This window comes from Blautia intestinalis (genome assembly GCF_014297355.1).
GTDB classification, from domain to species: domain Bacteria; phylum Bacillota; class Clostridia; order Lachnospirales; family Lachnospiraceae; genus Blautia_A; species Blautia_A intestinalis.
Genome location: NZ_JACOQE010000001.1, coordinates 346,028 through 807,400 on the forward strand (window position 1 = coordinate 346,028; position 461,373 = coordinate 807,400).

At 43.0% G+C, this 461,373-nt stretch carries 446 protein-coding genes, 4 tRNA genes, 8 pseudogenes, 1 riboswitch and 1 other annotated feature (1 of these 460 running past the window's edge); of the genes and pseudogenes, 403 read left to right on the top strand and 55 right to left on the bottom strand.

The annotated features are described in order from the left end of the window. Positions 1 to 168: 168 nt before the first annotated feature. The 4 genes from H8Z79_RS01555 (at position 169) to H8Z79_RS01570 (ending at position 4,150) form a co-directional block, all read left to right on the top strand. Positions 169 to 1,545 (top strand): C40 family peptidase, encoded by a 1,377-nt coding sequence (locus H8Z79_RS01555; RefSeq protein WP_118039411.1) that lies wholly within the window; start codon positions 169 to 171, stop codon positions 1,543 to 1,545. A gap of 263 nt (positions 1,546 to 1,808) precedes the next feature. Then, entirely contained in the window at positions 1,809 to 2,606 is a 798-nt protein-coding gene (locus H8Z79_RS01560; RefSeq protein WP_408609890.1) for a transporter substrate-binding domain-containing protein, read from the top strand. 15 nt (positions 2,607 to 2,621) lie between these two features. Beyond that, positions 2,622 to 3,413 (top strand): amino acid ABC transporter permease, encoded by a 792-nt coding sequence (locus H8Z79_RS01565; protein WP_182001862.1) that lies wholly within the window; start codon positions 2,622 to 2,624, stop codon positions 3,411 to 3,413. Then, positions 3,410 to 4,150 carry an amino acid ABC transporter ATP-binding protein gene (locus tag H8Z79_RS01570; protein WP_118039414.1) on the top strand — a complete coding sequence of 247 codons (741 nt, stop codon included), beginning with the start codon at positions 3,410 to 3,412 and terminating at the stop codon, positions 4,148 to 4,150. Before H8Z79_RS01565 ends, H8Z79_RS01570 begins: the two co-directional genes overlap by 4 nt. A 37-nt stretch (positions 4,151 to 4,187) precedes the next feature. On the opposite strand, the gene H8Z79_RS01575 is transcribed toward H8Z79_RS01570, so the two are convergent. After that, the gene (locus H8Z79_RS01575) at positions 4,188 to 5,225 is read right to left on the bottom strand and encodes a LacI family DNA-binding transcriptional regulator (RefSeq protein WP_015542024.1); all 1,038 of its coding nucleotides are present in this window, start codon (positions 5,223 to 5,225) and stop codon (positions 4,188 to 4,190) included. 293 nt (positions 5,226 to 5,518) lie between these two features. On the opposite strand from H8Z79_RS01575, the gene H8Z79_RS01580 reads away from it, so the two are divergent. From H8Z79_RS01580 to H8Z79_RS01605, 6 genes are read left to right on the top strand one after another with little or no spacing between them, the layout of a single operon-like run. Further along, positions 5,519 to 6,841, top strand: coding sequence for an ABC transporter substrate-binding protein (locus H8Z79_RS01580; RefSeq protein ID WP_015542025.1), 1,323 nt, complete (start codon positions 5,519 to 5,521; stop codon positions 6,839 to 6,841). Further along, a complete protein-coding gene (locus H8Z79_RS01585; RefSeq protein WP_015542026.1) occupies positions 6,841 to 7,740 on the top strand; it encodes a carbohydrate ABC transporter permease in 900 nt (299 codons plus the stop codon). The genes H8Z79_RS01580 and H8Z79_RS01585 overlap by 1 nt, the downstream gene beginning before the upstream one ends. After that, positions 7,712 to 8,563, top strand: a complete 852-nt coding sequence (locus H8Z79_RS01590) for a carbohydrate ABC transporter permease (RefSeq protein WP_117942594.1) — start codon at positions 7,712 to 7,714, stop codon at positions 8,561 to 8,563. Before H8Z79_RS01585 ends, H8Z79_RS01590 begins: the two co-directional genes overlap by 29 nt. 6 nt (positions 8,564 to 8,569) lie before the next feature. Further along, complete coding sequence (locus tag H8Z79_RS01595) at positions 8,570 to 9,664, top strand: ABC transporter ATP-binding protein (RefSeq protein WP_015542028.1); 1,095 nt, start codon at positions 8,570 to 8,572, stop codon at positions 9,662 to 9,664. Positions 9,665 to 9,678: 14 nt separating this feature from the next. Beyond that, the gene (locus H8Z79_RS01600) at positions 9,679 to 9,915 is read left to right on the top strand and encodes an HPr family phosphocarrier protein (protein WP_118039415.1); all 237 of its coding nucleotides are present in this window, start codon (positions 9,679 to 9,681) and stop codon (positions 9,913 to 9,915) included. 14 nt (positions 9,916 to 9,929) lie between these two features. Continuing rightward, entirely contained in the window at positions 9,930 to 11,231 is a 1,302-nt protein-coding gene (locus H8Z79_RS01605) for a glycoside hydrolase family 32 protein (RefSeq protein WP_118039416.1), read from the top strand. A 61-nt stretch (positions 11,232 to 11,292) separates the two neighbouring features. On the opposite strand, the gene H8Z79_RS01610 is transcribed toward H8Z79_RS01605, so the two are convergent. Continuing rightward, positions 11,293 to 13,191, bottom strand: a complete 1,899-nt coding sequence (locus H8Z79_RS01610; RefSeq protein WP_015542031.1) for a GGDEF domain-containing protein — start codon at positions 13,189 to 13,191, stop codon at positions 11,293 to 11,295. A 119-nt stretch (positions 13,192 to 13,310) separates the two neighbouring features. Beyond that, complete coding sequence (gene nudC, locus H8Z79_RS01615; protein ID WP_118039417.1) at positions 13,311 to 14,174, bottom strand: NAD(+) diphosphatase; 864 nt, start codon at positions 14,172 to 14,174, stop codon at positions 13,311 to 13,313. A gap of 323 nt (positions 14,175 to 14,497) precedes the next feature. Continuing rightward, a riboswitch (cobalamin riboswitch) is annotated at positions 14,498 to 14,690 on the top strand. Positions 14,691 to 15,198: 508 nt separating this feature from the next. Between nudC and H8Z79_RS01620 the strand changes: the two genes are divergently transcribed. Then, positions 15,199 to 15,495, top strand: coding sequence for a cysteine-rich small domain-containing protein (locus H8Z79_RS01620; protein ID WP_118039418.1), 297 nt, complete (start codon positions 15,199 to 15,201; stop codon positions 15,493 to 15,495). A 761-nt stretch (positions 15,496 to 16,256) separates the two neighbouring features. On the opposite strand, the gene H8Z79_RS01625 is transcribed toward H8Z79_RS01620, so the two are convergent. Beyond that, the gene (locus tag H8Z79_RS01625; protein ID WP_118039419.1) at positions 16,257 to 16,970 is read right to left on the bottom strand and encodes a phosphatase; all 714 of its coding nucleotides are present in this window, start codon (positions 16,968 to 16,970) and stop codon (positions 16,257 to 16,259) included. Between the two features lie 318 nt (positions 16,971 to 17,288). Between H8Z79_RS01625 and H8Z79_RS01630 the strand changes: the two genes are divergently transcribed. The 16 genes from H8Z79_RS01630 to H8Z79_RS01705 all read left to right on the top strand — a co-directional run bounded on the left by H8Z79_RS01630 (position 17,289) and on the right by H8Z79_RS01705 (position 31,682). Beyond that, positions 17,289 to 19,808, top strand: coding sequence for a glycyl radical protein (locus H8Z79_RS01630; RefSeq protein WP_015542035.1), 2,520 nt, complete (start codon positions 17,289 to 17,291; stop codon positions 19,806 to 19,808). A gap of 12 nt (positions 19,809 to 19,820) precedes the next feature. Next, complete coding sequence (locus tag H8Z79_RS01635; protein WP_015542036.1) at positions 19,821 to 20,612, top strand: glycyl-radical enzyme activating protein; 792 nt, start codon at positions 19,821 to 19,823, stop codon at positions 20,610 to 20,612. 190 nt (positions 20,613 to 20,802) lie between these two features. Next, positions 20,803 to 21,672, top strand: coding sequence for a class II aldolase/adducin family protein (locus H8Z79_RS01640; protein ID WP_015542037.1), 870 nt, complete (start codon positions 20,803 to 20,805; stop codon positions 21,670 to 21,672). Positions 21,673 to 21,713: 41 nt separating this feature from the next. Continuing rightward, positions 21,714 to 23,102, top strand: coding sequence for an aldehyde dehydrogenase family protein (locus H8Z79_RS01645; RefSeq protein WP_015542038.1), 1,389 nt, complete (start codon positions 21,714 to 21,716; stop codon positions 23,100 to 23,102). A gap of 18 nt (positions 23,103 to 23,120) precedes the next feature. Next, entirely contained in the window at positions 23,121 to 24,350 is a 1,230-nt protein-coding gene (locus H8Z79_RS01650) for a zinc-dependent alcohol dehydrogenase (protein WP_015542039.1), read from the top strand. A gap of 25 nt (positions 24,351 to 24,375) precedes the next feature. Then, positions 24,376 to 24,690 (top strand): BMC domain-containing protein, encoded by a 315-nt coding sequence (locus H8Z79_RS01655; protein ID WP_005427726.1) that lies wholly within the window; start codon positions 24,376 to 24,378, stop codon positions 24,688 to 24,690. 62 nt (positions 24,691 to 24,752) lie between these two features. After that, complete coding sequence (locus H8Z79_RS01660) at positions 24,753 to 25,031, top strand: BMC domain-containing protein (protein WP_015542040.1); 279 nt, start codon at positions 24,753 to 24,755, stop codon at positions 25,029 to 25,031. A 27-nt stretch (positions 25,032 to 25,058) separates the two neighbouring features. Continuing rightward, positions 25,059 to 25,376, top strand: a complete 318-nt coding sequence (locus tag H8Z79_RS01665) for a BMC domain-containing protein (RefSeq protein ID WP_015542041.1) — start codon at positions 25,059 to 25,061, stop codon at positions 25,374 to 25,376. Positions 25,377 to 25,411: 35 nt separating this feature from the next. Beyond that, complete coding sequence (locus tag H8Z79_RS01670; protein ID WP_005427721.1) at positions 25,412 to 25,690, top strand: BMC domain-containing protein; 279 nt, start codon at positions 25,412 to 25,414, stop codon at positions 25,688 to 25,690. A gap of 82 nt (positions 25,691 to 25,772) precedes the next feature. Continuing rightward, positions 25,773 to 26,384, top strand: a complete 612-nt coding sequence (locus H8Z79_RS01675; RefSeq protein ID WP_408609891.1) for a phosphate propanoyltransferase — start codon at positions 25,773 to 25,775, stop codon at positions 26,382 to 26,384. 72 nt (positions 26,385 to 26,456) lie between these two features. Continuing rightward, positions 26,457 to 26,723: a EutN/CcmL family microcompartment protein gene (locus H8Z79_RS01680; protein ID WP_015542042.1), complete on the top strand. Its 267-nt coding sequence runs from the start codon at positions 26,457 to 26,459 to the stop codon at positions 26,721 to 26,723. 4 nt (positions 26,724 to 26,727) lie between these two features. Continuing rightward, on the top strand, positions 26,728 to 28,056 hold the full coding sequence (locus H8Z79_RS01685) for a 4Fe-4S dicluster domain-containing protein (RefSeq protein ID WP_015542043.1): 1,329 nt from the start codon (positions 26,728 to 26,730) through the stop codon (positions 28,054 to 28,056). A gap of 16 nt (positions 28,057 to 28,072) precedes the next feature. After that, positions 28,073 to 28,621: a BMC domain-containing protein gene (locus H8Z79_RS01690; RefSeq protein WP_015542044.1), complete on the top strand. Its 549-nt coding sequence runs from the start codon at positions 28,073 to 28,075 to the stop codon at positions 28,619 to 28,621. 34 nt (positions 28,622 to 28,655) lie between these two features. Continuing rightward, complete coding sequence (locus tag H8Z79_RS01695) at positions 28,656 to 29,429, top strand: DeoR/GlpR family DNA-binding transcription regulator (protein ID WP_015542045.1); 774 nt, start codon at positions 28,656 to 28,658, stop codon at positions 29,427 to 29,429. A 16-nt stretch (positions 29,430 to 29,445) separates the two neighbouring features. Further along, a complete protein-coding gene (locus H8Z79_RS01700; RefSeq protein WP_015542046.1) occupies positions 29,446 to 30,597 on the top strand; it encodes a 1-propanol dehydrogenase PduQ in 1,152 nt (383 codons plus the stop codon). A gap of 26 nt (positions 30,598 to 30,623) precedes the next feature. Next, on the top strand, positions 30,624 to 31,682 hold the full coding sequence (locus H8Z79_RS01705; RefSeq protein ID WP_015542047.1) for a cob(I)yrinic acid a,c-diamide adenosyltransferase: 1,059 nt from the start codon (positions 30,624 to 30,626) through the stop codon (positions 31,680 to 31,682). A gap of 66 nt (positions 31,683 to 31,748) precedes the next feature. Here H8Z79_RS01705 and H8Z79_RS01710 read toward each other — a convergent pair whose 3' ends face one another. Beyond that, positions 31,749 to 32,597 (bottom strand): helix-turn-helix transcriptional regulator, encoded by an 849-nt coding sequence (locus H8Z79_RS01710; RefSeq protein ID WP_118039422.1) that lies wholly within the window; start codon positions 32,595 to 32,597, stop codon positions 31,749 to 31,751. A gap of 202 nt (positions 32,598 to 32,799) precedes the next feature. Between H8Z79_RS01710 and H8Z79_RS01715 the strand changes: the two genes are divergently transcribed. From H8Z79_RS01715 to H8Z79_RS01800, 18 genes are all read left to right on the top strand, one after another. Next, the gene (locus H8Z79_RS01715; RefSeq protein WP_015542048.1) at positions 32,800 to 34,596 is read left to right on the top strand and encodes an L-fucose isomerase; all 1,797 of its coding nucleotides are present in this window, start codon (positions 32,800 to 32,802) and stop codon (positions 34,594 to 34,596) included. A gap of 162 nt (positions 34,597 to 34,758) precedes the next feature. Next, positions 34,759 to 34,989, top strand: a complete 231-nt coding sequence (locus H8Z79_RS01720) for a hypothetical protein (RefSeq protein WP_015542049.1) — start codon at positions 34,759 to 34,761, stop codon at positions 34,987 to 34,989. Between the two features lie 327 nt (positions 34,990 to 35,316). Beyond that, entirely contained in the window at positions 35,317 to 36,444 is a 1,128-nt protein-coding gene (locus H8Z79_RS01725; protein ID WP_118039423.1) for a hypothetical protein, read from the top strand. Positions 36,445 to 37,152: 708 nt separating this feature from the next. Then, positions 37,153 to 38,829: a GspE/PulE family protein gene (locus tag H8Z79_RS01730; RefSeq protein WP_015542051.1), complete on the top strand. Its 1,677-nt coding sequence runs from the start codon at positions 37,153 to 37,155 to the stop codon at positions 38,827 to 38,829. Between the two features lie 97 nt (positions 38,830 to 38,926). Next, positions 38,927 to 39,988 carry a type IV pilus twitching motility protein PilT gene (locus tag H8Z79_RS01735; RefSeq protein WP_015542052.1) on the top strand — a complete coding sequence of 354 codons (1,062 nt, stop codon included), beginning with the start codon at positions 38,927 to 38,929 and terminating at the stop codon, positions 39,986 to 39,988. A 17-nt stretch (positions 39,989 to 40,005) separates the two neighbouring features. Further along, the gene (locus H8Z79_RS01740) at positions 40,006 to 41,220 is read left to right on the top strand and encodes a type II secretion system F family protein (RefSeq protein ID WP_015542053.1); all 1,215 of its coding nucleotides are present in this window, start codon (positions 40,006 to 40,008) and stop codon (positions 41,218 to 41,220) included. 784 nt (positions 41,221 to 42,004) lie between these two features. Next, positions 42,005 to 42,493, top strand: a complete 489-nt coding sequence (locus H8Z79_RS01745) for a type II secretion system protein (RefSeq protein ID WP_015542054.1) — start codon at positions 42,005 to 42,007, stop codon at positions 42,491 to 42,493. Between the two features lie 75 nt (positions 42,494 to 42,568). Further along, positions 42,569 to 43,333 (top strand): prepilin peptidase, encoded by a 765-nt coding sequence (locus tag H8Z79_RS01750; RefSeq protein ID WP_118040125.1) that lies wholly within the window; start codon positions 42,569 to 42,571, stop codon positions 43,331 to 43,333. A gap of 141 nt (positions 43,334 to 43,474) precedes the next feature. After that, complete coding sequence (locus tag H8Z79_RS01755) at positions 43,475 to 45,094, top strand: type IV pilus biogenesis protein PilM (protein ID WP_118040123.1); 1,620 nt, start codon at positions 43,475 to 43,477, stop codon at positions 45,092 to 45,094. 15 nt (positions 45,095 to 45,109) lie between these two features. Beyond that, complete coding sequence (locus H8Z79_RS01760) at positions 45,110 to 46,027, top strand: hypothetical protein (RefSeq protein WP_118040121.1); 918 nt, start codon at positions 45,110 to 45,112, stop codon at positions 46,025 to 46,027. An 82-nt stretch (positions 46,028 to 46,109) separates the two neighbouring features. Further along, the gene (locus H8Z79_RS01765) at positions 46,110 to 47,699 is read left to right on the top strand and encodes a type IV pilus modification PilV family protein (RefSeq protein ID WP_187002660.1); all 1,590 of its coding nucleotides are present in this window, start codon (positions 46,110 to 46,112) and stop codon (positions 47,697 to 47,699) included. Positions 47,700 to 47,717: 18 nt separating this feature from the next. Then, positions 47,718 to 50,105 carry a type IV pilus modification PilV family protein gene (locus H8Z79_RS01770; protein WP_118040117.1) on the top strand — a complete coding sequence of 796 codons (2,388 nt, stop codon included), beginning with the start codon at positions 47,718 to 47,720 and terminating at the stop codon, positions 50,103 to 50,105. A 30-nt stretch (positions 50,106 to 50,135) separates the two neighbouring features. Then, positions 50,136 to 50,729 (top strand): pilus assembly FimT family protein, encoded by a 594-nt coding sequence (locus H8Z79_RS01775; protein WP_118040115.1) that lies wholly within the window; start codon positions 50,136 to 50,138, stop codon positions 50,727 to 50,729. A 67-nt stretch (positions 50,730 to 50,796) separates the two neighbouring features. Continuing rightward, positions 50,797 to 51,648 carry a PilW family protein gene (locus H8Z79_RS01780; protein WP_118040113.1) on the top strand — a complete coding sequence of 284 codons (852 nt, stop codon included), beginning with the start codon at positions 50,797 to 50,799 and terminating at the stop codon, positions 51,646 to 51,648. After that, positions 51,641 to 51,886, top strand: coding sequence for a hypothetical protein (locus H8Z79_RS01785; RefSeq protein WP_118040111.1), 246 nt, complete (start codon positions 51,641 to 51,643; stop codon positions 51,884 to 51,886). The genes H8Z79_RS01780 and H8Z79_RS01785 overlap by 8 nt, the downstream gene beginning before the upstream one ends. 53 nt (positions 51,887 to 51,939) lie before the next feature. Beyond that, positions 51,940 to 58,347, top strand: coding sequence for a DUF5057 domain-containing protein (locus H8Z79_RS01790; protein WP_118040109.1), 6,408 nt, complete (start codon positions 51,940 to 51,942; stop codon positions 58,345 to 58,347). Between the two features lie 273 nt (positions 58,348 to 58,620). Then, positions 58,621 to 58,857 carry a type II toxin-antitoxin system HicA family toxin gene (locus tag H8Z79_RS01795; RefSeq protein WP_015542065.1) on the top strand — a complete coding sequence of 79 codons (237 nt, stop codon included), beginning with the start codon at positions 58,621 to 58,623 and terminating at the stop codon, positions 58,855 to 58,857. A 3-nt stretch (positions 58,858 to 58,860) separates the two neighbouring features. Then, a complete protein-coding gene (locus H8Z79_RS01800; RefSeq protein ID WP_015542066.1) occupies positions 58,861 to 59,223 on the top strand; it encodes a type II toxin-antitoxin system HicB family antitoxin in 363 nt (120 codons plus the stop codon). A 57-nt stretch (positions 59,224 to 59,280) separates the two neighbouring features. Here H8Z79_RS01800 and H8Z79_RS01805 read toward each other — a convergent pair whose 3' ends face one another. After that, positions 59,281 to 59,724 (bottom strand): RbsD/FucU family protein, encoded by a 444-nt coding sequence (locus tag H8Z79_RS01805; RefSeq protein ID WP_015542067.1) that lies wholly within the window; start codon positions 59,722 to 59,724, stop codon positions 59,281 to 59,283. A gap of 263 nt (positions 59,725 to 59,987) precedes the next feature. Between H8Z79_RS01805 and H8Z79_RS01810 the strand changes: the two genes are divergently transcribed. From H8Z79_RS01810 to H8Z79_RS01880, 15 genes are all read left to right on the top strand, one after another. Then, on the top strand, positions 59,988 to 60,839 hold the full coding sequence (locus H8Z79_RS01810) for a class II fructose-bisphosphate aldolase (protein ID WP_072521921.1): 852 nt from the start codon (positions 59,988 to 59,990) through the stop codon (positions 60,837 to 60,839). Between the two features lie 22 nt (positions 60,840 to 60,861). Continuing rightward, complete coding sequence (locus tag H8Z79_RS01815) at positions 60,862 to 61,872, top strand: LacI family DNA-binding transcriptional regulator (protein ID WP_015542069.1); 1,011 nt, start codon at positions 60,862 to 60,864, stop codon at positions 61,870 to 61,872. A 56-nt stretch (positions 61,873 to 61,928) separates the two neighbouring features. Then, complete coding sequence (gene xylB / locus H8Z79_RS01820) at positions 61,929 to 63,437, top strand: xylulokinase (protein WP_118040137.1); 1,509 nt, start codon at positions 61,929 to 61,931, stop codon at positions 63,435 to 63,437. Between the two features lie 196 nt (positions 63,438 to 63,633). Then, positions 63,634 to 64,686 carry a galactitol-1-phosphate 5-dehydrogenase gene (locus H8Z79_RS01825; RefSeq protein ID WP_118040107.1) on the top strand — a complete coding sequence of 351 codons (1,053 nt, stop codon included), beginning with the start codon at positions 63,634 to 63,636 and terminating at the stop codon, positions 64,684 to 64,686. 2 nt (positions 64,687 to 64,688) lie between these two features. Then, positions 64,689 to 65,618: a 1-phosphofructokinase gene (gene pfkB / locus H8Z79_RS01830; RefSeq protein WP_118040105.1), complete on the top strand. Its 930-nt coding sequence runs from the start codon at positions 64,689 to 64,691 to the stop codon at positions 65,616 to 65,618. Positions 65,619 to 65,659: 41 nt separating this feature from the next. After that, positions 65,660 to 66,661, top strand: coding sequence for an aldo/keto reductase (locus tag H8Z79_RS01835; protein WP_118040103.1), 1,002 nt, complete (start codon positions 65,660 to 65,662; stop codon positions 66,659 to 66,661). A 1,075-nt stretch (positions 66,662 to 67,736) separates the two neighbouring features. After that, the gene (locus H8Z79_RS01840; protein WP_118040101.1) at positions 67,737 to 69,356 is read left to right on the top strand and encodes a response regulator; all 1,620 of its coding nucleotides are present in this window, start codon (positions 67,737 to 67,739) and stop codon (positions 69,354 to 69,356) included. After that, positions 69,353 to 71,140 carry a cache domain-containing sensor histidine kinase gene (locus tag H8Z79_RS01845; protein WP_118040099.1) on the top strand — a complete coding sequence of 596 codons (1,788 nt, stop codon included), beginning with the start codon at positions 69,353 to 69,355 and terminating at the stop codon, positions 71,138 to 71,140. Before H8Z79_RS01840 ends, H8Z79_RS01845 begins: the two co-directional genes overlap by 4 nt. Then, positions 71,137 to 72,129, top strand: a complete 993-nt coding sequence (locus tag H8Z79_RS01850; protein WP_118040097.1) for a substrate-binding domain-containing protein — start codon at positions 71,137 to 71,139, stop codon at positions 72,127 to 72,129. The genes H8Z79_RS01845 and H8Z79_RS01850 overlap by 4 nt, the downstream gene beginning before the upstream one ends. Positions 72,130 to 72,289: 160 nt before the next feature. After that, complete coding sequence (locus H8Z79_RS01855) at positions 72,290 to 73,267, top strand: ABC transporter permease (protein WP_118040095.1); 978 nt, start codon at positions 72,290 to 72,292, stop codon at positions 73,265 to 73,267. Between the two features lie 20 nt (positions 73,268 to 73,287). Beyond that, positions 73,288 to 74,802 (top strand): sugar ABC transporter ATP-binding protein, encoded by a 1,515-nt coding sequence (locus tag H8Z79_RS01860; RefSeq protein WP_015542077.1) that lies wholly within the window; start codon positions 73,288 to 73,290, stop codon positions 74,800 to 74,802. 13 nt (positions 74,803 to 74,815) lie between these two features. After that, a complete protein-coding gene (locus H8Z79_RS01865) occupies positions 74,816 to 75,796 on the top strand; it encodes an ABC transporter permease (RefSeq protein ID WP_015542078.1) in 981 nt (326 codons plus the stop codon). A 136-nt stretch (positions 75,797 to 75,932) separates the two neighbouring features. Next, positions 75,933 to 77,048 (top strand): substrate-binding domain-containing protein, encoded by a 1,116-nt coding sequence (locus H8Z79_RS01870; protein WP_118040093.1) that lies wholly within the window; start codon positions 75,933 to 75,935, stop codon positions 77,046 to 77,048. A 293-nt stretch (positions 77,049 to 77,341) separates the two neighbouring features. After that, entirely contained in the window at positions 77,342 to 78,742 is a 1,401-nt protein-coding gene (rhaB, locus tag H8Z79_RS01875) for a rhamnulokinase (protein WP_118040091.1), read from the top strand. 42 nt (positions 78,743 to 78,784) lie between these two features. Beyond that, positions 78,785 to 80,203, top strand: coding sequence for an arabinose isomerase (locus tag H8Z79_RS01880; RefSeq protein ID WP_118040089.1), 1,419 nt, complete (start codon positions 78,785 to 78,787; stop codon positions 80,201 to 80,203). Positions 80,204 to 80,258: 55 nt separating this feature from the next. Here H8Z79_RS01880 and H8Z79_RS01885 read toward each other — a convergent pair whose 3' ends face one another. From H8Z79_RS01885 to H8Z79_RS01900, 4 genes are read right to left on the bottom strand one after another with little or no spacing between them, the layout of a single operon-like run. Beyond that, positions 80,259 to 82,079: a sensor histidine kinase gene (locus tag H8Z79_RS01885; RefSeq protein WP_118040087.1), complete on the bottom strand. Its 1,821-nt coding sequence runs from the start codon at positions 82,077 to 82,079 to the stop codon at positions 80,259 to 80,261. Continuing rightward, positions 82,076 to 83,632 (bottom strand): response regulator transcription factor, encoded by a 1,557-nt coding sequence (locus tag H8Z79_RS01890; protein ID WP_118040085.1) that lies wholly within the window; start codon positions 83,630 to 83,632, stop codon positions 82,076 to 82,078. Before H8Z79_RS01890 ends, H8Z79_RS01885 begins: the two co-directional genes overlap by 4 nt. Positions 83,633 to 83,660: 28 nt before the next feature. After that, a complete protein-coding gene (locus tag H8Z79_RS01895; protein ID WP_118040083.1) occupies positions 83,661 to 84,812 on the bottom strand; it encodes a CDP-glycerol glycerophosphotransferase family protein in 1,152 nt (383 codons plus the stop codon). Between the two features lies 1 nt (position 84,813). Beyond that, a complete protein-coding gene (locus tag H8Z79_RS01900) occupies positions 84,814 to 87,237 on the bottom strand; it encodes a CDP-glycerol glycerophosphotransferase family protein (RefSeq protein ID WP_118040081.1) in 2,424 nt (807 codons plus the stop codon). A 250-nt stretch (positions 87,238 to 87,487) separates the two neighbouring features. On the opposite strand from H8Z79_RS01900, the gene H8Z79_RS01905 reads away from it, so the two are divergent. The 5 genes from H8Z79_RS01905 to H8Z79_RS01925 all read left to right on the top strand — a co-directional run bounded on the left by H8Z79_RS01905 (position 87,488) and on the right by H8Z79_RS01925 (position 93,273). Further along, a complete protein-coding gene (locus tag H8Z79_RS01905) occupies positions 87,488 to 88,993 on the top strand; it encodes a sugar ABC transporter ATP-binding protein (protein WP_117942626.1) in 1,506 nt (501 codons plus the stop codon). Beyond that, positions 88,993 to 89,988, top strand: coding sequence for an ABC transporter permease (locus H8Z79_RS01910; RefSeq protein WP_118040078.1), 996 nt, complete (start codon positions 88,993 to 88,995; stop codon positions 89,986 to 89,988). Before H8Z79_RS01905 ends, H8Z79_RS01910 begins: the two co-directional genes overlap by 1 nt. A 2-nt stretch (positions 89,989 to 89,990) precedes the next feature. Beyond that, complete coding sequence (locus H8Z79_RS01915) at positions 89,991 to 90,998, top strand: ABC transporter permease (protein WP_118040076.1); 1,008 nt, start codon at positions 89,991 to 89,993, stop codon at positions 90,996 to 90,998. Positions 90,999 to 91,093: 95 nt separating this feature from the next. Beyond that, positions 91,094 to 92,122, top strand: coding sequence for a substrate-binding domain-containing protein (locus H8Z79_RS01920; protein WP_118040074.1), 1,029 nt, complete (start codon positions 91,094 to 91,096; stop codon positions 92,120 to 92,122). A gap of 167 nt (positions 92,123 to 92,289) precedes the next feature. After that, entirely contained in the window at positions 92,290 to 93,273 is a 984-nt protein-coding gene (locus H8Z79_RS01925; protein ID WP_118040072.1) for an AraC family transcriptional regulator, read from the top strand. A gap of 251 nt (positions 93,274 to 93,524) precedes the next feature. Here H8Z79_RS01925 and H8Z79_RS01930 read toward each other — a convergent pair whose 3' ends face one another. Genes H8Z79_RS01930 through H8Z79_RS01940 form a run of 3 tightly spaced genes read right to left on the bottom strand, consistent with a single transcriptional unit; the run spans position 93,525 to position 95,276 of the window. Next, positions 93,525 to 93,740, bottom strand: a complete 216-nt coding sequence (locus tag H8Z79_RS01930; protein ID WP_015542090.1) for a hypothetical protein — start codon at positions 93,738 to 93,740, stop codon at positions 93,525 to 93,527. A gap of 13 nt (positions 93,741 to 93,753) precedes the next feature. After that, positions 93,754 to 94,728, bottom strand: a complete 975-nt coding sequence (gene bsh, locus H8Z79_RS01935) for a choloylglycine hydrolase (RefSeq protein ID WP_118040070.1) — start codon at positions 94,726 to 94,728, stop codon at positions 93,754 to 93,756. Positions 94,729 to 94,742: 14 nt separating this feature from the next. Then, entirely contained in the window at positions 94,743 to 95,276 is a 534-nt protein-coding gene (locus tag H8Z79_RS01940; RefSeq protein ID WP_118040068.1) for a DUF3877 family protein, read from the bottom strand. Between the two features lie 636 nt (positions 95,277 to 95,912). On the opposite strand from H8Z79_RS01940, the gene H8Z79_RS01945 reads away from it, so the two are divergent. The 12 genes from H8Z79_RS01945 (at position 95,913) to H8Z79_RS02000 (ending at position 107,938) form a co-directional block, all read left to right on the top strand. Then, positions 95,913 to 97,427 carry a citrate/2-methylcitrate synthase gene (locus tag H8Z79_RS01945; protein ID WP_118040066.1) on the top strand — a complete coding sequence of 505 codons (1,515 nt, stop codon included), beginning with the start codon at positions 95,913 to 95,915 and terminating at the stop codon, positions 97,425 to 97,427. Next, complete coding sequence (trpS, locus tag H8Z79_RS01950) at positions 97,428 to 98,498, top strand: tryptophan--tRNA ligase (protein ID WP_015542106.1); 1,071 nt, start codon at positions 97,428 to 97,430, stop codon at positions 98,496 to 98,498. Between the two features lie 237 nt (positions 98,499 to 98,735). Then, the gene (locus H8Z79_RS01955; RefSeq protein ID WP_015542107.1) at positions 98,736 to 99,101 is read left to right on the top strand and encodes a BMC domain-containing protein; all 366 of its coding nucleotides are present in this window, start codon (positions 98,736 to 98,738) and stop codon (positions 99,099 to 99,101) included. Between the two features lie 10 nt (positions 99,102 to 99,111). Further along, the gene (locus H8Z79_RS01960) at positions 99,112 to 99,543 is read left to right on the top strand and encodes a BMC domain-containing protein (protein ID WP_117942644.1); all 432 of its coding nucleotides are present in this window, start codon (positions 99,112 to 99,114) and stop codon (positions 99,541 to 99,543) included. A gap of 19 nt (positions 99,544 to 99,562) precedes the next feature. Then, positions 99,563 to 100,093: a EutP/PduV family microcompartment system protein gene (locus H8Z79_RS01965; protein ID WP_118040135.1), complete on the top strand. Its 531-nt coding sequence runs from the start codon at positions 99,563 to 99,565 to the stop codon at positions 100,091 to 100,093. 134 nt (positions 100,094 to 100,227) lie between these two features. Then, complete coding sequence (locus tag H8Z79_RS01970) at positions 100,228 to 100,776, top strand: hypothetical protein (protein ID WP_147348525.1); 549 nt, start codon at positions 100,228 to 100,230, stop codon at positions 100,774 to 100,776. A 321-nt stretch (positions 100,777 to 101,097) separates the two neighbouring features. Beyond that, positions 101,098 to 102,147: a Gfo/Idh/MocA family protein gene (locus tag H8Z79_RS01975; RefSeq protein ID WP_015542111.1), complete on the top strand. Its 1,050-nt coding sequence runs from the start codon at positions 101,098 to 101,100 to the stop codon at positions 102,145 to 102,147. Then, the gene (locus H8Z79_RS01980; protein WP_118040062.1) at positions 102,144 to 103,058 is read left to right on the top strand and encodes a sugar phosphate isomerase/epimerase family protein; all 915 of its coding nucleotides are present in this window, start codon (positions 102,144 to 102,146) and stop codon (positions 103,056 to 103,058) included. The genes H8Z79_RS01975 and H8Z79_RS01980 overlap by 4 nt, the downstream gene beginning before the upstream one ends. A gap of 86 nt (positions 103,059 to 103,144) precedes the next feature. Further along, positions 103,145 to 104,203, top strand: coding sequence for a substrate-binding domain-containing protein (locus tag H8Z79_RS01985; protein WP_015542112.1), 1,059 nt, complete (start codon positions 103,145 to 103,147; stop codon positions 104,201 to 104,203). Positions 104,204 to 104,350: 147 nt separating this feature from the next. Beyond that, positions 104,351 to 105,850 (top strand): sugar ABC transporter ATP-binding protein, encoded by a 1,500-nt coding sequence (locus tag H8Z79_RS01990; protein WP_187002661.1) that lies wholly within the window; start codon positions 104,351 to 104,353, stop codon positions 105,848 to 105,850. 1 nt (position 105,851) lies between these two features. Then, positions 105,852 to 106,877: an ABC transporter permease gene (locus tag H8Z79_RS01995; RefSeq protein WP_015542114.1), complete on the top strand. Its 1,026-nt coding sequence runs from the start codon at positions 105,852 to 105,854 to the stop codon at positions 106,875 to 106,877. A 71-nt stretch (positions 106,878 to 106,948) separates the two neighbouring features. Further along, complete coding sequence (locus H8Z79_RS02000) at positions 106,949 to 107,938, top strand: LacI family DNA-binding transcriptional regulator (RefSeq protein WP_015542115.1); 990 nt, start codon at positions 106,949 to 106,951, stop codon at positions 107,936 to 107,938. A 145-nt stretch (positions 107,939 to 108,083) separates the two neighbouring features. On the opposite strand, the gene H8Z79_RS02005 is transcribed toward H8Z79_RS02000, so the two are convergent. Both H8Z79_RS02005 and H8Z79_RS02010 read right to left on the bottom strand, forming a co-directional pair. Beyond that, entirely contained in the window at positions 108,084 to 110,060 is a 1,977-nt protein-coding gene (locus H8Z79_RS02005) for an oleate hydratase (protein WP_118040058.1), read from the bottom strand. A 117-nt stretch (positions 110,061 to 110,177) separates the two neighbouring features. Continuing rightward, positions 110,178 to 110,741: a TetR/AcrR family transcriptional regulator gene (locus H8Z79_RS02010; RefSeq protein WP_118040056.1), complete on the bottom strand. Its 564-nt coding sequence runs from the start codon at positions 110,739 to 110,741 to the stop codon at positions 110,178 to 110,180. Positions 110,742 to 111,076: 335 nt separating this feature from the next. On the opposite strand from H8Z79_RS02010, the gene rplM reads away from it, so the two are divergent. From rplM to H8Z79_RS02045, 7 genes are all read left to right on the top strand, one after another. Next, on the top strand, positions 111,077 to 111,505 hold the full coding sequence (gene rplM / locus H8Z79_RS02015) for a 50S ribosomal protein L13 (RefSeq protein WP_015542118.1): 429 nt from the start codon (positions 111,077 to 111,079) through the stop codon (positions 111,503 to 111,505). A 16-nt stretch (positions 111,506 to 111,521) separates the two neighbouring features. After that, positions 111,522 to 111,914, top strand: a complete 393-nt coding sequence (gene rpsI, locus H8Z79_RS02020; protein WP_072521862.1) for a 30S ribosomal protein S9 — start codon at positions 111,522 to 111,524, stop codon at positions 111,912 to 111,914. A 722-nt stretch (positions 111,915 to 112,636) separates the two neighbouring features. Beyond that, positions 112,637 to 113,695 (top strand): FUSC family protein, encoded by a 1,059-nt coding sequence (locus H8Z79_RS02025; RefSeq protein WP_118040054.1) that lies wholly within the window; start codon positions 112,637 to 112,639, stop codon positions 113,693 to 113,695. Positions 113,696 to 114,022: 327 nt separating this feature from the next. Next, positions 114,023 to 114,874 (top strand): dTDP-4-dehydrorhamnose reductase, encoded by an 852-nt coding sequence (rfbD, locus tag H8Z79_RS02030; protein ID WP_015542121.1) that lies wholly within the window; start codon positions 114,023 to 114,025, stop codon positions 114,872 to 114,874. 1 nt (position 114,875) lies between these two features. Then, a complete protein-coding gene (locus H8Z79_RS02035) occupies positions 114,876 to 116,174 on the top strand; it encodes a dicarboxylate/amino acid:cation symporter (protein ID WP_015542122.1) in 1,299 nt (432 codons plus the stop codon). Between the two features lie 219 nt (positions 116,175 to 116,393). Beyond that, on the top strand, positions 116,394 to 117,950 hold the full coding sequence (locus tag H8Z79_RS02040) for an ABC-F family ATP-binding cassette domain-containing protein (protein WP_015542123.1): 1,557 nt from the start codon (positions 116,394 to 116,396) through the stop codon (positions 117,948 to 117,950). A gap of 17 nt (positions 117,951 to 117,967) precedes the next feature. After that, on the top strand, positions 117,968 to 118,429 hold the full coding sequence (locus tag H8Z79_RS02045; protein WP_015542124.1) for a hypothetical protein: 462 nt from the start codon (positions 117,968 to 117,970) through the stop codon (positions 118,427 to 118,429). A gap of 14 nt (positions 118,430 to 118,443) precedes the next feature. Here the strand turns inward: H8Z79_RS02045 and H8Z79_RS02050 are convergent, their stop codons facing one another. Further along, on the bottom strand, positions 118,444 to 118,899 hold the full coding sequence (locus H8Z79_RS02050; protein ID WP_118040052.1) for a CYTH domain-containing protein: 456 nt from the start codon (positions 118,897 to 118,899) through the stop codon (positions 118,444 to 118,446). A gap of 140 nt (positions 118,900 to 119,039) precedes the next feature. Between H8Z79_RS02050 and H8Z79_RS02055 the strand changes: the two genes are divergently transcribed. The 12 genes from H8Z79_RS02055 to H8Z79_RS02110 all read left to right on the top strand — a co-directional run bounded on the left by H8Z79_RS02055 (position 119,040) and on the right by H8Z79_RS02110 (position 131,508). Then, entirely contained in the window at positions 119,040 to 119,597 is a 558-nt protein-coding gene (locus tag H8Z79_RS02055; protein WP_015542126.1) for a DJ-1 family glyoxalase III, read from the top strand. 225 nt (positions 119,598 to 119,822) lie between these two features. Beyond that, complete coding sequence (gene tig / locus H8Z79_RS02060; protein ID WP_118040050.1) at positions 119,823 to 121,109, top strand: trigger factor; 1,287 nt, start codon at positions 119,823 to 119,825, stop codon at positions 121,107 to 121,109. Positions 121,110 to 121,160: 51 nt separating this feature from the next. Further along, positions 121,161 to 121,742, top strand: coding sequence for an ATP-dependent Clp endopeptidase proteolytic subunit ClpP (clpP, locus tag H8Z79_RS02065; RefSeq protein ID WP_015542128.1), 582 nt, complete (start codon positions 121,161 to 121,163; stop codon positions 121,740 to 121,742). A gap of 74 nt (positions 121,743 to 121,816) precedes the next feature. Further along, on the top strand, positions 121,817 to 123,130 hold the full coding sequence (clpX, locus tag H8Z79_RS02070; protein WP_118040048.1) for an ATP-dependent Clp protease ATP-binding subunit ClpX: 1,314 nt from the start codon (positions 121,817 to 121,819) through the stop codon (positions 123,128 to 123,130). Between the two features lie 18 nt (positions 123,131 to 123,148). Continuing rightward, positions 123,149 to 125,464, top strand: coding sequence for an endopeptidase La (gene lon, locus H8Z79_RS02075; RefSeq protein ID WP_118040046.1), 2,316 nt, complete (start codon positions 123,149 to 123,151; stop codon positions 125,462 to 125,464). A 46-nt stretch (positions 125,465 to 125,510) separates the two neighbouring features. Then, on the top strand, positions 125,511 to 126,116 hold the full coding sequence (yihA, locus tag H8Z79_RS02080) for a ribosome biogenesis GTP-binding protein YihA/YsxC (protein WP_118040044.1): 606 nt from the start codon (positions 125,511 to 125,513) through the stop codon (positions 126,114 to 126,116). A gap of 13 nt (positions 126,117 to 126,129) precedes the next feature. Next, positions 126,130 to 126,975 (top strand): energy-coupling factor transporter ATPase, encoded by an 846-nt coding sequence (locus tag H8Z79_RS02085; RefSeq protein WP_015542132.1) that lies wholly within the window; start codon positions 126,130 to 126,132, stop codon positions 126,973 to 126,975. After that, on the top strand, positions 126,966 to 127,853 hold the full coding sequence (locus H8Z79_RS02090) for an energy-coupling factor transporter ATPase (protein WP_118040042.1): 888 nt from the start codon (positions 126,966 to 126,968) through the stop codon (positions 127,851 to 127,853). Before H8Z79_RS02085 ends, H8Z79_RS02090 begins: the two co-directional genes overlap by 10 nt. Beyond that, positions 127,846 to 128,649, top strand: coding sequence for an energy-coupling factor transporter transmembrane component T family protein (locus H8Z79_RS02095; RefSeq protein ID WP_015542134.1), 804 nt, complete (start codon positions 127,846 to 127,848; stop codon positions 128,647 to 128,649). The genes H8Z79_RS02090 and H8Z79_RS02095 overlap by 8 nt, the downstream gene beginning before the upstream one ends. A 59-nt stretch (positions 128,650 to 128,708) precedes the next feature. Beyond that, entirely contained in the window at positions 128,709 to 129,449 is a 741-nt protein-coding gene (gene truA, locus H8Z79_RS02100) for a tRNA pseudouridine(38-40) synthase TruA (RefSeq protein WP_015542135.1), read from the top strand. 162 nt (positions 129,450 to 129,611) lie between these two features. Then, positions 129,612 to 131,255 carry a hydroxylamine reductase gene (hcp, locus tag H8Z79_RS02105; RefSeq protein ID WP_015542136.1) on the top strand — a complete coding sequence of 548 codons (1,644 nt, stop codon included), beginning with the start codon at positions 129,612 to 129,614 and terminating at the stop codon, positions 131,253 to 131,255. A gap of 13 nt (positions 131,256 to 131,268) precedes the next feature. Beyond that, positions 131,269 to 131,508: a hypothetical protein gene (locus tag H8Z79_RS02110; RefSeq protein ID WP_147348526.1), complete on the top strand. Its 240-nt coding sequence runs from the start codon at positions 131,269 to 131,271 to the stop codon at positions 131,506 to 131,508. On the opposite strand, the gene H8Z79_RS02115 is transcribed toward H8Z79_RS02110, so the two are convergent. Further along, complete coding sequence (locus tag H8Z79_RS02115) at positions 131,460 to 132,227, bottom strand: NYN domain-containing protein (RefSeq protein WP_015542137.1); 768 nt, start codon at positions 132,225 to 132,227, stop codon at positions 131,460 to 131,462. The two genes, H8Z79_RS02110 and H8Z79_RS02115, sit on opposite strands and share 49 nt — an antisense overlap. 146 nt (positions 132,228 to 132,373) lie before the next feature. Here H8Z79_RS02115 and H8Z79_RS02120 point away from each other — a divergent pair, with 146 nt between their 5' ends. Further along, positions 132,374 to 133,543, top strand: coding sequence for a cation diffusion facilitator family transporter (locus tag H8Z79_RS02120; RefSeq protein ID WP_118040038.1), 1,170 nt, complete (start codon positions 132,374 to 132,376; stop codon positions 133,541 to 133,543). Positions 133,544 to 133,768: 225 nt separating this feature from the next. Next, on the top strand, positions 133,769 to 135,235 hold the full coding sequence (locus H8Z79_RS02125; protein WP_015542139.1) for a uracil-xanthine permease family protein: 1,467 nt from the start codon (positions 133,769 to 133,771) through the stop codon (positions 135,233 to 135,235). A 422-nt stretch (positions 135,236 to 135,657) separates the two neighbouring features. On the opposite strand, the pseudogene H8Z79_RS17385 reads toward H8Z79_RS02125, so the two are convergent. Further along, positions 135,658 to 136,237, bottom strand: a pseudogene (locus tag H8Z79_RS17385) (hypothetical protein); the annotation flags it as partial. A gap of 335 nt (positions 136,238 to 136,572) precedes the next feature. On the opposite strand from H8Z79_RS17385, the gene H8Z79_RS02135 reads away from it, so the two are divergent. The 9 genes from H8Z79_RS02135 (at position 136,573) to H8Z79_RS02170 (ending at position 142,097) form a co-directional block, all read left to right on the top strand. After that, positions 136,573 to 137,172, top strand: a complete 600-nt coding sequence (locus tag H8Z79_RS02135; protein ID WP_015542142.1) for a 50S ribosomal protein L25 — start codon at positions 136,573 to 136,575, stop codon at positions 137,170 to 137,172. A gap of 232 nt (positions 137,173 to 137,404) precedes the next feature. Continuing rightward, a complete protein-coding gene (locus tag H8Z79_RS02140) occupies positions 137,405 to 137,755 on the top strand; it encodes a nucleotidyltransferase domain-containing protein (protein WP_187002662.1) in 351 nt (116 codons plus the stop codon). Then, positions 137,740 to 137,865 (top strand): hypothetical protein, encoded by a 126-nt coding sequence (locus tag H8Z79_RS17085; RefSeq protein ID WP_015542144.1) that lies wholly within the window; start codon positions 137,740 to 137,742, stop codon positions 137,863 to 137,865. Before H8Z79_RS02140 ends, H8Z79_RS17085 begins: the two co-directional genes overlap by 16 nt. Before the next feature lie 185 nt (positions 137,866 to 138,050). After that, positions 138,051 to 138,557: an RNA polymerase sigma factor gene (locus tag H8Z79_RS02145; protein ID WP_118040036.1), complete on the top strand. Its 507-nt coding sequence runs from the start codon at positions 138,051 to 138,053 to the stop codon at positions 138,555 to 138,557. Between the two features lie 58 nt (positions 138,558 to 138,615). Next, positions 138,616 to 139,947: an anti-sigma factor C-terminal domain-containing protein gene (locus H8Z79_RS02150; RefSeq protein ID WP_015542147.1), complete on the top strand. Its 1,332-nt coding sequence runs from the start codon at positions 138,616 to 138,618 to the stop codon at positions 139,945 to 139,947. A gap of 125 nt (positions 139,948 to 140,072) precedes the next feature. Beyond that, on the top strand, positions 140,073 to 140,354 hold the full coding sequence (locus tag H8Z79_RS02155) for a hypothetical protein (protein ID WP_118040034.1): 282 nt from the start codon (positions 140,073 to 140,075) through the stop codon (positions 140,352 to 140,354). Positions 140,355 to 140,357: 3 nt separating this feature from the next. Continuing rightward, on the top strand, positions 140,358 to 140,897 hold the full coding sequence (locus H8Z79_RS02160) for an LOG family protein (RefSeq protein WP_118040032.1): 540 nt from the start codon (positions 140,358 to 140,360) through the stop codon (positions 140,895 to 140,897). Positions 140,898 to 140,964: 67 nt separating this feature from the next. Then, complete coding sequence (locus H8Z79_RS02165) at positions 140,965 to 141,438, top strand: PTS sugar transporter subunit IIA (RefSeq protein WP_118040030.1); 474 nt, start codon at positions 140,965 to 140,967, stop codon at positions 141,436 to 141,438. Between the two features lie 35 nt (positions 141,439 to 141,473). After that, on the top strand, positions 141,474 to 142,097 hold the full coding sequence (locus H8Z79_RS02170; protein ID WP_015542151.1) for a C39 family peptidase: 624 nt from the start codon (positions 141,474 to 141,476) through the stop codon (positions 142,095 to 142,097). Positions 142,098 to 142,232: 135 nt separating this feature from the next. On the opposite strand, the pseudogene H8Z79_RS17555 reads toward H8Z79_RS02170, so the two are convergent. From H8Z79_RS17555 to H8Z79_RS02185, 3 genes and pseudogenes are all read right to left on the bottom strand, one after another. Continuing rightward, positions 142,233 to 142,349 (bottom strand): annotated as a pseudogene (locus H8Z79_RS17555) (ECF transporter S component); the annotation flags it as partial. Positions 142,350 to 142,440: 91 nt separating this feature from the next. Further along, positions 142,441 to 143,571: a pyridoxal-phosphate-dependent aminotransferase family protein gene (locus H8Z79_RS02180; protein WP_118040131.1), complete on the bottom strand. Its 1,131-nt coding sequence runs from the start codon at positions 143,569 to 143,571 to the stop codon at positions 142,441 to 142,443. Positions 143,572 to 143,732: 161 nt separating this feature from the next. Beyond that, positions 143,733 to 144,299, bottom strand: coding sequence for an ECF transporter S component (locus H8Z79_RS02185; RefSeq protein ID WP_118040028.1), 567 nt, complete (start codon positions 144,297 to 144,299; stop codon positions 143,733 to 143,735). A 578-nt stretch (positions 144,300 to 144,877) separates the two neighbouring features. On the opposite strand from H8Z79_RS02185, the gene H8Z79_RS02190 reads away from it, so the two are divergent. The 3 genes from H8Z79_RS02190 to H8Z79_RS02200 are packed head-to-tail and all read left to right on the top strand — an operon-like array spanning position 144,878 to position 148,122. After that, positions 144,878 to 145,795: an alpha/beta hydrolase gene (locus H8Z79_RS02190; RefSeq protein ID WP_243008077.1), complete on the top strand. Its 918-nt coding sequence runs from the start codon at positions 144,878 to 144,880 to the stop codon at positions 145,793 to 145,795. Between the two features lie 18 nt (positions 145,796 to 145,813). Further along, positions 145,814 to 146,866, top strand: coding sequence for a 16S rRNA (cytosine(1402)-N(4))-methyltransferase RsmH (gene rsmH / locus H8Z79_RS02195; protein WP_015542155.1), 1,053 nt, complete (start codon positions 145,814 to 145,816; stop codon positions 146,864 to 146,866). 23 nt (positions 146,867 to 146,889) lie between these two features. Beyond that, on the top strand, positions 146,890 to 148,122 hold the full coding sequence (locus H8Z79_RS02200; protein ID WP_015542156.1) for an MYG1 family protein: 1,233 nt from the start codon (positions 146,890 to 146,892) through the stop codon (positions 148,120 to 148,122). 115 nt (positions 148,123 to 148,237) lie between these two features. Here H8Z79_RS02200 and H8Z79_RS02205 read toward each other — a convergent pair whose 3' ends face one another. Together H8Z79_RS02205 and bioB are read right to left on the bottom strand one after the other, a co-directional pair. Continuing rightward, positions 148,238 to 148,783: a biotin transporter BioY gene (locus H8Z79_RS02205; RefSeq protein ID WP_015542157.1), complete on the bottom strand. Its 546-nt coding sequence runs from the start codon at positions 148,781 to 148,783 to the stop codon at positions 148,238 to 148,240. Positions 148,784 to 148,813: 30 nt separating this feature from the next. Further along, on the bottom strand, positions 148,814 to 149,800 hold the full coding sequence (gene bioB / locus H8Z79_RS02210; protein ID WP_015542158.1) for a biotin synthase BioB: 987 nt from the start codon (positions 149,798 to 149,800) through the stop codon (positions 148,814 to 148,816). A 193-nt stretch (positions 149,801 to 149,993) separates the two neighbouring features. Here bioB and H8Z79_RS17390 point away from each other — a divergent pair. The 5 genes and pseudogenes from H8Z79_RS17390 to H8Z79_RS02230 all read left to right on the top strand — a co-directional run. Further along, positions 149,994 to 150,202: pseudogene (locus H8Z79_RS17390) on the top strand (hypothetical protein); the annotation flags it as partial. 69 nt (positions 150,203 to 150,271) lie between these two features. After that, complete coding sequence (locus tag H8Z79_RS02215; protein WP_015542160.1) at positions 150,272 to 151,645, top strand: MATE family efflux transporter; 1,374 nt, start codon at positions 150,272 to 150,274, stop codon at positions 151,643 to 151,645. Positions 151,646 to 152,037: 392 nt separating this feature from the next. Continuing rightward, complete coding sequence (locus H8Z79_RS02220; protein WP_015542162.1) at positions 152,038 to 152,259, top strand: hypothetical protein; 222 nt, start codon at positions 152,038 to 152,040, stop codon at positions 152,257 to 152,259. Between the two features lie 144 nt (positions 152,260 to 152,403). After that, positions 152,404 to 153,771: an MATE family efflux transporter gene (locus H8Z79_RS02225; RefSeq protein WP_118040026.1), complete on the top strand. Its 1,368-nt coding sequence runs from the start codon at positions 152,404 to 152,406 to the stop codon at positions 153,769 to 153,771. Positions 153,772 to 153,784: 13 nt separating this feature from the next. Next, positions 153,785 to 154,372 carry a cytidylate kinase-like family protein gene (locus H8Z79_RS02230; protein WP_118040024.1) on the top strand — a complete coding sequence of 196 codons (588 nt, stop codon included), beginning with the start codon at positions 153,785 to 153,787 and terminating at the stop codon, positions 154,370 to 154,372. A gap of 139 nt (positions 154,373 to 154,511) precedes the next feature. On the opposite strand, the gene H8Z79_RS02235 is transcribed toward H8Z79_RS02230, so the two are convergent. Further along, positions 154,512 to 155,837 (bottom strand): MATE family efflux transporter, encoded by a 1,326-nt coding sequence (locus H8Z79_RS02235; RefSeq protein WP_118040022.1) that lies wholly within the window; start codon positions 155,835 to 155,837, stop codon positions 154,512 to 154,514. A gap of 113 nt (positions 155,838 to 155,950) precedes the next feature. Here H8Z79_RS02235 and H8Z79_RS02240 point away from each other — a divergent pair, with 113 nt between their 5' ends. After that, positions 155,951 to 156,703 (top strand): helix-turn-helix domain-containing protein, encoded by a 753-nt coding sequence (locus tag H8Z79_RS02240; RefSeq protein ID WP_118040020.1) that lies wholly within the window; start codon positions 155,951 to 155,953, stop codon positions 156,701 to 156,703. Between the two features lie 99 nt (positions 156,704 to 156,802). Here the strand turns inward: H8Z79_RS02240 and H8Z79_RS02245 are convergent. After that, positions 156,803 to 156,967: pseudogene (locus H8Z79_RS02245) on the bottom strand (helix-turn-helix domain-containing protein); the annotation flags it as partial. Positions 156,968 to 157,294: 327 nt separating this feature from the next. Between H8Z79_RS02245 and H8Z79_RS02250 the strand changes: the two are divergent. The 5 genes and pseudogenes from H8Z79_RS02250 to H8Z79_RS02265 all read left to right on the top strand — a co-directional run. Next, positions 157,295 to 157,420: pseudogene (locus tag H8Z79_RS02250) on the top strand (TnpV protein); the annotation flags it as partial. Between the two features lie 174 nt (positions 157,421 to 157,594). Then, a complete protein-coding gene (locus tag H8Z79_RS16800) occupies positions 157,595 to 157,840 on the top strand; it encodes a DUF1016 N-terminal domain-containing protein (protein WP_015542168.1) in 246 nt (81 codons plus the stop codon). Further along, positions 157,746 to 158,186: a PDDEXK nuclease domain-containing protein gene (locus H8Z79_RS02255; RefSeq protein WP_225876898.1), complete on the top strand. Its 441-nt coding sequence runs from the start codon at positions 157,746 to 157,748 to the stop codon at positions 158,184 to 158,186. The genes H8Z79_RS16800 and H8Z79_RS02255 overlap by 95 nt, the downstream gene beginning before the upstream one ends. 98 nt (positions 158,187 to 158,284) lie before the next feature. After that, positions 158,285 to 158,599 carry a helix-turn-helix domain-containing protein gene (locus H8Z79_RS02260; protein ID WP_015542170.1) on the top strand — a complete coding sequence of 105 codons (315 nt, stop codon included), beginning with the start codon at positions 158,285 to 158,287 and terminating at the stop codon, positions 158,597 to 158,599. Between the two features lie 258 nt (positions 158,600 to 158,857). Then, a complete protein-coding gene (locus H8Z79_RS02265; RefSeq protein ID WP_147348999.1) occupies positions 158,858 to 159,208 on the top strand; it encodes a hypothetical protein in 351 nt (116 codons plus the stop codon). Positions 159,209 to 159,290: 82 nt separating this feature from the next. Here the strand turns inward: H8Z79_RS02265 and H8Z79_RS17090 are convergent, their stop codons facing one another. Beyond that, the gene (locus H8Z79_RS17090) at positions 159,291 to 159,419 is read right to left on the bottom strand and encodes a hypothetical protein (RefSeq protein ID WP_263970803.1); all 129 of its coding nucleotides are present in this window, start codon (positions 159,417 to 159,419) and stop codon (positions 159,291 to 159,293) included. A 15-nt stretch (positions 159,420 to 159,434) separates the two neighbouring features. Beyond that, entirely contained in the window at positions 159,435 to 159,884 is a 450-nt protein-coding gene (locus H8Z79_RS02270; RefSeq protein WP_118048667.1) for an Rrf2 family transcriptional regulator, read from the bottom strand. A gap of 228 nt (positions 159,885 to 160,112) precedes the next feature. On the opposite strand from H8Z79_RS02270, the gene H8Z79_RS02275 reads away from it, so the two are divergent. Further along, entirely contained in the window at positions 160,113 to 160,445 is a 333-nt protein-coding gene (locus tag H8Z79_RS02275; RefSeq protein ID WP_015542172.1) for a nitrous oxide-stimulated promoter family protein, read from the top strand. Positions 160,446 to 160,485: 40 nt separating this feature from the next. Next, on the top strand, positions 160,486 to 161,112 hold the full coding sequence (locus tag H8Z79_RS02280) for a DUF3786 domain-containing protein (RefSeq protein ID WP_118040014.1): 627 nt from the start codon (positions 160,486 to 160,488) through the stop codon (positions 161,110 to 161,112). On the opposite strand, the gene H8Z79_RS02285 is transcribed toward H8Z79_RS02280, so the two are convergent. Then, positions 161,034 to 161,681, bottom strand: a complete 648-nt coding sequence (locus H8Z79_RS02285) for a TetR/AcrR family transcriptional regulator (RefSeq protein WP_015542174.1) — start codon at positions 161,679 to 161,681, stop codon at positions 161,034 to 161,036. The two genes, H8Z79_RS02280 and H8Z79_RS02285, sit on opposite strands and share 79 nt — an antisense overlap. A gap of 168 nt (positions 161,682 to 161,849) precedes the next feature. On the opposite strand from H8Z79_RS02285, the gene H8Z79_RS02290 reads away from it, so the two are divergent. The 25 genes from H8Z79_RS02290 (at position 161,850) to H8Z79_RS02410 (ending at position 194,913) form a co-directional block, all read left to right on the top strand. Continuing rightward, positions 161,850 to 162,620, top strand: coding sequence for an ATP-binding protein (locus H8Z79_RS02290; protein WP_072521818.1), 771 nt, complete (start codon positions 161,850 to 161,852; stop codon positions 162,618 to 162,620). An 85-nt stretch (positions 162,621 to 162,705) separates the two neighbouring features. Beyond that, positions 162,706 to 163,638 carry an AAA family ATPase gene (locus tag H8Z79_RS02295; RefSeq protein ID WP_072521817.1) on the top strand — a complete coding sequence of 311 codons (933 nt, stop codon included), beginning with the start codon at positions 162,706 to 162,708 and terminating at the stop codon, positions 163,636 to 163,638. A 6-nt stretch (positions 163,639 to 163,644) separates the two neighbouring features. Continuing rightward, the gene (locus tag H8Z79_RS02300; RefSeq protein WP_118040012.1) at positions 163,645 to 165,462 is read left to right on the top strand and encodes a cobaltochelatase CobT-related protein; all 1,818 of its coding nucleotides are present in this window, start codon (positions 163,645 to 163,647) and stop codon (positions 165,460 to 165,462) included. Between the two features lie 16 nt (positions 165,463 to 165,478). Next, the gene (locus H8Z79_RS02305; RefSeq protein ID WP_072521815.1) at positions 165,479 to 165,673 is read left to right on the top strand and encodes a hypothetical protein; all 195 of its coding nucleotides are present in this window, start codon (positions 165,479 to 165,481) and stop codon (positions 165,671 to 165,673) included. A gap of 67 nt (positions 165,674 to 165,740) precedes the next feature. Next, positions 165,741 to 166,490, top strand: coding sequence for an ATP-binding protein (locus tag H8Z79_RS02310; RefSeq protein ID WP_015542179.1), 750 nt, complete (start codon positions 165,741 to 165,743; stop codon positions 166,488 to 166,490). Between the two features lie 200 nt (positions 166,491 to 166,690). Then, positions 166,691 to 167,395, top strand: coding sequence for a LytR/AlgR family response regulator transcription factor (locus H8Z79_RS02315; RefSeq protein ID WP_117942676.1), 705 nt, complete (start codon positions 166,691 to 166,693; stop codon positions 167,393 to 167,395). Positions 167,396 to 167,423: 28 nt separating this feature from the next. Next, complete coding sequence (locus H8Z79_RS02320) at positions 167,424 to 168,731, top strand: ATP-binding protein (RefSeq protein ID WP_015542181.1); 1,308 nt, start codon at positions 167,424 to 167,426, stop codon at positions 168,729 to 168,731. Between the two features lie 141 nt (positions 168,732 to 168,872). Beyond that, positions 168,873 to 171,734, top strand: a complete 2,862-nt coding sequence (locus H8Z79_RS02325; protein WP_118040011.1) for a glycoside hydrolase family 3 C-terminal domain-containing protein — start codon at positions 168,873 to 168,875, stop codon at positions 171,732 to 171,734. A gap of 26 nt (positions 171,735 to 171,760) precedes the next feature. Continuing rightward, positions 171,761 to 174,199: a glycoside hydrolase family 3 C-terminal domain-containing protein gene (locus H8Z79_RS02330; RefSeq protein ID WP_182279241.1), complete on the top strand. Its 2,439-nt coding sequence runs from the start codon at positions 171,761 to 171,763 to the stop codon at positions 174,197 to 174,199. Beyond that, positions 174,196 to 174,786, top strand: coding sequence for a hypothetical protein (locus H8Z79_RS02335; protein ID WP_015542184.1), 591 nt, complete (start codon positions 174,196 to 174,198; stop codon positions 174,784 to 174,786). The genes H8Z79_RS02330 and H8Z79_RS02335 overlap by 4 nt, the downstream gene beginning before the upstream one ends. Positions 174,787 to 174,800: 14 nt before the next feature. After that, entirely contained in the window at positions 174,801 to 175,016 is a 216-nt protein-coding gene (locus H8Z79_RS02340; protein WP_187002663.1) for a hypothetical protein, read from the top strand. A gap of 8 nt (positions 175,017 to 175,024) precedes the next feature. Next, a complete protein-coding gene (locus tag H8Z79_RS02345) occupies positions 175,025 to 175,936 on the top strand; it encodes a radical SAM mobile pair protein B (protein WP_118040007.1) in 912 nt (303 codons plus the stop codon). Between the two features lie 71 nt (positions 175,937 to 176,007). Continuing rightward, on the top strand, positions 176,008 to 176,916 hold the full coding sequence (locus H8Z79_RS02350; protein ID WP_015542187.1) for an SIR2 family NAD-dependent protein deacylase: 909 nt from the start codon (positions 176,008 to 176,010) through the stop codon (positions 176,914 to 176,916). A 38-nt stretch (positions 176,917 to 176,954) separates the two neighbouring features. Further along, a complete protein-coding gene (locus H8Z79_RS02355; protein ID WP_015542188.1) occupies positions 176,955 to 177,182 on the top strand; it encodes a hypothetical protein in 228 nt (75 codons plus the stop codon). 239 nt (positions 177,183 to 177,421) lie between these two features. Further along, complete coding sequence (locus H8Z79_RS02360; RefSeq protein ID WP_015542190.1) at positions 177,422 to 178,273, top strand: SIR2 family NAD-dependent protein deacylase; 852 nt, start codon at positions 177,422 to 177,424, stop codon at positions 178,271 to 178,273. Between the two features lie 569 nt (positions 178,274 to 178,842). Then, entirely contained in the window at positions 178,843 to 181,425 is a 2,583-nt protein-coding gene (clpB, locus tag H8Z79_RS02365; protein ID WP_118039858.1) for an ATP-dependent chaperone ClpB, read from the top strand. A gap of 52 nt (positions 181,426 to 181,477) precedes the next feature. Continuing rightward, complete coding sequence (locus H8Z79_RS02370) at positions 181,478 to 181,651, top strand: DUF4250 domain-containing protein (RefSeq protein ID WP_118039857.1); 174 nt, start codon at positions 181,478 to 181,480, stop codon at positions 181,649 to 181,651. 782 nt (positions 181,652 to 182,433) lie between these two features. Then, the gene (locus H8Z79_RS02375; RefSeq protein WP_243023227.1) at positions 182,434 to 182,925 is read left to right on the top strand and encodes a MarR family winged helix-turn-helix transcriptional regulator; all 492 of its coding nucleotides are present in this window, start codon (positions 182,434 to 182,436) and stop codon (positions 182,923 to 182,925) included. A gap of 10 nt (positions 182,926 to 182,935) precedes the next feature. Next, complete coding sequence (locus H8Z79_RS02380) at positions 182,936 to 185,098, top strand: ABC transporter ATP-binding protein (protein ID WP_118039856.1); 2,163 nt, start codon at positions 182,936 to 182,938, stop codon at positions 185,096 to 185,098. Next, positions 185,095 to 186,945: an ABC transporter ATP-binding protein gene (locus H8Z79_RS02385; RefSeq protein WP_118039855.1), complete on the top strand. Its 1,851-nt coding sequence runs from the start codon at positions 185,095 to 185,097 to the stop codon at positions 186,943 to 186,945. The genes H8Z79_RS02380 and H8Z79_RS02385 overlap by 4 nt, the downstream gene beginning before the upstream one ends. Positions 186,946 to 187,712: 767 nt before the next feature. After that, positions 187,713 to 189,776, top strand: coding sequence for a HelD family protein (locus tag H8Z79_RS02390; RefSeq protein ID WP_118039853.1), 2,064 nt, complete (start codon positions 187,713 to 187,715; stop codon positions 189,774 to 189,776). A gap of 108 nt (positions 189,777 to 189,884) precedes the next feature. Beyond that, complete coding sequence (locus H8Z79_RS02395; protein WP_015542216.1) at positions 189,885 to 190,985, top strand: PsbP-related protein; 1,101 nt, start codon at positions 189,885 to 189,887, stop codon at positions 190,983 to 190,985. Positions 190,986 to 191,058: 73 nt separating this feature from the next. Beyond that, complete coding sequence (locus H8Z79_RS02400; RefSeq protein ID WP_015542217.1) at positions 191,059 to 191,817, top strand: class I SAM-dependent DNA methyltransferase; 759 nt, start codon at positions 191,059 to 191,061, stop codon at positions 191,815 to 191,817. 18 nt (positions 191,818 to 191,835) lie between these two features. Further along, positions 191,836 to 192,714, top strand: coding sequence for an Hsp33 family molecular chaperone HslO (gene hslO / locus H8Z79_RS02405; protein ID WP_118039852.1), 879 nt, complete (start codon positions 191,836 to 191,838; stop codon positions 192,712 to 192,714). A gap of 12 nt (positions 192,715 to 192,726) precedes the next feature. Further along, positions 192,727 to 194,913: an NAD(+) synthase gene (locus H8Z79_RS02410; protein WP_118039851.1), complete on the top strand. Its 2,187-nt coding sequence runs from the start codon at positions 192,727 to 192,729 to the stop codon at positions 194,911 to 194,913. Here the strand turns inward: H8Z79_RS02410 and H8Z79_RS02415 are convergent. Further along, complete coding sequence (locus H8Z79_RS02415) at positions 194,910 to 195,350, bottom strand: hypothetical protein (RefSeq protein WP_118039850.1); 441 nt, start codon at positions 195,348 to 195,350, stop codon at positions 194,910 to 194,912. The two genes, H8Z79_RS02410 and H8Z79_RS02415, sit on opposite strands and share 4 nt — an antisense overlap. Positions 195,351 to 195,485: 135 nt before the next feature. Between H8Z79_RS02415 and addB the strand changes: the two genes are divergently transcribed. Both addB and addA read left to right on the top strand, forming a co-directional pair. Continuing rightward, positions 195,486 to 198,824 carry a helicase-exonuclease AddAB subunit AddB gene (gene addB / locus H8Z79_RS02420; protein WP_118039849.1) on the top strand — a complete coding sequence of 1,113 codons (3,339 nt, stop codon included), beginning with the start codon at positions 195,486 to 195,488 and terminating at the stop codon, positions 198,822 to 198,824. Beyond that, a complete protein-coding gene (gene addA, locus H8Z79_RS02425; RefSeq protein WP_118039848.1) occupies positions 198,815 to 202,540 on the top strand; it encodes a helicase-exonuclease AddAB subunit AddA in 3,726 nt (1,241 codons plus the stop codon). The genes addB and addA overlap by 10 nt, the downstream gene beginning before the upstream one ends. Positions 202,541 to 202,559: 19 nt before the next feature. Here the strand turns inward: addA and H8Z79_RS02430 are convergent, their stop codons facing one another. Beyond that, positions 202,560 to 203,969, bottom strand: a complete 1,410-nt coding sequence (locus tag H8Z79_RS02430) for an RsmF rRNA methyltransferase first C-terminal domain-containing protein (RefSeq protein WP_118039847.1) — start codon at positions 203,967 to 203,969, stop codon at positions 202,560 to 202,562. 192 nt (positions 203,970 to 204,161) lie between these two features. Here H8Z79_RS02430 and H8Z79_RS02435 point away from each other — a divergent pair, with 192 nt between their 5' ends. The 62 genes and pseudogenes from H8Z79_RS02435 to H8Z79_RS02740 form a co-directional block, all read left to right on the top strand. Beyond that, on the top strand, positions 204,162 to 204,485 hold the full coding sequence (locus H8Z79_RS02435; RefSeq protein ID WP_015542223.1) for a PadR family transcriptional regulator: 324 nt from the start codon (positions 204,162 to 204,164) through the stop codon (positions 204,483 to 204,485). Next, on the top strand, positions 204,482 to 205,177 hold the full coding sequence (locus tag H8Z79_RS02440; RefSeq protein ID WP_015542224.1) for a DUF1700 domain-containing protein: 696 nt from the start codon (positions 204,482 to 204,484) through the stop codon (positions 205,175 to 205,177). The genes H8Z79_RS02435 and H8Z79_RS02440 overlap by 4 nt, the downstream gene beginning before the upstream one ends. Further along, on the top strand, positions 205,174 to 206,040 hold the full coding sequence (locus H8Z79_RS02445; RefSeq protein ID WP_118039846.1) for a DUF4097 family beta strand repeat-containing protein: 867 nt from the start codon (positions 205,174 to 205,176) through the stop codon (positions 206,038 to 206,040). Before H8Z79_RS02440 ends, H8Z79_RS02445 begins: the two co-directional genes overlap by 4 nt. A 47-nt stretch (positions 206,041 to 206,087) precedes the next feature. Continuing rightward, positions 206,088 to 206,273, top strand: a complete 186-nt coding sequence (locus H8Z79_RS02450) for a PspC domain-containing protein (protein ID WP_015542226.1) — start codon at positions 206,088 to 206,090, stop codon at positions 206,271 to 206,273. 67 nt (positions 206,274 to 206,340) lie between these two features. Beyond that, positions 206,341 to 206,535 carry a small, acid-soluble spore protein, alpha/beta type gene (locus H8Z79_RS02455; RefSeq protein ID WP_015542227.1) on the top strand — a complete coding sequence of 65 codons (195 nt, stop codon included), beginning with the start codon at positions 206,341 to 206,343 and terminating at the stop codon, positions 206,533 to 206,535. A 129-nt stretch (positions 206,536 to 206,664) separates the two neighbouring features. Continuing rightward, positions 206,665 to 207,381, top strand: coding sequence for an ABC transporter ATP-binding protein (locus tag H8Z79_RS02460; protein ID WP_182279237.1), 717 nt, complete (start codon positions 206,665 to 206,667; stop codon positions 207,379 to 207,381). Further along, positions 207,375 to 211,244, top strand: a complete 3,870-nt coding sequence (locus H8Z79_RS02465; protein WP_118039845.1) for an ABC transporter permease — start codon at positions 207,375 to 207,377, stop codon at positions 211,242 to 211,244. Before H8Z79_RS02460 ends, H8Z79_RS02465 begins: the two co-directional genes overlap by 7 nt. Before the next feature lie 118 nt (positions 211,245 to 211,362). Next, positions 211,363 to 214,017: a valine--tRNA ligase gene (locus H8Z79_RS02470; protein WP_187002664.1), complete on the top strand. Its 2,655-nt coding sequence runs from the start codon at positions 211,363 to 211,365 to the stop codon at positions 214,015 to 214,017. A 15-nt stretch (positions 214,018 to 214,032) separates the two neighbouring features. Next, entirely contained in the window at positions 214,033 to 216,060 is a 2,028-nt protein-coding gene (locus H8Z79_RS02475) for an LTA synthase family protein (protein ID WP_015542231.1), read from the top strand. 123 nt (positions 216,061 to 216,183) lie between these two features. Beyond that, entirely contained in the window at positions 216,184 to 217,485 is a 1,302-nt protein-coding gene (locus tag H8Z79_RS02480) for a bifunctional folylpolyglutamate synthase/dihydrofolate synthase (protein WP_118039843.1), read from the top strand. An 11-nt stretch (positions 217,486 to 217,496) separates the two neighbouring features. Then, positions 217,497 to 217,649: a hypothetical protein gene (locus H8Z79_RS02485; protein WP_015542233.1), complete on the top strand. Its 153-nt coding sequence runs from the start codon at positions 217,497 to 217,499 to the stop codon at positions 217,647 to 217,649. A 16-nt stretch (positions 217,650 to 217,665) separates the two neighbouring features. Continuing rightward, complete coding sequence (locus tag H8Z79_RS02490) at positions 217,666 to 218,952, top strand: tetratricopeptide repeat protein (RefSeq protein ID WP_015542234.1); 1,287 nt, start codon at positions 217,666 to 217,668, stop codon at positions 218,950 to 218,952. Between the two features lie 309 nt (positions 218,953 to 219,261). Beyond that, positions 219,262 to 219,588: an anti-sigma factor antagonist gene (locus H8Z79_RS02495; RefSeq protein ID WP_118039842.1), complete on the top strand. Its 327-nt coding sequence runs from the start codon at positions 219,262 to 219,264 to the stop codon at positions 219,586 to 219,588. Continuing rightward, the gene (gene spoIIAB / locus H8Z79_RS02500; protein ID WP_118039841.1) at positions 219,585 to 220,019 is read left to right on the top strand and encodes an anti-sigma F factor; all 435 of its coding nucleotides are present in this window, start codon (positions 219,585 to 219,587) and stop codon (positions 220,017 to 220,019) included. Before H8Z79_RS02495 ends, spoIIAB begins: the two co-directional genes overlap by 4 nt. Next, positions 220,020 to 220,253, top strand: a pseudogene (locus tag H8Z79_RS02505) (sigma-70 family RNA polymerase sigma factor); the annotation flags it as partial. Positions 220,254 to 220,459: 206 nt separating this feature from the next. After that, positions 220,460 to 221,206: a hypothetical protein gene (locus H8Z79_RS02510; protein WP_008688040.1), complete on the top strand. Its 747-nt coding sequence runs from the start codon at positions 220,460 to 220,462 to the stop codon at positions 221,204 to 221,206. 2 nt (positions 221,207 to 221,208) lie between these two features. After that, positions 221,209 to 222,003 (top strand): ParA family protein, encoded by a 795-nt coding sequence (locus H8Z79_RS02515; protein WP_117577930.1) that lies wholly within the window; start codon positions 221,209 to 221,211, stop codon positions 222,001 to 222,003. Then, positions 221,984 to 222,913 carry a ParB/RepB/Spo0J family partition protein gene (locus tag H8Z79_RS02520; RefSeq protein WP_117577932.1) on the top strand — a complete coding sequence of 310 codons (930 nt, stop codon included), beginning with the start codon at positions 221,984 to 221,986 and terminating at the stop codon, positions 222,911 to 222,913. The genes H8Z79_RS02515 and H8Z79_RS02520 overlap by 20 nt, the downstream gene beginning before the upstream one ends. A 112-nt stretch (positions 222,914 to 223,025) precedes the next feature. After that, entirely contained in the window at positions 223,026 to 223,337 is a 312-nt protein-coding gene (locus H8Z79_RS02525; RefSeq protein WP_008688043.1) for a DUF6050 family protein, read from the top strand. A 131-nt stretch (positions 223,338 to 223,468) separates the two neighbouring features. Then, positions 223,469 to 223,867: a hypothetical protein gene (locus tag H8Z79_RS02530; protein WP_008688044.1), complete on the top strand. Its 399-nt coding sequence runs from the start codon at positions 223,469 to 223,471 to the stop codon at positions 223,865 to 223,867. 13 nt (positions 223,868 to 223,880) lie between these two features. After that, entirely contained in the window at positions 223,881 to 224,279 is a 399-nt protein-coding gene (locus tag H8Z79_RS02535) for a single-stranded DNA-binding protein (RefSeq protein ID WP_005344165.1), read from the top strand. Positions 224,280 to 224,292: 13 nt separating this feature from the next. Continuing rightward, positions 224,293 to 224,685, top strand: coding sequence for a hypothetical protein (locus tag H8Z79_RS02540; protein WP_008688048.1), 393 nt, complete (start codon positions 224,293 to 224,295; stop codon positions 224,683 to 224,685). Beyond that, a complete protein-coding gene (locus H8Z79_RS02545) occupies positions 224,678 to 225,556 on the top strand; it encodes a replication initiator protein A (protein ID WP_024728267.1) in 879 nt (292 codons plus the stop codon). The genes H8Z79_RS02540 and H8Z79_RS02545 overlap by 8 nt, the downstream gene beginning before the upstream one ends. A gap of 9 nt (positions 225,557 to 225,565) precedes the next feature. Further along, positions 225,566 to 226,384, top strand: a complete 819-nt coding sequence (locus H8Z79_RS02550; RefSeq protein ID WP_055156955.1) for a replication initiator protein A — start codon at positions 225,566 to 225,568, stop codon at positions 226,382 to 226,384. Further along, positions 226,384 to 227,178: an ATP-binding protein gene (locus tag H8Z79_RS02555; RefSeq protein ID WP_186582108.1), complete on the top strand. Its 795-nt coding sequence runs from the start codon at positions 226,384 to 226,386 to the stop codon at positions 227,176 to 227,178. Before H8Z79_RS02550 ends, H8Z79_RS02555 begins: the two co-directional genes overlap by 1 nt. 82 nt (positions 227,179 to 227,260) lie before the next feature. Then, positions 227,261 to 227,752: a PcfB family protein gene (locus H8Z79_RS02560; protein WP_024720793.1), complete on the top strand. Its 492-nt coding sequence runs from the start codon at positions 227,261 to 227,263 to the stop codon at positions 227,750 to 227,752. Continuing rightward, on the top strand, positions 227,749 to 229,635 hold the full coding sequence (locus tag H8Z79_RS02565; RefSeq protein WP_186582107.1) for a VirD4-like conjugal transfer protein, CD1115 family: 1,887 nt from the start codon (positions 227,749 to 227,751) through the stop codon (positions 229,633 to 229,635). Before H8Z79_RS02560 ends, H8Z79_RS02565 begins: the two co-directional genes overlap by 4 nt. 123 nt (positions 229,636 to 229,758) lie before the next feature. Then, entirely contained in the window at positions 229,759 to 229,974 is a 216-nt protein-coding gene (locus H8Z79_RS02570; protein WP_017144663.1) for a Maff2 family mobile element protein, read from the top strand. 12 nt (positions 229,975 to 229,986) lie between these two features. Further along, positions 229,987 to 230,856: a VirB6/TrbL-like conjugal transfer protein, CD1112 family gene (locus H8Z79_RS02575; protein WP_118383792.1), complete on the top strand. Its 870-nt coding sequence runs from the start codon at positions 229,987 to 229,989 to the stop codon at positions 230,854 to 230,856. Between the two features lie 23 nt (positions 230,857 to 230,879). Further along, positions 230,880 to 231,344, top strand: a complete 465-nt coding sequence (locus H8Z79_RS02580; protein WP_024720790.1) for a PrgI family protein — start codon at positions 230,880 to 230,882, stop codon at positions 231,342 to 231,344. After that, positions 231,226 to 233,682 carry a VirB4-like conjugal transfer ATPase, CD1110 family gene (locus tag H8Z79_RS02585; RefSeq protein WP_186582106.1) on the top strand — a complete coding sequence of 819 codons (2,457 nt, stop codon included), beginning with the start codon at positions 231,226 to 231,228 and terminating at the stop codon, positions 233,680 to 233,682. Before H8Z79_RS02580 ends, H8Z79_RS02585 begins: the two co-directional genes overlap by 119 nt. 16 nt (positions 233,683 to 233,698) lie before the next feature. Further along, positions 233,699 to 233,809 (top strand): hypothetical protein, encoded by a 111-nt coding sequence (locus H8Z79_RS02590; RefSeq protein WP_008688066.1) that lies wholly within the window; start codon positions 233,699 to 233,701, stop codon positions 233,807 to 233,809. Between the two features lie 18 nt (positions 233,810 to 233,827). Beyond that, a complete protein-coding gene (locus H8Z79_RS17395) occupies positions 233,828 to 236,629 on the top strand; it encodes a CD1108 family mobile element protein (protein ID WP_186582129.1) in 2,802 nt (933 codons plus the stop codon). Between the two features lie 42 nt (positions 236,630 to 236,671). Beyond that, positions 236,672 to 236,974: a DUF4315 family protein gene (locus H8Z79_RS02600; RefSeq protein ID WP_005344193.1), complete on the top strand. Its 303-nt coding sequence runs from the start codon at positions 236,672 to 236,674 to the stop codon at positions 236,972 to 236,974. After that, on the top strand, positions 236,928 to 238,352 hold the full coding sequence (locus tag H8Z79_RS02605) for a CD1107 family mobile element protein (protein WP_330600198.1): 1,425 nt from the start codon (positions 236,928 to 236,930) through the stop codon (positions 238,350 to 238,352). The genes H8Z79_RS02600 and H8Z79_RS02605 overlap by 47 nt, the downstream gene beginning before the upstream one ends. Positions 238,353 to 238,358: 6 nt before the next feature. After that, positions 238,359 to 240,425 carry a DNA topoisomerase 3 gene (locus H8Z79_RS02610; RefSeq protein ID WP_186582105.1) on the top strand — a complete coding sequence of 689 codons (2,067 nt, stop codon included), beginning with the start codon at positions 238,359 to 238,361 and terminating at the stop codon, positions 240,423 to 240,425. Positions 240,426 to 240,500: 75 nt separating this feature from the next. Next, positions 240,501 to 246,791, top strand: coding sequence for a SpaA isopeptide-forming pilin-related protein (locus tag H8Z79_RS02615; RefSeq protein ID WP_186582104.1), 6,291 nt, complete (start codon positions 240,501 to 240,503; stop codon positions 246,789 to 246,791). Positions 246,792 to 246,879: 88 nt separating this feature from the next. Then, complete coding sequence (locus tag H8Z79_RS02620; RefSeq protein WP_008688072.1) at positions 246,880 to 247,020, top strand: hypothetical protein; 141 nt, start codon at positions 246,880 to 246,882, stop codon at positions 247,018 to 247,020. A gap of 6 nt (positions 247,021 to 247,026) precedes the next feature. Beyond that, positions 247,027 to 248,115 carry a DUF5688 family protein gene (locus H8Z79_RS02625; protein WP_144167203.1) on the top strand — a complete coding sequence of 363 codons (1,089 nt, stop codon included), beginning with the start codon at positions 247,027 to 247,029 and terminating at the stop codon, positions 248,113 to 248,115. A gap of 68 nt (positions 248,116 to 248,183) precedes the next feature. Beyond that, on the top strand, positions 248,184 to 255,866 hold the full coding sequence (locus tag H8Z79_RS17660) for a DEAD/DEAH box helicase family protein (protein ID WP_186582103.1): 7,683 nt from the start codon (positions 248,184 to 248,186) through the stop codon (positions 255,864 to 255,866). Positions 255,867 to 255,947: 81 nt separating this feature from the next. After that, positions 255,948 to 258,707 (top strand): YodL domain-containing protein, encoded by a 2,760-nt coding sequence (locus H8Z79_RS02635; RefSeq protein WP_186582102.1) that lies wholly within the window; start codon positions 255,948 to 255,950, stop codon positions 258,705 to 258,707. Between the two features lie 27 nt (positions 258,708 to 258,734). Further along, on the top strand, positions 258,735 to 258,941 hold the full coding sequence (locus H8Z79_RS02640) for a PIN domain-containing protein (RefSeq protein WP_024728263.1): 207 nt from the start codon (positions 258,735 to 258,737) through the stop codon (positions 258,939 to 258,941). A 284-nt stretch (positions 258,942 to 259,225) separates the two neighbouring features. Next, positions 259,226 to 259,465, top strand: a complete 240-nt coding sequence (locus tag H8Z79_RS02645) for a helix-turn-helix domain-containing protein (RefSeq protein WP_187002666.1) — start codon at positions 259,226 to 259,228, stop codon at positions 259,463 to 259,465. An 87-nt stretch (positions 259,466 to 259,552) separates the two neighbouring features. Continuing rightward, positions 259,553 to 260,290: a LytR/AlgR family response regulator transcription factor gene (locus H8Z79_RS02650; RefSeq protein WP_055059676.1), complete on the top strand. Its 738-nt coding sequence runs from the start codon at positions 259,553 to 259,555 to the stop codon at positions 260,288 to 260,290. Beyond that, entirely contained in the window at positions 260,287 to 261,582 is a 1,296-nt protein-coding gene (locus H8Z79_RS02655) for a sensor histidine kinase (protein WP_186582101.1), read from the top strand. The genes H8Z79_RS02650 and H8Z79_RS02655 overlap by 4 nt, the downstream gene beginning before the upstream one ends. Positions 261,583 to 261,684: 102 nt before the next feature. Further along, positions 261,685 to 261,843, top strand: a complete 159-nt coding sequence (locus H8Z79_RS02660) for a cyclic lactone autoinducer peptide (RefSeq protein ID WP_015528432.1) — start codon at positions 261,685 to 261,687, stop codon at positions 261,841 to 261,843. After that, complete coding sequence (locus H8Z79_RS02665) at positions 261,843 to 262,424, top strand: accessory gene regulator B family protein (protein WP_186582100.1); 582 nt, start codon at positions 261,843 to 261,845, stop codon at positions 262,422 to 262,424. Before H8Z79_RS02660 ends, H8Z79_RS02665 begins: the two co-directional genes overlap by 1 nt. A gap of 103 nt (positions 262,425 to 262,527) precedes the next feature. Beyond that, a complete protein-coding gene (locus tag H8Z79_RS02670) occupies positions 262,528 to 263,274 on the top strand; it encodes a thioesterase II family protein (protein WP_186582099.1) in 747 nt (248 codons plus the stop codon). Continuing rightward, entirely contained in the window at positions 263,264 to 263,962 is a 699-nt protein-coding gene (locus tag H8Z79_RS02675; protein ID WP_186582098.1) for a 4'-phosphopantetheinyl transferase family protein, read from the top strand. The genes H8Z79_RS02670 and H8Z79_RS02675 overlap by 11 nt, the downstream gene beginning before the upstream one ends. Further along, positions 263,952 to 265,541, top strand: a complete 1,590-nt coding sequence (locus H8Z79_RS02680) for a (2,3-dihydroxybenzoyl)adenylate synthase (RefSeq protein WP_186582097.1) — start codon at positions 263,952 to 263,954, stop codon at positions 265,539 to 265,541. Before H8Z79_RS02675 ends, H8Z79_RS02680 begins: the two co-directional genes overlap by 11 nt. 14 nt (positions 265,542 to 265,555) lie before the next feature. Next, a complete protein-coding gene (locus H8Z79_RS02685; protein WP_187002667.1) occupies positions 265,556 to 268,582 on the top strand; it encodes a non-ribosomal peptide synthetase in 3,027 nt (1,008 codons plus the stop codon). Then, positions 268,567 to 270,651 (top strand): bifunctional Gfo/Idh/MocA family oxidoreductase/class I SAM-dependent methyltransferase, encoded by a 2,085-nt coding sequence (locus H8Z79_RS02690; protein WP_187002668.1) that lies wholly within the window; start codon positions 268,567 to 268,569, stop codon positions 270,649 to 270,651. Before H8Z79_RS02685 ends, H8Z79_RS02690 begins: the two co-directional genes overlap by 16 nt. A 1-nt stretch (position 270,652) precedes the next feature. Continuing rightward, positions 270,653 to 271,378: an aspartate/glutamate racemase family protein gene (locus H8Z79_RS02695; protein ID WP_187002669.1), complete on the top strand. Its 726-nt coding sequence runs from the start codon at positions 270,653 to 270,655 to the stop codon at positions 271,376 to 271,378. A 953-nt stretch (positions 271,379 to 272,331) separates the two neighbouring features. Next, the gene (locus tag H8Z79_RS02700; protein ID WP_187002670.1) at positions 272,332 to 272,502 is read left to right on the top strand and encodes a hypothetical protein; all 171 of its coding nucleotides are present in this window, start codon (positions 272,332 to 272,334) and stop codon (positions 272,500 to 272,502) included. Between the two features lie 58 nt (positions 272,503 to 272,560). Next, entirely contained in the window at positions 272,561 to 272,800 is a 240-nt protein-coding gene (locus H8Z79_RS02705; RefSeq protein ID WP_186582091.1) for an ErpK protein, read from the top strand. 195 nt (positions 272,801 to 272,995) lie between these two features. After that, the gene (locus tag H8Z79_RS02710; RefSeq protein ID WP_186582090.1) at positions 272,996 to 273,958 is read left to right on the top strand and encodes a helix-turn-helix domain-containing protein; all 963 of its coding nucleotides are present in this window, start codon (positions 272,996 to 272,998) and stop codon (positions 273,956 to 273,958) included. Positions 273,959 to 274,071: 113 nt separating this feature from the next. Next, positions 274,072 to 274,668 (top strand): MptD family putative ECF transporter S component, encoded by a 597-nt coding sequence (locus H8Z79_RS02715; protein WP_161286433.1) that lies wholly within the window; start codon positions 274,072 to 274,074, stop codon positions 274,666 to 274,668. A gap of 3 nt (positions 274,669 to 274,671) precedes the next feature. Next, entirely contained in the window at positions 274,672 to 275,355 is a 684-nt protein-coding gene (locus tag H8Z79_RS02720; protein ID WP_186582089.1) for an energy-coupling factor transporter transmembrane component T family protein, read from the top strand. Beyond that, positions 275,343 to 276,764 (top strand): ABC transporter ATP-binding protein, encoded by a 1,422-nt coding sequence (locus H8Z79_RS02725; protein ID WP_161286429.1) that lies wholly within the window; start codon positions 275,343 to 275,345, stop codon positions 276,762 to 276,764. The genes H8Z79_RS02720 and H8Z79_RS02725 overlap by 13 nt, the downstream gene beginning before the upstream one ends. Then, positions 276,757 to 278,523 (top strand): ABC transporter ATP-binding protein, encoded by a 1,767-nt coding sequence (locus tag H8Z79_RS02730; protein WP_161286428.1) that lies wholly within the window; start codon positions 276,757 to 276,759, stop codon positions 278,521 to 278,523. Before H8Z79_RS02725 ends, H8Z79_RS02730 begins: the two co-directional genes overlap by 8 nt. After that, a complete protein-coding gene (locus tag H8Z79_RS02735; protein WP_186582088.1) occupies positions 278,508 to 280,241 on the top strand; it encodes an ABC transporter ATP-binding protein in 1,734 nt (577 codons plus the stop codon). The genes H8Z79_RS02730 and H8Z79_RS02735 overlap by 16 nt, the downstream gene beginning before the upstream one ends. Positions 280,242 to 280,252: 11 nt before the next feature. Next, a pseudogene (locus H8Z79_RS02740) lies at positions 280,253 to 280,405 on the top strand (metal-dependent transcriptional regulator); the annotation flags it as partial. A gap of 209 nt (positions 280,406 to 280,614) precedes the next feature. On the opposite strand, the gene H8Z79_RS02745 reads toward H8Z79_RS02740, so the two are convergent. Both H8Z79_RS02745 and H8Z79_RS02750 read right to left on the bottom strand, forming a co-directional pair. Further along, entirely contained in the window at positions 280,615 to 281,994 is a 1,380-nt protein-coding gene (locus tag H8Z79_RS02745; protein WP_186582087.1) for a relaxase/mobilization nuclease domain-containing protein, read from the bottom strand. Next, on the bottom strand, positions 281,961 to 282,284 hold the full coding sequence (locus H8Z79_RS02750) for a MobC family plasmid mobilization relaxosome protein (RefSeq protein WP_161286424.1): 324 nt from the start codon (positions 282,282 to 282,284) through the stop codon (positions 281,961 to 281,963). The genes H8Z79_RS02745 and H8Z79_RS02750 overlap by 34 nt, the downstream gene beginning before the upstream one ends. A gap of 251 nt (positions 282,285 to 282,535) precedes the next feature. On the opposite strand from H8Z79_RS02750, the gene H8Z79_RS02755 reads away from it, so the two are divergent. Together H8Z79_RS02755 and H8Z79_RS02760 are read left to right on the top strand one after the other, a co-directional pair. Further along, positions 282,536 to 282,910, top strand: a complete 375-nt coding sequence (locus tag H8Z79_RS02755; RefSeq protein WP_024720756.1) for an MmcQ/YjbR family DNA-binding protein — start codon at positions 282,536 to 282,538, stop codon at positions 282,908 to 282,910. Next, positions 282,907 to 283,341: a flavodoxin family protein gene (locus H8Z79_RS02760; protein ID WP_024720755.1), complete on the top strand. Its 435-nt coding sequence runs from the start codon at positions 282,907 to 282,909 to the stop codon at positions 283,339 to 283,341. Before H8Z79_RS02755 ends, H8Z79_RS02760 begins: the two co-directional genes overlap by 4 nt. 57 nt (positions 283,342 to 283,398) lie before the next feature. On the opposite strand, the gene H8Z79_RS02765 is transcribed toward H8Z79_RS02760, so the two are convergent. Further along, positions 283,399 to 283,599, bottom strand: coding sequence for a helix-turn-helix transcriptional regulator (locus H8Z79_RS02765; RefSeq protein ID WP_005344265.1), 201 nt, complete (start codon positions 283,597 to 283,599; stop codon positions 283,399 to 283,401). A 56-nt stretch (positions 283,600 to 283,655) separates the two neighbouring features. Then, positions 283,656 to 284,387 carry a helix-turn-helix domain-containing protein gene (locus H8Z79_RS02770; RefSeq protein WP_024720754.1) on the bottom strand — a complete coding sequence of 244 codons (732 nt, stop codon included), beginning with the start codon at positions 284,385 to 284,387 and terminating at the stop codon, positions 283,656 to 283,658. A gap of 194 nt (positions 284,388 to 284,581) precedes the next feature. On the opposite strand from H8Z79_RS02770, the gene dinB reads away from it, so the two are divergent. The 5 genes from dinB to H8Z79_RS02795 all read left to right on the top strand — a co-directional run bounded on the left by dinB (position 284,582) and on the right by H8Z79_RS02795 (position 287,512). Then, positions 284,582 to 285,829 (top strand): DNA polymerase IV, encoded by a 1,248-nt coding sequence (dinB, locus tag H8Z79_RS02775; RefSeq protein WP_024728258.1) that lies wholly within the window; start codon positions 284,582 to 284,584, stop codon positions 285,827 to 285,829. Between the two features lie 14 nt (positions 285,830 to 285,843). Beyond that, positions 285,844 to 286,056 (top strand): LexA family protein, encoded by a 213-nt coding sequence (locus tag H8Z79_RS02780; protein ID WP_024720752.1) that lies wholly within the window; start codon positions 285,844 to 285,846, stop codon positions 286,054 to 286,056. 12 nt (positions 286,057 to 286,068) lie between these two features. Then, positions 286,069 to 286,308, top strand: coding sequence for a hypothetical protein (locus H8Z79_RS02785; protein ID WP_024720751.1), 240 nt, complete (start codon positions 286,069 to 286,071; stop codon positions 286,306 to 286,308). A gap of 250 nt (positions 286,309 to 286,558) precedes the next feature. After that, positions 286,559 to 287,131 carry a hypothetical protein gene (locus H8Z79_RS02790; RefSeq protein WP_008688147.1) on the top strand — a complete coding sequence of 191 codons (573 nt, stop codon included), beginning with the start codon at positions 286,559 to 286,561 and terminating at the stop codon, positions 287,129 to 287,131. Between the two features lie 9 nt (positions 287,132 to 287,140). Next, complete coding sequence (locus H8Z79_RS02795; protein WP_008688148.1) at positions 287,141 to 287,512, top strand: hypothetical protein; 372 nt, start codon at positions 287,141 to 287,143, stop codon at positions 287,510 to 287,512. 76 nt (positions 287,513 to 287,588) lie between these two features. On the opposite strand, the gene H8Z79_RS02800 is transcribed toward H8Z79_RS02795, so the two are convergent. Continuing rightward, positions 287,589 to 287,795: a DUF6219 family protein gene (locus H8Z79_RS02800; protein ID WP_024720750.1), complete on the bottom strand. Its 207-nt coding sequence runs from the start codon at positions 287,793 to 287,795 to the stop codon at positions 287,589 to 287,591. Between the two features lie 179 nt (positions 287,796 to 287,974). Between H8Z79_RS02800 and H8Z79_RS02805 the strand changes: the two genes are divergently transcribed. The 8 genes from H8Z79_RS02805 (at position 287,975) to H8Z79_RS02840 (ending at position 293,262) form a co-directional block, all read left to right on the top strand. Next, complete coding sequence (locus H8Z79_RS02805) at positions 287,975 to 288,292, top strand: helix-turn-helix domain-containing protein (RefSeq protein ID WP_008688152.1); 318 nt, start codon at positions 287,975 to 287,977, stop codon at positions 288,290 to 288,292. 150 nt (positions 288,293 to 288,442) lie between these two features. After that, positions 288,443 to 288,655 (top strand): sporulation initiation factor Spo0A C-terminal domain-containing protein, encoded by a 213-nt coding sequence (locus H8Z79_RS02810; protein ID WP_024720749.1) that lies wholly within the window; start codon positions 288,443 to 288,445, stop codon positions 288,653 to 288,655. Between the two features lie 4 nt (positions 288,656 to 288,659). Continuing rightward, on the top strand, positions 288,660 to 289,091 hold the full coding sequence (locus tag H8Z79_RS02815) for a hypothetical protein (RefSeq protein WP_024720748.1): 432 nt from the start codon (positions 288,660 to 288,662) through the stop codon (positions 289,089 to 289,091). Positions 289,092 to 289,417: 326 nt separating this feature from the next. Then, entirely contained in the window at positions 289,418 to 289,891 is a 474-nt protein-coding gene (locus H8Z79_RS02820; protein WP_172677496.1) for a sigma factor-like helix-turn-helix DNA-binding protein, read from the top strand. A gap of 580 nt (positions 289,892 to 290,471) precedes the next feature. Next, entirely contained in the window at positions 290,472 to 290,837 is a 366-nt protein-coding gene (locus tag H8Z79_RS02825) for a type II toxin-antitoxin system PemK/MazF family toxin (RefSeq protein WP_055057333.1), read from the top strand. Positions 290,838 to 290,973: 136 nt separating this feature from the next. Next, entirely contained in the window at positions 290,974 to 291,153 is a 180-nt protein-coding gene (locus H8Z79_RS02830) for a hypothetical protein (RefSeq protein WP_008688169.1), read from the top strand. Positions 291,154 to 291,230: 77 nt separating this feature from the next. Beyond that, the gene (locus H8Z79_RS02835; RefSeq protein WP_055057334.1) at positions 291,231 to 292,643 is read left to right on the top strand and encodes a recombinase family protein; all 1,413 of its coding nucleotides are present in this window, start codon (positions 291,231 to 291,233) and stop codon (positions 292,641 to 292,643) included. Between the two features lie 133 nt (positions 292,644 to 292,776). Next, positions 292,777 to 293,262: a sigma-70 family RNA polymerase sigma factor gene (locus tag H8Z79_RS02840; RefSeq protein WP_225876899.1), complete on the top strand. Its 486-nt coding sequence runs from the start codon at positions 292,777 to 292,779 to the stop codon at positions 293,260 to 293,262. Here the strand turns inward: H8Z79_RS02840 and sstT are convergent. From sstT to H8Z79_RS02870, 6 genes are all read right to left on the bottom strand, one after another. Beyond that, complete coding sequence (gene sstT, locus H8Z79_RS02845; RefSeq protein WP_118039839.1) at positions 293,255 to 294,484, bottom strand: serine/threonine transporter SstT; 1,230 nt, start codon at positions 294,482 to 294,484, stop codon at positions 293,255 to 293,257. The two genes, H8Z79_RS02840 and sstT, sit on opposite strands and share 8 nt — an antisense overlap. 111 nt (positions 294,485 to 294,595) lie before the next feature. After that, a complete protein-coding gene (locus H8Z79_RS02850; protein ID WP_015542239.1) occupies positions 294,596 to 295,213 on the bottom strand; it encodes a stage V sporulation protein AA in 618 nt (205 codons plus the stop codon). Positions 295,214 to 295,223: 10 nt separating this feature from the next. Continuing rightward, on the bottom strand, positions 295,224 to 295,580 hold the full coding sequence (locus H8Z79_RS02855; RefSeq protein WP_015542240.1) for a SpoVA/SpoVAEb family sporulation membrane protein: 357 nt from the start codon (positions 295,578 to 295,580) through the stop codon (positions 295,224 to 295,226). After that, positions 295,580 to 296,671 carry a stage V sporulation protein AD gene (locus H8Z79_RS02860; protein ID WP_118039838.1) on the bottom strand — a complete coding sequence of 364 codons (1,092 nt, stop codon included), beginning with the start codon at positions 296,669 to 296,671 and terminating at the stop codon, positions 295,580 to 295,582. The genes H8Z79_RS02855 and H8Z79_RS02860 overlap by 1 nt, the downstream gene beginning before the upstream one ends. Continuing rightward, entirely contained in the window at positions 296,671 to 297,153 is a 483-nt protein-coding gene (locus tag H8Z79_RS02865) for a SpoVA/SpoVAEb family sporulation membrane protein (RefSeq protein ID WP_015542242.1), read from the bottom strand. Before H8Z79_RS02865 ends, H8Z79_RS02860 begins: the two co-directional genes overlap by 1 nt. A gap of 104 nt (positions 297,154 to 297,257) precedes the next feature. After that, complete coding sequence (locus H8Z79_RS02870) at positions 297,258 to 297,674, bottom strand: stage V sporulation protein AB (RefSeq protein ID WP_015542243.1); 417 nt, start codon at positions 297,672 to 297,674, stop codon at positions 297,258 to 297,260. 191 nt (positions 297,675 to 297,865) lie between these two features. Here H8Z79_RS02870 and H8Z79_RS02875 point away from each other — a divergent pair, with 191 nt between their 5' ends. From H8Z79_RS02875 to H8Z79_RS03105, 47 genes are all read left to right on the top strand, one after another. After that, complete coding sequence (locus H8Z79_RS02875; RefSeq protein WP_015542244.1) at positions 297,866 to 298,612, top strand: tRNA threonylcarbamoyladenosine dehydratase; 747 nt, start codon at positions 297,866 to 297,868, stop codon at positions 298,610 to 298,612. Continuing rightward, complete coding sequence (gene murB / locus H8Z79_RS02880) at positions 298,609 to 299,529, top strand: UDP-N-acetylmuramate dehydrogenase (RefSeq protein WP_118039837.1); 921 nt, start codon at positions 298,609 to 298,611, stop codon at positions 299,527 to 299,529. The genes H8Z79_RS02875 and murB overlap by 4 nt, the downstream gene beginning before the upstream one ends. Before the next feature lie 3 nt (positions 299,530 to 299,532). Further along, positions 299,533 to 300,411, top strand: a complete 879-nt coding sequence (gene rapZ / locus H8Z79_RS02885; protein WP_015542245.1) for an RNase adapter RapZ — start codon at positions 299,533 to 299,535, stop codon at positions 300,409 to 300,411. Positions 300,412 to 300,435: 24 nt separating this feature from the next. Then, positions 300,436 to 301,383: a DNA-binding protein WhiA gene (gene whiA / locus H8Z79_RS02890; protein ID WP_118039836.1), complete on the top strand. Its 948-nt coding sequence runs from the start codon at positions 300,436 to 300,438 to the stop codon at positions 301,381 to 301,383. Further along, complete coding sequence (locus H8Z79_RS02895; protein WP_015542246.1) at positions 301,380 to 301,634, top strand: HPr family phosphocarrier protein; 255 nt, start codon at positions 301,380 to 301,382, stop codon at positions 301,632 to 301,634. Before whiA ends, H8Z79_RS02895 begins: the two co-directional genes overlap by 4 nt. A 91-nt stretch (positions 301,635 to 301,725) precedes the next feature. Continuing rightward, positions 301,726 to 302,799 (top strand): hypothetical protein, encoded by a 1,074-nt coding sequence (locus tag H8Z79_RS02900; RefSeq protein ID WP_118039835.1) that lies wholly within the window; start codon positions 301,726 to 301,728, stop codon positions 302,797 to 302,799. Between the two features lie 356 nt (positions 302,800 to 303,155). Continuing rightward, positions 303,156 to 303,473, top strand: a complete 318-nt coding sequence (rpsJ, locus tag H8Z79_RS02905; protein ID WP_118039834.1) for a 30S ribosomal protein S10 — start codon at positions 303,156 to 303,158, stop codon at positions 303,471 to 303,473. A gap of 91 nt (positions 303,474 to 303,564) precedes the next feature. Next, complete coding sequence (rplC, locus tag H8Z79_RS02910) at positions 303,565 to 304,197, top strand: 50S ribosomal protein L3 (RefSeq protein WP_015542249.1); 633 nt, start codon at positions 303,565 to 303,567, stop codon at positions 304,195 to 304,197. A 21-nt stretch (positions 304,198 to 304,218) separates the two neighbouring features. Next, positions 304,219 to 304,839 carry a 50S ribosomal protein L4 gene (gene rplD, locus H8Z79_RS02915; RefSeq protein ID WP_015542250.1) on the top strand — a complete coding sequence of 207 codons (621 nt, stop codon included), beginning with the start codon at positions 304,219 to 304,221 and terminating at the stop codon, positions 304,837 to 304,839. Next, positions 304,839 to 305,138 (top strand): 50S ribosomal protein L23, encoded by a 300-nt coding sequence (gene rplW, locus H8Z79_RS02920; RefSeq protein WP_015542251.1) that lies wholly within the window; start codon positions 304,839 to 304,841, stop codon positions 305,136 to 305,138. Before rplD ends, rplW begins: the two co-directional genes overlap by 1 nt. Positions 305,139 to 305,203: 65 nt before the next feature. Then, positions 305,204 to 306,049: a 50S ribosomal protein L2 gene (gene rplB / locus H8Z79_RS02925; RefSeq protein WP_118039833.1), complete on the top strand. Its 846-nt coding sequence runs from the start codon at positions 305,204 to 305,206 to the stop codon at positions 306,047 to 306,049. Between the two features lie 15 nt (positions 306,050 to 306,064). Further along, positions 306,065 to 306,346, top strand: coding sequence for a 30S ribosomal protein S19 (gene rpsS, locus H8Z79_RS02930; protein ID WP_015542253.1), 282 nt, complete (start codon positions 306,065 to 306,067; stop codon positions 306,344 to 306,346). Positions 306,347 to 306,441: 95 nt separating this feature from the next. Further along, complete coding sequence (gene rplV, locus H8Z79_RS02935) at positions 306,442 to 306,831, top strand: 50S ribosomal protein L22 (protein WP_005424978.1); 390 nt, start codon at positions 306,442 to 306,444, stop codon at positions 306,829 to 306,831. A gap of 11 nt (positions 306,832 to 306,842) precedes the next feature. After that, positions 306,843 to 307,499, top strand: a complete 657-nt coding sequence (gene rpsC, locus H8Z79_RS02940) for a 30S ribosomal protein S3 (RefSeq protein WP_005424980.1) — start codon at positions 306,843 to 306,845, stop codon at positions 307,497 to 307,499. Continuing rightward, the gene (gene rplP / locus H8Z79_RS02945; RefSeq protein WP_015542254.1) at positions 307,499 to 307,936 is read left to right on the top strand and encodes a 50S ribosomal protein L16; all 438 of its coding nucleotides are present in this window, start codon (positions 307,499 to 307,501) and stop codon (positions 307,934 to 307,936) included. Before rpsC ends, rplP begins: the two co-directional genes overlap by 1 nt. Beyond that, on the top strand, positions 307,926 to 308,135 hold the full coding sequence (rpmC, locus tag H8Z79_RS02950; protein ID WP_118039832.1) for a 50S ribosomal protein L29: 210 nt from the start codon (positions 307,926 to 307,928) through the stop codon (positions 308,133 to 308,135). The genes rplP and rpmC overlap by 11 nt, the downstream gene beginning before the upstream one ends. 21 nt (positions 308,136 to 308,156) lie before the next feature. After that, positions 308,157 to 308,411 carry a 30S ribosomal protein S17 gene (rpsQ, locus tag H8Z79_RS02955; RefSeq protein WP_008707264.1) on the top strand — a complete coding sequence of 85 codons (255 nt, stop codon included), beginning with the start codon at positions 308,157 to 308,159 and terminating at the stop codon, positions 308,409 to 308,411. A gap of 13 nt (positions 308,412 to 308,424) precedes the next feature. Further along, positions 308,425 to 308,793: a 50S ribosomal protein L14 gene (gene rplN, locus H8Z79_RS02960; protein WP_005424985.1), complete on the top strand. Its 369-nt coding sequence runs from the start codon at positions 308,425 to 308,427 to the stop codon at positions 308,791 to 308,793. Positions 308,794 to 308,804: 11 nt separating this feature from the next. Beyond that, positions 308,805 to 309,116 carry a 50S ribosomal protein L24 gene (rplX, locus tag H8Z79_RS02965; RefSeq protein WP_015542255.1) on the top strand — a complete coding sequence of 104 codons (312 nt, stop codon included), beginning with the start codon at positions 308,805 to 308,807 and terminating at the stop codon, positions 309,114 to 309,116. Positions 309,117 to 309,137: 21 nt separating this feature from the next. Further along, entirely contained in the window at positions 309,138 to 309,677 is a 540-nt protein-coding gene (rplE, locus tag H8Z79_RS02970; RefSeq protein WP_118039831.1) for a 50S ribosomal protein L5, read from the top strand. Positions 309,678 to 309,691: 14 nt separating this feature from the next. Then, complete coding sequence (locus H8Z79_RS02975) at positions 309,692 to 309,877, top strand: type Z 30S ribosomal protein S14 (RefSeq protein WP_005424988.1); 186 nt, start codon at positions 309,692 to 309,694, stop codon at positions 309,875 to 309,877. 179 nt (positions 309,878 to 310,056) lie between these two features. After that, a complete protein-coding gene (gene rpsH, locus H8Z79_RS02980; RefSeq protein ID WP_015542256.1) occupies positions 310,057 to 310,458 on the top strand; it encodes a 30S ribosomal protein S8 in 402 nt (133 codons plus the stop codon). Positions 310,459 to 310,662: 204 nt separating this feature from the next. Then, on the top strand, positions 310,663 to 311,202 hold the full coding sequence (gene rplF / locus H8Z79_RS02985; RefSeq protein WP_015542257.1) for a 50S ribosomal protein L6: 540 nt from the start codon (positions 310,663 to 310,665) through the stop codon (positions 311,200 to 311,202). A 17-nt stretch (positions 311,203 to 311,219) separates the two neighbouring features. After that, positions 311,220 to 311,588 carry a 50S ribosomal protein L18 gene (rplR, locus tag H8Z79_RS02990; protein WP_015542258.1) on the top strand — a complete coding sequence of 123 codons (369 nt, stop codon included), beginning with the start codon at positions 311,220 to 311,222 and terminating at the stop codon, positions 311,586 to 311,588. A 17-nt stretch (positions 311,589 to 311,605) separates the two neighbouring features. Then, the gene (rpsE, locus tag H8Z79_RS02995) at positions 311,606 to 312,115 is read left to right on the top strand and encodes a 30S ribosomal protein S5 (protein ID WP_015542259.1); all 510 of its coding nucleotides are present in this window, start codon (positions 311,606 to 311,608) and stop codon (positions 312,113 to 312,115) included. Between the two features lie 13 nt (positions 312,116 to 312,128). Further along, on the top strand, positions 312,129 to 312,311 hold the full coding sequence (rpmD, locus tag H8Z79_RS03000) for a 50S ribosomal protein L30 (protein WP_015542260.1): 183 nt from the start codon (positions 312,129 to 312,131) through the stop codon (positions 312,309 to 312,311). A 39-nt stretch (positions 312,312 to 312,350) separates the two neighbouring features. Next, complete coding sequence (rplO, locus tag H8Z79_RS03005; protein WP_015542261.1) at positions 312,351 to 312,791, top strand: 50S ribosomal protein L15; 441 nt, start codon at positions 312,351 to 312,353, stop codon at positions 312,789 to 312,791. After that, positions 312,791 to 314,107 carry a preprotein translocase subunit SecY gene (gene secY / locus H8Z79_RS03010; protein WP_118039830.1) on the top strand — a complete coding sequence of 439 codons (1,317 nt, stop codon included), beginning with the start codon at positions 312,791 to 312,793 and terminating at the stop codon, positions 314,105 to 314,107. The genes rplO and secY overlap by 1 nt, the downstream gene beginning before the upstream one ends. A 73-nt stretch (positions 314,108 to 314,180) precedes the next feature. Continuing rightward, positions 314,181 to 314,825, top strand: a complete 645-nt coding sequence (locus tag H8Z79_RS03015; RefSeq protein WP_015542263.1) for an adenylate kinase — start codon at positions 314,181 to 314,183, stop codon at positions 314,823 to 314,825. Positions 314,826 to 314,827: 2 nt separating this feature from the next. Continuing rightward, positions 314,828 to 315,583 carry a type I methionyl aminopeptidase gene (gene map, locus H8Z79_RS03020; protein ID WP_005428549.1) on the top strand — a complete coding sequence of 252 codons (756 nt, stop codon included), beginning with the start codon at positions 314,828 to 314,830 and terminating at the stop codon, positions 315,581 to 315,583. 22 nt (positions 315,584 to 315,605) lie between these two features. Further along, positions 315,606 to 315,824: a translation initiation factor IF-1 gene (gene infA / locus H8Z79_RS03025; protein WP_005428560.1), complete on the top strand. Its 219-nt coding sequence runs from the start codon at positions 315,606 to 315,608 to the stop codon at positions 315,822 to 315,824. Positions 315,825 to 316,038: 214 nt separating this feature from the next. After that, positions 316,039 to 316,518, top strand: coding sequence for an NUDIX hydrolase (locus tag H8Z79_RS03030; protein ID WP_182279236.1), 480 nt, complete (start codon positions 316,039 to 316,041; stop codon positions 316,516 to 316,518). Positions 316,519 to 316,651: 133 nt separating this feature from the next. Beyond that, entirely contained in the window at positions 316,652 to 316,765 is a 114-nt protein-coding gene (rpmJ, locus tag H8Z79_RS03035) for a 50S ribosomal protein L36 (protein WP_003497809.1), read from the top strand. Between the two features lie 300 nt (positions 316,766 to 317,065). Continuing rightward, positions 317,066 to 317,434: a 30S ribosomal protein S13 gene (rpsM, locus tag H8Z79_RS03040; RefSeq protein WP_015542265.1), complete on the top strand. Its 369-nt coding sequence runs from the start codon at positions 317,066 to 317,068 to the stop codon at positions 317,432 to 317,434. A 170-nt stretch (positions 317,435 to 317,604) separates the two neighbouring features. After that, a complete protein-coding gene (gene rpsK / locus H8Z79_RS03045; RefSeq protein WP_015542266.1) occupies positions 317,605 to 318,000 on the top strand; it encodes a 30S ribosomal protein S11 in 396 nt (131 codons plus the stop codon). 18 nt (positions 318,001 to 318,018) lie between these two features. Continuing rightward, positions 318,019 to 318,612 carry a 30S ribosomal protein S4 gene (gene rpsD / locus H8Z79_RS03050; RefSeq protein ID WP_015542267.1) on the top strand — a complete coding sequence of 198 codons (594 nt, stop codon included), beginning with the start codon at positions 318,019 to 318,021 and terminating at the stop codon, positions 318,610 to 318,612. Positions 318,613 to 318,671: 59 nt separating this feature from the next. Beyond that, positions 318,672 to 319,631 carry a DNA-directed RNA polymerase subunit alpha gene (locus H8Z79_RS03055; RefSeq protein WP_072521736.1) on the top strand — a complete coding sequence of 320 codons (960 nt, stop codon included), beginning with the start codon at positions 318,672 to 318,674 and terminating at the stop codon, positions 319,629 to 319,631. Positions 319,632 to 319,727: 96 nt separating this feature from the next. After that, on the top strand, positions 319,728 to 320,264 hold the full coding sequence (locus tag H8Z79_RS03060) for a bL17 family ribosomal protein (RefSeq protein WP_118039866.1): 537 nt from the start codon (positions 319,728 to 319,730) through the stop codon (positions 320,262 to 320,264). Between the two features lie 170 nt (positions 320,265 to 320,434). Next, on the top strand, positions 320,435 to 321,121 hold the full coding sequence (locus H8Z79_RS03065) for a response regulator transcription factor (protein WP_015542269.1): 687 nt from the start codon (positions 320,435 to 320,437) through the stop codon (positions 321,119 to 321,121). After that, positions 321,111 to 322,391: a sensor histidine kinase gene (locus H8Z79_RS03070; RefSeq protein ID WP_118039828.1), complete on the top strand. Its 1,281-nt coding sequence runs from the start codon at positions 321,111 to 321,113 to the stop codon at positions 322,389 to 322,391. Before H8Z79_RS03065 ends, H8Z79_RS03070 begins: the two co-directional genes overlap by 11 nt. A 16-nt stretch (positions 322,392 to 322,407) precedes the next feature. After that, positions 322,408 to 323,073 (top strand): DUF4352 domain-containing protein, encoded by a 666-nt coding sequence (locus H8Z79_RS03075; protein WP_182279235.1) that lies wholly within the window; start codon positions 322,408 to 322,410, stop codon positions 323,071 to 323,073. Positions 323,074 to 323,245: 172 nt separating this feature from the next. Beyond that, positions 323,246 to 325,243, top strand: a complete 1,998-nt coding sequence (locus H8Z79_RS03080; protein ID WP_118039826.1) for an aryl-sulfate sulfotransferase — start codon at positions 323,246 to 323,248, stop codon at positions 325,241 to 325,243. A 13-nt stretch (positions 325,244 to 325,256) separates the two neighbouring features. Next, positions 325,257 to 327,320 (top strand): aryl-sulfate sulfotransferase, encoded by a 2,064-nt coding sequence (locus H8Z79_RS03085; RefSeq protein WP_187002671.1) that lies wholly within the window; start codon positions 325,257 to 325,259, stop codon positions 327,318 to 327,320. 164 nt (positions 327,321 to 327,484) lie between these two features. After that, positions 327,485 to 328,819, top strand: coding sequence for a MurT ligase domain-containing protein (locus tag H8Z79_RS03090; RefSeq protein WP_118039824.1), 1,335 nt, complete (start codon positions 327,485 to 327,487; stop codon positions 328,817 to 328,819). Beyond that, positions 328,819 to 329,544 carry a type 1 glutamine amidotransferase gene (locus H8Z79_RS03095; protein ID WP_015542275.1) on the top strand — a complete coding sequence of 242 codons (726 nt, stop codon included), beginning with the start codon at positions 328,819 to 328,821 and terminating at the stop codon, positions 329,542 to 329,544. The genes H8Z79_RS03090 and H8Z79_RS03095 overlap by 1 nt, the downstream gene beginning before the upstream one ends. Positions 329,545 to 329,554: 10 nt before the next feature. Continuing rightward, positions 329,555 to 330,160 (top strand): WCX domain-containing protein, encoded by a 606-nt coding sequence (locus H8Z79_RS03100; protein ID WP_118039823.1) that lies wholly within the window; start codon positions 329,555 to 329,557, stop codon positions 330,158 to 330,160. A gap of 20 nt (positions 330,161 to 330,180) precedes the next feature. Further along, positions 330,181 to 331,680, top strand: a complete 1,500-nt coding sequence (locus H8Z79_RS03105; RefSeq protein ID WP_187002672.1) for a substrate-binding domain-containing protein — start codon at positions 330,181 to 330,183, stop codon at positions 331,678 to 331,680. A 72-nt stretch (positions 331,681 to 331,752) separates the two neighbouring features. On the opposite strand, the gene H8Z79_RS03110 is transcribed toward H8Z79_RS03105, so the two are convergent. Then, positions 331,753 to 332,325, bottom strand: coding sequence for a xanthine phosphoribosyltransferase (locus tag H8Z79_RS03110; RefSeq protein ID WP_015542278.1), 573 nt, complete (start codon positions 332,323 to 332,325; stop codon positions 331,753 to 331,755). Positions 332,326 to 332,506: 181 nt separating this feature from the next. On the opposite strand from H8Z79_RS03110, the gene yedF reads away from it, so the two are divergent. The 5 genes from yedF to H8Z79_RS03135 all read left to right on the top strand — a co-directional run bounded on the left by yedF (position 332,507) and on the right by H8Z79_RS03135 (position 334,880). Further along, positions 332,507 to 333,127, top strand: coding sequence for a sulfurtransferase-like selenium metabolism protein YedF (yedF, locus tag H8Z79_RS03115; protein ID WP_118039821.1), 621 nt, complete (start codon positions 332,507 to 332,509; stop codon positions 333,125 to 333,127). Then, positions 333,124 to 333,360 carry a DUF3343 domain-containing protein gene (locus tag H8Z79_RS03120; protein WP_015542280.1) on the top strand — a complete coding sequence of 79 codons (237 nt, stop codon included), beginning with the start codon at positions 333,124 to 333,126 and terminating at the stop codon, positions 333,358 to 333,360. Before yedF ends, H8Z79_RS03120 begins: the two co-directional genes overlap by 4 nt. Beyond that, positions 333,353 to 333,610: a hypothetical protein gene (locus H8Z79_RS03125; protein ID WP_015542281.1), complete on the top strand. Its 258-nt coding sequence runs from the start codon at positions 333,353 to 333,355 to the stop codon at positions 333,608 to 333,610. Before H8Z79_RS03120 ends, H8Z79_RS03125 begins: the two co-directional genes overlap by 8 nt. 70 nt (positions 333,611 to 333,680) lie before the next feature. Further along, positions 333,681 to 334,028, top strand: a complete 348-nt coding sequence (locus tag H8Z79_RS03130; RefSeq protein WP_015542282.1) for a metal-sensing transcriptional repressor — start codon at positions 333,681 to 333,683, stop codon at positions 334,026 to 334,028. A 15-nt stretch (positions 334,029 to 334,043) separates the two neighbouring features. Further along, the gene (locus H8Z79_RS03135; RefSeq protein WP_118039820.1) at positions 334,044 to 334,880 is read left to right on the top strand and encodes an Mrp/NBP35 family ATP-binding protein; all 837 of its coding nucleotides are present in this window, start codon (positions 334,044 to 334,046) and stop codon (positions 334,878 to 334,880) included. A gap of 54 nt (positions 334,881 to 334,934) precedes the next feature. Here H8Z79_RS03135 and H8Z79_RS03140 read toward each other — a convergent pair whose 3' ends face one another. Continuing rightward, positions 334,935 to 335,804: a LysR family transcriptional regulator gene (locus tag H8Z79_RS03140; protein WP_015542284.1), complete on the bottom strand. Its 870-nt coding sequence runs from the start codon at positions 335,802 to 335,804 to the stop codon at positions 334,935 to 334,937. Positions 335,805 to 335,969: 165 nt separating this feature from the next. On the opposite strand from H8Z79_RS03140, the gene H8Z79_RS03145 reads away from it, so the two are divergent. The 43 genes from H8Z79_RS03145 to H8Z79_RS03355 all read left to right on the top strand — a co-directional run bounded on the left by H8Z79_RS03145 (position 335,970) and on the right by H8Z79_RS03355 (position 383,556). Then, positions 335,970 to 339,728 (top strand): phosphoribosylformylglycinamidine synthase, encoded by a 3,759-nt coding sequence (locus H8Z79_RS03145; protein ID WP_118039819.1) that lies wholly within the window; start codon positions 335,970 to 335,972, stop codon positions 339,726 to 339,728. 414 nt (positions 339,729 to 340,142) lie between these two features. Continuing rightward, positions 340,143 to 342,104, top strand: a complete 1,962-nt coding sequence (gene thrS / locus H8Z79_RS03150) for a threonine--tRNA ligase (protein WP_118039818.1) — start codon at positions 340,143 to 340,145, stop codon at positions 342,102 to 342,104. A 128-nt stretch (positions 342,105 to 342,232) separates the two neighbouring features. Then, positions 342,233 to 343,084 (top strand): sigma-E processing peptidase SpoIIGA, encoded by an 852-nt coding sequence (locus tag H8Z79_RS03155; RefSeq protein WP_118039817.1) that lies wholly within the window; start codon positions 342,233 to 342,235, stop codon positions 343,082 to 343,084. 33 nt (positions 343,085 to 343,117) lie between these two features. Beyond that, positions 343,118 to 343,828 (top strand): RNA polymerase sporulation sigma factor SigE, encoded by a 711-nt coding sequence (gene sigE / locus H8Z79_RS03160; protein WP_408609892.1) that lies wholly within the window; start codon positions 343,118 to 343,120, stop codon positions 343,826 to 343,828. 61 nt (positions 343,829 to 343,889) lie between these two features. Next, positions 343,890 to 344,591, top strand: a complete 702-nt coding sequence (locus H8Z79_RS03165; protein ID WP_118039816.1) for an N-acetylmuramoyl-L-alanine amidase — start codon at positions 343,890 to 343,892, stop codon at positions 344,589 to 344,591. A gap of 132 nt (positions 344,592 to 344,723) precedes the next feature. Beyond that, positions 344,724 to 346,703, top strand: a complete 1,980-nt coding sequence (locus H8Z79_RS03170) for a hypothetical protein (RefSeq protein WP_225876900.1) — start codon at positions 344,724 to 344,726, stop codon at positions 346,701 to 346,703. Further along, positions 346,693 to 348,948, top strand: a complete 2,256-nt coding sequence (locus H8Z79_RS03175) for a DUF2298 domain-containing protein (protein ID WP_118039814.1) — start codon at positions 346,693 to 346,695, stop codon at positions 348,946 to 348,948. The genes H8Z79_RS03170 and H8Z79_RS03175 overlap by 11 nt, the downstream gene beginning before the upstream one ends. Positions 348,949 to 349,015: 67 nt before the next feature. Further along, a complete protein-coding gene (locus tag H8Z79_RS03180; RefSeq protein WP_118039813.1) occupies positions 349,016 to 350,080 on the top strand; it encodes an L-threonylcarbamoyladenylate synthase in 1,065 nt (354 codons plus the stop codon). Continuing rightward, positions 350,077 to 350,538 (top strand): ribose 5-phosphate isomerase B, encoded by a 462-nt coding sequence (gene rpiB, locus H8Z79_RS03185; RefSeq protein WP_015542293.1) that lies wholly within the window; start codon positions 350,077 to 350,079, stop codon positions 350,536 to 350,538. Before H8Z79_RS03180 ends, rpiB begins: the two co-directional genes overlap by 4 nt. A 73-nt stretch (positions 350,539 to 350,611) precedes the next feature. Beyond that, a complete protein-coding gene (locus tag H8Z79_RS03190) occupies positions 350,612 to 351,106 on the top strand; it encodes a deoxycytidylate deaminase (RefSeq protein ID WP_015542294.1) in 495 nt (164 codons plus the stop codon). Positions 351,107 to 351,223: 117 nt separating this feature from the next. Beyond that, positions 351,224 to 351,433: a binding site (T-box leader), on the top strand. 70 nt (positions 351,434 to 351,503) lie between these two features. Then, a complete protein-coding gene (proS, locus tag H8Z79_RS03195) occupies positions 351,504 to 352,937 on the top strand; it encodes a proline--tRNA ligase (protein ID WP_015542295.1) in 1,434 nt (477 codons plus the stop codon). A gap of 1 nt (position 352,938) precedes the next feature. Then, entirely contained in the window at positions 352,939 to 354,264 is a 1,326-nt protein-coding gene (locus H8Z79_RS03200) for a CCA tRNA nucleotidyltransferase (RefSeq protein WP_118039812.1), read from the top strand. A 177-nt stretch (positions 354,265 to 354,441) separates the two neighbouring features. Continuing rightward, complete coding sequence (locus H8Z79_RS03205; protein ID WP_118039811.1) at positions 354,442 to 355,425, top strand: protein kinase family protein; 984 nt, start codon at positions 354,442 to 354,444, stop codon at positions 355,423 to 355,425. 103 nt (positions 355,426 to 355,528) lie between these two features. After that, positions 355,529 to 357,262, top strand: coding sequence for a phospho-sugar mutase (locus H8Z79_RS03210; protein WP_118039810.1), 1,734 nt, complete (start codon positions 355,529 to 355,531; stop codon positions 357,260 to 357,262). Between the two features lie 15 nt (positions 357,263 to 357,277). After that, positions 357,278 to 357,694 carry a MazG nucleotide pyrophosphohydrolase domain-containing protein gene (locus H8Z79_RS03215; RefSeq protein WP_118039809.1) on the top strand — a complete coding sequence of 139 codons (417 nt, stop codon included), beginning with the start codon at positions 357,278 to 357,280 and terminating at the stop codon, positions 357,692 to 357,694. A 112-nt stretch (positions 357,695 to 357,806) separates the two neighbouring features. Continuing rightward, on the top strand, positions 357,807 to 358,082 hold the full coding sequence (locus H8Z79_RS03220; protein WP_015542299.1) for an HU family DNA-binding protein: 276 nt from the start codon (positions 357,807 to 357,809) through the stop codon (positions 358,080 to 358,082). A 72-nt stretch (positions 358,083 to 358,154) separates the two neighbouring features. After that, positions 358,155 to 358,394, top strand: a complete 240-nt coding sequence (locus tag H8Z79_RS03225) for an RNA-binding S4 domain-containing protein (protein WP_015542300.1) — start codon at positions 358,155 to 358,157, stop codon at positions 358,392 to 358,394. Between the two features lie 75 nt (positions 358,395 to 358,469). Beyond that, positions 358,470 to 358,760 carry a sporulation protein YabP gene (gene yabP, locus H8Z79_RS03230; protein WP_118039808.1) on the top strand — a complete coding sequence of 97 codons (291 nt, stop codon included), beginning with the start codon at positions 358,470 to 358,472 and terminating at the stop codon, positions 358,758 to 358,760. 13 nt (positions 358,761 to 358,773) lie between these two features. Beyond that, positions 358,774 to 359,166: a spore cortex biosynthesis protein YabQ gene (yabQ, locus tag H8Z79_RS17575; protein WP_182279608.1), complete on the top strand. Its 393-nt coding sequence runs from the start codon at positions 358,774 to 358,776 to the stop codon at positions 359,164 to 359,166. After that, positions 359,120 to 359,434, top strand: coding sequence for an FtsB family cell division protein (locus H8Z79_RS03240; protein ID WP_225876901.1), 315 nt, complete (start codon positions 359,120 to 359,122; stop codon positions 359,432 to 359,434). The genes yabQ and H8Z79_RS03240 overlap by 47 nt, the downstream gene beginning before the upstream one ends. Positions 359,435 to 359,555: 121 nt before the next feature. Then, positions 359,556 to 361,049, top strand: a complete 1,494-nt coding sequence (locus tag H8Z79_RS03245) for a SpoIIE family protein phosphatase (RefSeq protein ID WP_118039806.1) — start codon at positions 359,556 to 359,558, stop codon at positions 361,047 to 361,049. A 20-nt stretch (positions 361,050 to 361,069) separates the two neighbouring features. Next, positions 361,070 to 362,473, top strand: coding sequence for a tRNA lysidine(34) synthetase TilS (gene tilS, locus H8Z79_RS03250; RefSeq protein ID WP_118039805.1), 1,404 nt, complete (start codon positions 361,070 to 361,072; stop codon positions 362,471 to 362,473). Beyond that, positions 362,470 to 362,997, top strand: a complete 528-nt coding sequence (gene hpt, locus H8Z79_RS03255; protein WP_118039804.1) for a hypoxanthine phosphoribosyltransferase — start codon at positions 362,470 to 362,472, stop codon at positions 362,995 to 362,997. Before tilS ends, hpt begins: the two co-directional genes overlap by 4 nt. A 93-nt stretch (positions 362,998 to 363,090) precedes the next feature. Next, positions 363,091 to 364,872: an ATP-dependent zinc metalloprotease FtsH gene (ftsH, locus tag H8Z79_RS03260; RefSeq protein ID WP_187002729.1), complete on the top strand. Its 1,782-nt coding sequence runs from the start codon at positions 363,091 to 363,093 to the stop codon at positions 364,870 to 364,872. A 306-nt stretch (positions 364,873 to 365,178) separates the two neighbouring features. Beyond that, positions 365,179 to 366,057 (top strand): amino acid ABC transporter substrate-binding protein, encoded by an 879-nt coding sequence (locus tag H8Z79_RS03265; RefSeq protein WP_118039802.1) that lies wholly within the window; start codon positions 365,179 to 365,181, stop codon positions 366,055 to 366,057. An 81-nt stretch (positions 366,058 to 366,138) separates the two neighbouring features. After that, the gene (locus H8Z79_RS03270; RefSeq protein ID WP_118039801.1) at positions 366,139 to 366,786 is read left to right on the top strand and encodes an amino acid ABC transporter permease; all 648 of its coding nucleotides are present in this window, start codon (positions 366,139 to 366,141) and stop codon (positions 366,784 to 366,786) included. A gap of 32 nt (positions 366,787 to 366,818) precedes the next feature. Beyond that, on the top strand, positions 366,819 to 367,568 hold the full coding sequence (locus tag H8Z79_RS03275) for an amino acid ABC transporter ATP-binding protein (RefSeq protein WP_118039864.1): 750 nt from the start codon (positions 366,819 to 366,821) through the stop codon (positions 367,566 to 367,568). Between the two features lie 116 nt (positions 367,569 to 367,684). Continuing rightward, complete coding sequence (purB, locus tag H8Z79_RS03280; RefSeq protein WP_015542322.1) at positions 367,685 to 369,118, top strand: adenylosuccinate lyase; 1,434 nt, start codon at positions 367,685 to 367,687, stop codon at positions 369,116 to 369,118. Between the two features lie 22 nt (positions 369,119 to 369,140). After that, a complete protein-coding gene (locus tag H8Z79_RS03285) occupies positions 369,141 to 370,421 on the top strand; it encodes an adenylosuccinate synthase (RefSeq protein ID WP_187002673.1) in 1,281 nt (426 codons plus the stop codon). A gap of 60 nt (positions 370,422 to 370,481) precedes the next feature. Beyond that, positions 370,482 to 371,300, top strand: a complete 819-nt coding sequence (locus tag H8Z79_RS03290; protein ID WP_118039800.1) for an HAD family hydrolase — start codon at positions 370,482 to 370,484, stop codon at positions 371,298 to 371,300. Positions 371,301 to 371,605: 305 nt separating this feature from the next. Next, positions 371,606 to 372,115, top strand: a complete 510-nt coding sequence (locus H8Z79_RS03295) for an SEC-C metal-binding domain-containing protein (protein WP_072521703.1) — start codon at positions 371,606 to 371,608, stop codon at positions 372,113 to 372,115. Continuing rightward, the gene (locus tag H8Z79_RS03300; protein ID WP_118039799.1) at positions 372,115 to 372,597 is read left to right on the top strand and encodes a YdcF family protein; all 483 of its coding nucleotides are present in this window, start codon (positions 372,115 to 372,117) and stop codon (positions 372,595 to 372,597) included. The genes H8Z79_RS03295 and H8Z79_RS03300 overlap by 1 nt, the downstream gene beginning before the upstream one ends. 105 nt (positions 372,598 to 372,702) lie before the next feature. Beyond that, positions 372,703 to 372,775 (top strand) — tRNA-Val (locus tag H8Z79_RS03305). A gap of 8 nt (positions 372,776 to 372,783) precedes the next feature. Then, positions 372,784 to 372,857 (top strand) — tRNA-Met (locus tag H8Z79_RS03310). Positions 372,858 to 372,882: 25 nt separating this feature from the next. Beyond that, positions 372,883 to 372,956: transfer RNA gene (locus H8Z79_RS03315), tRNA-Met, on the top strand. Positions 372,957 to 373,145: 189 nt separating this feature from the next. Continuing rightward, the gene (locus tag H8Z79_RS03320) at positions 373,146 to 374,045 is read left to right on the top strand and encodes a diacylglycerol/lipid kinase family protein (protein ID WP_118039798.1); all 900 of its coding nucleotides are present in this window, start codon (positions 373,146 to 373,148) and stop codon (positions 374,043 to 374,045) included. A gap of 42 nt (positions 374,046 to 374,087) precedes the next feature. After that, complete coding sequence (locus tag H8Z79_RS03325) at positions 374,088 to 376,202, top strand: glutamine synthetase III family protein (RefSeq protein WP_015542328.1); 2,115 nt, start codon at positions 374,088 to 374,090, stop codon at positions 376,200 to 376,202. Positions 376,203 to 376,237: 35 nt separating this feature from the next. Continuing rightward, the gene (locus tag H8Z79_RS03330; RefSeq protein WP_118039797.1) at positions 376,238 to 377,155 is read left to right on the top strand and encodes an AAA family ATPase; all 918 of its coding nucleotides are present in this window, start codon (positions 376,238 to 376,240) and stop codon (positions 377,153 to 377,155) included. Continuing rightward, a complete protein-coding gene (locus H8Z79_RS03335; protein WP_015542329.1) occupies positions 377,148 to 378,941 on the top strand; it encodes a cobaltochelatase CobT-related protein in 1,794 nt (597 codons plus the stop codon). The genes H8Z79_RS03330 and H8Z79_RS03335 overlap by 8 nt, the downstream gene beginning before the upstream one ends. Positions 378,942 to 379,087: 146 nt before the next feature. Further along, positions 379,088 to 380,986 (top strand): OPT family oligopeptide transporter, encoded by a 1,899-nt coding sequence (locus H8Z79_RS03340; RefSeq protein ID WP_187002674.1) that lies wholly within the window; start codon positions 379,088 to 379,090, stop codon positions 380,984 to 380,986. Further along, positions 380,965 to 381,366 (top strand): PqqD family protein, encoded by a 402-nt coding sequence (locus H8Z79_RS03345; protein ID WP_015542331.1) that lies wholly within the window; start codon positions 380,965 to 380,967, stop codon positions 381,364 to 381,366. Before H8Z79_RS03340 ends, H8Z79_RS03345 begins: the two co-directional genes overlap by 22 nt. 96 nt (positions 381,367 to 381,462) lie before the next feature. Continuing rightward, complete coding sequence (locus tag H8Z79_RS03350; protein WP_118039796.1) at positions 381,463 to 382,326, top strand: YitT family protein; 864 nt, start codon at positions 381,463 to 381,465, stop codon at positions 382,324 to 382,326. Between the two features lie 141 nt (positions 382,327 to 382,467). After that, entirely contained in the window at positions 382,468 to 383,556 is a 1,089-nt protein-coding gene (locus H8Z79_RS03355; RefSeq protein WP_015542332.1) for a PucR family transcriptional regulator, read from the top strand. Between the two features lie 93 nt (positions 383,557 to 383,649). Here H8Z79_RS03355 and H8Z79_RS03360 read toward each other — a convergent pair whose 3' ends face one another. The 6 genes from H8Z79_RS03360 to H8Z79_RS03385 all read right to left on the bottom strand — a co-directional run bounded on the left by H8Z79_RS03360 (position 383,650) and on the right by H8Z79_RS03385 (position 387,430). Continuing rightward, complete coding sequence (locus tag H8Z79_RS03360; protein WP_187002675.1) at positions 383,650 to 384,855, bottom strand: tyrosine-type recombinase/integrase; 1,206 nt, start codon at positions 384,853 to 384,855, stop codon at positions 383,650 to 383,652. Between the two features lie 490 nt (positions 384,856 to 385,345). Next, complete coding sequence (locus H8Z79_RS03365) at positions 385,346 to 385,630, bottom strand: hypothetical protein (protein ID WP_187002676.1); 285 nt, start codon at positions 385,628 to 385,630, stop codon at positions 385,346 to 385,348. Positions 385,631 to 385,659: 29 nt separating this feature from the next. After that, positions 385,660 to 386,124, bottom strand: a complete 465-nt coding sequence (locus H8Z79_RS03370; RefSeq protein ID WP_187002677.1) for a hypothetical protein — start codon at positions 386,122 to 386,124, stop codon at positions 385,660 to 385,662. 13 nt (positions 386,125 to 386,137) lie between these two features. Beyond that, positions 386,138 to 386,365, bottom strand: a complete 228-nt coding sequence (locus H8Z79_RS03375) for a type II toxin-antitoxin system MqsA family antitoxin (RefSeq protein ID WP_187002678.1) — start codon at positions 386,363 to 386,365, stop codon at positions 386,138 to 386,140. A gap of 193 nt (positions 386,366 to 386,558) precedes the next feature. After that, positions 386,559 to 386,942 (bottom strand): PBECR3 domain-containing polyvalent protein, encoded by a 384-nt coding sequence (locus H8Z79_RS03380; RefSeq protein WP_187002679.1) that lies wholly within the window; start codon positions 386,940 to 386,942, stop codon positions 386,559 to 386,561. Then, positions 386,933 to 387,430, bottom strand: a complete 498-nt coding sequence (locus H8Z79_RS03385) for a transcriptional regulator (RefSeq protein WP_187002680.1) — start codon at positions 387,428 to 387,430, stop codon at positions 386,933 to 386,935. Before H8Z79_RS03385 ends, H8Z79_RS03380 begins: the two co-directional genes overlap by 10 nt. A gap of 162 nt (positions 387,431 to 387,592) precedes the next feature. Between H8Z79_RS03385 and H8Z79_RS03390 the strand changes: the two genes are divergently transcribed. Together H8Z79_RS03390 and H8Z79_RS03395 are read left to right on the top strand one after the other, a co-directional pair. Next, positions 387,593 to 387,841: a DUF739 family protein gene (locus H8Z79_RS03390; protein WP_187002681.1), complete on the top strand. Its 249-nt coding sequence runs from the start codon at positions 387,593 to 387,595 to the stop codon at positions 387,839 to 387,841. A 15-nt stretch (positions 387,842 to 387,856) separates the two neighbouring features. Continuing rightward, a complete protein-coding gene (locus tag H8Z79_RS03395) occupies positions 387,857 to 388,018 on the top strand; it encodes a hypothetical protein (RefSeq protein ID WP_187002682.1) in 162 nt (53 codons plus the stop codon). Here H8Z79_RS03395 and H8Z79_RS03400 read toward each other — a convergent pair. Both H8Z79_RS03400 and H8Z79_RS03405 read right to left on the bottom strand, forming a co-directional pair. Then, positions 388,011 to 388,190: a hypothetical protein gene (locus tag H8Z79_RS03400; protein ID WP_187002683.1), complete on the bottom strand. Its 180-nt coding sequence runs from the start codon at positions 388,188 to 388,190 to the stop codon at positions 388,011 to 388,013. The genes H8Z79_RS03395 and H8Z79_RS03400 overlap by 8 nt on opposite strands. Before the next feature lie 223 nt (positions 388,191 to 388,413). After that, the gene (locus tag H8Z79_RS03405; protein ID WP_117627707.1) at positions 388,414 to 388,944 is read right to left on the bottom strand and encodes a hypothetical protein; all 531 of its coding nucleotides are present in this window, start codon (positions 388,942 to 388,944) and stop codon (positions 388,414 to 388,416) included. A 308-nt stretch (positions 388,945 to 389,252) separates the two neighbouring features. On the opposite strand from H8Z79_RS03405, the gene H8Z79_RS03410 reads away from it, so the two are divergent. The 57 genes and pseudogenes from H8Z79_RS03410 (at position 389,253) to H8Z79_RS03685 (ending at position 429,142) form a co-directional block, all read left to right on the top strand. Beyond that, positions 389,253 to 389,465: a helix-turn-helix domain-containing protein gene (locus tag H8Z79_RS03410; protein WP_072523358.1), complete on the top strand. Its 213-nt coding sequence runs from the start codon at positions 389,253 to 389,255 to the stop codon at positions 389,463 to 389,465. Next, the gene (locus tag H8Z79_RS03415; protein WP_187002684.1) at positions 389,462 to 389,617 is read left to right on the top strand and encodes a hypothetical protein; all 156 of its coding nucleotides are present in this window, start codon (positions 389,462 to 389,464) and stop codon (positions 389,615 to 389,617) included. The genes H8Z79_RS03410 and H8Z79_RS03415 overlap by 4 nt, the downstream gene beginning before the upstream one ends. After that, positions 389,601 to 389,798, top strand: coding sequence for a hypothetical protein (locus H8Z79_RS03420; RefSeq protein WP_187002685.1), 198 nt, complete (start codon positions 389,601 to 389,603; stop codon positions 389,796 to 389,798). The genes H8Z79_RS03415 and H8Z79_RS03420 overlap by 17 nt, the downstream gene beginning before the upstream one ends. A gap of 174 nt (positions 389,799 to 389,972) precedes the next feature. Next, positions 389,973 to 390,755, top strand: coding sequence for a rolling circle replication-associated protein (locus H8Z79_RS03425; RefSeq protein ID WP_187002686.1), 783 nt, complete (start codon positions 389,973 to 389,975; stop codon positions 390,753 to 390,755). 3 nt (positions 390,756 to 390,758) lie between these two features. Continuing rightward, entirely contained in the window at positions 390,759 to 391,274 is a 516-nt protein-coding gene (locus H8Z79_RS03430; protein WP_187002687.1) for a hypothetical protein, read from the top strand. A gap of 153 nt (positions 391,275 to 391,427) precedes the next feature. Further along, entirely contained in the window at positions 391,428 to 392,210 is a 783-nt protein-coding gene (locus H8Z79_RS03435; protein ID WP_187002688.1) for a ParA family protein, read from the top strand. Then, positions 392,197 to 393,924, top strand: coding sequence for a ParB/RepB/Spo0J family partition protein (locus H8Z79_RS03440; RefSeq protein WP_187002689.1), 1,728 nt, complete (start codon positions 392,197 to 392,199; stop codon positions 393,922 to 393,924). Before H8Z79_RS03435 ends, H8Z79_RS03440 begins: the two co-directional genes overlap by 14 nt. 232 nt (positions 393,925 to 394,156) lie before the next feature. Beyond that, positions 394,157 to 394,534 (top strand): hypothetical protein, encoded by a 378-nt coding sequence (locus tag H8Z79_RS03445; RefSeq protein ID WP_187002690.1) that lies wholly within the window; start codon positions 394,157 to 394,159, stop codon positions 394,532 to 394,534. 136 nt (positions 394,535 to 394,670) lie between these two features. Continuing rightward, positions 394,671 to 394,958 carry a hypothetical protein gene (locus H8Z79_RS03450; RefSeq protein WP_207726309.1) on the top strand — a complete coding sequence of 96 codons (288 nt, stop codon included), beginning with the start codon at positions 394,671 to 394,673 and terminating at the stop codon, positions 394,956 to 394,958. Positions 394,959 to 394,972: 14 nt separating this feature from the next. After that, positions 394,973 to 395,140, top strand: coding sequence for a hypothetical protein (locus H8Z79_RS03455; RefSeq protein WP_187002691.1), 168 nt, complete (start codon positions 394,973 to 394,975; stop codon positions 395,138 to 395,140). 159 nt (positions 395,141 to 395,299) lie between these two features. Then, a complete protein-coding gene (locus tag H8Z79_RS03460; protein ID WP_187002692.1) occupies positions 395,300 to 395,788 on the top strand; it encodes a helix-turn-helix domain-containing protein in 489 nt (162 codons plus the stop codon). Continuing rightward, positions 395,769 to 395,966, top strand: a complete 198-nt coding sequence (locus H8Z79_RS03465) for a hypothetical protein (protein ID WP_072521677.1) — start codon at positions 395,769 to 395,771, stop codon at positions 395,964 to 395,966. The genes H8Z79_RS03460 and H8Z79_RS03465 overlap by 20 nt, the downstream gene beginning before the upstream one ends. Next, on the top strand, positions 395,944 to 396,285 hold the full coding sequence (locus tag H8Z79_RS03470; RefSeq protein ID WP_187002693.1) for a hypothetical protein: 342 nt from the start codon (positions 395,944 to 395,946) through the stop codon (positions 396,283 to 396,285). The genes H8Z79_RS03465 and H8Z79_RS03470 overlap by 23 nt, the downstream gene beginning before the upstream one ends. Next, positions 396,278 to 396,592, top strand: coding sequence for a hypothetical protein (locus tag H8Z79_RS03475; RefSeq protein ID WP_187002694.1), 315 nt, complete (start codon positions 396,278 to 396,280; stop codon positions 396,590 to 396,592). The genes H8Z79_RS03470 and H8Z79_RS03475 overlap by 8 nt, the downstream gene beginning before the upstream one ends. Positions 396,593 to 396,604: 12 nt before the next feature. After that, positions 396,605 to 397,156: a hypothetical protein gene (locus H8Z79_RS03480; protein WP_187002695.1), complete on the top strand. Its 552-nt coding sequence runs from the start codon at positions 396,605 to 396,607 to the stop codon at positions 397,154 to 397,156. Positions 397,157 to 397,270: 114 nt separating this feature from the next. Next, positions 397,271 to 397,414, top strand: coding sequence for a hypothetical protein (locus tag H8Z79_RS03485; protein WP_159431356.1), 144 nt, complete (start codon positions 397,271 to 397,273; stop codon positions 397,412 to 397,414). Then, positions 397,401 to 397,676 carry a hypothetical protein gene (locus H8Z79_RS03490; protein ID WP_072521673.1) on the top strand — a complete coding sequence of 92 codons (276 nt, stop codon included), beginning with the start codon at positions 397,401 to 397,403 and terminating at the stop codon, positions 397,674 to 397,676. The genes H8Z79_RS03485 and H8Z79_RS03490 overlap by 14 nt, the downstream gene beginning before the upstream one ends. 103 nt (positions 397,677 to 397,779) lie before the next feature. After that, entirely contained in the window at positions 397,780 to 397,971 is a 192-nt protein-coding gene (locus tag H8Z79_RS03495; RefSeq protein ID WP_187002696.1) for a hypothetical protein, read from the top strand. A 4-nt stretch (positions 397,972 to 397,975) separates the two neighbouring features. Continuing rightward, entirely contained in the window at positions 397,976 to 398,398 is a 423-nt protein-coding gene (locus tag H8Z79_RS03500; protein WP_187002697.1) for an RNA polymerase subunit sigma-70, read from the top strand. A 171-nt stretch (positions 398,399 to 398,569) separates the two neighbouring features. After that, positions 398,570 to 398,642 (top strand) — tRNA-Val (locus H8Z79_RS03505). A 207-nt stretch (positions 398,643 to 398,849) separates the two neighbouring features. Continuing rightward, the gene (locus tag H8Z79_RS03510; RefSeq protein WP_187002698.1) at positions 398,850 to 399,029 is read left to right on the top strand and encodes a type II toxin-antitoxin system HicA family toxin; all 180 of its coding nucleotides are present in this window, start codon (positions 398,850 to 398,852) and stop codon (positions 399,027 to 399,029) included. A gap of 61 nt (positions 399,030 to 399,090) precedes the next feature. Further along, the gene (locus tag H8Z79_RS03515) at positions 399,091 to 399,492 is read left to right on the top strand and encodes a type II toxin-antitoxin system HicB family antitoxin (protein ID WP_072521669.1); all 402 of its coding nucleotides are present in this window, start codon (positions 399,091 to 399,093) and stop codon (positions 399,490 to 399,492) included. 224 nt (positions 399,493 to 399,716) lie between these two features. Continuing rightward, positions 399,717 to 400,583 (top strand): terminase small subunit, encoded by an 867-nt coding sequence (locus H8Z79_RS03520; protein WP_225876902.1) that lies wholly within the window; start codon positions 399,717 to 399,719, stop codon positions 400,581 to 400,583. After that, on the top strand, positions 400,567 to 401,946 hold the full coding sequence (locus H8Z79_RS03525) for a PBSX family phage terminase large subunit (protein ID WP_187002699.1): 1,380 nt from the start codon (positions 400,567 to 400,569) through the stop codon (positions 401,944 to 401,946). Before H8Z79_RS03520 ends, H8Z79_RS03525 begins: the two co-directional genes overlap by 17 nt. Before the next feature lie 5 nt (positions 401,947 to 401,951). Continuing rightward, positions 401,952 to 403,319 (top strand): phage portal protein, encoded by a 1,368-nt coding sequence (locus tag H8Z79_RS03530; RefSeq protein ID WP_187002700.1) that lies wholly within the window; start codon positions 401,952 to 401,954, stop codon positions 403,317 to 403,319. Then, entirely contained in the window at positions 403,316 to 404,986 is a 1,671-nt protein-coding gene (locus H8Z79_RS03535; protein ID WP_187002701.1) for a phage minor capsid protein, read from the top strand. The genes H8Z79_RS03530 and H8Z79_RS03535 overlap by 4 nt, the downstream gene beginning before the upstream one ends. 4 nt (positions 404,987 to 404,990) lie before the next feature. Beyond that, positions 404,991 to 405,155 (top strand): hypothetical protein, encoded by a 165-nt coding sequence (locus H8Z79_RS03540; protein ID WP_187002702.1) that lies wholly within the window; start codon positions 404,991 to 404,993, stop codon positions 405,153 to 405,155. A 73-nt stretch (positions 405,156 to 405,228) separates the two neighbouring features. Continuing rightward, on the top strand, positions 405,229 to 405,726 hold the full coding sequence (locus H8Z79_RS03545) for a DUF2829 domain-containing protein (protein WP_187002703.1): 498 nt from the start codon (positions 405,229 to 405,231) through the stop codon (positions 405,724 to 405,726). A gap of 4 nt (positions 405,727 to 405,730) precedes the next feature. Continuing rightward, a pseudogene (locus H8Z79_RS03550) lies at positions 405,731 to 405,994 on the top strand (DUF6275 family protein). Between the two features lie 30 nt (positions 405,995 to 406,024). Then, positions 406,025 to 406,153, top strand: coding sequence for a hypothetical protein (locus H8Z79_RS17100; protein WP_263970804.1), 129 nt, complete (start codon positions 406,025 to 406,027; stop codon positions 406,151 to 406,153). 320 nt (positions 406,154 to 406,473) lie between these two features. After that, positions 406,474 to 407,010: a phage scaffolding protein gene (locus tag H8Z79_RS03555; protein WP_072521662.1), complete on the top strand. Its 537-nt coding sequence runs from the start codon at positions 406,474 to 406,476 to the stop codon at positions 407,008 to 407,010. A gap of 3 nt (positions 407,011 to 407,013) precedes the next feature. Then, the gene (locus tag H8Z79_RS03560) at positions 407,014 to 408,210 is read left to right on the top strand and encodes a phage major capsid protein (RefSeq protein WP_187002704.1); all 1,197 of its coding nucleotides are present in this window, start codon (positions 407,014 to 407,016) and stop codon (positions 408,208 to 408,210) included. A 15-nt stretch (positions 408,211 to 408,225) separates the two neighbouring features. Next, positions 408,226 to 408,615 (top strand): head-tail connector protein, encoded by a 390-nt coding sequence (locus H8Z79_RS03565; RefSeq protein ID WP_187002705.1) that lies wholly within the window; start codon positions 408,226 to 408,228, stop codon positions 408,613 to 408,615. 2 nt (positions 408,616 to 408,617) lie between these two features. After that, entirely contained in the window at positions 408,618 to 409,034 is a 417-nt protein-coding gene (locus tag H8Z79_RS03570; protein WP_187002706.1) for a DUF6751 family protein, read from the top strand. A 4-nt stretch (positions 409,035 to 409,038) separates the two neighbouring features. Then, positions 409,039 to 409,470, top strand: coding sequence for a minor capsid protein (locus H8Z79_RS03575; RefSeq protein WP_187002707.1), 432 nt, complete (start codon positions 409,039 to 409,041; stop codon positions 409,468 to 409,470). A gap of 3 nt (positions 409,471 to 409,473) precedes the next feature. Then, positions 409,474 to 409,911 (top strand): hypothetical protein, encoded by a 438-nt coding sequence (locus tag H8Z79_RS03580; protein WP_187002708.1) that lies wholly within the window; start codon positions 409,474 to 409,476, stop codon positions 409,909 to 409,911. A gap of 2 nt (positions 409,912 to 409,913) precedes the next feature. Next, positions 409,914 to 410,420, top strand: coding sequence for a hypothetical protein (locus H8Z79_RS03585; protein WP_187002709.1), 507 nt, complete (start codon positions 409,914 to 409,916; stop codon positions 410,418 to 410,420). 57 nt (positions 410,421 to 410,477) lie between these two features. Beyond that, complete coding sequence (locus H8Z79_RS03590) at positions 410,478 to 410,939, top strand: hypothetical protein (RefSeq protein WP_187002710.1); 462 nt, start codon at positions 410,478 to 410,480, stop codon at positions 410,937 to 410,939. Beyond that, positions 410,929 to 411,513 (top strand): Gp15 family bacteriophage protein, encoded by a 585-nt coding sequence (locus H8Z79_RS03595; protein WP_187002711.1) that lies wholly within the window; start codon positions 410,929 to 410,931, stop codon positions 411,511 to 411,513. The genes H8Z79_RS03590 and H8Z79_RS03595 overlap by 11 nt, the downstream gene beginning before the upstream one ends. 4 nt (positions 411,514 to 411,517) lie before the next feature. Further along, positions 411,518 to 415,576: a hypothetical protein gene (locus tag H8Z79_RS03600; protein WP_187002712.1), complete on the top strand. Its 4,059-nt coding sequence runs from the start codon at positions 411,518 to 411,520 to the stop codon at positions 415,574 to 415,576. 10 nt (positions 415,577 to 415,586) lie between these two features. After that, entirely contained in the window at positions 415,587 to 415,967 is a 381-nt protein-coding gene (locus H8Z79_RS03605) for a DUF6711 family protein (RefSeq protein WP_187002713.1), read from the top strand. Continuing rightward, a complete protein-coding gene (locus H8Z79_RS03610; protein ID WP_187002714.1) occupies positions 415,964 to 418,321 on the top strand; it encodes a hypothetical protein in 2,358 nt (785 codons plus the stop codon). Before H8Z79_RS03605 ends, H8Z79_RS03610 begins: the two co-directional genes overlap by 4 nt. Beyond that, on the top strand, positions 418,308 to 418,502 hold the full coding sequence (locus tag H8Z79_RS03615) for a hypothetical protein (protein ID WP_187002715.1): 195 nt from the start codon (positions 418,308 to 418,310) through the stop codon (positions 418,500 to 418,502). Before H8Z79_RS03610 ends, H8Z79_RS03615 begins: the two co-directional genes overlap by 14 nt. 3 nt (positions 418,503 to 418,505) lie before the next feature. Continuing rightward, the gene (locus tag H8Z79_RS03620; RefSeq protein ID WP_187002716.1) at positions 418,506 to 418,997 is read left to right on the top strand and encodes a hypothetical protein; all 492 of its coding nucleotides are present in this window, start codon (positions 418,506 to 418,508) and stop codon (positions 418,995 to 418,997) included. Between the two features lie 79 nt (positions 418,998 to 419,076). Continuing rightward, positions 419,077 to 419,988, top strand: coding sequence for an Ig-like domain-containing protein (locus H8Z79_RS03625; RefSeq protein ID WP_187002717.1), 912 nt, complete (start codon positions 419,077 to 419,079; stop codon positions 419,986 to 419,988). A gap of 1 nt (position 419,989) precedes the next feature. Further along, on the top strand, positions 419,990 to 420,334 hold the full coding sequence (locus H8Z79_RS03630; protein ID WP_187002718.1) for a PF13754 domain-containing protein: 345 nt from the start codon (positions 419,990 to 419,992) through the stop codon (positions 420,332 to 420,334). Further along, positions 420,300 to 420,602, top strand: coding sequence for a hypothetical protein (locus H8Z79_RS03635; protein ID WP_187002719.1), 303 nt, complete (start codon positions 420,300 to 420,302; stop codon positions 420,600 to 420,602). Before H8Z79_RS03630 ends, H8Z79_RS03635 begins: the two co-directional genes overlap by 35 nt. 4 nt (positions 420,603 to 420,606) lie before the next feature. Continuing rightward, positions 420,607 to 420,855 carry a hypothetical protein gene (locus tag H8Z79_RS03640; protein ID WP_187002720.1) on the top strand — a complete coding sequence of 83 codons (249 nt, stop codon included), beginning with the start codon at positions 420,607 to 420,609 and terminating at the stop codon, positions 420,853 to 420,855. A gap of 3 nt (positions 420,856 to 420,858) precedes the next feature. Then, complete coding sequence (locus tag H8Z79_RS03645; protein WP_187002721.1) at positions 420,859 to 421,293, top strand: hypothetical protein; 435 nt, start codon at positions 420,859 to 420,861, stop codon at positions 421,291 to 421,293. 60 nt (positions 421,294 to 421,353) lie between these two features. Further along, positions 421,354 to 421,641, top strand: coding sequence for a hypothetical protein (locus tag H8Z79_RS03650; RefSeq protein WP_187002722.1), 288 nt, complete (start codon positions 421,354 to 421,356; stop codon positions 421,639 to 421,641). A gap of 3 nt (positions 421,642 to 421,644) precedes the next feature. After that, positions 421,645 to 421,977, top strand: coding sequence for a ribonuclease (locus tag H8Z79_RS03655; protein ID WP_187002723.1), 333 nt, complete (start codon positions 421,645 to 421,647; stop codon positions 421,975 to 421,977). Positions 421,978 to 422,005: 28 nt separating this feature from the next. Continuing rightward, entirely contained in the window at positions 422,006 to 423,442 is a 1,437-nt protein-coding gene (locus H8Z79_RS03660; RefSeq protein WP_225876903.1) for a GH25 family lysozyme, read from the top strand. A 422-nt stretch (positions 423,443 to 423,864) separates the two neighbouring features. Further along, entirely contained in the window at positions 423,865 to 424,548 is a 684-nt protein-coding gene (gene ftsE, locus H8Z79_RS03665; RefSeq protein WP_072523355.1) for a cell division ATP-binding protein FtsE, read from the top strand. After that, positions 424,538 to 425,443, top strand: coding sequence for a permease-like cell division protein FtsX (ftsX, locus tag H8Z79_RS03670; protein ID WP_015542334.1), 906 nt, complete (start codon positions 424,538 to 424,540; stop codon positions 425,441 to 425,443). Before ftsE ends, ftsX begins: the two co-directional genes overlap by 11 nt. 91 nt (positions 425,444 to 425,534) lie before the next feature. Next, a complete protein-coding gene (locus tag H8Z79_RS03675; protein WP_118039795.1) occupies positions 425,535 to 426,704 on the top strand; it encodes a S41 family peptidase in 1,170 nt (389 codons plus the stop codon). A gap of 104 nt (positions 426,705 to 426,808) precedes the next feature. Next, the gene (locus tag H8Z79_RS03680; protein ID WP_118039794.1) at positions 426,809 to 428,113 is read left to right on the top strand and encodes a fibronectin type III domain-containing protein; all 1,305 of its coding nucleotides are present in this window, start codon (positions 426,809 to 426,811) and stop codon (positions 428,111 to 428,113) included. 60 nt (positions 428,114 to 428,173) lie between these two features. Beyond that, on the top strand, positions 428,174 to 429,142 hold the full coding sequence (locus H8Z79_RS03685) for a hypothetical protein (protein WP_015542337.1): 969 nt from the start codon (positions 428,174 to 428,176) through the stop codon (positions 429,140 to 429,142). A gap of 18 nt (positions 429,143 to 429,160) precedes the next feature. Here H8Z79_RS03685 and H8Z79_RS03690 read toward each other — a convergent pair whose 3' ends face one another. Beyond that, on the bottom strand, positions 429,161 to 431,311 hold the full coding sequence (locus tag H8Z79_RS03690; protein WP_015542338.1) for a SulP family inorganic anion transporter: 2,151 nt from the start codon (positions 431,309 to 431,311) through the stop codon (positions 429,161 to 429,163). 177 nt (positions 431,312 to 431,488) lie between these two features. Between H8Z79_RS03690 and H8Z79_RS03695 the strand changes: the two genes are divergently transcribed. The 13 genes from H8Z79_RS03695 (at position 431,489) to thiI (ending at position 449,084) form a co-directional block, all read left to right on the top strand. Then, positions 431,489 to 432,583 carry an acyltransferase family protein gene (locus tag H8Z79_RS03695; protein ID WP_118039793.1) on the top strand — a complete coding sequence of 365 codons (1,095 nt, stop codon included), beginning with the start codon at positions 431,489 to 431,491 and terminating at the stop codon, positions 432,581 to 432,583. Between the two features lie 171 nt (positions 432,584 to 432,754). After that, entirely contained in the window at positions 432,755 to 434,563 is a 1,809-nt protein-coding gene (locus H8Z79_RS03700; protein WP_015542340.1) for a Na/Pi cotransporter family protein, read from the top strand. 257 nt (positions 434,564 to 434,820) lie between these two features. Then, positions 434,821 to 436,332 carry a CoA-transferase gene (locus tag H8Z79_RS03705; protein ID WP_118039792.1) on the top strand — a complete coding sequence of 504 codons (1,512 nt, stop codon included), beginning with the start codon at positions 434,821 to 434,823 and terminating at the stop codon, positions 436,330 to 436,332. A gap of 47 nt (positions 436,333 to 436,379) precedes the next feature. Then, positions 436,380 to 438,368 (top strand): excinuclease ABC subunit UvrB, encoded by a 1,989-nt coding sequence (uvrB, locus tag H8Z79_RS03710; RefSeq protein ID WP_015542342.1) that lies wholly within the window; start codon positions 436,380 to 436,382, stop codon positions 438,366 to 438,368. Positions 438,369 to 438,489: 121 nt separating this feature from the next. Further along, the gene (locus tag H8Z79_RS03715; protein WP_015542343.1) at positions 438,490 to 439,647 is read left to right on the top strand and encodes a pyridoxal phosphate-dependent aminotransferase; all 1,158 of its coding nucleotides are present in this window, start codon (positions 438,490 to 438,492) and stop codon (positions 439,645 to 439,647) included. A 264-nt stretch (positions 439,648 to 439,911) separates the two neighbouring features. Further along, positions 439,912 to 440,964, top strand: coding sequence for a heat-inducible transcriptional repressor HrcA (gene hrcA, locus H8Z79_RS03720; protein ID WP_015542344.1), 1,053 nt, complete (start codon positions 439,912 to 439,914; stop codon positions 440,962 to 440,964). Between the two features lie 30 nt (positions 440,965 to 440,994). Then, a complete protein-coding gene (gene grpE, locus H8Z79_RS03725) occupies positions 440,995 to 441,627 on the top strand; it encodes a nucleotide exchange factor GrpE (protein ID WP_118039791.1) in 633 nt (210 codons plus the stop codon). A 36-nt stretch (positions 441,628 to 441,663) separates the two neighbouring features. Then, positions 441,664 to 443,541, top strand: a complete 1,878-nt coding sequence (gene dnaK / locus H8Z79_RS03730) for a molecular chaperone DnaK (RefSeq protein ID WP_015542345.1) — start codon at positions 441,664 to 441,666, stop codon at positions 443,539 to 443,541. 85 nt (positions 443,542 to 443,626) lie between these two features. Further along, a complete protein-coding gene (gene dnaJ, locus H8Z79_RS03735) occupies positions 443,627 to 444,808 on the top strand; it encodes a molecular chaperone DnaJ (RefSeq protein WP_015542346.1) in 1,182 nt (393 codons plus the stop codon). Between the two features lie 169 nt (positions 444,809 to 444,977). Continuing rightward, a complete protein-coding gene (prmA, locus tag H8Z79_RS03740; protein ID WP_015542347.1) occupies positions 444,978 to 445,931 on the top strand; it encodes a 50S ribosomal protein L11 methyltransferase in 954 nt (317 codons plus the stop codon). Between the two features lie 4 nt (positions 445,932 to 445,935). After that, complete coding sequence (locus H8Z79_RS03745; protein WP_015542348.1) at positions 445,936 to 446,679, top strand: 16S rRNA (uracil(1498)-N(3))-methyltransferase; 744 nt, start codon at positions 445,936 to 445,938, stop codon at positions 446,677 to 446,679. A gap of 16 nt (positions 446,680 to 446,695) precedes the next feature. Further along, positions 446,696 to 447,850, top strand: a complete 1,155-nt coding sequence (locus H8Z79_RS03750) for a cysteine desulfurase family protein (protein ID WP_015542349.1) — start codon at positions 446,696 to 446,698, stop codon at positions 447,848 to 447,850. A 52-nt stretch (positions 447,851 to 447,902) separates the two neighbouring features. Next, complete coding sequence (thiI, locus tag H8Z79_RS03755; RefSeq protein ID WP_015542350.1) at positions 447,903 to 449,084, top strand: tRNA uracil 4-sulfurtransferase ThiI; 1,182 nt, start codon at positions 447,903 to 447,905, stop codon at positions 449,082 to 449,084. A 113-nt stretch (positions 449,085 to 449,197) separates the two neighbouring features. Here the strand turns inward: thiI and H8Z79_RS03760 are convergent, their stop codons facing one another. Further along, positions 449,198 to 449,434, bottom strand: coding sequence for an HPr family phosphocarrier protein (locus H8Z79_RS03760; RefSeq protein WP_015542351.1), 237 nt, complete (start codon positions 449,432 to 449,434; stop codon positions 449,198 to 449,200). A 222-nt stretch (positions 449,435 to 449,656) separates the two neighbouring features. Here H8Z79_RS03760 and mtaB point away from each other — a divergent pair, with 222 nt between their 5' ends. The 8 genes from mtaB (at position 449,657) to H8Z79_RS03800 (ending at position 456,318) form a co-directional block, all read left to right on the top strand. Then, positions 449,657 to 450,973, top strand: coding sequence for a tRNA (N(6)-L-threonylcarbamoyladenosine(37)-C(2))-methylthiotransferase MtaB (gene mtaB, locus H8Z79_RS03765; protein ID WP_118039790.1), 1,317 nt, complete (start codon positions 449,657 to 449,659; stop codon positions 450,971 to 450,973). A gap of 115 nt (positions 450,974 to 451,088) precedes the next feature. Next, a complete protein-coding gene (locus tag H8Z79_RS03770; RefSeq protein WP_015542353.1) occupies positions 451,089 to 451,361 on the top strand; it encodes an IreB family regulatory phosphoprotein in 273 nt (90 codons plus the stop codon). Between the two features lie 4 nt (positions 451,362 to 451,365). Beyond that, complete coding sequence (gene ruvX / locus H8Z79_RS03775) at positions 451,366 to 451,788, top strand: Holliday junction resolvase RuvX (RefSeq protein WP_015542354.1); 423 nt, start codon at positions 451,366 to 451,368, stop codon at positions 451,786 to 451,788. Positions 451,789 to 451,801: 13 nt separating this feature from the next. Continuing rightward, positions 451,802 to 452,059, top strand: a complete 258-nt coding sequence (locus tag H8Z79_RS03780) for a DUF1292 domain-containing protein (protein ID WP_015542355.1) — start codon at positions 451,802 to 451,804, stop codon at positions 452,057 to 452,059. Positions 452,060 to 452,146: 87 nt separating this feature from the next. Further along, entirely contained in the window at positions 452,147 to 454,006 is a 1,860-nt protein-coding gene (locus H8Z79_RS03785; RefSeq protein WP_225876915.1) for a ribonuclease J, read from the top strand. Between the two features lie 34 nt (positions 454,007 to 454,040). After that, on the top strand, positions 454,041 to 454,442 hold the full coding sequence (locus H8Z79_RS03790) for an MltG/YceG/YrrL family protein (RefSeq protein WP_015542356.1): 402 nt from the start codon (positions 454,041 to 454,043) through the stop codon (positions 454,440 to 454,442). Beyond that, positions 454,439 to 455,086, top strand: a complete 648-nt coding sequence (locus tag H8Z79_RS03795; protein WP_118039789.1) for an O-methyltransferase — start codon at positions 454,439 to 454,441, stop codon at positions 455,084 to 455,086. Before H8Z79_RS03790 ends, H8Z79_RS03795 begins: the two co-directional genes overlap by 4 nt. Then, positions 455,083 to 456,318, top strand: a complete 1,236-nt coding sequence (locus H8Z79_RS03800) for a peptidase U32 family protein (RefSeq protein WP_015542357.1) — start codon at positions 455,083 to 455,085, stop codon at positions 456,316 to 456,318. Before H8Z79_RS03795 ends, H8Z79_RS03800 begins: the two co-directional genes overlap by 4 nt. 83 nt (positions 456,319 to 456,401) lie before the next feature. Here H8Z79_RS03800 and H8Z79_RS03805 read toward each other — a convergent pair whose 3' ends face one another. Both H8Z79_RS03805 and sigK read right to left on the bottom strand, forming a co-directional pair. After that, a complete protein-coding gene (locus tag H8Z79_RS03805) occupies positions 456,402 to 458,561 on the bottom strand; it encodes a DUF5722 domain-containing protein (protein WP_118039788.1) in 2,160 nt (719 codons plus the stop codon). A gap of 106 nt (positions 458,562 to 458,667) precedes the next feature. After that, positions 458,668 to 459,288: an RNA polymerase sporulation sigma factor SigK gene (gene sigK, locus H8Z79_RS03810; protein WP_118039787.1), complete on the bottom strand. Its 621-nt coding sequence runs from the start codon at positions 459,286 to 459,288 to the stop codon at positions 458,668 to 458,670. Positions 459,289 to 459,477: 189 nt separating this feature from the next. On the opposite strand from sigK, the gene H8Z79_RS16815 reads away from it, so the two are divergent. Beyond that, positions 459,478 to 461,373, top strand: partial view of a DUF5717 family protein gene (locus H8Z79_RS16815; protein WP_225876904.1) — the 5' portion only. Its footprint extends 1,650 nt past the window's final position; only the first 1,896 of its 3,546 coding nucleotides appear in the window; its start codon is at positions 459,478 to 459,480; its stop codon lies beyond the right edge, outside the window.

Consider the following 461,373-nt stretch of genomic DNA (forward strand, 5'->3'; position numbering starts at 1 on the left):
AACTCCTTTATTTCTTGCGGAGTTTTTAATAAATGTTACAAAATATTAAATTTTTTAATGTTTTCCTCTTGCAATCGTAAAAACTATATGTTAATATGTATAAGAACTTGAAAGAGATATTTCGTAAATGTTACAGAATATAGCAATTAAGATTATGAGGTGAGAAACATGAAGAAACGAATTGTTTGCCTGACGTTGGCGTTAATGATGACAGCAGCACAGGTAGTCAGCGTAAGCGCGTCACGAGAAGATGAACTGAGAGAGGAACAGGCAGCAACAAGCGCACAGCTTGATGCAACATATGCCCAGATCGATCAGCTTTATTCTGCCAAGCAGCAGTTACAGGATGAAATCAATACACTGGATGCAAATCTTGTAAACGTCATGGTTTCCATTCAGACATTAGAGGGAGATATCAGTAATAAACAGGCTGATATCGAACAGACACAGGCAGATCTTCAGAAAGCACAGAATGCCAAAGACAAACAGTACGCAGCAATGAAACAGCGTATCCAGTATCTGTACGAAAAAGGTGGAAGCGAAGCATGGTTCCAGATGATGATGAGTGCAGATAATCTTTCTGATCTTCTGACAAAAGCAGAATATACACAGAAGATGTATGATTACGACAGAAAGAGCCTTGAGACATATGCCAATACGATTGAACAGGTTACAAATCTCGGAAATCAGTACCAGCAGGAGAAATCCGAACTGGAAGGCATGAAACAGGAATATGAAGCTGAATCTGCAAATCTTCAGACTCAGATCGATACAAAGAAAGCCAACTCCGCAGACTGTGATAATGAAATCGCTTATGCACAGGAAATGGCAAATGAGTATGCAAACCTGATTCAGGAACAGCAGGCAGAGATTGAACAGCTTGAGGCAGAACGTATTGCAGCTGAAGAGGAAGCAAGACGTCAGGCAGAAGCAGAAGCCGCTGCCGCCGCAGCAGCAGAAGAAGCTGCACAGCAGGAAGATCAGACGGTATATGATGAAGAGGGCAATGAAGTAGATGCAGATGAAGCTGCAGAAAACGGTGACACCGTATATGATAAAGAGGGCAATGAAGTAGATCCGAGCGAAGTGACAAGCAGTGATGATGGTGTGGAGTATGATGAATACGGTAACGTAATCGACAGCGACAACACAGTTGATCCTGACAGTGTAAGCTCTTCATCCGGCAGTTCATCCAGTTCAGGCTCAGGCTCTTCAATCGTAGATTATGCAACACAGTTTGTTGGTAATCCGTATGTATGGGGCGGTACAAGCCTTACAGGAGGTGCTGACTGTTCAGGATTTACACAGAGCGTTTATGCACAGTTTGGTTACAGCCTTCCGAGAACATCTTATGAGCAGCAGAACTGGGGAACAGAAGTTTCCTATGCAGATGCTCAGCCGGGCGACCTGATCTGCTATGGTGGACATGTTGCAATCTACATGGGTAACGGACAGATCGTACATGCATCTAACTCCAGAGATGGTATCAAGATCAGCAATGATGCTACTTACAGAACAATCCTTTCTGTAAGAAGACCTTCATAAATAAAGAGCAAAGGCAGTTCCTTCGGGAACTGCTTTTTTTCTTGACTTTCGATAAATTAAGTATTAAAATGAGACAAAGCGCAACGGAGCACTTAATAGTTCCGTGCGCTCTTTTTTTGTTTCAGATAAATTCTGGAACGATTCACTTATGGTGATATGTTCCGAAAGGACATATGGATGAAAAATATACATTTCAGGAGGAAACGAAAATGAGAAAGAGCAAAATGTGGAGAATGATGACAGTTGCTGCAGTGGCAGCATCCATGACATGTGGAGTATTTGGAGTACAGAGCGTTAGCGCAGATGACAAGAAAACTCTGAAAGTTGCAATGGAATGCGGATATGCACCATATAACTGGACACAGCCGGACGATTCCAACGGTGCTGTCCAGATTTCCGGAAGTTCCGATTATGCATATGGATATGACGTTATGATGGCAAAGAAGATTGCCGATGAACTCGGATATGATCTTGAGATCGTAAAACTTGACTGGGATTCTCTTGTACCGGCTGTACAGTCCGGACAGGTTGACTGTGTAATTGCAGGACAGTCTATCACAAAAGAGCGCCAGCAGATGGTTGATTTTACAGATCCATACTATTATGCATCTATCATCACTCTTGTTAAAAATGACGGTGATTACAAAGATGCAGCAAGCGTGGAAGACCTCAAAGGAGCAACAGTAACATCTCAGCAGAATACGATCTGGTATGATTCCTGCCTGCCGCAGATTCCGGATGGCAACATCCTTCCTGCACAGGAAAGTGCACCGGCTATGCTGGTAGCGCTTGAAGCCGGCAAATGTGATGCGGTTGTAACAGATATGCCTACAGGAAAAGCAGCATGCGTAGCTTATCCAGATTTCAAACTTCTTGATTTCACAGGAACAGACGGAGAATTTGAAGTATCTGATGAAGATATCAACATTGGTATTTCCCTGAAAAAAGGAAACGATGAACTTAAAGATGCGATCAACGGTGTCTTAAGTGAGATGACAGAGGATGATTTCAATAAAATGATGGATGAGGCTATTTCTGTACAGCCACTTTCCGAATCATAAAGGAGGAGCAAAATGCTGCCTGAGAGTTTTGGGGGAAGAATCATCTATCTTCTTCAGCAATATGGTCCTTCTTTTGCGAAGGGAGCCGGAGTCAGCATGTGGCTGGCGCTGGTGGGAACGCTTTTTGGATGCATCATTGGTTTTCTCGTTGGTATCGTGCAGACGATCCCGGTTGATAAGAATGATTCAACAGCCAAAAAGATCCTGATTAAAATTGTGAAATTTATTTTTGCCTGCTATGTGGAGTTTTTCCGTGGAACTCCGATGATGGCACAGGCGATGTTTATTTACTTCGGTAGTGCGGCTGTGTTTAATATCAATATGTCCATGTGGTTTGCGGCAATCTTTATCGTGTCGATCAACACAGGTGCATATATGGCAGAGACTGTCCGTGGAGGAATCCTTTCAATCGATCCGGGACAGACAGAAGGTGCAAAAGCAATCGGTATGACACATGTACAGACCATGATCAATGTCATTCTTCCGCAGGCACTTCGAAATATTATGCCACAGATCGGCAACAACCTGATCATCAACATCAAAGATACATGCGTACTTTCCATTATCGGTACAGTTGAACTGTTCTATACGACCAAAGGTGTGGCGGGTGCACTCTATACATACTTTGAATCCTTCACGATTGCGATGATCATTTACTTCATCATGACCTTTACCTGTTCCCGTATCCTGCGTGTGCTGGAACACAAGATGGACGGACCGGATAACTACGATCTGGCCACAGCGGATACACTGACACATACCAGCGGTATGTATTCTTACAGAGAAAGGAAGGATGACAGAGAATGAGTGAGACAATCCTTGAAGTACAGCATCTGGGAAAATCCTTCGGAAACAACGAAATCTTAAAAGATATTGATTTCTCTGTAAAACCAAAGGACGTTACCTGCATCATCGGACCGTCAGGTTCCGGAAAATCCACTTTGCTTCGCTGCATGAATCTTCTGGAGACACCATCCTGCGGTGAGATCCGTTATCACGGAACAAATATCATGGACAAGCATGTAAACGTTCCTGAATACCGTTCAAAGGTCGGCATGGTGTTTCAGAACTTTAACCTCTTTAACAATATGACTGTTCTTAAGAACTGCACGGTCGGACAGGAAAAAGTCCTGAAAAAGAGCAAAGAAGAAGCGTACAGAAATGCGATGATGTATCTGGAAAAAGTTGGTATGGCACCGTATATTAATGCGAAACCGAAACAGCTTTCCGGCGGACAGAAGCAGAGAGTTGCGATCGCGAGAGCACTTGCGATGGAACCGGAGATCCTGCTCTTTGATGAGCCCACTTCCGCATTGGATCCGCAGATGGTCGGAGAGGTGCTGGAAGTTATGCGGACACTTGCAAAAGACGGTCTGACGATGATCATTGTTACACATGAGATGGCATTTGCCAGAGATGTGGCGAAGCACGTGATCTTCATGGGTGATGGAGTCATCGTAGAAGAAGGCACGTCTCAGCAGATCTTTGAAAATCCGCAGAAAGAACTGACAAAAGAATTTTTAAGCCGTTTCAGAAACGCATAAAGTTAAGATGTTTAGATAAAACAACCCTTCCTGTTGTTCAGCGTTCAACAGGAAGGGTTGTTTTTCGGTTAATAAGAATTGGCGGAATGATTTTATGCGTTGGTTCGACAGACAGAGTTGGTTTTCTTTTATGGCGTTCTTCAATCTGTTCATTCAGAAGTTCCATGGCAGATAAAGCAATTTTATCAATCTGCTGCCCAACAGTACTGATCGGGATGATTGCTTCTCTTGAAACGGGAGAGTCATCGAAACCAATAATCTTGTAATCATCAGGCAGACAGCCATACTTCTGAATCAGATGATTAAGCATAATATTGGCAAAGGTATCATTTGGAAGGAAGATACCTTTTGTTTTTCTTTTGTACTTCGTATCAATTGTTTCAAGAAGGTCTTTAAGGATCCGGGATGTTTCATCATAAGTATGTCCGGTATCCGTAAGAATCATTTCATGAGGAATGTTGTATTCCTTGCAGATATCAGAAAATCCTCGAATACGTTCATAGGATGGTGTCTGCTTGGGAATATCTGCATTGATATGGATCAGGATATCGGCACCTGTCTTGGCAAGAAGACTGGTTGCCTGTACACCACCCATATAGTTGTCTGTGTTGACACTGCTCACATACTGATCTTCACGCTCGATCGTTACGATTGGAATATTATAAGAAGCAAGTTCTATGGAAGGAATTGTGTGACTCAGAATGATCATGCCTTCAATTTTGTATGCAAGAAGTTCCTGTATATATTTTCGTTCGGTTGATTCGTGGTCATCTCCGGTGAATACGAGAAACTTATATCCGAAAGAGTCGTAGGTCTTCAGTATCTGATTCAAGATTTCTGAATAGTAGTGCATATAAAGGTTCGGAATAATGATTCCTATAAACTCTGTTTTTCCGTTCGCGAGTATTCTCGCGACTTTGTTTTCCTTATAGTTTAATTTTTCAAGAGCAGTCGCAATGATCTGCTGGTTTTCCAGGGTAAGAGAGTCCGGATTATTAAAATATCTGGAAATGGTTGTTTTGGAAAAACCGGTATATTTTGCGATGTCACTGAAAGTTATATTTTTTTTACCCATATCAGGTTCCTTTCGATAAAATAAAATTTTACCATGTTATAGTGAGAAGTCAATTACTTTTATGATAACAGTATAGCAGAAATTTCAAAACAGAACAATGAAAACAATCAACAGAAACGGTTAAGTAACCGGTTTTGTAAAAACTTTACAAAGTGGAGATATGAAATTTGTATAAAGCAATGAAATCGCATATGATGGTTGACTTGATAGCATTGCTGTGATATTATCAAACCATAAAGTAACCGGTAACTTTACCGGTAACGTAGAATGAGCACAGGGAAAAGGAGGAGCACATGAAGAAAGCGAAACTGATTTTTCTTGCCGGTCTGGCTATGGCAGTCAGTCTTACAGGATGTCAGAAAAAAGAAGTAAAGCCCGGCGATGTGGCAGGATATGATGAGGGCGAACAGTATCTTTCCATCTGGGTCCACAGTATTGAGGATACTCTGGAAGGACAGGTTTACAGGGAATCTGTAGACAGCTTTAATGAGAAATATAATGGTAAATATTTCGCAGATATTGAATTTATTCCGAGAAATGACAGTGGAGGCGGTTATTCAGATAAGGTAAATTCATCGGTGCTCTCAGGAGGTCTTCCGGATGTTCTCACACTGGACGGACCGAATGTTGCTGCATATGCAGAGAACGGTATCATCCAGCCTCTGGCAGACCTGACAGAGGAGGAGAGGGGCGAGTATCTGGAATCCATTTTGGAGCAGGGAACTTATGATGACAAGCTCTATGCACTTGGAGTTATGGAATCCAGTGTAGGTCTTTATTACAATAAAGATATTCTTGAGGAGGCCGGGATTGAAGTGCCGGATGCCGACCATCCATGGACAAGAACGGAATTTATGGATATTCTGGCAAAACTGAAGCCAATAATGGATGAGAAGAAGGGATATCCGATTGATATGACTTTCCCGGTAGGTGAAGCCAGTATTTACTATTATGCCCCATTCATCTGGGCAAATGGCGGCAATCTGGTAAGTGATGATGGAATGACTGTAGACGGATATTTTAATTCAGAGAAAAACGTTGAGGTTATGAATTATTTCCATCAGATTGTAGAGAACAAATATATGTCAGAAGCTCCAATCGAGAATCTGTTTGAAAGTGGAAGAGCAGCCTTCAAATTTGACGGTGCGTGGGAAGTCAACACAATCTACGAGAACTATCCGGATGTGAATCTTGGCGTTGCACCTTATGTAGTTGGTGATGACTGGGATGGTGAAAGATATACACCGACAGGCTCCTGGGCATTTGCAGCATCTTCAGAAACAGACAATATTGAAGGTGCAACAGAGCTGGTCAAATGGATGAGTGGTGTGGAAAGTGGTGTAAGAATCTGGAATGAAGCAAAATCACTCCCATCAACATATAAGGCATTTGATCAGATCGATATATTCCAGACAGACGAAAATTACAAAGCACTGTACGAGCAGCTGAGTAAATACGGACACCCAAGACCAAAAACTCCTGTATATCCACAGGTAAGTACATCCTTCCAGCAGGCACTTGAAAGTGTCGGACTTGGCGGCAAGGATGCACAGACAGAACTGGATAAATCTGTAGAAAGGATTAACGCGAAACTGGAACGTTATACGAGAGAATAATGAAGAAAAAAGAATCAATCTTAGGAATGGCTTTCTTTGGCCCGGCACTGGTACTTCTTACGCTGTTTTTATTTCTGCCGATGGTGCTGACACTGGTGTTCAGTTTTACCGATTACTTTGCACTGAATCCGGATATGACACATTTTGTAGGCCTGGAAAACTACATAAACATTTTTAAAGACGAATTATTTGTAAAATCATTTTTTAACACGGTAAAATTTGTAATTATCATCGTTCCCTGCCAGTGTATCGGAGCACTTGTTCTGGCACTTGCGATCAACAAAGTTACGCATTGCAAGAAATATTTTAAAGTAGCATTTTTTATCCCTGTTGTCATGTCTCTGGCAGTTGTATCTACACTCTGGATGGACATCTACAGTCCGGAGGGAATCTTAAATACACTGCTTGCTCATTTTGGAATCAGCGCTCAGCCGTTTATTCACAGTGCGAAGCAGGCGCTTCCGTCCATCGCGATCATGAGTGTATGGCAGGGTGTAGGATATCAGATGATCATTTTCCTCGGAGGTCTTCAGAATATTAATCCGGCACTTTATGAAGCAGCAGAGATGGATCATGCAAGTGGATGGCAGAAATTTAAAGACATCACACTTCCGGAACTGAAACCACTTTGTGTGTTTGTATTTATCACGGTTACAATCGGTGCGTTCCGTATGCTGGTACAGCCGATGGTCATGACAGGTGGAGGACCGGATCACTCAACATACACACTTGTATATGACATTTATGAAACCGGCACAATGAACTGGGAGATGGGACTTGCATCAACAATGGCAATTGTATTTACAATATTTGTTGTTATCCTGACGATCATACAGAATGTACTGACCAAAGGAAAGGAGGAGAAAAAACATGTTAACAAAAAAGCAAAAAACATTTAACTGGATTCTGGCAGTTGTTTTGCTGCTACTCTCTGTATTCTTCCTGTTTCCGGTTATCTGGATGCTTGCAAACTCCTTTAAACCAGATGCAGCGATCACAGCAGATATGAATTCCATAGCAGCATTTATTCCTCCTGCTTTAAATGGAAATTATTTTGAAAACTATATTACGATTCTGACAGATACCAATTTCCTTCGTTACATGATTAATACTCTGGGATATGCGGCACTGCTGATTGTACTTGGGGTTATTGTCAACGGACTTGCAGGCTATGCACTTGCAAAGATTAACTTTCCATTCCGCGACCAGTGGCTGTTGATCATCATGATGCTTCTGATCGTACCGACAGAAACTGTTATCACGATACACTTTCTGATCATTGCAAAAGCAGGACTACTGAATACCGTGCTTGGATATGTACTTCCAATGATCGTGAATCCGTTTAATATCTTTCTGTTCCGACAGGTTTTCGTAAGTCTGCCGGATGATGTTTATGAGGCGGCACAGCTTGACTTCTGTAGTCCGGTAAAATATTTCTTTACCATGGTATTGCCAATGTCAAAGACAGTCGTTGCAACTGTCAGTGTGTTTACATTCCTTGGAGTATGGAATGACTATCTCTGGCCGTCACTTGTATTTACATCCAGTGATCTTCTGACCGCGCAGATTGGTCTGAACTCCATAACATCCAATGACAATACAACAATGGGACAGACACTTGCAGTAATCACACTGATCACAATCCCTGTTATTATTATTTATGCACTGTTCTCCAAACAGATTGTAGAAGGTGTAACATCAACTGGTTCCAAGGAGGGTTAATGAATTATGAGTTTTATAGAATTTAAACATATCGGAAAAAAATATGCAGGAGCAGAACACAAATCAGTAGATGATTTTAATCTTAATATAGAAGAAAAAGAATTTATCGCATTTGTAGGACCGTCTGGATGTGGAAAATCCACAACACTTCGTATGATTGCCGGATTCGAAGAGATTACAGAAGGAGATCTGTATATTGACGGCAAAAGAGTGAACGAGACAGCACCGAGAGACCGTGGTATTGCGATGGTATTCCAGAACTATGCCCTGTATCCGCATATGACCGTAGAAAAAAATATCGGATACGGGCTGAAGAACATGAAGATGCCAGCAGACCAGATCAAGAAAAAAGTAGACTGGGCAATTGATATCCTGGGACTGCAGGAATTCCGTTACAGAAAACCGAAGAATCTTTCCGGTGGTCAGAGACAGAGGGTTGCACTGGGACGTGCAATAGTAAAAAATCAGAAGGTATTTCTGATGGATGAGCCACTGTCAAATCTGGATGCAAAACTTCGTGTCAGCATGAGAACGGAGATCAGCAAGCTGCATCGTGAAATGGGTGCAACGACGATCTATGTTACACATGACCAGGTTGAAGCCATGACTATGGCTGATCGTATCGTTATCATGAAAGAGGGCGTGATCCAGCAGGTTGGAAAACCAATGGAATTATATGATCATCCGGTAAATAAATTTGTTGCGGGATTTATAGGATCCCCGCAGATGAACTTCTTTGATGTTACCTTAAAAGGAAACGAAGTAACATTTGAAGACGGAAATAAACTGATGCTGCCGGAAGCTATTCTTAAGAAACTGAATGGTAAAGAAGGCGAGATGACACTTGGTATCCGTGGAGAAGATCTCAAAATGGATGGACAGAACCTGGAACTTTATAAAGAAAATAAAATGAAAGCTGTGATCACAGATACAGAAGTCATGGGAAATGAGAATAACCTGTACTTCCAGTTCGGAGGCTGCCAGGCAGTTGCACGAGTTTCTAAATATGAGATCAGCCAGGTTGGAGATGAAATTGAATTTGTATTTATGCCATCCAAGATTCATTTCTTTGATAAAGAAACTGAGATGAATTATTTATAGGAGTGACGTTGATAATGAAAGAAGTAAAGATTTGTTTAGGGACAATAGAAAGAGTAAAAGATTTTGTCAATGCTGTGACGCGTCTGGACTGTGATGTAGACATTGTGTCCGGAAGATATGTGATTGATGCAAAATCAATCATGGGAATTTTCAGCGTGGATCTGTCCAAAGCGGTTGATCTGAGAATTCATGCAGAAGGCACTGAAGCAGAAAAAGCAATGGAAGTAATCAGTCCATTCATAGAAAAATAGAAAGTGAGTAGAATATGCAGAAAATATATGTAAAACCGAAAGACTACTGGATGAATGACCCGAATGGCTTTATATATTACAAAGGTATGTATCATCTTTTTTACCAGTGTTTCCCGTATGCGCCGCGCTGGGGACGGATGCACTGGGGACATGTTGTCAGCAAAGATCTGGTGAACTGGGAAGAACAGGGGATTGCACTGTTTCCAAGCAAAACAGATGACCGGAGTGGATGTTTTTCCGGAAGCGCCATTGAAGAAGACGGCAAACTGCAGCTGTATTATACCGGTGTGAATTATCTTACAGAAAATCCAGAGGATGTCAATTTGTGTGTGGATGAACATTTTGTTTCCGCACAGCTTAAGATAACTTCAGAAGATGGCTTTCATTTTGATAATATTAAAGACAAAAAGACGGTGATTCCAGTCATTCATGATGAGGGGATCGGAGATGCACGCCACACAAGAGACCCGAAAGTCTGGAAAGACGGTGAGAGATGGTACATGGTACTTGGAAGCACCATTGAAGACAAACAGGGAAAACTTTTGTTCTTTACAAGTACAGATGGAGAAGAATGGAAATTTGCGAATTCTGTAACCAGAGAAAACTTCGGCTGGATGTGGGAATGTCCGGATTATTTTGAAGTAGATAACAGGCAGGTAGTAATCTTTTCACCGATGCAGTTATTTAAAGACGGAAAAGCAGAGGATGCACAGACCGTCTGTATGCAGGTGAAATTTGATAAAGAAACCTGTGCGATGGAACTGCCGGAAGAATATCAGTTTCTGGATTATGGAACAGACCTTTATGCACCACAGAGCACCCTCGATGAGGAGGGAAGAAGAATCCTGACTGCGTGGCTTCGTATGCCGGAGCCGGTGGATGGGAAATGGCAGGGAATGATGTGTATTCCACGTGTTGTAGAAGTAAAAGAAAATCATATCTATTTTCGCGTTCATCCGAATGTTCAGGCGGCATATACAAAAGAAATCTCTGCACCATCTGAGGCGGACGAAAGTGGATATCGTCTGAGATTTTCCCTGGAGGATGGGGATAAAGTAGATGTCGGAGGATATGTGATTTCCAGAAAAGGGGATAAAATCTGTACGGACAGAAGCTGCCTTTTTGGAAAATATCCGAATCACAGAGTGAAATTTGAGACACCGGAGATGAAAGGATTTGAAATCGAAGTGTATGTGAATCCGAACCAGATCAGTGTTTTTGTGAACGATGGTGAAGCGGTGATTACCAATGCCGTGTATGATCTTGAAGAAAAGATTGAAGCAGATGTGGCGATAACAATAGAAACAATAGAGTGAAGTTTTTAAATACAAGACCGCTTTGTTTTTAACTCAACAGCAAAAAAGCCGGATGTGAATCTTACCGTCCGGCTTTACGATTTTTTTTGTCGATGTACATTTTTTCATCGGCAAGATTGATGTAGTCGTTGAGTGAGAAGACAGAATCATCTGCAACCACAAATCCGATGCTTGCCTCGATTGGGAATGCCATACGGCTGTTTCTGGAAAGCGTGGCGAGTGAATCCAGAAGATTTTGCTTAAGCTTTTGCAGCTGTGTCTGATCGTAATCCGGTATCACACATACAAATTCATCTCCGCCATAGCGCATGGAGACAGAATTGTCAGGGCAGTGCTGCCGGATGACAGATGCGATGCTGCTGATTGCAAGATTCCCCATATCATGTCCGAAATTATCATTGATATATTTCAGATGGTCGGCATCAATAAAGATGATCCCGACAGGTTTTTTACTATTCATATACTGATTAAACACAGGCAGCGCCAGCTTTTCATATGCCATACGATTATAAAGCCCGGTAAGGGAATCGTGGATGTAAAGCTGAGAAAGCTGCTTGTTTTTCTTTCGGAGAATCAGCTTTCCGTAGAGCGCCTCTATGGCAGTTACAAAAGTGCGCAGTGTCTCAAAAAGAAACTGATGCTCTGTCAGATAATCACAGTTTTCGAGAATCAGATAGCCTATTTCACGTTCACGGAAATGCACAGCGGCAAAAAGGTAAATATGTGCAGTTTCTGAATTGTCCGCATCGGGAAGAAGCTCTCCTTTTGACAAATCTATCTGAACAGATTTGCCGGCAGATGTATGGGGATAAACGACAGCCATGCGGTCGGGGTAGCCGATACTTTTATAGATGTCATCCGGAACTTCGGGGAGACTGTCCACATTTTCGAGCATAAAGATATCCGGATTCATGAGCAGATACAGGCTTCCGCATTCATGTCTGGTGAGCCATGTATGCAGATGGTCTGCCAGTTCAGTGAAACTGTTGCAGTCAAGAAGAAAACGATCCAGTTCCATCATCCAGTTGAGCATATTTCCCTGACGGACTTCTGCCATGATCTGACTGGAAACATATTTTCCGGGATCAGCAGGAAAGAGGGAGGTGCACCCACTGCTTTCGCGGTATATACAACGGGTAGGCGAAAACACCTGCGAAGATTTAGCGGTGCCATTCCAGACATCAGCAAGAAGCCCCAGTGCATTATACATAATATGCGCTTTGGAAAATTCAACAGTCGTGATAGGCGGATAAAAGTTTATGGCCCTTGTGGCATTGTCGAATCCGGTTACAAGAAAGTTGTCCGGAACAGAAAATCCTGCTTCCTGTGCTGCAAGACAGACGCCGGCAGCAATGTTATCGTTGGCACACACAAAAGCATCAGGAAGAAGCTCTTTGTCCTGAAATGCAGCAAAAGCTCTGAGGCCTGTCTCGACTTCATAATTATGTTCATATATGCGGTTCGGATCGAAAGGGATGCCATGTTTGCTGAGCGTATCCCTGTAGGCAAGAAAACGCTGCTGATTTTCATAATTTCCGATGATTCCGCCGACATAATTGAGCTTTGTGCAGCCATGTTCAGCGATCAGATGTTCCACCAGAGAGCAGGTTGCATGGTAGTCGTCAATTCCGGAGAAGTAAAGATCCGGTATTTTATCCAGAAGAGAAATGACAGGGACCGAGGCTCTTCGGGCACGGATTATGATTTCTTCCTTAAGTTCGTGATCGGAAATAAGAGCAAGATCCAGAAGAATTCCATCGAAGTCTGACAAGCGGGGAAGTCGAAAAATGTTATATTCTCCGATATTATAGCTTTGATCCTGACTGAAATTTCCAAAACAGTGAAAAATATATAAATCTATATCAGAATGATGGTCAGAGATATAGCGTCGATATCCATGAAGCCATTCATGGGTAAGATATCGGGCCTGGCCATTTGTGATAAATGCGATTTTTTTCATGCTAATACTCCCACAGAATGATAATTGTATTTATTATACCAAAATTTGACGAAAAAAACCAGATTTTTGTGCAATTATATACAAAAAAGGGCGGTCTGTGAAAGCCGCCGGATTTTGTTTTATTTTGGCTCTTTGCCGGCGGCGAAGACCATCATCATTTCGTTGGTAAGGCTGCTGTCGTTATCCTGACCAATAATTTTGTCGCGTTCGAACCACTCTGCAATGGAAAGCTCTTCGTGATCTACGGTCAGTGTGTCATCACCGTCTACATCACAGAAAAATCCAAAGAGCAGAGTGCCGGAGAAGGACCATGGCTGACTTTTGTAGTAACGGAGATTTCTGACTTTCAGACCGACTTCTTCCATAACTTCCCTGTGAACGGTTTGTTCGATTGTTTCGCCGATTTCTGCGAAGCCGGCGATCAGAGCGTATTGTTTGAAGCTTCTGCCTTCATATTTGGAACAGATGATCCTGTCACCGTTGGTGATGCCGACGATCACAGCCGGCATCAGAACCGGATATTCCTGACGTCCGCAGGAAGGGCAGTACATCATACGTTCTTTCGTATCGTGCTTCATTGGTTTTCCGCAGCAGCCGCAGAAGCGCCGGTTTTTGTACCAGAAAAAGAGCTGGTAACCGGTGATGGCAGCGAATGCCAGATACTTTGGCTCTGCGCCACGGAGAATACGTACATCGTAAAATGCATAACCAGGCAGCAGGGCAGGGTCGAGATTTGGAATCAGATAAAAACGTTCCTCATCGATTGAAAAAAGATAGATATAATTGGTATAAAGATCCGGGATTTTTTCTTCAAGTTCTTTAAAATGCGGAAGATGGAACGGGTTATCCGCATTTTCGCAGTCTCCACTCGCCTGAGAGAGAAGCACGCTTCTTCCATCGTAGACAAGAAGGGTGCTGTCGGCATCCGGCGGAACCGGTTTGTATTCATTGTGATATGTATGTGGTGCGATATCCTGTATCATAAAAACCTCCTGAAAACAAAGTATGCTTTTATTTTTTTGCTTTGTAGGATGAATTATCATCCGATAACGTTCAGACCATATTTAAGTATAGGGGAGACAGGGATAAAAAGCAAGTCAGTGGTTACTGTTTACAGGTAGTATTCCGCGAGGTGTTTTGCCATGAATAATGGCAAAATCCCACCACCGTAGGTGATTTGGAATGGATTTTGACCAAGTTGCTGTGAAGTGAGTAAATAGTATTGAGTGTTTGATAAAAAAATGACAAATTTGCTGAAAATGGTTGACATCAGAAAAAGGGAGTGTTACTATAATGTCAGTATAATTCCATATTGAACATATGAAGTGCAGATTGTTGTCCGCGTAGCAATCTGGAGAGGGAATCAGGTGCAAGTCCTGAGCGATCCGGTCACTGTAACAGAGGAGCGACTTTTCATTATCCCATTGTACATAGTATGAGAAGGGGAAAGGAAGCGATGATGCTGAAGTCAGGAAACCTGCTTTGTATGGCGAGGTTAAACTTCCGTGTAAAGTGTAACAACCAACTTAGGGTATCCGCAACCCAGAGTGTTGTCTGCTGTTTGGAAGCAGGCATTTTTTTATGGAATTCGCCTGTTCGTATGAATTATACCTATGTGTTTGTGGTTTTGCCACCACAGACCAGAACCCTTTAGGGGTATGATTAAATGGCAGGCGGTACTACTCCGGATGCATTCGTTCCCTCCGCATATTATGAACGGATTCATTGTCTACCCCGGAGCAGTATCGCAAATCCTCATAACAAAACTCGAAGATGACCAGTTCGGCAGAGCCGTGACTGGATTTTTTTACTTTATAGGAAATTACTCCGTAATGTTCCAATAAAGCAAAAACGCTCCGCGAGGATGTGACCAGATGCAAGAGGAATATGTCTGCTAAAGCAGACTGCATCTGGCACGCAAAGCGTAGCAAGTCCCTCAAAGATTGAGGGATGCAGGGAGTTTGAAGCGGACTTGTCCGCTTTGTTCTATGTAAAGGGAGAATCAAAATGGAGAAACCGTACTGGGAAGGAAAACATTATGCTTTTTTCAGTAACAGAGAATGTGAATATTTTCCGTGCCATGCAGGGGCAGATCCGGAGAACTTTAACTGTCTGTTCTGTTACTGTCCGCTGTATGCACTGGGAGATAAATGCGGTGGGAATTTCAGAATGACCGAGAAGGGAATTAAAGACTGCACGAACTGCCAGCTACCGCACAAAGCACAGAATTACGGCTACGTAACAGGAAAATACAGCGAGCTGGCGGAGCTGATGAAGAAAATGAGAGAAGCAGAAAAAAGATAGAAGAATAAGTACGGACGCGGGGCTGGGAATTTGCGCTCGATAAAATCCATACTGTCTGCTTGCAAATGAATATCCGCTTTGTTTACTGAACACGCTGCGTTTCCGAATTTCATACATGCGCTTATTAGCGATTGCTCCGCATAACTCGCTGTCGCTCAGACAGATGCTCCGCAACCGCAGCTAGCATGTACGAAATTTGCGGAAGCCTTGCTGAGTTCTGTAAACGGAGCGGATATTTTTTTAAGACAGCCGTATCTTTTTATCGCGCAGATATTCCCAGTCCGCGTGTCCTGTAATTTCACATCAGATAGCTTTTTCCTATGTTCTCTTAATTTCACAACCAGCTCCTTTCCCCATGACCGGGAAGGCCTCGCCGGCCAGCAGCCGAAGGCTGCGGTCCACCCACGGGGCGTGGTGGCATCACAAAGATGATACGGAATCACAGAGTGGAGAAATAATCGGATATCTATCTGGCAAAAAAAGAGAACACCATTCAAAATTAATATTGGCTATACACAGAAAAAAGAAACAACATCCTGATGAATTGACATAGTAAATTTCCGTAGATTCTGACTGCGCTAATGATGACTGCGTTGCACTGTCTGAGCACCGGATGGTGCGAGTTTGCAAAAGCAGTCATCCATAAATGCGCGGGAAGAATCCGGAAATGCAACGTGTCAATGAAACAGGATGTTGTTCTCTTTTTTGTTGTATAACATAAATTGCTTTGAATGGTGTTCTCTTTAGATGGGGAGATTTATTCACCTCTCGCTCAGTATCATCTTCAGCCGGGGTATATCATTATTTAATATCAATCTTTCGGGGAACATCATTTCATGTACAAACTCCGCCCCATACGTAAAATCCCCGACATGCTCCGCACCATGACTGTCGCTCGACAGCACGATCGGAAGCTCCAATTTCTTACAGCATCTCAAAATTTCCTTATTATTAGCGCGCGTATCCCCGCGATATCCGTCAGGCATCAGCGAAGCTTCGTTGATCTCAAAAATCACCCCATATTCCTTTGCACCGAAAGCCAGCGTTTCATAATCTGCCGGAAAAGCAGGATTATCACAATGTCCAAGCACCTTTACACAGGGATGTCTCATTGCATTCAGATAAGCGCTCGTATTTTCTTCAGCAGTACCGTTCTTATAATTCTGCGCATGCATACTTGCGATTGCATAATCCAGTTCGCTGAGCAGTTCATCATTCAGATCCAGATGCCCCTCCGTATCCAGAATATTTAATTCTGCTCCAAATAATAACTCGATTCCAAATCGCTTTTTTGGCGCGTAAGTAAGGCTCCTAAAATAAGAAGAAGTTCCTGCGGCAAGCGTTCCCGGACCGTGATCCGTGATGCCGAGCAGTTTCAGCCCTTTTTTAGAAGCGGCTTTTGCCATGTCTGAGATGGTACAGGACGTTCCGTGCCCGCTTGCAATCGAATGCGTATGTATATCAGAAAGATACATGAAAAAATCCCCCTTTCAAGGAATAAATTTTTTATATAATTCGAACTGTCAATACAATATAAAATCTTCTAAAACCAGTATGGCAGTCTGTTCTTGAAAAGTCAACCCGAAAATCAGAGTTCAAATAAAAACCAACACGAAACCAACAAAAACCACAACAAAAACCGCATAAAAAACAAATAAATAATGTTGGATTTTGTTGACATATAAAAGGTTGTAAGGTATAATGATTCTATATGAATCGTGGCGTCCCAGCGCCTTCTGATACATATGAGATATGGCGTTTTTTAGACACCATGAGAAAGGAGAAGTGTGGAGATGTTTAATACCACAGACATTCCAAAATCATCCAGAATCCCGAAGCTGATCGAAGCACTTTATGCAAAGATGCCGGTGATCGAATCTGCCAGAGCAAAACTCATTACGGAATCCTATAAGGCTACCGAAGGGCAGCCGGTGATTACCAGACGCGCGGAAGCTTTTGCTCACATTCTCCGGAATATTCCGATTATCATTCGTGATAATGAGCTGATCGTAGGAAGCAGCACGATCGCACCGAGAGGATGCCAGACATTCCCGGAATTTTCTTACCAGTGGCTGGAGGATGAACTGGATACTGTTGCAACAAGAACAGCGGATCCGTTCTACATTGCTGAAGAGACCAAAGCAGAGCTGAGAGAAGTACATAAATACTGGAAGGGCAAAACCTCCAGCGAACTTGCTACATCCTATATGGCTCCTGAGGCAATCAAAGCAATTGAACACAACATTTTTACACCGGGAAACTATTTCTACAACGGTGTGGGGCATGTAACTGTTAAATATGAAGAAGTTCTTGCGATCGGTTATAAAGGCATCATTGATAAAGCCCGTGCAGAACTGGAGAAATGTCAGGTTGGCGATGGCAATTATGCAAAGAAGAGTCATTTCCTTAATGCTGTGATCGTTTCCTGCCAGGCAGTTATCGAGTATGCAGAGCGTTATGCTGAACTGGCATCTCAGATGGCGGCAGAATGCACAGACCCGGTACGCAAACAGGAACTTTTACAGATCTCAGAGAACTGCAGCCGTGTTCCGGCAAACGGAGCGACCAGCTTCTACGAGGCATGTCAGTCTTTCTGGTTCGTACAGCAGCTTCTGCAGGTTGAATCCAGCGGACATTCTATTTCACCGGGACGTTTTGACCAGTATATGTATCCTTATTATAAAGCAGACATTGATAAGGGTGTTATTACCAGAGAAGCAGCGCAGGAACTCCTTGACTGTATCTGGGTCAAACTCAACGACCTTAACAAAGTACGTGATGCAGCATCCGCAGAGGGATTTGCAGGTTACAGCCTTTTCCAGAACCTGATCGTAGGTGGACAGGACAAATACGGAAACGACGTGACAAACGATCTTTCTGTTATGTGTATCCTTGCATCCATGCATGTACATCTGCCGATGCCGTCTCTTTCCATCCGAGTATGGAACGGTTCTCCGCATGAACTGCTGATCAAGGCAGCTGAGCTTACCAGAACCGGCATCGGACTTCCGGCATATTACAATGATGAAGTTATTATTCCGGCATTACAGAACAGAGGACTTACCCTGGAAGATGCGAGAGAATACAATATCATCGGATGTGTAGAACCGCAGAAAGCAGGCAAGACAGACGGATGGCACGATGCAGCGTTCTTCAACATGTGCCGCCCGCTTGAACTCGTATTCTCCAATGGTATGGACAAGGGCGAACTGGTTGGTATCCAGACCGGTGATGTTACCAAAATGACAACATTCGAAGAATTCTTTGATGCATACAAGAAACAAATGGAATACTGCATTTCCCTGATGGTCAATGCCGACAATGCGATCGACGTGGCGCATTCGGAGAGGGTACCGCTTCCATATGAATCCTGTATGGTAGATGATTGTCTCAGCAGAGGCCTTTCCGTACAGGAAGGTGGAGCTGTTTATAACTTTACCGGCCCACAGGGATTTGGTATTGCGAATATGGCTGACTCTTTATATGCGATCCGTAAGCTTGTATACGAAGATAAGAAAGTATCCATGGAAGAGTACAAACAGGCTCTGGCATGGAACTATGACAAAGGCCTGGATCAGCAGTCCGTTTCTGATATGTCGGAAATGATCCTTAAGGGAATGCAGGACGCAGGCATGGCAGTAAATACTGACACTGCAAAGGCGGTTCTTCAGACTGTTATGAGACTGAAACCTACCGAAGAGCAGCTTCGCAGATTTACAGAGATCCATCATATGATCGATGAAGTTCCGAAGTTTGGTAATGCAATCGATGATGTGGATTATTTTGCAAGAGATGTTGCTTATACATACAGCCGCCCGCTGCAGAAATACATGAATCCACGTGGCGGTCATTATCAGGCCGGACTCTATCCGGTATCTGCAAACGTACCGCTTGGCGGACAGACAGGAGCTACACCGGATGGACGTTATGCACATACACCGGTAGCAGATGGCGTTTCTCCAACTGCAGGAAAGGATGTCAAGGGACCAACCGCGGCAGCAACTTCTGTTTCCCGACTGGATCACTTCATTGTATCCAACGGAACACTGTTTAACCAGAAGTTCCATCCGTCCGCACTTGCAGGCAGAGAGGGCCTGGAAAAATTTGTTGCACTGATCCGTACCTTCTTCGATCAGAAGGGTATGCATATGCAGTTCAACGTAGTTGACAGAGAAACATTGCTTGATGCTCAGAAGCATCCGGAGAATTACGCGCATTTGGTTGTACGTGTTGCCGGATACAGCGCATTGTTTACAACTCTGTCACGTTCTCTTCAGGACGATATCATCAGACGTACAGAACAGGGCTTCTAAAAGGAAAAAATTATGGATTATTTACAGACAAAAGGTCGTATTTTCGATATCCAGCGTTATTCTGTTCATGATGGTCCGGGAATCCGTACGATCGTTTTCCTGAAAGGATGTGTGCTTCGATGCCGCTGGTGCTGTAATCCGGAATCACAGGAATACAAGATCCAGACGATGAAAGTACTCGGTGAGGACAAAGTAATCGGCAGGGATGTGACTGTAGAGGAAATGATTAAGGTTGTTGAAGAGGACCGGCCATATTACCGGCGCTCCGGAGGCGGACTTACTCTTTCCGGAGGCGAGAGCCTCTGCCAGCCTGAATTTGCGAGGGATCTTCTCCGTGCAGCCAAGGAGCATGGGATCAATACCGCGCTCGAGAGTATGGCGTGTGCTCCGTTTGAGACGATCGAGACGATTTTACCGTATCTTGATCTTTATCTGATGGACATCAAACATACCAATCCGGCAAAACACAAGGAGTTCACCGGCAGACCGAATGATCTGATGATGGAAAATGCCCGCAAAGTTGCACTTTCAGGTAAATGCAAACTGATCATCCGCGTTCCGGTTATTCCGACGTTTAATGATACGATCGAGGAAATCCAGGGAATTGCACGTTTTGCCGATACCCTTCCGGGGGTGGAGCAGCTTCACCTGCTTCCGTATCACCGCCTCGGACAGGATAAGTATATCGGTCTTGGCAGACCATATTTAATGGAAGGAATCCTGCCGCCGACGAAGGAACATATGGAAACACTGCGAAAAGCCGCAGAATCCGTGAGTTCTTTGCGCGTTCAGATCGGTGGATGATCGAAAAACAACAAAAACAACATTTTTTTCACAACAAAAACAACAAGAAACAACGATAAATTCTTGACAATCTCGTCTATAAGGAGTAAAATCTCCTTAGAAATAAAATAAAACACCTGCGGCTGTCTTTTGCTGTATATATAGCAGAAGGACAGCAGCAAAACCAAATTGCTTTAGGAGGAAAATAAGCATGGTAAACGAATTTGAAATCAAAAAACAGATCTGTGACATCGGAAGACGTATCTACAACCGTAACATGGTTGCAGCAAACGACGGAAACATCTCCGTAAAACTGAATGACAACGAATTCCTCTGCACACCAACAGGTGTATCCAAAGGATTTATGACACCAGAGTTCATCTGTAAAGTAGATGCTCAGGGTAACGTAATCCAGGCTAACCCGGGATTCAAACCATCTTCTGAGATCAAAATGCATATGAGAGTATATCAGAAGAGACCAGACGTAGGATCTGTAGTACATGCTCATCCAATCTATGCTACATCCTTCGCTATCGCTGGTATCCCGCTTACACAGCCGATCATGCCGGAAGCAGTTATCGCTCTTGGATGCGTTCCGATCGCTGAGTACGGTACACCTTCCACAATGGAAATTCCGGACAACCTTGAAAAATATCTTCCATATTTCGATGCAGTTCTTCTTGAGAACCACGGAGCTCTTACATGGAGCACAGACCTGAATGCTGCATACATGAAGATGGAATCCGTAGAATTCTACGCACAGCTTCTGTATCAGAGCAAACTGCTCGGCGGTCCGAAGGAATTCGATAAAGAAAACATCAAGAAACTGTATGAAATCCGTCGTAAATTCGGTATGCCAGGAAAACATCCGGCAAGTCTCTGCCAGAACAAAGACGGTGTTAACTGTCATAACTGCGGTGGTGCCTGCCACAATGAAGATTACAAACAGTTCCCGGGATATCAGTATGATTTCGTTGGTGGCGACTGTTCAAAAGAAGCAGCTCCGGCAGCTGGAAACGCTGATGCAGAACTGGTTGCTAACATCACAAAACAGGTTATGGCACAGCTTGGCCTGAAATAATCTGAAACCAGATAAGGCAGACATTAAAGGAGGACAATCTCATGCCAATCAGTGAGAGCATGGTACAGGATATTGTACAGGAAGTAATGGCAAAAATGCAGATTGCAGATGCTCCGACAGGAAAACATGGCGTTTTCAAAGAAATGAATGATGCGATCGAAGCTGCTAAAAAAGCAGAACTGATCGTTAAGAAAATGTCCATGGATCAGAGAGAAAAAATCATCACCTGCATCCGTAAAAAAATCAAAGAAAATGCAGAAGTTATGGCTCGTATGGGCGTTGATGAGACAGGAATGGGTAACGTAGGAGACAAGATCCTGAAACATCATCTGGTAGCAGACAAGACACCTGGTACTGAAGATATCACAACAACTGCATGGTCAGGAGACAGAGGTCTGACTCTGATCGAGATGGGACCGTTTGGCGTAATCGGTGCGATCACACCATGTACCAACCCGAGTGAAACAGTACTCTGTAATACAATTGGTATGCTGGCAGGCGGAAATACAGTAGTATTTAACCCGCATCCGGCAGCAATCAAAACCTCTATTTTCGCAATCAACCTGGTAAACGAAGCTTCTCTTGAAGCAGGCGGCCCGGACAACATTGCCGTAACAGTAGAGAAACCAACTCTTGAAACAAGCAATATCATGATGAAACATAAAGATATTCCGCTGATCGCTGCAACAGGCGGCCCTGGTGTTGTAACAGCAGTTCTTTCCTCCGGTAAGAGAGGAATCGGAGCAGGAGCTGGCAACCCACCGGCAGTTGTTGATGAGACAGCAGATATCCGTAAAGCAGCTCAGGACATCGTAAACGGATGTACATTCGATAACAACCTTCCATGTATCGCAGAGAAGGAAGTTGTAGCTGTATCTTCTGTAGTAGATGAACTGATGCACTACATGCTGACAGAAAACGACTGTTACCTCGCTTCCAAAGAAGAGCAGGACAAACTGACAGAAGTTGTTCTGGCAGGCGGCAAACTGAACCGTAAATGTGTTGGACGTGACGCTAAGACACTTCTTTCCATGATCGGAGTAAACGCACCGGCAAATACCCGCTGCATCATCTTCGAAGGACCGAAGGAACATCCGCTGATCACAACAGAACTTATGATGCCGATCCTTGGTGTTGTAAGAGCAAGAGATTTCGATGATGCTGTAGAACAGGCTGTATGGCTTGAACATGGCAACCGTCATTCAGCACACATCCATTCCAAAAACATTGATAACATTACCAAATATGCGAAAGCAATCGACACAGCAATCCTTGTTAAGAACGGCCCGTCCTATTCTGCACTTGGATTCGGCGGAGAAGGATATTGTACATTCACAATTGCAAGCCGTACAGGTGAAGGACTTACAAGTGCAAGCACCTTCACAAAGAGAAGACGCTGCGTAATGTCTGACAGCCTTTGCATTCGCTAATCAGGAGGAAAGTTTAAAATGGATATGAACAATGTAAATATTGAAGAAATTGTAAAACAGGTTCTCTCCGGAATGACCGGAACAGCACCTGCAGCAGCTCAGACAGCTGCACCGGCAGCCCCGGCTCAGGGTGGAATCCCGAAAACAGCAAGAGTTGCAATGATGACAGAAAAGAAACACTTCGAACTGCAGGAGTATCCGCTTCCGGAAGTCGGTGACGACGATATCCTTGTTAAAGTAGAAGGCTGTGGCGTTTGTGGTACAGATGCTCACGAATACAAAAATGACCCATTCGGTCTGATCCCGGTTGTTCTCGGACATGAAGGAACCGGTGAGATCGTAGCTATGGGTAAAAACGTTAAAGTTGATACAGCTGGTAAACCGGTTAAGATCGGTGATAAAGTTGTTACATGTATGATCTTCAAAGATGATCCGGAAATTACAATGTTCGACCTCAACAAGAAAAACGTTGGCGGCGCTGATGTTTACGGACTTCTTCCGGATGATGATGTTAAATTCAACGGATGGTTCGCTGATTACATCTTCATCAGAGGCGGAAAATTCGGTTCCACATTCTTCAACGTAAGTGATCTGGATCTGGATTCCCGTATCCTTATCGAGCCATGTGCAGTACTTGTACATGCAGTAGAAAGAGCAAAAACAACAGGTATCCTCAAATTCAACAGCAGAGTTGTTGTACAGGGATGCGGACCGATCGGTCTGATCTGTATCGCAGTTCTTCACACCATGGGTGTTCAGAACATCTGCGCAGTAGACGGAAATGCAAAACGTCTTGAATTTGCCAAGAAGATGGGTGCTAACACAACAGTAGATTTCACACAGTTCAAGGGTATCGAAGCGCTTACAGAGGGCGTTAAAGCTGCTCAGGACGGACATCTTGCAGACTTTGCATTCCAGTGCACAGGTAACCCGCATGCACATGCAAACATCTACAAATTCATCCGCAACGGCGGTGGACTTTGCGAACTTGGATTCTTCATCAATGGTGGAGATGCAACAATCAACCCGCACTTCGACCTTTGCTCCAAAGAAATCAACCTTGTTGGCTCCTGGGTATACAACCTCAGAGACTATGCAACAACATTTGATTTCCTGAAGAGAGCAAAAGCAATCGGACTGCCGATGTCTGATCTGATCACACACAAATTCCCGCTTGAGCAGATCAACGAAGCACTTGAGACAAACCTTGCAATGACAGGTCTTAAGATTGCCGTAGTAAATAAATAATCCGGGAATATAAAGGAGAGGCAAAATGGCAGAAGCTGTAGGAATTTTGGAAGTGTTCGGTCTGGCGACAGCCTTTGTAGCGGCAGATGCCGGTTGTAAGGCAGCAAATGTCCGCCTGGAGGTGTTCGACAAGAACAAGCCTGCAAACGCAGACAGCCTGCCAGTACCGCTTCTGGTATGCATCAAATTCCGCGGAAGCGTCGAGGACGTTACCGCCGCTGTGGAAGCAGGAATGGCAGAAGCAAACCGGAGAACTGGTGTAGTGCAGCACTACGTAATACCAAATCCGACAGAGGATACGGTAAAGATGCTGAAAATCAGCGCCCTGGATAAAAGCTGACGGCTGATATCCCGGTATGAATATTTGAACAAGTATAAACAATGATTCAGGAGGAAGAAACAATGGCACAGGAAGCTTTAGGAATGGTAGAGACCAGAGGACTGACAGCAGCAATCGAAGCAGCAGATGCAATGACAAAAGCAGCAGAAGTAGCACTGGTAGGAACAGAGAAAATCGGATCCGGACTGGTAACAGTTATGGTTCGCGGTGATGTCGGAGCAGTTAAAGCAGCAGTAGAGAGCGGAAGCGCAGCAGCATCCAGACTTGGTGAGCTTGTTGCAACACACGTAATTCCGAGACCACACAACGATGTAGAAAAAATTCTTCCTACAATAAAATAATGCATCCAGCATTAAAGGAGTTCGCTCATGAGTAAAGCATATGGTTTTATAGAGATCACTGGTGTCGTAGCTGCGATCAATGCGCTCGATATCATGTGCAAAACTGCAGACGTTGAGCTGGCGTCATGGGAACGTAAGCTGGGCGGACGACTTGTCACTCTTATTGTAGAAGGCGATGTATCAGCAGTCAACGAAGCTGTTGAAGCTGCTGTTGCAAACGCTATTAAGAAACCGGCGAGTTATGCAGTGATTGCACGACCACACGAGGAAATCGTCAAACTCGTGGAGTTAAGTGCAAGCCGTTGGAAGAAAAAAACAGACGAAACAAAACCAGAAAATAAATAATCAATTTTCATTTTATCCACAAGGAGGAAAAAATCATGACACAGGAAGCTTTAGGAATGGTAGAAACCAGAGGACTTACAGCAGCAATCGAAGCAGCAGACCAGATGTGCAAAGCAGCTAACGTAGCACTTGTTGGAACAGAAAAAATCGGATCCGGACTGGTAACAGTTATGGTTCGTGGAGATGTAGGAGCTGTTAAATCTGCAGTAGAAAGCGGAAGCGCAGCAGCATCCAGACTTGGTGAGCTCGTAGCTACACACGTAATCCCGAGACCACACACAGACGTAGAAAAAATTCTTCCGGTTCTGAAATAATTTTATTACATAAATTTATTCCGGCAAATGGAAGAAAGCAGGTGTATTCTTGGAATCAAAAAACATTGAACTGATTACAAAAATGGTTATTGATGCCATTAATCAGAATGAAGAAAAAGGAAACGGCTTCATGGTTCCAATCGGAGTATCTGCAAGACATGTTCATCTGACACAGGAACACGTAGAAACATTATTCGGACCAGGTTACCAGCTTACAAAGAAAAAAGACCTGATGGGCGGACAGTTTGCATCAAACGAAACTGTTACCATCATCGGCCTGAAACTTCGTGCGATCGAGAACGTTCGTGTTCTCGGACCTGTCCGCAGTGCAACACAGGTTGAGGTATCTGCTACAGATGCCATCAAACTCGGCATGAATGTTCCGGTTCGTATGTCCGGTGATATTGCAGGAAGTGCACCGATCGCAATCGTCGGACCGAAAGGTGCCATCTATCTGAAAGAGGGATGTATCGTGGCTATGCGTCACATTCACATGTCTCCGGCAGATGCACAGGCAGCCGGTGTCAAAAACGGCGATATCGTTTCTGTTAAGGCAGATAACGAGCGTGGAACTATCTTTAATCAGGTTGCTATCCGTGTAGACGACAGCTTTACACTGGAAATGCATATTGATACAGATGAAGCAAATGCAGCAAAGATTGCCACAGGCAATACAGTTACCATCATAAAATAATATTCCTCTGAATCGGCCGGTGGCGCAAGTCACCGGCATTAGGGGATTAAACTATAATGCGGAGGCACACACATGATAGTAGGAAAAGTAGTTGGAAGTATTGTTTCCACTCGTAAAAGTGACAAGTTGATAGGACAGAAATTCATGATCGTGGAGCCGGTGCATCATATGAAAACTGACTTATCCCAGATCGTTGCCATCGATATTATCGGTGCAGGTATCGGGGAATATGTGTTGGTGGCACAAGGAAGCGCGGCCAGAATCGGCTGCGGCGAAGAAACAGCACCGATCGATGCGGCAATAGTCGGTATCGTCGATGATGGTGCAGGATTGGAGTAACGCCATGGAAATCAAAGATTTACAGAAAATTATGCAGGACAATGGTGTTGTAGGTGCAGGTGGTGCCGGATTCCCGTCATATGCCAAGCTTACAGACAAGGCTGACACAATTCTTCTGAACTGTGCAGAATGTGAACCATTGCTGAAACTTCACAGACAGTTACTTGAGAAGCATGCATATGAGATCATGAAGACATTCCACATGGTTATGGAGACCGTTGGTGCTTCACAGGCAATCATCGGAATCAAGAAATCATATGTACAGACGATCAAGGCACTGCAGCAGAACATTGAAGAGTTCCCTGGTCTGAAAATTCATCTTCTTGATGAAGTTTACCCGATGGGTGACGAAGTTGTGCTGATCTATGAAGCTACCGGTCGTGTCTGCAGACCTGGCGGACTGCCGATTGAGCAGGGCGTCATTGTATTCAACGTAGAGACTATTTACAATGTATATCAGGCAGTGGAAGCACAGAAGCCGGTTACAGAAAAATACGTTTCCGTTGTAGCAGAAGTTGGAAACCCGGTAACAGTAAAAGTTCCGCTGGGCTGTACTTTGGATGAAGTAGTAGCACAGGCTGGAGATATTACTACCAAAGATCCTGTTTACTTTGTAGGCGGCCCGATGATGGGACGCATCGGTAACGGTTCAGATCCGGTTACCAAAACAACAAACGCAGTTCTCGTTCTTCCGAGAGATCATCAGATCGTCATGAAGAAGCAGCGAACATCTGCAATTGATTTAAAACGTGCAGCATCTATCTGCTGCCAGTGTAACACCTGTACGGACCTCTGCCCGAGACATAACCTCGGACATCCGATCGATCCGGCCCGCTTTATGAGAGCAGCATCCGCTGGTGATTTCAGAGATGTGAATCCATATATCGATTCCGCATTCTGCAGTTCCTGCGGTGTATGTGAGATGTATGCATGCCCACAGAGTCTTGCTCCGAGAACACTTCTCGCAGACATGAAGGGCGGACTTCGTAAAGCAGGTATCAGACCTCCTCAGGGAGTACAGCCGGTTCCGGTACAGCCTTCAAGAGAATATCGCAAGGTTCCGGAAGAACGACTGATGGCACGTTTGGGACTGACCAAATATGACAAGGATGCACCGATGGATGAGAACATTGTTCCGGTATCCAAGGTCAAGATCCTTTTAAGCCAGCATATCGGCGCACCGGCACAGGCAATTGTGAAGACAGGCGATATGGTAACAAAAGGCCAGATGATCGCACAGCATGCTGACGGATTAAGCGTAAGCATCCATGCAAGTATCTCTGGTAAAGTAACAGAAGTAACAGACCGCCACATCATAATTGCAGCAAAGTAGAAAGGACGTGCAGAAAATGAGTAAAGCAATCGGAATGATTGAATTTAAAACGACTGCCACAGGTATCACAGCAGCAGATGCCATGGTAAAGACATCTGAGGTCGAGATTGTCGAGGCACAGACCGTATGTCCGGGCAAATATATTGCAATTATCACAGGCGATTTAAGTGCAGTAAAGGCCGCTGTTGACGCAGCAGTAACTACTTACGAGGACAAATGTATCGACAGCTTTGTACTTGGTAATCCTCATGAGTCCCTGTTCCCGGCTATGTACGGAACAACTCAGATCGAAGGAATCAGTGCTCTTGGAATCCTTGAGACATATGATGCTGCATCTATCATTGAAGCAGCAGACCAGGCAGCAAAAACCGCAATCGTAGACGTTATCGAATTACGTATTGCAAAAGGTATGTGTGGTAAATCCTACATGCTTCTTACCGGTGAGGTTTCTGCAGTAGAAGCTTCTATTGAGAAAGCTAAGAATCTCGTTGCATCCAAGGGAATGTATCTGGATTCCTCAGTAATCGCTCATCCGGATCAGAGAATGATCGATTCTATCCTTTAATAATAATAAATGTTCTCAAAAGGGGGCAAAGTAAATGCTGGCATTAGAAAGACGGAATTTAATTCTTGAGAAATTACAGACAGAAAAAAGAGTCGTTGTAAGTGAACTCAGCCAACTGTATGAAGTTTCTGAAGAAACGATCCGCCGTGACCTGGACAAGCTCGAAAAAGAGGGGCTTGCGACAAAAAGCTATGGCGGAGCTGTCATAAAAGAGGATGTGAGTATTGACTTGCCCTTTAATATTCGAAAGAACCAGAATGTAGGCGGTAAACAGAAAATGGCTGAACTTGCAGCCTCCCTTGTAAAAGAAGGAGACCATATTTTCCTTGATGCGAGTACGACAGCAGTTTTTGTTGCCAAAGCGCTCAAAGAAAAAGAACGCCTGACCGTGATCACAAATTCCATGGAGATCCTTCTTGAATTGTCAGATGTTTCGGGCTGGAATATTATTTCAACCGGTGGTGTCATGAAAGAAGGATATCTTGCTTTCCTCGGTTCCAGAACTGAGGAAGCAATCCGATCCTACTTTGTAGATAAGGTAATTATCTCTTGCAAAGCACTGGATCATGAGTGGGGAATCATGGAGTCACAGGAAGCATTCGGCACAACCAAGAAGGCAATGATTGCATCCGGCCGTGAGAAGATTCTGGTAGTAGACAGCACAAAATTTGATCAGACCGCATTTTCCGTTGCAGGAAAACTGCGGGATATAGATGTGATTGTGACCGATCGGAAGCCATCTGAGAAATGGCTGGCACACTTTGCCGATGAAGGTGTGGAGTGCCGTTATCCGGGTATGCAGTCATAGAAAAGGAGCAACAGATATGAAGACCTTTGGAATGAAAACTGTCATTCATTTTGGAGACAACGCTCTGGATCGTCTGAGAGAGATACCATACAAGAGAGTACTCATCATTACGGATCCTTTTGTAGTGCAGAGTAAAATGATTGACCTGATTACAGAGCCTTTGGCAAAGGGCGGCATCGAGTACGACATTTTCAGTAATGTAGTTCCGGATGCGCCGGTAGATAAGGTGGCAGACGGTGTTAAGAAATTCTTAAGCTATCAGCCGGAAGCAGTTATTGCAGTCGGTGGTGGTTCTGCTATCGATTCCTCCAAGGCAATTCGTGAGTTTGCACTGAAGATCAACCATTACAGCGACGTTGGTCTGATTGCCGTTCCTACAACAAGCGGAACAGGTTCAGAGGTTACATCCTTTGCAGTCGTAAACGACACCGAAGCCAAGGTAAAATATCCACTTATTTCCCCAAGTCTGACAGCAGATGAGGCAATTCTCGATGCAGAATTAGTAAAAAGTGTACCTCCGGCTATCACAGCTGACACAGGTATGGACGTATTTACCCATGCACTGGAATCCTATGTAAGTACAGATCATAATGAATTTTCAGCAGCACTTGCTGAAAAAGCAATGGAAATCTGTGGTGTATTCCTCCTGAGAGCTTATCTTGACGGAAGTGATATGCATGCAAGACAGAAAATGCACGTGGCATCCTGTCTGGCAGGTCTTTCTTTCAATACAGCAGGCCTTGGAATTACACACAGTATGGCACATCAGCTCGGTGCACAGTTCCATATTCCTCATGGACGTGCAAATGCAATGCTTCTGCCGCACATTGTAGAATTTAATGCGAATATCAACAAACGAAGCAGAAGTCAGAAGACATATCTTCCTTCCGTAGAAAGATATGCATCCGTCGCACATATCCTGGGACTGAGCAATTATAATCAGGTAATGAGCGTACGTTCTCTCGTAAACTGGATTCAGTTTATGCAGAAAGAAATGAATATCCCGATGACGATTCAGGAAATCGGAACGATCAGCCCGGATGAATATTTCGGAGCAATCGACAAGATGGCAGATGCAGCGCTTGCGGATGCATGCACAACAACCAATCCGAGAATCCCGACCAAAGAGGATATTATGAAGATTTACAAAAAACTCTGGTCTTTCTAAGAACCGGGTGAGCAGGAGATGCCGGAATGAACATTTACAGCAAAAATGGAGATAAGGGGACAACAAATCTTGTCCACACAAAAAATGTCTCAAAGTCTGATGACCGCGTTCGGCTGTTTGGGGACCTTGATGAATTGAATAGCTATCTGGGTCTTGTCAAGACGATGATCGATGAAACGGACACGATCCGTATGCTCGAGAAGGTGCAGATGACCTTGCTTATGATCATGGATGGAGTGGCAGATCCTTTTAACAGAGAATATAAGGTAGACGATGACAAAACAGAGCTCCTGGAAGAAGAAATCTCCCGTCTTGAGGAACTTTTTCCCCAGAGTATGGAGATACGTCTTCCGGGGCAGTGCCGTCTGTCGGCGGAGATAGATGTGGCAAGAACTGTGGCACGACGCGCGGAGAGAGCGCTGGCTGCAGTTAGCGTCAAATTTGGTGCAGATAACGGGGCCAAAAAATACATGAACCGTCTGGCAGATTATCTTTATACGCTTGCCGGATATGCCGATGCAAAAAACAGTGGAAAAGCATCTGCTGTTGTGGAAAAACCGGCAGAAATTGCTGTGCACGGTGGAAAAGATGAGGTCAGAACCATGGAAACAAATCAGACAGGTACAGTAAATGAGACTGTCATTCAGGAAGTACTCAGGAAAATGGGGATTCAGGGAAGGATTTCTCTGGACAGCGCGAAACGCCTGATCGAGAAGATTGAACAGGAAGCAGAGCGCCGCGGCAAAAAAGCCGTAATCGCAGTCTGTGGACCGGATGGAAATCCGATTGCTGTACATGTGATGGATGGAGCTTTTCTGGTAAGCTTTGATGTGGCAACCAAGAAAGCATATACTTCTGTTGCAGTCAAGATGTCCACGCAGGAGCTGAGTGTACTTGCGCAGCCGGGTGGAACATTCTATGGTGTAGACAAGATGGATAACGGTAAGATCGTAATCTTTGGAGGCGGTGTCCCGCTCAAAGTCGGAGATACGATTATCGGGGGGCTGGGTATCAGCGGTGGAACCGGTGAAGAAGACCACAGCCTTGCCGAATATGGATTATCTGTACTGAATGAAGTACTTTAAAAGGAACCCTTCGGGGTTCCTTTTTTGCATTGCATATCGAGGAGGCGCCGGTGGCGCGTCCGCTGATTATGCTTTCTTATATTTTCCAGGGGTGATTCCCTTATATTTCTTGAATGTTCTGATAAAGTAGCTCAGGTCATTAAAACCGTTGCGGTAGGCAATTTCCGTGATCGAATCATCTGTAGTGGAGAGCTGATAACATGCATGCTCGATCCGCTGATGATTCAGGTAATCCATTGGTGTCTGATGTGTCATTTCCGAAAAGAATCTGCAGAAATACTTCGGCGACATCGACACAGAGGCAGAAAGCTGCGGCAAAGTAAGCGGAGAAGCGTAGTTATGTTCAATAAAATCAAGGACCTGTTTGAGCTGTAAGATTCTTTTGTAATCCCGCCTTGTACGTGTGACGCTTTCGAGATAGTAATGATTACCAAAAACAAGCCCGAAAAAGTGGTAAAATTGTCCAATCACCGTCATTTCATAACCGACGGGCTTTTTCCAGAGCGCGTCAAAAAGACTGTTTACAGCATCGCAGATATCCGGATACTTCGGTGAAAAATGATGATAGATCAGGATTTCCTGATGCAGGATTTTCTGCATATATCCGGCACAGGCCGGGTTGCTTTTCAAAAAGAAGTTCCCGTCAAAGACAATACACTGGTAGACACAATCATCAGGAATTCCGCTGTGCAGGATGCCGCTGTGCACAAAAATGATATCGCCCGGCATCGCGATAAAGCTTTTTTCGTCTAAAGTGACGGTGAGAGAGCCGGTCAGGATTCGGATGATTTCATATTCGACATGCCAGTGGTAAGACATGACATAGCGAGGATGGTTCGATTCAATATGGTGAAATTCAAAAGGAAAGTCATAAGTTCCTCTGAGACGGTCTTCATTACGGTCAAGATCGTGCAAAATAAGTTCCTCCCTGTGCTGAGTTTATAGATTTTTTACAAAATAATTAAAAAAAGTGAATATTGTACTGTTTTTTGCTATTATATCACAAGTAATTCTGCTTTGGCAATTGTATACTATGAAATATAGGAAACAATGAAGTTTTTTAGTGAAAACTTCTTGAAAACAATCTATTTCATTAATCAAATGGAGGTAATCAATCATGGCAAAGAGCAGATTAGTAGGCAGCTATCCGGTTATCGGTATCAGACCAACCATCGATGGTCGTAGAGGAGCCCTTGACGTAAGAGGATCTCTTGAAGAACAGACAATGAACATGGCTAAGTCCGCTGCAAAGCTTTTCGAAGAAAATTTAAAATATTCTAACGGAGAACCGGTTCAGGTTGTTATCGCTGATACCACAATCGGACGTGTTGGTGAAAGCGCAGCATGTGCTGATAAATTCCGTAAAGCAGGCGTAGACATCACACTTACAGTTACACCTTGCTGGTGCTACGGTGCAGAGACAATGGACATGGATCCACAGACAATCAAAGCTGTATGGGGATTCAATGGAACAGAAAGACCAGGAGCAGTTTATCTTGCATCCGTTCTTGCTACACATGCACAGAAAGGTCTTCCGGCATTCGGTATCTATGGACATGATGTTCAGGAAGCTGATGACACATCTATCCCGGATGACGTTAAAGAAAAATTACTGAGATTTGGACGCGCAGCAGTTGCAGCAGCTTCCATGAGAGGAAAATCCTATCTGCAGATCGGTTCTGTTACAATGGGTATCGGCGGATCTATCATTGATTCTGATTTCATCGAATCCTATCTTGGAATGCGTGTTGAATCCGTTGACGAGGTAGAAATCATCCGTCGTATGACAGAAGGTATCTACGATCACGCAGAATTCGAAAAAGCTCTGAAATGGGCAAAAGAAACATGTAAGATCGGTTGGGATAAAAACCCAGAAGAACTGCAGTTCTCTCCAGAAAAGAAAGAAGAGCAGTTTGAATTCGTAGTTAAGATGGCAGTTATCATCAAAGAGCTGATGAACGGCTGCGATAATCTTGACCCGGCATTCTCCGAAGAAGCAATCGGACACAACGCTCTGGCAGCTGGTTTCCAGGGACAGAGACAGTGGACAGACTTCTATCCAAACGGTGACTTCGCAGAAGCTATGCTGAACACATCCTTCGACTGGAACGGAGCTCGTGAGCCATACATCCTCGCTACAGAGAATGACGTTCTTAATGGTCTTGGAATGATGTTCATGAAACTTCTTACAAACAGAGCTCAGATTTTCGCTGACGTTCGTACATACTGGAGCCCGGAGGCTGTTAAGAAAGCTACAGGATATGACCTTGAAGGCGTAGCAAAAGAAGCCGGCGGATTCCTTCACCTGATTAACTCCGGTGCTGCATGCCTCGACGCTAACGGCGAAGCAAAAGACGAAAACGGCAATGCTGTTATGAAACAGTGGTGGGATATCACAGAAGAAGACCAGAAAGCAATCATGGATAACACAGAATGGTGTATGGCCGACAACGGATACTTCCGTGGAGGCGGATACTCCAGCCGTTATGAAACAAAAGCTCAGATGCCTGCAACAATGATCCGTCTGAACCTTGTAAAAGGACTTGGACCGGTTCTGCAGATCGCTGAAGGATGGACAGTAGCTCTTCCGGCAGAAGTATCTGACAAACTCTGGAAACGTACAGACTACACATGGCCATGCACATGGTTCGCTCCAAGATGCGATGGCAAAGAGGGACCGTTCAAGACAGCTTATGATGTAATGAACAACTGGGGAGCTAACCACGGTGCTATCTCCTACGGACATATCGGAGCTGACCTGATCACAATGTGCTCTATGCTTCGTATCCCGGTATCCATGCACAACGTACCGGAAAAAGATATCTATCGTCCGGCAGCATGGAATGCATTCGGAATGGATAAAGAAGGTGCAGACTTCCGTGCCTGCAAGAACTACGGACCACTTTACAAATAATAAAACAGGCTTTATTTGAAATGCCATGATAAACGCAATGACCTCGGAGAATCCTCCGGGGTCGTTGTATTTCAGGGAGAGATTTGCTTGAATTATAAATAGAAATATGCTATAGTAAACATAGAACAAAATGAACTGCTACAAGTATAAGGTATAGAATAAATGCTTACAGTTTCAAAACTGAATAAAGAAATATTTACAAAAGATATAAAATGTGTCTCTCTGGGAAAACTAAGTTCTGAAGTTGCTGAATTTATATTAAAGAAAAGACCAGACTTGACGGATATCATTTCAGCAAAGCAGGAAATAATTTTCTGGGCTAATCGTGTTGCGCATACAGAACGTCATAAGAATGATTTTATGTCTGAGGTAGAATACTTTCAGGGAGAATAGAATATAATAAACATATAAGAATATAAACAAATAAAATCTGAGGACGGAACAGGCAGCCGTCGCGCCATATGGGTCTTAAAAGAGATGTAGGATTGTCACCCTACCTATTTTATTTGTTTATTAAGAGCTGTTGCTATACGGATGTAAAGAATCTGAGTGGTGGCAGCTCTTTTTTTGTGTCGAAAAACATCAGTTTTTTATTTCTTTTTTATGACAAAAAAGGATTATCATTGTGCTGTGTCTGTGGTATGATAGGTTCAGAATTTCAAAAAGATATAACTTTAAGAAAAATACGGAAGATATACGGAGTGAAGGGGAGAAAACAAAATGAAGAAACTGGCAAAGAGTTTTCTGGTCATTTTGATGGGACTGTTTATGAGTGTCAATGTCATGGCAGATGTGCAGACAGGTAAGACAGAACCGGATTACAGCACAGACTATTATATGATCGTGGAATCAAAGGCAGGAGGAATTGATTTTTATTCACAGCCGGATTTTGATTCGACGAAGCTGAATGATGAGCAGATACCAAACGGTACGGCGCTTCATATTACAGGAGAGGTTGAAGATACAGAGAATAATCGGACCTGGGGGTATACAGAATATCACAAGATGAATGGTTATGCACCGATGGATGAGTGCCGCCCGGCGCAGTCCCGGAAGGAAGCCATTGATTCAGAACTGTATATTGCAGGAAAGGATCATGTAAATTATAATGCGGATTATGATGTAAAAGCTTACGCAGAAGAAGGCACGCAGAAGCTTTATCAGGGACCGGGAGAGAAATACGGCGAAGTTCCGGGTGTACGTGATATAGAGAATGGCGAAACGCTTCATATTACACAAGATGCCGAAATGGTAGACGGAAGTCATTGGGGTGTGACAACAGTAGACGGAACTGAGGGCTGGATGAATCTGGAGAAGACAGAAGAATGGCTGAAAGAACATCCGGAAGCACAGACGGAAGCTGTTGATGCTGAACCGGTGACAGAAGAAACGGTTGATACTGAAGCGGCAGCAGAAAATGCAGTCAGCGCAGAGCCGGTCGAGAATTCAGAAGAGACAACAGCGTCGAAAGCAACGAAAAAATCAGCGACAACAACCACTCCGAAAGCAGCCGCGACACCGAAGGTAACGGTAACACCGAAAGTGACAGCAACTCCGGCACCGACCGAAACATCGGCGCCGACCGCAACAACCGAGCCTGCTGAGACACCGGCGCCGACCGCGGCTGCAGAAGCGGCTGAAACTCCGACGGCAGCAGCGACAGTCGAACCGGAAAAAGAAGATACAGAAGCTGCACAGGATGAGTCAGATGCCGAGAGCCGTCAGGCTTCCGGACAGGATGTCAGAAGCACATCCGGACACTGGTATCAGAATCCGTTTACCTGGATCATTGCAGTGGCAGTATTGGCAATAGCAGGATTATTGATCTATCATTATAAGAAACGATAAGGAGTAATGATAATTCATAAGTTTACAGAGGAGAGGCCTGAAAAGGCTTCTCTTTTTGCGTTCTGAATGAATTTTCGGAGCAAGCTGTTGACTTGCGTTACACTTACTAAAACTGGAATCAACGGATTCTGGGAGTTCTGTTGACTCTGATGGGATTTACTTATGTTTGAGGCATCCAATTTTAGTGTTTGCAATGCCTCGGAATAGACTTACTACAATAAAAGTCATCTGATTTTTGTGATTTTGTGGACTCTATTCCAACTTACTATGGTCAGGGGTATTTGTTTAGCTTAATTTTGTGGACCGAGACAGTAGATACTATTATCAGAGTCATTGACAGGCCTGAATTTGGTTACCTTGTATTGTAGATACTATTATCAGAGTCATCGACAGCTCGAGATTTGGTTACCTCAAATTATACTTGCCATTATTTGGACTATCCAGACGGTCTGATTTGGGCTGCGACCTGTGCGCGGAGGACTATCCAAAAGGTTAGTTCTGATACAAACAGGAAAATACTTCGCGAAAATCTGAATAGTAACATTAAGAGAAACATTTTGGTCCAAACGTACCCACTTTATTGACAGGAAATGTAAGTCATGGTAAATTTATCCCATATATATTTCAATAGGATAAGTCCGGCATAAAGCAGATTATGCTGAATAACAAAACGAAAGAGATGACATTGTGGCATTAAGACGAGAGAGAATGAGACTTGGTGACCTGCTCATCAGGCAGAACGTTCTTACAGAAGAAAAACTGAAACAAGCACTGGAACTGCAGAAGGGAACCGGCAAGAAAATCGGAGAAGTTCTCGTAGAGAATGGCTTTATCACCGAAGAAATGATTGCCAGGGCACTCCAGACACAGCTGGGATTAAAGATAATCGAACTTACCGGCGTGACGATTCCGAAAGAGGTCCGTAATCTGGTCAGTGTGAATCTCCTTAAGAAATACCAGTGCATTCCATTTGAGCTTGACCCATATAATGCGAATATCCTGCATCTTGCGATGTCCGATCCGATGGATATGGCGGCAATTGACGATATTTCCATCGTCACAAACCTGCAGGTTGAACCATATATTGCGACGCCACGTGATATACTTGCTGCAATCGATCGCTGCTATGGTGCATCAGAGACCATGGATGCAGCGAGACGATTTACACGTGAACGTGAACAGCTTCGTGGAAATAATGAAGAAACAGCAGCAGAAGCAGATGTCAGTGATGCACCGATCGTACAGCTTGTACGTTCGCTGATTGAGCAGGCGGTACGCCAGAGAGCCAGTGATATTCATATAGAAGCACTGGAGACAAAGGTTCGTGTGCGCTATCGTATCGATGGTGCTCTCTATGAAAAAATGGTCTACGATAACAGTCTTCTTCCGGCAATTTCCACCCGTATCAAAATCATGGGCGGCATGGATATTTCGGAAAAAAGAAAGCCGCAGGATGGTCGTATGTCCGTTATGGTTGACCGCCGGGAATACGATATCCGTATTTCCTCGATTCCGACTGTTCATGGTGAGAAGATTGTTATGCGTATTTCTTCAAAACTGAACCTGACCAGGGATATTAAAGAACTCGGTCTGGATCAGGAAGAGATGGCAACTCTGCAGCATATGCTTGCAAAGCCGTATGGAATCATGTTTGTAACCGGTCCTACAGGAAGTGGTAAATCTACGACATTGTATACGGCACTCAGCGCTCTGAATAAAGAAGCTGTCAATATTGTAACAGTTGAAGATCCTGTCGAGGCAGATCTTGAGGGCATCAACCAGATTCAGGTAAACAACAAAGTTGACCTGACTTTTGCATCGGCACTTCGTTCAATTCTGCGTCAGGACCCGGATATCATTATGATCGGTGAGATCCGAGACCAGGAGACCGCTTCAATTGCTGTGCAGGCTTCCATTACCGGTCACCTCGTTGTTTCGACCATGCATACCAACAACGCGGTCGGTACCCTGAACCGTATGGCGGATATGGGAGTTGCCCGTTATCTGATCTCCGATGCGATCATCGGTGTTATTGCGCAGCGACTTGTACGCAAGCTCTGTCCGCATTGCCGTAAGAAACGCTTTGCGATGGACAAAGAAAAACGGATCCTCAGGCGTTCTCTTGCAGAAGAAGTCGAAATTTATGAGCCGGGTGGCTGCAAACTCTGTAATAATACCGGCTATTTCGGAAGAACCGGTGTATTTGAGATCATGGAGGTCAATGAAGAGATGCGTAAGCTGATCGCAGACGATGCAACGACTGAGGAAATGATTGCAGCAGCCAAGAAAAACGGCATGCATACACTTCGTGAGAATGGCATCCGCTATGTACTCGAGGGGGTTACTTCTATCGGCGAAATGCTGAAGGCTTCCTACGAAGAATAAGATGTATCGTTATTGTGAGCAGAATGAACAGCAATAATTCATCCGCACAGAGAAATGCAGTATGAACTGAAAAATTATAGAAATCAGGTAGTAATTCATGTATGATCTGAAAGATCTTTTACAGAGATCCATAGAAGAAAATGCGTCTGACGTCCACTTTACCGTGGGCAAACCGCCATGTTACCGTATCGATGGCGTCTTAAGTGCCATCGAGGGTGAAAGGCTGATGCCAGATACTCTGAAAGAGCTTCTTCTTCCGATCATGGAAGAGCGGCACAGAGAAGAGTTAAAGCGCGACGGTCAGACAGACTTTGCCTACGCCATAGCTGGGGTGGGTCGTTTTCGTGTCAATGTTTTTCAGCAGAGAGGCACGCTGGCATCCGTTATGCGATGCCTTCCGTTTGAGATTCCCGAGCCACAGAGTCTCGGTATCCCAAAAGAAGTAGTAGAGGTCACGGACCGTAAGAGGGGGCTGGTCCTTGTTACCGGGCCTACCGGAAGCGGCAAATCCACGACACTGGCATCCCTGCTTCATGTAATTAACCAGAAATATCCTTATCATATTATTACACTGGAGGATCCGATCGAGTATCTTCACCGGCATGACAAATCCATTGTCAACCAGCGTGAGATCGGAAGTGATTCCGGAAGTTATGGAGCAGCGCTCCGTGCGGCTTTACGTGAAGACCCGGATGTCATTCTGGTCGGAGAGATGCGAGACCTTGAGACCATTTCGACTGCGATCACAGCGGCTGAGACAGGACATCTCGTATTTTCGACACTGCATACGATCGGAGCGGACAAAACCATCGACAGAATTATCGATGTATTTCCGCCGGATCAGCAGCAGCAGATCCGCATCCAGCTTGCGGCAGTCCTCGAATGCGTGGTTTCCCAGCAGTTGATCCGTAAGGAACATGGAGGCAGGGTAGCTGCACTGGAAGTATTGTTTGCAAACAATGCAATCCGTAATCTGATCCGTGATGGTAAGACTTTCCAGATTCCGTCTGTCATGCAGACAAGCAGGAGAGCCGGGATGATCACAATGGACGATGCCCTGTATGATCTCTTTATGAAGGGCGAGATCGGCGAGGAAGCGGTAGTGACTTATGCACAGGATCCGGTTGCAATGAACCGTAAGGTGAATTTTGAGATTTAACAGAAAGGACTGAGCAGATGCCCGGTTATACTTATGTTGCCGTCGATGAAAAAGGCAAAGAAAAACGTGGCAGAATGGACGCGGAAAACCGTGATGCGGTTTCACAGCAGCTAAAAAAAGACGGGCTTTTTCCTGTTGAGATCAAAGAGCAGGGAGCTTTAAATAAAGACATTGATTTTTCCATCGGAAAGAAAGTCAAGCCACGAGACTTAAGTGTGTTCTGCCGGCAGTTTGTCAGCATTACGCAGGCAGGTGTGCCCATGAAAGAAGCGCTGCAGATGATGACAGAGCAGACAGAAAACAAATGGCTGAAGAAAGCGACTGCCGATGTACTGGTCAATGTGGAAAAGGGTAATACACTGGCAGATTCCATGGCATCGATTCCGGATATTTTCCCGCCGATGCTGGTCAATATGGTGGCTGCAGGTGAATCCTCCGGTAGTCTGGAAATGTCATTTAACCGAATGGCAACACATTTTGAAAAAGAAGCGAAGCTAAAGGCAACGATCCGCAAGGCGACGATCTATCCGATCATTTTGATCTGCGCGGTCATCGGCGTTATTGCAGTCATGCTTCTGTACGTTATCCCGATCTTTATCGATATGTTTGCGGATCTTGATGTCGAGATGCCGGCACTTACGATGGGAGTTATGAATGTCAGCAAATGGACGGTGGGACACTGGTATGTGATCCTTGCTGTAGTTGTTGCAGTTGTAATTATTTACCGACTGATCTATAATACAGAGTCTGGAAGATTGAAAATTGATTACATCAAGATGAAGATCCCACTCTTTGGTAAGCTGACCGTCAAGTCTGCGTGTGCGCAGTTTGCGCGTACGATGAGTACTCTGATGGCGGCAGGTATTTCCACGACGGAATGCCTCGACACTGTGTCAAAGATCATCAACAACATTCATTATAAGAATGCTTTACAGAAGGCAAAAGAAGAAGTAATGAAAGGTATTCCGCTGTCTGAGCCGCTTGCGGCAAGTGAAGTGTTTCCTCCGATGGTCTGCCATATGACCGGAATCGGTGAAGAAACCGGTAATATGGAAGAAATGCTCAGCAAACTGGCGGATTACTATGATGAAGAAGTTGAGATCACGACCCAGAGTGTGCTGGCGGCAATGGAACCGCTGATCATCGTATTTATGGCACTGATCGTCGGTACACTGGTCATCGCCGTGCTTATGCCGATTAGATCGATGTATGATGGACTTGATAACCTGTAAGCGGTCAAAGTCAGGCATGTTTTGTGGTGCGGGCATCGAGAATAAGAAAAACAAGAGTTTCCGATGCATAGGAAGCACGAAATTGGTGGCTACGGGCATCGAGAATAGGAAAAATAAGAGTTTCCGATGCTCAGGAAGTGTGAAATTGGTGGAGCGGGCATCGGGAATAAGAAAAACAAGAGTTTCCGATGCATAGGAAGCACGAAATTGGTGGAGCGAGCATCGAGAATGAGAAAAACAAGAGAATCCGATGCATAGGAAGCGTGAAATTGGTGGCTACGGGCATCGAGAATAGGAAAAACAAGAGAATCCGATGCATAGGAAGCGTGAAATTGGTGGATCGGGCATCGAGAATAGGAAAAATAAGAGTTTCCGATGCATAGGAAGCATGAAATTGGTGGTGCGGGCATCGAGAATGGGAAAAATAAGAGTTTCCAATGCATAGGAAGCATGAAATTGGTGGTGCGGGCATCGAGAATGAGAAAAATAAGAGTTTCCGATGCATAGGAAGCATGAAATTGGTGGTGCGGGCATCGAGAATGAGAAAAATAAGAGAATCCGATGCATAGGAAGCATGAAATTGGTGGCTACGGGCACCGGGAATAGGAAAAATAAGAATTTCCGATGCAATCGTATTTGCGATTGGGAACCGCGTTAAAAGTTTCCGCATAATTTTCAGGATGTGGCGCAGGAATTGCATGGGGACCTGCGTTCATCATAGATTTCCCGGTGGCTGAATGAGAGTCAGGGGAAATACAATATAAACGAAGGAGATGTATCAAAAATGTTTAAACTTCTTAACAAAAAGAAAAACAACAAAGGTTTTACACTTGTAGAACTTGTAATTGCAATCGCTATTCTTGCAATCCTGGTAGGACTTCTTGCACCTCAGTATACAAAATACGTTGAGAAATCAAGAAAATCTGCAGATGCAAGCAATATGGATGAACTTGTAAAGGCAATTCAGGTATATGCAACAGACAATGCTATAAAATTAACAGGAGATGCAAAAGACAAAACTATTACCATTGCATTGAAAGAGTCTGGTGTTGATTGTGGTAAAGATGCAGATGCTATAGCTGCATTTGAAGAATATGTTCCGAACTATAAAAATATTAAACGTAAATCAAATCAGTGGAGCGGAGATCCTACTGTAGAAGTTAAGGTTGCAGCAGATGGTGGTGTGACTGTTAATGTAACTGGTACACAGACTTTTAAAGACTTTTACAAAGAAGGCAGTACAAAAACTACAAAAACAACAACTGAAGAATAAAATACATCTGGATTACTGAAACATCAGTAGTATTTATCTGCTTACTAAATATCACCCCCTTGAAAGGAATTCCCTATGCTTCTTTTCCTCGATTCTATTCCATACATCGTAATCTTTATATTTGGAATCGTGATTGGCAGCTTCCTGAATGTCTGTATTTACAGACTTCCGCTGCATGAATCCATCATTACGGCGCCCTCCCACTGCATGACCTGTGGGAGGAAGCTTCGATGGTACGACATGGTTCCTGTATTCAGCTGGATCGTACTGGGTGGAAAATGTCGTAACTGTAAATCAAAGATTTCTGTGCAGTATCCGATCATAGAGGCACTGAACGGTGTTCTTTATGTACTGGTATGTGCAGTCAATGGACTGAACCGGTCAAGCCTTCTGTATTGTCTGATGACATCGGCACTTCTGACACTCAGCCTGATCGACTGGCGTACATATGAAATTCCCTTTGGAATCAATGTATTTCTGTTTCTTATCGGTATCGTGGCGACTGTACTTGACCGGGGAAATCTGATTTCCCATCTGATCGGTGCTGTCTGCGTCAGCGCTTTTCTGGAAATTTTGTTCCTGTTAAGCGGCGGCAGGGCAATCGGCGGCGGTGATATCAAGCTTATGGCAGTCTGTGGGCTGATCCTCGGATGGAAACAGATCATTCTTGCATTTTTGCTTGGATGTATCATTGGTTCAGTCGTACATACGATCCGCATTAAGGTAAGCAGTGCCGGCCATATGCTGGCAATGGGACCGTATCTTTCTGCTGGAATCTTTCTTGCGGCACTCTGGGGCAATGCATGGATCAGCTGGTACCTTTCCCTTCTGGGTCTGTAGCAGCACTTTATAACTGAAAGAATACTTTCGGTTATAAAAATATACTTTCTGTGAGATACAGAAACTATATTTTTGTGACTGAATGCCAGAATAAAATGAAATCTTCGGATTTTAGAGCGTATAAACGGAGGAAACCTGAAAATGGCAAAAATTTTGACGATAGAAATCGACACAGCACAGATTCGTGTGGCAGAGGTGGACAGCCGCGGTCAGCATATTTACCGCTGTTTTGTACTGCCTGTTCCGCAGGGAGCCGTAGATGACGGACAGATTCGTGATACAAAAAGCCTCGGAAAGCTTCTGAAAGAAGAACTTATCGCACAGGGAATCAAAACCAGAAAAGTATTCTTTGTGGCTGGTTCTTCAAGGATTGCCAGCAGGGAGGTCCGTATTCCGTTTGTTAAGAAGGACAGGATCCAGAGTATCATTCAGGAAAATGCAACGGATTATTTCCCGATTGATATTTCCAGTTACGTGATTTCTTACAGCATGATTGATATAGAATCGAAGGAGCAGGAGACCGGCGGATCCATACGTCAGTATCATCTGATGGTCTATGCAGCGCCGACATCGATTTCTGCTGCATTCCGTGAGTTTGCGGAAGTTGCGGGACTGAATATGACCGGCATCGGATTTACCGGCGACAGCGTTTATTCCGCAGTAAAGACGACTTTTGCAGATGGTTTACATATGCTTGTCAAAATTGAATTTGATTCAACGAGCATCACTATCATCAAAGACGGAGATCTCGCACTGCAGCGAAACATCAACTATGGCGTCGACAGTGCCATTGAGACAGTCCGTGCTTTTCCACAGTTCGGTGAGGATCTCAGCCAGCAGGAAGCTTTGAGGGTTTTGCATGACCGGAGATGTCTTAAGGACAGCCTGAACGGAATCGAGACGTCAGACACGGATATACAGGATCAGCTTCTCGAAAATGCCAAAATGGAAGTTACCGAAAGCTTCCGTTATATGGTCGGAAACATTTCCAGAATTATGGATTATTATATTTCCAGAAATACAGATGCCACGTTTTCATCTATTCAAATCTGTGGCCTTGGAGCCGGTATCAAGGGTGTACGGAGACTTCTTGCCAATGAGCTGGCACAGAGAGTGGAAGTTGTTTATGCACTTGATAAATGCACTTATCCGAAATTTTCCGAAGAAGAGGGACTTTATCTTTATACAGCAGTGATCTCCCCGATGCGTTCCGGTGTGAATCTGATGGAGAAGACGACCCGCAAAAAGAAAGAAAACAAAGATTCCTTAAGCGGTGCGGTCCTGATCTGTGTAGTTGGTGTGGCAGCAGGTGTGGCACTGACAGCAGCCGGCGTGGCAAGCCGTGTGTATCAGCAGCATCAGCAGGATTATCTGAATCAGCGAATCAATGAAGAAAGCTCCATTGAGGAGATTTACAATGCATACAATACTGCGCAGGAGCAGTATCAGAATTATCAGAACATGTATCAGTATACAAACACTCCGAATGAAGGGTTGAAAGCATTTTTGGAGGAGATGGAACAGAAGATGCCATCTGACATCACACTGGATACCTTCAGTTCCGATGGCTCTCAGGTAAGCTTCAGCATGCGTGTTTCAGGCAAATCTGCAGCCGCCAATACACTGATGCAGCTTCGTACCTTCGAAAGCCTTGCGACAGTCACGACGACAGGACTTGAGGAGGATGAGGCCGGAACTGTGGCGATGAGTGTGATCTGTACCTATGCAAATCCGGCACCACTGGATAATACCGAAGAATAAGGAGGCAGATGGGACATGAACATTTCCATGCGTGACAAAAAATTATTACTGATGTTTTCCGGTGTAGCGGTATTCGGACTGGGCTGGTTTTTCGGGTATCGTCCGCAGATGGAGGAAGCAGCGAATATCGAGGCGGCAAACAAACCGCTCGAAGAACGTCTGTCCAATCTTCTGGAGCTTGCGAAAAACAAAGATTTTTATATCAGCGAGACAGAGAGTGCCCAGAGTAAGATCAATGAGTATGTAGCGAAATTTCCTTCCGATGTAAAAGAAGAAAACGGCATCGTACTTGCACAGAATATAGAAAATAATATCGGAATGCAGATTACCAATGTCGGAATCGCGACCAAAGAGTTTGTAGCTTCAATCGACGGAAGTACCGAAGAAGAAATCGCAGAGCAGAATGCGACGATGTCAGAGCAGGCAAACGCACAGACGCAGGAGCAGATTGATGCGATCGAGGGTACGGACAGCCAGGCGGCCGAAGATCTTCAGAATGCTTCGGATGCGGCAGCAGCACAGGCGGACAGTACTTCACAGACACCGGTGCTTTACCGTACACAGGATACCATGCAGTTTACCGGAACCTATGAGAATCTGAAAGATGTAATCGCATATCTTGCAGATCAGACCGGAAGACTTACGGTAGATAATATGAATGCATCCTACGATACCTCTACCGGCTATCTGACAGGAAGTATTGTAGTCAATATGTTCTCCATGTCGGGAACAGGAAACAGTTATACAGAACCGGATGCCGGTCAGGTGGCATACGGAACCGGCAATCTGTTTGGAACGCTTGAACAGGCGGCAGCGGCAAATGCAGATCAGGCATCTGAAGGAGATGGCAGTGACGGCCAGAGCGACAACAGCCAGGAAGGAGAAAATACAGACGAAACAGCAGCTCCTGCTGATGGTCAGGGTCAGTCATAATATGCATGTATGTTAGAGGGGAAAATATAAGCCCCTCTATCTGTCTATATATCGATACTTCATTCTGGAAAGGAGGAGCCCTATGAATGAGCAAAAAAGAAAAAATCCGAATGCCGGAATGACGCTTCTTGAGGTCATTATCGCAGTCAGTATTTTTTCCATAACGGCGATCGTACTCCTGCAGGCATTTGTTACTTCCGGACGGATCAACCGCAAATCAAACCTTTATCTGGAAGCGACGACAGCAGCGCAGAACATCATGGAGGAAGTCAAGGCAAAAACTTTCGAGGAAGTTTCACTGGCATTTAACTATCCGTTTGATTTAAACGGTGATACAAGAATCAGTTTTCTGAATCCACAGAAAGATAAGATAAAAAACGGAGAGCTTGGAATCCGTGAAGTCCTGAAGGCTTCCGGAAATGGCGGAACAACTTATAATTCCGTCAGTCAGTACAGGGACGGAATGGACGAATCCAAAGTGACGGCATCTGTGATCTCGACAGATGGCGGCAAGACTTATAAATTTAATCCGCGGAAAAAAGGTTCCAATGCATCGAAATATTATTTCGAATTAACGAATGTGACAGTGAATCATGAGAGTTTTGATGCGCTGGCAGAGTTTGACGGAAGCGAAAGCTCCGGCTACAAAGAAAAGACTGTCACCGGTACCGGCAATGGTAAGAACGATTATCTTGCACCGAAGATTTCTGATATGGACAGCAAGACAAATGCATTTCTGATCATGCCGCGTAACTGGGATGAAGAGGCCATGCAGCAGATGGTGGCAGGACAGAAAAGTGCCGCAATCGAGGCAATGAATACGGATGCCGGAAATAATGCGACAGACAGTGATACCTATCAGCTACTGGACTGGAAAGATGTCTACAAATATACAAAGAGAACGCTGCATATCAAGATCGAGGAGAGTGGCGGAACGGTCAGGGCAGAGGCAAGATATGTCTTAAGCGCGTACGACTATAAGAAATCCGGTGGAACAAAGTATGAAACCATGAGCCTCTGTCCATGTGGCGGCAAAGGTGAAGACGAAGATGTTTCGGGATGTTTCTGTACATACAAGAGTGCGTATGTACCATTTTACAGCTCTGAGACGGGGGAAGCACTGAAAAATATTTTTATTTTTTATTATCCGAACTACAATTCAACCAGTGCGACAAATCCATATGACAAGATCATACTGGATAACACGACAAACTATGAAGTCAGTTTCTATGTAACAAAGCAGAGGGACGATACCAATAATGAGCCGACTTCCGCACAGGAAGTGCAGTATCGTATGTCTCTGATCATCAATGAAAATCCGGCTGCGAGAAACAAGAGCAACTGGAGCACAAACCCGAGCCTTTATAAGGCGGTTACGAAACTTCGTACAAATCTTGATTACAACATCAGTGATATGGACGAAGTGCTGAACCGTCCGAAGATCAGCCAGATGTCCCTGACTTATCAGGCGGTTAATGATAAGGGCATCAATGGGGCAAAGGTGACAAATGCATCGGCAAAGAAAGTACTGGACTGCAACAGTCTGGATGACCGGGATGCAGAGGACCGCATTTATACGGCGAAGGTAAGTGTGTACAAAGCGGGAGCAGCTGCAAAGAATTTTCCGGATAGTGATCTTGTCGTGACACTTGATGGAGCAAAAGAAGATTAAACCTCCGGGGAGGAAGCAATGAGAAACATCACAAAAACAAAAAGACAGCAGAATCAGGGATTTTCACTTTTTACCGTGCTGATCGCGGTTTCTTTTGTGGGAATCCTTGGACTTCTTGTACTTTATATCGCACTTTCGAATTTTAATATGAAAATCACAGACCTGAAGGGCAAGGACAGCTTTTATACGGCAGAGCGCGCGCTGGAGGAAATCCGTACCGGACTGCAGGAGGATGTGGGAAATGCCATGTCAAAGGCCTATACGCAGGTTCTCGAAAGCTACAACGTAGAGAACCGTTCACAGGATTCTTCTATGGACAGGCAGCGCCAGAGCGAGTTTCAGGATTGTTTTATCACAGAACTTATGCGCACTCTCCGTGTGTCGAAGACAGAAGATAATATTTATAATATGGAGAGACTCCGCAGATATGTGGATCTGAAGTATGACGGCTCAAAAGAATCTCTGATCATCACCAATCCGGCCGGAAGTGCCCCTTTGATGAAAGCAGTCAAAAATGTCGGCAAAAATACAGAGAATAATGGAGTCCTTCTGAAAAATCTTAAGGTAATCTATGTAGATGAAAAAGGAAGAGCAGCGATCATCTGTACGGATATCCGTCTGCTTGTTCCGGAAGTACAGTTCCCGACACCGTCCACACTTCCGGATCTTATGAATATGATCGTTGTAGCGGACAAGGGCATCGTATGCGAAGGAACCGAAAGCACACCGACTTCTATCAATGGAAGTATTTATGCAGGTAACCTGCCATCTGCACTGGCTGCGGATTCTGAGACCAGCATTAAGGTAATACCGGGTGCAAGCCTCAATGTGGAATCCGGAGATAAGGTTGTCTGCAAAGGGGAGATCAGTGTTGGTCTGAATTCTACTTTTACGAGTGCCGAAAGTGTGAATCTGTGGGCACGTGGACTGAATGCAGATTCTGTACAGAATGTGAGCCTTTCCGGTTCGACTTATTTTGCGGATGACTTTACGGTCACAGGCAAAAATAATAACGTAAAGATCAGCGGCAATTATTATGGTTATGGTTCTTATGAATCGGCAACTTCGGATGACTGTGTGGCAAAAGACCAGTATGAAAAATCCGGACTGACGGGAGCTGCATTGAGCAGCGCGATCGTGATCAATGGCAAAAACACAACACTGGATCTTTCTGATACACAGAAACTGATGATCGCCGGTCGAAATTATATTGCAAGTTCGAAGGTAAAGGCAAATAACAGAAGCAATACCAATGATGTGGCCACAGGTGAGAGTCTGACTGTCAAAGGTACGCAGCTTGCGTATCTTGTGCCGAAAGAGGTACTTGGGGCATCCGGTAATCCATTGACTTACGATGCTTACCTGGCGCTTTTAAACGGAGCCAAAGATATTTCCGTAAACTGGGATGCTGCAGTTGAGGCGTGGGGCGGCAGGACTCTTCGTGATATCGGTGTCGACAGCGAGAAACCGGTGCAGACTGTTTTTTATAATGATGGATTTGTTTATTTTTATCTGAATTTTACAGATGCACAGAAATCAGCGGATTTTATGCAGATGTATTATCAGAACAATCCAACGGTTAAAGCAAATATGGATAAATATCTTTCCTTCTATTTCGGAGGGGAAGATTCAGGAATTACGGTCAAAGATGCAGATTCTTATCTGCGCTATATCACCAACGGAAATGCACTTTCTTACAGCGGGGCAGACGCACAGGGAAATATGCAGCAGGCAACCAGCGTAAATCCGGGAGAGAAGATCCTTCAGGAGCAGGTTGGTTATCAGAACAGCTGGTATGCCCTGAACCGCAAGATGATCACAAGCTATGATCTTCTGAACAAAGCAGTAAAAGAAGATGCCGAAGGTAAAACACATAATGAGACAGACGGCGACCGCAGTGTATATGATAATCTTGTCAATGAAAAGAAAATGATCTCATATATTAAGGATACTGTAAAAGATGATACAGGGAAATACGTGTTTACTGCCAGTGATGAAGACGGCGGTCTGCAGGCAATTATGTATGACAACGGAGAAAATGGAATGAATCAGACTCTAAAAATCAGCCAAAGTGATGCCGACAAACTTCGTCTCGTGGTATGTACCGGTGATGTGGAGATTGAGGCAGGTGTGAAATTCCAGGGTATTATCATGGCAAAAGGCACAATTACCCTGAAAGCAGGTGCACAGCTTGAATCTGCTCCTCTGGAGGCAGCAAGAGTATTTCAGGCGCAGATGAGTTCCTATGGAGACGGAACAAGCATCAAACCGCAGGATTTCTTCTGGGAAGGCGACAAATATGTTCTCGGAAATTCATCTTCATCAGGAAAGAAGGACACGCTGAACGGTTCTGACACGTACAGCATCGCAGACTGCGTGACTTATGAGAACTGGAAAAAAGAATAAATATACAGAATAGAAAGAGGTGAGGGCATTATGAAGCAAAAAAACAAAGGTTTTACATTGGTGGAGCTGATCATTGTCATTGCTGTTTTTGCTGTTCTTCTTGGAATCGTTGTGCCTTCTCTTAATTCGATTCTGGGCTTTCGGGTAAACCGGGCAGCCAATTCCATTGCGGCTGCTCTGGACAAGACAAAGACAGAGGCTTCCAATCGTCTGGTTGGCGAGATGAAGCTGGAAAAAAGAGAAGACGGTTATTATATCAGTTATTATCTTGACCGCGGCAAAGTGGGCGGTGAATCAAACGTAAAGCAGGATCAGCCGGAGAAGATCGCTCCGGCACGTACAATAATCAGTTATGCGACGGATTCCGGTTCAGAACAGGAGCTTGCTGTCGGTGACAGCATTGTGCTCACATATGACCGGGCAACCGGTGCGTTTCTCCCTTTGCAGGAAAAAGTGTGGACTCAGAAAGCAATTCTTTCGGTACTTGCAAACGGAGAAGATATACCGCTTACGAGAAGTGGTGCGTACTGTACCAAGATCACTGTCAGAGGCGGCGGTCGTTATAAGACGCTGAATCTGATTCAGGAGACCGGCAAATATGAGATGGTTTCCGGACACTATTAATTTTGTGTGAGATGAAATACATTCTGTATGAAATGCGATTTTGTTATTTTTTGGAGGAGAAGATCCTATGAAGATAAGAAAAATAAAAAATACAGCAGAAAAGCTTAAGAACGGGGGAAGAGCGCGGCAGACGGATAACCGGGGCCTGACTCTGATCGAGCTGGTCATTACGGTTGCGATCATCGCGATTTTTTCAGGTGTGGTGATGACATTTATCATGACCGGCAGCAATACATACAGAAGTACATCCAGTAACGCAAAAGTGCAGATGGAGACACAGGAATTGGTTGACAGGATGGAAGACCTGATCATTGATACCAACAGAAGCCTTTATTATGCAAATGGTACAGGCGAAAATACAGGCTCCGAGATCAAAAACGATATCAAGCAGAGCGGAGACGGCAACAGTGACGGAAACAAGACTTTCATCGTCTGCAACGAATACAAAAATAACGATGGAATCACCAGCCAGTATATCTGTGATGTGATTGACTGGGACAAAAAAGATGCAACTGTCTATTACAGTCAGAGAGAATATACCGCGACAAGTAGCTCTGATGATTCAGGAAAGAATGAAACAGAGACAGCAGCATTTTCTGAGGATGAGGGAGATGTATCAGCATTTTCTCCGGATGAAGAAGACAGTGGAGAACAAAATGTGCGTAATGCCCGTACAAAGGTGAATCGTTCTGTCCTTGCGACAGGTATTCTTGATTTTCGTGCGGATGTTACCAAAGTAGAATCTGATAATATTGTCTGTTTTCAGCTCAGCACGGAAAACGGAAAAAAAGAGATTGAGACACTGCACAGTGTCAGCCTTCGAAATAAAGTAAAAGTGAAGAAACCGGCAGATTCAGGATGGCGATACGCTCACAAAAGACCAGAAATGCAGGGCAACAATTTCTATAAACATGTATGATGTTGAGGGAAATGCAGATGCAATTGCAGTAACTCCGACAAATGCTACCAACTATCATATAAGGGATTATATGAACGGGGCTACTGAAGCTACTGAAGACAATCTGGGATGGTATTATACACCACGTACAGCAGGAAATCTGACATTGAACGTAGGAGTCTACAGGGTAGAAGACAGAATCTGCGGAAATGATTGGAATTACGGATTTGAAGCAACACTAAATTTTGTAGTTTCTTGATAAATACAGCATATTTCAAGGCGTTAGAGCAAAATCAGGAGGCAATTTTACACATGAAATTCAAATATAAGAAACTATTGATCTCCGGCACGGCGGTGGCTGCCGCCGGTGTACTGGGGGCGGGCGCGCTTTTGCAGTCTGTTCTTTCGGTGCAGGCGTCATCTGAGATGATGCCCGGTATTGAAACGATTGTAAATGAAAGCACAGAGGAGGATCCGTTTCGTATTCTGGAACTGGTTGATTCCAGTGATGATGCGGAGATCGGTTATTACATATCGGGGCAGGAGCCAAGTCTGAAATTATATCAATATCAGTATACAGATGCGGACGGGAATACGCAGACGGTACATTTTTCCACGATAAAGGATGCGCTGAGTAAGCTTCCGGAGAAACGGAGAACAGAATTTGTCATGAACGTCCGGCTGGATGATTCCGGACAGATTGATGAAAGTATAAGCACCGGAATCAAAAAGATCAGAGATGCAGCAGGCAATGACGCTAGTCAGTATCCGTTGTCGGTGTCTGATTATCAGGAAAAATATTTCCTTTCAGACAGTGACGATGCCTCGGACTGGACGAAAGTGGATCTGACGGATTTTGACGGCAATTCCCGGACAGATACAGTAACAGTCAACGGTTCCTATGTCGAGAACACGTCCGGTACCGGTGATTACACAAAAGGTGATCAGGAATATTATCCGATCCGAAATGATGTAGATGCGGATAAGCAGCAGTCAGAAAAATTCCGCGAAAACATCCAGAGCTTTGAAGAATCGACAAGCAGTGATGCACGCGGAGCCTATTATCTGGAGTTTACAGAAGTACTGAATACCAAAATCAACAATGCACTTGCAGATGAGAATGACAAAGGACAGAAGTCACTTCTTCCGGAATATGACTATGCGAATGGCAGATACGGATATTATGAGAATGTCTACACTTCTCTGACAAAAGAAATTGCAGATGAGATAGAAAAAAAAGACTATCAGTTTCCGGGAGAAAATCCGGATGAAGCAACGAAAGGTGATGCACTTCTTGTGCGGGAGATTCCGGATGAAGCAGTGAAAACAGCCGATCCTGTATCAGAAAACAGCAGCTTTAGCGGTGAATCAGGTCAGGTGATTTCTGATGCAGAGAATTCCGGTACAGAAGGTTCCGGGAATAATGATTTTTCCAGCGGAGAAGATGCGTTTGGATCTGATGGAAGTGATTCTTATGGCAGCAGTGATGGGGGAACTTCTGATTCCGGTGAGGACAGCTCCGAAGGTATTACGTTTGACAATTCCTATGAAAACAATGAGAACGGCAGTTTTTCAGGTGATGAAAGTGGCGTCGATGCACAGTCTTTCGGCGGACAGCCGGAAGTTGTACAACAGTCTTATGTAAGAACAGTGGAATTATCAGATACAGATGTATTCAGTGGCAGTGATGCATTCTCAGATTCTGAATCAGGGATTTCAGATGATGGACCTTCTTCTGCGGATGTTCAGTCAGACAGCGGAGAAGAGTGGAACGAGTACAGCGTGCCAGATACTTCCGACAATGTTTCTGTACAGGATACAGATGAAACAGGCGTGGATGCAGATGCGGCTTTTCAGTCGATCCTGGGAGAGGTTGAGAATCCTGTAAAAGCAGGAACACAGGAAGATCCGTATGTATATCTCGGCGAAAATATTGACCAGTATCCGAACTACAAATATACAGTTATTGGTGACCTTGCTTATGTAAAAGCAAATGCGACAGATCTTGCGAAGAACCCGGATGCGGAACTTACTGATGGCAGTATTGTGCTGGACAATGATGAGTATTGGTACTATCAGGAAGTGAACGGAAAACTTACCAGATCTGAAATCTCTATTGTAACCGGTCGAAGTGCCGTTCCTTATAATGAAATTCAGGAAATTTCAAGTGAACTTTCCTATAACTATTATTACCGCGTATCAAAAGTATATTTCTGCTGTAAATCAAATGACACAGAAGGTGAGGCTGCGCTTCCGTACAGTTATTTCGGATGGTATTATCCAAACTATCCGGACAATCAGGATGTGTACCTTCCGGTTTCTGATGGAGACGTGGCAACGCATTATGTGTCAGCGGCAACTTACAGTCTGACTCCGGGCACCGGAAACTATGATTTTGCACCTGGCGGTGATACCGCTGTCTCTGTTCAGGTAAATAGCTTTTATTATCAGGGCGGCTATACAAACAATGACTGGTTCAAAAAATATGTTTTCCATCTGAAGCCAAAAGCGGATGCTGACAGTGCAGACGGGGAATTTGAGAATTTTGGCATCGAAGTTGATACAAAGCTGGCTTCGGATGGTACCTCAGATATATATGCACCGGCAGTTTCCGGGGGAAGTTCAGGCGGAAATGATACTGCGGCAAATTTCGCGCAGGATGAAGAGCAGGCGATTACATTTGAACCGGAAGATACATTTGGAGATGACACAACAGAGCAGACGGATGTCAGCGAAGAAGTTCCGGAATCCGGTGATACAGAAGATGGTGCCGGTGAGGATGAAACGGACATCGATGTACAGGAGAATGCAGATGAATCAGAGAACATTGATGCAGAAGACATTGATACACAGGATGATGAATCTGTTGATGTGCAGGCACAGGATGACGGAGTCAGTGTATCAGACAGTTTTGCAGATACACTTGATAAGTATGACCTGATCTATGTAAACGGTACTCTTTCGGCTGATGTGGCAGCTGCGATTGCAGCGACTTCCATTCCGTGTGTTGTCAACGCTTCCAGAGTGCATGAGAAAGCATTTACCGATGCTTTTTCGAAGTTTGTGAGGAATGAGACAGAAGATGCAGACGGACATTATATAAATACATATATGTACTTTTTCAAAAATACGTTTGTGGGAACAGATGGGGATTATAATCTTGTAAATACTTCTTTCCATACAAATTTTAATGGAAATGTGGATTCTGAGGAAAACATTACTTATGATCCTGACGATACCATGCATGGATTTGAAGAGATTATCAAATACATCAATAGCGAAAACCAGTACCGTAAGCTGGAAAATAATAATTCAGAACAGACGAATCTGGATGATGGAAGCGATACTTCTACACAGAAAATAGAGCCTCTTGGAAGAGAAATCTCACAGGCAAGGGCAATTGAATACATCATTAATTACAAATATCAGAGAAGTACCCTGGTAAAAGAAAACCTCAAAGTACTGGAAATTATGCCATATACGGGAAATGAGATGCTGGATAAAGAAAATGTGAAGAAATGGGTGGCTGGTCCAGACCGTAAGATCAAAAGTGTAACGGCCTGCTGCAGTGAGACTGCAAAGGAAGATGATAAAGCTGAGAATATGATCGACGGAGATCCAAACACGAGATGGCATACTTTGTGGAACAATGAAGATGGTCACAGCAAAAATAATCCGCCGTATTTTACGGTAACTTTTGACGGGGCTCAGGATATTCGGGGATTCTTTTATCAGAACCGTACATATCAGGGAAATGGCAGCCAGAATGGTGTTCCTGTGGAGTACAAAGCTGAGTTATACTCAGATGTGAACGGACAGAAGCTGATTGATACGGTAACCGGATTAACGAACATTACAACAGATAATCAGGGTAAAGTGACTGCGCTACAGTTCGGAAAGACGATCAGATCAGTACAGAGTATGAAAATCACATTTCTGAGAACGCTGGACAGTAATGGAGGAAACGGAAATAATGCCAAGTATGGTTCCTGTTCAGAATTCGGAGTCATTTATGCAGACAGTGGAACAGATGTAAATATCGGAGTAACAATTACTCCTATGACAGCAGCAGAATTTGTCGGACATATTGATGATATCGGCTCGGAATACGATATGGTGTTCATCGGCGATCAGAAAAAAAATGCAAACAGCCTGATTACGGGAAGTGGAGAGTACAGATATGCTCATGTAGGTGATTCAAAAAGTATTATTGCAAATAACAATCTTGCGAAAATGCTGGGTCAGCTTGATACAGATTATGCGCAGGGTCCATGGTCCGATGGGAAACTCCGGTACGCACCGCTCAGTACATACAATGAAGATGGATCCGGATATTTCCGCGGATCCGGAAATGATATAACAAAGCAGCAGTACAATTCACTGATGGATTTTGTAAAGAGTGGTTATCCGGTGGTGCTGGCATCCGGACTTGTAGATGGTGATAAGCCGAATGCAAAGGAAGTAGATTCTGCTTCGTATTATTACCAGTTCATAAAGGACGCACTGAAATATGAAAATGTAGCTACGAATAAAGAACTGGAAAGCGGAGCAAAAGATCTCAGCTTCTTTATGAATCTGGCAAAGCCGGTAATCAAATTTGATGAGAACGGAGGCAAACCGAAGGAACCGCAGCGGCTGGGAACTGCCGGCACATTCAAGACACCTGTGGATCTCAGTGATACAGGATATATTGACGGGGAGCTGAAATATACTTTTACGGTAGAAAATGATTCTGATGCAGCCCCGGCAACGACAACTTATGACTGTAAACTTTACCTGGATCTGAACTTTGACGGTAATCTTTCAAAGAAAGAATCGCAGGACAAATATATGGTCGTGCAGGATGAAGACGGAAATGTCCTTTCACAGAAAGATTATGGTAGCGGAGATATGCGTTATGAACTGAAGCTTGGAAAGAAATATACCGTTACCAGAAAAATTCCGTCAGATTACTATAAGCTGATTACCTGGAAACTGGAACTGACAAGCAACCGTAACACCTATATCCATACTTCTGAGATTGGCTATGCAAAACAGCAGAAACCGGATGGGGTTGCGAAACAGACGATCAATGTTCTGCAGCTTGTTCCACAGGATAATTCAGTAAATCGTTCAAATCCATGTACATGGACACTTGCGGATAGCAGCATTTTTAAGAATCTGATAGCCGGAGTGCAGGACTTCAATATCAATGTAATTTCCAGAAATGTTACAGACATTAATAATGGAAATGTTCTGGATAAAAACGGACAGAAAACAACCTTTGCAAATCTGCTGGATGATCAGCAGATGCTGATCATAGGATTTCAGGATGTGTATCAGGATATTTCCATAGATGCGGTGCAGGAGATCCTGAAATTTATCCGATCCGGAAAGAGTGTTATTTTTGCACATGACACGACTTCTTATATCAATACTGATCATCAAAAAATATACGGCCAGATCGCAAGGGACGGTTACAATTCAAATGGAACAGTAAACAGCGGCGGAAGCATTGGTCTTTATAACGACAGCTGGCTGTGGAATACTGCAAGAAATGAAAACTGGGGACTGTCGCTGAATACAATTCTCCGTTCGGTAGTAGGTATGGACCGCTATGGTATTACTTCTGATGCAACGATTGGAAATCAGACGGTTTCTGAACTGCTCAAAAAAGGCAAACCATTGTCAGATGGAAGTGTGGACTTTAAGACATTGCTTACGCTGGCAGGTGATGTGGCATATAAAAACGGTGATAAATCAAAGAGCTATGCACAGACACAGGGATATACAAATGCAATGTTGGACGGTAAAACGCTCGGTACGGGAGATACACTGACAACAAGGGCAACAAAAGTAAATGATGGTGCGATCACGCAGTATCCTTATGTGATTGGCGACAGTATTACCATTGCAGAGACACACGGACAGTATTATCAGCTTGGGATGGAGCAGGATCGAGATATCAATGATCAGAGCGATGGAATGAACGATGTGGTTGCCTGGTATTGTCTGACGGATAACTATTATAATAATTCACCAAATGATGTTCGAAATAATTATTATCTGTACAGTAAGGGGAATGTTATTTATACCGGAGCAGGACATCGGCGGGTACAGAATGATGATGAAATCAAACTGTTTATCAATACGATCGTGGCAGCGGCAAACGTTACTGCGGTAAAACCGGAAGTAAACTTTGTAAAAACACTGAATCCGGCAGCAGAGACAGAGCGCACCAGATTTTATATGACAGACCAGACATCATGGGATTCTGATGAAGCAAATACACTGGAAGAAAATATGGATTTCTACATCAATGTCAGGGATTACAATATGGTAAGTGCTGATTTAAGTCAGGAAGAACTCGATAAACAGGAGATGACTGTTCAGTTTTACATTGAAGATGAAAATGGCAGTGTAGAAGACGGATGCCCGACCACGAAGAATGTATCTGATATTACAGCGCAGATCGGAAGTCTGAGCGGTTATGGAAATATCGGTACAATTGAGAGTGGCAGTGATGGCAAATTCCATCTGTCCCAGAACAGTGCCTACGCGTTGAAAGTTTCTGATATCGAACAGTATCTGCGAAACCAGAATGGCAGCAATGGATATAAAGAGTCCTGTAAGCTGTATGCGAAAGTTTCCAGTACTGTATATCTGTACGGTCAGGAACATACAAGTACCGTATGGTCATCCATCGACCTGAAACAGCGTCAGCTTTTCGAGCTGGATTAAAACAGGCAAAAGAATACTAATAATGAAACACCTGATTAGGAATGTATTTATTATCAGAGATATAACATTCCGAGTCAGGTGTTTTTTTGACATAAAAAGAGAGAATTTGACGAACGAATTTTATTGCCCTGTAAAAAATACTGTGCTATATTTAATTCATCTTATAGATTCCGTACTCGTTCGGATATTCACATGTTTCAGTTCGAAACAATATTCCAGAGAAGATTGTTGACACCATATATGACACCTAATATAATATAAGGAGAATGATTTATGTCCAAGTGGGATAAGCTGACAGCAAAAATATGTAACCTGTCAAGTAATGTAAGATTTGATGAAATAAAAAAGATATTGGAGAGTTACGGATATACGATGTATATGCCGGGAGGTGGCAGCAGTCATTGTACATTTCGAAAAGAAGGATGTAATCCAATTACAATACCCAGACATGAACCAATTAAAAAAGTATACATACAGCTGGTAAAACAAATTGTTGAGAGTGAGGAATGAGAAATGAGTAAGTTGGACGAATATATGAAAAAGCCATATCGGATGGAAATTGTTGAGGATCAGGATGAGGGCGGCTTTGTGGTTTCGTATCCGGATTTGCCGGGATGTATCACGTGTGGAGAAACAATGGAAAGTGCAATTAAGAATGCAGTAGATGCTAAAAGAGAATGGTTCAAAGCAGCGTTGGAAGATAAGGTTGAAATTCATGAGCCAGACAGTCTTTCGAAATATTCCGGGCAGTTCAAGCTGAGGATTCCTCGAAGTCTGCATAGAGATCTTGCAGAACACTCTGTACGTGAGGGGATAAGCATGAATCAATATTGTGTATATCTTCTTTCAAAAAATGATGCTTTATATTCAAAATAATAAAACCCCGGAGGTCTTCGAAGATCCCCGGGGTTTTTGAAAAAAGATGGCCGATAATCAGTTGTTGATGACAACACCTTTCTGCAGCATAATGTTTGCATACAGAGCTTTTTCACTTGTGGAAATGATGCAGTAAGCTGTTTTGGCTTCATCATAGAATGCGAAACGCTCGATGTTTCCTACAGTAGCATCTCCTCTGTCATCATATTTGCGGATGATTTCTTTGTATGTATCCCAGATCGGGGTTTCTACATCATCGCCAGGCATTACTTCCATCAGGTTTACCGGATGTTCTACATAAGTATCCAGCGGGAAAACTTTCAGGATTGCTTCCAGGATTTCCGGAACACCATGTCCGTCGCAGCGGATCGTGATAGCGTTTTTGCCCATGGATTCTACCGGGAAGTTACCATCAGCGATAACAAGACGATCGCTGTGTCCCATTTCACATAATACTTTTAATAATTCTGGTGATAAGATTTCAGGAATACCTTTTAACATGTTGTTTATGCCTCCGTTCAAATAATTTGATTTCGCTCCGGCGCAGTCTTTTAAAATACGCCTTTCTATATTCAATTTACCTGTAATCACTATACAATGCAAGGGAAAATTTTCCGATAAAAGATAAATATTTTACGGTTGACAGAATACGGGAGGAGAGGTATGATTAACTCAAAACAGAAACGTTTCGGTTTTGGAATTTTCCGATCAATCACAAGTAGTAAAACAAAAAATATACATATATCATTAAGGAGGAAAAAGTTATGCCACTTGTTACATCAAAAGAAATGCTGTTAAAAGCTCAGGAAGGTGGATATGCAGTCGGAGCATTTAATGCAGAGAATATGGAAATGGTGAAAGCCATCATTCAGGCAGCAGAAGAACTGAAAGCACCGGTTATGATCCAGACAACTCCATCTACTATAAAGTACGGTACAGTGGATACCTATGCAGCAATCGTTGCAGCAGAAGCTAAAAAAGCATCTGTTCCGGTATGTCTTCATCTTGATCACGGCAGCAGCTTTGAACTGGCTATGCAGGCAATCCATGCAGGATATACTTCCGTAATGATCGACGGATCCAAACTGGACTTCGAGGCAAACATTGCAGAGACAAAACGTGTAGCAGATGTAGCAAACGCACTGGATATTCCATGTGAAGCAGAGCTTGGCAAGGTCGGCGGCAAGGAAGATGATCTTGAAGCAGAAGCTGACACCAACACAGATCCGCAGGAAGCAAAAGAATTTGTTGAGCGTACAGGTGTTACTTCTCTGGCAGTTGCAATCGGAACAGCACACGGTTTCTATGTAGGTACACCGGTTCTTGACAAAGAACGTTTAAGCGAGATCCGCGAAGTTGTTGATATTCCGCTGGTTCTTCACGGAGCATCCGGACTCAGTGACGAGGATGTAAGCGACTGCGTAAAACGCGGCATCTGCAAGGTAAACTTTGCGACAGAACTTCGTGCAGCTTACTCCAAAGCAGTCAAAGAACTTCTTGAAGAAAAACCGGATACCATTGATCCGAAAGCTTATGGCAAGACAGCAATCGCAGCAGTGAAAGAACTGGTTATGGCAAGAATGAAAGTCTGCGGATGCGACGGTAAAGCAGAATAAAAGCAGAAGGCAGTGAGGCGAAATGGCAGCGACCATGAAGGATATAGCCAGACGGACAGGACTGGGGCTGGCTACGATTTCTTCCTATTTTAATGGTGGAAATGTACGCGAAAAAAACAGAATAAAGATTGAAGAAGCAATTGAAGAACTTCATTATGAAGTCAATGAGGTGGCACGGGGACTCAAGACAAATGCCACCAGAACGATTGGCGTTGTCATCCCGGAGCTGAACAATACTTTCTGTGCCGAAATCATCACCGGTATGGAGGATGTCCTGCGAAGTCACGGTTATGCGACGATCGTCTGCGACTGCCGAACCGATAAGAAACTGGAACGGGAGGCGGTTGAGTTCCTGATCCGCCGGCGTGTGGACGGTATCATCAACATGCCTGTGGATGAAGAAGGAAATCATCTGAAACGTTTTCAGAAGATGGGTAAACCGATTGTTCTGATCGATCGAAAAATTCAGGGAATTGACTGCGACAGTGTTCTTGTTGATAATAAAAAGGCTGCTGAAGATGCAGTCCGGTATTTTATCGGGAGAGGACACCGAAATATCGGAATCATCGGCGGACCGGAGGAGGTTTTTACTGCGCAGGAACGTATGGCAGGATATTATAAAGCACTGGAAAGTGCCGGGATCCCGGTGCGTGAATCTCTGATCTGGCATGGAGATTATACGATTCAGGGCGGTGTCCGGGGACTGGAAGAACTTGTGCAGAATAATCCGGAGATGACGGCGGTATTTGTTACAAACTACGAAATGACTATGGGAGCCATGATCGGAGTGAACGAACTGGGCATCCGGATTCCGGAGCAGCTGTCAATGATTGGGTTTGACAACCTGCAGTTTGCGCGTGCCTGTAATCCGAAGCTGACGATCGTAGCGCAGCCGACAGACGGAATTGCAAGAGAAGTGGCAAAAGTTATGCTGAATCATCTGGAAAATGCCGGTGAGACATCCGGAGAACTTTTCAGTGAGAAACTTGAGACCGAGATCATTGCCGGAAAATCCGTAAGGGTTTTAGCATGAACATCTGATAAAGAGAAGAAACTCCGGGCGGCCGGAGAAATGGGAGCAGCAAAATGATGAAATCATATTTACTTGGAATCGATATCGGAACAAGTGCCTGTAAGGTGGCGGTATTTGATAAAGAAGGCAGAGTCCTTGCCGCAGCCAATGGTGACTATCCGGTATACTATCCACAGGAAGGCTGGGCAGAGCAGGATCCGGAGGAATGGTGGAGTGCTGTATGCAGGGCAACAAAAGAAACCGTGCAGAAAGCAGGCATCGATCCGGCGGAGATTGCCGGAGTTGGCATTGACGGACAGAGCTGGTCTGCCATTGCGATTGACAAAGAGGGCAAAGTACTTACCAACACACCGATCTGGATGGATACCCGTGCGCAGGATATCTGTGAACGGCTGAATAAGGAAATCGGTGAAGATAAAATCTTTGAAGTTGCAGGAAATTCACTTCAGCCGTCTTATACGACAGCAAAGATCATCTGGTACAAAGAAAATCTTCCGGAAGTTTATGAAAAGATCGACAAGATCCTCCAGTCCAACAGCTTTATTGCCTTTAAACTGACAGGTGCGATCACACAGGATATGTCTCAGGGATACGGCCTTCACTGTTTCGATATGAAGAAGGGATGCTGGGATGAAGAGATGTGCAGACGCCTTGGAATTCCGATGGAATTTTTGCCGGAGATCTGCGAATGTGACCATGTCGCAGGTACTGTGACAGCAAAAGCAGCCGCAGAGTGTGGACTCGCAGAAGGAACTCCGGTCGTAGCTGGTGGTCTGGATGCAGCCTGTGGAACTCTGGGTGCCGGTGTCATTCATCCGGGAGAAACACAGGAACAGGGCGGACAGGCAGGTGGAATGAGTATCTGCATTGATGAATACAAAGCAGATCCACGACTGATCCTCGGGTATCATGTTATTCCGGGGAAATGGCTTCTGCAGGGCGGGACGACCGGTGGCGGCGGGGTGATGCGCTGGTTTGAACGTGAATTTGCAGATTATGAGCGAATGATGAAGGAACAGACAGGGATGTCTTCTTTGAATCAGCTCAACGAGATTGCAGAAAAAATCAGTCCGGGCAGTGACGGAGTTGTATTTCTTCCATATATGTCCGGTGAGCGTTCTCCAATCTGGAATCCATATGCAAAAGGTGTTTTCTATGGACTCGATTTTGCAAAGACCAAAGGGCATATGGTACGTGCCTGCATGGAAGGCGTGGCACTTTCTCTGCGCCACAATCTTGAGGTGGCAGAGGCGGCCGGAGCAAATGCTGAAGTCTTAAGAGCAATGGGCGGTTCTGCGAACTCGCTTCTCTGGACACAGATCAAATCCGATATCACGGGCAAACCGATCGTTGTACCGGCATCCGATACAGCAACAACGCTTGGAGCCGCACTCCTTGCCGGTGTCGGAGTCGGACTTTACAAAGATTATGATGAAGCCGTTTCCATCACGGTAAAAGAAACACGTCGCCACGAGCCAAAACCGGAGAATAAAGAAGTGTATGATAAGACTTATGAGACGTATCTTGAACTTTACAAGTCTCTGGCACATATGATGACAAAGTGATTTAATGATTTTCAGCAAATAGAATGTTCCCATGCGGGATAACTTACATATTTGAATAGTCAGGAGAGAAAACAGTTCCCGAGAACTTCAAGTTTCAATAAAATGGGCTTGTTTTTCCAGAAAGCGCAGGGGGAGCTCGAGGGGGCGGCGCACGCACCCTCGGTATTTCCTCCTTTCACGAAAGGAGTAATATATTATGAAAGCAGCAGTAGTAGTTGCAAATGAAGATGTACAGTATCAGGAAATTGAAGAACCAAAGGTAACAAAAGGTGCCGTAAAGATCAAAGTCAGATATTCCGGCATCTGTGGATCTGATATCCCGCGTGTTCTGAACCATGGTGTTCATTTTTACCCGATCGTTCTCGGACATGAATTTTCCGGGGATGTAGTAGAAGTCGGCGAAGGTGTAACAAAGGTAAAAGTCGGCGACCGTGTATCCGGTGCACCGCTTCTCCCATGTATGAAATGTGACGACTGCCAGCAGGGTAACTTCTCCCTTTGCAAACATTACAGCTTTATCGGTTCCAGACAGCAGGGAAGCAATGCAGATTATGTTGTAGTTCCGGAGCAGAATGCAGTTCCGTTTGACAAGAGCGTATCCTATGAACAGGGCGCAATGTTTGAGCCTGCAACTGTGGCTATCCATGGTGTATTCCAGAACGATTATCACGGCGGAGAATATGTTGCGATCCTTGGCGGCGGTACAGTCGGAATGTTCACCATGCAGTGGACAAAGATCTTCGGATCAAAGAAAGTTGTTGTATTCGATATCAGCGATGAGCGTCTTGATCTTGCAAAGCGTCTTGGTGCAGATGAAGTCATCAATACAAAAGAAGAAGGTTACATGGAAAAAGCAATGGCGATCACCGGCGGCAAAGGATACGGATTTGTATTTGAGACAGCCGGACAGGTTCCGACCATGCATATGGCATTTGAACTTGCTGCAAACAAAGCTCATGTATGCTTTATCGGTACTCCACATGAGAACCTGACCTTCACACCTGCGCAGTGGGAAAACATGAACCGCAAAGAGTTCAAGCTGACCGGTTCCTGGATGTCCTACAGTGCTCCGTTCCCGGGACGTGAATGGGATCTGACAGCACATTATTTTGCAACAGGCCAGCTGAAATTTGATCCGGGATTCGTTTACAAAAAGATTCCGATGAGTCAGGCACAGGAAGCATTCCAGTTATTTAAGACGCCGGGACTTGTAAAAGGAAAGATTCTCTTATCAAACGAGGAAGATTGAAAATGATACTGACAGTGACGTTAAATGCAGCAATCGACAAAAGATATGTGGTAGATGATTTTAAAGTAGGCGAGGTAAACCGCGTCCGGGAATGCTCTTACGTTCCCGGAGGCAAAGGCCTTAATGTATCCAAACCGGCATCCATCTATGGTGCAGAAGTTGTGGCCACCGGGTTTGTGGGCGGCCATGCAGGGAACTATATCGAAGATGCTCTGAAACCATTCGGCATCAAAGGTGATTTTTATCATGTGGATGCTGAGAGCAGATCCTGCATCAATATCTGGGATGAGGTAAATCATGTGCAGACAGAATTTCTGGAGCCGGGATTTACACTGACAGAAGAAGATTTTGCCGGATTCGAAAAGAAATTCAGAGAACTGGTAAAAGATGCAGATGTTGTATCCATGTCCGGCAGTGTGCCGAAAGGACTTGACGGAACAGCATACCAGAGACTTGTAAAGATCGTAAAGGAAGCCGGCAAACCGGTAATCCTTGATACAAGCGGAAAACTTCTTGAAATGGGAATTGAAGCATGCCCGACACTGATCAAGCCGAACATTGATGAGATTCGTATGCTGACCGGTAAACACTGTGATGACATTCAGGATATCATTGATGCGGCAAAAACAATTCATGCAAACGGCGTGGAGATCGTTGCGGTCTCACTTGGTGCAGACGGTTCACTGGCAGTGGGGGAGGAAGGAATCTTCCGTGCAATCGTTCCGAAGATCAATGCAGTCAATACCGTAGGATGCGGTGATTCCATGATCGCCGGATTTGCACTGGGCTTAAGCGAGGGACTTTCTCTTGAAGAAACATTAAGAAGAGCAAGTGCAATTTCCGCAGCGGCAGCGATGCGTGAAGAGACAGGATTCTTTGTAATGGAAGATATGAAGAAGCTGTTGCCGCAGATTGTTATACAAAGACTTTAAGCTAACAAAAACTATATAATCAAAATCAGGAGGAAATAAAAATGGCAGAATTTATTGATCCGGCAATCGTGCCGAAAGTAACACTTCCGTCAGGAGAAGAAGTACCATGTATGGGTATGGGAACATTTGGATCTGACCGGGTAAGCGCAGAAGAGGTATCTGTAGCAGTTGCAGGAGCAATCCGAAGCGGATATCGTATGTTTGACTGTGCAGCATGCTACGGAAATGAGCATCAGATCGGTGAAGTTTTTGAAGCAGCGATCAAAGAAGGCGTTGTAGAAAGAAAAGACCTCTTCATCATGACAAAAGTATGGAATGACATGCACAGAAAAGTAGAAGAAGCATGCACAAAGAGCATTCAGGATCTGAAATGTGACTATGTGGATCTGTATTTTATCCACTGGCCATTCCCGAACTATCATGCACCATTCTGTGATGTGGATTCCAGAAACCCGGATTCCAGACCGTTCAGCGTAGAAGAATTCATGGATACCTACCGTCAGTGTGAAGAACTGGTAGAAAAAGGAAAAATCCGTTACATCGGTATTTCCAACATGACGATTCCGAAGCTTGAGGCTGTTCTTCCGTTAATGAAGATCAAACCGGCAGCATGTGAACTGGAGCTTCATCCATGCTTCCAGCAGCAGGAGCAGTATGATTACCTTGTTGCGCACAACATCCAGCCGGTAGGCTATATGCCGCTTGGTTCACCGAGAAGACCGGAAAGAGATATCTGCCCGGAAGATGTTGCTGATATGCAGACACCGGAAATGCAGGAGATTGCAAAAGCACATGGTGTTCATCCGGCACTGATCGCACTGAAATGGGCTCATCAGAGAGGAGAAATTTCCATTCCATTTTCCGTACATAACTATGTAAGCAATCTGAAATGCGTCACAGAAGATCCGCTGACCGATGAAGAAATGGCAAAGATCGGTACACTCGAAAAAGGAAACAGACTGGTTAAAGGTCAGGTATTCCTGTGGGAAGGCGCAAAAGACTGGCATGATCTGTGGGATGAAGAGGGATATATTGTAAAGTAAGGGAACTGCCCTCGGACCCGTTAAATAATTTAACAATTAAAAAACCTTGCGAGGGGAGGGCGCTCACAGTTGCGAAGGCCGCTCTCCCCTCGCGCACCCCACCTGGCCACGCAAAGCAAGCGCCCGTGTGGGGTGTTTTTTATGCAGTAACATGGAATAAAAGGTAACAGTAATTTAGCAAGTGGCCGTGTGGGGTATTTTATTGAGAAAATAGCATGGTGGTGAAGGCGGAGAATGACCTGATTTGCGCTTGTGTGTGGAAAGGTCCACAAAAATACTGGTAGCGGATGACTCGGAGGGAGATTACTGGAGAAAAAGTCCCCGAAAAAGCCGGAGTCGGATGACTCGGAGAGAGGTTACTGGAGAGAAAGTCCCCGAAAAAGCCGGAGTCGGATGACTCGGAGGACGGTTACCGGAGAGAAAGTCCCCCAAAGTGCCTGAAATTGGATGACTCGGAGAGAGGTTACTGGAGAGAAAGTCCCCAAAGTGCCTGAAATTGGATGACTCGGAGGAAGATTACCAGAGAGAAAGTCCACAAAGTGCCTGAAATCGGATGACTCTGAGGGAGGTTACTGAAGCGAGAGTCTATAAATCCCTGAAATTCGGATGATCCAGAACAGACTTGTACTATAACAGGTCAATCAGAAGCTCCGAAGGCTTACCAGATTTCTCCAATATACCATAACCAGTTGCAGATGGAAGATTCCCGGTTCAGTGACCTAGCGAGGCTTCCGAGATTTTATGAGTGCTAGCTGCGTCGTTCTTGTGTTCTGTCTGAGCGGAGCGAGTTTACACAAGGACGATGCAAATAAGCGCACGAAGAAAATCCGGAAATGCAGCGTGTCACAGAACCGGGAACCTTCCTATCCGCAACGTGCCTACGGTATCTTCTGCCTGTACAATTCCACATTTACTATTCTCACTTGCAACGTACTTATGATATATCCCTTCTATTGTATATTTTTTAACAAAACCTCCACATTTCCTGTACCCAAACACCCCAAATCATGTTACAATAAAATACTGGGAAATATCCAAAAGTACATGAATTGATATAGATGGGGGAGCAAAATACATGTATAGAATACTACTCGTAGATGACGAAATCCTTGTCCGTGATGCCATCAAAGAAAACATCGACTGGAAAAGTCTGGACTGCGAACTTGTGGGTGACTGCGAAAACGGCAAACAGGCAGCAGAATTTGTAAAAGAACATCCCGTGGACATTGTTCTGACCGATATTCTCATGCCATATATGGACGGTATGGAACTCAGCAAATTTCTGCATGACAATTATCCGGATGTCGTGATCGTGATATTCAGCGGTTTCGGCGAATTTGAATATGCCAAAAAGGCCATCCAGTACGGTGTCAGCGAATACCTTTTGAAGCCGGTAACTGCTATGGAACTCACCGGTGTGATCAACAAAATGAAAGAAAAAGTTGATCAGCTTCGCCGCGAAAAAACCAAAATGAACAAACTGACCGAAAACTCTGAGAAATACCGCAAAAATGCACAGGTCATCCGTTCCAAAAACATGGAGGCGCTGGTCAACTGCAGCACTGATGTGAGTAAAAGTATCCAGCGTCTCGCTGAGATGGGAATCGACATTTCTGCAATCAGTTATCGGGTGGCTCTTTTTGACATCGATCTTTATTCAGGAATGTATGAACTGGATACCGAGAAACAGCAGGAAAGTGCACTCATGGCATTTGTCCTCTACAATATCAGCGATGAAATCGTGACACGTGAAGAAGCTGGCTTTGCATATCAGGAAGGCAACAATCGTGTCGGAATCCTGTTTCAGGAAAAATGGAGTCGCAACTTCACCGAAAAGACAAGAGAAATCTGTCGGGAAATTCAGGAGAAGACAAAAGAAGTTATGGGATTTGACGTATCTATGGGAATTGGCAAATGGGTGAAGAAACCGGAAGAACTGGTACAGTCCCACAACATGGCACAGGATACTCTGCAGTACCGTTACCTTCTGGGAGGGAATCTTCTTATTGATATGGAAGAAAAACATCCGGTACAGGAAATCTCGATAGATGAACCGCTTTCTGTTTTGAAAGAAGCATTAAAAACCGGGCAGGAAGACCTGGCTCTTCAGACGCTTGTATCGATTGAAGATTTGATTCGTAATGCACTTATGCAAAAAAGCCGTGCCTGTATGTATCTTCAGCAGGTTATACGAACCATGGACAATGCCTGCGAAGATGTTTCGGCAGATATGGAGCAGATCAGGGAAGGCCGGGATGAACTGATCCGCGAGATCACCGATCAGAAGTTTTTCGGGGAGGCCTGTGAGGTGGTTGCCCGTCACACCAGACGCGTAATCAACATTCTTTCTGAAATGAATACGTCAAGCAGTGAGCGTCAGGCACGTCTTGCAATTGATTACATACAGAAAAATTATATGGATCCGGATCTCAGTTTGAACAGTATCTGTTCCTATTTAAATATCAGTACCAGTTATTTCAGTACCATATTTAAAGAAGAAACCGGTGAGACCTTTACGGAAGTTCTGATCCGTACCCGTATGGAGAAAGCAAAGGAACTTCTGGAAAATACTACGATGAAAAACTATGAGATTGCTGAAAAAGTCGGATTTTCCGATCCTCATTATTTTGGAATCTCATTTAAAAAGATGACAGGATGCACGCCGACAGAATACGCAAGGGAGAAACGCCGATGAAGAAAAAGAATCTGTCAGCAAGGTTTATCGGAAGATTCCGCAGCATTCAGAGTGTTATTTTTGCAACGGTAGCCATTCTGGTTCTCAGTGCAGTTGTGATCGTGACCGGTGTATCGATGCGTTTTACAAATACTTCTATTTTTGAAAACTCTTCACAGTATACACAGACAATCATCCAGCAGATGAACCAGAACATTGACTCTTACATCGATTATATGGAAAATATTGCCTATCTGATTTCGAGCAACGAGGATGTCCAGGACTATCTTTTTTCGGACGAAATTGATAGCGAAGGACGTTATCGTATCCTGAAACAGTTTGAAACCATTCTGGACAGCCGAAGCGATATTCGAAATGTAGGAATCATCAGTAAAAGCGGCAGAATGCTTATTAATAATGGAAGTAAATCTGTTAATCATGATCTGAATCTCAATACACAGGAATGGTATACACAGGCGCTGAACAGTCCGGAAGGACCGACACTGACCTCTTCTCATGTGCAGCATATTATCAGTGGGGAACGTCCGTGGGTGATCACTTTAAGCCGTGGAATCCGTGACCGCAGCGGCAGCGGAGAAAAAGAAGGCGTCTTTTTTATTGATCTGAATTACAGTGCGATCAGTGGACTTTGCGACCAGAGTACAGTAGGAACAAAAGGATATGCATTTATCCTTGATGCAAAGGGAAATATTGTCTATCATCCGCAGCAGCAGCAGCTTTACAACGAACTTCAGACAGAAAATATAAGTCTGATCATGGATACCGATGAGGATACGGTACTGACCGGAACCGGAAACAACGGAAAATTATATTCCATTTCCAGATCTGATAAGACCGGTTGGACAGTTGTTGACTGCACCAATGTGCGCGAACTCCTGAGCAAAAGCCGCCAGGCGCAGAGCATTTATGTACTGACAGCGGTTGTTCTGGTGATTGTGGCGCTCCTTTTTTCCAGATTTATGGCAAGAAGTATCACACTTCCAATTCAGAAACTGCGTGATTCCATGAAAAAAGTGCAGGAAGGAGATTTCAGCGTTTCTGATGTTGTTGTGGATTCCAGAAACGAGATCGGAAGCCTGACAAAATCCTTTGATGTGATGACACGCCGTATTCAGGAGCTGATGGAACAGAATGTTCATGATCAGGAGCAGAAACGAAAGAGCGAGCTGAAAGCACTTCAGTCTCAGATCAATCCACATTTCCTTTACAACACGCTGGATTCTATCATCTGGATGGCTGAAGGAAAGAAAAACGAAGAAGTTGTCCTGATGACAGCTTCGCTTGCAAGACTTCTCCGTCAGAGCATCAGCAATGAGGATGAAGTTGTTCCGATCGCCAATGAAGTGGAATATGCACGAGGCTATCTGACGATTCAGAAGATGCGCTACAAAGACAAACTGGAATTCCAGATTGAGGTAGATCCTTCTATATTACATATCCCACTGATCAAACTGGTGCTTCAGCCGATCATTGAAAATGCGATTTATCATGGACTGAAGTACAAAGAGAGCAAAGGACTTCTTATTGTAAAGGGATTTCCAAAAGACGGAAATGCCGTTCTTCAGGTTATTGACGATGGTGTCGGAATGGATGAAGAAACGCTGGCTCATATTTATGACCGCCATAAAGTAAACTATCATTCCAACGGAGTCGGTGTCTACAATGTACAGAAACGACTGAAGCTTTATTATGGAGAAGATTACGGAATCACATATGAGAGCACTCCGGGCAAAGGTACGACAGCGACGATCACGATTCCGGGCAGACAGGAGGATCAGAAATGAAAAAAAGAAAAAAATGGATGAGTATCTGTCTGGTTGTCTGTCTGATCGGAGGAATCGGAGGCGCTGCGTGGTATCACCGGAGAAAGCTTGAAGAAAGAAGACTGTCCCTTGTTTATATTCCGAAAGTTGAGGACAGTACGAATGATTTCTGGAAAGCACTGATTCTGGGAACAAAGATGGCGGCGAAAGAATACAATGCCGATATTGAGATCAAAGCACCAAATGAAGAAAACGATATTGAGCGGCAGAATGAACTTCTGAAAGAAGCTATTTCTGAAGAACCGGATGCAATCCTTTTTTCACCATCCAGTTTTACAGAATCCAATGATCTTCTGAAAGAGGCGAAAGAAAAAGGTATCCGCATCAGCTTTATCGATTCCTATACCGAGGAGAAAGTACAGGATCTGACTGTTGCAACTGATAATCTGGAGGCGGGAGAAAAGCTTGGAAAATTTGCAGCCACCCTTCTCGGGCCGGATGACCAGATCGCGATCGTAGCACATGTAAAGGGTGTATCGACAGCAGTTGAACGAGAAGAGGGCTTCCGAAAAGGACTTGGAGATCTTGCAGAAAATATTGTTGAAGTAGTTTACTGCGATTCCCAGTATGAGAAATCGCGTAAACTTACGCAGGAGCTTATGGAAAAATATCCAAATCTCAAGATGGTTGCCGGAATGAATGAGTATTCGTCTGTCGGAGCGGCGCGGGCAGTAAAAGCGGCCGGAGCCAAAGACAGAATCCAGGTAGTTGGTGTGGACAGCTCACAGGAAGCAGTCCAGCTTATGGAAAACGGAGTATTTAAAGGCCTTGTTGTACAGAAAGCTTTTAAGATGGGTTATATTGGTGTAAAAGAGACTATTCTGATGCTCCGCGGTAAGAGCTATGAGAAAGATGTAAACTCCGGGTGCGAACTTGTTACACCGGATAATATGTATGACAGTGAAATCGAAAAACTGCTGTTTCCGTTCAATACATTGAAGCTTTCATAGCAAAATAGTAAAAAAAATATAAAAAGGGTTAAATATTTATGGACGAACCGTAAATATTTAACCTTTTTTTGTAAGATTTTCCATTACAATTGTGCAGTGTTCACGGTATTATATAGAAAACGCAAGATGTGTGTCTAAAACTTTTAAGGAGGGCGAAAAATTGGAAAAGCTGAAACAAAATCCAATCGTGAAAAAACTCGGCCTGAACAGGATCTTACTTGTCTGCATCCTGATTCTGATGTTCGTAGTTTTCAAGGTGGTTCTCGGAAGTAAGTTCCCTGTTGGAGACAGTATCAAGTCCACACTGAACTATGTATATTTCCTTGGCTTCCTGTCACTTGGCGTTACATTTGTAATTGCAACAGGAGGAATCGATTTCTCCATCGGACCGGTAATGTTCTGCTGTGCGCTCGTTTCCGGTTACTGCATGACAAGCTACAAGGTTCCATGTGCAGCAGCAATGGTAATCTGTGTACTGATCGGTCTTGCATTTGGTATCTTTAACGGATGGCTGGTATCTTACTTATCAGTTCCGCCATTCATCGTATCCATGGCTTCCATGAATATTGCAAAAGGTATCGCATCTGTATTCACAAAAACGCAGTCCGTAAGCTGGCCGCTGGCAAGTGACCCGGCAAACGGCTGGTTCCGTAACATCGTATCTTATAAAGGATTTCCGGTAGGTCTGGTAATCTTCCTCGGAGCGGCAATTATCTGTGGAATCATTCTTTACAATACCAAACCTGGACGTTACATCCTCTGCCTCGGATCCAACACAGAAGCCGTAAGACTTTCTGGTGTAGATACAAAGAAATGGAACATGCTTTCTTATGTAATCTGCGGTGTTTTAGTTGGAATTGGAGCACTGTTTTTCGTAGCTACATATACAACCGTTCAGCCTGGTTATGGCGATCAGTACAACAACGAAGCAATCGCTGGTTGTGTAATGGGTGGTACATCCATGGTTGGTGGACTTGCATCCATCGGCGGTACTGTAATCGGTGTATTTATTATCTCTCTTCTGCAGCAGGGAATCATGGCATTTGGTCTTGGTAAAGGACAGCAGATGATCATCACAGGTATCATCGTAATCGTAGCTGTATATGCCGACGTTTCTGCAAGACGTAGAAAGAACTGATCGAAAGGGAGGATGAAACAATGGGTGACGTTATTTTAACAATGAAGGATATTGATAAGTCCTTTCCTGGTGTTCATGCCCTGGATCACGTTAATTTCGAAGTAAGACGCGGCGAAGTACATGCACTTATGGGAGAGAACGGTGCCGGTAAATCAACACTGATGAAAGTTCTTACCGGTATTTATCAGAAGGATTCCGGTTCTATTACATACAAAGGTCAGGAAGTGGCTTTCCACAATACACGTGAGGCACAGGACAATGGTGTCGTAATCGTACATCAGGAATTAAACATGGTCGGTGACCTGACTGTTGCACAGAACATCTTTATCGGACGTGAGCCGAAAAAGGGTATCCGTGTAGACGATAAGAAGATGATCGAAGATTCAAAGAAATTGTTCAAGGATCTGAACATCGAGATCGACCCAAGAGAAAAGATGAGCAACTTAACAGTTGGTAAACAGCAGATGTGTGAAATCGCAAAAGCTATTTCCCACAAAGCAGAAGTTATCATCTTCGATGAGCCGTCAGCAGCTCTTACAGAAAAAGAAATCGCTGACCTGTTCGTAATCATCAGAGATCTTCGTGAGAAGAACCTCGGTATCGTATATATCTCACATCGTATGGATGAGATCAAAGTCATCACAGACCGTGTAACAGTCATGCGAGATGGTGGATATGTAGGAACTCTGATTACAAAAGACAGTACAAAAGAAGACATCATCAACATGATGGTTGGTCGTGTTATTTATGAAGATCCTAAGGAACACAGCATGGTAGCACCGGATGCACCGGTGGTTCTTAAAGTAGAAAACCTGAATGCAGGTAAGATGGTTCAGGACGTAAGCTTCGAACTGAGAAAAGGTGAGATCCTTGGTTTCTCCGGTCTGATGGGTGCAGGACGTACCGAAACTGCAAGAGCACTGTTTGGAGCCGATCCGAAACAGAGCGGAAAGATTTCCATCATGGACAAACAGAGCGGCCAGCTCAAAGAAGTAACTATCAACAGCCCACAGGATGCTGTTAAATATGGTATCGGTTATCTGTCTGAGGACAGAAGAAGATATGGTGTTGTTGTTCAGAAATCTGTAAATGAAAACACAACACTGGCAACGATGGAGCAGTTCACAAGCGGAATCTTCATCAACAAAGCAAAAGAAAAAGAAGTTTCTGAGAAATACATCAAAGAACTTGCTACAAAGACACCGAACGGTGATCAGCTGGTAGTGAACCTTTCCGGTGGTAACCAGCAGAAAGTCGTTATTGCAAAGTGGCTTACCCGCGACAGTGATATCCTGATCTTCGATGAGCCGACAAGAGGTATCGATGTCGGTGCGAAGAACGAAATTTACAAGTTAATGAGTAAACTGGCAGCAGAAGGAAAATCTATTATCATGATTTCTTCTGAAATGACAGAGATTCTCCGTATGAGTGACCGTATCATTGTAATGTGTGAAGGTAAAGTGACAGGAAATATTGATATTTCTGAGGCAACACAGGAACACATCATGGATAAGGCAACAAGAAATATCAATTAAGGGGAGGACAGTCATGACTAAGAAGAAAAAAAGTATTATAAGTGATCAGAGATTTATTGTTTTACTTGTTATCATTGCACTGTCTGCAATCTTCTCTATTATGAGTAAGGAGTTCAGACAGTATACAACACTCTTAAGTATGTTGGACTTTTCTTACTATGATCTTCTGATGGCAATCGGTGTTACATTCCCGCTTATCACTGGTGGTGTAGACCTGTCAATCGGAACCGGTATGGTGTGTTACGCACTGATCGCCGGAACAATGGTAAGAAGTCACGGATGGCCGGTAGCAGCAGCTATGGTACTTTGCCTGGTACTGGGAATTGCGATCGGAGCACTGAATGGTGTCCTGATCGGAATCATGAACCTGCCGCCATTCCTTGCAACTCTTTGTACATGTATGATCACCCGTGGTGCCGGCTCTCTCTGCAGTGCTACACCATGGCCGGGACTTACACAGGATGGTGGATGGTTCCACACAATCTTCAAGATTACAGTTGGTACAGGAAGAAGCGCTTCCCGTTACCCGATCGGTTTCCTGTGGATGATCATTCTGGTACTTCTGATGGAATTCGTTCTGAACCATACAAAATTCGGACGTTACACCATCGCAATCGGTTCCAACAAAGAAGCAGCAGCTCTTTCAGGAATCAACGTAAAATTCTACCATGTAATGGTTTATGTAGTATGTGGTCTGTTTGTAGGTCTTGCAGCTATCGCTTATGCAGCAGTTACACCTACTGTACAGCCGGGTACCGGTGCCGGACTTGAAATGGATGCGATCGGCGGTGTATTCGTCGGTGGTGTTGCAGCAACCGGTGGTTACGGTTCCGTAATCGGTACATTTGTTGGTATCTTTGTCATCATGCTTCTGAAAACAGGTCTTCCATATGTCGGCCTGCAGGCAAACTGGCAGCAGATCATCACTGGTCTTGTTCTTATCATCGCAGTCCTGATCGATATCATCAAAGAAAAGAAAAAAGCTGCTATGTAAGCAGTATAAAATCAAAGCGGATTACTGTTATCCGCTTTGAAAACTAAAACTTCATAAGGATGTGGGGCGTCAGAAATTTCCTACTGACGTATCATCATAATAAAAAACTATATAATTTATAAGGAGGAAGTAAATTATGAATTTCAAAAAAGTAGTAGCATTAAGCATCTGTGCAGCAATGGTAGCAGGTATGTCTGCATCAACAGTTATGGCCGCTGATCTTCCGGATCAGTTCAAAGATCTCAAAGCAAACGAAGCTTATGAGTTCCCAATGATGGTTAAATCTTTCCAGTCCACATACTGGGATGCAGCTCAGGAAGGTATGAAGATGGCTGCTGAAGAACTTGGTGTTACTTATACAGCACAGGGACCGAACAGTGAGTCCGATATCGCTGACCAGGTTAACATGGTTAACACAGCAATCGCTTCCAACCCGGCTGGATTAGGTCTGGCAGCTTGTGATACATCTTCTGTACTTGACGCTCTTAAGGATTGCGCTGACAAAGGAATCCCGGTTGTAACATTTGATACAGGTATCGCAGATGCTCCGGAAGGATCTATCGCTTGCGAAGTTTGTACAGACAACGCACAGGCTGGTTCTGTAGCAGCAGAAAATATGTATAATGCAATCAAAGATGTTGTAGCTAACGCTGATGGACAGGTTGTTATCGGTGAAGTTAACCAGGATGCTACAGCTCAGAACATTCAGCAGCGTGGTGGCGGATTCATCGACAAAATGATCGAACTGCTTCAGGCTGATGGCAAAACAGTAGCAGTTGCAGGTAACGAATTCTATGTAAACGCAGCTAAAGGTGCTGATGCAACAGAAGCTGACGCAGACGTTGTTATCCAGGTTGCTGTTCCGGCACAGACAACTGTAGAGCTTTGCTCCAATGAAGCTCAGGCTATCCTTTCCAAAGAAAACTGTATCGCTATCTTCGGTTCCAACCAGACAGCAGCAGAAGGTGTTCTTGCAGCTAACGCAAACCTGAACGTTCTTGGTTCTGATGCAGCTAACGGCGACGTTATCGGTGTTGGTTTCGATGCTGGTTCTATCATCAAAGCAGCAGTTCAGGATGGAACATTCCTTGGTGCAGTTACACAGTCTCCTCTGATGATGGGCTACTATGCAATCTACGCTCTGACAGCAGCAGCTAACGGACAGGAACTTGAAGATGTTCCTACAGATGGTTACTGGTATGATTCCACAAACATGGACGACGAGACAATCGCTCCAAACCTGTACGACTAAGACGAATGCAGGCTCGAAACAGAAAGACGATGACTGCTTGCAGTCTTAAGTAAAGGTTGTTTCCCCCCAGGGCATTGCCCTGGGGGTTTTTAAATACCAGAATGAAATGCAGCTCGATTGTGCGATGTTGAGCGCGGCAAATAAAGACACTTTTTTTCACAAACAAGGTTCTTAACATCTGTATTTTTTTAGGATAATATGTTATTATCAAATGTGAAAGAACCCTTTTAGATACAGCGTTTTGCACAAATAAAACCGCTGTACATATCTTACATATTCAGGAGGATTTTACAATGGCAACTTATTATGCAGCAGTAGATATGGGTGCATCCAGTGGACGTCTGATCCTTGGCCATATGGAAAACGGAAAGATCGAACTCGAAGAAATCCATCGTTTTGAGAATGGAATGGTTAAGAAAGACGGCGAACTCTGCTGGGAATTTGACCGTATCTTCAAAGAAATCGTAACAGGTCTTAAGAAATGCAAAGAGATTGGCAAGATTCCGGTAAGCATGGGCGTAGATACCTGGGGCGTAGACTTTGTTCTTCTTGACAAAGACGAAAAAGTAATCGGAAATACTGTCGGATACCGTGATCACCGTACAGAGGGTATGGATGAAGAAGTTTACAAGACTATTTCGCTCGATGAACTGTATGCAAGAACCGGTATCCAGAAAGCTATCTTCAACACTGTATATCAGCTGATGGCAGTTAAGAAAAAACATCCGGAATATCTTGAGCAGGCTGAGACACTGCTTCACGTACCGGATTATTTCCACTTCCTGCTGACAGGCGAGAAGACATGTGAGTATACAGAAGCAACAACAGGTCAGCTTGTAAATGCAGAGACAAAAGACTGGGATTATGAGATCATCGACAGACTCGGATATCCGAGAAGAATGTTCCAGAAGCTGATCATGCCGGGTACAAGCATTGGACATCTTACAGAAGAGCTTCAGAAAGAAATCGGATTTGACGTAGAAGTCGTAGCACCGGCAACTCATGATACAGGATCCGCTGTACTTGCAGTACCGGCAAATGACGACGACTTTATCTATATCAGCTCCGGTACATGGTCTCTGATGGGTATCGAAAGAAAGACTCCGGACTGCTCACCGAAGAGCTGTGAACTGAACTTCACAAACGAAGGTGGATACGCAGGACGTTTCCGCTACCTCAAGAACATCATGGGACTCTGGATGATCCAGTCTGTACGTCATGAAGTAAATGACAAATACAGCTTTGCTGAAATTTGTGCAATGGCAGAAGAAGCAAAAGATTTCCCGTCCAGAGTAGATGCAAATGACGAGTGCTTCCTTTCTCCTGAAAACATGACAGAAGAAGTCAAAGACTACTGCCGCAGAACAGGACAGAAAGTTCCGGAAACAATGGGTGAGATTGCAACTGTTATCTACACCAGCCTTGCAGAATGCTATGCAAAGACAGCAAAAGAACTGGAAGAAAGCACAGGAAGAACCTACAGCCGTATTCATGTAGTCGGCGGTGGTTCCAATGCAGGATACCTCAATGAACTGACAGCAAAAGCAACAGGCAAAGAAGTTCATGCAGGTCCTGGCGAAGCAACTGCAATCGGTAACATTACCGCACAGATGCTTAAAGCCGGAGAGTTTAAATCCATAGAGGAAGCTCGTACAACAATCCACGAGTCCTTTGGAATTAAAATCTATAAATAAGCAAACCAATATTTTATTTAACAATCAATAGGAGGTTTTACTATGTTAGTAAACACAAAAGCAAAAGTCGGTGTATTCTCTATTGCTTTAGGCGCATACCTGCCTCAGTTCCCGTCACTGGTACCTGAGTTTGAAGCACAGTATGAAGCCTTCAAAAAAACAATTCCGGATACAGTAGAAATCATTGACGGAGGAATGGTCACAACTAAAGAACAGTCTATGGAAGCCGGAGATAAATTCCGTGCAGCAGACGTTGACATCGTATTCCTTCAGATGCTGACTTATGCGACATCTTACAATATGCTTCCTGCAATCCGCGATCTGGATGTACCGGTTGTTCTGGTAAACGTTCAGAAGCTCAAAGCACTGGATTATGATCACACAGATATCGCTGCATGGCTTGGCGAAGGTTATGCTTGTGGTGCTGTCGGAGAAGCTGTTGCTGACCTCGAAAGAGCAGGCAAGAGACATGCTGTTATCACCGGTGTTGTAGAAGGCGGAGATCCGGCTGTTCAGGCAGAGATCGAAGACTGGTGCAAGGCAGCACAGGTAAGAAGAAGATTCCGTGATACTAACATTGCTCAGATTGGAAGACCATATCCGGGTATGATGGACCTTTACATTGATGAGACAAACCTGTATAACAGAATGTTCCTGTACACCAAACAGTTTGACTGGGAAAAAATGTGGGCAATCGCTGATGATGTGACAGATGAAGAAGCAATCCGTGCAAAAGCACAGGATATTCTTGATACTTTCGATATCGAAGGCGGCGGCACAATCGAAAAAGTATGGGATATGGCAAAATACGTTGTTGCATTTGAGAAATGGGTAAAAGACGAGCATCTTAGCATGGTTGCTTCTCATTACGACGGATTTGCACAGGGTAAAGCAGGTGTCCTTGACAGTATGCTGATCCCGGCTTTTTCCATGCTGATCAAACAGGGTACAGCATGCGCAGTTGAAGGTGACATGAAAGTTGCTATGGCAATGAGTATCCTCAAGACAATTTCCGGTACAGGCCAGCTTTCTGAAATGTACTCCATCGACTTCAATGATGACATCTGCATCATTGGACATTCCGGAAGTGGAGATGCTGATATTTCCGATAAGAAACCAACTATGAAGATCGTCCCGGTATTCCACGGCAAAACAGGCGGCGGATACCTGACACAGTTCTATCCATATACAGGCCCGGTTACCTATCTTGCAATCACACAGGATGGTGACGGACACTTCAAATTTGTTGTTGCAGAAGGTGTAAACGAAGAGGGACCGATCCTTTCCTTCGGTGATACCAACATGAGAACTCGTTTCACATGTGGTGCAAGAGAATTTGTAAATCGCTGGAGCGAAGCTGGCCCGACACATCACATGGCAGCTGCAACAGGAAGACATATCGACACAATTCTGAAGGTTGCCAAGATCTTCAACATACCGGTTGATATCGTTACAAGATAAGATTTGCCTACCATTTTATTACACACATATTCATATTCAAAAAGGAGATCGCTTTTTAAGCGGTCTCCTTTTTTGCAGGTATTCGTATTTCGACTTCCGTACCACGACCGGGCTCGCTGGAATAAGTAAGTCCGTAGTCTGATCCGTATAGAATTTGCAGACGGCGGTGTGTGTTATAGATAGCAATGTTTGTACCTCCGGAAGTACTGTTTCCGCTGCCGGACAAAATAGTCGAGAGTTTTTCCGGAGTAATTCCGACACCATCATCTGAAATGAGAAGAACAATATCATTGTCTTCTATCCATCCGGTCAGAACAATAGTTCCTGATTTATCAGCTGTTTCAAGGATTCCGTGCAGAACGGAGTTTTCGATGATCGGCTGCAATGTCAGTTTTGGAATGCTGTATTCCAGAAGCTCGTCAGGAATATCTGAGATAAAGGAAATACTGTCGTGATAACGCATATTCTGAATCTGCAGATAAATGGAAACATGCTCGGCCTCCTGGGCAATTGTACTCATATTTTGTTTGCGGCTGAGTGTCAGCTTATAAAAACGTGACAGGCTCTGTACAGCATTGGAAACCTCATCGGTGCGTCCCTGCTGGGCGAGCCAGTTAATCATATCCATTGTGTTATACAAAAAGTGTGGATTGATCTGAGCCTGCAGGGAGTGAAACTCTGCAATACGAAGCTCCTCAGCAGCTTTTGCCTGTTCTTCCATCAGTTGATCCATTTTTCGTGTCATATAGTTGTATGTATCGATCAAATCACCGATTTCATCATGATAGACGGGGCTTGCCATCGGACTTAACGTGCCTTTTCGTACTTTGCTCATCTGATGGATGACGGAAGAAATACGGTTTGTGATCGATCGCGCCATAAAATGGGCAAGGAACAGTGCACAGATCAGAAATCCGAGATACATAAGTACATATTGGACCATGATTCCATTACTCTGCGCGATCAGCGGACCGGACGGAAGGACTGTCACCATAAACCACCCGGGCTGTTTGATATTATAAAAGCCGGCATAAACTTTTGTATCCAGAATATCACGCTCGATAAAATTGTTGGAAGACATAAAAGAGTCTTCGATTGTCTCGTAGTTCAGCAGATAAATTCCGGAAAGGGATTCATCAGAAGAGGCGACGATGGCATTTCGTTCATTAATGATATAAGAAACACTTCCATCGATCGTCAGGTTGTCTTTCAGCATATTATTCAGATGGCTGGACGAAGTGTACAGGGCGATATATGCCTGTCGCGCTTCTCCCTGATAATAAAAAGTTGTGGAAGTGATATAGGCCATATCACCATAGGATTCTTTCTCACGTTCGCCGAGATAAAATTCCGGACAGAAGAGAGAAGACTGATTGGTACCCTGAAAGATACCGTACCAGTAGGTGCCGCGGGCTTTGCTCATCGGAGAAAAATAATCTTTTGTCAGATCATCGGTGAAAAGCCGCACAGACTGCGGTGGAAAGTCCATATAGATCTGGATGCCGGTGATCAGATCAGAAGAAACGAGATCTTTGGCATATGCCTGAAAGTCTTTGGCAGAATCCGTTTCAAGAAACATCTGAAACGGAGAATTGACGGGCTGATGGAACAGTGTCTGAAAAAATTTCTGCTCCGCAATTCCGTCATGTGCATCAATGACTTTTTGCACCAGTTCTTCTACATAAGGTGCAGTCTGGGCACTGGTGTCCTGCTCCTGCCGGATCGTATAAGAGACAACCATGTCATATAGTCTGCCGTAAAAGAACCCCGCCATCATAATAACCGGGATCGTGGCAGTGATCATCAGAACCAGTGTGAATTTGGAACTGAGCTTCATGTCACCGTATGCCAAACGGAGTTTTTTTAAAAATTTCATTGTGTATTCCGCTCCCTGTATTCTGATGGTGAAAAGCCGCTGTATTTCTTGAAACTCTTACCGAAATAGTTGCCGTCACTGTACCCGACACGGGAAGAAATATCGGAAATCTTGAACCGGGCATCTTTGAGAAGCTGTTTTGCTTTTTCCATGCGGTACTCCGTCAGGTACTGGTTCAGCGTCTGACCGGTCTCGCTCTTAAAGAAAGTACACACATAAGAAGTAGACAGGAAGACGTGTTCGCTGATATCTTTGACGGAAAGCGTTTCATGCATATAATTCTGACTGATATAATCCTTGATCAGAAAAATGGTTGGATTTTCCTGCGAGGAAGTTTCTGTCTTGCGGAAAAACTCAGAAGTTTTGTCCACGAGTGTCTGATGTAGTTCAGGGAAGGTGAAACAGTCATCAATTGTTTCGGCGATGCTTTCGACATTACCGGAACCTGCAATTTTTTGCTGATGACGCGCATCCTCCAGACAGAGAAAAAGCTTGTAATACAAGTCTTTGACCGGATTCTGCAGGAAACGGTGATTTTTGAAAAAAGTCTGATACAGCGTCCCCAGAAATTTATTGGCGCCATCGGCATCCTGACGTGAAAGAATATCCGCAAAGGAGCCGGCAGGAGTATCTGCAAACACATTGGTCTGTACATTCGGGATATTTTCCAGAGATTCCGATGTCAGGAGGGAATTTTCCGGGAAGAAATATCCGCTCTGCAAAAGGATAACAGCAGAAGTATAAGTCTGGTAGGCTTTCGGCAGTCCATACACGGTATCGCCGACAGCGATGGTATAGCGGCCGTATTTTTCAAAATGGTTGCACAGAAATTCTCCGGCTGCATGAATCTGGTGGGAAGACGGAGCTTCCTGCGAAAAAAGAAAATAGACCAGATACTGCATTTTCTTTTCGAGATAGATACATTTCGTACGGAACGGTGCAAGGAAGTCTAGAAAATCCTGACAGAAGTCAGCCATCGAGGGTACATTGGCATCCAGAAAAAGATCAGTCTTTACAATGAAAGCTGTGAAATAAGTGTTGTTGTTCATTGTGATGCCAAGTTCAGAAGTCAGGTCGGCGATAGTCTGATTGTTTGTTACGTATGGAAGTGTGAGCTGCAGGGCAAGCCGGGAGGCTGTCTCCATGGAGTGCAGCGTTTCTCCGCGGCGGGAATGGACTTTCTGCTGATAAAGTTCTTTGGCTTCTCGGATGGCATCCTCCATTTCGGAAAGACTGAATGGCTTTTCGATATAATTGACTGCTTTGAGTTTGATGGCAGCCTTGAGATATTCTTTATCGGAATAGCCGCTCATAAAGATGGCAACACTGTCGGGAAGAAATTTTTCCAGACGTTCCAGCATGGTGATACCATCCATGCGGGGCATACGGACATCACACAGGATGATCTCCGGCTTGTGAAGCTTGGCAGTTTCCAGTCCGTGTACACCATCATCGGCCTGAATCACCTCGTCAATTCCGAGAGAGGACCAGTCCAGAGAGGAGATTACACCGGTGCGGGTAAGCTCTTCATCATCTACGATCAGTAATTTCATGGTTTTCTCCTTGCTAGTGAAAAAGCTGTTACTGTTGGATCTGTTTTAATATCTGCTCACAGATCTGTGCGGAACATGGTTCATGAATCTCATTAAAAAGCAGATTGACGCGGTCGCGTTCGGTTTTCCAGTGAGAATCCTCTGTGAGAAGGGCATCCAGAAAACTCTGGAAAGTATCTGGTTTGGGGCCGGGAGTGACTTCGTCATAATCGAAATTCATACCACGTCCGTTCAGATATTCGTTTCGGTCATATGGAAGAAAAATCATTGGTCTGTCAGTAAGCAGATAGTCGATATAAATGCTCGAATAATCGGTGATCAGACAGTCGAAGATGTTGAGGATTCCGGTTACATCCTCTGCCTGTTCGTTGCCGAGGAAACGTATTCTTTTTCCAAGGTAGGGCGCAGCGGATCCCTGTTCGGCAATGTGTGTACGGATAAAAAGAAGCATTTTGTGCTCTTCAAGAAAAGCTTCCATCTGGTTCAGGTCAAAATCATCGAACGGGAAAAGACGTATCTGTCCGTAATCACGAAAAGTCGGTGCATAGAGAATGGTACGTTCAAATTCCGGAAGCTCCGGATAGATCCCGGAAAGAATCGAGGCGGCATCGTTCGGCTGAAACATACCGTCATTTCGAGGCTGTCCCCAGACTCTGATCAGATTTTCGGAAATATCAAAGCTTTCTGCCATAAGTGGTACAAGCGCATGTGAAGTTGTGAGAACGTACGTATAGTTTTCGGAAAAAATCTTCCGGAAATAGACGCGTGCCATCTTTTTGAGGTTCGGATCGAGCAGTGCGATCTTTTTCAGCGGTACGCCGTGCCAGAGATTGATGATCAGTCTGTTTTTGCCGAGACCACTCGCATAGGCAGGGAGACCGGCAGAAGTAAACCACACACCGGCATTCAGAACATAACGGATCCCGGATGCGCTTTCAGTTTCGATAAAGTACTGGCTGCCGTATTCATCAGAAAGCTTCTGGCGAAGAACGGGATCATTGATGACAAAACGGGGTGTGATCTCCGGGAGATTATCTTTTACATATTCAAAAAGATAACGGGAATTATAGTTATAATGCCGGTTATCCGTAGAGGAAAAAATCCAGATATACGGATCCGGTTTCTTTTTTGCAAAGTGCTTCAGAAATTCTGCAAGCACGAGACTTCTGATTTTACTCAAGTTAATGCGTCCTTTCTGAATGAGAAATGTGTGTGCAGTCTTCAATCAGTGCTTCGGTCTGAGCTGCAGATGCAGCATTAATCCTGTCGAAATCAATCTGAACCGGCTGGACCTTTCCTTCAGCAAAAAGCTGCATTCCGTGAAGAATACCTTCTTCAGAATTATCGACAAGAGTTCCCTGATATTCCGTCATAAAACCGTGGCAGCCGTTGACATCGCAGGCCATAAGCGGAAGTCCAAGTGAGGCGGCTTCCATAAGTACGATCGGGCGTCCTTCATAAAAAGAAGAGAGCAGAAACAGGTCGCAGTTTTTCAGAACCGGCATAGGATTCTGCATGGAGTAGATTAAAATAATATGATCAGATGCAGCGAGGCTTTTTGCATGTGCAACAGCATCCTCATAGAGAGTACCAACGCCGCCGATGATGATGAGCCAGGTATCCGGATGAGAAGCCCGGTAGGTGTTGAATGCATTCATCAGACGGACATGGCCTTTTTCCGGAGAATAACGGCCGATGCTGATAAATTTTGTATCATTGCCGGACAGAACAGCGGAAAGCTGATCGACAGAAACGGTGGATTTCGTTGTTTCCTGAAAAACAAGCGGTTCCTCACTGCGCTTAATGACACTTTGGTAGTCGTGACAGTTGTTGATCACGGTAACTCTGGCCGGATCCGCGCCAATACCATGGATCGTTGAATCCAGAATGTCATCACTTACAGTAACGATATGGTCGTATTTCTGATAAGCCTCCCGGAGGAGATGTATATTCTGGTTTCCTTTTGTGCGGATCTCGTTAACCATGTCGTTGTGAACCCAGATTGTCCGCCCACATGGTGATTCCTCAAAAAGAGAGGTAATGTAAGCTTCGTAACCATTGTAATGGATCACGGCAGAAAAATCAGTACTGCCGAAATGCTTTTTCCATTCGCGGTGGTAAGCAATATGGATCCGTCTGTTTATAGAATTAGTGTTTGCACCGCGCATTTTGCGCATCAGTGCAAAACCGGTGAGAATATCCATATTCATTTCGCTGGATAATGGATAGATACCGATATGATCCGGAATACGATCCATTCTTTCAGGATGATCTTTGACAGAAATCAGGCGGAAAGACAAAAAGTAATTGTATTTTGTAAGATCCAGCTCGTGGAGCATCGCGTAAAGCGCACTGGTGATACCGTTCTGATCGAGGTCACCACCGTAGAGCAGGATGTTTTTCTTCCCATTTCCGGTGTATTTCTTCTGGCGACAGCAGTCTTCGTGAAGGAATACCTGACGGCAGATTTTTTCGGCACCGTGACCGTCTTCATAGGAAGCATATTTTTCCATAAATGCCTCATCCGGAGTACCAGCGTCAGCATGTGCATATGGAATGACTTCGGCAGCGTCTTCTGTGTAATGAAACGGATAAGTCTCAATGTCTTCATACATTCCGCGGGTGCTTTCGTATTCTGCACGGTCGTAGGCAAAGAAGATGACTTTTTTGCCGGTGTTTGCATAGTCGTAAAAGACACTGGAATAATCTGTGATCAGTACATCACAGAGATTTAAGCCTTCATAGGTATCCCAGTCGGTCGGGAAAGCGCGGATATGACGGTAACCGTCAAAAGATTCAGAACCATGAAGGAAAGGATGCAATTTAATAAGAAGAATCTCGTCATCCTTTAACTGGCTGTCCCAGAGAGCGAGATTGGCAGAAAGTGTTTCCATGTATTCCTGACGTTCTACCTGATTAAAAATACCGCGGTAGGTCGGAAAGTAGGTAAGCAGTGTCTTACCGGCGAAACCAGCGCGCTCTTTCATAGAAAGATCAGGTTTCTGACGGAAAATATCGTTGCGCGGATAGCCTTCGCGAAGTACGGTACCTCTGTACAGACTGTTGAGCATGTAGGCTCCGGACATTTTTTCTTCCATGAAGCGGTTCGGAAAGACAATATAGTCGGAATCCAGAAGGTTACGGAGAACATTTCCCATCGTCACCATCTCCGGACGGTTGTCACGGCCCATTTTTTTGAGAGGGGTACCATGCCAGGTGTTCATATAGATCTGTCCTTCTTTTTTGACAAATCTGCCGGGAAAAGAGGAATCGTTGACCAGATAACCGGCGCGGCTTAAGGCACGGTAATAGGAGACAGATCCTGTATGCACAAAAGAAACTCCCTGAATGGAGTTTTTACGCAGCTTTTCTTTGATTTCGGATTCGGCATTTTTACGTACCGAAAGTACGAGGTTGAAATTTTTGTATGGTTCTCTGGATAACTCCTTTAATAAGGAAAGAATATTACTCTCGAGAGCACCGCCGCTTCTGGATTCAAGAAGAATCATGTGGGGATCAAGAGAATTATTTTCATAAAAGGAGTTATAAAAAGGATACCAGCTTCCGTTTTTTAATTTTTTTTTGACTTTATTGAGAAAGCTCATTTGTCCGGATTCCCTTCAAATTTAATATATTAAATATAACAAAAGCCAAAACTTATGTCAATCTTACACGAAGACGCACGAGTATAACTGGAAAAAACTCACATAGAAAGAGTAAAATTTTACACATATACCGTAAAATTTTGCCTAAAATAGAAAAAGATATTACCCTGATTCGAAATATTTTCCTGTTTAGGGTGAAAGATTTTACTGTTATAATAATAACAGATTTAAGAAAAGGGAGGAAAGAGCCGTGTCTGAATATGTTCTTGAACTTAAAGGCATAACAAAGATTTTCCCGGGCGTTAAGGCACTGAACAACGTACAGTTTCAGTTAAAACCTGGTGAAGTTCACGCACTTATGGGCGAAAACGGCGCTGGTAAATCTACATTTATTAAGGTTATTACCGGTGTACATAAGGCAGAAGAAGGCGAAATGTTCTTAAATGGCCAGAAGGTTGACTTCAAAGGACCGAAAGATGCACAGGCAGCAGGTATCGCAGCCGTATATCAGCATCCGACATCCTATCCGCATCTGACCGTTGCAGAAAATATTTTCATGGGACATGAGATCATCAAAAACAGAATGATCCAGTGGAAAGCCATGAACACAGAAGCAAACAAACTTCTGAAACAGCTGGATGCAGATTTTGATGCAACAGCAGAGATGGGTACTTTAAGTGTTGCTCAGCAGCAGATGGTTGAGATCGCAAAGGCAATGTCCACTAACGCAAGAATCATCATTCTTGATGAGCCTACTGCAGCACTGACAAGATCCGAATCTGAGAAGCTTTATACACTGGTTGACAAATTAAAAGCTGACGGTGTTTCCATTATCTTCATTTCCCACCGTTTTGAAGATATGTATCGTCTGGCATCCAGAGTTACTGTATTCCGTGATTCCCAGTACATCGGAACATACGATGTTGACGGAATTACAAATGCAGACCTGATCAAAGCAATGGTTGGTCGTGAGATCAAAGATCTGTTCCCGAAACCGGAAGTAAAACTCGGAGACGAGATGCTGAAAGTTGAGAATCTTTCCAGAACAGGTTACTTCAAAGATGTATCCTTCAGCGTTCGCGCCGGCGAGATCCTTGGACTTACCGGTCTGGTAGGTGCAGGACGTACAGAAACAGTAGAAGCTGTCTGTGGTATCACCCAGCCGGATTCCGGTAAAGTATATCTGGAAGGCAAAGAAGTTCATATCAAAAAACCATCTGATGCAATGGAAAAAGGTATCATCCTTCTTCCGGAAGACCGTCAGAAAGAAGGCCTGATCATGAGCTGGGGACTTGGAAGAAACGTAACACTTCCTACCATCAGCAAATATGCGAAGAGCGGAATCAATGATGAAAAGACAGAACGTGATCTTGCCAAGAAACTTCTCGAAGAAGTTGATACAAAGGCAGTTGATATCTTCCAGCCGGCAAGCTCTCTTTCCGGTGGTAACCAGCAGAAAGTTGTTGTTGCCAAGGCATTAAGCCAGGAAATGAAAGTTGTTATCATGGATGAGCCTACCAAAGGTGTAGACGTAGGTGCCAAAGCTGAAATCTATGCGATCATGGGAGATCTTGCAAAGAAAGGATATGCAATCATCCTGATTTCTTCTGAAATGCCTGAGATCCTCGGTATGGCAGACCGTATTGTCGTTATGTGTAACGGACGTAAGACCGGTGAACTGAACCGTGGCGAAGCTACACAGGAGAGAATCCTTGAACTTGCCATGGAAAAAGGACATACAGGGGGTGCTGAATAATGGAAAAGAAATCAGTTATGAAAAAGATCACAGGCTCCCGTGAAGCACTGCTTGCGATTGTCCTGATCGTTCTTTTTGTAATCATTACAGCAATCAACCCATCATTCCTGACTCCTAAGTCACTGATGGATATGCTGAAAAATAATGCAGTAACAATGGTAATGTCACTTGGTATGCTGTGTGTAATGCTTGTTGGCGGAATCGATATTTCTATCATGTCAACACTTGCACTTTCCGGTATGAGCATTGGTATGCTTCTGAAATATGAACATATCTCCAGCACATTCCTCGCATTCGTGATCGCAATTGCAATCGGTATCGTCTGCGGAGCAGTCGTTGGTCTGATCATCTCAAGAGCAGATGTACCTCCGATCATTGCAACCATGGGCTTCATGTACATCTACCGTGCACTTGGTTATCAGGTATCTCACGGTGGTGAATGGGCAAGTGCTGCTGCACTTGGAAATTTCAAGAATTTCGCAACAACAAAATTCCTCGGATTAAACTGTGTTATCTGGGTAATTATTGTATGCTATGTATTCTTCTTCTGGTTTATGAAATGGACCAGAACAGGCCGTATGATCTATGCAGTCGGAAGTAACCCGAGTGCAGCAGAAGTATCCGGTATCAATGTAAAAAATATCAAATTACTTGTTTATACAATCATGGGTCTTCTCGCAGGTCTCGGCGGTGCACTTCAGGTTTCTGTATATGCATCCGCAATGCCTGATATGCAGTACGGCGGTGAGATGGACGTTATCGCAGCCTGCGTTATCGGTGGTGTAAGCATGAACGGTGGACGTGGTACAGTAGTAGGTGCTTTGCTCGGATCCCTGATCCTTGCAACAATCGCAAAAGCACTTCCGCTGATTCCATTCTTCAATCAGTTATGGCTGAATACCATCAAGGGTGTTATCATCCTCGTCGTAGTAGTAATGAACGTAATCCTGCAGCGTATCGCTGATAAGAATGCACTGAAAGGAAGGGAGATGTAATCATGGCTGGAAAATCTGGAAGAAGTATTAATAATGTGCCGGAAAGCCCAGTGAAGAAAATGATCTTCTCCTGGGAGGGAATATTGGTTCTGCTGTTTATCGCGGTCAATATTTTCTGTGCAATGTTTTCTGAATATTATAACATGAGCAGTCTGCTTCGTCAGATGCCTGTTTATCTGGCAGAAGTATTCATGATGTTGCCGATGGCATACATCCTGGTACTTGGCGAGATCGACATCTCTGTAGGTGCGATCGTTTGCCTTTCTGCAACAATGAGCTGTATTGTCTGCAATACAAATGCTCCGTTTATCGTAGTAGTGATCACAGCACTTGGTGTTGGTACTATCTGCGGTGCGATCAACGGCTTTATCCTCACTAAATTCCAGGAACTGCCGCCAATGATCGTTACACTTGCAACACAGATTATCTTCCGTGGTATTTCCGAGATCGTACTTGGAAGCGGCGGTAGTATTTCTGCAAGCAACACAGACGGCTTCCGTGCAATCGGCGGAAAAGTCGGAGATATTCCATACATTCTGTTCCTCGTAGTTATTCTTTCTGTAATCTTTGCCGTAATCCTTGGCAAGAGCACATTCGGACGTCGTGTATATGCAATCGGTACAAACCGTCTGACAGCATATTACTCAGGTGTTCATGTACAGAAGATCCGTTTCATCATCTACACGATCATGGGTACAGTTTCCGGACTGTGTGCACTGTTTCTGGTTTCTTCTTCATACGGTGCAAATACAACAACCGGTAACGGATTTGAAATGGATGCTATCGCAATGGCAGTATTCGGTGGTATCTCCTCTACAGGTGGTAAAGGTAATATCGCAGGTGGATTTATTTCCGCATTCATCATCGTTTGCCTCCGCGTAGGTCTTGGTCAGAGAAACGTCAATGCACAGGTTATCCTGCTGATCATCGGTGTTCTTCTGATTGCAGCAGTAGCTCTTCCGAATATCATCGGAAATGCAAAAAAAGCATTAAGCATGAAGAAAAACTAAATAAGGTATTACAATAATCACGTAAGTAGCTGCTCTCTTGTAGCAGGGGAGCAGTTGCAAATAAAAACTATATTTTTCCAAGGGAGGAAAACAAAATGAACAAAAAAGTTATTAGCGCACTTCTTTGTGGAGCAATGGTACTTGGCTGTGCAGCACCTGTAATGGCAGCTGACAAAGCTGGAGACGGACAGAAGATCGCACTGGTTGGTAAATCAGCTGGTAACGCATTCTTCGAAATCGCTGCAAAAGCATTCAAAGAAACAGCAGAAGCTGAAGGTGCAACTGTAGATGTTGTTTACCCGGAAGCTGCAACAGCAGATGCTCAGATCAAAGTTCTTGACAACCTGATTTCCCAGCAGCCAGATGCAATCTGCATCTCCGCAAACGACGTTAACGCTCTTCAGGCTAAACTGGAAGAAGCTATGGACGCTGGAATCAAAGTATCTTCTTTCGACTCCGCTCCGAATAAAGACAGCCGTCAGGTATTCGTAAACCAGGCTGGTACACAGGCAGTTGGACAGGCTCTTATGGATGCAGTTCTTGACATCTCCGGTGGAGAAGGACAGTTCGCTATCCTTTCTGCAACATCTCAGTCTGCAAACCAGAACGCATGGATCGACGCTATGAAATCCATCATGGAAGGCGATGAGAAATACAGCAAACTGGAACTTGTAGAAGTAGCTTATGGTGATGATGAACCTCAGAAATCTACAGACCAGACAGCAGCTCTTCTTCAGAACTACCCAGATCTGAAAGTTATCTGCGCACCTACAACTGTTGGTATCGCTGCTGCAGCTAAATACCTTCAGGACAACGAATCTGCTTGCAAACTGACAGGTCTTGGACTTCCGTCTGAAATGCAGGAATACACAGGTGATGACGATGCACACAGCTGCCCATACTTCTATCTGTGGGATATGGAAGGCCTTGGAAAACTTTCCGCATATGCAACAATGGCACTTGTAAAAGGTGACATCACTGGTGCAGTTGATGAAACATTCACAGCTGGTGACATGGGTGAATTCACAATCACAACAGCTGATGACGAAGGAACAGAAATCGTTCTTGGTGAGCCACTTCAGTTCACACCAGACAACGTAGCTGACTACGCTAAACTGTACTAATCAGCGCGTTTGGAGAAGCTAAAGTTTTTCTGAATATGATAAATCCTTAAAAACAGGGGCGGAGCCGTAAGGCTTCGCTCTTGTTTTGCCTGAGCTTATATTGCTTTATCCTGCCTGTGCGTGTTAAAATAAGGCTGACAGTAACATGAGGAATAGCAGGAGGAAACATGCAGCAGGCTCTTTTGGATCATTTGAGAATCATAACAGAAGAAGAACAGCGGATACTGGACGGTGTGGCGGAGGTGGATAAGGATCTGTATACATCCGGGAAAGATTTTACAGTGGACAGTTCAAAAATGTTGAACGAAGGTAAGCTGATCGCTGTGCGTACACACACTCGTTTTGTTCATTTTCCGGCACACAGACATAATTTTATTGAGGTTCTGTATGTCTGTCAGGGACAGCTCACCAATATTATCGGCGGCAAAGAGGTGGTGATCCGGCAGGGCGAGCTCCTTTTTCTGAATCAGTATACAAGACATGAAATCCTTCCGGCAGGGGAGGAAGATATTGCAATCAACTTTATGATTCTTCCGGAATTTTTTGATGTGGCATATACAATGGCGGGAAATAATAATGTTCTTGCGGATTTCCTTGTGAATGTGCTGCGTCAGGATGATGAAAGGGGAGAATACCTTCATTTCAAGGTGGCGGAGGTATTGCAGATTCAGAACCTTCTCGAAAATATGATCTATTCACTTGTAACCGGCAGGGGTGACCAGAACCGCATCAATCAGACAACAATGGGACTTATTTTCCTGTATCTTCTGGAGTCTGTGCAGTATGCAGAAATGCGACTTCCGAATCAGTACGAAAATATGATCGCAATGACTACTCTGGACTATATTGAGCAGGAGTACAGGACAGCAACGCTTACAGAGCTTTGTGAGCAGCTGCATCTGCCGATGCACATGCTGAGCAAGATGATCAAGAAAAATACAGGCTTCAATTTTAAGGAGCTTTTGCAGCGCAAGAGATTGAACAAGGCAGTTGAGCTGATGTGTGAGACGGATCTTCCGATCAGTGATATCATTGCGGCGGTCGGTTACGAAAATGGCAGCTATTTTCATCGTGTATTTAAAGAACGATATCATACGACACCACGTGCGTTCCGTGTGGCAAACGACAAAGAAGAACGCGTACGTCTGTAAAAATCAGCAGTACCCGGCTGGAAATTCAGAAATAAAATAATTTTGCAGAATATAAAAAGGGACACACAGTTACGGAGAAAACCGATACTGCGATGTCCCTTTGGATTTTATTTTATCATTTGTAATGGACTGGAATGTCCGGAAATTATGTAGAACCCGAATGCAGAGAAACTGCCGTTCTGAATTGCTTTGCTCACTTCTCTTTCGTGTCCTGTTCTTTTGTACATAATTTAAAATCTGCGTTCAGTATATCACATGGCAAGGTTTTTGACAAGCTCGATATCTGACGCTTTTACTTTGAGATTTGTTTCTATTACTTTTCCCTCAGCGGTTGTGATCTTGATTTCAATCAGTGTGTCTTCTTTGACAGCAGTAGCTGCTGCCTGAAGAAACTTCGGGAATTTCGGATGATTCCGGGTGAATGTTGCCCAGGAATTTTTAAGCTGCATTAAATTTCCAAGATTCATGTAAGTACCTCCGTTAATTCTGATAATTGATCTGTTCGCCCTGAATGACCGGATAGCAGATCAGAACACCACCATCCAGATTCTCTCTGTGCATATCGACAGCACTGATCTGGTGGTTTTCATAGGTTGTATAATAATAGATCCCCTTTGTGACATTACAGCAGGAAGTATAAAGCGTAATCTCATATTTTCCATCGGCGACTTCGCAGCATCCGCGCTGCTGATCCACGGAACCGAGAATGTGAAAGAACTGGCTTACGCTTTCTTTTTCGGAATCGCCTGAAAAGGCGTTCATCTTTGTGAAAGCAACCCGGACAAAACGGGATGCGGAAGACAGATCTCCCGGAAGACCGAGCGCTCCCATTCCACGGCTGTATGCAGTGAGAGCAAGGTCATCGGAAAAAGTATTTACAGGCTGTTTCGGAGACAAGTGCATAAAGTTGTTGAGCTGGAACATCTGCTGTGGAAAAGGCGGATTGTTCGTGAGCACACCGACCGGATTCTCATAAATGTGAAGTCCGTCAGCCATAGATTCTACTGTAATGGAACCTGTTTTGTCCGAGATGATCCAGTGAAGCTGCGCAAGCGGAAACTGTTCGTTGAACGGAGTGCCCACCAGAGCCATGCGCTCAAGAAGCGTCCGTACTTCGGAAAGAGTCGCACACTGGCTTAAAATCCATGGAATAAATTCAAACTGGGCGACATTATCTCTGTCAGGTGAAACATCTGCATAAGCGGCATTTCCGACAAAGTTTAATCCTGCCATACCAACACCTTTTTCGTTGATGGCATCATAATAGAGGGGGTAGTTTCCGGCAACATGAGCCATACCGATGATCGCGTAGTGAGTGGCCATTTCGCCGGCATGCCGGAAAGAAAACGGATAATTTCGTGGTGTGATGGCAATCTGGTCACCATAGGAAAATTCATAGTCCAGAGTTCTTCCAAAATAAAAATCTTTTGTCTGGTAAGTTGCGGCAGTACACATAAAATATTTCCTCCTTAAAAGTTAAAATCGGCATAGTCCTCCGGCAGAAAACGGTGATAGATGATATGACAGCCTTCATCTTTAAAACAATAGTAATAAGGGTCTTTGCTATTGTCAGCAAAACGGATCAGACGGTCAAATTCACCATTGTTCATTTCTTCGGTGATAATGTTCTCTGAATAAGTATGGAACAGATCCAGAATTTCATTCATAGTACAGCCATGTTTTCCGACTAATTCCACAAGCTGGTGGATAAATTCATTTGGTGCGGTGTTGTCATGCACATATACGGTGCCTTCCTGCGGAATATGGAAACAGAAACGGTCGCCTTTATGACTGACTTCAATCTGTCCAAGTTTTGAAGTGATAGATTCCGGAAGTGTATCGAGACGCATCTGCATTTCATCTGCACTGTCGTTGGCATTAAAGAAATGATTCAGGGAAGAAAGCGGATAATAAAGTCGTATATCTTCTTTAAAAAAGCCAAGTTTAGCCTGTTCTTCTTTGACAATATCAATCAGATTTCGTTCAAGTTTATCATAACCCATAACGGGACCTCCTTTATAAGATGAGCTGCTGATTACAGCATAAACAGCATGGAGTTAAAATACTGCAACATATTGTAGCAGATTCGTTTGGAAAATACCAGAGCTGTTAAGGCAAATAATAAGTTCGTTTGGAAAAATTGTTACTGCACTTCCGGATCATTTAACAAAATATTACCCCAAAAGTTCGTTGACAGTGTGAGTATGGGCAGAGTATTATGAAAAAAAGGTTAATTTTTAAAAATTTAAATATGAAGATTCTACAAATGGCGGAAAAGCAGCAAAAGCCGCCGGAGCAAAATGTGTATGGTACCATAATCCGGACTCCGGTGATCAGAATATTCCATACGCAGAGCTGGAAATTGGTGAATGGAATGCAGAAAATGTCAATAAGCTTATTCAGATTATGAAAGAAAACTGAGGGTGTTATGGATACCGGCGGAGGATGAAAATCTATCCGTCGGTATTTTTGCGCTGTATAACTTTTTAATATGAAAGTTTTCTGCGTATATCTATTGTATTTTTATGCGTATTCGTGTAAAATAAAAGCAATTTAGCTTTGTAAAGTATGAACGCGTGATACACCTGAAGAAATATAAGTGTCACGGGCGAATAGTGCGAGATGGAGGAAGAGAGAAAATGGCAGATCATGAAATGATGAATCTTGAAGAGATGGGCAGCCTGCGGGACAGCATGGAACTGCTTGGGGAAGAACTGATGAATGGTCACCGGATCAACCCGAATCTGTATGTAGAATATGATGTAAAAAGAGGTCTCCGTGACTCAGCAGGTAAAGGTGTCCTGACAGGACTTACCGAGATTTCCGATGTTACAGGATATGATCTGGTAAATGGGCGTAAGATTCCGGCACACGGCAGACTTTATTATCAGGGATATAATGTAAACGATATCGTAGATGGACTGAAAGGCCGCAAATTCGGCTTCGAAGAAACAATCTATCTTTTATTATTCGGAAGACTTCCTTCTGAAAAAGATATGCAGATGTTCAAAAACGTTATGGAAAACTTCGAGACACTTTCAGGACGTTTTGTTCGAGATGTTGTTATGAAAGCATCCAACAGTGATATCATGAATGCAATGCAGAGATGTATTCTGACATTGTATACCTACGATTCAAAAGCAGAAGATATTTCCGCAGAGAATGTTCTTCGCCAGAGTATTGAGATGATTGCGAAGCTTCCGCTCATTGCGGTATATTCCTATCATTCCTACAGACATTTCCGTAAAGATGAGACGCTGTTTATCCGTAATCCTCAGAAAGGACTTTCCCTCGCGGAAAACCTCCTTCTGATGCTCCGTCCGGATGGCAAATACACTGAACTGGAAGCGAAAGTTCTGGATATTGCGCTCATTCTTCATGCAGAGCATGGTGGTGGTAACAACTCTACATTTACTACGCATGTGGTTACTTCATCTGGCACCGATACGTATTCTTCTATTGCAGCATCCATCGGTTCCCTGAAAGGACCTCGTCATGGTGGTGCGAACCTGAAAGTGCAGAATATGTTCGAGGACATCAAGGCAAACGTAAAAGACTGGTCTGATGAGAAAGAAGTGGAAAATTATCTTTGTAAGATCCTTAATAAAGAGGCGTTTGACCATACCGGTCTGATCTATGGTATGGGACATGCAGTTTATACACTTTCTGATCCACGTGAAGTGATCCTCAAGAGATTTGCCAGAGACCTTGCACAGGAAAAGGGCATGATAAAAGAATTTGCATTGTATGAACTGGTAGAACGTCTGGGTGGAAGACTTGTTATGGAGCAGCGCAGACTTTTCAAAAATGTCTGTGCAAACGTAGACTTTTACAGCGGTTTCGTATATACTATGCTTGGAATCCCGAAAGAGCTGTTTACTCCGATTTTCGCCATTGCGCGTATTCCTGGATGGAGTGCACATCGTCTTGAAGAAATCCTTAATGCAAGCAAGATCATCCGTCCTGCATACAAATACGTAGGACATCATGCAGGTTTTGTTCCGTATGAAGAAAGAACACCGGAAGAAGGCTGTGAGGAAGTTTTGAGAGATCTGGAAAAAGGAGCAGCAACAGAAGCAGCAGGAGAAACGGGAGAAAATACTGAGAAAGAGGCGCCTGAAGCTGCAAAAGAGCGCTCTGAGGAGAAGGAATAAATGAAACAGGTAATTTTAACAGGGGACCGTCCTACCGGAAAACTTCACGTAGGACATTACGTAGGATCACTGAAGGAGCGTGTGAAGCTTCAGAATTCCGGTGATTACGATGAAGTTTATATTATGATCGCTGATGCACAGGCACTGACGGACAATGCAGAGCATCCGGAAAAAGTACGTCAGAATATCATTCAGGTTGCACTGGATTATCTGGCATGCGGAATCGATCCGGCGAAATCTACGATTTTTATCCAGTCCATGGTACCGGAACTGACAGAGCTTACATTTTATTATATGAATCTTGTTACAGTGGCACGTGTACAGCGTAACCCTACCGTAAAATCCGAGATTCAGATGAGAAATTTTGAAGCCAGCATTCCTGTTGGATTTTTCTGTTACCCGATCAGCCAGGCAGCAGACATCACCGCTTTCCGTGCAACACATGTACCGGTTGGCGAGGATCAGATGCCGATGATCGAGCAGTGCAAAGAAATTGTACACAAATTCAATACTGTTTACGGCGAGACACTGACCGATCCGAAGATCGTGCTTCCGTCCAACAAGGCATGCCTGCGTCTGCCGGGTATCGACGGCAAAGCCAAAATGAGCAAATCTCTCGGCAACTGCATTTACCTTTCTGATGAAGAAGCCGATGTTAAGAAAAAAATCATGTCCATGTTTACCGATCCGAATCATCTTCGTGTGCAGGATCCGGGACGTGTGGAAGGCAATCCGGTATTTATTTATCTGGAAGCATTCTGCAGGGATGAATATTTCCCGGAATTCCTTCCGGAATATCAGAACCTTGAAGAACTCGAGGATCATTACCGCAGAGGTGGTCTTGGTGATGTAAAAGTCAAGAAATTCCTGAATAATGTTATGCAGGCAGAGCTTTCACCGATCCGTGCAAGACGTAAAGAATGGGAACAGCGTATCCCGGATGTACTCGATATCCTCAGAGAGGGAAGCAAGGTCGCAGAAGCAAAAGCCGCTGAGACACTGAATGATGTTAAGGCATCCATGCGTATCAACTATTTTGACAGTGATCAGTCTGACATGTACCAGAAATAAAATTTCACAACGATAAATGAAATAAATGCTATAGGAAGCAACTGTTTTGGACAATCATCTGAAACAGTTGCTTTTTTTGCTTGGTAGAAACATAAAAGAAAAAAATGTTGTTTTGTGTGGATTTTATTTTTGAAAAATGTTGTTTCATGCTGAGTTTGAGGAAAATTACCTTGACTTTATATTAACAAAATAGTACAATTTAGTATAAGGCATTATAGCGAAAGTGAGGAGCTGTCAATGGCAAATGAACATAGCGATAAGATCAGAATCGTACAGGAGACGGTAGCAGGTAAGGAAATTACCTTTGCGCATGTAATGGGCGGGCCGGCTCCAATCATATATCAGAAACTCGGACTGAATCCGCAGGTGGATTATGGTTCATCTGCAATTGGGATCATGAATATGACACCGTCAGAATCTGCGGTCATTGCATCCGATATTGCAGTAAAGAGCGGTAACGTTTATCTTGGATTTGCAGACCGTTTTACAGGAACTATGATTATTACGGGAGAGATTTCCGATGTCATGTCTGCGATGACAGAAGTTGTGGAGTATTTCCGTGATACGCTGGGATATGTAGTCTGTGACATCACGAAGAGATAGGAAGTACAGCATGGAAGAACGTATAACGAGAGAGGAACTTCTCGAGAGACTGTTTCATGACGATTATGAAAATCTTAAAGGAAAGAAACTTCGGCTGACACGGGTACGGGTTCCGGGTAAATCCCTTGATTTTGCACATGTATTTACCCCATCGGATGGTTCTGTTTATGAGAATCTTGCGCTTCATATCGGAGTACATGAAGGCGAAGACCACAGAGGAGAAACTATCGGGATCATGCGTGTGACACCGTGGGAGGCCATTGTGGTTGCGACGGATGTGGCGGTAAAGGCTGCACATGTTGAAGTTGGATTTATGGATCGTTTCAGTGGAGCGCTGATCATAACAGGCGGGTTCTCTCAGGTAATGACAGCAGTCGAAGAAGTTGTGAGATTTTTCCGCGACGAACTACATTTTGATGTCTGTAAAATCCACAGAAGCTGAAACAGGACAGGATGAAAGAATGAAAAAAATCTTTTTAATGGGACGAAGTGAGGCTGGCAAGACTTCTCTGACACAGGCACTGAAGGGAGAAGAGCTGCACTACCACAAGACTCAGTATACAAATACAAAAGAAGATACGATAGATTCTCCGGGTGAATACGCGGAGTCCAAGCACTTCAGCGTGGGACTTGCGTGCTTTTCTTTTGAGGCCGATGTCATTGCGATCGTGCAGGCGGCGAACGAGCCGTTTAACCTGTTCAGCGATGGCAGCAGGAACTTTCTTCTGAGACCATTGATCGGGATCATCACGAAGGTGGATTCTCCTCATGCCAATCTTCCGATGGTGCGTCAGTGGATGGAAAACATGGGATGCGAGCGTATCTTTGAGGTTAATAACGTAACACGTGAGGGAATTGACGAGCTGATGGAATATCTGAAGGATGATCTTCCGAAGCTGACACTGGAGCAGGCGAAGTTTAAGCAGAGCCTTGGGCTGAACGAATGGCAGCCATTGCCGGAAGGTGTGGAATATCCGGAGAATATTCGGTAAATAATCTGCAAATTGACAGAGTGTATATATATTAAAAAAAATCGAAACTTTTTTCGGTAAATTTTTGTTGGAAATACTGGACGGGCACTGTCCTATATGGTAAAATTTTTTTATCAAAACATTCAGGAGGATATATGATGAAAAAGGTAAAAAAATTATTATGTGCACTCTTAATTGTCCTTACAGCGATGACAATGTTATCTGAGCCATTTCAGGTTCCGGTACAGGCTGCCAGAACCGTGACAGCAAACAAAAATGCAAACAAAGCTGTAAACATTAAGAAAAGGGGAACCTACAGAGTATTAAGTAAGACAAAGATGAGCAAAGACGATTACATTCGTTTTACTGCACCAAAGACAGCAAAATATACTCTGACATTCAGCAATTTCCGTAAGCTGAGTGGTTACACTCCGTCTGAAAGACATCTCGGTTCTGTTTATATTTACAAGAATACCAAATATGGAAGAAGCATGCAGAGAGTCAAAACTAACGGTGGAAAATCCTCTGTTTTGAATATGTGCTCAAAGGCATGGTACAATACCTACACAAAAGGCAGAAAGATTAAAGCGGCTTCTGATCTTCATACCCGTTATGCAAAGATCTCTCTGAAAAAAGGCGAGACAATTTATATCAAATCATTCTGGACAGGCGGCAAACACTCCTATTCATTAAAAATTAAATAACTGATGATCATAAAAATCTCTTACAGAAAATTCTGTAGGAGATTTTTTTGACTTGTTTTTTATATCCGGAAATTACACCGCAATGTAACCGCAAGGTGAAAATACTTGCCGATTGAAAATGAAACAAATGAAAAGTTTTCAGAAACGGAATATAAAATATGGTAATAAATATCAAAAATAAACAATAAAAAGAGGCAAAACATAGAAAAAACATACGTATAGCATAAAAATATTGACCGTATTTATGAAAAATGATATGTTTTATATGAAAAATGAAACGAAAAAATGAAAGAAAAGTGAAATCATAAAGGGGGAGATAAGATGGTAAGAGTCGGAATTATAGGCTGTGGAAAGATTGCACAGGTTCGTCATATTCCGGAATATCTGGATAATCCGAATGCAAAACTGACTGGCCTTTATGATCTGAATCTGCAGCGTGCAAAAGACCTTGCTGAAAAATATAATTGCAAGTCTTATGAAAGTGTTGAGGAAATGCTTGCAGATCCGGAAATTGATGCAGTCAGTGTATGCGTGGCAAATCATGTACATGCCGAGATTACGATTGCTGCATTAAAAGCAGGAAAACATGTACTTTGTGAAAAACCGATGGCAACAAAATTAAAAGACTGCCAGATGATGGTGGATGCAGCAGAGCAAATGGGCAAGAAACTCATGATTGGTCAGAATCAGAGATTTGCGAAAGCTCATGCAGAAGCAAAAAGACTCATTGAGCGTGGAGATATCGGTAAGGTTCTTACTTTCAAAACAACGTTCGGACATGGCGGTCCGGAAACCTGGAGCATAGATGCCGGCCCACAGAACTGGTTCTTTGACAAAAAGAGAGCTGCTATGGGAGCTATGGCAGACCTTGGTGTACATAAGACAGACCTTATCCAGTACCTGCTTGATGATACAGTTGAAGAAACAACTGCGAAAGTGACGACACTGGATAAGAAAGACAGTAATGGAAATCTGATCGGTGTAGATGACAATGCAATCTGCATTTACAAAATGAAGAGCGGAATCATCGGAACGATGACCGCCAGCTGGACTTATTATGGTGAGGAAGATAATTCCACGATTATTTATGGAACAGAAGGAATGCTCAAGATCTATTATAATCCGAAATATTGCATCGAACTGATCCGTAAAGATGGTGGAAAAGTTTTCTATGATATCGACCAGATTCAGACAAATGATAATCAGACAAAATCAGGAATCATTGATGCGTTTGTAGAGTCTGTAGAAAATGACAGCGAACCTGCTGTTTCAGGAAAGAGCGTACTCAGTGCAATGAAAGCTATTTTCGGAAGTCTGAAATCAAGCGAGCTTGGAAGAACTGTTCGCGTGGATGAGGAGGAATTAGAGTGAAGATAGGATTAGTCAGTGCAATACTGGAAGATTACGATTTCAAAAAAATGATCGATACGGTTTCTGAGATTGGTTATGAATGTGTAGAAGTTGCATGCTGGCCGAAAGCAAAAGCAGAGCGCAGATATGCAGGTGTCAGCCACATTGATGTAGCAAATCTGGGAGACAAAGAAGCGGAAGAAATCCTTTCTTATTGCAAAGAAAAGAATGTGGAGATTTCCGCACTGGCATTTTATCCAAACACCATGGACGGAAATCTGGAAAAAAGAGCCGCCAATATCGAACACTTATATAAAGTGATCGATGCAAGCAAAAAACTCGGAATTAACCTTGTTACAACTTTTATCGGAAGAGACCAGACAAAAACAGTGGAAGAAAATCTGGAGCTGGTAAAAGAAATCTGGATTCCGATCGTACGTTATGCAGAAGAGAAGAAAGTACGTATTGCGATTGAAAACTGTCCGATGCTTTTTGACGGAGATCAGTGGCCGGGCGGACAGAACCTGATGACAACACCGGTGATCTGGAGAAAAGTTTTTGAGATTCTGGACAGTGATTACATCGGAATCAATTATGATCCGTCTCATTTTGTATGGCAGATGATTGATTACATCCGGCCGCTTTATGAGTTTAAGGACAAAATTTTCCACGTGCATTACAAAGATATCAAGCTTTTCAAAGACAAACTGAAAGAGTGCGGTACGATGGCATATCCGCTTCAGTATATGAAACCGAAACTTCCGGGACTGGGAGATGTAGACTGGGGCAAATATGTGTCCGCATTAACGGACATTGGATTTGAAGGATATACATGTATCGAAATCGAAGACAAATCTTTTGAAGGATCCGAAGAAAGAGTGCTGGACAGCCTGAAGCTTTCTCTCAGATACATGAGACAGTTTGTGATCTGAAAAAATAATTGAAACATGAAATAATGAAATAATGCGGGGAAGCCGCTTATTAAAAACAAAAACATTTCAAAAGGAGGAAATGAATTATGAAAAAAACAGTAGTTTGCATGCTGATCGCTGCTATGACAATGGGTAGTATGGTTACTCCTGTATTTGCAGACGGAGATGGAGATGCTACACACATTTATGTGCTGACAGCTCCGGAAGACCATGGCTGGACCGGTTCCGTAGCAACATTTGCAAAAGAAAAAATTGAAGAAGTAAACGGTGACGGCACATACAGTGCAGAACTGATCACATCTGCAGATGCAGCAGAGCAGATTGTTAACATCGAAGATATCATCGCAGCTGGTGAAGACAATATTGCAGTTGTAATTCAGCCAATTGATGACACTGTTCAGTCTGCAATCCAGCAGCTGGTTGATGCAGAAATTCCGTACGTAGCATTTGACCGTATCATCGATGGTGTGGCTGACAGCGCAGTATCCAATGTAAAAGGTGACAATGAAGGTATCGGAGCAGCATGTGCAGCTTACTATACAGAGCAGGGTATGAAACCTGGTGATGCAGTTTATGTATACGAAGGAGATACTTCTTCTGTAACAACTCTCCGTGATGAAGGATTCACAAAGTATCTTACCGGAGAACTGGAATACGACGGAAAAACAATTGCAGACGATGCAAAATGGTCTGAAGACGATCTGAAATCCATCACATATTCAGGTGCTATGAACTGGAGCCGTTCAGATACAAAGACAGCCTATGAATCTCTGCTCGGAGATGCATCAAATGCAGATATCAAATGGTTCTATGCAGAAGATGATGAACTTGCAATGGGTATTCTTGAAGCTCTTCAGGGCGGCGGAATCGACGATGCAACAAAAGAAAAATTCCTCGGAAATGCACCTTATCTGACAGGCTGTGGCGGACTGGATGAGCTTTATGCAGTACTTCGTGGTGAATCCTTCACAGATATCGCAGATAAGTTTGGTGGTATTGTATCTGTAACTTACAGCCCTGCAATGATCCAGACAGCAATCCAGGATATGGTTGATTATCTGGATGGAAAAGATGTAGAACAGGATCACGTAATTGCCTGCGAAATCGTAAATAAGGACAACGTAAAAGATTATCCTTCTTTCTAAATCGAGATTTTTTGTGATATAATTCTTTTTAATAAGACAGAAATGGCGAAGGGAACTGAAAAGTTCCCTTCTGTCAGATAATTAAGTGAATGTGTATCAGAGCAGTGTATCAAAAAGCCCGACAGATCGGGCGGGGAGGCGAGAATTATGAGTTTATTGCAGATGAGGAATATCTGTAAGTCCTTCAGTGGGATTCCTGTACTGAAAAACGTACAGCTTACAGTAGAACAAGGAGAAGTGCATGCACTTCTCGGTGAGAATGGTGCGGGAAAATCAACACTTATGAATGTTTTGACAGGTGTATTTCCGCGAGATAAAGGTGAAATCGAATTTGATGGAACCGAATTAAAAAATATTACGATCAGGCAGTCCGAGAATATGGGAATTGCTTTTGTACATCAGGAATTAAATTTGTTTAATGATCTGAAAGTTTATGAAAATATATTCCTTCAGAAAGAATACACAACAAAACTGGGCCGTCTGGATAAGAAAAAGATGATTCAGGAGGCAGAGAGACTGTTTCATGAACTGGGAGTGGATATTGATCCTGCACAGCAGGTTTCCAAACTGAAAACGAGCCAGAAACAGCTGCTTGAAATATCAAAAGCACTGTTTTTTAAAGCAAAACTTCTGATTCTGGATGAGCCGACAACATCCTTAAACAATGATGAGGTGGCACATCTGTTTGAAATCGTAAACAATTTAAAGAAAAAGGGAACTTCCTTTATCTTTATTTCACATAAAATGCCGGAGATCTTCCGTCTGTCAGACCGATATACCGTATTCCGAAACGGAGAATTTATAGGCTCTGGAAATATAAAAGATACTACACCGGAAGACGTTACACGTATGATGGTTGGGGAAAAATACTCGGATCAGGATGTATACGAAAAACGACCACTCGGCGATACGATTCTGGAACTGAAGGATTTCAGCGGAGAAGGTTTTCGCAATATCAATCTGACGGTAAAAAAAGGCAGCATCGTCGGACTGACCGGACTTCAGGGTGCCGGAAGCAGCGAACTGATGCAGTGTATGTTTGGCGTGACGAGAGCCTACAGCGGTGAAATGCGTGCAATGGGTAAAGTCATGCGGGATCATTCCATCCATACAGCAATGAAAGACCAGATTGCTATGCTGGCATCCAACAGAAAAGAAAATTCTGTAATTCCGGATATGAGTATTCTGGAGAACATGTATCTGTCGGAACATACGCTTTCTGCATGGAAACCGGCCATCTCCAAAAAGAAAGAGATTGAAAGTTACAAAAAATATAAAGAAATGCTGAATATCAAGGCAAATTCCTGCGAAGACCTGATCACTTCCTTAAGTGGCGGAAATCAGCAGAAAGTTTTTCTTGCACGCTGGCTGAATACAGATGCGGAAATTCTTCTTCTGGACAATCCGACACAGGGAATCGATGTAGGCGCAAAAGCAGAAATCTACAAGCTGATCCTGGAACTTGCAAAGCAGGGTAAGACAATTCTGATCAATACTTTGGAAATACCGGAGATCCAGAAGGTTGTCGATTACTGTGCGGTATTTTATAACGGAGAGATCATCAAGATCCTGGAACATCAGGAGATCGATGAGATGACAGTTATGATGTATTCAACAAATGCAGCACAGGCAGAGGAGGGAAAATAAAATGAGTAAAAAGAATACAACAGTTCCTGGACGTGTGGCAGGATTTTTGGGAGAAAATAGTTATATCATTGTTTTTGTAGCAATTTTTATTGTATATGCACTGACAACAAACGGACTGACCTGGAGCGGTATGATGAATGTATTCCGTCATTCCGCAGTAATCGGGATCATTGGTCTTGGTATGGGACTTATCTGTATCACCGGTGAGATTGATCTTTCTGTAGGTTCAATGCTGGCTCTGGACGGTGGATTTTCCGTTATTATTTTTAACATGACAAACAGTATTGTGCTTACATTCTTATTTGCAGTTCTGTTTGGCGCATTTTGCGGCCTGATCAATGGTGTGATGGTAGGCTGGATTCAGATGCCCGCATTTATCGTAACACTGGCTACCATGCTGATTTATCGTTCTTTTGCACAGTATTTCTGCCAGCATGTGGACAAAGCCCTGATCGGGGGCGGAAGTTCTGTGTATAAGATGGCAAACAGCCAGTCTTCTTATCAGACACTTTATAATTTTGGTAATGGAAAAGTATCTACGATCCCGATCGTTGGTCTGATCCTTATTATCATGACACTTGTTTTTGTATATATCACAACAAGCACGAAATATGGAAAGAAAGTTTATGCAGTAGGAAGTAACATGAAAGGTGCCCAGATGGCAGGTATCAACACTGCGGCTGTAAAGATTTCAGTATTTGTGATTGCAGGTGCGCTCGTTGGCATCGGTGCTTTCTTATGGATTGCCATGAATGCTTCTGCTGACCCGGCAACAACAGGAAACAGTTATGAAATGTACGCGATCGCAGCAGCCGTGCTCGGTGGTATCAGCATGTCGGGCGGTAAGGGAAAATGCCTCGGAATCCTGTTTGGTGCAATGTCCTATACGATCATTGACAAGATCATTGTATCTCTTAAAATGGATTCTCTTATTAACAATGCGATCAAGGGAATCATTCTGCTGATCGTTATCATGGTTCAGATCGCAGGACCTCAGATTAAACAGAAATTTAGGAAAGCAGAATAAAATCTCTGTTAAACAGGCGAAAAATACATTATAATAGAAATAATTTAGAAAACCTGAAAAAGAGAGAAAGTATGAAGAAGATAACTGTTTCATTAATTGCTGAAAAAGCGCAGGTATCACCGGCAACGGTATCAAGAGTCCTGAATCACCGGGAGCTGGTAAAGGAACCGACGATTCAGAGAGTAGAAGCAGCTATGCGCGAATTAGGCTGCCAGATAGAAAATACGGTTACCGTTTCAAAGGAAACACAGCCGTTGATCGTTCTGAATATTCCCGGAATCGAGAATGCATTTTATCAGGAAATTATCAGGGGTGCGAGAGTATCGGCGAAAGCTCATGGATGCCATCTGCTGATCCATGAATCACATCTGAATAAAGGAAATCTGCTGGATTTCTGCAATCTTCTGCGGAGAGTGGACGCAGCGGGCGTGATTCTTCTGAATCGTGTTTCGGAAGAGGGCCTGAATCAGATACGGGTGATCGCTCCGCTGGTACAGTGCTGTGAATATAATGAACATGCGGATTACCCATATGTCAGTATTGATGACAGCAGAGCTGCAGAACTTGCAACGGAATATCTTCTGTCAAATGGAGGAAGCAAGATCGCGCTGATCAACGGACCGGGAAATTTCAAATATGCAAGAAAGCGTCAGGAGGGATTTATGAATGCACTTCGGAAAGCGGAGGTTATGATCCCGAAGCAGTGGATCGTGCAGCTGCCGGAAGTAAGCTACGAGATGGCTTATGCAGCGGTGTGCAGACTTCTGAATTCTGACAGCAGACCGAATGCATTTTTTACCATATCTGATGTTTTTGCAGCGGCAGTGATCCGTGCTGCGAAGCGTTTTCACTTGCATGTACCGCGGGATATTCTGGTTGTGGGATTTGATAACATCGAGTTGTCTTCTATGACATCACCTTCGATCACGACTGTAAACCAGCCGAAATTCCAGATGGGTTATACAGCCTGTGAAATGCTTCTGGAGCTGATCGAAGATCCGCAGGAAGAGATGAAATCTCTTCTGCTTGATACGGAACTGGTGATCAGAGAATCAACATAAGAAACATAGAAAAACACCGGAGCAGGTTATGAAATCTGTTCCGGTGTTTTTTTGAATATGTGTGCATACTTAAGATATCATATCAGATTTTCAGATGCAGTAGCACATATTATAGAAACATTGCACATTTTCTGTTTTATAAGAATTACATTCCGTCTTTCAGTACATCGTAATCTCGTAAGATTTTTTCGATTACAGTTCCCCTGATGAAGTGGAGCAGAGGTTTTTTGATGAGATTCGCTCCCGGAATTTCGATTTCCAGAGGTGATTTGCTGTCCATCAGCTTGACGCTGCTGCTTAGAAGTTCGCGGATATCGTAGACGCTTCCCCACACCTCCGGCACACCACGGTCCACACCGAGAAGTCCATAAACGGCCTCCATAGCGGTTCTGACAGAGTATTCTGTGGTGAAGACTGTGTCACGTGGAGTATCTGCGAACTGGCCGAGGAATGCGAAGTTCACACAGCCATCCGGGATAACGTCCGGTCGGTCGCCTTTTGCTCTTGGCATGAAGAATGCAGTGATATAAGGCATCATGGTAGGAACGCATACAGCACTGTTTTCTGCAAGCTCTTCAATCTGGTCTTCCGGCACACCGAGGTGGTAAAGCCATTCTTCGGTGATCTCTTTACCGGTACAGTCTTTCATCGGTTTCTTAATATAATCACCAGGTACATCTGTAAACAGCCCGTAAACCCATACGCAGACTTTGTCTTTGTCCTGATCTTTGAACTGTCCCTGGCGGTTGATCGTCCAGCTTAAAAGCCATCTGGAATCCTGACAGCTTACGATACCGCCGGTAACAACTTTGCCGGTGCGTGGATCACGTTTGCAGATATCCGTGATATAAGGAATGATTTTGTCATCCAGTGTGGTGATGGTTGCAGATTCCCAGTTGGTCTTGCTGATATCGGAGCAGAATTTTTCCGGATGTCCGAAAGACGGATCCTGCGCTGCGATATTTTTCCAGAGTGACCAGCAGCCGCTTGTACGGACTTCTGCATCACCGTTTGGCGCATGATTCTGATCACCGTAAATCGTACCTTCTGTACAACTTCCGTTTGTGACAAATACGAGGTCGTTTTCAGTAAGGACGATGCCTTTTTCGACTCCGTTTACTTTGCATTCGATCGCAGATGCAATCTTTTTATTTTCTTTGAATTCGAAGATAACGTTGGTGACTTCGGTATTGAACTGGAAGTCCACACCTGCAGCTTCCAGATACTTCTGCATCGGAAGGATCAGGGATTCATACTGATTGTATTTGGTGAATTTCAGGGCACTGAAATCCGGAAGTCCTGCGATGTGATGGATGAAACGCTGGAAGTACAGCTTCATTTCCAGAGCACTGTGCCAGTTTTCGAATGCGAACATGGTTCTCCAGTACAGCCAGAAGGTGGAATTGAATACTTCATCGTCAAAAACATCTTCGATGGTCTTATCGTAGAGATCTTCATCTTTTGTCATGAAGAGTTTCATAATCTCCATACAGCCTTTCTGGCTTAAGTTGAATTTACCGTCTGTGTGGGCATCTTTGCCACGATTTACGGTTGCACGGCAGAGAGAATAATTCGGGTCATGTTTATTCAGCCAGTAATATTCATCCAGCACGGAAACGTCCGGTGTTTCGATGGAAGGAATGCTGCGGAACAGATCCCAGAGGCATTCGAAATGGTTTTCCATCTCACGGCCGCCTCTCATGACGTAACCGCGTGTCGGATCAAAGATTCCGTCGCAGGCGCCGCCGGCAATATCCATAGCTTCCAGAATATGGATGTGGGAACCGGGCATCTGAGCATCACGGACAAGGAAGCAGGCAGCAGCGAGAGAAGCAAGTCCGCTTCCTACGATGTATGCATGTTTATCGTCAACACCTTCCGGCTTTTCCGGGCGGGCGAATGCTTCGTAGTTTCCGTTTGTATAATAGATACCTTTGCTGTTTTTTTCGTACTTGCCGCGTTCTGTGTTGCGGTAGTCGGAGTTTACAGGATTTTTTGATGAAGCTGATTTGTTTGAGGCTTTTGAAGTGCCTGGATTACATTTGGAATTTTTGGCGAGGACGGCAGCAGCACCTGCTCCGGCTGCAAGGGCAATACCAAGTTTTAAACTTTTTTTGGACATATAAAAAACCACCTTTCATTTGTTTATGATGATCTGTTACGCTGTTTCTGTCTCCTATAGTATTGCCATTTGCCGTTCAATTCAATTGACAAAAAATGCCGGATGAGCAAAATTTTATCATTTGGATACATTTGTAAAGTTTTTGATAGAATTTGTAATATTTCCCTGAATGGTGGTGCACATATTGTCGCAGATGGAAGTGTAATCATCTTTCATGCCCTGGCGGATCCAGTCGAGCATGATCCCGACAAAACTGTATTTATAAAAATCAGCGATAAAATTTTTCTGCGCATCGGAAAGAGCAGTTTCTTTTGACTGCTCCAGTACAACACCCATAATGAGATCATGTGTGAGATGGAAAAGATAGTTTTCAATCTGCTCACGGCTTACAGCATGATAGGCATTTATAATGAAGGGTTTGTTTTCGTAGACTGCTTCAAAAATCTGCAAAAGTCCCTCCTGCCATGTTTCGTAAGTTTTTTTACCCTGCAGGGCTTTAGTGGATTCTTCCAGACATGCCCACTCTACGAGATCATAGATGTCCCTGAAATGATAATAAAAAGCCATTCGGCTGATTCCACAGTCTGCGGTCAGGTCGTTGATCGTGATTTTGTTTAAAGGTTTCTGGAGCATAAGCTTTTTAAGAGACTCCATAAGAGCTTTTTTGGTAATGTTGGACATGGCATATCCTCCGTTGTAAAATATTTTCTTCTATAATAATAGATATATTATAACTGTTTTTCGGGATAAAAAATACAACTGTTTTACGGTGTAAAAAAATTGTAAAAAAATCGGAAATAACTGTTGACATGCAAAGGGCATTATAGTAAAATAACCCAATGTGACATAGTGCGATAACGCTTAAGCCAAAGCCCCGGCGAAGGTGTTTTTATCAGCGGTTTCGGACATTTCCGCAGTATATAGATTTGCACTGTTCACCAGGGATTTTTATACATGATATTGCGGGAGACCGTGATTAAACAAACTATCGTTGATAAATAACAGGAGGTAAAACCATGCAGACTTATATGGCTAATCCAGATAAAATCGAAAGAAAATGGTATGTAGTTGACGCTGAAGGCTGTACACTGGGCCGTCTGGCATCTGGTGTTGCTAGCGTTTTAAGAGGAAAGAACAAACCTCAGTTTACACCACACGTTGATACAGGTGATTATGTAATCATCGTTAACGCTGACAAAGTAAAAGTTACTGGTAAGAAAATGGACCAGAAGATTTACTATCATCACTCCGATTATGTTGGTGGAATGAAAGAGACCACATTAAAAGAAATGATGGCTAAGAAACCGGAAAAGGTTGTTGAGCTGGCAGTTAAAGGTATGCTTCCAAAAGGACCTCTGGGAAGAACCATGTACAAGAAACTTTTCGTTTATGCCGGACCAGAGCACAAACATGAAGCTCAGAAACCGGAAACCTTAACATTTTAATAGGAGGTAGGAGACATTGGCTAGCGCAAAATTCTACGGAACAGGAAGAAGAAAAAAATCAATCGCAAGAGTTTACCTTACACCTGGTACAGGCAAAATCACAATCAATAAAAGAGACATCGACGAATACTTCGGATTAGAGACTCTGAAGGTTATCGTTCGTCAGCCATTCGCTGCAACAGAAACTGAAGGCAAATTTGACGTGCTCGTTAACGTAACAGGCGGTGGATACACAGGACAGGCTGGTGCCATCAGACATGGTGTTGCAAGAGCCCTTCTTGAAGCAGACGCTGAATACAGACCAGTTCTTAAAGCTGCTGGATTCCTTACTCGTGATCCACGTATGAAAGAACGTAAGAAATACGGTCTCAAAGCAGCTCGTAGAGCACCTCAGTTCTCTAAACGATAATCAGGAACGAAGAAGAGCAGAGCTTTTCAGGTTTGTTATCGAATACAGAAATCATCAGGCCCCGGAATCTTTGGTTCCGGGGTTTTTCTAAAAGACATTTCAATTATTTCCAATATTTCTATTTCCCAAGAAGTTTATTACCAATATAACGATTAAATTTAATGAAATCCTGAAGCCGATTCATCAAAGCTGCGTCGATTGAACAATCCAGACAGGAGAATTTGCAGAGTTGCTCCATGAAATAATGTAGGTGTAATGACCTGGAAAAAAGTAGATACAGGACAGACCAACAGAAATTCAGGTGAGAAATGACCTGCAAATAAGTAAGTTTGTTAAAAGTCCACGAAAATCACGGCTGCGAATGACTATGGTATGGGAAAGTACATACAAAGTCAACAAAATCCTTGTAAAATGGGTGGTCCAGAGAAGAGTAAGTGCAAAGCGAGTCAAAAATTGCTCTTGGATTGGATGGTCCAGGGAGGAGTAAGTACAAAGCAAGTCAAAAATTGCTCTTGGATTGGGTGGTCCACGGAAAAGTAAGTGCAAAGCGAGTCAAAAATATCCTTGAAATCAGATGCCCTAAGAATGAGTAAATAGATGTTAAGTCCACAAATCACAGACAGAGCCATTACAGAAAAGTCCAATTGAAAATATCCTCTTGACCATTCGTCGAATTTGCGGTATAGTTCTCTACACTTTGCAAAAAAAAAGGAGCGAGACTTATGACTTTTTATCAGGAACTTCAGCTGAGTTCGGTGGGTTCGAAACAACTGATCAAAAATACCGCAGACCCAAAGGAGAAACGCCGCCATATTCTGATCTATAATTTCAAGGTATACCTTGTGATGGCATTCTGTGTGGCGGTGGTGACGCTGTACACAAATCTGACCGGAAGTGACAACAGCGTTGTGGGAGTAACAGTACTGCTTGCTGTGCTTGTACTCAGGCAGGCGGATTTCGGAATCAAAACGCCACATGGACTGGTCAGTATTATGGGGATTTTTGCGATTCTTATGATCGCACCGCGGTTTGCCAACACCCTTAATCCGATCGGGGCATTTGCGGTAAATACAGCAGCAATCCTTCTTCTGATGATATTGGGATGTCACAATGTGATCATGTATAATCATTCGACGTTTGTGCTGGGATATCTTTTGCTGCTGGGATATGACGTGACCGGTGCGGAATACATAAAGAGAGTCGAAGGGCTTGCAGTCGGAATGGTTCTCTGTATGATCATCTTTTATAAAAATCAGAAAAACCGTCCGTACAGAAGAAGTTTTCCGGATCTGTTCCGTGAATTTGACCTTCATTCTGCAAGAGGCAGATGGTATCTGAAACTGACACTGATCGTTTCCAGCGCAATGCTGATCGTATCTCTTCTGGGCTTGCCGAGAGCAATGTGGGCAGGAATTGCCTGCATGTCCGTATGTCTTCCATTTACAGATGACTGCGTTGCCAGATCAGGAAACAGATGGCAGTATAATATTGTCGGCTGTGCATTATTTATTGTATTATATCTGCTCCTTCCGGAATCCATGTACCCGTATATTGGAATGATTGGTGGGATTGGTGTCGGCTATTCGGCAGGTTACGCGTGGCAGACTGCATTTAATACATTTGGAGCACTTTCGATTGCAGCAGGTCTGTTTGGGATGCCGATGGCAGTAGCGCTTCGAGTCGGAATGAATGTGTTCGGGGCACTTTACACAGTAATCTGTAACAAAGTGATCGACAGACTTGCGGCTGTTTCAGAGGAAAGAAGAAGCTCAGAAGCCTGAAACTGAAATACGGAAAATTTCGTAGTTGAAATTACATGCATCGAGCTCGGCCAGATGTCCAACCCGGCGGAAGACCGTCTTATGCAGAGTACTTCCTATCAGAAAAAGATGGTGAAAGGGAGGGGAATATTTACCATCTTCGTAGGTGATTTGGAATGGATTTTGACCAAGTTGCTGTGAACGGAGTGAAAAGTAAATATCTGCCTGTAGTACACTTTTTATTGACAGAAATACTCTGACTTGCTAAAATTTTAAAAGATATAAAGATTAAAGGGCGTTGATTTTGATCTGAATCAACGCTTCTTTTATGTTAGGGAGGTAAAAGAAATGTTAAAAGTATGGATTGCAGGTGCCGGCGGACAGATCGGACGTGCACTGAATGATGTACTGGATCCGATGCAGATTGAGGCACTGAATACGGATGTCAATGAATTGGATATTACGGACACAGATGAAGTTATCAATTTCGGTACTGTCAACAGACCGGATGTGATCATCAACTGTACAGGTATCACAGATACGGATGAGTGTGAGGAAAATCCGGAACATGCATATCGTGTCAATGCACTTGGTGCAAGAAACTTAAGTATCGTTGCACGTAAATGTGGATCAAAAATCGTTCAGCTTTCTACAGATGACGTATTTGACGGACAGAGCAAGAAACCGTATACAGAGTTTGATGATACAAATCCGCTGACCGTATATGGCAGATCTAAAAGAGCCGGCGAAAATTATGTAAAAGAGTTTACACACAAGCACTTTATCATCCGCAGTAACTGGGTATACGGACACGGTGGAAACAACTTTGTAAACCGTGTACTGGAAGCGACAGAGTCCGGAAGAACACTTTCGGTGGCATCAGACCAGTTTGGATCTCCAACCAGCGCCAAAGATCTTGCAAGAATGATCCTGTATCTGATCAGCACAAATGAATATGGAACATATCACGTGACCTGCAGCGGTATCTGTAACCGTTATGAGTTTGCACAGGAGATATTAAGACTTGCCGGCAAAACAATCGAACTTAAATCTGTTCCTACCGAGCAGTCAGACCTTTCATCTGTCAGACCGCCATATGCAGTTCTGGACAATTTTATTCTTCGTATTATTGAAATGTATGATATGCCGGAATGGAAAGAGTCCCTGAAAGAATACATGGATGAGAGAACGGAGGGTTAAAATGAAAGAAAAAAACACACAAGCAAAAACTCCGAACAAAAAAGCGATAGGGCTGACGACCAGGATCTTTATCGCGCTGATCGCGGGAGCGATTCTTGGTATCGTGCTCTGCTATCTGGTTCCGGACAGCAGTTTCAAAAAAGATGTAATTATTGAAGGTGTTCTCTATGTCATTGGACAGGGATTTATCCGTCTGATGAAGATGCTGGTTGTACCGCTGGTATTCTGCTCTCTGATCTGCGGAAGTATGGCAATTGGAGATACAAAAAAACTCGGTACGGTGGGTGTGAGAACCCTGGTATTTTATCTTGCAACTACAGCAATGGCAGTTTGCGTTGCGCTTGGTGTCGGTAATCTGATCAATCCTGGTATCGGCCTTGATATGAGCGCGATTCAGTCTTCGGCAGCTTCTGTAGAAACCATGGAAGCAACATCGCTTACCGATACGATCCTGAATATCATTCCGGACAACCCGATCAATTCTCTGGCAAGCGGAAGCATGCTTCAGGTTATCGTATTTGCATTGATCGTCGGTGTGATTCTTGCAAAAATGGGCGAGCGTGCAGAGACAGTTGCAAACTTCTTCAGCCAGTTTAATGATATCATGATGGAAATGACCATGATGATCATGAGCCTTGCCCCAATCGGTGTATTCTGTCTGATCAGCCGTACATTTGCGAATATCGGTTTCAGTGCATTTATTCCGCTGGCAAAGTATATGATCGGTGTACTGCTGGCACTGGCTATTCAGTGTTTCGGTGTATATCAGATTCTGCTCAAGATCTTTACAGGTCTGAATCCGATCCGTTTCATCAAGAAATTCTTCCCGGTTATGGCATTCGCATTTTCTACTGCAACGTCTAATGCGACCATTCCGATGTCTATTGATACGCTGTCCAAAAAAGTCGGCGTATCCAAGAAGATTTCGTCCTTTACTATTCCGCTGGGTGCGACCATCAACATGGATGGTACTTCTATCATGCAGGGTGTAGCTGTAGTTTTTGCAGCCCAGGCATTCGGTATTCATTTAAGTCCGATGGATTATGTGACAGTTATCGGAACTGCAACACTTGCTTCTGTAGGTACGGCAGGTGTTCCGAGTGTTGGTCTGGTAACCCTGACTATGGTATTTAACTCCGTAGGTCTTCCGGTTGAGGCGATCGGTCTCATCATGGGTATTGACCGTATCCTCGATATGACCAGAACTGCAGTCAACATTACAGGTGATGCTGTCTGCACAACTATCGTTGCACATCAGAATGGCGCGCTGGACAAAAAAGTATTCAACGAAACAGCATAATCTTTTTACATTGATTTCAGCAAAAACGGCTGTACACAGGAAGTGTGCGGCCGTTTTTTGTGCCATATGTAATAAACAGGCTGATATGGTGGATTACGCAAACACAAAACAGGTTGCATTTGTCACAGGGCTTCGGCTATAATACGAGAGAGCCGGATTACTGAGGAATAAGTTCCGGCAGGATTCAGACATATCACTTTAACGAAAGCGAGAATAAATATGAGTATATTGAATGTTGAACATCTGACACATGGCTTTGGCGACAGAGCAATCTTCGCAGATGTTTCTTTCAGACTTCTGAAAGGAGAGCATATCGGACTTGTCGGCGCGAATGGTGAAGGTAAGTCTACTTTTATGAGTATTGTTACCGGAAAACTGATGCCGGATGAAGGTAAGGTGGAATGGGCCAAAAACGTCCGCGCAGGTTATCTCGACCAGCATGCGGTTCTGGAAAAAGGAATGACGATCCAGGAAGTGCTGAAATCTGCTTTTGACCCGCTTCTTCAGAAGGAACAGAGAATGAATGAAATCTGTGACCTTCTTGGAAGTGCGGATGAAGAAGAAATGAATGCCCTGATGGAAGAACTGGGAACAATTCAGGATGAACTGACATTACATGATTTTTATGTCATTGATTCCAAAGTCGAAGAAGTTGCAAGAGCACTCGGACTTCTGGATCTGGGACTTGACCGTGATGTTACAGACCTGAGTGGCGGACAGAGAACAAAAGTCCTTCTCGGCAAACTGCTTCTGGAAAAACCGGATATCCTGCTTCTGGATGAGCCGACCAACTATCTTGATGAAGAACATATTGCGTGGCTGAAACGCTATCTTCTTGATTATGAAAATGCATTTATTCTGATCTCACATGATATCCCGTTCCTCAATGAGGTAGTAAATATCATTTATCATATGGAGAATCAGGAGCTGAACCGTTATGTCGGCGACTATGACCATTTTCAGGAAGTTTATGCAGTGAAGAAAGCACAGCTGGAAGCGGCATACCGTCGTCAGCAGCAGGAAATCAGCGAACTGAAAGATTTTGTTGCAAGAAATAAAGCGCGTGTTTCCACCAGAAACATGGCGATGTCCCGTCAGAAAAAGCTGGACAAGATGGATGTGATCGAGCTGGCAGCAGAAAAGCCGAAGCCGGAGTTTAATTTCCGTTATGGACGTACTCCGGGGAAAATGCTGTTTGAGACGCATGACCTTGTGATCGGCTATGATGAGCCACTGTCCAGACCATTGAATTTTACCATGGAGCGTGGACAGAAGATCGCACTGGTCGGAACAAACGGAATCGGAAAAACGACACTTTTAAAGAGTATTCTCGGACTGATCCCGGCACTCAAAGGAAACTGCGAACGAGGTGAAAATCTGGAAATTGGCTATTTTGAGCAGGAAGTAAAAGGCGACAATAAGACAACCTGTATCGAGGAACTCTGGCAGGAATTTCCGTCTTATACACAGTATGAGATCCGTTCAGCACTTGCGAAATGCGGACTGACTACCAAACATATCGAGAGTCAGGTACGTGTTTTAAGTGGTGGCGAGCAGGCGAAGGTACGTCTGTGCAAGCTTGTAAACAGAGACACAAATGTCCTGCTTCTGGATGAGCCGACCAACCATCTTGATGTAGATGCAAAGGATGCGCTGAAAAGTGCACTTAAGGAATACAGAGGCAGTATCCTTCTGATCTGCCATGAACCGGAGTTTTATCAGGATGTGGTAAATGAGGTCTGGGATATGAGCAGGTGGACCACCAAAATCTTTTAAGTACGGGGAGAGCCTTTATGCAAAAAGAAATAAACCACAGAATAAGGAAACATTTTAACGAGGGAATCTACAATGTTGCCAGATACACGGAAATCGTACTTTCCATCGTGATCCTGATCGTGATCGCACTGACGGGTATCCGGCTGATCTATACGATCACTGAAATTTCCATTCTGAATATGGACATTGATTTTTTTACAGAGTTTCTTGCAAATGCACTGTCGCTTGTTGTGGGGGTGGAGTTTGTAAAAATGCTCTGCCGCCATTCTGCACAGACAGTTGTTGAGGTACTGCTGTTTGCAACGGCAAGACAGATGGTGGTCGAGCATATGGATCCGGTGCAGACACTGATCGGTGTCATTGCCATTGCAATCCTGTTTGCTATCCGTAAATTCCTTATGACAGAGGACAGTGACATGGCACATGAACCATTTAAAAGAAGTAAAGATGAGACAGCAGAGAAAACAGAATGCAAATAAAAGTAAGGGCGGGATTATTTCCTGCCCTTGCTTAATGTACTGTTATGATAATCAGAAGAGAAGGTGACATCACGCCCGAACCATGCCGGTGGTGTGTAGGAATTCGCTGCTTCTTCGGATGGAAATTCTACTTCCGCCAGAAACAGTCCCTCATAATCCGCATGAAAAACGTCAAGCTCGATCGTCAGACTGTCTTTTTCCGGAAGCAGATAACGTGTCTTGGAGATGACAAGACCGTCTGCCTTAGATTTCAAATGTTCATAAGCCTCCTGTGTCAGCGGAAGATTATATTCTTCTCTGGCCATGAGACCTTTTGATTTGTAAGTGAGAAAATAATCGTCATCCTGTCTGCGGATGCGAACGACAGGTGAAGTACAGAGATATCCCTGCTCGATCTTATGAAACGGATAAGATGCAAGATTCGCCGGAAGCTGTTCTTTTTCTATCAGATATTTTCTTTCGATTTCCATAGTAAAACTCCTTGATCAATTATGATATTTTCAGATTTAGTATATCCCTTTTGGGCGGGAAATGCTATACTGAATGACAGAATGGCAATAAAACAACGGGCAGACAGCAAAGCCAATATATCATAAGGGAGGAGCTTTTTATGAGCAAAAAAGTATATATTTTTCTGGCAGACGGATTTGAAGACATTGAAGGACTGACTGTAGTCGATCTGATGCGCCGCGCACAGATCGATATAAAGACAGTTTCCATTAAGGAGATCAGGGACATCACCACTTCTCACGGAATCCATATGCAGACAGACCTTGCTTTTAAAGAAACCGATTTTTCTGATGCGGACATGCTTGTGATCCCGGGTGGCATGCCGGGCACAAAATATCTCGGAGAATATCAGCCGCTCTGTGATCTCCTGACAGATTTTTATAAACAGGGCAAAAAGGTCGCAGCCATCTGTGCAGCACCGACCGTATTTGCCACACTGGGATTTCTTGAAGGCAGAAAAGCGACCGCATACCCATCCTGCATGGACGGATTAAAAGGAGCAGAGCGTTCTCTGGACAGTGTTGTCATCGACGGCAATGTCACAACGAGCCGTGGTCTGGGAACAGCGGTTGATTTTGCACTCAGCCTGATCGGACAGCTTCTGGGTGAAAAAACAGCGGATGAAATCGCAGAATCCGTGGTATATAGCCGAAAATAAGGGAAAAACAAGGGCTTTTCATAAAAAAATACTGGTGTTTTTAAAGACATTGTGCTATACTACGATAATGACTGTAATTGTATCTCATTATATGGAGGTACAGTTGCCTGAAGCCGCCAGACGGCGCAGGAATAAAGGAAAAGTTAGAATATAAGTAACTGTAAAAGTACAGAGCGGTTACGAATATAAGAGATCTAACCTGAAAATTAAGGAGGAACAGGAAACATGAGTTTACAGGTGGAAAAACTGGAAAAAAACATGGCGAAACTGACAATCGAGGTTTCTGCTGAAGATTTAGAGAAAGCTATGCAGGCTGCATACCAGAAAGCAAAAGGAAGAATCACTCTTCCTGGATTCCGTAAAGGTAAAGCACCGAGAAAAATGATCGAGCAGATGTACGGAAAAGGAATCTTCCTTGAAGACGCTGCAAACGCTCTGATTCCAGAGCACTACAGCAAAGCACTGGAAGAATGTGATCTTGAAATCGTTTCCCAGCCGGAAATCGATGTAACACAGGCTGAGCCGGGAAAAGCATTCATCTTCACAGCAGAAGTTGCTGTTAAACCGGAAGTTACTCTTGGTGAGTACAAAGGTGTAGAAGTTCCGAAGTCTGAGACAGAAGTAACAGACGAAGACGTTGAAGCTGAACTGAAGAAAGAGCAGGAGAAAAACTCCAGAACAGTTACAGTTGAAGACCGTGGAGCAGAAAACGGCGACATCACTACAATCGACTTCGAAGGATTTGTTGATGGAGAAGCATTTGAAGGCGGCAAAGGTACAGATTATCCGCTGACACTTGGTTCCAACTCCTTCATCCCGGGATTCGAAGATCAGCTCGTTGGCTCCAAAGCAGGTGACCACGTAGAAGTTAAGGTTACATTCCCGGAAGAATATCAGGCAAAAGAGCTTGCAGGCAAAGAAGCTGTATTCCAGTGTGACGTTAAGAAAGTAGAAGCAAAAGAGCTTCCGGAACTTGACGACGATTTCGCACAGGATGTTTCCGAATTTGATACTCTTGCAGAGTACAAAGAAGACGTTAAGAAAAACCTGACAGAAAAGAAAGAAAAAGCTGCACGTACTGCAAAAGAAAATGCAGCAGTAGATAAAGCAATCGAAAACGCTGAGATGGATATTCCGGACGCTATGCTGAATACACAGGTTCGTCAGATGCTGGATGACTTCTCCAGAAGAATGCAGTCTCAGGGACTTACCATGGAACAGTACTTCCAGTTCACAGGAATGACTCTTGACAAAATGCAGGAAGAAATGAAACCGCAGGCTCTCAAGAGAATCCAGACAAGACTTGTTCTTGAAAAGATCGCAGAAGTTGAAAACATTCAGCCAACAGAGGAAGAAGTTGAAGAAGAATTCAAGAAAATGGCTGATGCATATAAGATGGAAGTGGAGAAGATCAAAGAATTGCTTGGTGACCGCGAGTTAGAGCAGATGAAGAAAGATATGGCTGTACAGAAAGCCGTAACTCTCATTGCTGACGAAGCAAAGGAAGCCTGAGCAGACGTTAGATCCTGAACCACTGGAATTGACGAATGGAGGCATTTATATATGAGTTTAGTACCATATGTCATTGAACAGACAAGCAGAGGAGAAAGAAGCTATGACATTTACTCCCGTCTTCTGAAAGACCGTATTATCTTTCTTGGCGAGGAAGTAAATGATGTAAGTGCAAGCATTATCGTGGCACAGCTTCTGTTTCTTGAGGCAGAGGATCCGAGCAAGGATATTCAGTTATACATCAACAGCCCGGGTGGTTCTGTAACTGCAGGCATGGCTATTTATGATACCATGAAATACATTAAGTGTGATGTTTCTACAATCTGTCTCGGAATGGCAGCCAGCATGGGTGCTTTCCTTCTGGCAGGCGGAACGAAGGGCAAGAGATATGCCCTGCCACACTCAACGATCATGATTCATCAGCCGTCAGGCGGGGCGCAGGGTCAGGCAACCGAGATTCAGATCGTGGCTGATCACATTGCCCAGACGAAACGGACTTTGAATGAGATCCTGGCAGAAAACACAGGACAGCCTTACGAAGTAGTGGAAAAAGACACAGACCGCGATAATTATATGACTGCTGAAGAAGCAAAGGCATACGGACTGATCGATGGTGTTGTCGAGCATAAATAAAGCAGACAGAAGGAACCTCTTTTCAGGGGGTTCCTTTTGTGCCATATCAAACTGAAAGGAAAAGAGAACTATTTATGGCAGAAAAAATGAGAGAAGGAAAAGTCAGATGCTCTTTTTGTCACAAATCTGAGGATCAGGTGCGCAAGCTGATCGCAGGACCGGATGGTGTTTTTATCTGTGATGAATGCATTGGTATCTGCTCGGAAATTATGGAAGAGGAACTGGCTCAGTATGATACGGAGGATGTTTATGATTCAGACATCAACCTTTTAAAACCTGAGGAGATCCATAAGATTCTGGACGATTATGTCATCGGTCAGGACGAAGCTAAGAAAGCTCTGTCTGTGGCTGTATATAATCATTACAAGAGAATTACAGCATCCAGAAATCTGGATGTGGAGTTACAGAAAAGCAACATTCTGATGCTTGGACCGACAGGTTCCGGTAAAACACTGCTTGCGCAGACACTTGCCAGACTTCTGAATGTACCTTTTGCAATCGCAGATGCAACCACACTTACCGAAGCAGGTTATGTAGGCGAGGATGTTGAGAACATTCTTCTGAAGATCATTCAGGCGGCAGATTATGACATCGAGCGTGCACAGTACGGTATCATCTACATCGATGAGATCGACAAGATCACACGTAAATCCGAAAATGCATCTATCACCAGAGATGTATCCGGTGAAGGTGTACAGCAGGCACTTCTGAAAATCCTTGAAGGTACAGTTGCAAGCGTTCCGCCGCAGGGTGGACGTAAGCATCCGCATCAGGAATTTATCCAGATCGATACGACAAACATCCTGTTTATCTGTGGTGGTGCATTTGACGGTATCGAAAAGACGATCGAAGCCCGCCAGGATACCAAGTCCATTGGATTTGGCGCAGATGTTTCTGTTCAGGAAGAGAGAAATATCGGAGAAGTCCTGAAGGACGTTATGCCGGAAGACTTTATCAAATATGGTCTGATTCCGGAATTTATCGGTCGTGTACCGATTGTGGTCACACTTGACGGACTGGATGAGGAAGCACTGATCCGTATCCTCAAAGAGCCCAAGAACTCTCTGACCAAACAGTATCACAAATTATTCGAGCTGGATGGTGTAGAGCTTGAATTTGAGGAAGATGCCCTCAAAGAAGTAGCGAGAAAATCTCTGGAGCGTAAGACCGGTGCCAGAGGACTTCGTTCCATCATGGAGAAATCTCTGATGGATCTGATGTATCGTACTCCTTCCGACAATACGATATGCAAGTGCACCATCACAAAAGATGCAGTAGACGGAACCGGAGAACCGGAAGTGGTTCATGGTGAACAGCCTGCTGTACAGCAGAATACCACAAGAAGAAATTCCCGTTCCAGAAAGACAGGAAAGCCGGAGACGGCTTAAAGAAGGGATTGAAAATATATGAAACAGTCAATCAGCATCCTTCCGGCAATCGCTTTGCGCGGCACAACGATCCTTCCGGAAATGATCGTACACTTTGATGTAAGCAGAGAACGTTCGATCAAAGCGATAGAGGCGGCAATGCTTCATGATCAGAGAATTTTTCTGGTCACACAGAAGGATCCCGAGACAGAGACACCGAAGCTGACTGATCTGTATCAGGTGGGAACCGTTGCCTATATCAAGCAGGTAGTAAAGCTCCCGCAGGATCTGCTCAGAGTGCTGGTGGAAGGAATTGAACGTGCGGAACTTCTAAGTCTGGATCAGGAGGAGCCGTTTCTGCAGGCAGAGACGGCACTTTTTGAGCCTGACAGCACGAAATATACGAAGTCTCTGAATGAAGCAATGTTCCGGAGTATTCAGGAACTCTTTCAGAGATATTGCATGGAAAGCGGAAAAATCAGCAAAGACCTGGCAGCAAAGATCATGAACATTGAGGATATCGATCAGCTGATCACACAGGTTTCGGTAAATGTTCCGCTGAGTTATCAGAACAAACAGAAAATCCTCGAGGCAGTCAGCCTTGAGGACCGCTATGAGGTGCTTGCTGCAATCCTCACAAATGAGATTGAAGTGTTTCAGATCGGTCACGATCTGCAGCGCAAGCTTAAATCCCGTGTGGACAAGAATCAGAGAGATTATATCCTGAGAGAGCAGCTTAAAGTCATCCGTGAGGAACTGGGAGAGGAAAGTACCAGTGATATTGCGGAAGAATACCGCAAAAAGGTCAGTGAACTTCAGGCTTCCAGAGAAGTCAAAGACAAACTGAACAAAGAAATCGACCGCTTTAAGAGTATGAACAGCAGTGCAGCAGAAAGCAGTGTGCTGAGCACTTATATCGAGACACTTCTTGCTCTCCCATGGGACAAAAAATCCGAAGATTTCACAGACCTGAAAAAGGCCTGGGAAATTCTCGAAGAAGGACATTACGGGCTCAAAGATGTCAAGGAACGCATCATGGAATTCCTTGCTGTCCGTAAGCTGACAGGTGGAGGCAAGAGTCCGATCCTCTGTCTTGTAGGCCCTCCGGGAACAGGTAAGACCTCCATTGCAAAGTCTGTAGCAGAGGCATTGAATAAAAAATACGTCCGCATTTGTCTTGGCGGTGTCCGTGATGAGGCAGAAATCCGCGGCCACAGAAAGACTTATGTGGGCGCTATGCCGGGACGTATCACGGAAGCGCTTTCACAGGCAGGTGTCAGCAATCCGCTGATGCTTCTTGATGAGATCGATAAGACAAGCAGTGACTATAAAGGTGATACTTCTGCAGCACTTCTCGAGGTGCTCGATCCGGAGCAGAACAGTCGGTTTAACGATCATTATGTAGAAGTTCCGCAGGATCTTTCCGAAGTATTATTTATTGCGACCGCAAATGATATGGACGGTATTCCGAGACCGCTTCTTGACCGTATGGAAGTCATTGAAATTTCCGGTTATACCGAAAATGAAAAAGAACACATTGCGAAAGAGCATCTGATTCCGAAACAGCTGGAAGTAAACGGTATTCCGAAAGGAGCACTGACGATTCAGCCATCCGCACTTCGCAAGATCATTACACTCTACACCCGTGAGGCCGGTGTGCGTGGACTGGAGCGTAAGATCGGTCAGATCTGTCGTAAAGCAGCACGTGAAATTATGGAAAATGACAAGAAGAAGATCACAGTCAAAGGCAAAAATCTTGAAGATTTTCTCGGCAAAGCCAGATACAGTTATCTGATGGCAAATAAGAAAGACGAAGTCGGAATCGCCAGAGGACTTGCATGGACACAGGTCGGAGGTGATACACTTCAGATCGAGGTCAATGTCATGCCGGGCAAGGGAGAACTTGTACTTACCGGACAGCTCGGAGATGTCATGAAAGAATCTGCTCAGGCAGGCATTTCTTACATCCGTTCTGTAGCATCCGATTATGATATTTCGCCGGAATTTTTCCAGGAAAATGATATTCACGTACATATTCCGGAAGGTGCAGTTCCGAAAGACGGACCTTCTGCGGGTATTACGATGGCTACAGCGATGCTTTCTGCAATCATCGGCAGAGAAGTGCGCGCAGATGTAGCCATGACCGGTGAAATCACACTCCGTGGTCATGTACTTCCGATCGGCGGACTGAAAGAAAAACTTCTTGCAGCCAAATATGCCAAGATCAGACAGGTACTTGTCCCGAAGCAGAACAAACCGGATATTCAGGAGATGGACGATGAGATCCTTGACGGTCTGAAAATCTCCTTTGTAGAAAATATGAATGAAGTGCTCCATGAGGCGCTTGCAAATTGACAGAAGTAACTTGCAAAGACTTGAACAGTTATCGAAAGAGGACTTTATGGTTATAAAAAGTGCAGTTTTAGATATCGTATGCGGAATCACAAGTAAGATTCCGGATACCGGTTTGCCGGAAGTGGCTTTTGCCGGCAAATCCAACGTCGGCAAATCTTCACTGATCAATGGTCTGATGAACCGGAAGGCACTGGCGCGCACCAGTGCGCAGCCGGGCAAGACACAGACAATCAATTTTTACAAGATCAATGATGAATTGGATCTGGTCGATCTTCCGGGATACGGATATGCCCGTGTGACACCGGCAGAAAAAGAAAAATGGGGAAAGATGATCGAGAATTATCTGCATACTTCCCACAATCTCAAAGCCGTTTTTCTTCTGATCGATATCCGTCATGATCCGTCTGCAAATGACAGACAGATGTATGAATGGATCCTTCATAATGGCTATGAGCCGATTATTATTGCAACGAAACTGGATAAACTGAAACGCAGTCAGGTTCAGAAGAATCTGAAGGCGATAAGAGAAGGCCTTCAGTTAAGAAAGGGAACCACTGTGATTCCGTATTCTGCTGAGACAAAGCAGGGAAGAGATGAAATCTGGGAACTGATCGAATCTCTGACCGGTGGCGAACCTTCCGAGGAAGCCTGAAAGGACTAAAAAGATGGGAATCATCAAAGCGGCAAAACTGACATTTGACTATTTAAGATATGATGAAGACGGAAATGTAGAAGATACGCAGAGAGCGGTTGACAGTGTTGACCTTGATATTCAGCCGGGTGAATTTGTTGCAGTGCTTGGACATAACGGATCTGGTAAATCTACGTTTGCAAAACACATTAATGCGTTATTGCTCCCGACAGAGGGAACCATCTGGATTGATGGAATCGATACGTCGAAAGAGCCGGAACTCTGGAAAGTGCGGCAGAAAGCAGGTATGGTATTCCAGAATCCGGATAACCAGATCATCGGTACCGTAGTTGAGGAAGATGTGGGATTCGGACCGGAGAATATGGGGATATCTACAGGAGATATCTGGAAACGTGTGGACGAAAGCCTTGCAAAGACAGGAATGACTGCATATCGTCATCATTCACCGAATAAACTATCCGGTGGACAGAAACAGCGTGTGGCGATTGCCGGTGTCATGGCGATGCGTCCGCAGTGTATCGTTCTGGATGAACCGACTGCCATGTTGGATCCGAACGGACGAAAAGAAGTACTGGAAGCAGTTCATCAGCTGAATCGTCAGGAAAATGTGACGGTCGTTCTGATCACACACTACATGGAAGAAGTGATCGATGCCGATCGTGTGGTTGTCATGGACGATGGTCATGTAGTGATGGAGGGAACTCCGAAGGAGATCTTTTCACAGGTAGAGACACTGAAGAAATATCGTCTGGATGTGCCGCAGGTAACACTGCTTGCACATGAACTGAAACAGTCCGGTGTAGACATTCCGGATGGAATCCTTACTACGGAAGAGTTGGTAAATGCCTTATGTCAATAGAACTGAAAAACGTAACTTACACATACAGCCCGGGAACCTCTTATGAGATCCACGCACTGAAAGAAATTAATCTGAACATTCCGGATGGACAGTTTATCGGTGTGATCGGACATACAGGAAGCGGGAAATCTACATTGATCCAACATCTGAATGCATTGATCCGGCCGACTTCCGGCACAGTATCATACAATGGTGAGGATGTCTGGGCAGAAAACTACAACAGAAGAGCACTTCGAAGCGAAGTAGGACTTGTTTTCCAGTACCCGGAACATCAGCTTTTTGAGAGTGATGTTCTTTCAGACGTTTGTTTCGGACCGATGAACCAGGGCAAAAGCAGGGAAGAAGCAGAGAAAGAAGCGAGAAAAGCACTGCTTCAGGTCGGTTTCAAAGAAAAAAATTTTGACAAGTCTCCATTTGATCTCTCCGGCGGACAGAAAAAGCGTGTGGCAATCGCCGGTGTTCTTGCAATGAATCCAAAGATCCTGATTCTGGATGAGCCGACCGCAGGACTTGATCCGAAGGGAAGGGATGAGATCCTTGACCAGATCGCAGAACTTCATAAAGTCCGCGGAATCACGATCATCCTGGTTTCACACAGCATGGAAGACGTTGCGAAATATGTAGAACGTCTGATCGTGGTAAATCACGGTAAGATCGCATTTGACGATACTCCGAAAAAGGTCTTTGCGCATTACAAAGAGTTGGAAGAGATGGGACTTGCTGCACCGCAGATTACCTATATCATGCATGCTTTGAAAGAAAAAGGACTTCCGGTAGATCCTTCTGACACAACTGTCGAGGAAGCCAGAGCGGATATTCTGCATGCACTGAAAGAAATGAACTCTCCTTTACTGAAAGGAGGAGCTCTGAATGATTAGAGATATTACGATCGGACAGTATTACCCGGCAAAGTCACCGATCCATAAGCTGGATCCACGGACAAAGCTTGCCGGTACACTGATTTTTATTATATCGGTATTTTTATTTCATACTGTAGTCGGATATGCGGTAGCAACCGTATTTCTGGCAGGAATGATCCTGATTTCCACAGTTCCGGTGAAGTTTATCTTTAAGGGACTGAAAGCAATCTTTATGATCCTGCTGATCACTATGGTGTTTAATATTTTTCTGACACCGGGTGAGGCAATCGTTACTTTTGGAATCTTCAAGATCACAAAAGAAGGTGTTTCCATGGCAGTCCGCATGGCAATCCGACTGATCTATCTGGTAATCGGCTCTTCGCTTATGACACTGACGACTACTCCGAATCAGCTGACCGACGGACTGGAAAAAAGCCTTCGTCCACTGAATAAGATCCATGTCCCGGTACATGAGATTGCAATGATGATGTCGATTGCACTTCGTTTTATTCCTATTCTTCTGGAAGAAACGGACAAGATCATGAAAGCACAGATCGCGAGAGGTGCAGATTTTGAAAACGGAAATCTGATCCAGAAAGTAAAAAACATGGTGCCGCTTCTGGTGCCGCTGTTTATTTCTGCTTTCCGCCGTGCGAATGATCTTGCAATGGCGATGGAAGCACGGTGTTATCACGGGGGCGATGACCGTACCCAGATGAAACCGCTGAAATATAAGAAACGAGACCATATTGCATACCTGATCCTGTTTGCATATCTTGCAGTAGCGATCGGATTTCGCATGGCCGGTTTATAAATAAGGATGGTTCTTGCTGTAAAAGGCGGGAACCATTTTTACCATAAATGGAGGACAAGATGAAAAGAGTTGGACTTGTAGTTGCCTATGACGGAACGAATTACAGTGGATGGCAGATTCAGCCAAACGGAATCACGATTCAGGGTGTGCTTAACGATGCACTTTCTGACCTTCTTGGAGAAAAAATTGAGATCATGGGTGCAAGCCGTACCGATGCAGGCGTTCATGCACTCGGAAATGTAGCCGTTTTTGATACGAATACTCGTATTCCGGGAGAAAAGATTTCCTATGCACTCAATCAGAGACTGCCGGAAGATATCCGCATTCAGTTATCAGAAGAAGTGGAGCCGGATTTTCATCCGAGATACTGCGACAGTGAAAAAACATACGAATACCGGATACTGAACCGTAAATTTCCGGTGCCGACAGAGCGTTTGTATTCTTATTTTTATCATTACAAACTTGATATAGAAAAGATGCGGGAAGCGACCTCTTATCTGATCGGACGACATGATTTTGCAAGTTTCTGCGGAACAGGTGCGCAGGTAAAGTCCACAGTTCGTACTATTACAGGAATTGATGTGTGGAGAGACGGTGACATTGTGACGATCCGTGTAAAGGGAGAGGGATTTCTTTACAACATGGTCCGCATCATTGCAGGAACACTGATTCAGGTCGGAAACGGACAGTATCCTCCGGAGCGTGTGAAGAAAATCCTCGATGCCTGTGACCGCTCTGTATCCGGACCGACCGCGCCGGCACACGGACTGACGCTGATGGGAATTGAATTTTTTGACTGAAAATGAAATTTAATTATTATATGCATTGAAAGAAGACGGATTTTTATGTCCGTCTTTTTTGCGTTTTTATGTATGTGGTTATAACCACGTCTTTATAGTGAGATGTATATTATATTGGATTTACAAAGAAACTATACAGAGAGACCATAAGGAGGTTTAACCATGGATAAAAAAGAAAATAAGATGTTTTGCTTTCAGTGTCAGGAAACTGCAGGCTGCAGCGGATGTACAGTATCAGGGGTATGTGGAAAGAAACCGGATGTTGCAGCCATGCAGGATCTGCTGGTCTATGTGACAAAAGGCATTTCAGCAGTGACCACACAGCTTCGAAGCGAAGGAAAAGAAATAGATGATAATATCAATCATCAAATTATTGTAAATCTGTTTACAACGATCACAAATGCAAATTTTGATAAAGAATCTATCATTACACGAATCAAAGAAACGCTGGAGATCAAAGAAGAACTTCTGAAAAAAGTCGAAAACAGAGATGATCTCCCGGAAGCTGCATTCTGGAACGGTACAGAAGATACTTTTGAAGATAAAGCTTCGCACGTAGGAATTCTTGCCACAGAGAATGAAGATATCCGAAGTCTTCGAGAACTGATCACCTACGGTCTGAAAGGACTGGCAGCCTATGCGAAACATGCAGCAGCACTTGCACATACGGATGAGGAGATCGACGCGTTTCTCCAGAAAGCACTTGCGGTAACAACGGATGATGCTCTCTCGGCAGAAGAACTTACCGCATTGACTCTCGAGACAGGAAATTTCGGCGTTCGTGTGATGGAACTTCTTGACAAGGCTAATACAGCAGCTTACGGAAATCCTGAGATCACAAAAGTTAATATCGGAGTCGGCAAAAATCCGGGTATCCTTGTTTCGGGACATGACCTGCACGATTTGGAAATGCTTCTTGAACAGACGCAGGGAACGGGTGTGGATATCTACACTCATTCCGAAATGCTTCCGGCGCATTACTATCCGGCGTTCAAAAAATATCCGAATTTTATCGGAAATTATGGAAATGCATGGTGGAAACAGAAAGAGGAGTTTGAGAGTTTCCATGGTCCGATCCTGATGACAACGAACTGCATCGTTCCGCCAAAGGACAGCTACAAAGACCGTATGTATACGACGGGTGCAGCTTCTTATCCGGGATGCACCCATATTCCGGGCGGTGTCGGAGAAGAAAAAGATTTTTCAGAAATCATTGCTAAGGCGAAGCAGTGTCAGGCGCCGGAAGAGATTGAACATGGTGAGATCATCGGTGGGTTTGCACATGCGCAGGTCTTCGCGCTGGCAGATAAGATCGTAGAAGCAGTAAAATCCGGAGCAATCCGCAAATTTGTCGTAATGGCAGGCTGCGACGGACGTGCAAAGTCCCGAAATTATTATACTGATTTTGCAAAAGGACTGCCGAAAGATACTGTAATTCTTACTGCAGGATGTGCAAAATATAAATACAATAAGCTGAATCTCGGAGATATCGGTGGCATTCCGAGAGTTCTGGATGCAGGACAGTGCAACGATTCCTATTCACTTGCAGTCATTGCACTGAAACTGAAAGAAATTTTTGAACTGAACGATATCAATGAGCTTCCAATCGTCTACAATATTGCGTGGTATGAGCAGAAAGCGGTCATCGTCCTTCTGGCGCTTCTCGCGCTTGGAGTCAAAAATATCCATCTCGGACCGACACTGCCGGCATTCCTTTCTCCGAATGTGGCAAAGATTCTGGTAGATAACTTCGGAATCAGTGGAATCGGGACAGTAGAAGAGGATCTTGCAAACCTGATTGGATAAAGAAAGAACTGCTTTGAAAAGCTGTAATGTTTTTGCCATCGAAGTGATCCAGTTTGTGATAAACGGACAGTTAAACTTTATGCTCCAGCATTTCAAAAACTTCCTTGGTGCAGCACCGGAAGAGGAAGCAACTGTATTGTTTACATTGTTTGTACAGTTCCAGCTTTTCAATGCATTCAACTGCCGTGAACTGGATGATACACCTCAGAGACATTTATATGCAATGATCGTTACCGTGCCTTTGCCGGGGTAGCGTTTCATTGCATATTTTTTAGGAAAAGCTTCGATCAGTTCCGGTAATTTGACATAACCATAAGTACGGGCATCGAAATCAGGCTTTGCGCGTTTGATGTACTGGCCGGCAGAGCTTACATTGACGTAACCATCATCGTCCTGATATTTGTCCCAGGCGATACGCAAAAGCTTGTGGATTCCTTTAAGCTCTTTGGCTTTGCGACGTTCTTCGGCATTTTCCTTTGCAGTTCGTTTGGTCGGTTCATTCTGCTTCTGAACTGCTACAGTTTGAATATCATTATCTTTACTCAGGTTTTCCAGATAGACAAATTCATCACAGGCATTGCGGAAAGGCTCCGGTGTTTTTTTCTCACCGACGCCCATAACAAAAACTCCGGATTCGCGGAGCTTGATCGCGAGTGGTGTGTAATCGCTGTCGCTTGCGACGATAACAAAGGCATCATAAATGCCACTGTGGAGAAGGTCAAGCGTATCAATAACGAGTGCCATGTCTGTCGCATTTTTGCCGGCAACATAGTCAAACTGCTGTTCCGCTTTGATCGCAAGACGTTTTAATTCATTTTCCCAGTTTTTGAGAGAACCTTTGCGCCAGTTACCGTAAGCACGTTTGACGACGATGCGGCCGTTTGTTGAGATTTCCTGTATAACAGATTCCAGTTTGGAAAGCTGTGTATTATCAGCATCTATCAGCATTGCAATATTTTTGAGATTTTTCATAGAAATAAGTCTCCTCGTAATACGTAAACATTATTAATAGAACTATATCATTTTCTAAAATCTTTTTCCAGATGGATTCCGGGGAAATCTGGATTTATTCACAGAAATGTGGTAAGATCGAGGGAATACAGACAGGGGGAATCTATATGATTACATTTTTGGCATCCCTTTTTATTAAGGATCGCCGCAATTACAATTCGCCGGAAGTCCGGCAGGCATATGGCGTTTTAAGTGGTGCAGTCGGAATTGGACTGAACATTCTGCTTTTTCTCGGCAAATGGATTGCAGGAACGGTGAGTGGTTCTATCGCTATTACGGCAGATGCGTTTAACAACCTGTCAGATGCGGGTTCTTCGATCATTACGTTGATCGGTTTTCGGCTTTCCGGACAGGATCCTGATCCGGAGCATCCGTTCGGTCATGGCAGGATGGAATATATTTCCGGATTGCTTGTATCTGTAGCAATACTGGTCATGGGATTTGAGCTGATCTGGTCCTCGCTTAATAAACTGCGTTCACCGGAACCGATTGAGAGCAGTGCACTGGTATGTGTGATTCTGATCGCATCCATTCTTGTGAAAGTATATATGTTTTTTTATAATCGTTCACTGAGTAAAAAACTGGATAGTGCAGCAATGAAAGCAACATCTGTCGACAGTTTGAGTGACACCGTGGCAACGACACTTGTTCTGATTGCTACACTGATCAGCAAATATACAGGGCTGCTTCTTGATGGCTGGTTCGGAATTCTGGTAGGATGTTTTATTCTTTATACAGGCGGTTCTACACTGAAAGAAACCATTGACCTTCTTATCGGACAGCCGCCGAAGCAGGAATTTATCAATGAAATTCGTGAAATCGTTCTGGGACATTCGATGGTTCATGGTGTACATGATCTGATTGTTCATGATTACGGGCCGGGACGTGTGATGATCTCACTTCATGCAGAAGTGGATGTGAACGGAAATATTCAGGATATCCATGAACAGATCGATCATATTGAACATGAACTGCAGGAAAAACTGCATTGTTCCGCAACGATCCATATGGATCCGATCGTGACAGATGATGAGGAAGTTCTTGCGATGAAGGCAAAAGTAGAAGAGATGGTACATTTTCTGGACGAATCCTTCAGTATGCATGATTTCCGAATGGTAAAAGGTTCGACCAGAACAAATCTGATCTTTGATGTGGAGGTTCCGAGAAAAACTTCCTATACAGACAACGAGATCGTGAACTGGCTGAAAGAGCGGATACACGAACTGCCGGGAAGCAAGTATTTCGCGGTGATACAGATCGATCATGAATACTATTGAGTAAAAAAATTGACAGATAAAAATAATCTGGTATAATTAAATAATCGAGACGTTATTTAGTGCGCTAATACGGGAAACCGCACCTTGAAAGGAAACGACAGAGAACTTCGAAGAGGAAGATGGTTGTTGTTTCCTTTTTTGTTGCACGTGTATAGTGGAAGTGCCGGTAACATGTCCGCTGATTTTATCAGGGCTCGAACGAGAGAGGAGAAAAGGAGAAATTAAATGGAAACAAAAGAAAAAAACACTGCAACACCGTATGACCTTGACGGAAAGCCACCGCTGAAACTTGCGATTCCGCTTGGATTACAGCATGTTCTGGCAATGTTTGTCGGCAACCTGACACCGCTGCTGATCATCACAGGAGTCTGTGGTATTGAATCAGGAAGTGCCCTGCAGGTAGCACTTTTGCAGAATGCCATGCTGGTAGCAGGTATCGTTACATTGATTCAGGTCTATACGATCGGACCGGTTGGCGGTAAACTTCCAATCGTTATGGGAACAAGTTCCGGATTTATCGGTGTCTGCAGAAGTGTGGCAGTTACAATGGGAAGCGGAGTTGCCGGTTATGGAGCAATTCTGGCAGCCAGTTTTATCGGTGGTCTGTTTGAAACTGTACTTGGAGGTTTCTTAAAGCCACTGCGTAAATTTTTCCCTGCAGTTGTAACGGGTACAGTTGTACTGTCTATCGGACTTTCACTGATTTCTGTCGGAATCGGTTCTTTCGGCGGTGGAAGTACAGCACCGGATTACGGTTCACTCGAAAATCTTTTTGTAGGTACGGTAGTTCTGGTTGTGATCATAGCGCTGAAACACGGCACAAAAGGATTCACCAGTTTTTCATCGATTCTGCTGGGCATCATTGTAGGATATATTCTGGTATCCATCATGGCAATGGTACTGCCGACTACTTTTACATACACCGATGAAACAGGTGCTGTTGTTGAAGCAACAAAGTCCTGGGTAGTCAACTGGAGTAAGGTAGCAGACGCATCCTGGTTTGCAATTCCGAAGATTATGCCGGTCAAATGGGTATTTGATGCAAAAGCAATTGTTCCAATCTGTATCATGTTTGTCGTTACCGCTGTTGAAACAGTTGGTGATATTTCCGGTATTACAGAAGGCGGTCTTGGACGTGAGGCTACTGACAAAGAGCTTTCCGGTGGTGTTATGTGTGATGGTCTTGGATCTTCTTTTGCAGCACTGCTGGGTGTTCTTCCGAATACTTCTTTCAGCCAGAACGTTGGTCTGGTTGCCATGAATAAGGTTGTGAACCGTTATTCAATCGGAATCGGAGGTATTTTCCTGATCGCATGTGGTCTGTTTCCGAAGCTTGCAGCGCTGATTTCCATTATGCCGCAGAGTGTACTGGGCGGTGCAGCGGTTATGATGTTCTCATCAATCGTGGTCAGTGGTATTCAGCTTATCACAAAATGGCCATTGTCTCCGAGAAATGTGACAATCGTTTCTGTCGCTCTTGGTGTTGGCTATGGACTTGGTTCCAACTCAGCTGTACTCGCGCAGCTTCCGGAAAGTATCAATCTGATCTTTGGTGGTTCAGGTATCGTGCCGGCGGCACTGTTCGCGATCATTCTGAATATCATTCTTCCAAAGGATGAAAAGACGGAAGTGGAGTTGGCAGAAGAGATATTGGCGGATAAAAAAGCAAAAGAAAAAAGTAAAAGTAAATAAAAGAGTGTAGTTTATGAGAACAGGCAGGGATGACGAAAAAATATCCCTGCCTTTTAATATAGATAATTAAAGCATTCGAAATCTCAAAAGCCTCGCAGGGTTTCTTACATGGCTTATCTATATTGCAGGCAGGGGAAATTTACGGGTGTCCCTGACGGTTGAATCAAAAGGGGAGTGCTGTGTGAAAAGTGGAAGAAAGGCAACGGAAATAGAGAATTTTAAGGATCCCGATGCTAAAAAGAGTAAAAAAGTGGAAGAAAGGCAACGGAAATAGAGAATTTTAAGGATCCCGATGCTAAAAAGAGTAAAAAAGTGGAAGAAAGGCAACGGAAATAGTAGATTTTAAGAATTCCGATGCTGAAAAGAGTAAAAGAGCAGAAGAAAAGCAACGGAAATAGTAGATTTCAGGAATCCCGATGCCGGAAAGAGCATCGGGAGCAGTAATGCTGAAGGTATTTTAAAGATTCCTTTGTTCCTTTGCGGATACGGTCCTTTTTGCCGGCACCGTAGTTCTGTGCAATAAAAGTAGAATAGGCATTGTCGAAATCCTGTACCATCAGGATTCCGAAATTCATTACAGACTACTGGACACAGGTCATCGAGGAAAGATTGCCGATCTCACCTAAGATCTGCCGGTTAAATTTCACGTCTTTTCTGGATGGCAGCAGATCCCGGCATTTGAGAAGTACGTACAATGTGATGCCGATTCCGGAAACATGCTGTGCGATGACAGTTGCAAACGCTGCACCGCGGATGCCCCATGGGAGTACCGCAACAAATAAAAGATCCAGTCCGATGTTCAGGATTGCGGAAACTGCCAGAAATACCAGAGGAATCATAGAGTTTCCGAGTGCCCGTAACAGAAAGGAAAAATAGAACACGTCCGACAATCAATGTGTCGGCAATATTATAGAACTGCTGAAGCAGATTGCCGGCCATCATCGGAAGTGCAAACAGCAGCAGAGAACGGGAAATTTTTCCCTCGGTTAAATCATGATACATTTTAGTTACCTCATCCAGATTTTGAAAATTTAATACAGGGTGCACACTTTTTTGTGAATCACAATGATGATTATATCATAAAAATAATCTGGAAAGGTTTGAGATTTACATTCTTTTCCTTTTGAATATAAGAAAAGTCAGAAAAAACTATATAATGTATACAATTTTAAAATATCAACAAATTTTAAAGTAAAAAAAAATAATATTTGGTTAATCTGTTTCTGTACTCAGTGCTATACTTCTAACCGTAAAAAGTAAACAGAACTTAACAAAACCTCCTTTCACAAAACAAAGTTGAAGGCTGCTAAGCATCAGATTTTTGGAGGAAAAGACAAATGAATACTTTAAAAGCTGAAAAAAGAAGCATGGACGTTAAGGCAAAAAGACTGAGAAGAGAAGGATACGTTACAGGTAATGTATTCGGTCGTGAGATTGAAGGTTCCATCCCGGTAAAAATGCTGAAGACGGAGGTTGACAAACTGTTAAAGACTGACCACAAAGGAAGTCAGGTTATGCTTGAGGTAGATGGTCAGACATACGATGCACTGATCAAAGAGGTTGATTTTAACCCACTGGCAGGCAGAGTTGATGAGATTGATTTCCAGGCACTGGTAAGCAATGAAAAAGTACATTCTGTTGCTGAAATCGTGATTGTAAACCATGACAAAGTAGCAGATGGTGTTCTTCAGGAAAATATGGAAGAAGTAAATTATAAAGCTTATCCGTCAGCACTGGTTGACAAAGTAGAAGTCGATGTAGCCGGTCTGAAGGTCGGTGATACGATCCGTGTCAAAGACCTTAGCCTTGCAAAAGACAAAGATGTCGACATTAAAGATGATCCGGAAGCTGTAGTTCTGACAGTTGTTGCAGTTCATAACGGAGCAGTACCGGAAACAGAGACACCTGAGGAAGCAGAAACAGAAGAAGCAAAGTAATCTGCCTGATTCGAAACTCACACCAAGAAAATATATGATAAAAGATCCCTCCTGTGGAGTTTGTTCACAGGAGGGATTTTTGGTGTTGCCATGTATTCTCTCATCGTCTTGTTTTCAAATTGTAGACAAATATTTAACCACCATTTCTTAAATGGAATGAAAGATAAATAAGAAACTGTTTTTATGGATGAAAAGTAATCATTAATCTGGTATAATAATAAAAGAAAAGGACATGTATTTTGAATGGGGTGATGACATGATATTAAGCAGACACAGAATGTCAATGGATCAGGCTATCAAAAAACTTGTAGAAGAATTTTCTGAATATATCAAAGAAATTTATCTTTATGGCAGCTGTGCCAGAGGGGAACAGAAATTTTCCTCAGATGTGGATTTGTTTGTACGTGTAAAGGAAAATACACCATCTCGAGTGCTTCGCAAAATGAGAATAGAGGCCATGCCTGATGAAGAAAACTTACCTGAAGTGGATTTGAAATTTACATCCGGAGAGAGTTTCAGTCAGAGCTATCGCTTCAATGAAAATATCAAGAAGGAAGGAAAGCTGATATGGAAAAAGGATTGACATATTATGACCTTGCAGAAAACGACTATCAATTCCTTCTCAAAGACTGGCAGGGTCGGAAATATTATGTGTGCATCTGTTCAGGCATTCATGAAAACACATCAACATAAGGGAACACCAATTAATGAAGAAAGAAATAACCGATAAATCAGTCAGCACTCTCTGTGGGTGCTGATTTTTTTGTAACATTTTTCTTTCTCAGATGTTATATTGTTGAAAGAGATAAAATGCCGGTGGGAAACGTGGACAGGAAAGCATCAGCCGGTGCAGAATTTCGGAAAGGGGGAAAACAGATGTGGATAATGAGCTTTTAATGAAGTTATATGGCGCATATCAAAAAGAATTATATCTGTATTTGTATTCCCTTTGCAGGAACCGGCATCAGGCGGAGGATCTGCTGCATGAGACATTTTTGAAAGCGCTTCTGGCGTTACCGGACGGACATACAAATATGCGGGCATGGCTTTATATGGTTGCGAGGAATCTTTTTTATAATCAGCAGAAAAAGAAATCAAAAGAGATTCTGACAGAGGAACAAAATGATATCCCGGAAGAAAGTACAAATGGAGATCTGCTTGAAAACATCCTTGCCGAGGAAAGCAGGAGACTTCTTTATCAGTCGATTCAAAAGCTGGAAGTAAGAAAGCGCGAGATCATCCAGATGCAGTATTTTGGTGGGATGTCACAAAAAGAAATTGCTGCAATCTTATATATTACCCCGGAAAATGTCCGTGTGCTGGCATACCGGGCGAAAAAAGAACTGAAAAAATATCTTGAAAGCTATGAAATGGAAAATGACTGATGAAGATATCTGAACAGATTTGGAGAGAAACAAAAATTTCCGGAGAGGAGGAAATGAAATGACATATCGTGAGCTCTTGCACTTATATAAACAGGGAAAGCTGGACACTGAGAAGAAAAAACAAGTCGAAGCAGAGATCGAAAAACAGGATGCAATCAGTGAATTTCTCTATGAAGAGGGAGAGATACCTGATTTTTCTGATCTGGAGAAAGGGGAAGACTGCTTTAATAATCTGGATGACAAAAATCAAAAGGCAGAATGGCAGGATAGTAAAATTGATGGCAACATAGAGAAACGACAGGGAAATCTGCAAAGTAAACGGGAAGATGACTTTAATGAGCAGTTCATAAAGGAAATCCGGCACTCTATCCGCAAGGCTTTTATCAAAATGGGAACAATCGTAGGGACTGTTGTTTTACTCCTTGTTTTCTGCGCAGTCTTTATCCTTCCGAAAGCAGTCTCAAAATTTTATTACGATCCAAACGAAGCAGCAGGAGCGTATGAAGGAATGACGACGACCAGAATGTCGCTGGATCTTTCCGTATATTCGGAATTGTATCTGCCGGGAAATTACCGTGATCAGGTAAATGCAGTTTCCAGAGGCTATGGCGAATACGATATCGTTATCCCGCAGACTTACACATGGACGGGAAAATTTACTTCCGTCAGCGGCCGACTGGTGCGAGGCAAACTTACTTTGTATGATAACAATATTTTGAGCCGTCCGGCGCTGATGTTTTACCTTCCGGGAGATGAGAATGCATGGGAAGCATGGGAGACAGATGAGAACGGAAAGGAAACAAAAGTGGATACAGAGGCTCGCAAACAGGAGAGTATTCAGTATTCAAAAGAAGAAATTTCCGGATACAACGATAATGACTGGTACACGGCATATGTTTCCATAAACGAACTTATGGACTACAAAGATTTTATCGGCTGGTTTGAAAAACTTTCTGATAAAAAAGATCTGGAGTGGGGAAATCTCTGGTGTGCGGTTCACACAGAAGAAGAGGACGGATACTGCAGCGAGCCAAACATTGGTTTTTGTCCGTATGCATCTGGTTCAGGCATGAGCTGGGACAAAGATAAATATCCGTATCTGTCGCTTCTGGATAACGCAGATGCTTATAATGAGGCAGAGGTGACCGATGCAGATATCATGCAGACACATTTTACCAGTATGCTTTCCTATATGCAGGATCATGATGACATCCTTTCCATGATGGGGCAGTCAACTGATTATCAGGAAGACTATCAGAATATGATTGATTATGTAAAGAAAAACGGTCTGAAGATCCACGGCTTTGCAATCAGTACAAAGAAGAAGACTCTTCTTGAATTATATAAGGAAGATGTGGTATCTTATATTCAGACAACACCACAAAATTAGAGAAGAAATGCAGACATATACGTTGGTGTGTGTCTGCATTTCTGCATTTTAAGAGAAATAAGATGCAGAATACTTCATCTTTGTGGCTACCAGCGAAGCTGTTTACAATAAGGGAGGGCGACACCATGGGAATTACAGAAATGTTGGATGAATTGAAAATCAAAGCACGTCGTGACGAGAAGCTTCGGGCAGAACTTCTGGAAACAAGGAAAGATGCACAGCCTCTCAGCGCATTTTGTCGGAAATGCAGAGAACTGGGATATGAGATCTACGATATGGATCTGATCACTGCAGGTGAAGAATTTTATGCTACGATGCGCAGGAGCACTAATGGCGGTGGCGAGAACTCACCAATGCTTGAAGGTGAGGATGATTTTTACGAATTATTCTTTGCAGGACTGGAGTAAATTATGAATATATGTATCTATGGCGCTTCCAGTGCGCAGCTGGAGCAGATTTATTATGACAAAACAGAAGAACTCGGAAAAATGATGGCGAAGCGTGGACACGGGCTGGTGTTTGGCGGCGGCGCGACAGGAATGATGGGATCAGCGGCGAGAGGGGTGGCCTGCGAAGGCGGCTATATCCTTGGTATTGCACCTCGATTTTTTGACAAACCGGGTGTACTGTATCAGAACTGCAGTGAATTTATTTTCACAGATACCATGCGCGAGCGCAAAAAACTTCTCGAGGAGAGCTCTGATGCAACAATCGTTACACCGGGCGGAATTGGAACTTACGAAGAATTTTTTGAGATTCTGACACTCAAAAGTCTGCAGAGACTGGATCGTCCGATCGTACTTTATAATATTAACGGCTATTATGACGGAATGGAAGTACTGCTCCGTCACACTGCCGATGAGAAATTTATGGATCCGTCCAATCTGAAACTCTGTGAATTTATGGATGATCCGGAAGAGATTCTTTCATACATAGAAAATTACAGATAGACATTCAGTGAGAAAAATGTACTGACTGAATAATGCGAGGGGAAAACAGATAGAAAGCAGGAAAAAAATGATCTGGAAAGAGTTAAACGACAATTTGATTTTTCATAATTTAAAGGTATCCGACAACATAGAAGTACTGCAGCTCATGGGAGATGCCATGATACAGGAAGGGTATGGGGAAGAAGGGTTCACAGAGGCTGTTCTGAAAAGAGAAAAAGATTACCCGACAGGACTGGATGTCGATGGAATCGGAGTGGCAATCCCACATACAGATGCAGAACATGTAAAAAAAGAGGGTATTTCAATTGCAGTACTGGATCATCCGGTTGAATTTGATGCAATGGGAGAGGATGACTGTCGGATTCCGATAAAAATCGTGATCATGTTTACCGTGGCAGGAAAAGATAAGCACATCGACCGTCTGCTGCAGATTCTGGATATGATCAAGGATGAAGAAATCCTGCAAGGACTGCTTGATGCGAAGAATAAAGAAGAAATCCGAACAGTAATACAAAAAAGAGAGAAGTCAGATATAAACTGACTGTATTAAATTTTACTTACCGAAGAGAGATTACTATGAAAAATCCGTTACATTATCAATTATCTGAATACGACTGTGGACCGACTTCCATGATGAATGCGCTTGCCTATCTGTTTGAGCGGGAGGAGATTCCCCCGGAAGCAATCCGAAATACGATGCTTTACTGTCTGGACTGCCACAGTAAGGAGGGAATCCCGGGCAAAAGAGGCACTTCCAGAGCAGCGATGATGTTCCTCAGCAATTGGCTGAACGAATACGGAGACCTCGGCATCATGTCTGTGAGCAGCGAATATCTGTCAGGACGGAGTGTATACATAAGTGAAGAAAGTCGTATCAACCATGCGCTGAACCACGGTGGAGTCGCTGTGGTGCGTCTGTATCTTGAGGAAGAGCATTATGTTTTGATGACCGGCATACAGAATGAAAATATTCTTCTCTTCGATCCGTATTACTGGGATCAGCCATATGAACAGAAGGATATCCTGATCGACAGGGAGCACCCGAAAGCCTACAACCGTATTGTTCCGTTTAAATATTTTAATCAGGAAAACAAAGAAGCAATATACGCCCTCGGCCCGGTAGAAGAAAGAGAAGCGGTACTGATATTCAATGAAAAGACGAAGACCGTACCGGAAGAAGTCATCGAGTACTTTATCTGATTGCAATATAAAAGGAGTTCAGTTCCATATTTCGTGGAATTGAACTCCTTTTGTAGCTGTGAACAGTTACTTTGCGACTGCGGTCTGACGTACATTCGGAATGGAAATCAGAATCGGGTAAAGGATGCAGGAAATAACAAGTCCGCCGACACCCTGAATGATGTTTGCAGGGATGCGGATGGACATGGTTGCCACACAGGAAAGTGCAGCAAACAAAGCCGCGAGAATTAATTTTTTCAGATTGTTATTCATAGTAAATGCGCCTCTTTTCTTTCAGTTCTCTGCAAAACATTTTATGAAACAGAATATTTATTGCATTTGATATTTTTATTTGAGCTGCGTGCTATTTCATGCTGTCGCAGAAGATCTTTTCCATGCTTGCTTTAAGTGGAATACCAAGTCTGGCGAGCGTTCCGTCCAGAGCAGCAAAGACCTCACGAACATTGTAGTAATCTGCATTGTTTCCCATATGTCCAATGCGGATGACTTTACCGGCAAGTACATCAAAAGAACCTGCGAGCATGATGTTGTAGTCATTTTTGACACCATCAAGGATTGCTTTGGCGGTGGTTCCTTCCGGAACCTCAAATACAGTAACAGTGCTGGAAAAACCACTCTTAAGATAAAGATTCAGGCCGGCACCGGTGATTGCCTTACGGGAAGATTCGGCGATTTTTTCATGTCGTGTCAAGATGTCCGGGTCGGCTGCAATGTTGTCAATCGCGGCACGGAGTCCGTAGATATCACTGATCGGCATGGTGTACGGGAACCATTTTTCTTCATAATAATGTGCAAAAGTCGTCAGATTTGCGTAGAAAGATGCAATTGGCGTTTTACGGTCGAGCATAGCTTTTTTTGCGTCATCACTGATCACTACGAAGGTGAGTCCCGGAGGTGCGGAGACAACTTTCTGGGAACCGCCGCACATAATGTCAATCTGCCAGTCAGAGATACGCATTGGTTCGCCGAAAGAAGCAGATACGGAATCGACAACAGTCATGATGCCATATTTCTTAAGAAGCGGACAGATTGCAGAAATATCGTTCAGCATACCGCTTGGTGTATCTCCGTGGACAACGGTTGCGTATTTGTAATCATGATGCTCTTTGAGGAAGTTTTCGAGTTCCTGTACGTTGAGCGTTTCACGGTAATCTCTGGAGTAGAGCTCCGGACATCCCCCGTACATGGAAACAAAATCTGCGAATCCTTTGCCGTAGATGCCGTTGTCCAGAACGAGGACACGGTCACCCGGCTCGGTCATGGACGCACAGGCGGCTTCCAGTCCGAGGATTCCCTCTCCGCCGAGGATGAGTGTTTCGTTGTCGGTGTGGAGAAGACGGCTGATTTCTTTGCAGGTTTCTTTATAAAATTCTACGAAGTTTTCGTCAAGATCAGGGTTGGTACATTCTCTGCTGCGGGCAAGACGCACGTTTTCGGCAACCTGTGTCGGGCCCGGTGTCATAATTTTATACATAAGATCAAATCCTTTTTCTATTATTTTTTTAATCCGGTGTAACTGTTCAGTACCTTCACAGTTACGAGCCAAAATGCATTCCAGATCACCTTTGGTGATGGCATTTTGACTTGTATGTCTCGGGATTTTGACATATACATGTCAAAACACCTCGCGGGATATTACTTGAATTTACGTAAACCGACTCTTTTAGTAGCAACGTTCAGGGGTGCGATCACAACAAGTGTGATGACTGCTGCAACACCAATCTGTACGAGATTTCCCGGAATGGAAGCAACCGGTGCAAGCGGATTACCGTAGATTACGACTTCCGCGATGTAGTATCCTGCAACTTTGATCACGCAGGCTGAGATGAGTGCGATCACATACCATTTGAAGTTCTGATGTTTTTCGTCTTCGGTAAGTTTGCCTACGGTAAATCCCATGAGAGCAACGATTACAAAAGTAAATGGAGCCCATAAAGTCCATCCGGAAAGCAGATCAAACAGTCCCATTCCGACACCACCGGCAATTGCACCGGTTTTTTTACCAAAGATGATCGCGCCGATGAACAGCGGAACATTGCCGAGATGGATAAGTCCTCCGTTGGCTGCAATCGGAAGGCGGACGTTGATGAATGCTGTAAAGATGTAAGTGAGTGCTACGAAAATAGCAGTTACGGTAAGAAACTGAACGGAAGAAGTAACCTCGCGCTCAGCAGCTGCTGCCTGTACGTTTGTGTTTGCCATGATAATTATTCCTTTCCCGGGAAGTAATATAAAACCTCCCTATTTCTTATGTTTTTTGATTGTGTATACTTTACAATAGAACTGTACATGAATAAAGAGGCAATTTTAAGAAAAAATAAGGGGACAGTTTGCGGCGCCCAAATGTGAATGACCTTGTTGGTATTTGTACTTGTTTAGACCATCTATTTTCGGTGTACTTTTTGACTACCAGGATACTTGCTTTTATTTAGACCATCTTTTTTCGACGGATTTATTGACTTTCGGAGTACTTACTTCTATTTAAATCATCTGTTTTACTCGGATTTTGTGGACTTTGTTTGTACTTACTGTTGCTGGAGTCATTGGTAGCTTGAGAATTCGTGGACTTGTTCTGGACTTGCTTTTTTGGTGGTCATTTTTGACACGAAAATTTGTTGGTTTAATTTGTATTTGGTTGTTTTGGAGTCATTGATAGACTGTGGATTTATGGTTGAGATGAACAGGACGACATGGTATGATAATCTAAGATCAAAATAGATTTTTATACAAAACGAAAATAAGAAATAGCTTACAAATAAAACAGATTACGGAGGAAAAACGTGAAAAAAATATTGTCTCCGATGGAAAAAATTCGATTTCCGGAAAGTGAAGAGCTTCCGGAGGGAGTGAAAGAAATCGACGTAAAGGACACATTCGGATATTGTACCGAACTTTATCCGGATGTTGAATATGCAGAGCACAGTGGCAGGAAGCTGCATCTTCAGATCATGACACCGCTCGTTTACGGAAAAGATCTGAAATGGCCGCTGATCGTATATGTACAGGGATCTTCCTGGCATAAGCAGAAATTGTTTCAGAGTCTTCCGACACTGGTCAGGATGTGCGAAAGAGGATATGCCGTGGCGATTGTGGAGCACAGAGAAAGCGAGCTGGCACCATTTCCTGCTCAGGTAATAGACACCAAAGCAGCAATTCGTTTTTTGCGGATGAATGGAGCACATTATGGAATCGATGTGAGCAAAGTGGTACTCTGGGGCGATTCAAGCGGAGCACATACAGCGCTGATGGCGGGAATTACCGGAGATGCGGAGTATCTTCCGGAAAAATATCCACAGGTAACAACAGAAGTGGACTGCATCATAGACTGGTTTGGACCGACAGATCTTGTGGCAGCATCACAGTATCCGTCTGCAATCGATCATGATTCAGCTAAAAGTCCGTCAGGAGTACTGATTGGCGGAAAAACTCTTCATGATCATCCAGAGGATGCTTATCCGGCAAATCCTGTGGTGCATCTGCACCGCAATCGAAAAACGCCGCCTGTTCTTATCATGCATGGTGGCAGTGACCCGCTGGTCCCGTTTAATCAGTCCTGTATTTTATATGAGGCTTTAAAACGGATGGATAAGGAAGTGGAGTTTGTCAAGCTTAGGAATGCCGGACATGGATGGGGAGGCTTTATGAGTGAGGCGGCACTGGATATAGTAGAAGAATTTATAAAGAAGAAAATTAATTAAAAATACAGGGAGAACGAAATGGAACAGGAAACACAGACACCACACAAACGAAGAGTACGATACAAGGGAAAATATCCGCGCAAATTTGAGGAAAAATATAAAGAGCTGAATCCGGAGAAATATAAGGATACGATCGAACATGTCATCAGTAAGGGAAATACTCCGGCAGGAATGCATATTTCCATCATGGTAAAGGAAATCCTTGATTTCCTGAAGATCCAGCCGGGCGAGACAGGATTTGATGCGACACTTGGCTATGGCGGACATACAAAAGCAATGATGGAATGCCTGCATGGTGAAGGTCATATGTATGCAACAGATGTGGATCCGGAGGAATCTGCAAAGACCCGTAAGCGTCTGGCAGAGCAGGGCTTTGGAGAGGACATTCTGACGGTCAAACTTCAGAATTTCTGTACGATCGATGAGATTGCAAAGGAAGCCGGTGGATTTGATTTTATTCTTGCAGATCTCGGGGTATCGTCCATGCAGATTGACAATCCGAAGCGTGGTTTTTCTTTCCGTGCAGACGGGCCGCTTGATCTTCGCCTGAATCAGGAAAAGGGGATCAGCGCGGCAGAGAGACTTGATACGATCGGCAGAGATGAACTTGCCGGAATGCTTTATGAAAATTCCGATGAGCCATATTGTGAGGAGATTGCAAAAGCAATTACAGACGAGATTCGCAGGGGAAATCGTGTAGATACTACGACAAAATTGCGTGAGATTATCGAGAAGACGCTTTCTTTTATTCCGGAAAAAGAGCGTAAAGATACCGTCCGCAAGACCTGCCAGAGAGTATTCCAGGCGCTTCGTATCGACGTAAACCGTGAGTTTGAGGTTCTGTATGAATTTATGGAAAAACTGCCGGATGCTCTCAAACCGGGCGGACGTGTGGCAATCCTGACGTTCCATTCAGGAGAAGACAAGCTTGTAAAGAAAGCACTTAAGGCCGGCTATAAAGCTGGAATCTATTCCGACTATGCCAAAGATGTGATTCGCCCGTCCGCGCAGGAATGTGCCCAGAACGGCAGAGCCAGATCTACGAAAATGCGTTGGGCGGTTAAGGCCTGAGTTCGTCTTATAGGAGAATATACATGAACAATTTACTATACCAGATCCACCGCCCGAGCGCCTCGGCATTTACCCACAGCGGAAAATTCCACGCAGATGATGTTTTTTCGGCGGCGTTATTATTATATCTGAACCCGGAAATTATGATCACACGTGGTAATCGTGTACCGGAAGACTTTGACGGGATCGTATTTGACATCGGAAGAGGACAATACGATCATCACCAGAAAGACAGCAGGATCCGTGAAAACGGTATTCCGTACGCGGCATTTGGTCTTTTATGGGAAGAGCTTGGTGCAGACATCCTTGGGGAAGAACTTGCGCAGAAATTCGACGAATCCTTCGTGCAGCCACTTGATAACAATGACAATACAGGTGAAAAGAACGAGCTTGCCACACTGATCGGCAATTTCAACCCGACATGGGACGCAGAAGGAAGCAATGACGAAGCATTTTTTCAGGCGGTAAGTGTTGCAGGGATGATTCTGGAAAATAAATTCGAACGTTTCAGAGGAAACGAACGCGCGGACAAACGTGTAGAAGAAATTTATGCCCACCATGAACAGGCAGTGCATGACAGAGAAAAACACAGAGATGATGCACGTATTCTGATTCTTCCGGAATTTGTGCCGTGCCAGAAATTTCTCTCCGAAACGGAAATTGCATTTGTGATCTTTCCGTCAAACAGAGGCGGCTATTGTATTCAGCCACAGAAAAAAGAATATTCCATGAATTATAAATGCAGTTTTCCGGTGGAGTGGCTTGGACTTGAAAACGAAGAACTGGCAGCAGTGACCGGATTAAAATCGGCGGGCTTTTGTCATAAAGGCGGCTTCCTTATGACAACAGGAGAACTTGCCGATGCTGTGCAGGCATGCCATATCAGCATGGAACAGTTTCATGAAAAACCGGTGATTGTAAACTTAGGCGGAACAGAAGAAGCGGATGAACTTCTCGGACAATTACCGGGATTATCATCCGCAAAAGTGGTACACTTCGGGTTTTCTGAGCTTCCTGAGCTTGAAATTCACGGAATCTATGGCGAGGTTGCACTGGAGAAGCAGGAGTGGAAAAGCCTGATCAAAGAACAGATAAGGAAAATTCTGAAATACAAACCAGAGGCAGTTTTTGTGGGAGAAAATCTGTTTGCCGCATATCCGATCGTGCATTCACTTCGAAAAAAACACATACCGGTACTGACACTGGTGCAAAAAGACGGGAAGAAACTGATCATGCGGATTCCGTCAGGATCATGAGGAATTTTACGGGGCAGCTTTAAGGCAATTACTGAATTTTTGGAAAAAATGAAACAGGTGCAGGTCATATCAAATTTATATGACTCGCACCTGTTTGCAGCATATCAGGGAAGTATTAACGTATTCTTTTCTTTATCAGCGGTCCGATGATCATGGCGATGATCATTTTTACCAGATCAGCCGGGATGAATGGGATTACGCAGACTGCAAGGGCCGCTTTGAAAGTGTAATTTGCGACCAGGCAGAACCATATGGTTCCGAAAAGGTAACATACGATGGTTCCGACGATCATGCCGATAAGCTGGATCCATGGTTTACGGCAGTTGTCGATTACCAGTCCGGCAATGACTGCCATTACGATAAATCCGATGATATATCCGCCTGTAGGACCTGCCAGTTTGGACGGACCGCCTGTGAATCCGGAGAATACCGGGAGACCGACGAGACCGAGCAGAAGGTAGATCAGATAGCTGATGGTTCCTTTTTTCCATCCGAGAAGATACAGGGACAAATAGATTGCCAGATTGGTGAATGAGATTGGAACCGGTCCGATGGGGATGGATAATGGGGCAAGAATGCAGGTGACCGCTGCCATCAGTGCGGTCATGGTTATTTCGTAGGTTTTGCTGCGGGGTGCAGTAATGCTTTGTGTCTGGTTCATGTCAAAAATTCTCCTTCTAAAGTTTGTCGGTTATGCGGATTCAATTTCATAAGTAAATCCGGCATCTGTGATAGTTTTCAGAGTATCTTCGATTCCCTGACCGCCTTCTGTCAGATAACCTGAGGCAAAGATAGAGTCAACTACACTGAGCAGTTTCTTTTCTTCCCCTTTGAAATATACTTCTCTTCCGGCGGCACAGCGGATATCTGCTTTTGGCACGAGAAGTCTTGCAAGACAGAGGACTTTCATGCAGTATTCGGTAGTCAGAACGGAGATATCGGCATCTCCAAGCGGAGTTCCTTTAATCGGCAGGAGGAAGTTGATTGGCAGTGCTTCCGGCTGGATTTCGCGGAGTTCAAGAAGCATGTCAACTACATCTTCTTTACTTTCGCCCATGCCAATGATGCCGCCGCTGCAGATTTCGAATCCAAGTCCCTGCAGCATGTGGATATTCTGTACTCGCTGCTCAAAGGTGTGTGTACTGCAGATATTATGGTAATAAGAACGGCTGCTGTTCAGGTTGTGATTTATTCGATCCAGGCCGGCTTCTTTGAGCATTCGGGCCTGTTTTTCTGTCAGAAAACCGATGGAGCAGCAGAGATGCGTTCCGTGTTCTTTCATCTTACGGATTCGGCGGGCAAGTTCTTCTATTTCTTTATCTGTAAATTTCATACCGCTCAGACCGATGCAGTGTCTGGATAAATGATAATCGTTTACAAAGTCATTATCCTGATACAGCTTATCTTCATCTACCCATTTGTATTTATCAATATCTGCGGTAGAGCGACATGACTGTGCGCAGTAAGCGCAATCCTGGGAACAGTTTCCGCTGCGGGCGTTAGTAAGAATATGAATACTTACACGATTTCCCTTATATTGATATCGTAAACTCTTCGCGCAATCAATCAGCGCATCCAGTTCTTCATCCGGAGTATTCAGGATTGCAATCGCATCCTCTCTGGAAAGAGCCGGTGTTTCTGTTTCATAAAATTCGGAATTCATAAATTTTCCTTTCATTTGTCACAGGCTCTCCCCACTGCCTTCAGGCATGTGGAAAAGTCCTTTGATTTTTGCTACGGGTATTACATTAACACATAAAAGCATGAAATGTCAACCGATTAATAATGATGGGTTTACAATCAGACCCAAATTACGTAGAACTACAATTTTTTTAATTAGCACTCACCTCCTGAATATTGATTTCACTAAACTGGAAAAATTAAAAAATTTACCCCGGCACTTTATCATGAAAAGGACGGAATCTGGGAGGGAGGCAGTACAAGCAGGTTTTCTCCGGTAATGATATTTAAACTTTGGGAAAAGTTTTCTGATAGCTGTCTGGAAGTATCTGAAAGTATGGAAGTTAATGGGAAGAGAACTTTTGGATATGATGAACCAATAATTTATAAGCGTGTATAATTAAATGAAATTATTTTAATTTATGTTATACTTGGAGTTAAGGAAAGAAAGCAAAAAAGGAATGAGAGTATGAAACGAATTGATTTTGAACACGGAACAATTACAGGAAATATTTTAGGCACGGCATTACCGATGCTGGTGGCACAGATATTGAGTCTTTTGTATAATATCGTGGATCGAATTTACATTGCCAGAATTCCGGAAGTCGGAACAACAGCACTTGGAGCGGTGGGCTTATGTTTTCCGATTATTGTGATTATCACAGCATTCAGTAACTTGTTCGGAAGTGGCGGCGCCCCTTTATTTTCCATTAATAGAGGAAAAGGGAATACAAAAAAAGCTGAAACAATTATGAATACATCATTTTCAATGATGTGCATTTGTGGAGTGGTATTGATGGTAATCGGCATGTTGTCTGCAAGTCCGATACTGGTATTATTTGGTGCATCAGAGGAAGGGTTATCTTATGCGTATCCATATATGATGATTTATCTGATAGGAACAGTGCCATCCATGATTGCAACAGGAATGAATCCATTTATTAATGCACAAGGTTATGCTACATCAGGCATGCTGTCTGTAACAATTGGAGCAGTTGCCAATTTAATTTTGGATCCATTATTTATATTTGGATTGCATTTAGGAATAAAAGGAGCTGCAATTGCAACGATTATTTCACAGACTTTATCAGCAGCATATGTATTTTATTTTTTAAGAAAGAAATCGGAGCTAAAAGTTCGAATGCTCTCCAAGGCAGAATGGAAAGTATGTGGAGCAGAGGCAAAAAATATCGTGAGTCTTGGTAGTGCAGGATTTATTATGCAGCTGACAAATAGTTTAGTAACAATATGTTGCAACAGTGTGCTGTCAGGTATCGGAGGGGATGTTTATATATCAGTGATGACAATTGTATCAAGCATTCGGCAGATGGTAGAGACACCGATTTATGCTATGAATGAAGGAACCTCTCCAATTTTGAGCTACAATTATGGAGCACAGCGTCCAAAACGTGTTAGAAAAGCAATTAGAGTAATGACTTGCATGATTCTTATTTATACGGCAGTCATGTGGAGTGTGATTATTCTTGCACCGGAATTTTTAATCGGAATTTTCAGTTCGGATAAAGAATTACTGGTAGATGCAGTAGAAGCATTGAAGTTGTATTTTGCAGCGTTTATATTTATGGATCTGCAATATATTGGACAGACGGTATTTAAATCATTAAATAAAAAGAAACAGGCAATCTTCTTTTCGTTACTTAGAAAAGTATTTATAGTCGTGCCATTAACATATTTGTTTCCATATACATTTCACATGGGAACAAGAGGCGTGTTTTTAGCAGAACCGATATCAAATGTAATTGGAGGAAGTTTGTGTTTTATTACAATGCTGGCAATTGTGATGCCGGAGTTAAAGAGAATGAAGGAGGAAAATTATGAGTGAGTTAGATATGTATGCAAATGCGTATAGGTGTGTTTTAGAGAATCTTAAGCAGTATCTATAAGGGATAGAGCTATTTGGGGACGGCAGGCAGATTAGCGATGATCAGATATATGATGCGTTCAGTTTACTAATAGGACTGATTCAGAAAGCAGAAACGGAAATTGTTCTGGTAGATGGATATGTGGATGTAGATAACTTAGAAAGAAGTTTGAGTACGTGTAAACGCATGGTAATAATATCTAAAAACAGAAGCTATATTTTTAGTAAAAATCACTTTTGAAATAAACACGAAATGGTTTTATAATAAAAATAACGGCGAGCAGTGTAGCAATGTGGGAAAGCAACGTATATGCTACTCGTTTTTATAAAATGAATCTGAGGAGGAACCATACATGCATGAGTATGAAATCTTTATTGAAGAAATAAATCCGTGTGGAGGAGAAAAATACAGTAAAAAATCTTTGATTGAGGCAGAAGCAGACAGTCCGGAAGCTTATGTAAAGGAAAATGGAAGATTTCCGGTTTTGGAATCCACACATAATGAAAGCGGAGATGTTGTAATAGTAACAGGAGATAATCAAGGCTCTTTTGTACGTTATACTTTTACGGAATAAGAGGGTGTGAATGCAAGGAAAATTTTGTTTGACTTTTTGAAAAATGAATATCGTCATGAAAAAGTGTGTAGCGTGTCAGCGTAAGTCCAGCTTATATGACAGGGTGCGCACTTTTTTTGTGCCAAAAAGAAAGGAGTTAAAAAAATGGCGGAAAGCAACAAGATGAAGGAGATGCCGGTAAATAAGCTGATGGTCCAGATGGGAATCCCGATGATCCTATCTATGGCATTGCAGGCAGTCTATAACATTGTAGACAGTGCATTTGTAGGAAATATGAGAGTAGGCAGTGAAGCAGCACTAAATGCGTTGACACTGGTATTTCCGGTGCAGATGCTTATGGTGGCAGTGGGGATTGGAACCGGTGTAGGAACCAATGCACTTCTTGCAAGGACACTTGGACAGGGAAACAGTAAAAAAGCTGCAAAGGTGGCAGGAAACAGTCTGTTTCTGGGAGTGCTCATTTATGTGGTCTGTTTATTGTTTGGTATCTTTGGGGTGAAAGCATATATTTCATCACAGACAGTAGATACAGAAGTATTGGAGATGGGAGTCAGCTATCTGAGGATATGCTGCGTAATCTCTTTTGGTATTATTTTCTTTTCTTTATTTGAAAAGTTATTACAGGCAACAGGCCGTTCTCTTTATTCCACAATTGGCCAGGTGGTTGGAGCAGTTGTAAATATCATCCTTGATCCGATCATGATCTATGGTATTGGGCCTTGCCCGGAAATGGGAGTGAAAGGTGCAGCTTATGCAACTGTAATTGGTCAGGTAGCATCTGCAGTATTACTGCTTATCTTTCATATCAAATTCAATAAGGAATTCGAGCATGGGGCAAAATACATGAAGCCGGATGGTGGGATTATCAAGGAAATCTATGCAATCGGACTTCCGGCAATCATTGCACAGGCGCTGATGTCAATTATGGTTTATGTAATGAATCTGATCCTGAAATTCAATCCATCAGCGCAGACAGCCTATGGATTATTTTATAAAATTCAGCAGTTTGTACTGTTTCTCGCTTTTGGTCTGAGAGATGCGATCACTCCGATCATTGCATTTGCTTATGGAATGAGAAGCAAGAAGAGGATTCAGGCTGGAATCAAATATGGTCTGATCTATACAATTGTGCTAATGATTCTGGGAATTGCAATCACAGAGATTTTCCCCGGAGCATTTGCAACATTGTTTAATGCGGGACAGTCAAGAGAATATTTTATCGAAGCAATGAGAATAATCTCAGTCAGCTTTTTGTTTGCAGGTATCAATATTGCTTATCAGGGTATTTATCAGGCATTGGATGGTGGTATAGAGTCCCTTGCTATTTCGCTTTTGAGACAGTTCATTATTATACTGCCGCTGGCCGGAAATTTTTCCATGTTTGTCAGAAATGGACAGATGGGAGTTTCTCTGATCTGGTGGGCATTTCCGATTACTGAAATAATTTCATGCCTTGTAGGCTATATATTTTTAAAGAGAATCAGAAAAAATAAAGTAGATGTTTTGAACTAAGGAGAAATCAGAGATGGAAAAAAGAATCATTACAATCAGCAGAGAATTTGGAAGTGGCGGACGCTTTATCGGAGAAGAAGTAGCGAAGAAACTTGGAATTGCTTATTATGATAAAAATATCATTAATGAGATTGCAGAGAAGTCTGGTTTATCGCCGGAGTATGTTCAGAAGAATGCGGAATTATCTCCGAAAAAAGGTTTGTTTGCATATGCATTTGCCGGACGTGATATCACAGGAAAATCACTGGAAGACATCGTGTATGAGGCACAGAGAAAGGTTATTTTAGAACTGGCTGATAAGGAATCTTGCGTGATTATCGGAAGAAATGCAGATTATATTCTGAAGGATAGGGCTGATGTGCTGAATGTATTTATCCATGGGGATATGCCGGAAAAAATACAGCGAATTATGGGCTTATATAATGTAGAAGAGAAGGAAGCTGTCAAAATGATGGCAGATACAGATAAAAGGCGTATGACGAATTATAATTTTTACACGGATCAGAAATGGGGAAAAGCGAGCAATTATACGCTGTGTCTGAACAGCTCACAGCTTGGATATGACAGATGTGAAGCAATAATTATGGAGTGTGCAAAATAAAAGTATGTAAAAAAAGCGATTGTGCAGGAGTATGAAAAGTATAAAGCACAGCTGGAAAAGAGGGGAACAAACTTTATCTCTTACTTGAATAGAGGTTTCTGTTCCCCACGAATTTTGCCACTAACATAGGCAGCTTATTTTAACAATGAATCGGCCGCAGAAACCATACAGCAACGAGTAATGTCAGAGCTTCTGCCGCAGGAACGGCGAGCCATACTCCAGTCAAACCAAATTTCAAAGGCAGTACAATCAGAAATAAAAGTAATAGTAGGAATGAACGTAAAAATGTGATCAGACCGGAGAAATATCCTTTTCCATATGCCATCATTCGAATTGCAGCAAAAATATTAATTCCTGAAAATAGAAAACCGAGTCCATAAATTCTCATTCCGGACACTGCAATAGGAAATACAGGGCTGGATGTATCTGTGAAACAGGATACAGCAACTGGAGTAAGAAAGTAGGTCAGTGCATAAATGACGATTGGAGCTACTGCGAAAAAGCGATGAGCATAGCTTTCCAGTTTTCGGCAAATTCTTATTTTTCGGTCGCCATACGCATAACTCAGAGGTGGTGCTATGCCCATAGAAAAACCAAAGTAGACACCGATAAACAAAAACTGCAGATACATGATGATGGAAACTGCAGCGATACCGTCTTCACCGGCAAAGGAGAGTGCAGTGCGGTTAAATACGATGGTTGTAACTGCAATAGCAAGTTGATTGACAAATTCGGATGCACCATTTATCATACAATGCATGGCTTCCCGCAGGGATAAGTTATGCAAGGTAAATGAAAGATACTTTTGTTTATGGATAAAATAATAAATTCCCATAGAAAATGACAATACCAGTCCAAGAATTGTTGCCAGTGCAGCACCATAGATTCCCATTTGCATTTGTCCGACCAGAATATAGTCCAAAACGATATTCAAAATACCACCGGACAGTGCAGTTATAAAGCTATATGAGGGGGCACCATCCACTCGGATAAAATATGTAAACAGTTCCTTACCGATTACGACGGGAGTTGCCAAAAGCCACCAACGTGCGTATGTTTTACACCCTGCAATTGTCACGGGAGTTGCACCGAGTATGGTCAGAATTGCTGAGAGATTCGTAAGAATCATCAGGGAAACGAGGCATCCAAGCAAAATAGCTGCAAAAGAGCTGGCAGAAAAGGAGCGGTCTGCTTCCTGTTTTCTGTTTCCGCCAATGTGCAAAGCTGTGACAGCGCTGCCGCCGGTAGCAAATACAAGTGCAATTCCGGTCAATACATTTACAATAGGATAAACAATGTTAATAGAAGCCAGTGCATTGGTTCCGACATATGTAGAAACAAAAATACCATCAATAATGGTATAGACTGTATTAAATAATGATGTTAGATATGTCGGAACAATAAATTTTAATAGTTTTGTGAATCGAACTTCTTTTTCAGAAGCAAAAATTAAAAGATTTTCCATAAAAATTTCCTCCCTTGATGGAAGTATAAACCTTAAAGTAGCTTGAAGGTCAATGTGAAAAATAGTATAGTGGGTAAATAGTGGTAAGTTTTAAAATCAGGAAGGGAAGAATCATGGATAAAAAATTTCAGATTGGAGAAATAGCCCGTTTTTTTGATATGCCAGCATCTACCTTCAGGTATTGGGAGGAGAAGGGGCTTTTACGTCCCGGAAAGAAAACTGAAAATCAATATCGAGAATATGCAATTGAAGATTTAATGACCATTTCAGATGTTATTTTTTATAAAAATCTTGGGTTAGAGTTAAAGGAAATTCGTGGAATGGATGCCGCAACGCCTGAGCAGCATGGAAAATTATTTTCTGAGAAACTTTTAGAATTGGAACATCAACAAGAACTGCTTGCACGTCGGATGGAGAAATTACGCTATCATATGAAAGCGTTGAAGAGATTGAAGGAATTGAAAACACAGGTATATCAAGAGTCTGATATTGATACAGATTGCATTGTATCTTTTGACTTGATTGAAAGGGACAAGCTGCGTCAGTATATTGAAAATCCATATCTTTATTCACGGGTGCAGCATACACAAACACTTCCACAGGAACAACGTGGGCTTACTATACCAGCGGAAATGAGTTCCTTATTTCCAAAATCGAGTATTCTTTGGCAAAAAAAGGCAAATCGGTATGTAACTTTTTTGCTGAGGGAAGAAGTGACAGAGGGGTTTCCTAATAATCTGAACGAACACTTATCACGTATTCAGGAATCACACCGTACCGGTGCAATCATCAGCCGCTTTTTGCTCTGCGCTCAGGAAAACGGAAAGACATATGATTTCTATAAGACGTTTATAGAAATCATATGAAAGAGCAACATTTATAGCAACTGTGAAAGCACTGACCGGCTACGAATGAGGTTAAGAAGACCGAAATTCAAAGCAAGATGGAGAGTTTCGGTCTTTGAATTATTTATATAAATTTCTCCACTGTTTTGACGGTTCCCGTTTACCACAGTCATCACAGGTCTGTGGCCAGTTGATTTTCCATTCAAAATATTCATCTCGGGTAATCTCGCCGGATTTCAGTTCTTCTTTTATAAGTGTCCATTCTTTCAGAAAATCATTAAGAATCCTAAAGCTATGCAGTATGTGATGGGGTGCCGGATGTCCGGTGGACATCCGTTAAGCACCGACCGTAGCGGAGCGAAGACCACTCTGATGCGAAGATCACTATGAATATCTACAATCATATCGCAGAAATGTCTCATGTAGAAAATAAGATGTCAAAAATGAATCTGCCGGAAACTGTACCTGCTTTGTGTATTGCAAAAATGCCTATTTTACAGGCTTTCCGGGGCATCAGTCATTTTGTCTGGTATTGTAGAATAGCGTCAAATGAATTGCAAATGGTGTAAATTTGGTGTAAAAAATCAGAGAAAAAAGGAGAGTGCTAATAAAATGAAGCTGACTTATACAAACGTGAATGGATATCTGATTCCCAATCTCACCTATAAATCCGGTGAGCATCTGCTGGAAGTGGACAAGGCAGCCAGAGAACGGGAAGAGATTATCTTGAAAGAATTGATTTATGTTTAAATGAATGTGATGAGGTCGTGGAATGCGACCTCATTGTTGTATGAGAATATAAAATTGCAGTAGGCAGAACGGTCTAAAAAGGGTAAAATAGAAATATCAGTTTGAAATTTTGGATTTAAAAATTGCAATGTTATCACTGTTAACAGGAAGGAGGGATTTCTGATGAATAAAGCGTTTTATGGAGAAATTAAGAAAATACTTTCAGATGCAAGAAATAAAGTTTATCAGACTGCCAACTTTGCCATGGTGGAAGCTTACTGGCAGATTGGAAAGTCTATTGTTGAAGAACAAAACGGAGAAGAACGTGCAGAATATGGAACAGGCTCTTATTACACATTTACAAAAGTTTTTATTGGAATTAGGACGAGGATTTTCTTTTGTTGCCAGGCAAAAAAGAATTACGTTTGATGGACGCCATTTTAGAATAGATCTTGTTTTTTACAATTATATTTTAAAATGTTTTGTGCTTATTGACTTGAAGATTGGTGATTTGACACATCAGGATTTAGGACAGATGCAAATGTATGTGCATTATTATGAACGAGAATTGATGAACGAAGGAGATAATCCGCCGATTGGAATTGTGTTATGTGCAGATAAGAGTGATGCAGTTGTACGATATACATTGTCAGAAGGTGAAACACAGGTTTTTGCTTCAAAATATAAATTATATCTTCCTTCAGAAGAAGAATTACTGAAAGAGTTAAAAAGGGAATATCAGGCAATGGAAGCTGCACAACCAGACAAAGAATAGAAACTTTATTGGTTAATGGAGTAGGTATAAAGACAGGCGTGAGTCATAAAAAATATGACTTGCGTCTTTTTCTTTTTGCAGAAAGGAAGTGAGATATAATGTCACAGATTTTTCGTGTGGAGCGAACAAAAAATTATACAGTAATGAGTAACCAGTATTTTAAAAATAAGAGCCTGTCATTAAAGGCAAGGGGATTGTTGTCTCTGATGCTGAGTCTGCCGGATGACTGGAATTATAATATGCAAGGACTTACATCTTTGAGCAGGGATGGAATTGATTCTGTCCGGTCTGCAATCAAAGAACTGGAACACCATGGATATGTGCAGCGAAATATTGTTAGAAACGAGTATGGGATGTTTACGGATACAGAGTATATTATCCGGGAGGTTCCATTAGGGCAGGAGAATGATTAGAAGATAAATAAAATCCGATGATACTGTAATTATTGTCCATATTGGGATATCAGTTCATCGGGAAATCCGATATGGGTACTTCAGCCCAACGGAAAACCAGTGATGGAAAATCCAATATCGGTTTATCCGAGACAATAAATAATGTATGTAATCAAGTATGAATTATAAAATAACCAATTAATCAATAATCTATCGTATCAATTCATGTAAGCAAGGCAGGCAGAGTACCAGGCTGAAAGGGAAAAGAAACGGGCAGATGTGGAGATACAAAGAGCAAATCTAAATGCCAAAAGACAGATGGATATATTGAAAGAAAAAGAATATTTCTGGGGAGCAGGATATGTGACAATAATTTTATTTTCAATATTGAAAAGTAGTGCTTTTCAAAGAGATTTGCTTGATTTTTTTAGAGTTCCGATCAGATGGTATTGTCGACTTATAGAATGGCTGGTGATACCGACCTATGATGATGGTTTTGGAAATCAGGTGGCATATCAGGCAGGTGAAGCATGGCTTTTCCGAATTTGGGCGTTAGCGTTGTTTATATTAATTGGAGTGATTTCAGTTCTGTATATTATTGAAGGAATCCAGATTTACAAAAAGCAGTGAGATGATATTTCAAAATTATGCTTTCTATCCAGTCTTGCTGGAATTGTAGTTCTGGGAGATATTATCAGAGAGTGGCTTCCGGTCAATCTGCCATTGCTTTGATGGCTCGTGGAGGCCAGCTTTCTTTTGGAGCTAATATAGGATCAATTAAAAATGTTTTTCCACCATAATATAAAAAAATGGTGGCATTTTGTATTTGCTGAAGGTACATGAAAATGTTCTCCTGTTAAATGATATTTTGTAAGTTGTTTTCTATAGATATCCGCTGATAGTAGATATCTATGATATCCTGTAAAGTAATCGTATTCATTTTTTCTTCGGCAGTCTTTTGAATTTCATTATAAAATCCCTGCAAAGATAACTGAATGTTAATGCCAACGCCACATTCTGGATTGGTATGAGTATCTAAATGAAGCAATGGTTTATCACCTTCAACTGCTTTATAAATATCCAGCAATGTAATCTGATCTGCTGGTTTTGAAAGAGAAGGACGGGCATGTCCGGCTACACTGGTCATAAGTCCGGCTTTTTTTAGTTTTAACATAAGCTGGCGTACAAATCCGGGATTTGTATGGACACTTTCTGCAATTGAGGCACTGGAGAGAGATTTTTCCTTGTTGATGGCAATCAGAACCATCACATGAACAGTATCGCTTAATTTCGTTGAGTATTTCATGATAAGAAACTCCTTGTAGTATGATATAATGATTTTGGTTTCACGTTTTTGAGGCGAAAATATTTCTGGTTTGTCAAAAACATCCCAAGTTCTCAACAGCTCTTTTTAATGTGTTGAGAAACTGTACATATTTTTTATTTTGATGATTGTAAATAATATAATTACAACTATAATGAAATTTAAAGGAAAAGTCAACATAGTAATAAAACTTACGGAGGATTGTATAATATGCTGATTGTGGACAAATTAAAAGGAAATTTATATACCAGAATCAAAAAACATATGACTAAAAAAATGTATCACCTTTATTATCGTGAAAACAGGGAAGCTTCACAGTCTAAAGAAGAATATGAAGCAAATTTATTAAGAGCATACCGACATTTAGACGCATGCAGATTCAAAAATAAGGGATGGCCATGTCCAACATGCCCAAGTTGCTGTTTTTGTGGAAAAGATTATGAAACTATGACTGAGGTAATGGATTTTGCCCGGGAATGGATGAAAGAGAATCCGGACAAAGCCAGATTTATGAAACCACCCAAATTCTTGCATAAACATTGATTATTATATGATGCGATAAAATGTTCGCAAAGGAGAAGTTATGGAATACAAAAATCAAACAGAAAATCGTGCATTTCAGGAAATGCTGCTGGCAGCAGTAAAACGGTTACAAAATCGTTCCGGAGAGGAGATTGCTGCAAAAAGTGGGGCTGTTTTTCATAGCAGTCGAAATATGCTTGAGGTACAGAGTTTTCATGAAGTGATTGAAATTCAACTTCCTGAGTTTTATATTAACTCAGATATGGACGAATGGCATTATCTGACATTGCTGCATTATCTGGATATGGCCGATGGAACAGAAGGTTCACAGAAGCTCATTACTTTTGGTAACCTGAAAGATGGATTGATTCGAGGAACCAAGTTTGACCGGACCGCAGAGCAGAAACTGGAAAAGCTTTTGCAGGATAAAGATCCTGAGAAAATTCAGAAAGCATGTAAAAACCTGGGTGCAGAATTTACAGAGACAAAGGCGGATTTGTGTGCTGCTTTTCCAGTTCTGCCAAGATATCCGGTAACTTTAAAAATATGGTTTGCAGATGAAGAATTTCCTGTATCTGGCAAAATATTTCTTCAGGATCATGCCGATCATTATCTAAGTGTAGAAGATGCGGTAACAGTTGGAGAAATTTTGCTGCAAAAATTATCGGAAGCCTTTTCTTCTCTCTGATCATGAATCAGAAAACTTTCCAGCCCGGCTTTGATAAATTTGTCGATTACTGTCTGAATCTGTTTCCAGTCATTACAGTGATTGCGGAGCATCAGTCTGTTGATGGAAAGGCAGCCATTCATTTGAAAATAAAAAACCGATTCTGCCTGTTCAAAGGTCAGGAGGCTGTGTGACATAAGCCAGGTCACATAGCCTTCTTTTGTATTTTCTGCTATTTTTTCCAGAAGAATAGGGGCAATTGCATCATCCAGAAACAGTGCTCTGTATTGTGATTCCATCTGTATTTTCTGACAGAACGGATAGGAACAGCTTTTTTGATTTAGACAGAATAAATGATCTACCGTTGTTAACATATCCTGAGTCATATCATTAAAAATATCTGATAATACATCATGGATATCGTAGTAATGAAGATAAAAAGTGCCACGGTTGATTTCAGCATTTTTGCAGATCTCTGTAACGGTAATTTTCGTAAAACTTTTCTGCTTTAACAATTCTAAGAACGTATCTTTTATGGTTTGCCTGGTATAGCGGGTACGGCGATCTTGTTTTCTCGTTTTTTCTGACATTATATACTCCTGTATTAGTTAGTATCATATAATTTCTCAACAATTTTTCTGATGTGTTGAGCAGCTATACAAATCTCACAGATTGATTATTGTAATTTATATAGTAACAACTATAATAAGATTTAAAGAAAAAGTCAACAGATTGTTCAGAATATTAGGAGGAAAAACATGGGACATGTAATTGCGATATCAGGAAAAGGCGGCGTAGGAAAAACTACACTTTGTGGATTATTGATCCAGTATTTGTGTGAAAGTGGGAAATGTCCGGTTCTGGCCGTGGATGCAGATGCGAATGCCAATTTAAATGAAGTGCTTGGTGTGGAGCCGGAGATCACACTTGGAGAGCTGAGAGAAGAAATTGAGCGGGCAGGAGTTGATCCACGATATCAGATTCCGGCAGGAATGACAAAACAGGCTTATCTGGAAATGCGTCTTTCCGATGCAATTGCAGAAGAAGACGATTATGATTTGATGGTAATGGGGCGAACCCAGGGACAGGGCTGCTATTGTTTTGTAAATGGTCTTGTGCAGACCCAGGTTCAGAAACTGCAAAGCCATTATCCATATATTGTGGTTGATAACGAAGCAGGTATGGAACATATCAGCAGAGGAATCCTGCCAATGATGGAAGTGGCGATTCTTGTAAGTGACTGTTCCAGAAGAGGTGTTCAGGCAGCCGGACGTATTGCAAAGCTGATGAAGGAGTTAAACTTTAAACCACAGAAAACTGGATTAATCGTGAATCGTGTTCCAGATGGAAAACTGGACGCCGGAACTCTGGAAGAAATCCGAAATCAGGGACTGGAACTGTTAGGGATTGTACCACATGATGACCAGGTATATCAGTATGACTGTGCTGGAAAGCCAATCATACGGCTTCCGAAAGATTCTCCTGTAAGAAGTGCACTGGGAGAAATTGTAAAGAAGTTAGGATTGTGAGTTGGAGGATTGAAAGTTTGAAGATTGAGTGAACAGAAATATTATCTGATTTGATATAACCAATTGCAAAGAAAGGAAAATCTTCATGAGAAACCATTGGACAGAAATAGAAAAATATTTAGAAGACCAGAAGATAGCGCAGGAACTGATTGGAGAACTGAGAGATTTTCACATGCGTTATGAGGTAGAGGATCAGGTAAAGGAACGGGTAGAAAAACCGGATATCCTATTTTATGGGAAAAAGATTCTGGAAATGTCAACAGCAGCGCTTCTTCAGGGAGATAATCTGTTACTTTCTGGTGCGAAAGCTACAGGAAAAAATGTACTATGTGAGACACTGGCATGGATATTCGGAAGACCGGAATACGACATTTCTTTTCATGTAAATACAGACAGTGCCGATCTGATTGGAACGGATACCTTTATAAATAATGAGGTTCGCCTTCGGAAAGGCCCCATTTACCAATGCGCGGAATTTGGAGGATTTGGAATCCTGGACGAAATCAATATGGCAAAAAATGATGCGGTTTCTGTACTGCATGCCACGCTGGATCATCGGCGCAGAATCGATATTCCAGGATATAACAGGATTTTACTTCATCCGGCAACACGATTTATCGGCACGATGAATTATGGTTACGCAGGTACCAGAGAGCTAAATGAAGCATTGGTTTCAAGGTTTATGGTAATCGATATGCCTGAAATGGATGAGGATAGTGTCCTTTTTGTATTAAGGCAACATTTTCCAGATGGGGAAAAAAGTGCATTGAAAGCTTTTGCAGGACTGTTTCTGGATTTGCAGATCAAAGCTTATCATGGAGAAATCTCAACGAAATCTCTTGACCTGAGAGGATTGGTTTCTGCTGTAAAAGCAACAAGAAGCGGACTTTCTCCAATTGATGCAATCCAGATGGGAATCATAAATAAAAGTTTTGATGTATTTGAAAAAGAGATCGTAGAAGATGTGGTTTCTACCAGAATCCCATCTTCCTGGACCGGAAAAGACATATGGGGGTAAACTTGTATGGAGGATGTCAGATGGCCGGCGGAACAACTGGAAGAACATCATCTGGAGATCAGCAATCGTATCAGAAATCTTTTTTGGACAGTCAGTGGTGATTATGATACGGAATTTGAACCGGACACAGAAAAATATGTTTATTCAAAACAAACGGTTCTATATGAGGCAGTGAAGCAGGGTGCCTTTGCACGATATTTTGACCAGAAGAAACTTGGCATGTATTTGATGAAAAAAATACATTTTTCTGCCGGAGAAGATATGCTTTTGCCTCTTGCTGGATTATGCATGGATGCTGCAGTGAATCGTTTTATCATTCGAGAACGTTTGGGAACAAAGGAAATCAGAGAACAGGCGTTCAGAGAATTGGAAAAGGACGAGAAAGAGCAGGTATCAGACAAAGCTGGAACAGACCTGATTCACAGGATTAGGCTTCTGTATATAAGGCATGTTCTGGAGAACACAGACGATGAGGGAATGGATCCACAGGCAGAGATTGCATTGTACAAGATTCTTTCTCTGAAGGATGCAGAAAATACGGAAGATGTCATAAACGTGATAGATGAGATTTATAATCATGTTCTGGATCCCTCTTTTGAAAAAAAGAATGGAAATCTGGAGAAGATTCTGAATTTACCGGATATGGCATTGGCCAATGACGCGTGGCAGGAATGCATGACGGATGAACAGATGGAAGACATCATTCAAAAATATCTTTCTAATCTCAAAAAAAAGATGATGAGTCTGGATATCAGAAACAAAAAGAAAAAAAGATTTTATTTCTCTCCGGAAAATGAAGAAGTTCCGGAAAGCTCGGAGAATATAAATCCACAGGCAGTGCGACGGATACGGGAATATGTGGAACTGAATTACGGAAAATCGTATCTAAGTGAAGCAGAGCAGGCCAGAGTCAACCGGAAATTTTGTACAGGAATCCACAAAAACTGTATTCTGTATCTTACAGATGGAATTTTACAAAACCCTGTGATAAAAAATAATCAATACCGTTTTTCTCAGCTGCAGTTTGAAAAAAATAAAGCCTATTATGGAAATAATCACTGGATCATCAAAAGAAATATTTCTGTGTTGGCAGAGTCACTGAAACGGGCATTTATAATCCGAAAGGATGATTTTGTCAGCAGATCTGATGCAGGGCAGCTTGTTCCTGAGAGGTTATGGAAAATTGGAAGAACAGACGATGACAAGTTATTTAATAGAAAAAAAAGATCTGATGATTCTGAGTTTGTAATAGACGTCCTGATTGATTCCAGTGGTTCCCAGGCTGACAGACAGGCTCAGGTAGCGGCTCAGGGATATATTATCAGTGAAGCATTAAGCCAGGCAGGAATTCCTCATCGGGTGACAGGATACTGTGCTTTCTGGGGATATACAGTAATTCAGAGATTTCGGGATTATGAAGATCCAAGGGAAACAAATGAAAGAATCTTTCAATTTCGGGCGTATGCCAATAACAGAGATGGGCTTGCACTGAAAACAGTCTGTTCCTCTCTCATGGAGCGACCGGAAAAAAATAAGATTTTAATCGTATTAAGTGATGGAAAACCCTGTGATATGAGCATACAACGACCAGGAACCCGCCAGCCCAAGATCTATGACGGAGAAGGAGCTGTGAAAGATACTGCATATGAGGTGCGTCGAGCCAGAAATCAGGGAATTTTCGTAATTGGTATTTTTGTAGGGAATGAAGAAGAACTCTCCGTGGAAAAGAGAATCTATGGAAAAGATTTTGCCTATATTCGTAATATCAGCAATTTTTCCCGTATAGTAGGAACTTTTTTGCGAAGACAAATTGATATGGAATGAAAATGGAGGAATCACTATGGGTAAAATTGAATTTTCCAATTGCCAGGATGTAAGAAATCAGAAAAAGATACAGGAATTAGACTGTCCACGCTGTCATGAACCGGGAGGCATTGAAGCCTTTGTGAAAGACGGGATACTTGCAGAGGACGGAGTATGCGATAACTGCGGATATATTCTTTCAGAAGGAACAGAACTGGAGGAAGTGGAGTAAGACAGTTTGAAGTATGGTCATATGTAATTCTTATTATTTAGAAAAAAGAAAAGGAGTAAATATAGAGATGAAAATAGCAGTTTGTGGAAAAGGTGGATGTGGAAAAAGTACGGTAACCAGTCTTTTGGCTAAGGCTTTAGCCAGACGAGGAAAAGAAATTTTGGTAATTGATTCCGATGAATCTAATTATGGTCTGCACCGACAGCTAGGTATGAAGCTTCCCAGAGATTTTACAGACTATTTCGGTGGTAAGCAAAATGTTTTAAATGATATGATGTTATCAAAATTTACTCATCAGTTTTTTGAGGAAAACTGGACTATAGATGATATACCGGAAGATTATTATAGTCTGAAGGACGGTGTAAAACTGATGACCAGTGGAAAAATCCATCAAGCAAATGAAGGATGTTCTTGTGCTATGGGAACTGTTATGACTCAATTTATCCAAAATCTCAGGCTTGCAGAAGACCAATTTGCGCTAATGGATATGGAGGCTGGGATTGAACACTTTGGACGTGGAATTGATAACGGTGTAGATCTGATATTGATAATCATAGATCCATCTTATGAATCCCTGCAGCTTTCCCAAAAAATCGGGGAATTATCGGAAAGTATTCGAAAACCATTTTATTACGTTCTTAATAAAGTAACAAAAGAGAATCAGGAAATGATGTATGAAGCTGTATGGAATTCAAGTCGAGTCGCTGTATCTCTTAGTGCGGATCCCGGTATTATGGGAGAGGGACTGATGGGGAAAGAACTATCAGAAAAACCAGATGCTATTGAAAACTTAACAGAATTTCTACTTTCTATTTAAAGAACGAGGAGATTTACTGTGGATATATAATAAAAGAAAACCAGATTATACAGCTGTAATTTGTAAAATTAGATCCGCTTGATGCAAGAAAAAAGCAGTGATATACTGAAATAAAAGATATTTATAAAATAATAAAAACCTGGAACTAAATTGTGTGATTGAACAGTTACAAAGAATGCAATTTTTGCGGAGGGTATAGGATGATACAGATTGCAGTTGTGGAAGATGAAGAAATTTACGTAAAACAATTAACAGAGTATATCCGGAAATATCAAACGGAAAGGGGAAGATCAATAAAGGTTACAGTATTTGGTGATGGAGAAGATATCACAGAGAATTACAGTGGCGGTTTTGACATTATTCTGATGGATATCCAAATGCAGTTTATGGACGGTATGACAGCAGCAGAAAAAATCCGTCAGATGGATCAGAAAGTAATTATCATGTTTATCACAAATATGATCCAATATGCAGTACGTGGATATGAAGTTGATGCAATGGATTATGTAGTAAAACCAGTTGAGTATTTTTCTTTTTCGCAGAAAATGGATAAAGCAATTGGACGTATTCGTTCTGAAGCAAAGGAATTTCTTATGATTACGATTGGAGAAGGAATCGTAAAAACAGATATAGCAGATATCTATTTTATTGAAGGACAGGGACATAATGCAGTTTTTCATACTTTAAGAGGGGATTACAGTTCCAGAGTTACGTTAAAGGAACTGGAAGAAAAATTGATAGTTCATAATTTCTTCCGGTGCGCCAAGGGGTATCTGGTAAACATGAATCATGTAGAAGGCATTGTTGGTTCTGACTGTGTGATTCATAGTGTACATATACCAGTCAGCAGAACTAGAAAAAAGGAATTTATGAATAAACTTTTGCAAAATCTGAACATGGATTAATTTTGTTGGGCGGATAACGGAGGAAGTTATGTTATACCAGGATATTCCAAGAATTTATACAGCAATTGCGGAGTGGGGAGCGTGTCTGGTTTATCTCTATATGTTGAAAAGAGAAAAAATGAAATCTGCACATTTTCTTATTGGTGTGTTGCTTATGCTGGCATTGCAGTGTGCTTTTCTGGTTGCGACAGGTAATGTATCAGAGGTTTTATGGATTCCCTGTATGATTATTGCTGTTGCTATAATGTATGTATTTCTTATGGTTGGAGGAAGCATGAAACCTCTTGGGGCAGGATATTGCTGTGCCAGAGCATTTGTGTTGGCAGAGTTTGTTGCTTCTCTGCAGTGGCAGATTGTATCTATTGTACAGGTGAGAGGAATTCAAAGTTTCTGGACTGAAATTTTGATTACGATTATAATTTTCGGTGGTTGTTTTGTCATTGATATTTATCTGGAAAGGGATTATCTGAAACAGGATTATCTTCAGCAGATGACTGTAAAAGAAGTTGTAGCAGCAGCAATCATGGCAGTTACAATCTTTGCGTTCAGTAATCTGAGTTTTTTGAGTGAAAATGTACCATTTGCAAGCAAAGAACGTGCAGACATTTTTTCTATGAGAACCCTGATTGATTTTGGAGGAATTGCAATCCTGCATGCTTATCAGAGCAGGATTAGTGAGTATATTGCCGAAAAAGAACTTTCAGCAATGAATGTGATCCTGAAAAGTCAATATGAGCAGTATCGAAATTATCAGGACAGTCTGGATCTCATACAGATGAAATATCATGACTTGAAGCATCAGATCACAGCACTTCGTGCAGAATCAGACGAAGAAAAACGTAAAAAATGGATTGATGCAATGGAGGAAGAAGTCTCTGCCTTTGAAAATATGAGCAAAACAGGTAATCAGGTGCTGGATACAATTCTTGCAGCTAAAATTTTTCATTGTCGAAAAAATTACATACAGATTACCTGTGTAGCGGATGGTAAGTTACTGGATTTTATACATGTAACAGATTTGTGTTCCATTTTTGGAAATGCATTGGATAATGCAATTGAACATGTAATTATGATACCGGAAGTGGAAAAAAGACTGATTCATCTGACGGTATCTGCAAAAAAGAGTTTTGTTTTTATTAAAATAGAAAATTATTGTGAAGATAAAATTCAGAAAAATGAAAATGATCTGATTACAACAACAAAAGTAGATCGACAAAACCATGGATTTGGATTAAAAAGCATTCGTACTGCTGTGGAGAAATATAATGGTTCTGTGGATTTTGGAGTGGATCAGAACTGGTTTGAATTAAAGATTCTTTTACCCAGAGTAATGTAAAGCTCTGGGTGTTTTTTTGCATTTCATGCCATATTTTTGCATGTTGTGCCAAAACCGGCACGATGAAAAAGATATGATATAGTAAGGTCAACAGGAAACAGTTCCTGAAATTACAGGACAGATAAAAAGGAGGAGAAGAGAATGATCAGTGTTGAAATGGAAGACGTCCTGGCGGTATTACAGTTGTGCAAACCGTATATTATCGGTATTGTTGCTTCACTTGTAATTGGAATCGTAATTATGATCGCGTGCCGCAGGATGTGCAGGGACAAAAAATTTCTGATAAGAAGGGAAGCTGCGATCGCAATGGTTCTTGCAGTTGTTGTCTGCGTGAATATGATCTGTTTTGGACCAATGGCTACGTTGATTGGACTTGCAACGGGAAATGGAACTTTAAGTGATGAAACAAATGAAGAAGCTGCGGAAGCAGCAGAAGAAATTATGGAAGACGGAATTGTTCTTCTGAAGAATGAAAGCCTGCTTCCTTTAAATGAAACAAAAAAACTGAATATTTTTGGCTGGGAATCTATTAATCCGGCTTACGGAGGAGCTGGCTCAGGAGGAATCAATGATCTGTATGATATTGTCAGCCTGAATCAGGGACTTGAAAATGCAGGATTTTCTATTAATCAGGATCTTGTTGATTTTTATAATAATTATGGTGCAGATAATCCGGAAATGTCAATTCAGAAACAGAGCTGGACATTACCAGAACCACCGGCAGATACATACAGTGATGAACTTATTGAAAGTGCAAAAGAATATTCAGATGTGGCAGTTGTGGTTCTTTCCAGAAAAGCAGGTGAAGGTCATAACGATATCCCGATGGATGTAAGCAAAGCAGCTTATGACAATAACTCTGATGCGTATGACGATTTCCCGGAAGGAGAGCATTATTTACAGCTTTCCCAGACAGAAAAAGACATGGTAGACATGGTCTGTGATAATTTTGATGATGTTATTGTAATTTATAATGGCGCAAACCAGTTTGAACTTGGATTTACAGATGAATATCCACAGATTAAGTCTGTTGTATGGTGTCCTGGAACTGGAAATGTCGGATTTAATGCACTTGGAAAAGTATTTTCCGGTGAAGTAAATCCTTCTGGAAAAACACCGGATACATTTATTTACGACATGACAACTGCTCCATGGTGGAACAATGGAGAAAAGATTGAATATACTAACCTGGCAGATATGGCAGTTGAAGGAATGAATGCAGGATCTCCGCAGGTATACGCTCCAGCATTTACAAACTATGTAGAAGGAATCTATGTAGGGTACAAGTATTACGAAACAGCAGCACAGGAAGGCTTTATCGATTACGATAAAACAGTACAGTATCCATTTGGATATGGACTGAGTTATACAGAATTTGAACAGAAAATGGGTGAACTGGAGGAAAAAGACGGACAGATTTCTGTAGATGTAGAAGTAACCAATACAGGAGATGTTGCAGGAAAGGATGTAGTAGAAGTGTATTACAATCCACCGTATACGAATGGCGGGATCGAGAAAGCTTCTGCAAATCTGATTGAGTTTGCAAAAACAGACCTGCTTCAGCCAGGAAATTCTCAGACAGTCACAGTTACATTTGATGTAGAAGATATGGCATCTTATGATGAGAATGACGCAGAAGCGTATGTCCTCGAAAAAGGAGATTATGTGATTTCTATTAACAGGGATTCACATACCGTTTTAGACCAGAAAACTTATACCGTAGATGACACTGTGGTATATGCAGGCGAAAATAAAAGAGCATCAGATGATACTGCTGCAGTAAATGTATTTGAAGATGCAAAAGGAGATATAACATATCTGTCACGTGCGGATCATTTTGCAAATTATGAAGAGGCTACAGCAGCACCGGCATCTGTAGAGCTGGGTGAGCCATATGTTTCTGAATATCATCTGAACAGCAACTTTGATAAGACTACATATCTCAATGATGAGGATGTAATGCCGACAACGGGAGCTGATAATGGACTTACATTAGCTGATATGCGTGATGCTGATTATGACGATCCTCGTTGGGAAAAACTTCTGGATCAGCTTACTGTTGATGAAATGGCAAATATGATTGCGATGGCTGGTTATCAGACAGCAGCTATGGATTCTGTGGGAAAAGTGGCTACACTTGATTTCGACGGACCAGCAGCAATTAATAACAACTTTACAGGAGTTGGTTCTATTGGTTTTCCGATTGAAGTTGTAATTGCTTCCACATGGAACAAAGAACTTGCACAGACCTGGGGTGAATGCATGGGCAAGATCAGTCAGGAAATGGGTGCAGAAGGCTGGTATGCACCAGGTATGAATACTCACAGAACTGCATTTGGAGCAAGAAACTATGAATATTTCTCAGAAGACGGAGTCCTTGCAGGAAATATGGGCGCAAATGCAGTAGAAGGTGCAAGAAAATATGGAGTTTATTCTTATATCAAACATTTTGCACTGTATGAAGGAAATGCAAAGATGGTAAGTATCTGGTCAAATGAGCAGGCAATCCGTGAAATTTATCTGAAACCATTTGAAATTTCTGTAAAACAGGGAGGCGCAAATGCAGTTATGGTTTCCTGGAGTTTCCTTGGAGATAAATGGACTGGAGAATGCGGTAACCTTATAAATACTGTTCTCAGAGATGAATGGGGATTCAGAGGAATGGCACTTACAGATTTCTTCCGAAATAATGGCCACGGATTTATGAATGCAGATGCAGCTCTGGCAAATGGAGTAGATGCAATGTTGTCCACGTTCAACGGAGAAGAGAACAATGTAGCCAATCCGGAACATCCAACATCTGTACGTCAGATGAGAAATGCCTGCAAAAATGTCATGTATACAGTTGTAAGCAGCTGGGCTTATGACGGAGAACACGAAGAAACAGGTATGGAAAACTGGAAAAAAGCAGGAATTGGTATCGACATTGTAATAGCACTTTTCATGGCAGGAATGGAAGTACTGGTAATCAAAGGATATAAGAAAAGAAAGAGTGCTGAATAAGGATGAAAGTGGGATGGAAAACAGTTATGAAACAGCAAAAATTGGTTGAAAAGATGACAATAGAAGAAAAGGCAGCGATACTCAGTGGAAAAACTGTCTGGCAGACCAGAGAAATTGACAGGCTTTCCATCCCGTCCATCTTTCTTTCAGATGGACCGCATGGAATCAGAAAACAGGCAGGAGCAGGAGACCATCTGGGACTGAATGCATCCTTGAATGCAACTTGTTTTCCCACAGCAGCGACGATAGCAAACAGCTGGAATCAGGATCTGGGGGAAGAGATTGGACAGGCTCTTGGAGAGGAAGCAGCAAGTATGGATGTAAATATCCTACTTGGTCCGGGATTAAATATTAAAAGAAGCCCATTATGTGGAAGAAATTTTGAATATTTTTCAGAAGATCCATATCTTTCCGGGAAGATGGCAGCATCATATATTCGTGGAATACAGAGTAAAGGCGTTTATGCCTGCCCGAAGCATCTGGCGGTTAACAGTCAGGAACTTCGGAGAATGGCAATGGACGCAGTTGTTGACGAACGGACATTAAGAGAAATTTATCTGACCGGTTTTGAGATAGCTGTTAAAGAAGGACACGCAAAAGCAATCATGAGCAGTTACAACCAGATTAATGGGATTTATGCTAATGAGGACAAACATCTTTTGACAGACATCCTGCGCAAAGACTGGGGATTTGATGGAATTGTAGTAACAGACTGGGGCGGAAGCAATGACCATGTGAAAGGTGTTGCTGCCGGCTCAAATCTGGAGATGCCGTCCTGTGGGTACGATTCTGCAAGGGAAGTGATTGCTGCTGTCCGAAATGGAAAGCTGAAGGAAGCGGATTTGGATGAAAGAGTTGGAGAACTGGTGGATGCAGTGATGGAACTGACATCAGGGAAGAAGCTTTCAGATAAAAACTTTGACAGAAACGCACATCATCAACTGGCAAGGAAAGCAGCGGCAGAAAGCATGATTCTTCTGAAAAATGAAAAACAGATTCTTCCGCTGGATACCAAAAAATCCATCGCTGTTATTGGAGATTTTGCTTTTTCACCCAGATATCAGGGGGCAGGATCTTCTATGGTCAATCCAACAAAAGTAGAAGATATGTCATCGATTTTGCAACAATATGATCTGAATATTCTAGGGATGACAAGAGGCTATCAGAGAAATGGAGATGTAGATGAGAATGATAGAAAGTTTGCATTAAACCTGGCCATGAATGCGGATATTGTGATTTTCTGCTTTGGTCTTGATGAGATCAGTGAATCAGAAGGACTGGACAGAACCCATATGCGTATTCCGCAGGATCAGATCGATCTTCTGCAGGATATCAGTAAGGTGAATGAAAATATTATTGGAATACTAAGTGCAGGATCTGCGATAGAAATGCCATGGCACACCTGCTGCAAAGCGATTTTGCATGGTTATCTGAATGGACAGGCGGGCGCTTCTGCAACATTGGATATTCTGACCGGAAAAGTGAATCCATCAGGAAGACTGGCAGAAACATATCCCATATCTTATGAACAGACACCGGCATTCCGATATTATCCAAGTAATGAGAAAACATCGGAATACCGCGAGAGTGTTTATGTGGGATATCGCTATTATGATACTTCAAAAGTCCGGGTGCAATACCCATTTGGCTTTGGGCTTTCCTATACAGAATTTACATATTCTGATCTTATCATAGAAGAGGATGGAATCAAAGTTTCGGTTACTAATACAGGTGACAGAGATGGAGCAGAGGTTGTTCAGATGTATGTAGGACTTCCTAATGCAATCGTGTTCCGACCGGAAAAAGAACTGAAAGGTTTTGCAAAAGTTTATCTAAAGGCAGGAGAAAGCAGACAGCTCAGGATTCCGTTTGATGATAAGACATTCCGTTATTGGAATATAAAAACGGGACAGTGGGAAATAGAAACAGGAACTTATCAGATTATGGTAGGGGCCAGTGTTGCAGATATTCGTTTAACAGGTATGACTGAGAGAACAGGAAATAGTAAAGGGTATCCGTATAATCCGGCAAAAATGCCTTACTATTATACAGGAATCGTGCAGAAAATATCAGATGAGGAATTTCGTGAACTTCTTGGCCATGAGATACCGAACAGAAGATGGAGTGGAAATCTGGAAATCAATGATGCAATTTGTCAGATGTATTATGCAAAAAGCCGACTTGCAAGACTGATATATAGATGTCTCACAAAAATGAAAAAGAAGAGTGAGGCACAGGGAAAGCCGGATCTGAATATTCTCTTTATTTACAATATGCCGTTTCGAGGGATTGCCAAGATGACCGGCGGGGCAGTCAGTATGGAAATGGTATATGGAATTGTTGATGCTGTGAATGGCCACTTTATGCTTGGAGTAAAAAAAATAGTTGGCGGATATTTCAGAAACAGAAGAAATAATAAGAAATATGAAAAATTATTAAAAGGAGCCGGAGGGAAGTGCAGATGAATCATATAAAAAATATATGGAAATGTTTTGAAGAGAAACATTCTGCTATCGCAAAATGGCTTTATCAGATATTCTATTTTGTTATATTCAGTATGGGCGTGACAGTATTCCAGTATCTTGTATTTACATTTTTACCAGGGATTTTGGGAATTGGACTGGCTGGTACAGAGTTTATGTGGCCAAAGGTTTCCATGAATCTGTTTGGAGTAAAATTCACATGGAGCTTGCTGGGGTATAACGTATTGCGTGATGCAACAGGGAATATACTGATCGGTGGTGGACTTGGCTATTTTATCAGTTATGAATTGGGCTCATTTCTTGCACAGTGTATCAATTTTCCACTTCAGAGAAATATTACTTTTAAAAGCCATGGAAATCCTGTATATCAGGCAATCTGGTATTTTATTGCTTGGGTGGTGATTTCACTGATTTGTAATGGATTTAATAATCTGTGGATGCCAGTTGCAGCTGCATATGTGGCACCGGCAGTCTATAACATGCTTGTGACAATTATTACAGGTGGAGTTTCCATGGTGATTTTTTTCTTTGTGTTTAAAATTATTTTCCCAGAGGGGAAGGCTGAATAGAAGAAAATAGCAAGATGTTAGAAACTGGTATTAAAATGATGCAATCTGATATGATTTGGAATATCATAAAATCAACAAGGATAAAGGTAAAAAATATGAATAAAAGACAAAAAATTCTGATTGTAGATGATTCAAAAACGGTGTTTATGAAAGAGGATCTACTTCCCGTTATGGGAGATAATCAAATGATCCAGGATCTGCCCTCTGCATTTATCCGGATTTTGGAGTAACAGAACGCATGGAAAAAATAATGGAAAAGGATCTTCTGATCCGGGACGTAGAAACAAAAAATATCATGACTAAATCCAGTCTTCCGGTAGGGGGATATTCTGTCAATCCTTATGTAGGATGTACCCACGGCTGCAAATACTGCTATGCCTCTTTTATGAAACGGTTCACCGGGCATACCGAATCGTGGGGAACATTTCTGGATATAAAACACTGGCCGGCAATTAAAAACCCGAGAAAATATAAAGGCCAACGGGTAGTGATTGGTTCCGTGACAGATGGGTATCTGCCCCAGGAAAAGGAGATAAGAAATACCCGCAGGATTTTAGAACAGTTAAAAAATAGCGGTGCAGAAATCCTTATCTGTACGAAATCGGATCTTGTACTCCGGGATATTGACTTGCTAAAAGAAATGGGAAAAGTCACTGTCTCATGGTCGATCAACACATTAGATGAAAAATTTCAGGCAGACATGGATCAAGCTGTCAGCATCAGCCGCAGACTTGAGGCAATGAAGCAGGTATACGAAGCCGGAATACGCACGGTTTGTTTCATTTCCCCAGTATTTCCGGGCATCACAGATTTTGAAAAGATTTTTGAACGTGTGAAAGATCAGTGTGACCTGGTATGGTTAGAAAATCTAAATCTCCGCGGTGGTTTCAAACAGGAGATCCTGGATTATATTCAGAAATGTTATCCCCACCTTGTTACCCTGTATGATGAAATCTATCGCAAGGGAGATCGAAGTTATTTTCGGGCATTGGAAAACCAGGCAGCACAGATGTCCCAAAAATACGACTGTCCTTTTGTAGACAACGAACTGCCTTATGACCGCGCAGAGCCAGGCCATCCTGTAATCGTGGATTATTTCTATCATGAAGAAGTACGGGGATCGGAAAATACAGGGCGGCGTAAAAAATGATTGAATAAGTTGAGATGTAAAAGAGATGCCTCAAGAGACTGAAACAACTCATCAAGAAAGGAAAGTCAACCATGCAGCCAATGAAAAATATTGTTTTTGAAAATGCATATCAAAAAAATGCCCGGACCCTATTAGATAAACTTAATTCTGCTGAAGCCATTCTGGTAGGAGCAGCAGCCGGCATGTCCGCTTCCTGTGGCTATAATTTTTTCTATCAGAATGATGCGATATTTCAGAAATATCTGGGGGATTTCCATAAAAAATATGGATTTACCGGAGCCTTTAACGGATTTTACTATCATTATCCTTCCCCGGAAGCTCACTGGGCATTTCTTGTACGTATGGGCTATATGGAATATGAGTGTCCTACAGGACAGCCTTACTACGATCTCATGGAACTCCTCGAGGGTAAAAACTATCATATTATGACCACCAATCAGGACTTCCAGTTTACCCGTGTGGTGTCCGAAGAAAAATTAAGCGCCATCCAGGGTGATTCCCGCTATTATCAGTGCAGCCGCCGATGTCATGACCAGATTTATTACAACAAGGATATGGTCTATGCCATGAATGCAGCTATTGACGAGAATCTGTGTATCCCCGCCAAAATGATCCCCCGCTGTCCAAAATGCGGAGCCCAGATGGAGCCCTGGGTACGGGGATATACATTCCTGGAAGGTGCCAAGTATAGAGACGAATACCGGAAGATCAACGAATTTCTGGAAAAGAATAAAGAGAAGAAGATCCTTTTTCTGGAGTTGGGCGTAGGACGAATGACCCCTATGTTTATCCAGGAACCTTTCTGGAATCTCACATACTCCCTGCCTAAGGCGTTTTACATTACCATTAATCCAAAGGACGCACTTCTTCCTGAAGAAATAGAACAGAAGGGGCTGGCTATCAAAGAAGACATTGCCCTGGTGCTGCAGGAGGCAGTGAGGGTAAAGAAAGAGGAAAACAAGGAGCATGGAGAAGCATAGTCACAAGGACATAGAATCCCTTGTCCGGCTGATCACAGATGCTGATGCAGTTGGTAGTAGGCGTAGGTTCCGGACTATCCAGTGCTGCGGAATTTAACCATTACCACTGGGCTCCTGCATTAGAAACACATCTGGGAGAATTCAAAGACTACTACCATTTTACTTCTCCTTTTGCCGGAGTCTATTACTGCTACTCTTCCCTGGAACAGCAATGGGCCTACTATACAAAATATATTTACAGTATGTGGCATCTGCCTACAGGTTAGCCATATCTGGCTCTTAAGGCTGTACTTGCCGGAAAAGATTAGAGAGATGACATCGGGGGTGATCAGACTGCCTTTCTGGGACATGACGGCCCGTAACAGTCAGGTGTTTTACGTCTGTCTGAACCAGGAAGCCTCTTCTGCTCCGGAACATTTAAAAGGGAGAAGTCTTTACCTGCAAGGCGATCTGGCAGATATATTAAAGGAATTTCGGATACAGTTGGAAAAGGAGAAATAACATTATGGAAGAAAACTTCAGAAATATTTATAAAGCTATCCAGGAAGCAGACGCTCTTCTCATCGGCGCCAGTAACGGATTATCTATTTCAGAAGGATACAATATTTTTGCAGATGATCACTGGTTTCAGAAAGATTTCGGAGATTTCCGCAGCAGATACGGGATCAGAAACATACTGCAGGGATTATTCTTTCAGTATCCTACAGAAGAATCTAAATGGGCATTTTTCAGCAGACTGATCAGCCGGAAATGTTATCTGGAACAGCCCGGTCCTGTAATGGAGGATCTGTATCGTCTGGTTGGTTCCAAAGATTATTTTATTGTGACCTCCAATGGCGAGGACCATTTCGTGCCTGCAGGATTTGACAGGGATAAAGTCTTTGAGATGGAAGGCCGTCTCACCCAGTCCCGGTGCCAGAATGGATGCGGAACAGATCCTTACGAAAACCAGAATGAAATTCTCAAAATGGCGGAAGCTGAAAAAAACGGACAGATCCCTTCAGAACTGGTTCCCTGCTGTTCCTGCTGTGGAGGGCCAGTTACGGTCAATATGGCAAACAGCAATGCATTCTTTCAGACCGAACAGTTCCAAAAGAAAATGCAAGACTATCAGAACTTTATTAAGAAATATCATGGTAAAAGACTAGCGATCCTGGAATTGGGCGTGGGATGGCGAAACCGTATGATCAAAGAGCCTTTCATGAGCCTTGCTGCTTCTGAACCTGAAGCAGTTTATATCACCTTCAATAAAGGAGAAGTCTATATTCCTTCAGAAATTGCCGGAAAGTCGATCGGGGTAGATGGAGATATTGGGGAGGCGCTGAAAGAAATATGTCTGACAAGAGAGAACCTATAGGGTTGTTTATATATTTCTATTTGGGCAATTAATTTTTTGAATGGACAATGCAAAAAAGGTGATTGTACAGGAATGTGAGAAGTATAAAGCACAGTTATGCAGTATGTGATGGGGTGCTGGATGTCCGGTGGACATCCGTTAAGCACCGACCGTAGCGGAGTGAAGACCATTCAGATGCACAGATCACAATGAATGTCTATAATCATATTGCTGAGAAGTCTCACGTGGAAAATGAGATGTCTAAAATGAACCTGCCAGAAACCGCACCTGCTGTGGTATAAACCATAAGTTGTTGTCGTAAAATGTGGTAAGAAAATCAGACGAATATATTTTTCCAAAGATTTGTCGTAAAAATGTGGTCAAATCAAGAAAATTGAGTGCGAAAGCAAGTGAAAAATCCCTGTGAAGCCCGTAAAATCAAGGCGTCACAAAATCTTCACAAAATAATTAGCACTCACCTCTTGACAGTGCTAACAACGCGTGTTATATTACCAGTATAACAAAGATAACATTAAGGGTACGGGAAGAGATTTCAGTATCCTTTTCCTACGATATAAGGAGGAGAGCCTATGAACATCAGTAAGTTTACACAGAAATCCGTGCAGGCTGTTCAGGATCTTGAAAAGGTTGCCTATGAATACGGTAATCAGGAAGTGGAGCAGGAGCATCTGTTATATGCTTTGCTGACACAGGAAGACAGCCTGATTCTCAAACTGATTGAGAAGATGGATATTAATAAAGAATATTTTATCAATGTAGTGAAGAAAGCACTGGATGCAAAAGTCAAAGTATCCGGCGGTGATCTGAGATTTGGACAGTATCTGAACAAATCACTGGTAAATGCGGAAAATGAAGCAAAAGCAATGGGAGACGAATATGTTTCTGTTGAGCATCTGTTTTTGTCACTGCTGACACAACCAAGCCCGGGTATGAAGAAGATCTTCGATGAATTTGGCATTACCAGAGAAAGATTTTTGCAGGCGCTGTCTACTGTCAGAGGCAACCAGCGAGTTGTCAGTGACAATCCGGAGGCAACCTATGACACACTGAATAAATACGGCGAGGATCTTGTGGAGAAAGCAAGAAATCAGAAACTTGATCCGGTCATCGGTCGTGATGCAGAGATTCGAAACATCGTCCGTATTCTTTCACGTAAGACCAAGAATAATCCGGTTCTGATCGGTGAACCTGGTGTTGGTAAGACAGCAGCCATTGAAGGTCTGGCACAGCGAATCGTCGCAGGTGATGTCCCGGAAGGCCTGAAAGATAAGAAAATTTTTGCACTGGACATGGGAGCACTGGTTGCAGGTGCGAAATATCGTGGTGAGTTTGAGGAACGTCTGAAAGCAGTTCTTGAAGAGGTAAGAAAGAGCGAAGGCGAGATCATTCTTTTCATTGATGAGCTGCATCTGATCGTCGGTGCCGGTAAGACAGACGGTGCGATGGATGCGGGCAACATGCTGAAACCAATGCTTGCCAGAGGTGAACTGCATTGTATAGGTGCAACCACGCTTGACGAGTACCGCCAGTATATCGAAAAGGATGCCGCACTGGCACGTCGTTTCCAGCCGGTTATGGTAGATGAGCCAACCGTAGAAGATACAATTTCCATCCTTCGTGGACTGAAAGAGAGATATGAAGTATTCCATGGTGTAAAAATTACAGACAGTGCGCTGGTAGCAGCCGCTACGCTTTCACATAGATATATCACAGACAGATTCCTGCCGGACAAAGCCATCGATCTGGTTGATGAAGCATGTGCCCTGATCAAGACCGAGCTGGATTCCATGCCGACCGAGCTGGATGAACAGAGACGTAAGATCATGCAGCTTGAGATTGAGGAGTCTGCGCTTAAGAAGGAAACGGACAATCTGAGTAAAGAGCGTCTTGCAGAACTGCAGAAAGAGCTTGCAGAGATGCGTGACACATTCAACACTCAGAAAGCACAGTGGGATAATGAGAAACATTCTGTCGAGAAGCTCCAGAAATTACGTGAGCAGATTGAGGATATCAATAAACAGATCCAGAAAGCAAAACAGAATTATGATCTGGAAAAAGCAGCAGAATTGCAGTACGGGGAACTCCCGAAGCTCCAGCAGCAGCTTGAAATAGAAGAAAAACAGGTCAAAGAAAGCGACCGCAGCCTTGTCCATGAGGCCGTTACAGATGATGAGATCGCAAGGATCATTTCACGCTGGACGGGTATCCCGGTAACGAAACTGACCGAAGGTGAGAGAACGAAACTGCTCGGTCTCGAAGACGAACTGCACAAACGTGTCATCGGTCAGAATGAAGGTGTACGTCTTGTAACAGATGCCATTCTTCGTTCAAAAGCAGGAATCAAAGATCCGTCCAAACCGATTGGTTCATTCCTGTTCCTCGGACCTACCGGTGTCGGTAAGACAGAACTCGCCAAAACACTGGCCGCGACTCTGTTTGATGACGAGCAGAATATGGTACGAATCGATATGAGTGAGTACATGGAGAAATATTCTGTATCCCGTCTGATCGGAGCGCCTCCGGGATATGTAGGATATGAAGAAGGCGGTCAGCTTACAGAAGCTGTTCGTCGTAAACCATACAGTGTTGTATTATTTGATGAGATTGAGAAAGCCCATCCGGATGTATTTAATGTACTTCTGCAGGTGCTGGATGATGGACGTATCACAGATTCACAGGGCAGAACGGTAGACTTTAAGAACACGATTCTGATCATGACTTCAAACATCGGTTCACCGTATCTTCTTGAGGGCATTGATGAAAAAGGTGAAATAAAACCAGAAGCTCAGGAACAGGTTATGAATGACCTGCGTGGACACTTCCGGCCGGAATTCCTGAACCGTCTGGATGAAATTATCATGTTCAAGCCATTGACAAAAGAGAATATTGGCGGCATAGTAGACCTGATGGTCAAAGAACTCAGTGACCGTCTGGCAGATCAGGAACTTTCTCTGGAACTGACAGATGCAGCCAGAACACAGATAATTGAAAATGGCTATGATCCAATATATGGTGCAAGGCCTCTGAAACGTTATCTGCAGAATTATGTGGAAACACTTGCTGCGAAGAAGATTCTTTCCGGTGATGTTCATCAGGGTGACACGCTTGTGCTGGATGTAAAAGACGGAGAGTTTGTGATCAACACGAAATAATATGCTGCTGTGTATAATCTGACCGGCAGCAGAATACCACAGGAGGTACGCAATGATACCAAAGGATCCGGTAATGTTGTTGAGCTATGTCAACACACAGTTGAGAGATTTTTATTCTTCTCTGGACGCGTTCTGCGAGGATAAAGAGCTGTCCGGAGAGGAAGTGAAGAAAAAACTTGCATCAATTGATTATGAATATGATGCAGAGAAGAATCAGTTTGTATAAAGAATTCCCGGAATGAGGGAATGTACAGAATACTTCATTCTTGGAGTTTCTGTGAATTATCATCTAAATCAGGCTCAGTTCAGAACTTCTAAGATAAGCTGGTGTACAGAACTTTGCTAAAAACGATACAGAAAATGCTGAACTCGCATAAATGCTCAGACAGCAGCATTTTCTGCATCAACGCAAAAATCTGTACAACCAATTATCTTTACGAAGTTCTTCAAGCGAGCCATATTCAGATGATAACCACAGAAGTTCCTGAATGAAGTTTTTTCTTTCCCATCATTGCCGCACTTTATACCACTGCCAGAAAAGGGGGAAAAACCGACCGGCCCGGGCTAGCGCGCGTCGCGCGGTCCGCCACTCGCTCCTGATAAATAAAAAGTGAAGAATAGATTGGCTTATAAATGCTCCCGTTTGGAAGACTCTGGAGGAATTTATGGTAATACTCAGGGGTTCATCAGACTGCGTTATGGAGCAAAAGTGCATTGTCTGAGCGTTAGCGAGTTATGCACTTTTTCTCCATGTAATTAGCAGGATGGTGAAGACCATAGTATTACCAAATTCCGAAGCTGCTTCTAAAACGGGAGTATTTATATGCCAATCAGAATAAGTTTTTTATTTATTAGTCCAACAAATCTTTTTTTGGTCATAATTATGAATAAAATGTGAAAAAACAAAAAAACAGTTGCATTTTTTGTGCAACTACATATAATAAATAGTTAGCCGACTAATTAATAACCGACTAACAAACTACAAACATTACTTATGGAGGTGAAGAGGTGTTTACAGAAGGAGAACCAGAGTTTTGCCCACCGGAGCATAAGGACAGCTTTTTATCCATGTTTATGAGAATTGACCGCCGATTTATGGGAAAGTGCTTTGGACAGATGCAGGAACTGGGAATTTATCCGGGACAGATTCCGGTACTTGGCTTACTGGCATACAAAGACGGACTGAGCCAGCGTGAGATTGCAGAACATTTAAGAATCAAACCGCCGACCGTCAATGTGACTGTCCAGCGACTGGAAAAAGCAGGATTGCTTTACAGGGAAGCCGATGAAAAAGATCAGCGCATCTCCAGAATCTATCTGACAGAAAAAGGCAAACAGGTAAAAGAGAATGGCATGAAGAAAGTCAAAGAAAATGAAAAGATTCTTCTTGATGGTCTCAGCGAAACAGAACTTTGCCTTTTGAGAAGAATGTTGGAGCAGATTACAGAGAACATTGAAAAAATACCCGGAACATCCGGAAAAATGACACAAAGAAAGTGAGGCAGCAAAAGTGATCAAACTGATGAAATATCTGAAAAAATCAGCAGGCTATGTGGTACTGATCATAGCACTTCTGTTTCTTCAGGCATATTGCGATCTTTCCCTGCCGGATTACACATCCAAAATCGTCAATGTGGGAATCCAGCAGAGTGGTATTGAAGACAGCGTACCGGAAAAAATCCGCAAGACATCCATGGACAGTCTTCGGCTGTTTATGGACGATGACGATAAAGATACTGTAGATTCCTGTTATGAAGAAGACGGTGATCTTCTTGTACTGAAAGACGATGTGACTTCCGGGGAAAGAGATGAATTAAACAGCATCTTCGGGAAACCGATGATCATCGTGGCAAGCTTTTCTTCCGGAGGCGATGAAGTAAATTCCATGCTTACGCAGATGGGCATTCCGGAAGGTACAGATCCGATGCAGGCACTTGCGATGATGCCTCAGGAAGCACGGGATGCCATGGCAGAAAAAATCAGCGAAAAAGTTGACAGTATGCAGGAGTCCATTATCACACAGGCCGGTGTTTCCTATGTAAAAAGTGAGTATGAAGCAATCGGCGAAGACGTCGATGCGATCCAGATGCATTACATCAAGATTGCCGGTGTGAGAATGCTTGGCATGGCGCTGATCACAATGCTCTGCGCAATCTGTGTGGTATTTCTTTCTTCCAGAGTTGCAGCAGCACTCGGTCATGATCTGCGAAATGCGGTATACCGAAAGGTTATCACTTTTTCAAGCAGAGAGTACCATAAATTTTCAACTGCATCACTTATCACACGATGCACGAACGATATCCAGCAGGTACAGCAGGTTATGGCAATGCTCTTCCGTATTGTACTGTATGCGCCGATCCTTGGTATCGGTGGTGTGATCCGTGTTTTAAACACAGATTCTTCTATGACCTGGATTCTTGGTCTGGCAGTTGGACTTATTCTTGCGGTGATCATTGTTCTGTTCCAGGTGGCAATGCCAAAATTCACAGTATTACAGACGCTGGTCGATAAGCTGAATCTGGTAACCCGTGAAATCCTTACAGGTATTCCGGTTATCCGTGCTTTCAGCAGGGAGAAACATGAGGAAGAACGTTTCGAGGAAGCCAACGAAAGACTGACAAAGACAAACCTGTTTGTCAACCGCTGTATGACATTTATGATGCCAACGATGATGCTTATTATGAATGGTGTTTCCGTTCTGATTATTTATAGTGGTGCTTATGCGGTAGATAACGGAACTATGCAGGTTGGCAATGTTATGGCATTTATCCAGTATGCAATGCAGATCATCATGTCCTTCCTGATGATCACTGCAATGTCTATCATGCTCCCGAGAGCAAATGTTGCAGCACTTCGTATCAACGATGTACTGAAAACAAAAGTAAACGTCACAGATCCGGAAAATCCGGTTCTCCCGGCACAGGATGTAAAAGGAACGGTAGAATTTGACAATGTAAGCTTTGCATATCCGGAAGCAGGAGAAAATGTACTGACCGATATTTCCTTCAAAGCAGAAAAAGGAGAAACGATCGCCGTGATCGGAAGTACCGGAAGCGGTAAGAGTACTCTGATAAATCTGATTCCGCGGTTCTATGATGTGACAAAGGGACGTGTCCTTGTGGATGGAGTTGATGTCCGTGATATGACACAGAGAGAAGTCAGAGACAGACTGGGATATGTACCGCAGAGGGGAATCCTTTTCTCAGGTACGATCGATTCCAATATCCGATACGGTAAGACGGATATTTCCGCTGAAGAAGTAAAAGAAGCAGCAGAAGTAGCACAAGCAACAGAATTTATTGATACAAAACCGGAAACATATAATTCTCCGATCGCACAGGGAGGAACCAACGTATCCGGTGGTCAGAAACAGCGTCTTTCCATAGCAAGGGCAATCGCCAAGAAACCGGAGATCTTTATTTTTGACGACAGTTTTTCAGCGCTGGACTTCAAGACAGACAGTACTTTGCGTAAAGCACTCAAAGCACATACAAAAGATGCAACAACGATCATTGTGGCACAGCGTATCAGTACGATTCTGAATGCCGACAAGATCATTGTTCTGGATGACGGACATATGGCAGGCATCGGTACACATAAAGAACTGATGAAGAACTGTGAGGTTTACCGTCAGATTGCAATGAGTCAGCTGTCAGAGGAGGAATTGGCATGAGTGAACAGAAACGACGTGGACCAATGGGCGGTCACGGAAGAGGCATGCGCCCGACGGAAAAAGCGAAAGACTTTAAAGGTGCGATGGGCAAACTGTTCCGTTACATGAGCCGCTATAAAATGCGTTTTGTGCTGGTATTTATTTTTGCAGTTGCAGGAACTGTATTTAATATTGTAGGACCGAAGATCCTTGGTAAAGCAACGACTGAACTTTATACAGGTCTTGTTGCAAAAGTAAACGGAACAGGCGGCATTGATTTTGCAAAAATCGGAATCATCCTTCTGTGGACACTGGGACTGTATGTGGCAAGTGCATGCTTCTCCTTCATTCAGGGATGGATCATGACAGGAATTTCCAATGATGTGACCTATAATCTCCGTAAAGATATTTCAAAGAAGATCAATCATCTGCCATTGAATTATTTCGAAAGCAGAACAAACGGTGAGATTCTTTCGAGGGTAACAAACGATATTGATACTCTTCAGATGAGTCTTAATCAGAGCCTGACACAGCTTATCACATCAGTAACTACATTGATCGGTGTATTTATTATGATGCTTTCCATCAATGTATGGATGACGCTGGCTGCACTTCTGATTCTGCCGGTATCCATGTTTATTATTCAGATGGTAATGAAGCATTCACAGAAATACTTTCAGGCACAGCAGAATTACCTTGGCGCAGTCAACGGTCAGATCGAAGAAAACTTCGGCGGTCATGATGTCGTAAGAGTATTTAATAAAGAAAACGATGTACTTGATGAATTTGAAAAAGACAACAGGAAACTTTACGAATCTGCATGGAAATCACAGTTCTTCTCAGGAATGATGATGCCGATCATGCAGTTTGTCGGAAACCTTGGTTATGTAATGGTAGCACTTCTCGGTGGAATCTTTGTTATCAAAGGTTCGATTGAAGTTGGTGATATCCAGTCATTTTTCCAGTATATCCGTAACTTTACACAGCCGATCCAGCAGATCGCGCAGGTTACAAACCTTCTGCAGTCTTCTGCAGCAGCTTCTGAGAGAGTCTTTGAATTCCTTGATGAGGAAGAGGAAGTACAGCAGCCGGAAAATCCGGATTCTATTGAAGGCCTGAAAGGAAATGTACAGTTTGAACATGTTGAGTTCGGTTACAATCCGGATAAGATCATTATTCATGATTTCTCGGCAGATGTACATGACGGACAGAAAGTCGCAATCGTAGGACCGACCGGTGCCGGTAAAACGACGATGGTTAAACTGCTGATGCGTTTCTACGATGTAAATAAGGGTGTCATCAAAGTAGATGGCCATGATGTCAAAAATTTCAACAGAAGCGAGCTTCATGAGATGTTCGGTATGGTGCTTCAGGATACATGGCTGTTTTCCGGAACAATCATGGAAAATATCCGCTACGGAAGACTGGATGCAACGGATGAAGAAGTCATTGCAGCAGCAAAGGCAGCGCATATCCATAATTTTATCATGCAGCAGCCGGGCGGCTATCAGATGGTGCTGGATGAAGAAACAAGCAACATTTCACAGGGACAGAAACAGCTTCTTACGATCGCAAGAGCAATTCTTGCAGACAACAAGATTCTGATCCTTGATGAGGCAACATCCTCTGTTGATACAAGAACAGAAATGCAGATCCAGAAAGCAATGGATAATCTGATGAAGGGAAGAACAAGTTTCGTCATTGCACATCGACTTTCTACGATCAAAGATGCGGATCTGATCCTTGTTATGAAAGACGGAGATATTATTGAGCAGGGTAACCATGAAGAACTGCTGGCAGCGAAAGGATTCTATGCAGATCTTTACAACAGCCAGTTTGATAATGGCTCTTCTGAGCTTTGTTCATAACGATAAAGAATTCCCGGTGATGATGGGAGTATAAAGAAAAGGACTCAGAGCGGAGTTTTTCGTTAAAAGATTCTCTGTGTCTGTCTCAGTTCAAAACTTCTGAGATTCTATGGTATACAGAACTTTGCTAAAAACGATACAGAAAATGCTGAACTCACATCAAAGATGCTCAGACAGCAGCATTTTCTGCATCAACGCAAAATCTGTACACCGAGAATCTCTACGAAGTTTTTCAAGCGAGACAGAACCAGAGAATCCTAACGAAAATCCTCCAGCTCTCGAGTCCGTTTTTATTTCCCATCCATCCCCGTACTTTATCCGAGGCAGCGGGAGAAGCGGCATAATAAATGAGGGAAGAAGAGGAACTCGGGATATAAAGAATTTCGGTCTGGAAACCTCTGGAGGAATTTATGGTAACACTTAAGCTCTCAAGGGCTGCGTTATGGGGAAAAAGTGTATTGTCTGAGCGTTAGCGAGTTGTGCACTTTTTCCCCATGTTTTTAGCAGAGCGAAGAGAGCTGTAGTGTTTCTAAATTCCGAAGCTGTTTCCAGACCGAAAGTCTTTAATAATCCCGAGAAGACTCTTATCCGTTCATTTATTATCCTTGTCATAACCTCTTTTTTTCGGTATAATATTAAGCCACAGTTACAAACAGGAAACAAGCTGCTTACAGCGGCGCAGACTTTATATGATAAGATAGGAGAAATCATGTGACAATGCGACATGATTTTCCCGCGTAAGACAACGAGGAGCAGTGATCAATTTCATGGAAAAAATTAAAAACGGCAGGGAATACCTGCAATATGTATTGCAGTGTCTGAATGACCGTCTTGCCCAGGCGGATGCGGCAATTCTCGAAGGCGAGAAAGAAATCGAGGACATGCATGAATACTACTGGGAAAACTATACCGAGATGGATCAGTACGGATATGAGGACTATGACAATCAGCAGGCACTTTTCCGGCAGATGAACGCCAACGAAGAACAGTTCCGTCTTCGCAGGCGCTTCAAAAAGATGCAGGATTCGCCATTCTTCGGCAGAGTGGATTTCCGGTATGACGGAGATGAGGAGGCAGAGACCTTTTATATCGGAATCGGCAATCTCTCCGAGAGTGCGGGAAGCCTTCCGCTTGTGTATGACTGGAGAGCACCGGTGAGCGGCTTGTTTTATGATTACGATAAAGGCCCGGCATCTTATGAGGCACCATCTGGAACCTTCGAGGGTGAAGTGACTTCAAAATGGCAGTACAAAATCCGTAAAGGCAAGATGCTCTATGAATTTGAAAGTGATGTCAAGATCGACGATGAAATACTCGGAGCAGAGCTTGGAAGCAACGGAGAAGTACAGCTCAAAAATATCGTCCGAACGATCCAGAAAGAGCAAAATGAGATCATCCGCAATACCAAAGACAAGATCATGGTGATTCAGGGAGCGGCAGGAAGCGGTAAGACATCTGTAGCCCTGCACAGAATCGCCTATCTTCTGTATCATGACAGAGAAAATCTGAAATCATCGAATGTACTGATCCTGTCACCGAACGGAGTCTTTGCAGATTACATTTCACATATCCTTCCGGAACTGGGAGAGGAGAATATCCGTGAGATGAGCTTTGACCTGTTTGCATACAGAGAACTTAAGGATATTGTCGGTGACTGCGAAGACCGTTATGATCAGATCGAGCATACAGTACTTAATCCGAAGATACAGGATATTTGCCGGGAGAAACAGTCACCGGAATTTGTTTCGAAGCTGGATGGCTTTGTCCTCAGACTGGAAGACGAGCTGATGAATTTCCGTGATGTGGAATACAGAGGCTGCACACTGAGTGAAAAAGAGATCATTGATCTGTTTTATTTCAAATTTCTGGATGTACCGCTTCTTTCCAGAATGCATTCTGTAGCAGAATATTTTATTGATCAGGTGGAGACACTGAGAGACAGAGATCTTTCAGATGAAGAACGTGAAGAAGTAATGGAACGTTTTATGAAGATGTATGAGACGAGAGACTGTTATGTACTGTACAGCCGCTTTCTTGAAGAAGAAGGATACCGGCCGCTTCCACACTGCCAGGTGGAGAAACGTCATCTGCGTTATGAAGATGTGTATCCGGTACTTTATCTCAAATACACTTTATACCAGTGCAGAAATCATCATGGAATCAAGCATGTCGTGGTGGATGAGATGCAGGATTATTCCTGGATACAGTATCTGCTGATCCGCAAAATGTTCCCGTGCAGGATGACTATTCTGGGAGATAAAGCCCAGACAATGGAAGATGAGACACAGGATGTGCTGAAATTCCTTCCGAAGATATTCGGGAAAGATATTCGTAAGATCGTGATGAACAGAAGCTACCGTAATACGATGGAGGTTGCACAGTATGCAAACCATCTTACCGGAATTGAGGATATGGAGCTGTTTGAACGTCATGGTGCGCCGGTAGATGAGCAGACATTTTCATCGACAGAGGAAGCACTGGAGACTGTTCTTGACAAATGGCTGAACCGTCGGGAAGAGTTTGAGACAGAAGCTTTGATCTTTCTTACAGAAAGGGAAGCAGAACACGCTTACCTTTATATAGAAAAGAGACTGAAAGAAATCGCCCCGGAAGCAGAAAACCAGCTCTGCTATATGAATCGCGACAGCCAGAACTTCAGGAAAGGACTGACTGTAACGACATTCTACCTTGCAAAAGGACTGGAATTCGATCAGGTATTCGGTATATTTGAAGCGGACAGAGAAAGCGGTCTTCAGCGTCAGGCAGAGTATATTACAGCAACGAGAGCTCTGCATGAACTGCATATGTATACAATGGAAAAACCAAAGTAAACTTTGACAAACTGTGCGGCTTTTCATTGACACTGATGGGATATAACTGTAAAATAAAGCACGAGGGAAAGAGTATAAACATTATCATTTTATAAGGAGAATGTTATTATGAAGAATAAAAAATTACTTGCGATGACTGCAATGGTGATAACTGCATCTGTATTGATGACTGCATGCAGTTTCAGTGGTAAGGATAAATCAGAGGAGACTCCGGCAGCAGAGGTGACACCGACGGCAGAAGCAGCTGAACCGACTGCGACACCGGCTCCGACAGCAGAACCGACCATTGCACCGAATGTACAGAGCACAACTTACACATCCGCAGATAAGTCGATTGCGATCAACCTTCCGGATGCCACATGGTCCAATAAGACAGACGAGACAGATATGGTAAGCTTTGAGTCTCCGGATGTCGGAAGCATTCTGATCCTGCACGGACAGGGTGAAGATACCATGGCGTCTACCGTGATCCCGAGCACACAGGATATGGCAGTTTCTCTTGACCAGGCAGATGGTGACAAAGTAAACGGCACTGATTTTGAAATTCAGGATTATACATCCAATGATGTCAATGGAATTGGTGTTTACAGTTACACAACCAGGATGCTGAATACAGATAAGAGCGGCGGAGACCTTTATGTGGTTCACAAAGTATTTGCAAACGATACCGAATATTACAATATCGAAGCTTCTGTAAAGAGTGAAGACGCACTGGATTCTATCAAGGCAGCAGTTGCTTCCTTCCAGATTCTGGGAGATTCTTCTCTGAAAGAAGCAGCACCGCAGCAGGCAGCGCCGGCAGCGGACAACAGTTCCGCGGACAATGCCACAGCAGGTAACACTGCAGCAGACAATTCCGGTGCAGCGGCTTCTGACAACGCAGGAAATACAGATGCATCCGCTTCCGCTGACGGAACTACAGCCGATGCTTCACAGGCAGCAGATAATGGAACTGCTTCTACAGACACATCCACGAATTCCGGTGGATTTACAGATGAGCAGCTTTCCAACACCGATGAGACAAGGACCATTTACCGCAATTCCGACGGACATCCGCTCGTTATTCAGTCGGACGGCAACGGAAACTGGGTAGATTTTGATGGAAATACTTATAGCTTTGCTGATGAGCAGGATGCATATGATGCAGACGGCAACAGCTATTACTGGCACGGAGAAGCAGCAGACGTATATTATATGCCTGTTCAGTAAAAGGATAACAAAGACACAAAAGAGGCAGGTGAGAGATCATCTGCCTTTTTTACCAGCAGGAGAGAGGAAGAAAATGGAAGCATACAGTAAATTTGCACAGGTTTATGACTTGTTCATGGACAACATTGATTACGAAGGATGGGCGGAATATGTCACAGCACGCCTGAAAGAATACGGGATTGCAGACGGACTCGTACTGGAACTCGGCTGCGGTACAGGTACAATGACGGGATTGCTTGCAGATCGGGGTTATGATATGATTGGAGTGGACAATTCCGAAGAAATGCTTGCAGAAGCAATGGAAAAAAGAGTGGAGTCCGGACAGGACATTCTGTATCTTCTGCAGGATATGCAGGAATTTGAATTATACGGCACGGTACGTGCGGTTGTCAGCGTCTGTGACAGCCTGAATTATATCACCGAGAGAGAAGATCTTCTTCAGGTATTTCGCCTGGTAAATAATTATCTGGATCCGGAAGGAATCTTTCTTTTTGATATGAATACCATACATAAGTACAGAGATCTTATGGGGGATACAACGATTGCCGAGAATCGTGAGGAAGGCAGTTTTATCTGGGATAACAGCTTTGATGAAGAAGAAAGCCTGAATTATTATGAACTTGCTGTCTTTCTTCCGAGAGAGGATGGCCTGTACGAAAAATGTGAGGAAGTCCACTGTCAGAAAGCATATCCGCAGGAAGAAATCGAATCACTGATAAAAGAAGCAGGTATGGATCTTCTGGCGGTTTATGATGCCTATACAATGGAACCTGCTGCGGAGGACAGTGAGAGACTGTTTTTTGTGGCAAGAGAAAAAGGAAAAAATAAATAAAAGAGGTACAGAAAGAACATGAAAGATTATATAGTAAGAGCAATTGCTGCGGACAGCCAGATCCGTGCGTTTGCAGCAGTTACAACAGAAACCGTAGAGACTGCAAGACAGGATCACAACACAAGTCCGGTGGCAACTGCCGCTCTGGGACGTCTTCTCACAGCAGGATCTATGATGGGCGTGATGATGAAGGGAGACAAAGATATCCTGACACTGCAGGTAAAAGGTGATGGACTGATTCAGGGAATTACCGTTACTGCAGATTCCAAAGGACGTGTCAAAGGTTATGTGGGAAATCCGGAAGTGATCATTCCGGCAAATGCAAAAGGCAAACTGGATGTATCAGGAGCAGTCGGCAATGGCTTTCTTCAGGTCATTAAGGATATGGGACTGAAAGAGCCGTATGTCGGTCAGGTCGCATTACAGACGGGAGAGATCGCAGAGGATCTTACTTATTATTTTGCAGTGAGTGAGCAGGTGCCGTCAGCAGTAGGGCTCGGCGTTCTGATGAACAAAGATAATACCGTACGTCAGGCTGGAGGTTTTATCGTACAGGTTATGCCGTTTGCAGAAGAAGAAACGATCGCAAAACTTGAAGAAAATGTACAGAAGATCCAGTCCGTAACGACACTTCTGGAGCAGGGCCATACACCGGAGAGCCTTCTGGAACAGGTACTTGACGGTTTTGATATTGAAATCAACGATACGATCCCGACAGAATTTTACTGTAACTGCAGCAAGAGCCGTGTAGAGCGTGCGCTGATCAGCATCGGACGTAAAGAACTAAATGAACTGATCCAGGAAGGCAAAGAAGTAGAACTGAACTGTCATTTCTGTAATAAAAATTATATCTTCAGTGTAGAGGAGTTAAAAGAAATTCTCAGAAAGTGCAAATAGGAGGAAAAAGCTGTGAAAGACGGTTTTATCAAGGTAGCTGCCGCTACACCGGATGTCCGTGTGGCTGACTGCGAATATAATGCAACAGAAATCATCCGTATGATCCATGAGATGGAAGAACAGGGTGCAAAGGTTATGGTATTTCCGGAACTTTGTATCACTGCATATACCTGTGGAGATCTGTTCTGGCAGGAGAATCTTCTGGAAGAGGCGAAAGTTCAGCTTGTCCGTATTGCAGAAGAAACAAAAGAGGTGGACGCACTGATCTTTGTCGGACTTCCTCTGGAATACAATGGTAAGCTTTATAATGTGGCAGCAGGACTCAATCACGGTGAAATCCTTGGGTTTGTACCGAAGACGTATCTGCCAAATTATAATGAGTTTTATGAGGCAAGATATTTTACTTCAGGAGAGCATGTCGACGGCACGGTTCACATTGACCGCGAAGCGTACAAAGAACGGTATGACAGCGATTTTGATGACGTGGAATTTGACATTGAGATGGCATCTTTTGATGAGTTTGAAGAACTCGAAGAAATTGAAGAGTTCGATGATGAAGATTTCGATGATGAAGATTTCGACGACGAGGATTTCGATGATGAAGATTTCGACGACGAGGATTTCGACGACGGGGACTTCGATGATGAGGATTTTTTTGACGATGATGAGATGGAAGATGACGAGCTTTATGAGGAAGATATCTGGATCTCTCCGAATACGATCTTTACAAGCGAGGACATGCCGAAGTTGCAGATTGCAGCAGAAATCTGTGAAGATCTCTGGGTACCAAATCCGCCGAGCGTTGCACATGCATTCCATGGTGCAAATCTGATCGTCAATCTGTCCGCGAGTGATGAAGTTGTCGGTAAGGATTCTTACCGTAAGAGCCTTGTGAGTGCGCAGTCTGCAAGACTTCTCTGTGGCTATATTTATGCAACTGCGGGAGAAGGTGAATCCACACAGGACGTCGTTTACGGAGGTCATAATCTGATTGCGGAAAACGGCTCGATTCTTGCTGAGAGCCGAAGATTCACCAATGGTGTAATCTATGCAGATCTTGATATCCACCGTCTGGACAATGAACGAAGAAGAATGACAACCTGTCAGTTTGCGCCGGATCTGGCACCGGAAGGGAAGGACATCAGTTATAACGAAGCACCGTTTACACTGGAAAATACAGAGACAGTTCTTACCCGTAAATTTGATTCCAGACCGTTTGTACCGGGAATCAAAGAAGAAAGAGAGCGCCGCTGTGACGAAATCCTGAATATTCAGGCAATGGGACTGAAAAAACGGCTTGCACATATTCACTGCCAGAATGCTGTGATAGGTCTGTCAGGCGGACTGGATTCTACGCTGGCACTTCTTGTCACAGTGCGTGCATTTGATATGCTTGGTATGGACAGAAGCAAGATCACGGCTGTTACAATGCCGTGTTTCGGAACGACTGACCGTACCTACAACAATGCCTGCCAGTTAAGCAAATGTCTGGGGGCAACGCTGAAAGAAGTGAATATCCGTGAGGCGGTTAATCTTCATTTCAGAGATATCGGGCATGATCCGGAAGTACATGATGTCACTTATGAGAATGGTCAGGCAAGGGAACGTACCCAGATCCTGATGGATATTGCAAACCAGTCCGGTGGTATCGTTATCGGAACCGGTGATCTGTCTGAGCTGGCACTTGGATGGGCTACTTATAATGGTGATCATATGTCCATGTATGCAGTCAACAGTTCCGTGCCGAAGACACTGGTACGTCATCTGGTAAGATATTATGCAGATACCTGCGAAGATCAGAAACTTGCAGATATCCTTCTGGATATTCTGGATACTCCTGTAAGTCCGGAACTTCTCCCGCCGAAAGACGGTGTGATTTCCCAGAAGACGGAAGATCTTGTGGGGCCGTACGAACTGCATGACTTTTTCTTATATTACATGCTTCGTTGGACATTCCCGCCGAAAAAAATCTTCCGTCTGGCTCAGAATGCTTTTGCCGGAGAATATGATGATGAGACAATCCTGAAGTGGCTTAAGACATTCTATCGCAGATTTTTCATGCAGCAGTTTAAACGCTCCTGCCTGCCAGATGGCCCGAAAGTCGGAAGCGTTGCTGTATCTCCGCGAGGAGATCTCCGCATGCCGAGTGATGCGTGCGCAACATTGTGGAAGAAAGAACTGGATCAGATCCGGATCTAACCGGCAGTCTCAGCTTTTGCGACAGCTTCATCAACGGCATGGATCAGCATGAGTGCTGTATATTTCTGGTCGCTGGAATACTTTAGATTTTCCAGTGACTGTGCAGAATAAATCTGGCTGGCAAGCGAATCCAGTACAGGTTCAACCAGAGGAAACATGGCAGAAGTGCTTTCACTCAAATTTGCGAGATGAATTGATTGGATACTGTCCTGATCGACGGTCACTTCGACATCGAAGCTGTTGTTATTTAATCGAATAGAGGTCCGGTAAATCCCGGGTGTGTATTTTGAAACGGTATCTGAGGATGCCGTTTCAGATTTTCCGGGGCCGAACATAAGAAGCATCACTACCCCGAAGATCACAAGGAGCAGCAGAAAAATTCCGGTATAGATTACCTCTTTCATATGTAAGACGATGATTTTGGTTTTCGAACTCATGTTGAAGCCTCCTGATCCGATGGTCCGGTTCCCGGTGCGATGCCCAGGGGTACTGCGGGATATGATTCTGTATATCTTATTCATATTTTACTGAAATATGTATCATAAAAGTAAATGTTTAGCAGGGAGGGTTTTATGTCACTTCAGTTTATCATTGGAAATTCCGGCGCGGGTAAATCGTACGCAGCATATCAGAATGTGATATGCGAAGCCTCACGAAATCCGGCAAATATGTATTATGTAATCGTTCCGGAGCAGTTTACCATGCAGACGCAGAAAACACTCGTGGAAATGCATCCGCAAAAAGGAATTTTAAATATTGATGTATTGAGCTTTGAACGACTGGCATACCGTATTTTTGAGGAAGTCGGAGGAGATACACGGAAAATTCTGGAAGAGACCGGAAAGAATATGGTTCTTCAGAAACTGGTACAAATGAACCGGAAAAATCTTGTCTATCTGAAAAACCAGATGAAAAAGCCGGGCTATCTTGATGAAGTGAAATCCCTGATCTCGGAGTTTATGCAGTATGAAGTCCATGAAGAAGAGATGGATAAGATGATCAATGACGCAGAGGGCAAGCCGCTTTTGCAGATGAAATTAAAAGACGTGTCGGTTCTTTATCAGGCATTCCGGGAATATCTGTCGGACCATTTTATGACATCAGAAGAGGTGCTGGAAGTACTTGCAAAGGAAATTCCGTTTTCACAGAAACTACGTGGAAGTACAGTCATACTTGATGGTTATACGGGATTTACACCGGTACAGCATACGGTTATCCGGGAACTGCTGGCAGTCTGCAAAAAAGTTTCTGTGACAGTCACAATGGATGTCAGAGAGGAATTGCTTGCAAAGGGAAAGCCACATGAATTGTTTTATATGAGTCATAAAATGATTCGCTCTTTAAGTGAATTTACAAAAGATATGGAAGAACCAGTCTGGATAAAGAGTGGCAGCAGTTCCCGGTTTGCTGATTCGCCTGCCCTTGGATTCCTGGAGCAGAATCTGTTTCGTTATCGCAGAAGAAGTTATGATAAAGAGCAAAAAGAAGTGCAGATTTTTCAGGCAGGGACACCGGAGAGAGAGATGCAGGAGACTGCAAGAAGAATTATCCGGCTGGTACGGGATTCACAGTACCGCTACGGGCAGATTGCAGTGATCACAGGAAATCTGGAAGAATACGGAAGTATTGCAAGACATGTCTTTGAAGAAGCCGGGATTCCGTTTTTTATAGATGAGAAGCATTCTGTACTGATGAATCCATTCGTGGAATATGTACGTGCGGCACTGGAGATGGTAAGTCAGGGATTCAGCTATGAAAGCGTGTTCCGGTATTTGCGCTGCGGTATGTCCGATATTTCCAGAAGTGAGACAGATCGTCTGGAAAATTATGTACTGGCACTTGGAATTCATGGATTTCGAAAATGGGATGAGGGATGGGTGCGACTCAGCCGTGACATGGATCCGGAGTCAATCATGGAACTGAATAATATACGGGAGCGTTTCATGACGGAGGTACGATCTCTTGCAGAAGGTTTTGCCGGAAAGAAAAAAACAGTCGCAGAATACAGCAGGTGTCTATATGAATTTATTGTGCAGAGCCGCGTGCAGGAAAAACTTGCAGTACAGGAGCTTTTATTTAAGCAGCGCGGCGACCGTGCCATGGAAAAAGAATATGCCCAGATTTATGGTATAGTTATGAATCTTCTCGATAAAATGGTCAGCATTCTGGGAGAAGAAAAAGTATCTGCGGAGGAATATCGCCAGCTCCTTGAAACAGGCATGGGACAGGCGAAGGTAGCACTGATCCCGCCGGGAATCGATCAGGTACTGGTCGGTGATATGGAGAGAACGAGGCTGAAAGATATCCGTGCATTGTTTTTTGCAGGAGTCAATGAAGGATGTATACCGAAAAATACGGAGTCAGGAGGAATCCTTACAGAGATGGACAGAGATTTTCTGGGAGGGCAGGGGATTGAACTGGCACCGGGACCAAAAGAACTGATGAATATGCAGAGGTTTTATCTGTATCTCAACCTCACGAAGCCATCCGAGAGACTCTGCCTTTCGTACAGTATGTCCAATGGAAAAGGAGAAGCGACGGGACCGGCATTTCTGATCCGGACAGTGCAGACACTTTTTCCGAAGCTTAAGACAGAGCGTGCGGAAAAACCACAGAATGAGCTGGAACTTATTGAGACTCCGAATACAGCAGTGGAATATTTTCTGTCAGGACTGACTGATGAAGAAAAAAGAAAAGATAATCTGATTTTTGCGGAACTGTATAGTTGGTATCTGAATAGTCCGAGATATCGTACAGCAACAAAAAAACTCATAGAAGCTGCTTTTATTCGCAAACCGGTCGATCAGATCAGCAAAAGCGTAGCGAAAGCTCTGTACGGGGAAGTTTCACCGAACAGTGCAACGAGACTGGAACGTTTTTCGGCATGTGCTTTTGCGCATTTCCTGAAATACGGACTGGAAGTAAAAGAACGTGCAGAATACGAATTTAAGGCGATGGATATGGGAAATGTGATCCATCAGGCACTGGAAGATTTTGCGGCAGAACTTCACAGGAGAAAGTTGGACTGGAGTGTGCTTTCGGATGAGTTGCGGGATGCGATCGCGGATGAATGTCTGGACAGGATCAGCGCCGATTATGGCAATACGATCCTTCAGAGCAGTGCAAGGAACCGGTATATGATCGAGCGTACGCGAAGAATCCTTAGAAGAACTGTGTGGGCATTGCAGGAACAGCTTCGAAACGGTAAATTTCAGCCGGAGGGATTTGAAGTTTCAATCGGCGGAGGACGTATTGACCGTCTGGATATCATGAAGACAGACGATAAAGTCTATGTAAAGATCATTGATTACAAGACGGGAAATACGACATTTGATCTGGTAAGCATTTATTACGGTCTGCAGATGCAGCTTGTCGTCTACATGGATGCGGCGGTAAAGGCAGAACAGCGCAAATATCCGGATGCAGAGGTGAAGCCGGCAGGAATTTTTTATTACAATGTCAAAGATCCTATGCTGCAAAAAGAGATGGAAGATGATCTGGACGGACTGGATCCGGAGATCTTTAAAAAACTCAAAATGAATGGTCTGGTCATGGCAGACAGAGATGTGATCGAAGGTCTGGATAAGACAACAATCTCCCTGCCGTTGTCCTACACAACGAAGGGGGAACTGAGGAAAGGTTCTTCAGTAGCTGATGAGCAGGGGTTTGCACTTCTGGGTGCCTATGTCAAAAAGAAGATTACTGATATCCGGGAGGCAATACTGGACGGTAATGCAGAAGTTTCGCCTTATGAGATGGGCAATCGGAATGCATGTACGTACTGCCCGTATCAGGGGACATGCGGATTTGACCGCAAAATCCCGGGATATGAGTTCCGCAGACTGAAGCAGTTTGCAGACGATGAGATATGGAAAGCATTTGCAAAGGAGGTGGATGACGAATGGGAGTAATATGGACTGAGGAGCAGCAGAAAGTGATTTCACTCCGTGACCGGAATATTCTGGTAAGTGCAGCAGCAGGATCCGGAAAAACTGCCGTTCTTGTAGAACGTATTTTAAGCAAGATCTGCGATCCGAAGAAAACAGTCGACATAGATCGTCTTCTGATCATGACATTTACCCGCGCGGCTGCCGGAGAAATGAAAGAACGTATCTCAGCGGCAATTGAACAGAAACTGTACGATAATCCGGATAATGAACACCTTCAGCGTCAGACATCACTGATACATAATGCACAGATTACGACCATCGATGGTTTTTGTGCATATATCATCCGAAATTATTTTCATATGATAGATCTGGATCCGGGATATCGTACAGCAGAAGAAGGAGAACTGAAACTTCTGCGTGAAGATGTGATGAAGGAAGTGCTGGAAGAGGCATATGCGCAGAAAGATGAGAAATTTCTGAATCTGGCAGAGTGTTATGCAAACGGCAAAACCGATGATGAAATCCGGGATATGATCTATAAGTTATATGATGCTTCTATGAGTCATCCGTTTCCGGAGGAGTGGATTGAAGAATGCCAGAGAGTCTATCAGGTGGATAACGTAATAGAACTGCGTAATACAAAGTGGATGACGCTTCTGTGGAATGCTGCGCTGGAAAGTATTTCAGAAATTGAAGAACTGCTGGAATGTGCCACACATATCTGCCGGGAAATCGATGGTCCGTATTTTTACGAAACAGCATTGGAAAGTGACAGTCTCCTTCTGAAAGAAGCAAAAGAACGTGCAGCAAAGAGGGACTATAATAGCATGACATCACTTCTTGCAGCACATAAATATGCACGTCTTTCTGCCAAAAAAGATCTGAATGTAGATGAGGAAAAGAAGAAACTGGTGAAAGACCTTCGTGATACAGAAAAACATTTATGGAAAGAACTTGAAGAGCATTATTTCAGCCAGTCTGAAGAACATATTCTGGAGGCATTGAAATACTGCCGGAAACCTATGGAGGGACTTGCACGGATCACATTACAGTTTAAAGCAGCATTTGCGGCAAAAAAACGAGAAAAAAATGTTCTGGATTTTTCGGATATGGAACACTTTGCCCTGGAAATACTGATGAAAAAAGAAGGCGAAGATATCATTCCAAGTACTGCTGCGAAAGAATTATCTGCCAGATATGAGGAAGTAATGGTGGACGAATATCAGGACAGCAACCTTGTACAGGAAATGATCACTAATCTGGTGTCCGGCTGGGCGGATGGACGTAAAAATATTTTTATGGTAGGAGATGTAAAGCAGAGTATTTACAGATTCCGACTTGCAAGACCGGAACTTTTTATGGAGAAATACCACAGCTATTCTCTTGAAGATGCAAAAGAACAGCGTGTGGATTTGTACAAAAATTTTCGAAGCAGGAGAGAAGTTTTATCTTCGGTTAATTACATTTTCCGCCAGATTATGGGGGAAGATATAGGGGGCATTACTTATGACGACGAAAATGCGCTTTATACAGGAGCTTCTTTTCCGGAAAAAGAACATATAGTGGGAGAGAAAACAAATGACTCCGAAAATACGACAGAAGTTCTTTTGATCGAAAAGGACGGGGAAGAACTGTCAGAAGAAGAAAATGGAAATCAGACAGTACAGGAGCTGGAGGCACTGGCTATTGCACAGCGAATCCGCAAAATGGTCGGCAATGAGGAAGTGCTGGATAAAGAGACCGGCAGATACCGGAAGGTTGAGTACGGAGATATCGTGATTTTGCTTCGTTCGGCGACAGGATGGGCGGAACCGTTCAGTCAGGTGCTGACATCCAAGGGCATTCCGGTTTACAGTGCATCGCGGACAGGATATTTCTCAGCACAGGAAGTCGTTACCCTTTTGAATTATCTGAGAGTCTGTGATAATCCATTACAGGATATTCCACTGACCGGTGTACTGCATTCTCCGATCGTGGGATGTACGGTGCAGGAGCTTGCAATCCTTAAGAGTCGTTGCCCGGAGAGAATGCTGTATGAGAGTCTGTGTGCCTACTGCGAAGCGGAACGGGAAATCCTGACAGAGGAAGAAAAATGTTTACAGGAAAAATTATGTGGATTTCGTAAGCAACTGGAAGAGATGCGGAATTTATCTGCGTATACACCGGTGCATGAACTGATCCTTCGTATTTTGGCGAAGACTGGCTATGCGGATTATGTAAAAGCTGTGCCGGGAGGTGCGCAGCGCGGGGCAAACCTTCATATGCTTGTGGAAAAAGCAATGGATTATGAGAAGACGAGTTACCGTGGACTGTTTAACTTTGTCCGTTATATCGAAAAGCTCCAGAAGTATGAGGTGGATTTTGGCGAAGTAAATCTTGCGGATGCCGGAAGTGGTGCGGTGCAGATCATGACGATCCACAAGAGCAAGGGACTGGAGTTTCCGGTCGTATTTGCAGCCGGAATGGGGAAACAGTTCAATTTTCAGGATATCAACAGTCGTTTCCTGATCCATCCGGATATGGGATTCGGGGTAGATGTGATACTTCCGGAAAAAAGACTGATTCTTTCCGCGGTTCATAAGCAGATCATCCGCAGACAGTTACAGAGAGAAAGTCTGGGAGAAGAACTGCGTGTGCTTTATGTAGCACTGACAAGAGCGAAGGAAAAGCTGATCATCACAGGATGCATCGGTAAACTGCCGGATGTCTGTAAAGCATTAAGTGTTTATATGGATCATGAAGAGCCACTGCTTCCGATTGCAGTGCGCGGAAAGGCAAAAACTTACTGGTCTTATATTCTGCCGGCACTTGCAAGACATCCTGCAATGCAGGGGCTGCTCCATGAATATGGAATTACAGAGAGACCGGCTGCGGTCTGCGAGAAGGAAAATGCGCAGTTTATCGTGCATAAGGTGACCGTGACAGAACTGGTACAGGGAGAAATTCTGGGGCAGACGGATACACAGATGCAGGAAAAACTTCTGAAAGAATGGGACAGTAACAGAATTTATGATGAAGAGATCCACGAGTTTTTGGAAAAGCGTTTCAGTTATCAGTATCCGCATGCATACTTAAGGAATCTTCCGGTGAAAGTCAGTGTTTCTGAACTGAAGAAGCGCAGCTGGCACGGGGAAAATGACCGGGAGGAAGCATTGTTTTCAGAGCCGGATATCGTGCCTCTGGTGCCGGATTTTGTATCCGGAGGAAACGAAGAATATAAGGGGGCAGCACGGGGAACAGCATATCACCGTCTGATGGAATGTCTGGATTATATGTCAGTGGATTCAGAAAGTCAGATCCACAAACAGATCACTGCACTTACAGAAGCTAAAAAAATGGCATATGAAGAAGCGCAATGCATCCGAATACAGGATATTATGACATTTTTGCATTCTGAGATCGGTCAGCGTATGAAAAAAGCTTTCGAGGCGGATCAGTTATACAGAGAACAGCCATTTGTACTTGCACAGAGTATGAAAAATATCGAAAAAGACTGGAATGGTGAGGAGACTGTTCTGGTACAGGGAATCATCGATGCTTATTTTATAGAAGATGAAGAAATCGTACTTGTCGATTACAAGACAGACAGGGTGCGAAAAGGTGAAGAACAGCATCTGATCGACCTTTATCATACGCAGCTTGAGGATTATGCGCAGGCACTGGAGCGTATGCTGCAGAAAAAAGTAAAAGAAACCTATATTTATTCATTTGCACTTGGGAAAATGATCCCGGTCTGAAGTCCCGCAGGGCAGGAGATTAAACTCTCCAGCCTGCGGGATATTTATTTTTGAAAGTCTGACCGACCAGCTTGCCAAAACCGAGAGGATAGCCCTCGACGCAGAGAAGATGCCAGCCCTTTGTATGGGCAGCTTCTGTCGGTCCTATATTCAGGGTTTCACCTTTCAGGTAACGGGTAAGCCGCTGGTCATTAACAGAAAGGGAAATGATCCCGTCTGCATCATCTTTTCGAAGGGCAAGTGCAAATGGTTCGGACGGTTCGAAACGATTTTTCTTGAGATCTCCGAGATATAATCCGTTTCGAAGGAAGGTGAGGCCACGGAAATCACCGGTGACCGGCGGAAGATAGTAAACTTTGTCTTTACGTGTTTCGACACGGTTCCAGTCGAATGCCTGGCCGCCGAGTGTTTTGAGTCCGATTTCCTGAAAGAAAAGTTCCAGCCATTTACGGGTGTCCGGATTGGGCTTTGCATAAGAAAACTGACCAATCAGATCCGTGCGGCCTTCTTTGCGGAACAGAGCCATAAAGTGTCCTTCCCCCTGCATTTTATGAGGAAAGAGATGAACACAGTGGGAAAGCGCCGGATCGCCGTTTCCCCATGCCGGGACTCCGGGAGTGAAATCCTCGTAAGCAGGAAGTTCCATAAGCTTCATATCCGGGCGGTTTTCGAGAAGATAAGAAACGACTCCTTCATCTTCTTTCGGGGCAAAGGTACAGGTAGAATAAAGAAGCTGTCCGCCGGGACGCAGCATATCCGCAGCCTGTAAGATCAGTTCTTTCTGGAGAACGGAAAGCTCCTCGGATTTTTCCGGTGTCCAGTCTCTGGCAAGTGCGTCTTCTTTACGGAACATACCTTCACCGGAGCAGGGGGCATCCAGCAGGATTTTGTGAAAAAATTCCGGAAAACGATTTTTCAGATGAGCCGGTGTCTCATTGGTTACAAATGCATTGGCGATGCCAAAAAGTTCTATATTTCGAAGCAGCGCGCGAGTTCTGGAAGAACTGATATCGTTGGCAACAAGAAGTCCGCTGCCGTTTAACATGGCACCCAGTGCAGTCGCTTTACCGCCCGGTGCCGCGCAAAGATCAAGGATGTTTTCACCCGGAGTGACCGGAAGGCAGGATGCCGGTGTCATGGCACTTGGTTCCTGCAGATAATAAAGTCCTGCCTGATACAGAGGACAGAAAGAAGGGCGGACATCCCCGGGATAAAAATATCCGTTCGGAATCCACGGGATCGGGGTGACCGGAAACGGCACGATTTTTTCAAATTCTTCACAGCTTATCTTTGCGGTATTGACACGCAGCCCGTAGGTGCGTGGCGCTTCATAGCTTTTTATAAAATCTTCGTATTCGTCTCCGAGCATTTTCTGCATACGTTCCAGAAATGCAGGAGAGAGTAGATCGGTAATGTTATAGTCAGACATGAAATTCTCCTCATTCAGTAAAATGTCCTGAGGATTCGTCCACAGGAACTAAATATAATGAAATTATAAAATAGTTGAAGAAAATAGAAAATACTATTGACAAAACTATATTATATATCGTATAGTATTGCTAACGAAATAATATTGTATTAATAAACAATATTACAGACAATATAAAAAGGAAGTGAGAGCATGGTATTTAATACAGGTGCGGCACTTCTGGATGCGATCGTTTTAGCTGTAGTATCGAAGGAAAAAGACGGAACCTATGGCTATAAGATCACCCAGGATGTACGGAGTGTGCTGGATGTATCCGAATCAACGCTGTATCCGGTGCTGCGGAGACTGCAGAAGGATGAATGTCTGGAGACGTATGATCAGGCTTATGCAGGCAGGAACCGCAGATATTATAAGATCACAGAGAAAGGCATGGCACAGCTGAATCTCTACAGAGTTGAATGGAAAACCTATTCGACGAAGATTTCGAAGCTGTTTGAGGGAGGCATAGAATTATGAACAGAGCGCAGTTTATGGAACAGTTAAAGAAACTGCTTTCTGATATCTCTGAGGAAGAAAGACAGGAGGCTCTTGATTATTATGAGAGTTATTTTGACGATGCCGGAGAAGATCAGGAGGCAGAGGTGATCCGGGAGCTTGGAAGCCCGGGTAAAGTTGCAGCGATCATCAAAGAAGACTTAAAGAACAGTTCGCAGAATTACGGAGAATTTACAGAAAGCGGATATCAGGATGAGCGTGCAGATGATGAACGTCAGATGCCACAGAGACGTTCAGAGAAAGGCTATCATGCAGAACGCAGGGGCGGTAAGGCAGGCGTGATACTTGTACTGATCCTTCTGGTATTTATTGCGCCACTGATCAAGGGCACAGTCGGCGGAATCATCGGATTTATTGTGGCCCTGATCCTACTTCCGCTTATCCTTGTATTGGGCACAGGGGCAGTTGTTATCGCACTTTTTGCAATCGCAGTGATTGCAATCGGCGCAGGTATTGGCGCCTGTGTGACAGCGACACCGGCATTTGGTGCTCTTGGAATTGGCATCGGCCTGATTCTGCTTTCTCTTGGACTGGTTGGACTTGTATTTTTTGTATGGGCGGCGAGCCGTGCACTTCCGGCAATTCTTCGCAGGTTCACAGATTTTTGCGGCAATATATTAAACAGGGGCAAAAAGGGAGGCGACCGGGTATGAGAAAATTTTCAAAAGTGGTACTGGTCATAGCAGCGGCAGCAGGTGTAGTGGGGATCGGCCTGACGATAGGCGGTGCTTCAATGGGAGCAACGATCGCGGGACTAAATTTATCAAAAGACGGATTCGGCAGTGCTGTCCGGCAGACTGTAAAATATGTAAGTTTTGGGGATGAAGATGACTGGAATCAGGACTGGGATGAGATTGATGAATCGGACAGTAAAGAGGCGGCCGGAACGAACGGGGAAATCTATCTGTTTGACGGAGTGTCAAAACTTGATCTTTCTATAAGAACAGGGGAACTTTATCTTAAAGAATACAATGGAAATGAGATAAAAGTTGAAGTTTCAGGGAAAGATAGAGAGAAAGTACGTGTCGGACAGGAAGACGAGACTCTGGTTCTGGAAAGCATCGGCAGGGTACAGGACAGAGAAATCACGGTCAGCTATCCGAAGAAAACAGAATTTGAGGATGTGTCCTTAGAGGTGGCGGCCGGTACCATAAATCTGGATGATGATTTTTATGCAAAAAAACTTAAGGTATCTGTAGCAGCAGGAGAATTTTTAAATGATGGTGCAGTTACAGCGGAAAAGGCAGATATTAGCGTGGGCACAGGAAATGTTGATCTGGATAATCTGAACGTACAGAATCTGGAAGCAGACTGTGGGATCGGAAATATCGATCTTGATATCAATGGGAAAGAGTCAGATTATGATTATGAAATCTCCTGTTCCGCAGGTGAGATAGATATTGGTGACAGTTCATACAGTGGTATCGGACATGAGAAAAAAATCAGCAATCCCGGAGCATCCGGAAAGATGGATCTTGACTGTGGGGTGGGAAACATCACCGTAGATTTTGAGTAATGATAAGAACAAGGAAATCAAAGTTTTTCAGAAAGAAGGATTTTACTATGAGTAATAAACGACTTTACAAATCATCTGTTAATTACATGCTTTGCGGTGTCTGTGGCGGTATTGCAGAATACTTCGATATTGATCCGACACTGGTGCGTCTTGCATGGGTGATCCTGACCTGCTTCGGTGGTGCAGGCATCTGGGCATACATCATTGCTGCGATCGTTATTCCGAAGAGCTGATAAAGGTGTATATTTTTCTGAAAAAATGTCCATACTCTGAGAAATGAATAAAAGGAGTAATCAGGACATGAATAAGGAAAAAGAAGTGGAGGCCTATCTTAAGAATGAACTTCCGGAAGAAGAAAAGCTGAAATATGAGATCGCGCAGGAGCTGGGAGTGCTGGATAAAGTACTGGAGGGCGGATGGAAAAGCCTGTCAGCAAAAGAAACCGGCAGGATCGGCGGACTCGTGGCTAGCAAACGTAAAGAAAATGAAAGATAGGACACAGAAAAAACACTGTTCGGATGTTGTTCCGGACGGTGTTTTTTTGTTATAATAAAAATGACATGTTTCGGATTTATCCGCAGGCAGAAACTTATTATACAGAACAACAGAAAACAGGAGAAAATTATGGCAGATATGCAGAATGCATATGTAAAACTTGATAAGGTATCCAAAATATATCAAATGGGTGAAGTTGAGATCAAAGCAGTCGATGAGATCAGTTTCGAAATATCAAAAGGAGAATTTGTCGTGATCGTCGGACCGAGCGGTGCGGGCAAAACGACGGTTCTCAATATCCTCGGAGGCATGGACACTGCAACGAAGGGGACGGTACTGGTGGACGGTAAAAATATCACAGATTATAACAGCCGCCAGCTGACTGCCTACCGCCGGGATGACATCGGATTTGTATTTCAGTTTTATAATCTGGTGCCGAACCTTACCTCGCTGGAAAATGTAGAACTTGCCATGCAGATCTGTAAAAATCCGCTGGATGCAGGAGAAGTTCTGAAAGAGGTTGGGCTTGAAGAACGTATGGGAAACTTTCCGGCGCAGCTTTCCGGTGGAGAGCAGCAGCGAGTGTCCATTGCACGCGCTCTTGCCAAGAATCCGAAGCTTCTTCTTTGTGATGAACCGACGGGTGCGCTCGATTATCAGACCGGTAAGGCAATATTGAAGCTTTTACAGGATATGTGCCGTCAGAAGGGAATGACCGTAATCGTCATCACACACAACTCGGCGCTGACACCGATGGCAGATCGTGTGATCCATATTAAGAACGGAACGGTTTCCGCAATGGAAATGAACGAGTATCCTACACCGGTGGAGGAGATTGAATGGTAGGAAAGGCATCTGGAACAGGAAAAAGAAAACAGAGAAAAAAAGCACTGCATAAAGATTTTTGGATGGAAGTCCGCAAGAGCCGGGCACGATTTATTTCAATCTTCTGTATTGTTGCGCTCGGTGTTGCCTTTTTTTCCGGTATTCAGGCTGCATCTCCGGATATGAGATTATCAGGTGATGCGTATTACAATACATCAAAACTGATGAATCTCAAGATCGTCGGTACAATGGGGCTGACGGAAGATGATGTGAAGGCAGTGCAGGAGCTTTCGGGAGTCGGAAGTGTGGAAGGTGCATATTCTACAGACGTGATCTGTGGAGAAAACGATTCGCAGAAAGTCCTTCATGTGGAATCTTTAAATAGAGAAGTCAATCAGCTTACTTTGACGGAAGGGCGTCTGCCGGAAAAAAGCGGTGAATGTTTTCTGGATTCTACGTTTGCGACATCGCAGGGATACGAAGTGGGCAGTAAGCTCGTGATCCGGCAGGATGGAGATAATGGTCTTCTGAAGACGGAAGAGTACACGGTCACAGGTATCGGAAAAAGTCCGCTGTACATTTCTTTTAACAGGGGAAATACGACGGTCGGTTCCGGGGAGGTGAATGGATTTGCCTATGTACTTCCGGATGATTTTGACTCGGAGGTTTTTACGCAGATTTATGTGCGTGCAAATGAGGTAGAAAAGGTCACCAGCTATACCGATGCATACGAAAATCTGATTGACAAGATTCAGAAAAAAGTCGAGGGAATCGAAGAGGAGTGCTGTCAGATCCGTTATGATGAGGTCATGGCGGAGGCGCAGGACAAGATTTCCGATGCAGAAAAAGAGTTAGAAGACGGTAAGGAAGAAGCAGACGAAAAGCTTGCCGATGCAAAGAAGAAACTGGACGATGGCGAAAAAGAGCTGAAAGACGGCGAGAAGAAATACAATGATGGCAAAAAGCAGCTTGAAGATGCCTGTAAAGAACTGGAAGACGGTAAGAAACAGCTTGCCGATGCAAAGAAGCAGATCAGTGATGGCAGAAGCCAGATTGCATCTGCGAAAGAAGAGGCGGCAGATGGCAGAGCACAGCTTGAAGATGCCCAGAAAAAACTGGACAGTGGCTGGAAAAAGTACAATACCGGAAAGACGAAATATGACGATGGCAAAGCTAAATTTGACGCGGCTAAGAAGAAATTCGAGGCAGGTAAACAGAAGATTGCCGATGCAAAAGCGGAGTTAGATAAGAAGCAGCAGGAGCTGACGGCAGCTATTGCGCAGGTTAAAGCCGGGCAGACTACAGTGGATACACAGATTGCACAGCTTAATACACAGATTCCACAGCTTGAGGCAGGAATCAGTCAGCTGGAAGCGGCTGCCGCCGGACTTAATGCGGCACAGCAGGCAACGGATGCAGCGCAGAGTGCTGTGAGTCAGGCGCAGGAAGCCGTAAATGTGGCACAGGCCGCTTACGATGAGGCAAAACAAAAAGCTGATGCAGGAGATGAAGAGGCGAAGGCACAGTTAGAAGTACTTGCACAGAATCTCGGGAATGCACAGACAGCACTTGGTGAGGCTGATCAAGCATTAAAAACCGCACAGGAAGCGCTTGGTGCATGCCAGCAGGCAGCTGCACAGAAAACAGAGCTTGAGAACAATCTGGCGGACGCAAACAGTGGGCTTGCGACACTTCAGGCAAAGAAGAACGAGCTTGCAGGAACACTTGCAACTCTCAATGAAAACCAGAAACAGCTCGACAGCGGCTGTGCAGCGCTTAATGCGGAGGAAGAGAAGCTTGCTCCGGCACAAAAAGAACTTGATGCAAACGAAAAGACGCTTGCTGCCAGCAAGAAGCAGCTGGATGCAAGCCTTAAGAAACTTGAGAGCAGTCAGAGTCAACTGGATGCAAACCGTGCAAAACTTGATTCTGCGGATGCACAGATTGCGGCAAATGAAGCAAAACTTAATTCAGGCGAAGCGGAGATCGCGGCAAATGAAAAGAAGCTGACTGATGGCGAAAAAGAAATTAAAGAAAATGAAGAAAAGTTAAAAGATTCCGAAAAGAAATTAAAGGATGCACGCAAGGAGCTGGCAGACGGAAAGAAAGATTATGAAGATGGCAAAAAGGACGCGCAGGATGAGATCAAAGAGGGCCGGCAAAAAATAGACGATGCAAAGAATGAACTGAACGATCTGGAAAAACCGGAGTGGATCATCACAGACCGTAACGGACTTCCGGAGTATTCAGATTATGGAGATAATGCAGATCGAATCAAAAATATCGGTGAGGTTTTCCCGGTGATCTTTTTCCTGGTCGCTGCGCTGATCAGTCTTACGACCATGACGCGAATGGTCGAAGAACAGAGAACACAGATCGGAACGATGAAGGCACTGGGCTACAGCAAGATTCATATTGCTTCGAAGTATTTAAGCTATGCATTTCTGGCGACGGCAGGAGGCAGTATTGTCGGTATCCTGATCGGTGAAAAGATATTGCCGTTTATCATTATCAAAGGATATGGAATGATGTACCACAATGTAGATAAAACACTGCAGATCCATTATGAACTTAAGTATGCACTGACTGCTTCGATGGCGGCACTGATCTGTACTGTCGGGGCAACTGTATTTTCATGCTATCGTGCACTGGCAGAGACACCGGCATCCCTGATGCGTCCGCCGGCACCAAAAGAAGGCAGGAGAATCCTTCTGGAGCGGATGCCGTTCTTCTGGAAACATCTGAATTTTACATGGAAATCCTCTCTTCGAAACCTGTTCCGCTACAAGAAACGTCTGTTTATGACTGTCTTCGGAATTGCAGGAAGTATGGCACTGATGCTGGTCGGTTACGGAATACGGGATTCTATTTCTGATATTGTAAATCTTCAGTATACCGACCTCCAGCATTATGATGCGATGATCATATCGGACGATGATGCGACCGATGCAGAGAAAAAAGAACTGCAAAGCTGTCTGGAGCAGAATGAAGATCTGGATCATTATACAAATATCCAGCTTACCAAGCTTGCAGCGCCGAACGGAAAATCAGATTTAAGTGTGTATGTTTATGTACCGGAAGATCTGGAAAAATTCAAAAAAGACGTTACTTTACAGAACCGTGTCACGAAACAGTCTTATGAGCTGCCGGAAGAAGGTGCGGCAGTCAGTGAAAAAACAGCGACACTTCTCGACTCAAAAGTCGGAGATGAACTGACATTGAAAAAAGACGACAAAGAATACAAAGTAAAGATTTCGGTGATCACCGAAAATTATGCCGGACATTATGCATACATGTCTCCACAGGTATATGAAGAAACCTTTGGTGAGAAACCGGATTACAGTGACATTGTATTTACGGTAAAGGACAAATACAAAGATCAGCTTGAAGAGATCGGACAGAAAATTATGGAATCACCGGCTGTCTTAAGCATCAGCTACACATCAAGCACAGTAGATATGGTAGACCGCATGCTCAGTACGCTGGGAAGCGTAATCATAGTACTGATCGTATCCGCCGGAATGCTGGCTTTTGTTGTTCTTTATAATCTGAACAATATTAATATTACCGAGAGACAGAGAGAACTTGCGACACTGAAAGTTCTGGGCTTCTTTGATATGGAAGTTTCGCAGTATGTTCTGAGGGAAAATATTCTTCTCACGATTGCAGGAATACTTGCAGGATCGGGGGTTGGTATTCTGCTGCACCGTTATATCATTGTGACGATTGAAGTGGATGCTGTTATGTTCGGACGAAATATCCGCCCGGTCAGCTTTTTATACTGTGCCGCGCTCACCTGCATTTTCTCTGTGATCGTAAACATCTCTATGCACAACAAACTGAAAAAGATCGACATGGTCGAATCGCTGAAATCTGTGGAATAAGCATATAGATAACTACAAGGAACCCCATAATCTGTGAAAAATATGCAATCCGTCTTGACAAGGCGAAAAAATGCAATTACAGTAGATGGGAGATGCTTTTTTTAATCAGGAGGACATTATGAGCAAAGAACTTGCAAAGACATATGACCCGAAGGGTCTGGAAGACCGTCTCTATCAGAAATGGATGGATAACGGATACTTCCACGCAAAAGTAAATCCGGATAAAAAACCGTTTACCATTGTTATGCCGCCGCCGAACGTAACCGGACAGCTTCATATGGGACATGCACTTGATGAGACCATGCAGGATATCCTGATCCGTTTCAAGAGAATGCAGGGTTATGAAGCACTGTGGCAGCCGGGAACCGACCATGCTGCGATCGCAACAGAGGTTAAGGTTATTGACAAACTCAAAAAAGAAGGAATTGACAAACACGACATCGGCCGTGAGGAATTCCTGAAACATGCATGGGCATGGAAAGAAGAGTACGGCGGAAAAATCATCAACCAGCTCAAGAAGCTTGGTGCATCCGCTGACTGGGAAAGAGAACGTTTCACAATGGATGAAGGATGCTCCAAAGCTGTACAGGAAGTATTCATCCGTTTATACGAAAAAGGATATATCTACAAAGGTTCCAGAATCATCAACTGGTGTCCGGTATGCCAGACTTCTATTTCCGATGCAGAAGTTGAGCATGAGGATCAGGACGGATTTTTCTGGCACATCAATTATCCGATCGCAGGAGAAGAAGGACGTTTCGTAGAGATCGCAACTACCCGTCCGGAGACACTTCTCGGAGATACTGCAGTCGCAGTAAACCCGGAAGATGAGAGATATAAAGATCTGATCGGCAAGATGCTGAAACTGCCTCTTACTGACCGTGAGATCCCGGTGATCGCTGACGAATATGTAGATAAAGAATTCGGAACGGGCTGCGTTAAGATCACACCGGCACATGACCCGAATGACTTCGAAGTAGGCAAACGCCACAATCTTGAAGAAATCAACATCATGAATGATGATGCTACTATCAATTCTCTCGGCGGCAAATACGCAGGTATGGACCGTTATGAGGCTCGTAAAGCTATGGTTGCAGACCTGGATGCACTGGGACTCCTTGTGAAAGTCGTTCCGCACAATCACAGCGTCGGTACACATGACCGCTGCGGTACGACAGTAGAACCGATGATCAAACCGCAGTGGTTTGTACGTATGGACAAGATGGCAAAGGCAGCTATGGATGCGCTGAAACCGGGTGAACTGGAATTTGTTCCGCCAAGCTTTGGCAAGACCTATCTGCACTGGCTTGAAAATATCCGTGACTGGTGTATTTCCCGTCAGCTCTGGTGGGGACACAGAATTCCGGCTTATTACTGTGATGAGTGTGGTGAAGTTGTCGTTGCGAAAGAAATGCCGGAGAAATGCCCGAAATGCGGATGCACACATCTGCATCAGGACGAGGACACTCTGGATACATGGTTCAGTTCCGCGCTGTGGCCGTTCTCCACACTGGGATGGCCGGAGAAGACACCGGAACTGGAGTACTTCTATCCGACAGATGTCCTTGTGACAGGTTATGATATCATCTTCTTCTGGGTTATCCGTATGGTATTCTCAGCACTTGAGCAGACCGGGGAAGTTCCGTTCCATCATGTACTGATTCATGGCCTTGTGCGTGACTCTCAGGGACGTAAGATGAGTAAATCTCTCGGAAATGGTATCGATCCTCTGGAAGTTATTGATAAATACGGCGCAGATGCACTTCGACTGACTCTGATCACAGGTAATGCACCTGGAAATGACATGCGTTTCTACTGGGAACGTGTAGAGTCCAGCCGTAATTTTGCAAACAAAATCTGGAATGCATCCCGTTTCATTATGATGAATCTGGAGGGCAAGACTGTAACTGAGCCGGCAGATCTGAATGATCTCTGCTTCGAAGACAAATGGATCCTTTCCAAGTTGAACACCGTAATCCGTGATGTTACAGACAATATGGATAAATACGAGCTTGGAATCGCTGTACAGAAAGTTTATGACTTCCTGTGGGATGAACTCTGCGACTGGTACATTGAGATGGCGAAAGTTCGTCTCTGGAAAGCAGATGAAGATCTGAAAGCAGCAAATGATGCACTCTGGACTTTGAGAACAGCCCTGACCGAAGGACTGAAACTTCTTCATCCGTATATGCCGTTTATTACAGAAGAAATCTACTGTACACTTCTTCCGGAAGAAGAGTCTGTCATGATTTCCGACTGGCCGGTATATCAGGAAGCATGGGTATTCCCGGAGGCCGAAAAAGCAGTTGAAAGCTTCAAAGAAGCAGTTCGCGGCATCCGTAATACACGTACTGAGATGAATGTACCGATGAACCGCAAGACCAGCCTTCACATTGTTGGCAAAGATGCTGAGACATGTGCAAGATATGAAGCATGCAAGAAATCCTTTGTGAACCTCGCATTTGCAAAAGAAATCCTTGTACAGGAAGGCAAAGAAGGCATTGGTGAGGATGCAGTATCTGTAGTTGTATCCGATGCAGTCGTTTATATGCCGCTTGAAGATCTGGTTGACCGCGAAAAAGAGATGGAACGCCTTAAAAAAGAGCAGGATCGTCTCACGAAAGAAATCGCAAGATGCCAGGGAATGCTGAGCAATCCGAACTTTGTCAATAAAGCTCCGGAAGCAAAAGTAAACGCAGAAAAAGAAAAACTTCAGAAATACGAAGAAATGATGGAAAAAGTAAATACACAGCTTAAACAGATGGAGAAATAATAAAGGAGCATTTGGATGAGATTGTATAAAGTGTGCAATAAGATTTCTTTGTTGCTTCATGCACTTTGCAGTGCTGCCGGTTACTTCCTGATCGAAGCGATCAGCCGCCATTCTTTCGTTGAGGCATGGAATTATATGACAGGAAAACCGCTGGTATTTGCATACAATGCGGGACTGATCTTTGTCACCAGCCTGATCGCGTATCTGTTCCGCCGGAGGACATTCTGGCGAGTGCTGATCGCAATATTCTGGCTGCTTCTCGGAATCATAAACGGCATAATCCTTGCAAACAGGGTTACACCGTTTACCGGTCCCGATCTGCATCTTCTGACAGATGGCATGGCAATCTTAAACAAGTATCTGCCTGCATGGGGCGTGATAATTGCATTGATCGTGCTGGGGCTGTTTGTCCTTATTCTTCTGGCGCTTCTTGTCAGGGGACCGAAGTATAAACGTAGAGTGAAATTTCGCTATGATCTTTTAATGGTAGTTGTCGCTGTGGCAGCATTTGCAGGAATTACACAGCTTGCTCTGGATAAGAGAGTACTTTCCAATTATTTTGGTAATATTGCATTTGCCTATGAGGATTACGGATATCCATATTGTCTGGCAGTTACGATCTTTGATACAGGAATCAGCTGCCCGAGGGATTATTCCGAAAAGGAAATTCAGAGAATTGAGAAGACGGAAGACAATCTCCCGGCGACAAGCGAGAGCAGTAAGCCGAACATCATTTTCCTGCAGCTGGAATCTTTTTTTGATCCGACACTGGTCAATTATCTGAAGATTTCGGAAGATCCGATTCCGAATTTCCGGAAACTTATGAAGGAGTACACCTCCGGTTATTATAAAGTTCCGTCCGTAGGTGCCGGTACCGCAAATACCGAGTTTGAATCAATCAGCGGTATGAGTCTGCATTATTTCGGACCGGGTGAGTATCCGTATAAGAGTATCCTGAAAGAAACGACTTGCGAAAGTGCACCTTATGTACTGAAAAATCTGGGGTATACCACACATGCGGTACATAACAATGAAGCCAATTTCTATGGAAGAAGGAGTATTTTCCCGAATCTTGGATTTGATACTTTTACTTCAGCAGAATATATGCCGGAGGAAGAAAATAAGAACCCGCTTGGCTGGACAAAGGATGAAATTCTGACAGATGAGATTCTTAAATGTCTGGATTCTACGGAGGGATCGGATTATATTTATACGATTTCCACGCAGGGGCATGGTGCTTATCCGGAAGAACAGCTGATCGATGACCCGGAGATTACTGTTACCGGTGCAGCTACCGAAGCACAGAATAATCAGTGGGAATACTACTGTAACGAAATCCATGAAATGGATAATTTTGTAAAAGAACTGACAGATGCACTTGCAGATTATCCGGAAGACGTGATCCTTGTTATGTATGGTGACCACCTTCCGACTATGGGACTGACGGTTGAAGACCTGAAAAATAAATATCTGTTCCAGACACAGTATGTTATGTGGGACAATTTCGACATGGAAAAGAAAGACGTCAATCTGGCAGCTTATCAGATGGCGGCTGAGGTAATGGACCGTGCCGGAATCCATGAAGGAACAATCTTCCGTTATCATCAGGCAAGAAGAAACACCAGAAACTATCAGGTGGATCTGGAAACACTGCAGTATGATCTGCTGTATGGAGAACGTTATTCTTATAAAGAAAACGGAGAGACTTTTGAGCGGACCAAAATGCATATGGGTCTTTATGATGTATCATTGGATTCCATGGAACTTGTTTCGGATACGGACTTCACTTATCGGCTGAAGGGTACGAATTTCACACCGTCCAGTCAGGTAAAACTGAACGGCGAATGGGTAGATACCGTATATGTTAACCCTACGACGCTGATGATCTCAGGAACGGAGTTAAACGATTTTGACAGAGTTTCTGTTTCGCAGCGAAGCAACAGCTCGACGAGAAAAGCACTGAGCAAGAGCTACGATCGATCAGCATATATGCTGTATTCTGCAAACAAATGGAAACTTCCGACGGAAGAGAATGAATCCTGACGAATAAAAGATTACGATTAGTACTGGACATCTTTCACCACTCATATATAATGATATCGTAGCGTTCTGATTTTTTTAGAGCGGAACGCTGCGAATACATTAGATAAAGTGGTGAATTTTTTTATGAATTACGAAGAAGCTGTTGCTTATATTGAAGAAACTCCGAAATTTACAACCAAAAACAAACTGGAGCATACAAAAGAATGCCTGAGACGTCTCGGCAGTCCCGAAGAGCGCTTTAAGGTCATTCACGTAGCGGGAACAAACGGAAAGGGCAGTACCTGCGCTTTCCTGACATCGATCCTTCGTGAGGCAGGATATTCCTGCGGGTTATTTACTTCTCCGCATCTTGTTGTGATCAATGAGCGATTTCAGATTAATGAAAAAAATATTGATGATGACACTTTTCTGCATGCCTTTGAAAAAGTAAAAAAGCTTGCAGATGAACTTGTCGCAGAGGGCAGTTATCATCCGACGTATTTTGAATTCCTGTTTCTGATGGGAATGGTGATATTTGCCGATGCAGGTGTGGATTACGTGGTCCTTGAGACAGGACTCGGTGGAAAACTGGATGCAACGACTGCAGTAGAACATCCGCTGGCATGTGTGATCACATCGATCAGTTTTGACCATATGCAGTATCTGGGAAACACAATCAGTGCAATTGCAGGTGAGAAGGCCGGCATCATTGTGCCGGGGGTACCGGTGATCTATGACGGTAATGATGCGGAAGCGGCAAAAGTCATCAGTGAGAGGGCACAGGAGCTGGGAAGCCCATATTATGAAGTGAAGAGAGAGGATGCAGAGATCCTCCGAAATACAATGTCGGGCATTGATTTTTCATTTAAGAATGAGTATTATGGAAATACAACATTTTCCATACCGTTTATAGCAAAGTATCAGGTTATGAACAGTATGCTTGCGCTGAAAACAATCGAGGTTATGAAGAATCATATTTCTGTATCTGAAGATGCAGTATGTCGTGGTGTTCGTGAGACACGCTGGCAGGGACGTATGGAAACTGTTCTTCCGGGTGTGATCGTGGATGGAGCACATAATGAGGACGGTGTTGAGAAATTTGTTGAAACTGCCGCTCATTTTCAGAAAGAGTATCCGCTGACACTTCTTTTTTCGGCTGTGGATGACAAGGATTATACAGATATGATCCGGACAATTCTGGACAAGATCAGCTTCCGCCATGTGATCGTAACACAGGTAGGCGGATATCGTAAGGTCCCGGCGGAGCACCTTGCAGAGATATTTAAAGGGCAGGGATGTCCGAGTGCGGAAGCGTGTGAAAATGTGGAGATGGCATTTAAGAAGGCACTTGAGCAGAAGGGCGAGGATGGTATGCTGTTCTGTGTTGGTTCTCTTTATCTGGTAGGCGAGATCAAGACGGCCATCCTGAAGGGAATCAGAAAATAAAGGAGAACAATATGATCGATTACGAAGAAGAACTGAAAAAATTTGAACCGTGTCTGGATGTTACAGATGCTGAAGGTGCGATTTATGACAGAGAGCTGACGGATATTCTGGATGTACTTCAGGAAGTCTTAAGAGAAGCCAAGAGTAACCGACGGATAAAGTAAATATAAGGAGAACTACATGAACTGTATGAACTGCGGTGCATTTCTCACAGACCGGGATCTTGATTACTGTCCGAACTGTGGGTATAATGTACTGATTCAGAAAAAAGTAGATTACCTGTCCAAAGTTTTCTATAATCAGGGGCTGGAAAAGGCCAGTATTCGTGACCTTTCCGGTGCGATTGCATGTCTGAAACAAAGCCTTATGTATGATAAACGAAATATCAGGGCACGTAATCTTCTGGGACTGGTTTATTTTGAGACGGGCGAGGTGGTTTCTGCACTCAGCGAATGGGTGATCAGCAAAAACCTTCAGCCGACGAGAAATCTGGCATCCGAATATATCAATAAATTGCAGGCAAATCCGAACAAACTTGCAGCAATCAATGAAACAATCAAAAAATACAATCATGCGCTGCTTTTGTGCAGGGAGGGACATGAAGACATGGCCGCGATCCAGCTGCGTAAGATTCTTGCACAGAATTCAAAGCTGATCAAGGGATATCATCTTCTGGCGCTTATCCAGATCAAGAATGAAGAATGGAACCGCGCGCGAAGAACCCTCAAAAAGGCGGCCAGAATCGATAAGACCAATACAACGACACTTCGATTCTTGCGTGAAGTAGACGAGCAGACCGGAGTGACCACAAAACTCGAGAAGAAAAATAAAAAAGGTCTGTTCCGTTCCGGCAAGATAAAGGCAGATGAAGATACAGATCTTTTGAATGTGGATCGTATGACTCCGCAGACAATATACAAAGAGCATTCGCGCATTTCAGCATTCTTTATACTGGTCACAGGTATTCTTGCAGGTGCTGCGGCATTCTGGCTCCTTGCGGTCCCGGCAATACGTCAGGGAATCTATCAGGAGGCTAACCAGCAGATCGTGCAGTACAGTGAATCTCTTGCAAGTCAGGGCGCCGAGCTCAATAAAGCACAGGGTGAAGCGAAAGAATCCGGTGATACGGTAGAGTCCGTGACACAGGAACTGACAACTGAGCAGGCAAAGAGCGAGAGCTATCAGGCTCTTCTGATGGCGCTCAGCTATTATCAGCAGCAGGATATTGACGATGCGGCTGTAGAGATACAGAAGGTACATGTGGACGTCCTTACAGATGCCCAGAAGTCGATTTATACAACAATCAAGAATGCGACCGGTGTGGCAGGCATCGGTGATACAGAACCGGCGCAGACATCTTCTGACAGCGGAGATGGAAGCGGTGATGATGGAAGTGATTACAGCTCGGACGACGGAAGTGACTACAGCGACTATAGTGATGACAGCGGAGATTACGGAGACGAATAAAATTTGACAATAAGAAGAACCTCAGATAAGGGGATGTGCCATATGGCATGTCTCCCTTTTTGTATTTATGTAATAGGAAATTACTCCGTAATGTTCCTATTACATAAAAACGCTCCGCGAGGATGCGACCAGATGCATGAGGAACATGTCTGCTGAAGCAGACTGCATCTGGCGCGCAAAGCGTAACAAGTCCCTCAAAGATTGAGGGATTCAGGGAGTTTGAAGCGGACTTGTCCGCTTTGTTCTAGTGGGGAGATGCCGGTGGTGTGACTGTGGATTCTTTTTTAAAACAGGTTAGGGGGAGTAAAAATGCAGGAAATGTATAAACTGGAGGGGACAGTACTTACTGTGGTTCTTCCGCAGGATGTGGATCATCCGGTGACGGATCTTGTACGTCGGGAGACAGATCATATCATAAATCAGAATTATATACGCAAAATTGTTTTTGATTTTACACATACGGAATTTATGGACAGTTCCGGGGTGGGACTTCTGATGGGGCGATACCGTGCAATGGGAATGCGCAAAGAGAGCATACAGGCAGTGGGTGTAAGCCGTCACATAGACCGGCTTTTGCATCTGTCGGGTCTGCATCGCTATATAGAAATTCAGAAAGCAGAGGAGGAAGAAGCATGAAGGAAAACACAAACGAAATGATTCTGGTATTTGACAGTATTCCGGCAAATGAAGGACTGGCAAGGGTAACCGCAGCATCTTTCTGCACGCAGCTCAATCCGACACTGGAAGAAGTGGCAGATCTGAAGACAGCAGTTTCGGAGGCTGTGACCAACTGCATCATTCACGGATATGAAGGTAAAATAAACAAGATCGAAATGAAACTACAGTATCATGGGAACGAACTGTATGTGCATATTACAGATTATGGAATCGGAATCATGGACATTGAGAAGGCAATGGAACCGATGTATACGTCGAAGCCGGACCATGAGCGCTCGGGGATGGGATTTACCTTTATGGAGGCATTTATGGATGAGATACGTGTAGAATCACAGCCGGGCAAGGGGACTACTGTTCATATGAAGAAGACCATTGGCAGGAAGAGATAAATGCCGGAGGACACTCTTGCCCTGATCGGGCGCGCGCACCAGGGGGATAAAGAGGCGAGAGAGCGCCTGTTTCATGAAAATACAGGACTGATCTACTGTGCGGCAAAGCGCTTTCTGGGACGTGGTGTGGATATGGAAGATCTCTTTCAGATCGGAAGTATCGGTCTTCTGAAAGCAGTGGACAAATTTGATACATCTTATGATGTGAAATTTTCCACATATGCCGTGCCAATAGAGTACGATAAAGGAAATGACCGGAAAAGCCTTAAAATAAGGGATTTCTGATAAAGGCATTGGATAAAAAAACAGTGCTGTCAGATGTACATTTCGATATCTTATGTTGAAATAACAGTATAGATAAGATATTGAAAATAATTCGGAATTGTTTCTGATAGGAACCTTCTTGAATGAGATGATGACCATTCAAAGGAGGTTTTTTTATGGCAAGAATTATGACAAGAAGAAAAGCCATACCCAAGGCAATCGAATTACTGCAATGTCTGCCACAGACGGAGGAAGTTGTGGAAGTGATACAGGCACTAAAAAAATATTCTTCCACGCCATTGGATAGATGGGATGCAGCCAGTGTATATGAAGCATTAGATGAATGGACAGAATCTCATAATGGTATACCACCGAGAATAAAAGAGTGTGACAGCCATAAAGAGCTACCAAGCCATATGGTCTTTGAAAAGCTTTTTGGAAAAACAGCCAGAGAATTTCTAAATGATTATTATGGTGAGATGGAATACGTAAGGATTGGACGTCATGGAACAAGGTGTGTGGATGATCAATATGATTTTTTGGAAATATTTAAAAACGAATTTGAACGGATACAACCGGCAACGTCAAAAATATATGATGCTTGTAGAAATCCAGAAACACCATCATGGGGAACGATTGCAAGAAGATGTAAAGTGTCTTCCTGGTCAGAGTTGGTTACACTGTCCGGTGTAGAAGCGAATTGCATTAGAAGAAGATATGACACATATAATATTAGAAATAAGTTGAGCGTTTCACAAAAAACGAATTTGGAAACGGATTTGACAGCACACGAACAGCAGGAAGAAAAAGAAAGATTTGAGGCATTGCTGATAAAGACGCATGATTTAACATTGCAGGCTGAAAATCAGAAAAAGGCAGAAAAAGCAGTTTCAAAACATACATTACGAATCGGGAGGAAATAGAGATGGCAAAAGTTATAGCAATAGTCAATCAAAAAGGTGGTGTCGCAAAGTCAACTTCCTGTGTGAATTTAGGAATCGGATTGGTAAAAAAAGGATATAAAGTTCTGGCAATAGATTTTGATCCACAGGGAAGTTTAACAGAAAGTCTTGGATATCAGAATCCAGATGAATTAGAAATAACAGTAGCGACAATTCTTCATTGTGAAATGAATGGTCTTGAATTACCAGAAGGATATGGAATTCTTCACCATGAAGAGGGAATAGACATTCTTCCGGCAAATATTGAACTGTCTGGGGTAGAAGTTAGTCTGGTAAATGTTATGAGCAGAGAATATGTGTTAAAACAGTTTATCAAGACAATTTCGCCAGAATATGATTATATCCTGATTGATAATATGCCATCGCTAGGAATGCTTACTGTAAATGCTCTTGCAGCAGCTGATTCGGTTATCATTCCGGTTATGGCACATTATCTTCCTGTTAAAGGATTGGAACAGTTGATGCAGACCATATATAAAGTTAGAAAGCAGATAAATCGAAAGCTTCAGATTGACGGAATCTTACTTACCATGGTAGATCGAAGAACGAATTTTTCAAAAGAGATTATAGAGTTGCTTCATGATAATTATGGCGAATATATCAATATTTTCAAGACTGCAATCCCGTTTTCGATAAGGGCAGCAGAGACGAGTGCTGAGGGAGTAAGTATTTATAAACACGATCCGAAAGGTCGTGTTGCCGAAGCTTATAAAAAATTGGTAGAGGAGGTGATTGGTGATGGCAGTGAAAGAAAGTAGTGCTTCAAAGATAAAATTCAAAGGGGTAGATGCATTATTCGGATTGTCAGAGGAGCAGGAGTGTGTGCGAGAAATTCCGCTGGACGAGTTGGATACATTCAAGAATCATCCGTTTAAAGTGTTTAGGGATGATAAAATGGAGGAAATGATTGAAAGTATTTCAGAATATGGAGTTCTTGTGCCAGGAATTGCAAGACCTTCAAATTCAGGGGAAAAGGATTATGAATTAGTTGTGGGACACAGAAGAAAATATGCTTGCAGGGAATTAGGACTGAAAACAATGCCGGTCATTATCAGAGATATGTCTGATGATGAAGCAACTGTGGTTATGGTCGATTCCAACATTCAAAGAGAAAATCTGCTATATAGTGAGAAGGCATTTGCATACCGCATGAAGTATGAAGCATTGAAACGTCAGGGTAGACGGACTGATTTAACTTTGGTCCAAGTTGAACCAAAGTTGAAAAAAAGATGGGCAGCTGAGATGGTTGGCACAGAAGTCGGAGAGACAATGAGTACGATCAAACGATATATACGCTTGACCTACTTGTCGAATTACTTGCTGGAGTTTGTAGATAAAAATGAATTGCCATTTACTGTTGCAGTTGATTTATCTTATTTGAAAAGTAATGAGCAGTCATTGTTACTGGCGTTTATAGGAACAACAAAGAAAATGCCAAATGGATCTCAGGCAAAAAAACTGAAAGACCTTAGCCAGCAAAAAGAATTGACTGGAGAAGATATAGAGAAAATTCTTAGAGGAGAAGCAAAAGTGAATTATCAGAAAATCAGTTTTTCAGAAAAGCAACTGCAAAAATATTTTCCACCAGATTACAAGAAAGAGCAAATCGAAAAAATAATTTTCCAGTTATTAGATTCGTGGAAAGCACAAACAGAGCAAAGGGGATGATAAAGTGGAATATGAAAAGCAAATAAGATATAATGATAGACAGATGCAAAGATATCAGGCATATCTTTCTAAAGTACAGAAGATAAAAAGATTAGATAAGAGGACGAAAGAAATGACGATTGGAGATGTAATTAAAAAATCAATTCTGCCACTGGCATTTATGGTATTCTGGTTTTGGATGACAAAAACAATTATGAAGGTCAGTGGGCAGACGGATTGGTTCTGGTGGGTATTTATTGCCGGACTTCCATTTGGAATACATAAAATGCGGTTGATTCTAATTCCGAGAGGAATGGATACCACAGCAACACTTGGGATGGCTGCATTAAGTGTCATTATTGGAGCATTGATTGGAAGCATCATGATTCCAGTGTATGTGATCAGAGCGATATACGTGTTTATACGGTATGTCATTGGAAAATAGAATATTAGATTGATAAGAGGCAGGCTTGCGAAAATAAAAATCGTAAGTCTGCCTCTTTTTTTGTGCTTAAAAACAGGCAATTCAGGGGAATTCCCTTTTGCAAATATATATATTCTTGGAGGATTTTTAAGATGAGAGAGCGAATTGAAAGTAAGCATGTAACAAAGGAAATCAAAAGTCAGATGCCAGTGATTCCGGTGGCAATTGTTAAAGAAAGAGGCTGTACGTTCTGCCCATATTATCTGGGCAATTATGAGAAACAGCCACGCTGTATGATGAAAACCTGTGCCTGGGATGATGAAAATGAACGTTTCCATCCAGTTCTTCGTGAACTGATCCCATTTTACAAAGAGAAGATGGAAAAAGCAGAAGAAAAATTCCTGGCAATGAAAAAGATTTACACAACACTGTTAGGAATGTTTGCCGATGAAATGAAGCAAGAAGAGTTGGAAAAAGATGAATGTTACGGATGTGCCTATGGAAAATGTGGACCATGTATCGGTATCTGTTACAAATCAATGAAAGCATAGGAGGGGTAAGCCAATGAATACAACAGTTATTTCCGGGCGATTAGTAAGAAATCCTGGATACAACGAAGTGGAGAATGAAAAAGGACTTCATAAGATTGCCAAGTTCGTTCTGGCAGTCAGAAGAAATTATTCCGATGAAGTCAGTTTCATTCCGGTAAAGGCTTTTGCAAAGAAAGCAGAATTTGCCAGAGATTATCTGATGCAGGGAACGAAGGTCATGGTGGAAGGCGAGATTGTCACAGGTAATTATGAAGATAAGGATACTGGGAAAAAGATCTATACCACCGAAGTGTATGCAAACCGGATTGAATTCGCAGGTGCAAAAATGGTTGACAGACCACCGTTTCCAGAAGATGCGGAAGGGTTCTTAGAGATCCCAGAGGGTATGGAAGAAGAAATGCCGTTTAGATAGAGGAGGATAAAAGATGGTTTCAGTAGATCAGGCGTATATGGTAGGGCATATGAAAAATGCCGATGGAAGTATCAACAACAAAAATGTAGTGCTGTCAGCAGCATGTGAAGCAGCGGAACTGTTCCAGTGCATGATGGCAGTAAATCAGAAACTGGAGGACTGGCAGAGATTTAATCACACCTTGGAGATGCATCTTAGAAGTGTGGAATGTGAGAAAATCCATGATATCTGTCAGGCAGTATACGGAATGAAACATCCGTCCAATGAACTGGAAGGATTGTATCTGGCAAGAGAGGATGAACAGATATGCCTGCTGTACTATCAGGTGTTTGTAGGGATGCTGGAAATCAATATTAATTCAGCCGAAGTGCTGTACAAACAGAAGGAGGAAACAATCAATGAGTAAGATGGAGTATATGCCGGTAGATTGTCTGCAGGTGCCAAAGGTGCTGTTTCAGATGGAAAAATACAAAAATCTGTCAAATACAGCAAAGATTCTATACAGCTTATTTCTGGATCGTTTGAAATTTGCGGTGCAAAATGGCTGGGTAGATCATAACGGGAATCTGTTTGTTATCTATCCCAAAAGTGAAATAAAGAAAGACCTGAATACGACTCGGTATGGAGTAGATCAGGCAGTACAGGAACTGGTTCAGGTTGGTAAACTGGTGCGTATCATTCCAAACAATGGAAAGGCGAACCACTTTTATATCAATGGTATTTATGAAAATGAGATGGAGGAAGAATCAATGATGACATTAGATACTATCATGGCAAATATGCCGCTGGCTGAAAGAGAAATTATTATGGATAAGATGGTGAAAGCATCCAGAGATATTTTTGAAACTATTGCGGATATGGGATATATTGATCAATATGAAACGTCTTTAACTGCAATGGAAAAGCGAGGATACCAGGATGAGCTTGGAGAGATGGATATTGATCAAATTAAGGCAGATGGATATGAGTTTGGTATGGATCTTGCATTTGGAATTCTGGAGGAAAATGAAAATAATCCTGCTCGTGTGTTAGATATCCAGAAATATGTGAACAGACAGTATGAAAGCTGTTCAAAAAAGAAGTTTATGAAGGTCCTGGAAACCCTTGTTCATGCGATGGGGAATGATGAAGGCTTTATTGGTGATATGTATGCTTGTAACAAGAAGGCCAGAAATTATTATTTGGACGAAATGATTCAATCATTCAATTTTGTATTTGATGAGATGTGCCATGGTACAGGCAGTGCAGCAAATTGTGATTTTGATGTAGAAGAGTAGGAAAATATTATGGCAGATTTTGAATATTTCAGAGCAGAAGAATCTGACCAGTTTTCTTTTTTTCGGATACCAAAAGCTCTGTTCACAGAAAAAGAGTTTGCAAGCCTGTCCACAGACGCAAAGCTCCTTTATGGAATTCTGCTTGATCGAATCAGCCTGTCCAAGAAAAATGGCTGGATTGACAGTGAGGGTTATGTCTATATCATTTACACGATCGCAGAATTGCAGGAGCTGTTGCGAATGTCGCATACGACAGTGACAAAGCTTCTATATGAGCTGGATAGTGTGCATGGGATTGGATTGATCGAGCGGTATCGGCAGGGGAATAATCGTCCCTCTGTCATATATGTGAAAAATTTTGTAAAACGGAGTAGAGGAAAGCCAGTAAGATACTTTGTTTCTGGAATGCCAGAAACTGGAAATCCAGACTGCAAAGAATTGGAAATCCGGATTGCAAGAAACTGGAAGTCCGGAACGCAAAAAAATAGAAGTCCGGACTGCAAGAATCTGGATGGAAGTAATACTAAGATAAATAAGACTGAAAAGAATCATACTGATAAGAGTAAGGGCAATACACCCGCTTTGGAAGAAAAATTCAGTCAATATGGTAGATTTAAAAATGTTGTTCTGTCGGAAGCTGAACTGCAGGAGTTGACGACGCTATTTCCATGGGATTACCAGAAACGGATTGATCATCTTTCTGTTTATATGAAATCCAGTGGAAAAGAGTATCAAAACCATTTTGCAACAATCTGTCTTTGGGCAGAAAGGGATGGAACCAGGATAGGAATGGATAAATATGAATTTCAGGAAGGAGAAAGCCTGTGATGGAAAACAAAGTAACAGCAGATTATCTGGACGAAGAGGGATGTCTTCATTGTGGCACCTGTGGAAAAAGAAAACAGATGAAAGTCAGTCTGATAGGTTTTGAGCATGTAGTGTCCTGTTTGTGCGAATGCGAGGTAAAAGCCAGGCAGGAACTGGATGAGAAGATGCAGCGGGAAGAAGAACAGCGGCAGCTTTATCAGAGAAAATCCGTCGGACTTCGGGAAAGAAGATTCTGGGAATGGAAATTTGAAAATGACAATGGAAGCAACCAGAAGATACTAATCGCCAGGCAGTATGTAGAAAACTGGACAGATATGAAGAGAAAAAATGTAGGATTGCTTTTGATGGGACCGGTTGGAACCGGGAAGAGCTTTTTTGCAGGCTGTATTGCAAATGCACTTTTGGAACAGGGAGAACGTGTCATGATGACAAACTTTTCCAGGATTTTAAATGAAATGACCAGCTATCAGGCAGATAAGAACCAGATTATACAAAATCTTGTGGATTATCCGCTGCTGATTATTGATGACTTGGGAATAGAACGAAATTCCGAGTTTGCTTTGGAGCAGGTTTATAATGTGATAGACAGCCGCTATTGTAAAATGCTTCCGCTGATCATAACAACGAATCTGGGACTGAATGAAATGAAGTCCACAGATTTGGATACTGCCCATCAGCGTATTTACAGTAGAATACTTGAAATGTGTGTTCCCATCTATTGTGGTGGAGAAGATAAGAGAAAAGAAGAAGGGACAGAAAAACTCGTACAGGTGCAGAACCTGATTACCGGTTAATCTGTCTTTTTTCATTAAAGGGGGTGATTGCCATGATTACAGATTTGGACAGCAGTTGAATCGCTGAAAGGAGGGAAAAGTCATGCAGGAAGAGGTAACTCAGAAAACGGTCACGTTCTGTATTCGGGCTACTAAGATTACGGCAGACCTGTTGAAAAAGGTTCTTGTTGCGTATCTGCGTCATCAGAAGCAGAAATCAGTAGAGAAGAAAGCACAGAAAAATCAGCCGAAACAGGGAAAGGTCACGGTAAAAGAGCTGGCAAAACAGAATGCCGGGATGGTCAATATCGAGATCACGGACAAAAATATCAAGTCCTTTGAACGGTATGCTAGAAAATATGGGATCAATTATGCTCTGAAAAAAGACAAGAGCAAAGAGCCGCCGGTTTATCTGGTATTTTTCAAGGGACGTGATCAGGATGCCCTCAATGCTGCTTTCCGTGAGTTTTCCCAGAAACAGATTCAAAAAGCGAATAAACCTTCCATTCATAAGCGTCTTGCAGCTTACCGGGCAATGATGCCAAAGAAGACGAAGGACAAAGTAAAGAGCCGACATCAGGAACAGAGCCGATGAAGAAACAAAACGGCAATAATCTGATGCAGAAGTGGAAGAATAAAGCTGGGGTCAGGCTGTCCGCCCTGGATAAAAAGAAACTGGTTCTTACGAATCTTCCCTATGTTCTGACCGCTTTTTATGCGGACCGAGCATCCTGCCTATACAGGAGCAGTCCCGGAGAAGATATAGGGAACAAACTGTTATATGCGATGGAACATGCAGATCGGATTTTTACAGGGATTCTGTTGAGTCTTGACCTGAGAGATCTATTGGTTGGAGTTACTGTCGCAGTTGTTTTGAAACTATTAGTTTGGCAGAAACAGTCAGATGCAAAGAAACTTCGGAAAGGAATCGAGTATGGTTCAGCCAGATGGGGAACTGCAGAGGATATCAAGCCTTATATGTCAGATGATCCCTGGATGAATATTCCGTTGACAGCAACAGAAGCACTGACCATGGAGAGCAGACCAAAGCAGCCGAAGTATGCGAGAAATAAAAATATCGTGGTCATCGGTGGCAGTGGTTCCGGAAAGACACGATTTTTTGTAAAGCCGTCGGTCATGCAGATGAATTGTTCCATGGTCATTACAGATCCGAAAGGTACTCTGATCGAAGAGTGTGGGAAGATGTTAGCAAAGGGACCGCCTAAGAAAGATAAGAATGGAAATATTATGAAAGATAAATCTGGAAAAGTGGTTCATGAGCCATATGTGATTAAGGTTCTGAATACCATCAATTTTTCCAAATCGCTTCATTACAATCCATTTGCTTATATACGGTCTGAAAAAGATATCCTGAAGCTGGTGACAACAATCATTGTGAATACCAAAGGCGAAGGGGAAAAAGCTTCCGAAGATTTTTGGGTGAAAGCAGAGAAATTGCTGTACACAGCACTGATTGCTTTTATCTGGTATGAAGGGGATGAAGAGGAAAAGAATCTGAATACCCTTCTGGATCTTTTGAACGAAAGCGAAACCCGTGAAGAGGATGAAACTTATCAGAATCCGGTGGATATGATGTTCCAGGAACTGGAAGAAAGAGATCCGCAGCACTTTGCGGTCAGACAGTATAAAAAATATAAAATGGCGGCTGGAAAGACAGCGAAAAGTATTTTGATATCCTGTGGAGCCAGACTTGCCCCATTTGATATCGCAGAACTTCGTGAGATCATGTCTTACGATGAAATGGAACTGGATAAGATCGGAGACAGGAAAACAGCCTTGTTCTTGATTATGTCCGACACAGATACAACCTTTAACTTTGTGATTGCCATGTTACAGTCACAGCTTTTCAATCTGCTTTGCGATAAGGCAGATGATGAATATGGTGGAAGACTTCCGCTGCATGTGCGTGTCATCGCTGATGAGTTTGCCAACATCGGACAGATTCCTCAGTTTGACAAGCTGATTGCAACCATACGAAGCAGGGAAATCTCTGCTTCTATTATTTTGCAGTCCCAGAGTCAGTTAAAGGCAATGTATAAGGATAGTGCAGATACCATTCTGGGCAACTGTGATACCACACTATTCCTTGGTGGAAAAGAGAAAACTACCTTAAAGGAAATGAGTGAGCTTCTGGGGAAGGAAACCATTGACCTGTATAACACTTCGGAGACGAGGAGTAATCAGAAGTCCTTTGGATTGAATTACCAGAAAACAGGCAAACAGCTGATGACGGAAGATGAGATTGCAGTCATGGATGGAGGAAAATGTATCCTGCAGATCCGTGGTGCCAGACCATTTTTCTCGGATAAATATGATATCACGAAACACAAAAACTATCGGCTTCTTGCAGATGAAAACGAGAAGAACCGGTACAAAGTAGAGAAAGAGTTAAATCCGCAGTACACACCGAAACCCGAAGAAGAGGTGGAAGTGATTCATGTAGAACTGTCGGAGTAACCTTGGGAATGAACGAAAAATAATGAGGAAAGGAATAACTGACATTAGGTGCGCCGGCTTTTTAGTCGGTGTTTTTTCATTCCCGTAAACACCTGAAAGAAGTCAGTTTTGGTTTATGAATATATGGCATTTTTTAGCAGTGCAATTACAACTTTAAAAACTCTTGTAGTCGCAATCGGCGCAGGTCTTGGTGTGTGGGGTGTCGTAAACCTTCTGGAAGGATATGGAAATGACAATCCCGGCGCTAAAAGCCAGGGCATCAAACAGCTGATGGCTGGTGCCGGAATCATGCTGCTGGGAACTACCCTGATTCCACAGCTGGCAACATTGTTCTCTTAAGAGGAGTGGTAGATGAACACCATCATTGAGAGAATTACGGAAGCGATAAAGGATATCCTGATCGGGCTTATCAAGTCATGTTTGGATAACATGTTCACGTCTGTCAATGAGCAGGTGGGAACCATAGCCGGGCAGGTGGGACAGACACCGCAGGGATGGAATGCAGGGATTTTTAATCTGATTCAGAATATATCCCAAACGGTGATTGTCCCCATTGCGGGACTGATCATCACCTTTGTCCTGTGCTATGAATTGATCACGATGGTAACACAGAAAAACAATTTCCATGAATTTGAGACTTACAATATTTTCCTCTGGATCTTCAAAGCGTATGTAGCTATTTATCTGGTGACAAATACGTTCAATATCACGATGGCGGTCTTTGACGTTGGCCAGCATGTGGTCAACAATGCCGCCGGGGTGATATCAGGAAACACTGCGGTGGATGCAACGGAAGCAATTTCACGGATTGTGGATGCCCTGGAGGATATGGAGTTAGGGGATTTGTTCCTGCTATCCATGGAAACGATGTTGATCAGTGTTACCATGCACATTCTGTCAATTATCATTACGGTAATCTTGTTCGGAAGAATGATAGAAATTTACCTTTATACTTCCATAGCACCAATTCCGTTTGCCACCATGACCAATAAGGAATGGGGCAATATCGGAAACAACTATTTAAAAGGCTTGTTCGCACTGGCATTTCAGGGATTCTTCATGATGGTCTGTGTGGGAATTTATGCAGTTTTAGTAAATGCAATGACCATATCCAGTGATCTTCATGCAGCTATGTTTTCAGTAGCGGCTTATACCGTGATTCTTGCATTTTCATTATTCAAGACCGGAAGCCTTAGCAAATCTATATTCAATGCCCACTAGCGGGCAGGAAAGGAGCGCATACCATGGCGTATGTACCAGTACCAAAAGACCTTACCAAGGTCAAAACAAAAGTAGCATTAAATCTGACAAAGCGGCAGCTGATTTTCTTTTCACTTGCCGCAGTTGTGGGAATTCCGTTTTATCTGTTCATGAGAAAACCAATCGGTTCCAGTATTGCTGCCATTTTGATGGTAACGATCATGCTTCCGTTTTTCTTCATGGCAATGTATGAAAAAGACGGACTTCCCTTTGAAAAAGTGGTGGCAAATATCATTCGACAGAAGTTTATCTGTCCGGCAGTAAGACCATATAAGACAGAAAATTTTTATCAGGAGATTTCCACCCTTGTAAAAAAGGAGGGTGTGCCGGATGGCAAAAAAGACAAAGCAGGAGACTCAGCAGGAGCGTCTGTCCCTGGCGGAAAAAAGAAACCGTCAGGAAAGAAGAAACAAAAAAAGCAGAAAAGAAAGAGAACAGGAAAAGCGTAAGAAGAAACAGGAACGGGACCGCAGGAAACAGAAAAGCATTCCTACAACTGCACAGCAGAGTATTCCGTATATTCGGATGTTGCAGGATGGTATCTGCCAGGTGACAAAGACCTTTTTCTCCAAGACGATTCAGTTTTACGACATCAATTATCAGCTTGCTTTAAACGAGGATAAGACCACGATATTTGAGAATTACTGTGATTTCTTAAATTACTTTGATTCTTCCATCAGTGTGCAGCTGTCCTTCATCAATCAGCAGGTGGATGTGGCAGAATTTGAAAAAAGCATTGATATTCCGGATCAGACGGATGACTTTAATGCCATTCGTGAAGAGTACCGTACTATGCTGAAAAATCAGCTTTCCAAGGGAAATAATGGTCTGGTAAAGACGAAGTATATCACTTTTGGAATCGAAGCAGAGAGTCTGAAGGTAGCAAGACCAAGACTTGAAAGAATCGAAACAGATATCTTAAACAACTTTAAGGTTCTGGGAGCACAGGCACATTCCTTGAATGGACTGGAAAGGCTTGAGATTCTGTATCATGTGTTCAACCAGGATCGGATCGAACCATTTAAGTTCCAGTATAAGATGCTGCCGGAAACCGGATTAAAAACCAAAGATTTTATTGCACCGACTTCCTTTAACTTTTCCAAGAATCAGACATTTTTGATGGGAAGAACGATGGGAAGTGTAAGTTACCTGCAGATTCTTGCACCGGAGCTGACAGACCGGATGCTTGCAGATTTCCTGGATGTGGATGACAGCATCAATGTCAACATTCATATCCAGTCCATTGACCAGAGTTCTGCGATTAAGATGATCAAGAGCAAGATTTCAGATCTGGATAAGATGAAGATTGAAGAGCAGAAGCGGGCAGTACGTTCCGGTTATGATATGGACGTGCTTCCATCGGACCTTGTAACCTATGGAGAAGAGGCGAAAAACCTGCTGGAAGATCTGCAGTCCAGAAATGAGCGAATGTTCCTTGTGACGGTTCTGGTTATGAATACCGCAAAGAAGCGGCAGAAGCTGGAGAATAATATTTTCCAGGTACAGGGAATCGCACAGAAATATAACTGTTCCTTAAAACAGCTGGATTATCAGCAGGAAGCAGCACTCATGTCCTGTATTCCGCTTGGAGTCAATCGAATTGAAATTCAGAGAGGGCTTACCACATCATCAACCGCAATCTTTGTGCCATTTACGACACAGGAACTGTTTCAGGAAGGGGAAGCTCTTTATTATGGATTGAATGCGTTATCCAACAACATGATCATGGTTGATCGGAAACGCCTGAAGAACCCAAATGGACTGATTCTTGGTACACCAGGTTCTGGTAAGTCATTTTCAGCAAAGAGGGAAATTACGAACTGTTTTCTGATTACGGAAGACGATATCATTGTCTGCGATCCAGAAGCCGAGTATTCGGCACTTGTGCAGGCGCTGCATGGACAGGTGGTTCGGGTTTCACCGGTATCTGACCAGTATATCAATCCGATGGATCTGAACCTGAATTATTCCGAGGAAGACAATCCGCTGTCATTAAAAGCAGATTTTATTTTATCTCTGTGTGAGTTGATTGTTGGCGGAAAGAATGGACTGGAGCCGGTAGAAAAAACGATCATTGACCGTTGTGTGCGGCTGGTCTATCAGGAATATCTCGCTGATCCGGTGCCAGAGAAGATGCCGATACTGGAGGATTTATATAATCTGTTGCGGAAACAGGAAGAGCCGGAAGCACAGCGTCTGGCAACTTCATTGGAGATTTACGTTACAGGTTCCCTAAATGTATTTAATCATCGCACAAATGTGGACATCAACAACCGTATCGTATGTTTTGATATCAAGGAGCTTGGAAAACAGCTGAAGAAGATCGGGATGCTGATTGTGCAGGACCAGGTATGGAACCGAGTGACGATCAACCGTTCCGCTCATAAATCCACCCGTTACTATGTGGATGAATTCCATCTTCTCTTAAAAGAAGAACAGACAGCAGCCTACAGCGTGGAAATCTGGAAGCGATTCCGTAAATGGGGCGGTATTCCGACAGGAATTACCCAGAACATTAAGGATCTTTTAGCTTCCAGGGAAATCGAGAATATTTTTGAAAACTCTGATTTTATCTATATGCTCAACCAGGCATCCGGAGACAGGCAGATTCTGGCAAAACAGCTGAATATCTCACCAACCCAGCTGTCCTATGTAACCAACAGTAATGAGGGGGAAGGACTTTTGTTCTATGGAAATGTCATTATCCCATTTGTAGACAGATTCCCGAAGAATTCCCTCTATAAAATCATGACAACCCGCTTAGAGGAGACTTCCGAAGCAGGTTAAATCAAAGGAGAAAACAATGTTACGAGCAATTTCATATGTATTAACTTTTAGTGGCGGTGCTGTTTTCGGCATCGCTTTTCTCTGCTTATTACAGGCAGGGAAAGGGTATCCGAAGAAGGAGGAGTAAGTAGTGGCAGAACAGAGAATGAAAGTCAGGGACAAGAAAGTCCAAAAGATGACCAAGGATGGTCTGGTGGAAGAAAACCTGACAGATAAATCTTCTGTTCGTGTCAGTAACCGTGCCAGTGATGTGCAGATGGGAAGAAAACAGGGGGAAAAAGAAGAAAACCTTGTGGATAAGTCTCCCCGCCAGTCTGAACGGAGTGGGAAAAATATTCGTCCCTCTGTGCAAAAATCCAGAGATGCACCGGAACTGATACGGACAGAGAAGCAAAGTGAGGATCTTGGACAGAGTAGTAAACAGCAAAATAGAAAAAGAATCCGTGCTGAAGTCGGAAAAGAATCCAGACTTGCAGAAAAATCCGAAGCCGGACAGTCAGGGAGACTGAAAGAAAAACGTGCGGATCTATCAGAAAACAGAGGAGACAGCCGGAGAAATCAGACAGGTGGCAGCAAAAAGCCAAAACAAAAGCAGCGTTTGAAATTTGCTTATGAGGAGACTGGTGCTTCTGTGAAAAATGATAAAGATATGGAGAAGTTGAACCAGATGGATGCGGATGGAGTCAATTTCCGCCATCAGAAACAGAAGGAAAAAGCCAAAAAGTTTTCTTATGAGGAAGCCAAAAAGAAGAAGGAAGCAAAGCAACATTCCAAGAAGGCACAGGTCTATCAGGCAAATGATGGAGAAGCTCCTGAAAAGAAGAAATCCCGCTTGAAGTTTGGCGAAGGGGAATCTGTGAAAACAGAAAAAACTTCTGTTGTCAAGAAAGCAGGTAGTGCAACTTCCGCAGCATTGCACCGTGAGATCAGCAAAAATGAAGACGATAATGCGGCGGTAGAAGGTGCCCATAAGTTAGAAGAAAGCGGCGAAGGTGTTTACCGGCTGGAACAGAGAAGTGCAAGACGCAGGAAACAGAGGGCATCCAGAAAAAGAAGCAGACTTGAAAGACAGGAAGAGAAACAGGCACAGGCCGCAGCCCATCAGGAGCAGAAGAAGCTGAAAAAACAGATTCAGAAGCAACAGATCAAACGGGATTATGCCAAAGCGAAGCGAAGTGAACAGACAGTAGGAACAGCTACAAAAGGTACGATTGATTATATTAAGAAGATTGGCGGTAAGGTCACCAACTTCTTTAAAGAAAACCGGAAGGTGTATATCAGTGTAGCAGTTCTAATCGGATTGATGTTTCTGATCATAACGAATGTCACGTCTTGCTCTGCAGTGTTTTTACAAAATGTGATCACTTATACCGGAACCAGTTATCTGTCATCGGATCAGGCAATCCGGGAAGCGGAACTGTATTACACACAGCTGGAAGCTAATCTGCAGGAGCGGATCAACAACATGGAATCTGAAGAACCGGGACATGAGGAATACCGATATAACATCGGACCTATTGAGCATGATCCGTTTATCCTGATCAGTTATCTGTCAGCAAAGTATGAAGAATTTACCTTTGAACAGGTAAAGCCAGAACTGGATGCTCTTTTTGCATTGCAGTATCGGTTAGAAACAGAAGCAGTCAATGAGACTGTGACAGAGACAGCAACTGTAAGAGTTGGAGAATCTTTGGGACAGGTTGTGACCAGTGGGTATTGTAACTGCCCAATTTGTTGTGGTATTTGGAGCGGAGGACCGACTGCCAGTGGAGCATATCCAACTGCCAATCATACCTTAGCGGTAGATGCTTCCAATCCGTTTGTACCAATGGGAACAAAGGTAGTTATGAATGGTGTCGAATATACTGTAGAAGATACCGGAGCTTTCGCAAGATACGGTGTACAGTTTGATGTCTATTATGACAGTCATGCGGCAGCATCTGCACATGGACATCAAACATGGGAATGTTATCTGGCAGATGATAATGGAAGCAATGAAGTGGAAGTGACCAGGACAAGAGATGTAGATGTGCTGAATGTCACCTTAAATAGTGGAAACCTGATGTCAATCTGTCAGGACAGGCTGGGATTTTTCCAGAAAGAACTGTTCAGTGCCTACAACGATACAAAAGGCAACTTGCAGATGTTTGCAACACCGGTTGATTTTAACTGGTATTCCAGTGTGACCAGCTATTATGGATACAGGATTCATCCAATATCAGGAGCAAATCAGCTTCATAATGGTATGGATATCGGAGCACCGGAAGGGACAACAGTAATGGCAGGGCTGACCGGAACGGTTACAACTTCTGCTTATAACGACAGCTATGGCAATTATGTTGTGATCAAGGACAGTAAAGGCTATGAACTGCGGTATGCACATTTAAGCAGCCGGAGTGTATCTGCAGGAGCATCCGTCACGAAAGGTGATGAGATAGGTCTTGTAGGAAATACTGGAAATTCCACAGGAAGCCATCTTCATATTGAACTTCTGAAAAATGGAGAGCGGTTAAATCCGATCTTTTATCTGGAAACAGGAGAAGGGGCAGGATTTGGCGGAAATGAATATACCAGTGAAGCAGCACAGCGTTTGTTAAATGAAGCAGCGAGATATCTCGGAACACCATATGTGTGGGGTGGATATTCCCCAAGTGGATTCGATTGTTCTGGATTTGTAAGCTACTGTCTGACAAACTCTGGTGTAAGGAATACAGGAAGATTAACAGCACAGGGACTGTACAACATTTGTACACCAGTATCCCAGTCGGAGGCGCAGCCGGGAGATTTGATTTTCTTTACTGGAACTTACGACGCAGGGGAGCCGGTAACGCATATCGGAATCTATGTAGGCAATGGTCAGATGATCCATTGTGGACATCCGGTGCAGTATACGTCCATCAATTCCCCATACTGGCAGAGCCATTTCTATGGATTTGGACGATGGTAAGAAAAAAGGGCGGCTGCATCAGCCGTCCGGAAAGGAGAACCGATGAAAAGTCTTGAAAAAGCTACGGCAGATTATGAGAAAGCCAAAGAGAAAATGGAAGCTTCCAAAGCCAGATATGAAGCAGATTTAAAGCGGTTCAAGGCTGCGGAGATAGCAAAAACAGAAGCGGAAAATCTGGAAATTGTAAAAATTATCCGTGCGATGGATATGAGTATTCCGGAATTAGAAGCTTTCAAAAAGAGAATGAAAAATGAACTGCCCGGCAGGGTAGAAATACAGAAGGAGGAAACAAAAGCCGATGATGAATCTGGAAAAAATGAAACAGAAGAAGAGAACAATTACTAAAAGCAGGGTAAAAAAGAGCTTGCTTGCAGCAACGACATTTCTTTGCCTGACAACACCTTTGCTCCAGACACAGACTGCTTATGCAGCTGAGAATACAACACCTGCAATCACGATTGAGAAACCGGATGGCTGGAAACAGGGAGAAACAACCATTGCTGTTACGGTAGATGCCAGCCATATGCCGGATGGTTTCTCAATAGCAAAAATTGAAGCAAAAGCAGGAAAAGATGGGAGCTGGCAGGATGTAACCGGAAGCGGAAGTATCACGATCACTGGAAACCAGACAGTGTATGTCCGTGTGACAGATGGTGAGGGGAAGGTCTATGAGCAGAATCGCTCTATTAAGTGTTATGACACAGAAAAGCCTACGCTTTCTGCATCTCTGACAGATGGTGTACTGACGATTCAGGGAAATGATACCGTTTCCGGCATTACTTCTGTGACAGTTAATGGCACCACTTATACAGATCTGAAGGATGGAATGCTGAGAGTGCAACTGACACAGAAAGATTTTACAACAAAACAGATTGAAATCACGGTAACGGATGGTGCCGGAAATACTTCTGAAAAGTATGTGTTGCAGAATCCTTATTATGAATGGGCAAAGAAGCAGGCAGAGAAACAGAAAACTTCCAGTGACAGTAATGGTGCAATGGCAACCACGACCAGTGCAGATGCAACTGGGACTGAGAAAACAACGACTTCACCGCTTCCGCAGGATGCGCAGGCATCTGAGCCAACAGATGCAAAAGGAACTGTGGATGATCGGACAGTGACAGGTATTGAGGAACAGCTTAATAAAGAAGGCGAGACAGCAGATTCTGTTACCAAAACGGCTACGGAAGGCACAAAAGAGTTTTATACCATTTCAACTAAGAGTGGTAAGATTTTTTATCTGATCATCGACAATTCAAAATCTCAGGATAATGTGTATTTTCTTACAGAAGTCAGTGAAAAAGATCTGATGAACTTTACACTTTCTGATTCGGTGACACTTCCGGAAGTGGATACGGTTTATGCAGAACCAGAGAAAAAAGCAGAGGAAGAAAAACCGGAAACGACAGAGACAGATGAGAAAGATAAGGTGGAGGATGAAATCCAGATGCCAGAAGATAAAAGCCCATTTGGAACGTATCTTCTGATTGCGCTGGTAGCAGTCGGAGCTGCGGCAGGAGGATATTACTTCAAAGTCTATAAACCAAAGCATGAATATGATGACGAGGATGAGATGGAAGAGGATGAAGATGAATCCGAAGATTCAGAGTCAGAAAAACGGGAAGTAGACGATGCAGATGAGCAGGAAGAAAGTGCAGAACCGGAAATCCTGAGAGATGAAGATTTCAATGATGATGTACTGGAAGATGAAGAAGAGGAGTAGGAGTAAATGAAATTAGTGATTGCAGAAAAGCCATCGGTTGCGATGGCACTGGCTTCGGTACTGGGAGCCAGAACAAGAAAAGATGGCTACGTGGAGGGAAACGGTTATATCGTTTCCTGGTGCGTAGGACATCTAGTTGGATTATGCGATGCATCGGAATACGATGAAAAATATAAAAAATGGAGATATGAAGATCTGCCGATTGTGCCGGAATGCTGGAGACACAAGGTTTTGGATGGAACAAAGAAGCAGTACGGAATCTTGAAAAAACTGATGAGAGATTCCAATGTAGATGAAGTGATCTGTGCTACTGATGCAGGACGTGAAGGAGAGTTAATCTTTCGTCTGGTGTATGAGCAGGCAGGATGCAAAAAGCCGATGAAGCGGCTCTGGATTTCTTCCATGGAAGAACAGGCAATTAAAGATGGATTTGCGTCATTAAAAGACGGTTCGTGTTATGACAGTCTCTATCAGTCAGCACTTTGCAGGGCAAAGGCAGACTGGCTGGTGGGAATCAATGCGAGCCGTCTTTTTTCCGTTCTGTATAACCAGAATCTGAAAGTCGGAAGAGTGCAGACACCAACACTTGCCATGATCGTGGATCGAAATCAGAAGATCAAGGAATTTACCAAAGAAAAATATTATATGGCTCATATCAAGTTTGATGATATGGATGCAGTTACAGAGCATTTTCAGAAAAAAGAGGATGCAGATAAAGTGGCTGCGGACTGCCTGGAGCGGATGTGCGAAGTGGAAAAGGATGATGTGAAAGAGAAAACAGTCCGCCCTCCGAAGCTTTATGATCTGACCACCCTTCAGAGGGAAGCTAACAGAATGTTTGGCTATACCGCACAGCAGACATTGGATGCAGTGCAGGAGATGTATGAGCAGAAGCTTGTCACTTATCCGAGAACAGACAGCCAGTATCTGACAGATGAGATGGGAGAAAGCACAGAAACTCTGATTCAGATGTTACTTGGGGAAATGCCTTATGCTGAAAGCCTGGAATATCAACCGGACGTGAGTAAGGTATTAAATTCAAAGAAAGTATCTGATCACCATGCAATTATCCCGACCATGGAAGTAGCAAAGGCAGATATAGGTAAACTGAAAGAGCGAAACCGCAAGATTTTGTATCTGATCAGTGCCAGGGTACTGACAGCAACTGCAGATCCTTATATTTATGAAAGCCATAAAAGCCAGATTACCTGTAATTATCATACGTTTTATCTCACGGCAAAGAAAACAAAGCAGGAAGGATTCAAGGCAATCGAAAATAAAATGAAACAGTTCTTTGGCGTAAAGAGTGAGAAAGAAGAGCCGGAGCTGGATATCTGGGCAGGTAAGCATTACGGTCCTTGTGATTCTTTTGTATCGGAGCATTTTACACAGCCACCGAAACAGTACACAGAAGATACCCTGCTTTCTGCGATGGAACGTGCTGGGAATGAAGAACTGACCGAAGATACGGAAAAGAAAGGACTTGGTACTCCGGCAACAAGGGCAGCAATCATTGAAAAACTGATTCAGTCTGGTTTTGTGAAAAGGGAAAAGAAAAATCTGGTGCCGACAGATGATGGCAATGTACTGATTACGGTTTTGCCGGATGAGATTAAATCTCCGAAGATGACAGCAGAGTGGGAAATGGCATTGAATCACATTGCCCAGAATACAGAGACAGCAGATGAATTCCTAAATGGGATTACAGAGCTGATGCAGGAACTGGTTGCCAGATATCAGGCTATTTCAGAAGAAAAGAAAGAGCAGTTTCAGGGAAAAGCAAAAGGGGAAGTCATTGGCAAATGTCCCCGATGTGGAGCTGATGTCAGGGAAGGAAAAGTAAACTTTTACTGTTCCGACCGGAACTGTGCTTTTACCTTATGGAAGAATGATAAATTCCTTGCAAGCCAGGGGAAAAAGATGGATAAGGCGGCAGCAAAGAAGTTCCTGTCTAAAGGAAAAATCCATTATAAGGATCTGGTATCCAGAAAAACAGGGAGACAGTATGAAGCAACTGTGGAAATGATTGATCCCGGCGAGGGAAATGTGCAGTTCAATCTGATTTTCCCATAACGATAAGTAATGTATTGCAGGCAGTCTAAGGACTGTCTGTTTTCATACAAATATTATGAAAGAGAGGACCTTAGCATGAAGAAAAAAGGTAATTTTAGGAAAGTAGTATCTGGATTGCTGGCAGGCATGACAATGCTTAGTACAGTGTTGTCTCCGATGACTGCATATGCAGCGGAGATCCAGCCAGAGGAAAAACCGCCACTTTATGAGGAAGTGAAAGACCTTCTGGATGAAGAGGAGGTGGTGACTGCCAAAGATTATGAACTTGAAACAGGCAGTGTATTTGATGTGAAATCAGACTACACAGGACTGGAAATCAAGGATGATGAAAAGGTTAAAGTCACATTTGAGGAAGCAAAGAACGACAAGAATGAGGATTTTACGACAGATCATGTGGACACTTACAAAGCGGTCTATTATGTGGAACCGGTAAATCAGGAGCATCCGAAGTATCAGATCAGCCGAAAGCTGATTGTGCGTGAGAAAGAAACAGAAGTGCAGACAGAAACTGCAGGGAGCGAAGCAGTAACCGAATCTGAAACAGCTGGCAGTGAACAGCAGACAGAAGAAGCGGAGGATTCAGAATCAGACTCGGAAATTACCGATATTGATGCTGATGAATTTGATGATTTAGTAGAGCAGGCACAGAATCAGGATACCTATGATGAAGAATCCGGGTTAGAGCTTCACGATGTTTTGGAACAGGCAGGAGACGAAGGTGTGGATCTTGATTCTATGGAAGAGGGAGAGATTGCAACATTTGAAGCAGTTTTGGCTTATTCAGCAAGAAGTACACAGCAGGTAACAATCGAAAAAGGACCTCTGTATAGATATGCAGATTATAATCTTGGAACCTATCTGACAGAGCCGTACTATATCAGCTACGGAAGCGTCAGAGCAACTGCGTATTGTGTACAGCCGGCAAAACCAGGACCAGGATCTGGAAATTATACAATCACAAAGATCGGGGACAATCAGGCGTTAGCAAAAGTGTGTTATTACGGTACAGATGCCGCAGGAAGCGAAAGTTTTTTTGCGAATAAACACACGGATTTTTCAGAAGGAAAAAGATTCATCATTATTCACATGGCTGCATCTTATGCCAATGGAAGCAGTGATGCATTCTATGGAACAAATGCTACAGGCGAGGCTTTGGCAAAAGAACTCTATAATTATTGTGCAAATAAGCCGGAAATACCAGATGTAGCGATGTCATTTTCCAAACCGAATGTAAAAGCTTATGTAGATGGAAATGTTCAGAGAACGGAGAACATTAAGTTCAATGCATCTTCCCAGCAGAAAATCACAATGGACTTACCAAAGGGAGTGAAGCTTTATAATGTATCTACTGGAAATGTAAGTGCGGCAGGTGCAAGCGTAACAATTGGAGGCGGAACCACGTTTTATCTTTCAGCTCCTCTGACACAGACAAGAGATGTAAGTGCTACTTTTTCTGCAAAAATGAAGGGAAGTATTACAAAAGATTATTCAGCATATAAACTGACTACGAATGCAAGTGTTCAGGATCTGGCATTTGTGTTTGGAGAAGGTGTCGCTGATGAAAAATATGTAAGCTTAAAGGTGTCCTGGATTGAACAGGCTACGATCGAAATCGTAAAGAAAGACGATACAGCGGATGTTAATCTTGCAGGTGCAGTGTTCGGTGTATACAGCGATGAGGCTTGTACAAAGCTGATCATTCAGATGCCGGCAACAGATAAGAATGGAAAATCTTCTGTTACGATCATCAAGACACAGGATACTGTTTATCTGAAAGAGATCACCGCACCACAGGGATATGTGGTAAATGCAACGGCAACAAATGTAAAACTGGTAGCAAGTAAAACCTCATCGGTAACTGTGGAAAATAAGGAACAGCTGGCAGAGCTTACCATTTACAAAGAAGGACAGGTTCTTACCGGAGCAGATGTCAGTGAAAATGGAACGGTATTCCAGTATGAAAACCGCAGACAGAAAAATGCAGTGTATAACGTGTATGCCGGGGCAGATATCGTAACTGCTTATGGCACAAAAGTGTACAGCAAAGGTGACCTGGTAAAAGATAATCTGACTACGGGAGAGAATGGTTCTGTTACACTGAAGAACCTGCATCTTGGAAGCTATGTGGTGAAAGAAGCAAAAGCACCGGACAATTTCTATAACGGCAGCGAAGAAAAGCCAGTGACTCTGACTTATGCCGGACAGAATAAAGAAGTTGTATTTGCAGATGTGACTTTTAACAACGAAAGACAGAAAGCAGATGTTTCCGTAGTAAAACAGGATAAAGATACAAAGAAACCACTGAATGGCGGTATTTTTGCTCTGTATGCATCCGATGATATTAGAAATGCAGACGGAACCGTTGTTGTGAAAAAAGGAACACTGATTGAGAAAGCAACTACTGGAGCAGATGGAACTGCAAAATTCACAGCAGATCTTCCGATTGGATATTCCTATTCCGTAAAAGAAGATCAGGCGCCGGAAGGCTATGTAAGAAATACAGAAGATGTGTATACGTTCAAGTTTTCTTACACCAATGATAAAGAAGCAACCGTATTATTTGCCCATACCTTCAGCAATGACCGTGTGACAGCAAAGATCAATTTATTCAAAGTTGATAAAGAAACAGGAAAAGCAGTACCACAGGGAGATGCCACACTGAAAGGTGCGGTTTATGGTCTGTATGCCCGTGAAGATATCGTGCATCCGGACGGAGCAACTGGAACTATTTATAAAGCAGGAGAACAGGTAGCATCTCTTACAACAGATGACAAAGGACAGTCTTCTGTAAAAGGTTTATATCTTGGCAAATATTATGTCAAAGAGATCACACCGCCGACCGGATACCTGGCAGATACAGAAGAGCATGATCTTGTGTGCAGTTATGAAGGAGATATGACAGCAGAAGTAAAAAGAGAGTGCACTTCCAGTGAGCAGGTCATCAAACAGCCATTTCAGATCATCAAAGCAGCCAACAATGGAAAGACCGATGCAGATCTGTTATCCGGAGCCGGATTTACAGTTTATCTGAAATCTTCCCTTACAAAGAAAGCAGATGGAAGCTATGATTTTGATTCTGCCAAACCAGTAGTGAGTGGAGAAAATGGAGCAACTGAGATTTTCACAGATGAAAAAGGGTATGCCTGCAGTATTCCATTACCATTTGGAAGCTATATCGTGCGTGAAACTACAACACCGCACAATTACAAGCCAGTCGATGATTTTGAAGTGAATATCACAGAACATCATCCAAACGAGCCACAGATCTGGCGAGTGCTTCTGGATGAAGAGTTTAAGGCAAAACTGAAAATCGTGAAAAAAGACGATGAAACAAAGAAATCTGTATTGATTGCCGGGACAGAATTTAAGGTATATGACCTGGACAACAAGAAGTATGTGGAGCAGGTAACAACTTACCCAGTGACAACTACTCACAAGTCCTATTTTACGGACAGCCAGGGATATCTGATCATGCCGAAGAATCTGAAGATCGGACATTACCGGATTGAGGAAGTCAACGCACCGGAAGGGTACACAATCAATAAGAACTATGTAGAGATTGCGGTGGATGCAAATACAGCATACCAGATGGATTCTGAGAGCGGAGATGCCATTATTACGGTAGACTACGAGAACCATCCGGTAAAAGGAAAGCTGACGATCTATAAAAAAGGTGAGATGCTGACCGGATTTAAAAAGGATTTTGTTTATGAAGAAAGATACCTGAAGGGTGCATCATTTCATGTCTATGCAGCTGAAAATATCTATACACCGGATTATCAGAAAGATGAAAACGGAAACAGACAGCTGATCTATGCAAAAGATGCACTGGTAACAACGGTAACGACCGGGGAAGACGGAAAAGCAGTTGCTGATAACCTGCCGCTTGGTTCTTACTATGTGGTAGAAAAGACTGCACCGGAAGGATTCGTCCTGAACCATGACAGATCGGATGTCTCATTTGTCTATGCGGATCAGGATACACCTGTGATCGAACAGGAAGTGATGGTTGGCGATGACCGCCAGAAAGTTGCAATCCAGGTAGAAAAACAGGATGCAGAAAATGGTGCAACCGTAGCAGGAGCTGTCTTTGGCATCTATAACACAGAAGATCTGAAGAATGAGAAAGGTGAGATCATTGTAAAGGCAGATACACTTCTGCAGGAAATGACTTCTGATAACGATGGTCTTGCAGCATGTACGCTGGATCTGCCGCTTGGACAGTATTATGTGAAAGAGTTAAAAGCACCGGCGGGATTTGTATCCTCTGATGAAGTTCTGAATCTGGATGCTTCTTACCAGGGGCAGGATGTGAAGACAGTAAAACTGAAAACAGTGAAAAAGAACCAGCCGACAACAGTTGAAATCACAAAATCTGATGTAACAACAGGTGTGGAACTGGATGGGGCAAAACTCACCGTTCTTGATAAAGAAGGAAATGTTGTGGATCAGTGGACTTCTGTAAAAGATCAGCCACATGTGATCAAACGACTGACTGTGGGTAAAGAATACACCCTTCGAGAGGAAATGGCACCGTATGGATATCTGAAAGCGACGGATGTGAAGTTCACACTGGAAGATACTGCCGAGATTCAGAAAGTAGAGATGAAAGATGAAGTTCCAACAGGACTTCTGATCATCAACAAAAATGGAGAGTTTCTGGATAAGGTGACACTTTTGGATCATGTAAAAGGTACCGTGGAGCATCTTTTTGAGTATGTAACCGGAAGCCTTTCAGATGTGGCTTTCGATGTATTTGCTGCGGAAGATATCAAAGCGGCAGATGGTGTCAGTGAAGATTATTTCAAAGCAGATGAAAAAGTAGGAACCATTACCACAGATTCCAATGGTATTGCACAGATGGGAGATCTCCCGGCTGGAAAATACTATGTGAAGGAAGTAAAAACAGCTCACGGTTATGTGCTGGACAAAGAGTCGAGATATGTTGACCTTTCCTACCGTGATCAGGACACACCAGTCATCACTTATGATGAGAAATGGCAGAATGCCCGTCAGAAAGTAAAGGTTACGGTTCTGAAGAAAGAAAAAGATACAGAACGTGTTCTTGCAGGTGGTGTCTTTGGTCTTTATACCAGTGAAGATATCAAAAATGCAAAGGGCGAGGTACTCCTTGAGAAAGACAGTCTGATCGAGCAGCGGGTAACGGATGAAAAAGGACAGATTACTTTTACGGCAGATCTTCCGGTAGACGGAAAATACTATGTGAAAGAAATCTTTGCGCCGGACGGATTTGTTACAACAGAAGAAGTACAGGAATTTACCTTTGAATATGCCGGAGAAGACCAGGCAGAAGTAAGCTACGACTTTACTTTTGAAAATCAGCCAACCACAGTGGAGCTGTCCAAAACAGACCTGACAACAGGTAAAGAACTTCCAGGTGCACACCTGAAAGTAACGGATTCAGATGGCAATACAGTAGATGAATGGACTTCTACGGAAGAATCCCATGTGATCAAAGAACTGGTTGTTGGTAAGAAATACACCATGACAGAGACAAAACCGGCAGATGGATATGTCACTGCAGAAAGTATTACTTTCACAGTAGAGAATACAGCAGAGGTTCAGAAGCATGAGATGAAAGATGATGTGACAAAAGTAGAGATCAGTAAGACTGATATCACAGGAGAAACTGAGATTCCAGGTGCGAAACTGACGATTCTCGATGAGGATGATCAGGTAGTAGAGAGCTGGACTTCCACAGAGGAAGCACACTATATCGAAAAACTTCCAATCGGTAAATATACCTTACGTGAAGAGCAGGCACCGAAAGGATATCTTCTGACATCGGATGTTAGTTTTGAAGTAAAGGATACTGGAGAGATCCAGAAAGTAGCTATGAAAGATGACACTGCCAAGGGAAAAGTGATTCTCAATAAGACAGATAAATCATCAGGAGAACCGCTGAAAGGGGTAGAATTTGAACTCCGTGACAGCAAAGGAAAGGTACTGGAAACCTTAAAGACAGACGCTGCCGGTCATGCAGAAAGTAAGCTGTATGAGATTGCCACATTTAAGAACGGCAAATATGATACAGCAATCAAGTATTATCTGGTGGAAACAAAAACACTGGACGGATACACACTGGATCAGACCAAGCATGAAGTGACATTTGCCTATGCAGATGACAGTACACCGGTTGTAGAAGTTACCTTTAATCTGACAAATGAGAAACCGGAAGTTCCAGAAACACCGAACACACCGGATATACCACAGTCCCATGAAGAGACAAAGGTATCAAACGCACCGAAAACAGGTGACAGCACGAATATCTGGCTGCCAATCTTGCTTCTTGTAATCTCCACAGGAGGTATGGCAGGACTTTATATCAGCAGGAAAAGGAAATAAGGAAATTAAAACCAACGGTTATGATTGGGAGCTTCTATGTGAGGCTCCCTTTTTCATACAAAAAAATCACAGAAAGGAACAGAAAACTATGATGAAAGCAATGGAAAAAAGACAGGAAGCACGAAAAAACCAGGAGAAAACAGTAAAGAGAATGATGGCTTATCAGAAGAAAGCCGAGCAGATGGTCAGCAGAAAAAGAATGAACCATCACATGATCAGAAAGGGGTAAAAGCGTATGATGAACAGAAAAGAATTTTATGAATATGTCAAAGACAATGTAAAGGAGTATCTGCCAGAGTCTTATAAGGACGCAGAAATTAAACTTCAGGAAGTAGAAAAAAACAACGGTTTGAAGTTGACAGGTATTACGATTCCAAACGGAGATCAGAGAATCGTACCGACAGTCTATCTGGATTCCCTCTACCAGGAATATATCCATGGAAAAGATGTAGACTCTTGTGTTGGCGATGTGGCTGATATGCGTATTGAGGCACAGGGAAAAGCAGAATTTTTTGATATGGGAGTTCCAGATATTCTGGATTATGAAAAGATGAAGGACAAATTACAGATGAGAATTTGTGATAAGGAATGGAATACCGATCTTCTTGCAGATAAAGTAGTCACAGAACACGGAGATTTTGCAGCTTATTATGCAGTAAATCTGGAGGAAAATGGAGAAGGGATCAGCAGTATTCCGGTAACTGTTTCTCTGATGAACGAGTGGGGAGTATCTGCCGAACAGATTCAAGCGAATGCGATGGTGGCAGACCGAAAACGTGGTGTCACACTTATGGATATGAATGAGATTATCAAATCTATGATTTTTGGTGAAGAACCAGAAAACCTGCTGAATGAAAAAATGGATATGGAAGCCATGGAAAACCCAATGTTCTGTCTGACAAACAAAGCTAAGATGAATGGAGCTTCCCTGTTACTGCAGGAAGATATTCGTAAACAGATTGGGGAATGCCTGGGAAGTGATTACTTTGTCATCCCATCTTCCATTCATGAAGTGCTGATTCTTCCTGATAACGGCATTTTTCAGGTTCCGGAATTAAATGCGATGGTACAGGAAGTCAATGAGACACAGGTGGAAAGACAGGAACAGCTTTCGGATAAGGTTCAGTTCTGTGATAAAAAGACCGCAGTAATGGAAAATGCTGAGCGTAGGGAAGCTCGTTTGGAGAAAGAAAAAGCAGCCGAAAAAGTGGAAGTAAAAGGTGGAATCCATGGAAGACTGGAAAAAGCCAAGGCAGAGATCAAGGCAAAAGAGGCAGACAAAGTGCCAAAGAATAAGTCAAAAGATCTTGCCGCAGCATTATAAAGAGAAACAACGATGATTTTAAGGGGACTGTACTAAGCAGTCCCTGATTTTATGAAAAGGAGTAGCACATGGCAAATAAATTATATGCAATGGAACAGCTGACGGAAGAGGTGGCAAAAGATGTAGCTGCCAGTCCGCAGGAATGGATGCGGTTCCTAAACACTTCATCCAGACTGTACAAATATACTTTTCCAGAACAGCTTTTAATTTATGCACAGCGACCGGAAGCAACTGCCGCAGCATCCATGGAAATCTGGAATCAGAAGATGTACCGCTGGATCAAAAAGGGATCCAAGGGGATTGCCTTGATTGACAATACTTCCGGACCAAAAACAAAACTTCGGTATGTATTTGATGTGCAGGACACTTATAAAGTGCGGAATCTGGGAAAAGATCCACAGTTATGGAATCTTCCAATGGAAGGTGAACAACTGGTTGCAGATTATCTGCAGGAGCAGTTATCACTGGAAGATACAGAAGGAGGGCTTGCTGAAAGTCTGCATCAGGCAGCGAAGGAGAGTATGCAGGAATGGCTTCCAGATGCATTGGAAGAACTGAGACTGGATGTGACAGGGACATTTTTGGAAGAACTGGACGAACAGAATCAGGAAGTAGAATTCCGGGAACTGATGACCAATAGTGTCTGGTATGTATTACTAAACAGGTGTGGACTGGATGTACAGGAATATCTGGATGCAGAGGATTTTCGGCATATTACGGACTTCAATCAGCTGAAAGTATTAGGACATCTGGGAAGTGCAGTCAACGAGATCAGCAGACCAGTTCTGATGCAGATTGGACGATATGTTCTGAATGATCTGGAAAATGACCTGAAAACGGTTGCAAAAGAAAAAGAAGTAGCATATAATGAATTTAACACGTTAATTCGTGAAAGCAATACAGATAACACAGAAGATAGAGAAGAAAAAAAGGAGGAAACAGACTATGAGAGAGATCAGTTACAGCCAGAACGGAGAGTATCAGATTCCAGATATCAGCCTGGAAGAGACGAGAGGAACCATCGGCAAGTACGGAATGATGCGGAAAGAGTATCTGAGAAATCACAAGGTAGCCAGGTTCAACATTCTGACACTGCAGAACCGTCTGGACAGTCATCTGATGGAGATCGACAGCCAGGCAAGACAGAGAGTAGACGACCTGATGAACGAACTTCTGGAGAAAGATCCGGCACCGGACAAAATGGCAGACGGGATGGCATGGACCAGACACATGAACCAGATCAAGGCACAGGCAGAGGAGCTGGTGATTCAGGAGATTATTTACAGTTAAGTCTGTTCCCAACAGAAGAGGAACAGTTAGGAGAAATAAGGAAAGCGGCAGCTGCATTGGAACAGCCAGCCGCTTTTCTTATTTCCGATGAAGTGGTAAATGATATTCTCCGCACGGGAAGCGGACAGAAAAATACACTGTTTCATATTACAGCAAGACTGATTGAAGGTCTGGATAATGAAGAAATGCGGAGTTTTCTGAAAGATGAATATGGAACTGGTGGCAAAGGATTTACCATAGATGGTCAGAAAATCAGTATCTGGTATGACAATGATGGTATCCGTATCCGGCGAGGGGACTCTGCCAGAAGAAACTTTGACCGCATGGTTACGTGGGAAGAAGCAGCGAACAGAATTCGGGATATGTATGAGGATGGAAATTACGTGGATAATTTGATTTCCAATAATGCCATTGAACAGGAGCAGGAAGAAATGACCAATCTTCTTGCACTTCATTTTCGGGATACTTGCAGAAACTGGGAAAAGAAACAATCATATTCAGACTGGCAGGATGTAGTGAGTGGAGCATGGACAGATCAAGAGGAAGCAGATGCGATTGTCTATCGTTTTGAATGGCTGCAGAAATATATGGATGAGAATCCGGGAGATTATCACCGCTGGGAGATTCAGCATAATCCGGAATATTTCCAACGCTTTCAGGATCTTCAGAGGGAGCGTTCCTGGGTAGACCAGAAATTTACGGTCGAACGTCCGGCACTATCCTTTATCACACAGGATGAAATTGACGCAGTGTTAAGAAGAGGCGGCATTACTGCAGGAGGACGTAACCGAATCTATGAGTATTTCATGGAACATCATGATATGAAAGATGCAGCTGAGTTCCTGAAAAATGAGTATGGAACAGGTGGTTCCTCACCCGGAATACCAGGAGCAGATGCTTCCGACGCATCCCATGATGCAAAAGGATTAAAACTTGCAAAAGGGAAAATTGGCAGTCCAGAGGTAGAAGTTTTATTAAAGTGGAACAAGGTTGCAGAACGTGTTCGCCAGTTAATCCGCACAGATGATTATTTGTCACCGGAAGAAATGGAAAAGTACGAAGAACGACAGGAAGCACAAAGACTGGCAGATTTGGAAGAAGCACAGCAGATGTTAGGAGAACAGCTGGAGCAGGATACTTTGACAGCGGAAGATATAACTGATTTGCGATTAGTTGATTCAGAATATATGTCTGGTACCAGAACAAAAATCCACGATTTTGATTGCAAAGTTAAGGGAGAAGCGAATCGACTTCAATACACATTAGAATATCATGATGATGGAGAAGGTTTCACGATTCATACGGAAAAAGATGATATTTGGAATCGAATGTCAACACAAGAATTGGAACGTCTGGATGTAAAACTCGGACAAGAAGTACTTTATTATCATTATCACAACAAAACTGTAAATGCGGATACTTTAGATGAATTACGGGAAATCAGGGAAGAAATTATGGAGGAAGAGTCCTTGTATTTTACTGCTATTTCTCAACGTGTGTGGACAGATTATGATAAAAAAGAAAAAGAATTATCTGGAGAAGTTGAGGTATCGGAAGAAAAAGAATCTTTGGAAGAGATTAACGGAATATCAGAAACGATTCCAGCAACGAACTTCCGCATCACAGATGATGAGCTTGGACAGGGTACAGCAAAAGAAAAGTTCCGTGCCAATATCATGGCTATCCAGTTGTTAAAGAAATGTGAGGATGAGAATCGCAATGCAACACCGGAAGAACAGGAAATCTTATCCAGGTACGTTGGCTGGGGAGGTCTTGCAGATGCATTTGATGAGACAAAATCTGCATGGGAGACAGAATATCTGGAATTAAAGACCGTCCTTACACCGGAAGAATATGCTGCAGCCAGAGCTTCCACATTAAATGCTCATTATACACAGCCGATTGTGATTGAAAGTATGTATCAGGTGTTGGAGAATCTGGGATTTACAAAGGGAAATATCCTGGAGCCATCTATGGGAGTCGGGAACTTCTTTGGAAAGCTTCCAGAGAATCTAAACCAGTCCAAACTCTATGGAGTGGAACTGGACAGCATCAGTGGCAGAATTGCTAAACTTCTCTATCCAGATGCCAATATCCAGATCAAAGGCTTTGAGAAGACGGATTATCCCAATGATTTCTTTGACGTGGCAATCGGAAATGTGCCATTCGGTGCATATAAGGTCAATGACCGTCAGTATGACCGCTACAATTTTATGATTCATGATTACTTTCTTGCCAAGACTATAGATCAGTTACGTCCAGGTGGTGTAGCTGCGTTGATCACAACAAAGGGAACTATGGACAAGGCATCACCGGAAGTCCGGAAATATTTGGCAGAGCGTGCAGACTTGCTGGGGGCAATCCGACTGCCGAACACAGCTTTTAAGGCAAATGCAGGAACAGAAGTCAGTGCTGATATTTTGTTTTTCCAGAAGCGTGAGAGTTTCACAAAAGAGATGCCAGACTGGGTGAATTTGGAGAGTGATGCAAATGGGATTACCATTAACAAGTATTTTGTTCAGCATCCGGGATTGATTCTTGGTGAGATGAAAGAAGTGTCCGGTCCGTATGGTATGGAAACAACCTGTGCTCCAATGGAAGGAGCTGATCTGGAATTACAGTTACAAGAAGCTGTAAAACACATCAAGGGAAGCATGGTAGCGGCAGTAGATATAGAGGCAGAACTGGATGAGATGCCAGAGAGTATTCCGGCAGATCCGAATGTTCGAAATTACAGCTATACGGTGGTAGATGATCAGGTATATTACCGTGTCAATTCTTTGATGAATCAGGTGAAAATGCCTGCAGCCACTGCAGAACGTGTAAAAGGCATGGTTGCAATCCGTGATACCGTTCGTGAACTGATCGCCATGCAGATGGAAGAATTTGTCACAGACGAAGAAATCCAGAAACAGCAGAAAAAACTGAATCAGGTGTATGATACCTACACAGCAAAGTATGGAGTTATTGGAAGTAATGCTAACAAACGTGCATTTTCTGATGACTCTTCTTATTGTCTGCTGTGTTCCCTGGAAGACTTGAATGAAGATGGAACATTGAAGCGGAAAGCGGACATGTTTACCAAACGAACCATTAAAAAGGCGGTCGCTGTGACAAGTGTGGAGACAGCCACAGAAGCACTTGCTTTGTCCCTAAATGAAAAGGCTAAAGTAGATCTCCCATATATGGCACAGTTGACCGGAAAGACCGAAGAGAAAATCACAGAAGAGCTGGTTGGAGTTATCTTCAAAAATCCACTGACAGACCAGTGGGAAAGTGGAGATGAATATCTGTCCGGAAATGTTAGGGATAAATTAAATACAGCGAGAACTTTTGCAGAGAATCATCCAGAATTCACACCGAATGTCCGTGCATTGGAGGCAGTTCAGCCGAGAGATCTGGAAGCATCGGAGATTGAAGTGCGTATTGGAGCCACCTGGATTGAACCTTCGGATTATCAGGAGTTTATGGTGGAACTGCTTCATACGCCGAGGTATCTTGCGCAGAAGGAAATACAGGTAAAATTCTCTGAGATAAATGGTGAGTGGAGGATTACAGGAAAGAACGCCGACAGTCCAAGAAATGCGTTTGCCTATGCAACGTATGGAACGGAGAGAGCAAATGCCTACCGGATTCTGGAAGATACCTTGAATCTAAAAGATGTTAGAATCTATGATAAAGTCGTAAATGACAATGGGGATGAAGTGCGAGTTTTGAATAAAAAAGAAACTATGTTGGCATCACAAAAGCAGGATGCTTTGAAGGCTGCATTCCAAGATTGGATTTTTAAGGATCAGCAGAGGAGAGAAAGACTGGTAAGCGTGTACAATGAACGTTTTAATAGTATCCGTCCCCGTGAGTACGATGGAAGTCATCTGACTTTCCCAGGAATGAATCCGGAAATAGAACTTCGATCGCATCAGAAAAATGCAGTCGCACATCAGCTATACGGTGATAATGTGCTTCTGGCACATGTAGTAGGAGCTGGGAAGACTTACGAAATGGTAGCGGCGGCAATGGAGAGCAAACGTCTGGGATTATCTCAGAAAAACCTCTTTGTAGTTCCAAACCATTTGACGGAGCAGTGGGGAGCAGAATTCCTGCAGTTATATCCAGGGGCGAACATTCTGGTAGCAACGAAAAAGGATTTTGAACCGGCAAATCGAAAGAAGTTCTGTGCCAGAATCGCTATGGGAAATTACGATGCTGTTATTATTGGTCATTCCCAGTTTGAGCGTATTCCAATCTCTGATGAGAAACAGGAAGCCATGCTTCAGAGGCAGATTGATGATCTGGAAATGGCAATCCAGAGTGCAAGGTATGAACAGGATGGTGGACGTTATACCGTCAAACAGATTGAAAAGACAAGAAAAACATTGCAGACAAGGCTGGAGAAACTGAATCAGAAAGAGAAAAAAGATCAGGTAGTTACGTTTGAAGAACTGGGAGTGGATCATTTATATGTAGATGAAGCACACAGTTATAAAAACGCATTTCTTTATACAAAAATGAGAAATGTAGCCGGGATTGCACAGAATGAAGCACAGAAGTCGGCGGATATGTTTAATAAATGTCAGTATCTGGATGAGATTACCGGAGGAAAAGGCATTACCTTTGCTACGGGCACACCGATTAGCAACAGCATGACGGAATTATATGTTATGCAGAGGTATCTGCAGAACAGCAAATTACAAAATATGGGACTTGGACTGTTTGATTCCTGGGCCTCCACCTTTGGCGAGGTAGTCACGAGCATTGAGCTTGCACCAGAAGGAACAGGCTACCGTGCAAAGTCAAGATTTGCAAGATTTTATAATATTCCGGAACTGATGAATATGTTTAAGGAGATTGCAGATATCAAGACTTCCGATCAGTTAAAGCTTCCTGTGCCAGAGGCGGAATATGAAACAGTGGTGCTGAAACCAACGGAACAGCAGAAAGAAATCGTAGAAAGTCTGGGGGAACGTGCAGAAGTTGTCAGAAACGGAGGGGTAGATGCTTCGGTTGATAATATGCTGAAAATTACCAACGATGGAAGAAAATTGGCATTGGATCAGCGTTTGGTGAACGAATTATTGCCAGATAATCCAGAAAGCAAAATATCAGTCTGTGCAGAGAAAAGTTATGAGATCTGGAAAGGCACGGCAGCACAGAAATCTGCACAATTGATTTTCTGTGACTTGAGTACCCCGAAAGGCGATGGCAGCTTCAATGTTTATGATGACTTGAAGCAGAAATTGATGGAAAAAGGTGTACCGGAAAAAGAGATTGCTTTTATTCATGATGCAAATACAGAAGCAAAGAAGACGGAGCTGTTTGGAAAAGTGAAATCCGGGCAGGTTCGTTTTTTGATTGGCTCAACAGCAAAGATGGGTGCCGGGACCAATGTGCAGGATCGTCTGATTGCGTTGCATCATCTGGATATTGGTTGGAAACCATCTGACTTGGAACAGAGAGAAGGGCGTATTATCCGCCAGGGAAATCATAATAAAAAGGTTCATATCTTCCGATATGTAACAGAATCCACATTTGACAGCTACATGTGGCAGTTGATTGAGAACAAGCAGAAATTCATTTCTCAGATTATGACCAGTAAAGCACCTGTGCGAAGCTGTGAAGATGTGGACGAAGCGGCACTTTCCTATGCAGAGGTCAAAGCTCTTGCAACCGGAAATCCAGCAGTAAAAGAGAAGATGGCATTGGATGTTGATGTGGCAAAATTAAAACTTTTAAAAGCCAACCACATGAATAACCAGTACCGCCTGGAAGATGATATTGCAAGGAATTTTCCACAACAGATTGCAAAACTGACAGAAATCATTGACAGCTACAAGGCAGACATCGCTCATTATTCTGAGCATAAAAGCACAGATCCAGAGCAGTTTACTATGGAGATTGGTGGCAAAGTGTTCACAGAAAAGAAAGAGGCAGGAGCAGCACTTCTGGCGGTATGTAAAGATATTAAAACTGTAGATGCTGCGATGGATATCGGAAACTATCAGGGATTCAATATGAGGATTCAGTTTGATGGATGGAGTAAAGAATTTATATTATCTGTCAAACATGAGGCTGTCTCGAAAGTTCATCTTGGAGCAGATGCACTTGGAAATATTACCCGTATCAACAATCTGTTGGACAGTTATCCAGAGAAGCTTTCAGAAGCACAACAAAGATTGGAAACAGTGTATGAACAGATGGCAAATGCGAAAGAAGAAGTGGGAAAGCCATTTCCAAAAGAAGAGGAGTTGAACCAGAAACTGGAGCGACTGTCAGAGCTAAATGCATTGCTCAATATGGATGAACGGGAAGATGCAGAAGCAGAAGTATCTGAATCAGATGAGAAAGAAGAAAGACCGGCACGTGGTTCTATCCATGAAAAACTGCAGATTTGTAAAGAAAAGAGTCAGCGGGAAAGTGAAACTGGCAAGGATAACAGAAAACGGGACTTTGGTCTGGAATAAGAAAACAAGGAAGATGGCATAATCTGACAGAAAATATGTTCTGTGGGTTATGCCATTTTTCAGAATACAGGAGGAACTTATATGGCAAGAAACAGGATAATAGGTAGAGAAACGCAGAAAATGCAGGAATATACGCAGGAACAGATCAATCAGGCAGAGAGTAGAGGTATAGAAATATCAACAGATGTAAAAGGACAGCTTTTTGAATATGCGAATCTGATCGGCGAGAAAGAGAAAGTTAGGGCTTTGGTAAGAAATCTGGCAGATGCAGTGAGCCAGGCAGATTCAGAAGGTGTAGAGGATTTGCTGGATGACGCAAGAATGGATATTCAGGAACTGCCAGATCCAACCATAGGTAAGCTGGAATTACGTGACTATGGATATATGGAAGAAGATATGGTGCCACTTAGAAAAGAAGCAGCTTTGGATTATCACAGAATGGGTTCTAAGATTTATTGTCTTGGCAGTGCTGGCAGTAAAGGTGAATATGCGAGTAAAGAAATGATACAGGCACATGACGGTTTGTTTGGAATGGAATCGCAGATGTGGGAACGGATAAAAGATAACAACCTAGATTATGCAGAAGAAAATTTAGGAGCATTTCAGGAGCCTATGAGTGTCATTGAGCAGGAAGAAGCACTGAAATTATACGATGCAGGAGCAGATATCTATCTGATCACTAATTTTTCATCACCTATGTATGTCACAGAACGCATGGAAATTGAACGAGGACCGGAGCATTATCAGATGTCTATGACAGAACTGGAGCGTTTCCGTAACCTGGAATGGGAAATGCAGAAATATCCACAGATTCAATCTTTGAAAGAAGCAAATCTGTTGTTAGGAACAAGAAGGACATTTGGAATTTATCAGATTCGGGATGATTTACCGGGAGAAAACTATGCATTTATGAATATGAGTTTTATTGAAAGTCATGGTATGCAGATAAAAAAAGAAGATTATAAGCTGGTCTATGTTGGTGAATTATCAGGAAATATGTCACTGGATGATATTTTTGAAAAGTTCAACATTGACAGACCGGAAGACTTCCGTGGGCATTCCCTGTCTGTCAGTGATATCATAGTTCTGAATGACGGGAAAAAGGTAACTGCTCATTTTGTAGACAGTATCAGTTTTGAACAGCTGGATTCTTTCCTGAATCTGGAAGAACAGGTTCTTAGTGAACTGGCATATGAGGTAGGAGAACGATATTTTGCTATTCAGAGAACAGAAGAAGGATATGATTATTCCTTTTACGATGAAGATTTCCGCTTGATGGATGGTGGCATTTATGAGAATGATGAAATTTCTATTGAAGAAGCGGCGGAGGAACTTTTGGAAGACGAAGGCTGGACGGGAGAACGCATCCGTGGGGATTATGATCAGTTGATGGAAAAAGTAGAAGAAATGGATGAAGCTGTAATGGCAGAGATTCAGAAAAGCCAGGGCGAATATAAGCCATTGGCAAAGGTGGAGGAACTGGAAGAGGCCAATTATAACATGATTGATAATGTACTCAATAATATGCCGCCTAAGAAAGAAGCTTATCTGGAATATTATGCTGCAGAATGTGATGAAATTCATGATATGGGAGCTTATGAGAAAAGCACAGATGTGAAAGAAATCGCAGCAATCTATGAGAAGTACAGAGAAGATCCGGAAAACGCTTATAAAGGCAGTGGAATGGGGATTATTTATCGTGATCCGGAGGATAGCTTGTTTGATGAAACAGAACTGTTGATTGTAATGGGAACAACGATACACGGCGACTTCTTGGATAATGTGCGGTTTTTAAAAGATCAGCCGGTGGTGCGTGAAGGTTTGGAGAAGATTCATAAAGCATTGCCTGATTATAAATATATCCCGATTCAGGATGTGCGTGAGGCAATGTATCCGAAAAAAATGACAACAGAAGAACTGGCAGCAGCATTGGATGAGATTGCGGAAGACTTCGATCCGTATGACTATCGGGACCATGTAGAGCCAGGGCAGGATACCATACAGGAAGTCATGCTGGATCTGCAAAGTGGAAATGTTGGTTCTTATATTTCCTTTCTGAAGGATGTGATTGAAGAAGACTGTGAGCAGTCCGTGTGGGCAGGTGTTTTGCTGGAACGGCTGAAATCCTACGAACCAGATATATCCAAAGAAACAGAGCCGATGGTGTATGTGAATTACTGTGAAAAGCGAGAGCTGATGGAACCACGCTGTCAGAAGCTCTCAGATCTGGATTCCCGTACTGCACAGAAGGATAAGGAATGGTACGCAGACCGTAATCCGAGGACGGATGAGCCGATGGTAACAGCCCAGATGTTTTTTACTATATATTATGCGGAAAAAGGCGATAAAATGCTGCAACATTTCAAAGGGAAAATAGATATTGGAACAGGAAATGGCGGTATTTTAAGTCAGCTGAAACTCCAAAATGAACTGAAACTTACGGATGAAAGCTGGATTGGTTATCTGAAAAACAAGGGAAATGAAGAGTTTCAGAAGTGTATGGAAGATCTGACCGATATGCAGAACCATGTGCTGCCATATTTGCAGAGCTTTTGCAGTCTGGAAGAAAAAAGTGTGCAGGAAAAGCAGGAACGGCAGGTTGCAGAAAAGCAGGACAGCAGAGTAGAAGCGTCAAGGGCAGCGAATGTGACAAAAGGGGATAATGACAAAGCTGTGAAAAAGGTAGTTTCGAGTATGCAAACAGAAAAGAATAAAGCAACTACGAAGGCAAAGAAGCCATCTATTCATGAACGACTGGAAATCAATAAGAGAAAAATCCAAGAAAAGCAGGGAAAAGATGAGCTGGAGAGAGGAGCTGATCGGGATGTAAGAACGGTATAAATTTATAGAAAGGCACTTGGCTCCGTTTTGGACATAGCAAAAGTGCTGACAGTGACGAACGAAGATGTGCTGCCTGCTTATTTGCAGAGAGTATCTGATTTTGAAGACTGCCTACTTGCAACTTGTACGAAGGAGAATCAGTGTGATGCGATTGTGACAAGGAATAAAAAGGATTTTCTTTCCTTTTGGATTACACTGCTTTCTCCGGAAGAACTGCTGAATATTTATTCGTAAAAATATGTTTTTACAATCGGCAGCAGAAGGAAAGTTGAATGATAACTCCGATCCAGCATACTGCAAAATATAAAAATTTTATAACAAAGTGGAAAACCCTGCGTAGGATCAGAAATGTTCTCACAGGGTTTCATGTATCTAATAAAATATAGAAATTTAGCGGATTTCTGCTAGAATAAGAAAAACTGTTAAAAAAATATCGTATATAGATCAAAAAGACTATATATGGGCGACCTTTTAAAGCCGATTTATATAAAATAGAAGAAAAAAAGGTGGTCGATACCGTGGATATAAAAACAGCGGTCATATATCGTTTAAACGATCTGATTAATCAGAAAGATATCACAGTGAATGAGGCGGCGGTATGTTCTGGCGTTCCTTCTTCAACATTAAAGAATATTTTGTATGGTCAGAGTAAGAATGCTGGCGTAGTTACAATAAAAAAGATATGCGATGGATTGGATGTCACAATACAGGAATTTTTTGCTGATCCCATCTTTGCAGATTTGGAACCCGAACTATAGGAAGAGTAAATGCTCATAGGATTCAGATTCTGCAGGATGGATTTTTTATGAAAGAGGGTTAGAGGAAACTAACTTAGGAGGACATAGATGTATAAAATAGCAATTTGCGATGATGATAAAAATTACAGGGAGAAAATAGAGAAGGTTATAGAAACGGAAGGGATTCTTCCTAAGAGCGAGATACGGTTTTATGAATACGAGTCAGGAAAGGAACTACTGAAAAATGCTGATATTTTGCATGATTTGGTCTTTATGGATATGCGTATGCCCGGATTGGATGGGAATAAATCGGTACTGAAGCTGAGGGAATACAATAGGGCAGCGATATTGGTGTTCTGCTCCGGATACTTTGAACCGACTTCAGACAGCATCAATATTGGGCAGCCGTTCCGGTATATTATGAAAGACTTGCATGACAGAAGTCTAAAAAGGGAAATCCCTGCAATTTTATCAAAAGTAAAATTGCACTGTGGAGATTCTTCCGTGACGGTTACATCAGCGGGAAGAGTAATTCGTATCTATACGGAAGACATTTTATATATCTGTCTGGCGAAAAGGGGTTGCTCTATATACGTTGCTAGGCAGGGGGAGATAGATGAGATGCATTGTAAGGAATCTTTAGGCGATTTATATGAACGTCTGGCCGGAAGGGGATTTGAGTATGCACATAACAGTTATATTGTAAATCTGGCGAAAGTGGAAGGATTGGAAAAGAATGTGGCGCTGCTACAGATGGGAATCCAATTGAATGTTTCAAGGTCGAGAAAAGGTCAGTTTGCTGACGCTCTGATCATGTTTCTTGGGGAAAGGAACGGCATGGTATGATAGTAAGAGATTTTTTGATCTGCCTTCTTCAGATGTATCTGTTGGAAGATCTGGAAAAGAACATGCTTCCATACAGAAGAGAAAACTTTTGGGGAAAATTTCTCATATATTTTGTCGTAGCACTGATAATGCTCGGAATCAACCACTTGGAATCCTCAGTATTTAATATGGTAATGATTCCGGTAACGTATATGATTGTGTCAATGGTTGTGTTCCGGGGAAATATATGGAAGAAGCTGGTTATAGTATGCTGCTATTATGTGCTGGCAATTATTCCTGAATTTCTCTTTGCAACGCTTACGAATGCGTATGGCGTGACTGGTGCATCTGAGGGTTTTAGGACGGAAATAGAAAAAACATTAGCGCTACTACTAATGAGTACCATGACATTTCTGTTTATTAAATGCATTAATCAGGTAACGAGAAAAAGGAATTATCTGACGATTGAGAATAAAACTTTTACTGTGCTGCTCATGCTGCCAACCGCTACGATCATTATATTAGGATGTGTGTTTTATTCAAATATTTCTTTTGAAGGAATGAACAGGGTTATGGTTCCGGTAGGAGCTTCGCTGCTGCTATTGACGAATATCTTCATTTTCTCAGTGTTTGACCGGTTTGTAGAGAAATCAGAAGAAGTGAAGAAGATGGACCGGCTTTACCAGAAAAGCAGGGCGGAGATTGCTAATTTACAGTATATGAATAAGGTCAATGAGGATAACAGGGCATTCTTACACGATATAAATAAATTTATTTGTACAGTAGCCGGTTTGATGGAAGAAGGAGAAAATCAAGAGGTTAAGGAGATTATGGAACATTTAGGTGTCCGGATTCAGAGCCTTCAAAAAGGTGTGTATTGCGAACACCCGATCTTGAACAGCATCCTGTGCGAAAGGAAATTCCTTGCGGAATCTAAGAATATTTCCTATAAGATTACCCTGGGTAATGATCTCAGGCTGGACTTTCTGGAAGAACTGGATATGATCTCAATCGTAGGTAATCTTTTGGATAACGCACTGGAAGCGGCAGAAAAGACAAAAGATGGCCGATATGTGGAATGCAGGATGTATATGGGAAATGAGGAACATTTCCTTGTTATGGAATTTTGCAACGGGTATGTTGTTCCACTGTTAAAGGACAAGGACCGGTACATAAGCACCAAAAGAGATGCAGACAGTCACGGGATCGGACTGCATACGGTTGGAAAACTGGTTAAAAAGTATGCTGGAATTATGAGAGTGGAGGTCGGAGAACAGGAGTTCTCTGTTAAGCTGATCTTTACAATAAAATAAAGATGTGCAAAAATCGCCCAAAAAGTTACCGTTTTTGCCACGGTAATTGAAAAAAGGGCGATTTTTGTGTAAACTATCGGAAAAAAATGGAGGCATGTAACTATGAAAAAAACAATCAGAAAAAGCTTGGGTATCAAAGTACTTGGAGTTGTAAACTGTCTTGCACTCTGCCTGACGGCATATACGGCAAATCTGGCGTGCAACTGGCTGTACTATCAGGAAGAAGAGCCGGAAGAAGTTAAGAAAATGAGGAAATTCTAGTGTGGAAAAAAACTACCGGCTGGCTTTTTGAAGTGCAAAACAGGAACGGGATTCTTGAAGAGAAAGACCGCAGGCTGTATGAATATGCTTACGGCGTACTGCTGGGCAGGGTGGCGATATACCTTATCATTGTCATACTTGGCATTGTAACGGGGAATTGGCTGGAGATGCTAGTCTTTTTATTGCCCTTTACTGTTCTAAGGCAGTATGCCGGAGGGATTCATTTAGAAAAAGCAGGGAGCTGCATGGTTGTTTCCAGTATCCTTGTCCTTCTGTGCGGTCAGTATCTGGCGTCTGGTTCGGCTGTGATGTGGCAAATACGGATCATATGGCTTGCTGCAGTTGGAGTCATATTTGTTATGGCACCGGTGGATGCCAGCAGTAAGAAACTGGATGAGAAAGAAAAGAAAGTTTATGGTATGCGCGCGAGGGCAATTTTAATTATTGAATGCGCGATAGCAGGTGTTTTTTCTGTAACCGGATATTTCCTGGTCGTAAACGGGATTATGGTAGCGCATATTGTTTTGGCGTCCGGTTTAATATTGGGATGGATCAAAAATTTTTTTTTGACAAATAGTTAGAGTCAACTAATCCTGGATAGGAATAAGAAATGCTTGGGAAAAGCATATCAAAAAATGATAATAAACAGAATAAAAAAGAACATGATGCAAGAGGAACATAAAAGTGAATTTGAAGTTGATAAAAAATACAGAAAATATTAACAAAGAGAAAATAACTTTGTTTTGTCTGCCGTTTGCGGGGGGCGGCGCTTCTGCTTATAACCAGTGGGCGAAAAAGATGCAGGGAAAAGTAACGGTATGTCTGGTTCAGCTTCCGGGAAGGGAAGAACGGATCATGGAGAAGCCGTATATAGATATGCCGGTTATGTTAGATGATCTGGAAGAGGCAGTAAGAGAGGTTGTGGATGGACCGTATGCCTTATGGGGGCACAGTATGGGCGGTAAGATTGCCTATGAGCTGGAAAAGAGATTGGAAGCGGTCGGATATACAGCGAGCTGTCTGTTTATTTCCGGTAGCCGGATTCCCAGTATTCCGGAGCCGAATCCGATCTATCATCTTCCGGATGAAGAGTTTAAGAGGGAACTGGGAAGATTTGAGGGGACGCCAAAAGAGATACTGGAGAATCAGGAATTATTGGATTTCTTTCTGCCTATGCTGCGGGCAGATTTTACCATGGATGAAACATATTATGACAAGACGGGAATAGTACTGCATGCGCCTATCGCTGCATTTGGCGGAGAAAAGGATGGCGAAGCGGATGAGAGCGCAATCTGCGAATGGGGAAAGTATACGGATAATGATTTTGACTACCGAATATTTCCGGGAGGGCATTTTTATCTGCGGGATTACGAAGACGAAGTAATAAGTGAGGTTGAGAGACGGCTTCAGGGAATGATAAATGGAGGTTAAACGATGCGGGGAGAAGGAATTTCTGTCAGCAGACAAACTTCATATCCGTGAAAATGAGATACATATATGGTGCATCTGTTGGCCGGAAATGACAGATTTCTGGAAGAATCATGAATATATCCTGAGTGAGCAGGAGTCGGAGCAAGCCGGAAAGTTCCGCTTTCCTGAAGACAGGATGCGTTATATTGCCGGGAAACTTATCGTGCGAATTCTCTTGAAAAGATACTTAGATGTGGAAACAGTTGATTTTTCTGTCAATGAACTGGGTAAGCCTTATCATAAAGAAATCGCAGGAAAGCAGACAGTCAATTTTAATATTTCGCATTCGGGGGAATTCATACTGGAGGGATTCGCTGTCGGAATGGATATCGGAGTGGATGTGCAGGAAATGGCAGGATGCCCGGATTACAGGGAGATAGCCGGGAATTTCTATACGGCAGAAGAAGCGGAAGATGTAATAAATGAGGGACCGGAACTGTTTTTCCAGTATTGGGCGGCGAAAGAAGCGTATGTAAAAGCGATCGGTATTGGATTGGGAAGAGGAATGGATTTCTTCTCTGTCAGAAACGGGGAAATTACAGAAAAAGGCAGGAAAGGCCAGGGATGGCATTTGTATCCGGTAAAGATTGAGGGATATGCTGCGTATGTGGCGGCGCATAAGAAAGGAGACAAATCAAATGAGTTATAAGAAGGATATGAGCAAATACGAGCATTTGGAAGGATGGGAACGATGCGGCTTTGGAGAGCAGCTTGATAAGTGGGCGGAAAAATATGGAGAAAGAACTGCGGTCACGGACAGCGAAGACGAGATCAGTTATATGGAATTAAAGCAAAAAGCAGATTGTCTTGCGGCAGCTTTTCTGCGTAAAGGGATTTTAAAGGGAGACAAAGTGCTTGTGCAGCTTCCGAATAGGATTTCTTTTGTGATCGTGTTTTTTGCGCTTTCCAAGATTGGGGCGGTGCCAATCATGATGCTGCCGGCCCACAGGGAGGCAGAACTGGAAGGAATTATTGAACTGGCAAAGCCGGCCGCTTATATTGTGGTGGAGAAATATCTGGGATTTTCATATGTGCCGATGGCAAATGCGATGAAAGAGAAATATTCATGTATCCGGCATATATTTGTAGATAGCGAATCCGGAGATATCAGTGGAATGATTGCGGAAACGTGTGGAGAAAATGGAGCATTTCCGGCTGTGGATGGGTATGAAACGGCGGTGCTTTTGCTGTCCGGCGGGACGACAGGGGTTCCGAAACTGATTCCGCGCACCCATACGGATTATATGTATAATGCCCGCATGTCCGCGAAGAGATGTCGCTTGGATAGCAGTGACGTTTATCTGGCGTCTCTTCCGGTAGCTCATAATTTCCCATTATGCTGCCCGGGGCTTTTAGGCACGCTGGAAGTGGGAGGAAAAGTTGTGCTTGCGTCTGCGACCAGCCCGGATGATATCCTTGACGCAATTACAGAGGAAGGTGTCACGATAACGGCATTGGTTCCTGCTATGGTTACTGTGTGCATGGAAATGCTGGAATGGGATGAAGATTATGATATATCCAGCCTGCGGATTTTGCAGGTGGGCGGCGCAATGCTGGAAGATTCCCTTGCGGATAAGATCATTGAAGAATGGCCGTGTAAACTGATGCAGGTATTTGGTACGGCGGAGGGGCTACTGTCCTTTACTAGCCCGGAGGATGAAGGTTCCCTGATCGCAAGATGTCAGGGAACTCCGGTGTCTCCTGCGGATGAAGTGAAGATTGTGGATGAAGAAGATAAGGCCGTACCGGAAGGAGTTTTTGGGGAATTATTATCCAGAGGCCCGTATACGATTGATGGTTATTATATGGCGGAGGAAGCAAATAAAAAGAGCTTTACGCCGGACGGATTTTACCGGACGGGCGATAAAGCTATGTGGACGAAAGACAGAAGGTTACGTTTGGGCGGGAGAATCAAAGAGCAGATTAACCGCGCCGGAGAAAAGATCATGCCTTCAGAGATTGAAGCTTACCTTTGCAGGCATTCGAAAATCAAAGAGGCAGCCGTTGTCGGCGTTCCGGATGAAACCCTTGGAAACCGGATATGTGCATTCCTTGTGACCGATGATGAAGCCGGGATCGATTTGCAGGAAATCCACAGGTTCCTGCGGGAAATAGGCGTTGCGGCGTATAAAATGCCGGATCAGATAGAACGGGTAGAGACATGGCCGCTGACCAGCGTAGGAAAAATAGATAAGAAAGCATTAGAACGGATGGCGCAGGGAAAATAGAAGGAGACAGAATCATGGAATATATAGAGATAAAGGAACAGATCAAACAAAAGCTGCCGGTAGCCAGAGATTTGGGGGATTCCGAAAATCTGCTGGAGCTTGGGCTTTCATCCCTGACGATTATGCGTCTGGTAAACCAGTGGAGAAAACAGGGGGTTAAGGTTTCATTCGGTTCATTGATGGAAAATCCTACCCTTGAAGGCTGGTGGGCGCTGATCCAGCGCAGCATAAAGAAAAAAGCGGGCAAAAAACGGGCGCAAGAATCTAAGATAACGCCGGAAAAGGATATGAAACAGCCGTTTCCTTTAACAGACGTACAGTATGCATATTGGGTTGGCAGGGATGAAGAACAGGCTCTTGGAGGAATAGACTGTCATGCGTATTTAGAGTTTGATGGGGAAAATATAGATCCGGAGCGTCTGGAAAAAGCATGGAATGTGCTGCAGTATCATCATCCCATGTTGCGTGCCTGCTTTCTGGAAGATGGGACACAGAAAATCCTGGATAAGCCGTATTGTGAAAAAATAAAGGTTCATGATTTTTCCCGGATGTCATCTGAGGAAGCAGAGGCAATGGCAGTATCTGTCAGAGAACGTTTATCCCATCGGAAGTTAAAGATTGAGGAAGGCGAAGTAGCAGGAATAGAGCTTACGCTTTTTCCTGAAAATAAGGCACGCCTTCATGTGGACATGGCGCTTCTGGTTGCTGATGTACAGAGTCTGCAGATCTTATTGAGGGATTTGGCGGCTGCCTATCGCGGAGAAAGCCTTCCGGCAGAATCAAAAGGGTGGAATTTTGCTTCTTATCTGGAACGGCAGAAAGAGGAAGATAAGGAAGAGAAAAACAATGCAGAAGGATACTGGAAAAAACGCTTGGAGCATTTGCCGAAAGGGCCAGGCCTGCCACTGGCAAAACGGCCGCAGGAAGTGACAAAGACTGTATTCAACCGCAGGATTGTAAGGATTGGCAAGGAAGAGTGGGCTCATCTGCAAGTACGGGCAAAGGAATACCAGACAACTCCGGCAATGGTTCTTCTTACTGCATATGCGACGGTTTTGGAACGGTGGAGCAGGAATCATCGTTTCCTTATTAATATTCCATTTTTTAACCGGAAAACAGAGCAGCAGGGGTTAGAGGAAGTAATAGCAGATTTTACTACTCTGTTATTGCTGGAGATTAACTGCGAAGAAAATCCGACTTTTGCGGAATTGTTGGACAGGATTCAGAGGCAGCTTCATGAGGATATGAAGTATACGGCATATTCCGGCGTACAAGTCCAGAGAGACCTTGCACAGATGTATGGGGACGCGTCGGCGGTGGCGCCGGTTGTTTTTGCCTGCAATCTGGGAACGCCGTTGGTAAATGATACCTTCCGGAAAGAATTGGGGCAGTTTTCTTATATGATCTCCCAGACGCCGCAGGTGTGGAATGATTTTCAGAGTTATGAAGATGAAAATGGTGTACAGCTTACATGGGACAGCGTGGATGAGTTATTCCCGGAGAATATGATTCCGGATATGTTGGAGAGTTTTGAGATTCTTCTGCATGAATTAGGAAAGAAAGACTGGAATCAGAGATTTGATGTGTTTCCGGAAAGACAAAAACAATTTGTTGAGGAACAGAAGAAAATAAGAAGATTGTATAAACCTGATTGTATTCATTCGGATTTTTTTAATATTGCAAATACTGTATCAGCGAAAGTGGCAATAATTGATACTGGAGAAGATATAACACTTTCTTATGGTGAATTGTCAGAAAAAGCTTTATCTGTTGCGGCTTTTTTAATAGATAAAAATATTAAGGATCAACCAATTGCAATATCGACTGGAAGGGGCTGGCGTCAAGCTGTAGCGGCCCTTGGAATATTAACTTCTTGTAATTTATATGTTCCGGTCACGACATCTCAACCAGAAGAAAGAAGAAAACTTATACATGAAAAAACAGGAATACAGTATGTCATTACTGATAAGAGGCATTATGCTACCTTAACTTGGCCGAAAAATACTATTGTATGGTTAATAGAGGATATTCTACTTAAAGAAAAAACAGAAGATCTTCCGAAAGTTACACCAGAAGATGCGGCTTATATTATTATGACGTCAGGAACAACAGGGATTCCTAAAGGTGCAGAGATACGGCATAAAGGAGCGTGGAATACAATAAAAGATGTTAATAGGCGCATCAAGATTACCGGAAATGATGTATTACTCGGAGTATCGGCTCTCGACTTTGATTTATCTGTATATGATTTATTTGGCATACTTGGAACAGGCGGAACTTTGGTTATGATTCCAGAAGAGAAAAGTAGGGATGCTGAGTATTGGCTGCAACTTGTAATTAGATATCAGGTAACAATATGGAATTCGGTACCAATTTTGTTGGATATGCTATTAATATGTGCGGAAGAAAAAAAAGTGAAATTGCCATTAAAAACAGTATTATTATCAGGTGATTGGATAGGGATGGATCTGCCACAACGCTTGGCGGGTTCTACTTCAGACTGCAAATTTATTGCTATGGGTGGTGCGACAGAAGCAAGTATTTGGTCAAATTATATTGAAGTAAAGTTACCACTTCCTTCAAATTGGCAATCAATTCCATATGGACGTCCACTTTCAGGGCAATCATACAGAGTTATGGATTTTAGGAGAAGAGATGTTCCATTCTGGGTAGAAGGAGAACTTTGGATAGGCGGTGATGGAGTAGGTACTTATAGAGGTGATGAGGAATTAGTACGTCAAAAATTTGTGGAAGATTCTGGAACGGTATGGTATAGGACTGGAGATAAAGGTAGATTTTGGGAGGATGGAACGATTGAATTTCTGGGAAGAGAAGATTTTCAAGTGAAAATACGTGGACATAGGATAGAATTGGGAGAAATAGAAACGAGCATAAAATCTATAGATGGCATAGATGAATCAATTGTAATAAGTAATAAGGGGAAATTAATAGCCTTTTTTTATTCGAAGGAAAGTGAAATTAATGATCAAAAAAGATTTTTGGGGCAAAATTTGGAGAAGTATATTTGCAAGTATTATTAAGGCGAAAAGATTTAGTTGATGTTGTCGGAATTTTAGGGAAAGGTGGACAACATTCTTTAGAATGTTCTACCAAATATAATATTCCACTGTATACATCAGTTTCTGAACTTCCCTCTGGTATTGATTTGGCCTGTGTAATTGTACGAGCTGGTGTAATGGGAGGGGAAGGTATCCAGTTATCAAAGGAACTTTTACAAAAAGGAATAAGCGTTTTGCATGAGCAACCTATTCATTATAAAGAATTAAAAGAGTGTTATGTTATTGCAAAAAAGCAAAAATGCTTTATGGGAGTTAGTAATTTATATAGATATATTGATGCTACACAATCTTTTATTGATTTGGTAAACCATTTGAAAAAAGAAGAGTATGTCGAATACATAAATGTAGAATGCGGTCATCAGATTCTATATTCGGTATTGAGCATATTGTTTGATTTAACGGATTATGCTCGGCCATTTGTTATTGAACAAGTAATTACTGACATTGGTCCATTTGATATTCTGTATTGTAGGATTAATGATATTCCGTGTATTTTAAAAATTCATAATGAAGTTAATTCTGATGATCCGGATAATTTCTTTTATTTATTTTATAAAATGCAGGTAGGATTTAAAAGTGGAGAACTACAGTTAGAAGATCCAGCAGGGCCAATTTTATGGTATTCACGTTTTGTCATACCACCTGATTTTAATTATGAAGAAAAAAATTGCAAGGAATTTGATAAAAGTAATGTTGTTATAATTAGCGAAGGAAGTAAATATTACGATATTTTTTGGAACAAATGGGGGGAGGCTATAATAAAACAAGTAGTTATAGCTGGTGATTATATTATCTATGATAAAGCGTACAATTCTAACATACAAAAGCAATTATATCAATCAAAGCAATGGCATGAAGTAATGAAAAATATTGGTTATCCAAGGGAAAAAAGTGTATGCTCTTATGAGGAAAATACCATTGATAGAATACAAGAATTTATTTATAAAAAAAATATACAAAAGTGTGATTTTGCATCTATATTTTCTAATCTAAACAGAAAAAAAATACTTGAAATCAAGCATAAGCTTGATAAGGCATGCCTATATTCTATGTTATTTACCTTGAAAAGTGAAGAAAAAGTTTTTGTGGGAGATATATTGGAAGTTAAGAAACCATATATCTCAGAGAGGGGAAAGAAAGACTTTTCATATGTTATAGATCGTTGGATAAAAGCATTGATAGATAACCACATGATAGGGCAAGAAAACAATTGTGCAATAAGTAGAATAGAATTATGTGCTTTAGATGTAGAAGAGGCGTGGAAAGAAGCAAAGAGAACTTGGATTGGAACTTTATCAGATTCTGTTGTGATTGACTACTATTACAGAAATGCGAAACATTTAGAGGAATTGCTTGCAGATAATCTTAATGCGACATATTTGCTCTTTACAGAGGGAAAGATGGATGTTGCGGAAGATTTTTATACAAACACCCTTATAGCAAGATATTTAAACCATATTATTAGTGACAAGATTTTCCATTTCTACAATCCTGGTATGACAATTTTAGAAATTGGAGCAGGAACAGGAGCTAGCACTGAGCTAATCTTGAAAAAAGTTGGGGTAGATGTGAAGTACATTTTTACTGATCTTTCGTCATATTTTTTAAATGCGGCACAAGATAAATTCTCAGTTTTTCCCAATGTGGAATATCAAATACTAGATATAGATCAAGATTTTTCTGGACAAGGAATAGATCAAGATTCTGTGGACATTGTGGTAGCATCAGGGATGTTAAATAATGCATTAGATACAGAATTCACTATTAGTAATATATGGAAAGTATTAAAAAAAGGAGGAATTATTTTTATCGCTGAACCGGTAGAGGAACTTTTGGAACTTCAGATTTCACAAGTTTTTATGATGACAAAGCCTGTTGATATGAGATATCTAAATAATCAAACTTTTTTTAATGAGAAACAATGGATAGATATTTTAGAAAAGAGTAATTTTGAAATAGTTGATATCGTTCCTGATGATAGTGATATGTTAAGTGTTCTACAGCAAAAATTAATTATAGGGAGGAAATAACATGTTAAAGTTAAGTCATATTTCGTGTAGGGTTGATAATTTATATGAAGTTGCGAAACAAGTGGAGGAAATGGGTTTCACAATTGAATGGGGTGGTTTACCTGGTAAGGAGAATAATTTTTTTATTTGGTTTGGAGATGAAGCCTTCTTAGAAGTGTTTTGTATAAAGCGAAAATTTGCACCATTAGTTGTTGCTATGCAGCTTGTGTATGGCACTGTACCAGCAAAAAAATGGTGGCGTTGGTTTAGTGCTAAAAATATGTGGTGTGATTTTGCCTTAGAAGACGATAACGACAATATGACAAAAATAGTGAGGAAAAATAAGAAAACTATTGTTGATATCGAGAGCATAAAGAAGTATGTAAAAGATATGGGTATTAACGTAGCTCCAAAAGGGCTGCTGTTAGGAACAAGATTTACAATGGAAGAATCGTTTAATAAGGAGCGATTTTATAAAAATGGAGTAAATATTATTATCCCTAGTTTAGAGGAGCGACAATTGGTACATGATATCATTTTTGCAGAATTATGTAGGGGTATTATAACCAATAATTCTAAAGAACAATACAAAAAAATAATATATAAGTACTGTAAAGGAAAAGAAACTGGTGTAATACTTGGGTGTACAGAAATAGGATTGCTAATTCAACAAAATTTCATGGATGTTCCGATTTTTGATACAACTCAAATTCATGCAAAAAAAATTGCGATGTATATGATTGAATAGTTTGTGTGAACAATGGTCGTTTGCGCCAGTCGAAAATATGCTTATAATATAGGGGAATAGTATATTCCGGATAAGTTTCCATCATCTGTTCGATAATATGGAAATCACTTTTGAGATTCACGTTTATGCATATTGAATCATAATTTCTATGAGAATATTGATAAAGACTGCTATATGTCGTAGTTGCGGCAAGGTCTTGATTAATATTCTTATAGAAAAAGCAATTTCCGAGTAACGAAACTTCGATTTCTATATTGGGGTGCTGATTTTGGGCTGCAAGAATATTCAATCAACTTTCGTTTTTGAAATAGCATTGAAGTGGTATCTACGATGTTTTGATGTGAAATGGATTCTGCGGTATATTGTTTCTGAACTTCCGAAAAAATCTCCCCTAAACAAATTTTAGGGCTAGTGAGGAATAAAAAATATTGATCGTTATGATCTGTATGGAACAACTGTCAGGAACCTGTTATACGAAGGGGATGCGAAAAAAAGAAATATCCACATTTACTACAGTGATGGAAAAGCATATGGTGAAAAACAGGAGATCAAGCAGAAGATACGCCGGCTGAAAAAATATCTAGACGGATGTGTTGGGAAAGAATGTGTAGCATTTGGGCCAGAGATCATGAAGTATTTTTACCTGAATTTTGAAAAGGATAGGAAGACGCTGAAGCTTGCAGAAGAGAACGCTTCAGCAGTAGAAAAGGAACTGTCTCCGGCAGGATATTTTGCCATTGTTTCATCAGAAAATATGACGCACGGGAAGCAATTGCGTTATATAAAAGCAGAGATGCATCAGAAAAACTGTTCCGCAGTGACAAATCTTATCTTGGAAATAAAAGCATGCGAGTATATAGTGATGAAGCATTGTCATTAAAGGTATTTATCCAGTTTATTGCCCTGATTCTGCGAAGCAGGATCTATTAGCATTAAAAGAAAAAAGCGAAAAAATGTTGAAAAGACCGAACTATCTAACAGTTCCAGCAGCATTAAAAGAACTGGAAAAGATAGTAATGATACGTCAGCTTGACGGCGTTTATCGTCTGGAGCATGCTGTCACCGCAACCCAGAAAACCATACTGGATGCCTTTGGTTTAAACGAAGGTAATGTACGGCATTAAGCGAAAGAAATCGAAAAATCCTACAGAGCAAGTAAGAAAAACATAGGATAAAAAAGATATGGCAAGAATGAGAAGAAGCAGCGAACAGACCCTGGAATACAAGATTGAACAGGCAGAAGCAAAGGTTGCAAAAACGAAAGAAGCACATGAAAAAGCGGTTGATGAATTAAAAAAACTGTACGATATAAGAATGGCATATCAGAGAGATGAACTGTTAAAAGCGATGAAAAACAGCAGCCGTTCTTATGGAGAGATCCTGACATTTATTACCTCAGGAGAGACATCAGAGGATGAGTAAAACAGGACTGAATAAGTCTATAAATAGGCACGACAGGTGAATTTAGCCTGGTTGTTTGGGGGAAATCCTACATTTAGGGGATTTATTTTCGGAAGTTCACATTGTTGATAAATTGACTTCGATAGATAAATAATATATACTTACGATTAGATACCACTAACTTTTGACTGTGAAAATGATGGAGTGCTTTATATTATGTATGAAAAAATCGAAGAAAATTATGGACTTTTTGATTCGGGTGTAGTTGTTCTTGAAAAGACTCAAAATGTGACGAAATATCAAATTGACTGCAATACACCGGATGGTACAATGGATTGTTACCATCTTTTTCAGGGCATTGATTTGGCTTATACGACTTTTTATGCTAATTCCTGCTTTCAACGAAAAAATTCACTTCCTCATATAATTGAAATTGCATATTGTAGATCGGGGCGATACGAATGTGAATATAAGCGAGGATTTATGACATATTTAGGTGAGAATGACCTTGCTGTGAGCATCATAAACTCACAAAGAAATGAGCCTATATTTCCTACGGGAATTTATGAAGGGGTGGCCCTTATTATCAATACCGACATCATAGGGGACTGTTTTCATGCTCCGGTTATTGGGCTTGAGATTGATTTCGCTGGACTTATTCAGAAATTTTGTTACGAACAATGCTGTGTAGTAATGAAAACGCCCCCTGAATTATTACATGTATTTGAAGAAATTTGTGATTGTACCTATAGAGGTAATCTTGGTTATTTGCGTTTGAAAGCACTGGAGATATTCTTTTTGTTGTCTAATTTATCAACGCAGGATAATATTGAAACCTCTGCATACTATTCTGGCGAGACAATTGCAAAAGTAAAGGCGTTGAAATCGGCTTTGATGGAACAGTTGGATAGAAAAATTTCTTTGCCAGAACTTGCCGAGCAATACGGATTAAGTCTTACTATGTTGAAAGATTGTTTTAAGGCTGTTTATGGAAAACCGGTGCATGCCTTTAGACGAGAATACAAAATGCAGGTCGCAACAAAACTTTTAACGACAACAGATATGTCCATTACAGAGCTTGCTGGGGAATTTGGCTATGAGAATCCAAACAAATTCTCGACTGCGTTCAAAGAAGTGATAGGTGTTTCTCCGAGAGCGTATCGGGCAAAAAACAAATAAATGGCTTTTTGGATAGAATTTGGCTGTTTGGGAAGGAAAAAAACGAGATTATGTTGTATTCTAATTGCGGTTAGTGAGGACTGACCGCACTATTTTTTAGGAGGAAATTTGTCATGGGAAACAAATTAAAAATGAAAGACATTATTACTTTGGCCATATTTAATGTGGCAATCCTTGTTGTTATGGTTGTAGTTAAGATGGTTATTATGATGGTTGCGACACCGGCATTTAACTATCTGGCATATGTTGGAGTCATGGCACTCTTTTGCGCTCCTTTGTATGTTGTTATGTCAAACAAAGTAGCAAAAACAGGAACTCTCTTTGTAACCGCATTATTTTCTGGTCTTATGATGTTGCTTTTTGGTTCTGGTTGGTTTCTGATTGTTGAACTAATTGTTGGTGTGATTTGTGAGTTGCTTATGTTGGGCGAGAATACATATAAGAATCCGATTAGAAATGGAATTGGTTATATTGTGTACTGGGTTCTGTATGCTGTTGGTAGTGCAATTCCGCTTTATCTGTTCAAAGATCAATATCTTGCAAGTCTAGCCGATTCTTATACGGAAGAAGGACTTGAAACGCTTGTATATTATGGTTCGCCCGCTATGGTTGCGCTCATTAGTGTTATAACGATAGTATTTGCCATTGTTGGTTATTTGATTGGCTGCTATTTCTTGAAAAAGCATATTAAAAAGGCAAAACTGGTGTAATCAATGGAAAAACTGGACATTAGAACACACTTAATTGTTTTAATCAGTGCTACTCTGTTTTGGTTTGTATTTCAAAGCAACGCGGAAATACATGGTCTAGTGGTTCTATGCGCCTTGTATATGTGTGTAGCAGGATATTGGGAGAAAGCTCCAGGCTTTATTATGACATATATTATTATGTTGTTGTTAGCTTATTTGACGGCTCCTATTATGGGGATTATGTATGTTGTTATTTGCACATTTGCACGTGCTATACCGCTGACGATGGTGGCTGCACCGATTCTGTATGCAAATCCGAGCCGCATGATGTATAGTTTTCAGCGAATACATGTTCCTAAGAATGTATTGGTAATGTTGTGTATATTGATTCGTTTTTTTCCAGTTATAGAAAAAGAAATGTTATCTATCAGGAACGGAATACGTGCAAGGGGTATTTTCCCTACTTGGTGGAGTATCCTAAAGAATCCTATTATGGCATATGAATGTTTTTTCGTTCCCTTGACGGTTCGATGTTTGAAATTATCTACTGAACTTGGGGCATCTGCGGAGCTGCGGGGATTGGATTCATCTAATCCCCGTTCCTGCATATACAATATTGGTTTTACTTACAGGGACATTTTGACAATTTTGGGATTTGTGTTAGGTTGCATTGGTGTTATGTTGGGGGTGAGAACTTGGTTGAGTTAGAAAGCGTTTCCTTTCATTATGGACGGGAAGATGCGGGAATGCTCCTGACCGGGGTAGAAGATATTTCTTTTAAAATTGAAAAGGGTCAGTGCGCTGTCCTGTGCGGACGTTCTGGAGCTGGAAAAAGTACTATTCTCCACCTGATTAGCGGGTTAGTTCCTGGATTTTACGAAGGGCAGTTAAAAGGCCGTGTTATAGTAAATAATGGTTTTCCCAGCAGTTTCACACCGGAAGAAAGGGTTGCAACACTGGGAGTAGTCTTTCAAGACCCTCGAAGCCAGTTTTTTATGGGAAAGGTACTTGATGAAATTGCATTTTCTGCTGAAAACATTGGGTTGTCTCCCGAACGAATATTACCGCAGGTTATGGAGTGCGCGAAGAGACTTGAAATAGAGTCCCTGTTGGAGAAAAAAGTCAATGAATTATCCAGTGGGCAGAAGCAACGTGTGGCGATTGCTGCCGCCACTGTATTCGCTCCGCCTGTATTGATATTGGATGAGCCAATTTCTAATTTGGATCGGGGCGGAATTAAAATCTTGCTTGAAATTTTGGGAGAGATAAAGCAGAATGGTACAACCATTATTATCAGTGAACATCGTCTGCATCAGTTTTTATCTATTGCGGATGTATATTTGCATATTGATGCCGGCAGATTGGTAAATAAATGGACAAAAGCCCAGTTTGAACGGCTTACTTGTAGTGATTTGATTGAGTGGGGCATCCGACATCCGGATTTGGCTGAATATGTACAAAGACCGCATCGACAGATTTTATCTGCTGATAAAGATTTGACTGTGGAGGGAATTTCTTTTCGGTATAAAAAAGCTGTGTGGGGAATTGAAGACTTGTCTTGCTGCTTTCCTGCCGGGACTGTTACTGCCATTCTTGGCAGAAATGGAATAGGGAAAACTACGTTTTGCAAAATTTTGTGTGGACTGTTAAAACAAAAGGTCGGAACAATAAAAAGAGAAAATCAGGTATTATCTTGCGCAGAGCGTCGTGCATCCAGTTATCTTGTTATGCAGGACGCGGATTATCAGATTTATGCGGATAGTGTCGGGAATGAGCTGGTATTAGGTAAAAAGGTAACAGAGGATTTGAGAAATCGTGCCTATGATGCGTTGGATGCCTTTCATCTGACCGCATTAAAGGATCGGCATCCAGCGTCTTTGTCTGGTGGCGAAAAACAGAGAGTAACAATAGCTGCCGCATATTGCTCGGATGCCGATATAATTATCTTAGATGAACCTACAAGTGGAATGGATGGAGAAGGTGTACTAAGTCTCTCAAAATGGGTAACATTCCTTGCCCAGAAAGGAAAAACCATTATCATTATAACTCATGATGATTTACTGTGTGATATGGCTTGTGACAACAGATTCTACATGGGAGGTAAGGAAAATGAATAAATCAGAAATTGCAAAACAGTTATTAGGTTTTATGCGTGCGCATAAAAATCAGTTTGTGCTGTCAATTCTGCTTGCTATTTTGGGCGTTGCTTCTGGTATGATTCCGTATTTTGCAATTGCCAGAATTATGCTTTATCTGCTGGAAGGTATAAGGGAGATGTCTATTTATGCCTTTTGGTGCATGATGGTGTTGCTCGGATTTTCTTTGAAAATTATTTTTGCGAATCTTTCAACTGCTGTATCACATACGGCAACATTTTATACATTGAAAGAGATTCGAATGCAGATTATAGATAAGCTGTCACGGGTTCCGATGGGCTATATCTTGGATCAATCATCGGGTAGTTTTAAAGACACGATTGTGGATAGGGTGGAAAGTATGGAGCCGATTCTTGCGCATTTAGTTCCTGAAATGACATCTAATTTGTTTGTGCCAGTATGTATGCTTGTTTATCTTTTTGTTCTAGACTGGCGTATGGCTCTTTTATCACTAGTTACGTTGCCCATAGGATTTTTCTGTTATATGGGAATGGCAAAAAATTATGAGGAACGGTTTTCTGGGCTTATAAAACGGGTTAAGAAAATGAATACAACAGTCGTTGAGTATGTGAATGGGATTGAGGTAATAAAAGCATTTAATCAATCTGCAAATTCTTATGAAAGATACTCTGATTCTGTGAAAGATAACGCCGATTATGCGGTTGGCTGGATGAAGGACACACAGCTTTTTATGTCGATGAGCAATACCATCTGGCCAAGTGTGTGGATTGCTATTTTACCGGTCGGAGGAATCCTTTACAAAGCAGGAATCCTTTCTGCTCCTGTTTTTTTAACCGTGATGATTTTATCACTTGGAATTGTTGGGCCAATTTTAGCGGCAATCAAATTTACGGATAGTGTAGCGCAGCTAGGAACGATAATAGGCGCTGTATGTAGTTTGCTGTCGGCTCCCGAAATGAAGCGCCCTTCTATACAGACCGACATACAGGATTTAACGATAAAATTTCAGGATGTTTCTTTTTCCTATGATGAAAATGTGGAAGAGCCTGTTTTGAGTCATGTTAATCTTATATTTCGCCCTAACACTATGACTGCGATTGTGGGACCGTCAGGTTCCGGAAAATCCACCATTACGAAACTTATTACTGGTTTTTGGGAAGTGACATCAGGCAAAATCACGTTGGGTGGCAAGGACATTCGGCAAATGCCGCTTTCACAACTCACATCGTATGTATCTTATGTTTCACAGGATAATTACTTATTTGATGTGAGTGTGCGTGAAAATATCCGAATGGGTCGTCTTACGGCAACAGATGATGAAGTAGAGGAAGCAGCCAAAAAATGCGGTTGTCACGATTTTATTGTAGAGCTGGAGCATGGCTATGAAACAGTTGTTGGCAGTGCAGGAGGACATTTGTCAGGCGGAGAACGGCAACGAGTAGCGATTGCGCGGGCAATGCTCAAGAATGCACCGATTGTAATTTTTGACGAAGCGACCGCTTACCTTGACCCTGAAAATGAGAGTTTAGTGCAGGATGCAATTTCAAATTTGGTTCGAGGGAAAATGTTGATTATGGTTGCACATCGTCTTTACACTGTAACAGGGGCAGACCAGCTTGTTGTGGTAAATGACGGTCGGATAGAAGCGACTGGAACACATGAGGAGTTGCTTGAGGTTTGCCCACTATATAAACAAATGTGGATGGCTCATATTGGTAGCCGTGATGAAGGAGGTGCAGACAGATGCTTACCGCATTGAGAAAAATATATGACTTTGCAGGAAATTGGCAGGGAGTATTAAAGAAATCTGTTGCTTTCAGTCTGTTGCACTCCATTTTTGATATGTTTCAGATTGCTGCGCTTTTTTTGATTTTAATTGGTTTAACGGAAGGAATGACATTGCAAATAATAGTATTTACGTTATTACTTCTGATTATCGGCATATTGGGGAAAATTTATTGCAGTTATATTTCTGATTTTTCGCAAACGAAGGTTGGTTATTATATGTGTGCGGAAAAGCGGATTCATGTGGGTGATCGCATGAAATATATGCCGATGGGGTATTTTAACGATCATAGTCTTGGAAAGCTGACTTCGGCTGTTACTACAACAATTGGAGATGTGGAAAATAACGCACCGTCTGTTTTAATTACAGTTGTTCACGGATTTGTTCATGTAGTTGTTATTACTATCGTGATGTTTTTCTTTGACTGGCGCATAGGTTCTTTATGTTGCTTGGGAATTCTTCTATTTTTAGTATGCAATTCAATGATGCAGAAAAAATCACAGAAAATATCGCTGGAAAGGCAACGTGCACAGGAAGATTTGGTTGGTGCTACATTAGAGTACATACAAGGAATGAATATTGTAAAATCATTTAATCTTGGTGGTAACTCCAATCAAAAAATGAAACAGGCCATAGAAGAAAGCAGGGTTCGTAATACAAAACTGGAAACTGTTTTTATTCCTTATGGTGCTGCACAACAGTTTGTGTTAAGATTAATAAGTGTATCTATTATGTTCTGTTCTATTTTGTTTTATTTGCAAGGCAGTATGACACTTGTGTATTGCCTATTGATGTGTGTGGCTTCATTTTTGATTTTTAGTGAATTAGAAAAAGCGGGCGGTAAATCATTTGCGCTTCGTCTCATTGAAAGCTCGATTGATAAAATAAATGAGATTGATGAAACGCCGATTATGGATTTGTCGGGACAAAATATAACGCCTCCAAATATGGATATTGAATTAAAGGATGTTAGCTTCTCATATGGTGAACATCAAATTTTCCGATGTATTAATCTTTCCGTTCCAAGCAGAACAACGCTAGCAATAGTCGGACCATCAGGAAGTGGAAAAACAACATTGTGTAGTTTAATTGCACGATTTTGGGATGTACAGTCTGGAAGTATTACTTTAGGCGGTACGGATATACGAGATTATACGTTAGATAAATTGCTTTCTAATTTCAGCATTGTCTTTCAGAATGTTTATTTATTTGCTGATACGATTGAAAATAATATCCGTTTTGGAAAGCCGGATGCCAGTCACGATGAGGTTGTCCGGGTTGCTAAGAAAGCTTGTTGCCATGATTTTATCATGGCACTGCCCAAAGGTTATGATACTGTGATTGGTGAAAGTGGTGCAACTCTTTCTGGTGGTGAAAAACAGCGTATTTCCATTGCCAGAGCGATTTTGAAAGACGCACCTATCGTTATTTTGGATGAGGCAACTTCCAGTGTTGATCCTGAAAATGAATCCGATTTACAGGCAGCCATTGAAAGTTTGACAGAAAGTAAAACGGTTATTACGATTGCCCATCGCTTGAAAACAGTCAAAAATGCGGATCAGATTGTAGTAATTGCAGATGGAAAAATTACACAGCGTGGAACGCACGAACAATTGAAAATGCAATCTGGTATTTATGCGGATTTTATCAATATTCGTCATAAAACAACGGGCTGGAAATTGGTTCAGTAAAGGAGGCGATTATGAAACTTCATGTATCCGGAGAAGATTATTTGGAAGCTATACTTGTATTACAAAAGAAAAGTGGTATGTTGCGTTCTATTGACCTTGCCCGGCACATGGGATTTAGCAAACCCAGTATCAGTCACGCAGTAGGCGTATTAAAGAAAGAAGGATTGCGAAACAAAAGAAGCAGCAGAGGCGAGCAAAACAGAAAAAAGAAACAAGAGATAATCTGGCTAAAGAAGAAATCTTGAAAGATGACAGATTTTTCGTTATTGCCGGTTATACCTCCTGAGGTGCACCGTATGGTGTCACCTGGGAGGAAATGGGGCTGAAACCTTGGGATGATGTGGAAGAGAATAATTGGGTTGTCAGTGCAATTTCATTTATCTCTTGTGACAGAAACAGATTCCCGTTTTGCCTGAAGTAAGTCAGAACTGATCTCAGGAGCATCGAGCAGTGCAGTGAAATTTTGCTGAATGATCTCTAGGGTTTTCTGCTTTTTCTGCAATTCCTGTTTTTCCCGGACAGTAGCATCCTGTTCAGATTCAAGATTTTCAATCCGCTTCTGGATTTTATTAGAGCTTGGGATTTTGGTGACACCGAGATCCTGAAGCTCTTTTTTTAGTGAATCGTGGAGCTGGTATTCTGTCTGATGCTTGGTCCGGTATGCTTTTGGATTTTTAGAAAATTTGCAATCTTCAATCACTTTACGGCAGAGACGGTAAGAATCACAGTGTTTCTGGATGACTTTCTGTGTAGTCAGTTCATTGCTGATTTCCACTATCTTCTGATCGGCAGCTTTAACAGAAGCTTCAATGTCAGAAACATGCTGCTGGAAATCTTCATAATTCAGCAGGTTATTTTCAGAAAGATAGTTGAAGGTACGAGCCGCTTCTTTCAGGTTATTGAGTTTTGCCCATCGTTCAAATCCTTCACGATTGCCTGTTGTTACATAGGTGGAAATATTGATATACAGGCGAGCTTCTCTGGACAGATGCCTTGGAGTTTTTACTTTGTTACGATTTTTAGCCAGACGGATGCGGACATTTTCTTCTGAATAATAGTTTCCAAGAGATTTTATATAAGTAAAGTTTTTCTGCTCCGGTGCACGGAAGGATAAATGTTTTCCCTGTCGAACTTCATATCCTGCTAACTGCATCTTTTGTAGGAATTCCTCATAGTTGATGGAAGTCCAGATTGCTTTATCAACTGCGACACGCAGTTTGGCTTTCCAGCTGGTGCCACGATGGTATTCCATGTTCTCTTTATAGCTTTTACCTTTTTCTCCGGTTGGCATACTGGTGACAAGTCCATTTTCATGGCAGATACGATTACTGATTCTGCAGAGTTTGTGGTAGCTCCGCTTATTGGAAACATACTTGTGATGATCAACAAAGCTTGCAGCGTTGAAGATGATATGATTGTGAATATGATTTTTGTCAACGTGTGTGCTGATCACGTACTCATATTTTCCTTTCAGCACTTCGTCAGCAAATTGTTGACCTAAGCGATGGGCAGTTTCGGCATTAACTTCTCCAGGTTTAAATGACTGGATCAGATGAAATGCCAGGTTATCGCCTTTGTCCATTACGTTCTTTTTTGCTGCTTCTCTGGTGAGAGCAAATTCCAAATCCGCAGTTTCCGGGGAACAGCCAAAACTGGAAACTAACAGTTTTTCATCTGTTTTATCTGGATTCGTGATGTAGTCCAGAGCTTTCTTGTCTGTTACTTTAATGGGGAAGATCTTAAGATACGCCATAATTCTTTCACCATCTCTTTCAATTCTTGCATTTCTTCTGGATATAGATCTCCGGTGGTATTTACCTTTTTTGCAATCTGGTTGATATTTACACCAATCTTGTGCATTTCCTCATACTGTTTCTTAAGTGGAGTGGTATCTGTGTTGACGATGTAACCGTCGATTGCCATTTTGCGCAGATAAGCTCCCATGTTTTTTGTCTTTGATTCTATCATCTTCCTGCGGATTAGCTTTCGTTCTTCTTCGGTGACATAGAAATGGATTTCTTTGTTTCTCTTTCTTTCAGCCATTGGCGGGTTCTCCTTTCTGAGAGGGCAGTAGTATCGTTGCTTTCAGCGTTTTTTTCAATTTAGGGCAGGGTTCCCTAAATTGGGATTTCCCGGAAGTGTATCCTCACTTCCTGTCCTTGCTGTTTTACCCCTCTATTAGTTAAAGTCAGGAGAACCGGAAAAATGCAAAAGAATTTGGCAGGTAGTATGGGATACGAAAATGTGGTATGATTATGGGCAGGATATCAGAAAAATCAGGAGTTGAATAGATTGTGAAGAAAGAAGAAATTTTTGAATATGTGCAGAAACAGTATGGCACAATGCCGGAATATTTATGGAGTAAACTATCGGACAGTGCAGTACTTCGACATAAAAATGGAAAATGGTATGCAGTGATCATGACGGTTGAAAAATCGAAACTGGGATTAGAGGGAAATGATCTGGTTGACATTATGGATGTAAAGTGCAATCCAGAAATGACCAGCATGATTATTCAGACTTATGGATTTTTACCAGGATACCATATGGATAAACAGCACTGGATCACGATTTTACTGGATGGTTCAGTCAGTGAAGCGAAGATATTGGACTTTTTGGATATGAGCTATGACCTGATTGACGGAGCAGACGGAAAGGAAGAAAAATGAGAACAGCGATAGTATACGCATCTGTGCATCATGGAAATACAGAAAAATTAGTAAAGAGGATCGCAGAAGAATGTCAGGTGGATTTGATTGATGCTGTGAAACAGCCAGATGCAGACCTGAGCAGTTATGATATGATTGGGTTTGCATCAGGAATCTATTTTTCAAAGTTTCATCAGTCGATATTGGAATTTGCAGAGAAGAATCTACCGGACGACAAAAAGATATTTCTGATCTGTACTTATGGCGGGAGTGCGAATTATAAAACCATAGAGCAGATTTTGGATAAAAGACATGCCAGTGTGGTTGGAAAATTTGGTTGTAAAGGGTATGACACATTCGGACCATTTAAACTGGTTGGAGGTATTGCTAAAGACCATCCGAATGAAGAAGATATGAAAAACGCAGCGGATTTCGTAAAAGGATTACACTGATTTTTGAGCAAAAGGAAAACCGGGGATTTTACTCCTCGGTTTTCTGGCAGCTGTGTTTCAGTCTTCAACCTGAAAAATATCTTCTACAGGCACTTTCAGGTAATGTGCCAGCCGGATTGCAATCTCAAGAGAGGGATTACGTTCTCCACGTTCGATGCGGCCTATAGTCTGGCTGCAGGAACCTATGGCTTCAGCCAAATCTGCTTGAATGAGATTCCGTTCTTCACGAATATCTTTTAGTGTATTATTGATTGCCATTCAATCACTTCCTTTGCTTATTGTTATCAGCAGGATCATGAACCTGCTGTTGAAGTCTAATGAAATCCCGGAATTTCTGCACCTTTGCATTTCCCGATTACTTTTCCAAAAATCTTAAAAGAGTCAGATTCCAAAACCTGGATAGGACGATATTTTTGATTTAAAGAAATCAGATAAACACCATCTGGCTCATCGTGTAATTCCTTGATGTAAGTATTGCCGTTGAGATAGAAGATTCCAATTTCACCATTAGCAAGAGAATCTTTTTTCTGAATCCATGCAACATCGTCTGTATGATAAAGTGGCTCCATACTGTCACCGGAAATCCGTACACCAAAGTCAGTCTGCTCAGGAGCAAGGTGTCCTACATCATAGGTTTCTTTTACAGAATCCTCCAGGTAATTTCCAGTACCAGCAGAAACTGGTTCCCAGGTAATTTCTACAGGATGATGGAATGGGATAATTTTTGCAGACAGTGGAGAAAACTTTTTAGAAGCTTTCAAAATATCAGCAAATTCAATCAATTTATTTCTGCCTTCTTCATTCAATCCACTCATAATGTTATATGGGTTTTCTCCAAAGAAGGATTCATATATATCTTCGATATCAAGTAACTGGCAAAGTGTCAGGAAAACATGTAAAGCTGGTTCTCGTGCATTGGTCTCCCATTTGGAGATTGCTTTTGTAGTGACCTGAATACCTTCCTGAGAAAGCAGGTCTACCAGATCTGATTGAGAGTATCCTTTCTTTTTTCTATTTTCTGCTAATATTTCCCCGAAATCACGCATTTGTTCGCCTCATTTCTATTTGAATTTTCTATATGCATTATACCGTATGTTAGAAATAAAATCAACAATAATCTCCAAAATGGAGAAAATACAACCAAGATGTTACTTGACTATCTCCGGAATGTCGATATATACTAAACATACAAAAATTGATAAGACATCATGTTGAAGGAAACAGCTGGGAGGTGAAAAGTTTGAGTGAGCGTGTGATCCTGCATAGTGATATGAACTGTTTTTATGCCAGTGTAGAAATGCTGCATCATCCGGAATTTGCCGGAATGCCGCTGGCAGTCGGTGGCGATCCGGAAGCCAGACATGGGATTGTGCTGACAGCAAATTATATTGCAAAGCAAAAAGGTGTAAAGACCGGAATGGCATTATGGCAGGCAAAACAGATTTGTCCGGAAATCATATTTGTACCACCACGGATGGATTTGTATTTGAGATTTTCAAAGATGGCAAGAGAAATCTATTCGGAGTATACGGACAAGATTGAGCCATATGGAATTGATGAAGCCTGGCTGGATGTATCGGACAGCAGAAATCTGAAAGGAAGCGGAATGACGATTGCAAGAGAAATCAGCCATCGGATTAAATACGAACTGGGTGTAACGGTAAGTATTGGAATTTCCTGGAATAAGATTTATGCGAAACTTGGTTCAGATTATAAAAAGCCGGATGCAATCACAGAGTTTAATCGAGAAAATTATAAAGACAGGATATGGCAGCTTCCAGCGTCAGATTTGCTTTATGTCGGAAGACAGACAAATAAGAAATTGCAAAAACTTGGAATCCGGACAATCGGGCAACTTGCGGAATCAGACGAAAAGTTGTTAGAGAGTCATTTTGGAAAAATAGGAAATGTATTATGGGCTTTCGCAAATGGCTGGGATGAAGATCCGGTTTGCAAGGAAGGATATGAAGCACCAGTAAAGTCGATAGGTAATAGCACTACAACACCGAGAGATCTGGAAAATGATCTGGATGTCTGGATCATTCAAATAGCATTGGCAGAAAGTGTAGCTGCACGATTGCGGAAACATGGATTTAAATGCAAAACAGTAGAAATTACAGTTCGAGATAATCGATTGTATAGTTTTTCCAGACAGATACATTTACGACAGCCAACGAATATTACAAACGAGATTGTAACTGCAGCATTTCAGCTATTTAAAGATAATTACAAATGGGAACATCCCATTAGAAGCCTGGGAATCCGAGCTGCGGATCTTGTGTTAGATGATATTCCCGTGCAGTTGGATTTATTTGGAAATCAGGAGAAAAAGGAAAAGTTAGAGAAGCTGGATCGTACTGTAGATGAGATCAGACGACGGTTTGGTTATTTCAGTATACAGCGAGCGGCAATGTATCAGGATAAAGTCTTATCCCACTTAGACGCTGGTACGCACACGATCCATCCACATAGTTATTTCCATGGGTAATTGGAGGGATAGATTTGAAAAAAGCATTAACCAGAAAACAGGAAGAAAGTTATCAGTGTATTTTACGATATACCAATGAACATGGATATCCACCGACAATACGGGAATTTGGAAAATTGATCGGGGTGAAATCAACATCATCAGCATTTTCCAGAATCAAGCAGTTGGAGTTAAATGGATATATCCGCAGAATCCCGGCATCGCCAAGAGCAATTGAGATTTTATAGTGAGGTGTCGGCATGAACAAAGTATATGTAGATGTAGTAGCAGAGTTTCGGAAAAACGGACAGCTGGTTCCCATATTTTTTACATGGGAGGATGGAAGAAAGTATAGCATTGACAGAATTTTGAAAATCGAGCGATGCGCCAGCAGAAAGGCAGGCGGTGTAGGAATGATGTACACCTGTATGATACAAGGGCAGGAAAGCCACTTGTTTTACGAAGTGGATAAATGGTTTATGGAGAGAAAAACAGCATAAGGAGAGCTTGGTATAGACGATATTATTTGGATTATTAACCGGCAGGGATAGTCACTTTCCCTTTTTATTCCTGCAGGTTTTACATAAGAAGATGGATTCCGGTCAGCAAAGGCAGCTCCCACAATGCCTTTTGGATATCCGCTTCTGCAAGTTGTAGTAAGTAATTGCTTCCCATCAAAATCATGGGGAAAGCGAACTGGTCTGAAAGACCGCCAGTTAGTGTGATGATGATAAGGAGATTTTGAAACTGATGACAGACAGAGATTATGCAATTAAATCAATGAAAGAGATTACCTTCCAGATGGCAAGCCATGCACAGGATTATTTGGAAGTAACGATTGAAAGACATTATACTGATATTAAAGAATTGATGACAAGCTATCAGAAATTGATTTTGGAAAATCAGATTGTGTTAGAAGAACTGGATATGGAGTGCCAGGAGAAAATCAATGAAGATATGGCATATGCGTTGAGTTATCTGAGCATTTATAACAATCAGCTGAATGTGCCAAAGATGCACCGGGAAATGAATAACCTGATGATCATTTATGGCTTGTCAGATATGATCTATCGTGGAATGACACTGGTTAAGTTCTATGCACCGAATGGTGTGATGCTCAGTGAGATCCTTCATTCCTGTTTTTGCAGTCATTATAATAAGACAGATGTGGAAGTACAACAGGAGTTAGGAATAGGCAGGACTTCATTTTATAAAATGAAGAAGCAGGCACTTGGGTATTTAGGATTTTATTTTTATGAGATCGTGGTACCGCAGGCAAAGGATAAAAGATTTAAACCGTCACTGGGCGTAGAGGAAGAGTAGGTGAATAATATGAGATACGAAGATTCGATGAAAGGTGTAGCTGATCAGATAATCAAAGAACAGCAACGAGCCAGTAAAATTAAAAACAATCCAGAAGAGTTCCATTGGCATGACGAATATGCAACGTTGAATTTCTTTCGGTTTATCTGCAAAAATATCGGTAACTTGGGAAATGGAGAAATTGAAAAAATGGTCACACGCTTAAAGAGCATAGATCAGAAAGCAGTGGAAAACCATGTGAATGGTGCTGTTTGGGCATTTGATTATGATAAGATGTTCTGTGTATTGATGGAAAATGAAATTTGCCGAAAGGTGTGTGAAAAGAATAAATATAATAGTTGGACGAAGCTGATTGGACAGTATTGTATTTCAATGGCTTAAAGATAAAGAAAGTTGCTGGAGAGAAAAAATATTCTCCAGCAACTTTGTCTTTGATGAATAAAGGTCAAATTTTCATTTAACTATTCTCACTATTATTTGATTCAGTGATTTTTTTCTTCTTTGGAGAAACCAGTTTGTGACCGGAATAAATGGACATGCCAATACAAAGCAATGAAGAATAGGCAAAGTATTTATGTGCAGTCATAGATTTTTTGATTCCAGAATAAATGCATCCCAACATACAGAAAAGTGCGCCTAAGGACCAGTATTTATGTGATTTCATGATTTGATACCTCCTTTGATTTAACTGATTCAATCATAACGCTTTTTTACGAAAATGCAAAGAAAATCTTGAAATATAGTTCTATAGAATTAGAACTTGGTTTTGCGATTCTGTATATTGAAGACATCCACAAGTATACTAAATCCAGAACGATTATTCGTTCCGGAGGAGGTGTTACGATGGATTTGAAAGCAGTAGGACAGCGAATCAAATCGGCACGAGAAGCAAAAAATCTCACACAAGAGGAACTGGCTGCATTAGTAAATTTAAGCCCGACGCATGTGAGTGTAATAGAGAGAGGCTTGAAAGTTACAAAATTGGATACCTTTGTTGCAATTGCAAATGCGTTAGATGTTTCTGCAGATACTCTTTTAATTGATGTTGTGGCACATTCAGTTACAGGTGTTACAAATGAACTGACAGAAAAAATTGAAAAACTTCCAATCAAAGAACAGAAAAAAATCATCAAAGTAATTCACACATTATTGGAAGAGTGATATGACAAACTGGGAAGAGCAAGTAGCTCTTCTTTTTTTGACCATTTATTCAGATTTAAGTTGTAAAGTGTCTTTTCATGATAATAGAAATATGCTAAATTGGTTCTATAGAACAAGTTGTAAATCCAGTTATATATCGGAGGAAAATGAATGAGAGAAAAAACTATTTATGAGAAGATTGCAGAAAAGTACAACACAACACCAGAAGAAGTACGCAGAGAAATGCAGATAGCCATAGATGCAGGATTTGATAATCCTGATCCGGCTGTGCAGGAAGAATGGAAGAAAATGACACTTAAAGGAGAAAGACCTACACCGGAAGAAGTAATCAATTACGCAGTAAAAAAACTAAAAGGAAAATAAAAATATGAAGAAAAAGATAATTGCATTGATTTCAGGAGCAGTGATCTTGATAATTGCTGCAGGAAGTATTTATGGGAAATCTGAATCTGGTCATAAGGAAGGCGAACCGGATGTAGTTGGAACATTTTCCGTAAATCGGGATGAAAATTTAACCGTGGTTGCTAACCGGAAAAATATTGAGGATAGAGAAGCGTTTGTAAGAGAGCTTTTGCAGATGTACAAGGATGATTCTTTTTATTCGACAAAATTCTCCACAGACAGGGGATATGCGACGAGTCTTGATATGAACATCTATTTATGGAAAGAGGATATTGAAGATGGGGAATCGGTAATGACAGCCGAATACAGACCTGTAGAATATGGAAAGGACTATGATGTAGTCAATAATCCTGATAAATTTCAACTATATATAGATGGAAAAGAAGTAGAAGAATAACACGGTGAACTTTTTATACTGAAATATGTACGATTCCAATAATGATATGAACTTATGGGAACATATTGCGGATACTTTGTGAACTTTATCCTGATACAATGATTATGCTGATGAAAGAAGGCATAGATAACTGAATACAAGAAAGAGACGAAAGCCTCAGTAGTTAAGAAAAAACTACTGGGGCTTTTTTTCGTGCCTGAATTTCTCAGCCAATAACTGCGGGCGTATCCCGGCAGGATAAAGGCGGAGCAGGCATGATTCTAAACAGAGGTCCGCCTTCTGGATTTGAAACGAGCAACAAGATTTCAAATTCAGGAGGAACGGATATGTATATTGAACACCCATATTTTTATGAAGGAAAGTATTACGCAAATATTGATGGAGAAATGATCGAGATTACAAAAGAAGTTGCGTATGCGATGAATAATTTTTATAGAAGCAGCAAGGCAAAAAAAGTTGAGATTAAGAACGAACTGGGTGAGGTTGTGGATAAGATGCTGAGAGAAGTACCTTACAGTGGTCAGTCCATTGATGGAGAAGGCTTCATGATTGAGGATTTTCCAGATCTGAACTGCGATGTGGAGCACTGTGTACTGACAAAAATGGAACAGCAGGATATTCACAAAGTGATCAATCAGCTGAACTCAGAGGAACGCATGATTATTTATGGCATTTTCTTTGAAAACAAGACACAGACACAGATGGCGGAGATTATGGGGATTTCCAGACAGATGCTGTCATACAAGCTGAAATCCACTCTTAATAAGATGCGTGAAATGTATATGAATAAATTTTTTTAAAAAATTTTTCAAAATCTTTTGCATCTGCCAAAGTCATTTGACTTTAGTAATTAGAGGAAGTTAAAGGACTTCCTAAAATGAACCATGATAACTGAATATCCAATAATAACTGACGTGACATTTCATGCAGAGAGCACGAGGAAGATGCCGCTATAGGATTATAAGACAAAACCAAGATTTTTAGTTCAGTCTGTAATGCTGCGAAAAAGCACTGACCGAAGCCAGCTGGCAGGCTGGTGATGCGATGATATGTATGAGATGCGATACACTTGCAGATCCTGAGAAGTCTGTAACTGGTAAACCTATGAACTGCTGGAGCCTGGAAACGAGAGTTTTTGGGTTGTGGTCCGGAGTATGCATTCGGGCAGGTTATTATTCCCTTCCTGCATATGCAGGAGTAACGATTCGGGGTATCGAGGATAAATAGAATCGAGCGAGCACTGTTTAATAATCAAATTGGCTATAGAGGTTATGCGGCAGAGCTTTCCTTATGGGAAAGAAACTCTGCCGTATTCCTGTGGAGCCAATATAGCGCTATGGATGCTTTACAAATAAAAATAATAGATTGGAGAGAGGACAAATGACAATCCGCAGAGGAGATATTTTATGGGCAGATCTCGGTATGTTTCCTACAACATCTGTTCAGGGTGGTGTAAGACCGGTGATCGTAGTGAGCAATAATAAAGCCAATACATACAGTTCAGTCATTACAGTAGTTCCGCTGACATCAAGAATATATAAGAAGCGATATTTACCAACACATGTATTTATCAGTAAATACGATATGACAGGGATTCGAAAAGGAAGCCTGGCATTGGCTGAACAGGTTATGAGCATTTCTACAAAATGCATTATTGAGAAATGCGGAAGAGTAAATAAGTGGAGCCTGGATCGGGTGCTGAAAGCGGTACGGATTCAAATGGGAATGAACGAAAGCGAGAAATGATATTCCTGCTTTCGACAATTCAACAGAAAACGACGTCATAAAATGTAGACAACACAAAAGAATGACAATACAGGACGAGAGGTTCTGGTGATTTTTTAGAGACGATTGAATATGATTTATAAAGGGAGGGATTGCGATGGCATTAAAAATTGTAAGAAGATATGATGCAAATGGTAATGTGATCGAAGATAAAGATTTAGAAAGATTCAAATTGGATTCCCCGGTAGTTCGTCAGATCTTATATCAGATGAATAAAGAGATGGGAGCAGTTGATAATATTAAAGTCGATGCAGCTGAAAGAAGAAATTTTATATAACTTACTTTAATAAATAAAATAAGTTGAAATTTCTCTGAAAAGATGGTATAGTGTACGTGAGAGGAGGAAAGAGCGAGGTGAGAAACATAAGAATTGGAAAGAATACCTCAAATAATAAAAAAACAGGATTGTATATCAGAGTTTCTACAAATTTTCAGTTTGAAGAAGGATATTCAGTAGGTGCTCAGACGGAGAAGCTTGAAAAGTATTGTAATTATCAGGAGATTGATAATTATGATTTGTATATTGACGGTGGCTATTCAGGAAGCAATTTGAATCGACCGGAGATGAAACGTCTTATTAAAGAAATTCAAGAGGGCAAAGTGGAATCAGTTGTAGTTGTTAAACTTGATCGTTTGTCCAGAAGCCAGAAAGATACGATTTATCTTCTTGAAGATGTGTTTGAAGCAAATGATGTTGGATTTATTTCTTTAAATGAGAACTTTGATACAACAACACCATATGGAAAAGCAATGGTAGGTATCTTATCTGTATTTGCTCAGTATGAACGTGAAAACATTCGTGAACGTACACAGATGGGAATTACAGAGAGAATCAAAACCGGAAAATGGAGAGGGACGAAACCACCATTTGGTTATGACTATAATAACGGTGATGACGTTCTTGTGCCAAATAAAGATGCAGAAACAGTCAGAAAGATTTTTGAATTATATAAGGAAGGCTATTCCACGTATGCACTGGCAAAGATGTTCGATTTAAAAGGAGACAAGCAAGTGTCCGATATGTTGTCCAGAGTGACATACATTGGAAAGCTCAAATATAATAAAGAAATCGTTGATGGTCTTCATGAGCCGATAGTTGATAAAAAACTGTTTGATGAAGTTCAGGAATTACGAAAAACAAGAACGAGAGCAACTTCTCATAAATCACAGTATTTACTTACTGGGTTAATATATTGTGGATTATGTGGGGCAAAGATGCGTTATCAAAAATGGAGCGGTGGAAGAGTGATGATTTACTGTTACTCATTAGACCATAGTAAACCGCACTTGGTTAAGAATCCAAATTGCCAGAACGGAAAATTGGATGCAGCTGAAGTTGAAGATGTTGTTGTTAGTGATATGCTGAAATTATCAAAGGAGTATGAGGTAATCGAGGAAAAATCAGAACAGCAAAATCAAAAAGGATTTGAAGCTATGAACCAGAGAAAATCAGTTCTTGAAGGTAAGCTGAAATCCCTGTATAATTTATATGCATCCGATACCAATAATAGTGTCCTGCTGGAGACAATTGGTGAGATCAATAAAGAACTGGAAAATCTGAATACACAGATAGAACAGTACACATTAAAGAACACCAGAGCTAAAGATATGACAGCAAGAGCTAAAGCATTCAAAAGTGTTGCTGACAGCTGGGAGTTCATGTCTTTCAATGAAAGACAGAAGACTGTACGTGAATATATCAAAAAGATTAAAATATCGAATGATTATGTTGAAATTGAGTATAATGATCTTTTGACACTACAGTAAATTACATTTCTATAGTTAATACATCGCAAGGGGATATATCTTCTTGCGTGTAAAATTTCATATATCTTATTCAAGATAATTACCCTATTGGATAAAGGAAATTTCAAAATTTCCACTATAATACATTATCCCGATGATCATCGGAGAGATCAAACGTTTCCTGCGGGATGACGGAATCCTGAAGGTCAGCAGATCTGTTAAAGAGAATCAGTATCGCATCGGGCGAAAAAGAGAAGAGCTGGAAAAAGCACTGGGGAGAGAACCGACGCTTGGAGAACTGGCGGAGAGTGTGCAGATGCTGCCGGAAGAACTGGCAATGACCATGGATGCGGCAAATGATGTGGAATCTATTTATCAGATCATTTATCAGGGTGAGGGAAATGAACTGAGACTTCTGGATAAGATCCCGGAAAAAGAAAACCTCCACGACAGACTTCTGAACAAGATCTTTCTTGAAGAGCTTCTCAGAAGTCTGAACGCGGAGGAAAGAAAGCTTCTTTACATGCGCTATTTCCGGGAGATGACTCAGACGGAAGTAGCAGATGAATTCGGCGTGTCACAGGTTCAGATCTCGCGAATGGAGAAGAAAATTCTGAACCGCCTGCGTGCGATTATTTGAATTTGATCTCTTTTCCTTCCAGGCGCCACTGTCTGAACTCAGCAGATGCTGACAGAAGAAGGTCGGAAGAAGAGTTCAGGGCTGTTTCCACAGAGTCCTGAATAACACCGATGATGAACCCTACTGCAACGACCTGCATGGAAATGTCATCAGAAATACCAAACAGGGAGCATGCCATCGGGATCAGAAGCAGAGATCCGCCGGCAACACCGGATGCACCACATGCAGACAGTGCTGCAAGAAGGCTTAAGATGATCGCGGTCGGGATATCTACATGGATACCAAGTGTAAATGCCGTTGCCATGGTCATGACGGTGATCGTGATTGCGGCACCATCCATGTTGATCGTAGCACCGAGCGGGATTGTTACAGAATAAGTATCACGGTCAAGTCCCATCTCTTCACAGACTTTCATATTGACAGGAATGTTGGCTGCGGAACTTCTGGTGAAGAATGCGGTCAGCGCACTTCTTTTCAGACAGTGGAAGATCAGCGGGTATGGATTCTTGCGGATACACCAGTAAACCAGAAGCGGGTTAGTCACAAAGTAGATAAAGAGCATACACCCTACCAGCAGAGCAAGCAATTTTCCGTAAGTAGTGAAAATCTCCAGACCATTTGTGGATACGGTATTGAATACAAGACCGAAGATACCGAACGGAGCCATGTTGATGATCCAGGAAACAACAGCAGATGTTCCGTTTGCGATATCATTCAGTACATTTTTGGTTATTTCATTTGCTGCACGGAATGCAAGTCCGAGAAGAATTGCCCACGTAAGGATGCCGACGTAGTTGGCATTTACAAGGGAAGATACCGGGTTGGCAACCACATTTAAAAGAAGATTGTTTAATACTTCGGCAACGCCCTGAGGTGCGGCTGTATCTGTAGCTGCGGCAGTGGCAAGTGTAAGTTTTACCGGGAACGCCATGCTGGCAAATACGGCAATGACAGCGGCAAGTACGGTACTGAACATGTAGAGTATGATGACCGTTTTGATAACACCGCCGTGGGAGTTTCCTGCGTTACACAGAGAACTGATAACCAGAAAGAATACCAGAAGAGGTGCGATTGCTTTCAGGGCGCTTACAAAGACATCTCCGAGGATGGAGATACCGGTAGCTCCCGGGACTGTGAGACCAAGGATCGCTCCTAGTACAAGTCCGACAAGGATTCTTTTGACCAGAGCAATTTCAGTCCATTTGTTCCATAACTTTTTCATATTTTCGCTCCTTTAACGTTGTAAAATGATAATATGGTACATTATAAACGAAAAAAAGCGAGAAAGCAACAAAATTATTTTGGATTATACAAAGAAATTACAAAATGCCGGTCAGGAAGAAGCTTTTTTCCGGCTGCTTTCTTCAAGGAGCGTAGTGTTTACATCATCCTCATATTGACGCATCTGCACCTGCATGGGGGTAGGATCAGCAGAAAACTTCTTTCTCCCGAAGTGGTTAAAGAAGAAAAGAACACCGGCAGCAAGTCCAATGGAATAGGAAATTTCAAGTATCGTAAATCCACTGGAGATATTTCCGGTCACCTGCTGGTAAATCTGCTTAAAAAGTGTTCCGACATCGACATCGGTGTTAAAAGTCATGATCGAAAAAGCAGCACCGAAAAAAGAAGCAAGTGATATAAAAACCACTTTCAGGATATCAAAAACCGTCTGTGATTTCCCTGCCGGCCGGTATGTCAGGATGAAAGACGGTTCTCCGAGCGGAGTGATATCAAGATCCGGTTCCTTTTTCTGAATCAGATCGACGAGATCCATCACAGACATTGTATAACGTCCGGGAGTGTCCGGTTCTAAGTTTATGACGGGAAGTACCCGGAGGCGGTTGAGAGCTTTGGTGCTGGTACAGGAAAGTCTTGCAATGTCCTGCAGATAGACATGGGGATGCTTTACGAGAATATTCATGTCTATCTGCATATACAGAGTATCACTCATGAAATTTACCTCAATCTTTCATTTGCGGGTGGAAGATCATACAGGACAGATATGAAAAGATCAAAGCGGCAGAGACCCCGAGGGCGCAGGCAGTAAAACCACCGGTAAATAATCCAAGAAAGCCGTCTTCAGAAATTGCTTTTTGCATACCTTTCCATAATGTGTGCCCGAAACCGAGCAGGGGAACCGTAGCGCCGGCACCGGCGAAATCCACAAACGGCTGATAGATCCCGAGAAAGCTTAAAAGGGCACCGCTGCAGACGAGAAGAACCATGACACGGCCGGGCAGCAGTTTAGTTTTATCCAGAAGAATCTGAACCAGGGCGCAAATGAGGCCGCCGGTCCAGAATGCATTAAAATAGTCCATCAGTTTTTACCTCCTTTGCAGGGACGGGGAATGTGTTCGAGGATGATTCCATGTGCAATGCCGGAGACGGGGACACCCTCATTAAAACTTACTTTTGAGAGCAGGGCACCGGTCGGGACAAATAAAACCCGTTTCAGTTCTCCGCTGGCGATACGTGGCAGAAGCCAGGCGGTGAGAACGGATGCCGCACATCCACATCCACTTCCGCCGGAATGAGTATCCTGTGCCTGATTGTCATAGATCAGAAGTCCGCAGTCCTGATGTACGGATGAAATATCTGTTCCCTTTTCGGCAAGGAGATCAAGAAGAATGTGCTGACCGATCATGCCAAGGTCGCCGGTGATGATGGCATCGTAATCTTCCGGAGAACGTGAAAAGTCTTCAAGATTTCGATGGATCGTATCACATGCGGCAGGTGCCATGCAGCCACCCATGTTGAGTGAATCGTGAAAACCGAAATCAATTACTTTTCCGGTTGTTATGCCGGTAATGGCTGCATACCCGTTTGTGTGGGCGAGCGGAGATGAACCGGGAAGAGAACAGCTGCGAGGCGGTTTTGCGCCAATTACGCAGGCACCGCTTCCGGTAACGGTCCAGGTGGCAGAGAGCGGGCGCTGGGAACCATAACCAAGTGGAAAACGAAATTCTTTTTCTGCAGTTGCAAAGTGACTGGAAGTGGCACAAAGGATATGTGCCCCATAGCCTGCGGATACAGCAATCGCTCCGAGAGAAAGGGATTCCCCCATGGTGGAGCAGGCACCATACAGCCCGTAGAATGGAATTCCCATTTCTGCAATGCCGAAAGAGGAGGCAATTGTCTGGGCGAGAAGATCACCTGCAAATACCATACGGATATCGTGGGGAGTAAGCCCGGCTTTTCCGATTGCGAGTGTGGCGGCTTCTTTTTGCATGGTGCTTTCTGCACTTTCCCATGTCTTTTCGCCGAACATGGAATCTTTGCAGATCATATCAAAATATTCTTTTAGCGGACCACTTCCTTCTTTTGACCCAACGACAGAGGCTGCACTCTGAATATATACCGGGTCGGTAAAAAAAATACTTGCTTTTCCTGTTTGCTTTCCTACAGACATTACATCACCTCCATAAGATGAACAATAAAATAGATGAGTCCGAGAATCCAGGAACTTAGGATCCCATAGAGAATGACAGGACCGGCAATGGTAAATATTTTGCAGCCGATACCGAAAACCTGTCCCTCTGCACGGTATTCGATCGCGGAAGCTGCAACGGAGTTGGCAAACCCGGTAATCGGTACAAGACTGCCGGCGCCGCCGAATTTGCCGATTTTGGAATAAAGATTTAATCCTGTTAAGATGACGCTGCTCAGGATGAGAAGTAAAGAACACCAGTTGCCGGCGGTTTCGCGGTCTGCGCCAATCGTCATGGCAGTATTGAGAATAAGCTGCCCGAACGCACAGATCAGTCCTCCGGTCAGAAAGGCTTTTGCCATGTTGAGCAGCAGGCTGTGCGAGGGGGTGATGCTGTTTACATATTTTTCGTAGCGTTTTTGATTTTCTTTATAAGTTTTGGTTCCGGGTGCGGGTTGTTTCATAAAATCATTCCTTTCCTGATAAATTTTGGGGAGATATAAAAATATTTGCGAAAAGACAGGATTTCTTTTGACTTTTATATGTTTTATGCATATAATGAGAGGGCTTATTGCCATCTGAGAAAGTAAAATAGGAAGCATCCTGCAAATTTTCCGGCGGCAATGGCAATAATAATGACGGGAAGCCCGCGGGTGAGATGAATTCTCCGACAGAAAACGGGAAAGACATCGGCAACTTCTGCAAGAGCCAGAATCCAGCTTCCCAGAAAAATACCGGAAAAGATACCATATAAGATAAGAAAAATGTTCCCCAGTGGAAGGGAAGGCTGAAACAGACAGAAAAGATTTCCGAGTACAATTCCGAGAAAAGTCATGTCTTCGTATAACAGCATGTGATCCGCGGTATGCGTGATTCCTGCGTAGCGTGGAACGATAGAAAGACCGATCATCAGACCGACGACACCACCGGCAATGATGATACCGGAGCTTAAGCCCACGAAAATCAGAAAAATCTGCTGCCACATAACCGTACTCCTTTCGGCAAGATGTTATTTCAGGGGGAATTGATGGATATTATATGGAAGTTACAGAAATTCATACGCAAATTCTAAAAAAACTATGAAAAACTGTACATTCGATTGCGTGAATAGTATAATCAAACGGAGTGGGGATAGAGAAAGTTTGAATAATATGAAAATCATAGGGAGGTTTGCACATGTATGATGCGTTTTCTCGCATGGAAATTCTGATGGGAACCAGAGCTGTGAACCGCCTTGGCAGCGCAAAAATTGCAGTTTTTGGAATCGGTGGTGCGGGTTCTTATGTAGTGGAAGCTCTGGCACGATGTGGAGTAGGCAGCCTTACGCTGGTAGACCATAAAGATATCGTGCAGTCTGATATCAACAGACAGCTGTATGCAGGACAGTCTACCGTCGGACGAAAGAAAGTCCAGACAGCCAAGGAACATATCAGGGATATTGATGAGAACATTCTTGTTCACACATATGAAACATATTATAATGAAGAAACTGCGGGAATGTTTGATCTGCAGTCCTTTGACTATATTGTGGATGCCATGGATGTATCAGCATCCAAAGTGCTCCTGATAGAGCGGGCGGGGAAATGTCGCGTCCCGGTGATCTCCTGCCTTGCAACAGATAATAAGATCAATCCTGCGCGGCTTGAGATAGCAGATATTTCCAGAGTCAGCAATGATCCTCTGGCAAAAGCTATTCGTGCAGAACTTCGCAAAAAAAATATCCGTAAGGTCAAGGTGCTGTGCTCCAGAGAAAAGGCATACAGGGAACGGCGCATCGGAAAACAGAAAGAAACCCATGAGCATATGTTGTCGGGAAGTGTTTCTTTTATTCCGGGTGCAGCGGGAATGCTGATTGCCGGTGAAGTGGTGAAAGATCTTCTTACGGAGAAAATAAAAAAGAAAGATAGAGGACACAATCTGTGAATAAAGAAATAAAACAGAGATTTTGTCAACAGCTCGGAAACGAGAGAGTTCGCTTTGAGGAACGGATGTGTGATCACACGACATTTCGGATCGGCGGACCGGCAGAAGTGTTTGTGATGCCGGAATCCTATGAGCAGATTGCATGGGTGATCCGACAGTGCCGTCAGGAAGCAATTCCGTATTTTATTCTCGGAAACGGAAGCAATCTGCTGGTCAGCGATCATGGCTATCGTGGAGTGATCATTCAGCTCGATCGCAATCTGGGTGAAATTACGGTAAATGGTATGGAAATACGGGCGGCAGCAGGTGCGCTCCTTTCTACAATCGCAGCAACAGCAAGAAGGGCTTCTCTGAGCGGTTTTGAGTTCGCGGGAGGCATTCCGGGAACACTCGGCGGAGCTGTGACCATGAATGCAGGTGCCTATGGCGGTGAAATGAAAGATGTCCTTAAAGAAGTTACCGTGATGAACCAGGATGGTGAGATTCTTAGGATACCGGCGGATAAGCTGGAGCTTGGATATCGAACCAGTATCATAAAGACAGCCGGATATATCGTGCTGGAAGCAGTGATTTTACTTAAGAAAGGCAATATCGAAGAAATTACCGCGCTGAGCAGAAAATTAAGTGCGCAGCGAATCGAGAAACAACCGCTGGAGTATCCGAGCGCAGGAAGTACATTTAAGCGTCCGGAAGGTTACTTTGCCGGAAAACTGATCATGGACAGTGATCTTCGCGGCTATCGTGTCGGCGGGGCGCAGGTGTCTGAAAAGCACTGCGGTTTTGTGATCAATACCGGAGGTGCAACTGCTGAAGATGTATCAACACTTATGAAAAATGTGACAGATATTGTATACGAGAAATTCGGTGTAAAACTTGAACCGGAGGTGAAATTTCTCGGCAGATTTGACGGGAGATAAGATATGCGACTTGTAATAGTGACCGGACTTTCCGGGGCAGGTAAATCAACAGCTCTGAAAATGCTGGAAGATGCCCGTTATTTTTGCGTAGATAATCTTCCTATTCCGCTCGTTGGGAAATTCGTTTCGCTGATGAGCGGATCGCAGGAAGAAGATGTGCAGAATGCGGCCATCGGAATTGACGCACGAAGCGGTAAGGCGCTGGAAGAACTTGAAGTGGTGCTTGATAAGCTTAAAGCAGAAGGACATACTTTTGAAATTCTTTTTCTGGATGCAGAAGACAAAGTTCTTGTGAAGCGTTATAAGGAGTCAAGACGCAGCCATCCGCTTGCGCTTAACGGAAGAGTGGATGACGGTATCCGGCAGGAACGCCGGAAGACAGAATTCTTAAGAAAAAGAGCAGATTATATTATTGATACGACGCATCTTCTGACAAGAGAACTCAAAAAAGAACTGAACAATATTTTTGTAGATAATGGTAAGTTCAGCAACATGATGATTTCGGTTTTGTCTTTCGGATTCAAATACGGCATACCGGAAGATGCGGATCTTGTATTTGATGTGCGTTTTCTGCCGAATCCATATTATGTAGATGAACTTCGTCCGCTGACAGGGCAGGATGAAGGTGTGTTCGATTATGTGATGGATAATGAAATTGCCAGACAGTTTGCGGCAAAACTTGATGATATGGTGAAATTTCTGATTCCGAATTATGCAAAGGAAGGCAAGACAAGCCTTGTCATTGCAATCGGATGTACGGGCGGCAAACACCGTTCGGTGACACTGGCACGGGTTTTGTATGACAGGCTGATCGAAACAAAAGAATACGGAATCAGGCTGGAGCATCGTGATATAGGAAAGGATGCTCTTCTAAAAAAATAAAGCAGCACAAAAGGAGAATGGAAATTGTCTTTTTCAGGGATGGTGAAAGAAGAACTTTCCAGACAGACAAGTACGGCGAGGCATTGCCGGATTGCGGAAACAGCAGCACTTCTCAGTGCATGCGGCCGCATCACAAAGGATGGAAGTCTGCGGTTTCAGACGGAAAATGATGCCGTGGTGAGAAAGTACTTTACTTTATTGCAAAAAACATTTAATATAGATACAGAAATAGCAATTCGCGAGAGTGGTCTGCTCAAAAAAGGAAATGTATATCATATAGAGATTACAGATCCTTTGCAGGTACAGAATGTACTTCAGGGGACGAAGCTTTCGGTGAATGAGGCTGACAGAGGAACTTTGCTTCCGGAGAACGGACTGATCACGCAGCAGAATTGCTGTAAGCGTGCGTTTATACGGGGTGCTTTTCTTGCATCCGGTTCGATCAGCGATCCGGAGAAAGGATATCATTTTGAAATCGTATGTCAGGATGAAGCTAAGGCGGAGAATTTACGGGATATCATCCATACATTTCAGATTGATGCAAAGATCGTGCTGCGCAAGAAGTCATATGTGGTCTATGTGAAAGAAGGCGCACAGATTGTGGATATGCTGGCAATCATGGAAGCAAATGTTGCATTGATGAATCTTGAGAATATTCGTATTCTTAAGGAAATGCGTAATTCTGTCAACCGGAAAGTAAACTGCGAAACAGCAAATATCAATAAAACAGTTAGTGCGGCAGTCAAACAGATCGAAGATATCAGACTGATCAAAGAAAAGACAGGGCTTCATAATTTAAATGAAGGTCTTGCGGAAATTGCAGAGCTGAGATTACAGTATCCGGAAGCTACACTAAAAGAATTAGGAATGATGTTAAGTCCACAGGTGGGCAAGTCAGGCGTGAATCACCGGCTTCGCAAACTGAGTGAAATAGCGGATGAACTGCGGACAAACGAGGAGGAAGTATTATGATTAAAAAACCGATCACCATTCATTTATCGACAGGACTGGAAGCTCGTCCGGTTGCTCAGCTTGTACAGGTGGCGAGTCAGTTCAACAGCGAGATTTATGTTGAGATTGGCAGAAAAAAAGTCAATGCTAAGAGTATTATGGGGATGATGACTTTAGGACTGGATGCCGGTGAAGAAATTACGCTTTCTGCAAATGGGGAAGATGAAGAAGCGGCAATGGAGAGCATCGAAAATTATTTAAGTAATCAGTAATTATCGAATCACAGATAAAGAGCATTGCCGGAAGGAGACCAATTCCAGTGCAATGCTTTTCATAAAGGTAAACCAAAGCGAGGAGATACCAATGTCAAAATTTTTGAAGTTTATTGTACACTTTGCAGTTATATGTACGATCGTATGTGTCCTTGGACTGGCGCTTCCACCATTCTTTGGAGTACGTACCGTGATCATGGATTCAACGGATAAGGCGACAAACCTGCCACTGGGATCTGTAACTTATGCGATTCCGGTAAGAACCGAGGAAGTGACTGCCGGTTCTCCGATTCTTGTACAGGAAGATGGCAAAACCTACAAATACAATCTTGTGAGCGTAAACAAAGAAAATAATACAGGTACCGTGATTGATACAACAACTTCTGCACAGGAGAGCATTACGGTTTCCGTTAAGAACTGGGTGCCGAAGATTGTGATCACGATCCCGTTCGTTGGATATCTACTGGTGGCAACGGAGAGCGTTGAAGGATTGATCGTTCTTGGACTTGTAATTCTCTTTCTTATTATATTATATGTTATCGCAGAGCTCTGGAGAAAAGATCCGGAAGATGATGAATACGAAGATCTTCAGGGAGATACACGACATGTGAAATCATCTCGTGAGCTGAAAGCAGAAGAAAAAGCCCGTGCGAAACGTATGAAACAGGAAGATAAAGAACTTCTCCAGAATGCAAAAGAAAAGAAAAAGAAATCCAAAAAGGAAGAGAAGAAAAAAAAGAAGATCCGTACCGGTGGTTTTGTAGATGAGATCGACGAAGATGATTTTGATGACGAACCGGAAGAAACAGTTCGCCCGGCAGAAAATTTACAGGTTGCAACAAGTGAGGCACATGAACTTCTGAAAAAGGAAATTGCAGCAGCGACAGCCGAAGAAGAAACAGAAGCACCTGAAGGTTATCCTGAAATATCAGGGGAAGCGGCGGAACCAATTGTTTCTGAAGAAGAAATTCCGGAGGAAGAAATCGAAGAGGAATCACCTGTTGAAATCAAAAAACTTGCTATTCCACGAAGAACAGCATCTCAGCTTGCCAACAGAGCAAGAAAAGAGGGCGATGCACCGGATATAGTCAGGGATTCCATTACAAAGGTTACATTATTTGATTATTCTGACGTCATTGGCGGCGACGAGGAAGAGGAAGAATAAAACTACTATATTAATATAGAAGAAAGCGGTGTGAGAGATGATCTTGCACCGCTTAAATTGTATTTATAAAAATACAAAATAAAATAAAAAAAGGACTTGCATAAGTGATATGTCTTGTGTATAATAATCCTTGCTGTGACATGATAGCAATGAAGCGCGAGGTTGCCGCTAAGAGATAGCGGGTTTTCCGTGGAGCGAATGTCAAGTTAGGAAACTGACGACAAGTCACTGTACAAGTTCAGAAACCATCGACGGGATGGACGTGTGTAAAGAAGTCGAAAGACACACACGGAGATGTGTACAGTCGCCGCTTGTCGTACTGCATAATTGAGTACGAATAGGAGGAGACTTTTTTTATGGCAAATCAGGTAATGAGAATCACTTTAAAGGCTTATGATCATCAGTTAGTAGATGCATCAGCAGCAAAAATCATCGAGACTGTTAAAAAGAACGGAGCAACTGTTAGCGGACCGGTTCCGCTTCCTACCAAGAAGGAAGTTGTTACAATCTTAAGAGCTGTTCACAAATACAAAGATTCCAGAGAACAGTTCGAGCAGAGAACTCATAAGAGACTTATCGATATCATGACACCAACCCAGAAAACAGTTGATGCACTTTCCAGACTGGAAATGCCGGCAGGTGTTCACATCGATATCAAGATGAAAAACAAATAATTTTTTAAACTCGTTTTAAATGCCCTTTCGGGCGTTTCAAAAAACTATATGATTGCCTTTATGGTAATCCGCTATAAGGAGGAAGAAAGAAATGAAGAAAGCTATTTTAGCTACTAAAGTCGGAATGACTCAGATCTTCAATGAAGACGGCCAGTTAATTCCGGTAACCGTTTTACAGGCTGGTCCATGCGTTGTAACTCAGGTTAAGACAGAGGAAAACGACGGATACGCTGCAGTTCAGGTTGGCTACGGCGAGATCAGAGAAAAACTGGTTAACAAACCGGAAAAAGGTCACTTTGACAAAGCTGGTGTGGCAGCACAGAGATTCGTTAAAGAATTCAGATTTGAAAATGCTGCAGAATACACAGTAGGACAGGAAATTAAAGCTGACATCTTTGCAGACGGCGATCACATCGATGCAACTGCAATCTCCAAAGGTAAAGGCTTCCAGGGCGCTATCAAGAGACATGGACAGTCCAGAGGACCTATGGCTCACGGCTCCAAATATCATCGTCATGCTGGTTCCAATGGTGCTTGCTCCGATCCGAGTAAAGTATTCAAAGGAAAACACATGCCGGGTCACATGGGAAATGTACAGGTTACAGTACAGAACCTTGAGATCGTTCGCGTAGACACAGAAAACAATTTACTGTTAGTGAAAGGTGCTGTTCCAGGACCTAAGAAATCTCTGGTGACCATCAAAGAGACAGTAAAGTCTTTATAATGAGAAAGGAGGAGCATCAGAATGGCAAACGTAACAGTTTATAATATGGAAGGCAATGAAGTTGGAACAATGGAACTGAACGATGCAGTGTTCGGAGTAGAAATCAACGAGCATCTTGTTCATCTTGCTGTTGTTCGTCAGCTTGCAAATAATCGCCAGGGTACTCAGAAAGCAAAAACACGTTCTGAAGTAAGCGGCGGCGGAAGAAAACCGTGGAGACAGAAAGGAACAGGTCATGCTAGACAGGGTTCCATCCGTGCACCACAGTGGACTGGCGGCGGTGTAGTATTCGCTCCGGTACCGAGAGATTATGAAGTAAAAATGAACAAAAAAGAAAGAAGAGCAGCTCTGAAATCCGCTCTGACTTCCAAAGTTCAGGATAATAAACTGGTTGTTGTAGACAGCCTTGCACTTGCAGAAGTTAAGACAAAAGAAATGCAGAAGGTTCTTACAAACCTTAAAGCAGAAAAAGCTCTTATCGTAACTGCTGGTGATGATCAGAACGTAGTTCTTTCTGCAAGAAACATTGCAGATGTACAGACTGCAACTGTAAACACTATCAATGTATACGATGTTATGAAACACAGTACTGTAGTGGTTACTAAAGACGCAGTTGCATCCATTGAGGAGGTATACGCATAATGGCAGATATTAAATATTATGATGTAATTCTCAAGCCTGTAATCACAGAGAAATCCATGAATGTCATGGGTGAGAAAAAATACACTTTTCTGGTTCATCCGGAAGCAAATAAGTCTCAGATCAAAGAGGCTGTAGAGAAAATGTTCGAAGGAACAAAAGTAAAGAGCGTTAATACCATGAATATGGATGGTAAGAAAAAACGTCGCGGTGTGACAGTTGGTAAAACAGCTAAAACTAAAAAAGCGATCGTAGCTCTGACAGAAGAAAGCAAAGACATCGAAATCTTCGAGGGACTGTAATCCTCAGCTTTCTTAAATGACTATGTGCACGAAAGCACGATAAGAAATTCGAAAGGAGAAACATCATGGGAATCAAAACCTATAACCCATATACACCTTCCAGAAGACATATGACTGGATCTGATTTCTCTGAGATCACAACAAGCACCCCTGAGAAATCCTTAGTTGTATCTCTGAAGAAAAACTCTGGACGTAACAACCAGGGTAAAATCACTGTAAGACACCGCGGAGGCGGAAGCAGAAGAAAATACAGAATCATCGACTTCAAGAGAAGAAAAGATGGAATCCATGCTACTGTTAAGACAATCGAATACGATCCGAACAGAACAGCAAACATTGCTCTGATCTGCTATGAAGATGGTGAAAAAGCATACATCCTTGCACCGGAAGGACTGAAAGTCGGACAGAAAGTTATGAACGGTCCGGAAGCAGAAATCCGTGTAGGAAACTGCCTGCCACTGGAACTTATCCCGGTTGGTACTATGGTTCACAACATTGAGCTGCATCCTGGAAAAGGCGGACAGATGGTTCGTTCCGCCGGTAACGGTGCACAGCTGATGGCTAAAGAAGGCAAATATGCAACATTAAGATTACCTTCAGGTGAAATGAGAATGGTTCCGCTTGTATGCCGCGCATCTATCGGTGTTGTTGGTAACGGTGATCACAACCTCGTTAACATTGGTAAAGCTGGACGTAAACGTCACATGGGAATCAGACCTACAGTTCGTGGTTCCGTAATGAACCCGAATGACCATCCGCATGGTGGTGGTGAAGGAAAGACCGGAATCGGTCGCCCAGGTCCGTGTACACCATGGGGCAAACCTGCTCTTGGTCTGAAGACCAGAAAGAAAAACAAACAGTCCAACAAGCTCATCGTAAGAAGACGCGATGGAAAAGCTTTATCAAAATAATAAGGAGGGTACAGAATGTCTCGTTCATTGAAAAAAGGACCTTTCGCAGACGCAAGCCTGCTTAAAAAGGTTGACGCTCTGAATGCTGCAAATGATAAATCCGTGATCAAAACATGGTCACGTCGTTCCACTATCTTCCCGTCCTTCGTAGGACATACAATTGCAGTCCATGACGGAAGAAAACATGTTCCGGTATACATCACAGAAGATATGGTTGGTCATAAACTTGGTGAGTTCGTAGCAACCAGAACATACAGAGGACACGGAAAAGACGAAAAGAAATCCGGCGTTCGCTAGAATTAATCATTAACTAAAATTAACTGCCTGTTGTCCCGATGGGGACAGCATGGCGGATTCCAGATATTGAATAAATCGAAAGGAGGCACTTAAAAATGGCAAAGGGACATAGAAGCCAGATTAAGAGAGCCAGAAATGAGAGTAATAGAGAGACAAGACCGTCTGCAAAATTATCTTATGCAAGAATTTCTGTTCAGAAAGCCTGCTATGTATTAGATGCAATTCGTGGCAAAGATGTGCAGACAGCACTTGGTATCCTGACATACAATCCAAGATACGCTTCCAGCGTTCTGAAGAAGCTGCTTGAGTCAGCAATCGCAAACGCAGAAAACAATAACGGAATGAGCGCAGATAACCTCTACGTTGCAGCGTGCTATGCAAACAAAGGACCTACAATGAAACGTATTCAGCCAAGAGCACAGGGTAGAGCTTACAGAATCGAAAAGAGAACAAGCCATATCACCATCGTGCTGGATGAAAGATAAGGAGGAAAAGCATGGGACAGAAAGTTAACCCACATGGCCTTAGAGTCGGTGTTATCAAGGATTGGGATTCCAGATGGTATGCAGAAGCTGATTTTGCAGACTATCTTGTTGAAGACTACAATATCAGAACATTTTTAAAGAAAAAACTTTACAGCGCAGGTGTTTCCAAAATCGAAATCGAAAGAGCATCTGACAGAGTTAAGATTATCATCTATACTGCTAAACCGGGTATCGTAATCGGTAAAGGTGGTTCTGAGATCGAAAAAGTTAAAGCTGAATTACAGAAATACACAGATAAGAAACTCATCGTAGATATCAAAGAAGTTAAGAGACCGGACAGAGATGCTCAGCTCGTTGCCGAAAACATCGCACTGCAGCTTGAAAACCGTATCTCCTTCAGACGTGCTATGAAATCTACAATGCAGAGAACGATGAAAGCAGGAGCAAAAGGAATCAAAACATCCGTATCCGGACGTCTTGGTGGAGCTGATATGGCTCGTACAGAGTTCTACAGCGAAGGAACTATTCCGCTTCAGACACTTCGTGCTGACATTGATTATGGATTTGCAGAAGCTGACACAACTTACGGAAAAGTTGGTGTAAAAGCTTGGGTATACAACGGTGAAGTACTTCCTACTAAAGGAAATAAGGAAGGGAGCGATAAATAATGTTAATGCCAAAAAGAGTAAAACGTCGTAAACAGTTCCGTGGCTCCATGAGAGGTAAAGCCCTTAGAGGTAATAAAATCAATTATGGTGAATTCGGTCTTGTTGCAACCGAGCCTTGCTGGATCAGATCTAACCAGATCGAAGCAGCCCGTATTGCCATGACACGTTATATCAAACGTGGTGGTCAGGTTTGGATTAAGATTTTCCCGGATAAACCAGTAACAGCGAAACCAGCAGAAACACGTATGGGTTCTGGTAAAGGATCCCTTGAATACTGGGTAGCAGTTGTTAAGCCAGGACGTGTAATGTTCGAAATCGCAGGCGTTTCTGAAGAAATCGCTCGTGAAGCATTACGTCTTGCAATGCACAAGTTACCATGTAAATGTAAAATCGTTTCTCGTGCAGACTTAGAAGGCGGTGATAACAGTGAAAATTAATAAATTCGTAGAAGATTTAAAAGCAAAATCAGCTGCAGAATTAAATGAAGAATTAGTAGCTGCTAAAAAAGAACTTTTCAATCTGAGATTTCAGAATGCAACCAATCAGTTGGACAATACAAGCAGAATCAAAGAGGTTCGCAAAAATATTGCCAGAATCCAGACAGTAATCACTGAGCAGACTAACGCTGCGAAATAGTGAATATAGGAGGAAATAATCGTGGAAAGAAATCTGAGAAAGACCCGTGTGGGTAAGGTTGTCAGCAATAAGATGGACAAGACCATTGTAGTTGCTATCGAAGACCATGTAAAACATCCTCTTTACAAAAAAATCGTAAAGAGAACATATAAACTTAAAGCTCATGATGAAAATAATGAGTGCAATATCGGTGATACCGTTAAAGTTATGGAAACCAGACCGCTGTCCAAGGACAAAAGATGGAGACTGGTTGAGATTGTAGAGAAAGTGAAATAAGGAGGAAACCAGTATGATTCAGCAGGAAACAAGACTGAAAGTTGCCGACAACACTGGTGCAAAAGAAATCCTTTGTATTCGTGTTATGGGTGGCTCTACAAGAAGATATGCTAACATCGGTGATACTATTGTTGCTACTGTTAAAGATGCAACACCAGGCGGTGTTGTTAAAAAGGGCGATGTAGTTAAAGCTGTTGTTGTTCGTACAAAAAAAGGCGCTCGTCGTAAAGACGGATCTTACATCCGTTTCGATGAAAATGCAGCCGTAATCATTAAAGACGATTTAACTCCGAAAGGAACACGTATCTTTGGACCAGTTGCCAGAGAACTTCGTGAGAAGAAATTCATGAAGATCGTTTCCTTAGCTCCGGAAGTATTATAGGAGGGTGCCTAATGTCAGCTATGAAAATTAAAAAAGGCGACACTGTTAAAGTAATCGCTGGAAAAGATAAAGGCAAAGAAGGAAAAGTTCTTGCCGTTAACGTAAAAGACAACACCGTAATCGTTGAGAATGTCAACATGGTTACAAAGCACAACAAACCATCAGCAGCAAATCAGGCTGGCGGAATCTCCACAAAAGAAGCTGCTCTTCACATCTCCAACGTAATGCTCGTTGTAGATGGAAAAGCAACAAGAGTTGGATTCCAGATGGATGGAGACAAAAAAGTTCGTGTTGCTAAAGCAACAGGTAAAGTTATCGATTAATTAAGAGAGGAGGCATGACAGGTGAGTAGATTAAAAGACCTTTACAAAAATGAGATCATGGATGCCATGACCAAAAAATTCGGATACAAAAATGTTATGGAAGTGCCAAAACTCGAAAAGATCGTAGTAAACATGGGTGTTGGTGAAGCCAAAGAAAATGCAAAGCTTCTTGATGCTGCAATCGCTGATATGGAACTGATCACAGGACAGAAAGCAATCGCAACAAAAGCTAAAAAATCTGTGGCTAACTTCAAAATCAGAGAGGGTATGCCAATCGGTTGTAAGGTTACCTTAAGAGGCGAGAAGATGTACGAGTTCGCTGATCGTCTTATCAACCTTGCTCTTCCTCGTGTACGTGACTTCCGTGGTGTAAATCCAAACGCTTTTGATGGCAGAGGAAACTACGCACTGGGAATCAAAGAACAGCTGATCTTCCCTGAAGTTGAGTATGATAAGGTAGACAAAGTAAGAGGTATGGATATCATCTTCGTTACAACTGCTAAGACAGACGAAGAGGCTCGTGAGCTGTTAACTCAGTTCAATATGCCTTTTGCTAAATAAGGAGGAGAATTCGAATGGCTAAAACAGCAATGAAAATCAAACAGCAGCGCAAACAGAAATTCTCCACAAGAGAATACAGCCGCTGCAGAATCTGTGGACGTCCACATGCATACCTGAGAAAATACGGCATCTGCCGTATCTGCTTCCGTGAGCTGGCTTACAAAGGCCAGATCCCGGGTGTTAAAAAAGCTTCCTGGTAGGCCGGAAACACTTAATGAATGCAAGCTGTTAAGCGCAGCATGAATTTAGTGTGAGGCCCTTCCCGAATCTTAACGAAGGTTGAGTTTTGCTGAGGGAAGAGGTGCAAATTTGATAAGATTAATGTTACAGTATAAATCATGTAAAGTCTGAAAAGAGAGAAAATTAGGAGGAAACTAACATGACAATGAGTGATCCAATCGCAGATATGCTTACAAGAATCCGTAACGCTAACACTGCAAAACATGACACAGTAGATGTTCCGGCATCCAAAATGAAAATCGCAATCGCAAACATCCTTGTAGACGAAGGATACATTGCAAAATACGACTTAGTTGAAGATGGCGCATTCAAGACCATCCACATCACCCTGAAATATGGTGAAACAAAGAACGATAAGATCATCACAGGACTTAAGAGAATCTCCAAACCAGGTCTTCGTATTTACGCTGGTAAAGACGAGCTTCCGAGAGTACTTGGCGGACTTGGTATCGCAATCCTTTCTACAAACAAAGGTGTTATCACTGATAAAGAAGCTCGTAAACTTCAGGTTGGTGGCGAAGTACTCGCATTTGTTTGGTAGACCTAGAACACTTAATGAATGCTGCGCCTGATGGCGCTGCATGAATTTAGTGAGAAGGTCGTTCCGAGGAACTTAATGAAGACAAGCGTAAGCGCAGTCTGAATTTAGTGAACGGAACTTCCTTGTTCATTGATAGATGAAGAAATGACTGAAAACAGAGAGGATTTATTTCTCTCCGACAATCTAAGTAAGGAGGACAATATTATGTCACGAATCGGCAGACTTCCGGTAGCTATTCCGGCAGGCGTTGAAGTAAGCGTAGCTGCAGGTAATGTAGTAACCGTTAAGGGCCCAAAAGGAACACTTGAAAGAGCGCTTCCGACAGAAATGGAAATCAAAGTTGAAGATGGTCATGTAGTAGTTACAAGACCAAACGATCTTAAGAAAATGAAAGCATTACACGGTCTGACCAGAAGCCTTATCCACAACATGGTTGTTGGTGTAAGCGAAGGCTACACAAAAGAGCTTGAGGTTAACGGTGTAGGTTATAGAGCACAGAAACAGGGCAAGAAACTTGTTCTTTCTCTGGGATATTCTCACCCGGTAGAGATGGAAGATCCAGAAGGTCTGGAATCTAAAGTTGATGGAAACAAGATCATTGTTTCCGGTATCAGCAAAGAAAAAGTTGGCCAGTACGCAGCTGAAATCAGAGATAAGAGAAGACCGGAGCCATATAAAGGCAAAGGTATCAAGTATGCTGATGAAGTTATCAGACGTAAAGTTGGTAAGACTGGTAAGAAATAAATAAGGAGAGTGAGAATATGATTAACAAAGCATCCAGAGCGGAAATTCGCGAGAAAAAACATAGAAGAATCCGTCATCATCTCAATGGAACAGCTACTACTCCTAGACTGGCAGTATTCCGTTCCAACAAGCATATGTATGCACAGATCATTGATGACACTGTAGGAAAAACTTTAGTATCTGCTTCTACTCTTCAGAAAGATGTAAAAGCTGAACTTGAAAATACTGATGATGTAAAAGCAGCAGCATACCTCGGAACTGTAATCGGAAAGAAAGCAGTTGAAGCTGGTATCGAAAGCGTTGTCTTCGACAGAGGAGGCTATATCTATCACGGTAAAGTTAAGGCACTGGCAGACGCAGCAAGAGAAGCTGGGCTGAAATTCTAAAAGGGAGGAAAAGACACATGAAACATAATCTTATTGATGCTAGTCAGTTAGAATTAGAAGATAAAGTAGTGTCAATCAAACGTGTTACCAAGGTTGTTAAAGGTGGTCGTAACTTCCGTTTCACAGCTTTAGTTGTAGTAGGTGACGGCAACGGACATGTTGGTGCAGGTTTAGGAAAGGCAGCTGAAATTCCGGAAGCAATCCGCAAAGGAAAAGAAGATGCCATGAAAAAACTGGTTACAGTTGCAAGAGATGAAAACAATTCCATTACTCATGACTATGTAGGTAAATTCGGAAGCGCTGAAATGCTTCTGAAACGTGCTCCGGAAGGTACCGGTGTTATCGCTGGTGGTCCGGCCCGTGCAGTTATTGAGCTTGCAGGAATCAAAAACATCCGTACAAAATGTATGGGATCCAGAAACAAACAGAACGTTGTTATGGCTACCATCGAAGGATTGAGCAAACTGAAAACTCCGGAAGAAGTTGCAAAACTTCGCGGAAAATCTGTAGAAGAGATTCTGGCATAAGGAGGACAAAATAATGGCAAACACATTAAAAGTTACACTTGTTAAGTCTCCAATCGGTGCAGTTCCGAAACACAAAAAAACTGTAACAGCTATGGGGCTTACCAAAATGCACAAAACAGTTGAAATGCCTGACAATGCTGCTACAAGAGGAATGATCCAGCAGGTTCAGCATCTTGTAAAAGTAGAAGAAGCATAATAATTTCCAGAGATCGAATAATAAAAGGAGGTGCCAAAGATGGAATTATCAAACTTAAGACCAGCAGAAGGTTCTAAACACAGTGATAACTTCAGAAGAGGCCGTGGACATGGTTCCGGAAACGGCAAAACAGCCGGAAAAGGACATAAAGGACAGTTAGCTCGTTCCGGACACAAGAAACCGGGATTTGAAGGTGGACAGATGCCTTTATATAGACGTCTTCCGAAGAGAGGTTTCAAGAACAGAAACTCTAAAGAAATCATTGCAATCAATGTAGATGTTCTTAATCGTTTTGAAGACGGTACAGAAGTTACAGTAGACGCTTTACTGGCTAGCAAAGCAATTTCCAAAGCCGGAGACGGTGTTAAAATTCTTGGAAATGGTGAACTGACAAAGAAACTTACTGTTAAAGTAAATGCTGTCAGCGAAACCGCAAAAGCAAAAATCGAAGCTGCAGGTGGTACAGTAGAGGTGATCTAATGTTTGAGACTCTTAAAAATGTTTTTAGAGTAAAAGAGATGCGTCGTAAGCTGTTGTATCTGTTAGCGATGATCTTCATCATCCGAATCGGTTCACAGCTTCCCATCCCGGGTGTGGATAGCAGCGTTTTCAAACAGTGGTTCAAGAGTAATACCGGTGATGCATTCAATTTCTTTGATGCTTTCACCGGTGGCTCTTTTGAGAGTATGTCTGTATTTGCACTGAATATCACACCATACATTACATCTTCCATTATCATTCAGCTTCTCACGATTGCGATTCCTGCTCTGGAGGAAATGCACAGAGATGGTGAAGAGGGAAGAAAAAAAATGACTGCAATTACCCGTTATGTCACAGTTGGTCTTGCTCTTTTTGAGTCAATTGCGATGACAGTCGGTTTTGCCCGTGGAAATATCGTTAAAGATATGAGCTTCTTAAAGGGTGTTGTAGTAATTGTCAGCCTGACAGCCGGTTCCGCGATGCTGATGTGGATCGGTGAGCGTATCACTGAAAAAGGTGTCGGAAATGGTATTTCTATTGTACTTGCAGTAAATATCGTATCCCGAATCCCAAGTGATATGACAACTCTTTATGAGAACTTTATTAAGGGAAAAACAATTGCAAAAGGAATGCTTGCAGGAGTGGTTATTTTTGCAATCATTATGGTAGTAGTTGTATTTGTCCTTATTCTTAATGGAGCAGAGAGAAGAATTCCTGTTCAGTATTCCAAGAAGATGGTAGGTAGGAAGATGATGGGTGGTCAGACCACTAATATTCCTCTGAAAGTTAACACTGCTGGTGTTATTCCGATCATTTTTGCTTCTTCTATTATGTCTTTCCCTGGTGTTATCGCACAGTTTGCAGGAAAGGCAAATGGAACTGGCATTGGAAGCGAAATCCTGAGAGGTCTCTCTTCAAGTAACTGGTGTAACCCGTCTCAGCCGCAGTACAGCTGGGGGCTTCTGGTATATGTAGTACTTTGCGTATTCTTCGCATATTTCTACACATCCATTACATTTAACCCGCTGGAAGTTGCTGACAACATCAAAAAGCAGGGTGGTTTTATCCCGGGTATACGTCCAGGAAAACCTACATCAGATTATTTGACTAATATGCTTAATTATATTATATTTATAGGTGCGGTAGGCCTGATTATTGTGGCAGTAATTCCGTTCTTCTTCAATGGCGTATTCGGAGCAAATGTTTCCTTCGGTGGTACATCTATCATCATCGTTGTTGGCGTTGTTCTTGAAACATTGAACCAGATCGAGTCTCAGTTGCTTGTCCGCAATTACAAAGGCTTTCTGAACAGCTAAAACGAAGGCTGTGGTGTGAAAGCATCACAGCCTTTTTTGTTTTTGCTTCATAAAGAAAAGGAGGGTATTTTTTATGCGTATTATTATGTTGGGTGCACCGGGAGCCGGAAAAGGAACTCAGGCAAAGAAGATTGCCGAGAAATATGGTATTCCGCATATTTCAACAGGAGACATTTTCCGCGCAAACATCAAAAATGGTACAGAATTGGGTAAAAAAGCGAAAACTTATATGGATCAGGGGCTTTTGGTACCAGATGAATTAACCTGTGATCTTGTAGTAGACAGAATTCAGCAGGATGATGCAAAGAACGGATACGTACTGGATGGATTTCCGAGGACGATTCCTCAGGCAGAATGCCTCACAGCAGCGCTTGAGAAACTGGGAAGCAAAATTGATTATGCAATTGATGTAGATGTACCGGATGAAAACATTGTAAACCGTATGTCCGGCAGAAGAGCCTGCCTGAAGTGCGGAGCAACTTATCATATCGTGTATGCTGCACCAAAGAAAGAAAATATTTGCGATACCTGTGGAGAAGCACTGGTACTCCGTGATGATGACAAACCGGAAACAGTTTCCAAACGTCTGAAGGTTTATCATGAACAGACACAGCCACTGATCGATTACTACACAAAGCAGGGTGTTTTAAAGACTGTAGACGGAACCTGCGCACTGGATGAAGTGTTTAAGGCAATCGTTGAAATCTTGGGAGAATAAAGATGTCAGTTTCAATCAAGTCAGAACATGAAATTGAGCTTATGAGACATGCCGGTCATTTACTGGAACAGGTTCACGATGAATTGGCTTCTCATATTAAGCCGGGAATCAGCACAAAAGAACTGGATCGCATCGGAGAGGACATGATCCGTTCCATGGGTTGTATTCCGAACTTTAAAAATTATCAGGGCTTTCCAGCATCATTCTGTATCAGTCTGAATGATGAAGTGGTTCATGGGATCCCGTCCAGACAGAAAATTATTCAGGAAGGTGATCTTGTTAAGATCGATGCCGGACTGATCTATAAAGGATATCATTCAGACGCTGCCCGTACTTATGCAGTCGGTGAAGTATCTCCGGAAGCAAAACAGCTTATGGAAGTTACAAAGCAGAGCTTTTTTGAGGGAATCAAATTCGCAAAAGCAGGAAATCATCTGAATGACGTTTCAAAAGCAATTGGTGCGTATGCTGCAAAATTCAATTATGGTATTGTTCGTGATCTGGTTGGTCACGGAATCGGAACTCATCTTCATGAAGATCCGCAGATACCGAACTTCCCGCAGAAGCGCAGAGGCATCAAACTGATGCCGGGTATGACACTTGCAATTGAACCAATGATCAATCTTGGACGCGCAGATGTTGCGTGGGAGGATGACGAATGGACAGTTGTAACAATGGACGGATCTCTTTCTGCACATTATGAAAATACCATTCTGATCACGGATGGAGAACCGGAAATTCTGACTCTTACAAAATGACAGGTGACACAGGAGGTTTATAATGTCAAAAGCAGACGTAATTGAAGTGGAAGGTACTGTATTAGAGAAGCTGCCTAATGCGATGTTCAAAGTAGAACTTGAAAACAAGCATGTAGTGCTGGCACATATCAGCGGAAAGCTGCGTATGAATTTTATCCGTATTCTTCCTGGAGATAAAGTAACAATTGAACTTTCTCCATATGACCTTTCCAAAGGTCGTATTATTTGGCGAGATAAATAAGACCGTGAGGGGGACAGGCTCAGAGTTACGAAGGCCGCTGTCCCCCTCACACTCCCCCTGTTGGCCACGTCTGGTGCAGGGGGAGTTTTTTCGTTAAGAAATAATAAGAGGAGTTCTGGGTTGTGGTAGCATGAAGGGTGTTGACTATAGGCTGTATTCTGTATTCTGGGTTACCGATATATGCAGGTTGAGCCGAAAGAAAAGGGGGATTTTCATGAAGAGTCCGATGACAAGTCTTTGTTATATAGAAAGAAATGATTCGTATCTGATGATGCACCGGATCAAAAAGAAGCATGATGTGAATGCGGGCAAGTGGATCGGTGTCGGTGGACATTTTGAGACGGGAGAGAGTCCGGAGGAATGCCTTCTTCGGGAAGTGAAGGAAGAGACAGGGCTTACACTTCTTTCGTGGAGATTTCGTGGGATCGTTACATTTTCACAGGAAGGTTTTGGGACGGAATATATGTGTCTCTACACTGCGGATGAGTTTGAAGGAAAATTTCATGACTGTGAGGAAGGCATTATGGAGTGGGTTCCGAAGTCGCATCTTATGGAGCTGAATCTGTGGGAGGGTGATAAGATTTTTCTGAAGCTTCTTAAAGATGAAGAGCCTTTCTTTTCTCTGAAACTGTCTTATAAGGAAGACGAGCTGGTGGAAGTGAGCCTGAATGGAAAAGAATTAAAGAAAAACTGAAATAAAAAAATTAAAGAAAATGTAAAATAATACTTGCAATTTGTAATTTCGAATGTTAATATATCATATGTACGCGCTGAGGCGTGTATGAACTGCAGATTCAAGCCTATATTACGGAAAAGGAGGATTTCCAGTGAAAGTAAGATCATCTGTAAAGCCGATCTGCGAAAAATGCAAGATCATCAAAAGAAAAGGATCTATCAGAGTAATCTGTGAAAATCCAAAACACAAACAGCGTCAGGGTTGATCCGACAGTTTGTGAAACGTGCGGCTGCAGTTTGATACACCCGGAAGGGTTGTTCGAACTGTTTTAATATCTTATTAAAGAAGCATGTATTGCCTAATACCGAGAGGCAACAGCGTCCGTGAGGACACAATTTCGGAAAGGTCGTTCTTTCGCCAAAGACGACTGGGTGTTTTACCGAGGCACCCCAATTAGGAAACTAGAAAATCAGAAAGGTTTTGAAGAAGTGCCCCATTTCACCTTGCGAGACTGCAAGTGGTACCGTTCAGAATACTTTCAAAAAGAAAATGGAGGAAACAGTACATGGCTCGTATAGCTGGTGTAGACTTACCAAGAGAAAAACGTATCGAAATCGGCCTTACCTATATCTATGGTATTGGTAGAGCAAGCGCAGACAAAATCCTTGCTCAGGCAGGCGTAAATCCTGACATTCGTGTCAGAGACCTGACAGACGATGATGTAAAGAAAATCAGTGCTGTCATTGATGAGACAATGATGGTAGAAGGTGATCTTCGTCGTGAAATCGCTCTGAATATCAAGAGACTGCAGGAGATCGGATGCTACAGAGGTATCCGTCATCGTAAAGGACTTCCGGTTCGTGGCCAGAAGACCAAAACAAACGCAAGAACACGCAAAGGTCCTAAGAGAACCGTTGCTAATAAGAAAAAATAAAGTGCTTAATAAATGCAAGCTTTTAAGCGCAGCATGAATTTAGTACGTATTTTGTTCGACGACGCTGAATGAAGCCGGGTAATAACGAAGGCTGAATTTAGTGAATCGAACTTCCTTAGACAAGAAGCTTATTAATTTATAATCAAAGGAAAGTGTAGGTTAGTTTTAAAATGGCAAAAGCAACCAGAAAAGCGACTACAAAACGTCGTGTAAAGAAAAACGTTGAACACGGACAGGCACATATCCAGTCTTCTTTTAACAATACAATTGTTACTCTGACAGACAGCGAAGGAAACGCTCTTTCATGGGCAAGTGCTGGTGGTCTTGGATTTAGAGGTTCAAGGAAATCTACTCCTTATGCAGCACAGATGGCAGCAGAGACTGCAACAAAAGCTGCTTTAATTCATGGTTTAAAAACTGTTGATGTTATGGTTAAAGGACCAGGTTCCGGACGTGAAGCTGCAATCCGTGCCCTTCAGGCATGTGGTCTTGAAGTAACAAGTATCCGTGACGTAACACCGGTTCCGCATAACGGATGCCGTCCACCAAAACGCAGAAGAGTCTAATTTAGGAGGTAGCTTGAAATGGCAGTAAATAGAGTTCCTGTTCTGAAAAGATGCAGATCCCTTGGCCTGGATCCGATTTACTTAGGAATTGATAAAAAATCCACAAGACAGTTAAAACGTGCAAACAGAAAAATGTCTGAGTACGGTTTACAGTTAAGAGAAAAACAGAAAGCAAAATTCATCTACGGAGTTCTGGAAAAACCTTTCCACAACTACTACAACAAAGCTGACAGAATGCCGGGACAGACTGGTGAAAACCTTATGGTTCTTCTTGAGAGCAGACTTGACAACGTTGTATTCCGTATGGGTCTTGCAAGAACAAGACGTGAAGCACGTCAGATCGTTGATCACAAGCATGTACTTGTAAACGGCAAATGTGTAAACATTCCGTCTTACCTTGTAAAAGCCGGTGACACAATTGAAATCAAAGAAAAATGCAAAGGTTCTGAAAGATACAAAGGTATTCTGGAAGTAACAGGTGGAAGACTTGTTCCGGAATGGCTGGATGTAAATCAGGAAGCTTTAAGCGGAACTGTAAAAGAACTTCCGAGAAGAGAAGTAATCGATGTTCCGGTAAACGAGATGCTTATCGTCGAGTTGTACTCCAAATAATGCATACTAGCTCGTTAAATACCCTCAAATGTTGACAAACCCAGAAGGAGGGACTTATAGTGTTTGATTTTAATAAACCAAAAATCGAAATTACGGAAATATCCGAAGATAAAAAATTTGGCAGATTCGTAGTAGAGCCGCTCGAAAGAGGTTATGGCACCACACTTGGTAATTCTCTCAGAAGAATTATGCTGTCATCCCTCCCGGGAGCAGCAGTTAGCCAAGTTAAGATTGATGGCGTTCTTCATGAATTCAGCTCTATTCCGGGTGTAAAAGAAGACGTTTCTGAGATCATTATGAATCTTAAGAGCCTGGCCATCAAAAATAACAGCGCTGATAATGAACCGAAAACTGCATACATTGAGTGTGAAGGCAAGGGCGTTGTAACTGCTGCTGATATTCAGGCAGATCAGGATATCGAAATCATGAATCCGGATCAGGTCATTGCAACCCTCAACGGTGGCAAAGACTGCAGACTGGCTATGGAACTTACAATTACACGTGGACGTGGTTATGTAAGCGCTGACAAAGGCAAATCTGAAGATATGCCGATCGGTGTGCTCGCAGTTGATGCTATCTATACACCGGTTGACAGAGTCAATATGGTTGTAGAGAATACCCGTGTTGGTCAGGTAACTGATTTCGATAAACTTACACTGGATGTATATACCAATGGAACATTGGATCCGGATGAGGCTGTCAGCCTTGCTGCAAAAGTTCTGAGCGAACACCTCAGTCTTTTCATTGATCTTTCTGAAAATGCTAAGACTGCAGAAGTCATGATCGAAAAAGAAGACAATGAAAAAGAAAAAGTTCTCGAAATGAGCATTGATGAACTTGAACTTTCTGTTCGTTCTTACAACTGCCTGAAGAGAGCCGGTATCAATACTGTTGAAGAACTGTGCAACAAAACTTCTGATGATATGATGAAGGTTCGTAACCTTGGTCGTAAGTCACTGGAAGAAGTACTTGCAAAACTGAAAGAACTGGGATTACAGCTTCAGCCAACTGAAGAATAATCCACTGTTAGATTAATAGCAGCGGGGATGCCTAAGCATCAGGACAGTAAGACCGAACAAGCATGTTCTGATGTCCCGCAGATGGAGGAAAATAAAATGGCAAAATATAGAAAATTAAGCAGAACATCTGATCAGAGAAAAGCTCTGTTAAGAAATCAGGTGACAAATCTTCTGTATCACGGAAAAATCGTTACCACTGAAGCAAAAGCAAAAGAAATTCGCAAGATCGCTGAAGGTCTTATCGCTATGGCAGTACGTGAGAAAGATAACTTTGAGACAGTTACTGTAACTGCAAAAGTTGCACGTAAAGATGCTGAAGGTAAGAGAGTGAAAGAAGTTGTAGACGGCAAGAAAGTTACCGTATACGATGAAGTACAGAAAGAAATCACTAAAGATGCTCCGTCCAGACTGCACGCTCGTCGTCAGATGGCTAAAGTTTTCTACTCTGTTAAAGAAGTACCTGCAAAAGGTGCCGGCAGAAAGAAAAACACCAAAGATATCGACATGACAAAGAAAATGTTCGAAGAAATCGCACCGAAATATGCTGGCCGTAACGGTGGTTACACAAGAATCGTTAAGATTGGACCGCGTAAAGGTGATGCAGCAATGGAAGTACTTATTGAATTAGTATAATTCTGTTTGTGATTGAAATCTCAGGAGAGATACCATTATGGTATCTCTCTTTTTGATTTAAACAAAAACGTAATAAAAATGTAATAATTTGCAATTGTATCATATTTGCATCAAATTTATACTCTATACTGGAATAGTTGAACTTGATACATTGTGTTAGGAGATTCAATATGAAGAAGATAAAGATTTTGGTCGTAGACGATGAAATTAAGCTTTTGCAGACGGTGACGGAATTTTTAACTTTACAGAATTTTTCTGTTATGCAGGCCTCATCGGGAAGCGAAGCATTGAAGATATTTACGGAAAACAAAAAAGAGATAGAACTTATTTTACTTGATCTGATGCTTCCGGATATAAGCGGCTATTCTGTCTTACGTGAAATTCGCAAGATTTCAGATGTCCCTGTGATTATCCTTTCTGCACGTTCAGAAGTTACAGATCAGATGAATGGATTTGAAAAGGGTGCGGACGACTATATTACGAAGCCGTTCAGTCTGGGTCTTGTAAAACTTCACATAGAGGCTGTCCTGAAGAGAGCCGGAAAAATGAAAAATATCCTGGAGTGTGGCAAAATCAAAATTGAAAAAGGCAGGCAGCTCGTTTATAGAGAAGATGAAATGTTAGAGATGACGCGCCGGGAATATGAACTGCTTTTGTATTTTATAGAACATAAAGAGACGGTTCTGAGTCGTGAAACGATTCTGAATGCGGTATGGGATTATGATTATGCTGGAGATGTGCGAACGGTTGATACGCTTGTAAAGCAGATACGTAAAAAGCTCGGAGATGACTGTAATTATATTCATACCGTGTATGGCATAGGTTATTTGTTTGAGGACAAAGCGGATGAAAAATAAAAGCACTGTTAAAAAAATGTGGTATGCACTTCTTGCATCTGCGATATTGCTGATAGTTGCGGTCTTTGCCTATGGCATAGGCTGTTATCCATTGTATATTAATGAAAAAACTAAAGTCATGCATCAACTGTATGATGAACTGAAGGATATAGAAATTTCAGATATGGATGATGATGACAGGGAGAGTCTGAATGAATATCAGAATGAGAAGATAGATATTTTGATAGTTGATGACAACTTTCAGGAAATTTATTCAAATAAAGGAGAAATGTCACAGTCCCATATTTATAAAAGATTTCAGAATCGGTTAAATGAGTACAGAGAGGAGGGCGCAATTGACAGAAGAATCTATCAGTCACGCCAGAGACTTATTTTAAGAGGAAAGATTGTTCAGGAAAAAAATATTTATTATGCCTATTTGAGAAAAGATGTTCAGTCAGCATATGAAATTGTACATGTATCTGTATTATATTTTTCGTTTGCGATAGCTATTTTCATTTTAATTCAGTATTTATGGTATCGGAAATGCAGAACGGAAGAAAATAATGAAATTGGTCAGGCAGATTTGCAATTGCAGGAAAGACAGACCGAGTTTGTGGCAAATGTTTCACATGAACTGAAAACTCCGATTGCCGTAGTATCCAGCCAGATTGAGATGTTGGAGCTGATGGGCGACAAGATAGACAGAGCGTACTATTTTTCATCAATCCATGAAGAACTGGATAAAATGTCAAAGATGGTCGGAGAACTTCTGGATTTTAGTATGCTGGACAATGCACTGAATACTATGGAAATCAGTTCCGTCGATGTATCGGAGATGATAGAATATCTTTTGCTGCGATATGAAGGACTTTTTAATCAAAAGGGAATCCGAATAGAACAAAAGATTTCGCCGAATGCAGTTGTACGTGGCAATCAGATGTATCTGGAGCGTGCGGTAAACAATTACCTGATGAATGCAATGCAGCATACAAGACAGGGAAAAAAGATCTGCGTTACAGTACAGAAAGAAAAAAAATATATCACGATCAATGTATTTAATGAAGGTGAACAGATAGCTGAAAATCAGCTGGAACATATCTGGGAGAGCTTCTATACATTATCAAGAAAGAATAAAGGCGGAGACACGCAGAAAATGAATGCAGGTCTGGGACTTTATATGGTAAAAAAAATCATGGAATATCATAAAGGTAAATGTGGTGCTGAAAATCAGGCGAATGGAGTAAATTTCTGGCTGCAGATACCGGTATATGAAGAAAAAAGTAAATAGCAGAAGGAGAAGAACAATGCGAAACAATAAAAAATTATTTTTAATAGCTGGTTTGATTTCAGTATCTATGCTTACAGGCTGCGGAAATGCAACAGAGAAAGAGGATGATACGAAGGCAGAAACATCCGCAGCTGAAAGTACGGCAGAGAGCACTGAGGCTGCTGAGACAGAAGGTGCAGAATCAGAAGACACTATGGCAGACAGCTCAGATGCCGAAACGGCTGATACAGCGACAGAAGATGCAAAATCAGAAGAATCAAAGACATTCGATGCAAATACGGTTTCCGTAGCAGGCTGGAATTTTACAGTAGAAGATGTGCAAAAAAGCAAGTCACTTGAAAACGTCAGTGTAGAGCTTGGATACACAGATGTAGAGACAAACAGCTTTAAGAAAGAAGCGAGTGACGGAAAAACATTCTGTATGATTAAAATGAAGATAGAAAAAGACGGAAGTACAGAAAGTATCGACTGGGCAAATATGAAAGTCACAGACGCAGACGGAAATGAATATGAAAGAATGGAAGATGAGTTCCTGAGTGATCTGGGAATGATGCGTATGCCGGGAAATACTCTTAATTTCGGCACCAGTGAAGGCTGGATGATCTATGAAGTCAATGAAGATGCAGAGGGACTTACATTAAATTACAGTTTTAATGAAGAAGAGTATCATAGTAATCTGTAGTAACTATTCAGAAGGTAGTATCCCGCGAGGTGTTTTGGCATGTTTTTTGCCAAAATCCCGAGACATACAAGGCAAAATGCCATCACCGAAGGTGATTAGGAATGCATTTTGACTCGTAACTGTGAGGGTACTGAACAGTTACAATCTGTAAATAAACAAAAGGAGACAGGGTATGTACGGCAGAAAGAGACGGAAACTTTTCATGATTGCAGCTGTTTGTGCTGCGTGTGTATCCGGAACTGCTTCCACAACAGTAAGTGCGGATGAAAATAACACTGAGAATGTAACAAATGTACTTGAAAAAACAGATATTTTCGAAAACCAGAATCAGATCGATGAAGCATTTAAATCAGAATTAGATAATAAATATCCACTGGAAAATGCATTGATCGTGGTAAATCCGTACGGAACATCGCCTTTGTCTGCGGTAGCTGTATTTTCCACGGAGGAAGAGACAGGCGGAACCATTACGGCAAAAGGAAAATCACCGGAAAATGATATAGTCGGAAACATTGAGTCGGCAAAAGATCATATTGTACCGATCTACGGCCTTTATAACGGAGACACCACGACTGTTGAGATCAGTCTGGAAGATGGTGAAAAGTCCTCTTTTGAGGTTACGACAGAAAAGACAGAGATGGATTGCGGCGATGTCAAAATGGAAATATTTGATGAAGCAAACTATGATTACTCAAATCTGTCATTTTTGTGTTCAACCATGGACTCCGTGTATGCGATTGACGGTGCCGGAGATATTCGTTTTTATACGAATATGGGTGGTTCACTCGGTGTTCATCTGCTCGCCAATGGACATCTGATGATGCCGGCTCCATATGTTTTAAAAACCAGCTATTATAAAGAAGGTCTGCTTGAAGTAGACCTGAATGGAAAAATTTATCGTGAATATGCCATCCCGGGAGGACAGCATCACGATTTCAGAGAACTTTCAAATGGCAATCTGCTTGTAGCGTCAGACAGTCCGGATCTCAGCTCGGTAGAGGATTATGTAGTCGAAATTGACCGTGAATCCGGCGAAGTTGTATGGGAACTGGATATGAAAGATCTTCTCGATATCGAGGATGGTGCATCAGCATCCATGGAAAGTGATGGAAGTGCCGAGGAAGACTGGTTCCATAATAACGGTCTCTGGTATGATGAAGCAAATGACCTTGTTCTTCTTTCTGCAAGACATAAGGATGCAATTGTAGCAGTGAATAAGACCGACAAAACAATTGCATGGATCCTTGGAGATCCGACCGGATGGGACAAGACAGACAAGTCACTTTTCTTTACACCAACCGGAGATGATTTTGAATGGTTTTATGCTCAGCACTGTGTATCCATGCTGGATAATGGCGATATCATGCTGTTCGATAACGGTACGGCAAAAGTCAAAAGAATTGATAATGACAATCGTGTGACGGGAGATCAGGTATATTCCAGAGCTGTTATTTATCATATCAATACAGACGATATGACTGTATCGCAGGTATATGAATACGGAAAAGAAAGAGGCGCAGACTGGTATGCAGACTGGATATCAGGTGTAGATTCTCTGGATGGTACGAAAGACCATCTGTTTATCACGGCAGGTTCTCATCTGTACAGTAAGGAAGAAAACAGAAGCGATTTTTATCCGTCAGACATGTTCCGTCAGGGACTTACAAAGATGACACATATTGATCAGGTTGATGAAGGAAATCTGACAGCAGAGCTGACTTTATCGGGAGATTCGTATAGTGTTCTGACATTCAGAGCATTCCGAATGCCTTTGTATACAGAAAATACAGATTTTGATATTACCGCAAAACCGGAAGTACTGGGAAGTCTTGGTGAGACGCCGTATGAGACACAGGATATTGATCTGTCATCAGCTGAAGCACTTCCGGAAGGATGGACGATCAAGTTGGACGATTTAAAAGTCTCTGTGGAGGGAAACTATCAGATGGAAAGCAAGGCAGATGAGCCTAAAGACGGAACTCTGGTACTTTCAAATGATACGGAAACAAGAGAATATGCACTGACACAGACTTCGACAGAGGGAGATAACGGGGCCAATGTGAAAGTCAGCGGATGGGTTTCTACGGATAGTCTGGATGGAGAGGAATGGGAGATTTATATTCAGGCAGACGGGAAACTTTATAATACGAAATATAAATTAGCTTTATAATGGGAGTTGTAAAATGAAAAAAGGAAAAGTCAGGAGAACTGTTATACTGATCATTGTGGCATGCATGATTCTGACAGTACTCGGATGCGTTGCCTGGAAAAAGCGGATTGGAATTTATAATACTTATATGAAAATGACAGGACGTGAGCCTTCCCGTACAACGCAATGGGTTTTGAAGGGTAAAGAAATCGGTTATCATAAGCAGGTGATCAAAAACGGAAAGAATAAGTCAGAAACTTTACAGATTGCGGACAATGGAAGCAATATGGAGAAAGTGGAATCCACTATTACGCAGGAGGCTTCCTGGGTGGATACGTCTTTAGAAGTTGATCAGCAGCTGGAAGAAGAACAGAAGAACGGATATACGTGGGAAGAGCCGCTGATTGTCCAGAATCCATACAGATATTCACCACTGACTGCTGTAATCTTGTTTGATACGGATGAAGAATGTGAAGTTCGTGTAACTGTAAAGGGAAAAACAGAAGCAGCAGATATCGAAGGAACAATTGATGCGTCAACTTCGCACAGAGTTCCGGTTGTTGGTCTGTATGCGGGACAGGAAAATACAGTTCTTCTTGAGCTTCTGGATGATACCGGCAAAGTTAGCGATTCACAGGAGATTAAGATTACGACGGATCAACTTCCGGAAAAAATGAACGATGCAGTGACACCGGTGAAAACGAGCGGGGAATCTGCTTTGCCGTTAACGATTGTCCATGGACAGGGAGCACGTTATCCATATGCCTATGACTGTATGGGAGACGTTCGGTGGTATCTGGATCGCAAGTCAGATAAGTTTGGTATTTACCCGTTGTCAAATGACCGATTCCTTTTTGCAGCAGGAGATATTGGTATCACGAATATTGGAAAGCCGGATACATCCGATCTTTATGAAGCAGATTATCTTGGGCGTGCATATAAACTGTATTATATACAGCATGGGGTACATCATGATATTGCTGAAAAAGAACCGGGAGGAAATTTACTGATCCTGAGTAATTCCGGTGAAGAGTATTACTGGGATATGATACAGGAAATAGACAGGAAAACCGGCGAAGTCGTCGATGAATTAAAACTGAGTGATATCTTCAGGAAACAATACGTAAATTCGATAGACTGGGCACATATCAATACAATTTCCTATCAGGCATCAGATGATACAATCCTCATAAGTCCGCGTAACCTGTCGGCGGCAGTAAAGATCAAATGGTCTACAAAAGAGATCGTCTGGATGCTGGGAGATCCAAAGCTCTGGAAGGACACAGAATTTGAGCAATATGTTCTGCAGCCGGAAGATGATTTTGTTTACCAGTTCTATCAGCACAGTGTATATCAGCTGACAGCAGATTTGGATGGCAATCCGGAAACTCAGGAAATAAGTATGTTTGATAATCATGCTTCCTTCTTTAAGGACAGAATCAAAGATATTTATGATAATCCGAAGGAATCGTATGTATTGGTTTATTCTGTGAATGAAAAAGACAAAACAGTAAAACAGATTAAAAAAATACCGGTGACATATTCTCAGATTACTTCAAATACCTGTTATGACGAAACAAGCGGACATATTTTCGGAATGTGCGGATATGTCAAAGGTAGAAGCGGAATAAACTATGAAATGGATTATGAAACCGGTGAAATTATTAATCAGTATCAGATCAGCTCCTGGTTTTATCGTTCCACACCAATGAAGATTGATTATAATGATCTTGCCTCTGCGATGGAAACAGATGAAAACTACATCTGTGGAGAACTGCTAAAGCCGGTTGAAACAACGAAAAAACTGACAAAGACAACAGACCAGATGCCTGATGAATCTGAGGTAAGCATGAGACTTATGGACCGTATTCTCTATGTAAGATCAGATTATCATGCAATATCACAGATCATCTTTTCCGGTGAGGACCATACTTATGTATATGATCTTTCCGACAAACTGATCTTCAGCGAAAAGATGATGCTGGTAAATCAGGAAATGGCAGTACCGCTTACGGATATGAGCGCGGACAGCTATGATGTTTATGTGGTATACAAAGATGAATTTTATAACAGTGGTCAGACAATAACCATAAAATAATAAAAGGGATCTCCCATATTGATAAGCTTTTCTGCTTATTGTGTGGGGGATTTTTGATGTTTTTGATATCTGATTTTTGTAACTTTATCCATAAGGTTGATAATTTTTGTATTTTAGCGTACAATCAGTTACAAAACAGTATAAAAAATAAAGGGTTAATTAAGATGAAAATAAGAAAGCTACTCGCAATCTGGGCTGCGAAGGCTGCAGGTGCAGGTTGCAAAATGATGGGACGTCAGGGTGTGACGTGGGCAGGAAAGATTGCATTAAAGATATATCCGCAGATTCTTACTGAACTCTCAAAAGAAGTCAGAAAGGGCATATTCGTAGTCTGCGGAACGAATGGTAAGACAACGACAAACAACATGCTCTGTGCAGCGCTGGAAGCAGAAGGACAGAAGGTGGTCTGCAACCATACCGGCTCTAATATGCTGAATGGTGTGGTCGCTGCTTTTGCACTTGGAGCAGGTCTAAATGGTCATATTGATGCGGATTATGCCTGTATTGAGGTAGACGAAGCATCCACCAGACATATTTTCCCGCGTATGAAACCGAATTATATGGTAATGACAAATCTTTTCCGTGATCAGCTTGACCGTTACGGTGAGATCGACATTACGATGAACATTCTGGAAGAGATGATCCGCACCGTTCCGGATATGAAGCTGATCGTAAACGGTGACGATGCGCTGTCTGCATATATGGCGATGGACAGCGGCAATCCATGCGTTTATTATGGAATCAGCCGTCCGGTTATGAGAAATGAGACAAATGAGATCCGTGAAGGACGTTTTTGCAAGAAATGCGGAGAACGTCTGCAGTACAGTTTTTATCATTACAGTCAGCTGGGAGATTACCAGTGTCCGAAATGTGGTTTTAAACGGCCGGTTCCGGATTATGATGCAGAAGATGTAAAAGTCGGCGATCAGCTCAGTTTCTCTGTAGAGGGAAAGCGAATTGTTGCAAATTACCGTGGATTTTATAATGTATATAATATTCTGGCAGCTTATGCAGGTATCCGTACTGCGGGCTTTAAGGCAGAACATTTTATGGACATGCTTAAAAACTTTAACCCGGAAAACGGCAGAATGGAACAGTTCCGCATCAAGGGTGCCGGTGTGACTCTGAATCTTGCGAAGAATCCGGCTGGCTTTAACCAGAATATTTCTGCTGTCATGCAGGATACCAATCCGAAAGACGTGATCATTGCGATCAACGACAATGCGCAGGACGGTATTGATATTTCATGGCTCTGGGACGTGGATTTTGACCGTCTCGGAGAAGATAGCATCCGTTCTGTTACTGTCAGCGGTATCCGCTGTCAGGATATGCGTCTGCGTCTGAAATATGTAGATATTCCATCCATTCTGGAATCTGATGTTGAAAAGGCAGTCCGTGACCGTGTGGCGGACGGAACCGGAAACTTATATGTTTTGGTAAACTATACGGCACTTTTCAGTACCAGAAATATACTTAAGAAGCTGGAGGGAGAACACTGATGAAACTGACAATAGGACATTTATACCCGGAACTTCTTAATCTTTATGGTGACAGAGGCAACATCCAGTGTCTGATGAAGAGATGCCAGTGGAGAGGTATTGAAGCAGAGACGATCGCATTTGAAATGGGAGACATCATTGATTTTTCCAAACTGGACATCGTGCTTCTGGGTGGTGGCTCGGACAGAGAGCAGATGATCGTCTGCGAGAAATTAAAAGAGATCCAGAAAGATTTTAAGGCATATGTGGAGGATAACGGTGTTGTCATTGCAATATGCGGTGGATATCAGCTGCTCGGAAGCTACTACAAGACAGAACAGGGCATGATCGAAGGCCTGAGTCTGGTCGACATGTACACAGAGCAGGAAGAAGGCCGCCTGATCAGTAATATCGTTTTGCAGAGTGATCTTTTTGAAATGCCGGTAGTAGGATTTGAAAATCACGGCGGAAGAACCTGCATCAACGATAACAAACCTCTGGGCAAAGTTCTGTACGGAAAGGGAAATGACGGCAGGACCGGGTATGAAGGTGTTGTTTATAAAAATGTAATAGGAACCTATCTTCATGGACCGTTGCTGCCGAAGAACCCGCAGCTTGCGGACTGGCTGATTCTGAAGGCACTTCAGCGTAAATACGGAGAGCAGACGGCACTTACAGAGCTTGACGACAGTCAGGAAAAAGAAGCGAACGATTATATTTTTCATCGATTTACACAAAACAGATAAGGGGATACAAATGGCAAAATCACACAATCAGAAAGCAAAAATCCTGATCCTTGAACATCTTCTGGCAGGCACATCCCGGGACCGGGTCGTGACAATGCAGGAGATCCTTGACAAACTTGCAGAATATGAAATTACAGCAGAACGAAAAAGTATTTACGATGATCTGGAAGCCCTGCGTGAGTTTGGGCTGGATATAGAGTTCAAAAGAGGCAGACCGGGCGGATATTATCTGAAAAATGGAAATGTTCCATCGGTACAGAAAAAACCGGCAGCAGATAAAGCGCAAAAAGTTGTCCATGCAAAAGCTTCTGCCGGAGCAGAGAGCGGTTTTATGAGTCTTTGTAAATCTGAGCTTCAGGAAGCAGACAAACCAATGAAATTAGTGTGCCGGAAATCAAAAGAAAAAGAGATGCGGGCATTCTTTGGAACAATGGCAGAATACAAAATAAAAGAAGACGGTGAAATTCAGATTACTGTACCACAGATCAGTGGTCCGCAGTTTTTCGGCTGGCTGACGGCAATGGGAAAAGATGTACATATCCTGAAACCCAAAAAGACGGCAGCAGCATATAGAGACTATCTCAAAACTCTTGCAAAAGAGTACAAAGGTGTATAAAGGACAGAAAGGAAATCAGCATGAAAAAAAGAGCAGTTTGTATCATACTCGGAGTATTGCTGACCGGAACCATGTTCACCGGTTGTGGCAAAAACAAGGCAACAGAGGCAGCCAGTGAAAGTGCGCAGACCGAGAAGGAAGGCATTGGGGAGGACGTAGAGAAAGATTCTGAGACAGACAAAAAATCTGATAAAGATTCTGCAGATAAAGATACTGCAGATAAAGATACTTCCTCCGATAAAAAGACATCTGCGACAGAGACACCCGTTGCAACGGAGACGGGAATTCCGGAGGAAGAAACAGAGACATCAGACGCTGAAAAAATTGCAATTTTACTTCCAAATGAAGATGAATGGACCAGAGATGCCAAAGAACTCGAGGCGAAGTTTACGGATGATGGTTATGCGCCGGTAATCATGTATGCACAGGATGACGCAGATGAGCAGGCATCTCAGGTCAGTGACATGACAGAGGAAGGCGTATCTGCAATGGTGATCGCACCGGTAGATCCATATGGCTTAAGTGAGGAACTTAAAGCTGCAAAAGAGGCTGAAATTCCGGTAATTGCATATGATGATCTGATCATGAATACGGATGGAGTAAAATATTATGTGACTTTTGGCGGACGTCAGATCGGACAGCTGATCGGACAGGAAATTATTGACAAAGAAGAACTTGATAAGCTTCAGGAAGAAAAGGGCTCAAACACGATTGAGTTCCTTATGGGTTCGCTGGATGATACACAGGCACTGTTTTTCTATAATGGACTGATGGAAAAACTGCAGCCGTATCTGGATGACGGTACACTGGTATGCAAATCCGGACAGATTACATTTGAAGAGACCGGTATCTTAAGATGGAGCATGGACGAGGCACAGTCACGTGCAGAAGATATTCTGGAGGAAGCTTATCAGGACGGAGAGGCACCGGATATCATCTGTACAGGCTTTGACGGTGCGGCAGAAGGAGCGGTGAATGCACTTCAGAATAACGGACTGACACCGGGAGAAAACTGGCCGATGATTACAGGAGTCGGATGTGATGAGGATGCAGTAAGGGACATCGCAGAGAGTGAAATTGCATGCAGCGTCTTTATGGATCGCAGAGTACTGGCAGATCAGGCAGAAGATATGGTAAATGTATATCTGCATGGAGAAGACGATCCGGAAGTTAATGATTATGAACAGTATGACAATGGTACAAAGATCATTGCTTCTTATCTGTGCGAACCACAGCTTATCAATATAGATAATTACGAGATTCTGATCGATAACGGATATTATACAGAAGATGAGGTAAAACCGGAAACTACACCGACACCGGAGCCGACTGTGACACCGGAGATTACTGAGGAACCGGATGTTACTGCTACGCCAGAGGTAACAGAAAGCCCGGAAGCAACCATAACTCCGGAGGTTACCGAAGAATCTGAGGAGACTGCAACTCCAACACCGACGGAAAAGGTGACACCAACTCCAAAGGAACGTGTGACTTTAAAACGTTCCACAAAGAATAAATAATTGAATTATATAAAAGACAAACAAAAAAGGAACCTCTGTCAGCCGGCAGGGGTTCCTTTTATGTAGTTAAGATTAGTCACGGAAAGTTAAGGAGTCATCTGTCATGGAATCTACGATTGCGAGGGATTCCAGACGTACACCCATGTCACGAATCTTCTGACCGCCGTTCTGGAAACCTTTCTCAATGACAATGCCGGCACCTTCAAGAGTTGCACCGGATTCTTTAACAATATCGATGAGTCCGAGTAATGCACATCCATTTGCAAGGAAGTCATCAATCAGAAGTACATGGTCTTCCGGTCCGAGGAATTTCTTGGACAGGATTACATCATAGACTTTCTTATGTGTGAAGGATTCTACCTTGGAACAGTACATTTCACCATCAAGATTCAGACTCTGGGCTTTTTTGGCAAAAATGACAGGTACATCAAAATACTGTGCGGCAATACAGGCAATACCGATGCCGGATGCCTCAATAGTGAGGATTTTAGTAATCGGACAATCTGCGAAACGTCTTTTAAACTCTTTGCCGATCTCGTTGATGAGAGTAATATCCATCTGATGATTCAAAAAACTGTCTACCTTCAAAATATTTCCTGGTTTTACGATTCCATCTTTCAGTATACGGTCCTTTAAAAGCTGCATGATTTCTCTCCTTTGATTTCTAAGCGTTTTCATAAAATTATAATAATGATACTCTATTCTTCGAAGAAGTTCAATTCTTTTCGACAAAATTTTTTAAAACGAGCCTGCGTTGCAAAAGTCCGGGAGGTCTGCTACAATGAAATTAATATCAGGGAAATGACGGATAACAGGAGGTAATAAAATGGCTGAACAGAAATATACAGTAAATGCAATGGGCGAGCAGTGCCCGATTCCGGTTGTAAAGACAAAGAAGGTTCTGGACAGTGTACAGGGGGATGCGGAGATCACAGTTTTTGTAGATAATGAAACTGCAGTACAGAATCTGACAAGAATGGGAAGGACTGCCGGGGCAGAAGTACTTGCCGAGAAAAAAAGTGACAGAGAATTTCATGTGATTCTCCGTGTGAAAGACAGACAGCCGGCCACCGGTACTCAGGAAGAAGTGACCTGTATTCCGGATGCAAAGGGAGATTTTGTGATCGCAGTGGATACCGCAACGATGGGAAGAGGTAATGATGAACTTGGCAAAGTTCTGATGAAGGGCTTCCTTTTTGCTGTGACACAGCTTGATGAGCTTCCGAAGACCATGCTGTTTTATAATGGCGGTGCGACGCTCACGACAGAAGGCTCCGATTCACTTGACGATTTAAAGAGTCTGGAGGCACAGGGCGTGACGATTAAGACCTGCGGCACCTGTCTTAATTATTACGGACTGACTGAGAAACTCAAAGTAGGCGAAGTGACCAATATGTATGATATTGTAGAGACGATGGCGAAAGCATCCAAAGTTGTAAAACCATGATCAAAAAAGTACCAAGATATCTTCTGACCTTCTTTAATACAAGTGGTGCAATTGCAGTGGAGCGTTTCTGTAAAGAACGTGAGATTCCCGGAAGACTGATTCCGGTACCACGTGAGATTTCAGCAAGCTGCGGCCTTTCCTGGGCAGTTTTGCAGGAAGAAAAGGACTGCCTTGAATTGGTAGAACGTGAATTTGCAGAAGAAATCGAAGGAAAGTGGATGCTGGATGTCTGAAATCCGGAAAGAGTGGAAAACTATGAAAGAATACGAAGTAATCTGGGAGATTTTTAATAAGTGTCCCAGAAACCAGATGCGCGATGTGTTTGTCGAAGAGGTAGAGATTGCAGATCCGGAAGAGTATGTCAGGCACAAATTTCAGGGAAAAGATGTGAGCTACGACAAGACTGTCCTGCCGGACGGTACGATTGTATTTGATATTGTGACTTCTCAGATAAAACAACGATGTTCCTTTACAGAGATTTAGTATTTATGGTATAATAATATTTACGCAATAAAATACCGGAATGCCTGAAACTCAGGCAAAAGGAGAAAACATGAGTGAGACAAAAGAAACCCATGTACATGTTCGTGAGGACGGGACAGTGATCGAGCATTCTCACGGTCCGCATGGTCATCATCACAGCCATGAACAGACAAAAGCAGTCCTGAACAGATTATCCAGAGCAATCGGACATCTGGAGTCCATCAAGCGGATGGTGGAGGACGGCAGGGATTGTTCGGAAGTGCTGATCCAGCTTTCTGCTGTAAAGTCAGCAATCAACAATACCGGCAAGATCATCCTTCAGGATCATATCGAGCATTGTATTGTGGATGCAGTGGAGCATGGTGACAGAGATGCGATCAAAGAACTGGAACGGGCAATCGACAGATTTATGAAATAAAGGAGTAACAATAAAATGGCAAAAGAATGCAGTAACAGCTCATGCAGCAAATCAAGCTGCGAAGGATGTGCAAGCAAAGGCAAGAGCGAGCCACAGAATTTTCTTGCACCGGCAAATATTTTTTCTGATATAAAACACGTGATCGGTGTTGTCAGCGGTAAGGGGGGCGTAGGTAAATCCTTCGTAACAGGTTCCCTTGCAAATGCAATGGCAGCAAAAGGTTATAAAGTAGGTATTCTGGATGCAGATATCACCGGACCGTCTATTCCAAAGATGTATGGTCTTACAGGCGCTGCACAGGCAGACGACAACGGCATCTATCCGATGGAGACAACAAACGGTATCAAGGTCATGTCCATCAACCTGCTTCTTCCTACAGAAGACACTCCGGTTATCTGGAGAGGACCGGTTCTTGCAAATATGGTCAAACAGTTCTGGACCGATGTTGTCTGGGACAAGATCGACTATCTCTTTGTAGATATGCCTCCGGGAACAGGTGATGTACCGCTTACAGTATTCCAGTCACTTCCGATCGACGGAATCGTGATCGTAAGTTCTCCGCAGGACCTTGTAAAGATGATCGTAAAGAAAGCATACAACATGGCTGAAATGATGAAGATCCCGGTTCTCGGAATCGTTGAGAACTACAGCTATGTAAAATGTCCGGACTGCGGTAAACCGATCAAGATCTTTGGTGAAAGTCACATCGATGAGATTGCGGCTGAGCTGAATGTACCGGTCGTAGGCAAGATGCCGATCGATATGGATTATGCTTCCAAGTCTGACAGCGGAGTATTTGACCAGATCAACAACGAATATATTGTGAAGGCAGTTGAAGTAATGCCGGAATAAATAAAAGCCCGACAGAGATGGATTTGTTCCGTTATCTGTCGGGCTTTTTGCTGCTTACAATATTTCAAGAAATCTTTCGGCTGCCTGTGAAAGCGGCTGCCCGTCATGGTGGACAAGTACAAGCTGTCTGGGGGAGAGCCCGCTGGCAAGCGGAATCGGTTTCAGGGAATCACCGGGAGAGAGCATATAATCCGGAATGCAGGCAATACCGAGACCAATGCGGGCAAGATCCATCAGAAGATCGTTGCTGTTAAGCTCAACCTCAGGCAGCAGGTTCAGTCCCTGAGAGGCAAATGCCTGATGAAGGTATTCGCTGGTCGTACTTTTGCCGGACAGCATCAGAATCGGGTATTCAAGCAGGACATCCGGCTCGAGGGGAGCATCACTTAAAGGAAAATACTCCGGATTTCCTACAAAAATATCCTGAAATTCTTTTAAGACACGGATCTGCATATGATTGCCGAGACGTGAATTCGGAAAATTGCAGACGATCAGATCGACCTGGCCTTTTTCCAGAAGCTCCACACAGCCGATCGAAGTGCTGTTGGTGACTTTTATGCGGACATCCGGGAAGGCCTGATGGAACTGCTGCAGGTAGCTGATCAGATAATAACGGCAGATTGTGTCGCTTGCACCGATACGAAGCTGTCCTTTTAACATATTGTCACCGGAAAGCAGGGATTCTCCTTCGACGAGCATCTTAAGGGCAGGGCTGACATGCTGCAGAAGAAGTTCTCCTTCCGGCGTGAGGAGGACTTTTTTTGTGCTTCGGATAAAAAGTGTGTGATTCAACTTTTTTTCCAGCGTTTTGATCGACTGGCTTACGGCTGACTGAGAAATAAAAAGCTGACGGGATGCCTCCGAAAAACTTAAAGAAGTGGCAACATAGTAAAAAACTTTGTAAAGTTCAAGATTGATATCCATAGGAACCTCCTGACTAATAAGGTTAAATAATAAAAGATATAAGATATATTAATTTTACTAATGATATTTGTTATGATACTATATATTCTGAAGCAGCGCAAGTATGTCTGCATCACTAATATACAACTATAAGACAAACACATATCTGAAAGGAGTTTCTTACTTATGAGTAACGTAAGACGCGTTTATGTAGAAAAGAAACCAGCCTATGCAGTACAGGCAAAAGAATTAAAGCACGAGATCAGCAGCTATCTCGGAATCAAATCCGCATCAAAAGTCAGAGTGCTGATCCGCTATGACGTAGAAAATATTTCAGATGAAGTTTTTGAAAAAGCATGCAGAACCGTATTCGCAGAACCGCCGGTAGATGATCTGTATCTTGAAAAATTCGAAGCAGCAGAAGATGCGAAGATTTTTTCTGTAGAATATCTTCCGGGTCAGTTTGATCAGAGAGCTGATTCTGCAGTTCAGTGTGTGCAGTTTCTGGATGGAGATTCACAGCCGATCATCCGCTCTGCAACAACTTATGTAATAGAAGGGAATGTAACAGCCGAAGAATTTGAAGCAATCAAACATCACTGCATCAACCCGGTAGATTCCCGTGAAACAGGTCTCGAGAAACCGGAGACACTGGTTACTGTATTCCCGGAGCCGGAAGATGTAAAGATTTTTGACGGATTCAAAGATATGCCGGAAGCAGATCTTAAAGCACTGTATGATTCTCTGAATCTTGCAATGACCTTCAAGGATTTCCAGCACATCCAGAATTATTTCCGGGACGAGGAAAAACGCGATCCGTCCATGACAGAGATCCGTGTACTTGATACATACTGGTCCGATCACTGCCGTCATACCACATTCTCCACAGAGCTTACCGATGTGAAGTTTGATGAAGGCGATTACAAAGAACCAATCGTTAAGACTTACGAAAAATATCTTGCAGACAGAGAAGTACTTTACAAAGATCGTGATGACAAATTTGTCTGCCTGATGGATCTTGCCCTGATGGCAATGAAGAAACTGAAATCCGAAGGCAAACTTGCAGATCAGGAAGAGTCCGATGAGATCAATGCCTGCAGTATCGTTGTTCCGGTTGATGTAGACGGCAAAGAAGAAGAGTGGCTGATCAACTTCAAGAATGAGACACACAATCATCCGACCGAGATTGAACCATTTGGTGGTGCGGCAACCTGCCTTGGCGGTGCAATCCGTGACCCGCTTTCCGGACGTACTTATGTATATCAGGCAATGCGTGTGACCGGTGCAGCAGACCCGACTGTATCCGTAAAAGAAACTCTTAAAGGAAAACTTCCGCAGAAAAAACTGGTCAGAGGTGCGGCTCATGGCTACAGTTCTTATGGTAACCAGATCGGTCTTGCTACCGGTTATGTGAAAGAAGTCTATCATCCGGATTATGTTGCAAAACGTATGGAGATCGGTGCCGTTATGGGCGCAGCTCCGAGACGTGCCGTTATCCGTGAAAATTCCGATCCGGGAGATATCATTATCCTGCTCGGTGGACGTACAGGCCGTGATGGTATCGGTGGTGCGACCGGTTCCTCCAAAGTACATACAGAGGCATCTATCGAAGTCTGCGGTGCAGAAGTACAGAAAGGTAATGCACCGACAGAACGTAAGATCCAGCGTATGTTCAGACGTGAAGAAGTCAGTCATATCATTAAGAAATGTAACGACTTTGGTGCCGGCGGTGTATCCGTTGCCATCGGAGAACTGGCAGCAGGCCTTCGTGTAGATCTTGATAAAGTTCCGAAAAAATATGCCGGTCTTGATGGTACAGAGATTGCAATCTCTGAATCTCAGGAACGTATGGCAGTTGTCGTAGATCCGAAAGATGTTGATACATTCCTCAGTTATGCAAACGAAGAAAATCTGGAAGCAATTCCGGTTGCAGTTGTTACCGAAGACCCACGCCTTGTTCTTACATGGAGAGGCAAAGAAATCGTCAATATTTCCCGTGCCTTCCTTGATACCAACGGTGCGCATCAGGAAACAACTGTAGAAGTAGAGATTCCGAACAAAGAGGGCAATCTGTTTGAAGAGCGCCCGGATGTAGCTGATGTAAAGGCAAAATGGCTGGAGACACTTGCTGATCTCAATGTATGCTCACAGAAGGGTCTCGTTGAAATGTTTGACGGTTCTATCGGAGCAGGCAGTGTATTTATGCCATATGGTGGTCAGTATCAGCTTACCGAGACACAGAGCATGGTAGCAAAAGTTCCGGTACAGAACGGAAAGACAGACACTGTTACCATGATGAGCTATGGATTTGACCCGTATCTGTCCTCATGGAGTCCGTATCACGGAGCTGCTTATGCAGTGACAGAATCTGTTGCAAGAATCGTTGCAACAGGTGGTGATTACAAGAAAATCCGTTTCACATTCCAGGAATACTTCCGTCGTATGACAGAAGATCCGAAGAGATGGAGTCAGCCATTCTCCGCACTGCTTGGTGCATATGCGGCACAGATGGGATTCGGTCTTCCGTCCATCGGTGGTAAAGACAGTATGTCCGGTACTTTCAATGAAATCGACGTACCTCCGACACTGGTATCCTTTGCCGTAGATGTGGCGAAGATCCAGGATGTGATTACTCCGGAACTCAAAAAAGCCGGAAACAAACTGGTATGGCTGCGTGCACCACATGATCAGTATGATCTGCCGGATTATGCAGGAATCATGGATCAGTACGAAAAACTCCATAACGATATCCGGAACGGCAAAGTTGTTTCTGCCTATGCACTGGATCGCCACGGTATTGCAGCAGCTGTTTCCAAGATGGCATTTGGTAATGCATTTGGTGTAAAGATCGAGCATAATCTGGATCCGAGAGATTTCTTTGCTCCGGGATTTGGTGACATCATCATGGAAGTTCCGGCAGAAAAAGTCGGCGAGCTTTCCATCACTTATACACTGATCGGTGAAGTTACCGAGGATGGCAAATTCTCCTACGGAGATACTATGATCACTGAGGCAGAAGCAGTAGAAGCATGGAAGGGAACTCTGGAAAGAGTCTTCAAGACAGTTTCCGGTGAAGAAAATGAAAAACCGGCAAAAGATGAGCTATACCATGCAGAAAACATTTATGTATGCAAACACAAAGTGGCAAAACCGCGTGTATTTATTCCGGTATTCCCGGGAACTAACTGCGAATACGACAGCACCCGTGCATTTGAGAGAGCCGGCGCAGAAGTGGATGTCAAAGTCTTCAAGAACCTGACAGCAGAGGATATCCATGATTCTGTAGAACTCTTTGAGAAAGCAATTGATCAGGCACAGATCATCATGTTCCCGGGAGGATTCTCCGCAGGTGATGAACCGGATGGTTCTGCAAAATTCTTTGCAACTGCATTCCAGAATGCAAAGATCAAAGAAGCTGTTATGAAACTGATTAATGAGAGAGACGGCCTTGCCCTTGGTATCTGCAATGGTTTCCAGGCACTCATCAAACTTGGCCTTGTACCATATGGTGAGATCTGCGGACAGAAAGAGGATTCTCCGACACTGACCTTCAACACCATCGGACGCCATATCTCCAAGATGGTTTACACCAAGGTTGTAAGCAACAAGTCTCCATGGCTTCAGAAAGCACAGCTCGGCGGTGTATACTGTAACCCGGCATCCCACGGAGAGGGACGTTTTGTTGCCAACGATGAATGGCTTGCAAAACTCTTTGCAAACGGACAGGTTGCAACTCAGTATGTAACTCCGAACGGAAACTTAAGCGCAGACGAAGAATGGAATGTCAATGGTTCCTACATGAACATCGAAGGTATCACAAGTCCTGACGGACGTATCCTCGGTAAGATGGCACACAGTGAGCGTCGTGGCGATGGAGTGGCTGTCAACATTTACGGAGAGCAGGATATTAAGATTTTTGAGTCCGGCGTAGAGTATTTCAAATAATCGCAGGTGAGCTATAGTCAGGTTATGTAATATTGGTCTGACCAAAAAGTGGAATCACCCATTGACAAATGGAAAGTATGTGGATATAATGGGTAACAGAATAAAGAAACACGTTGAAGAGAAGAGTAAACTGTGGAATGTTCCAGAGAGAGATACGCATGCTGAGAGTATTTTAGCAGGAAGCAGTCGAAGACCATCTCCGAGTGGCCCTAATACGGTCCGGTGATTCCGTTATCATCTTATAAGAGTGGCTGAATCTGCCTTATGACAGACGCAGCAAGCAGGGTGGAACCGCGAGTAGATTATTCGTCCCTTACAGTGCAGAGGTGCATTGTAAGGGACTTTTTGTTTATAAAAACTCGTCCCTGTGGAAAAACTTACAAATTTATTCAAACACAAAAGGAGTTCAAAACTATGATCATCACATTAAAAGACGGATCCAAAAAAGAGTATTCCGAAGCAAAATCCGTAATCGACATTGCTTATGACATCAGCGAAGGTCTTGCACGTGCTGCATGTGCCGGAGAAGTGAACGGAGAAGTTGTAGATCTCCGTACTGTACTTGACAGTGACTGCGAACTGAATATTCTGACTGCAAAAGACGAAAAAGGACTTGCTGTTCTTCGTCATACAGCATCTCATGTTCTTGCTCAGGCAGTACAGAATTTATATCCGGAAGCAAAGGTTGCAATCGGACCTTCTATTGATACAGGATTTTACTATGACTTTGCACACGAACCATTCTCACGTGAGGATCTTGATGCAATCGAAAAAGAAATGAAAAAGATCATCAAAAAAGGTGCAAAGATCGAACGTTTCACAAAATCCAGAGAAGATGCAATTGCTTATTTCAAAGAGAAAAATGAGCCATACAAAGTAGAACTGATCGAAGATCTTCCGGAAGATGCCGAAATTTCTTTCTATTCTCAGGGAGACTGGACAGACCTCTGCGCAGGCCCGCACCTGATGAGCGTGAAAGGTGTCAAGGCATTCAAACTTCTTTCATCTTCCAGCGCTTACTGGAGAGGAAGCGAAAAGAACGCAATGCTGACACGTATCTACGGAACAGCTTATGCATCCAAAGATGAACTGAAAGAACATCTTGAGCAGATGGAAGAAGCAAAGAGACGTGACCACAACAAACTCGGCCGTGAGATGAAGATCTTCACAACTGTAGATGTAATCGGTCAGGGACTTCCGCTGATCATGCCAAACGGTGTGATCATGATGCAGGAACTGCAGAGATGGATCGAGGATGAAGAGACAAAACGTGGCTATGTAAGAACAAAGACACCGTTGATGGCCAAGAGCGATCTGTATAAGATCTCCGGACACTGGGATCATTACAAAGACGGTATGTTCGTACTTGGTGACGAGGAAAATGACAAAGAGGTATTTGCACTTCGTCCGATGACATGTCCGTTCCAGTATTATGTATACAAAGCAGAACAGCACAGTTACCGTGACCTTCCACTTCGTTATGGTGAAACATCTACACTGTTCCGTAATGAGGATTCAGGAGAGATGCATGGTCTGACACGAGTTCGTCAGTTTACAATTTCCGAAGGTCATCTGATCGTGAGACCGGATCAGATGGTTAAGGAATTTAAAGACTGTATCGCACTTGCGCAGTACTGCCTGCAGGTTCTCGGTGTAGAAGAAGATGTAACCTACCATCTGTCAAAATGGGATCCGACCAACAGAGAAAAATACATCGGCGAGCCGGAAGTATGGGAAGAGACAGAAGGACATATCCGTCAGATGCTCCAAGAACTGAATATTCCATTCACAGAGGATGTCGGAGAAGCTGCATTCTACGGACCAAAAGTTGATATCAACGCAAAGAATGTATACGGAAAAGAAGATACTATGATCACAATTCAGTGGGATGCCCTTCTTGCTGAACAGTTTGATATGTACTATATTGATGAAAACGGAGATAAGAAACGTCCGTACATCATCCACCGTACCTCTATGGGATGCTATGAGAGAACACTGGCATGGCTGATCGAAAAATATGCAGGTATGTTCCCGACATGGCTCTGCCCGGAACAGGTACGTGTGATCCCAATTTCCGAAAAATTCAATGCTTATGCTGACAAGGTAGAAGCACAGATGAAAGAAGAAGGAATCCGCTGCTCTGTTGACAGACGTTCCGAAAAGATGGGTTACAAGATCCGTGAAGCACGTCTTGAGAGAGTACCGTACATGCTGGTTGTCGGTGCAAAAGAAGAGGAAGAGGGTAAAGTTTCTGTAAGAAGCCGTTACCTTGGTGATGAAGGAATGAAAGACCTTGGAGATTTCATGAGCGCGATCAAAGAAGAAATCAAAAACAAAACGATCCGTAAGATCGAGGTACAGGAAGAGAATAAATAATCTGTCGAACGGACACGAGAAATTCTTGCCATACGACACGCGGTTTTGACAAAATCCGCACCCCCTGTCACCTATAATGAGTTCACTTACCAAAGTGAAGGATTTATAGGCTGCAGGGGGCTTTTTTTATGTATCAGGATGTATACATAGATGCTGTATTTGCAGCAAACTTTCTGATGGATTATATTCTTCTGCGACTGACCGGATTTTTTATAAGAGAAGGCAGGAACCGCCGGAGATGCCTTATGGCAGCGGCAGGCGGTGCACTTTTTTCAAGTATCAGTGTCTGTATACCGGCAGATCAGATTCCACGACTGTGGAGCATTGTACAGATTTTCTGTGCAGCTGGAATAATCCGGCTTGCTTATCCGATCCGGTCATGGAAAAGACTTGCAATGGCGGTTCTGATATTTTATGTGCTTGCATTCCTAAGCGGTGGGATCTGGACGGAAGTGATGGGAAATACCCGAACGACCGGAGTGATTTTTGTACTGTGTGCGTTTGGAACCTATCTGGGAATCAGCATTGTGATCCACCTTCTGGATGTTACGGAACATGTGAGAAGCGGATCCTATCCGGTAGTTTTGAAATACTGCGGACGGAAACAGCAGACACAGGGATTCGTAGACACAGGAAATCTGCTTGCTGATCCGGTGAGCGGTACTCCGGTTTCTATTGTGTCATGGGAACTTATGGAAATGCTCTTGCCGGAAAATCTGACAGAAAGACTTGCATGCCTGCAGGAAAAGCCTGAGGAAATAAAAAGTACAGAGATAGCCGGGCTTAAGCCGCACTATCTGTTCTGCCGGACTGTGGGACGGGGAGAGCGGCTGCTTCTGGCTGTGACACTGGAGGAACTTTGTATTCAGATCCAAGGGAATACGGTTCATATAAAAGAGCCGGTTGTCGCACTATCACCGGAACCTTTTGCTTTGGGAAAAGAATACAAAGTATTACTGAATTCCAGATTATTGCATTAGGAGGGGCAGGATATGAGCAGATCGGCAGCAGGGATGGATTATAGTCCGTTTCAGGTTTTTCAGAAACTGGTTCTTTCAAGATCGAGAGGACTGTATTATATCGGAGGAAGTGATGTCTTACCGGCACCACTGGAACCCAAAAGGGAAGCTTACGTGATCAGTAAGCTTAAGACAGAACAGGAACAGGAGGCAAGATCTCTGCTGATCGAGCATAATTTAAGGCTTGTGGTGTACATTGCAAAGAAATTTGACAATACAGGAGTCGGAGTGGAAGATCTGATCTCAATCGGTACGATCGGTCTTATAAAGGCAATCAATACATTTAATCCGGTCAAAAATATTAAACTTGCAACGTATGCTTCCAGATGCATTGAAAATGAGATCCTTATGTATCTGCGTCGCAACAGCAAGACCAAAATGGAGGTTTCGATTGATGAACCGCTGAATGTAGACTGGGATGGCAATGAACTTCTTTTGTCAGATATCCTCGGAACAGATGAAGATGTGATCTCGAGACGGATGGAAGACGAAGTAGAGATCACTCTGCTCGCAAAAGCAATCAACAAATTAAGTCCGAGAGAACAGACGATCATCCGTCTGCGGTTCGGACTGAATAATGCAGAGGGAAAGGAAAAAACGCAGAAAGAAGTCGCAGATCTTCTTGGGATTTCACAGTCGTATATATCCAGACTGGAAAAACGGATCATGAAGCGACTGAAAAAAGAAATCGTAAAATACGAGTAAGGTGTTAGGCGAAAAACTCTGTGCATATACATAAAAAGAAAATGTGCAGAGGTGTAACTGCATGAAAAAATACAGAATCGAACTGACAATGGCCTGTCTGCTGCTGGTATGTTTTTACCTGTTATCCAGACAGGCCGCTGTTATTTCTGTGAATCAGACGGAACGGGGGGCACAGAAAGCTGCCGGTCCGCTGATCCTTGTTGATGCGGGACATGGCGGAAGCGATCCGGGGATGATTGGTGTGGGTGGGCTGGAAGAGAAAGGTATCAATCTTTCTATTTCGCTGCTCCTTCGGGATACACTTGAAAAATCCGGATATTCAGTTATCATGACAAGGGAAGAGGATAAAGGCCTGTATGACAGCAGCGCAGCGAACAAAAAAGCACAGGATATGCAGCGTCGGATTGCGATGATCCGGGAATATGCGCCGGTGCTTTCTGTCAGTATTCACCAGAACAGCTATCAGGATGAGGGCGTGCACGGACCGCAGGTGTTTTATTATGAAAGCTCTGTGGAAGGGAAAAAACTGGCAGAGGCAGTCCAGAGTAGTCTGAATAATCAGCTCGAGGTGGACCGGCCACGGGAGGTAAAGGGAAATACAAGCTATTATCTGCTCAAAAGAAGCAGTGGAACACTTGTGATCGTGGAATGCGGTTTTCTGACTAATCCGGAGGAGGCGCAGAAACTTCAGACAAAAGAATATCAGGAAAAAGTTGCCGCCGCCGTCAGCGAGGGAATCCGTACATATCTGAATGCGCAGTAAAGAGCAAAAAGTGTAGATATTGTGAACTTCCATGAAAATAAAAGAAGTTTGTTTGCCATAAGAAAATTCCTTTGCTATACTGTTGCTGTATAAATGGAAAGTATTTTATACAGAGATTTACAGAAGAGGTGTATGATGTTAGGTGTAATTTATCTGGTTCTGTGCATGCTTATCGGAAAAGAGCCGGCGGGGCTGCTGCTTTCAAAAAAATCCGGATATAATCAGATCTGGCTTACTCTGGCAGCTGCTTTTGGCACAGGTGTACTTATAATGGGATGGGCAACTTATATGACTGCATGGGCAGCAAGCGAGGCCGGTGCAGTCCATCCACTGATTTATGCGAATGCAGTTGTCATGCCGGTGGCGGTATTGATCGTGGTGATTCTTTACTGGAAAAGATACCATAAGGCGGGGACCTTTAAGGGGATTCTGGAAACAGGGTTGATTACGGACCGCAGGCTGTTTCGAAAAGAAGCAGTGTTTTTCGGTGCTTTACTGGTCTTTCTGATCTGGATCATGTTTTATGTCTTTTTTATCAAAGACGGAGTGCTGTACAGCGGTTATACGGTTTACGGGGATTATGCGCCGCATACGGCGATGATGCGGTCTTTTTCTATGGGGAACAATTTCCCGACAGAGTATCCGCATTTTGGCGGTCAGGATGTAAAGTACCACTTTATGTTCCAGTTTTTTGTGGGAAATCTTGAATTTCTGGGACTGCGTCTGGATTTTGCGTACAATGTGGTAAGTGTTCTTGTGCTTCTGGGATTTCTGATCTTTCTGTATCATATGGCGAAGCGTCTTACCGGAAGCTTTGCAGCCGGAGTGCTGACAGTATTTTTCTTCTTTTTCAGAAGTTCTTTAAGTTTTTTTCGCTTTGTTATAGAACATCTGAATGCAGGCGATCTCTGGACGACACTGAGAGACAATACAACGTTTATCGGCTACACGACAAATGAAAACTGGGGACTCTGGAATTTTAATGTATATCTGAATCAGCGTCATCTGGCATTCGGCCTTCTGATCGTTGCAATCGTGCTCTGGGTATTTATGGACTGGCTCGAAGCCGGATGCAGCGCTCCGGAGAGAGGTGTACACTGGATAAAAAGACGCATTTTTACAAAGAAAGCATGGCTCTGCGTGCATTCAGAAACTGCGTTGCTTGCAGGAATGCTCCTCGGTCTTACTTCTTTCTGGAACGGGGCGGCAGTGATCGGCGGACTTCTGATCCTGATGGGATTTGCCGTGTTTTCCGATGGGAAGCTGGATTATCTGATTCTGGCGGTAACATCAGTGATTTTTTCTGTGCTTCAGACAAAGATCTTTATCTGGGGGAACGCGGTAAGTCCGTCCTTTTACTGGGGATTCCTGTCAGAAAACAAAAGTATTACAGGAGTACTCTGGTATCTGATCCAGATGAGCGGCGTCTTTTTTGTGGGAGCTGTGCTGATCGCGCTTTTTCTGAGAGAACGCAGGCAGAGGGCTGCACTGGTAAGTTTTTTCTTTCCACTGATCTTTGCATTCTGTATGTCACTGACTCCGGACATTGCAGTGAACCACAAATATATTATGATTGCGTATGCGTTTCTTGCAATTTTCTGGAGCCTTGCAGTCCTTAAATTGTTTCAGAGAAAAATCGGCGGCAAGATCGTGGCGGTGCTTCTTACAATTGCACTTAGCATTACGGGAATCTATGATTTTGTGGTTATTTTGAAAGACAATGATTCCGGCCATCGTGTGACTGTGAATATGAGAAGTGAAGTGACTGAGTGGCTCGCGGAGCATCTGGATCATAACGACCTGATCCTGACACCGGAATACAGCATCAATGAAGTGACGATGTCCGGTGTGATGATGTATATGGGATGGCCGTATTATGCGTGGTCAGCAGGATATGATACATATGACCGTGCAGCGAAAGCAAAAGAAATCTACAGCTCCACCGATGCGGAGGCAATAAAGAAGCTTGTAAAACAGGAAAAAATTACATACGTTCTTTATGAAGAAGGAATGCAATACGAGCAGGAAGCCTGCAGAGAAGATACGATTGCCAGTGCGTTTACACTGGTTTATGAATCAGAAGATGGGAGAATAAGGATTTATGAAACCTGAAACGATAACCAAACAGATTTTTAAAATAATACCGGCACTTTTGCTGGTCGCACTGTCTGCATTTCTTTTGCAGGGAGATGTGTGGACGTTCTGGACATGGTATCTGCTTGCGCTGGTAATGGGCGTGGCTGCTATGCCGCTGACCGGGCGACTGTTCCGGAGATTTCAGGACAGAGGCTGGATGTTTTCAAAAGTGACGGCGATTGCCGTAAGTGGTTTCCTTACCTGGTTTCTGGTTGCGGTAAAAATTATTAAATTTACGACAGGCACCTGTATTGTGGTGACACTGGTCTGTGCGGCAGCTTCGCTTATTTTATATTGCAGGGAACAAAAAGCCGGATTTGAATGCATTCCGTTTGTGCATCTGGATCTGGTATATGCAGAAGAACTTCTGTTTTTTGCGGCATTTCTTCTCTGGACTTATTTTGCGGGCTTCCATCCGGCGGCATATGGTACAGAAAAGTTTATGGATTATGGTTTCATGGAGGCCATGATGCGGAGCAAAACACTGCCGGCGACAGACCTCTGGTATTCACAGGGGAAAATTAATTACTATTATGGCGGACAGTATTTTGCAGTATTTCTGACGAAACTGTCCGGGGCAAAAGTAGAGCTCACTTACAATCTTATGAGGACGTTTGTGGCAGGACTTGCTTTCGCGATGCCGTTTTCGCTGGTACATCAGATGGTGACTGACCGTCTCGGAAAGACCGGAAGCAGATGGAAAAAAGCACTGCCGTCCGTGACAGGAATCCTGGCGGGAATTTCTGTTTCCATAGCTGGCAATATGCACTATGTGGTCTATGGGCAGATCATTCCGTTTATCCGGAAATTAAAAGGTGAGGAAGTCAGCAGTTACTGGTTTCCGGATGCCACGCGTTATATCGGATTCAACCCGGATGTAGAGGATAAGACGATCCATGAATTTCCATGCTATTCCTTCGTACTCGGAGACCTGCATGCACATGTGGTTGATATTATGTTTGTGCTTTTACTTCTGGGGCTTCTTTATGCATGGATGAAAAAAGTAAGAACGGCAGAGCTTTCAGGAGAAAGTATGAGCCGGAAACAATTCTGGAAAAAACAGCTTCTGATGCCGCAGCTTCTGGCCGCAGGTGCACTTCTCGGAATGTTCCACTGGACAAACTACTGGGATTTTGTAATCTATTTTGTGGTGACCTGCGGAGCGGCACTGTTTATGAATATTATCGGACAAAAAGGCCGAAGCAAATGGGTACTTGGAGTAACTGCAGCGCAGGCTGCAGAAGTCCTGATTCTGGCAACTGTGATTATTCTACCGTTTACACTGCAGTTTGATACCAGCAATATGGTACAGGGAATCGCACTTGCGAAGCATCATTCTCTGCCACATCAGCTTCTGGTGCTCTGGGGACTGCCGGGGATCCTGACGATTTTGTTTGTAGTTTCGCTGCTCGTAGAGAAACTGCGTGGGGCAGAGCAGAAATCTCTTTACCATCTGCTTGCGTCGATCAGACTGCCGGATCTTTTTGCAGTACTTCTGGGACTTTGCGCGATTGGACTCGTCCTGATTCCGGAACTTGTATATGTCCGCGATATTTATGAAAACGGAAATGCCAGAGCCAATACCATGTTCAAACTGACTTATCAGGCATATATTATGTTTGGTATGACAATGATTTATGCGATCTTCCGTCTGCTTGTCATTGGCAAAAATAAGATTTTGAAGGTGCTGGCATTCATCGGACTGTTTTTCTTTGTGTGGACTTGTGGATATTTTGGAAACAGCGTACATTCCTGGTTTGGTGAAGTCTGGAAGCCGTCACAGTATAAAGGGTTGAATGCAACGGCATTTCTGGAGACGGATTTTCCGGAAGATGTAAATGGTATCCGGTGGCTGAAAGAAAATATTTCAGATGCGCCGGTCGTTCTTGAAGCAAATGGTGACAGCTATTCCGAATATGAACGAGTATCCGCGATGACCGGCCTTCCGACGATCATGGGCTGGTATGTACATGAATGGCTGTGGAGAGGCGACCTGGCAGATCTGAATGCAAAAATAGAAGAAATAAAAGAAATCTATACTTCAACGGATGAGACAAGAGTAAAAGAGTTACTGGAAAATTACAATGTTTCTTATATTTTTGTCGGTTCGTGCGAGCGGAACAAGTACGGGGCTGACCTGAATAATGACCTTCTGAAAAGTCTGGGCGAAGTGGTATTTCAGGATTCGGAATATCCGACCTATATCGTGAAGATAAACTGACTTGTAGAATTAACGGATTTAGACTATAATGAAAAACAATACAGATAAATGAGAGGAAGCATAAGATATGAGAGCGCAGATTGTGGCAATGACCAGCGAAAATCTGGATATGGATGCCATAAAAAGAGCAGGAGACATCCTGAAAGCAGGCGGACTTGTGGCATTTCCGACGGAGACGGTTTACGGGCTCGGCGGAAACGCACTGGATCCACAGGCTTCCATGAAAATATATGCAGCGAAGGGAAGACCGTCAGATAACCCGCTGATCGTTCATATTGCAGAGGCTGATCAGCTTGCAGAGATTACGACAGAGATTCCACAAGGTGCAAAGATTCTGGCGGAAAAATACTGGCCGGGTCCGCTGACAATGATCCTTCCGAAGGCGGACATTGTACCGAAGGAGACGACCGGAGGACTGGACAGTGTGGCTGTCCGTTTCCCAAGTGACAGGATTGCACAGGAACTGATCAAAGCTGCCGGCGGTTTTGTTGCGGCACCGAGTGCCAATACATCAGGAAGGCCGAGTCCGACGATGGCAGAGCATGTAGAAGAAGACCTCGGTGATGCGATCGATATGATCATCGACGGAGGACAGGTGGGAATCGGTCTGGAGTCTACGATCGTAGATTTCACCGAGGATGTTCCGGTAGTTTTAAGGCCTGGATATATTTCACTGGAAATGCTGAAAGAAACGCTGGGGGATGTCCGTATGGACCGGGGGCTTCTGATCACGGATAACAGTGTACATCCGAAGGCACCGGGCATGAAATACCGTCATTATGCACCGAAAGCTGATCTTTCCATAGTGGAAGGGACAGAGGCGCAGGTAATAGACTGCATTAACCGACTGAGTGCAGAGGCAGAGAAAAAAGGTCTTAAAGTCGGCGTGATCGCAACTAATGAGACAAAAGACTGTTATGCACACGCTGATGTATTCAGTATCGGAAGCAGAGAAGAAGAAGAAACGATCGCACATCATCTTTATGAAGTGCTTCGAAGCTTTGATGATGACCGGGTAGATCTGATCTACTCAGAGGCATTTTATACGCCGAGGATGGGACAGGCTATTATGAACCGCCTTTTAAAGGCAGCAGGACATAAAATTATAAATGCACAGGAGGAAAAGAAATGATAGCATTAGGATGTGACCATGGTGGTTATGAACTGAAACAGGAAATTATCAAATATTTGGAGGAGAACCATATAGAATATCAGGATTTCGGATGTGACAGCACAGATGCCACAGATTATCCGATCTATGCAAAGAGAGTTGCAATTGCAATTCAGAACGGAGACTGTGAAAAGGGGATACTGGTATGCGGAACCGGTATTGGTATTTCTATCACTGCCAATAAATTCAAAGGAATCCGTGCAGCACTCTGTTCAGACTGTTTCAGTGCAGAGGCAACACGTCTTCACAACAATGCCAATATTCTTGCAATGGGCGGAAGAGTTGTAGGACCGGGGCTTGCAGTTAAGATCGTGGATACATTCTTGAACACTCCGTTCTCGGAGGACGAGCGTCATATCCGTCGCATCAGTCAGATCGAGGAAGATACAGACATTACGGATGCATATCCGGAAATTTAAATAAACATATGAATTTTAAATACCGGCCTCCTGCATTTTGTGGGAAGCCGGTATCTGTAAGGGGGATTTTGTAATGGCAGTACATATACAGAAAAGACAGGATTACATTTCCTGGGATGAATACTTTATGGGTGTGGCAATGCTTTCCGGGATGCGCTCCAAAGATCCGAATTCACAGGTAGGAGCGTGCATTGTCAGTGAGGACAATAAGATCCTTTCCATGGGGTACAACGGATTTCCGAAGGGATGTTCTGATGATGAATTCCCATGGGCGAGAGAAGGCGAGCCACTGGATACCAAATATCTGTATGTGACACACAGTGAACTCAATGCAATCCTGAATTATCGTGGGGGAAGTCTGGAAGGTGCGAAACTCTATGTTTCCCTGTTTCCATGTAACGAATGTGCAAAAGCGATCATTCAGGCAGGAATCAAGACTGTGATCTATGACTGTGACAAATATGAACATACGCCGTCTGTGATCGCATCCAAGCGGATGATGGACGCAGCAGGTGTGCGCTATTACAAATACAAAAGAAGTGGAAGAAAGATTGATATTACTGTCTGAGAACAGTAACAAATTCACATATTCCAATGGTGTTCTGTGAATCAGCCCCTTGACATCGTAGGATATTTCGCATAAAATATATATCAAATGTGCCAGAGCTTAAGGCTCCGACACACATATCCGGCGATGATGAGAATAGTACATGAGGAGCAATCTCAGAGAGGGATCTGCATGGTGGAAGGATCCTGTGCGTGAATCATGGAACCGGCCTCGGAGCTCTGTATAACTGAAGTACAGCGTAGATCCGGCGTTAAAGGATATTGAGAGAGTAATTGTTATTTTAATTGCTAATTAGGGTGGTACCGCCGAAGTCCTTCGGTCCCTTTACCGGGATCAGAAGGGCTTTTTTTGTTGCTTATCTGCCCGGTGCATAACGAAATCAGAAAAGGAGAAAATCATGGCAAAGAAATTAGTAGAAGCGATCACTTCCATGGATGAAGATTTTGCACAGTGGTATACGGATGTTGTAAAAAAAGCAGAACTGTGCGGTTACACAAGTGTAAAAGGATGCATGGCAATCAAACCGGCAGGTTATGCAATCTGGGAAAACATTCAGCATGAACTTGACAGCAGATTCAAAGAGACAGGTGTACAGAATGTATACATGCCGATGTTTATTCCGGAATCTCTTCTGCAGAAAGAAAAAGACCACGTAGAAGGTTTTGCACCGGAAGTAGCATGGGTGACGCATGGCGGACTGAATGAACTTCAGGAACGCCTCTGTGTACGTCCGACTTCTGAAACTCTGTTCTGCGATTTCTATCAGAAAGATATCCAGTCCCACAGAGATCTGCCGAAAGTATACAACCAGTGGTGTTCCGTAGTGCGCTGGGAAAAAACAACACGTCCGTTCCTTCGTTCCAGAGAGTTCCTGTGGCAGGAAGGACACACTGCTCATGCAACAGCAGAAGAAGCAGAAGAGAGAACAATCCAGATGCTGAATCTGTATGCTGATTTCTGTGAAGAAGTTCTTGCAATTCCGGTTATCAAAGGCCAGAAAACAGACAAGGAAAAATTTGCAGGTGCGGTAGCTACGTATACGATCGAATCCCTGATGCATGACGGTAAGGCGCTTCAGTCCGGTACCAGCCATAACTTCGGTGACGGATTTGCAAAAGCTTTCGGTATTCAGTACACAGATAAGGATAACACGCTGAAATATGTACACCAGACATCATGGGGAATGACCACACGTATGATCGGTGCGATCATTATGGTTCATGGTGACAACAGCGGACTTGTCCTGCCTCCGAGAATTGCTCCGACACAGGCAGTGATCATCCCGATCCAGCAGCGTAAAGAAGGAGTTCTGGAAAAAGCAGACGAACTGTTTGCAGCACTGAAAGCTGCAGGCATCCGTGTCAAAGTGGACGATACAGACAGAAGTCCGGGATTCAAATTTGCAGAGCAGGAAATGCGTGGTATTCCGGTTCGTATCGAATGTGGTCCGAAGGATATCGAGAACGGACAGGCTGTGATCTGCCGTCGTGACACAAGAGAAAAATATGTTGTTTCCTTCGATGAGCTGGCTTCCAAAGTTCAGGAAGTTCTTGATCTCATGCAGAAAGAGATGCTGGAACGCGCACGTGCACATCGTGACGCTCATACTTATGTTGCAACAAACTATGAAGAATTCAAAGACACCATCAACAACAAACCGGGATTTGTCAAAGCTATGTGGTGCGGAAACCGCGAGTGCGAAGACAAGATCAAAGAAGATGTACAGGCAACATCCAGATGTATGCCATTTGAGCAGGAACATTTAAGTGATGTCTGCGTATGCTGTGGAAAACCGGCGAAGAAGATGGTTTACTGGGGAAGAGCATACTAATATGAAATTAACGATTCCTTCCAATGCGGAAAAAATACTGCACATTTTAGAGGAAAACGGTTATGAAGCTTATGTGGTCGGCGGCTGTGTCCGGGATTCTATCCTGGGTCGCACACCGGATGACTGGGACATCACGACTTCGGCTTCGCCGGAGCAGGTGAAAGAGCTTTTTCACCGCACAGTAGATACCGGTCTGCAGCATGGCACCGTAACCGTACTGATGGACAAAGAAGGCTATGAAGTGACGACTTACCGCGTGGATGGAGACTATGAAGACGGCCGCCATCCGAAGCAGGTGATGTTTACTTCGAGCCTTGAAGAAGACCTGAAACGACGTGATTTTACGATCAATGCGATGGCATATCATCCGGTAAGAGGTCTGGTCGATCTTTTTCACGGAATGGAAGATATGCAGGTGAAAATCATCCGCTGCGTCGGGGATCCGATGGAACGCTTCCATGAAGATGCGCTTCGCATTCTCCGTGCGGTACGTTTTTCTGCACAGTTGGGATTTACGATTGAAAAAGAAACAAAGAACGGAATTCGTGCACTGGCACCAAATCTGAAGTGTGTCAGCGCAGAAAGAATTCAGACTGAACTTGTGAAACTTCTGGCTTCGCCTCATCCGGATTATCTGCGGGTGGCATATGAAACCGGAATCACGAAAGAGTTTCTGCCGGAATTTGACCGGTGTATGGAGACGGAACAGAATACACCACATCATTGTTATACGGTGGGCGAGCATATCCTGCACAGTATGATGCTGATCCGTCCTGATAAGGTCCTTCGCCTGACGATGCTGCTTCATGATATTGCAAAACCGGTCATGCGAAAGACGGATGAAAGCGGACGTGATCATTTCAAGATGCACGCAACGGAAGGTGAAAAGATGGCCAAAACCATCCTGCGCCGCCTGAAATTTGACAATGATACGATCAGTAAAGTAACCAGACTGATCAGGTATCATGATGATCGTCCGATGCCGGAAATGCGTTCAGTAAGGCATGCGGTCAACCGGATCGGGGAGGAACTATTTCCACTGTATCTTGAGGTGCAAAAGGCGGATATGCTTGCGCAGAGTGAGTATCGTCGTGAAGAAAAAGCGGCCCGTCTGCAAGGTGTGACAGAATGTTATCACAGGGTTCTGGAGCAGAAGCAGTGTGTTTCTCTGAAAACACTGGCAGTGACCGGACGTGATCTGATAAGTGCCGGTTATAAGCCGGGCCCGGAACTGGGTGAGATCCTGAAAGAAATGCTGGATCACGTTCTGGAATATCCACAGGACAATGACAGAGAAAAACTTCTGGCACTTCTGAAAGAACGATAATTTTATAGAAACAATAGCGAAGGGATTTCCGAGAGGCTTTTTGCCTCGGGAAATTCCTTTTTGCATTTCTTCTCTGATCGGGACATAAGATAGAAAAAATGTAACTATTCAGTAGGTAGTATTCCGCGAGGGTACTGAACAGTTACGAAGGTATCAAATCAGGAGGGGGATTTTTATTTGTATGATTATGGACTGAGTATACTGGAGCAGTACGGACTGAATGCAGAGTCTTCCGCGCGTACGAGAGGAGCGCTTCTTTGCAGGACGGAAAAGGGTCTGGTCATCATAAGGGAATTTGGCGGGACAGAGAAAAAACTTCAGAAGCAGCAGGAACTTCTTGAAAAACTGTCGGAACAGGGGTGCCTGGTAGACTGTTATATCCCGAACCAGGAAGGTGCGCTTGTTACGAGAGATCGTGACGGGATTCCGTATACCATTCAGCAGTGGTATGAGGGACGGGAGTGCGATACACGTTCCAGAGAAGATATTTTCCGCAGTATCCGTATGCTTGCACAGATTCATGCGAAGATGCAGATGCCCGTGGTGGAATTTTATGTAGAACCTTCCCTTGAGGATGAATATCAGAGACATAACCAGGAATTAAAAAAGATACGCAGTTTTATCCGCAAAAAAGGAGCGGTATGTTCTTTTGAAAAACTGTATCTGGCTACAGTGGAAAGCTTTCTGACAGCAGGAGAGAGGACACTTATGGAATTGAGAGAATCGGATTATGCCGGCCTTCGAAAAGAAGCAATTGAACAGGGAAAAGTCTGTCATGGGGAATACAACCAGCATAATGTCCTGATGCTGAAACCGGGGACTGCCGTTACAAACTTTGAACATTGGGGATTTGATGTGCAGATTTCGGATCTGTATCGTTTTATGAGAAAAATTCTCGAAAAATACAGCTGGGATGTGCGCATCGGAATGGATATGCTGCGTGCCTATCATCAGAAGAAGCCGGTCACAATATCTGAATGGGAAAATCTGCGCATTCGTTTCAGCTATCCGGAGAAATACTGGAAGCTTGCGAACTATTATTATGTACACAAAAAAACACTGGTTTCCAGAAAAAATACAGAGAAATTGCAGAATCTTGTCAGACAGAAAGAAAACTGGGAATATTTTATCAGGAAATGCTTTGAAAGCTATCCGTTTTAAGTGAAATATACTTCCTTTTTTAGGGGAACAGGTGTATAATGGGAAATCATAAATAACGGTCAGAGATGATCGGAAATATAATGTACAGGGAGGTATTTTCCGTATGGATTACAGAGAAATTTATGAACAGTGGCTTGCAAACCCATACTTCGATGAAGCAACAAAAGAGGAATTAAAAGGTATTTCAGAAGATGAAAATGAAATAAAAGAACGTTTTTATATGGATCTGGAATTTGGTACCGCAGGTCTGCGTGGAATTATCGGTGCAGGAACCAACCGCATGAACATTTATGTAGTCAGAAGAGCTACACAGGGACTTGCAAACTACATCGCAAAGGTAGACAAGAAAGCACAGGGAGTTGCAATCGCATACGATTCCCGCCATATGTCTCCGGAATTTGCCGAGGAAGCAGCACTTTGTCTGGCAGCAAACGGAATCAAAGCTTATATCTTTGAATCTTTAAGACCGACACCGGAACTTTCCTTTGCAGTACGTCATCTGGGCTGCGTGGCAGGTATCAACGTAACTGCCAGCCACAACCCGCCGGAATACAACGGATACAAAGTATACTGGGAAGACGGTGCACAGATCACACCGCCGCATGACAGCGGTATCATGGGAGAGGTTAAGTCCATCTCCGACTGGAATACAGTTAAGACCATGGACAAGGCAGAAGCAGAAAAAGCTGATCTGTTCCAGGTAATCGGCAAAGAAGTAGACGATGCTTATATGGCAGAACTTAAGAAACAGGTCATCCATATGGATGCAATCGAGAAAGAGGGCAAGAACCTCAAAATCGTTTATACACCTCTCCACGGAACAGGAAACATCCCGGCAAGAAGAATCCTTAAGGAGCTCGGATTCGAGAATGTATATGTGGTTAAAGAGCAGGAACTTCCGGACGGAGATTTCCCGACAGTCAGCTATCCGAACCCGGAAGCAGCAGAAGCTTTTGAACTTGGACTGAAACTTGCAAAAGAAGTAGATGCAGATCTCGTTCTTGCAACAGACCCGGATGCAGACCGTCTTGGTGTACGTGTCAAAGACAAAAACGGTGAATATCATGATCTGACAGGTAACATGTCAGGATGCCTTCTTGCAAACTATGAACTCAGCCAGCGCAAGGCAGTAAACGGAAGTCTTCCGGAAGACGGTGCACTGATCAAGACAATCGTAACCACAAACCTTGCTGATGCAATCGCAAAAGGCTACGGTGTAAACCTGATCGAAGTACTGACCGGATTCAAATTTATCGGACAGCAGATCCTCGGTTTTGAAAACAGTGGAAAAGGTTCCTATCTCTTTGGTTTTGAAGAAAGTTATGGCTGCCTCATCGGTACATATGCAAGAGACAAGGATGCAATCGTTGCGACTATGGCGCTTTGTGAGGCAGCAGCATACTACAAAACACAGGGTAAGACTCTGTGGGATGCAATGATCGAGATGTATGAGCAGTTCGGCTATTATAAAGATGCAATTCAGTCTGTAACAATGAAGGGAATCGAAGGACTTCAGAAGATTCAGGAGATCATGAATTCTCTGCGTCAGAATCCGCCGGCAGAATTTGCAGGACACAAAGTGACGGCAGTAAGAGATTACAAGGCAGATACGATTACAGATGTGACAACAGGAGCAGTAAAACCGACCGGTCTTCCGAATTCCAACGTTCTGTACTATGAACTGACTGATGATGCATGGGTATGTGTTCGTCCGTCCGGAACAGAACCGAAGGTGAAATTCTACTATGGTGTTAAGGGAACTTCTCTTGCAGATGCAGATGAAAAATCCGATATCATGGGCAAGGCAGTTCTTGACATGGTTGATTCCATGAAATAATCAGGGCGCAGGTATATGCAGGAATTTGACAGATTTATAAAAGTTGTCCGGGAGATACGCGAGAAATGTCCCTGGGACAGCGTACAGACGCATGAGAGCCTGAAAAAATATCTTGTAGAAGAGTCACAGGAAGTGCTGGATGGGATCGACCGGCTGAACGAAACCGGAGACAGCGATAATCTCTGTGAGGAACTGGGAGATGTATTGTTTCAGGTTGCACTTCACAGCCTGATCGCTCAGGAAGAAGGGCTTTTTACGATCGAGGATGTAATTTCCGGAGTTACTGATAAGATGCAATTCCGTCATCCGAAGATTTTTGCACCGGAGGACAGAGAACTTTGTTCCCTTTCCTGGGAGGCACTGAAAGCAAAAGAACGCTCTGCAAAAAGCAACAGCAAAAATGATAAAACTGCACATGAGAGCCAGATGTGAGCGGAAAAGCCTTGACAATTTGACGAAAAGAGTATATATATAGTAAATAGCGTGCATATGCCGGGAAGCATTACGCAATAAATTAGAATGAGGTTTTTAGAGGAGGAACACCATGAATAAAACAGAATTAGTAGCAGCTATGGCGAAAGAGACAAACCTTTCCAAGAAAGACGTAGAGGCTGTATTAAAATCTTTTACTGATGTTGTAGCAGACGAATTAAAAAAAGGTGGAAAGATCCAGCTTGTAGGCTTTGGTACATTTGAAGTAAGCGAAAGAGCTGCAAGAGAAGGAAGAAACCCACAGACAGGTGAGACTATGACAATTGCTGCTTCTAAAGCACCGAAATTCAAAGCTGGTAAAGCTCTGAAAGACATGGTAAATGCATAATTAAAGATGTATTTCGGGGGAACGTGCAGTTCCCCCTTTTCTTTTATCAATAAGTTTATTGGGGAGGCTGACATGAGACTTGATAAATATCTGAAGGTTTCGAGACTGATCAAGAGAAGAACTGTTGCCAATGAAGCATGTGATGCAGGCCGTGTACTGGTCAATGACAAGCCAGCGAAGGCATCTGTGCAGGTGAAGGCAGGAGATACGGTTGAAATTCAGTTCGGAAGCAAAAATGTAAAAGTGGAAGTTCTTGATGTGAAAGATACCGTGCGCAAGGAAGACGCAGAAAATCTTTTCCGTTATCTGTAAGGAATATGACTTATACGAAAGACTTCTATTTGTCACGAAGTGTGCATACATTTTGAGTAAGGAAACGCTGAATGGATGATCAGGATGGAAGAGAAACAGCCGGCCGGAGTACATTGCTTTTCGCTGGAAAACCGGAGGAAAGCAGTGATTACCGGAGTACAGGATATTCATTCGTTTAATGAAAATGAAGTGCTTCTTTTTTCGGAAGCAGGGAAAATACTACTGAAAGGTGAGCAGCTTCATGTCCGAAACCTGAATCTGGAAAAAGGTGAAGCAGAGGTGGAAGGCCGCGTGGACAGTCTTTCATACCTTACAAAAAATGCACACAAAAAAGATGAGTCTATTTTGAAAAGGATGTTCCGTTGAAATGAGCAGTTACATGAAATTTGAGACTGCTCTTTTTATTCGCGCAATTATGAGCGGTGTGATTCTGTATGCTGCGTATCGAATATCCGGCGGTCTGTTATATCACTTTTTTGGAAGATGCAGAATAAGGTCTGCAACGGATATTTTGTACTGGCTGGCAGCGGGATTTCTCCTGTTTTTTGCGTTGTTCCGGTGGAATTACGGGGAACTTCGACTGTTTTTACTGCCCGGTGTACTAATTGGTGCTTTTTTTGCAAATTATTTGTTAAATTTGTTGCTATTTCCGGTAAAAAGATGTAGTATTTTACTACATAGGCATTTAAAGAAGCGTAACAGGAAATTTAGAAGGGGCAGGCGTTTTGAAAAAATCAAAAAAAAGAAGAAACAATCAAAAAATAGCGAATAACTATCTGGGTATGGCAGCAATCGCTATCGTTGTTCTGATTCTTCTGGTCGGGCTGACAATGCAGAGTAATAATCTGAAAGCCCGTATTGCAGTGTATGATGCGAAGGCAGCTGCGCTTAAGCAATCCATCGAGAATGAGCAGGACCGGACGAAAGAGATCGATGAGCAGAAGGAATATATGCAGACCGATGAATATATCGCAGAAGTTGCGAGAGATAAGCTGGGTCTTGTCAAAGGAAATGAGATCGTTTTTGAAGAAGAGAAGTAACATAAGAAATAAAGCAGATTTTGCAGAAAAGTTTTTCTTGACAGCCGCCCTTGTTTGACAGATATTTTAAAGAAACCTTCTTATAATATTTTCCTAGGAAAGTATTAGGGGAGGGGAATATATGCAGGAATGGATAATTGCCATGCTCGTGATCAGTGTACTTTTGATATTACGGGACATGGCAAAAACTATTTTGACGGGGAGAATGTCAAAAAAAGAAGAAGCGTTTTCTTTGTGTGAAGAGCATCCCCAGAAAGAAAAGGTTGAACGCTATGCGGCCTCGTTTCAGAAGCTTGCAGATACGTTTTATGGAATGCCCTATAAAAAAGAATTTTTGAGCAGCGGACAGATCGAAAATATTCTGATGGAGACAAATGCACAGGTATGTGTAAGTTGTTATCATCGGGAACTGTGCTGGGGAAACCGTTCGGCCGAATTGTGCAAAGGTGTGGAAAGTATTGTTCGGACAATGGAAGAAGGCAATGAGGAAAAGCTTGACGAACTTCGGATACAGTGGTCGGAACTATGTGGAAAATCTTACCAGTATCTGGATGGAATAAGACGTAATTTTCGAAATGAAAAACAGAATCTGGTGTGGACAAACCGTATGATTGAGAGCAGACTTGCCGTTGCGCAGCAACTGACAGAGATAGCGGGAATCATGGAAATGGTGGCAAGTGACCTTTATGATATCTCCCCTGCGGAGCCGGGATTTCAGGAAGAACTGCGTAAGATGCTGCGAAAGCGACATGTGATCCTGAAGCAGGCATGGGTGATGGATAAGGCAGAAGGACGTCGGCAGATTTTTCTCAATATGCGTGCAAGAAGCGGTCAGTGCGTTTCGGTAACAGAAATTTCGCAGATGCTTTCTGAGATATGCGAGTCGTCGATGACCTCATCCGCAGGAAGCCGATGTATTGTAAATGGTGAGTTTCACACGGTCCACTTTGTAGAAGATGTCAGCTATCAGATGCTGTATGGGGTGTCCAGACTGACAAGAGAAGAAGAAAAAATATCGGGCGATAATTATATATGCAGGCAGGAAGGAGACGGAAAGTTTGTGATGTGCCTTTCCGACGGTATGGGCTCGGGTATGGATGCCTGCAGGGAAAGTGAGATTGTTGTGGAACTTCTGGAACAGTTCCTTGAATCCGGTTTTACGCAGGAAGCGGCAGCCCGTATGGTAAATTCCGCGCTTGTGCTGAAGGGGCAGGAGGGGATGTTTTCTACGGTGGACATCTGTGCCGTCGATCTTTATACGGGAATCTGTGAGTTCCTTAAAGCCGGGGCTGCCTCGACATTTATCAAACGTGACCACTGGGTGGAATCGATTTCATCAGAAAGCCTTGCGGCAGGACTGGTGCAGCGGATCGATTTTGATATGGCTTCGCGGAAACTTTATCATGGAGATTATCTGATCATGATGACGGACGGGGTGCTGGATGCACTTCCGACAGAACGTGAAGAAGAAACAATGAAAGAGATTATTATGGATATTCAGGATGAGACACCACGCGAAGTGAGTCGGGGAATCCTTGAACGGGTACTGGGATACAGCGATTACCGGGCAAGAGATGATATGACGGTTCTGGTTGCGAGCGTGGTTCGAAAATAAAAGCACGGGAGAAACATAAAATGCAGGAACAGGTGCTACAGAAAGTAAAACAGTATATTACTGAAACAGAGATGATAAAGCCACAGTGCACTGTGATTGCGGGAGTCTCCGGCGGACCGGATTCTATGGTGATGCTGGATATCCTTCGAAGACTTCAGGGAGATTATGAATGTTCTCTGCGTGTGGTACATGTAAATCACGGCATTCGTGGAAAAGAAGCGCTGCGGGATCAGAAAACGGTGCAGAAGATCTGCGAGGAGTGGAAGATTCCGTGCTGTGTGTACAGTTATGATGTGCCACGACTGGCAGCAGAATGGAAGATGGGAAGCGAAGAAGCGGGAAGGATGGTCCGCAGGGCAGCATTTGAAGAAGAAAAAAAGAAATGTACATCTTCTGATAGGAAGATACGGATCGCACTTGCACATAACAAAAATGATGTTGCGGAGACTATGCTGCATCATCTTGCAAGAGGAAGCGGCATCCGCGGACTGGCGGCTCTGAAACCGGTCAATGGTGAATTTATCCGCCCGGTTCTCTGTTTAGAACGTAATGAAATTGTCGATTATATAAAAGAGACGGGAATTCCGTCGATGACGGACAGCAGTAATCTTGAAGATGACTATACGAGAAACCGCATCCGGCATCATATTCTACCTCTGATGACAGAGGAGATCAATGCAAAGGCCGTCGCACATATGGCTGAAGCATCCGAGCTGTTCCGGCAGGCCGAAGAATATTTTAAAGCAAAAGCGGAAGAGATGGCGGCAGGCTGTGCCGACGGAGCCGGGACATATCTTCTGGACAAAGAGTTTTTTGCAAAAGAAACAATTCTCCAGAATTATGCGGTAAGAGAAATTCTTGAGCGATTAAGCGGACACAGGAATGATCTTACGGCGGGACACATCCGACAGGTACAGAAGCTTTACGAAAATCAGAGCGGAAGAAAAATCAGTCTTCCCTATGGAGTGGAGGCGCTGCGCTGCTATGAGGGTGTAAAACTTCAAAAGAAAACAGAAGAAGTTTCGGAGAGAACGGAAGAAGTACAGGGGCTGAACATGGAAGGAACTACGAGCTGGGTAAATGAATCCTTCAGAACTCGTATTTTTCCATATTCGGGGGAGAAGATTTTAGAAAAAAAGTATACGAAATGGTTTGATTGTGATAAAATAAATTGCGAACTGTCTGTCCGGACGCGAAGAAGCGGAGATTATATGATCGTTAATCAGTCGGGCGGACGCAAAAAGCTGACACGCTGTATGATCGATGACAAGATTCCGGGCGAGATACGGCAGGAAATCCCTCTTGTGGCTGCAAAGGATGAGATACTCTGGATCGTAGGGGGCAGGATCAGCGAACGGTATAAAATTACTTCTCAGACAGAGAAGGTGCTGGAAATTACATACCAAGGAGGAAGCTTAGAATGAGCGAAAAAATCAAGGTTTTACTTAGTGAAGAAGAAGTGGATGCAAGAATCAGACAGATTGCCGCAAAGATCAGCAAGGATTATGCAGGAAAAGAGATCCATATGATCTGTGTCCTGAAGGGTGGTGTATTTTTTACCTGTGAACTGGCAAAGAGAATTACTGTTCCGGTATCTCTTGATTTCATGTCTGTTTCCAGTTACGGTGATGATACAAAATCAAGCGGTGTCGTAAAAATCGTAAAGGATCTGGATCAGCCACTGATCGGCAAGGACGTTCTGATCGTGGAGGATATCATTGACTCAGGACGAACTTTAAGTTATCTGATTGATATCCTGAAAGGCAGAAATCCAAACAGCATCCATCTGTGCACACTTCTGGACAAACCGGAACGCAGAGTCAGAGACGTTAAAGTAGATTATTGCTGCTTCAACATCCCGGATGAGTTTGTTGTCGGATATGGCCTGGATTATGCACAGAAATACAGAAACCTTCCGTTTATCGGTGTGGTTGAATTAGACCAGTGAATACGTTCACAGTGACAGACCAGATTTGAAAGGAGAAAACAGCAGGTGAACAGACAGTCAGGCAGAATTGGCCTGTATCTTGTATTGATCGTGATGCTCGTAGCCGGTTATTTTTATCTGAATAATCAGGTGACATCACAGAGCAGCTATTCCATGGAGAGCATGAAACAGGCTGCCAAAGACGGAAAGGTTACATCCGCGAAGATCTACCAGAACAAAGAGGTCCCGACAGGATCTGTTGTTGTGGATATCGAGGGTGAAGGCCAGAAACGTGTATATGTAACAGATGTAAAGGACGCTGAGGCAGCTCTGGAGAGTTATGATATTCATCCTGAGATTGCAGATGTTCCACAGGAGAGTGTATTTATGACGACACTTCTTCCGGTGCTTCTTACCGGTGCGCTGGTAATTTTCCTTTTCCTTATGATGAACCGTCAGATGTCAGGCGGCGGTGGAAATGCCAAGATGATGAATTTCGGTAAAAGCCGGGCCAGAATGATGCTTCCGGATGACAAGAAGGTCACCTTTCAGAATGTTGCGGGACTTCAGGAAGAAAAGGAAGATCTGGTAGAAGTGGTAGATTTTCTTAAGGCACCACAGAAATATACAAATGTAGGTGCGAGAATTCCGAAGGGAGTGATCCTTGTAGGCCCTCCCGGAACAGGTAAGACACTTCTTGCAAAAGCAGTAGCCGGAGAGGCGGGCGTTCCGTTCTTTTCTATTTCCGGCTCTGATTTCGTGGAAATGTTTGTCGGTGTAGGCGCATCCCGTGTCAGAGACCTTTTTGAAGAAGGAAAGAAGCATGCACCATGTATCATTTTTATCGATGAGATCGATGCAGTTGCAAGACAGCGTGGTACCGGTATGGGCGGTGGCCACGATGAGAGAGAGCAGACTCTGAATCAGCTCCTCGTTGAGATGGATGGATTTGGTGTCAATGAGGGAATCATCGTAATGGCAGCGACCAACCGTGTGGATATTCTTGACCCTGCAATCCTGCGTCCGGGTCGTTTTGACCGTAAGGTTGCAGTTGGCAGACCGGATGTAAAGGGAAGAGAAGAAATCCTTAAAGTCCATGCGAAAGACAAACCGCTTGGCGAGGATGTGAATCTTGCACAGATTGCACAGACAACAGCCGGATTTACCGGAGCGGATCTTGAGAATCTTCTGAATGAAGCTGCGATCATGGCAGCGAGATCCGGGCGGAGCTATATCACACAGCCGGATATCAAGCATGCCTTTATCAAGGTTGGTATCGGAGCCGAGAAACGCAGCAAAGTCATTTCCGAAAAAGAAAAGAAGATCACAGCTTATCATGAAGCGGGTCATGCAATCCTGTTTCATGTGCTTCCGGATATGGATCCGGTATACACGATTTCCATCATTCCGACAGGAATGGGAGCAGCTGGATACACCATGCCACTTCCGGAAAATGATGAAATGTTCAACACAAAGGGCAAGATGCTTCAGGATATTACGACACTTCTTGGCGGACGTGTTGCCGAGGAAATCATCTTCGGTGATATTACGACTGGTGCATCAAATGATATCAAACGTGCGACCAGTACTGCGCGTGCAATGGTGATGCAGTATGGTATGTCCGATAAGCTCGGCCTGATCACATATGGTGATGACGGGGATGAAGTCTTTATCGGCCGTGATCTGGCTCATACAAGAAGCTACAGTGAGGAAGTGGCAAAAGAGATCGATCAGGAAGTTTATGGTATTATCGATGAATGCCATGCAAAAGCAAGGGAGATCATTTCACAGCATATGGATGTACTTCATAAGTGCGCAGCCCTTCTTTTAGAGAAGGAAAAGATCCAGCGAGATGAGTTTGAGGCACTTTTTACATTGGAAAATGCAGAGGATTAAAAACGAGGTGTACAAATTAAACAAAAAGCAATGATGAAATTTGTGAAGTTTGTGCACACTTTTCGGGGGACGCGTGGTACTATAATAACCGTAAAAACCCCCCAATACATTATATAGTTTTTGCTACACCCCATAAGAAGAAATACCTTCTCCAAAAAAGACAGCTTATCCCGCTGTCTTTTTTACTGTCTGAAAATATGAAATTCTCTTGACATGGCACAGTCGGTATGGTACGATATCAATACTTTCACGAGGTAGAGTGACTACGTACTAAAAGATGAAAATATGTTAAGAGGAGATAGAGATATGAAGAAAAAAGCAGTTGCAGTATTGGTGACAGCAGTAATGGCAATGAGAATGGTATCCGCAGTCAGCGTACAGGCAGGAATCGAGGACAAGACACTGATCGTCGGATTTGATGCAGAATATCCGCCATATGGTTATATGGACGATGATGGCGAGTATACAGGATTCGACCTTGAACTGGCACAGGCAGTATGTGATCTTGAGGAATGGGAACTTGAGAAAAAACCAATCAACTGGGATTCCAAGGATATGGAACTGAATTCCGGATCTATTGACTGTATCTGGAACGGATTTACCATGAACGGAAGAGAGGATGATTATACATTCTCAGATCCATATGTAGACAACAGCCAGGTAATCGTTGTTGCAGAGGATTCCGGAATCGACAAACTGACAGATCTTGCAGGTAAGACTGTTGGTGTACAGGCAGCTTCCGCGGCACTGGATCTCCTTCAGAGTGAAGAAGAGGGGGGACAGAAAGAACTGGCTGATACATTCGGTTCCCTGAATGAATTTGCTGATTACAATACAGCATTTACAGAACTGCAGGCCGGAGCTCTGGATGCACTCGCAATCGATATCGGAGTTGCAAAATATCAGCTGAATTCCCGTGGGGAAGGATTCAAGATTCTTGATGAGACGCTGAATACCGAACAGTATGCAATCGGCTTCAAGAAAGGCAACGATGAACTTTGTGGCATCGTAAATGCAGACCTTCAGAAACTTGCAGATGACGGTACAGTTGCAGAGCTGGCAGAGAAATATGAAATTTCTGATATGGTAACACTGAAAGCTTCTGACGATGCATCAAAAGATGATGCGAAAGACGATACAGAAGCGGCAGATGATACTGAAGCAGATACAGCAGAAGAGAAATAAGTAATAACAATAAGAATACAAAATGGGATGCTTCCCGGTTTTTGGGCAGCATCCCTCTTGTAGGTTTATGGAGGAGAGTACATGAGTTTTCAGGTAATGTTACAACAGCTTACCGTAGGGTTCGGGCAGACACTGCTGATCTTTTGTCTGACACTGTTATTTTCCCTGCCGCTTGGTATGGTGGTCTATTTTGGACGTGTAAGCAGGTTCAAACCATTGAGCTGGATCATTAAAGCTTATATTTCTATTATGCGTGGTACACCTCTGATGCTGCAGCTGCTGCTGTGGTACTTCGGACCGTTTTACCTCTGGGGAATGAATATCGGTAACTACAAGTTTACTGCGATCATTCTGGGATGTTCCCTGAACTATGCAGCATATTTTGCGGAAATCTACCGTTCCGGAATCGAGTCTATTCCGGTTGGTCAGTATGAGGCAGCACAGCTTCTCGGTTATAACAAGAGCCAGACATTTTTTAAGATCGTGCTCCCGCAGGTGGTAAAGATCGTACTGCCGTCAGTGACAAACGAGGTTATTACCCTTGTAAAAGATACATCCCTTGTTTATTCCGTATCCTATATTGAGATGTTTGCCCTTGCCAAACAGATCGCGGCAGCACAGACAACCGTTATTCCGTTTGTGATCGCCGGTGTATTCTACTACATTTTCAATTTTGTAGTTGCGTGGGTTATGGAATGGTTTGAAAAGAAACTGAATTACTATCGTTAGGAGGAAATGTTTTGAGTACAAGTCTTCTGGAAATGAATCATATCAAAAAAGAATTTGACGGTCTTCAGGTGCTGAAAGATGTGTCAATTCATGTAAACGAAGGCGAGGTAGTTTCTATCATCGGTTCTTCTGGTTCCGGTAAATCCACACTTCTTCGTTGTGCTACACTGTTGACTCTGATCGATGATGGTGAGATCAGCTACATGGGAAAGAAAACAGTCTGGGCAGAAAACGGAAAAGTCTGTCTGCCGAACAAAGCAAAGTTAAAAGAAATTCAGTCCTGTTTTGGTCTGGTATTTCAGAATTTTAACCTTTTCCCACATTATACGGTAATGAAAAATATTACTGATGCACCGATCCATGTGCAGAAAAGAAATAAAGATGAGGTTTACAAAGAAGCAAGGGAACTTCTTGCAAAGATGGGATTGTCGGATAAAGAAAACGCTTATCCGTATCAGCTTTCCGGCGGTCAGTGCCAGCGGGTAGCAATCGCAAGAGCGCTTGCACTGAATCCGAAGATCCTGTTTTTTGATGAGCCGACATCTGCGCTTGACCCGGAACTGACTGGCGAGGTTCTGCGTGTGATCCGTTCTCTTGCAGATCTTCATATTACAATGGTGATCGTCACTCATGAAATGAATTTTGCCCGTGATATTTCTGACCGCGTTATCTTTATGGATAAAGGTGTGATCGCTGTGGAAGGTACTCCGCAGGAGGTATTTTCTTCAAACAATACACGAATTAAAGAATTCCTTGGCAAATTTCATCAGGGAGAGGAATAAAGGGATTGCTTTTAATGATGCGATGTTATATAATTTCTGCGTAATGATAGGAAATCTGGTTAACCGCAGCGATACTTCTCCTGCGGTTAATCGAGTGAGATGATAGGAGTAAATACATGAGTACAGACAGATACGTAAGTCCCCTTTCGGAGCGTTATGCCAGTAAGGAAATGCAGTACATTTTTTCTCCGGATATGAAGTTTCGCACATGGAGAAGATTGTGGATCGCTCTGGCTGAGACAGAAAAAGAGCTGGGCCTGAACATCACTCAGGAACAGATTGATGAACTGAAAGCTCACAAAGATGATATCAACTATGATGTGGCAAAGGAAAGAGAACGTCAGGTGCGCCATGATGTTATGTCCCATGTGTACGCATATGGTGTACAGTGCCCGAAAGCAAAAGGAATCATCCATCTTGGTGCGACTTCCTGCTACGTAGGTGACAACACCGACATCATTGTGATGTCCGAAGCTTTAAAACTGGTTCAGAAAAAACTGGTAAACGTCATTGCAGAACTGTCAAAATTTGCAGATAAATACAAAGAACAGCCGACACTGGCATTTACACATTTCCAGCCTGCACAGCCGACGACCGTTGGTAAGCGTGCGACACTCTGGACACAGGAATTCCTGATGGATCTCGAGGATCTGGAATATGTGATGAGCACTCTGAAACTTCTCGGTTCCAAGGGAACGACCGGTACACAGGCAAGCTTCCTTGAACTGTTTGAAGGAGATCAGGAGACCATCGACAAGATTGATCCGATGATCGCAGAGAAGATGGGGTTCAAGAACTGCTATCCGGTATCTGGACAGACCTATTCCCGTAAAGTAGACACAAGAGTTTTAAATATTCTGGCAGGAATCGCAGCAAGTGCACACAAGATGTCAAATGATATCCGCCTTCTGCAGCACCTGAAAGAAGTAGAAGAGCCGTTCGAAAAATCACAGATCGGTTCCTCTGCGATGGCATACAAGCGTAATCCGATGAGAAGCGAGCGTATCGCATCTCTGTCCAGATATGTAATGGTAGATGCGCTGAATCCGGCAATTACTTCCGCTACACAGTGGTTTGAGAGAACACTGGATGACTCTGCAAACAAACGTCTCAGTATTCCGGAAGGATTCCTTGCGATTGACGGCATTCTGGATCTGTGCCTGAACGTTGTAGACGGACTGGTTGTTTATCCGAAAGTTATCGAGAAACACATGATGGCCGAACTTCCGTTTATGGCTACCGAGAACATCATGATGGATGCAGTAAAAGCCGGCGGAGACCGTCAGGAACTGCATGAGCGTATCCGTGAGCTTTCCATGGAAGCAGGACGTACCGTTAAGGTAGAAGGTAAAGACAATGACCTTCTTGAGAGAATTGCAGCAGATCCGGCATTCAACCTGACAATCGAAGAGCTTCAGAAATCTATGGATCCGTCCAGATATGTCGGCAGAGCAAAAGAGCAGACAACTGCATTTATTACAAAGACTGTACAGCCGGTTCTGGATGCACATAAAGAAATGCTCGGCATGACCGCGGAAATAAATGTCTAAAACACGAGGAGGATAAAGTGTTATGATCAAAGCAGTAGTTGGCGCAAACTGGGGAGATGAAGGTAAAGGTAAAATTACCGATATGCTTGCTCAGGAAGCAGATATCATCGTAAAATTTCAGGGAGGAGCGAACGCAGGTCATACAATTGTAAATGACTACGGTAAATTTGCACTGCATACACTTCCGTCCGGTGTATTTTATAACCATACAACAAGTGTGATCGGAAATGGTGTTGCACTGAATATTCCGGTATTCTTCAAAGAATACAATGAAGTAGTTGAAAGAGGCGTTCCGGCTCCGAAGATCATGATTTCCGACAGAGCACAGATCGTTATGCCGTATCACATTCTGTTTGACCAGTACGAAGAAGAACGTCTGGGTGGTAAATCTTTTGGATCTACTAAATCCGGTATCGCTCCGTTCTATTCAGACAAATATGCAAAGATCGGCTTCCAGGTACATGAGCTGTTCGATGACGATGCACTCAAAGAAAAAATCGCACGTGTTGTCGAGACAAAGAATATCATGCTGGAGCATCTGTATCACAAACCACTTCTTGATCCGAACGAGATCTATGAAGAACTCATGAAATACAAAGAAATGGTTGCTCCATATGTAGGAGATGTGTCCCTGTTCCTGTGGAATGCATTAAAAGAAGGCAAAGAGATCCTGCTTGAGGGACAGCTTGGTTCTCTGAAGGATCCGGATCACGGAATTTATCCGATGGTTACCTCTTCCTCTACACTTGCAGCTTACGGTGCAATAGGAGCAGGTGTTCCGCCATACGAAATCAAAAAAATCATCACAGTATGCAAAGCTTACTCCAGTGCAGTAGGAGCAGGAGCTTTTGTCTCCGAAATCTTTGGTGAAGAAGCGGATGAGCTTAGAAGACGCGGTGGAGACGGTGGGGAATACGGCGCAACAACCGGACGTCCGAGACGTATGGGATGGTTTGACTGTGTTGCTTCAAAGTACGGATGCCGTATGCAGGGAACAACCGATGTTGCCTTTACAGTACTTGATGTGCTTGGCTATCTGGATGAGATACCGGTATGCACAGGTTACGAGATCGACGGAAAGGTTACTACAGATTTCCCGACCACAACTCTTCTCGAGAAGGCAAAACCTGTTCTTGAAGTACTTCCGGGATGGAAAACAGATATCCGTGGAATCAAGAATTATGAAGATCTTCCGGAAAACTGTCGTAAATATATAGAATTCGTTGAGAAACAGATTGGATTCCCGATTACCATGATCTCCAACGGACCAGGAAGAAACGACATTATTTACAGAAATAAGTAATCAGCAACTTAGAACGCGCCGGGGAACTCTCCGGCGCATTTATTTAATAAAGAGGTAAGTATGAAAAACTGGAAAAAATGTGCTGCGATCATCGGAGTGATCGCTCTGCTGGTAATTTTCTGCCTTCCGATGTATTTTGCACTGAAGGGCGATTTTTCCCAGAAGGAATTTATGGCATCGCTTTTTACGGTGATGTTTGTTGCGGTCATGTGTTATGTGATTCTGATGTTATTCAAATATCTGAATAAAAAGAAAGATGGTCAGGAGAAAAGCAGTATGATTAAAAACGTGGTTTTTGATGTAGGTCTTGTACTTGTAGAATTTAACTGGCAGGATTATCTCGACAGCTTTGGATTTGACGAAGAAAAGCGTGAGCGTATCGCGAAGGCAACATTTCAGAGCCCGGTCTGGGATGAAAGAGACAGAGGTCTCTATGATGAGGAGACATATGTACGTCAGTGTCAGGAACTGGCACCGGAGTATGCCAAAGACATTGCGGCAGTGATGAAAGATACACCAAAGACGGTACGAAGGATGCCATATGCGGAAACGTGGACCAAATACCTGAAAAGCCAGGGCTATCAGTTATATGTACTGTCTAATTACAGCAGATATATGCTGGATCGTACAAAAAAAGAAATGCCGTTCCTCAAATATATGGACGGTACCGTGTTTTCCTGTGATGTGAAGCAGTTAAAGCCGGAAGCTGACATTTATCAGACGTTGCTTGATAAGTTTGGACTGAAAGCAGAGGAGTGCGTGTTCATTGACGACCGTCCGGTGAACTGCGAGGGAGCACAGGAAGCAGGAATCCATACAATCTGTTTCAAGAGTTTCAAACAGGCAGCGGCAGAGCTGGAAACACTCGGCGTAAAATAAAAACAGAATTTTTTCGCAAAAGAACAGAAGAAAAGCCCCAAAACCGCGGCATGGGCGTCAGTCCTGAGACCTTTCATAAGGGGAGGATATAAATAAGTATTTCTGATATTATCTTTTGCAGCGTTCTTCAAAGATATCTTATCGGAACACTTATAGTATAACCGTTATATGAGTATTTATACAGTTACTGTTCACAGTAACATTATACAGAATTTTCACAAAAATTATTACAATATGGTTTGTCTTTTGGTGAAAAAGATGATATAATGAACCACAGGCAAAATTTTTGAAAAGAGGATAAACAAATGAGCGATAAAACAATCTTAGAGCAGTGGCGTGAGATTGCCTACAATCAGCAGGCAGACCGCAATCAGCTCCAGAGATTCTGGGCAAACTATTTCAATATTGAGAAGGGCATTTATGAACAGCTTCTTTCCAACCCGGATGAAGTTGTAAGCGGTACAGTGAAAGAACTGGCTGAGAAATACGGACAGGATGTTATGACTATGGTTGGTTTCCTTGATGGTATCAACGACAGCCTTAAGATTCCGAACCCGATTGAGACTATGGATGAGAATACAAAGGTTACACTTGCTTTTGATAAAGAACTCCTTTACAAGAATATGGTAGATGCAAAGGCTGACTGGCTGTATGAACTGCCACAGTGGAACGACATCTTTACTGAAGAAAAACGTAAAGAACTCTACAAAGAGCAGAAAAAGTCCGGTACAGTTGTAAAACCGCACAAAATCGGCCGCAACGATCCATGCCCGTGTGGAAGCGGCAAGAAATACAAACACTGCTGCGGCAGATAATGAAAACCAGATCCGATCTGGATTATATCATTGTACTTGGTGCACATGTCAATGGCACAAAGCTTACACTAGCCCTTCTGGAACGAGTCAGAAGGGCTTTGTTGTATCTGGAAGAAAATCCGGATACGAAGGCTGTGCTTTCCGGAGGACGGGGCGACGGAGAGCAGATCAGCGAGGCTGAAGCCATGTACAGATATCTTACAGAACATGGGATTGCAGCAGAACGTCTTATAAAAGAAGAACAATCAACCAACACGAAAGAAAATCTGGATTTCAGTCTCCGCCTGATCGGAAGTATGGAGCACAGCATTGGCGTCGTGACAAACAACTTTCATGTATTTCGTGGAGTTGCTATCGGAAAGAAATGCGGATGCAGAAAAATCTATCCGATTCCATCGAAATATCGTTCCTGGAGACTGCTTATTTATGTCCCAAGGGAAATCCTTGCAATTCTGAAAGATAAAATTGTCGGAAATTTATAAAAAAAATAAAATTTAAAAAAAATAAAAAAAGTGTTGACACATTGGCACGGAAATAGTATACTAACGTAGTCGGTTGAGCGAAAGCTCAATGGCAGGTATAGAAATGGGATCTTAGCTCAGCTGGGAGAGCATCTGCCTTACAAGCAGAGGGTCATAGGTTCGAGCCCTATAGGTCCCATTAAATATGGCGAGATAGCTCAGTTGGCTAGAGCACACGGTTCATACCCGTGGTGTCGAGGGTTCGAATCCCCCTCTCGCTACTTTTTTATGCCTTTAACTGAATATGGCGAGATAGCTCAGTTGGCTAGAGCACACGGTTCATACCCGTGGTGTCGAGGGTTCGAATCCCCCTCTCGCTATTACATGAAGTCCTTTGATTTATTTCAGAGGATTTTTTTGTATACAAAGATAAAGCATGATTTTCAACAGTATAATATTTCCAAATTTTTTGAGGGGACTAACACAAAAAATTTGCATCTAGGCATTTGACGTGATTTGTTGTATGATATACACTGTCAATAAAACAAGAAGAAAGGGGAAATCAGACCGTGGCAAAAAAAATGCTCTTTGTGTTTAATCCAAAAGCAGGAAAAGGAAAGATCAAGATGCATTTGCTGGACATCGTAGATATATTCAGCAGCCATGATTATGAGATCATTATCCGTTCCACGCAGGCTCCAAGAGATGCCTATGAGAAAGCGAAGGAATATGCAAATTTCGTTGACATGATCGTCTGCAGCGGTGGTGACGGTACACTGGATGAAGTAGTTACCGGTATCATGGAGGCAGAAAGTAGTGTTCCGATCGGTTATATTCCGGCAGGAAGTACCAATGATTTTGCAAACAGTCTTTTTATGCCGAAAAACATGACAAAAGTAGCAGAGATGATCATGGAAGAAGAACTGTACCATTGTGATATCGGAAGATTCAATCAGAAGACTTTTGCATATGTGGCAGCATTTGGATTGTTTACAGATGTGTCTTATGAGACAGACCAGGATCTGAAAAACGTTCTTGGACATGTTGCCTATGTTCTGGAAGGGGTAAAACGACTTTTTGATATAAAATCTTACCATATGAAAGTAACTTCTGATGAAGTTCAGGCAGAGGATGATTTCATCGTCGGAATGATCACGAATTCCCGTTCTGTAGGCGGATTCAAGAACCTCACAGGAAAGAATGTTGATATGAATGACGGACTTTTTGAGGTGACACTGATTGTTCATCCGAAGAATCCACTACAGCTTCAGGAAATCATAACGGCACTCGTGATGGCTGAAGACAACACAGACCTGATCTATTCTTTCAAGACGAAGAAGCTTACAATAGAGTCAGATGAAGAAGTGCCGTGGACTCTGGACGGGGAGTTTGGTGGAGATCACAGTTATGTTGATATCGAAAACAGACATAAAGCGCTGAATCTTTATCTTAAGAGTACCAAAAAGTAAAAAAGAAATACAACGCGAATGAGAACCAAAAGGAGAAAGAGAATGTCAGATTACGTAAATGTAACAGAGCTTTTCGGATGTGACGTATTTAATGACGCAGTCATGGAAGAACGTCTTCCGAAAAAAGTATACAAAGAGCTGAAAAAAACCATCGAAGAGGGCAAAGAACTCTCTCTGGAGGTGGCAGATGTAGTTGCCCATGAGATGAAAGAATGGGCAATCGAAAAGGGAGCAACCCACTACAGCCACTGGTTTCAGCCGCTGACAGGTGTAACTGCGGAAAAACATGATGCGTTTATTACAGCACCAAAAGAGAACGGCAAAGTTCTGATGAGTTTTTCCGGTAAAGAACTGATCAAGGGAGAGTCTGATGCATCATCATTCCCGTCTGGTGGACTTCGAGCAACCTTTGAGGCGAGAGGATACACTGCATGGGACTGTACATCACCGGCTTTTGTGCGCCATGATGCGGCCGGCGGAACGCTTTGTATTCCTACTGCATTCTGTTCTTATACAGGAGAGGCACTTGATCAGAAAACACCACTTCTGCGTTCTATGGAAGCTATTAATACACAGTCTTTACGACTTCTCCGACTTTTTGGAAATACGACCTCTAAGAAAGTAACACCATCTGTAGGTGCAGAACAGGAGTACTTCCTTATAGATAAAGAAAAATGGCTTCAGAGAAAAGACCTGATCTATACAGGAAGAACTCTTTTCGGCGCAATGCCTCCGAAAGGACAGGAGATGGATGACCACTATCTCGGTACGATTCGTCAGAGAATTTCTGCCTATATGAAAGAAGTAAATGAAGAGTGCTGGAAACTCGGTGTAACTGCGAAGACGCAGCACAATGAAGTTGCTCCGGCACAGCATGAGCTGGCTCCGATCTATGCACCGGTAAATATCGCTGCAGACCACAACCAGATCATGATGCGTATCCTCAAGAAAGTAGCAAGCCGTCATGGTATGCGCTGCCTGCTTCATGAGAAACCGTTTGCAGGCGTCAACGGTTCCGGTAAGCACAACAACTGGTCGCTGACAACGGATGACGGAATCAATCTTCTGGATCCGGGCAAGACACCACATGAGAACATTCAGTTCCTGCTTGTCCTGACCTGTATCCTGAAAGCTGTAGATACTCATGCAGACCTTCTTCGTGAATCCGCAGCGGATGTAGGAAACGATCAGAGACTTGGTGGCAATGAAGCACCGCCGGCTGTAATTTCTGTATTTCTTGGTGAGCAGCTTGGGGATGTCCTTGATCAGCTGATCAGCACAGGAACTGCGACACACAGCAAAAAGGGTACGATCCTTGAGACCGGTGTTAAGACACTTCCGGATTTCATGAAAGATGCGACAGACCGTAACCGTACATCACCGTTTGCATTTACCGGAAATAAATTCGAATTCCGTATGGTCGGTTCCAGAGATTCTATTTCTGAATGTAATGTCGTGCTGAACACAATCGCTGCCGAGGCTTTCAAGGAAGCCTGCGACCGTCTGGAACAGGCAGATGATTTTGAAATGGCAGTTCATGATCTGATCAAAGAATATGCGATCGAGCATCAGCGCATTGTCTTTAACGGAAACGGTTATGCACCGGAGTGGGCAGAAGAAGCAAAACGCCGTGGCCTTCCGAATCTTCCGTCCATGGTGGATGCGATTCCGGCACTGACAACAGAAAAGGCTGTAAAACTGTTTGAGGAATTCCATGTATTCACACAGACTGAGCTGGAATCCCGTGCAGAGATACAGTACGAGATTTATGCAAAAGCAGTCAATATCGAAGCAAAGACCATGATTGACATTGCTACAAAGCAGATCATTCCGGCAGTTATCCGTTATACAACAGTTCTTGCGGACTCTGTAAATACCGTCCGCGCGGTCGGAGATATCGATATCAGCGTGCAGCTTGAACTTCTGAAAAAGTGCTCCGCACTTCTGAAAGTGACAAACAGCGCCATGAAAAATCTTTCAGATGTTGTTTCAAAAGTTTCTGAGATTCCGGAAGGCAGAGAACGTGCAGTATATTGTAAAGATGTGGTCTGCAAGGCAATGGAAGAACTCCGTACCCCGGTTGATGAGCTGGAAATGCTCGTTGACAAGTCCATGTGGCCAATGCCTTCTTATGGCGATCTGATCTTTGAGGTTTAAGAAATAAGGGATTATATTATCAGGGAGAATTGAATTTGGAAGAACTGAAATTTCTGGAGGAACAGAATGTATCCTCCCGTTTAATAAAAAAGATACTGGAATTTCGGGAAATGTACCCGGTTCCGGATGAAGCGGCAGGCAGGATCACAAAGCCTGCCATCCCTTTTTATGGGAAAGAAATTCTGGAAATGGCGATTGCAGGGCTGCTTCAGGGACAGAATCTGCTCCTTGCAGGTCCGAAGGCAACCGGAAAAAATATTCTGGCAGAAAATCTGGCATATATTTTTCACAGACCGGTATACAATGTATCGTTTCACGTAAATACAAACAGCGGTGATCTGATTGGTACCGATACGTTTGAGGATGATCAGGTCAAACTTCGAAAGGGAAGTATTTACCGTTGCGCAGAATGCGGTGGATTCGGTGTGCTGGACGAAATAAATATGGCAAAGAATGATGCTGTTTCCGTGTTGCATGCAACACTGGATCACCGTCGTTCCATCGATGTTCCGGGATACGATAAGATCGATCTGCATCCTGCGACTCGTTTTATCGGCACGATGAATTATGGATATGCCGGTACGAAAGAGTTGAATGAGGCTCTGGTTTCCCGATTTATGGTAATTGATATGCCGGCACAGTCAGAAGAGACACTGCAGTTTATTTTTCATCAGATGTTTCCGACAGCGAAAGAGCATGCAGTTGAACAGTTTATCGGAGTTTTTCTTGATCTGCAGCTCAAAGCACAGAACAGCGAAATATCTACGAAGACACTGGATCTTCGAGGACTGCTTGCTGCAATGAAGATCGTGGAAGCGGGACTTTCTCCTGCAAAAGCAATCCGCATGGGAGTAATCAACAAAACGTTTGATATCTTTGAAAAAGAAATCGTAGAAGATGTCGTGAACACCCGAATTCCTTTGGAATGGACCAGAGAGGATGTCTATGAATAATACGGAACCAGTTGAAATTGATGATTACCGTCTGGAACTGGAAAACAGGATCCGCAATCTCCTGTGGACAGTCAGCGGTGATTACGGACTGGATATGAAGCCTGACGTGTCACTTTTTCTGAGATCAAAGGCAATTGCGCTCTATGACGGAATCAAACAGGGAGCTCTTGCCAGATATTATGATAAGGATATGCTCGGGCTTTATCTTGTCAAAAAGATATTTATGGAAGCAGGAGAAAATGAGCTGACTTTCGTGGCACAGCTCTGTATAGAAGAAGCTATCGGTGAAAAAGTCTGTGAAGAGCGACCGGGGATCCGTTCTATGCAGAGACAGTGTTTTGAGGATATTCTGGATCAGGAATTCGAAAAAATGCCATCACATGCAGATCTTGCCGGCAGGCTTAAAGTGAATGTCCTAAGGCGCAGACTTTCCGAAGGAGAGTATCATACAGAGCAGAAAATGCAGCCGTTTATGGAATTGGTACAGGAAGCCGGCAGTACGAAAGATACGATGGAACTGATCAGGATTATTGACCGGCTGTACAATTCGCTGATCGATCCGAAGTTTGAGCGTAATCATGGAACTCTGGAACAGGTGCTTGCGGTTACACTGGAAGATCTGACTGAATTTTCGTGGGAGGATTATCTTTCGGAGGAAATGTATGAGGAAGCTCTGGAAACATACGTAGATAAGCTGACAACAAATGTTGCCGGACTTGAGAATGCTGCCGTTACCGAAGAAATGGAAGAAAAACGTGAGAGAAGACGAAAGGTAACAGTGGTTACACCGGAGATGCAGGAAAAAGCCCACACATATGTGGAACTGAATTATGGCATCACGTATCTGACTGAAGCAGAAGAAAAACGCATGAATTATCTGATGTGCAGAGATATCCACAGTGACTGCAGCCTGTATTTCACAGAAGGAATTCTGAAAAATCCGGTAAAGAGAAATTACCAGTATGAATACGCGAAACGCCTCAAAAATAAAAATATCTGGCTGTATCATGATAAACACCGGATCGTGAAACAGAATATTTCAGAGCTGACAGAGACGTTACGAAAATCCCTGGTGCTCAGGAGTGAAAGCCAGAGTGTCTTTTCAGACAGAGGCAGAGTGGTTCCGTCCCGTTTGTGGAGAGTAGGACGAAGTAAAGAGGCAAGAATCTTTGAACAGGAACTGAAAGGAGATTCAGCGGATTTTGTAGTAGATGTTCTGATTGATGCAAGTGGCTCGCAGATGAGCCGCCAGGGTGAAGTGGCAATTCAGGCATATATCATCAGTGAAGCACTCAGTAATGTGGAGATCCCACACAGAGTCATGAGCTTCTGCACTTTCTGGGATTACACGATCCTGCACAGATTCCGTAAATATGATGATCCGCGTTCAGAAAATGAAAACATTTTTAATTATGTAACTTCTTCCAATAACCGTGACGGACTTGCAATCCGGACTGCCGGATATGATCTCCTCCAGCGGGAAGAAGAGAAGAAAATCATGATCATCTTAAGTGACGGCAGGCCGTATGATGTGATCGTAAACCGTCCGAATGCAAAAAATCCGCAGCCATATCGTGGCAAAGTAGCAGTAACGGACACGGGGATGGAAGTGCGGCGTCTCCGAAATCTTGATGTCAGCGTTCTTGGTGTTTTTGCGGGGGAAGAAAAAGATCTGGATACGGAGAAAAAGATTTTCGGTAAAGACTTTGCGTATATCCGCGATATTACGAAATTTTCGAGAATTGTCGGGAAATATCTGACAAAACAGCTTGAGATTGATGAATGATAGACAAAAAAAGTGCAATATTTCTAAAAAATGTTAAATAAAACGAACAAAAGTATAAAAAGTTCATAAAATCGCCCTTGCGAATACTGACAAAGTCGGTTATAATAATAAGAGGTTCATAACAAAAAAAAAGGGAGAGGAAATCAATGAACGAGAACAAAGAGTTCAAACCGTATATTCCTGCTGAAAAAGTAACAGCGGAAATGACGGTCACATCTGTGCTCATGGGTGTCATCCTTGCTATCGTATTCGGTGCAGCTAACGCATACCTCGGACTTCGTGTCGGTATGACTGTTTCCGCATCTATTCCGGCAGCAGTTATTTCCATGGGTGTTATCCGTGTCATCATGAAGAAAAACTCCATTCTGGAGAGCAATCTGGTGCAGACGATCGGTTCCGCCGGTGAGTCACTTGCAGCAGGTGCTATTTTTACAATGCCTGCTCTTTTCTTATGGGCAGAAGAAGGTCTCTGTGATAAACCGAGTCTGGTAGAGATCACTCTGATCGCACTTTGCGGTGGTGTCCTTGGTGTACTTTTCATGGTACCGCTTCGTAACGCTCTTATTGTTAAAGAGCATGCAACACTTCTTTATCCGGAAGGAACTGCATGTGCAGACGTACTTCTTGCAGGTGAAGAAGGCGGTGCAAACGCTTCTACTGTATTTTCCGGTATGGGACTTGCAGCAGTCTTCAAATTTGTTGTTGACGGTCTGAAAGTTATTCCGGCAGACGTTTCTGCAGCATTTACATCCCTTAAGGGTGAAATCGGTATGGAAGTATATCCGGCACTTCTTGGTGTTGGTTATATCGTAGGACCACGTGTAGCATCGTTCATGTTTGTAGGTTCTATCGTCGGATGGCTGGTTATCATCCCGATGATCTGCCTGTTTGGACCAGATACTTGGCTGTATCCGGCTGATCCGGGAGTGACTATTTCACAGCTGTATGCGGCTGGTGGTGCAGCAGCAATCTGGAGCAAATATGTGAAATACATCGGAGCAGGTGCCATCGCTACAGGTGGTATCATTTCCCTGATCAAATCTCTGCCGCTGATCATCAGCACATTCCGTGATTCCATGAAGAGCATGAAGGGCGGATCTGTAAAGGGAACTGCAAGAACAGACAGAGATCTTCCGATGAACTTCATCCTGATCGGTATCGTTGCAATGGTAGTTATTATCTGGGCAGTACCGGCTATCCCGGTTAATCCGCTTGGAGCACTTCTTATCGTAATCTTCGGATTCTTCTTTGCAACTGTATCTTCCCGTATGGTAGGTATGATCGGTAGCTCCAACAACCCGGTTTCCGGTATGGCAATCGCTACACTTCTGATTTCCACAATGGTAATCAAGAGCAGCGGACAGACTGGAATCGATGGTATGAAAGCAGCAATCGCAATCGGTTCTGTAATCTGTATCATCGCAGCAATCGCTGGTGATACTTCTCAGGACCTTAAGACAGGATACCTTCTTGGAGCAACTCCTAAGACACAGCAGATCGGTGAGCTGATCGGTGTTGTTGCTTCCGGTCTTGCAATCGGTGGTGTTCTGTATCTTCTGGATGCAGCATGGGGATATGGCGGAGCAGAAGTTCCGGCTCCTCAGGCAGGTTTTATGAAGATGATCGTTGAGGGTATCATGGGAGGAAACCTTCCATGGGCACTTGTATTCATCGGTGTATTCCTTGCACTTGGTATGGAAATCCTAAGAATTCCGGTAATGCCTTTTGCAATCGGTCTTTACCTTCCAATCTATCTGAACGCAACCATCATGATCGGTGGTGTTGTTCGTATGTTTATGGATGGCAGAAAGAACGTTGATGAAGAAACAAAGAACGATCAGGTTACAGACGGTACATTATACTGTGCAGGTATGATCGCCGGCGAAGGTCTTGTAGGTATCGCACTTGCTATCCTTGCAGTTGCAGGTATCAGTCTGGATGTATCCGGAGTTGTTAACTTTGGTAACATCGGTGGTGTTGTTCTCATGATCATCATGATCCTGACACTGCTGAAATTCTCCTTATGGAAAAAGAAAAAAGCCTGATGAGAAAACAGAATAAAAAAAGCAAAAAACAAAATATGGATATCAACTATCTTGATCTGATTCCGGTAAGATCCGAAGAACTTCACTGGCATAAGGACATAAAAGGACGTGTGATACTGGATGTGGAGAATACGGGACTGTTCAATAAAATTGCACAGAAGGTATTCAACAAACCTCAGTACACAAAAGTCCATCTTGACGCACAGGGCACTTTTATCTGGCCGCTGATCGATGGAAAGCGTACCGTATCCGATATCGCAGCACTGGTGAAGAGTGAATTCGGAGAAGCAGCCGAACCTCTGTATCCGAGAATTATCAAATATTTCGAGATTGTTGAGAGCTATCATTTTATTAAATTTGCAAATAAGCCTTCCAAGTAGGGCACACTAAGAACGGGAAACAGCATTTCGCTGTATCCCGTTCTTTTAGGTTGAGGGTTACTTTACTGAGATATAGCAACAGAGAAAGGAGTACTTATGAAAATTGCTGGAAAAAAAGTGTGGTATCTGGAATATATTTTGATTATTGTCGGAACCGGACTTATGGCAACTGCAATCACATCCTGTTTTGATGCAGCAGGAATGGTTACAGGGGGATTCTCCGGTATTGCGATTCTTATCAAAGCCTGGACAAAGGGTTTGTATGGAAATGGAATCCCACTCTGGATCACCAACCTTGTATTGAACGTTCCATTGTTTCTTCTCGCCGCTAAAATAAAAGGTTTTAAATTTGTAAAAAAAGCACTTCTGGGAGATCTTTCGTTGACGATCTGGCTGGCAATCCTTCCGGCATGGAAGTTGTCAGGAGATTTCCTTCTGGTCGCGCTGTATGGAGGACTTCTGCAGGGAATCGGAATAGGACTTGTTTTTCTCGGAGGCGGAACGACCGGGGGCACGGATCTTCTGGCAGCAATCATCCAGAAATATCTGAATCATTATTCCATCGCGCAGATCATGCAGTTTATAGATGGAGCAGTAGTTGTAGTCGGCATGTATGTATTTGGGGTAGAGCGTGCGCTGTATGCGATTATTGCAGTATTCCTTGTGACGAAAGTTTCTGATGGAATTATTGAAGGACTGAAATTCTCAAAAGTTGTTTACATTATTACGGATAAGCCGGATGAAGTGGCAAAGATGGTCATGGAAGATCTTGATCGTGGAATCACAGGGATTTCAGCAAAGGGAATGTACTCCGGAACGGATAAACTGATGCTGTTTTGCGTAGTCGGAAAGAAAGAACTGGTTCATTTAAAAGAAAAAATTGACGAAATTGATGAGAATGCATTTGTGATCGTAGGTGATGCAAGAGAGGTTCATGGGGAAGGTTTCATAGAAAAATAGGAATTATTCACAAAAAAATGTAAAAAATTTAAGTTTTGGTCTTTTATTTTTGGTCATTTTGTATTAAAATAACATTTAGTATAGCAAGCCTATGGGGAAAAAGGAGAAAAACGCGCAGTAAGCGAGAAGGGATGTAAGCAGATGATATCAAATCAGGTACTGCAGAATACGCTGGAAGGACTTAAAGAAATTTCCAGAACAGAATTTTGCATCATTGACACAGAGGGAAAGGTACTCGCAACAACGTTTGCAGATTTTTCAATTCAGCCGGGAGATATACAGGCTTTTGTAGAATCCCAGGCAGACAGTCAGCTTGTAAAGGGATTCCAGTATTTTAAAGTTTGCGATGATTATCAGCTGGAATATGTGCTGGTTGCGCATGGAGATGATGAGGATACTTACATGGTTGGCAAACTTGCTGCATTCCAGATTCAGAACCTCATTGTAGCCTATAAAGAAAGATTCGACAAAGACAGCTTTATCAAGAATCTTCTTCTTGATAACCTGCTTCTGGTTGATATTTATAACCGTGCGAAGAAACTTCATATCGATGCGGATGTCCGTCGTGTAGTTATGATTCTTGAACTTCAGCAGGAGAAGGATCACAGTGCAATGGAAAGCGTTAAGAGTTTTTTCGGCGGTAAGAGCAAAGATTTCATTACTGCAGTAGATGAGAAGAGCATCATTATTGTAAAAGAACTCGAGGAGGGTGAAGGTTATCCGGAGATGGATAAGCTTGCACATGCAATCCTTGATTCACTTGGATTAAATCAGACAGAAGAGACACATATTGCATATGGTACGATCGTCAACGAACTGAAAGAAGTTTCCCGTTCTTATAAAGAAGCCCGCATGGCACTTGATGTCGGCAAGATTTTCTTCGGTGAGAAGGATGTCATTGCATATAGTTCTCTTGGTATCGGACGTCTGATCTATCAGCTGCCGATTCCGCTGTGCAAAATGTTCATTAAGGAGATTTTCGAGAATAAATCACCGGATGATTTCGATGAAGAGACACTTGTTACAATCGATAAGTTCTTCGAGAACAGCCTGAATGTTTCTGAGACATCCAGACAGCTCTATATCCACAGAAATACACTGGTTTATCGTCTGGACAAGCTTCAGAAGAGTACCGGACTGGATCTTCGTGTATTCGAAGATGCAATTACCTTCAAGATTGCACTGATGGTTGTAAGGTACATGAAGTATATGGAAACGCTTGAGTATTAATCCAGTATTTATGCGACTTTCCGGCATTTCTTAAAGTGAAAAATACGGTTTTGCCTACCGTTTGCCTACCATTTTTTCAGATGGTAGGCAATTTTACTTTATGGCAGCCTCAAAAAGTGCTACAGCTTCATCCTGCATTTTTTCTGTATTGTAGACATAACGTTCCATTGTGACTTTAATATTTTTGTGTCCGAGACGTTCCATAATGGTCTTCGGGGAAGCTCCGTTTTCTGCAAGGATCGTTCCGTGAGTGTGACGTAGACTATGAGGATGAAAAGCGGTATACCCCAGTTTGTGTTTGATAATTCTGGTACAGTACTTAATGCTTTCGGTAGTCAGCATTTCGCCATTCTCTTTTGTCAGAGGCCACACTTCTCTGTAGTCTGGAGGAACGTCCTGATTTGCAGGAACACAGTGCAGATGCAAAGAATTATCAACATAAGTTCTTGTGTAGTATTCCCCATATCTTAACCGATTCATTTTCATAACGGTAATCTCTGACTTCAACAATGCTTCGAGAGTGGGACCTATTTTTAGCTTCCGGAAAGAATCATATTTCGGATTCTTATAGATCCATTGTTTGTCCTCTTTCTGCAGCTGACGGTTGACAGAAATCGTGTGTCGGCGGAAGTCTACATCACGCTGCAGATCCAGCCCGAAACACTCTCCAATACGCATACCGGTGTGGTAGCAGATCATAAGAGGCAGATAGTAGCAGGTACCGTTGAAATAGTCGACGATATCTGACCATGCCTCACTACTGCACACATACTCCCTGTGCTCTCTCTGATCCTGAGTAACCGGAACGCTGGGGACACGAGTGTAAGAGCAGGGATTTTGGCGAAGAAACTGGCATGGATATACTGCATACTTCAATGCTCCGGAGAGCACGCCACGATAATTGGCAATACTCTGCTCGGATAATCCTTTTACTTTTAGCGAATCAACCCATTGCTGGATGGAAGCAGGAGAAAGTGCAGAAAGTTTATAGTTTCCCAATACTGGTTTAATATGTAACTTAACAGCAGATGCATAAGCATCGTATGTGTTGTATGTCATATTAGTCTTGACATTACCATCCAGCCAGAAATCCAGATAATCAGAGAGAGACATCTCTGATGTTTTAAATATAATACCGGCCTGATCATACTCGGCTTTTGCCTTGGTGCCTGCAGCAAGCGCTTCTGCTTTCGTTCGGAATCCTGCTTTGGAAATTGATTTGCGTTTTCCTTTAATCCGCGCGCCTTCAAAGCTGTATTCCCAGCTTTTTCCACGTTTTCTTGTTCTTAATTCTCCCACAATATCACCTTCCTTTTGATTTTGGGTACAAAAATAACAGCCACACAAATGTTTGGGTTGTGCACTGTTTCCGAAGATGATACAATATCTTTGCAAAATGTGGTATCTCTTCGGAGATCAGAATCGTCCTGGTGCGCCAACACTGGGGCGATTTTTTTATATATTAACATAAAAAGTAAAAGACACCCGAGCAATTACTTGCACGAGTGCCTTTCAACCATAATCAATATGGTTCTCTCCGTACAAGTATATTACTACAGTGATATAAATATTGCAAATTTTATAAGGTATTTTTTACATGTTTTAAGTAGTTTTTTACCACTTATATTAGATTATTTTCATCTGATGCATTTTGTATGTCCTGACTGGTGTCCGGTCAGGACGAGCCGTCCTGGTGCTGGTAACACTGGGGCGGTTTTTTTTATTGCTTTTATTTATTTTTTATAAGTGATACAATTGCCAAAAGTGCGTTGATCAAGCACCAAGTAGCTCATATGTACAAATCTGAATAACTTCCAGCTAATCCATAGCCTAATAATGCACCGATGCCGAAAAGAACAATAAGAGCAATATTGCCGCCCTTGCCGCCTTTACGTGTTGCAATAGATACAATTCCGCCCGCTAAAAGCATAATCGCAACAATGATACCAGCGGAACCACCGACTTCTCCGGTCTCACCAAGAGTGTTGCCGATTCCTACAGCGTAGGATTGAAATGCAACCATAATAAATAATACGATTGACAAAATCCCTGATACAAGTTTCCATGTTTTCATAAAGAATTCCTCCTTCATATTGTTTTTTATCATTCAACAGCAATAAACTTCATCACTGCAAATGGTTCAAAATTTATCATATAATTATCAACTGCCGTATACTGACCATATTTTGCATGATAGCAATCTATAGCAGCTTGCAGATATTCTTCCGTCACATCCAGACACTCAGCCATTTCGTAAAGATTTTGACAGCCTTCCTCGTAGCCTCTGATCAGACCGGCAAGCCCCACTTTTAAGTTGTAACCATACAATCTTGCACGGTATTCCTGTTTGCGATTCATGATATCTTTCTGATCCAGAATGTTACCGGAAGTAGTGTAGTGGTGTCCAAGTTCCTCTGCCAGGACACAGGACTTCTCGGCCTGTGTTTCTATATCTTTTCGGATTGCTATCCGATTCCCCCTGAGCAGACCGTCATGATCTGTCAGAGGATGTTCTTTTACTGCCAGACCTTCCTGATCGGCAGCAGTCAGTAACTGTTCGTAGTTCAACGGGATCCTCCCCTTAAGCGCTCTGTTTATAATCAACGACTGCAATTTCTGCCAGTATACCCTTTACTTTTTGAATAATCTCTTCAATTCGTTCAAGGGTTTCGCCATTTAAATATTCTTCACCACACTGAGAACATTTTTCGCAGGGCACGTTTTTGATAATAATATAGCAGCCTTGATAATCAGTCATATAAGTGGTTGTAGAAGTTTCAACGTCACCTTTGCAATAAAAACAAGTCACTCCACATTTTCCTTTCTGATGCAAATAACAATAAAAAAAGGTGTTGCCATGATGACAACACCTTCATAGTAATCCAAGTAACAAGATGGGCGGCGTATCCATCATCTCAGGTACTCTTACGAGTGTGTCGGGAGCCTTTCCGACCTTTGCTACTTGATTATTATTCTATGTCATCATTATAAACAGATATTCATTATTTGTCAAATTTTTTTAACCGACCATTCTCAATTCCATGCTGCAGTTTTCCAGATGTAATAGTGTGCAAAGTGGCAACGTAAAGATAATCTTCGGTTACATCAAGCTTTATGCCTATTTGCACATTTTCACTCATTATTTTTACCAGTTCAAAACTTGTGCCTTTTTCATTAGGATTTACACCAATATAGTCAGGAGATTCAATAATTGAGGACAGAAAAGATAAATATGGAAGACACTCAGGATGTCTTTTTTCGATATGCCTTTTTAAACCTTCTGACTGATATATGGAATTATGCTTTAAAGGAGCAGGAAGATATTTATTAAATTCAGGATTATAAGGTGCGGTTACGAATATGTTTGCCTTCATTTCTACTCCCATAAAGAATCATCATTCATAATATCAATATCGTGCTGCACACCCTCCGGTGTCTGTTCTACGTCTGTACGGGCATGGGCGGCGAGAACGTCATCTTCCATCTGCTGGGTGGAGAGGAGGTTCTTGGAGTAGGTAAGGACTTTTTTCTTATTTGGGTGGTCGAGCTGGGAATAAATATCGTTCAGTTGCTGCTGATCGGAGGGAAGCGGATCGGGGGCAGCACAGGATTCTTCCTTATTGGATATTCTTTCCATAGGGACATCAAAACCCATGAGCCATGCTTCATTTACGTTTAATGCGTTTCCAAGAATAAAAAGTTTTTCTTGATTAGGCTCTGTTTTTCCAGAACAATACTGGCTAATATCGGACTTATTCATTTTTACTTCATACTTCTTACAATAAGGAATAGTCAGATTAAGAATATCAACTTGTCTAAGCCCTCGAATATTCATTATTGTTTTTAAACGAATTGCAGTGTTTTCTCTATTCATGGCTTTCTCCTTTTCATAATCGAAATATAACATATATTATACAAAAGTTCAACAGTAAAAACCTAAAAAGTTAAAAATATTGAATCTAAGTGTTGACATGTGACAAACGGGATGATATTATACAGATAGTTCAAATATTTGAACTTGAAAGGAGGTATAGAGTTGTCATTTGACTACAATAAACTGCGAGGAAGAATTGTGGAAATCTTTAGTACTCAATCCAATTTCGCAAGTGCGATGGGATGGTCGGAACGAACGTTGTCATTAAAGATGAATGGAGCAAGATCGTGGAAGCAGACAGATATTTGCAAAGCGATACAGCTTTTACAACTTACTATAGAGGATATTCCGGCATATTTTTTTACACCAAAAGTTCAAAGAATTGAACTAGAGCATAAAGAATCAGCATAGGAGGTGAGAGGAAACATGAAAAAATTGTTGATTTTTTTTCTTTTGCGAAGAAGAAAAGAATACTTCGGCATAGTTCGATTTAGAAGAAAAAATTACAAGATAGTTATCGAGGAATTTGTTCCTGCGTCCAAATGGGTCAATGAGGCCCTGCACAAAGCAGAGCCTGAAATTAAATAGGAATATCTTTTAAGCGAGGTACAGAAGTTTCCATTTTTTTAATAATGCTTTTGTAAAGCTTTATGTCGGATTTGACCATGGATGCAGGTTTGATAGCTTCTAATTTTTCTAACTCTTTTTTTAGAGTTCCATAAAGAAAAACTAATTCGGCGTTGGATAATTCTAATTCCATGTAACGCCCTCCTTTCTCAAATACTCGGGTACGTCACTACCCTGTAATGCAAGAATAGGAGAAACACAAGTAAAAGTCAACAATCCAAAGCATAAAGAATCAGCTTAGGAGGTGAGACAGATAGAGGAAAAGATACTAAAAATATGCATGAAATTATTCTGGCCAGTACTAATTGCATGGATACTTTGTGTACTGGCCAAGATAATGGTTGATTTAGGTCTGATTACATAAGACGTTCGGAAATTTCCTGTAATGGATATGAAATAGCATGGTATTCCTTGTCCACCAAACGAGGTTTTACTAATTTTCCATAATTAGCAACTGCTATTTCAAAATGTTCTGAGTAATGCTTTTTACCGGAATGATAATGAATATCAAAAACCGCAGCACCGCCCTTATATTCATATAGCTTGAAAGGTGCAAAGAATTTTTGACCGGGTGCTATTGAATTCCCAGAAAGACCATCAAAGATGGTTGAAATATCAGCAAGTGATTTTGGATGATTTTGTATAACGTCATTATATGTAAGCGAATCAATAAAGGCGGAAGATGCACCAAAATTCTTAACAACAAAATAGCCAGTTGGTTCTCCGCATTGTATGTAATCAAAATAAATACATACATAAGGTCGACTGGAATTTTCAATCATTTTATTATTTTGACGCAAAGTTATTACAACTGTAACGATGGAAATGACAGCCAAAATAAAGGAAAGCACAGAGAGCACAATATTTACTTTTGTTGATAAATCCATGAAATTTTCTCCTTTCTTTAGACTCAGGCATGGCAGTGCCCTGTACTTACAGGATAGGAGTGAACGTGAGGAATGTCAACTCATTTTGCTGAATCATCAAATTGCTGAGATAAGTACAAAAGATACAGCTGGTAAAGACTCAAATGTTCGGGCTTAGCTTGAACTTCAAGAGATTCATCATTAATTAAAATTTCTAACATAGGCGATTGCTCCTTTCATATTTGCTTAAAGCATAACCGATATCAGGTGGAACAGCAAGAAAAGGAGTTCGAAATTTATCGACCAAAAAGGAAAGAGAGGTGAGAGATATGGTAGAACCATACAAACCATTATACACGGCAAAGCAGGCAGCGCAAATTCTGCTCATCAATGTATCTACAGTCTATGAGCTGATGAATACCGGACAGCTTCCATACCTGATTTTGGGAAAGGGTAATGGAACCAGAAAGATTCGGGGAAGTGATCTGGAAAGATTCATTGAAACCCAGAAACCAGCAGAACCACAAGGAGAAACAGCATGAGAAAGATATGGATCATAAGATTCTCTGACGGAACGATCGGCTCCTGCTACGGCACCCGATCAGGAGCCGCGGAGATAGCAGAACTCCGGAAAGAAGATTATGGAGGATCCTACACAATAGAAGGAGGTGAAAACGATGGTGAGAGAGCTTAACATTTCTTTGATCACGGGGATTATCGTAGGAAATCTCCCGATATGGCAATGGGATACCAGAACAGGATGCGTGATCGGAATTTTTACGATCGCGGGAATTGTATGCGGAATAATCCTGTGGCTGGAGGATAAGAAGACAAAGAAAAAGAACCCCACAGCGGCAACTGTAAAGGTTCAGTAATTAAATGGTGCTGTATGAAATAACAACTATAGTTAGTATATCATACAGCGCCTGAAAGTCAAGATGCAGGCAGGAACCACCTGCTATATTTTTGACCTTTTTTGAGATCCACAGAGGTATCGAGTACCTCTTGGGGGCTCGATTAAGCGTATTAGACTTACGACAGAGGTGTATATGAGATACAAGGCGCTATGCGGATATATCAGACAGAGATGGGACTGTGGAGACACAGTAGAGATCGAAGAAAAGCATACCGGAAAGTATGGAGCAGCAGGTCAGATCAGACAGAAAAGAAGGAAAGCCACTCCAGAAGAGATTGCGAAGCATAACCAGTGGAAGCGCGAACGCGATGTTCGAAGACTGATCAAGTGGAACTTCCGCGAAAGGGATTACTGGATCACCCTCACCTATCCCAAAGGTTATAAACCTACATGGGAAGAAATGAAGGATCATGCCGGTAAACTGGTGAGAAAGATCAGAGAAAAATATAAAAAACAGGGATGGATCCTGAAATACATATACCGTCTTGCAATCGGATCCAGAGGTGGCCGACACATCCACATCCTGATCAACCGTGAAGCCAATGAAAAAACGGCTACAGATCTGATAATTACAGATCTTTGGGAACAACAGTGGGGACACGGACATGTCAATTTCCGTACTCTCTACAGCGAGGGCGGATACAGACAGCTTGCCATCTACATTACAAAACCTCTGGAGAAGTGGGAGTCAGAAGAGCTTAAGAGATACCACCCGTCCAGAAACCTCATCCGCAAGGATCCTGAGACAAAAGAAATTAAAAGAAGGAGCCTTGTTGATCGCGACGGTAAACCACGTCCGCCAAAAGCACCAAAAGGTTATTACGTGGATCCGGAAAGCATCGAGACAGGGAAGAACCCAGTAACCGGCTATGCGTACCGGCATTACACATTGGTAAAAATCAAGAAGAAGGAATAAAGAATGTGGAAAGTTGACATATACCTGGAAACGGACAGTACTTTTCAGGGAAAACGAGAAAGAAAATGTGGATATGTCCTTGCAACCATGGTGAAAAATGAGGAAAAGACAAAGGAAAATTTCGGAAAATCGAACGGAACATACCACCAGTCCGTCCTTGTGACACTTGCAGAAGCTCTTTCACGCATGAACGTTTCTTCTGAAATCTGTGTACACACACAGGATGGCTATGTAGCAAGCCGCATTCCGAAGCTGGAAGAAATGGCAGGAGAAGGATGGAGAGATGGAAAAGGAGAACTGATCAAAAATGCTGTTGAATGGGAACAGATCTACCGGCTAGTTCACGCCTTTCCGGATCCACACAAAATGGCTGCAAGATCTGAGAAACACAGTTACTCCACATGGTTACAGGAGATGATGAAGAAAGATGGATGTAAAAGAATTATCGGAACAGGCCTGGAGTCTGAGACCAGACCAGAATCCGGCAACAATGGAGTTTCTGGGAATGTCTGTCCGTAATGGAGTGAGATATAGATACTACAGAGATGAAGGAGGTGCAATATTGTATGACAGCGAACCAGAGGAAGGAAAACCGGAGTGGATGATTCTCGCTGATAAAGCGGCAAGAAGACGACATGGTATCTACAACTAAGAAAAAAAGGGGAAATATGTATGAGAACAATAGCAATTATTAACTTAAAAGGCGGTGTGGCAAAGACTACATCAAGCATCAATATTGCTTATATCCTTACTACACGGGGATACAAGGTACTTTTGGTGGATAACGACAAGCAGGGAGACTGCAGCAGGGGATTGAACCGCCGCACCTCAGATGGGGACGGTATTGACCGAATTATGACAGACCGACATCCGGATATGCAGAGTTTGATCCGCAACACAGATTATGTGGGATTAGATATTATTACGGCGAATCTCGGACTTTTGACCGCAAACATGGAAGTGACCATGGACCGTGTAAGACCGCAGCAGAACAGATTGAAAAAAGCACTGCAGCAGGTAGCAGACCGGTATGATTTCTGTGTAGTGGACAATGCTCCGGATATCAACATTTCGGTTATTAATGCACTGACTGCCGCGAATGACGTTCTGATTCCGGTCGAGGTGGACGATAATACACTGGAAGGCATGAATGAACTTCTGGAGCAGATTCAGGAAGTTAAGGAAGAACTGAATCCGGATCTGCAGAACGTAAAATGTTTTATATCTAAATTCCAGAAATTCAACGAAGCACATAAACAGGGAGCAGAGATTATACGGGAACAGTATCCGACAATGCAGACTTTGATCAGAGCATCTGCAGTAGTGGCCAGAAGTACATTTGCACGTACACCGGTTGCACTGCACAGTCCACGATCGGCGGCAGCAGAAGACTATGAGAAACTTGTAACTGAGTATCTGGATATGATCGGAGGCGTACAGGATGGCGAAATTTGACCTCAAAGGGATGCTTTCAGAACGATCTACACAGGAAATGGACCTGCCGGAGCAGAAGACGGTATACCGTAATCCGGAAGATCTGATCCCGTCAAAAGATAACTTCTACAGCACCGAAGACACCGAGAAGCTAAAACAGTCCATTAAGGTACTGGGAATCTTGCAACCACTCCTGATCGAGGAAAGGGATGGCAAAGATTATATTTTGGCTGGACATTCCAGAAGAAAATGCTGTCTTGAGCTGATTGAGGAGGGGATGGACCGCTTCCGGAAAGTCCCGTGTGTATACAAACCTAAGATCGAGCTGAGCACGGCATCTGAAGAAGATGAGATCATCCGGAAGATCATTATCATCCAGTCCAATACCTACCGTGAGAAAACTGACTGGGAGAAAATGACGGAAGCACTGCAGATGGAAGAGCTGGTCAAGGAACTCCGTGAAAAAACAGATCTTGAGGGCAAGACCAGAGAGATTGTATCTGACCTGATAGGAGTCTCATCTACCCAGATTGGAAGGTATCACAGCATCAGCAATAACCTGTCTGAACGGCTCGCGGACGCATTCAGACAGAACAAGCTGAATATTTCCACAGCAGCAGAGCTTGCCGGACTGAATGAGAAATATCAGACGAAAGCCTGTGAACTGTTAGAAAATGCCGGACAGCTTGCTTTGAACGATGCAAAACTCCTGAAAGCACAGCAGGAACAGGAAAGAAACATTCCTGGCCAATTAACCATAGAGCAGGCGCTGCATCCGCATAAACCGGAAGAAGTCAACACAGTCATTCCGGTAGATATCCAGATTGACCGGTTCTACGAATCCTTACGGAAAAACATAGAGACCTATGTTCGGAAATCAGATCTGAATATGACTACATACATGCTCAGTGCCCTGTACGGAACAGTACGTGTCCGAAACGGACACCTGAACTATCAGGGAAGCAAGGAAGGGATCATCTTCAATGCCGGCTCTGATCAGGAAGAACTGATAAGCTGGACAGATTTCTCAAAGAAGCTGATCGAGAAATACGGAAAGAAACAGAAACCGGTCAGGATGGTAGCAGTAGACGAACCGGAAGAAAAAGGCCCTGCAAAATGTATTACGGGAAAATCTCAATCTGGAATCTGCGGAGCTGCGGCCTATTGCGACACGGCGCATAAATGCTGTGCTCAGTGCCCGGATGATTGCAATATTCGATGCGGATGGTTAGAAGAACGCTGCCAAGCGGCAGCAGGAGTACCGGACAACCAGCAGCAGGACGATTTTGCTGAAGCCACCAAAATCGAGGAACATATTGTTGAGAATAACAAAATGTCTGACCATGCCGGCGATATTGCCGAGATGGTATCAGCAGATAGTTCTGAAACATCGATACAGCCACCATTGCCAGTTATGAAAAATAATGATCAGCGAAAAGAATGGCTGAGAAAATATAAAGAATGGGGACTGTGGTACACAGATGAACATATCGGAGCGAGGTACTACAAATATGATTTTGAAAACGGCACGCGTCTGATCGTAGAAGAATATGATCCGGAACCGGTTCACAACAGTCCGTGGGTATCAAACGAACCGTACTACATGCATCTTGTAGGCGGACCTGAACCGGAAAGAAATAACGGAATACCGAAATGGACGTATCATTCAAAATACAACAAGTATCCGAACAGCGAAACAGAACTTGTAGAGTTTCTGAAAGGAGTACAGAAATGAAGATTAAATGCACGGAATGTGAGCATCTGATAATGCATCACAGATCAGGAGGGACTTATTCTTCGTACGGACGGGGCGAATATTACTGCGAACATCCGGTTTCTGAAAGACTTCCAGCAAAGACTTTCGGAAACAGAGCAAAATGCTTTGTATGTTTTGGGACAAATGAACGAGAAACCAGACCAACAATAAAAACAGCTCCCCGGTGGTGCCCAGAGAAAGGGAAAAAGAAATGAGAAGAACGAGAACGGACGAAATTGTTGAGAATATGGCGAATTACATCTGCGATCACATATGCCAAAAACCGAAAGAGATAACAGATCGGGAGAAACTGGAAGATTACTGTGCGGAAGAATGCGAGATGGGAAAACATTTCTGTAATATCCTGAATCAGTACAATGAGATCAACAATTTTAAAGAAAGCGAACTGTACAAAATAATGAACAAGTACCAGAAGATTACTCTTTGTAAAGAGTGCAAATACAGGGCATATGAGAAAGAAACAGATTTGACATGGTGCCGATTGAGAAATGGTTTGGATGGAGCGCTGGAAGAAACTGACGGATGCAGCAGAGGAGTAAAGGTGTCCGAATCGGACACCTCAAAATAACGGGTGCAATCTAAAATCCATATACAACACACCGGGGGAGGTACCTGTATACCTCTCCCAAAGAAAGGAAACACAATGGATCAGGAAGGATTATTATTTCCGAAATCCGGAACAAAGAAAAAAACGAAAGAAACATATGAAAAGTATTCTTCCCGGAGATCAGCCCGGTATCTGTTATCTCTGCGGCAGCAGGCAACGGATAGAAGATCATCACATCTTCTTCGGCACGGGCAGCCGAACGAAATCGGAAGAAAAAGGCATGAAAGTACATCTGTGTGCAGAATGTCACCGCGAAGGACCAGAAGCAGTACACAGATACCGTGAAGCTGATCTGTATCTGAAAAGAACAGCACAGAGACAATTCGAAAAGAATCATACCCGGCAGCAGTTCCGGGAGATCTTCGGTAAGAGTTATTTAGAATAGATTGGAGTGAGAGAATGGAAAACAAAACATGTAAAACCTGCAGGGACAACGACGATGGTCTCTGCGACCGAAAAGGCATCCTGATAGAAGATGATGATACCTGTGACCACCACAGGAAGAACTGGAAAGATGCGATGCTGAAACAGTTCTTCCGGAACGATGAAAGGAGCGGAATACGATGATAATAACAGTATTAGAGGCGTTAAAACTAATTATCTTACTGTTGATAATTATATATGCAATCCTTGCCGCGTGCGGAGCTGCAAAACGAAAAGATATTGCAGCTACAATCGTGTGGTGTACACTCTGGATCACATGCGTAATAGGACTGAGGTAGATATATGTACAAAGACACAATCACAAAAGAAATTGTGCAGAAATGCATAGATCAGGGTATGACACAGACGGAGATGGCAGTCAGGCTCGACGCATCGTTTGAAACAGTCCACCGTCTGCTAAAGCAATATAACCTGAAACCGGCTTATAACCATGATACCGGGAAATACGACGAAGAGAAGATGAAGCGGTGCCTGCAGCAGGGAATGACCGCAAAAGAAATAGCACAGGCATTTGGTGTGATCAGCACCACGGTTTCCAGATGGAAGAAGAAATACAATCTGGATATCCCACCAACACCGAGAACACCACGCAAGAAGAAAGTCACAGATTGCAGAACTTGTATCTACCGGGCACGCGGGGAGAACTTGCCGTATAAATGTAATTATCTGGAAATAGCCGGGCATACCCGGAACATGGGACAACCGGAAGAAATCTGTTCGAAATACGAAAAGGGAAAGAGAGGAAGAAGAAGTGGAAAAAGAAAAGTTTGATACCTGCAAACATGCAAAAAGAACCGGAAACTTTGCAGTATACACAAAACCCACCTGCAAACAGGCAACCATGATCCGCGGCCAGCTGGTAGTCAGCAAAGCCAGATGCCTGAAATGCGAACTGTGGGAACCAAAGAAGACAAGGAGGAAGAAAGATGCTGATCAGAAGCCAGAATAAAGAAGTATTGACAAATCTTAATGCTTTGGCAGGCATTGAGATTGCAGAAGGACCTGTAAAAACAGTTATAACATCATATATCACTGGATGCAGTTATCTGCTTGGAGAATACAGTAACAAGCAAAAAGCTGCAAAGGTACTGGATATGCTCCAGAAAGCCCACGCAGAATATGAAATGCTTCGGGGCATGTCAACAGGAATGGGAGGAATTATGGTCACATATAACACAAAGATGATTGTTAACGAATTAGAAAAAGAAATTCAGGAGAAAACCATTTTCCAAATGCCAGAAGACAGCGAGGTGGAAATAAATGATTAAAGGAAAAGCTAAACTGGAGTTCGGAACAGGCGATATCAGAATGACGGGAGCTCTTAGCAACAACATCGGAGCTTTGTGCTGCATTACACAGCCACCACATGAAATAGGTGAGAAAGTACCGGTAGAGGATGAATGGGATCCAGTTCAGGCAGAAGTAATCCTGACATTCTCCAGAACAGAGAGTATTGATGCTCTTATAGCAGAACTACAGGATGTAAAAGCAATGATGAACGGAATCTACCCGCTCGAAAAGGGAAGAATCAGAGAACAGAATCTGGATTTCGACACGTTTATGCACAGACCTTAAGTGAGAATAGATATGAATAGAAGAGAGACGACAAAGATGTTATGCGAACTTCTAGAAAGACAGTATTTCTCCGGCATGGGGAAATACTGGGCGAAAGAAGTGAGCATTGATCCATGGGCGGCAAAAGGAAAGCCCAAAAGAGTAGATTACATGCAGTTCATTCCGGCAAATCAATGTTCTGTATCAGCAATAGAAAAGGGGATTTTCGTTTGCTATGAAATTAAAAGCTGTAAAGAAGACTTCTATAGTGGGAACGGGCTGAATTTTCTTGGTGAAAAGAATTACATAGTAACTACGATGCAGTGCTATAAAGAACTTCTGGAAGACATGCGGAACGGGAAGTTCTGGAAACATATACACGAGAACTTTCCAGAATCAGCTACACACGTCGGAGTGATGGTCGCGGTCCCGGAATATACAACGGCAGCAGATGAATTTGAATCACCTACTCCGATTAATACAGACAAGAAGTGGAAACTTGCAGTCGTGATGCCGTGTCATTATGGATTACGGAAGAAATCGATGATAGAGCTGTTATTTTGCATGCTGAGAAGCGGACATTGAGGAAAAAGCTAAAGAAATCACTAAAGTACAAGCGCCAAAAGACATTAATTACAATAACTGTGATTGTGAAGTAGATAATATAACGGTGTAGTCTAGTTTTAAGGAGAACTGAATATGGGATATTGCAAAATCGAATGCCCGGACGGAAAAACAGAGTGCTGTATTCACTGTGAGAGACAGGAAGGTTGCGATAACCGGTGCGACATGATGGACCGTTATGAATATGCGGAGGAGTGTGAGGAATATGAAACTGATTGATGCTGATTTATTAATCGAATCTATTCAGGCAACATTGAATATGGGAAGGGAGAGTTTTCCAGCATGTTTATTTTGCGAAGTCATTGACGAACAGCCGACAGTATTCGATACAGATAGGATTGTAGAACAACTTAAAGAGAACGCTTTTATGGTCGCTACAAGCAAAGAATTTTATTCTAATCCGCAAAACGGAGAACATGTAGAAGAAGTGATAAAATTAGAAGAGGCAATCAAAATCGCGGAAGGCGGTGGAACAGGATGAAACGTTTGATACACTGGATATTTAAGTCACGAAAGAAACAATGCAGACATTGCTGTATGACATGCAGGTATTGGGACATGTGTGTAAAGGATGAAAGTGAATAGTGATGACATACAAGAACCATGAAGGCTATCCGGATCCAACACAGGGAAAGGCCATCAAGGCAGCAGGACACATGCCAACGCATATTTATAATGCTTTTACAGTCCTGAACAATACTGCCGGCCTTTTGGGTTTGGAGATAACAGGGATCAGAGATAAGAAAACAAAAAAGGAATGGAAACGGGGAGGCTGACAACGTGGATAAGAGAATTCTGGAAGAATACATAGATGCATGCGAGGTGATCAGAGAGACAGAGGCAGAGATCCGGAAGCTGGAAGACAAAAAGAGTATCACTGCAAATGAGACAGTATCTGGAAGCAATCCAGAATTTCCCTATAACCCACAGCACTTCAAGGTACAGGGAACGACATATTCTTATGCAGATGACAGCAGGCTCAGGGCAAAGAAAGAGATCTTGAGAAAGAAGAAAGAGAAAGCTGAAGAACTGAAACTGCAGGTGGAAGTATGGATGATATCAATCCCGTTCCGGATGCAGCGGATCATAAAATACAAGATATTCGAGGATATGACGTGGCAGCAGGTAGCGGACCGGATGGGAAGAAAGACCACAGAAGCAAGTGTAAAGATGGAATTTAAAAGATTTTTTGAAAAAAAATAAAGTTTGTTACGAATGTTACTTATGTTACGATTTAATGTGATAATATGTATCATGAACGAATTGGGAATAACCAATGCGTTCCATACGTACTTTCCCATATACGTACCATTATCCCTAAGGGAAAAGGTTATTGCTTATCCTGATGACTGCCGTGCGGTCCGAAAAGCATACCGGAACATAGCTCAGCAGGTAGAGCAACTGGCTTACGTCCAGCGTGTCGGTGGTTCAAGCCCATCTGTTCCGATCACGTGAGGGAAGCGCGTGAATACAGGTTTTCATAATAGTATCTCCTTAAAGAAGCGGAGCTGGCAGCAGTTTCGCTTTTGAATATTCAGGTGTCCAATTCGGACACCTTTTTATAAAATGTGTATAATGCGTATAAAAAACTTGACAGTGCGCATAGTGCGTATTATAATATAAACATAGAACAACAGAAAGGAGCACTGTTAAGATGCGGTTCAGAGAACTCGAAAAGATTTTACTGGCGGATGGATGGTATCAAGTAGCTCAGAAGGGTTCGCACCATCAATACAAACATCTGACTAAGCCAGGGAAGGTAACGATACCCGAACATGGCGGTGATATACATATGGATACAGTAAAATCAATTAAGCGTCAGGCTGGAATATAAAATCCAGCCGCGCTAATAATATATCTTAACATGATCCTAAATGAGAAGAGGAGGAGCAACAATGAAACTTATTTATCCGGCGGTCTTTTATCCGTTTTCAGACGGATCAGGAGGCTACACTGTAGAATTTCCAGATCTACCCGGATGCGTCACGGAGGGGAATGACCTTGAAGAGGCTTTTGAAATGGCCATTGATGCGGCAAGCGGATGGGTACTTGACGAGTTAGAAGAAGGTAATGAGATTCCTAAAGCATCTGCATATGCAGATGTAAAACCACGTGAAAACGGGCAGGTAAATATCGTATTGCTTGATATGGACAAATATGCAGAGCAGTATGGTGAAAAAGCAGTGAGAAAAAATGTAACTATTCCGGCATGGTTAAATACTTTTGCCGAAAAAAGAAAGATTAATTTTTCACAGGTATTACAGGAGGCTATTTTAGCAAAAACACAGAAAGCGTAAAAAAACATATTGAAACAAGAGAGGCACCCTTCGGGGTGCTTTTCTAATGCCAATTTTCGTACAGCGTGCACAGCACCAGCGCATACATACTTTAGGCATGGATTCACTGTATGTAAGTGTTCGCACCTCATTTCGTCACGGTAGCAATCGGCTGTCGTGTATGGTGCTGGCAGGACTGTATTTTAACAATTATCAAAAACGAAATGAATGAGAGGTGGTGAGGGTTGAATGAAAAGGTAAGAGCCCCCAATAGTGATCTCGCATATGTAGATTACTGCAAGGGAATGAAATATAAAGAAATTGCCGAGAAATACGGTGTAACAATAAATACAGTAAAGTCCTGGAAAACCAGATACAAATGGTCGAAAGATGACAAAAAAAGTGTGCACACAAAAAATGAAAAAGTGTGCACACAAAAATCTGAAAAGAAAAAGCCTGCTGAAGACGAAGTTGAGTCCGTGATAGAAAATCCGGATCTGAACGATAAACAGCGGCTTTTTTGTATATATTACACACGCTGTTTCAATACTACAAAAGCATATCAGAAAGCATATGGAGTGGATTATCCAACAGCAGTAGCTAACGCATACCGAATGATGGAAAATGATGGAATAAAAAAAGAAATTATTCGCCTAAAGCAGAATCGTTTTAACAGAGAACTTCTTACCGAGTCAGACATCTTTCAGAAGTACATGGATATTGCATTTTCCGATATTACAGATTACGTGAAATTCGGAACGGAGAAAGTTCCCGTGATGACTATGTACGGACCTGCACAGATAAAAGACCCAAAGACAGGAAAAAAGAAGACACTCATGGAAACTGTAAATACAATCCGCTTCAAGGATTCGACAGAAGTGGACGGAACTATCATAGCCGAGGTAAAACATGGAAAGAACGGATCAAGCATTAAACTTGCCGATCGGATGAAAGCTTTACAGTGGCTATCTGACCATATGGACATGGGAACAGAGGAACAGCGCGCCCGGATTGCACAGATGAGAGCACAGACGGACAAAATTACCGGAAACAATCAGGAGATTGAAAATTTGGATGACATAGAGGACGAGATCTATGGCAGCAGCGAATAGATTTACCAAAAAGAAAACTATTTTATATCGTTTTTCTGAGAAACATAAGGAATATATCCGCAGATGTAAGGAGTGTTCCTATAACGTGGCAGAAGGCGCAGTTCGAGCTGGTAAGACGGTCGATAATGTATTCGCTTTTGCACATGAGTTAAAGACTACACCAGACAAGATCCACCTTGCAACAGGGTCTACGATGGCGAACGCAAAAATGAACATTGGTGATTGCAATGGAATGGGACTTGAATGGATATTCCGCGGTCAGAGCCATTGGGGAAAATACAAGGACAATGAAGCACTATTCATCAAAGGGCCGGCAACGCACAACAAACAGAAGATTGTGATCTTTGCCGGAGGAGCTAAAGAGGACAGTTACAAGAAAATCCGTGGTAACTCTTATGGCATGTGGATTGCTACCGAGATCAATCTTCACCACGACAATACCATCAAAGAAGCATTTAACCGACAACTGGCAGCTAAGCACTTGAAAGTATTCTGGGATCTTAACCCGGATAATCCGAGAGCTGCTATTTACTCAGAATACATTGACAGATACCAGCGGCAGCAGGAAGAAGGGAACTTCCCTGGCGGCTATAATTACATGCACTGTACTATCTATGACAACATTAACATCACCTCGGAACGTCTGAAAGAAATAGAAAGCAGATATGATGTCAACTCTATCTGGTATATGCGCGACATCAAAGGAATGCGTGTTGTGGCAAATGGTCTGATTTTTCGCAGATTTGCAGATGATATCAGTACCAAGAAATTTGGCTTTGCATTAAAAGAGAAACCAAAAGATATCATGGAGATCAATCTCGGCATTGACTTCGGTGGTTCTGGATCAGGGCATTCTTTTACTGCCACAGCAATTACGAGGGGATTTCAGATGGTTGTGCCTTTGGCATCTGAGTGGATCAGCTGTAAAGATGAGAATGGCAATCCCTTGGAGATAGATCCGGATATGTTGGGAAAGATGTTTTGTAATTTTGTACAGAAGATACTAGGCCGGTACGGATATGTGACTGTAGTTTATGCAGATAGTGCAGAGCAGACTTTGATCGCAGGAATACGTAGTAGTCTTAGAAAAAATGGCCTTGGATGGATAAGAGTGGAAAATGCGTTAAAAACGGAAATTAACGATCGTATTAACGCAACTTCAATCCTTATGTCGCAAGGCCGTTTCGCTTATATGGACGGTGAGTGCGATAGCCTTGTAACAGCACTGTGCACAGCAGTCTGGGATCCGAAAGAACTGACAAAGAATGTAAGACTCGATGATGGAACCAGTGACATTGACTCACTAGATAGTTATGAATATACGTTTGAGCGGCTGATCAGTCAGCTCATCAGGTACGGGTGATTAATATGAATTATACAAATATGTATCAGGCATTGCGTAAAATCCTGGACAAGGATGAGCAGATCGATTATGCAATGAGTGGGAGAACAGCAGAACATATTGAAATGTGGTCTGCACTATATAAAGATAAAGCACCATGGCTCAACGAAAATACACAGAGCGCGGGAATTGCGGCAGCAGTGGCAGGCGAGATTGCACGATTGACTGTACTGGAAGTAAAAAGCGAGGTATCCGGGAGCACGAAAGCCTCATACATTGATAGGGTGTACCAGAAAGTAATTGAAAAACTAAGGATTCAGGTTGAATATGCAGATGCAAAAGGCGGTCTGATCTTTAAGCCTTACGTAACTATGAATGGTATTTCTATCCAGTACATACAGGCAGACAATTTCTTTCCGTTAGAATTTGATACCGAAACAATCACAAGATGCGCGTTTTTGGATCAGTTCCGTCGGAATAATGAAATATACAGCAGAATAGAAGTACATACATTAAAAGATGGACTTCTAAATATTCGTAATAAAGCTTTTGTTTCCAGAACAGATGGAATGATCGGAACAGAGATACCGGTTAATTCGGTGCCGAAATGGTCGGATCTCGCACAGGAAATAACATTTTCCGGGGTGGAAAAGCTACCGTTTGGATATTTCAGAGTACCACTTGGAAACAATCAGGATTCAGAAAGTCCGCTTGGAGCATCAGTGTTTTCACGAGCTGTGGAACATATACAGGAAGCTGACAGAAGATATTCTCAAATCAACTGGGAATATGGAAGCAAAGAATCTGCAGTTCATATTGCACGAAGCTTACTGGGAACAAATCAGAGCACGGGCGAACCGATCTACCCAGCTGGCAAAAAGAGACTGTACCGGGCAGTTGAATATAATGCCGGTGCTGTTGACAAGCCTCTCATGGATATCTTTTCGCCAGACATCAGAGATAAATCGTATTTCAATGGGTGGAACCATCTAATGAGGATGATTGAATTTGAATGCAATCTGGCTTATGGAACGATTTCGGATCCGAATAACACGGATAAGACTGCGGAAGAGATAAAGGCAAGCAAACAACGGTCCTATTCTTTCGTACAGAGCTGCCAGACGGCGTTGCAACATGCCCTGGAGGATTTAGTAGATGCAATTGCATTCTGGTGCGATATCTACCATTTGTGCCCGTCTGGAACATATCAGACTTCCTTCGACTGGGATGATTCTATTGTGACAGATGTGGAATCTGAACGACAGTCAGACAGACAGGACGTTTCCATGGGAGTAATGCCGCTTTGGGAATATCGGAAGAAGTGGTACGGGGAAACCGAGGAACAGGCAAAGGCAGCAGTTCAACAGGTGGAAGATAACACGGTGATTGAATGACACAGGGAGAAATTGAAAAGCTGACAGTCAAAACGGAAAATATCTTTTCTGAGCTGGAAGTGAGGATCATGTCTGACATTGTTCGGCGAATAAAAGAAAACGGAGTGTCTACAGCTACTGCAGACTGGCAGATCAGCAGATTACAACAGCTTGGAATGGCGAAAGAGGAGGTTACAGCATGGATTCAGAAAGCGTTGGAAGCATCAGACAAAGAGATGGACTGCATCTTTTCGGACGAAACGTATAAAGAATATTACGGACATGCTCGGGCATACCGTATAGCGGACTTTCAACAGATACCATTTGACCAGAACACGTTTTTGCAGAGCTTGATAGAAACAACAAAGCAGCAGCTGATGAGTGAGTATCAAAATATAACCGGCTCTATGGGCTTTGCAATCAAGAATCCGGCAACCGGAAAGATAAGGTCATCTCCGTTATTGGATTATTATAGATCCACATTGGACAATGCAGTGATGGATATCCAGTCTGGAGCGTTTGACTATAATACAGTTCTGAACCGGACGATTACGGAGATGACAAGATCGGGCATCCGGTACATAGAATATGATTCGGGACACCGGGATAGAGTAAATGTGGCAGTCAGAAGGGCAGTCCTCACTGGATTCAGGCAGGTGCAGGGAAAGATTAATGAACAGGTGGCTGCAGATCTCAATACAGATCAGTATGAAGTCAGTTATCACGTTGGAGCGAGACCTACACATCAGCCGTGGCAGGGACGCGTATGGACGATGCAGCAGTTAATCACAGTATGTGGACTCGGAGAAATAACAGGACTGAAGGGAATTAACTGTTACCATGACTATAAACCATTTCCTCCGGGATCAATAAGAACTTATACAGACGAACAGCTTACACGGATGCTAAAAGAGGAGAACACACCGAAAGAATACAACGGAAAGCAGTACACCACATATGAAGCACTGCAACAGCAACGGAAGATGGAACGCAATATGCGTGCACAGCGCCAGAAGATAAAACTTCTTCAGGAAGGCGACGCAGATCCGGAAGATATCATTCTCGCAAAAGCAAAGTATCGGGGACAGATGCAGACTTATAAAGATTTTTCTGAGAAAATGAAGCTTCCGGAACAGAAACAACGCATTATGCAGGATGGCCTGAGAGGCAGGTTTATGCCGACAAAAGCTGAAAACGCAAAGGCAGAACAAATAACACAGGAGAAAATAGCAGAACAGGAAAGGCAAGCACATAAATCGAGGTTTTCAGAACATTTTACTGAGTTTAACAATGGACAAAAAGATGTTATTACTACAAGAAGGCTGATGAACAATCTGAATAAGTCTAATGTTGGACGAGAGACTGTAAAGTACATTTCAGAACATCCAGAACTGAAAATCAAAATGTGTTACAAAGTTGACACGCCCGAAAATACATTTGGAATGCAAATCAAAGATAATATTTATATCTATGCAACTAAAACTGCTACAGTCCAAAAGACGGCAGAAACTCTTGTACATGAAGTTACGCATCACAGATATGATATTGGCGGAAACCAATGGTCTGAATGCGTTTGTAGGGCACAGGAAATAAAGCACCGAAAAGATGTTGACAAATTGACCGGTGAAGAGCTGCGTGATATAATTAAATCAGTGAAGAGGGATTATCCGGATTATAAATGGAGGTAGCTATATGAACGAAGTAGAGGAATTGTTTCAAAGAATTAAAAAAATGAGAAATGGTGAAGAAGTAATATGCAACCATTGCAAAAAGGGAGTAATGATCCCTGTAGGCGATTGCAAAACAACAAAATGTTTCCGATGCGATAATTGTGGGACAAGATTAAACATGGACTAATACCACCAGTCAGAAATGGCCGGTGGTATTTTTATACCCATTTTTAAATCTTAAGAAAGAGAGGACATGAAACATGAAATTTGAAGAAGCATTAAAAGCAATGAAATGTGGAAGTAAAGCCAAATTACCATCCTGGGGAGGGTACTGGTACTGGAATCCAGAGAAAGAAACAATCATCATGCACACCAAAGATGGACAGGAATTGGATATTCGTGAGACACAGAACGTTGAATATACTTTGCATAATATTCTTTCTGATGAATGGGCTCTTGCGGATGGAATCAACTGCCCTCAGTTTGGAGGAGAAGCAACATTTTCCTTCGGAGAAGCAATCAAATATCTAAAAAGAGGGATGAAAGTTGCGCGTAAAGGCTGGAATGGCAAGAAACAGTATATTCAGCTTGCGACCGGCATTTCTTACAAGACAGCGAATGGCGAAGTTGTGAATTGCGAACATGATGCAATTGGAAATAAAGCAGTGGCTTTTGTAGGAACCTCCGGTGTGCAGATGGGCTGGCTTGCATCCCAGGCAGATATGCTTGCAGAAGACTGGATTTTTGCGGAGGAATAACAACATGGAGAATGAAGAATTTCTGAGATTATGTAAAGCAAAGGTTGCAGAGTATACCAATAGTCACATGGATGTTACAGATCGGCAGCAGGTGACTGCACATGATGTGTATCTGGTATGGAGCTGTAAGACCTTGTAGAATAACAAGGCGCTGCTTAGCACTACGGTACCAGATGGCATGTACTATGAGCTGACATATAACGGTGATAAGAATGAACTGTATATGGATGCCTATAAGAAGTTTGAATACAGATACTTCAAAATGTAATTTGTGCCGGCGAAATGGAGGGAGGTGAGAATGACGAGGTACCGAAAGAAACCCTTAGTTGTGGAAGTTTTCCAGCTGACGGACGATCCGGAATATGAAGCCCCACCATGGTTCACCCAGGCTGTGGCAGATGAAAGGTCTGGATTGACCGGAGCCTAAATGACGGACATATACCTGTATACGGCTGCACAATCCAGACACCGGAAGGCAGGATGCATGCCAAGCTGGGGGATTACATCATCCAGGGTGTAAACGGGGAGCTGTATCCCTGCAAGCCGGATATCTTTCTGAAGACTTATGAAAAAAGTCTAGGAAGGAGACAATCCTAAATATCTCGGAGCTGTCCGTGAAACAGCAGACCAGCACGCAGAGAAATCTGGGTGTTATTTTTGTGTTTTCGTCAGCTGATCAGACGTAAAACAGTCGGTAATCCGTGGCTCACACACGTAAATCAAGAGTAAAAGAAAGGAAAAGAAAAAATGAAAAGAGAAGATTTAACAGCACAGGGATTGACAGCAGAACAGGTTGAGTTTGTTATGTCAGAGTATGGGAAAGAAGTGAATCCTTTGAAAGCAGAAAGGGATTCCTATAAGACTCAGCTGGATACGGCGCAGGCTTCATTAAAAGCTATGGAGGGGATTGATGCAGCCGGGCTGCAGACAAAGGTATCCGATCTGACAAAGCAGCTTCAGGGCAAGGACGCAGAGATCGAGAAGATCAAGTCCGATTATGCCTTTGATGCATCAGTGAAAGAAGCTATCCGGAAAGCTTCTGGACGGAATGAAAAAGCAATCATGGCTCTTTTGGATGTGGATACTTTAAAAACATCTAAGAATCAGACACAGGACATTGAAGCAGCAATCACAGCCTTAAAGAAGGATAATGATTATCTGTTTCAACAGGCAACTACAATTCCTCGTGTAGTTTCTTCGACCACAGGAATCAACAATGAAGCACAGACTAAAAAAGAGCAGGCAAATGAAGCACTCAGAAGCCTACTCGGAAAAGGAGAGTAAAGAATGGCAGCAAATATTACAAACAGAGCGGATGCAGAGGCGATTATCCGTGAACAGGTCGTATCCAGTATCTTTCAGGATGCACCGAAAAATTCTGTATTTATGGGAATGGCAAGAAAACTTCCCAACATGACATCCAATCAGACAAGAATCCGTGTACTGGATTTCTTACCGACCGCCTACTGGGTAGATGGTGATACCGGTATGAAACAGACCACCAGACAGGCGTGGGACAATGTATATCTGAATGCTGGAGAGCTGGCAGTTATCGTACCGATCCCAGATGCAGTACTTTCTGATGCAGAGTTCGATATCTTTGGAGAGATCACTCCACGTGTTATGGAGGCAATTGGCCAGAAAGTAGATGCAGCAGTTATTTTTGGAGATAACCGCCCGAGAGAATGGCAGGCAGATCTTGTTACTCTGGCAAGACAGGCAGGAAATAATGTTTCTCCGACAGCAGGAAAAGATTATTACGATCTGATTCTTGGCGAGAATGGTGTGTTTGCGAAAGTAGAAGAAGATGGTTATGGAGTTTCCGGAGCTATCGCACCGATGAATTTCAAGGCAAAACTCCGCGGACTTCGCGACACCACAGGCCAGCCGATTTTCAAAAGCAATATGCAGGATGTAGCAAGATATACTCTGGACGGCGCGCCGATTACATTCCCGGAAAATGGCGGATTCTATCCTGAAATTGCACAGCTTGTGGTTGGTGATTTTAGTCAGGCAGTATATTCCATTCGTCAGGATGTAACTGTCAAGATCCTGGATCAGGGTGTTATTCAGGATCCGGCCACAAAGGAAATCGTCTATAACCTGGCACAGCAGGATATGACAGCACTTCGTATTGTATTCCGCATGGGCTGGGCGCTTCCAAATCCGGCGACCAGAATGAATGAAGACCGTACCGGATGTGCATTTGCATATCTTGAACCAGGCACCCCTCTTGTTACCCAGAAAGTTACATTTACAGTAACAGATGGCAAGGAATCCAGTCCGACGGTTTATGAGGGAGTACGTATCAATGTAGATGGAGCTATCCTTGTGACCGGTGACAACGGAAAAGCAGAATTTAATCTGCGTGAAGGTACATACACAGCGAAGATTACCAAGAAAGGATATATCCCTGTGACAGAAACGTTCACTGTAGCAAAAGCAGCAGTAACAAAAGATATTACACTTGTAGAACGCGCCTGATAAGGGAGTGGTCGAATGTACGCATCATACGGTTATTACGAAACTACTTACCTGATGGGACGAAAACCTAAAATTCAGGAAGAGGATTTTCAATTCTGGGAGAAACAGGCTGAGCGTGTACTAAACCAGTACACATTCAGCCGTTTAGCTTCAAATCTGGGGCTGATTACAACAGAAGTGAAAGCTTGCACTTGCGAGCTTGCGGAGCTTCTATATCAGGCGGACAAGAGCATACAGCAGGCAGCAGAACAAGGTGGCGTTTTGCAGTCCTATTCCAATGACGGAGAATCCGGGACTTTTGACTTGTCACAGTCAATCTTCACGGAAGAAGGAAAAGCAAGAAAAACAAAAGAGATCATACACAGATATCTGGGAGATACCGGACTTTTGTATCAGGGGGTGTGAGTATGAATCAAAATTATGTTCATACCATTACTTTATACAACCGGATTCAGGCAGCAGACAGCGAGGACAGAAAGGAGCACTGGAAAAAAACAGTGCTCCATAATTGTTTTTGGAAGTCTGTCATCAATACCGGATTTAGTGGAACACAGGCAAGTGTACAGAACTCCTATGTAGTACGAATCCCGCTGGATGACAGGTATCTGCCATATGCGGAATATAAAGCCAATCCAGAGGGGCGCTTTACGGTGTCTCAGGGAGATGTTGTTATATGTGGAGAATGTCTGGAAGAAATAACCGGAGAATCCGGCAAGACATCAGCACAGGTGCTGAACAGACATAAACCAGAAGCTTTTAAAGTAACTGCTTTTTCGGATAATACGAAATTTATGCTTGCGAAGCATTACCGGCTGGGAGGCTGAAATCATGGAAGTAAAGTTTAACTGGAATAAGCCGGCCGGTCAGATTACGAAAGAAATGACCGGCGGGCGGCAGGGGATGCTTTTTCTGGCAACTACGGCGGCAAGACTGATGGATCCGTATGTGCCGGCAGACAACCTCGTACTTGCGCAGAACATTACGCTCAGTGCAGACGAAGATGTCGGACATGTAACATACAACAGCCCATATGCCCATTACCAGTATGAGGGTGAATTGTATGGTCCAAACTATCCAATCACTGACGGTGGGGAAGTTGTGGGATTTTTCTCGCCTCCTCATAAAACTCCGACAGGAAAAAGGCTGGAATACAGTACGTTCCGGCATCCGCTGGCAACAGATCACTGGGATAAAGCTATGATGACTGCACGAAAGGAAGATCTGGTGAAATCCTATGAGGAATATCTGAAACGGAGGTAAAACGTGACAAAGCACGATGCAATAAAGCAATATTTTGAACCCAAAGTAGAAGAACTGGCAGGAAATCTGCTTAACTTCAATTTTTCTCCGGAATCAGAGGACAGTATTTCACTGATCACAAATTATTCAGATAAGGTCAGAAAGAAGTACATTACCGGCGATGCACAGAAAGAGTATGGTTTTACGATTATTATTGTAAAATCCTATTCATCGGGATGTGATGATCTGAACCTGGAAGCAATGAATTTTGCACAGGCATTCATGGACTGGCTGGATGAGCAGGATGAAAAACGGGATTATCCGGATTTCGGGGAAAACTGCACAGTTGAAAAGATGGAATGCCTTCAAAATATGCCAAATCTGTCAGGAATTAACCAGGACGGGACAATGGCACGTTATATGATACAGGCAAGAGTGATTTACAAAGAAAGGAAGAAATGACTATGAAATTAACAAGAGAAGCATTAGCCCATTATCTGGATGCATCATGGAAAAAAGATCCGACGAAAGCAGAATGGGAAATTATCGGAGAAGATATCGAAGACATGTCTGTTGACCTGAATCCGGATGTAACTTCGAAAAAGAATATTCTTGGAAAAACAAAGACGAGTGATAAAGGATATGAGCCATCAATCAGTGCAGATCCGTACTATGCAGATCCGTCCATGAAAATCTATCCACATATCCGTGAAATTGCAATGGACAGACTGAAAGGTGATGCGTGCAAAACAGTTATGCTTGAGATTATTGTGGAAGACACGGAAGCAGCAAAACATCTTGCATACGCACAGGAAGTGCTTGTGAAACCGCAGTCTTATGGCGGCGATCCGGAAGGAATTAACTTCCCGTTCAACATTCACGAGGACGGCGACCGCATCAAAGGCTATGTAACCAATGAATCTCTCAAATCTGGAAAACCGGTATTTGCAGAAGGAGAGATTACAGTGTAAAAGAAAGAGGGGTGTCCGATTCGGACACCCTGAATTTTTGTAGAAAAGGAGAAGGTCATGGAACAAACTACTACACCAAACAAAATGAATACAATGGTAATCGATGATGGTAGTAAGACTTATACGATCGAAAACAAACAGGGGAAAAGCCTTGCAGAATTTTGCTTTCGTCCGGCAGATACCAATATTATAAGCCGCTACAAGGAAGTATCGAAATTCTTCCAGAATTTTGTCATCACAGAAGAAGATCCGGATATACAGAAATATGAAAAACAGGTAATTGAACAGATGAACTATCTGGTAAATGCAGATGCTGGAAACGCATTTTTTGGCATTATGGGACCGTTTTCGCCAATGCCGGATGGAACATTATTCTACGAAACATGCTTGGATGCGGTATGTAATGTAATCAATCAGGAGCTGGATGTTCGACTGGAGAAGATGCAGAAACGTACCGGCAAGTATACAAAGAAATATTACAAGCCGAAACGGAGAAAAAAATCATATCATGGACGATAAATGGAAGCTGCCATATTCGATTGAATTAAACGGAGAATTGTATGACATCCGGACAGACTTCCGGGTAATACTGGACATTCTTCAGGCAATGTCAGATCCTGAATTAACAGAACAGGAAAAGAATGTGGTGATGCTCCAGATCCTGTATTACGATCCGGATGATATTCCAGAAGATTGTCTGGAAGATGCCTTGCTGAAAGGTAAAGAATTTATTGATTGTGGCATTTCGGAAGAGGAACATACATCAAGAATAAAACTGATGGACTGGGAGCAGGACTCACCAATCATAGCACCGGCAATCAATAAGAACATCGGAAAAGATATCAGGTCATTGAAATATATGCACTGGTGGACTTTTATGGGTGCATATCTTGAAATCTATGAAGGGCTGTTTCATCAGGTGCTCATGATCCGGCAGAAAAAAGCCAAAAATCAAAAACTGGAAAAATGGGAAGCAGAATTTTACAGGAACAACAAGAAACTAATTGATCTGAAAAATAACAGCAGGGAACGTTCACAGGAAGAAAAAGATGCACTGAGAGAGTTGCTGGGTTATAGGAAGAAAACAAGGTGACAATATGGCAGACGGAACGATTACAATTGATACAGCAATTGATAAAAAAGGCCTGAAAGTAGGCATCAGAGAAGTAGAAGAATCTGCAAAACGTGCAACTTCCTCGTTGGAAAAGAATATTGGAGAGAAGACGAGGCTTGCAATTCAGAAACAGATTGATGCACTGTCGAAATTAAATAATCAATATGTGCAGCAGGCACAGAAAGTTGATGAGCTTAAGCAGAAAATTAAAGATCTGTCTGCCCAGAAGGTTGAAACAGAAAGTTACAAAAATCTGACAAAGGAGATGGACAGTCTCTATAAAAAGTCCGCAGAACTTGAAAGTAAATTAAGTGAATGGTCAAAAATGGGTGTATCAGAGAAGTCACTTGGTTTTAAAGAAGTCGAAAAAGAACTGAATTCTGTAATACTCAAAATGGAAGAAGTAGAGCGAAAACAGGAAGAGATGCGTAAATCAGGAACAGCTTATGTAAATCCTGAAAACACGCAGAATTATCAGAGTGTCTCAGCAAAACTTACAGCAGAAGAACAGAAACTTCAGGACATGGGTAACAGGCTTGAAACATCGTACGCATCAATTGAACAGAAAATTAAGTCATGTGGGGAAGCGGCTCTTAAAGCAGGATCAAAGATGGAGACATTTACAAAGGCAACTCAGAAATTCTCAGGGAAGATGATTACGTTCGGATTAGATGGAATCAGGAGAAAAATCTACGAGGCGGCACAGGCTGCAAATAATCTTGTAAAAAGATTATTACAGATATCTTCCAATGCGATAATCAGTGGATTGAAAAGAATTTCTTCCGGTATATTTGCAATACATAAAACAGCAAATAAGAGCACGTTTTCATTAAAACGGATGCTTGCAACGTCATTGCTGATGGCAGCAGTGTTCAGGGGAATATCTGGTGCCATGAGTGGAGTAACAACCGGATTTCAAAATCTGGCACAGTATTCTCAGAGAACAAATGCAGATATATCCCTTTTGATGTCTTCACTGACACGGCTGAAAAATTCATTAGCAACTGCGTTCGCACCGATTCTGATGGTAATAGCACCAATCCTGAGCAGCTTCATTGACATGCTCTCACGGGCGGCTACGTATGTAGGAATGTTTTTTGCATCACTCACAGGACAGAAAACATTTACAAAAGCTGTCAAAGTTCAGGAAAATTATGCAGCAGGACTTGGAAAGACAGCGACGAATGCAGAGAAAGCAGCCAAAGCACTTAAGCGGTATTTAAGTCCTCTGGACGAGATGGCCAGATATGAGTCTGAAGCAAACAATGATTCAGGCGGAAACTCAGGAGATGGTGGATACACAGCACCTGCACCGGATCAGATGTTTGAGGAAGTTCCAATTGAGAACAAAATCAAAAAATTAGCCGATAAGATCAAGAAGTTTATAAAATCAGAGGATTGGGAAGGTCTGGGAAAATTCCTTGCTGACGAGATCAATAAGGGGATGCGGCATGTTTATGACGCTATCAGTTGGAAGAAAGTCGGACCTAAAATTACGAAATTTGTAAGAGCCTTTACCAGAACATTTAATAGTCTGGTGAAATATCTGGATTTTGACCTGTTAGGCAGAACAATAGGTGCCGGAATTAATACTGCAATACGAACGGCAAATCTTCTGATCGGAAACGGCGGTATTGATTTCAAACAGCTCGGAAGTAAGCTTTCACAGGGATTAAAAGGAGCTGTCAGGGAAATAAGCTGGACGGAGCTTGGCAACCTTCTCGGCAACTATTTCATGATCTCCTGGCACTTACTGAATGGCTTTGTTACCGACATGTCTAAGAAAAACGATGTCGGTTTAACAGGATGGGCAGAGATAGGAAAAGCTCTTGGAAAGACTGTAAATGGACTTTTTGATAAAGTGGATTTTTCTGAAATTGCACTTACCCTCACGGATGGATTAAACGGTGTTTTCGAATCATTGGAGAATTTTACCAAAACAGTCAGATGGGATATTCTGGAAATGAATGTAACCGATGGATTGAATACAGCATTTTCCAATATGAAATGGGAAGATGCAGGAAAGTCGCTGAATGATTTCATTGGCAATCTGGTTGGATTTCTGGTTGGCATTCTTAAAAATACGAACTGGGAAGAATTTGGCGAAGGTCTTGGCACTATGCTGAGTGAAATTGACTGGGGAAAATACCTGTGGGATATGATCATTGCAATCAAAGATGCAATAGGAACTCTGTTTGACGGTTTAGAGAAAGGTGGTACGGCCGGAAAGATTGCTGCATTCTTGGGTAAAGCATTTCTCGCTGTGAAGATAGCACAGATCACAGGTTTGGACAGTCTTATAAAACTACTGATAGGGGCAATTGGAAAGAAATTATTTACTTCTGAGAACATTGCCAGTATAGCAAGTTCGCTGAAAAACTTATTCAGTGGTGGTTCAAAAGAAGCAGGTGAGCTTTTGGGTGATCTTGGTGAAGCAGCAGCAGGATCTGGAAGCAAGTTCGGTACGCTTGCAAAAGAACTTGCCCCGTTAGTAGGAGAAGCAGGTCTGATTGTTGGAGTTGGAGCTGCAGCAGTATATGCGACATCGAAAATTGCGGGAATGGTGGAAAGTATGCAGGGCGGTAACGGAGTAGGCACTACATTTGGAAATACCATGGATAATTTCATTCAGACGCTCCAGCAGAGAGGAGATATCATATCCGGATCCGCAACAGAGATCTGGAAGCTGAAAGAATCTCTTGAAAAAGAAGGTATGACCGCAGAGGAAAAGGCATCTGCAACACAGAAACTCGTTGATAAACTGGGAGAAATGGGAGTGACTTCCGAACAGGCAACACTGGCATTTGAAACGTTACGACAGAAAGGTCTTATTACAGATGACATGTTTAATGTTCTGTCAGAATCCATTAAGACGCTTGGAAACGATACAACTAACATGGCCGGACAAATCAACCTCGGAAGCCAGAAGGCACAGGAATCTTACGATGATTTGAAGGTGGCTATTGGCAACCTGACAAATCAGATGCATCTCGGAACAGACGAGCAGGGACAGTTATTGAATGCACTGGAAAGAACAGTAGATTCCGGCGGTACAGCGCAGGATGCATATAACAACGTCATGGCAGCAGTGAAGGAGATGGGCGGAAATACAGAGACTGCAGCAAAGATCTTTGCAGAGGTATTCCCAAATGCAGTACAGGCAACAAAGACCAGCGTAGATACATCTATGACAGGGGCACAGCAGACTGTAACATCTACAACTTCAAAAATGAAGACGGATGCAGAAACAAATCTGGCAGGGGTTCAGAAAGCGGCAGAAGATGCGGCAGGCAGTGTAAATATATCGACTGTGAAAAACTGGGGTAACTCCGCGTCTGAGGTAGATAAGAATCTTGACCAGATGAAACAGCACGCAAACCTGAAGCTCGGGGAAATGCAGAAAACAGTGGATTCTCATTTTTCATCACAGTATAACACCATGACAAAGAAATGGGAAAAAGCAGGAGAACGCGTTTCACAGATTATTTCGAACATGGAGACATCGACAAGTAGACAGCTAAGCAAACTTGAAAGCCTGATGCGATCGGCTGGAACCAGAATGGGAAATAACCTGGCAAACGGAATCTCCGGAGCTATAACAGGAATCTCCAATACATTCAACGAAATCATCCGCAGGGTGAATAGTACGATCAGCAACATCAATGGTGCGATAGGAGGAATCGAACGTTCGTTTACGTTTAATTACAATTATACAAATCCGATCACGAAAACGACTGGAAGATATAGTTCATGGCTTAGCCTTCCAAGAGTAAACAGTGTCCCGTATCTTGCAAGCGGTGCGGTTATTCCTCCAAGATCGGAGTTTTTGGCCGTGCTGGGAGATCAGAAAAACGGAAATAATATCGAGGCACCAGAAGCACTGATCAGAAAAATTTTCAGAGAAGAGTCTCCGCAGGTGAAAGGCGGAAATACTTACAACATATCTGCACAGGCTAAGGGAAAGACCATCTTTGAGCTAGTGCTCGAGGAAGGAAAACTTAGTCAGGACCGTACAGGAAGAAATCCGTTTTTACTGACATAAGAGGTGAAATATGAAACAGGAAAAAATATTATTCAACGGAATCGAAATAAAACAGCCGGATTCGGGAAGCCTGGGAGTCTCTTTCGATACAACATACACAGACGATTCGGGACGGATTATGAGTGGAGTTGCACTTGCTACTCCACTCTTTACAGTAGAAGCTTACTCCTATAAAGCAACAGATCTCACCCTGCAGGAAATGTCACAAATTCTTCAGATTATAGACAAAGGGAAACCGTTCACTGTCAGATATCTTTCTGCACATTACGGTAAGTGGAGAACGGATGAATTTTATGTGGGAAAGGGAACTTTGACTGTGGGATCATGGGAAGCTTCTGAAGAAAGGTATGATGAGTTGAGTTTTAATCTTGTAGGAGTGAATCCGCTATGATAAATGCAAGTGTAGAATTTCGAAAAACGATGCGCCAACGGACAGACTTCAAACCATCAGCAAGCATATTGTTTGCAGATGGGCGGATGGTAAATCTTACGGAACATGATTTTTCAATAAATGGGAATGAATTGACAGATGGAGCCGAGAGCAACAGCTTTCCGCTGGGAGTGGCAATCGGACGGGCTTTCTCGATGGAAATCAGGAATCAAGATCAGAGATTTGAGGATTACAGCTTTTATTTGGCTACTGTCCAATTGCAGTTGCACTTCAAATTGGATTCTGGAACTGAAGAAACCATATATCTGGGAAAATGTACGATAACAACACCGGAAACTTACGGCACAACTATCACAGTGCAGGCCGTAGACGGTATGTATAAGGCCAATAAGAGCTACTCTACACAGCTGAAATTCCCGGTAACACTGGGCGAGATGGTGAGAGACTGTTGTTTACAATGTGGTCTTCCACTGGGTTCTGCTACGTTCAAGAACAGTAACTTTTCCATTAAAAGCAAACCGGAGAATATAAGCTGTCGTGAGGTGCTGGCACAGGCAGCAATGATTGCCGGTGGATATGCCAAGGTAGACAGAAACGGATACCTGCAAATCTGTTCGTATGATCTTTCTATATTCGAACGGGAAGGCATGGGTTATGGTGGAAGCTTCGATAATAGTGAAAATGCTGAGTTCTATGTGGACGGAGACAACATTGACGGTGGAAATTTCGATGATTATTCTTCAGGCAATACGTTTGATTCTGGGACGTTTTTATCGATGGACGATTTCCATATGTTCTATGATTTTCTTTCGCCGCCACAGACAGATGCAGATGACGTGGTTATAACTGGAATACAGATTACCGATACAGCAGGAAAAACGCACCTCTGTGGCGAAGAGGGATATATCCTGAGTATAGAGAATCAACTCGCAAAGGGAAACGAGCAGAGCGCGGTAAATGCAATTGGAAAACTGATTAACGGTTTCAAATTCCGAGCTTTTTCGGGAGAATATATAGGTTATCCGCTTGCAGAGTTCGGGGATATCTGTTATGTCATTGATCAGAATGGAAACACATATCAGTCAATATTGACAGACATAACATACCGATTCAACGGAAAAACATCCCTGAAATGTAGTGCGGACAGTCCACTGAGAAACAGCAGCAAAGATGCATATAATTCAGACTATATCAAAGCAGTGATTGCCGCCCGGAATTACACTGATCAGGAAATGTCTGCCTACGACCTTGTCGTCCAGCAGATGAGCCAACTTGCTGCCAACACCTTAGGCTTCCACGAGACAAAAATCATCCAGGATGACGGCTCTGTGATCGTGTACCGGCATGACAAACCGAAATTATCCGAATCAAAGATAGTATATAAATCCGGTATTGATGGTTTCTTCGTAACGAGAAGCTACACCGGCAAAGATTCCACTACAGTCTGGAAAGCAGGATTCGACAGTAATGGCAATGCAGCTCTCAATATCCTTTCCGTGATTGGCATCCACTGGGATTGGGCATATGGTGGAACACTAACGCTGGGCGGTGAAGATAATAAAAATGGTGTACTAAGAATTTTGAATGCAAATGGCGCACAGATCGGAAAATGGGATAACACGGGCGCTGATATAACAGGAACAGTAAAAACGATAACAAGCAATGGTGTTTATGCAAAAATAACAGGTCAAGATATCGCTTTTATTAATGGCGGTGATGATATCAATGAACAAGTACTTATGCAAATGGGGGCAGCAATATCAACTGATAGTAATGTTGCAGATATTGATCTTGGCGAAAATACAAGCTTCGGTATTGGCGGTAATGGACGAGAAATGTTCCAAATGCATCCATATGATGACTGGACTACAAAAATCCTGGGAAACTTCGAAGTAATGTCCGGCACAAAATCGCGTGTTGCAGAAACCCAGAATTTTTTTGACAGGCTTCTGTATTGTTATGAAACTCCAACTCCGATGTTTGGTGATGTTGGATGCGCACAAACAAATGAAGAGGGGGTGGCAATTATTGATATCGATCCTGTATTCGCAGAGACAATCAGTACAGGAACTGAATATCAGGTGTTTTTGCAGAAAGAAGGACCGGGAGATCTGTGGATACAGGAAAAAGACGAATCCTATTTCGTAGTCAGGGGTACACCGGAACTTAAGTTTTCGTGGGAGCTTAAGTGTTCTCAGAAACATTTTGAACATCTTCGTTTGGAAGAAGAAACTCAAAGGACTATGGTATCAAAAGATATAAACAATGCGGAAAACGACTACAGCGACATTATTGACGGTCTTGTTAATGATTATGATACAGAAATGGAGGAACTGATAAATGAAAGCAATTAAGATTATAAGCATCATCAATCAGGGAGGAGAGTATTCTGTCACTACAACCTATAACGAAGTAGATGATTCCGGAAATGTAGTAAAGAAAAATACAAAGGCACCAACGTATTATGCGGTAGGAAATGTACTGGAAGCTGTGAAACAGATTGAAGCGGATGCAAAAGCCCGCCTGGAGGAATAAAACATGGCAATAACAATGCGGCATGGTCCGTACAACAAATTTGATCCTCAGAAACTTCGTACCGGTGAAATTGCTGTAGTGACAGAAGGAGATCCACATGCCAGTGACGGCAGGGCAGTTTACGTATGCTTTTCCCCGGGTGATGTAAAGCGGATGGCAACTTATGAGGATATGGTTGAGAACGTGGACGCTTCTTGTAAAGAGGTCATTGACAGGCACATTGATGAAAAGACCGGTGCGGCACTGGAAGCCTGTAAAGAAGCTGCAAAAGCGGCGCAGGATGTGGCAAAAGGAACGATCCTTGCAAAATCTGATGCTGAGCTTGCGACAGCAGATGCACAGAATGCGGCAGGAGCAGCCAATGAGGCAGCGGAAAAGGCTCTTGAAGCTGTAAAAAAGTGTGAGGGTCTTATGGATAACACGAGGGTAACAGCACTTGAAGAAAAAATGGAAAAAGTACTGGAACTGCTTAAAAATGTTGTGTCTACGGAGTAGACCCATGAGCAGGTCTGGGATTCCCACGTAGGGAAAATAGAAACGGTAACTAAAAATCAGACACAGAAAGGAAAATAATATGTCAGTAAAAACAGTACAGGCCGTGATTGATGGCCAGACACACAACCTTACCCTGAACAGCAGTACAGGGAAATATGAAGCAACGATCACAGCACCCGGTAAATCCAGCTATACATTAAGCGGGCATTATTATCCGGTCACTGTAAAAGCAACAGATGATGCCGGGAATACCACTACAAAAACAGATTCAGATGCAACGCTTGGCAGTTCCCTTAAGCTGCAGGTTAAAGAAAAAGTCGCACCGGTCATTGCGATCACAGCACCGACAGCAGGAAGTTACATTATCAACAGTAAACCTGCGATCACATTTAAGATCACAGATGATGATTCCGGTGTCAATCCGACAACCATTGGGGTTACGATCGATTCCGGTTCGAAAATTACCGGAGATTCCATCACAAAGAAAGCAGTATCAGGTGGTTACGAATGTACATACACACCAGACACGGCACTGTCTGACGGAAGCCATACGGTCAAGGTTGATGCATCTGATTATGACGGCAATGCAGCAGTCCAGAAATCCGTTACATTCAAGATCGATACAGTACCGCCGACACTGTCCATTACTTCACCGGTTGATGATCTTGTTACAAATCAGGCGGCATGCACAGTCAAAGGTATTACCAACGATGTTACTTCCAGTCCGGTTACAGTAACGATCAAGCTTAACAGCGGCAGTGCAGAGGCTGTGACAGTAGGATCCGACGGAAGCTTCTCCAAAGCCCTTACACTGGCAGCAGGAAGCAACACGATCACGATCGTTGCCAGAGATTCCGCCGGAAAGACCACAACGATCACAAGAACCGTCAAGCTGGATACCACACCACCGACAATCAAGAGTATCACACTTACCCCGAATCCTGTTGATGCCGGCAAGACATTTGTCATCAGTGTAGAAGTAACAGACTGATATGGTGTCAAAGGTCTACGGCAAGGCTGATGGCGTAGATATCACCTTTTATCATGACCATGGGGACATCTGGCAGATAGATGTCCCCTGGAATGATGATGGGAAATACACTGCGGAAATATTCGCGGAGGATGATGGTGGAAACATAACTTTCCGTTGTAGCGCATTGTTTGTGATCTCGGGGCATGAACTACAGGCAGTGGTAATGTTGAATGAAATGTCTGCGCAGGTTGGCTGTGAAAAAATAAAATACTGCACAGAGATTATAGAAGAGCAGTTTGCAGGATCTGTACAGGAAGGAGGGTATCAGATTGAGAGTGTCATATGTAGCAGAAGTCACGTTTGATTTTCCGGAGGCCAGATACCTTCGCGCGGTTGTAAAGCCGAAATGTGATGCGGATCTTCCCTTTTCAATAGACAATGCCCGGTGGGAGCTGTATTACAGGGATGATGACGGTGAGGAGATATTGGAAGACTCTGGCGAATGCGAGGTCAGTGCGCATGAGCTGTCAGCATTTATCCAGCCGCAAAAGACAGGAACATACAGATTCAAGTACATCTATGAGATCGCGGGTGAAACGTGGGTTGACAATGTAAAGATAAAGGCGGGGTGATGGGATGGCGGCAAATATTAAGATAGTGGATGTCAGCTTAATCCCAAACCCGGTTGCTGCCGGGGCAAGCCTTAAAATATCAGTAGAGATCCATAAGAATATTTGTTTATTGTCAGATTATGATGATTATCTGCTGGCAGACAGTGACGGCTCCTATATTGATGTACAGAGGGACACGGTGGTCATGCAGGATGGCGATAATATATTGGTAGTTGATGATGATGGTGAATTGATTGAGACAGAGGAGGATTAACAGATGACAGATGAACAAAAAACAAAAAAGATTGAAGATTTTCCGGAAAATGCAGAACCGGCAGATACAGATTATTTCCTTAATGCGACGGGGAATGTAATGAAAAAAACAAAAGTGTCGCAACTGATTGCATGGCTGAAGGAGAAGCTGGAGATCAATGCGTTAAACACGAAAATGAATGATTATGTTACTACTAAAAATTTTACCCAAAAAGTAACTCTGAAAAGTGGTATTGCGACTGTAAACATCAGTGCTGCATTAGATGGTTATACACTTTTAGGAATCGTGCGATGCAGTTTCGCGAGCAGTTATTTAACTACGACTGGATATACATTAAGTGGAAATAATTTATCACTTAAGGTACGAGACGTTTCGGCACCTACGACTTCCACAGCGTCGGCAAACTGCTATGTAACAGCATTGTATGTTAAAAATTAAATTTTTAGAAAATTGTGCCGGCGCAACCGGAGAAAGAGTGAAAAAGTGAAAGAAATACTCATGCAGACATATACTATTGTATTACCGGTACTTTTGGGCTATATCGTTTGGCTCTTAAAGAATCAGAAAAAAGACCGGGATGCAAACAGCAAAGGTACCATGCTCCTGTTACGTACACAATTGATTGAGTATCATGCAAAGTACATGGAATTAGGAGATATTCCTTCCTATGCTTACCAGAACTTTTGCGAAATGTATGATGCCTATCATGCATTGGGCGGGAATGGCATGGTAACAAAAATGAAACAGGAAATTGAAGAATTACATATTAAAAGAAAAGGAGAATAAGACATGGACGTAAATGTAATGATGCAGTATGTAACCTATGGACTGGCGCTGATCGGTGTGCTTGCGTTTCTGGTATCGATTATCGTGCAGGTGATCAAGGAGCTTCCGGGACTTAACCAGATTCCTACAAGTATTGTGGCTCTGGTCACATCACTGATCCTGTGTCCGATGGCATTGGTGATTTTATGTACATATTATAAGATGGTGATTACCTGGTATTATATTATTGCTTCTGTAGTTGCCGCATTCATTGTATATCTGGTGGCAACCGGTGGATGGGAAAAAGTAAAATCGATCTGGGACAGAACAAAATACAAAGATTCAGAGGGCGAGTGATCGTCCTCTTTTTTTAATGGAGGCAGATATGGAAATAAAAGGTATTGATATATCTTCGTGGCAGGGAAAAATTGACTGGAAGAAAGTGTCAGATTATGGAATGGACTTTGCCATTATCCGTATTACTGAGGTTGGAAATGTGAAGGACAGCCAGTTCGAAAACAATTTTGCCGGATGTAATAAATATAAGATTCCGGTAGGAGTATACAAGTACTCCTATGCCATGAATATTTCCGAAATTCAGTCAGAGGCAAGGAAAGTTGTTTCTGTCTTGAACGGTAGAAGAATCCAGTTTCCAGTATTTCTGGATCTGGAGCACAATAATCAGCGCGCTCTTGGATCTGAGAGCATCCACAAGATGGCTGATGCTTTCCGGAAGATTATTGAGGCAGCAGGGTACAAGTTTGCGATCTACTGTAATGTAGACTGGTATGTAAATGTAATCTGTAGTCATCTGAAAAAGCATGACTTCTGGATTGCCCGCTATCCGGCGAATGACAACGGAACCCTGCAGGAAAGACTCCGGCCGGATTTTGGAATTGGATGGCAGTATTCCAGTAAAGCAACGATTCCGGGAATCTCCGCAAAAGTAGACCGGAATGTTTTCTATAAAGATTACGCAGAAACAAAAACAGAACCAAAGAAGGAGGAAACAACGGTGGAAACAAAAACAAAACTGCAGGAATTTAATGATCTGGGTGATTTCTATGCCGGAGAAGGAACCGGTAAGCCATATCTGGAAAAAGCTACACTTGCATATCTGGATGACTTCCAGCGAAATGCAGGATATAACAATTACACAAAGTTTGCCCGTGATGTCAACAGCTGGGGACAGCCGGGATGTCAGGGACAGTCATGGTGTGCGGTATATCAGTTCTGGAAACTGGTAAAAGTATTTGGATTGAAAAAGGCTCTGCAGATTATGGGCGGTGGCTTCTACAACTGTCAGAGCGTAACCAGACACGCGAAAGAAAATGGCACATGGAAGAAGACACCAAAGAAAGGCGCACTGATCATCTTCCGGAACGGTGCACACATTGGATCCGTGCGCACATACGATACAAAGTATGTATATACAAACGAAGGCAACACATCCGGTGCAGCAGGAGTAGTTGCCAATGGCGGCGCATGCCGGAATAAGAAATACAAGCTCACAGATTCTGCGATTGACGGATATGTCTGGATTGATTATGGCACAGCTGCTGATCAGACATCAACAGCGACGGCGGTTAAACTGAACAAGACACCGAAGTATGTTGCAAAGGTTACTGCAACAGAATTGAACGTTCGTTCATGGGCGGGAAAAGAAAACCCAACAATAAAAAAATGGCCGCTCCTGAAGAAAGGAAATCTGGTGGATGTGTGCGATACCATCAAAGCAGCAGATAAGACAAAATGGAATTACATCCGCATTGCCGGAAAGTACTATGGATTTGTCGCAAAGAAATGCCTGAAGAGACAGTAATATAATCAAGAAGAAACTCCGGCAGGTACCCGTCTGCCGGAGAAATATTGTATCATCTTTTTGCCTACGATTTGCCTACCATTTGTAGAAAACGGTATACTATAATAGGAAATAATAGAACACAAAAATAAAGTTAAAACACAGATAAACGTTGCAATTACAAGGATTCTAGGATAGAATAGATAACTGTGGAATACACCAAAAAACTTGAAATTGTTTTATGAAGTATATGGAAACCTTGGAGTATTAATGCCAAATATGAAAAATCCATGAAATCAATAAAAAGGGTTGCATTCTGCATAGAAATATGTTACAACATTGTTACGAAATGTTAATAAACTATACCGCAGAAAGCAATAAGATGCTGCCGGTACGCTGGCGGCATTTTTTATGTATATATACAGGAGGAGATTATGGAAACGATGATTGATATCATTGATGTAAGCAAATCGTATGGCAAAGGCCTTCCGGCAGTGAACCATGCCAACTTACATGTAGATAAAGGAGAATTTGTCTTTGTTGTTGGAAGCAGTGGTTCCGGCAAGACAACTCTGATCAAGCTTTTGATGAAAGAACTTGACAGCACAAGCGGTCAGATGATCGTCAGCGGAGAACGTCTGGAAAAGATGAAACACCGCCGTGTGGCTAAATACCGCCGTAAACTTGGCGTTGTATTTCAGGATTTCCGTCTGTTGAAAGACCGTAATGTATATGAAAACGTTGCATTTGCACAACGTGTTATCGGAAGACCGACACGTGTGATCAGAAGACGTGTTCCTGAGGTGCTTCAGGAAGTCGGTCTTGCAGAGAAATACAAATCATTCCCGGATGAGCTGTCGGGTGGAGAGCAGCAGAGGGTTGCACTTGCAAGAGCACTTGTAAATCGTCCGGATATTCTTCTGGCAGATGAACCGACCGGTAACCTTGACCCGAAGACTTCCGAAGAAATCATGAAACTTCTCGAGCAGATCAACGAGCGCGGTACGACAGTTCTTGTGGTAACCCATAATAAAGAAATCGTTAATGCAATGAAAAAGCGAGTGGTTACCATGCATGACGGTGTGATCGTCAGCGATGAGAAGGAAGGAGAATATCATGAGGCCTAGTACGATCTGGTATACCCTCAAGCAGGGAGTGAAAAATATAAAAAGAAACTGGATGTTTTCACTTGCATCCATTATTACAATGGCAGCCTGTATTTTTCTGGTAGGAGTTTTTTATTCACTTGTGACTAATGTGGACAATATCGCACACAAAGTAGAACAGGAAGTGCCGGTTACGGTCTTCTTCGATGAAGGAACGACGGATGAGCAGATGCAGGAAGTTGGAAATCTGATTCAGGCACGTCCGGAAGTAGAACGTGTCGAATTTGAATCCGGAGATCAGGCATGGCAGAATTTCAAGGATAAATATTTTCAGGGATCCGACGCAGCAGATGGATTCAAAGACGATAACCCGCTTGTGAACTCATCCAACTATCAGGTTTATCTGAATCAGATCGAAAAGCAGACAGAACTGGTAAATTACATTCAGAGTCTGGAGCATGTCCGTGAGGTAAATCAGTCTGAGCAGGCAGCCAATACACTTGGAAGTTTTAATAAACTGGTTTCCTATGCATCCATTATCATCATTGCAATTCTTCTGCTGATTTCCATTTTCCTTATCAGCAATACTGTTTCTGTAGGTATTTCTGTACGTAAGGAAGAAATCGGAATTATGAAATACATTGGTGCGACCGACGCATTTGTACGAGCACCGTTTGTTCTCGAAGGTATGGTACTTGGTGTGATCGGTGCGGCAATTCCGCTGGCAGCATTGTATTTCCTGTACAATACGGCAGTTGAATTTGTTCTGACGAAGTTTAATGTACTGACCGGAGTGGTTGATTTTATCCCGGTATGGCAGATTTATCAGGTGCTTCTTCCAATAGGACTCCTTCTGGGAATCGGAATCGGTTTTATCGGAAGTATCTGGACGACAAGAAAGCATTTAAGAGTATAATAAAATATCAATATCACGCGGCATGGGACTTTTGGTTCCATGCCGTTTGTGGTATATTAATATACAGACAGGCTTAAGGAAGGACAGGAAAATGAAACATAAAGAATATGCATCGGGAGTTCTGACAGGTGTTTTGGTCGTGGCGCTTGCATCGGGCGGAGTGAAATTCGTGCAGCAGCGGCAATATAACGGAGTTCTCTCGGATTCTTCACATGTACAGAAAATAGAATATCTGGAGAAAATGATAGACCAGGAATATCTGGGCGAGGTGGATAATGATGAGATGGCAGAGGGTGTTTATGCCGGTCTGGTCTACGGCCTTGGAGATGTTTATTCCAGATATTATACTGCTGATGAATATGCTCAGGAGACAGCTTCGACGGATGGCGCCTATGCAGGTATCGGTGTTTCCATCCAGAAAAATAAAAATGGTGGAGTGCAGATCGCAGAGTGCTATGAAGGCGGTCCCGGGGCGGATGCCGGGCTGCAGACAGGTGACGTGATCACGGCAATCAATGATACTGATGTAACGGATATGGAGCTTTCAGATGTGGTTTCCCTGATCAGAGAGAACAAAGATAAGACAATTGTTCTTACAGTGTTTCGTGAAAATGAGGAAAAATCCCGTGAAATCAGTGTGGATGTGACGGACGTGGAACTGCCGTCTGTATTTGGAGAAATGCTGGATAAAAAGACCGGCTATATTCAGATTACACAGTTTACAGGAGTTACTCCGCAGCAGTACAAAGATATGTTTACTGAATTAAAAGATAAAGGAATGGAGCGTCTTGTCATTGATCTTCGAGACAACCCTGGCGGACTCCTGACCTCAGTCTGCGATATTCTTCGAGAAATCCTTCCTGAGGGACTGATTGTGTATACGGAGGACAAATACGGCAACAGGGAAGAAGAAACCTGTGATGGGAAACATCAGCTGGATATGCCGCTTGCCGTACTGGTGAATGAAAACAGTGCAAGTGCATCTGAGATTTTTGCAGGAGCCGTGCAGGATCATGGAGTCGGTACGATTGTCGGAACAACGACTTATGGCAAGGGTGTGGTACAGGAACTTCGCCAGTTAAGCGATGGAAGTGCGGTAAAGCTGACTGTTTCCAATTACTATACACCAAATGGAAATTCCATCAATAAAGTGGGAATCAAGCCGGATGTGGAAGTGAAGCTTGCGTCTGAACTTTTGAACAAAGATGAGATCACACATGAGGAAGATAATCAGCTTCAGAAAGCACTGGATGTAATATAGAATTAACAAAATTAAAGAAAATGTAAAAACTGCTTGCTTTTTACTTCGTTTTTTTTTAAAATATACAAGGGGACATTCTATATTTTGAGAAGGGAACGATATTTATGAATAAAAGCAAAAAGAGCGGAAAAGCAATTACAGGAGTTATGCTGATGCTGTTTCTGACAGTAGCTGTTTTAGTATCAGCTGTTTCTGTCAGTGCGGCTTCCGGAGTCAAAAAGACCAATGTAAAGGCAACGATTGCAGGCTCCAGTAATACAGCACTGAAGATTAAATGGAACAAATGCTCAGGCGCAGACGGATATGTGATCTATCGACGTGAATCTGTAAAACATGCCTATAAAAGAATTGCCATGGTAGGAAGTTCTGCGACAACGTATACAGACCGTAATCTCGGAACCGGAAAACCATATCAGTATGCGGTAAAGGCTTATGGCAAACAAAAAAGTAAATTTGTATACAGCAGATATACTGCGGTAAAGGGGGCAACCCGCCCATATAAGACAACGGTTACACCTAAGGTACTGTCAAGTTCGCAGGTAAAACTTTCCTGGAAGTCTGTTTCAAAGCTGGATGGCTACAGGATTTATCGAAAAGCATCCGGGGGTAAGTGGAAACTGATTGCAGATGTAAATAAAAAAAATACGTCTTATACAGATACAACGGCGGCCGGTGATACAAAATATGTATATACCGTGAGGGCATATAAGAAAGCCGGCGGCATAAAATACATGGCAGCGATAAAGCAGAGTAAAAGTGTAAAAACACCAAAAGCAGCTGTTGTCAGTCAGAGTGCTTTTACCGCAACACAGAAAGATGTCATGAAAAAGATTCTCTACGCAGTGGAAACCGGTGGACAGGTATATGGAAACCAGAATTACGGTGCATTTACAAAGGCATACACAAACAGCAGCATTGAGCATGCGATTACGATTGGTGCGGGACAATGGTATGCGACAGAAGCACAGAGACTTTTGAAACTGATCCATACCACGATGGGAGATGCCGAATGGAAAACATATGACAAAGACGGCAAGCTCTGGAATGACGTACAGAAATCTAACTGGTCTACTTATAAAAAGACTACTTATAAAAAACGTATTGTAAATATTATTAAGTCAGATATCGGAAAGAAATGTCAGGATCAGCTGATGTATCAGCAGATTACCGAGATGGAGAAGGCAATCCGTACTTTGGGCATTACAGATATAAAGGCAGTGGGTATGTTTATCAATATTGAACATCAGGGTGGTTACAGCGCAGTTCCCCGTGTGCTTGCCAAAACAAAAAAACCATATAATCTGAGTAATGTTTATAAAGCGCTTGCTTCAGACAGCGGAAATCAGGTTGGTACATATAAAACAAGACAGGCGAAAGTATATCAATGGTTAAATACTTATATGAAATAAAGTGATAAAATTAAGAAAGGGCAGGGGACTGCCCTTCTGTAGAGTTCGGAGAGTACAGCAATGATTTTAACAGAAGAAAAAAATTATACAATATCACTTGAAAAAGAAGAGAGTGACAGTGAAAATGGTCTGACAGGTAATACGATTGAATTGGAATTTTCCAATAAAGAACTCCTTCATGAGATCATAACCTGTGGAATGCCGATACAGAGGCTGACCATTGCTTATCCGGAAAAAAAACGTCTGGAAATGTTATATAAGGTGTTTCTGGTGGAAATGGCACTGGATACAGAGGGAGACCGGTTGAAAAAGTCTCAGAAGACGGCATATCTGGATTCTTCGGAAAAAAGTGTGATTTCTTATTATATGGGTATGTTTTTTACGAAACTGCTCAGTCACAGATTGTATGGAGATGAGTATTTAACACATTTGAATCTGATAAAGAAGATGGATCACAGTGAGTATAATGACTTTTTTGCAAGCGAATGGCGCCCGGAAATGGTGGGATACAATCCTGTAGATAGAAGCTGGAGTGCATGGGAAGCGAAGGGCGGAAGTAACCGCCGTGAACAGGCACTGAAAAAAGGTACTCAGCAGCTGGAGGCAATCGGTACATTGAATGGTGTGAAACCGGATCCGGCAGTTGTATGTATGACTTATTATGATCACAGTTATTTATGTGGAATCTTGAGACAGGCTTCCGGTAAAGCAGACGGAGAACCGGTGCAGTTCCATACGGAAGACTATTTTGAAGCATACTATCATCCGATCCGTGAGCTGTTTTTTGACAGAGAAAGCAATTTGAGATTGTATGATTCCTTTGCAGAGGTAACATTTACAATTCCCTATTTTTCAGATAATCAGGAACAGACGGAGGAGCGCCGAATTCAGATTGGAATGTCAAGAGAACTTTTACAGAAACTGATGGATGCAGACTACAAAGTTATTGCTGAGATGAGAAAAAAAGCAGATAAAGAAAAATGTCCGGAAGGTGCGTATATGGGGGCGGATGGAATTTATATCAGATGATGATAAAAAAGAGGGAAGTCACTCCCTCTTTTTCCATTCTCTCCATTTGCGCAGGGCTTCCGGATTTTGTTTTTCAAGACGTTTTTCCAAACGGATACGGTTCTGCTCCAGTCTGGCGGCAAGTTCAGGATGTTCTTCCAGTACCTTCTCGCGGATGCGGGTTCGGCGCTTTTCAATAAGTTCCACGATATGTCGGTGCTCTTTGTGCATTTCTTCAGGAAGTTCATCGATATGTAATTCGATACGGTGGAGAATTTCATCTTCATCCAGTGCACCAAGAGTGTGCCAGCTTTCGAAATGTTCTTTGATACCTTCATCAGAAAGTCGTTCGATATCCGGCATCTGGTGCAGATGTTCGATAATTGTGTGAGTTGCCTGTTCCAGTTCCTGAACGGTTTCTTTACCGAATGCCCAGGCAAATTCTTCAAGAGTATCTTCTTCTTCAGCAGGGAGATGGGAATGACTTCGAAGTTCTGCCAGTTTTTTCTCGGATTCCGGTATCTCGAGGTTATAGGGTCTATGGATACCTGCATCGTTAAGTGCCGCGAGGATGGTTCTTCGCACGCAGCCTTCTTTGATCAGATGGCCGATGCCGAGCGTTCGCATCTGTTCATTGAGAGAAGAAGAATGTTCTGTAATATAAAACTGAATACCACGTCTTTTCATATTAGAAGCAATTGCCTCAATCCGGTCTGCAGCGGTGATATCGATGGAGTTGATTGAAGAAGCGTCTACGATCACGACTTTTGTGTCTTCTTTCAGACTGTTTTCAAGGTCCTCCTGAAAAACCTTCGCATTTGCGAAAAACAGGTTTTCATTGAAACGATAAATGATGACATGCTGTATCGGATAAGCATGCCGGTTTCGACCGAGGTCATAATAGGATTCTTTGCCGGGAATGATACCGCGGAAAGAACGCGGCGGTGCAGTTGCTTTCAGGATTACTGCTACAAATGACAGAATGATGCCGATCAGTACACCATAGATGGTTCCGAGGAACAATACACTGATACAGGCTGCCATGAAAATATAAAATTCATTTCGGCTGACTTTATAAAGGCGGATCGCAAGATGTACTTCTACGACATCCATCAACGCAGAGATGACGATGGCAGTCAGAACCGGGACAGGCAGATAACCGATAAATCCGGTAAATCCAAAGAGAAGGACGGCCATGGTGATTCCGGCGGTCAGGGAAACGACCTGAGAAGTGCCACCATACTGTTCGTTCATGGCGGTACGGGAAATACTTCCGTTTACCGGGCAGCATCCGACGAAAGAAGCAGAAATATTACCAGCGGCACAGGCAAGGATTTCCTGTCGGTCATTCAATTTATAGCCGTTTTTGAAAGCAAAATTATTTTCTGCAAGAAGTGTTTCTGCCATGATAACAACAGCAACCATCAGTCCGCGGCCAACTGTCTGGGTAAGAGCAACCTCTCCGAATTTAGGAATAAGAAATGTCGGAAATCCTGGTTCGACTGCCTGTAGAAGCACCACACCATGATTCTGTACATGAAAACAGGTGGTGGAAAGGACTCCGAGGATCATGATCACAATGGACATCGGAACCTTCGGAAAGATTTTTTTGCCGATGCGGATCAGAATCAGCGCGCTGATTCCCATAGCAAGAGAAAGCAAACTGATCGAGCGTGCGGCAAGAAAAATATAATGGAGAAGTTCCGGAAGTTCTCCGGAGCCGGCATCTCTTCCCATAAGTTTCGGAATCTGCATCAGGATGATCGTAAGAGAAATTCCGCTGATAAAGCCACCCATAACAGGGGTGGAGATAAAATCAACGATCCGGTCCGCATGCAGGAAATAAAAAATGAGCAGCCACAGTCCGGCAAAAAATGCGATTACAGGTACACAGGCAAGTGCATCGGGGGATTCAGCGGCAATACCAAGAGAGGCAAGTGCACTTCCGACGATGGCGGCAGGTGCGGCATCTACACCAAAAATAAATTGCTTTGAGGTAGAAAACAAAGCAAAAAACAGGATCGGGAAAACAGATCCGTATAGTCCGTAGATTGCCGGGATGCCGGAAATCTGTGCATATCCCATCGAGATAGGGATAGAGACTGCGGCGATAATGATTCCGGAGAAAATATCTCCCGGCAGATTGCGGAGGTTATAGTTTTTCAGAGTGGGAAATAATCGTAAATTCATGTGCATCCTCCTTTTCTGGTGCTATTGTACCATAAATGGCCAGGGATTGTAACTGTTCACAGGCGATATCCGCGAGGCGTTTGGCCATGCTTAGAGCATGTGGGATTTTCTTGCCAAGTATCAAGAGATTCGGTATACTATAATGTATCTGCAAATAGAAAGACGAGGATGAAACATATGAGTGATTCTGTTGGAACAACAGAGAGAAAAAAATACCTGGATGCGGCAAAAGGCTGGGGAATCCTGATGGTGGTCTTCGGACATATCACAAAACTTGGGAACCCGATTGATATTTGGTTTGGAGCCTATAAACTTGCGGTGTTTTATTTTGTTTCCGGTTATCTTCTGGCAATGCGTCAGAGTTTTCGCAAGATGTCAACCGGAGAATACATCAAAAAACATGCAAAGAGTCTGCTGATACCGTATTTTGGATACAGTGCGTTTGTGATGATCTATAATGTGATCGTAGGTATCATGAAATGGAAATCAACAACAGATATTGTTAAGAGATTCCTGCTGCAGGCATATATGACATTCAGTTTCAGGGGAATCAGCGCTCTGTGGTTTCTGCCGACGCTGTTTTTGGCACAGGTGTTTTTTATTTTTGTAATAAAAAGCAGAAAAGAAATCAAAGTTCTGGCGGCAGTCGGTACGGCAGTTTTCACATGGTATGCATCCGCTTACTTTTTCCCTATGCTGAAGCAGATGTATGAGGGAAGTACTTATAAGATCATTTCGTATCCGCTGCTTGCACTCAGTAAAGGAATTGTAGGCTTTGGTTTTGTTGGGATGGGATATCTGTTTTATTTTGCAGTGCTTCATATAAAACAGAAACATCTGAAGGGAATTGTTGGAATTGTTGCATCTATTGCTATATATTTACTTGCTCAGAGAAATGGTGGTGTAGATCTGAACCTTATGGGACTTGGAAAAAGCCAGATCATGTTCTGGTTTAATGGGGCTCTGGGATCAGCAGGCACAATCCTGCTGTTCGAATATCTCGAAAACTGGTGTAAGATGGAATTCTTAAGCTTTTGTGGAAAGAATTCCCTGATCATTATGGCAACGCATGGTACACTCGGATTTAAAGGGTTGGTCATCAACGGATGGAAATCCATGTATACGCTGTCGAATGTGGCGGGACTTCGCTATTATCTGGAGTGTACCGGGATCCTTGCAGAGCTTATGCTGATAGAATGCGGTGTGATCGCAGTCGTAAAGAACTGTTTTCCGTGGCTTGAGGGTAAACCGTTCCGAAAAAAGGAAAGATAAATTTTTTTATTTCAAAAAATCAAATATTGTAATCATACGTTTGATATGGCATAATAGATTAGGAATGTTAAAAAAAGGATAAACCCAAGTTAAAAGAATGTAAAAATACGAGATTTTACAGAAGGTGTCGGTCCGTAACAGAAGGACAGAGAGACAACAGAGGAGAATTTTATGGCAATTTTTTCAATGGTTTTATCGTTGCTGTCAGGTGTGGCATTATTTTTATTCGGAATGTCACTCATGGGAGACGGCCTGAAACTGGTCGCTGGCAACAAACTTGAAGCGTTTCTGTATCGAATGACAAACACTCCGCTGAAGGGTGTTGCACTGGGAACCGGTGTAACGAGTGTAATTCAGTCCTCTTCAGCAACGACCGTTATGGTTATTGGCTTCGTAAACTCCGGTATGATGAAACTGAAACAGGCAATCGGTATCATCATGGGAGCAAACATCGGAACGAGTATTACCGGCTGGATACTCTGTCTTTCCTATATTCAGGGATCCGGAGGTATTGCCAGTATTTTATCTACGGCAACTATTTCAGCAGTAGTCGCGGTAATCGGTATTATATTAAGAATGTTCTGTAAGCGTTCCGTTCATAAAAATGTCGGAAATATTATGCTCGGTTTTGCAATTCTGATGACAGGTATGCAGACCATGAGTGGTGCAGTGGCGCCGCTTCGTGAGAGTGAAGTATTTATCGATATGCTTACTATGTTTTCCAATCCGATCGCCGGTATTCTGGTAGGTATTGCATTTACAGCAGTCCTTCAGAGTGCATCAGCAACAGTCGGCGTACTGCAGGCACTTTCTGTAACCGGAATCCTGACCTTTGCCAGTGCATTTCCGATCGTTCTTGGTATCGGTGTCGGTGCAGCCTGTCCGGTTCTGATTTCTGCAATCGGTGCCAATAAGAATGGTAAGAGAACAGCGCTGATCTATCTGATGAATGACTTATTCGGTCTGATCATGTGGTCAGTGATCTTCTATACTGTAAATGCATTTGTACATTTCGGATTTATGGATATGATCATGACACCGGTAACAATCGCAGCACTGAATACCGTATTCCGTGTGGCGACGGTTGTAGTACTGTTCCCGTTTATCCCGAAACTTGAGAAGCTTGTTTGTTATCTGGTTAAGGACAGTGCAGAAGAGCTTGAAGATGAAGCGGATTTTGACCTTCTTGAGGAACGTCTGATCAATTATCCTGCGCTTGCAATCGCACAGTGTCACCGTGCAATGAATGGAATGTCCAAGAAACTCCGTAAAAACGTCAACCGTGCGATGAACCTTCTGAATGATTATCAGCAGGATAAGTACGATAAAGTTCAGCGTAAGGAAGATCTGATCGACAAATATGAGAGCCGTCTGGGTGAGTACCTGATCCAGCTTACAAAGCGCGAGATGAACACAGCGCAGACCACACAGGTTTCCCTGTATCTGCATACGATCAATGACTTTGAGCGCATTGGAGATCATGCTTCTTATATTGCACATATGGCAAATGAAATGCATGACAACCATACACAGTTTTCACAGGCAGCATGGGATGAGTTAAATATCGTCATGGGGGCTGTCCGTGAGGAAATCAATGTAACCTGCAATGCCTTTATGAAAGATGACAAGGAAGCTGCACAGAGAGTTGCACCGCTGGGAGCTGTTATTACAAATCTCTGTGACGAGCTCAAGATGCATCATGTAGAGCGTCTGAGCAAGGGTGAATGCGGACTGGAAGAAGGAACGGTATTTAATGATATCCTCAACAGTTTCGGACGTATTGCAGCGCACAGTGCAAGTGCGATGACAGCACTTCTTAAGAGTGGCGAGACAGATACAGATCCGCATATTCATGACTCCAAGATCTATCCGACAGACAGTTGGGAATACTACACATATTTCAATGAATACAGACAGAAATATGATGTCGTAAACAATGAAGACCATGTACTGAGCATGGAGCCGGAAGAAGTAGAATAAAACTAAAATAAAAAAGAAGTCATCAAATACAGAGCAGATGAAACGTCTGCCCTGTATTTTTTTCTGGCTATAGGAGTGTAAACTGCCATGCTTCTGCAAAGACAGGGGCGCAGTCTCCTGTTTTATTTTGATTTAAAGTAGTATGCTGAGATAGATATGAATGTCAAAATATGGTATACTGAAACAAAAAATCTTTTATGACAGACAGATATGAAAAGAGTGTATGCGAAAGAGAAATTTGAAAGTGAGAACAATATATGTATGAGATCATGAATGCAGATGAGGCAATCCGTCTGATACGGGATGGAGACTGTATCTGTGTCAATTCATTTGTAGGAATCGAAAACCCGACGGAGCTCCATGAGGCATTGTACCGGAGATACCAGAAAATGCAGTCACCGACGCATCTGACAATCGTATCAAGTGCCGGATTCGGAGTATGGGATGAGGAACATAATGCAGAAGGATATATTCGCGAGGGCGCAGTAGACAAGCTGATCTGCGGCCACTTCGGGGCTATGATGAGTACGAAGAAACTGGTGCTTGAAGACCGGTTTGAAGCATATAATCTGCCCCTGGGATGTATTTCGCACGCGATTCGTGCACAGGCAGGAGGTCTTCCGGGAGCGCTGTCAAAGGTTGGACTGGATATTTTCGTTGACCCGCGAAGAGAAGGACCGGGAATCAACCGTATTTCGATTGATGATTCTCTGGTCAAATATGTGGAAGTGGATGGAGAAGAGTTTCTTTATTATAAACTTCCGAAGATTACGATTGCACTCATAAAAGGTACAGCGGCCGATCGTAAAGGAAACATTACCTTTGATGATATGTATATGTCAGGAGATGCATTATCTATCTGTCAGGCAGTCAAGGCGAACCGTGGAAAAGTGATTGTACAGGTGGACCGGCTGGTAGATACACCATCCCGTCCGCGTAATGCCATCATTCCGGGATGTCTGGTCGATGCGATCGTTGTGGCGGAGCCGGAAGAGCGAAATGAAGCATACACGGCACTGACCGGAAGTTTTGAGATCCCGTACAAAGAATGGCATACATGGAATGAGAAAATTCATGAGCTTTCCCAGAAACAACGCAAAAATAACATTCCTGCGAACATTATCGGAAAAAGGGCAGCCAAGGAACTGCGAGTGGATGATATTGTAAACATTGGAATCGGGATTCCGGAGACGGTTTCCAGATATGCACGAAAGAGTGGGATGCTGGATATGATCACGTTGACCGTGGAATCTGGTGGAATCGGCGGTTTTCCTGTTTCGGGAGAGGTATTCGGAGCGATGATCGGAGCTGCTTCTGTTTACGATATGGCAAACCAGTTTGACCTGTATGATAACGGTGGTCTGGATGTTTGTTTTATGGGAGCACTGGAAGTCGACCGCCATGGAAATATCAATGCGCACCGTGGCACGGGAGCATTTGCTGGTATCGGTGGCTTTGCAAATATTACAGCAAAAACACCGACCGTCGTTTTCTGCATGACATTTAATGCAAAAGGACTGGAAGTCACGCAGGAAAAAGGTGTCGTGACGATCCACAAAGAAGGAGAAATTTCCAAGTTTGTAGAGAAAGTATCAAGCGTCAGTTTTTCGGCAAAACGTGCGATCGAGAATGGCCAGAAAGTCCTTTATGTAACAGAACGCTGCGTTTTCCGCCTGACCCCGAAAGGATTAAAACTGATCGAAGTATATCCGGGCGTGGATATACAGAAAGATATTTTGGACAGGTTGCCGTTTGAAGTGGAAGTCTGACAGATAAGTTTTTAATAAATGAAATTTCTTTAAAACAGGAGAATACTATGGATCATTTTGAATTACACTCTGAATATAAGCCCACCGGTGACCAGCCTCAGGCAATCGAGAAACTGGTCAAGGGATTCAAAGAAGGAAACCAGTTTGAGACTCTGCTGGGAGTTACCGGTTCCGGTAAGACCTTTACCATGGCAAATGTTATCGCACAATTAAATAAACCAACTCTGGTACTTGCACACAATAAAACACTGGCGGCGCAGCTTTACGGCGAAATGAAAGAATTCTTCCCTGATAACGCAGTGGAATATTTTGTTTCCTATTACGATTATTACCAGCCGGAGGCATATGTACCATCTACAGACACCTATATTGCAAAAGATGCCTCCACAAATGATGAAATCGATAAGCTGCGATTATCGGCAACGGCGGCTCTCTGTGAGCGCAGGGATGTAATCGTTGTATCCTCTGTTTCCTGTATTTATGGTCTGGGTGCGCCGGAAGAGTTCTTTGATATGATGATCTCACTTCGTCCGGGAATGGAGAAAGACAGAGATGATGTGATCAAAGAGCTGATCGACATTCAGTACAACCGTAATGAAATGGATTTTCATCGAGGTACATTCCGTGTGCGGGGTGATGTACTGGAGATTTTTCCTGCCAACTATTCTGACCATGCGATCCGCGTAGAATTTTTCGGAGACGAGATCGACCGCATTACAGAAGTAGATGTCCTGACGGGCGAAATCCGCAGTGAACTGAAACATGCTGCGATTTTTCCGGCATCTCATTATGTTGTGCCACAGAGCCAGATTCAGAGAGCCGCAGATGCCATCCTCGAAGAAATGAAGGAACAGGTTGCCTGTTTCAAAGGTGAGGACAAGCTGATCGAAGCACAGCGTATTGCCGAGAGAACGAATTTCGATGTAGAAATGATGAAAGAAACCGGATTCTGTTCCGGCATTGAGAATTACTCACGACACCTTACCGGACTGGCACCGGGACAGCCGCCGTATACGCTGATGGACTATTTTAAAGATGATTTTCTTCTTATTATAGATGAGTCCCACAAAACTGTCTCACAGGTTGGCGGTATGTATGCCGGTGATCAGAGCCGTAAACAGACACTGGTGGATTATGGGTTCCGCCTGCCGTCTGCGAAGGACAACCGTCCGTTGAGTTTTGATGAATTCGAAAACAAACTGGATCAGGTGATGTTTGTCTCGGCGACACCGGGACAGTATGAGGCGGATCATGAGATGCTCCGCGCAGAGCAGATCATCCGCCCGACCGGACTTCTGGATCCGAAGGTTGAGGTGCGTCCGGTGGAAGGGCAGATCGATGACCTGATCGGAGAAGTCAATAAAGAAGTAGAAAAGGGCAATAAGATTCTTATCACGACACTGACAAAACGTATGGCGGAAGATCTGACGGATTATATGAAAGATGTCGGCATTCGTGTACGTTATCTCCACTCAGATATTGATACCCTTGAGCGCGCGGAGATCATCAGGGATATGCGTCTGGACGTTTTTGATGTACTGGTAGGAATCAATCTTCTGCGAGAAGGCCTGGACATTCCGGAAATCACACTGGTAGCCATTCTGGATGCGGATAAAGAAGGATTCCTGCGTTCAGAAGTTTCTCTGATCCAGACGATCGGACGTGCTGCCCGTAACAGCGAAGGTCATGTTATTATGTATGCTGATGTGATGACGGATTCTATGCGAAAGGCAATTCAGGAGACTGAGCGAAGAAGAAGTATCCAGGAGGCATACAATAAAGAACATGGAATTACACCGACCACGATCAAAAAAGCGGTACGCGATCTGATTACTGTTTCCAGGGCCGTTGCTGAGACAGAAGATAAACTGAAGAAAGATCCGGAATCCATGACAAGGAAAGAACTGACAAAACTTATCGGACAGGTGGAAAAGCAGATGCGTGCAGCGGCCGCAGACCTGAATTTCGAACAGGCCGCAGAACTGCGTGATAAGATGATCGAGCTTAAGAAAAATCTGGATGAGATGGATTCCTGAGCTACAGGGAAAATGTCAGAGCTTATCCGCGCAGCAGGTGATTAATTTTTACTTTACGCTTGTACAGTGATGGAGAGCGTGCTAAAATGGAACGAGCACGACACGAAAGAAGGATAGAAATATGCAGTTTTCCAAAAGACTAGACAGATTTGGAGAAGAAATCTTTGCATCCCTGAATAACCGACGTATGGAGCTGGAGCAGCAGGGTATGAAAATTTATAATATGAGTGTGGGAACACCGGACTTTAAGACACCGGAGCACATCAAGAAAGCACTTGCAGAAGCGGCAATGGATGACGATAACTGGAAGTACAGTCTTCGTGATCTTCCGGAATTGCTTGAGGCAGTCTGTACTTATTATAAGAAACGATTTGATGTGGAATTGACACCGGATATGGTCATGACCGTTTACGGAAGTCAGGAAGGCATGGGACATCTGGGGATGGCGCTTTGTGATGAAGGCGATGTGGTACTGCTTCCAGATCCATGTTATCCGGTATTTGCCGCAGGAAGTCTGATGGCAGGCGCGAAACCTTACTATTATCCGTTGGTGGCAGAACATGATTTCCTTCCATATGTAAAGGATATCCCGGAAGAAGTGGCGAAGAAAGCCAGATACATGGTTGTTTCCCTGCCGTCCAATCCGGTCGGAAGTATTGCCGCACCAGGGCTGTACGAAGAAATCGTAGAGTTTGCGCGTAAGTATGATATTCTGATCATTCATGATAATGCATACAGTGATATTATCTTTGACGGAGCGCATGGCGGAAGCTTCCTTTCTACAGAAGGAGCGCGGGAAGTTGGTGTGGAATTTTTCAGCCTTTCCAAGTCCTTTAATGTAACCGGTGCGAGAATCAGTTTTCTGGTAGGCCGTCCGGATGTGATCGCAGCACTTCGTAAATTAAGAAGCCAGATTGATTTTGGCATGTTCCTTCCAATACAGAAAGCAGCTATTGCGGCACTGAACGGTCCGCTGGAAAGTGTACAGGAGCAGTGCAATATGTATCAGGAAAGACGTGATGCACTTTGCAATGGTCTTCGTGAAATCGGCTGGGATCTTCCGAATGGAAAAGGAACCATGTTTGTCTGGGCAAGAATTCCGGGTGGACGCACTGACAGTATGGCATTCTGTATGGAATTGATGGAAAAAGCTGGCGTTATCGTAACTCCTGGTGCAAGTTTCGGACCGCATGGAGAAGGATATGTACGTTTTGCGCTTGTACTGCCGCCGGATAAGATCCGCGAGGTAATAGATGCAATCCGCAGAAGCGGAATCTGAGGAAGCAGCACATATCTGCAGAAAGATTTATTTACAATAAATTAAGAACAGAATTTTACATAATCACAGTAGATCTGACACAAAGTAACAGAGTGGAAAGACAGATTTTCCCGATTTGTGTCTGTACTGTGATTTTTTTTGATTTTTAAAAAAATTAAAAATTATCTGTTGACAAACAATAATGACAGTGCTATCTTAACAGTATAGATGTTAGCACTCCTTATTGTTGAGTGCTAACAAATAAGGCGGAAAGGAGCTGGGAACATGGATGAACAGTTGACGGATCGTAAGAAACGAATCCTGAAAGCAATCATTAAGACATACATGGAGACAGGTGAACCGGTCGGTTCAAGGACGATATCCAAGGACGCCGATCTGAATGTCAGCTCAGCAACGATCCGGAATGAGATGTCTGACTTGACAGATATGGGCTACATCGTACAGCCACATACGTCGGCAGGAAGAATCCCTTCTGACAAGGGCTATCGCCTTTATGTGGATGAGCTGATGAAGGAAAAGGAAGACGAGATCGAAGAGATTCGTAATCTGATGATTGAGAAGACAGACAAGATGGAAAAAGTGCTTAAGAATGTAGCACGCGTCCTTGCTTCCAATACAAATTATGCAACGATGGTTTCGGTTCCCCAGTACAGTGGAAATAAACTGAAATTTATTCAGTTGTCCCGTGTTAATGAACAGCAGCTTGTAGCAGTGGTTGTATGTGAGGGAAATGTCATTCGTAACCAGATTATTGATCTGGATGAAGAGATGGATGATGAGACACTCCTGAAACTGAATTTACTTCTTAATACCAATCTGAACGGACTGCCGATTCAGGATATCAATCTGGGAATGATTGCCAGACTGAAAGAACAGGCAGGTATTCACAGCGGACTGGTTGCAAGAGTACTGGATGCAGTTGCAGCTACGATTCATGTTGATGAAGATGATCTGGAAATCTATACGTCAGGTGCGACAAACTTTTTTAAATATCCGGAACTGTCCGACAAGACGAAGGCAACCGAACTGATTTCTACTTTCGAAGAAAAGCAGCAGCTGGTTGATCTGGTCAAAGAAAGGATGGCGGATGATAATACCGGAGTTCAGGTGTACATCGGTGATGAACTTCCGATCTCGACCATGAAAGACTGCAGTGTTGTTACTGCTACTTATGAACTGGGCGAGGGCATGCATGGAACAATCGGTATCGTAGGACCGAAGCGAATGGATTATGAAAATGTAGTAAATAGTCTGAAGACCCTCAAGGTCGAACTCGACGAGGTATTCAAAAAAAATAAAAACAACCAAGACAGTTAGCTGTCAAACTGGAAAGGCGGTAGAAGAAACGTGTCAGAAACAACAAAAACAACTGGTGTGCAGGACGAAGCAGAGAAAGAAATTCCGGAGACTGAAGAACCTGTAACAGAACCAGTCGAAGAATCACCGGAGGCAACCGCAGGAGAGAATCCGGAAGGGGAAAAAGAAGCGGAAGCCGCAGAAGAAAAAGAATCAAAAGGAAAGACATCTTTCTTTGGCAAAAAGAAAAAAGATAATAAACTGGAACAGCAGATCGAAGATCTGACAGACCGTTTAAAACGAAACATGGCTGAGTTTGATAACTTCCGTAAACGTACGGAAAAAGAAAAATCCAGCATGTATATCATCGGAGCGAAGGATATTATTGAGAAAATCCTTCCGGTGGTAGATAACTTTGAAAGAGGCCTTGCACAGGCAACGGAAGGTGATCCGTTTGCTGAAGGCATGGAAAAAATCTACAAACAGCTCACCACTACACTGGAGAGCCTGGGAGTAGAGCCGATCGAAGCCGTTGACAAAGAATTCAACCCGGATCTTCACAATGCAGTGATGCATGTAGAAGATGAATCCGTTGGAGATAATATTATTGTGGAGGAACTTCAGAAAGGATACACCTATAAAGGATTTGTAGTCCGCCACAGTATGGTAAAAGTAGCTAATTAATTTTTATTTCAGATATTAAACAGGAGGAACATTATCATGGGAAAAATTATTGGTATTGACTTAGGTACAACAAACAGTTGTGTAGCTGTAATGGAAGGCGGACAGCCGACCGTTATTGCAAATACAGAAGGAGCAAGAACTACACCTTCAGTAGTCGCTTTCACAAAGACAGGTGAGCGTCTGGTAGGTGAACCTGCAAAACGTCAGGCTGTAACAAATGCAGACAGAACAATCTCTTCCATCAAGAGAGAGATGGGTACAGATTATCGTGTAACAATCGATGAGAAGAAATATTCTCCTCAGGAAATTTCAGCTATGATTCTTCAGAAACTGAAAAAAGATGCAGAAGGATATCTTGGAGAAACTGTTTCAGAAGCAGTTATTACAGTTCCGGCATACTTCAACGATGCTCAGCGTCAGGCAACAAAAGATGCAGGTAAGATCGCCGGCCTTGATGTAAAACGTATCATCAACGAGCCTACAGCAGCAGCTCTTGCATACGGACTTGACAACGAAAAAGAACAGAAAATCATGGTTTACGACTTAGGTGGTGGTACATTCGATGTATCCGTTATCGAGATCGGTGATGGAGTTATCGAAGTTCTTTCCACAGCAGGTAACAACCGTCTTGGTGGTGACGACTTTGACCAGAAAGTTACAGACTGGATGATCGAAGAATTCAAGAAAGCAGAAGGCGTAGACTTAAGCAATGATAAGATGGCTCTTCAGAGACTGAAAGAAGCAGCTGAGAAAGCTAAAAAAGAACTTTCTTCTGCAACAACAACAAACATCAATCTTCCGTTCATCACTGCAACAGCAGAAGGACCGAAGCATTTCGATATGAACCTTACAAGAGCTAAATTCGATGAGCTGACACATGATCTCGTAGAAAAGACAGCAGAGCCGGTTCGCCGTGCACTGTCTGATGCAGGAATCACAGCTTCCGAACTTGGTCAGGTACTTCTGGTAGGTGGATCTACACGTATTCCGGCTGTACAGGACAAAGTAAAACAGCTTACAGGTAAAGAGCCAAGCAAATCCCTGAACCCGGATGAGTGTGTAGCACTTGGTGCTTCCGTACAGGGTGGTAAACTTGCAGGTGATGCAGGTGCCGGTGATATCCTTCTTCTGGATGTTACTCCGCTGTCACTGTCTATCGAGACAATGGGTGGTATCGCAACTCGTCTGATTGAGAGAAATACAACAATCCCGACAAAGAAGAGCCAGATCTTCTCCACAGCAGCAGACAACCAGACAGCTGTAGATATCAATGTAGTACAGGGTGAGCGTCAGTTCGCGAAAGACAACAAGTCCCTCGGTCAGTTCCGTCTGGACGGAATCCCGCCGGCACGTCGTGGTGTTCCGCAGATCGAAGTTACATTTGATATTGATGCCAACGGTATCGTAAATGTATCCGCTAAGGATCTTGGTACAGGTAAAGAGCAGCACATCACAATCACAGCCGGTTCCAATATGTCTGATTCTGAAATTGACAAAGCAGTCAAAGAAGCTGCTGAATTCGAAGCTCAGGATAAGAAACGTAAAGAGGGAATCGATACAAGAAACAATGCAGATTCCATGGTATTCCAGGTTGAGAATGCACTGAAAGAAGCCGGAGACAAGATCGACGCCAACGACAAAGCAGCAGTTGAGACAGACCTGAATGCACTGAAAGACCTCCTTGCTCAGACAGCAAATGCAGAAATGACAGATGCTCAGATCGCAGATATCAAAGCAGCTCAGGAAAAAATGATGGAAAGTGCTCAGAAACTTTTCGCAAAAATGTATGAGCAGACACAGCAGGCCGGCGGTCAGGCAGGTCCGAACCCGGGAGCAGGCGCAGGTGCAGCTCAGGGCGGAAATGAAGCTGGCTATGGCGATGATGTTGTAGACGCTGATTATAAAGAAGTCTAATGATTCAGACCGGTGGAAGCTGTGCAGCAGCAAAACTGGTAGTGATATCTGAAGACGTAAATCAAAGATATAGGAAAGAGAAAAGATGGCTGATAAAAGAGATTACTACGAGGTCCTGGGTGTCAGCAAGACAGCCAGTGATTCAGAATTAAAAAGTGCATATCGAAAATTAGCCAAGAAATATCATCCGGACGTAAATCCGGGAGACAAAGAAGCGGAAGCGAAGTTCAAAGAAGCAACAGAAGCATACAGCGTACTGAGCGATGCTGAAAAGAGAAGACAGTATGACCAGTTTGGTCATGCTGCCTTTGAACAGGGCGGTGGCGGAGCCGGCGGATTCGGCGGCTTTGACTTCAACGGTGCAGACATGGGTGATATTTTCGGTGACATTTTCGGAGATCTGTTTGGAGGCGGCGGAAGACGCCGTGCCAACAACGGACCGATGAAGGGTGCCAACTTACGTGCACGTGTAAACATTACCTTTGAAGAAGCCGTGTTTGGATGTGACAAAGAACTCGAAATCGTTCTGAAAGATGAATGTACGACCTGTCACGGAACTGGCGCAAAACCGGGAACACAGCCGACTACCTGTCCGAAATGTCATGGAGAAGGTCAGATTGTCTATACACAGCAGTCTATGTTTGGGATGGTTCGAAATGTACAGACCTGTCCGGACTGTAATGGAACCGGAAAGATCATCAAAGAAAAATGTACTTCTTGCCGCGGCACAGGTTATACATCTTCAAGAAAGAAGATTCAGGTCTCCATTCCGGCAGGTATTGACAATGGACAGAGCATTCGTATCCGTGACAAAGGTGAGCCGGGAACCAATGGTGGACCAAGAGGTGATCTGCTTGTAGAAGTAAATGTTGCACGCCACCCGATCTTCCAGAGACAGGATATGAACATCTTCTCAACAGCACCGCTGACCTATGCACAGGCAGCGTTGGGTGGTGAAATCCACATCAACACAGTGGATGGAGATGTTGCATACGAGGTAAAACCCGGAACTCAGACAGACACTCGCATCCGTCTGAAGGGAAAAGGTGTTCCTTCTCTGAGAAACAAAAACATCCGTGGTGACCATTATGTAACACTGGTCGTTCAGGTTCCGACAAAACTTAATGAAGAAGCGAAAGAAGCTCTGCGCAAGTTTGATGAGGCCTGTGGCAACAGGCCTGCTTCCGAGTCAAAAGACGGATCTGAGAAATCAGAAAAGAAGAAAAAGAGTTTTATGGATAAACTCAAAGAAACTTTTGAGGACTAAATCTGCTAAAATCAAAGAAACTTTTCAGGAAAAGAGGGAAACCTCTTTTCTTTTTTTGCGCTATCATGTATTATAAAAGATAAGGCAAAATTGCGGACACAGTTTGCTGTGACACAATTGGCAGATATCGTAAAGTTGTCGTACAGAACAAGACAGGAGATTACAATATATGAAATGGAACCGTTTTACCATTAAGACAAAAACAGAAGCAGAAGACATGATCATCTGTACTCTTGCAGAAATCGGTGTTGAAGGCGTGGAGATTCAGGATCACCAGCCACTGACCGAAGAAGATAAAGCACAGATGTTTGTTGATATCATGCCGGAAGGACCGGCAGATGACGGCATTGCTTATCTGAACTTTTATCTCGAAGAAGATGCAGATAAAGAATCTGTTCTTCGCGATGTCAGAAATGCACTGGAAGAACTTCGCACCTTTATGGATATCGGCGAGGCGACGATTGAAGAATCGCAGACCGAGGATAAAGACTGGATCAATAACTGGAAGGAATTTTTCCATCAGTTCTATGTGGACGATATTTTGATCGTTCCGTCATGGGAAGAAGTAAAAGAAGAAGACAAGGATAAGATGATCCTTCATATCGATCCGGGTACTGCATTCGGAACCGGTATGCATGAGACAACACAGCTTGTGATCCGTCAGTTAAAGAAATACGTAAAACCGGGCATCGAACTTCTTGATGTCGGAACCGGAAGCGGAATCTTAGGAATTACAGCACTCAAACTCGGTGCAGGTCATGTTGTCGGAACTGATCTGGATCCGTGTGCTGTACCGGCAGTGCAGGATAACAAAGAAGCCAACGGCATTGTAGACGAAACATTTGATATGATGATCGGGAATATTATCGATGACAAAGAAGTGCAGGATCAGGTCGGATATGAGAAATATGACATTGTAGCAGCCAATATTCTTGCGGATGTGCTCGTACCGCTGACACCGGTCATCGTTCATCAGATGAAAAAAGGTGCTTACTACATCACTTCCGGTATCCTTGATGTCAAAGAAGAAGTAGTCAAAGAAGCTGTTGCAAAAGCAGGACTGACACTTGTTGAAGTGACCAGACAGGGTGAATGGGTCTGCGTGACTGCAAGAAAGGACTGAGACGATGCAGAGGTTTTTTGTAGAGCCACATCAGATTGATGAGGGAGCACATCAGATTCATATCCTCGGAAGTGATGTCAACCATATTTCAAATGTTCTGCGCATGAAGCAGGGAGAGGAACTCTGGATCAGTGATGGCGGAAAAAAGGAATATCGCTGTACGATTGAAGATTTCAGTTCAGACGAAGTACTTCTTCACATTATTTATGCACAGGAACCGGATTATGAGCTTCCGAGCCGTATCTATCTGTTTCAGGGACTTCCGAAGGCAGATAAAATGGAACTGATTATACAGAAGGCAGTTGAGCTCGGTGCATACGAAGTGATTCCGGTAGAGACAAAGCGGTGTGTCGTGAAACTGGACGGCAAAAAAGCAGCAAAAAAGGTTGAACGCTGGAAACAGATCGCAGAAAGCGCTGCAAAGCAGTCAAAACGTATGCTGATCCCGAATGTACATGAGGTACTTACATTTAAAGAAGCATTAAAATACGCAGAAGCTATGGATATCCGCCTGATTCCGTATGAACTTGCAAAAGGCATGCAGGAGACAAAAGAAATCCTGGCCGACATTCAGCCGGGACAGTCTGTTGGAATTTTTATCGGACCGGAAGGCGGATTTGAAGAAAAAGAAGTAGAAACAGCAATCAGCGAAGGGGCAAAACCAATTACTCTTGGTAAACGTATCCTTCGTACAGAGACGGCCGGACTTGCCATTTTGTCAGTCCTGATGTTTCAGCTTGAGAAGTAGATAAAAGAGGAGATTTATGGAAGTTTATTTTGATAATTCTGCAACGACCAGGTGCTATGATTCTGTAAAAGATATCGTAGTAAAGACGATGACAGAGGATTTCGGAAATCCATCTGCCATGCATTTAAAAGGTGTAGATGCAGAAAAATATGTAAAAGAAGCGGCAAAGACGATTGCTGGTATTCTGAAAGTACAGGAAAAAGAGATTCTGTTTACTTCAGGCGGTACAGAGTCTGACAACCTGGCACTGATCGGTGGCGCACTGGCAAATAAAAGAAACGGAAACCACATTATTATTACGTCGGTAGAACATGCAGCAGTCAGCCAGCCGGCATCTTTTTTACAGGAACAGGGGTTTGAAATCACTTATCTGCCGGTAGACCACGAGGGAAAAGTGAAGATGAATGCTCTGGAAGCAGTCCTGCGTCCGGATACGATCATGGTTTCTACCATGCTTGTAAATAACGAAGTCGGTGCTGTGATGCCGGTAGAAGAAATTGCGAATATGGTTCACGAAAAAAGCCCGAAGGCTCTTTATCATGTAGATGCCATCCAGGGATTTGGTAAATACCGCATTTACCCGAAAAAGATGGGCATCGATCTTCTTGCAGTCAGCGGACATAAGATTCACGGACCAAAGGGTATCGGATTCTTGTATATCAATGAAAAAGTAAAGATCATTCCGCAGATCCTCGGTGGCGGACAGCAGAGCGGAATGCGCTCTGGTACGGATAATGTACCGGGCATTGCGGGGCTTGGTGTGGCAGCAGCACAGATTTACAAAAATCTCGATGAGAATGTAGAGTATATGTACCAGCTGAAAGAACATATTGCAGAGGGCTTATCTCAGATTGAAGACATTCGGATCAATGGTATGCCGCTTCGTGAGGGAGCACCACAGATTTTAAGTATCAGTGTTATGGGAGTACGAAGTGAAGTACTTCTTCATTCGCTGGAAGATAAGGGAATCTATATTTCAGCAGGAAGTGCATGCTCCAGCCACAAGAGAAAACCGAGTGCGACACTTTCTGCAATGGGAATGTCGAAAGACCAGATCGAGAGCACGGTACGTTTAAGTTTCTGCGAGAAAAACACGATAGAAGAGGCAGATTATTTCTTACAGACTATGAAAGAGCTTGTTCCGATGCTTCGCAGATATTCAAGAAAATAAAACAACCAGTGTCGGAAAACACTGACAGAAAATTCAGGAGGAAATACCAGATATGATATTTCATGCATTTTTGATAAAATATGCAGAGATCGCCATCAAGGGCAAAAACAGATATCTGTTTGAGGATGCACTTGTAAAACAGATGAAACTGGCTCTTGAGCCGGTAGAAGGCGAATTTACAGTAACAAAGGAACAGGGCCGTGTATATGTGTTCTGTCCGGAAAAATATGATTTTGACGAGGCTGTAGAAGCCTTACAACGTGTGTTTGGTATCGTTGGTATCAGCCCGGTTGTCATTTATGAAGATCAGGGCTTTGATCAGATGGCAGAAGATGTTGTTGCCTATATGAAAGCCAGATATCCGGAATACAAAGGCTCCTTCAAGGTATACACAAGAAGAGCAAAGAAATCTTATCCGATCACATCTATGGAAGTCAGCGCGGCAATTGGAGAAAAAATCCTTGATGCGTTCCCGGAAGCATCTGTTGATGTACACACTCCGGAAATGACACTTTCTGTAGAAATCCGTGACAAGATTTATGTATATTCAGAGACTCTTCCGGGACCGGGAGGTATGCCGATCGGAACAAACGGAAAAGCCATGCTTCTCCTTTCCGGTGGTATTGACAGTCCGGTAGCCGGTTATATGATCGCAAAACGTGGCGTCAAGATCGAGGCAGTGTATTTCCATGCTCCGCCGTACACAAGCGAACGTGCAAAACAAAAAGTCGTAGATCTTGCAAAACTGGTTGCACGCTACAGTGGTCCGATCCGTCTGCACGTTGTTAATTTTACGGATATCCAGCTTTATATCTATGATCAGTGCCCGCATGAAGAACTGACGATCATCATGCGTCGTTATATGATGCGTATTGCAGAGCATTTTGCACGTAAAGATAAGTGTCTCGGACTGATTACAGGAGAGAGTATCGGACAGGTTGCAAGCCAGACATTACAGAGCCTTGCAGCAACAGATGAAGTGTGCGAGCTTCCGGTATATCGTCCGGTCATTGGATTTGACAAAGAAGAAATTGTTCAGATTTCCAGAAAGATCAATACCTTTGAGACTTCAATCCAGCCATTTGAAGACTGCTGCACAATTTTTGTGGCAAAACATCCGGTAACAAAACCGAATCTCAAGGTAATTCACAGATCCGAAGAGAAATTAAACGAGAAGATCGACCAGCTTGTAGAAGAAGCGCTGGCATCTACAGAAGTAATCGAAATTCAGTAAACAGTATGGAGTAGTTTCCTATTAGGACATAAAAAACAGCTTCTCATGCGTGTGCACAGAAGCTGTTTTAAAACTGTCTTACTTTCATGATCTCCTTAAGGGGATGATACAGATCACTCAATTACGTATGGCTGTACGATTGTCAGAATAGTATCAAGCATGCTGCCTTCAGCGTGGATATTCAGATTGATCGGTTTGGATAAGTCTAAACTGAAGATACCCATGATGGATTTTGCATCAATCACATATCTTCCGGATACTAAGTCAAAGTCACAGTCAAATTTACTGATCTCGTTAACAAATGCTTTCACTTTATCGATAGAATTCAGCGAGATTTTTAATGTTTTCATTTTGAGAACCTCCCTATTTAGTGTTGTTATGTGATTAATCTTACCCGTACGCCTCTGAAAAGTCAAGAGAAAATCAGATGAAATTGCGGTAAAATATTCGTCTGTATATATAAAAAATGCAACTATTCAGCAGGTAACTGTGAAGGTACTGAACAGTTATAAAAACAATAAAATCGGATTGCAAAGTGAAAATATCAGAAAATATATATGAGGTTAAAAAATATGAAAAAAAAGGTTGCCCTTCATAATCTGGGCTGTAAAGTAAATGCATACGAAGTAGAAGCAATGCAGCAGCTTCTGGAAAAAGCAGGATATGAGATCGTACCTTTTACGGAAAGAGCGGACGTATATCTGATCAATACCTGTACGGTTACGAATATTGCAGACCGTAAATCCCGACAGATGCTGCACAAGGCAAAAAAAATGAACCCGGATGCGATCGTGGTAGCTGCCGGATGCTATGCGCAGGCAGACACAGAGAAATTAAAAGAAGACAATGCAGTTGATCTGATCCTCGGAAACAACCAGAAGACGCAGATCGTAGAAGTTCTGGAAGAGTATGAGAAAGAACATTCCAAACAGGTGCAGGTGATCGAGATCAACCACACAAAAGAATATGAGGAGCTTTCCATTGAGCAGACAGCGGAGCATGTTCGTGCCTACATTAAGGTACAGGATGGATGCAATCAGTTCTGCACTTACTGCATCATTCCGTTTGCAAGAGGCCGTGTGCGCAGCCGTAAGATTGCGGACGTATTAAGAGAAGTTGAGACACTTGCTTCCAAAGGATATAAAGAAGTTGTGCTCACCGGTATTCATTTAAGTTCCTATGGTGTGGATTTCCCGAAAGAAGAAAGAGAAAGTCTTTTATCCCTGATTCAGGCGGTAAGTAAAGTAGCAGGAATACAGAGAATCCGTCTTGGTTCCCTTGAACCGAGAATCATTACCGAAGAATTTCTGGAGGGAATCGTTGCGACAGGAAAAGTCTGCCCTCATTTCCATCTGTCTCTGCAGAGCGGCTGCAACAAAACCCTGAAAAATATGAATCGCCGCTACAGTGCGCAGGAATATGCAGAAAAATGTGAACTGATCCGTAAATATTATCCGGCACCGGCGCTTACAACGGATGTGATCGTAGGATTCCCGATGGAAACAGAAGAAGATTTTGAAGAGTCTTATGAATTTGTAAAAAACATTCATTTTTATGAAACACATATTTTCAAATATTCCAGAAGACATGGGACAAAAGCAGCCGCTATGGATGGACAGCTTACAGAAGCAGTAAAAGCACAGCGAAGCGAAAAGCTGCTTGAGCTTCATGATATCCGTGCAAAGGAATACGAAGAAGCAATGATCGGAAAGACAATCGAGCTTCTTCTTGAAGAAGAAATCGAAGAAGATGGAAAAATGTGGTATGTAGGACACAGCCGTGAATATGTACGTGCCGTTATCGAAAAGACGGAGGTACATCAGGTAAATGATCTTGTTGAGGCGAAAGTGACAGGATTTGTGACAGACCATCTTTTGCGTGCGGAATGATCTGCAAGGTGTAATGCCGGTTTTGACGAAAGAATTTCAGCAAAAAAAGGGTTCTTGTATTTTGATGAGAATTATATTAAAATAAAAAGGAAATCTTATTAAGGACGTGAGAAAAATGGCAGAAAACAGTTTGGGAAATACACAATATTTCAGAACAAAACCGGATCAGGATCTTGAAGTAAAAGAAGTCCTTGATCTGGTCTACAATGCAATGGATGAAAAGGGATATAATCCGGTAAACCAGATAGTCGGTTATATTATGTCCGGAGATCCGACTTATATTACCAGCCACAAAGGTGCGCGAAGCATGATCATGAAAGTCGAGAGAGACGAGCTGGTAGAAGAATTACTTAATGAATATATTAAGAACAAATCCTGGGAACGCTAGGAATATGCGGATTCTCGGATTAGATTACGGATCAAAAACAGTAGGAGTAGCCGTCAGTGACCCACTTGGCCTGACTGCGCAGAAGGTAGAGACGATATGGCGCAAACAGGAAAATAAACTTCGGCAAACTCTTGCGAGAATTGAAGAACTCATCGCAGAATATGAAGTAGAGAAGATCGTGTTGGGCTTTCCGAAGAATATGAACAACACGGTTGGTGAGCGCGCGGAAAAAGCTCTTGAGTTTGGCGAAATGCTGAAAAAACGTACCGGGCTTGAAGTTATCATGTGGGATGAGCGTCTGACGACAGTAGAGGCAGACCGGACACTTATAGAGGCCGGTGTGCGCAGAGAAAACCGCAAACAGTATCTGGATGGCATTGCGGCAGTATTTATTTTGCAGGGATATCTGGATTCCCTGTCAGTATGACAAAGGTGACAACATGGAAAAAATCAGATTTCAGTCTCCTGATGGAACAGTAGAAGATTTCTACATTGAGGAGCAGACAAGAATCGGAGGGGTGGCGTACCTCCTTGTTTCTGATTCAATGGATGACGAAGCAAACGCCTATATTTTAAAAGACGTATCAGAAGATACAGATTCCGAAGCCTTCTATGAAATGGTTGAAGATGAGAACGAACTGCAGGCAGTATATAAAGTTTTTGAGCAGATGCTTGAGGATGTAGACCTTGAAATGTGATTGCACACGAAGCATTATGGAGGTGCTTGATTGAGTATAGAAAATAATATGAACGAGAATAAAGCGCATACAACGCAGAGAGAAAGTATGCCGCGAGACAGCAGATTCAAACCGAGAAGATACAATAACCATGACAGGAAACCTGCTGAAAACAATACAAAGAAACAGAACCCGAAGCAGAAAAATTTCAAATATAAACAGCAGCAGAAGCCACAGCAGAAAAATAATGGCAAAACAGCAGTAAAGACCGTACAGAAACCGCAGCTTCGTACAGCTTCCCGCAGGGGACGCAGAGGAACATCCAAGCTGAAAGTTATTCCGCTTGGTGGACTTGAGCAGATAGGAATGAACATCACAGCTTTCGAATACGAAGACAGCATTGTGGTCGTGGACTGTGGCCTGGCATTCCCGGAGGATGACATGCTCGGTATCGACCTTGTCATTCCGGATGTTACCTATCTGAAAGAAAATATTTCTAAAGTCAAAGGTTTTGTGATCACCCATGGACATGAGGATCATATCGGTGCGCTTCCCTATGTATTAAAAGAAGTAAATGCACCAATCTATTCCACGAAACTGACACTTGGACTGATCACCAACAAACTGAAAGAACACAATCTTGTCCGTTCTACGAAATTAAAAGAAGTCAAACACGGACAGGTCATCAATCTGGGTGATTTTTCTATTGAATTTATTAAGACGAACCACAGCATTCAGGATGCATCTGCGCTTGCAATTTATTCGCCGGCAGGTATCGTAGTTCATACCGGTGACTTTAAGGTGGATTATACACCGGTGTTTGGTGATGCAATCGATCTTCAGCGCTTTGCTGAGATCGGTAAGAAAGGTGTACTTGCGCTGATGTGCGACAGCACCAATGCAGAACGTCCGGGCTTCACTATGTCCGAGCGTAGTGTGGGACATGTTTTTGATAATCTGTTCAACGAACACAAAAATGCGAGAATCATCATTGCGACTTTTGCATCAAATGTTGACCGAGTACAGCAGATCATTGACACATCCTATCGTTTCGGCCGTAAAGTTGCAGTTGAAGGCCGCAGTATGGTCAATATCATTTCCGTAGCATCAGAGCTCGGTTATCTCCGAATTCCGGAAAACACACTGATCGAGATCGATCAGGTCAAGAACTATCCGGATGAAAAAGTAGTTCTGATCACGACAGGAAGCCAGGGAGAGTCCATGGCAGCGCTTTCCAGAATGGCAGCAGATATCCACAAAAAGATTACGATTAAGCCGAACGATACGATTATTTTCAGTTCAAACCCGATTCCGGGAAACGAAAAAGCCGTATCAAAGGTTATTAACGAACTGTCTATGAAAGGCGCGAAAGTTATTTTCCAGGATGTTCATGTATCCGGACATGCGTGCCAGGAAGAAATCAAGCTGATCTATTCTCTGGTAAGACCGAAATATGCAATTCCGGTTCATGGTGAATATCGTCATCTGACTGCACAGAAACATGTGGTTGAGGATCTCGGTATCCCGAAAGAAAATATCTTTATTCTCGCATCCGGTAATGTTCTTGAAATGGACGAAAACAGCGCGCAGGTAACCGGATCCGTTCAGACCGGAGCAATCCTTGTAGACGGCCTTGGTGTCGGGGATGTCGGAAACATCGTACTTCGTGACCGTCAGCACCTTGCAGAAGACGGCATTATGATCGTTGTTATGACACTGGAGCGACACAGCAACGTCGTTCTTGCAGGACCTGATATCGTGTCCAGAGGTTTCGTATATGTAAGAGAATCCGAGGATCTGATGGAACATGCAAAAGAAGTTGTTGAGAATGCACTTGATTCCTGTCTGGACCGCAACATCACAGACTGGGGCAAGATTAAAAACGTAGTAAAAGATGCACTCAGCGATTTCCTCTGGAAGAGAACAAAGAGAAGCCCGATGATCCTGCCGATCATCATGGAAGCATAAGACACGAAGCTTTTACAGACAGAAAGGAGCCGATATGGGAGATACAAAAGACCGGGTAGGCGCAGCAGGAGTCATCGTTGCGGGAGGTTTTTTCAAAATAGCTCTGTATGTATGCGTGGCTGTTCTTGTTATCTGGATCGGAAAAGTCACATACCAGTTTGGATACAATATATTTAACCAGCAGGCAATGAGCCCGGGAGAGGGACAGGAAGTAACCGTTGTGATCAAAGAAGATGCAACGGCTTATGATATTGCCAAAACCCTGAAGAGTAAAGGTCTGATCGAAGATTCGCTGGTATTTGTTGTACAGGAAAAACTTTCCAATTACAGCGGCAAAATGAGACCGGGAACTTATCTTCTCAGCACTGCATATACACCGACCAGAATTATGGGGATTCTTGCGGGAGATGCGGAGCAGGAGGGAGTAACTTCGTGATCGTAGAAGAAAGAATGCGAACATTTATAAATTCTCTTGATACAGGCAACACTCCATTTCTTGATGAACTGGAGTGTTCTGCTCTTTCTGAGGAAGTTCCGATCATCCGTAAGGAGATGCAGAGTTTTATCAAAACATTGCTGGCACTTGCAAAACCGCAGAAAATTCTGGAAGTGGGGACGGCCGTAGGCTTCTCCACACTTCTTATGTGTGAGTATGGCAGACCGGATCTGCATATCACAACGATTGAAAATTATGAAAAACGAATTCCACTCGCAAAAGAGAATTTCAAAAAAGCAGGAAGAGAAGACCAGATCACATTTCTGGAAGGAGATGCAGGAGAAATTCTGAAAAAACTTGAAGATTCCTATGATCTGATTTTTATGGACGCAGCCAAAGGTCAGTATATTCACTGGCTTCCGGATGTTGTAAGACTTCTTGCACCGGGCGGGATCCTGATGTCGGATAATGTGCTGCAGGAGGGAGAACTGATCGAGTCTCACTACCTTGTGGAGCGTAGAAACCGTACGATTTATAAACGAATGAGAGATTATCTTTTTGAACTGAAGCATCATCCACAGCTTACGACGAGTATCATTCCATTGGGCGACGGTGTTTCTGTGAGTGTTAAGGAGGAATTATGAGAAAAATTGAATTGCTGGTTCCGGCAAGCAGTCTGGAAGTCCTTAAGATCGCTGTTGTATTTGGTGCAGATGCCGTTTATATCGGTGGTGAGGCATTTGGACTTCGTGCGAAGGCAAAGAACTTTTCAAAAGAAGATATGGCAGAAGGAATCGCTTTTGCACATGAGCATGGTGTAAAAGTGTATGTGACAGTCAATATTCTGGCGCATAACGATGACCTTCCGGGAGTACGTGAGTACCTGCAGGAACTCAAGGAATTAAAACCGGATGCACTGATCATTGCAGACCCGGGAATCTTTACTTATGCCCGTGAAATCTGCCCGGAGATCGAATGCCACATCAGTACGCAGGCAAATAACACAAACTACGAGACTTATCGTTTCTGGTATCGTCTCGGAGCCAAACGTGTCGTAACTGCACGTGAATTGTCGCTGAAAGAAATTCGGGAAATTCGTGCCAACATTCCGGATGATATGGAAATCGAAACATTTATACATGGTGCAATGTGCATTTCCTATTCCGGAAGATGCCTGCTGAGCAATTATCTTGTAGGAAGAGATGCCAATCAGGGCGCATGTACGCATCCATGCCGCTGGAAATATTCTGTAGTCGAGGAAAAACGTCCGGGCGAATATATGCCGGTTTACGAGAACGAGCGAGGAACCTATATCTTTAATTCGAAAGATCTCTGTATGATCGAGCATATGGACGATGTCCTGAACAGTGGAATCGACAGTCTGAAGATCGAAGGACGTATGAAGACGGCACTTTATGTGGCAACAGTTGCGAGAACTTACCGTAAAGCAATTGATGATTATCTGGAATCTCCTGAGAAATATAAAGCCAACATGCCGTGGTATCAGGAGCAGATTTCAAACTGCACATACAGACAGTTTACGACCGGATTCTTTTATGGAAAACCGGATCAGAATACACAGATTTATGACAATAACACTTATGTCAAAGAATATACGTATCTGGGATATGCAGAGGAAGTCGATGAGAAAGGACTTGCACATATCACCCAGAGAAATAAATTCTGCGTCGGTGAGACTATCGAGATCATGAAGCCGGACGGAAGAAACTTGTCTGTGACGGTCAGGACAATCTACGATGAAAACGGTGAATCTGTAGAGAGCGCACCACATCCGCAGCAGAAGCTTGCTGTAGACCTTGGTACAGAGATAGAGAAATATGATCTCTTAAGAAGAGCAGAGGCATCAGAAAATTAAATTCCAGCTATAATAAAAAGATCAGATACCCATTTCAGGTACCTGATCTTTTTGGCTGCTGATAATTGAATATTTCAGAGTGATTAGCGGCTCAGTACCGGTGCAGTAAGTTCAAATCTTGCTCCGGATTTCCAGGAAGCTCCGTTCACGGGTTGAGCAAGAATCTGGATTTTGGTAATCTTTTTACGGTACTTCCATTTTGCAAGAGAAGTAGACAAATGAACAATCCTGCTGGCAGGCACGTTTTGTGTACACTCAAAATACTGTTTTCCACTGAAAAAGCGTAGTTTGATCTGAACAGAACTTTTATTTGCACCGGTCACACGAAGTGTGGTGCAGAAACGTGGAGAAGAAGAAACATTAAGTTTTTTCTTAAAGCTTTGTGTATATCCCCACGAAATATTCTGATTGCGGGAGGCATCCCGGTATACAGTAAAAATATCGCCTTTTTTACTGAAACGTCTGGAAGCGCCGTAGAATGTCCAGCTGCCGGAAACTGAACCGGTTTTTTTGTAACCATTTACCTGAGTAAGTTTTCCAATCGTACAGGATACTTTATTGTACAGTTTACTGCTGTATGAAGGAATGAGCTGTTTCCAGCTGGTGGCTCCGATTGCAGAAGTCAAAGACTTTGTTTCAGAATTGGAACGGCTGGTGTCCATATATTTGTAGATGTTCCAGGAGAGCTTTTTTGATTTTGCGTGCTCAGGAGATGAAGAACCGGCAGAAGTTGTCCATAATCCGAGGTTCAGTCCCTGTCTGATCTCATCACGATGATCGACCTGACGGTGAATAATAAGAGAGTCGATCATATTGTCAGATTCAGAAATCAGATATGAATAAGCAATCGCCGCCGCTTGAAGTTTTTCTACATTTTTGCCGTTCTGTACGGAGGTATAGCCCTGTTCTGAAAGAATAATTCTTGTTTTGGAACCGTATTTCTGACGGATATAATTCGTCAGAATATGAATATTTCCCATATTGATAACAGGGGAGGAAAGAGATTTTGTAAGCTGCCTGTTTGTGTTTGCCCAGAACCGTGGTTCTGTCAGCGGAGAACTGTACGGATGATAGGCAAGATTCCAGGAAATATTACCGCCGGCACGGAGTTTGGAAGCAAACTTGTCCAGCATTTTCTTTGATGCAAAGGTACCACTTACGTTGTTGGTATTCCACAGATGATCAAGTGAAATGTAAACTCTTGCATTGGAATAAACGCTTGTCAGAGTATTGTATGCCAGACGGAACTGGTCAGCATAGATTTTTGCATACTGATTCAGGGTTTTGGAACCTGCATAATTATACGTCCGGTAATTATTGACTTCATTTCCGACAATCCAGTTTACGATACGTCCGTATTTTCCGTTGGTACTGCTATAACGTCTGGCAAGAAAATTAAGGGTAGCCTGTAATTGATTTCTTGCAGAAGAATCGACGGTGTTCCATGCATAAAAACTGTGTCCCTTATAACGTCCCTGTGGATAAATCAGTCCTTTCAGATCATCACGCCAGCTTAAAAGAAGAACGGCACTGTTGACGGAGGACGTGGACTTTAATGACTGAAGCTGCCGGTCATAATAGGAAACAGAGTCCTTTACGAACCAGTAGGTCCTGCCGTTGTATTTCCATGAATAAGAATAATTTGAGTTTTGTAAAACAGGAGGTGCAAGAAGCTGGCTGAAATCGATATTGATGACGGAGTTATGTACATTCAGCTCTTCAGCATCTTCGAGCATATCTGCGTTGATCTGCAGCCCTTTTTTGGAAACCGCTTTGGGAAAACGGCAGCGGTAACTGGCAAGTGCTCCGGGATTGGATATATAACGCTTACTGCTGATAATGGTGTATTTTCCCCTGCTGTTTCGTGAAGCAATTGCAAAGCTGTGATAAAGAAGACTGATGCCGTTTTGCGTGGAACGGCAGGAAAAAGTCATCTTTTTTGATTTGCGGGCAGATGCAATCGGACGTGCGGAAGAGGAAAGATTGCTGCTTCCGGGAGCCAGTGCAAAAAGGTAACATCTGGAGCCATGTATTTTTTTTGTGTTAGTGGCAGTAGCAGTGACTCGTATCCTGCTTTTTCCTTTTAGTTTGCAGGAAGTGATGGAAACCGGCTTGGCCGCCGCGTTTACGGTGACTGGTTCGGTGAGCGTACCACATAAAGTCAGGCACAGCAGTATAATAAGGATACAGCCTGAAAGCCTGCGCATATGTGAAAGAAATGAGCCGTATCTTTTGATTTTCATAAAAATTAATCTCCTTCCGGTTATAGATTGATTCATCGTAACTGTGAGGACACCGAACAGTTATGATTCTTCTATGATTTGATTTTAGAAGATTTTTCAGAGAAAATCAATGGAAGAGCGTTCGTAATTTTTTCAGAGCATTTTTTTCAATGCGGGAGACGTAGGAGCGACTGATATCAAGGCGGGCGGCAATCTCACGCTGCGTCAGCTCAGGTTCATTAAAGATGCCGTATCGGTAGCAGATGACCTGATATTCTTTTGGAGAAAGAATGCTCTTTATAGAAGAAAGGAGATGAAGAATGTCCTGTTGTGTGGAATAATTTTCGATGACGTCTATCGGTGGGCTTTCGATGATATCAAGCAGACTAATCTCGTTTCCTTCTTTGTCCGTCCCGATCGGTTCATACAGAGAGACTTCTCTGGAACATTTTTTGCGTGAACGGAGCATCATCAGAAGTTCGTTGTCAATGCACCGCGCAGCATAAGTGGAAAGTCTGGCGGATCGGTCAATATCAAAAGTGGAGATTGCTTTGATCAACCCGATTGTTCCGATGGAAATCAGATCTTCGAGATCTTCACCTGTATTCTGATATTTTTTTGCAACATGAGCGACCAGACGAAGGTTATGTTCAATAAGAATACGTTTTGCTTCAGGATCCCCTTTCCGGCAGCGTTTGAGGCAGAGCTTTTCCTCTGCGGAAGTCAAAGGTTTTAAGAATGTTTTCAAATGTCCACCTCAAAGGGGATTTCTATATAGTCTATGTTACAGACAAGTTTGCTGTGCTTTTCCCAGAAAATAAAAAAATAATGAAACAATAATTACCTGTACCGGGCGTTTTCTTGCTTCTCGCCGGGATGTAGTGTATAATAATTTCAATACGTAAATACGATTTCAAGGATGATCAGGTGAACCAGATTGAAAAAAAAGCTAGAACAGATACTGAACGGAAAATTTGAATACGAGCAGCCGGAACTCCTTTTTTCGAAGGACCGGCTGGAAATTGCGCTGGAAGCCGGAAGCACAGCGCAGGGTGAACTCTATTTTGGAACAGAAAACAATGACCGGATTCAGGGATATGTGACGTCTTCGAACCGCAGATTTGTACCGGGCAGCAGCCGCTTTTCCGGCACGACAGTGCGGATGCCTTATGGAATAGACGGCTCAGGTATGCGACCGGGAGAGGTATGCAGCGGCTGGTTGTGTGTAACTTCAAGCACAGGTGAGTACAAGATTCCGTTTCGGATTCAGGCTGTAAAAGAAGAAATGCGAAGCTTTGGAAGCGAAGTAAGAAATTTGGAAGCGCTAACGCAGATTGCACGTAAGGATTTCAGAGAGGCTTACAGGATTTTTACAGATAAAAATTTTTCCACTGTGATCGCAGAAACAGATCCGAAACAGAAGGCACTTTACGCAGGCCTTTCAAAGCAGCCTGTGACATGGCAGAATCTGGAAGAATTTCTGGTTGCCACGAAACAAAAAGAGGCCGTTTCGATTTCACTTAAAACAACGGAAACAGAATTTTACAATATCAAAGAAACCATACAGGAATCTTTTGAGATCCAGAGGAGCGGTTGGGGACATCTCCGTCTGGATATAGAAAGCAAAGGCGGATTTCTTGAGCCGGAACGTAAGATTGTTACAGATGAGGAATTCATCGGAAGCTGCCTGAAACTGAACTACGTCATTCATGCAGATCAGTTAAAATCCGGTAACCAGATTGGAGAGATTGTTGTAAGAAGTCCGTATCAGGAACTGCGATATCAGGTGACTGCGTCAAAGAGTCCGCAGATTCGTATTGACATTCACAGAGAAGAAAAGAAACACAAAGCAGAGCTTATACATGATTATATAGAATACCGTATCGGACATACAGATCGTGAGACCTGGCTTTCACGTGCTGAACGAGTTCTGGATCAGTTGAAGGTTTCAGGATGCGAATATCCGGAATATCATTTTTATCAGGGATATATTGCACACATAAAAGGTGATGACCAGACTGCGGCAGCCCTGTTGAAACAATATCAGCTCAGAGAGTTTACCAGAGAAGAGCTGGAGCAGGCAGGTGTTTATCTGTACCTTTGTACAGCGTGTGGTTTATACCGTGATAAAGGCCAGGCGGTTTCGCGGCTGCAGAATTTCTTTCGTCAGAAAGAAGACAGTTTTACACTTTTGTGGCTGCTTCTTCAGCTGGACAGTACATACAGAACGACACCGTCGAAAGTACTGTTTATGTTGGAAGAACTTTATGAAAAGGGGTGTTTCAGTCCGCTCCTTTATGTGGAAGCGTGGAATCTCATCAGTGAGGATGTTTCGCTTCTGCATCGTCTGAGTCCATTCTGGATGCAGGTGTTTTGTTTTGCCGGAAAGCATGGACTTCTCACGGAAGAACTTGTGATGCGTCTTGCATATCTTTCCGGCTATGAAAAGAAATTTTACGGCAGTCTGTATCAGGCACTGGCAGCGGGCTATGAGAAGTTTCCTTCGGACGATGTACTGGAGGCAATCTGTAAATATATTATGAAGGGGGAACCGCGGAAACAAAAGTATTTCCGATGGTTTTCGCTGGCGGTTGATCAGGGCCTTCGAATTACCAGATTGTACGAATATTATGTGGAAACAATGGATATTTCTTACAGCAGACAGCTGCCGAAGTCACTTCTGATGTATTTTGCCTACAATGATAATTCTCTTGGGGATGCACGTAAGGCATATGTTTATGCGAGCGTGATCGCTGCGAAAGACACAGATCCGCATACATACGAAAATTATAAAGAAAGCATGGAGCGTTTTGCATATCGGAAACTCTGTGAC

Excerpts from the sequence above, each read along its gene's own strand:
- H8Z79_RS02975 (WP_005424988.1), top strand. The coding sequence starts at position 309,692 with ATGGCTAAAACAGCAATGAAAATCAAACAGCAGCGCAAACAGAAATTC.
- H8Z79_RS03685 (WP_015542337.1), top strand. The coding sequence starts at position 428,174 with ATGATTTTAACAGAAGAAAAAAATTATACAATATCACTTGAAAAAGAA.
- H8Z79_RS02760 (WP_024720755.1), top strand. The coding sequence starts at position 282,907 with ATGAGAACAGCGATAGTATACGCATCTGTGCATCATGGAAATACAGAA.
- rpsK (WP_015542266.1), top strand. The coding sequence starts at position 317,605 with ATGGCAAAAGCAACCAGAAAAGCGACTACAAAACGTCGTGTAAAGAAA.
- H8Z79_RS03070 (WP_118039828.1), top strand. The coding sequence starts at position 321,111 with ATGAAAAATAAAAGCACTGTTAAAAAAATGTGGTATGCACTTCTTGCA.
- H8Z79_RS01620 (WP_118039418.1), top strand. The coding sequence starts at position 15,199 with ATGGAGAAACCGTACTGGGAAGGAAAACATTATGCTTTTTTCAGTAAC.
- H8Z79_RS02615 (WP_186582104.1), top strand. The coding sequence starts at position 240,501 with ATGAAGAAAAAAGGTAATTTTAGGAAAGTAGTATCTGGATTGCTGGCA.
- H8Z79_RS17395 (WP_186582129.1), top strand. The coding sequence starts at position 233,828 with ATGAAAGTCAGGGACAAGAAAGTCCAAAAGATGACCAAGGATGGTCTG.
- H8Z79_RS03295 (WP_072521703.1), top strand. The coding sequence starts at position 371,606 with ATGAGCGATAAAACAATCTTAGAGCAGTGGCGTGAGATTGCCTACAAT.
- H8Z79_RS17660 (WP_186582103.1), top strand. The coding sequence starts at position 248,184 with ATGGCAAATAAATTATATGCAATGGAACAGCTGACGGAAGAGGTGGCA.
- H8Z79_RS03105 (WP_187002672.1), top strand. The coding sequence starts at position 330,181 with ATGAAAAAAAGAGCAGTTTGTATCATACTCGGAGTATTGCTGACCGGA.
- uvrB (WP_015542342.1), top strand. The coding sequence starts at position 436,380 with ATGGATCATTTTGAATTACACTCTGAATATAAGCCCACCGGTGACCAG.
- H8Z79_RS03285 (WP_187002673.1), top strand. The coding sequence starts at position 369,141 with ATGATCAAAGCAGTAGTTGGCGCAAACTGGGGAGATGAAGGTAAAGGT.
- H8Z79_RS01610 (WP_015542031.1), bottom strand. The coding sequence starts at position 13,191 with ATGAAAAAAATCGCATTTATCACAAATGGCCAGGCCCGATATCTTACC.
- H8Z79_RS02700 (WP_187002670.1), top strand. The coding sequence starts at position 272,332 with ATGTTGAAAAGACCGAACTATCTAACAGTTCCAGCAGCATTAAAAGAA.
- H8Z79_RS03215 (WP_118039809.1), top strand. The coding sequence starts at position 357,278 with ATGCAGGAATTTGACAGATTTATAAAAGTTGTCCGGGAGATACGCGAG.
- H8Z79_RS02325 (WP_118040011.1), top strand. The coding sequence starts at position 168,873 with ATGATCAGTGTTGAAATGGAAGACGTCCTGGCGGTATTACAGTTGTGC.
- H8Z79_RS03640 (WP_187002720.1), top strand. The coding sequence starts at position 420,607 with ATGGCGGCAAATATTAAGATAGTGGATGTCAGCTTAATCCCAAACCCG.
- H8Z79_RS01900 (WP_118040081.1), bottom strand. The coding sequence starts at position 87,237 with ATGAGCTTTCTCAATAAAGTCAAAAAAAAATTAAAAAACGGAAGCTGG.
- H8Z79_RS01630 (WP_015542035.1), top strand. The coding sequence starts at position 17,289 with ATGTTTAATACCACAGACATTCCAAAATCATCCAGAATCCCGAAGCTG.
- rplC (WP_015542249.1), top strand. The coding sequence starts at position 303,565 with ATGAAGAAAGCTATTTTAGCTACTAAAGTCGGAATGACTCAGATCTTC.
- H8Z79_RS02270 (WP_118048667.1), bottom strand. The coding sequence starts at position 159,884 with ATGAAATACTCAACGAAATTAAGCGATACTGTTCATGTGATGGTTCTG.
- H8Z79_RS02305 (WP_072521815.1), top strand. The coding sequence starts at position 165,479 with ATGGGTAAAATTGAATTTTCCAATTGCCAGGATGTAAGAAATCAGAAA.
- rapZ (WP_015542245.1), top strand. The coding sequence starts at position 299,533 with ATGCGACTTGTAATAGTGACCGGACTTTCCGGGGCAGGTAAATCAACA.
- H8Z79_RS03155 (WP_118039817.1), top strand. The coding sequence starts at position 342,233 with ATGTATCAGGATGTATACATAGATGCTGTATTTGCAGCAAACTTTCTG.
- H8Z79_RS02240 (WP_118040020.1), top strand. The coding sequence starts at position 155,951 with ATGGATAAAAAATTTCAGATTGGAGAAATAGCCCGTTTTTTTGATATG.
- H8Z79_RS02750 (WP_161286424.1), bottom strand. The coding sequence starts at position 282,284 with ATGGCTGAAAGAAAGAGAAACAAAGAAATCCATTTCTATGTCACCGAA.
- H8Z79_RS02570 (WP_017144663.1), top strand. The coding sequence starts at position 229,759 with ATGGCATTTTTTAGCAGTGCAATTACAACTTTAAAAACTCTTGTAGTC.
- ftsX (WP_015542334.1), top strand. The coding sequence starts at position 424,538 with ATGAGGCCTAGTACGATCTGGTATACCCTCAAGCAGGGAGTGAAAAAT.
- H8Z79_RS02535 (WP_005344165.1), top strand. The coding sequence starts at position 223,881 with ATGAATACAACAGTTATTTCCGGGCGATTAGTAAGAAATCCTGGATAC.
- H8Z79_RS02115 (WP_015542137.1), bottom strand. The coding sequence starts at position 132,227 with ATGAAAAATCTCAAAAATATTGCAATGCTGATAGATGCTGATAATACA.
- H8Z79_RS02350 (WP_015542187.1), top strand. The coding sequence starts at position 176,008 with ATGCAGCCAATGAAAAATATTGTTTTTGAAAATGCATATCAAAAAAAT.
- rpmD (WP_015542260.1), top strand. The coding sequence starts at position 312,129 with ATGGCAAACACATTAAAAGTTACACTTGTTAAGTCTCCAATCGGTGCA.
- H8Z79_RS01640 (WP_015542037.1), top strand. The coding sequence starts at position 20,803 with ATGGTAAACGAATTTGAAATCAAAAAACAGATCTGTGACATCGGAAGA.
- H8Z79_RS03120 (WP_015542280.1), top strand. The coding sequence starts at position 333,124 with ATGATCAAAAAAGTACCAAGATATCTTCTGACCTTCTTTAATACAAGT.
- H8Z79_RS03485 (WP_159431356.1), top strand. The coding sequence starts at position 397,271 with ATGGGATATTGCAAAATCGAATGCCCGGACGGAAAAACAGAGTGCTGT.
- H8Z79_RS02730 (WP_161286428.1), top strand. The coding sequence starts at position 276,757 with ATGAATAAATCAGAAATTGCAAAACAGTTATTAGGTTTTATGCGTGCG.
- H8Z79_RS01930 (WP_015542090.1), bottom strand. The coding sequence starts at position 93,740 with ATGAATCTTGGAAATTTAATGCAGCTTAAAAATTCCTGGGCAACATTC.
- H8Z79_RS01815 (WP_015542069.1), top strand. The coding sequence starts at position 60,862 with ATGGCAGCGACCATGAAGGATATAGCCAGACGGACAGGACTGGGGCTG.
- H8Z79_RS02485 (WP_015542233.1), top strand. The coding sequence starts at position 217,497 with ATGATCGATTACGAAGAAGAACTGAAAAAATTTGAACCGTGTCTGGAT.
- H8Z79_RS02050 (WP_118040052.1), bottom strand. The coding sequence starts at position 118,899 with ATGGAAATCGAAAGAAAATATCTGATAGAAAAAGAACAGCTTCCGGCG.
- H8Z79_RS03555 (WP_072521662.1), top strand. The coding sequence starts at position 406,474 with ATGAAAAGAGAAGATTTAACAGCACAGGGATTGACAGCAGAACAGGTT.
- H8Z79_RS02095 (WP_015542134.1), top strand. The coding sequence starts at position 127,846 with ATGATTAGAGATATTACGATCGGACAGTATTACCCGGCAAAGTCACCG.
- H8Z79_RS02335 (WP_015542184.1), top strand. The coding sequence starts at position 174,196 with ATGAATCATATAAAAAATATATGGAAATGTTTTGAAGAGAAACATTCT.
- rplB (WP_118039833.1), top strand. The coding sequence starts at position 305,204 with ATGGGAATCAAAACCTATAACCCATATACACCTTCCAGAAGACATATG.
- H8Z79_RS03190 (WP_015542294.1), top strand. The coding sequence starts at position 350,612 with ATGGCAGTACATATACAGAAAAGACAGGATTACATTTCCTGGGATGAA.
- rplP (WP_015542254.1), top strand. The coding sequence starts at position 307,499 with ATGTTAATGCCAAAAAGAGTAAAACGTCGTAAACAGTTCCGTGGCTCC.
- H8Z79_RS02470 (WP_187002664.1), top strand. The coding sequence starts at position 211,363 with ATGAGCAAAGAACTTGCAAAGACATATGACCCGAAGGGTCTGGAAGAC.
- H8Z79_RS03275 (WP_118039864.1), top strand. The coding sequence starts at position 366,819 with ATGAATCATATCAAAAAAGAATTTGACGGTCTTCAGGTGCTGAAAGAT.
- truA (WP_015542135.1), top strand. The coding sequence starts at position 128,709 with ATGAAAAGAGTTGGACTTGTAGTTGCCTATGACGGAACGAATTACAGT.
- secY (WP_118039830.1), top strand. The coding sequence starts at position 312,791 with ATGTTTGAGACTCTTAAAAATGTTTTTAGAGTAAAAGAGATGCGTCGT.
- H8Z79_RS01890 (WP_118040085.1), bottom strand. The coding sequence starts at position 83,632 with ATGAAATTACTGATCGTAGATGATGAAGAGCTTACCCGCACCGGTGTA.
- rplD (WP_015542250.1), top strand. The coding sequence starts at position 304,219 with ATGGCAAACGTAACAGTTTATAATATGGAAGGCAATGAAGTTGGAACA.
- H8Z79_RS02715 (WP_161286433.1), top strand. The coding sequence starts at position 274,072 with ATGGGAAACAAATTAAAAATGAAAGACATTATTACTTTGGCCATATTT.
- H8Z79_RS17085 (WP_015542144.1), top strand. The coding sequence starts at position 137,740 with ATGGAAAAAGGATTGACATATTATGACCTTGCAGAAAACGACTATCAA.
- prmA (WP_015542347.1), top strand. The coding sequence starts at position 444,978 with ATGAAATGGAACCGTTTTACCATTAAGACAAAAACAGAAGCAGAAGAC.
- hcp (WP_015542136.1), top strand. The coding sequence starts at position 129,612 with ATGGATAAAAAAGAAAATAAGATGTTTTGCTTTCAGTGTCAGGAAACT.
- H8Z79_RS01670 (WP_005427721.1), top strand. The coding sequence starts at position 25,412 with ATGACACAGGAAGCTTTAGGAATGGTAGAAACCAGAGGACTTACAGCA.
- dnaJ (WP_015542346.1), top strand. The coding sequence starts at position 443,627 with ATGGCTGATAAAAGAGATTACTACGAGGTCCTGGGTGTCAGCAAGACA.
- H8Z79_RS02895 (WP_015542246.1), top strand. The coding sequence starts at position 301,380 with ATGATTAAAAAACCGATCACCATTCATTTATCGACAGGACTGGAAGCT.
- H8Z79_RS02010 (WP_118040056.1), bottom strand. The coding sequence starts at position 110,741 with ATGTCCAACATTACCAAAAAAGCTCTTATGGAGTCTCTTAAAAAGCTT.
- H8Z79_RS02415 (WP_118039850.1), bottom strand. The coding sequence starts at position 195,350 with ATGAGTTCGAAAACCAAAATCATCGTCTTACATATGAAAGAGGTAATC.
- rsmH (WP_015542155.1), top strand. The coding sequence starts at position 145,814 with ATGGAACAGGAAACACAGACACCACACAAACGAAGAGTACGATACAAG.
- H8Z79_RS02705 (WP_186582091.1), top strand. The coding sequence starts at position 272,561 with ATGGCAAGAATGAGAAGAAGCAGCGAACAGACCCTGGAATACAAGATT.
- ftsH (WP_187002729.1), top strand. The coding sequence starts at position 363,091 with ATGCTCGTAGCCGGTTATTTTTATCTGAATAATCAGGTGACATCACAG.
- rpsH (WP_015542256.1), top strand. The coding sequence starts at position 310,057 with ATGACAATGAGTGATCCAATCGCAGATATGCTTACAAGAATCCGTAAC.
- H8Z79_RS03660 (WP_225876903.1), top strand. The coding sequence starts at position 422,006 with ATGGAAATAAAAGGTATTGATATATCTTCGTGGCAGGGAAAAATTGAC.
- H8Z79_RS01845 (WP_118040099.1), top strand. The coding sequence starts at position 69,353 with ATGAAGAAAAAGAATCTGTCAGCAAGGTTTATCGGAAGATTCCGCAGC.
- H8Z79_RS03480 (WP_187002695.1), top strand. The coding sequence starts at position 396,605 with ATGAATAGAAGAGAGACGACAAAGATGTTATGCGAACTTCTAGAAAGA.
- mtaB (WP_118039790.1), top strand. The coding sequence starts at position 449,657 with ATGAAAAAAAAGGTTGCCCTTCATAATCTGGGCTGTAAAGTAAATGCA.
- H8Z79_RS02330 (WP_182279241.1), top strand. The coding sequence starts at position 171,761 with ATGAAACAGCAAAAATTGGTTGAAAAGATGACAATAGAAGAAAAGGCA.
- H8Z79_RS01940 (WP_118040068.1), bottom strand. The coding sequence starts at position 95,276 with ATGGGTTATGATAAACTTGAACGAAATCTGATTGATATTGTCAAAGAA.
- rplV (WP_005424978.1), top strand. The coding sequence starts at position 306,442 with ATGGCAAAGGGACATAGAAGCCAGATTAAGAGAGCCAGAAATGAGAGT.
- H8Z79_RS03590 (WP_187002710.1), top strand. The coding sequence starts at position 410,478 with ATGGAACAAACTACTACACCAAACAAAATGAATACAATGGTAATCGAT.
- H8Z79_RS02605 (WP_330600198.1), top strand. The coding sequence starts at position 236,928 with ATGATGAATCTGGAAAAAATGAAACAGAAGAAGAGAACAATTACTAAA.
- H8Z79_RS02510 (WP_008688040.1), top strand. The coding sequence starts at position 220,460 with ATGGCAAGAATTATGACAAGAAGAAAAGCCATACCCAAGGCAATCGAA.
- H8Z79_RS01725 (WP_118039423.1), top strand. The coding sequence starts at position 35,317 with ATGAAGAAACTGGCAAAGAGTTTTCTGGTCATTTTGATGGGACTGTTT.
- H8Z79_RS03085 (WP_187002671.1), top strand. The coding sequence starts at position 325,257 with ATGAAAAAAGGAAAAGTCAGGAGAACTGTTATACTGATCATTGTGGCA.
- H8Z79_RS02735 (WP_186582088.1), top strand. The coding sequence starts at position 278,508 with ATGCTTACCGCATTGAGAAAAATATATGACTTTGCAGGAAATTGGCAG.
- clpB (WP_118039858.1), top strand. The coding sequence starts at position 178,843 with ATGAACATCAGTAAGTTTACACAGAAATCCGTGCAGGCTGTTCAGGAT.
- H8Z79_RS03625 (WP_187002717.1), top strand. The coding sequence starts at position 419,077 with ATGTCAGTAAAAACAGTACAGGCCGTGATTGATGGCCAGACACACAAC.
- H8Z79_RS01715 (WP_015542048.1), top strand. The coding sequence starts at position 32,800 with ATGGCAAAGAGCAGATTAGTAGGCAGCTATCCGGTTATCGGTATCAGA.
- H8Z79_RS02000 (WP_015542115.1), top strand. The coding sequence starts at position 106,949 with ATGAAGAAGATAACTGTTTCATTAATTGCTGAAAAAGCGCAGGTATCA.
- H8Z79_RS02525 (WP_008688043.1), top strand. The coding sequence starts at position 223,026 with ATGACGATTGGAGATGTAATTAAAAAATCAATTCTGCCACTGGCATTT.
- rplM (WP_015542118.1), top strand. The coding sequence starts at position 111,077 with ATGCAGACTTATATGGCTAATCCAGATAAAATCGAAAGAAAATGGTAT.
- H8Z79_RS03800 (WP_015542357.1), top strand. The coding sequence starts at position 455,083 with ATGAGAAAAATTGAATTGCTGGTTCCGGCAAGCAGTCTGGAAGTCCTT.
- H8Z79_RS03060 (WP_118039866.1), top strand. The coding sequence starts at position 319,728 with ATGGCAAAATATAGAAAATTAAGCAGAACATCTGATCAGAGAAAAGCT.
- H8Z79_RS02170 (WP_015542151.1), top strand. The coding sequence starts at position 141,474 with ATGAAAAATCCGTTACATTATCAATTATCTGAATACGACTGTGGACCG.
- H8Z79_RS02635 (WP_186582102.1), top strand. The coding sequence starts at position 255,948 with ATGGCAAGAAACAGGATAATAGGTAGAGAAACGCAGAAAATGCAGGAA.
- H8Z79_RS02055 (WP_015542126.1), top strand. The coding sequence starts at position 119,040 with ATGAGCAAAAAAGTATATATTTTTCTGGCAGACGGATTTGAAGACATT.
- yabP (WP_118039808.1), top strand. The coding sequence starts at position 358,470 with ATGATCAGGATGGAAGAGAAACAGCCGGCCGGAGTACATTGCTTTTCG.
- rplF (WP_015542257.1), top strand. The coding sequence starts at position 310,663 with ATGTCACGAATCGGCAGACTTCCGGTAGCTATTCCGGCAGGCGTTGAA.
- H8Z79_RS02005 (WP_118040058.1), bottom strand. The coding sequence starts at position 110,060 with ATGTCCAAAAAAAGTTTAAAACTTGGTATTGCCCTTGCAGCCGGAGCA.
- H8Z79_RS02785 (WP_024720751.1), top strand. The coding sequence starts at position 286,069 with ATGAACAAAGTATATGTAGATGTAGTAGCAGAGTTTCGGAAAAACGGA.
- H8Z79_RS02125 (WP_015542139.1), top strand. The coding sequence starts at position 133,769 with ATGGAAACAAAAGAAAAAAACACTGCAACACCGTATGACCTTGACGGA.
- H8Z79_RS02695 (WP_187002669.1), top strand. The coding sequence starts at position 270,653 with ATGTTAAAGTTAAGTCATATTTCGTGTAGGGTTGATAATTTATATGAA.
- H8Z79_RS02710 (WP_186582090.1), top strand. The coding sequence starts at position 272,996 with ATGTATGAAAAAATCGAAGAAAATTATGGACTTTTTGATTCGGGTGTA.
- H8Z79_RS01665 (WP_015542041.1), top strand. The coding sequence starts at position 25,059 with ATGAGTAAAGCATATGGTTTTATAGAGATCACTGGTGTCGTAGCTGCG.
- thiI (WP_015542350.1), top strand. The coding sequence starts at position 447,903 with ATGATATTTCATGCATTTTTGATAAAATATGCAGAGATCGCCATCAAG.
- H8Z79_RS03365 (WP_187002676.1), bottom strand. The coding sequence starts at position 385,630 with ATGAAAACATGGAAACTTGTATCAGGGATTTTGTCAATCGTATTATTT.
- H8Z79_RS01785 (WP_118040111.1), top strand. The coding sequence starts at position 51,641 with ATGTATGATGTTGAGGGAAATGCAGATGCAATTGCAGTAACTCCGACA.
- H8Z79_RS02900 (WP_118039835.1), top strand. The coding sequence starts at position 301,726 with ATGTCAAAATTTTTGAAGTTTATTGTACACTTTGCAGTTATATGTACG.
- H8Z79_RS01645 (WP_015542038.1), top strand. The coding sequence starts at position 21,714 with ATGCCAATCAGTGAGAGCATGGTACAGGATATTGTACAGGAAGTAATG.
- H8Z79_RS02280 (WP_118040014.1), top strand. The coding sequence starts at position 160,486 with ATGGAATACAAAAATCAAACAGAAAATCGTGCATTTCAGGAAATGCTG.
- H8Z79_RS02545 (WP_024728267.1), top strand. The coding sequence starts at position 224,678 with ATGAGTAAGATGGAGTATATGCCGGTAGATTGTCTGCAGGTGCCAAAG.
- H8Z79_RS02680 (WP_186582097.1), top strand. The coding sequence starts at position 263,952 with ATGAGTTATAAGAAGGATATGAGCAAATACGAGCATTTGGAAGGATGG.
- H8Z79_RS03165 (WP_118039816.1), top strand. The coding sequence starts at position 343,890 with ATGAAAAAATACAGAATCGAACTGACAATGGCCTGTCTGCTGCTGGTA.
- H8Z79_RS03410 (WP_072523358.1), top strand. The coding sequence starts at position 389,253 with ATGGTAGAACCATACAAACCATTATACACGGCAAAGCAGGCAGCGCAA.
- bsh (WP_118040070.1), bottom strand. The coding sequence starts at position 94,728 with ATGTGTACTGCCGCAACTTACCAGACAAAAGATTTTTATTTTGGAAGA.
- H8Z79_RS03475 (WP_187002694.1), top strand. The coding sequence starts at position 396,278 with ATGATTAAAGGAAAAGCTAAACTGGAGTTCGGAACAGGCGATATCAGA.
- H8Z79_RS01960 (WP_117942644.1), top strand. The coding sequence starts at position 99,112 with ATGGAAGAACGTATAACGAGAGAGGAACTTCTCGAGAGACTGTTTCAT.
- H8Z79_RS03245 (WP_118039806.1), top strand. The coding sequence starts at position 359,556 with ATGCAGGAATGGATAATTGCCATGCTCGTGATCAGTGTACTTTTGATA.
- H8Z79_RS01605 (WP_118039416.1), top strand. The coding sequence starts at position 9,930 with ATGCAGAAAATATATGTAAAACCGAAAGACTACTGGATGAATGACCCG.
- H8Z79_RS03565 (WP_187002705.1), top strand. The coding sequence starts at position 408,226 with ATGTACGCATCATACGGTTATTACGAAACTACTTACCTGATGGGACGA.
- H8Z79_RS02355 (WP_015542188.1), top strand. The coding sequence starts at position 176,955 with ATGCTGATGCAGTTGGTAGTAGGCGTAGGTTCCGGACTATCCAGTGCT.
- H8Z79_RS03405 (WP_117627707.1), bottom strand. The coding sequence starts at position 388,944 with ATGGATTTATCAACAAAAGTAAATATTGTGCTCTCTGTGCTTTCCTTT.
- H8Z79_RS03645 (WP_187002721.1), top strand. The coding sequence starts at position 420,859 with ATGACAGATGAACAAAAAACAAAAAAGATTGAAGATTTTCCGGAAAAT.
- H8Z79_RS03125 (WP_015542281.1), top strand. The coding sequence starts at position 333,353 with ATGTCTGAAATCCGGAAAGAGTGGAAAACTATGAAAGAATACGAAGTA.
- H8Z79_RS01880 (WP_118040089.1), top strand. The coding sequence starts at position 78,785 with ATGTTAGTAAACACAAAAGCAAAAGTCGGTGTATTCTCTATTGCTTTA.
- yabQ (WP_182279608.1), top strand. The coding sequence starts at position 358,774 with ATGAAATTTGAGACTGCTCTTTTTATTCGCGCAATTATGAGCGGTGTG.
- H8Z79_RS01965 (WP_118040135.1), top strand. The coding sequence starts at position 99,563 with ATGAAAAAAATCTTTTTAATGGGACGAAGTGAGGCTGGCAAGACTTCT.
- H8Z79_RS03525 (WP_187002699.1), top strand. The coding sequence starts at position 400,567 with ATGGCAGCAGCGAATAGATTTACCAAAAAGAAAACTATTTTATATCGT.
- H8Z79_RS01805 (WP_015542067.1), bottom strand. The coding sequence starts at position 59,724 with ATGTTAAAAGGTATTCCTGAAATCTTATCACCAGAATTATTAAAAGTA.
- map (WP_005428549.1), top strand. The coding sequence starts at position 314,828 with ATGTCAGTTTCAATCAAGTCAGAACATGAAATTGAGCTTATGAGACAT.
- H8Z79_RS03515 (WP_072521669.1), top strand. The coding sequence starts at position 399,091 with ATGAAACTTATTTATCCGGCGGTCTTTTATCCGTTTTCAGACGGATCA.
- H8Z79_RS03385 (WP_187002680.1), bottom strand. The coding sequence starts at position 387,430 with ATGAATAGAGAAAACACTGCAATTCGTTTAAAAACAATAATGAATATT.
- H8Z79_RS02625 (WP_144167203.1), top strand. The coding sequence starts at position 247,027 with ATGATGAACAGAAAAGAATTTTATGAATATGTCAAAGACAATGTAAAG.
- H8Z79_RS03570 (WP_187002706.1), top strand. The coding sequence starts at position 408,618 with ATGAATCAAAATTATGTTCATACCATTACTTTATACAACCGGATTCAG.
- H8Z79_RS02300 (WP_118040012.1), top strand. The coding sequence starts at position 163,645 with ATGGAGGATGTCAGATGGCCGGCGGAACAACTGGAAGAACATCATCTG.
- H8Z79_RS02865 (WP_015542242.1), bottom strand. The coding sequence starts at position 297,153 with ATGAAACAACCCGCACCCGGAACCAAAACTTATAAAGAAAATCAAAAA.
- H8Z79_RS02480 (WP_118039843.1), top strand. The coding sequence starts at position 216,184 with ATGAATTACGAAGAAGCTGTTGCTTATATTGAAGAAACTCCGAAATTT.
- rpsD (WP_015542267.1), top strand. The coding sequence starts at position 318,019 with ATGGCAGTAAATAGAGTTCCTGTTCTGAAAAGATGCAGATCCCTTGGC.
- yedF (WP_118039821.1), top strand. The coding sequence starts at position 332,507 with ATGGCTGAACAGAAATATACAGTAAATGCAATGGGCGAGCAGTGCCCG.
- H8Z79_RS02585 (WP_186582106.1), top strand. The coding sequence starts at position 231,226 with ATGGCAAAAAAGACAAAGCAGGAGACTCAGCAGGAGCGTCTGTCCCTG.
- H8Z79_RS02275 (WP_015542172.1), top strand. The coding sequence starts at position 160,113 with ATGCTGATTGTGGACAAATTAAAAGGAAATTTATATACCAGAATCAAA.
- H8Z79_RS03030 (WP_182279236.1), top strand. The coding sequence starts at position 316,039 with ATGAAGAGTCCGATGACAAGTCTTTGTTATATAGAAAGAAATGATTCG.
- H8Z79_RS01575 (WP_015542024.1), bottom strand. The coding sequence starts at position 5,225 with ATGGGTAAAAAAAATATAACTTTCAGTGACATCGCAAAATATACCGGT.
- H8Z79_RS03575 (WP_187002707.1), top strand. The coding sequence starts at position 409,039 with ATGGAAGTAAAGTTTAACTGGAATAAGCCGGCCGGTCAGATTACGAAA.
- H8Z79_RS03610 (WP_187002714.1), top strand. The coding sequence starts at position 415,964 with ATGATAAATGCAAGTGTAGAATTTCGAAAAACGATGCGCCAACGGACA.
- H8Z79_RS02430 (WP_118039847.1), bottom strand. The coding sequence starts at position 203,969 with ATGTCTGACTATAACATTACCGATCTACTCTCTCCTGCATTTCTGGAA.
- H8Z79_RS17090 (WP_263970803.1), bottom strand. The coding sequence starts at position 159,419 with ATGTACCTTCAGCAAATACAAAATGCCACCATTTTTTTATATTATGGT.
- bioB (WP_015542158.1), bottom strand. The coding sequence starts at position 149,800 with ATGAAAGGAAAATTTATGAATTCCGAATTTTATGAAACAGAAACACCG.
- H8Z79_RS01675 (WP_408609891.1), top strand. The coding sequence starts at position 25,773 with ATGGTTATTGATGCCATTAATCAGAATGAAGAAAAAGGAAACGGCTTC.
- H8Z79_RS02555 (WP_186582108.1), top strand. The coding sequence starts at position 226,384 with ATGGAAAACAAAGTAACAGCAGATTATCTGGACGAAGAGGGATGTCTT.
- H8Z79_RS01870 (WP_118040093.1), top strand. The coding sequence starts at position 75,933 with ATGAATTTCAAAAAAGTAGTAGCATTAAGCATCTGTGCAGCAATGGTA.
- rpsE (WP_015542259.1), top strand. The coding sequence starts at position 311,606 with ATGAAACATAATCTTATTGATGCTAGTCAGTTAGAATTAGAAGATAAA.
- H8Z79_RS02395 (WP_015542216.1), top strand. The coding sequence starts at position 189,885 with ATGAAGAATAAAAAATTACTTGCGATGACTGCAATGGTGATAACTGCA.
- rhaB (WP_118040091.1), top strand. The coding sequence starts at position 77,342 with ATGGCAACTTATTATGCAGCAGTAGATATGGGTGCATCCAGTGGACGT.
- H8Z79_RS03650 (WP_187002722.1), top strand. The coding sequence starts at position 421,354 with ATGCAGACATATACTATTGTATTACCGGTACTTTTGGGCTATATCGTT.
- rpsS (WP_015542253.1), top strand. The coding sequence starts at position 306,065 with ATGTCTCGTTCATTGAAAAAAGGACCTTTCGCAGACGCAAGCCTGCTT.
- H8Z79_RS02770 (WP_024720754.1), bottom strand. The coding sequence starts at position 284,387 with ATGCGTGATTTCGGGGAAATATTAGCAGAAAATAGAAAAAAGAAAGGA.
- H8Z79_RS02390 (WP_118039853.1), top strand. The coding sequence starts at position 187,713 with ATGGAAAAAATTAAAAACGGCAGGGAATACCTGCAATATGTATTGCAG.
- H8Z79_RS02085 (WP_015542132.1), top strand. The coding sequence starts at position 126,130 with ATGGGAATCATCAAAGCGGCAAAACTGACATTTGACTATTTAAGATAT.
- H8Z79_RS01775 (WP_118040115.1), top strand. The coding sequence starts at position 50,136 with ATGAAGCAAAAAAACAAAGGTTTTACATTGGTGGAGCTGATCATTGTC.
- H8Z79_RS02310 (WP_015542179.1), top strand. The coding sequence starts at position 165,741 with ATGAAAATAGCAGTTTGTGGAAAAGGTGGATGTGGAAAAAGTACGGTA.
- rpsM (WP_015542265.1), top strand. The coding sequence starts at position 317,066 with ATGGCTCGTATAGCTGGTGTAGACTTACCAAGAGAAAAACGTATCGAA.
- H8Z79_RS03290 (WP_118039800.1), top strand. The coding sequence starts at position 370,482 with ATGAAAAACTGGAAAAAATGTGCTGCGATCATCGGAGTGATCGCTCTG.
- H8Z79_RS03225 (WP_015542300.1), top strand. The coding sequence starts at position 358,155 with ATGAGACTTGATAAATATCTGAAGGTTTCGAGACTGATCAAGAGAAGA.
- H8Z79_RS03110 (WP_015542278.1), bottom strand. The coding sequence starts at position 332,325 with ATGCAGCTTTTAAAGGACCGTATACTGAAAGATGGAATCGTAAAACCA.
- H8Z79_RS03325 (WP_015542328.1), top strand. The coding sequence starts at position 374,088 with ATGTCAGATTACGTAAATGTAACAGAGCTTTTCGGATGTGACGTATTT.
- H8Z79_RS01680 (WP_015542042.1), top strand. The coding sequence starts at position 26,457 with ATGATAGTAGGAAAAGTAGTTGGAAGTATTGTTTCCACTCGTAAAAGT.
- H8Z79_RS02455 (WP_015542227.1), top strand. The coding sequence starts at position 206,341 with ATGAATAAGGAAAAAGAAGTGGAGGCCTATCTTAAGAATGAACTTCCG.
- H8Z79_RS03200 (WP_118039812.1), top strand. The coding sequence starts at position 352,939 with ATGAAATTAACGATTCCTTCCAATGCGGAAAAAATACTGCACATTTTA.
- rplW (WP_015542251.1), top strand. The coding sequence starts at position 304,839 with ATGGCAGATATTAAATATTATGATGTAATTCTCAAGCCTGTAATCACA.
- addA (WP_118039848.1), top strand. The coding sequence starts at position 198,815 with ATGGGAGTAATATGGACTGAGGAGCAGCAGAAAGTGATTTCACTCCGT.
- H8Z79_RS01590 (WP_117942594.1), top strand. The coding sequence starts at position 7,712 with ATGTTAACAAAAAAGCAAAAAACATTTAACTGGATTCTGGCAGTTGTT.
- H8Z79_RS02185 (WP_118040028.1), bottom strand. The coding sequence starts at position 144,299 with ATGGCAAACACAAACGTACAGGCAGCAGCTGCTGAGCGCGAGGTTACT.
- H8Z79_RS03655 (WP_187002723.1), top strand. The coding sequence starts at position 421,645 with ATGGACGTAAATGTAATGATGCAGTATGTAACCTATGGACTGGCGCTG.
- H8Z79_RS02840 (WP_225876899.1), top strand. The coding sequence starts at position 292,777 with ATGATCATCGGAGAGATCAAACGTTTCCTGCGGGATGACGGAATCCTG.
- H8Z79_RS03270 (WP_118039801.1), top strand. The coding sequence starts at position 366,139 with ATGAGTTTTCAGGTAATGTTACAACAGCTTACCGTAGGGTTCGGGCAG.
- H8Z79_RS03790 (WP_015542356.1), top strand. The coding sequence starts at position 454,041 with ATGGGAGATACAAAAGACCGGGTAGGCGCAGCAGGAGTCATCGTTGCG.
- rpsJ (WP_118039834.1), top strand. The coding sequence starts at position 303,156 with ATGGCAAATCAGGTAATGAGAATCACTTTAAAGGCTTATGATCATCAG.
- H8Z79_RS02230 (WP_118040024.1), top strand. The coding sequence starts at position 153,785 with ATGGAAAAAAGAATCATTACAATCAGCAGAGAATTTGGAAGTGGCGGA.
- H8Z79_RS03675 (WP_118039795.1), top strand. The coding sequence starts at position 425,535 with ATGAAACATAAAGAATATGCATCGGGAGTTCTGACAGGTGTTTTGGTC.
- H8Z79_RS01865 (WP_015542078.1), top strand. The coding sequence starts at position 74,816 with ATGACTAAGAAGAAAAAAAGTATTATAAGTGATCAGAGATTTATTGTT.
- H8Z79_RS02685 (WP_187002667.1), top strand. The coding sequence starts at position 265,556 with ATGGAATATATAGAGATAAAGGAACAGATCAAACAAAAGCTGCCGGTA.
- H8Z79_RS03440 (WP_187002689.1), top strand. The coding sequence starts at position 392,197 with ATGGCGAAATTTGACCTCAAAGGGATGCTTTCAGAACGATCTACACAG.
- H8Z79_RS01650 (WP_015542039.1), top strand. The coding sequence starts at position 23,121 with ATGGATATGAACAATGTAAATATTGAAGAAATTGTAAAACAGGTTCTC.
- H8Z79_RS03620 (WP_187002716.1), top strand. The coding sequence starts at position 418,506 with ATGGCAATAACAATGCGGCATGGTCCGTACAACAAATTTGATCCTCAG.
- H8Z79_RS02035 (WP_015542122.1), top strand. The coding sequence starts at position 114,876 with ATGAAAGAAAAAAACACACAAGCAAAAACTCCGAACAAAAAAGCGATA.
- H8Z79_RS02465 (WP_118039845.1), top strand. The coding sequence starts at position 207,375 with ATGGTAGGAAAGGCATCTGGAACAGGAAAAAGAAAACAGAGAAAAAAA.
- H8Z79_RS03395 (WP_187002682.1), top strand. The coding sequence starts at position 387,857 with ATGAAAAAATTGTTGATTTTTTTTCTTTTGCGAAGAAGAAAAGAATAC.
- H8Z79_RS03455 (WP_187002691.1), top strand. The coding sequence starts at position 394,973 with ATGGAAAACAAAACATGTAAAACCTGCAGGGACAACGACGATGGTCTC.
- H8Z79_RS02440 (WP_015542224.1), top strand. The coding sequence starts at position 204,482 with ATGAACAGAGCGCAGTTTATGGAACAGTTAAAGAAACTGCTTTCTGAT.
- proS (WP_015542295.1), top strand. The coding sequence starts at position 351,504 with ATGGCAAAGAAATTAGTAGAAGCGATCACTTCCATGGATGAAGATTTT.
- H8Z79_RS01740 (WP_015542053.1), top strand. The coding sequence starts at position 40,006 with ATGCCCGGTTATACTTATGTTGCCGTCGATGAAAAAGGCAAAGAAAAA.
- sigE (WP_408609892.1), top strand. The coding sequence starts at position 343,118 with ATGGATTATAGTCCGTTTCAGGTTTTTCAGAAACTGGTTCTTTCAAGA.
- H8Z79_RS02475 (WP_015542231.1), top strand. The coding sequence starts at position 214,033 with ATGAGATTGTATAAAGTGTGCAATAAGATTTCTTTGTTGCTTCATGCA.
- H8Z79_RS02140 (WP_187002662.1), top strand. The coding sequence starts at position 137,405 with ATGTATTTTGAATGGGGTGATGACATGATATTAAGCAGACACAGAATG.
- H8Z79_RS03630 (WP_187002718.1), top strand. The coding sequence starts at position 419,990 with ATGGTGTCAAAGGTCTACGGCAAGGCTGATGGCGTAGATATCACCTTT.
- H8Z79_RS01690 (WP_015542044.1), top strand. The coding sequence starts at position 28,073 with ATGAGTAAAGCAATCGGAATGATTGAATTTAAAACGACTGCCACAGGT.
- H8Z79_RS01840 (WP_118040101.1), top strand. The coding sequence starts at position 67,737 with ATGTATAGAATACTACTCGTAGATGACGAAATCCTTGTCCGTGATGCC.
- H8Z79_RS03805 (WP_118039788.1), bottom strand. The coding sequence starts at position 458,561 with ATGAAAATCAAAAGATACGGCTCATTTCTTTCACATATGCGCAGGCTT.
- ftsE (WP_072523355.1), top strand. The coding sequence starts at position 423,865 with ATGATTGATATCATTGATGTAAGCAAATCGTATGGCAAAGGCCTTCCG.
- H8Z79_RS03345 (WP_015542331.1), top strand. The coding sequence starts at position 380,965 with ATGGAAAAAGAAAAAAGCCTGATGAGAAAACAGAATAAAAAAAGCAAA.
- nudC (WP_118039417.1), bottom strand. The coding sequence starts at position 14,174 with ATGATACAGGATATCGCACCACATACATATCACAATGAATACAAACCG.
- H8Z79_RS02655 (WP_186582101.1), top strand. The coding sequence starts at position 260,287 with ATGATAGTAAGAGATTTTTTGATCTGCCTTCTTCAGATGTATCTGTTG.
- H8Z79_RS02200 (WP_015542156.1), top strand. The coding sequence starts at position 146,890 with ATGAACAATTTACTATACCAGATCCACCGCCCGAGCGCCTCGGCATTT.
- H8Z79_RS02810 (WP_024720749.1), top strand. The coding sequence starts at position 288,443 with ATGAGAGAAAAAACTATTTATGAGAAGATTGCAGAAAAGTACAACACA.
- H8Z79_RS03080 (WP_118039826.1), top strand. The coding sequence starts at position 323,246 with ATGTACGGCAGAAAGAGACGGAAACTTTTCATGATTGCAGCTGTTTGT.
- H8Z79_RS02855 (WP_015542240.1), bottom strand. The coding sequence starts at position 295,580 with ATGGACTATTTTAATGCATTCTGGACCGGCGGCCTCATTTGCGCCCTG.
- H8Z79_RS02255 (WP_225876898.1), top strand. The coding sequence starts at position 157,746 with ATGGAACAGGCTCTTATTACACATTTACAAAAGTTTTTATTGGAATTA.
- H8Z79_RS01700 (WP_015542046.1), top strand. The coding sequence starts at position 29,446 with ATGAAGACCTTTGGAATGAAAACTGTCATTCATTTTGGAGACAACGCT.
- H8Z79_RS01970 (WP_147348525.1), top strand. The coding sequence starts at position 100,228 with ATGATGAAAAAGGTAAAAAAATTATTATGTGCACTCTTAATTGTCCTT.
- thrS (WP_118039818.1), top strand. The coding sequence starts at position 340,143 with ATGATCATCACATTAAAAGACGGATCCAAAAAAGAGTATTCCGAAGCA.
- H8Z79_RS16800 (WP_015542168.1), top strand. The coding sequence starts at position 157,595 with ATGAATAAAGCGTTTTATGGAGAAATTAAGAAAATACTTTCAGATGCA.
- rplN (WP_005424985.1), top strand. The coding sequence starts at position 308,425 with ATGATTCAGCAGGAAACAAGACTGAAAGTTGCCGACAACACTGGTGCA.
- H8Z79_RS02165 (WP_118040030.1), top strand. The coding sequence starts at position 140,965 with ATGATCTGGAAAGAGTTAAACGACAATTTGATTTTTCATAATTTAAAG.
- H8Z79_RS02580 (WP_024720790.1), top strand. The coding sequence starts at position 230,880 with ATGGCGTATGTACCAGTACCAAAAGACCTTACCAAGGTCAAAACAAAA.
- H8Z79_RS02040 (WP_015542123.1), top strand. The coding sequence starts at position 116,394 with ATGAGTATATTGAATGTTGAACATCTGACACATGGCTTTGGCGACAGA.
- H8Z79_RS03420 (WP_187002685.1), top strand. The coding sequence starts at position 389,601 with ATGGTGAGAGAGCTTAACATTTCTTTGATCACGGGGATTATCGTAGGA.
- sstT (WP_118039839.1), bottom strand. The coding sequence starts at position 294,484 with ATGAAAAAGTTATGGAACAAATGGACTGAAATTGCTCTGGTCAAAAGA.
- H8Z79_RS01555 (WP_118039411.1), top strand. The coding sequence starts at position 169 with ATGAAGAAACGAATTGTTTGCCTGACGTTGGCGTTAATGATGACAGCA.
- H8Z79_RS03605 (WP_187002713.1), top strand. The coding sequence starts at position 415,587 with ATGAAACAGGAAAAAATATTATTCAACGGAATCGAAATAAAACAGCCG.
- H8Z79_RS02205 (WP_015542157.1), bottom strand. The coding sequence starts at position 148,783 with ATGAACCAGACACAAAGCATTACTGCACCCCGCAGCAAAACCTACGAA.
- H8Z79_RS02515 (WP_117577930.1), top strand. The coding sequence starts at position 221,209 with ATGGCAAAAGTTATAGCAATAGTCAATCAAAAAGGTGGTGTCGCAAAG.
- H8Z79_RS02790 (WP_008688147.1), top strand. The coding sequence starts at position 286,559 with ATGACAGACAGAGATTATGCAATTAAATCAATGAAAGAGATTACCTTC.
- rplX (WP_015542255.1), top strand. The coding sequence starts at position 308,805 with ATGTCAGCTATGAAAATTAAAAAAGGCGACACTGTTAAAGTAATCGCT.
- H8Z79_RS02160 (WP_118040032.1), top strand. The coding sequence starts at position 140,358 with ATGAATATATGTATCTATGGCGCTTCCAGTGCGCAGCTGGAGCAGATT.
- H8Z79_RS02370 (WP_118039857.1), top strand. The coding sequence starts at position 181,478 with ATGATACCAAAGGATCCGGTAATGTTGTTGAGCTATGTCAACACACAG.
- hslO (WP_118039852.1), top strand. The coding sequence starts at position 191,836 with ATGAAAGATTATATAGTAAGAGCAATTGCTGCGGACAGCCAGATCCGT.
- H8Z79_RS02150 (WP_015542147.1), top strand. The coding sequence starts at position 138,616 with ATGACATATCGTGAGCTCTTGCACTTATATAAACAGGGAAAGCTGGAC.
- H8Z79_RS01745 (WP_015542054.1), top strand. The coding sequence starts at position 42,005 with ATGTTTAAACTTCTTAACAAAAAGAAAAACAACAAAGGTTTTACACTT.
- H8Z79_RS01770 (WP_118040117.1), top strand. The coding sequence starts at position 47,718 with ATGAGAAACATCACAAAAACAAAAAGACAGCAGAATCAGGGATTTTCA.
- H8Z79_RS02520 (WP_117577932.1), top strand. The coding sequence starts at position 221,984 with ATGGCAGTGAAAGAAAGTAGTGCTTCAAAGATAAAATTCAAAGGGGTA.
- trpS (WP_015542106.1), top strand. The coding sequence starts at position 97,428 with ATGAAACAGGTAATTTTAACAGGGGACCGTCCTACCGGAAAACTTCAC.
- hpt (WP_118039804.1), top strand. The coding sequence starts at position 362,470 with ATGAGCGAAAAAATCAAGGTTTTACTTAGTGAAGAAGAAGTGGATGCA.
- H8Z79_RS01795 (WP_015542065.1), top strand. The coding sequence starts at position 58,621 with ATGTCCAAGTGGGATAAGCTGACAGCAAAAATATGTAACCTGTCAAGT.
- H8Z79_RS02620 (WP_008688072.1), top strand. The coding sequence starts at position 246,880 with ATGATGAAAGCAATGGAAAAAAGACAGGAAGCACGAAAAAACCAGGAG.
- H8Z79_RS01835 (WP_118040103.1), top strand. The coding sequence starts at position 65,660 with ATGGCAGAATTTATTGATCCGGCAATCGTGCCGAAAGTAACACTTCCG.
- H8Z79_RS02820 (WP_172677496.1), top strand. The coding sequence starts at position 289,418 with ATGTATATTGAACACCCATATTTTTATGAAGGAAAGTATTACGCAAAT.
- H8Z79_RS01730 (WP_015542051.1), top strand. The coding sequence starts at position 37,153 with ATGAGACTTGGTGACCTGCTCATCAGGCAGAACGTTCTTACAGAAGAA.
- H8Z79_RS03380 (WP_187002679.1), bottom strand. The coding sequence starts at position 386,942 with ATGGGAGTAGAAATGAAGGCAAACATATTCGTAACCGCACCTTATAAT.
- H8Z79_RS03535 (WP_187002701.1), top strand. The coding sequence starts at position 403,316 with ATGACACAGGGAGAAATTGAAAAGCTGACAGTCAAAACGGAAAATATC.
- H8Z79_RS03770 (WP_015542353.1), top strand. The coding sequence starts at position 451,089 with ATGGCAGAAAACAGTTTGGGAAATACACAATATTTCAGAACAAAACCG.
- H8Z79_RS01790 (WP_118040109.1), top strand. The coding sequence starts at position 51,940 with ATGAAATTCAAATATAAGAAACTATTGATCTCCGGCACGGCGGTGGCT.
- H8Z79_RS01695 (WP_015542045.1), top strand. The coding sequence starts at position 28,656 with ATGCTGGCATTAGAAAGACGGAATTTAATTCTTGAGAAATTACAGACA.
- pfkB (WP_118040105.1), top strand. The coding sequence starts at position 64,689 with ATGATACTGACAGTGACGTTAAATGCAGCAATCGACAAAAGATATGTG.
- xylB (WP_118040137.1), top strand. The coding sequence starts at position 61,929 with ATGAAATCATATTTACTTGGAATCGATATCGGAACAAGTGCCTGTAAG.
- H8Z79_RS03135 (WP_118039820.1), top strand. The coding sequence starts at position 334,044 with ATGGCAAAAGAATGCAGTAACAGCTCATGCAGCAAATCAAGCTGCGAA.
- H8Z79_RS02260 (WP_015542170.1), top strand. The coding sequence starts at position 158,285 with ATGTCACAGATTTTTCGTGTGGAGCGAACAAAAAATTATACAGTAATG.
- H8Z79_RS01635 (WP_015542036.1), top strand. The coding sequence starts at position 19,821 with ATGGATTATTTACAGACAAAAGGTCGTATTTTCGATATCCAGCGTTAT.
- H8Z79_RS01585 (WP_015542026.1), top strand. The coding sequence starts at position 6,841 with ATGAAGAAAAAAGAATCAATCTTAGGAATGGCTTTCTTTGGCCCGGCA.
- H8Z79_RS03460 (WP_187002692.1), top strand. The coding sequence starts at position 395,300 with ATGTACAAAGACACAATCACAAAAGAAATTGTGCAGAAATGCATAGAT.
- H8Z79_RS02495 (WP_118039842.1), top strand. The coding sequence starts at position 219,262 with ATGCAGGAAATGTATAAACTGGAGGGGACAGTACTTACTGTGGTTCTT.
- H8Z79_RS01990 (WP_187002661.1), top strand. The coding sequence starts at position 104,351 with ATGAGTTTATTGCAGATGAGGAATATCTGTAAGTCCTTCAGTGGGATT.
- rplR (WP_015542258.1), top strand. The coding sequence starts at position 311,220 with ATGATTAACAAAGCATCCAGAGCGGAAATTCGCGAGAAAAAACATAGA.
- H8Z79_RS03170 (WP_225876900.1), top strand. The coding sequence starts at position 344,724 with ATGATGTTAGGTGTAATTTATCTGGTTCTGTGCATGCTTATCGGAAAA.
- H8Z79_RS02815 (WP_024720748.1), top strand. The coding sequence starts at position 288,660 with ATGAAGAAAAAGATAATTGCATTGATTTCAGGAGCAGTGATCTTGATA.
- H8Z79_RS03540 (WP_187002702.1), top strand. The coding sequence starts at position 404,991 with ATGAACGAAGTAGAGGAATTGTTTCAAAGAATTAAAAAAATGAGAAAT.
- H8Z79_RS02560 (WP_024720793.1), top strand. The coding sequence starts at position 227,261 with ATGCAGGAAGAGGTAACTCAGAAAACGGTCACGTTCTGTATTCGGGCT.
- H8Z79_RS01945 (WP_118040066.1), top strand. The coding sequence starts at position 95,913 with ATGGCAGATCATGAAATGATGAATCTTGAAGAGATGGGCAGCCTGCGG.
- H8Z79_RS02320 (WP_015542181.1), top strand. The coding sequence starts at position 167,424 with ATGTTATACCAGGATATTCCAAGAATTTATACAGCAATTGCGGAGTGG.
- H8Z79_RS01910 (WP_118040078.1), top strand. The coding sequence starts at position 88,993 with ATGGAAAAGAAATCAGTTATGAAAAAGATCACAGGCTCCCGTGAAGCA.
- tig (WP_118040050.1), top strand. The coding sequence starts at position 119,823 with ATGAGTTTACAGGTGGAAAAACTGGAAAAAAACATGGCGAAACTGACA.
- clpP (WP_015542128.1), top strand. The coding sequence starts at position 121,161 with ATGAGTTTAGTACCATATGTCATTGAACAGACAAGCAGAGGAGAAAGA.
- H8Z79_RS02025 (WP_118040054.1), top strand. The coding sequence starts at position 112,637 with ATGACTTTTTATCAGGAACTTCAGCTGAGTTCGGTGGGTTCGAAACAA.
- H8Z79_RS03585 (WP_187002709.1), top strand. The coding sequence starts at position 409,914 with ATGAAATTAACAAGAGAAGCATTAGCCCATTATCTGGATGCATCATGG.
- H8Z79_RS03175 (WP_118039814.1), top strand. The coding sequence starts at position 346,693 with ATGAAACCTGAAACGATAACCAAACAGATTTTTAAAATAATACCGGCA.
- H8Z79_RS02290 (WP_072521818.1), top strand. The coding sequence starts at position 161,850 with ATGGGACATGTAATTGCGATATCAGGAAAAGGCGGCGTAGGAAAAACT.
- H8Z79_RS02445 (WP_118039846.1), top strand. The coding sequence starts at position 205,174 with ATGAGAAAATTTTCAAAAGTGGTACTGGTCATAGCAGCGGCAGCAGGT.
- H8Z79_RS03220 (WP_015542299.1), top strand. The coding sequence starts at position 357,807 with ATGAATAAAACAGAATTAGTAGCAGCTATGGCGAAAGAGACAAACCTT.
- H8Z79_RS03015 (WP_015542263.1), top strand. The coding sequence starts at position 314,181 with ATGCGTATTATTATGTTGGGTGCACCGGGAGCCGGAAAAGGAACTCAG.
- H8Z79_RS03425 (WP_187002686.1), top strand. The coding sequence starts at position 389,973 with ATGAGATACAAGGCGCTATGCGGATATATCAGACAGAGATGGGACTGT.
- H8Z79_RS02460 (WP_182279237.1), top strand. The coding sequence starts at position 206,665 with ATGGCAGATATGCAGAATGCATATGTAAAACTTGATAAGGTATCCAAA.
- H8Z79_RS02870 (WP_015542243.1), bottom strand. The coding sequence starts at position 297,674 with ATGTGGCAGCAGATTTTTCTGATTTTCGTGGGCTTAAGCTCCGGTATC.
- H8Z79_RS02360 (WP_015542190.1), top strand. The coding sequence starts at position 177,422 with ATGGAAGAAAACTTCAGAAATATTTATAAAGCTATCCAGGAAGCAGAC.
- H8Z79_RS01735 (WP_015542052.1), top strand. The coding sequence starts at position 38,927 with ATGTATGATCTGAAAGATCTTTTACAGAGATCCATAGAAGAAAATGCG.
- H8Z79_RS03065 (WP_015542269.1), top strand. The coding sequence starts at position 320,435 with ATGAAGAAGATAAAGATTTTGGTCGTAGACGATGAAATTAAGCTTTTG.
- lon (WP_118040046.1), top strand. The coding sequence starts at position 123,149 with ATGAAACAGTCAATCAGCATCCTTCCGGCAATCGCTTTGCGCGGCACA.
- H8Z79_RS02850 (WP_015542239.1), bottom strand. The coding sequence starts at position 295,213 with ATGAGTGATACTCTGTATATGCAGATAGACATGAATATTCTCGTAAAG.
- H8Z79_RS02120 (WP_118040038.1), top strand. The coding sequence starts at position 132,374 with ATGATTACATTTTTGGCATCCCTTTTTATTAAGGATCGCCGCAATTAC.
- H8Z79_RS03705 (WP_118039792.1), top strand. The coding sequence starts at position 434,821 with ATGTATGAGATCATGAATGCAGATGAGGCAATCCGTCTGATACGGGAT.
- H8Z79_RS01860 (WP_015542077.1), top strand. The coding sequence starts at position 73,288 with ATGGGTGACGTTATTTTAACAATGAAGGATATTGATAAGTCCTTTCCT.
- H8Z79_RS02550 (WP_055156955.1), top strand. The coding sequence starts at position 225,566 with ATGGCAGATTTTGAATATTTCAGAGCAGAAGAATCTGACCAGTTTTCT.
- H8Z79_RS02660 (WP_015528432.1), top strand. The coding sequence starts at position 261,685 with ATGAAAAAAACAATCAGAAAAAGCTTGGGTATCAAAGTACTTGGAGTT.
- H8Z79_RS03615 (WP_187002715.1), top strand. The coding sequence starts at position 418,308 with ATGAAAGCAATTAAGATTATAAGCATCATCAATCAGGGAGGAGAGTAT.
- H8Z79_RS02805 (WP_008688152.1), top strand. The coding sequence starts at position 287,975 with ATGGATTTGAAAGCAGTAGGACAGCGAATCAAATCGGCACGAGAAGCA.
- H8Z79_RS03745 (WP_015542348.1), top strand. The coding sequence starts at position 445,936 with ATGCAGAGGTTTTTTGTAGAGCCACATCAGATTGATGAGGGAGCACAT.
- H8Z79_RS02235 (WP_118040022.1), bottom strand. The coding sequence starts at position 155,837 with ATGGAAAATCTTTTAATTTTTGCTTCTGAAAAAGAAGTTCGATTCACA.
- H8Z79_RS03335 (WP_015542329.1), top strand. The coding sequence starts at position 377,148 with ATGAATAATACGGAACCAGTTGAAATTGATGATTACCGTCTGGAACTG.
- H8Z79_RS03400 (WP_187002683.1), bottom strand. The coding sequence starts at position 388,190 with ATGGAATTAGAATTATCCAACGCCGAATTAGTTTTTCTTTATGGAACT.
- H8Z79_RS01685 (WP_015542043.1), top strand. The coding sequence starts at position 26,728 with ATGGAAATCAAAGATTTACAGAAAATTATGCAGGACAATGGTGTTGTA.
- H8Z79_RS03470 (WP_187002693.1), top strand. The coding sequence starts at position 395,944 with ATGCTGATCAGAAGCCAGAATAAAGAAGTATTGACAAATCTTAATGCT.
- H8Z79_RS02435 (WP_015542223.1), top strand. The coding sequence starts at position 204,162 with ATGGTATTTAATACAGGTGCGGCACTTCTGGATGCGATCGTTTTAGCT.
- H8Z79_RS01720 (WP_015542049.1), top strand. The coding sequence starts at position 34,759 with ATGCTTACAGTTTCAAAACTGAATAAAGAAATATTTACAAAAGATATA.
- H8Z79_RS01570 (WP_118039414.1), top strand. The coding sequence starts at position 3,410 with ATGAGTGAGACAATCCTTGAAGTACAGCATCTGGGAAAATCCTTCGGA.
- H8Z79_RS03695 (WP_118039793.1), top strand. The coding sequence starts at position 431,489 with ATGAGTGATTCTGTTGGAACAACAGAGAGAAAAAAATACCTGGATGCG.
- H8Z79_RS03750 (WP_015542349.1), top strand. The coding sequence starts at position 446,696 with ATGGAAGTTTATTTTGATAATTCTGCAACGACCAGGTGCTATGATTCT.
- H8Z79_RS01780 (WP_118040113.1), top strand. The coding sequence starts at position 50,797 with ATGAAGATAAGAAAAATAAAAAATACAGCAGAAAAGCTTAAGAACGGG.
- H8Z79_RS03545 (WP_187002703.1), top strand. The coding sequence starts at position 405,229 with ATGAAATTTGAAGAAGCATTAAAAGCAATGAAATGTGGAAGTAAAGCC.
- H8Z79_RS03700 (WP_015542340.1), top strand. The coding sequence starts at position 432,755 with ATGGCAATTTTTTCAATGGTTTTATCGTTGCTGTCAGGTGTGGCATTA.
- ruvX (WP_015542354.1), top strand. The coding sequence starts at position 451,366 with ATGCGGATTCTCGGATTAGATTACGGATCAAAAACAGTAGGAGTAGCC.
- H8Z79_RS02400 (WP_015542217.1), top strand. The coding sequence starts at position 191,059 with ATGGAAGCATACAGTAAATTTGCACAGGTTTATGACTTGTTCATGGAC.
- H8Z79_RS03560 (WP_187002704.1), top strand. The coding sequence starts at position 407,014 with ATGGCAGCAAATATTACAAACAGAGCGGATGCAGAGGCGATTATCCGT.
- H8Z79_RS01925 (WP_118040072.1), top strand. The coding sequence starts at position 92,290 with ATGCAGCAGGCTCTTTTGGATCATTTGAGAATCATAACAGAAGAAGAA.
- H8Z79_RS02215 (WP_015542160.1), top strand. The coding sequence starts at position 150,272 with ATGAAACGAATTGATTTTGAACACGGAACAATTACAGGAAATATTTTA.
- infA (WP_005428560.1), top strand. The coding sequence starts at position 315,606 with ATGTCAAAAGCAGACGTAATTGAAGTGGAAGGTACTGTATTAGAGAAG.
- H8Z79_RS03140 (WP_015542284.1), bottom strand. The coding sequence starts at position 335,804 with ATGGATATCAATCTTGAACTTTACAAAGTTTTTTACTATGTTGCCACT.
- H8Z79_RS02315 (WP_117942676.1), top strand. The coding sequence starts at position 166,691 with ATGATACAGATTGCAGTTGTGGAAGATGAAGAAATTTACGTAAAACAA.
- H8Z79_RS03075 (WP_182279235.1), top strand. The coding sequence starts at position 322,408 with ATGCGAAACAATAAAAAATTATTTTTAATAGCTGGTTTGATTTCAGTA.
- H8Z79_RS01625 (WP_118039419.1), bottom strand. The coding sequence starts at position 16,970 with ATGTATCTTTCTGATATACATACGCATTCGATTGCAAGCGGGCACGGA.
- H8Z79_RS03780 (WP_015542355.1), top strand. The coding sequence starts at position 451,802 with ATGGAAAAAATCAGATTTCAGTCTCCTGATGGAACAGTAGAAGATTTC.
- H8Z79_RS03355 (WP_015542332.1), top strand. The coding sequence starts at position 382,468 with ATGATATCAAATCAGGTACTGCAGAATACGCTGGAAGGACTTAAAGAA.
- H8Z79_RS02295 (WP_072521817.1), top strand. The coding sequence starts at position 162,706 with ATGAGAAACCATTGGACAGAAATAGAAAAATATTTAGAAGACCAGAAG.
- H8Z79_RS03600 (WP_187002712.1), top strand. The coding sequence starts at position 411,518 with ATGGCAGACGGAACGATTACAATTGATACAGCAATTGATAAAAAAGGC.
- H8Z79_RS03430 (WP_187002687.1), top strand. The coding sequence starts at position 390,759 with ATGTGGAAAGTTGACATATACCTGGAAACGGACAGTACTTTTCAGGGA.
- H8Z79_RS01750 (WP_118040125.1), top strand. The coding sequence starts at position 42,569 with ATGCTTCTTTTCCTCGATTCTATTCCATACATCGTAATCTTTATATTT.
- H8Z79_RS02590 (WP_008688066.1), top strand. The coding sequence starts at position 233,699 with ATGTTACGAGCAATTTCATATGTATTAACTTTTAGTGGCGGTGCTGTT.
- H8Z79_RS02875 (WP_015542244.1), top strand. The coding sequence starts at position 297,866 with ATGTATGATGCGTTTTCTCGCATGGAAATTCTGATGGGAACCAGAGCT.
- H8Z79_RS02090 (WP_118040042.1), top strand. The coding sequence starts at position 126,966 with ATGTCAATAGAACTGAAAAACGTAACTTACACATACAGCCCGGGAACC.
- H8Z79_RS01995 (WP_015542114.1), top strand. The coding sequence starts at position 105,852 with ATGAGTAAAAAGAATACAACAGTTCCTGGACGTGTGGCAGGATTTTTG.
- addB (WP_118039849.1), top strand. The coding sequence starts at position 195,486 with ATGTCACTTCAGTTTATCATTGGAAATTCCGGCGCGGGTAAATCGTAC.
- H8Z79_RS02450 (WP_015542226.1), top strand. The coding sequence starts at position 206,088 with ATGAGTAATAAACGACTTTACAAATCATCTGTTAATTACATGCTTTGC.
- H8Z79_RS03095 (WP_015542275.1), top strand. The coding sequence starts at position 328,819 with ATGAAACTGACAATAGGACATTTATACCCGGAACTTCTTAATCTTTAT.
- H8Z79_RS03090 (WP_118039824.1), top strand. The coding sequence starts at position 327,485 with ATGAAAATAAGAAAGCTACTCGCAATCTGGGCTGCGAAGGCTGCAGGT.
- H8Z79_RS02575 (WP_118383792.1), top strand. The coding sequence starts at position 229,987 with ATGAACACCATCATTGAGAGAATTACGGAAGCGATAAAGGATATCCTG.
- H8Z79_RS02180 (WP_118040131.1), bottom strand. The coding sequence starts at position 143,571 with ATGTATAAAATTATGACACCGGGCCCGACACAGGTTGCCGAAAACGTG.
- dnaK (WP_015542345.1), top strand. The coding sequence starts at position 441,664 with ATGGGAAAAATTATTGGTATTGACTTAGGTACAACAAACAGTTGTGTA.
- H8Z79_RS03130 (WP_015542282.1), top strand. The coding sequence starts at position 333,681 with ATGAGTGAGACAAAAGAAACCCATGTACATGTTCGTGAGGACGGGACA.
- H8Z79_RS02045 (WP_015542124.1), top strand. The coding sequence starts at position 117,968 with ATGCAAAAAGAAATAAACCACAGAATAAGGAAACATTTTAACGAGGGA.
- rplO (WP_015542261.1), top strand. The coding sequence starts at position 312,351 with ATGGAATTATCAAACTTAAGACCAGCAGAAGGTTCTAAACACAGTGAT.
- H8Z79_RS02530 (WP_008688044.1), top strand. The coding sequence starts at position 223,469 with ATGAGAGAGCGAATTGAAAGTAAGCATGTAACAAAGGAAATCAAAAGT.
- H8Z79_RS03180 (WP_118039813.1), top strand. The coding sequence starts at position 349,016 with ATGAGAGCGCAGATTGTGGCAATGACCAGCGAAAATCTGGATATGGAT.
- H8Z79_RS01660 (WP_015542040.1), top strand. The coding sequence starts at position 24,753 with ATGGCACAGGAAGCTTTAGGAATGGTAGAGACCAGAGGACTGACAGCA.
- H8Z79_RS02830 (WP_008688169.1), top strand. The coding sequence starts at position 290,974 with ATGGCATTAAAAATTGTAAGAAGATATGATGCAAATGGTAATGTGATC.
- H8Z79_RS03340 (WP_187002674.1), top strand. The coding sequence starts at position 379,088 with ATGAACGAGAACAAAGAGTTCAAACCGTATATTCCTGCTGAAAAAGTA.
- H8Z79_RS02220 (WP_015542162.1), top strand. The coding sequence starts at position 152,038 with ATGCATGAGTATGAAATCTTTATTGAAGAAATAAATCCGTGTGGAGGA.
- H8Z79_RS01825 (WP_118040107.1), top strand. The coding sequence starts at position 63,634 with ATGAAAGCAGCAGTAGTAGTTGCAAATGAAGATGTACAGTATCAGGAA.
- H8Z79_RS02765 (WP_005344265.1), bottom strand. The coding sequence starts at position 283,599 with ATGGCAATCAATAATACACTAAAAGATATTCGTGAAGAACGGAATCTC.
- H8Z79_RS01975 (WP_015542111.1), top strand. The coding sequence starts at position 101,098 with ATGGTAAGAGTCGGAATTATAGGCTGTGGAAAGATTGCACAGGTTCGT.
- H8Z79_RS02490 (WP_015542234.1), top strand. The coding sequence starts at position 217,666 with ATGAACTGTATGAACTGCGGTGCATTTCTCACAGACCGGGATCTTGAT.
- H8Z79_RS03100 (WP_118039823.1), top strand. The coding sequence starts at position 329,555 with ATGGCAAAATCACACAATCAGAAAGCAAAAATCCTGATCCTTGAACAT.
- H8Z79_RS03415 (WP_187002684.1), top strand. The coding sequence starts at position 389,462 with ATGAGAAAGATATGGATCATAAGATTCTCTGACGGAACGATCGGCTCC.
- H8Z79_RS02340 (WP_187002663.1), top strand. The coding sequence starts at position 174,801 with ATGTTAGAAACTGGTATTAAAATGATGCAATCTGATATGATTTGGAAT.
- H8Z79_RS03510 (WP_187002698.1), top strand. The coding sequence starts at position 398,850 with ATGCGGTTCAGAGAACTCGAAAAGATTTTACTGGCGGATGGATGGTAT.
- H8Z79_RS02610 (WP_186582105.1), top strand. The coding sequence starts at position 238,359 with ATGAAATTAGTGATTGCAGAAAAGCCATCGGTTGCGATGGCACTGGCT.
- H8Z79_RS02745 (WP_186582087.1), bottom strand. The coding sequence starts at position 281,994 with ATGGCGTATCTTAAGATCTTCCCCATTAAAGTAACAGACAAGAAAGCT.
- rpiB (WP_015542293.1), top strand. The coding sequence starts at position 350,077 with ATGATAGCATTAGGATGTGACCATGGTGGTTATGAACTGAAACAGGAA.
- H8Z79_RS01765 (WP_187002660.1), top strand. The coding sequence starts at position 46,110 with ATGAATGAGCAAAAAAGAAAAAATCCGAATGCCGGAATGACGCTTCTT.
- H8Z79_RS02385 (WP_118039855.1), top strand. The coding sequence starts at position 185,095 with ATGAGTGAACAGAAACGACGTGGACCAATGGGCGGTCACGGAAGAGGC.
- H8Z79_RS03265 (WP_118039802.1), top strand. The coding sequence starts at position 365,179 with ATGAAGAAAAAAGCAGTTGCAGTATTGGTGACAGCAGTAATGGCAATG.
- H8Z79_RS02565 (WP_186582107.1), top strand. The coding sequence starts at position 227,749 with ATGAAGAAACAAAACGGCAATAATCTGATGCAGAAGTGGAAGAATAAA.
- purB (WP_015542322.1), top strand. The coding sequence starts at position 367,685 with ATGAGTACAGACAGATACGTAAGTCCCCTTTCGGAGCGTTATGCCAGT.
- rfbD (WP_015542121.1), top strand. The coding sequence starts at position 114,023 with ATGTTAAAAGTATGGATTGCAGGTGCCGGCGGACAGATCGGACGTGCA.
- clpX (WP_118040048.1), top strand. The coding sequence starts at position 121,817 with ATGGCAGAAAAAATGAGAGAAGGAAAAGTCAGATGCTCTTTTTGTCAC.
- H8Z79_RS03530 (WP_187002700.1), top strand. The coding sequence starts at position 401,952 with ATGAATTATACAAATATGTATCAGGCATTGCGTAAAATCCTGGACAAG.
- H8Z79_RS02720 (WP_186582089.1), top strand. The coding sequence starts at position 274,672 with ATGGAAAAACTGGACATTAGAACACACTTAATTGTTTTAATCAGTGCT.
- H8Z79_RS01560 (WP_408609890.1), top strand. The coding sequence starts at position 1,809 with ATGACATGTGGAGTATTTGGAGTACAGAGCGTTAGCGCAGATGACAAG.
- H8Z79_RS01800 (WP_015542066.1), top strand. The coding sequence starts at position 58,861 with ATGAGTAAGTTGGACGAATATATGAAAAAGCCATATCGGATGGAAATT.
- H8Z79_RS01920 (WP_118040074.1), top strand. The coding sequence starts at position 91,094 with ATGAACAAAAAAGTTATTAGCGCACTTCTTTGTGGAGCAATGGTACTT.
- H8Z79_RS03595 (WP_187002711.1), top strand. The coding sequence starts at position 410,929 with ATGGACGATAAATGGAAGCTGCCATATTCGATTGAATTAAACGGAGAA.
- H8Z79_RS03785 (WP_225876915.1), top strand. The coding sequence starts at position 452,147 with ATGCCGCGAGACAGCAGATTCAAACCGAGAAGATACAATAACCATGAC.
- H8Z79_RS01755 (WP_118040123.1), top strand. The coding sequence starts at position 43,475 with ATGGCAAAAATTTTGACGATAGAAATCGACACAGCACAGATTCGTGTG.
- H8Z79_RS01655 (WP_005427726.1), top strand. The coding sequence starts at position 24,376 with ATGGCAGAAGCTGTAGGAATTTTGGAAGTGTTCGGTCTGGCGACAGCC.
- H8Z79_RS01985 (WP_015542112.1), top strand. The coding sequence starts at position 103,145 with ATGAAAAAAACAGTAGTTTGCATGCTGATCGCTGCTATGACAATGGGT.
- H8Z79_RS01705 (WP_015542047.1), top strand. The coding sequence starts at position 30,624 with ATGAACATTTACAGCAAAAATGGAGATAAGGGGACAACAAATCTTGTC.
- H8Z79_RS02650 (WP_055059676.1), top strand. The coding sequence starts at position 259,553 with ATGTATAAAATAGCAATTTGCGATGATGATAAAAATTACAGGGAGAAA.
- H8Z79_RS03715 (WP_015542343.1), top strand. The coding sequence starts at position 438,490 with ATGCAGTTTTCCAAAAGACTAGACAGATTTGGAGAAGAAATCTTTGCA.
- H8Z79_RS03145 (WP_118039819.1), top strand. The coding sequence starts at position 335,970 with ATGAGTAACGTAAGACGCGTTTATGTAGAAAAGAAACCAGCCTATGCA.
- H8Z79_RS02155 (WP_118040034.1), top strand. The coding sequence starts at position 140,073 with ATGGGAATTACAGAAATGTTGGATGAATTGAAAATCAAAGCACGTCGT.
- H8Z79_RS02540 (WP_008688048.1), top strand. The coding sequence starts at position 224,293 with ATGGTTTCAGTAGATCAGGCGTATATGGTAGGGCATATGAAAAATGCC.
- H8Z79_RS03350 (WP_118039796.1), top strand. The coding sequence starts at position 381,463 with ATGAAAATTGCTGGAAAAAAAGTGTGGTATCTGGAATATATTTTGATT.
- H8Z79_RS02675 (WP_186582098.1), top strand. The coding sequence starts at position 263,264 with ATGGAGGTTAAACGATGCGGGGAGAAGGAATTTCTGTCAGCAGACAAA.
- H8Z79_RS17100 (WP_263970804.1), top strand. The coding sequence starts at position 406,025 with ATGACGAGGTACCGAAAGAAACCCTTAGTTGTGGAAGTTTTCCAGCTG.
- H8Z79_RS01760 (WP_118040121.1), top strand. The coding sequence starts at position 45,110 with ATGAACATTTCCATGCGTGACAAAAAATTATTACTGATGTTTTCCGGT.
- H8Z79_RS02795 (WP_008688148.1), top strand. The coding sequence starts at position 287,141 with ATGAGATACGAAGATTCGATGAAAGGTGTAGCTGATCAGATAATCAAA.
- H8Z79_RS02825 (WP_055057333.1), top strand. The coding sequence starts at position 290,472 with ATGACAATCCGCAGAGGAGATATTTTATGGGCAGATCTCGGTATGTTT.
- spoIIAB (WP_118039841.1), top strand. The coding sequence starts at position 219,585 with ATGAAGGAAAACACAAACGAAATGATTCTGGTATTTGACAGTATTCCG.
- H8Z79_RS01580 (WP_015542025.1), top strand. The coding sequence starts at position 5,519 with ATGAAGAAAGCGAAACTGATTTTTCTTGCCGGTCTGGCTATGGCAGTC.
- H8Z79_RS02860 (WP_118039838.1), bottom strand. The coding sequence starts at position 296,671 with ATGTCTGTAGGAAAGCAAACAGGAAAAGCAAGTATTTTTTTTACCGAC.
- H8Z79_RS01885 (WP_118040087.1), bottom strand. The coding sequence starts at position 82,079 with ATGAAATTTTTAAAAAAACTCCGTTTGGCATACGGTGACATGAAGCTC.
- H8Z79_RS02600 (WP_005344193.1), top strand. The coding sequence starts at position 236,672 with ATGAAAAGTCTTGAAAAAGCTACGGCAGATTATGAGAAAGCCAAAGAG.
- H8Z79_RS02285 (WP_015542174.1), bottom strand. The coding sequence starts at position 161,681 with ATGTCAGAAAAAACGAGAAAACAAGATCGCCGTACCCGCTATACCAGG.
- H8Z79_RS03210 (WP_118039810.1), top strand. The coding sequence starts at position 355,529 with ATGGATTACAGAGAAATTTATGAACAGTGGCTTGCAAACCCATACTTC.
- H8Z79_RS03490 (WP_072521673.1), top strand. The coding sequence starts at position 397,401 with ATGAAACTGATTGATGCTGATTTATTAATCGAATCTATTCAGGCAACA.
- H8Z79_RS01955 (WP_015542107.1), top strand. The coding sequence starts at position 98,736 with ATGGCAAATGAACATAGCGATAAGATCAGAATCGTACAGGAGACGGTA.
- H8Z79_RS03450 (WP_207726309.1), top strand. The coding sequence starts at position 394,671 with ATGAAAAGTATTCTTCCCGGAGATCAGCCCGGTATCTGTTATCTCTGC.
- H8Z79_RS02225 (WP_118040026.1), top strand. The coding sequence starts at position 152,404 with ATGGCGGAAAGCAACAAGATGAAGGAGATGCCGGTAAATAAGCTGATG.
- H8Z79_RS03690 (WP_015542338.1), bottom strand. The coding sequence starts at position 431,311 with ATGAATTTACGATTATTTCCCACTCTGAAAAACTATAACCTCCGCAAT.
- H8Z79_RS02135 (WP_015542142.1), top strand. The coding sequence starts at position 136,573 with ATGAATACTTTAAAAGCTGAAAAAAGAAGCATGGACGTTAAGGCAAAA.
- H8Z79_RS01595 (WP_015542028.1), top strand. The coding sequence starts at position 8,570 with ATGAGTTTTATAGAATTTAAACATATCGGAAAAAAATATGCAGGAGCA.
- H8Z79_RS03445 (WP_187002690.1), top strand. The coding sequence starts at position 394,157 with ATGAGAAGAACGAGAACGGACGAAATTGTTGAGAATATGGCGAATTAC.
- H8Z79_RS01850 (WP_118040097.1), top strand. The coding sequence starts at position 71,137 with ATGAAAAAAAGAAAAAAATGGATGAGTATCTGTCTGGTTGTCTGTCTG.
- hrcA (WP_015542344.1), top strand. The coding sequence starts at position 439,912 with ATGGATGAACAGTTGACGGATCGTAAGAAACGAATCCTGAAAGCAATC.
- H8Z79_RS03435 (WP_187002688.1), top strand. The coding sequence starts at position 391,428 with ATGAGAACAATAGCAATTATTAACTTAAAAGGCGGTGTGGCAAAGACT.
- H8Z79_RS01810 (WP_072521921.1), top strand. The coding sequence starts at position 59,988 with ATGCCACTTGTTACATCAAAAGAAATGCTGTTAAAAGCTCAGGAAGGT.
- H8Z79_RS02345 (WP_118040007.1), top strand. The coding sequence starts at position 175,025 with ATGGAAAAAATAATGGAAAAGGATCTTCTGATCCGGGACGTAGAAACA.
- rpsC (WP_005424980.1), top strand. The coding sequence starts at position 306,843 with ATGGGACAGAAAGTTAACCCACATGGCCTTAGAGTCGGTGTTATCAAG.
- H8Z79_RS03760 (WP_015542351.1), bottom strand. The coding sequence starts at position 449,434 with ATGAAAACATTAAAAATCTCGCTGAATTCTATCGATAAAGTGAAAGCA.
- tilS (WP_118039805.1), top strand. The coding sequence starts at position 361,070 with ATGCAGGAACAGGTGCTACAGAAAGTAAAACAGTATATTACTGAAACA.
- H8Z79_RS03680 (WP_118039794.1), top strand. The coding sequence starts at position 426,809 with ATGAATAAAAGCAAAAAGAGCGGAAAAGCAATTACAGGAGTTATGCTG.
- H8Z79_RS02800 (WP_024720750.1), bottom strand. The coding sequence starts at position 287,795 with ATGAAATCACATAAATACTGGTCCTTAGGCGCACTTTTCTGTATGTTG.
- H8Z79_RS01600 (WP_118039415.1), top strand. The coding sequence starts at position 9,679 with ATGAAAGAAGTAAAGATTTGTTTAGGGACAATAGAAAGAGTAAAAGAT.
- H8Z79_RS03300 (WP_118039799.1), top strand. The coding sequence starts at position 372,115 with ATGAAAACCAGATCCGATCTGGATTATATCATTGTACTTGGTGCACAT.
- yihA (WP_118040044.1), top strand. The coding sequence starts at position 125,511 with ATGGTTATAAAAAGTGCAGTTTTAGATATCGTATGCGGAATCACAAGT.
- H8Z79_RS01915 (WP_118040076.1), top strand. The coding sequence starts at position 89,991 with ATGGCTGGAAAATCTGGAAGAAGTATTAATAATGTGCCGGAAAGCCCA.